We start from the raw sequence: 450,180 nt of genomic DNA, 5'->3' as shown, positions 1-450,180 counted from the left end.
CTCGCTCACCGTGGCGACCCGGCCGTCGGGGTACTCGCTGGGGTTCGTGACCGTCACCTGCTCGCCGGTGTCGGTGGTGACCTCGTAGATGACGGAGGGTGCGGTCGTGATGAGGTCGAGATCGAACTCGCGCGCAAGGCGCTCGGTGATGATCTCGAGGTGCAGCAGCCCCAGGAAGCCGCAGCGGAAGCCGAAGCCCAGCGCGACCGACGTCTCGGGCTCGTACTGCAGTGAGGCGTCCGAGAGCTTCAGCTTGTCGAGGGCCTCGCGCAGGTCGCCGTAGTCGCTGCCGTCGATCGGGTAGACGCCCGAGAAGACCATCGGCTTGGGATCGGTGTAGCCCGCGAGCGCGTCGACGGCGGGCTTGCGCGCGGTGGTGATGGTGTCGCCCACCTTGGACTGGCGGACGTCCTTCACACCGGTGATGAGGTAGCCGACCTCGCCGACGCCGAGCCCCCTCGTCGGGACGGGCTCGGGACTCGACACGCCGATCTCGAGGAGGTCGTGCGTGGCCTTCGTCGACATCATCTGGATGCGCTCGCGCGGCTCCAGCTTGCCGTCGACCATGCGGACGTAGGTCACCACACCGCGGTAGGAGTCGTACACGGAGTCGAAGATCATGGCGCGGGCGGGGGCATCCGCGTTCCCTGTGGGTGCCGGGATCTGCTCGACGATGCGGTCGAGGAGAGTCTCGACGCCCATCCCGGTCTTGCCAGACACGCGCAGCACATCGTCGGGCGAGCCGCCGATGAGGTTCGCGAGCTCGGCGGCGAACTTGTCGGGGTCGGCCGCCGGCAGGTCGATCTTGTTGAGCACGGGGATGATGTGCAGGTCGTTCTCGAGCGCCAGGTACAGGTTCGCGAGCGTCTGCGCCTCGATTCCCTGCGCCGCGTCGACGAGCAGGATCGCGCCCTCGCACGCCGCGAGCGACCGCGAGACCTCGTACGTGAAGTCGACGTGGCCGGGCGTGTCGATCATGTTCAGCGCGAACGTCTGGTCGCCGGTCGCCCACGGCATCCGCACCGCCTGCGACTTGATCGTGATGCCGCGCTCGCGCTCGATGTCCATGCGGTCGAGGTACTGCGCACGCATGTCGCGGTCGGAGACGACGCCGGTGATCTGCAGCATGCGGTCGGCCAACGTGGACTTGCCGTGATCGATGTGGGCGATAATGCAGAAGTTGCGGATCAGCTCGGGCGGCGTGGCGGAGGGCTCGAGGGGCTTCAGGGCGCGGGGTGACATGTCCAGACGATTGTACGGGTGCGGGATGCCGAGACTCTGCGCGTCGCCGGGCTGTGACGGCGGAGCACCCCGCGAGGGGCTCCGCCCACCGCGACCAGCGCGCGTCAGGCGGGTGGGTGACGAGCCAGCCGACGCGGGCGCCCGTCATCGCGTACGTCTTCGACATCGAGAAGACCGAGAGCACCCGACCGTCGCGATCCAGCGTCGCCGGACTCACGTGCGGGGCCCCCCATGTGAGCCGCTCGTACACCTCGTCGCTGAGGAGCCACAGAGCGTGCCGCTCCGCCAGCGAGATGAGCGCCTCCAGTGTCGGACGATCGAAGGTCGAGCCCAGCGGGTTGGAGGGCGTATTCACGATGAGCGCACGTTTGCGCGGCGTGACGAGCGACTCGAGCTCCGCGAGATCCGGCTGGAAGTCGCGCTCCGGACGCAGCGGGTAGGGCACGGGCACGGCCTGCAGCAGGTGGGCGTTCATCGTGAACGTGGTGTAGCGGGGATCCGGCACCAGCACCTCGTCGCCGTGCGACAGCGCGAGTGCCATCGCGAGGTGCAGCGCCTGCGTGGCGCCGACGGTGACCCAGATCTGCTCCGTGTCGACATCGAGGCCGTTCTCACGCGCGAGCTTGCCGCGGATCGCCTCTCGCAGGGCAGGGATACCGCCATTGGGCGTGTAGCGGATGGCGCCGGCCCGCCAGGCGTCCGCCGCGGCATCCCGGATCCGGCCGGCTGCGACCTCGCCCGGCTCGCCGACCGCGAGGATGATCGTGCCGGGCCGTCGCAGCGCACGCTCGAGGATGTGGCGCACTCCCGAGCCGGGCATGTGCGCGATGTGCGGGGCGATCTCGGGCATGCCGCCATGCTAGGCGGCGCCCCCGGCTAGCCTGTCGTCATGGTGGTGCAGGTCGTGCTCGTCCACGGCATCCGGACGTCCGCCACCATGTGGCGCGCCCAGGTCGACTACCTGACCGCGCGCGGCACGCCGGTCACGGCCGTCGACCTGCCCGGCCACGGATCGCGCATGGCCGAGGACTTCACCCTCGAATCGGCCATGACGACGATCGACGAGGCGGTGCGCGCAGCCGCCGAGCGCGGACCGGTCCTCCTCGTGGGGCACTCGATGGGAGGGCTGCTGTGCATCGAGTACGCGGGTGCGGAGGATCCGCCGCCCGTCGCGGGCTTCGTCGCGGCATCCTGCACCGCGATACCGCGCGGTGTGGGACTCGCCGCCTATCGCGTGCTCGCGCGCGGATTCGACTCGCTGCCCGATCGCGGGATGTGGCTGACGAATCGCATGCTCGATCGCATTCTTCCCGATGAGACCCGCGCCGACTTCGGCGCCGGTGGCTATGCCCTGGACGCGCAGGACATCGCGCTGCGCAGCCTCTCGGTTCTGGATCTGCTCGCCGCCCTCCACCGCATCGACGTGCCGCTGTGGTTCGTCAACGGGCAGTACGACCAGCTCCGCGTGAACGAGAAGCTGTTCATGCGCATCGCGCAGCACGCCGAACTCGTCGTCGTCCCCCGCACCACCCACCACGTCACCGTGATGCGCCCGCGCGTGTTCGACGCGCTCCTCGAGGTGGCTCTGACGACCCTGGAGTCGTCAGACGGCTGACGTCGTGCGATCGCGTGCACGGATCGCGTAGGTCATGAACCCGCCGATGATCGACAGGATGCCGCCCACCAGGAAGAGCAGCCAGAAGCCGCCGACGAGCGCCACCAGCCCGGCGCCGAGAAGCGGGCCGATGAGCTGCCCCAGGCTCGCCGAGACGTTGACGAAACCCAGGTCACGGGCGTGGTCCTCCGCGTACGGCAGCAGGTCGGTGCCCAGCGCCAGACTCACCGACATGTACGCCCCGTAGCCGACGCCGAGGAGCGCCGCGGCGATCATCGCCGAGGTGAGCGACGGTGCCACGACGAGGATGATCGACGCGAGCCCCTGGATCACGGCCGGCCACACCACGAACGGGAGACGGCGTCCGGTGCGGTCGGAGATCCAGCCCGACACGATCGACGACACGACGACGAACAGCGTGTACACGAGGATCAGCAGCAGCAGCTCGTCTTCGGCGGTCGCGGAATCCCGGTGCAGCCCGTAGAGCAGGAAGAACAGCAGCAGCCCGGTTCCGAGCGCATTGCCGATGTTCACCGTCAGACGTCCTGCGAGCAGCCAGGCGAAGTCGCGATCGCGCAGCGCGGCGAGGCGCTCGCGCAGCGTCCTGCCCTCCCGCGCCACAGCCACCTCCGCACGCGCGGGCGGATCGGGAAGGAGCAGGGCCGCGACGGTGCCGACGACGGCGAGGAAGCCGGCCAGGGCGAGGTAGCCGACGACGACCCCGAGCTCCAGGAGCACGATGACACCCACGCCGACCACGATCCCGAGCGCCTGCGAGGACGAGACGGCCGCGGATGCCGCGCCTCGCTGAGTCGTCAGCTGGTCGGCGATCAGTGCGGTGAAGGCCGCCGAGGCGACGGCGACGCCCACCGAGACGCCGACCCACGCGAGTCCCACGCCCCACGGGCCCGACGCGAAGGCGATGGCCGTGAGCGACGCCGTGCCGAGCCAGACGCCGCCGAGCGCCCACGGCCGCCGGCGCCCCCATCGTCCGCGCGTGCGGTCGGACAGGCCACCTGCGAGCGGGGCGGCGATGACGCCCGCGACGCCGCCGATCGCGAGGACGAGTCCCGACGAGACCACCCCCGACACCCAGCCCGCGGCGTCGTCGGGAGTGTCGAGCTGCAGCGGTATGAGCAGCTGCAGCGGGGTCAGCTGCACCGTCCACAGCGCGAGCCACGCCAGGGTGAAGAGCGTGAACCAGCTTGCGCCGACCTTGCCGCGCTGCCGCGTGCTCACGAGCGCGCCTCGGCGATGAGCGCCCGGTACCAGTCGAACGAGGTCTTCGGTGTGCGCTCGGCCGTGTCGAAGTCGACGTGCACCAGCCCGAATCGCTGCGACCACCCGTCGGCCCACTCGAAGTTGTCCAGCAGTGACCACACCGTGTACTCGCGGACGTCGACGCCCGCGCGCACGGCGGCGCCGACGGCGTCGATGTGGCCTGCCAGATACGCGATGCGCTCGGCATCGTCGATGGGGCCGTCGACGTGGGCGGGCTCGGGGAACGAGGCGCCGTTCTCACCGATCACGAGGGGAGGAAGGCGATCGCCATAGCGGTCGCGGAAGTCGAGCAGAAGCTCTGTGAGCGAGGCGGGCACGACGGGCCACTCCGGTCCGAACCCGGTGACGGGTGCGCCCGGTGTGGGCACGATCTCGAAGGGGACGGGGCTGCCCGGCGCCGCGGCCGCGATCGTCGTCGGATTGTAGAAGTTGATGCCGTAGAAGTCCCCGGGCGCGGAGATGACCTCGAGATCGCCGTCTTCCACCGGCATCGGCGGGATGCCGAACGCCTCCAGGTCCGGGTACGCCCCGGTGAGAACCGGCTCGGCGAAGACGCGGTTGTGGAGGACGTCGTACACCGCGGCCGCGGTGAGGTCGGCATCCGTCCCGCTCGCGGGAAGCACCAGCGTGTGGTTGTTGACGATGCCGACCTCCTCCGCACCCGCGGCCCGCAGCGCGCGCTCGGCCAGACCGTGGGCGAGAAGCTGATGGTGCACGGTGGGCAGCGAGCCGAACAGCAGCTGACGCCCTGGCGCCAGTGTGCCGACGGCATAGCCCTGCAGCGACGTGGAGACGGGTTCGTTGAGCGTGTACCAGTGACGGATGCGGTCGCCGAGAGCCTCGGCGACGATCCCGGCGTACTCGCCGAAGCGCTGCGCCGTGTCACGCTCCAGCCAACCGCCTGCCTCTTCCAGCACGCTCGGCAGGTCCCAGTGGTACAGCGTCGCGAACGGCGTGACGCCGGCGTCGAGAAGATCGTCGGCGAGGCGACGGTAGTAGTCCAGTCCCGTCTGCAGGACGGGGCCGCCCGCTTCGGGCTGCACCCGCACCCATGAGATCGAGAAGCGGTAGCGGTCGACCCCGAGTCCGGCGAGCAGCGCGACGTCTTCGCGGTGCCGCCGGTAGCTGTCGGGGCCGGGGTCTGCCGTCGCGGCGTCCCGGACGGCGCCGGGAGCGTCGACGAAGTCGTCCCAGATCGACCGTCCGCGTCCGTCGGCGGCACGCGAGCCCTCCACCTGGAACGCGGCGGTCGCCGCGGACCACCGGAAGCCCGGCGGGAACGGTGCGAGGTCGACGGACGGATGCTGCGGCACGGTGGACTCCTTCGTCATGGACGCACGCCTCGGGTGCACGCACCCACGCCTAGATCATGCATCATCGCGCCGCTGCCGCATGCACGCAGGCGGGCGTCAATGGGATGCCGACCGACCTGATAGAATCCTTGTTTGGCTTGCGTGTGGGTTCGCCCTCACGACCGTCGCGAAGCGCCCCTCTCTCGCTGACCGGCACATCTATCCGATTCCCTTCGAACGAAAGAACGTCGACACGTGGCGAACATCAAGTCGCAGATCAAGCGCAACAAGACCAACGAGAAGGCGCGCGAGCGCAACAAGGCCGTCAAGAGCGAGCTGAAGACGCACGTCCGTCGCACCCGCGAGGCGATCGCTGCGGGCGACAAGGCCGCCGCCGAGAAGGCGCTGGGCACGGCGTCCAAGAAGCTCGACAAGGCCGTCAGCAAGGGCGTCATCCACAAGAACCAGGCGGCGAACCGCAAGTCGGCCATCGCCAAGCAGGTCTCCGCGCTCTGAGCCTTCGACACGCTCTGCGACCGTGAGGTCGCCGCCGGCGCGAGATCGCCTGCTGAGCATCGGTCGAGAAGGCCCGTCCCGTCAGGGGCGGGCCTTTCGCGTACCCGCGTTCAAGCGCCGTACGGCGCGCGGGTCGCGATGACCGTGATCATGCGCTCGATAGCGAAGACCGCATCACGAGAGCCGCCCTTGACCTCGGCATCCGCCCTCGCCGTCGCCTGGATCGCGCGACCCAGGCTCTCTTCGTTCCACCCCATCAGATCGCGGCGGGCGCGATCGACCTGCCAGTCCTTCATGCCCAGCCGGGCGGCGAGGGCCGCCGAGGGCTCGCGGTTGCCCGCCACCCGCGCCATGGTCCGCAGCTTCATCGCGACCGCTGCGACCAGCGGGACGGGGTCGGCACCCGAGGCGAGCGCGTGGCGGAGTGCGATGAGCGCCTCGCCATAGCGGCCGGCGATCGCCGTGTCGGCGACCGTGAACGCCGACGTCTCGACGCGACCGCCGTAGTAGCGTTCGACGATCTGGTCGGTGATGTCGCCGGGAACGTCGGCGATCAGCTGCTGGCACGCCGCGGCGAGCTCGTTGAGGTCGTCGGCGAACGCCGAGACGAGAGCGCGCAGGGCGGTGGGGGCGATGCGCTTCTTGGCGGCCTGGAACTCCCCCGCGGCGAAGTCGAAGCGGTCGGAATCGCGCTTGACGGCAGGACACGCGATCTCCACACCGGAGCCCTGCCCGGCGCGGATCGCGTCGAGCAGCTTCTTGCCTCGGACGCTCGCACCGGTGTGACGCAGCACCACGGTGGCGCCGTCCTGTGGCGCCGAGAGGTAGGAGACGGCTTCGGCCAGGAAGGTGTCGGAGCACTTCTCCACGCCGCTCACGCGCACGAGCCGCGGCTCGCCGAACAGCGACGGCGACGTGACGCCCAGAAGGGTTCCCGCGGCGTAGTCGTCGGCGCGGATGTCGGAGACCTCGAGCGTCGGATCCTCGGCGCGCAGGTATTCCCGCACCCCCGCGATCGCGCGCTCGGCGCAGACCTCTTCGGGACCGGACACCAGCACGATCGGCGCGGGCTGTGGCGCCCGCCAGGACAGCTGGGGAATGGCGCTGCGTGCGGCCTTCGCGGGTGCTCGGCGAGCGGGGGAAGCCATTCCCCCAGCCTACCGACGACCACCGACGGCGGTCGTCGGCGGCAGCTGCTGCGGCGGCGGCCGTGAGCGTCGCCGGGAACACCGGCGCTCAGCCGCCGCGCTCGCGCCAGATCGCGACGGCTCCTTCCGACGACCAGAGCGCGATCGCGCCGGCCTGGTCGGTGCGTGCGATGCGCGCGCCCACAGCGTCGAGGATCGCGAGCGTCTCTTCTCTCGGGTGGTCGTAGTCGTTGTCGGTCCCGACCGTGACGAGCGCCACGGCGGGCTGGGCGGCGACGTACAGCGCGGCATCCTGGTCTCCACTGCCGTGATGGGCGACCTTGACGATCGCGTACGGCGGGGCGAGCGCGCCGGATGCCGTGAGCACGCGCTGCGGCGACGCGGACAGGTCGCCGAGCGCCAGCGTGGGCGGGATGCCGCCGCCGCGCACGTCGACGACGACGCTGGCGTCGTTGCCCTCCGGGAACGCCCGGCTGCCGGGCTTCGGCCAGAGCACACGCCACCGGGCCGCGCCGAGCGAGCCGGTGAGGCCCGCGGATGCCTCGGTCGCCCGCGCTCCCTGCGCCGTCAGCGCGGTGATCTGGGCCCTGCCCTCGGCGTCGCCGGGACCGTGGAGGACGGTGCCGACCCGGCCGCGCACGGCGGCGAGTCCGCCGATGTGGTCCAGGTCGTAGTGGGTGAGCACGAGCAGGTCGATGCGCTCGATCCCGGCGCGGGAGAGACAGGCGGCGAGTGGCTCGGGATCGGGCCCCGTGTCGATGAGCGCGACGGCGCCGGCCGAGCGGAGCAGCACCGCGTCGCCCTGGCCGACGTCGCAGGCGAGCACCGCCCAGTCGCGGGGCAGCGTCCACCGGCCGGCGATCGAGCTGAGCGCGCCTGCGCCCAGCGCCGCGCCGGTGACCACAGCCACGAGGCAGACGGATCCGGCCCGAGCCAGCCACTGTGCGCGCGACCCGCCGCGTCCCCGTGCGATGACGAGCCCGATCGCGAGCCCGAGGATCGCCAGGGCCGCCGCTCCCGGCCACCCTTCGAGCCAGGGCAGCGCGTCGCCGGGCAGGCCGGCGGTCGTGGTCGCGGTCGCGGCGATCCAGGATGCCGGCACCCACGCGAGAGCCGCCAGACCGGACTGCAGCCACGGGAGTGGTGCGGCAAGGCATGCGGCGAGGCCGAGCACCGTCGCCACCGGCGCCGCGGGACCTGCCAGGAGGTTCGCGAGCACACCGTATACGGGAACAGTCGGCTCGATGAGGATCAGCAGGGGTCCGCACGCGAGCTGGGCGGCGAGCGGCACGGCCACCGCCAGCGCGAGGGGGCGGGGAACGGCGCGAGCGAGGCCTGCAGCGAGCGGCCGCGCGCACAGCAGCAAGGCGGCCGTTGCGGCGGCCGAGAGCGCGAAGCCGAGCGAGGCCGCGAGCCACGGATCGATGACCAGCAGCACCGTCACGGCCGTGGAAAGGAGCGCGATGCCGACCCCGGCACGCCCGAGCAGCACCGCGAGCATCGCGATGGCGGCCATGGCGGCGGCGCGGATCACGCTGGGCTCCGGCGTGACGAGCACCACGAAGCCCACGAGCACCGCGAGACCGCTCGCGACGCGCAGACCCCGGGAAGCACCGCATGCCGCGGCCAGGGCGAAGGCCATGCCGACGACGAGCGCGCAGTTCGCGCCCGACACGGCCGTGAGGTGCGACAGCGACGCCGCCTTCATCGCCGCGTCGAGCGCCGGCGATACGATCGAGGTGTCGCCGACCGCCAGACCCGGCACGAGGCCGGCGCCCACGCCGGGCAGCCCTGCCACGGCGCGGAGGAGCCCGTGGCGCAGGCCCGCGGCCACGGCGGTGGGACCCTCCGGTGCGTGCACGACGTCGACGCCGCGGGAGGCCCACACCACGATCACCGACCGCTCGGCGGGACGGCCGGGTGCCGCTGTGCCGCGGGCGTCGACCGCGGCGCCGACGTCGAGCTGCCCGAGACGATCCACGTCGTCGATGGCGACGCGCACGGTGATCTCGACGTCGGCCGCATGCGTCTCGGTGCCGGTCGCGAACTGCGAGGCACGAGCATCGAACGCGAGCGTGCCGTCGGCACGGCGCTCGACCTTCCCGACGACCTGCGCGCGCACGTCGACGGCACGTCCGCCGTCGAGCGCCAGATCGGCGATGCTCGCGCGCTCAGGCTGGGTCCAGGCGACATGGGAGGCGGCTGCCGCGGATGCGGCGGCGGCGAGCACCGTGACGACCAGGGCACGGCGCAGCGCGTTGTGCGGCATCCGGAGCAGTCCCGGCCCCCGCGCAGAGCGAGGGGGCCGGGACCCCGCACGGACGCTCAGGGTCAGGACGGCGACGGCGGCCAGCGCGACGATCACCCACAGAGCGAGGGCGATCCAGGGCGCGACGGCGGGAGCGAGTGTCGCAGCACCGGCCGCCGCCCAGCAGAGTGCCGCGACGGGTACCAGTCTGAGTGCCGCAGCGCGCGGCACCTCACACCGTCACGAGGTCGCGGAGGGACTCCAGCATCTTGTCGCCGATGCCCGGCACGGCGAGGAGGTCTTCGATGCTGGTGAAGCCGCCGTTGTCGTCGCGCCACGCGAGAATGCGCTCGGCGAGGGCGGGCCCGATGCGTGGCAGCGTCTCGAGCAGCGCAGCATCCGCGGTATTGAGGTCGACCCGACCGTCAGCGGGTGCAGCGGCAGGCGCGCCGACCGGCGCCTCGCCCTCGCGGGGCACGGGCAGCTGTTCGCCGTCGTCGAGCGTCCGCGCGAGGTTCACCGCGTCGCGGTCGGCGTCGTCGGCGAAGCCGCCCGCCGCAGCGACGGCATCGACGACGCGGGCGCCGGCGGGCAGCACGTACAGTCCAGGAACGCGCACCGCTCCCGACACGTGCACGTAGAGGTCGGCCCTGGTCGTGGCGGTCGCGGCCGGCGTCTGGTCGACGACGACCGCGTCGACCGGCGCCAGCGCACCGCGCAGGATGCCGATGCCGACCGTGATCGCCAGCGCCGCGATCACCAGCACGACGACGGCGCCGATCCCGATACGACGCCGCGCCGCGGAGGGATGGCCCGCGGGCGGCTCGTCGCGGTCACCGGCTGTCACCGGACTCACGCTAAGCGGCCGGTCGCAGCCGGTCGGCGCGCTGGCGCTGGGATGTGGACTTTCCCCGGCGCGACCTTCCTGGGGAGGAGGGTCAGTGCGTGCTGAAGCTCACGACCTTGGGCGGCCGCACGACGGTGCGCGTGATCTCACGGTCGCCGAGGGCACGGAGGACCTTCGCGTCCGCGCGCGCGAGACGCTCGAGCTCCGCAGCATCGATGCGGGCGGCGACCTGCAGGGTTCCGCGCACCTTGCCGTCGACCTGGACGATCGCCGTCACGCTCTCCTCGACGAGCAGAGTCGGGTCGGCGTTGCGCCACGGGACGAGGCCGACGAAGCCGTCGTAGCCGAGGATTTGCCACATCTCCTCCGCCAGATGCGGCGCGAACAGATCGAGGATCATCGCAGTGGCCTCGGCGGCCTCGCGCACCGCAGGGTCCGCCGGGCCCGCGCCGGTGTCGATCACCTTGCGCGTCGCGTTGACGAGTTCCATGAGGCGCGCCACGACGACGTTGAACTTCGTCTGCTCGACGAGGCCGGGAGCGTCCGCGAGCAGGCGGTGCGTCACGCGGCGCAGCGACGCATCGCCCTCCGCCCAGACGACGTCGGGGTCGCTCGTGACATCCGTGGCCACGCGCCACGCGCGCGCCAGGAACTTCTGGGCCCCGGTGGTCGACACGTCCTCCCAGTTGATGTCGTCCTCGACCGGGCCGGCGAAGGCGATCGCGACGCGCACGGCGTCGGCGCCCGGATCGACCATGCTCGACGCGAACTCGACCAGGTTGCCCTTGGACTTCGACATCTTCGAGCCGTCCAGGAGGACCATGCCCTGGTTGATCAGGCTGGAGAAGGGCTCGGTGAAGTCGATCAGCCCCATGTCGAAGAGGACCTTGGTGATGAAGCGCGCGTACAGCAGGTGCAGGATCGCGTGCTCGACGCCGCCGATGTACGAATCGACCGGCGCCCAGCGGTCCGCCTCGCGCGACGAGAACGCCTCGTCGGTGTCCTTCGGCGCGAGGAACCGCAGGAAGTACCACGAGCTGTCGACGAATGTGTCCATCGTGTCGGGGTCGCGCAGGGCGGACTCGCCCGTCTCGGGGTCGGTCGTCTGCATCCACTCGGTCGCGCCGCCGAGCGGCGACGTCCCCTTCGGCGCGAGGTCGAGCCCCTGCGCGTCGGGCAGGCGCAGCGGCAGCTGGTCCGCGGGGACGGGGACGATGTGGCCGTCCTCGGTGTGGACCATCGGGATCGGGGTGCCCCAGAAGCGCTGACGCGAGATGAGCCAGTCGCGCAGGCGGTAGGACTTCGCCGCGCGGCCCGTGCCGGCGGCTGCGAGCTGCTCGATGATGCGCGCGATCGCGTTCCGCTTCGACAGGCCGTCGAGCGAGCCGGAGTTGATCAGCCGGCCCTCGCCGGTGAGCGCGATACCGGTGCGGGCGGGATCGATCTCGGACAGCGAATCGAGCGGGCCGGGATCGATCGGCACTCCGTCGTCGTCGAGCTCGATGACCGGGATGGCGCCGGTGATCGGCGCGGTGGTGTCGACCACGACCTTGACCGGAAGGTCGAAGGCGCGGGCGAAGTCGAGGTCGCGCTGATCGTGCGCGGGGACGGCCATCACGGCGCCGTGGCCGTAGTCGGCGAGCACGTAGTCGGCGGCCCAGATCGGCAGGCGGTCGCCGTTGATGGGGTTGATCGCGAACCGGTCGAGGAAGACGCCGGTCTTGGGGCGGTCGGTGCTCTGGCGCTCAATCTCGGTCTCGCGCTGGACGCTCTCGAGGTAGTCCTGGAAGCGCATGCGCACCTCCGCCGACGAGCCGGCGGCCAGTTCGGCGGCCAGGTCGCTGTCGGGGGCGACGACCATGAAGGTCGCGCCGTGCAGCGTGTCAGGGCGCGTCGAGAAGACCGTGACCTTGTCGGCGCGGCCCTCGATCTCGAAGTCGATATCGGCGCCCACCGAGCGGCCGATCCAGTTCCGCTGCATGCGGATGACCTTCTGGGGCCAGAACCCCTCGAGCTGGTTGAGATCGTCCAGCAGCCGGTCCGCGTACTCGGTGATCTTGAAGTACCACTGCGTGAGCTTCTTCTTGATCACCTCCGCGCCGCACCGCTCGCAGTGTCCGTCGACGACCTGCTCGTTGGCGAGCACGGTCTGGTCGTTGGGGCACCAGTTGACCGGGCTCTCCTTGCGGTACGCCAGCCCGCGCTCGTAGAGGCGCTGGAACAGCCACTGGTTCCAGTGGTAGTACTCCGGGTCGCTGGTGTGGAGGATGCGGCTCCAGTCGTACGACGAGCCGTACTCGCGGAAGCTCTTCTTGTGCTGCTCGATGTTCGCGTAGGTCCACTCGCGCGGGTCGGCGCCGCGCTGGATGGCCGCGTTCTCAGCGGGCAGGCCGAACGAGTCCCATCCGATCGGGTTCAGCACGTTGTAGCCGCGGTGGCGCCAGAACCGCGCCACGATGTCGACGTAGGCGTAGCTCTCGGCGTGCCCCATGTGCAGGTCGCCCGACGGGTACGGGAACATCCCGAGCACGTACTTCCGCGGACGCGTGTCGTCGGCCCCGCCGGCGCGGAACGGGTCGGCCTCGGCCCAGCGCGCCTGCCACTTCTGCTGGATCGAGTACGCGTCGTAGCCCTCAGCGGGCGCAGAGGTGACGGAGGTGTCGGTGTGACTCACGAGGGAAGAACCAATCATGGGATGCCGGGAAGCGCGCGCAGCGCGCGAAGCGCGTCTACCAGGTTAGCGGAACGGCGGTTCACCAGCCTGGCGGGAGCGCTGCCCCCAGCGCGGCGAGGGGCGCGCGCGCCTTGACGCCGACCTCGGCGACCTCGGCGGCGGCATCTGATCGCCAGGTGATGCCGCCCCCGGCGCCGACATAGGCGCTGTCGCGACGGACGACGATCGAGCGGATCACCATGGCGAGGTCGAGCCCGCCGTCGTCGCCGATCCAGCCGAAGCAGCCCGAGAACACGCCGCGCGGCGCCGCTTCGAGACCGTGCAGGATCGTCATCGCCGAGAGCTTGGGGGCTCCCGTCATGGAGCCTGCGGGAAAGGTCGCCTCGAGCAGCTCGCCCACCGTCGTTCCCGGTGCCAGGCGGCCCGACACCGTGCTGACGAGCTGATGCACGGCGGGGTACGACTCGACCTGGAGGAGCGCGTCGACGCCGACGGTTCCAGGCAGGCACACACGGGAGAGGTCGTTGCGCATGAGGTCGACGATCATGACGTTCTCGGCGCGCTCCTTCTCGCTGGCGCGCAACTCGTCGGCCAGCACGGCATCGCTCGCCGGATCCGCGCCGCGCGGCCGCGTCCCCTTGATCGGCCGGGTGCGGACGACGCCGGCGCCGTCGCCGCTCGACGCCACGTGCAGGAAGCGCTCAGGGCTGGCACTGAGGAGCGCGATCCCCCCCGAGCGCACGAAGCCGCCGTGGTGCGCGGGAGTCGCTCGCCGCAGGCGCCCGTACGCCTCGAGTGGATCCACGGATGCCGGGACCTCGAACCGGGTCGTCAGACACAGCTGGTAGGCGTCGCCCTCGCGAATCGCGTCGCGGCACCGCTCGATGAGCCCCGCGTACTCGTCCGGTGTGTGCCGTGCGCTCGCGACTCCCCGGTAGAGGGCCGGCACCGGCTCCGGCGGCGGAGCGGAGGCGGCGGTGATCGCCGCCGCCAACCCCGGGAGGTCGTCCGGCGATGCGAAGACGTGGATCTGCTGCGCGCCGTGGTCGAACGCGACCAGGCGGCGCACTCGCAGCCAGAGGTCCTGGGGCACGCCGTCGGCGTCGTGGGACGACGGCGCGCCCGCCCGCGCGGCCGCGTCGTCGTAGCCGGTCCAGCCGACCCACCCGCCGTGGAACGGGACGGTGTGTCCTTCGACGTCGCCGGACTCGCCGCTGCACACGGTGGCCGTGGCGAGTAGCGCGTCATCGGGCGTGCCGGTGCCCATCCAGCTCCAGCCGTCGGCGGCGCCGGGTCCGGCATCCAGCCAGAAGGCGTGTGTCTCCTGCGCGAACACGCCGGCGAAAGCGGATGCCGGATCCACCCACTGCGCGACGTGCGCGGCGGCGAGGCTCTGCGACATGTTCTCAGGTTAGAGGGGCGCGGCGGCCTCTAGGCTCGTGGCGTGAACGAGTTCCTCACCTGGCTGCTCGACGCCGTGCAGAGCGTCGACCCGGTGCTGAGGACTCTTCTCGCGGGCTTCGCGATCATGCTCGAGACCAGTGTGCTCATCGGGCTCGTGGTTCCCGGCGACACCATCGTCATCGTCGCCGGCACGGCCGTCGCGTCGCCCCTCGAGGGGGTGATGCTGGGTGTCGCGGTCGTGGTGGGCGCCCTCATCGGCGAGAGCATCGGCTTCTGGCTCGGCCGGTTCCTCGGCCCGAAGATCCAGCACTCGCGCCTGGGCCGCCGGATCGGGGAGGCGAACTGGGAGCGCTCTGAGCGGTACCTGCGCCGCCGTGGGGGTCCCGCGATCTTCATCTCGCGATTCCTCCCGGTCCTGCACTCGCTGGTGCCGCTGACGGTCGGCATGAGCGGCTATCCGTATCGGCGCTTTCTTGCGTGGACGATCCCCGCGTGCGTGATCTGGTCGACCCTCTACATCTCGGTGGCGGCCCTCGCCGCCGGCACGTACCGCGAGCTCGCCGACCAGCTCCACTACGCGGGATACATCTTCGTCGGCATCATCGTGCTGTTCCTGGGGCTCGTGTTCGTGAGCAAGAAGGTCATCGAACGGGCCGAGCGCAAGCACCTCGACCACGAGGGTCCGGACGAGGCCTCCGTGGCGGACGTGAAAGACTGAGGGGATGCCCCAGACGGATCCCCAGCCCGTGCGCGCCAAGGTTCTGTGGTTCGCTCGCCTGGAGTACCGGTTCCACGCGTGGCGGGAGCGACGTGCGCGCCGGCGGGGCCAGAAGCCCACGGTGACACCGTTCCCCGGATACGGCGGTCCGGGCTGGGTCCGCGTGCTGGGTCGCGTCATGATCGTGCCGCCGGCGAAGGTCTCCGAGGGCGGCGAGTATGCCGGGGTGCGCGGCTGGCGCAGTTTCGTGGCCGTTCCGATCGGCTACGCGCAGGTCACGGTCACCATCGCGGGGGTCGAGCACGAGGTCGTCGCCGACCGCGGAGGGGTCATCGACACGCGACTGCCGGCGGCGCTGGAGCCCGGATGGCAGACGTTCACGATGACGGTCGAAGGCGGTGAGCCGGTCGAGACGCGCGCGTTCGTCGTCGCGCCCGACGTGCGGTTCGGCATCGTGTCGGATGTCGACGACACCGTGATGGTCACCGCCATCCCCCGTCCTCTGCTGGCGGCCTGGAACTCCTTCGTCGTCGACGAGCACGCGCGCCAGCCCGTTCCGGGCATGGCCGTGCTGATGGAACGCGTCGTCCGCGAGAACCCGGGAGCGCCACTGGTCTACCTGTCGACCGGCGCCTGGAACATCGCCCCGACGCTGATGCGGTTCCTGAGCCGCCACGTCTTCCCGCCGGGTGCGCTCCTGCTCACCGACTGGGGGCCCACCCACGACCGGTGGTTCCGCAGCGGCCGGGCGCACAAGCTGTCGAACCTCCGGCGCCTCGCCGAAGAGTTCCCGGACGTGCGGTGGCTCCTGATCGGCGACGACGGCCAGCACGACGACGCCATCTACACGACCTTCACCGACGAGCACCCCTCGCGAGTGGTCGCGGTCGCCATCCGGCGCCTCTCCCCCGCCGAGGCCGTCCTCGCGGGCGGACGCACCGCCGTCAACGACCACGCCGCGGCCGAAGTGCCCTGGGTGAGCGACAACGACGGCGCCGGCCTCCTGGAGCGGCTCGAGGGTGTCGGCGTGCTGGGAAGCACCGGCACCGCGACCCTCTGACGTCGCAGCCCGCACGTAGGCTGGCGTCATGTGCGGACGCTTCGTAGTGGCCAGTGCCGGTCCCGAGCTCGTCGGGGTGCTGCGTGTGGACGTCGAGGGCGACGACCTGCCCGAGCCCTCGTTCAATGTCGCACCCACGAATCGAGCCTCGATCGTGCTGGACTCCGCCAAGACGGAGCCCCCGACGCGGCGGCTGGAAGCAGCGCGGTGGGGGCTGATCCCGTCCTGGGCGAAAGACACCAAGATCGGCGCGCGCGCCTTCAACGCGCGGGCCGAGGAGCTCGAAGACAAGCCGATGTTCCGCAGTGCGCTCGAGAAGCGGCGGGCGGTGGTGCCGACATCCGGCTATTACGAGTGGAAGAACGTCGACGGCGTCAAGGTCCCGCACTTCATCCACCCCGCCGACGGCGAGCCGCTGTTCCTCGCCGGCCTCTACGAGTGGTGGCGCGACAAGACCAAGGGCGACGACGACCCCGAGCGGTGGCTGCTGAGCTTCACGATCCTCACTCGGGACTCGATCGGTCACCTCGGATCGATCCATGACCGGATGCCGCTCTTCCTCGACCCCGACCACGCGGATGCCTGGCTCGATCCGACCACGGACAACGTGCGCGACGTGCTCGACGCGGCGATCGATGCGGCCCCGGCCCTCGCCGACACGCTCGAGGACCACGAGGTCTCGAAGGCCGTGGGCAACGTCCGCAACAACTCCCCGGAGCTCATCGAGCCGGTCGATCCCTGACCCGCTCTGAGGGTGAGGGGCCGTCCGCGTATCCTCGAACGGTGACGATCGCGCCTCCTGCCGTCCCGGCGCTCGCCGGCGACGCCTGGCGTGCTCGCGAAGCGGCGCACGAGGCTCGCGCCCGGGCACTGACGAGCGCCCACCGCGAGCGCGCGGCGCGGGGCGAAGCGCACCCCGTCGAAGACTTCCTGTTCACCTACTACTCGTACAAGCCTTCGGCGCTGCACCGATGGCACCCGGGCGAGGGCGTGGAACTGGCGGATGCCGCGGCCGACGCCCGGGCTGCCTGGCGCTGGTACCGACCCGGCGCGACGGAGGGTTCGATCGCCGTCGACGCTGCGGCCTTCCGCGCCGAGCGGGGCGCCCTCGTCGCGAACGTCGGCAGGATCCTCCGTGCCACCGCGGACCGGCCCCCCGGCTTCGGCTGCTTCGGCCTTCACGAGTGGGCCATGGTCTATCGTCAGCCGCAGCACCGGCATCCCGTGCCGCTGCGGCTCGGGCAGGCGGCGACCGATGCCGTCGTCGAAGCCCATGAGCTTCGCTGCACGCACTTCGACGCGTTCCGCTTCTTCACGCTCGAGGCGGCTCCGCGCAACCGCGAGACGCCGACCCGCGAGCGGCAGGCGGATCTCGAGCAGCCGGGGTGCCTTCACGCCGGGATGGACCTGTACAAGTGGGCGGTGAAGCTCGGCCCCCTCGTTCCGGGCGAGCTGCTCCTCGACGCGTTCGAGCTCGCCCGCGACATCAGGGCGCTCGACATGCGCGCCTCGCCCTACGACCTCGCCGACTGGGGCTACGACGCCGTCCCCATCGAGACGGCGGAGGGCAAGGCCGCGTACGTGCGCGCCCAGCGGACGTTCGCCGACCGCGGCCGGGTCATCCGGGGGCGACTGATCGACGTCGCCGCGGGCTGAACTCAGTCCGCAGGGGCGCAGGTCGTGCAGGGCAGGTCGCCTTCGCCCGCCTCGGCCGCGGCGAGGCGCAGCTCCATCACGCGTGTCGCGGCGTCCTCGAGCCGGTCGGCCGGCAGCGCGCCCGACTCCACGGCGGCGACGATGCCGTCGATGACGCGCGGCGCCGTGTCGGGCGACGAGTACACGACCGTCAGGACCATGTCGTTGCCCGCGGCCAGAGCAGCCACGGCGTTGGCGACGGGATCGGCGTACTGCGGCTGACCCGAACCCTGCAGCATTCCCAGATCGTCGGTGATGGTCACGCCGTCGAAGCCGAGCTCCTCCCGCGCGAGACGGTGCCACTCAGGTGACAGGCTCGCGGGCGCGGGATCGACAGCGGTGTAGGCCAGATGGCCGAACATCAGCATCTCGGCGCCGGCGTCGATGCCGGCCGCGAACGGCAGCGCGTCTGCGGCACGCCACTGGTCCAGCGTGAGGGCGGTCGACGGGATCGCGGTGTGCGAGTCGCCAGGGGCGGCTCCGTGTCCGGGGAAGTGCTTGAGCGTCGAGAACACCGAGCCCTCCTCCCCTCGTACCGCGGCGGCCACGCGCTCCGACGCGGCATCAGGTGTCGTGCCGAGCACGCGCCGGTGGATGAACGAGTCCGCGTCGGCCGTGACGTCCGCCACGATGCCGAAGTTCACGGGGATCCCGGCCTGCCGCACGAGCGCCGCGCGACCGGCGAACGCCGCCTCGGCAGCCGACGGGTCTGCCTGCTGCAGGTCGAGCGGCGCGGGGAAGGCATCCCACGGCAGCCGCGACACGTCACCGCCCTCCTGATCGACAGCGACCAGCGGGGGTCGTGCCGGGTCCACCGTCAGTGCTGCGGTGATCGCCCGGAGCGCCGCTTCGTCTCTTGGGATGTTCGCACCCATCAGGAGGAAGCCGCCGGCGCCGGAGGACTCCATGTACGCGTGGAGGGCGGCGGCATCCGTGGTGGGGATGTGCCCCATCACGACGCTCCCCGCGCGCTCGCGCAGAGACATCGTCGCCACGGCTGCCTCGGCCGGCGTCGCCTCAGGCGTGGGCGACGGCTCCGGCTCCGCCGAGGCCGTCCGCGACGGCGACGCCGACGGGGTCACGGCGGGAGTCGAGGCGCATGACGTACACATCGCCGCGAGCGCCACGACCGCCGCGAACAGGGCGAGGCGCGGCGCAGATGTCACCCGGCAAGCCTAAGCGCGCTGCGTGCGAGGGGTCTGGGAACGGAAGGACGCGTCAGTGGCGCGCGACGATGGCCGCGGCATCCGTCCCCATCGGCAGCACGCCGTACTGCGCCCCGCGCTCCTCGCCCAGGCGCGCGGCGATGAAGGCCTCCGCGTCGCGCCCCGGCGCGTGCCGCAGCATGAGTGAGGCCTGGAACGCCAGTGCGAGATCCTCGCTGAGGCGACGGGCCTGCGACGCGCCCTCGCCGGGATCCGCCGTCAGCCGCTGCAGCAGGACAAGTGTGCGGTCGACGTGGCGATCGAGCGCGACGGAGGCGCCTGCGGTGCTTGCGAGCTCGTCGGCGAAGGCGTCGCCCGAGTCGCGGTCGCGCGTGAGCGCGCGCAGCACGTCCAGGGCGATGACATTGCCCGAGCCCTCCCAGATCGCCATGACGGGCTGCTCGCGATAACGGCGGGCGAGCGGGAACGACTCGGTGTAGCCGTTGCCGCCCAGGCACTCCAGCGCCTCGTACGCGTGCTGGGGGCCGCGCTTGCACACCCAGTACTTCGACACCGGCGTCGCGAGGCGACGCAGGGCCACGTCACGGTCGGATGCCTCCGCCTCGAAGAGCTGTGCCAGGCGCATGCCCGTGAGCATCGCCGCCTCGTACTCGAGCGCGAGGTCGGCGAGCACCCCCGTCATGGCGGGCTGATCCACCAGCAGCGCGCCGAACGCCTCGCGCCCGCGGGCGTGCCAGAGCGCCTCGGCGAGGGATTGACGCATACCCGCCGCGGTGCCGAGCACGCAGTCGAGGCGTGTGCGCTGCACCATCTCGATGATGGTGCGCACCCCACGGCCAGGCTCTCCGACGAGGAATCCGACAGTGCCGTCGAACTCCACCTCCGCCGAGGCGTTGGAGCGGTTGCCGAGCTTGTCCTTCAGCCGCTGGATGCGGAACACGTTGCGCATGCCGTGCGGCAGGATGCGGGGCACGAACAGGCAGGTCAGCCCTTCGTCGAGCCCGCTGCTGCGCGTATGCGCCAGCACCAGGAATCCGTCCGACATCGGCGCCGAGCAGAACCACTTGTGGCCGGTGAGCTGATACGCGTGACCGCCCATGGCCTCGCCCACGGTCGTGCCGGCGCGTACGTCCGAGCCGCCCTGCTTCTCGGTCATCGCCATCCCGATGAGCGCGCTGGGCTTCGCGCCCTCCACGATGAGACGCGGCTCGTATGCGCGGGAGTACAGGCGCGGCAGCCAGGAGTCGGCGATCCACGGCGAGCCCTCGATCGAGGCGACAGCGGCGTGGGTCATCGAGACCGGGCAGGCGTGCCCCGGTTCGACCTGCGCGAAGAGCATGAACATGGCGGCGCGCGCGACGTGCGCCCCCGGCCGCGGATCGGCCCACGCCGAGGTGTGGGCCCCGCGGGTGATGGCCTCGCCGATCACGCGATGATACGACGGGTCGTACTCGACCTCGTCGAGGCGGTAGCCCCAGCGGTCGTGCGGGTACGCGACAGGGGTGTGGAGGTTCGCGAGCTCCGCGTCGCGCTGGAACGAACCCGAGCCGACGACTCCCCCGGCTTCACGCAGCCCGTTCTCGGCCCAGCCGGCGCCGAACGCGCGCACGGCGGCGCCCAGCGGCGCGTTGAGCGCGAACTCGTCGACGTCGACGCGCCAGGGCGGCTGATTCTCGACGTAGTGCGTCGCTGCGCCGATCACCCGCTGCCCCCGCGCGAACGAGGTCATGATCGCTCCGTCTCCACCGCCATCGCGAGGGCGTACTGCTCTCCCGGGCTGAGCGGCGCCCTCGTCACGATGTCGTGGACGAACGCGAGCTTGTGGCGCACCGGTGTCACGATCGTGAACGGATAGAGGTCGCCGAAGCCCATCGAGCGGTTGATGCGGTTGAATCCCTGCGACAGCCATTCCCAATCGGTGAGCAGTCGCTGGATCGGCTCGCGCTCGTACGAGCCGAGGGGCACGACATCCGTGTCGCGGAGGTTCGTCACCGACGCGTCGAGATGGATGCCGATGACCGCCGCGGTCTGGAGAGTGCCGGTGATGTGGAGGTAGTGGGCGAACGTCTCGGCGAAGTCCTCCCAGGGATGCATCGTCGCGTACTCCGAGATGAACGACTGGCTCCAGTCGGACGGCGCACCGACCTGGTAGTGACGCTTCAACGCGTCACGGTAGCTCGTGCGCTCGTCGCCGAACAGCTCGCGGCAGCGGGCCCACAGCGCGTCGTCGGTGAGCAGCACGTTCTGGTAGTAGTGGCCGACCTCGTGCCGGAGGTGCCCGAGGATCGTCCGGTAGGGCTCTCCGAGGCGCACGCGCAGCGCCTCTCTGCGGTCGTCGAGGCTCTCAGCCAGGTCGATCGTGATGATGCCGTTGGAGTGCCCGATCGTGACGGGCTTGCCGTCGGACAGGCTCGAGATGAGGTCGAACCCGAGGCCGCCCTTCTCGACGTCCCAGCCGACGATCGGCAGGCCCAGGTCCGCGAGCTGGAGGATCAGGCGACGCTTCGCCTCCTCCGTCTTCGCCAGCTTCTCGAGCGCGACGGTGTCGTTGCTGGCCGGCTGGCGGCGCGTGAGCCGGCACGAGAAGCATCGGCCGGCCGGCGCGCTCTCCCACACGAGCCAGTTGCACGCCCACTCGCGGTTCGAGCACGTGTACCAGTTCTCGCCGTCGATGACGACCTGACCGTGTCGGATGCCGTGGAACTCGCGTGTCGGCAGGTGGTAGCCGATCTCGGCTTCGCAGTTCGGACACCGCAGGGTGTCGAGGTAGACGAAGTGGCGACAATGCGGACAGCGGGGCTGCGAGCTCACGGTCTCACCGTAGCGTGCCGCCGTGGCGGCGGGAGCATGCGTCACGGCGCCGGAACGAGCTCGACCCGCAGCAGCCTGTCGTCGTCGGGTCGCGGCGATCCGCGCCCGTCGGTGTTGCTCGTCAGCAACCACAGCGAGCCGTCCGGCAGGGCGACGACGTCGCGGAGCCGTCCGTACTCGCCGGTGAACGCGGCTGTCGGCTCACCGACCGCCACTCCCGCGCGCGTGTCGAGCTGCCAGAGCCGCTCGCCGCGGAGACCCGCGACGAACACGGTGTCGCCGACGGCGGCGATGCCGCTCGGACTCGCCTCGCTGGTCGCCCACTGGGCGACAGGATCGGCGAGTCCCTCACGTCCGGCGATCCCTTCGACGACCGGCCAGCCGTAGTTCGTGCCCGGTTCGATGCGGTTGATCTCGTCCCACGTGTTCTGCCCGAACTCGCTCGCCCACATCGTCCCGTCTGCGGTCCACGCGATGCCCTGCACGTTGCGGTGTCCCATCGACCAGACCCGCGTGCCCCACGGATTGCCCGGCGCCGGATCGCCGTCGGCGGTGATGCGCAGGATCTTCCCGCCCAGCGCGTCCGGATCCTGAGCGGCGTCGCGCTGCTGGGTGTCGCCCGTGGTGACATACAGGTAGCCGTCCGGGCCGAACGCCAGACGGCCGCCGTCGTGTGTGTTCGCCCGCGGGATGCCGTCCAGCACGACGTCCGGCTCACCGAGCTCGAACGATCCCGGGTCGCCCTGCAACGGCATCCGCACCACGCGGTTGTCGTCGACGGCGCCGAAGTAGGCGTACAGCATCGGTGTATCGCCGGTCATGAGCAGCGCGAGTCCATGGAGCCCCGACTCTCCGCCCGACACCACGCCGGGCACCGTGCCGACCGGGCGCACCGATCCGGCCGCCGTCAGTTCGAGCACGGCGCCGTCATCGCGCTGCGAGAGGAGTGCCCCGCCGCCCGCGAGCGGCACCACCGACCACGGCGCGGCGAGGCCCGACGCGAGAGCGCCGGTCACGCCTGCGGCCCGCCACCACGTGTCCGCCGCCGAAGACCGGCTCGGCCCGACCGTGGGGGCATCGGCCGAACGTACCGGCCGCGGCGCGGCGACGCTGCAGCCCGAGGCGGCGACCAGCAGCAGGACGAGGCACCCGATCGCCGTGCCCTGAGCGCGTCGCCTCATCCGTCCGCCACGGCCGCCTCGAGCGCGGCGAGGTCGATGCGCCGCATGCGGAGCATCGCCTGCACCGCGCGGTGCGCGATGTCGGGATCGGGGTGACGGATCAGCTCGACCAGCCGGTCGGGGATGATCTGCCACGAGAGGCCCCAGCGATCCTTGAGCCACCCGCAGGGCTGCTCCTGCCCGCCGCCCGCCGTCAGGGCGTCCCAGTAGCGGTCGACCTCGGCCTGATCCCGGCAGGGCACGTACAGCGAGAACGCCTCGGTGAAGGGGAACTGGGGTCCGGCATCCATCCCGTAGTAGTCGCGTCCCCCCAGCCGGAAGTGCACGTGCATCACCTTCCCGCCCATGCCTGGCACCTCGTCGGGATACCGGTCGATCGTCACGACCTCCGAGTCCGGGATGAGCGTCGTGTAGAACGCGACCGCCTCTTCGGCGCTGTCGTCGAACCAGAGGAAGGGGGTGACTGCGCTCATGCGTCCCACACTCGCCGACCGGACGGATGCACGCAATGGGTGGATCCGCGCCCTCACCCGTGCTGCGGCAGTCGCACCGTCACCCGCAGACCGCCATCGGGGCGCGGGGCGATGCTGAGCGTCCCCCCATGAGCGTCGGCGATGCTGCGGACGATGGCGAGTCCCAGCCCCACGCCGGCATGGTCGTCGGTGCGCACCCGCTCGCTGCCCCGCCGGAACGGCTCGGTCAGCGTTGAGACGAGCTGCGGGCTGAGCTTCTCACCCGTGTTCTCGACGACGATCTCGGCGGCATCCGCCTGCACGGTCGTCACAAGATCCACGGTGCCGCCGTGCGGGAGATTGTGGACGATCGCGTTGTGGACCAGGTTCGACACGAGCTGCAGCAGCAGCGCGGGCGATCCGTACGCGGGCGCGACCGTGCCGTGCGTGCGGAGGGTCGTGCCGCGCGCCTCCGCGAGGGGCAGCAGCGCCTCGGCCGCCTCCTCCGCGATCAGCGACAGATCCACGGGCTCGCGGCGGAACGAACGCTGATCCGCCCGGCTCAGCACCAGGAGCGCCTCGGTGAGGCCGATGGCCCGGGCATTGACGATGCGGAGTCGCTCGATCAGTTCGTCGACGTCGCGATCGGGATCGCTCCGCGCGACGTCGAGCAGCGTCCGCGTGATCGCCAGCGGCGTGCGCAGCTCGTGCGAGGCGTTGGCGGCGAACCGGCGCTGCTCCGCCACGTGCGCCTCCAGCCTCGCGAGCATCGCATCGAAGTTGTCCGCCAGCTCGCGGAACTCGTCGTCGGCGCCTTCGAGCTCGATCCGGTGCGACAGCGAACCGCCCGCCGCGAGCCGGGTGGCTTCGGTGATCCGTCGCAGCGGCGCCAGCATCCGCCCGGCGAGGAACCATCCACCCAGCAGTCCGAACGCGAGCAGGAAGAGCAGCGCCCAGACGGCGGCCGGGGCGAAGGCGCGGATGAGGTCGCCACGGTTCGGCACGAACGGACCGGGCCCGGTGATCGGCCCGTTGGGCACGTAGCGCAGCAGGAAGACCCAGACGATCGCGAGCAGCACCCCGCCGGCGACCATCAGGAACGCCGCGTAGCTCAGGGTCAGCTTCAGCCGGACGCTGAGCCCCGGCTCCCTAATCACCACCGGCACTTCCGTCCGCGTCGATCCGGTAGCCGACTCCGGGAACGGTGGCGATCACCCAGGGTTCTCCGAGTCGCTTCCGGAGGGCAGAGACCGTGATGCGCACCGCGTTGGTGAACGGGTCGGCGTTCTCGTCCCAGGCCCGCTCCAGCAGGTCCTCCGCGCTGACGACCCCGCCGTCGGCGGCCATCAGCACTTCGAGCACCGCGAACTGCTTCCGGGTGAGCGCGATGTAGCGGTCGTCGCGATAGACCTCGCGCCGGAACGGATCCAGCCGCAGTCCTGCGATCTCCCGCACGGGCGGCCGGCTGTGCGCACGGCGGCGATCGAGGGCGCGCAGGCGGAGCACGAGCTCCTGCAGATCGAACGGCTTCGTCAGGTAGTCGTCGGCGCCGAGCCCGAAGCCCGTAGCCTTGTCGTCGATCCTGTCGGCGGCGGTGAGCATCAGGATCGGGATGCCGCTGCCCGACGAGACGATGTGCTCGGCGATCTCGTCGCCGGACGGCCCTGGGATGTCGCGGTCCAGGACGGCGATGTCGTAGGGGTTGATGCTCAGCAGCTCGAGCGCGGTGTGGCCGTCGCCCGCGATGTCGGCCGCGATGGCCTCGAGACGCAGGCCGTCGCGGATGGCCTCGGCCATGAGAGGTTCGTCTTCCACCACCAGCACGCGCATGCTCCGATGGTACGAGTCGGCGCATATCGTCCCCCTATGCGAAACCGCATACGCCGTCGCAACGCGCGCGCGTGTGGAGTGGGAGCATGTCTCGAACTGCTTCCGCACGCCTGAAGCCCTCCGCCGCCCTGTGGGCAGTGATCGCCGCACTGGCCGTCGTGTGCGCGGTCTCTGTCGGGGCGGCGCTCCACCAGTCTGCAGCCGGCGCCGACCGATCCTTCCCGGGCAGCGCTCTCGCGCGGGAGTCCGGTTCGGGCGTCCCGGCGCAAGGCCCCGCGGATGTCGCAGCCGACGGCGTCGTCACCGAGGACGACGGCATCCTTCCCGACGGCGTCACGGTGTTCGACGGCGCCTACCCGGGCATCACCCAGCTGTCTCCGGATCTGCTCGACGCCTTGCGGCGGGCGGCGGAAGACGCCCGGCGGCAGGGCGTCGTGATCCATGTCAACAGCGGGTGGCGCTCCCCCGAATACCAGGACGAGCTCCTCCAGCAGGCGGTGTCGCAGTACGGATCCGAGGCCGAGGCCGCCCGGTGGGTGGCCACCGCTGCCACCTCGGCGCACGTCGCGGGAGAAGCCGTCGACATCGGCTCATTCGACGCCGTCGCCTGGATGTCGGAGAACGGCGACGCGTACGGACTCTGCCAGACGTACGGCAACGAATCATGGCACTTCGAACTGCGCCGGGAAGCCGTCGGCAGCGGATGCCCCGCGCCGTACGCGGACCCGACCGAGGACCCGCGGATGCAGGGATGACCCGCGATCTCCGTTCCCGCCGGACCGTGGGCGTCGGCGGGCAAACCGAAGGGCCGCCCTGATCGGGCGGCCTTTTTCGGTGGACCTGAGGGGACTCGAACCCCTGACCCCCTGCATGCCATGCAGGTGCGCTACCAGCTGCGCCACAGGCCCAGACGCTGCTCCCGCTCTCGCGGGGCAACTCGTCTAGCCTACAACATTCCGAGCCGTGCTCCGAACCAGGATCAGTCCTCGGCGGCCGCCGGCGCGGGAAGTTCGACGGGCACGAGGGGGCAGTCCTTCCACAGGCGCTCGAGCCCGTAGTAGACCCTCTCCTCCTCGTGGAAGACGTGCACCACGAGGTCGCCGAAGTCGATCAGGACCCAGCGCGACTCCTGCCGGCCCTCGCGGCGCAGCCGCTTGTGGCCGGCCTCGAGCAGCTTGTCCTCGATCTCGTCCGCGATGGCGGCGACGTTGCGTTCGCTGCGACCGGTGACGAGCAGGAAGATGTCGACCAGCGGGAGGGGCTCCGACACGTCGAGGGCGACGAGGTCCTCGCCGCCCTTCGCGTCCGCCGCTGCTGCGGCGATCTGGAGCATGTCATGCGACTGCACACTCGCGACCATCAGAAGACTCCTGTCACGAAGGCGAGGATCAGCACGCCGACCAATGCGAGGGCGAGGACGCCCGCTGTGATGGCGAGCGACATCATCAGCTTGCCGCCCTTCTCGGGTGTGGGCGGCTTGATGACGTCGCCGGGCATCTTGACCGTGCTCACGGCGGCGCTGGCCGCGATCGGCGTCGGCGACGAGTGGGAGGGCAGCTCGCCGTCCACCAGGGTGGCGTCGATCTCCTTGCCGTCGGCGGTGCCCTTGGCACGGCCCGTCGAGCCGAGCCCCTCGGGAAGGTTGAACGTGCCGGTCACGATGACCTCGCCCGTGGCGGTGACGGGAGCCACCAGCGGCGCCACTTCGGGCGCCTGCGACACGATCAGCGTGTTCGGGATCGCGATCGACCCGGTGGTGCGCGACAGCAGCTGGTCGAACGACGGCGGGAACTCGACGGCGGTCGGCTCGCCGGCGACGGGCGCCTCATCGAGAAGGCTGGCGCCCAGCAGCGGGCTGACCGCCTTCGGCACGGCGACCTGCTCCTCGGCCGCCTCTTCGTCGACCGCGTCGTCCGTGTTCGCGACATCGCCGAAGACGGCCGAGAACTGCTCGGCTTCCGGTTCGGGCGCCGCGGATGTCTGCGGTGCGGCGGTGAACGAGGGAACGGCGATGGGCGCCGCTGCTGCCGGCTCGTCCCAGCGCGGGGCGGGAGCGGTCTCCTCGGGTGCGGACTCCCGCGGCAGGCCGAACAGCGCGTGCATCCCGCTGTCGGTCGACACCTGCGAGTCGTCCGGCGGTGCCGTGACCAGGGGGCTCTCCGGCTCGCGGAACGGCGCGACCGGTGGGGGCGCCGCCGGGAAGGCGAAAGCGGGTGCCGCGCCCGTCGATGCGGCGGCGTGCGCCGCGACGACCTCGGGGGTGATCACGGGCACCGACGCGGTGCGGATGCGCTCCTGCTGGCGCGCCTGGCGGCGCGTGAGCGGGGAGACTCCGAGGTCGACCGCGGAGTCAGGCACCGGGGCGGGCGCGACAGCGGCCGGCTCGGCCGGCCGCGGGAACGGTGCCGCGGTCACGGGCGCTGCGGGGGCGGGAACCTCACTGAAGGGCGAGGGAGGCGGTGCCACCGGCGCCGCTGCGACCGGAACGGCCTCGGCGGGCGTGTCCGCGTCGTCGACCGGCTCGTCGGACGTCGGGGTCGCAGTGATGACGGGAGTGGATCCCGTGTTCCGCAGTTCGCGGATCTGCTTGCGGGTGAGGGCTGGCGTTGCCGGGTGCTCGGGTGTACTCATTCCTTGCTCCGGTAGAGATGATGCTTCGCAATGTATTGGACGACCCCGTCTGGCACGAGGTACCACACGGGGTGTCCTCGCTGAACTCGATCACGGCAGTCCGTCGACGAGATCGCGAGGGCGGGGATCTCGAGCTGGCTGACGTCGTCGCTGGGCAGACCGTCGGTGTTCAGAACGTGTCCGGGCCTGGATACAGCCACGAAGTGGGCGAGGTCCCACAACTCATCATGGTCTCTCCAACTGAGAATTTGCGCTATGGCGTCCGCGCCCGTGATGAAGAACAGCTCCGCGTCCGGGCGCTGGGCCTTCAGATCGCGGAGCGTGTCGATGGTGTACGTGGGTCCGTCGCGGTCGATATCGACGCGACTGACGGTGAATCGGGGGTTGGATGCCGTGGCGATGACGGTCATCAGATAGCGGTGCTCGCTCGGCGAGACGTCGGCCTTCTGCCACGGTTCCCCCGTCGGCACGAAGACGACCTCGTCGAGGTCGAACCACTGTGCGACCTCGCTGGCAGCCACCAGGTGCCCATGATGGACCGGATCGAAAGTGCCGCCCATCACTCCGACCCTGGGGGCTGTCGTCACCGACATGCAGGGGACCTCAGTGGCCGTGCCCCGCTCGCTGCACGTCGTCCGCGTGGGCCCTGGCGTAGGCCTCGGCCTTCTGCGAGTGACGGTTCGCCACATTGCGGTACGACAGCGTCACCAGTGCCAGCGCGCCGAAGACCACGATCGCGATGACGCCGTACCCGACGGTCTCGAGGGCGACGTTGCCGTGGTGCTCGGTCTCCTCGGCAGCGAGGGCGATGATCGTGGCGAGTGTCATTCGGGCTCCGTTCGGGTTCGCCGCGGGGACGCGGGACTGGTCAAGTCTATTCCGTTACGCGCGGACCTGCCCGGCACCCCGCGCGAGCCACTTCGAGCTGGTGAGCTCGGCGAGTCCCATCGGGCCGCGCGCATGCAGCTTCTGGGTCGAGATGCCCACCTCCGCGCCGAATCCGAACTCGCCGCCGTCGGTGAAGCGTGTCGAGGTGTTGGCCATGACCACCGCCGAGTCGACCTCTGCGAGGAAGCGCGCCTCGCTGGCGGCATCCTGCGTCACGATCGACTCCGTGTGATGCGTCGAGTAGTGGCGGATGTGGGCGAGCGCCTCGTCGAGGTCGTCCACGATCCGCATGGCAAGGTCGAGACTGAGGTACTCGGCCGCCCAGTCCTCGTCCGTGGCGGGGACGATGCCCGATGCGAGTCTGCCCACGGTCTCGTCGCCGTGGACCGTGACGCCGCTCTGCTGCAGCGCCGCGACGACGGGGCCGACCAAGCGATCGGCGGCGCCGCGGTGCACGAGCACCGTCTCGACAGCGTTGCAGACGCTCGGGCGCTGGGTCTTGGCGTTCACCACGATGTCACGGGCCCACTCCAGCGGCGCGGTCTCGTCGAGGACGATGTGGACCACGCCTGCGCCGGTCTCGATGACGGGAACGGACGACTCGGTGACCACGGTCTCGATCAGCTGCGCGCTGCCGCGGGGAACGAGCACGTCGACGATGCCGCGGGCGTGCATCAGCTCGCGCGCGCCCTCACGTCCGAACTCGTCGACGGTCTGGATGGCCTCCGGGTCGAGGCCGCGGTCGGCCAGCGCCCCGCGCATCGCGCGCACGAGGGCCGCGTTCGTGCGCTCGGCGGCCGTGCCTCCGCGCAGCACCACCGCATTGCCGGAGCGCAGCGCCAGAGCGGCGATGTCGACCGTGACGTTCGGGCGAGCCTCGTAGATCGAGCCCACGACGCCGAACGGCACCGACACCTTGGTGAGCGACACCCCGTTGGCGAGCGTGCGCTCGTCGAGGACGCGGCCGACGGGGTCGGGCAGCTGGGAGATCTCACGGACCGCGGCGGCGAGGGCCGCCACGCGGGGTTCGTCCAGACGCAGCCGGTCCTGCAGTGCCGTGGTCAGACCGCTCTCGCTTCCGCGCCGCAGGTCGTCGGCGTTGGCGGCGACGATCTCCGGGGCGGCGGCCTCGATCGCATCGGCGATCGCCAGCAGCGCATCACGCTTGGCGTCGTCGCCGAGAAGGCCGACGCTGCGCGCGGCATCCTTCGCGAGCAGCATCCGTTCCCGTGCCGTGGTGGCGGTGGTGGTCATCCGCCCATTCTATCGACCGCCGTGCGCACCGGACCGGTGGCGGCGGGCGCCGTCGGCTCGGGGTTGGGCTGGAACCACGTGCCGATCTCGGCGCCGGACAGGGCCTCGCCGACGAGGTCCGCGCTGGTGACGAGCACACCGATCCCGGATGCCGCGGCCAGCCGCGCCGCCGACACCTTGGTCGCCGCTCCCCCGGTGCCGACGCTGTTGACGACGACCGAGCCGAACTCGAAGCCGTGCAGATCGTCGCCGTACGTCACGTGCGGGATGGGCCGGGCGCCGGGCTCGTCAGGCGGACGGGTGTAGAGGCACTCGATGTCGCTCAGCAGCAGCAGCGCGTCGGCGCCGATCAGCTGTCCGACGAGGGCGGCGAGCCGGTCGTTGTCGCCGAATCGGATCTCGTGCGTGGCGACGGTGTCGTTCTCGTTGACGATCGGCAGGATGCGCAGGCCCAGGAGCCGCTCCATCGCCCGACGGGCGTTGGAGCGGTGGGTCGGGTTCTCGAGGTCGCCCGCCGTCAGCAGCACCTGGCCGGCCACGATCCGGAACGGCCGCAGCGCCTCCTGATACCGGTAGATGAGCACGTTCTGCCCGACCGCCGCTGCCGCCTGCTGCGTGGCGAGGTCGCTCGGGCGCTCGTCGAGCAGGAGGTACGGCATCCCCGTCGCGATCGCGCCGGACGAGACGAGCACGACCTCGGTACCGCGACCGTGGGCGGCGGCGAGTGCGTCGACGAGCGGCTTGATCTTGTGGGCGTTGTCGCCGCTGATCGAAGACGAGCCGACCTTGACGACGACCCGGCGGGCTGCCGCGAGATCGCGGCGCTCGCGCGCGCTCACTCCGCGTCCTCCTCGTTTCGGTAGCGCTCGGCGATCCGCTCGGCCTCGAGCTCGGCGCGGGCCTCGGCCTTCGCATCCATCATGTCGTGGTACTTCTCGCGGCGCTCGGACGTGGTGCGGCGGGTGTCTCGCAGCAGGCGCGGGTCGGTGCCGCGCGGCGCCGTCATGAGCTCGGCGTTCGACGAGATCGAGGGCTCCCAGTCGAAGATGATGCCGTCGCCCTCGCCGATGACGACGGTGGCGCCCGGCGTCGCGCCGGCGCGGTACAGCTGGTCCTCGACGCCCAGCTTCTGCAGCCGGTCCGCCAGGTAGCCGACGGCCTCCTCGTTCTGGAAGTCCGTCTGCTGCACCCACTTCACCGGCTTGTCGCCGAGGATCCGGTAGATGTTGCCGTACGTGCCGCCCTCGACACGCACCGAGAACTCCTTCTCCGAGCCGCGCGGGCGGATCACGATCCGCTCGGGCGCGGGCGCCGCCGCCAGCTCGGCACGATGCGCCGCGACGATGTCGCCCAGGGCGTACGTGAGCTGACGCAGACCTTCATGACTCACCGTGGAGATCTCGAAGACGCGGAACCCGCGTGCCTCGAGATCGGGGCGCACCAGGTCGGCGAGATCCTTGGCCTCCGGCACGTCGATCTTGTTGAGTGCGATGAGCTGCGGGCGCTCCAGCAGCGGCGTCTGCCCCTCGGGGACCGGGTACGCCGCCAGCTCGGCCAGGATGACCTCGAGGTCGCTGAGCGGGTCGCGACCGGGTTCGAGCGTGGCGCAGTCGAGGACGTGCACGAGAGCGGTGCAGCGCTCGACGTGGCGCAGGAACTCGAGCCCGAGTCCCTTGCCCTCGCTGGCGCCCTCGATCAGGCCGGGGACGTCGGCGACGGTGTACCGCTGCTCCCCCGCCTGCACGACGCCCAGATTGGGGTGCAGTGTGGTGAAGGGGTACTCCGCGATCTTGGGCCGAGCGGCGGAGACAGCCGCGATGAGGCTGGACTTGCCCGCGGAGGGGTAGCCGACGAGCGCGACATCGGCGACGGTCTTGAGCTCCAGGAGGACGTCGCCCTCCCAGCCGGGCGTGCCGAGGAGCGCGAAGCCCGGCGCCTTGCGCTTGGGGTTGGCGAGTGCGGCGTTGCCGAGCCCGCCGAGGCCACCGGGAGCCGCCACGAAGCGCATGCCGGGTTCGATCATGTCGACGACGGTCTCGCCCGACTCGTCCTTGACCACTGTGCCGACCGGGACGAGCAGCTCGAGCGACTCCCCGGCCGCGCCGGAGCGGTGATCGCCCATTCCGAAGCCGCCGTTGCCCGCGGAGCGGTGCGGTGAGTGGTGGTACGACAGCAGCGTCGTGACCTGGGGGTCCGCGACGAGCACGACGTCACCGCCGTGGCCGCCGTTGCCGCCGTCAGGGCCTGCGAGCGGCTTGAACTTCTCGCGCTTGACCGACACGCAGCCGTTGCCGCCCTTGCCGGCGCGCAGATGCAGCGTCACTCGGTCGACGAACGTGACCATGCGGTCCCCCTGAGCTCTGGTTGCTCTCCGGCAGTGCGGGAAAGCGATAAAGGGAAAGGGCGAGCCGAAGCCCGCCCCTTCCGGAAGTCTGTGCGACTGGCTGGATTACTCCGCGGCCGCCACGATATTGACGACCTTGCGGCCGCCCTTCTGGCCGAACTCGACCGCGCCTGCGGCGAGGGCGAACAGCGTGTCGTCGCCACCGCGGCCGACGTTGGCGCCGGGGTGGAAGTGGGTGCCGCGCTGACGGACGATGATCTCGCCGGCGAGGACCTGCTGGCCGCCGAAGCGCTTGACGCCCAGTCGCTGAGCGTTGGAGTCACGACCGTTGCGGGTGGAGCTTGCGCCCTTTTTGTGTGCCATCTCTGCGTCTCTTCCTGGACTTACTTGATGCCGGTGACCTTGACGCGCGTGAGGTCCTGACGGTGCCCCTGGCGCTTCTTGTAACCGGTCTTGTTCTTGAACTTCTGGATCACGATCTTCGGGCCGCGCTCCTCACCGAGCACCTCGGCGGTCACGGTGACCTTCGCGAGCTTGTCCGCGTCGGTCGTGACGGAGTCACCGTCGACGAAGAGCACCGCGGGGAGCTCGATCTTGTCGCCGACCTTGGCGGCCTGGCGATCGAGGACGACGATCGTGCCGACCTCGACCTTCTCCTGCCGGCCTCCGGCGCGCACAACTGCGTAAACCACTTCACACCTGTTTCTTCTGGGAGCGCACGCGCTCATGACGTCATCCAAGACTTGGCGCGGATATCTCGACGCACCAAGGGTCTACTTTATCAGATGCGCGATCAGTCCGCGAAAGCACGCCCCCGCCGTGTCGCGGCGTCCCCGTAGGATCTGCACGTGGCCATCCTGATCGACGATCCTCGCTGGCCGGCACACGGGCGTCTGTGGGCGCATCTGGTGACCGACTCGGACCTCGACGAGCTCCATGCCTTCGCCGCGGCGAACGGCATCCCGCGCCGCGGCTTCGACCTCGACCACTACGACGTGCCCGAAGAGGCGCACGCGCGGCTGATCGCGGCGGGTGCGCAGCACGTCAGCGGCCACGAGCTGGTCAGGCGGCTCATCGCGTCCGGGCTGCGGGTGCGGGCGCGCGATCGCCGCTGAACCGTCAACGCGGAGCGGATGCCGACAGCTCGAGCACGTCGGCCGCACGACACGGGCCATCGAGCACGCGGATGGCCTCGCCGAGGCGACGCGCACGGGCGTGCAGGGGCTCGTCGTCGAGCGCCCGCTCGATCGCGCGACGGATCGCCGCGGGCTCGCTCCGGCGCGACATCGTGGAGCCGACGCCGGCCCGCGCGACCGCGCGGCCCATACGCGGCTGGTCGGAGGTCGCGTCCAGCGGAAGGGTGAGGACGGGAACCCCGTGTGCGAGCGCCGCGAGCGTGGTCCCGTGGCCGCCATGGCTCACCACCAGTGACGCGTGTGCGAAAAGCTCGTCGTGCGGCACCCACTCGTGCACCTCGACGCCCTCGGGCACGGCCACCTCGCCGGCTGTCACGGACGGCCCGAGCGTCGCCACGACCCGAGCGTCCAGCCCGGCGACGGCGTCGAGCACCCGCTGCCACGTGGCGACGAGGTCGGCGAAGCCGAACGTGCTCAGGCTCACCACGACGGTCGGCTCCGCCGGCACCGCGTCGACGCTGTTCGTCATCGCGCCGGCGTAGACGACGGTCCCGCGCGCAGCAGACAGCTCCGGTTGGCGCGGGAAGGGAACCGCGAGCCCGGGGACGGATGCCACGAGGATCGGCGCCGCGCGCGCCCGCGGCCCGCCGACCCGCACGCCGCGTGGCCACGTCAGGGCGCCGAGCACCCGGAAGCCGGGCGCCAGGAACTCGTGCATGGTGTGCTCCAGGACGACGAAGCACTGCTCCATGCGGTCCAGGACGTCCACGACGGCCAGCAGCATGCAGTCCACGACGACGACGTCCACGGGATCTGCCACCAGCTGGGCGACGGTGTCGTCGGCGATGCCCCGGTCGGTGACGAGCCGCAGCATCCCCGCCGGGCGCGGATCCAGCACGAAGCCCGGAGCGCTCGCGTACTCCGTGAACCGAAGCCCGGCGGCGCGGTAGGCGCCGCCCTGCGAGTCGTGTCCGAGCACTCGCACGTCATGTCCGCGCCGCACGAGCGCACAGGCGATCGCAATCGTGGGCACGCGGTTGCCGCCGCCGTCCCACGTCACGAACACGTATCGGGCCATGGCGCCCCCCGTTCCCCGCCACCACCCTAGCGAGCCGAGCCGCCCCCGACAGAGACGCGTTCCCCGCTCCGGCGAAGGCCGGGGCGGGGAACGCGTGGATCTCAGTCCTCGGAGGGAGTGTGAGGCACCGGAGTGCCCGTCAGCGCCGCGGTGGTGACGCGACGGCGAGAGCGCCCCTGGCCGGGAGCCTTGGGCTCGGGGAGCGCGTTCAGCACCGAGTCGAGCAGCAGGTCCTTCTCGGTCCGGCTCTCCTTCTTCGACCCCGAGTCCTGGCGCTTCTTGCGCTGTTTCTTGGGGCGTTCGACGGGCGCCTGCTCGACGACGGGTGCCGGTTCGGCCGGCGGGGCTTCGTCGTTGTGATGGATCGTGGATGCCGCGATCTGCGCGAGCGCCGACTTCACGCCCTCGGTGATGACGTGCGTGCCGTTGGATCCGCCGCTCGCGGGCGCCGGTGTGCCGCCGCGCGGTCGGCGGCCCGAGGTCGGTGCGCCGGCAGCGGGTGCTCGGTGCTTGACGACCGGGTCGTGGTGGACGATGACGCCGCGTCCTGCGCAGACCTCGCACGCCTCGCTGAAAGTCTCCAGCAGGCCGAGGCCGAGCTTCTTGCGGGTCATCTGCACCAGACCGAGCGATGTGACCTCGGCGACCTGGTGCTTCGTCCGGTCGCGGCTCAGGCACTCGACGAGGCGGCGCAGCACGAGGTCGCGGTTGGACTCGAGCACCATGTCGATGAAGTCGACCACGATGATGCCGCCGATGTCGCGCAGGCGCAGCTGCCGGACGATCTCTTCGGCGGCCTCGAGGTTGTTCTTGGTGACCGTCTCTTCCAGGTTGCCGCCGGATCCGACGAACTTTCCGGTGTTGACGTCGACGACCGTCATCGCCTCGGTGCGGTCGATGACGAGCGATCCGCCCGACGGCAGCCAGACCTTGCGGTCGAGGGCCTTCTCGATCTGCTCCGTCACACGGAACGCGTCGAACGGGTCCTGCTCGCCCTCGTAGCGCTCGACGCGATCGAGGAGATCGGGCGCGACCGATTCGAGGTACTTCGAGATGGTGTGGTGCGCGTCCTCGCCCTGGATGAGCATCTTCGAGAAGTCCTCGTTGAAGACGTCGCGGACGATCTTGACCAGCAGGTCCGGCTCGGAGTGCAGCAGAGCGGGCGCCTGGATCGTCTCGATCTGCTTCGAGATGTGCTCCCACTGGTTCGTGAGGCGCTGCACGTCACGGGTGAGCTGGTCCTCGGTGGCCCCCTCGGCGGCGGTGCGGACGATCACGCCGGACGATTCGGGAAGCACCTCCTTCAGGATCTTCTTGAGGCGTGCGCGCTCCGTGTCCGGCAGCTTGCGGGAGATGCCGTTCATCGCACCGCCGGGCACGTACACGAGGTACCGGCCGGGGAGCGAGATCTGGCTCGTCAGGCGGGCTCCCTTGTGCCCCACCGGGTCCTTGGTCACCTGCACCAGCACGCGGTCGCCGGTCTTGAGCGCGAGCTCGATACGTCGTGGCTGGTTGCCCGTCTCCACGGCATCCCAGTCGACCTCGCCGGAGTAGAGCACGGCGTTGCGGCCGCGACCGATGTCGACGAACGCCGCCTCCATGCTCGGCAGCACGTTCTGCACGCGGCCCAGGTAGACGTTGCCGATGAGGGAGGCGTCCTGGTTGCGGGCGACGTAATGCTCGACGAGGACGTTGTCCTCCTGCACGGCGATCTGCACGCGGCCGTTGCGCGAGCGCACGATCATCACGCGGTCGACCGACTCGCGTCGCGCGAGGAACTCGGCCTCGGTCACGACAGCGCGGCGGCGCCCGGCCTCGCGGCCATCGCGGCGGCGCTGCTTCTTGGCCTCCAGGCGCGTCGATCCCTTGATGCGCTGCGGCTCGGTGATGAGCTCGACGGCACGCTGGCGCGGCTGCGACTGCGGCTGCTCGGCGGGGGCGGATGCCTCGTCCCGGCCCTCGCCGCCGCGGCGACGACTGCGCCGGCGCGAAGTGCTCGATGAGGCGGCCGGCTCCGGCTCCTCCTCCGGCTGACGCCCCGAGCGCGGCGGGAGCGGGGCGATCGCGGGCGCGTAGAACACCAGCTGCGTCGACACGGCCGACACGAAGTCCTCGGGCAGCAGGCCGAGGCTCACGGCGGTCAGGCGCTCCGGCTCCGCCGGGGCGTCGGAATCGCGCGGGGCCTCGATCTCCGGCGCGGCGCCGGCTTCTGCCTCGGTCGTTGCGGAGGTCGCCGACTCGGCGGCCGGCGCGACGTCGGTCGTGGGCTCGCCAGGCTCTGCGACAGGCTCGGCGCTCTCCGACGGTGTGTCGGCTGCATCCGCCGGCGCGGCGTCGTCGACGGGCTGGGCGCCGTCGGTCACGGTCTCGGACGACGCGGACTCCCCCGCGTCAACAGGTTCGGCCGTCTCCGGGGCCTCGACCGCCGTGTCCGCCTCAGGGGCGGGCGCCGCTTCGTCCGCTGGTGTCAGCGGCGCGTCGGGTTCGGTCTGAGGGGTGAATTCGGCATCGTTTCCATCAGCCATCACTGGCGTACTCCTAGCGGGGCGACACCGCGCGTCGCCCGGCGAAATCTCGTGCGGCGCCGCCCATGCCCACCGGACGGGGCGGTGCCGCGAACTCACTCGGTCTGCAGCGGATATCCGGCGCTAGGCGGATGCTCGCGCTGCCAAGGGCATTCGTCGCCCTGAAGTCTTCTGGTGATGATCGTCACGGCGCGGCCGCGAGTCATCGACCCCCATTATCGCACTTCCCCCGCCAGAATGCCCATTCGCACCGCGCGAGCGTCTTCCCCACGCCGCGGCGTGCGGATTGCCACGGCGCCCGGTGCGGCATCCGTGCAGATCGCGATGCCATAATCCGAGTCATGCCCGAGCAGCAGACCCACACCCGTCCCACGGGACTCGCCATCTGGCTCGTGATCGCCGGTGTCGTCGGGTGGTGGGCGGCCTTCTCGCTCACGGTCGAGAAATTCCACGCACTCGCGAATCCCGACGCGATCGCGTCATGCGACCTCAGCGTCCTGGTGCAGTGCACCGCGAACCTCGACTCGTGGCAGGGAAGCATCTTCGGCTTCCCCAACCCCATCCTCGGAATCACCGGTTGGGTCGCGCCGATCGTCGTCGGCACGGCCATCCTCGCGCGCGCCCGGTTCGCGCGGTGGTTCTGGTGGTGCTTTTGGTTGGGGATCGCCTTCGCATTCGGACTCGTGATCTGGCTCATCGGCCAGAGCATCTACGCCCCCAACCTGCACACGCTGTGCCCGTGGTGCATGGTCACCTGGTCGGTGACCATCCCCACGTTCTACGCGGTGACACTGCACCTCCTGCGGGCCGGACTCGTTCCCGCATCGGAGCGCGTGCGCACCGCCGCCGACCGGCTCATGGCCTGGGTCCCTCTGGCCGCCATCGTCAGCTACGCGATCATCCTGCTGCTCGCGCAGCTCGAGATGAACGCGGTCGTCAACATCTGGCAGACGCTGTTCGGCTGACCGCCGGAGTCTCCGGCCGGCCAGCCGACGAGCTGATCAGCCGAACCAGATCTCGAGTTCGCGCGCCGCGGACTCGGTGCTGTCTGAGCCGTGCACGAGGTTCTGCTGCACCTTGAGGCCCCAGTCGCGGCCGAAGTCGCCGCGGATGGTGCCGGGGGCGGCCGTGGTGGGATCGGTCGTGCCCGCCAGTGACCGGAAGCCTTCGATGACGCGGTTCCCCGCCAGGCGGATCGCGACCGAGGGGCCGGACATCATGAACTCGACCAGCGGCTCGTAGAACGGCTTGCCCTCGTGCTCGGCGTAGTGGCGCTCGAGGGTCTCGCGATCAGGCTCCACGAGACGGATGTCGACGAGGGCGTATCCCTTCGCCTCGATACGGGCGAGGATCGCGCCGGTGAGGCCGCGTGCGACGCCGTCGGGCTTGACGAGGACGAGGGTCTCTTCGGTGGCCATGCGGGTCTCCGTTTCGGATCGGGGTTATGAGGGGGGATTCGCCGCGAGCCGCGCGTTGCGCCGGTCCAGAGCAGCTCCCTTGATCGTCGCATATCCGTACATGGTGCCGAAAATGAGAGCGACGATCGCCAGCGCCGGCACCAGGAACGCACCGAGTGCGATGATCCCCTGCAGCACCCATCCGAGCACGATGCCCCAGCGGTAGCGCACCACCCGGGTCGTTGCGATCATCAGCAGCGCGAGCACGGTGCCGGCGACCACGCCCCACCACGGCGCGATCGGCGCAGGGAGGGCCCCGAGTCCGTAGATCACGAGTCCCGCCAGGAAGGCGATGATGGACTCGAATCCCAGCACGATCGTCGCGAGCGACTCGGCCGCCCCGCGCGGGCGCCGGGTCCGGGGTGCGTGTTCTGCGCTCATTCGCTCCACCCGGCCTTCCAATCCTCCGCCGCAGCGAGGGTCAGCGCCTCACCGGCGAGCACCACGGAACCGGCGATCACGACAGCGCGGCGATCGGATGCCGCTGCCCACGCCCGCGCCGCCTCGGCGGCTTCCGCGAGATCGCGATGCACCGAGACGCGCAGGTCGTGCGCCTCAGCGAGGTCGGCGATCGCGTCGGCGTCCTCGGCTCGGTCCGAGTCGGGCGCGGTGGCGAACACGTGCGCGGCGACGGGGGCGATCTCCGCGACGATGCCCGCCGCGTCCTTGTCGGACAGCACACCGAGCACGACACCCCACTCGTCGAAGTCGAAGGCCTCCCGCAGCGCGGTCACGAGCGCACGGGCGCCGTGCGGGTTGTGCGCCGCGTCGACGAGCACCGTCGGGCTCGCGCCGACAAGCTGCAGTCGCCCGGGCGAGGTCGCGCCGCCGAGGCCGTCCGCGAGCACATCGGCCGCGATGGGCTGGGAGCCGCCTCCGACGAGGGACTCGACCGCCGCGATGGCGAGAGCGGCGTTGAAGCCCTGGTGAGCCCCGTACAGCGGCAGGTACTCATCCTCGTAGGTAGCGGCGAGCCCACGCACGGTGATCTGCTGCCCCCCGACGGCCAGCCGCTGCTGGGCCAGCGCGAACTCGGCGCCCTCGAAGGCGATCGAGGCGCCGTGCGCGGCGGCGGCCGAACGGAGCACGGCCTGGGCGGCGGCATCCTGCCGCGCCGAGACGACCGCCGCGCCGTCCTTGATGATGCCGGCCTTCACCGTCGCGATCTCGGCGATGGTGTCGCCCAGGCGGTCGGCGTGATCGAGGTCGATCGGCGCGAAGACCGCCACGTCGCCGTCGGCGCTGTTGGTCGAGTCCCATGAGCCGCCCATGCCCACTTCGAGCACGAGCACGTCGATCGGCGCGTCGGCGAACGCGACGAACGCGAGCACCGTGAGCAGCTCGAAGAACGTGAGCCGCGCGTCGTCGTTGGCCGCCAGCTCGGCGTCCACGAGGTCGACGAACGGCGCGATCTCGTCCCACGCGTCCGCCACGGCGGCATCGTCGATGGGCTCGCCGTCGATCATGATGCGCTCCGTGAAGCGCTCGAGATGCGGACTGGTGAACAGCCCGGTCCGCAGGCCATGGGCGCGCACGAGGCTCTCGATCATGCGGCTGGTCGACGTCTTGCCGTTGGTGCCGGTGACGTGGACGACGCGGTAGGTCTTCTGCGGGTCGTCGAGCAGCTCGAGCACGCGGCGGGTGCGCTCGACGCGCGGCTGCACCCACTGCTCGCCCTGCCGCTGCAGCAGCGCCTCGTAGACGGCGTCGGCCCTCCGGCGCTCGCGATCGCTCATGCCGAGACCCCCGTCCGGCCGACCGAGACGGTGAAGGCGCCGCGGTTGGCATAGGTTCCCGCGTCGATCACCGCCTCGTACTCCACGGGTGCGCGACCGTCGCCCGAGCCGATCACCTCCGCCACGCGGGAGCGCACCGCATGCGTGACGGCGAGGGTCTCGCCGGCCACGTTCGCGACATCGAATGCGGCGGCGACCGCCTCGGCGTCCGCGGCGTCGTCGAACAGCAGGCCGAGCCCGATGCGATCGCTGACGTCGAAGCCGGCCGCCTTGCGGGTGTCCTGCACGGCGCGGATGACATCGCGGGCCAGGCCCTCGGCCTCGAGCTCGGGCGTCGTCGTGGTGTCCAGCAGCACGAAGCCGTCGCCCGAGAGCAGCGCGATGGCGGTGCCGTCGGCGACGCCGCCCGCCTCGAGGGTGAGGTCGTACTCCCCCGGCTCCAGGGCGATGCCGTCGACCACCACGCCGCCGTCGCGTTCCTCCCAGACGCCCGCCTTGGCGCCGGCGATGACATGCTGCACCTGCTTGCCGAGGCGCGGGCCTGCGGCTCGCGCATTCACGCTGAGGCGCTTGCTGATGCCATAGCGTGTCGAGACGTCGTCGCCCAGCTCGATCAGCTCGACCGACTTCACGTTGAGCTCGTCGCGCAGGATGCCGTCGAACTGGGCGAGCGACGCGGCATCCGCCACCGCCACGGTCAGTGCCGGCAGCGGCAGGCGTACGCGACGGCCCTCCTTCTTGCGGAGGGCGTTCGCCACGCTGGATGCCTCGCGCACGGCGTCCATCGCGGTGCGGATGTCGTCCGCGGCGGGGAACGCGTCGGCGTCCGGCCAGTCCTGAAGGTGCACGCTGCGGCCCCCGGTGAGGCCCTGCCAGACCGTCTCGGCGACGAGCGGGATCAGCGGCGCCGCGACGCGGGTCAGCGTCTCGAGCACCGTGTACAGCGTGTCGAACGCCTCTCGGCTCTTCGGGTCGTCGGAGACGCCGACCCAGAAACGGTCACGCGAGCGGCGGATGTACCAGTTCGTCAGCGCTTCGGCGAAGTCGCGGAGCTTCGCCGCGGCGAGCGTCGAGTCCAGCACCTCGAGGTCGGCGGCGACATCGCGCACGAGGTCGCCCGCGAGCGCCAGGATGTAGCGGTCCAGCACATCGGTCGAGTCGGTGCGCCACGAGGCCTGGTAGCCCTCGCCGGTCGCGCCGCCGGCGGCGTTGGCGTAGGTCGCGAAGAAGTACCAGGCGTTCCACAGCGGCAGCAGGAACTCGCGCACGCCGGCGCGGATGCCCTCCTCGGTGACGATGAGGTTGCCGCCGCGCAGCACCGAGCTCGACATGAGGAACCAGCGCATCGCGTCGGAGCCGTCGCGGTCGAAGACCTCGCTGACATCGGGATAGTTCTGCAGCGACTTCGACATCTTGAGCCCGTCGCTGCCGAGCACGATGCCGTGGCACGAGACGCCCGTGAACGCGGGCCGGTCGAACAGCGCGGTCGACAGCACGTGCATCACGTAGAACCAGCCGCGTGTCTGCCCGATGTACTCGACGATGAAGTCGGCGGGCGAATGCTCGTCGAACCACTGCTGGTTCTCGAACGGATAGTGCACCTGTGCATACGGCATCGAGCCTGAGTCGAACCAGACGTCGAAGACGTCCTCGATGCGGCGCATCGTGCTCTTGCCGGTCGGGTCGTCGGGATTCGGGCGCGTCAGGTCGTCGATGTACGGCCGGTGCAGATCGACCTCTCCCTCCGCGTTGCGCGGCAGGCGACCGAAGTCCCGCTCCAGATCCTCCAGCGAGCCGTAGACGTCGACGCGCGGGTGCTCCGGGTCGTCGCTCTTCCACACCGGGATCGGCGAGCCCCAGTAACGGTTGCGGCTGACGGACCAGTCGCGCGCCCCCTCGAGCCACTTGCCGAACTGTCCGTGCTTGACGTTCTCGGGCACCCAGGTGATCTGCTCGTTGTTCGCGAGCATGCGGTCCTTGATGTCGGTGACGCGGATGAACCAGCTCGACACCGCGCGGTAGATGAGCGGGTTGCGGCACCGCCAGCAGTGCGGGTACGAGTGCTCGTAGCTCGCCTCGCGGAGGAGTCGCCCCTCCTGGCGGAGCCGCCGGATGAGCGGGCGGTTGGCGTCCATCCAGAGCTGCCCGGCGACATCCGTGACCTGCGGCAGGAAGCGTCCGCCGTCGTCGAGGCTCATGATGAGTGGGATGCCCGCCGCCTCGGTCACCCGCTGGTCGTCCTCACCGAAGGCCGGGGCCTGGTGGACGATGCCGGTACCGTCGCCGGTCGTCACGTAGTCGTCGACGAGGATGCGCCAGGCTCGCTGCGTGGCCCAGATGCCGGCATCCGCGTAGTAGTCGAAGAGACGGTCGTACGTGACGTCCTCGAGGTCGGCACCGAGGATCGTCTGCTCGACTGCCTCGCGTGCGGCCTCCGCCGAGTCGTAGCCGAGGTCCTTCGCGTACCCCGCGAGGAGCTCCTCGGCGAGGAGATAGCGGTGCGACTCCGCTTCGGCGGGCTCGTCGTCGCGGTGCACATCGGCCGCCCCGTTGGGTCCCCCGGGCACGACCACGTAGCGGATGCCGGGGCCGACGGCGAGGGCGAGATTCGTGGGCAGGGTCCACGGCGTCGTCGTCCAGGCGAGCGCGCGCACGCCGGTGAGGCCGAGCGCCTCCGCCTTCAGGCCCGTCAGCGGGAACGTGATCGTCACCGACGGGTCCTGACGCATCTTGTAGACGTCGTCGTCCATCCGCAGCTCGTGCGCCGAGAGCGGTGTCTCGTCGCGCCAGCAGTACGGCAGGACACGGTGGCCCTCATAGGCCAGACCCTTGTCGTAGATCGTCTTGAATGCCCACAGCACGGACTCCATGTAGGTGAGGTCCAGCGTCTTGTAGCCCCGCTCGAAGTCGACCCAGCGCGCCTGCCGGGTGACGTAGTCCTCCCACTCGCGCGTGTAGGCGAGCACCGATTCGCGGGACTTGGCATTGAACGCGGCGATGCCCATGGCCTCGATCTCGCTCTTCTCGGTGATGCCGAGCTGCTTCATCGCCTCCAGCTCGGCGGGCAGTCCGTGCGTGTCCCAGCCGAACACGCGGTCGACCTTCTTGCCGCGCATGGTCTGGAAGCGCGGGAAGACGTCCTTGGCGTAGCCGGTGAGGAGGTGGCCGTAGTGGGGCAGTCCGTTGGCGAACGGCGGACCGTCGTAGAAGACCCACTCGTCGGCGCCGTCGCGCTGCTCGATCGAGGCGCGGAAGGTCTGGTCGGCCTTCCAGAACGCGAGGATCTCGCGCTCGATGTCGGGGAAGCGGGGGCTCGGGACGACGGGACTCGCTCCGGTCCCCGGGCGTGCCGAGGCATCGGCCGCAGGTCCGAAGGCGGAGGGGCGGGGATAGGTCATCTTCTCTCGCAGGTGCTCGCTCGTGTGCTTCCTGCGGGGACGACATGCCTGGAACGGTGACCAGACGTACCGCGGTACCACCCTGCTTTGACGTCTCGGTCCTTCGACCGGGCCGAGCTGCCCTCTCTCACTGCGGCTGTGACGGGCCTGACCCGCTCGGTTCTAGTGGGGAATCCGCGTGAGCGGACACCTGTTCTTCCGAGAGCTCCCCGGTGATGGCCGGATCGACGCTACTGGGACGAGTCTACCGTGGCTGTGCAAGGGGGGAATGCGGAGCACGGCGACGGGGTTTCTGGACTCGTGCCAAGATTGACATCCGTGACCGCAGCAGCACCCGAATCCGCTCTGGTTCCCGAATCCACCCCGACGCGCAGAGTCGCGTGGGCCTCGATGGTGGGAACCTCGCTCGAATCCTTCGACTTCTACCTCTTCGCCTACTTCTCGGCGTTCTTCGTCGGGCCGCTGTTCTTCGACCCGCTCGGGCAGTTCGGCGCCACGAGCGCGGCGTTCCTGACGATCGCGCTCGCCTTCGTGGTGCGCCCCATCGGCGCCGTGATCTTCGGCTACATGGGCGACCGCGTCGGCCGCAGGGCCACCCTGCTGTGGACCGTGGGCATCATGGGCGTCGCGACCGGGTTGATCGGCCTCCTGCCGACCTACGCGCAGGCGGGCTGGCTCGGAGCCGTCCTCCTGATCGTGCTGCGCATCGTGCAGGGCCTGTCCCTGGGCGGCGAGTGGGGCGGATCGATCCTCATCGCGACCGAGAACTCCGGCCCGGTCAAGCGCGCGTTCTACGCCGCGATCCCCCAGCTCGGCTCCCCCGTCGGATCGATCCTCTCGGCGGCCGTGTTCATCGTCCTCACCGCGGTGCTCCCCGCCGAGCAGATCGCCGAGTGGGGATGGCGCATCCCGTTCCTCCTCGCCATCCCGCTGCTGCTGGTGTCGCTGTACCTGCGCTGGTCGATCTCCGAGACACCCGTGTTCAAGGGCGTCGTGGCGGAGGGGCGCCGCGATCGCATCCCGTTCATTACGATGTTCGCCAAGCGCCCCGGCGCCATGGCGATCGCGATCGGCGCTGCCCTGCTGGGCATCGGGTCGTACTCGCTCATGAACACCTACACCGTCAACTACGGGGTGGAGCAGCTGGGTTTCAGCTTCCAGGACCTGCTCATCGCGACCACGATCGGCGGCCTCCTGCAGCTCGTGACCATCCCGCTGTTCGGGGGGTGGGCGTCGCGCATCGGGTCGGCACGCGTCGTCCTGTGGGGTGCGGTCGGCACTCTGCTCATCACGTTCCCGATGTATTTCCTCCTCCAGTTCGCCACGTTCCCGTTCCTGGTCGCGACGATGCTCATCGGCGGGATCCTTCCGACGATGGCGTGGGCGGCACTCGGCGGGCTGATGAACGACCTCTTCCCCGACCGGTTCCGCTACTCTGCCCTGTCGTTCGCGTACGCGCTGGCGGCGACGATCAGCGGATTCGTCCCGTTCCTCACACTCACCCTCGGCGAGGCGACCGGCTACGCGTGGTGGCATCCCGGCGTGATCCTGGCGATCATGTCGGCGGTCACGCTCGTGTCGGCATGGCTCGCCGCGCGGCGCGCCGTCGAGCCGGAACTCGCGACCGACCCGGCCAGCGCGACCGCGACGGCGACGGCCTGAATCCCGACGCGCCCGAGAGCGGACGGATGCCGGCGGTCGCGGCATCCGTCCGCTTTTCCGGGTCGAGCGCAGCCGGGCTAGAATCGAGCGTCATCCCACACTCAGGCACGCTCACACAGTGCCGCACATATCGCTCGAGGAGTTCCGCATGACCGACGGCCGCCCCGCACAGGGACCGATTCCGGACAAGCCCGCACTGGAGGGCCTCGAGGACAAGTGGGATGCCGCGTGGTCCGAGCAGGGCACGTACCTGTTCGATCGCGTTCGCGCCGCCGAGGTGGGCCGCGAGGGCGTGTACTCGGTCGACACTCCCCCGCCGACCGCGTCGGGCAGTCTCCACATCGGACACGTCTTCTCGTTCACGCACACCGATCTCAAGGTGCGCTACGAGCGCATGCGCGGCAAGACGGTGTTCTACCCGATGGGATGGGACGACAACGGCCTGCCCACCGAGCGTCGTGTGCAGAACTACTACGGCGTGCGCTGCGACCCGTCGCTGGCGTATGTTCCCGGCTTCACCCCTCCGTTCGAGGGCGGCGACAACAAGTCCAGCCGCGCCGCCGACCAGGTGCCCGTCAGCCGCCGCAACTTCATCGAGCTGTGCGAGCGGCTCACCGTCGAGGACGAGAAGCACTTCGAGGCGCTGTTCCGCCAGCTGGGACTGAGCGTCGACTGGACGCAGACATACCGCACCATCTCCGACGACACGATCCGCACCAGCCAGCGGGCGTTCCTGCGCAACCTGGAGCGCGGCGAGGCCTACCAGGACCTCGCGCCCACGATGTGGGACATCGACTTCCGCACGGCGATCGCACAGGCCGAGCTCGAGGAGCGCGAGCAGCCCGCCGCCTTCCACCGCGTCGCGTTCCACAAGACGGACGGCTCGGGCGATGTGCACATCGAGACGACGCGTCCCGAGCTGCTCGCGGCCTGCGTCGCGCTGGTCGCGCACCCCGACGACGAGCGCTACCAGCCGCTCTTCGGCACCACCGTGCGCACCCCGCTCTTCGACGTCGAGGTGCCGGTGCTGGCTCACCCGCTCGCCCAGCCCGACAAGGGCTCGGGCATCGCGATGATCTGCACCTTCGGCGACGTGACCGACATCATCTGGTGGCGTGAGCTGAACCTGCCGAACCGGACCATCCTCGGCCTGGACGGGCGTATCGTTCCGGACGCACCGGACGCCATCACAACGGATGGCGGCAAGGCGGCGTACGCCGAGCTCGCCGGCAAGACGGTGTTCTCCGCCAAGAAGCGCGTGGTGGAGCTGCTGCAGGAGTCCGGCGAGCTCATCGGCGACCCGAAGCCGTTCACGCACGTGGTGAAGTTCTACGAGAAGGGCGATCGCCCGATGGAGATCGTCTCGACGCGCCAGTGGTACATCCGCAACGGCGCTCGCGACGAGGCGCTGCGCGAAAAGCTCATCTCGCTCGGCGCCTCGATGTCGTGGCACCCGGACTTCATGCGGGTGCGCTTCGAGAACTGGACGAACGGCCTCACCGGGGACTGGCTGGTGTCGCGTCAGCGCTTCTTCGGCGTGCCGATCCCGGTCTGGTACGCCCTCGACGAGAACGGCGAGCGCGACTACGACCGCGTCATCAGACCCGACGACGCATCGCTGCCTGTCGACCCCTCGACCGATGTGCCGGCCGGGTACACGGCCGACCAGCGCGGAGTGCCGGGCGGTTTCGAGGGTGAGAACGACATCTTCGACACCTGGGCGACCTCGTCGCTGACGCCGCAGCTCGCCGGCGGCTGGGAGCGCGATCCCGAGCTCTGGAACCTCGTCGCGCCGTTCGACCTGCGCCCGCAGGGCCAGGACATCATCCGCACGTGGCTGTTCTCGACGCTGCTGCGCAGCGCCCTCGAGGACGACCGCGCGCCGTGGACGGATGCCGCGATCTCGGGCTTCATCGTGGATCCCGACCGCAAGAAGATGTCGAAGTCGAAGGGCAACGTCGTCACGCCGGCCGACATCCTCTCGCAGCATGGCTCGGACGCGGTGCGGTACTGGGCGGCGTCGAGCCGTCTCGGCACCGACGCGGCGTTCGACCCGCAGAACCCGACGCAGGTCAAGATCGGCCGTCGCCTCGCGATCAAGGTGCTCAACGCGGCGAAGTTCGTGCTGTCGTTCCCCGTACCCGCGGACGCGCAGGTGACCCACGCGCTGGACGCCTCGATGCTCACCGCCCTGGACGCGGTCGTGCGCGATGCGACCAAGGCGCTGGACGCCTACGACCACGCCCGTGCGCTCGAGGTCACCGAGTCGTTCTTCTGGACCTTCTGCGACGACTACCTCGAGCTGGTCAAGGAGCGCGCCTACAACCAGGCCGACGTGGGCCAGCCGTCCGCGGCGCTCGCGCTGCGCATCGCGCTGTCCACGCTCCTGCGCCTGTTCGCCCCGGTGCTCGCGTTCGCGGCCGAGGAATCGTGGTCGTGGTTCAACGACAGCTCGGTGCACAACGCCGAGTGGCCGGAGCCACTCGGCATCGAGGGCGACCCGGCGGTGCTCAGCATCGTCGGCGAGGCGCTCATCGGAGTGCGCCGCGCGAAGACCGAGGCGAAGGTGTCGCAGAAGGCGGAGGTGTCGCAGGTCACGATCGCAGCTCCGGCCGAGGCCATCGCGGTGCTGCGACTCGCGGAGGGCGACCTCAAGGCCGTCGGGCGCATCGCCGAGATCGCCTATGCGGAGGCCGACGCCCTGTCGGTGTCGGAGATCGAACTCGTCCCCCAGGAGGCGTGACATGCAGCTCGGAACGCGCTGGACCTCGGGCGACGAACCACCTCAAGCGGTGCCTGAGGCGCTGCGCCGCGGCATCCGCTCCGTCGACGAGACGATCCCGGGCGACCAGCTCGGTCAGCCGCGGCCGCGCTGGACCCTCACCTGGCTCGAGGGCAAGCCGATCGCGGAGCTCGACACCGGGGCGATCGTGACGCTCGACGCCGACGGCGAAGCCGTCGCTCGGAACGATCCGGACGACGGCTTCGGGTAGGCCTGGGCTCACTCCTCCGGCGCGTTGTGCGTCGAGGCAGAGAGCAGCAGCCGGACGGCGACCGCGGTCGCGACGAGCGTGACACCGGCGGCGAGCAGGAACGGCAGTCGCAGATCGATGCGCGCCACCCAGCCGCCGAGGAGCGTCGCGAACGGGAAGATGCCCCACGTCAGCGTGCGGCTGATGCCCAGCACGCGGCCGAACAGGTGCCCTGGCACGATCCGCTGACGTAGGGCGCCCCACGGCACGTTCCAGATCGACACCGCTGCCGCCATGATGGCGTACGCGATGGTCGCCGAGATCGCCTCCGGCGCGGCCCACACTCCCGCGAGTCCGACCGCAGCGACGATGTTGGCGCCGAGCATGACCTTGCCGCGTCCGAACTTCGTGACGAGCGACGCCGCGACCAGCGAGCCGCCGAGGCCGCCCAGCCCGATCCCGGCGGTGACGAGCCCGATGGCGGCCGGCGCGACACCGTGCACATCGAGGAAGTAGAGGAACACCGGCGCCTGGGCGAAGGCGAACGCGCAGCCCACGATGGAGGTGAAGACCACCATCGACCGGAGGAAGCGGTGCCGCCAGAGATAGACGAGGGCTTCGCGGGCGGACACGTTCGCCGGTGCGGCGGTCTCCGGGGCCTCGATCTCGGCGCTCGCCTCGACGTCGGCGTCCATATCGGCCGCTGCGAGCGGCTCGCCGGCGGCGACCGCGGCCTCTGCCGTCGACGCCGCGCTCTTGCCCGTCGGAGCCTCGGCCCGCAACGGGCGCGCGGCCGACAGCGGCAGCATCACCGCGAGGACGATGGGGATGAGGTAGCCCGCGGCCCCGACCCAGAGCGGCAGCGCGAGCGCGACGGCGAACAGGACGCCGCCGATGGGAGCGGCGATGAAGCTGTCGATCGTGATCTGTGCTGCCTGCAGCCAGCCGTTGGCGCGGTCCAGCGCGGGGCGCTGCACGACGCTCGGGACGATGGAGTTGGTCGCGTTGTCGAAGAGCGTCTCCCCCAGGCCGAACACGAGCACGCCGGCGAACAGCCACCAGATGCTGATGGCGCCCGTGACCGTGAGCGCGGCGAGCCCGACTGCGGCGAGCCCGCGAAGGCCATTGGCGATCGCCATGACCCATCGGCGATCGAACCGGTCGACGATCATGCCCGCAGGCAGTCCGAAGACGAGCCACGGCAGGAACGCCAGGGCGCTGAGCGCGGAGATCGCGAGCGGGTCGCGGGTGAGCGTGGTCGCGATCAGCGGGACGGCGACGCGGCCGACCCCGTCCGCGAGGTTGCTGAACGCCGCAGCCGTCCACAGCTTGCCGAAGTCGCGGCCGAGCGGGACCGTGCGTGCCCGCCCGGCCGGCGACCCCGGCCGCTCGACGGTGTCGATGCTCTCGCTCATCGCGGGAGCATCCCCGTCGCCGCGAGCGCCTCGGCGTCGCGCCGTGCGCCGCTCACGGCGGTCTGTGCGGCCAGTGCGCCGCGTCGTTCGGCGCCGTCCCGCCGCTCGACGCGCGCGATCACGTATGCGTCGATCGCGGATGCCGCGCGCAGCAGCGCGCGGTCGAATCGTGTGGCGGATGCATCGAAGCCGCGTGCCGCGAGTTCGCCTGCCGTGATGGTGGTCATGACTGTCCTCCTAGTTGCGGAAGCGGGAAGACGTCAGCCCGGATGGTGACGGGGCGTACGTTCTCGCCGGTCTGGTTGCGGTAGTTGTCCACGGCCTCGTCGATCAGGGCCATGATCTTGAGAGTCAGTTCTTTGCTCTGCTCGGGTGTGAGTCGCGCCGTGGCCGTGGAGATGAGCGTGCCGTCCTGCCAGAGCTCGTCCTCACCGCCGATCCCCCGGTTGACGAACTCGAGCAGCTGATCGTTGCGGTTGCGCAGGAACTCGTTCATGACCACCTGGGTCGCGGCACGGCCGGCCGGAGTGGACATCGCGTCGGGGTTGGCGAACGACACGCCCCCGACCGGACGCTCCCACCACCGTTCGCGGCCGGTGCCGCGATCGGGGGCCTCCCGGATGAGGTCCTGCTTGGCGAGTGCGCGCAGGTGGTAGCTCGTCGAGCCGCTGGACTCGCCCAGCCGCTCGGCGAGGGAGCTGGCCGTCTGCGGGCCGTACTGGCTGAGGATGTCGTAGATCCTCACGCGGAGGGGGTGCGCGAGTGCGCGCAGGGCGCCGGAGTCGAGGACACGATCCTCGTTGTGTCGCTGTTCGCTGCGGGCTGCGGCATCCGCCTGCTGCTCCTCGTTCTCTGCCATGTCTCCAGAGTAGCGATGCAAAGAACTCTTTGCAAGGATTTCTTTGCAATCATGTGTTTGCAAAGAGATCTCGGCATGCGCGGCTGCGTGACTAGGCTGGACGCCATGCCGAACGACAACCCGCTTCTCGCGCCCAGCTCACTCCCCTACGGGCTTCCGGACTACGCCGCGATCCTCCCCGAGCACTATCTGCCCGCGTTCGAGCAGGCTTTCGCGGCACACACCGCCGAGGTCTCGGCGATCACCCGGGTGCGGTCCATGCCGACGTTCGAGAACACCCTCGTCCCGCTCGAGGAGAGCGGGCGTCTCCTGGGCGATGTCGCACGGACGTTCTACACGGTGTCATCGGCGGACGCGACGGACGACATCCAGCAGATCGAGGAGCAGCTCGCGCCGCTGATGTCGGCCCACCAGGACTCGATCCAGCTCGACTCGGCGCTGTACTGGCGCATCAAGACGATCCACGATCAGCTCGATCAGCTCGACCTCACGCCGGAGCAGCGGTATCTCGTCGAACGCCACCACACGGAGATGTCCCACGCCGGCGCCGGCCTCGACGACGAGGCGAAGAAGCACCTCATCGAGCTGAACCAGCGCCTCTCGACCCTCACCACGCAGTTCGAGAAGAACCTGCTCGCCGACACGAACGACCTGGCGGTCGTCTTCGACGACGCGACGGAGCTCGACGGACTCTCCGAGGGCGAGCTGTCCGCAGCGGCACAGGCGGCGTCCGATCGCGGCCTCGACGGCAAGTGGGTCGTCACACTGACGCTCTTCACCGGCCACCCCTACCTCTCGAGCCTCACCGACAGGGAATCTCGTGCACGACTGCTGACGGCATCCCGTTCCCGCGGATCTCGCGGCAACGAGCACGACAACCGAGCCACTCTGCTCGAGATCGTGCGCCTGCGCGCAGAGCGCGCGGCGCTCCTCGGCTACGACTCGCACGCGGCCTACATCACGTCGGACGAGACCGCGGGCTCCCCCGCAGCAGTGCACGACCTGCTCCGCCAGCTCGCGGTGCCCGCAGCCCGCAACGCGCGCAGGGAGCAGGAGAAGCTGCAGGCGATCATCGACGCCGGTGGCGACCCGTTCCCCCTGGAAGCGCACGACTGGGCGTTCTGCACCGAGAAGGTGAGGGCGGCGGAGTACGACCTCGACCGGTCTGCGCTGCGCCCGTGGTTCGAGGCCGAGCGCGTACTTCAGGACGGCGTGTTCCGAGCGGCCAGCGATCTCTACGGCATCACCTTCACCGAGCGCGGCGATCTCGGCGGCTATCACCCCGATACGCGCGTCTTCGAGGTTCACAACGCCGACGGATCGGCACTCGGGCTCTACATCCTCGACCTGTACACCCGCGACACGAAGCGCGGCGGCGCGTGGATGAACTCGATCGTCCTGCAGTCGCGCCTGCGCGGCACGCAGCCCATCGTGGTCAACAACCTGAACGTCCCGAAGCCCGCAGCGGGGCGTCCGACGCTTCTGAGCCTCGACGAGGTGACGACGCTGTTCCACGAGTTCGGCCACGCGCTCCACGGCCTGTTCGCGACGGTGACGTACCCGCACTTCGCGGGCACCAACGTCTACCGCGACTTCGTCGAGTTCCCGAGCCAGGTCAACGAGATGTGGATCTACTGGCCAGAGATCCTGGCTTCGTACGCCCGCCACATCGACTCGGATGAGCCGCTCCCGACCGAGATCGTCGAGAAGCTGCACGCCTCGGAGGCGTTCAACCAGGGCTTCGCGACGAGCGAGTACCTTGCGGCGGCGTGGCTCGACCAGGCCTGGCACGCGCTCTCCGTCGACGAGGTGTCGGCAGACCTCGACGTCGCTGCGTTCGAGGCCGCGGCCCTGGCCGACATCGGTCTCGACAACCCTGTCGTGCCGACGCGGTACTCGTCGACGTACTTCGCGCATGTGTTCTCGGGTGGCTACAGCGCGGGCTACTACTCCTACATCTGGAGCGAGGTCCTGGACGCCGACACCGTCGAGTGGTTCCGTGAGAACGGCGGCCTGCGTCGGGAGAACGGCGATCGTTTCCGAGGCCGCCTCCTGGGCGTCGGCGGATCGAAGGATCCGCTCGAGGCCTACCGGGACTTCCGCGGGCGGGATGCGGAGATCCAGCCGCTGCTGGAGCGCCGCGGCCTCGCCGGCTAGATCCGCCTAAGGAGCGGCGGTGTGGGCGATCGCCCATGCCGCCGCTGCTGCTCGCGAGGGCACTCCGAGCTTGGTGCGCGCGTTGGCGACGTGCCGGTGCACCGTGTGGACGCTGAGGAACAGCTCTGCCGCGATCTGCGCGTCCGTCTTGCCCTGGGAGATCAGCAGGAGCACCTCGCGCTCCCGTGCGGAGATCGGAGACGTCTTCGCGCTCGCTCCATCCGGCGCCGCCATCGCGGGCGGTAGGACGAGGTCGCCGCCGAGCTGTTCCTCAGCGACCGCGTCGAAGGCGAGCGCCCGTCGCAGGAACGCGCTCGCGTCGCCGTGCCACGGGTGGTGATCGGAGCCCTCGAGCACTTCCACGTGCGCGCCCGGGATCGCGGCCGCCGTGGCGGCGCCCAGCGCGAGGGGAATGGCCCGGTCCCCCCGCCGGTGCAACACCAGGGTCGGTGCCCGCACCTGTGGCGCCGCGGCGCGCGCGTCGAACGAGTAGACGGCCTGCAGTCCGGCTGCCGCGGCCGCCGCGGTGGCCGTCGAACGCTGGTGACGCGCGAAGGCGCGGCGCTGCTCCGCAGTCGCGTCAGGGTAGAAGATGTCGGACATCACGCGGGAACTCACCCCCCAGCTCTTGCGCACGAGCTCCACCAGTGCGGCGCGGTCGCCGGGCGAGGCGATCGATGACCCGTCCAGGTACGCTCCCGAGAGGACGAGGCGACGCACACGCTCCGGGTGGCGGGCCGCGAACTCCACGGCGATCGCACAGCCGGACGACCCCGCGAACAGCGTGGCCTGCTCGGCCTCGGCGGCATCGAGCACCGCCTTCATCGCATCGACGTGCGGCTCCAGGCTGTCGGGCGTCTCCGGCCTGGTCCTCGACAACCCGCTCCCCGGTGTGTCCATGCGCAGGACGCGCCGGTGACGCGCCATCGCCTCGACGAAGGTGCGGAAGGGCCCGTACTCCCAATCGCGTTCGAGATGACTCATCCACCAGCCGCCGATGAGCAGCGGCGCGCCGGCGCCCATCTCCGACCACGCGACGTCGTCGGAACCCGACCAGGCGTAGCGGACGGTGGACACGACATCAGTATGGGTCACGGTCCGGCCCGCGGGGAGTGGCCGGAATCGGCCATCCCTCCGCCGATGCCGCTACCAGCGCCACGCCGCGAGGGCCGCGACGCGTGGATGCTTCACAGCGATCCACGTCGCGTCGGCGCGCGCGACCAGTGCCCCACGGCTGTCGACCATCGCGGCCGATGTCTCGTACCGCCGGCCGTGCTGCTCACGCGTCCAGCTGTGGATCACGAGGTGCTCCCCGACGCGCGGGCGGCGCTCCACACGGGCGGTGATCGTGCCCAGCAGGCACAGGATGCGATTCTCGAGCGCGAGGGCGGGGTAGCTCGGGCAGTCGAGCGCGCCCCACACGGCGGGATAGTCGGCAGTGCCGGCGTGCGAGATCCGCGTATCGACACTCCACGGTGCCGCGAGGCGGCCGGCAGTGCCCTCGAGCGGGCCGAGGGTCACGTGCATGCCGTCCGTGCGGTCCACGCCGCATACCACGCAGTCCGCGAGCGGATGCCGCACGCCTGCCAGCGGGTACCGCGACCGCGCGAGCAGCGCCTCGTCGTACGTCGGCGGAGGCGGTGCCGGGGAGTCGCTGAGCTGACCGGGTCGGGCCAGCGCGATCAGCCGGCCACGATGGTGGACCACTCCCCCACCGCGCCCATCCCCGACGACCGGAAGTTCGAGGCCGAGCGGGATCGGACGATGCAGGACGACGGTGACCGTCTCCGCGTCGATGTGCTGTGCAAGGGAGCCGGCGGCGAACCCGCCGTTGGCGGAGCGGCGCGGACCGTTCAGCCGTCGATCGAGGAAGATCGTTCCGGTCGGCTCGGCATATTCGGCCGTGCGCGACAGGGCAGCCGGGAGCGTCACCGGCGAGTCGTGGTCGTGGGATGAGAGTGCGAGTGCTGACATGCTTCGAGTAGACGCGTGTCGGCATGACGGGCGCGTCGCCCTTTGCGGCCATTCGCGACTGGCCGAAAACGGCCATGGTGAGCAGCGAGGCAGCGAGTGCTCCGCCGCCGAACAACGTCAGACGAGGTCCAGCTCGCGCGCGAACGCGCGCACCCGCTCGGCCATGACCGAGGGCACCTCGGCGACCGCGAAATGCCCTCCCTCATCGAGGCGCTCGAAGGTGCGCAGGTCACGGTAGAAACGCCGCGCGAGCGATTCCGGATAGTCGCCTTCGTGACGCTGGATGTACACGGATGCCGGAATCGAGACCGGCGGCATCTCATCGGGCTGGTCGGCGCCCTCGTAGTACGGGCGGAAGGAGGAGCCGATGCTCTGCGTCGTCCAGTAGATCATCGCCTCGGTGAGGATGCGCTCCCGCGAGATGCGACGTTCGACCGCCCGTGGATCCGCCGGAGGCGTGTCACTCCACTCGACCAGCTTCTCAGCCAGCCAGGCGATCAACCCTGCCGGGGAGTCGTTCAGCGCCGCCGCCAGAGTGTCGGGGCGCGTCGCCTGCACGTGACCGTACGCGCCGTTGGCGCCGCCCCACTGCTGGAGGCGCGCGAAGAACGCCACCTCGTCGGGCGCCGTGAGTTTCGGACGCTCGGCCATCGACGGGAAGTGCGAGTGCGTCACGATGACGCCGCTCACCGCGTCGGGATAGGAGCCGGCGATCAGATCGTTCACGTTGGCCGACACGTCCTCGCCGTACGTGAGGTACTTCTCGTAACCCAGCACATCCGTCATGAGCGCGTGCATCGTGGCGGCAAGGCGGACCTCGGTGACCGGCCCGTCGGTGTAGGCCGAGGAGTAGCCGAAGCCGGGAAAGCTCGGCACGACGACGTGGAAATCGGGCAGCAGGTCGGCGAAATCCAGCTGCAGTGCGAACGTGTGCGGCCAGCCGTGCATGACCAGCAGGGCCGGCGCATCATCGCGGTCGGAACGCAGGTGGGCGAAATGGACGGTGCTGTCCCCGATCTCGGCGAGGAATTGCGGATGCCGGTTGAGCCACTGTTCGCGGCCCCGCCAGTCCCACGTGCGCCACGTCGCGACGAGCTCGGCGAGGTAGTCGGCGCTCATGCCGGACTCCGGCCGGCGTGGTGAGTCCGGCAGCGGCCGGAACCGCGCGAGACGCTCTCGCAGATCGTCGAGTTCGGAATCGGGCACCTGGATCGAGAAGGGGCGCTGGCTGCTCACACGCCGAAGCTACTCGGCACCCCCGACACGCTCCCGTACGCTCCGCATGGCTTCCCGCATCCGCGCGAAGGTGCACGCTTCGATGCTGGCACGGGACCCCACAGTGATGCGTGAGGGGAGGATGGTCAGGCGCTCTTGCGCTTCTCCCGCAGGACGAGCGTGGGAAGGGCGCCCTCTTCGACGGCCGCTCGGGTCACGACGACCTTGTCGACGTCGTCTGTCGAGGGGATCTCGAACATGATCGGGCCAAGCACGTCCTCGAGGATCGCGCGCAGGCCGCGAGCGCCCGTCTTGCGAGCCACGGCGAGGTCGGCGATGGCCTCGAGCGCCTCACGGTCGAACTCGAGTGCGACGCCGTCGAGCTCGAACATGCGGTGGTACTGCTTCACGAGTGCGTTCTTCGGCTCGGTGAGGATCTCCATGAGCGCTTCGCGATCGAGCGGCGAGACCGAGGCGATGACGGGCAGTCGGCCGATGAACTCGGGGATCAGCCCGAACTTGTGGAGGTCTTCGGGCTGCACGTCGCCGAAAAGGTGGAGGTCTTCGTCCTTGCGGTGCAGCGAGGCGCCGAATCCGACGCCGTGCTTGCCGACGCGCGACGAGATGATGTCTTCGAGACCGGCGAAGGCGCCGGCGACGATGAAGAGCACGTTCGTCGTGTCGATCTGGATGAATTCCTGATGGGGGTGCTTGCGCCCGCCCTGGGGCGGCACCGACGCGACCGTTCCCTCGAGGATCTTCAGCAGCGCCTGCTGGACGCCCTCGCCCGACACATCGCGGGTGATCGACGGGTTCTCGGCCTTGCGGGCGATCTTGTCGACCTCGTCGATGTAGATGATGCCGGTCTCGGCGCGCTTCGTGTCGAAGTCGGCGGCCTGCAGCAGCTTGAGGAGGATGTTCTCGACGTCTTCGCCGACATAGCCGGCCTCGGTGAGTGCGGTGGCGTCGGCGACGGCGAACGGCACGTTGAGACGCTTGGCGAGCGTCTGTGCCAGATAGGTCTTGCCGCAGCCCGTGGGGCCCAGCAGGAGGATGTTGCTCTTGGCGAGCTCGATCTCATCGGCGCGCTGCTCAGCCGACTGGATCGTGCCGTGCGCGCGGACGCGCTTGTAGTGGTTGTACACGGCGACCGACAGTGCCCGCTTGGCGTCGGTCTGACCGACGACGTACTCCTCGAGGAACGCGAAGATCTCGCGGGGCTTGGGCAGATCGAAGTCTGCGACGACGCCCGATGAGGACTCGGCCATGCGTTCTTCGATGATCTCGTTGCAGAGTTCGACGCATTCGTCGCAGATGTAGACGCCCGGTCCTGCGATCAGCTGCTGGACCTGCTTCTGACTCTTCCCGCAGAAGGAGCATTTGAACAGGTCGGCGCTCTCACCGATGCGTGCCATGCCGCTCCTCCTCGTGACGTCGGGGCAAGCCCCCCAGCTGTTCTCCGAGCCTAATAGCTGACGCCGACATGCGGCGGCATTGCGACGCACGTTGTGGAATCGTCGGTTTCGCGCTGAGCGGACGAGGCACCCGGGAGCACGACGACGCCCCGCCGCCGGAGAATCCGGACGACGGGGCGTCGAAGAACCGCTGCTGTCGAAACGACTACTTCGTCAGCGCCGCCTGCTGGCCGCGCTTGCGCGTGGTGAGCACCTGGTCGACGAGACCGTATGCGACGCTCTCCTCGGCGGAGAGGATCTTGTCGCGGTCGATGTCCTTGTTGACCTCTGCCTGCGTCTTGTTCGAGTGCTTCGCGAGCGTCTCCTCGAGCCACGTCCGCATACGCAGGATCTCTGCGGCCTGGATCTCGATGTCGGACGCCTGACCGTGCCCGGCCTCGCCGACGGCGGGCTGGTGGATCAGGATGCGGGCGTTCGGCAGCGCGAGGCGCTTGCCGGGGGCGCCGGCCGCCAGCAGCACGGCAGCCGCCGAGGCGGCCTGACCGAGCACGACCGTCTGGATCTGTGGCGACACGTACTGCATGGTGTCGTAGATCGCAGTCATCGCCGTGAACGAGCCGCCGGGCGAGTTGATGTACATGATGATGTCGCGGTCGGGATCCTGGCTCTCGAGCACGAGGAGCTGGGCCATGACGTCATCCGCCGACGCGTCGTCGACCTGGACGCCCAGGAAGATCACGCGGTCCTCGAACAGCTTGTTGTACGGGTCCTGGCGCTTGTAGCCGTAAGCCGTGCGCTCCTCGAACTGCGGCAGGATGTAGCGGCTGCCGGGCATCTGGAGGCCCTGAGGTGCCAGCGGCGCGCCGCCGAAGGTGGGGGTCTGCATTCGGGTTCTCTCTCTTTCGCCTTCGGGTGCCGTCAGCTCGCGGTTCCGGCGGTGCCGCCGCCGCCGATGACGTCGAGGGCCGAGTCGCGGATGTGGTCGACGAAGCCGTAATCGAGCGCCTCGGGGGCCGTGAACCAGCGGTCGCGGTCGCCGTCGGCGTTGATCTGCTCGACGGTCTTGCCGGTCTGCGACGCCGTGATCTCGGCGAGTCGCTTCTTCATGTCGAGGATCAGCTGGGCCTGGGTCTGGATGTCGCTCGAGGTCCCGCCGAAGCCGCCGTGCGGCTGGTGCAGCAGCACGCGGGCGTTGGGCGTGATGTAGCGCTTGCCCTTCGTGCCGGCGGTCAGCAGCAGCTGCCCCATCGACGCCGCCATGCCGATGCCGACGGTCACGATGTCGTTGGGCACGAACTGCATGGTGTCGTAGATCGCCATGCCGGCCGTGATCGACCCACCGGGCGAGTTGATGTAGAGGTAGATGTCCTTCTCGGAGTCCTCAGCGGCGAGCAGCAGGATCTTCGCGCAGATCTCGTTGGCGTTGTCGTCGCGCACCTCCGACCCCAGCCAGATGATGCGGTCCTTCAGCAGCCTGTCGAAGACGCTGGTCGCGACAAGTGGTTCGGCCATGTGTACTCCTGTTTCCTTGGGTCGCCATCGAATCTACCGGCGCGCCACGAGCGACCCGCCCGTGTTCGCCCTGGGCAGAGCGGGCGCCGGACGCAAGAGGACGGATGCCGCGGCATCCGTCCTCTTGTCTCAATCGGTCACTGCGCGAGTGCCGGCCCAAGCTCGCGTCACTCGGCGGCGGCAGCCTTCTTCGCCGGAGCCTTCTTCGCGGGCGCCTTCTTGGCCGGAGCCTTCTCAGCGGCGGCCTCGTCGGCGTCGGCGGCCTCGGCGGCCTTCTTGGCGGCGGGCTTGCGCGCGGGAGCCTTCTTGGCGGGCTTCGCGGCCTCCTCGGCCTCGATCACGGCGTCGGCGTCGGCCGCGGCATCCGCGATCTCCTCCGCCTCCTCCACGACCTGTTCCTCGTCCGCGGCCTCGTCCTCCGTGGCGACGAAGCCGCTGAGGTCGACCGGGTTGCCGTTGGTGTCGACGACGGTGACCTTGCCGAGCGCGACGGCCAGAGCCTTGTTGCGGGCGACCTCGCCGATCATGGCGGGGAGCTGGTTGCCCTCCTGCAGCGCGTTCACGAACTCCTGCGGAGCCATGCCGTACTGGGCGGCGGACTGCACGAGGTACTGCGTGAGCTCGTCCTGCGAGACCTGCACGTTGACCGTCTCGGCGATCTTGTCGAGGAGCATCTGCGTCTTGAACTGCTTCTCGCTCGCTTCGGCGACCTCGGCCCGGTGCACGTCGTCCTCGAGACGACCCTCACCCTCGAGGTGGTTGTGCACCTCGTCCTCGATGAGCTGCGGCGGAACGGGGATCTCGACCTGCTCGAGCAGCGTCTCGATCAGCTTGTCGCGCGCGGCCGAGCCCTGCGTGAACGCGCCCTGCTGGCCGACGCGCTCCTTGAGGCTGTCGCGCAGCTCGGCGATGGTGTCGAACTCGCTCGCGATCTGAGCGAAGTCGTCGTCTGCCTCGGGAAGCTCGCGCTCCTTGACGGCCTTGACGGTCACCGAGACCTCGGCCTCGTCACCGGCGTGGTCGCCGCCGACGAGCTTCGAGCGGAACGTGGTGTCCTCACCGGCGGTCAGGGAGTCGATCGCCTCGTCGATGCCCTCGAGGAGCTCGCCCGAGCCGACCTCGTACGACACGCCCTCGGCGCGGTCGATCTCGGCGTCCTCGATGGTGGCGACGAGGTCGAGCTCCACGAAGTCGCCGGTGGCGGCGGGGCGGTCGACGGTGACGAGCGTGCCGAAGCGGGCGCGCAGGCGGTCGAGCTCTTCGTCGATGGCGGCCTCGTCGACCTCGATGGCGTCGACCTCGACGGTGGTGCCCTCGAACGACGGAAGGTCGAACTCGGGGCGCACGTCGACCTCGACGGTGACCTCGAGGTCGCCCGAGAAGTCCTTCTCATTCGGCCACTCGGTGACCTCGGCCGACGGGCGGCCGAGCACGCGCAGCTCGTGCGCCGCAGCGGCCTCGCGGTAGAAGGTGTCGAGGCCTTCGCTGACGGCGTGCTCGAGCACCGCGACGCGCCCGATGCGCTGGTCGATGATCGGTGCGGGCACCTTGCCCTTGCGGAAGCCGGGGATCTGCACGTCCTGCGCGATGTGCTCGTACGCGTGCTTGATCGACGGCTTGAGCTCGTCGGGGCTGACCGTGATGTGTAGCTTCACCCGGGTCGGGCTGAGCTTCTCGACGGTGCTGTTCACCATGCCTGTACTTCTCCTCTATCGGACCGCGCGAGGACGCGGCAGTTGAAGGTCTGGGTTCGGAATTCTGAGGGCCGTGATGTCGGGGCGACAGGATTTGAACCTGCGGCCTCCCGCTCCCAAAGCGGGCGCTCTACCAAGCTGAGCTACGCCCCGGGCGGGTTCGCACGCGTGCGTGCGCCTTTCGGCCCCGAGAAGTCTAGCCGACCTGCCCGTGCCCTACCTGCGCGGGCCTCAGATGGACTCCACCCAGGCGGCTCGCCAGGCGGGAGCCGGAAACGGCTTCGTCCAGTACGCGGTCTCTTTCGCGATGCGACCGTCGCGCAGCTCGAAGAGGAAGACCGTCTGATAGGGATCGCCGTCGCCATAGTCCAGATCTGCCTGCAGGACCCACATGTCGCCTTCGCCGGTGAGCCGCCGGGGCGAGATGCTCGGAAGGCGCGGGAAGGCGCCGTAGATCGCGCGGCGATTGGCGGCGCCGACGATGCGCTCCCCGGACTGCGGCCACTCCATGACGGCGTCGTCGTGGAACAGATCGTCCATTCCGCCGATCTCGCCGGCGTTGAGCGTCGCCACGAGCGCTTCGACCACTTGCCTGCCCGTGCGTTCCATCGCAGCATTCCTTCCCTCAGCCGCGCGTCGGGGCTGCGGGTCGGAAAAGGATGACCGCCGCGATGTACTACGATTGGGCGGTGCCCGTTCGCGGGCGCACGGGGATGTAGCTCAATGGTAGAGCCTCAGTCTTCCAAACTGATGGTGCGGGTTCGATTCCCGTCATCCCCTCCACGGGGCCCGACGTACCGCCGAAGGCGTTCGGCGGGCCTTTCGCGTGGATGCCGTCCGAACGGTCACCCGGACCCATCGCCCGCCCCGCGACTGCGCGCCTGCTGCTCGGACCGCCGGAGGAAAGGCTGGGGGCGGAACGTCTCGGGGTGGCTCAGCCACGACGCCGCGACGGGAGGAAACTCCATCCGGAGGCGGTGCCGGTCCAGGCGGCGCTCTGTGGCATCGGGATCGTCGATGATCGTGTCGATCGCCGTCGTGAGCCAGCCCGTCAGCACCTCGGCGTTGGGCTCGTCGATCTCGGCGATGATGCCTCGCGCGAGGGGAAGGTAGTGCCGAATGCCGCTGCGCTGCCCGAGACCCATGTCCTTGGCGCGGGATGCCCGGTAGCCCTCGAGCGCATCGACGAGTCGCCGCCGCTCGGACCGGCGGATGAGGTCCACGTTCTGGGCGGCCAGCCGATTCGCAGCCGACGACGCCCGCAGTGCCGCTACGGCCAGCACCGTGGCCACCGCAGCCGAGATGAGCGCGACGACGAGGGCGATCAGCCCCACTCGACTCTGGCTCTCCAGCAGAGTGACGACGACGTCGAGCCGGCAGCTGACAGGATCCAGGCGCTCCTCACAGGCTCCCACGGGGCAACCATACTGGCCCGGGCGAGACGCGCACAGGGCGGTGCTGCGAGCGCGAGCGACGGGCGGGGCCGCCGCCGCTGGGGGCCCTCGTGTACACGCGATCCGCGCTATTGCGCCGGCGCCGCAGCGGGCAGACTGACAGCAGCACCGTTCCCAACTCGCTGAGGAGCCGCGATGAGCAGCACGACCCCCGCCCCGCAACCGGGACCGCCGAAGAAGCTGCCGCGCCGCCCGGCATCCAGCCTCGCCGAGAAGTGGACGCGCATGGACGACGTCGACGTCTTCTATCGCGAGTCGCCGCGGCCGTCCCGCGATCCTCGCGTCATGGCGCACGTGCACGGCTTCGGGCTGTCGGGCCGCTACCTGCTGCCGACGGCCGAGATGCTCGCCGACGAGTTCCACACCTACGTGCCCGACCTGCCCGGCTTCGGCCGGAGCGGCAAGCGGCGGGACATGCTCGACATCCCCGACCTCGCTCGCGCCGCGCTCGACTTCCTCGACGATCGAGGCGTCGAGAAGGCGACGCTCGTCGGCAACTCCATGGGATGCCCGGTCATCATCGAATTCGCGCATCGATATCCCGACAGGATCGACCGTGCCGTGCTGGTCTCCCCGGCCGGCGGACTGTTCAATCAGCCGCTGCGCCGGGCGATGAAGCAGCTCTCGCAGGACGCACCGAGAGAGCCGGTCAAAATGGCGCGGGTCGCGGTGCCCGACTACGTGCGCTTCGGCGTGCCGAGCACGGTGCGCATGTTCCGATCGCTCACGCAGTATCCGTCACTCCAGCGACTGCTCGAGATGCACATCCCGACGCTCGTCGTGCTGGGTCAACGCGATCCGCTGCTGCCGCACGCGCATCGCGTCGACGAGATCGCCAGTCAGACCGACAGCCACGTGCTCGTCGTGATGCTGGAGGGCGCCGCGCACGCGATCAACTTCAGTCACCCCGGGCAGCTCGCGCACGTCATCCGGCATTTCATGGACGACCTGCCGATCGAGAACGACCCGGCGTGGCCCGGACACGTGCGCCTCTACGAGGTGCACCGGGGCAAGCACCACCCGCCGACGAAGCCGCGGGACTGATCCGTCCGGGGATCCCACGCAGCCGGTGCGGGGCTCAGACCACGGGACTCGCCTCGAGGTGCTCCCGCACGTGCGCCAGGTAGTGCTCGGCGTTCTGGAGCAGGCCGGCGCGCTCCTCGTCGGTGAGCTCGCGTCGCACCTTGCCGGGCACACCGGCGACGAGCGAGCCGTCGGGGATCTCGGATCCCTCCAGCACGACCGCGCCGCCGGCGATGAGGCATCCCGATCCGATCCGTGCGCCGTTGAGCACGACCGCCCCCATGCCGATGAGCGAGCCGTCGCCGATCGTGCAGCCGTGCACGACGGCGTTGTGGCCGACCGACACGTTCTCACCGATCACGACGGGCTTGCCGGCATCGACGTGCACCGAGACGTTGTCCTGCAGGTTGCTGTTCGCGCCGACGGTGATCGTGTCGCCGTCGGCGCGGAGCACGGCGTTGTACCAGACGCTCGCGCCTGGGGCGAGGGTCACTCCCCCGACGATGCGCGCGCCGGCGGCGACGAACGCCGTGGGGTCGAGGTCGGGAGTTCTCCCGGCGGCGGCGAGCACCGAGGCTCCGGGTGCGATCGTCATGGCTGGCCTCTCTTCGCGAGCGCGGTCTCGATGGCATCGGTGTACCAGGGCGCGAGGGTGTCGGCGAAGGTCACCGTGACGTGGTCCTGGTCGCGGTAGATGTTCGCACCGCCGACGACCGGCGCGCACAGCTCGGCGCCGCAGTAGACATCGGTGAAGTCGAGCAGCGTCGCCGTGTCGAGACCGGATGCCGCATCCTTGAGCGGGTCGTCGGCGACGAGCACGTCCGAGCGGGCACCGTCGCACTCCGCGACGTCGCGCGTACGGAGGCACTTGTTCGGGTCGGTCTCCCATACCGGGTTGTCGACGACGGTGATGACGGGGATGCCGCGATCCATCACCGTGCTCCACGCCTCGCGATAGCCGGCCACAGCAGCGTCGTGGGAGGAGTCGTACCCGGCGGACGAATACGGCGTCGTGGCCAGCGCCGCCGTGAATACGGCATCCAGGTCGGCGCCGTCGATCGCATTCTGCACGCGCTCGCGCCATTCGGTGCACGCAGCGCCGAAGGCTCCAGGCGTCGACAGCGGCGTCGTGTTCCAGGGGCACGCGCCCTTGAACCAGGTGACGAGCTGCCATCCGTTCTCGTCGGCCATCCGCTGGAACGTCGAGAGCAGCTGGTACGCGTGGCTGTCGCCGATGAGCGCGATGCGCGGGGCGTCGTCGTCGTCCGAGCCGAAGGTGCACGATACCGGCCGCGAGTCGGTCAGCTGGACGAAGCACTGCGGGTGCTCTGGGCGGTCGATGCCGGCGAACCCCGGTGCGGGCAGGATCTCGCTGCCGAAGTCGGCGCCGGCGCAGGAGGCGTCGAGAACCGCTGCCGCGCCGAAGCACTCCGGCGGGTTCACCTGCAGCGCGGCGATGTCGCGGGTGCCCTGGTTGTACAGCGGCACGTTGACGAGCCACGCGGTGCTCGCGACGAGAGCGACGACGATCATCGCGGCCAGGGCCGACCAGAGTGTCACCCGTGGCCGCCGCGAGGTCAGCACCTTCCAGCCGCGCGCGGGGTCTTCGACGAACCGCTTGGTCAGCCACGCGAGCACGAAGCACAGCCCCAGCAGCGCGACGCGGTGGTAGATCGTGAGACCCCAGAACGGCACCGACGGCGCGATGACGATCAATGGCCAGTGCCACAGGTAGAGCGAATACGAGATGTCGCCGACGAACTGCGCGGGGCGGATGGCGAGGATGCGCGTCGGGTACCACCATCGGTCGGTGTTGGATGCGGCGATCACCGCGGCGGCACCGAGCGTGGGCAGCGCCGCCATGTACCCGGGGAACGGCGTCTGGGCATCGAACGTGAAAGCGACGTAGAGCAGGAGCAGGATGCCGGCCCAGCCGAGCACGAAGCTGCCGAGGGCGTTGCGCACCCTCAGCATCGGGACGAGCGCGATCAGCGCGCCCACGCCGAACTGCCACATCCTGCCGAACGTGACGAAGTACGCGGGCGCCGGGTTCGTGATCGTGAAGACCACGCAGAACACGAAGGACACCACGGTGACGACCCCGAGCGCGGCGATGACCGTGCGGCGACGCTCGCCGCGGAACCACTTCACGCCGATCCACGCCGCCAGCAGCATGATGAGCGGCCACATCACGTAGAACTGCTCTTCGAGCGACAGCGACCAGTAGTGCTGGACGGTGGTCGGCGCGCCCGCGTGGTTGAGGTAGTCCGCCGAGTTCAGCGCGAGGTACCAGTTCTCGACGTAGAAGGTCGATGCCAGGATCTCGCGCACCTCGTTCGGCAGAGCCGACGTGGGCATGAGGTACGGCGACATGACGACGACCGCACAGAACAGCAGGACGAGGAGGGATGCCGGAAGCAGGCGGCGCGCGCGGCGCGCCCAGAACTGGCCGAGCCGGACCGTGCCGGTCGCGGTGAGCTCGCGCATCAGGTGCGCCGTGATGAGGAAGCCCGAGATGACGAAGAAGATGTCGACGCCGATGTAGCCGCCCGTGAGGCGGCCGGGCCAGAAGTGGTACAGCACGACGCAGAGGACGGCGATCGCGCGGAGTCCCTGCACATGCGGGATGAACCGGGATGGCTCGGCGTGCTCGGGCGAGCGGTCGCGAGGCTCGCGGGTCACGGTCTTGGCGGGAACGCTCAGATGCTGCGGTCCGAGGTCGTGATCGGCGGAAGGCACGAATCGACGTTAGCCGCTGTCGTGCGTCCGGCCCGCACCGACAGCGCGGATTCGCCGGTTTAGCCCAGCCTTGTCTTGCTTGCGGAATGGCTCCCGCTGAGTAGCGTTGCAGTCACTGGAGGGCGATCGCCGAGCTGAGCGACCCTCCGCACGATGGAGGCGACAGATATGACGAACACCCAGACCACCCCCGCAACCGCAGCGAACCCCGACGTCGCCGCCGCGACGGCGCAGTTCCTCACCCCCGTCGTCCTGGGCCTGCAGGCCCTGGCCGTGAACGGGAAGCAGGCGCACTGGAACGTGCGCGGCGCGAATTTCATCGCGATCCACGAGCTCCTCGACTCGGTCGTCGCCCACGCCCAGGATGGCGCGGACCAGGCCGCGGAGCGCATCGTCGCCCTCGGCCTGCCGGTCGACGCCCGTGTCGGCACGGTGGCCCAGAAGACCGCGACGGCCGTACCCGCCGGATTCACGCAGTGGGACGCGCTCATCCGCAACGTGATCACCGACATGGACACCGTCATCGCGGACGTCCAGGCAGCGATCGACGGACTGGACGAGTTCGACCTGACGAGCCAGGACATCGCGATCGGCATCAAGGAGTCGCTCGAGAAGGACCGCTGGTTCCTCTTCGCGCACCTCGCCGAGTGACCTGATCTCGAACGAAGACCCCCGGGAGTCCCGGGGGTCTTCGTCGTCTCAGGGATGCTGCAGGAAGGCGAGGACCGCGAGCACGCGGCGATGCTCGGTACCCGACTCCTCCAGCCCGAGCTTCGCGAAGATCGCGCTGATGTTCTTCTCGACCGCTCCGACCCCGATGAAGAGCCGCTCGGCGATGCTGGCATTGCTGCGTCCCTCCGCCATGAGCGTGAGCACGTCCCGTTCGCGCGGGGTCAGCGCCGCCAGCGGGTCGGGCCGGGCCGACAGCAGCCCCTGCACGACGAGCGGGTCGAGCACCGTGCCGCGCTCGCGGACGCGGCGGACGGCATCCGTGAACTCGTCGAGGGACGTGACGCGATCCTTCAGGAGATAGCCGACCCCGCCCTCGCCGCCCGCGAGGAGCTCACGCGCGTAGACGCCCTCGACGTACTGGCTCAGGACGAGGATGCCGACGTGGGGAAGGGCGGCGCGTACGGCGAGGGCGGCACGGATCCCCTCGTCGCGGAAGCCCGGCGGCAGGCGCACGTCCAGGATCGCGACGTCGGCACGCGCCTCGCGGACCCGCGCCACGACATCCTGCGCATCGCCCCACGCGCCCGCGGTCGTGTAGCCGGCCTCGTCGAACAGCCGGACGAGCCCCTCGCGCAGCAGGACCGAGTCTTCGAAGAGGACGACGCGGAGCGCGGCGGAGTCGTGCGAGGCGGCCATCTCCTCAGAATAGGCATCGTTCATGACGCGACCGCCAGCGGGATGTGCGCTCCGACGGAGGTGGGGCCGCCGGCGGGGCTCGTCACGACGAGGACGCCGCGCAGGCCCGCGACGCGCTCGCGCAGCCCCTCGAGGCCGTGGCCCGTCGTGATGACGGCGCCTCCGCGACCGTTGTCGACGACCCAGACATCGAGGTGGGTGGGCGCGCCGGCCGCGTTGCGGCGAAGCGACGCGCGCACCGTCGCGGCTGTCGCGCCGGAATGCTTCACGGCGTTGGTCATCAGCTCGGCCACCACGAAGTACACCGTCCGCGCCACTTCCTGGCTCACGGCCCGGTCGATGGCCGGATCGATCTCGACCTGCGCCCACAACGGCGAGCCGGCCGCCAGAGCGTCGAGCGCGGCGGCGAGGCCGCGATCCTGAAGGAGCGGAGGCGCGACCCCGCTGGACAGCGCACGCAGCTCGTCGAGTGCCGCCTTGGCGTGGCCGCGGGCCTCACGGGCGAGTTCGGCGGCGGCATCCGCGTCTCCGGCTTCGGCCCGGCGCTCGAGCGCGGCCAGGTCCATCTGCAGGCGCACGAGGCGCTGCTGGGGACCATCGTGGATGTCGCGCTCGAGGCGGCGCAGGGCGACGTCCTCGGCGTGCACCGCGGCGCTGCGGGCGGCGGACTCCGCGCGCACCTCGGCGGCGAGGTCATCGGAGTTCCAGCGGCCGAGCATGCCCCTGGCGACGGCGTGGTGACCGCGGGCCAGTCCGCCCAGCACCCACGGCATGGTGGCCGTGAAGAGGATGCCGGCGAGGAGGTACAGCGTGACCTCGACAGCCCAGCTCGACCATCCGCCGAACAGCCACGGCAGGTAGTCGGCGACGAATCGACCCCATTCGCCGTCGGCGCCGTCGCTGCCGCCGCGAGGGAGGAACGCTCCCCAGAACCAGTAGGTCAGTCCGCCGAGGCCGATGCTCAGCCACACCGTCGTCAGTGCGAACGAGATGGTGCTGATGACGGGGCTCACGATCATGCCGTGCACCAGGTAGAGCCAGTAATGCGCGTTGCGGATGGGTCGCGTGAGCGTCATCCAGAAGCCGGTGCTGTCCGACCTGTCCCGGTTCCACTCCGGCTCCTCGATCTCGGGAAGACCAGTGAGCAGCAGCAGGAACCGGTCGGCGACGCCGAATCCTCTCGCGATGAGCAGGGTGAGCACCCCCAGCGGCAAGCCGATCAGGATGACCAGGAGACCGACGCTCGTCCAGAACAGCGGGGCCAGCACGCTGATCGAGATCATCGCGAGGACGAAGACCGCCAGGAGGTAGAGGGCGCTGCCCGGCGTACGGATCCAGGCCCGCCCATAGGAGGCCCAGAACCCGCTGACGGGTCGTCGGGACGCGTCCGGCTGCAGCGCGGCCGGCTCAGTGGTCGTGACGGTCATCGGTGTCTCCCTCGGGACGCTTCAGGTCGGGCTGCTGGCCCGGTTCGACGACCAGGAACTGTCCCATCATGCCCTGGTCCTCGTGCCACAGCAGGTGGCAGTGGTACATGTACGGAGTGGTCGGATCGGCGTAGTCGTCGAACCGCACCAGCAGCCGGTACTCGCGGTCGCGCTCGAGCGCGATCGTGTCTTTGAAGCCGGCGAGCCGGGCCGGCGGCGGGGCACCGTCGACACTGAGGATGCGGAACTGCGTGTCGTGCACGTGGAACGAGTGCGGCAGCGGATTCTCGTTGCGCACGGTCCACACCTCGCTGGTGTCGACGGTGGCGACGACGTCCGCGCGGCCCAGGTCCATCTGCCGGTCGTTGATGTTGTGGCCCGACATGACGAAGTCGCGCTCGGCTGCGGCACCGCTCGCATCTGCCGCCGGCATGTCCGCAAGCCGCGACGGCACCTCCGGTGAGGCTGCGAGGGATGCCGCGGCCCGCAGCTCCATCACGTCGAAGCCGGCCGCACCCGCGTTGAGCGCCGGGTCCGGCGCCAGGGACCGCAGCACGATGCGCTCCCCCGGCTTCACGGACACCACGATCTCGGCGCGCTCACCCGGCGACAGCGGGATGTCTGTCGCCGTGACGGGCGCCTCGAGCAGGCCGCCGTCGGTGCCGATGAGGGCGAACTCGCGGTCGTCGGCGAACGCGAAGTCGTACATACGTGCGCTCGAGCCGTTCAGAAGACGCAGGCGCACCCGCTCGGTCGTGACGTCGAGGTACGGCGCCACGGTGCCGTTGACCAGGATCGTGTCGCCGAGCACCCCGTCGAACTGCATGCCGAGACCGCCGGCGAACGACCCGTCGGAGTTGAAGGAGCGGTCCTGCACGATGACGGGGAGATCGTCGACGCCATACTCGCGGGGCAGGGCGAGCGCGGCCTCCTCTGCGTCCCGCACCAGGAACATGCCGGCGAGCCCCGCGTCGACCTGCTCACGTGTGCGTCCGTGCAGGTGCGGGTGATACCAGAGGGTGGCCGCGGGCTGGTCGATCGTCCACTCCGGCTGCCACGAGGCACCCGCGGCGATCGGCGAGTAGGGGCCGCCGTCCATGGCGGCAGGAAGGTGCATGCCGTGCCAGTGCACGGTCGTCGGATCGGCGAGGCCGTTGGTCACGTCGACGCGCACCTGCTCCCCGCGCTCGGCGACGAGCGTGGGGCCCAGGTAGGCGCCGTCGTAGCCGAGAGTCGGCGTCTGCCCCTCCGGAACGAGCGACGAGCGGCCCTCCTGGGCGGTCAGCTCGAAGACGCGCACGCCGTCCTCGACATGCGACGGCGCCAGCGGTGGGACCGCGAGCGGCGCGCGGAAGTCGATCGCGCCGACAGCGGGAGGCGTGGCGCGCACGGCGTTGGTGGCGAACCAGATCCCGCCGGCGGCGATGAGGAGGGCGATGACGGCCAGCGGGATCGCGACGAGGACGATGATGAGCCGCCGGCGACGTCGCCGACGCGGTGTCGCGCTCGGCGGCGCCATGGTGGGCGGGGACGGCGGCTGCGGGGGTCGCTGCCTGGACGGGGGGAAGGTCATGCATCCAGCCTCGCGACGACGGCGTCGCGGCGGCATCCGACCCCCTCCCGAACCCGTACGGGGGAAGACCCCCGCACGGCGGGGAGGGCTTTACGCCAGGTGGGTCAGGCGTCCCGCCAGGAGCGTCGCGCCGACGCGCATGCCGCGGAGCCCCGCCTCGTCGGCGGTGAGCGGGTCCCGCTCGCAGATCGCGAGGTCGGCCACGTCGCCCGGCTCGATGCGAGCAGGCTCGGTCGACCCGCCGCGGGTGGATGCCGAGAGCGCGGTGGCGGCATCCACTCGCTGCCCGGGCTGCCAGGCGTCGCGACCGTCGCGCGTGCGGAACACCGCCGCCGCCATCGTCGCCCACGGATCGAGCGGCGCCACCGGCGCATCCGACCCGAACAGCAGGTTCGCCCCGGTGTCGGCGAGAGCGCGCAGCGGGTAGGCCTGTGCGGTCTGGCCCGCCCAGACCCTGTCGGTGAGGTCGCGGTCGTCCAGCGCGTGCTCGGGCTGCACGCTCGCGCCCACGCCCAGACGCGCGAACCGCGGGATGTCGGCGTGAGCGACAAGCTGGGCGTGCTCGATCGTGCCCCACGCGCCCGTCGCCGCGAACGCGTCGAGCGCGTGGGAGTTCGCCACGTCGCCGATCGCGTGGATCGCGGAGGCGATGCCGGCCGCGGTCGCGCGTGTCATCAGATCGACCAGCGTGGCGAGATGGACCGTCAGCAGTCCGTGGTTGTGCGGATCGCCCGGATAGGCCTGGGACGTCGCCGCCGTGCGGGTTCCCAGCGAGCCGTCGGTGATCACCTTGAGCGGACCGACGCGGACCAGGTCGGATGCCGCACCCCGGGCGACATCGCCCGTCTGCAGTCCCTCCGCGACGGCGCGGTCGAGGAACTCGGGGTAGATGCCGAACACGACCCGCAGGGCGTCGAAGCCGTTCGCGAGGCGGCGCACCCAGGCGTCCTCGTTCCACGCCATGTCGAGATCGACGAGCCCCACGACGCCGCGGGAGGCGGCATCCTGCGCCATACGGGCGACGAGCGGATCCGACACCGACGCGTCGACGGCATTGAGCCGCCGCGATATCTCGAACGCGGGCTCTTCACGCAGGACGCCGATGCCGTCGGGCGCGATTCCCTCGCGGCGGAGAGCCGCGGTGTTGAGCCACACGCTGTGCACGTCGGCGTTGATGAGGTAGGTCGGCACCTCGCCGGTCGCCGCGTCGAGGACGGCGAGGTCCGGCGCGTCGCCCCAGAAGGCGTCGCGATACCCGCTGCCCACGCGGCGTCCGTCGGCCATCGTCTGCGCCGCCGACATGAGCGCCGCCGCATGGGCGGCGGATTCCGCCTGACCCAGAGCGACGCGCTGCGCGGTGAGCGCCCACTGCACGGTGTGCACGTGGTGGTCCCAGAGACCGGGGATGACGCAGCCGCCGCCGGCGTCGAGCACACGCCCGCTCCGTGGCAGCGCCCCGGCGGGCGCGATGTCGACGACGAGTCCCTCGGCCAGGTGGACGTCGACAGGGTCGGACCCGAAGGGGTCGGTGCGCTGAGACCCGGTCAGCCGCGCGTTCGCGATCACGTCGGGGGCGTCGCCGCGGGCGAACGTCATCGGGCCGCCTTCCGGGTTTCGAGGTCGCGGCGCATCTCGGCCGGCAGCCGTCGATCGGCGTAGGGGCTCGCACCGGCCGCGAGCTCGACGATCACCGTCTCGACGACGTCGTCGGGTTTGTTCTGGCTGAGCTTGCGCTTGCCGACGACCCGGGTGGCTGTGAGGCGGAACCCCGCCGTCCCTCTCTCCAGGCGACGGACGAACTCGGGGTCGTTGGGAGGCGCCCACATCAGCCGGGGCTGCGGCATGCCGCTCTCGAAGCGCGCCACGAGGCGTTCGAGCACCTCGAGGTTCTCCTCGGGCGTCAGCAGCTCCGGGATGCCGGTGAGATGCGCCGAGACGAAGTTCCAGGTCGGCACGCTCTGCGCGTCGCCGTACCAGCCGGGCGAGATGTACCCGTGGGGGCCCTGCACGACGACGAGAAGCTCGCGCTCGCCCAGTCCGTGGATGAGGTCGTCGGGCTTGCCGACGTGGCCCACGATGGTGAGGTCGTCCCGGTCGGCGTCCAGGAGCACCGCGTAGTGCGAGGCGACGAGCCCAGCGTCCGTGGAGCTGACCAGCGTGACCCACGGATTCTGCTCGATGAGGCGGCGGATCTCGCCGACATCCGACATCGCGAAGCTCGGGTTCTGGCGCATGGACTCAGCCTATTCGCGCAGCGGAGGCGTCAGCCGCGGCGTCAGGCCTGACAGGACGGGCACCAGTAGAGCTTCCGGGTGGCGACCTCTTCGACGACGATCGCCGTGCCGCACACGCGGCAGGGCAGCCCGGCGCGGTGGTAGACCCAGTGCCGGTCGTCGCGGCTCGCCATCGCCTTGCGGTAGGCGTCCGGGTCGAGGTCGTCCATCGTCATCATCTGGCCGGTCTCGACACCGATCGCGAGAAGCCGCACCCAGTCGCGCCAGATTTCGCGCACGACCTCCTCGGGCACGTCGCGACCCGGGGTATGCGGGTTCTGGCGCGCACGGAACAGCAGCTCGGCTCGGTACACGTTGCCGATGCCGCTGACGACGCTCTGGTCCATGAGCAGCAGGCCGATGGACGTCGGCTTGCGGCGCACCACCGAGGTGAACCGCTCCTCGCCCTCCGTGACGTCGTCGACGAGGGGGTCGGGGCCGAGCTTCGCGATGGTGGCTGCTACCTCGTCCGGGGTCTGCAGCTCGCAGGCCGTCGGTCCGCGCAGATCGGCGCACGTGACGTCCGTGAGAAGCCGCAGTCGCACCTGCCCCACCACGGGCGGCGGCCACTCGTCGCCCTCGTCGGCGAGACCCGTGGTCTGCTCCGACATCCGCACGTGCACGCGGGTCCGCCGGGGGGCGCCGATCGAAGTCAGCGAGTTCTCCCCGGCACTGTCGAGGATCACCTCGCCGAGCTCGGTCCCCCGCTGGTTGGTCTGCCCCATCCGGCCGTTCGCCGAGGCGATCGTGGGATCGACGACGATCTCCCCGGCGAAGTCCCATGCGCCGTACATGCCCAGATGCACCCGCAGCCACAGATCGTCGTCGAATTCGAGGAACATCTGCTTGCCGACGGCCCGCACCTGCGTCGCGGTGCGGCCGCTGAGGATCGCGGCGCCTTCGACGAAGCGGCCCTGCGGACTGGAGGCCGCGATGGCGCGGCCGACGAAATTGCGGTCGAACTGGCGGGCGATGCGATGGACGGAGTGGCCCTCGGGCATCGGGTCAGCCGGCTTCGGGGTCGAACGAACTGTCGTCGGCGGCCAGGACGTCGGGCTGCTGAGGGGCGCGCGGGTCGGGCTGCAGCGTGCCGTCCTCCTCGTAGGCCGCCAGCTGCGCGATGCGCCGCGCGTGACGTTCCTCGCCCGAGAACGGCGTCTCGATGAAGCGGTCGATGAAGGTCGTCGCCTCTTCGAAGGTGTGCTGGCGGGCGCCGATCGCGATGACGTTCGCGTCGTTGTGCTCACGCGCGAGCTCGGCGGTGGCGATGCTCCACGCAAGAGCCGCACGGACGCCGATCACCTTGTTCGCTGCGATCTGCTCGCCGTTGCCCGAGCCGCCGAAGACGACGCCGAGCGTCTCGATGCCGGCGGCCTGGTCCCGCACGACCGCCTGGGCGGCACGGATGCAGAACGCCGGGTAGTCATCGAGCGGGTCGTACTCGAGGGGGCCGTGGTCGACGACTTCGTGACCCGCCGCCGCGAGATGGTGCTGCAGCTGCGTCGAGAACTCGAGGCCGGCGTGGTCGGTCGCGATGTGGATGCGCATGGGCTCAATCCTAGGGAAGCCGGAGGGGACGGTGACGGATGCCGACAGCTCGGTGCCGGGCGGTGCTGCGGTGGTGTGCGGGGCTCAGGGTGCGACGCCGGCGGCAGCCGGCTTGAAGCCCGCGCGCACGTTCTCGCAGCAGGCCGGGCGGCACACGTCGAACCACGGCCCGAGGTCCGTCGCGTGCGGGCGCTCCGCCGCGGGCGTGCCGCTCAACCGCTCCTGGACGAGGTCGACGAGCCCCGACACGAAGACCGGGTCGACACCGGGGGTCGGCGTGCGCACGGCACGGATGCCCGCCTCCGCCGCGGCATCCATCGCTTCGGTGTCGAGGTCCCAGAGGACCTCCATGTGGTCGCTCATGAAGCCGAGGGGGACGATCGCCACCGCCTGCACACCGGCAGCGGGAAGCTCGGCGATCACATCGTTGACGTCGGGCTCCAGCCACGGCTGGCTGGGCGGGCCCGAGCGCGACTGGTACACGAGATCCCACGCGACGCGGTCGGCGCCCTGCACGTCTGCCGCGACTGCCGCCATGACCACCTCGGCGACGGCGAGGTGCTGGGCCGCGTACGCGCCGCCCTCCCCGAGATCACGGTGCTGCTCGTCGCCTTCGCGGGGGCCCGACCGCTCGGCATCCGCTGTCGGGATGCTGTGGGTCGAGAACAGCACGCGCACCGCCTCCGGGGCGATGCCGTCGGCGAGGAATCCTCTCACGGCGTCGCGCACGCCGTCGACGAAGGGCTGCACGAAGCCGGGGTGGTCGAAGAACTGGCGGACCTTGTCGATGGTGACGGTGTTCTCGAGCCCGGTGTCGGTCAGCACGCGCGCGAAGTCCTCGCGGTACTGCCGGCAGCTCGAGAACGAGGAGTAGGCGCTCGTTGCGAGGCCGAGAAGCCTCGTGTCGCCGGCGGCCGCGGCATCCGTCACCGCCTCATCCAGGTACGGCGCCCAATTGCGGTTGCCCCAGTACACCGGCAGGTCGATGCCGCGGCTGGCGAGCTCAGCCTCCAGCGCGGCCTTCAGCGCACGGTTCTGCGCATTGATCGGGCTCACCCCGCCGAAGTGGCGGTAGTGGTGCGCGACCTCTTCGAGGCGCTCGTCGGGGATACCGCGCCCGCGCGTGACGTTGCGGAGGAAGGGGATGACGTCGTCCTGACCCTCGGGACCGCCGAAGCCGGCGAGCAGGAGGCCGTCGTAGGCGACAGCCTGCTCGACGTACGGAGCCCCGGATGCGGCGGCGGGCGATGCGAACGGTACGACGTGCTGCTCGGGAGAGGTCACTCCCCCATCCTGACACTGCTCACTCGGCCGCCTCAGCGATATGATGACTTCATCATGCCACTAACACAGAGTCAGCGCCCGCTCTACGAGGTCAAGGCCGGACTGTTCAAGGGACTCTCACACCCGCTCCGGATCCGCATCCTCGAACTGCTCGCCGCCGCGGAGGAGGTGAGCGTCGCGGAGCTGCAGACCGAGACGGGGCTCGAGGCATCCCACCTGTCGCAGCACCTCGCGGTGCTGCGACGGCACCGGCTCGTGGCGTCCGAGCGGCGTGCGAGCCACGTGTACTACAGCCTCGCCGACGCGCGCGTCGCCGAGCTGCTCGCTGTGGCGCGTGCGCTGCTGATCGGGATGCTCGCGGGAGACAGGGACCTGCTCGCCGACGCCGGCTCCCTTCCCGCCCTGCCCACGCGATGAGTGCGACCGATGGCTCGGCGCGAGCACCTCGCGCAACCCGTCTGATGCGGTCGATGCGAGAGCTCCTGCCCTCGCTCGGCGACTACCGTCTGCTCCGACGCACCTGGCGTGGCGACCTTCTCGCCGGGGTGACGGTCGGCATCGTCGCTCTCCCGCTCGCCCTCGGCTTCGGCGTCAGCTCGGGACTCAGCGCCGAGGCCGGGCTCGTCACCGCGATCGTGGCCGGTCTGCTCGCAGCGGTGTTCGGAGGGTCGAACGTGCAGGTGTCGGGGCCGACGGGAGCGATGGTCGTGGTGCTGCTGCCGATCGTCGCCGCCCACGGCGCCGGCGCCGTCGCGGCGCTCAGCGTGATGGCGGGAGTCGTGGTGCTGGCTGCCGGAGCACTGCGACTGGGGCGCGCCGTGTCGTTCGTCCCCTGGCCGGTCATCGAAGGCTTCACGCTCGGTATCGCCGTCATCATCTTCCTGCAGCAGATCCCCCTCATCGTGTCGCCGATCACGCCGAGCGCCGGCGAACACAGCGCGAACGCCGTCGTGGCCGCCGTCCAGGCGATCGCGAACGCCGACTGGGCGTACGTGCCGTGGGCGGCCGGCGCCGCCGCGATCGTGGCGGCATGCATGCTGGTCGCGCCACGGATCCACGCCGCGCTGCCCGGCTCGCTGATCGGCATCGTCTTCGCCACGGTGCTCGCCGCCGTGCTGGCCACGCCGCTCGCCACGATCGGCGTGCTGCCGTCCTCGCTGCCCCTGCCGGTCCTTCCCATGCTCGATCCGGCCACGCTCGGCGAGCTCGCCGTCCCCGCGCTCACCGTGGCGGCACTCGCCGCCCTCGAGTCGCTGCTCTCGGCGCGGGTCGCCGCATCATTGGCCGATACCGGGCCGTACGACCCCGATCGCGAGCTCGTCGGGCAGGGCATCGCGTCGATCGGCTCGGGGCTGCTCGGCGGGATGCCTGCGACAGGGGCCATCGCGCGCACCGCCGTCAACGTGCGCTCCGGCGGACGCACGCGGCTCGCATCGATCGTGCACGCGCTGGTGCTCGTCGGCGTCGTGCTGGTCGCAGCGGGGCCGGTGGGCGCCATCCCGCTCGCCGCCCTCGCCGGGGTGCTCATGGTCACGGCGCTGCGGATGGTCCACGCGCGGACGGTGCGCTCGGTCCTGCGGTCGACGCGGTCCGACGCCGCCGCGTTCATCGTCACTGCAGTGATCACGGTGTCGTTCGACCTGATCGTCGCGGTCGCGATCGGCGTCGTCTTCGCCGGCGTCGTCGCTCTGCGCCGCGTCTCGCGCGCGACCGGGGTCCAGCGCGAAGCGCTCGCCGGCGCGCCGGAGCCGGGCGACGAGCGCATCGCGATCGTGCGGATCGACGGCCCGCTGTTCTTCACCGCGGCCGACCGGGTCTTCGACACGGTGATGCACATCAGCGGGGTGTCGGTCGTCATCCTGCGGATGTCGCAGCTCGAGCTCGTCGACGCGTCCGGGGCGCGCATCCTCACCGAGATCGTCCAGTCGCTCGAGCGGCGCGGGGTGACGGTGCTCATCAAGGGCGTACAGCCCGGCCACGAGGAGCTGTTCCGGACCGTCGGAGTGCTCGACTCGCTCCGGCATCACAACCACCTGTTCGACACCCTCCCCGCCGCGGTCGAGCACGCGCGGAGCCACGTGCGTCGTGAGCCGCGGGGACTCACCGCGTAGGCTGGGACGGTTGTCGCCGGCGCCAGCAGCGTCGGCCGTGGCATCCGAAACCCCTCACCCCTGGGAGCAAGAGCAGTGCCTGGAGAGAATCTCACCCGCATCGAGGCGCAGGAGCGCCGCGCGATCGTCGACACGCAGTCCTACGAGATCGCGCTGGACCTGACGAAGGGCGCCGAGATCTTCGGATCGCGCACCGTCGTCCGCTTCACCGCCACCGCTGGTGCCGCGACGTTCATCGACCTGATCGCGCGCTCCGTGCGCGAGATCACCCTCAACGGCCGATCCATCGACCCGGTGTCCGCCTTCGCGGATTCGCGCATCGCGCTCGACGGTCTCGCCGCCGACAACGAGCTCGTCATCGACGCCGACTGCCTCTACACGAACACGGGCGAGGGCCTGCACCGCTTCGTCGACCCGGTCGACGGCGAGGTGTACCTCTACTCGCAGTTCGAGGTTCCCGACTCCCGCCGCGTCTTCGCGGTGTTCGAGCAGCCCGACCTCAAGGCGACGTTCGCCTTCACGGTGACCGCGCCCGAGCCGTGGAAGGTCGTCTCCAACTCCCCCACCCCCGAGCCCACGGCGCATGGCGATGGCACCGCGACGTGGCGCTTCGAGCCCACTCCCCGCATCTCGTCGTACATCACGGCGCTCATCGCCGGCCCCTACGAGGCGACGTTCTCCGAGCTCACCAGCTCGTCGGGCCGCGTCATCCCCCTCGGCGTGTACGGCCGCAAGAGCCTCTGGCAGTTCCTCGACTCCGACTACATCTTCGACAAGACGCGTCAGGGCTTCTCCTACTTCGAGGAGAAGTTCGACTACGCCTACCCGTTTGCGAAGTACGACCAGCTGTTCGTCCCCGAGTTCAATGCGGGTGCGATGGAGAACGCCGGCGCGGTGACCTTCACCGAGACGTATGTCTTCCGCTCGAAGGTGACGGATGCCGTCAAGGAGCGTCGCGTCGTCACGATCCTGCACGAGCTCGCGCACATGTGGTTCGGCGACCTCGTCACCATGAAGTGGTGGAACGACCTCTGGCTCAACGAGTCGTTCGCCGAGTGGGCGTCGACGATCGCCACCGCCGAGGCCACCGAGTGGACAGAGGCGTGGACGACCTTCAACGCCATGGAGAAGACCTGGGCGTACCGCCAGGACCAGCTGCCTTCCACGCACCCCGTCGTCGCCCAGATCAACGACCTCGAGGACGTGCAGGTCAACTTCGACGGCATCACGTACGCAAAGGGCGGCTCGGTGCTCAAGCAGCTGGCCGCTTGGGTCGGCATCGACGAGTTCTTCGCCGGTGTGGGCGCGTACTTCAAGAAGCACGAGTGGTCGAACACCGAGCTGTCGGACCTGCTCTCCGAGCTCGAGGTCACCAGCGGCCGTGAGCTCTCGACGTGGTCGAAGAAGTGGCTCGAGACCGCGGGCGTCAACACGCTGTCGCCCGAGATCGTGACGGATGTCGACGGCACCATCACCCGCTTCGCGATCGTGCAGACCGCGCCCGCCGACTACCCCACCATCCGACCGCACCGTCTCGGCGTCGGCTTCTACGATCTTGACGGTGACGCCCTCGTGCGCGTGCACCACATCGAGCTCGACGTCGACGGCGACCTGACCGAGGTGCCCGAGCTCAAGGGCCGCAAGCGCCCCGCGCTCGTGCTGCTGAACGACGAAGACCTGGCATACGCCAAGATCCGCCTCGACGACCAGTCGCTGCAGACCGCGATCGACCACCTCGGCAAGATCAGCGACCCGCTCGCCCGCTCGCTGGTGTGGGGTGCCGCGTGGGACCAGACGCGCGACGCCGAGGCATCTGCGTCGGACTACATCGACCTGGTGCTGCGCAACATCGGCGCCGAGACCGAATCGACGACGGTGCGCACGACGCTCGCCCAGCTGCAGCTCGCGGCGAACTCGTACGTGGCGCCCGAGAAGCGCGACGTCACCCGCACCCACGTCGCCGACGCACTCTGGAAGCTCGCCGAGGCGGCAGAGGCCGGCAGTGACAGCCAGCTGCAGTTCGTCACCGCATTCGCCTCCGCGGCCGCCACCCCGAGCCAGTGGGAGAAGGTGCGTCAGGTGCGCGACGGCGAGGTGGCCTTCGCCGACCTGGCGATCGACACCGACCTGTCGTGGCAGCTGCTCGTGTCGCTCGCCGCCGGCGGCGTCGTGACGGCGGACGACATCGACGCCGCGCTCGCAGCCGACAACACCGCCAAGGGCGGCGAGTTCGCCGCCCAGGCCAAGGCCGCGCTGCCCTCGGCCGAGGCGAAGGCCGCCGCGTGGTCGTCGCTCGTCGACAGCGACGACCAGCCGAACACGATCGTCCGGGCCGCCGCGCTCGGCTTCGTGCACCCGGCCGGCCGTGAGCTGCTCGACGGCTTCGTCGCGCGCTACTTCGACGCACTGCTGCCGATCTGGGGCTCGCGCACCTATCAGATCGCGCAGTACCTGATCGTCGGGCTCTACCCCGCGCCGCTCGCGAACGTCGCCCTGCGCGACGCCACGCGCGCCTGGCTCGAGGCGAATGCCGACGCCGCCCCGGCGCTGCGCCGACTCGTCGCCGAGAACCTCGCGGGCATCGAGCGCGCCCTCTCGGTGCAGGACCGCGACGCCCAGTAGCCGGCACTCGGATGCCCCGGCCCGTCGCCTGAGCCTGTTCACGGGCTCAGGTTCGGCCGGGGCATCCGTCGTTCCGGCACCGTGGTACCACTCGCCGTGGCGCACTCTCGTCCTCCAGGTGGACGCGCCCGAAGCCGCCCGCTCCTAGCGTGGGAGCATGATCGTTGCAGAGAATCTCACGAAGCGATTCGGAGACAAGACCGCCGTATCGGACGTGTCGTTCACGGTGCAGCCGGGCAAGGTGACCGGGTTCCTCGGTCCGAACGGTGCCGGCAAGTCCACCACCATGCGCATGATCGTGGGCCTGGACCGGCCCACGTCGGGCACCGTCACCGTCGGTGGAGAGCCGTATTCGCGGCTGCGCGCGCCGCTGACCGAGGTCGGGGTGCTGCTCGACGCGAAGGCGGTGCACACGGGCCGCTCGGCCCGCAACCACCTGCGCGCGATGGCCGCGACCCACGGCATCGGCAATGCGCGGGTCGACGAGGTCATCGAGCTCACCGGAATCGGATCCGTGGCCGGCAAGCGCGCCGGGAAGTTCTCGCTGGGCATGGGCCAGCGGCTCGGCATCGCCGCGGCCCTCCTCGGCGACCCCCGGACCCTGATCCTCGACGAGCCGGTGAACGGGCTCGATCCCGAGGGCGTCCGTTGGGTGCGCCAGTTCGTCCGCTATCTCGCGGCCGAAGGGCGCACGGTCCTGCTGTCCTCCCACCTGATGAGCGAGATGGCGCAGACCGCCGATCACGTCATCGTCCTCGGCCGCGGCCGGGTGCTCGCAGACGCCGAGCTCTCCGAGCTGGTGCGCGCCTGGACCACCAACACCGTGGCGGTGCGCTCCCCGCGCCTCACCGAACTCGTCGCGGCGCTGGCCGGCGCCGACATCGCGGTGACCGCGACCGAGCCCGGCGCCGCCGAGATCTCGGGAGTCACCGCCGCCGTCGTGGGCGACCTCGCCGCCTCGCTCGGCATCCCGGTGCACGAGCTCACCTCACGAACCGGATCGCTCGAGGACGCCTATCTCGCCCTCACCGGCGAAGCCGTCGAGTACGCCTCCAAGGAGATCTCATGACCACCCTCACCGCTCCTCCGACTCACGCGACGCGGGCCGCCACCGCCCATCGTCTGACATTCGGCCACCTCATCCGCAGCGAGTGGCTCAAGCTCATCAGCCTGCGGTCGACCTGGTGGTCGCTCGGCATCGCGGCAGCCCTCTCGGTGGGGATCTCGATGATGATCGCGGCGGCATCCGCGTCGTTCGGACCGGGATTCCCCGCCGTGAGCGCCATTCTCACCCCGACCCAGTTCACGATGCTCGTCGCGGGCATCCTCGGTGCCATCGCGATCACGGGCGAATACTCGACCGGCATGATCCGCTCCACCCTGACGGCGGACCCTCGCCGCGGCACTGTGCTCGCCGCCAAGGCGGTCGTCGTCAGCGCGCTGATGGCCGCGACGACGGTCGTCATGTACGCGATCGCGATCCTCGCGACCTCACCGCTGCTCTCCGAGCAGATCGACTGGTCGGATGCCGCGCAGTCGTGGATCCCTCTCGCCTACGGCGTGCTGTCGATGATGGCGTTCACGCTCATCGGGCTGGGGTGGGGCTTCTTGATCCGCAACGGCGCGGGAGCCATCGCGGCGACCGTCGGCCTCCTGTTCGTCCTGCCCATCGTCACGAGCATGTTCGCCATGGCCGGCGAGGCGTGGCAGTGGATCGTCGACCTCGGGGAGTACCTGCCCATGGCAGCCGCCAGCACGATCTCCACTCCCGGCGCCGAAGACATCCTGCCGTCGCTCCTCGCGCTGATCGGCTGGGTCGTCGTGCTGCTCATCGGCGGCTGGACGGTGCTGCGCACCCGCGACGCGTAGAGTCGGCCGGATGCCTCGTCGCACGCTCACGGCCGTCGTCGGCGCCCCACCGGGCGCCGACGACGGCCTGCTGCTGCCGCGCGAGCCCGGGTTGTTCCGCCGCTACTGGGCGCGGCACCGCCGCATCGCCGACGCACTCATCGCGTTCGTCGCCCTGGTGCTGTCGGCTCCGGCCGTCACGCTCCGCGCGGAATTCGGTGCGCCGCCGACGGACGCACAGGTCTGGCTCGCGGTCGGTCTGATCCTGCTCGCGTCCGCAGCGCTGATGCTCCGCCGTCACCGACCGCTCGCGGTGTTCGTCGTGACCATGGTGCCGGTGCTGGTCCTTCCGCCGAGTCTGGTCCCGGCATCCCATCTCCTCCCCGCCTTCGCCCTCTACGCCGTCGCGGTGTACCGCTCCGCACGGGCCTGCTGGATCGCGCTGGGAGCAGCGACCGCGGCGATGACGGCGTCCACGGCCATCGCGGCGCTCGCTCTGCCGTCCGAGCTGACGTCCCTCGTCACCACGCTCGTGTCGGCAGTCGTCGTCCTGCTCATCGCCGCGCTGATCGGCGTCAACGTCGGCAACCGGCGGCGGTATCTCGAGGCTCTCATCGACCGCTCACGGCAGCTGCTCGTCGAGCGCGACCAGCAGGCGCGGTTGGGAGCCGCGGCCGAGCGCACGCGCATCGCGCGGGAGATGCACGACATCGTGTCGCACAACCTGACCGTCGTCGTCGCCCTGGCAGAGGGCGCGACCGCGACCACGGATCCGGCGCGCGCTCGCGTGGCGACCGAGCAGATCGCCGCGACCGCGCGCGGCGCGCTGACCGAGATGCGGGCGATGCTGGGTGTGCTGCGCGACCCCGACCCGTCGCCCAGCGCACCGCTGTCGCCGATCCTGCCCGCGACGGCGGGCGACGCGGTGGAGGCGGCGCAGCGTGCCGGCTTCCCGGTGCGCCTCCACACGGAGGGGCGGATCGACTCCGTCCCCGCGGAGGTGCGCTTCGCGGTGACGCGGATCGTGCAGGAGTCGCTGACCAACGCCATGCGCCACGCGCCGGCCGCGTCCCGCATCGACGTGCGCATCGTCGTGGGCGAGGACGTCGACGTGGAGATCATCAACGACGGCGTTCACGCGCGCCCCGAATCGGCAGCGGATTCCCGCGGCGGGTACGGACTGCCCGGCCTCCGCGAGCGCGCCGCGCACGTCGGCGGGCAACTGACGGCCGGACCTGCGGAGGGCGGGCGCTGGATCGTGCGGGCGTCTCTCCCGGCGCCCGCGACGACCGGCACCGCCGGCCTCGAACCCGGGGAGGAGAACCCATGACCGACGCCGTCCGCATCCTGCTGGTCGACGACCAGGAGCTGATCCGTCTCGGCTTCCGCCTCGTCCTCGAGGCGGAGCCCGAGTTCGAGGTGGTGGGCGAGGCCGCCGACGGTGATGAGGCCGTGCGGGCCGTGGCCGAGCACTCCCCCGACGTCGTGCTCATGGACATCCGGATGCCGCGCACCGACGGCATCGCCGCGACGCGCGAGATCGTCGCCGCCCACCCCGCGACGCGTGTGCTCGTGCTCACGACGTTCGACCTCGACGAGTACGCGTTCGGCGCCCTCGACGCCGGCGCCGGCGGCTTCCTCCTGAAAGACGTGCAGCGCGGCGAGCTCACGGCGGCGATCCGTGCGGTGCACCGCGGCGATGCCGTGCTCGCGCCAGCGGTGACCCGCCGCCTGATCGAGCGGCTGCACGCCGCGCCGAGCGCCCTGCTCGCGCCGACGCCTCCGGTCGCCGACCCCACGTCCGAGCTGACCGAGCGGGAGCGCGAGGTGTTCCTGGCGATCGCTCAGGGGATGACGAACACGGAGATCGCGCGGCATCTCTTCGTCAGCGAGTCGACCGTGAAGACGCACGTCGGGCGGGTCCTGTCGAAGGTCGGCGCCCGCGACCGCGTGCACGCAGTGATCCTCGCGCACCGCCTCCGTCTCGTCGACCCCGCCGCGCCGCTGCGACCCGACGGCGGCGGACCGACAGGCTGAGTGCGACCTCAGGCCAGGCGGCGGGTCCGCCGTTAGGATCGTCACGATGATCAGCGCTCCCTTCGACAACGCCACGCCTTCCCCCGACCCCGTAGACATCACGGACGCGGCGTTCTGGCAGGAGATCGGCGCGTTCTTCACGACGGCGGGTCTGAATCTGGCCGCCGTCGCCGGGATCATCGTCGGCGCGATCCTCGTCACGTGGATCCTTCGCCTCGTCATCCACCGTGTCGTGAACCGGATCGTCAACGGTGCCAAGGACAAGGCGAACGTCGACGACACGCAGGCGCTGGAGCGGTCGCCGCTCGCGTCCGTCCGGCTCGTCCAGCGCACGCGCACGCTGGGCTCGATCCTCAGCAACATCGTCAACGTGACGATCGTGATCATCGCGCTGCTGCTGATCCTCAACGTCCTCGCACCAACGGCGCTCGGCTCGCTGACGCTGCTGACGGCCGCCATCGGCGCGGGTCTCGGTTTCGGTGCTCAGAACATCGTCAAGGACGTGCTCAACGGCATCTTCATCGTCGCTGAGGACCAGGTCGGCATCGGCGACGTGGTCGATCTCGGTCTCGCCACCGGCATCGTCGAGTACGTGAGCGTGCGCGTGACGCACGTGCGCGACGTCAACGGCACCCTCTGGTACGTCCGCAACGGCGAGATCACGCGCATCGGCAACCTGTCGCAGGGCTGGTCCCGCGTCATCCTCGATCTCTCCGTCGCCACCGACTCCGACATCGACGAGGTCGAGAAGGCGATGCTCGACACCGCCAAGGCTCTGGCGAAGGACCCGAAGTGGCGCACGCGGATCCTCGAGCAGCCCGAGGTCTGGGGACTCGAGTCCATCTCGGGCGACGCGCTCGTCATCCGCCTCGTGATGAAGACCCGCGCCAACGCGAAGGACGACGTCGCCCGCGAGCTGCGCATGCGCCTCAAGCACACCATCGACGAGATGGGCATCACCCTCCCGGCGCTCAACGCCGTCATGCCGACGGGTATCGAGGGCGCCCAGCGCGTGCGCGGCGCCAACCCACCGAAGACCAAGCCCACTCCCGTGACACCCACCCCCGAGCGCGCCGTGTGGAAGCCGAAGCGCACGAGCAAGAAGCCTTCGTCACCGGGCGACGAGCCCGGCACGACTCCCGGAGGAACACCATGACCGACCCCATGCCTCCCCTGCCCTCCGCCGGCTCTCCGGGCGACGCGGGCGCGGCCCCTGGACCCGCCGCGGCACCGGCTGCACCCCTCAGCTTCTACGACGAGGTCGGCGGGCACGACACATTCGTGCGGCTCGTCGACGCGTTCTACCGAGGCGTCGCCGACGACGAGGTGCTGCGCGCGATGTACCCCGAAGAGGACCTCGGGCCCGCAAAGGAGCGCCTCACCCTCTTCCTCGTGCAGTACTGGGGCGGCCCGACGACCTACAGCCAGGAACGCGGGCACCCGCGCCTGCGGATGCGGCACGCCTCGTTCCATGTCGATCCTGACGCGCGCGACAGATGGCTCGCCCACATGCGCGTCGCCGTGGACGAGCTCGACCTGCCGCCCCTGCACGAGACGACGCTCTGGGACTACCTGCAGCGTGCCGCGTATGCGATGGTGAACACCTTCGAGCCCTCGGGCATCGGACCCGCCGCAGGCACCCGGAGCTCGGCATCCTTCCCGGTGTCGGCCGCGCCGCCCGCGGAGCCCGGCCCCGACCGCTGAGACACGGTCTCGTTCTCACCCCCGCCGACAAAGGAGTCGACATGCCCCCCGCCGCCCACCACACGGACATCCTCGTCATCGGATGGGGCCTCGCCGGTCTCGTCGCGACGGCGGAGGCCGTCGCCGCCGGCAAACGCGTCACGATCGTGGACCAGGAGCCCCGCTCCAATCTCGGCGGTCAGGCGTGGTGGTCGTTCGGCGGGCTGTTCTTCATCGACTCGCCGGAGCAGCGCCGGCTCGGCATCCATGACTCGCTCGAGCTCGCGCGTCAGGACTGGCTGGGCAACGCCGGCTTCGACCGCGACGAAGACCTCTGGCCCCGGCGGTGGGCCGAGGCCTACCTGCAGTTCGCCCACGAGGAGAAGCGCTCGTGGCTGCGCGAGAAGGGCGTCGGCTTCTTCCCCATCGTCGGCTGGGCCGAGCGCGGTGGATACTCCGCCACCGGACCCGGCAATTCGGTGCCCCGGTTCCACGTGACCTGGGGCACCGGACCCGGCGTCGTCGCGCCGTTCCAGGCGGCCGTCGAGGCAGGCGAGGCCGAGGGACGCGTGACGATCCTGCCGCGCCATCGCGTCACGTCGCTCACCGTGGAGAACGGAACGGTGACCGGTGCCGCGGGCGACGTGCTGGCGCCGTCCGGGGCCGCGCGCGGTGCGGTGAGCTCGCGCGAGGTCGTCGACGCGTTCTCGATCACCGCGGGCGCCGCGATCGTCTCGTCCGGCGGCATCGGCGGCAACCACGAGCTGGTGCGCAGATGGTGGCCGGAGCGGCTGGGCACTCCCCCGGCCACCATGCTGACCGGTGTCCCCGCGTACGTCGACGGCTCGTTGCAGCCGGTCAGCGAGGCCGCGGGCGCCCGCCTCATCAATGGCGACCGCATGTGGCATTACGTCGAGGGCATCCAGAACTGGGACCCGGTGTGGCCGGATCACGGCATCCGCATCCTCCCCGGCCCGTCGTCGATCTGGCTCGACGCGACGGGCAACCGCCTGCCCGTCCCGCTCTTCCCGGGATTCGACACCCTCGGCACCCTCGCGCACCTGCGCGCCACAGGCTACGACCACTCATGGTTCGTGCTGTCGCAGCAGATCATCGAGAAGGAGTTCACGCTCTCCGGCAGCGAGCAGAACCCGGATCTCACCGGCAAGGACGTGCGGCTGCTCGCCACGTCCCGCCTCGGCAAGGGCGCGTCCGGCCCCGTGCAGGCGTTCATGGACCACGGCGCCGACTTCGTCGTGCGCAACACCCTCGACGATCTCATCGCGGGGATGCAGGCTCTCCCCGGTGGTGACGCCCTCGACGCCGATCGCGTGCGGCTCGAGGTCGAGGCACGCGACCGAGAGATGGCCAACGACTTCACCAAGGACGCGCAGATCGCCATGCTGCGCTCGGCACGGGCCTTCCGCGGCGACCGGCTCATCCGCACGGCGAACCCCCACCGGATCCTCGACCCCAAGTCGGGGCCGCTCATCGCGGTCAAGCTGCACGTGCTCACGCGCAAATCCCTGGGCGGCATCGAGACCGACCTGTCCGCCCGGGCGCTCGGCGCCGGCGGCGAACCCGTCCCCGGGCTGTACGCCGCGGGCGAGGCGAGCGGGTTCGGCGGCGGCGGCGTGCACGGCTACCGCGCCCTGGAGGGCACGTTCCTCGGAGGGTGCCTCTTCTCGGGACGCGTCGCCGGCCGGGCGGCCGCGGCGGCGGTCTGACGCCTCACCGGCTGATTCAGGCGCCCGGGGCTGACCGGGGCGGTCGTCCTCAGCTCGCGGCCGGACCCGTCCGGCGCACGGGCGTGAGGCCGGTAGCCACGGGTCCGCGCACGAGCACGTGCCCCCGCGTCAGGCTCACGCGCGTCCACGGGCCCGTCGCGAACACCCGCGCGGTCTCGCCGCCGCTGATGAACCCGAGGCTCAGCGCCGCGAAGGCGACGCCGAGCGGCAGCCCGCCGAGTTCGTCGTCGGTTGCCCCCCACACCGCTGCGCGCACCGTCCGCACGACGTCCTCTCCGGCATCCGTCGGCACTGTGTCAGCGACGCGGGCGATGCCGCCCTGGGCCTTCGCCGCAAGGGTCGCGGCGTCGATGCCCGGCCGGGCATCCCACCCGCTGCGTGGTGGCGTGATGCCGGCCCACGCCGGCGACAGGGCCGTCTCGGGAAGCGCCAGCGCCCGCGCATCGTCAGGAGATGCGGACAGAGCGGAGGCATCGACCACCAGGTCGCACACCAGCTCCGGATCTGCTGCGAGGGTGCGCAGAGCCAGCACCGTGGGCGTCGGGTCGCCGAACCCGCGAGGTGCCAGCGGCGCTGCCGTCATCGCGAGCACGCCGCCGGAGGCCTGCAGCCGCACCCCCTCGACCGTGAAGCGCGCGGCGCGGGCGGCGAACGTGAGGGCGTCGGCCGCGGAATCGGGGTCGGCGAGCAACAGGCGCGGAGACATCGTCTTCTAAGCTACCAACCGGACCTGCGGGCGGTGGCCGCCCCGGAGAGGAGCACCGTGGAAGCCGAGCCGAACGCCGAGGCTGCGCCCGAGACCGATCCGGTCGCGTCGATGCTGTCGGTGATCGACTTGAGCGCCTCGGATGCCCGCACCACCGAGGACATCTTCACCGGGCAGTCGCAGTCGATGCCCCTCGGCCGGGTGTACGGCGGCCAGGTGCTGGCGCAGTCGATCGTCGCGGCGTCGCGGACGATCCCCGATGAGCGGATCGTGCACTCCATGCACGGGTACTTCCTCCGCCCCGGCGACTCGACGAAGGGCATCACCTTCTCGGTCGACCGCATCCACGACGGGCGCTCCTTCTCGACGAGGCGCACCCAGGCGTACCAGGAGGGTGTGCCGATCTTCTCGATGATCGCCTCGTTCCAGGATGAGGATCCGGGCCTCGACCACCACGAGCCGATGCCCGACGGCCTGCCGGCACCCGACGATCTTCCGGATGTCGAATCGCACCTTCAGGGCCTGCACCCGATGTCGAAGCGTCTGTTCACCGACCGGCCGGTCGACCTCCGCCACATCCCCGCTCCCATCTACGTCGCGGCGGACCCCGAGCGCGCCCCGCGGCAGGCGGTCTGGATGCGCGTGCGACGACAGATCCCCGACAACCCCGCGACCCACCGGGCGGCGCTCGCCTACCTGAGCGACCTGACGATCCAGGAGCCGATCCTCCGCGCGCACGGCGTCTCGTGGGCGACACCCGGGCTCAAGGTCGCCAGCCTCGATCATGCGATGTGGTGGCACCGATTCGGCCGTGTGGACGAATGGATGCTGTACGTCCAGGAGTCGCCGAGCGCTCGCGGCGGCCGCGGCCTGGCGACCGGACGCATCTACGCCGCTGACGGCACGCTGCTCGCGAGCGTCGCGCAGGAGATCATGGTCCGCGTCCCCGACGAGGCCGGGGTCACCGGCTGATCGACGCCGGGCGTGGTGTCAGTGCCGGTGGGCGTAGACGATCGGCTCGCCGATGTACGGTCGCCAGGCGGCCCGCTCCTCGGGACTGAGCCGGAGGGGGCGGCCGGAAGCGGCGTCCACCTTCACGATCACCGTCGTGGCCCGCGCGTAGAGAGTCTGGCCATCGGCGCCCGTCTCGACGGGGCTTCGCACCTCGTAGCAGACCTCGATGCTCGAGCCGCCGAGCTTGCCGAACCACATCTGCACGTCGAGCGGATGCCGCTGGTACGGCACCGGCGCCAGGTATTCGATCTCCTGGCGGGCGATGAGCGTCAGCATGCCGCTGAAGATGCTGGAGTCGAGCACAGCCGTGTCGGGCGCGTCCTCCCCCGGTTCCGGCAGCCAGAACGCCCTCACGCGCGCCTCTTCGAGGAGCTTCAGCATGGAGGTGTTGTTGACGTGGTTGAACGCGTCGAGGTCGCCCCACCGCAGATGGATGGGGATGTGCAGGCGGCGGCCGCCTCCGTCGAGCGCGGCCGCCGCGTCGCGGGTGTCAGTCACGCGTGAGCTTGCGGTAGGCGGTGCGGTGCGGCCGCGCGGCGTCCGCACCCAGGCGCTCGATCTTGTTCTCCTCGTACGCCTCGAAGTTGCCCTCGAACCAGTACCACTTGTCGGGGTCCTCGTCGGTGCCCTCGTAGGCGAGGATGTGCGTCGCGATGCGGTCGAGGAACCACCTGTCGTGCGTGATGACCACGGCGCAGCCGGGGAACTCGAGCAGCGCGTTCTCGAGCGACTGCAGGGTCTCGACGTCGAGGTCGTTGGTCGGCTCGTCGAGGAGCAGGAGGTTTCCGCCCTCTTTGAGCGTCAGGGCGAGGTTCAGGCGGTTGCGCTCACCGCCCGACAGCACGCCGGCCTTCTTCTGCTGGTCGGGACCCTTGAAGCCGAACTTCGACACGTAGGCGCGGGACGGGATCTCGGTCTTGCCGACCGTGATGATGTCGAGCCCGTCCGACACCACCTCCCACAGCGTCTTGCTGGGGTCGATGTTCGAGCGAGACTGGTCGACGTAGCTGATCTTGACCGTCTCGCCGATCTTGAGGTCTCCGCCGTCGAGCGGCTCGAGGCCGACGATCGTCTTGAACAGGGTCGTCTTTCCGACGCCGTTCGGGCCGATGACGCCGACGATGCCGTTGGGCGGCAGGCTGAAGCTCAGCCCGTCGATGAGCGAGCGGCCGTCGAAGCCCTTCTGGAGCTTCTTCGCCTCGATGACGATGCTGCCCAGGCGCGGCCCGGGCGGGATCGAGATCTCCTCGAAGTCGAGCTTCCGCGTGCGGTCGGCCTCGGCCGCCATCTCCTCGTAGCGCGCCAGGCGCGCCTTGGACTTGGCCTGGCGCCCCTTCGCGTTCGAGCGCACCCAGTCCAATTCCTCGGAGAGACGCTTGGCGAGCTTCGCGTCCTTCTTGCCCTGGATCGCGAGACGCTCGCCCTTCTTCTCGAGGTACGTCGAGTAGTTGCCCTCGTAGCCGATCAGACGGCCGCGGTCGACCTCGGCGATCCACTCGGCGACGTTGTCCAGGAAGTACCGGTCGTGGGTGATCGCGATGACGGCGCCGGGGTACTTCTGGAGGTGCTGCTCGAGCCACAGCACGCTCTCGGCGTCGAGGTGGTTGGTGGGCTCGTCGAGCAGCAGCAGGTCGGGCTTCTGGAGCAGCAGCTTGGTGAGCGCGACGCGGCGCTTCTCGCCGCCCGACAGGGGGCCGATCTCAGCATCACCCGGGGGGGTGCGCAGAGCATCCATCGCCTGCTCGAGCTGGGAGTCGAGGTCCCACGCGTCGGCGGCGTCGATCTCCTCCTGCAGCACGCCCATCTCGGCCAGGAGCGCATCGAAGTCGGCATCGGGGTCGGCCATCAGGCCGGAGATCTCGTTGAAGCGGTCGACCTTCGCCTTGATCGCGATGCCGTCCTGGATGTTCTCCAGCACGGTCTTCGTCTCATCGAGCTCGGGCTCCTGCATGAGGATGCCCACGCTGAAGCCGGGGCTCAGCTTCGCCTCGCCGTTCGACGGCGTGTCGAGGCCGGCCATGATCTTGAGGATCGTGGACTTTCCGGCGCCGTTCGGACCGACCATGCCGATCTTCGCGCCGGGAAGGAACGCCATCGTGACGTCATCCAGGATCAGCTTGTCGCCGACGGCCTTACGGGCGCGGACCATGGAGTAGATGTACTCAGCCATGCGGGTTTCTGCTCTCCTCGGACTTCAGACGTCAGCGTCCCAGCCTACCGGCCTCTCGGCGGGCGGACTCCCGGTCCGAACCCGCGGACGCCGGATCGTCGCCGTCCGGTGCGTCCTCCCCGAGGGCGGGCGTCACCAGTCGATGGGTCGTGTCTGGCCGACGAGGCAGGTTCCTTCTGCGAGGACCGGCACCACCACCGTGACCGGGTCTCCGGTCGCCGGGCCCACCTGACCGACGAGGCATTCGTCGCCCCACCGCACCGCGAACTGAATGCTCTCGGCCGGGTTGCCCACCGTCGTCTCGTCGTCGGTCACCTGCATCGCCGCCTTGTCGAAGCCGGCGGCCGCAAGCGCGTCCACGTAGGCGCGTCCGGCCACTCGGCCCTCGGACGCCCAGACGGCGGCGGTCACCGACGAGAACAGCGGCAGGTTGTCGGCCGCCGCACCGTCCGGCACGAACGTCGGCCCGGGCGGGCTCGTCGGCGTCGGACTCGGGCTGGGCTGAGCTGTCGTCGCGGTGACGGTCGGCGACGACGACGGGTCGGGAACGGCTTCCGGGGCGCATGCCGTCAGTGCCGCGGCGAGCAGCGTCGCCGCGATCGCCGCTGCGACGGGACGGTGCCGGGCTTCGAAGCGAGCGCGGGGCGGGAGGTCTCGGGCCACGGGGAGAGTTTAGGGCCGCCCGCCTCGCGCAGGCTGAACGCGTCAGAAGGGTGTCTCGTCGCCGTCGGCCGCCGAAGGGGAAGCGGATCCTGCCCCGACGAGCGCAGGATGCGCGTCCTGCCCCTCGGTGCCTGACGAAGCGGAGTCGACGCCGGGCGCCGCCCACGCGTCCTCCTCCGCCCCCTGCGCCGGGCCGCGTGCGGCATCGATCGTCGCGCCTCGCGAGTTCTTCACGAATGTGGTCGTCCCCCACCGGAGATCGTGGCCGATCGCATCGGCATCGATCTCCACCGCCGTCCCCTTGCGGGTGCCGTTGTCCCAGTCGCGCACGCGCAGGTGGCCGGTCAGGATGACTCGGTCGCCCTTGTGGAGCGAGTGGTGGGCGTGCTCCGCGAGCGTGCGGTACGCCGACACCGTATAGAAGTTCGTGCCCACGTCCGACCACACGCCGGTATCACGGTCGTAGCGCCTCAGGGTTCTCGCGACGCGGAACGTCGTGATCACCACACCCGCCGGCGTCCGCTTCAGCTCAGGTGGTGTGGCCACATTCCCGGTGATCGTGATCGTGTCGCCTCTGTCGCTCATCTCGTATCCCGTCTCTCAGGCCGGGGAATCTCCCCGCTTGGGTACCGCCGGCGCCCCGTGCCCGAAGACGCCGGCGGTGGTTCCAGCCTGGTCGGGCGCGTCGGCGCGCAGCACGAGCGCGCGACGATCTGGGGAGAGCCCGCGCCGGCGGGCGTCTGGGGAGGAATCGCCGGAATCCGGTGACGCCAGGAATGTCGGAACCCGTAGATATGTTCGAGCCGAAGGAGGAATCATGTCGACCGTCATCGAAGCTGGATCATCCCTCGCACCTCGTCTCTCTTCGAACCCGCGCGTGCATCTCGTCGCTGCCGCACCCGCCCTCTGGCGCGTGCTGGATCACGCGGGCGTGGTCATCGGCCACCTGCAGGAGGTTCCGCATCCGGGCGGCAGCCGGTTCCGAGCACGCCGCTTTCACGCGCCCTCCCACGCGTTTCGCGACCTCGGGGACTTCTGGAGCGCCGACGACGCGGTGGAGTGCCTGCGATTCGCGCGGTGAGCAGCCCGTACGGCGGGGCTGCTCAGATGACTGCGTCGGCTCCCTCCGCGATCGACGACGGGGCACCGGCCCTGACTGCATCCCATGCCTCGGCGAGCACGTGCGAGGCGCGCACCATCTCATCCGGCGGGGCGGTGAAGGGCACCCGCAGGTGACGTTCATGGCCACCCTCGACCGAGAATCGCGGCCCGGCGCCGAGGAGCAGGCCGCGGGAGCGTGCCTGCATGACCAGTGCCGAGCTGAGCGGCGCACCGAGTTCGATCCACAGCGACACTCCCCCGTGGACGGCGGGGATGTCCCACGACGGCACGGCCGCGTGCAGCGCGGCCACGAGCGCGTCGCGCCCGGATCGCAGCAGCTGCGAGCGCTGCGTCACGATCTCGTCGAAGCGGCTCAGGAGGCGCGTCGCGATCGCCTGCTCGAACTCCGGCGTCCCCAGATCGTGCGCCGGCCGCGCCGCCACGAGCCTGCGGATGAGCTCGCCGTCGGCGCGCACCCAGCCGAGCCGCAGCCCGCCCCACACCGTCTTGCCGAGCGATCCCAGGCGCACGACCGTCCCGGGCTCCGAAGGCTCGAATCCCGGCATCAGAGGCCCGCGATCGATGTCGAGATCGGCCGTCGTCTCGTCGAGCACCAGCACGGAGCCCGAGCGCTCGCCCGCGACGAGCATCGCCTGCCGTTCCTGGGTGGTCATGCTGCGCCCGGTCGGATTCTGGAAGTCGGGCATGAGGTAGGCCATGACGGGGAGCGTGCGCGCGAACGCCTGCTCTGCGCGGTCGACGTCCCACCCGTCAACCGTCGTCACCGGGATCCCGACGAGCCGCGCGCCTCCGCGTCGGATCGCGTCCGCCGCGTGCGGATAGGTCGGAGTCTCCACGAGCACCCGATCGCCCCGCCCGATGAGCACCGACGAGACGAGATGGATCGCGCTCTGCGCCCCCGTCGTCACCAGCACTTCATCCGGGTGCGTCGGTACGCCGCGGTCCGTGTAGCGGCGTGCGATGGCCTCACGGAGCTCGATACGTCCGAGCACGTCGTATCCGACGCGCGACACCAGGGACGAGGCGCTCGCCGCTGTCTCCGCCATGATGCCCGCCAGCCCGGGCCACGCGGGTGGGCTGGCCTGCTGCAGATCGATCATGCCGTCCACCGCGTCGACGCGGCCCGGATCCCGGCGTCCGAGTGGCAGGGTGACGCTGCCCGATCCCCGCAGGCTGGCTATGTGGGCGGTGTCGCGGAGACTGCGATACGCGGCCGCGACGGTGCTGCGACTGACATGGAGCACACTCGCCAACTCCCGTTCGGCAGGAAGCGCCGTGCGTGGCGCGAGCCGGTTGTCGAGGCACAACAGGCGGATGCCGTCTGCCAACGCCTCGTACGCGGGCTCTCTCGTGCGCCATCCGCCGAGAGATGCCGCCAGGGCGCGCGCTGAGACCCGAGAATCCATGGGGCCAGCGTAGTCACATTGGACTGCATGACACATGCCAATCATCAGATTGGATGGAGCCATGCCCCGCCGCGTCCTCCAGCTGCTCGTCGGCCTGTTCCTCTACGGAGCAGGCTGCGCCCTCACCGTGCAGGCGGGACTGGGCGTCGATCCGTGGACCGTGTTCGCGCAGGGGCTGTCGGTGCGAACGGGGGTCGGCATCGGCTGGATCACCAACATCGTGGGCTTCTTCGTGCTGCTGCTGTGGATCCCGCTGCGTCAGAAGCCCGGTATCGGAACCGTCGCGAACATCCTGCTCGTCGGCACCAGCATGCAGCTCGTGATCGGCGTCGTCCCGCCCGTGACCGGATTCGCCGCGCAACTCGCGACGCTGCTGGGCGGCATCCTGCTCGTCGCGATTGCCTCAGGTCTCTACATCGGTGCCCGTTTCGGTCCGGGCCCGCGCGATGGGCTCATGACCGGCATGAACGCGCGACTGGGCTGGCCGATCTGGCTCTGCCGTACGCTCGTGGAGCTGTCCGTTCTGCTCATCGGCTGGCTGCTCGGCGGCACGGTCGGCATCGGGACGGTGCTCTTCGCCGTGCTGATCGGCCCGCTCGTGCACCTCGCACTGCCCCTGCTCGACACCGGCCGGCGCCCCGCGGCGGTGGCGGAGCAAGCCGCCTGACCCTCGCGAGCCGGAGCGGACGGTGCTCCGAGAACCGCGCTCAGTGCTCGCGGAACAGCGGCCAGTCGCTTCCCGGGGCCATCCGCGAATGCAGCGCGCTCTTCGCGATCTCCATGGTCGGATATGTGCCCGCCGAGTGATCGGCCCCGGCCATCGTCACCGTGTAGCCGTCGTCGTCCTTGCGGATGCTGCCGGCCACACCTGATGCGCCATAGGCGACCCAGAGCGGGTGGTGCGTCTCTGTGGTGCTCATCGTGAACTCCTCTCGATGCCTCCGATGCCGACGCTACGCCGAGCAGGCTCGATCCACCAGCGTCCGCGACGGCGTGGTGCGACCCGGTAGTGTGGAAATACCTTTCCCTCCGTAGCTCAGGGGACAGAGCGAGCGGTTTCTACCCGCAAGGTCGGGGGTTCGAATCCTCCCGGAGGGGCAACGGGTCCGGCGTGGGAGCCGGAACTCGGGTCCGGGCCCGTGGGATGTCTGGACATGCGATAAGGATGGAGCACATGGTGGGTGCATCCGAGAACGACCGTCTGGTGTGGATCGACTGCGAGATGACCGGGCTCGATCTCGGCGTCGACGAACTGGTGGAGATCGCCGTCGTCGTCACCGATTTCGAGCTGCGACCGCTCGATGCGGGCTTCGACGTCGTGATCAGGCCGGACGATTCGGCGATGGCGAACATGAACGAATTCGTGACGAACATGCATCGTTCGTCGGGGCTGCTGGACGAGATCCCGCACGGCGTGAGCCTGGCGGATGCCGAGTTCCAGGTTCTGGAGTACATCCAGCGCTTCGTCCCGCTCGAGGGAAGGGCGCCGCTGGCGGGGAACACCATCGGCACCGACCGCATGTTCCTCGCCAAGTACATGCCGCGCGTCGACCGCTGGCTGCACTACCGGAACGTCGACGTGTCGAGCATCAAGGAGCTCGCGCGGCGGTGGTACCCCCGCGCGTACATCCACGCTCCGGCGAAGGACGGCGGCCACAGGGCGCTCGCCGACATCCTCGAATCCATCCGAGAACTCGCGTATTACCGCCAGGCGGTCTTCGTTCCCGAGCCCGGTCCGACGAGCGACGGCGCGCGCGCCGCAGCCGCTGCCGTCGTGTCGTCGTTTGCCCCAGAGGTGTGAGAGAATCGTCTGGTTGCCCGCTCAGGCGGGAGACATGGTGGGTATAGCTCAGTTGGTAGAGCGCTGGCTTGTGGTGCCGGATGTCGCGGGTTCGAGTCCCGTTACTCACCCCGATTCCGGCCGAATGGGGCGCGTATCCGCGCCCCATTCGCGTCGAGGCGGGGCATCATGATGGAGATGGATGCCGCGACCTTCGAGTTACTCGTGACCGATGAGCTGGATGCACTCCCCGACGACATGGTGGAGGGCCTCGACAACGTCGTCTTCGTCGTCGAAGACCGCCCCGAGGACGGCAGCCTCGATCTGCTCGGGCTCTACGACGGCTGGGCGCTGACAGAGCGAGAGCGGTACGGAGTCGGCGAGCTGCCGGACCGCATCATCGTCTACCGCGAACCGCATCTGGCAGTCTGCGACGACGAGGACGAACTGCGTGATGAGGTGCACACGACTCTCGTGCACGAGATCGCCCATTTCTACGGGATCGACGACGACCGTCTGCACGAGCTGGGGTGGGCGTGATGACACCCGTCGCCCTCCCCTCCACCGATCACGACGTCGATCTCGCAGCCCACGTCGACCCGGCGCGCCCCTGGCAGACCGTCGTCTGGGACGATCCGGTCAACCTGATGAGCTATGTCACACACGTCTTCCGCGAGTACTTCGGGCTCGCGCGCGCCGAGGCGGAGCGCCTCATGCTCGCCGTGCACAACGAGGGCCACGCGGTCGTCGCGCAGGGGCCGCGGGAGCAGATGGAGCTGCACGCTCAGGCGATGCACGACTACGGCCTGTGGGCGACCGTTCGGCAGGAGCCCGCATGAGCGATCGTGTCGTGGTGATGGAGATCACCCGTCTGGAGGCCGCGCATCTCGCCGGCCTGGTGGGTCAGTTCGCCGAGCTGCTGCGTGATTCCGCTCCCGAGGACGGCGATCCCGCTCTCGAGCGGCTCGTGCCCTCCGCCTACTCCGACGATGACGACGCCGCCAGGGAATTCCGCGCACTCACGCAGTCCGATCTGCTCGACCGGCGCGCCGCCGACGCATCCGACGTCCTCGCGTCGCTCCAGGAAGCGGCGATGATCCCCGAGGATCCCGAAGACCCGGCGCTGCTCGAACAGGTCGAGATCCGGCTCGAAGCTGCCACGGCACGCGCGTGGCTGCGCACTCTCGCGGCGGTCCGGCTGGTCCTCGCCACGCGTCTCGGAGTGGTGGACGAGGACGATCACGACGCCACCGATCCGCGCTTCGGCATCTACGACTGGATCGGCTACCGGCTGGACGGCCTCGTCAACGCCCTCGACACCGACGGCTGACTGACCGGCCTCAGGGCACGGGGAAGACGAGGGTGGCCAGGCGCATGGGATCATCGCGTGCGACGTGCCGCTGCTCCTGGCGCGCCCAGCGATCCCAGTGCGGACGGTAGGCGTCGCCGTCGCGGGCGAGCGCACGCTGCTTGCGTGACGCCGCGGGCGATTCGAGCCACACCCGCACGTCACCGAGCCGTGCTGTCGCCGGCGTCAGCAGTCCAGCACCCTCGACGATGAGCGGCAGCGACGGATCGACCGCGTGCGCCTCAGCCGGCTCTCCGACGGTCCAGTCCCAGCGCTGCCAGACGCCCAAGAGACCTCGCGCATGGGGTGTCAGGATCAGCTCCCGCGCCAGCTCGACGCCGTCGTCCAGACCGTCCCAGCCCGGGTACAGCGAATCCAGCGCGACGACCTGCACACGCCCTCGCAGCGGCCACCGAGCCACGAGCGCGCGTGCCAGCGAGGACTTGCCGGCACCGCTGCGACCGTCGATGAGGACGACGGGATTGGATGCCGATACCGCCGCGATCGCCTCGTTGATCCGGTCGACCGCGATCGCGAGCGAGTTGCCGACCGCGTCCGTGCTACTTCTTGATGGTGCGGATGACACGGCTGAGCGCGCGGCCGGCGAAGAAGACGAACGGGACCGCGACGGCCAGCAGCGCGATGAGGTTCGGCTCGAAGCGAAGGTCGTCCCCACGGCGGATGTAGGCGCCGACCGGGATCGCCCAGCCGCCCCCTCCGCCGCCGCCGTTGCCGGCCTCGTCGGAGCCGCCGCCGAAGCCCGACCACGTCAGTGCGACCGGGATGATGCGGACGCCGTCGACGTCCTGCTGCTCCCCGTATGCGCTCTTCACGCCGAAAGACGCGGACTGCTTGCCGAGTTCGAGTGCGATGTTGGGCATGGGTCAACGGTAGCGGGCCCAGGCGTCCCGGCACACCCGCTGCGACAACACAAGCGGTCTCGGCGTGCCGAACCGATATCGGCGGCGTCAGCCCTGGTCCAGGCGCGGCGCGGGCGGACTCGTCGGGATGGTGCCGCCGCCGCGCGTGCCGAGCAGCGTGGCGCGTGTGACGGCACCACGGCCGAACTTCACCGTCGCCCCGTCGAGAGCATCCTCGATGCGCCGCCATCCCTCGTCGTCGTCCCACAGCGTCGGCGCGGCGGCGCCGGAGGCGCGCAGCTTCTCCGCGCGGACGCCGATCAGCCGCACGGGGAGCGCGCGCTCGAGCGAGCCGAAGAGCTCGAGGGCGGCGTCCCCGATCCGCTGGCCCACGGCCGTCGGCTCCATGAGCGTCTGGGAGCGGGAGATCGTCGTGAAGTCGGCGAAGCGCACCTTGATCGCCACGGTCGACGCCTCCCAGCCGTTGCCACGCAGCCGCGCGCCCACCCGGTCGGCCAGACGGCGCAGCTCGGAACGCAGGATCGCCGTGTCTGCGATGTCGTCGTGGAACGTCTCCTCGTGGCCCACGCTCTTCTCGACGCGGCGGGTGTCCACCTCGCGGGCATCGATGCCTCGCGCCAAATGCCACACGCGGTCGCCCATCGCTGGGCCCAGCGCACGATCGAGGAGATCTCGAGGCGCCTCGAGCACGTCGGCGATGGTGCGGATGCCACGGTTCTCGAGCGCCTCCGAGGCCTTCGGACCGACGCCCCACAGCGCGCGCACCGACCTCGGGGCGAGGAACGCCGCCGTGTCGGCCTCCGCGATGATGAGGAGCCCGTCGGGCTTGCTGATGGTGGAGGCCATCTTCGCGACGTGCTTCGTCGCGGCGGCTCCGATGCTGCAGGTGAGCCCCGTCTCATCGAGCACTCGCTGGCGGAGCATGTGCGCGATCCGCCCGGGGCTCCCCCACAGCCGGCGCGCCCCGCGAACGTCGAGGAACGCCTCGTCGATCGACAGCGGCTCGACGAGCGGCGTGACGTCGCGGAAGATCCGCATCACCTGCGACGACATCTCGACGTACCGCTCGAAATGGGGAGGGACGACGATCGCCGTCGGGCACAGCCGGAGCGCCTGGCCGACCGGCATCGCCGATCGCACGCCGAAGCGACGCGCCTCATACGAGGCGCTGGACACGACGGACCGGCTCTCGGGGGCGCCGATGATGATCGCCTTGCCCCGCAGCGACGGGTCGTCGAGTTGCTCGACCGACGCGTAGAACGCATCCATGTCGACATGTAGGATGCCGGCGCCGGTGTCGTCGGCGTTCTCGGGCGAGACGAGACGCCCGGATCCGTCACCACGCCCCATGTCGTTCATTCTCGCAGCAGCCGCCGACATCGACACGAGAGGGCGGACCCGCCTGGGTCCGCCCTCTCAGGTCTGATCCGGGTGCATGCACCCGGATCAGCGTCTACGAGCCGGTCGCACTCGCACGTTCGAGGACCAGCTCACGCACGCGTGCGGCATCCGCCTGTCCCTTCATCGCCTTCATGACGGCGCCGATGACCGCCCCCGCCGCCTGCACCTTGCCGTCGCGGATCTTCGCGAGCACGTCGGGCTGCGAGGCGAGCGCCTCGTCAATCGCTGCGATGAGGGCGCCGTCGTCCGAGACCACGGCGAGCCCTCGGGCATCGACGACATCCTGCGGGGAGCCCTCGCCGGCGATGACGCCCTCGAGCACCTGGCGCGCGAGCTTGTCGGTGAGCGTGCCGGCATCGACGAGCGCCTGGAGCGCAGCGACGTCGGCGGGAGTCGCCAGCTCGGACGCCTCACGCCCCTGCACCTTGGCGATGCGGGCGATCTCGCCGGTCCACCACTTGCGAGCGGTCGCCGGCGACGCGCCGGCTGCGACAGTCGCCTCGATCTCGGGCAGGATGCCGCTGTTCGCCGCGTCCTGGAACTCGAGGTCGGTGAAGCCCCACTCGGTCTTCAGGCGACGACGGCGTGCGGCAGGCGGTTCGGGAAGCGCCGCGCGGAGCTCTTCGATCAGCTCGACCGGAGGCGCGACCGGAAGCAGGTCGGGCTCCGGGAAGTAGCGGTAATCATCGGCATCCGACTTCGGACGACCGGGCGACGTGGTGCCGGTGTCCTCGTGCCAGTGCCGGGTCTCCTGGGTGATCGTGCCGCCCGCCGCGAGGATCGCGGCCTGGCGCTGGATCTCGTAGCGCACGGCGCGCTCCACCGACCGCATCGAGTTGACGTTCTTCGTCTCGGTGCGCGTGCCGAGCTTCTCCTGGCCGCGGGGGCGCAATGAGACGTTCGCGTCACAGCGGAGGTTGCCGCGCTCCATGCGCGCCTCCGAGATACCCAGCGAGATCACGATGTCGCGGATCGTCGCGACGTAGGCCCTCGCGATCTCGGGGGCACGGTGCTCCGCCCCGAAGATCGGCTTGGTGACGATCTCGACGAGCGGGACACCCGCACGGTTGTAGTCGACGAGCGAGTACTCAGCGCCCTGGATGCGGCCGGTGGAGCCGCCGACGTGCGTCAGCTTGCCGGCGTCCTCTTCCATGTGCGCACGCTCGATGGGCACCGTGATGATCTCGCCGTCGGCGAGCTCGATGTCGACGGATCCCTCGAAGGCGATCGGCTCGTCGTACTGCGAGATCTGGTAGTTCTTGCCGAGGTCGGGATAGAAGTAGTTCTTCCGGGCGAACCGGCTCGACGGGGCGATCGAGCAGCCGAGTGCGAGACCCAGGCTGATCGAGTAGCGCACCGCGGTCTCGTTGACCACCGGGAGCGCGCCCGGTAGGCCCATGTCGACCGGTGCCACGAGCGTGTTCGGCTCGGCACTGTGGTTCGCGGAGTTCGCGGGGTTCGCTGCCGCCGAGAACATTTTGGTCTCGGTATTCAGCTCGACGTGCACTTCGAACCCGAGCACCGGCTCGAACAGCTCGAGCGCCTTGTCGAAGTCCATCAGCTTGTCCTTCGCCATCAGCGGACGCCTCCGTTCGCGCCGAGCACCGGCGCCCTGTCCAGGAGCTGTCCGCCCCACGAGTCGACGAGCAGGGCTTCGAGCGCCGCACCCACGCGGTACAGCCGCGCGTCCTCGTGCGCCGGCGCGAGGAACTGGATGCCGACGGGAAGACCGTCCTCGGATGCGAGCCCCGAAGGGATCGAGATGCCCGGGACACCGGCGAGGTTCGCCGGGATCGTCGTCACGTCGTTGAGGTACATCTGCAGCGGGTCGTCGATCTTCTCCCCCAGCCGGAACGCCGTGGTCGGCGCCGACGGCGTCGCGATGACGTCGACCTGCGCGAACGCCTCGGCGAAATCGCGCTGGATGAGGGTGCGCACCTTCTGAGCCGAACCGTAATAGGCGTCGTAGTACCCCGCCGACAGCGCGTAGGTGCCCAGGATGATGCGGCGCTTCACCTCGTCGCCGAAGCCGGCGTCGCGGGTCTTCGCCATGACGTCCTCGACGGTGCCGCCCGGCACGTCGACACGCAGGCCGAAGCGCACGGAGTCGAACTTCGCGAGGTTGCTGGATGCCTCCGCCGGGAGGACCAGGTAGTACGCCGCGACGCCGTACTCGAAGTGCGGTGCGCTGATCTCGACGATCTCGGCGCCCTGTGCCTCCATCGCCGCCAGCGCGGCGCGGAACGACTCCGACACGCCGGCCTGGAAGCCGCTGTCGGGCAGCTCGCGGATCACGCCCACCTTGAGGCCCTTGAGCACCTGACCGGTGACGCCTTCGCGGGCGGCGCCGGCGAACGACGGCCAGTCGTGGGCGAGCGAGGTCGAGTCGTGCGGGTCGTGCCCGCCGATCACGTCGTGCAGCAGCCCGGCGTCGAGCACGGTGCGCGTCACGGGACCGACCTGGTCGAGGCTCGAGGCGAGAGCGATCGCGCCGTAGCGGCTGACGCCGCCGTAGGTGGGCTTGATGCCCACCGTCCCGGTCACGTGCGCGGGCTGGCGGATCGAGCCGCCAGTGTCGGATCCGAGCGCGAGGGGCGCCTCGAACGCGGCGACCGCGGCCGCCGAGCCGCCGCCCGAGCCGCCGGGGATGCGGGTGAGATCCCACGGGTTGCGGGTCGGACCGTACGCCGAATGCTCGGTCGACGATCCCATGGCGAACTCGTCCATGTTGGTCTTGCCGAGCGGGACGAGGCCGGCCGCGCGGGAACGCGCGACGACGGTCGCGTCGTAGGGCGACATGTAGCCCTCGAGGATCTTCGAGCCGCTCGTCGACGGCATGTCCGTCGTCACCAGGACGTCCTTGATGGCGAGCGGCACGCCGGCGAGCGGGCCGAGGTCCTCACCGGCCGCACGGCGGCGGTCGATGTCGGCCGCCGCGCCGAGCGCGTGCTCGTTGACGTGGAGGAAGGCGTGGACGTCGGCATCCACCGCCGCGATACGGTCGAGGTGCGCCTGCGTCGCCTCGACGCTGGACACCTCGCGGGCGGCGAGCTTGTCTGCGAGCGCGGCAGCGCTCAGCTTCGTGAGATCGGTCACGCGGGGCCCCTTACTGCTCTTCGCCGAGGATCGCTGTCACGCGGAACCGGCCGTCTGCGGCATCGGGCGCGTTCTGCAGCACCTGCGCGGGCGTCAGCAGGTCTCCCGGAACGTCCTGCCGGAACACGTTCTCGAGCGGGATCGGGTGGCTGGTGGCGGCGACGTCGGGTGTGGCGACCTCGGAGACCTTGGCGATGTTGTCGACGATCGCGTCGAGCTGACCGGTCAGGCGCTCGACCTCCTCGTCGCTCAGCTGGATCCGGGCGAGCACACCGAGATGGCGCACGAGATCGGGGGTGATTTCAGACACCCCTCCAGCCTACCGGGGCCGCGCCCCTGGCCCACGGCGGTCCCGGCGTAGGCTGATCGCGTGACGACCTACGACCCGCCGCGCCCCTGGATCGCCAGCTACGCCGAAGGCGTCCCGGAGGACCTCGCGCCCGTGACAGGCTCCCTCGTCGACATCGTCGACGCGTCGGCGCGCGACTATCCGGATGCCGTTGCCCTGCAGTTCTTCGGGCGCGAGACGTCCTACCGCTCGCTGCACGAGCAGATCGAGCGCGCGGCCGCGGGGCTACGAGAACTCGGCGTGAAGGCGGGCGACCCCGTCGCGATCGTCCTGCCGAACTGCCCGCAGCACATCGTCGCGTTCTACGCGATCCTGCGACTCGGGGCGGTCGTCATCGAGCACAACCCGCTGTACACGCCGCGTGAGCTCCGCAAGCAGTTCGAGGATCATGGTGCGAAGCACGCGATCGTGTGGACCAAGGTCGTGGCCAGTGTGCAGGAGTTCCCCGCGGACCTGGCCGTGACCAGCCTCGTCTCCGTCGACGTGATCAAGGCCATGCCGTTCGGCACGCGGGTCGCGCTCCGGCTGCCCGTCGCGAAGGCGCGCGAGTCGCGGGAGGCGCTGAGCGCGCGCGTGTCGGGCACGGTCGCGTGGGAGCAGGTCGTGGGCAGCGCCCCGCTGCCGGCATCCCACCCGCGCCCCGGGACGGATGACCTGGCCCTCATCCAGTACACGAGCGGAACCACGGGCACACCCAAGGGCGCGGCGCTGACGCACCGCAATCTGCTCTCCAACGCCGCGCAGGCGCGGGCATGGGTCCCGTCGATCGTGCGCGGCGACGGCTGCGTGGTCTACGCCGTGCTGCCGATGTTCCACGCATACGGGCTCACGCTGTGCCTCACGTTCGCGATGTCGATGGGCGCGCGGCTGGTGCTGTTCCCCCGCTTCGACCCCGACATGGTGCTGGAGGTCACCAAGAAGCATCCCGCGACCTTCCTGCCGCTGGTGCCGCCCATCGCAGATCGGCTGCTCAAGGCCGCGCGCGAGAAGGGAGTGTCTCTCGTCGGCACAGAGGTCGCGATCTCCGGGGCGATGGCCCTGCCGCACGAACTCGTCGTACCGTTCGAAGCGGCTTCCGGCGGCTTCCTCGTCGAGGGATACGGGCTGAGCGAGTGCTCGCCGGTGCTCATGGCGAACCCGGTCGCCGACAATCGCGTGCCCGGCACGGTCGGGCTGCCGCTGCCCGGCACCGAGTGCCGTGTCGTGGATCCCGACGACCCGACGCAGGACGTGCCCGCGGGCGAGCGGGGCGAGCTCGTCGTGCGCGGCCCGCAGGTCTTCGGCGGGTACTACGGCAAGCCCGAGGAGACGGAGGCGGTGTTCACCGACGGCTGGTTCCGAACGGGCGACATCGTCACCATCGACGAGGCGGGATTCGTGCGCATCGTCGACCGGATCAAGGAGCTCATCATCACGGGCGGCTTCAACGTCGCGCCGACCGAGGTCGAGAACGCTCTGCGCCAGCATCCGCAGGTCGAGGACGCGGCGGTCGTCGGCCTGCCCAGCGACCGCTCGGGCGAGGAGGTCGTCGCCGCGATCGTCGTCGGGCAGGGTGAGGAGATCGATGTCGAGGCCGTGCGCGAGTTCGCGCGCGGCATCCTGACGCCGTACAAGGTGCCCCGCAGGATCTACGTCGTCGACGAGCTTCCGAAGTCCCTCATCGGCAAGGTGCTGCGCAGGCAGGTCCGCGACCGCCTGCTCACCTTGAACGCGGGAGCCTGACGCTCACTCGTCCAGTCCGTCGCGGGCCACCGCGACCCGGTACGGGTGCACCGTCGCGAGGAACACGCCTGCCGCGACGGCGGGGTCGGCGTGCATGATCTCGCGCGCCGCCGCTTCGTCGTCAGCCTCGAAGATGGTGATGCCGAACGTGCCTTCCGCCTCTTGCGTCCGCCCGGCGAGGATCAGGACGCCGCGATCGCGCAACGCGACGAGGTACGCGAAGTGATCCCCGACGATCCGCTGCTCGTCGGCAGTCGGATCGCTCACCATCGCGGGCCGTGAGGGAGCGATGCGATACAGCCACTGCGCCATGCCGCCATCATCCCAGTCGCGCGCCGCGACCGCACGGGTCAGCCGGCGTCGGCGGAAGCCCCGTCGAGCGCCTCGGGCCCCTGCGTGACCAGGACGTGGAACTGCGCGGCGTCGAGGATCCGGATGCCGAGCTCCTCCGCCTTCGCGAGCTTGGATCCCGCTCCCGGGCCCGCGGCGACGAAGTCGGTCTTCTTCGACACGCTCGAGGCCGCCTTGCCGCCGGCCTTGAGGATGGCCTCCTGGGCCCCCTCGCGACTGTAGCCCTCGAGTGATCCGGTCGCGACGACCGTGATCCCGTCGAGCACTCCCCCGGCATCGGTCGCGGCGCCCGGGCCGGGGTGACCCGGTGTGGCCAGCTGGGCGCCCGCTGCCGCCCAGCGCTCGACGATCTCGCGGTGCCAGTCGACCTCGAACCAGTCGAGGAGCGAGTCGGCGATGATGCCGCCGACGCCCTCGACCCCGGCGAGCTCGTCGCGCGACGCGGTACGGATCGCGTCGACCGAGCCGAACCACTGCGCAAGAGCACGGGCTGCGACGGGACCGACGTGCCGGATGTTCAGGGCGACCAGGAACCGCCACAGCTCCTTGGTCTTCGCTCGCTCGAGCTGATCGATGAGCGTCAGCGCCTGCGCCGAAGGCTGGGCACCGGTGAGCCCGGCCTTCTTCTCGGCCTGCGTCGGGTTTCGGCGGAAGGGCGAGCGCCGCACGACGGCGCCGCTCTTCTCGTCGATGCGCGGCTCCCCGGTCTCGGCGTCGCGGACGACCACCTCGATCGGCACGAGCTGCTCGACGGTGAGCTCGAACAGGGTCGCCTCGGTCTCGAGCGGCGGCACGTCCGGGACCGACGGCTGGGTCAGCGCCGCCGCCGTGACCTCTCCCAGCGCCTCGATGTCGAGCGCGCCTCGCGAGCCGATGTGCTCGACGCGGCCGCGCACCTGTGCCGGGCAGGCGCGCGTGTTCGGGCAGCGCAGATCGATGTCGCCCTCCTTGGCCGGCGCCAGTCGCGAGCCGCACTCGGGGCACACCTCGGGCATCACGAACTCGCGCTCCGTGCCGTCGCGCAGCTCGACGACGGGACCGAGGATCTCGGGGATGACGTCGCCCGCCTTGCGGAGCACCACGGTGTCGCCGATCAGCACGCCCTTCGCGCGGACGACGTCCTGATTGTGCAGGGTCGCCTGCCGCACCACGGACCCCGCGACGCGCGCGGGCGCCATGACCGCGAAAGGCGTCGCGCGTCCGGTGCGGCCGACGGAGACGACGATGTCGAGCAGCTTGGTGTTGACCTGCTCCGGCGGGTACTTGTACGCGATCGCCCACCGCGGAGCACGACTCGTCGCGCCCAGCTCATCGTGCAGCGCCAGCTCGTCGACCTTCACGACGACGCCGTCGATCTCGTGCTCGACGTCATGACGGTGATCGCCGTAGTGGGCGACGAAGTCCAGCACGCCGTCGATGTCGTCGGCGGTGCGGAAGTACGGGCTCGTCGGCAGTCCCCAGTCCGCGAGCAGCGCGTAGATCTCGCTCTGGGAGTCGACCGGGGGCCGGCTCCACGCGCCGATGCCGTGGACGAACAGCCGGAGGGAATCCAGACGTGCCTGCCCCGCCTCGCGCTCGAGGCCGTCCTTCTTGTCGAGCTGCTGACGCAGGCCTCCCGAGGCCGCGTTCCGCGGGTTCGCGAACGAGGGGAACCGCCGCTCGGCGCTCAGCCGGGCCTTCGCCTCGTCGAACGCGCGGCTGCGCGCACGGGTCTCGTCGACGGCGCGATCGCGCATGGCGGCCTGAAGCGCGTTGAGCTGTGCGAACGCGGCGACGGGGATGAACACCTCGCCCCGGACCTCGACGATCTCGGGGTGCCCGCTGCCGTCCAGTCGCTGGGGGATGCCGGCGACGCGGATGGCGTTCACCGTCACGTCCTCGCCGATCCGCCCGTCGCCGCGGGTGGCGGCGGAGGTCAGCACGCCATGCTCGTAGCGCAGGCTGATCGCCAGTCCGTCGATCTTGAGCTCGGTGAGCCAGCGCACCCGCCGGCCGGCCGATGCCTCGGCCTTGAGACACCACTCCCGCAGCTCGTCGAGGCTGAACACGTTGTCGAGGCTCAGCATCCGCTCGGCGTGCTCGACAGGGGCGAACATCGAGCTCTCGGCCGCGCCGATCGTCTGCGTCGGCGAGTCCTGACTCTGCAGCTCGGGATGGAGCCGCTCGAGCTCCTCAAGCCGGTGCATCCAGCCGTCGTACGTCGCGTCGTCGACGAGCTCGGCGTTGCGGCCGTAGTACGCGTCGCGCGCGCCCAGGATGCGCTCGGTCAGAGCCTCGGCCTCGGCTCGGGAGGCGTCGAGACCCGCATCGGCGGCCAGCCCCCCATCGGCAGCGAGGGCGGTCGGCGCGTCGAGCGGCGCGATGGCTGGCGTACCGAGGTCATCCGTCACCACGCCAGTCTAGGAGCGGGCTCCGACAGCACGCAGTCTCGACGGGCCGCGCACGGCCGGCCGGCGGCGTCCGCCGCCGCGTGCGTTCATGCGTCTGCGGGGACCGCCGACACGGTGCGGTCGATGGTGAACTGGCCGATCACCCGCGTGCCGTCGTACAGCACCGCGGTCTGCCCCGGGGCGACGCCGTCGAAGGGCGTCTCGGGGACCACCGTCAGCAGCCCGGCCGCCAGCGTGGCGGTCGCGGGCACCGGATCGGCGTGCGCGCGGATCTGCACATGGCACGCGAAGTCGCCCGCCTCCTGTGGACGCCCGGCCCACGAGTAGCGCTCACCGGCGATCTCCGCGGTCGCGAGGGCCTCCTTGGGGCCGACGACCACCGTGTTGGAGACCGGGCGCACCTCGAGCACGAACCGCGGTTTGCCGTCGGGTGCGGGCACGCCGAGCTGCAGGCCCCTGCGCTGGCCGACCGTGAACGCGTGAGCTCCTTCGTGCGAACCGACGACGGCCCCCGTGCGATCCAGGATGTCGCCGCGCTCGGCGCCTACCTTGTCGGCGAGCCAGCCGCGCGTGTCGCCGTCCGGGATGAAGCAGATGTCGTGGCTGTCGGGCTTGTGCGCGACGGTGAGGCCGCGCTCCGCGGCCTCGGCCCGGACGAGCGCCTTGGACGGCGTCGCCCCGAGCGGGAAGTAGGTGTGGGCGAGCTGCTGCGCGTTCAGCACGCCGAGCACGTAGGACTGGTCCTTCGCCGCATCCGAGGCCCGGTGCAGCTCGAGGCCTTCGGGCCCGTCGACGAGCGTGGCGTAGTGACCGGTGCACACCGCGTCGAATCCCAGCTCCAGCGCCCGCTCGAGCAGGGCGGCGAACTTGATCTTCTCGTTGCACCGCATGCACGGGTTGGGCGTCCGGCCGGCGCGGTATTCGGCCACGAAGTCGTCGATGACGTCGTCGCGGAAGCGCTCGGAGAAGTCCCACACGTAGAACGGGATGCCGAGCCGATCGGCCGCGCGCCGCGCATCCATGGCGTCCTCGATGGTGCAGCATCCGCGGCTGCCGGTGCGCAGCGTTCCGCCGGCGCGCGAGAGCGCCAGGTGCACGCCGACGACCTCGTGCCCCGCCTCGACGGCACGGGCGGCCGCGACAGCGGAGTCCACTCCGCCGCTCATGGCCGCAAGGATTCGCATAGGTCCAGTCTACGAACCCGGAGCTGACCGGGACCCGGATGCCGCGCGCGCCCGCTCGACGACACTGGGAAGGGCGGCGAGCACCGCGTCGATGTCGCCGTCGACAGTGGTGCGGCCGAGCGTGAACCGCAGCACCTGGCGCGCCTCGGCATCCGTCCGTCCCATCGCGAGCACGACGTGCGACGGCTCGGGAACTCCCGCCTGACACGCGGACCCGGTGGATACCGCGATCCCGGCGAGGTCGAGCAGGAACAGCAGGGTCTCCCCCGATGCGCCGGGGAACAGCACGTGGGCATTGCCGGGGATCCGGTCGACGGGGTGGCCGAGCATCTCGGCATCCGGGATGCTGCGACGGATGCCGCTCACGAGCCGATCCCGCAGCGCTCCGAGGCGCACCGCCTCGGCTTCCCGCTCGTCCCGCGCGGCTTCGGCAGCCACGGCGAAGGCCGCCGCACCAGCCACGTCCTGGGTGCCGGCGCGCAGGCGCCGCTGCTGACCGCCGCCGTGCTGCAGCGGCGCCAGTTCGGCGCCGCGGGCGACCACCAGCGCTCCGACGCCCGTCGGCCCGCCGATCTTGTGAGCCGAGACGCTGAGCGCCGCGAGCCCGGCACGACCCTGCGCGTCGCTGCGCCAGCCGCGGAAGGACACCGGCACGTGCCCGAACGCGGCGACCGCATCGAGGTGCAGCGCCACGCCCGCCTCAGCAGCCGCGGCGGACAGCGCCGCGGCGTCGTTGATCGTCCCCGCCTCGTTGTTGGCGACGACGGCCGTGGCGACCGCGGCCCCCGGCAGCGCCGCGGAGAACTCGGCGAGTCGGATGCGGGCGGTGGCGTCGATGCCGACGTGCCGCACACGTGCGCCCTGCGCCTCGAGCCATTCGACCGCGTCGAGAGTGGCATGGTGTTCGCCGTCCGGCAGCACGACGGCATCCGCATCGGCCGCACGCGCCCACCACAGGCCCTTGACCGCCAGGTTCACGGCCTCGGTGCCACCGGATGTGAAGACGATCTCGATCGGGTCGGCCTCGATCACCGCTGCCAGGCGCTCGCGCGCCTCTTCGAGCACGCGGCGTGCGTGCTGGCCCGCGCCATGGATCGACGAGGCGTTGCCGACCGCGGCAGCGACATCGAGCCACGCGTCGCGTGCCTCCGGACGCAGCGGTGCGGTCGCGGCGTGGTCGAGATAGATCTGCACGTCGCCGCTCATGCCCGCTCGACCTCCTTCACGATCGCCTGCCCGGCAGGTGCCTCCGAGTCCCGTGGACCGCGGAACCGGGTCTCGTAACAAGTCCGACTCGGACCATGGTTATGGTAGTCCGCATGGTCAGCCCGGAGTCCGTCCTCTCGCCCCCAGCCGCGGGGCTGCTCAGCCCGCAGCTCGATGGGCTGGGCGTCGTTCTGCTTCCCGACGGCGGCCGCCTGCGGGTGTGGTCGGGCGCAGCGGATGCCGTCGACCTCGTCGTCTTCGATGACACCGACCTCGACTGGATCACGGCGACCGAGCCCCTCGCCCCGATCGGCGGCGGCGTGTGGGAGATCTCGACCCCGCTGCTGCGGCCGGGCACACGGTACGCGATCCGCGTCGACGGCCCCCAGGGAGCCGGCAACACGTTCAACCGGGGCACGCTCCTGCTCGACCCGTACACCCGCGGCCTCGAGCGCACCGGCTACGACGGCTGGCGGTCAGCCGTCGTCGAGGGATCGTTCGACTGGGGCGGCGTATCCAAGCCCGCTGTCCCGATGGACCGCACCGTCCTCTACGAGGGCCACCTCAAGGGCCTGTCGAAGCGGCATCCCGATGTTCCCGGGAGCCTGCGGGGCACGTATGCCGGGCTCGCTCACCCCGCGATGGTGCAGCATTTCCTGGACCTCGGCGTGACCAGCATCGAGCTCCTGCCGGTCCACGCGTTCGCGACCGAGCCGCGGCTGCTCCAGCACGGTCTCGCGAACTATTGGGGCTACAACTCCCTCGGCTTCTTCGCGCCCCACGGCGCGTACGCCACCGAGGAGGCCCGCCGCCAGGGACCCGAGGCAGTCCTCCGCGAATTCAAGGGGATGGTCCGGCTCCTCCACGAGGCCGGGCTCGAGGTGGTCCTCGACGTCGTCTACAACCACACGGCGGAAGAGGGCATCGGCGGCCCGCGCTCGAGCCTGCGCGGCATCGACAACCGCGCGTACTACCGCCAGCAGGACGACGGGGTCTACATCGACGTCACGGGATGCGGCAATTCGCTGGACACCTCGACGGATGCCGCGGCCCGCCTGGTGCTCGACTCGCTGCGGTACTGGGCGAACGACGTGCAGGTCGACGGGTTCCGGTTCGATCTCGCCGCAACGCTCGGCCGCGACGAGACGCACGCCTTCACCCCGGAGCACCCGCTTCTGCGCGCCGTCGTGGACGACCCCGCACTGGCCGGTGTCAAGAAGATCGCAGAGCCCTGGGACGTCGGCATGGGCGGCTGGCAGACCGGCAACTTCGGAGACGGCTGGAGCGAGTGGAACGACCGCTACCGCGACCGCGTCCGCAACTTCTGGCTGAGCGACGTCGACTACGCGCGGCGCGCCTCGACGTCGCCCGTCGGCATCGGCGGCTTCGCCAACCGGCTCGCCGGGTCGGCGAACACGTTCGCCGACGAGCGCGGCCCTCTCGCCGGCGTCAACTTCGTGACGGCGCACGACGGTTTCACCCTGCGCGATCTCGTCTCGTACGACGTCAAGCACAACTTCGGCAACGGCGAGCACAACCGCGACGGCGCCGACACGAACCGCTCCTTCAACCACGGCGCCGAAGGGCCGACCGACGACCTGGGGATCCTCGCCACGCGGCGCAAGGCGATGCGCAATCTCCTCGGCACGCTGCTGCTGTCGGCCGGCGTGCCGATGCTGACCGCGGGCGACGAGTTCGCACGCACGCAACGCGGCAACAACAACGCGTACTGCCACGACTCCGTCCTCACCTGGCTGTCGTGGGAGCACGCCCCCTGGCAACGCGACCTGTACGCGCACGTGCGGCATCTGCTGCGGCTGCGGCGGGAGAACCCGGCCCTGCGCCCCGGCCGCTTCGCGCGCCTCGGCGAACGCACGCCTTCGGCATCCGTCATGGAGTGGTACGACGAGCGCGGTGAGACCATGTCGCTCGAGCGGTGGACCGATCCCGCGCACCGCACGCTTCAGTACGTGGCGGCGTCCACACCGGAGTTCGAGGGGTTCAACCGCGTGCTCCTCATGGTCCACGGCACCGAGCGTCCGACCACGGTCACACTTCCCGACGTGGAGGGAGTGACGAGCTACGTCTCGCTGTGGTCGAGCGCCGACGAGACGCCCTCCGAGCTCATGCCGACCTTCGCGCCGGGCGACACCGTCGCGCTGCCCGGCACTTCGATGCGCCTCTTCCGTGCCGAGTAGACCGGAAGCGGTGAGCCGGCCGACGCGCCTCGTCACGTCGCTGTCATCCCGGTCGGTCGCGCGATAGGTTCGACACGTGGTCACGACGACGCGCTCCGCGCGCTCCCGCCCGTGGCGGAGCGCCTCGGCCCTCCCTGTCCGCGACATCCATGCCTGGCAGGCTGAACGAGACACCGCCGCACGGCGCATTCCGCTCGCCCAGCCATCGCCCGCCGTCCCCTGGGGCGACTACCGGCCCAGGGCGTTCAACGGTGAGGCGGTGCCGTTCCGCGTGACGGCGTTCCGCGAGGGACACGACCGCATCGGCGTCCAGGTGCGTCTGTTCTCGCCGTCCGGCGACGAGTCGCTGCACCGCCTCGAGTCGCTCGACGACGGCTTCGACCGCTGGCAGACCGAGGTGGTGCTGCTCGAGCAGGGCATCTGGCGCTTCCGGTTCGAGTCCTTCGGCGATGACTTCGCCACGTGGGAGCACGCCGCCTCGCTCAAGATCGCCGCCGGAGTGGACGCCGCGCTCATGCGCGAGCTCGGTGCGCTCCTGTTCGATCGCGCCGGCGCCGAGAAGGGCCGCCCGGTCGCCGAGCGGCGCGCTCTCGCCGCGGCTGCGGCATCCCTCCGCGACGCGACGCGGGACGACGCGGCGGCGCTGACCATCGTCGAGGACCCGGTGATCGCCGGCTACCTCCGTCAGCGCCCCCTCATGTCGCTCGTGACGATCGGCGACGACCTCGAGCTGCTCGTCGAGCGCGAGCGCGCGGGAGTGGGCGCGTGGTACGAGTTCTTCCCCCGGTCCGAGGGAGCCCGCCGATTCAAGGACGGCACGGCCAAGAGCGGCACCTTCCGCACCGCGACGAAGCGTCTTCCGGCCGTGGCGGAGATGGGCTTCGACGTGGTCTATCTGCCGCCGATCCACCCGATCGGCACCGTGAACCGCAAGGGACCCAACAACACCCTCGACGCGGGTCCCGGCGATCCCGGCTCGCCGTGGGCGATCGGCTCGGCGGACGGCGGGCACGACGCGGTCCATCCCGACCTCGGAACGCTCGCCGATTTCCGGGCATTCGTGCGCAATGCCCGCACCGCCGGCATCGAGGTCGCCCTCGACCTCGCGCTGCAGGCCGCTCCCGACCATCCGTGGGTCGCCGCGCACCCGGAGTGGTTCACGACGCTCCCCGACGGCTCCATCGCGTACGCCGAGAATCCGCCCAAGAAGTACCAGGACATCTACCCGGTCAACTTCGACAACGACCCGGCCGGCATCCGTGCCGAGGTCCTCCGCATCGTCCGCCACTGGATCGCGCAGGGCGTGCGCATCTTCCGCGTCGACAATCCCCACACGAAGCCCCTGCAGTTCTGGGAGTGGCTCATCGCGACCGTCACCGCCGAGGACCCCGACGTGGTGTTCCTCGCCGAGGCGTTCACACGCCCCGCGCCGCTGCAGAGCCTCGCGTCCGCGGGCTTCCAGCAGAGCTACACGTACTTCACCTGGCGCAACACCAAGGCCGAGCTGGAGGAGTTCCTCTCGGGGCTGGCCCACGAGACCGACGACTTCCTGCGCCCGAACCTCTTCGTCAACACGCCCGACATCCTCACCGAGTACCTGCAGTTCGGCGGCCGTGCCGCCTATCGGATCCGGGCCGCCATCGCAGCCACGGCGGCGCCGACCTACGGCGTGTACGCCGGTTACGAGCTCTACGAGAACGTGGCGCGTCCGGGCTCGGAAGAGAACATCGACAACGAGAAGTACGAGTACAAGTTCCGCGACTGGGCCGGCGCCGCCGAGCGCGGCGATTCGCTCGCCCCGTTCCTGGCCCGGCTCAACGAGATCCGGCGCGCGCACCCCGCCCTCCGGCAGCTGCGCAACCTCAGCATCCACTGGAGCGACGACGACGCGATCCTCGTGTACGCCAAGCACCTCGACGCGGCGCTCTCCCCCGACGGCCGCAGCGACACCGTCATCGTCGTGGTCAACACCGACCCCCACTCGGTGCGCCAGACGATGGTCCACCTCGACACCCGCATCTGGGGCGTCGAGCCCGGTTCGCCGTACGAGGTCGAGGACCTCGTCACCGGCGGCCGGTGGACGTGGTCGGATCACAACTACGTGATGCTCGACGCGTTCACCGAGCCGGTCCACATCCTCCACGTCAAGGGGCCGCGATGACGCTCACCGACCAGATCCTCGATGCCGTCTCGACGGGCTCGTACCACGACCCCCACGCCGTGCTCGGCATCCATCCCGACACGGATGCCGAGGGCACCGCGACATGGATCATCCGCGCACGCCGGCCGCTCGCCCGCAGCGTCACGGCGGTGTTCGCCGACGGCACGCGCGTTCCGCTCGAGCACGTGCGGGCCGGTATCTGGGAGGGCACGCGCGCCGGCACCCTCACCCGCTACGAGCTGCTCACCACCTACGCGCACGGGCCCGACTACGTCGCGGACGACCCCTATCGCCACACGCCGACGATCGGCGAGCTCGACCTGCACCTGATCGCCGAAGGACGCCACGAAGAGCTGTGGCGGGCGCTCGGCGCGCACGAGCGCGAACACGACGGCACGATGGGCACCGCGTTCACAGTGTGGGCGCCCAACGCGCGGGCCGTGCGGGTGGTCGGCGACTTCAACGGCTGGGACGGCCAGGGCCACGCCATGCGCTCGATGGGCGCCAGCGGCGTGTGGGAGATCTTCGTCCCGGGGATCGGCCAGGGCACCACCTACAAGTTCGAGCTGCGCGGTCGCGGCGGCGAGTGGGCGCTGAAAGCCGACCCCATGGCCCGGTTCGCCGAGGTGCCTCCTGCCACGGGCTCCGTCGTCGTCGGCTCCTCGTACTCCTGGGGCGACGCCGCATGGCTCGCCGAGCGCGCCCGCTCGACGCCCGTGTCGCGGCCCATGTCGGTGTACGAGCTGCACTTCGGCTCATGGCGGCAGGGGCTGACCTACCGCGACGCCGCCGATCAGCTGATCGACTACGTCACCGGCCAGGGATTCACGCACATCGAGTTCCTCCCGCTCGCCGAGCATCCGTTCGGCGGATCGTGGGGCTATCAGGTCACCGGCTACTACGCGCCCACCAGCCGGTTCGGGCACCCCGACGACCTGCGGTACCTCATCGACAGACTCCACCAGGCCGGCATCGGCGTGATCATGGACTGGGTTCCGGGCCATTTCCCGAAGGATGCCTTCGCGCTGGCCCGGTTCGACGGTGAGCCGCTCTACGAGCACGCCGATCCCCGGCGCGGCGAGCACCGCGAGTGGGGCACCTACATCTTCGACTACGGCCGCAGCGAGGTGCGCAACTTCCTCGTGGCCAACGCGCTGTACTGGTTCGAGGAGTTCCATGTCGACGGTCTGCGGGTGGACGCCGTCGCGTCCATGCTGTACCTCGACTACTCGCGCAACGAGGGCGAATGGGCGCCGAACGTCCATGGTGGCCGCGAGAACCTCGAGGCGATCCACTTCCTGCAGGAGGTCAACGCCACCGCGTACAAGCGGTACCCCGGCATCGCGATGATCGCCGAGGAGTCGACGAGCTTCCCCGGCGTGACGGCGCCCACGAGTCAGGCGGGCCTCGGATTCGGGTTCAAGTGGAACATGGGCTGGATGAACGACTCGCTCCAGTACATCAAGCGCGACCCGATCTATCGCGCGCACCACGAGGGCGAGCTGTCGTTCTCGTTCGTGTACGCGTTCAGCGAGAACTACGTGCTGCCGATCAGCCACGACGAGGTCGTCCACGGCAAGGGGAGCCTGTTCGCACGGATGCCGGGCGACCACTGGCAGCAGCTCGCGAACATGCGCGCGTTCCTCGCCTACATGTGGGGACACCCGGGCAAGCAGCTGCTGTTCATGGGCCAGGAGTTCGGTCAGCTGTCGGAGTGGTCAGAGGGGCGCTCGCTCGACTGGTGGCTGCTCGATCAGCCCACACATGCCCAGCTACAGCAGTTCGTCGGCGTCCTCAACCGCGTCTACCGCGAGCAGTCCGCGCTCTGGGCGCGTGACAGCGACGGCGCCGCGTTCACGCGGCTCGGCTCCCCGAAGTGGAATCCGAACGTGATCGCCTTCGCCCGCCGCGAGTGGCACGGCAACACGATCGTCGTCGCGGCGAACTTCTCGGGGCAGCCGCTCACGTCGTACGAGCTCGACCTGCCCGAGAGCGGCGTCTGGCATGAGATCCTCAACACCGATGCGCAGGCGTACGGCGGCTCGGGGGTCGGCAACCTGGGCGTCGTCCACGCGGGCGTGGACGGACGCGCGTCGCTCGTGCTGCCCCCGCTCGGAGTGCTGTGGCTTCGCCACGAGACGAGCGCCCACATCCCGTCACCGACGCGGGGCTGACCTGCCGTCGGTCGAGGCGCGACTCAGAACAGCAGTGAAGCGAGGCGACCGCGTGCCGCGATGACGCGCGGGTCGCCATCGCCCACGAGCGCGAAGAGCTCCAGGAGGCGCTCCCGCACGGGTGCGCGCTCGTCCGCGGGCAGCTGCGAGAACAGATCGAGCAGGCGGCCGAATGCGTCCTCGACGTGCCCGCCCGCGAGGTCGAGATCGGCGACCGTCAGCTGCGCGGGGATGTCCTGGGGAGCGGATGCGGCGGCCGCGCGTGCCGCCTGGAGGTCGACGTCCTGCACGCGGAGCAGAAGCTGCACCTGTCCGAGCCCGGCACGCGCCTCGGCGTCGCGGGGGTTCTCCACGAGCGCCTTCTCGTATGCGGTGACGGCGCGCGCGTAGTCGCCCTCCTCGATGGCCTCGAACGCCTCGGCATGCAGGGGCGGGAGCGCGGGCTCATCGGGTGTCTCCTCCGGCGCCTCGCCGTCGACGGCGACCGTGCCGGTCACACCGTTCTGCGCCGCGAGCTGGAGGAGCTGCGCGAACACCTCGCGCACCTGCTGCTCGGGAACGGCCCCGGTGAACATCTGCACCGGCTGCCCGGCGACGAGCGCGACGACCATCGGGATGGACTGCGCGCGGAACGCCTGCGACAGCTGCGGATTGGCGTCCACGTCGACCTTCGCCAGCACGAGGCGGCCGCCGAGCTCGAGGACGACCTTCTCGAGGATGGGGCTCAGCTGCTTGCACGGGCCGCACCATTCGGCCCAGAGATCGACGACCACCGGTACGGTGCGCGACAGCTCCAGCACCTGCGGGAACGTCTCGTCAGTGACGTCGAGCACGAGGGCCGGGACGACGGCCCCGCTGCCCGCGGGAGCCTCCTCACCGGGCGCGGCCTGCGCAGTGGACGCAGGGCGATTGCGGAGAGTGGACAGGTCGACGGCACCACGCAGCGAGGCGCCCAGAGTGGGATCAGTCACTACAGAATCTTCGCATCGAGAATGTCGGATGAGTAACCGAGCAGGCGGATCTTCTCATTCGAACCGGCATTCGGCACGTAGAAGAACACCTGGTCGCTGAACGTCGTCTCGAAGCCCGTGGCGGACTGGTCGGCGCCGGCCAGCGTCTTGACCGTCCGGTTGTTCTCCACCTTGATGACCGCATCCGCGTTGGTCGGCTTGGCCGTGTCGACCTCGTTGATGTTCACGGCCACGATCGCCCCGCTCTCGACCGTCTGCAGCGCGAACGGCGTCTGCGGCCCGGCGACCGCACTGAACTCGAGGGTGCCCGTGGACGCGCCGGAGTTGGCGGTCTGGTTGAACTCGTCGCGCCGTCGCTGCCGGTCGGCGGCGATGCTGGCGCGGAGCTGATCGCCGTCGGCCTCGAAGAGGTCGTAGTACTCGCTCTCCGCGTCCTTGCTGATGACGTCTGCGTACGCGGCGGCCACCTGATCGGGCGGCAGCACGAGGAACGGCGAGTCGGGTTCGACCGCCGCCGCACCGATGTAGGCCGGGGCGAGATCCGGGATAGCGGTCGACGCCTCCAGGCTCCCGACATACGAGAGCTTGTACTCCGACCACTGATCCTGCTGGGTCAGCACCATGATGCTCGAGGTCTTCGACTCTTCGTCGTCGGCGATGGCGATCACCGAACGGGGCCACGCGTCATAGGCCTGCGGCAGGATGATCTCGAGCGGCTTCGCAAGAATCGGCGCGGGCGCCGGATAGTCGCCGAGGGTCGAACGGAGCTTGTAGTTCGTGTCGCGCGCAGCCAGGGCTGCACCCTCCAGGCGCGTGTCGGCGAGGTCGCCGTCCATCGCCGCGTCGGCGTCGGCGACGGTGGCCGAGATGCGGGTGAGGATCCGCTCGGCCTGCGCCTTCGTCACCGCAGGCGCCTGCTGGCCGTCGGGCGCGATGACCGTCGCGGTCGGCGTGGGGGTCGGCGATGGGCCGAGCTGCGGCCAGGCGTCGGCGGAGCAGCCCGTGAAGAGCAGTGCCGATACGGCGACGACCGGCAGGAACGCGAACGCGCGGCGCCCGCTCGAGACCGCCCGGCGCGTACGAGCCGAGTTGCTGATCACGCCCTTGTCGTCGCCGTCGATCGCGATGTCGATCGGCTCGGTCACCGGCAGCGGCAGGCCCTTGCGGCGGGGTCCGCGCTTCCGACGGGCGTGGCGGATGCCGAGGATGTAGAGGAACACGCCCGCGGCCATGAGGATGCCGCCGCCGACGATGAGCGGACCCGCCCAGGGCGTCGAGGTCTGCAGAGGCCAGGTCACGGTCACCCTGCTCGGTGCGGGTGCGGTGCCGTCGGAGGCGACGAGCACGCTCATCTCCTCCGGGAGCTGGAGCGGCGCGATCAGGAGATCCTTCTGCTGATACTCGTCGAGCCACAGGTCTGAACCGACCGGGCTGCGGCCCGCCGCGTCGGTCGCGTCATCCGTCGACGCGTCGGCCGCTGCGTCGTCGGTCGCGGAGCCGTCCGCGGGGGCGTCCGTCGCAGGGTCGGCGATGGCGTCGATCTCGGGCTCGACGACCACGGTCTCGACCTCGCCGTCGCCGTCCAGCGTGACGTGGGTGTACGTGGTGTCGGACAGCCACGCCTCCATGTCGGCCGTCCGCCCGTACGAGGCGTAGATGTCGCCCTCGGTCTGGGCACGAAGTGTCTGGGTACCCGGCATCTGATTGAGCACGGCGCCGTCGATGAGGAGGTAGGGAGTCTCCTCCTCGACCGAGATCGCCGTGGTCTCGGTCCTGGGACCCTGGAAGATCGTCCGCTGGGCGATGCCCGCCCCGATCATCACGGTGGCGAGCACGAAGGCCGCCACGGCCCATACGAAACGCACGAAGAACACCTTTCCCGGGGGCGCAGACGCAGCGCAACCCTTCGATTCGACGTTTCAGACTAGCGGGAATGACCTGTGAGGCGCGTGGGAGGGGGCATTCCACGGCCTGGGCGCTCGGCATGCGTATCCTGGGCGGACACAACGCATCGACGGGAAGTCGATCGGCAGGGGGACCTCGATGAAGCTGCACAGCCCGTTCCGCACCGCGCTGCTCGCAACGCTCGGTGTCGGCTTGGGACTGCTGCTGATCGGCAGCATCCAGAACCTCCAGACGATCCTGCTCTACGTCGGCACCGCGCTGTTCCTCTCGCTGGGCCTCGACCCGATCGTCGCGTGGCTCGAGCGCCGCAAGCTGCCGCGCTGGGCGGCGGTGCTCATCACCATTCTGGGCGTGCTCGCGGTGTTCGCCGGGATCATCCTCATGATCGTGCCGATCATCGTGCAGCAGATCGGTCAGCTGGTGACGACGATCGAGGAGCTCGCCGGAGAGGGCATGTTCGACGATCCGGTCGGCGCGATCCAGGACTGGCTGCACGGGGTGTTCCCGGCGCTGGACGTCGACGAGGTCTGGGCCTACATCGAGGACTGGTACGCGTCCCTCGACGTCGGCGCGATCGGCAGCGAGGTCGGCGGCAGCATCATCACGATCGTCGGTGCGCTCATCGCGGGCTTCGCGGGCGCTTTCATCGTGCTGATCCTCACCATCTACTTCACGGCGTCGACTCCGAGCCTGAAGCGCTCGGTCTACCAGCTGGTCCCGGCCTCGAAGCGGGCGCGGTTCATGGACCTCGGTGAGCAGATCACCGACTCCGTCGGCTACTACGTCATCGGCCAGGTGACGCTGGGTCTCATCAACGGCGTGCTGAGCGCGATCTTCCTGTCGATCATCAAAGCGCCGTTCCCCGCGGTGCTCGCCGTGATCGCGTTCTTCTTCTCGCTGATCCCGCTGGTCGGCACCCTGACCGGCTCCATCATCATCGTCCTGACCTGCCTGGTGGTGGGCTCCCCCACGACCGCGCTCATCGCGGCCATCTACTACCTGATCTACATGCAGATCGAGGCGTACGTGATCTCGCCGCGCATCATGGGGCGGGCCGTCTCGGTGCCTGGAGCGGTCGTCGTGATCGCCGCCCTCGCCGGCGGATCACTGCTGGGCCTGCTGGGCGCCCTGGTCGCCATCCCGGTGGCTGCAAGCATCCTGATCATCTACCGTCAGGTCGTCATCCCGCGCCAGAACGAGCGCTGAGGCGGGTCCGGTCCAGCCCGGGCCCGTGGGTGCGCCCGGTCACGCGTCGACGACGGGTCCGTCCCACTCCAGTGGCAGCGGCAGCGCGTCCGGATTGACGGCCGCCACGATCTCGGTCAGCACTCGACGGGTCTGGTTCTCCCCCACCCACAGATGCTTGGCGCCCTCGACCGGGATCAGGACCGCCTCGGGCACGCTCGCGAAGCGCTCGGCCGCGGCATCCGGTCGGAGATAGTCGTCGAACTCCGGTACCAGCACGATCAGGCGTCTGTCGTCGCCCGCCCACGCCGCGATCTCTTCCGCGGTCGCGCGGTGCAGCGGCGGCGACAGCAGGACAGCCCCCTCGACCGCGTGATCGCGCCCGTACTTCAGCGCGAGCTCGGTGCCGAACGACCATCCGACCAGCCACGGCCGCGGCAGACCTCGGGTGTGCACGAAGTCCATCGCCGCGGCGACATCGAAGGCCTCGGACCGGCCGCCGTCGAAGGCGCCCTCGCTCGTGCCCCGCGGTGAGGTCGTGCCCCGCGTGTTGAACCGCAGCACCGCGAGATCCGCCAGCGCGGGAAGGCGCCCGGCTGCTTTGCGGATGATGTGCGAGTCCATGAATCCGCCGGCCGTCGGCAGGGGATGCAGCGTCACGAGGGTCGCGATCGGCTCCCGGTTCTCGGGCAGGGCGAGCTCGCCGACGAGCGTCAGCCCGTCGAGCGTCTCGAGCTCGACGTCCTCGCGCCGGGCGGGGAGCAGCATCGGTCCGCGGATCTCCATGTCACGCCACCTTCCAGCAGTGCTGATGCCAGTGCCGACGCGCGGCGAGATCCGCGGCATCGCCCAGCACCCCGTCGGCGCGCCAGGCCACCAGATGCGCGACACCGATGTCGACCTGGCGCCCGCAGCCCGGACACGTGTAAGGCTTCTGCGCCTGGGCCGCCGAGACCGGCTGCACGATCCATTCCACACCGCGTCGCATCTCGCTGCGCTTCCAGCCGGCGAGGAGTCGCTCGAAGGACTCGTCGCCGCTCGAATCAGGACGGCGGCGGTTCGATCGGGGCACGGCTCAATACCAGCCCGTGCGCTGCGAGTGGTCCCAGGCACCGCACGGAGTCCCGTAGCGCCCGCCGATGTAGCCCAGGCCCCAGGTGATCTGGGTCGCCGGGTTGGTCTCCCAGTCGGCACCCGCGGTCGCCATCTTGCTGCCCGGCAGCGCCTGAGGGATGCCGTAGGCGCCGCTGCCGGCGTTGTAGGCGTTGACCCGCCAGCCGGATTCCTTGTTCCACAGTGCGACCAGGCAGGCGAACTGGTCGTCGCCCCAGCCACGGGCGAGCACCATGTCGTAGGCGATGGCCTGCGCGGTGCCGGGGTCGGGCGTGACGAACGGAGGCCGCCAGCCGCTGGACGCGGACTTCGATGCCGTCGTCGGCGCCACGGTCGGGGTGGGCTTGGGCTTCACATACACGGAGTAGCCGCCGCGGTCGAGCGCTGCAGGCTCCGCGACCTGAGCGCTGCCGTCGCCGCTCAGGGACTGCACGTCGTCGAGCGAGCTGGCGTACAGCGAGACCTGCGACTCCTCTTCGGCCGTGGCCTGCGCGAGCGCGAGGCCGGTCGGACCGATGTAGGCGACCACGAACCCGAGCACCGCGAAGGCGGCGAAGCCTCCCAGCACACCGCGGCGACGTGACCACCGGGCAGAGGAACCGGCCGCGCGTGCGGGCGCCGACGGCGCGGCTGATGCCGTCGAGACGACGCGTCCCGCGGCCCGGGTCGACACCTCGTGACGACGGGCGCGCCTGGTCGGGTTCAGCTCGTTTCCGGAAGTCACAGTGCCCCGATTCTCGCATACCGGCACGAGGGCGTGCCATCCGCGACACCCGTGCGTGTCACTTCACCGCGAGCATCACCTCGACGACCGCATCGAGCACGGCATCCACCTGCGTCTCGCGGTAGCCGCCGCGCTGCATGCGGAACGCGACCGCGCGCACCTGCTCGACGGTCACGGAGTCGCCGGTCTCGAGAAAGCGCGCGAGCTTGTCGGTGACGAGGTCCACCTCGGCGACCCGGTAGCCGTAGCGCAGCCGGGACACCCGGTCGAAACGGCGCCCGGTGGGACGCGACAGTCGATCCAGCACCTCCTGCGCGAGCTCCCGCGTGTGGCCGACCCATGCGCGGGCGCCTGCGGCCGCCATCGCGGACGCGCGCTCACGCGCAGCGAACGCGTCTTCGATGCGACCGAGCGCCGCATCGACCGACGCGATCGCGTACCCGTGCCGCACGAGCGGGAATGCCACCTGGCGCACGTCGGCCGACGTGAGGGACGCGCTGCCCTGCTCGAACGACGCGCGGGCGCGAGCGAGGAACTCGTCGACCGGCTCCTTGTCGTAGCCCTTCTCGCGCCCTCGGGCCTCGGGGAAGGATGTCCGGGAGGTCGTCTCGGATGCCGTCATGATGCCACCAGCGGAGTGAAGAGGTAGTAGAGGGACAGCGCCGCCACGACCGACAGCAGGATCGAATCGAGTCGATCGAGGACGCCGCCGTGACCGGGCAGCCAGGAACTCATGTCCTTGATGCCGAGATCGCGCTTGATCATCGATTCTCCCAGGTCGCCGACCGTGGCGGTGGCGAGGATCAGGATGCCGAACACCGCGCCCATCCACCAGTCGAGACCGAGCATGAACATGCCGACCAGCACGCCGGCGATGGTGGCCGCCGCCGCGGCGCCGGCGAAGCCCTCCCACGTCTTCTTGGGGCTGATGCGGGGAGCCATCGGATGCTTGCCCAGGGTGATGCCCGCGATGTACGCGCCGGTGTCGACGGCGACCGCAACGATGATGAACGACAGCACCCACCACTCGCCGCCGTCCTTGCTCAGCAGCACGAGGCAGAGACTCGTGAGGAACGCCACATACAGCTGCAGGAAGGTGGCGATCAGCACATCCCCGAGCACGGCGGAGTAAACGCGGCCGTCGTGGGAGGCCATCTGCGCGACCAGCCGCCAGACCACCAGGAACGCCAGGACCACGAACAGCAGCACCCACTGCAGCCACGCGTCCACGAAATAGGCCGACAGCACGACGATGGCACCCGCGACGAGCTGCGGGACCAGATCGACGCGGCGTCCGCTGGCGATCAGCGCGCGGGAGAACTCGAACATCGCGAGCAGCGCTGCCGCCAGGGCGAACGGGACGAACGCCCACTTCACGAAGATCAGCGAGCCGAGCAGGGCGACCCCGATGGCCAGCCCGATCAGGGTCGCGACGATGAGGTCGCGCCCCGTGCGCTCCTTGATGCGCTCGTTCGCCTCCTCGAAGTCCGCCTTCGCCTGCGCGACCTGGCTCTCCAGCTCACTGCGCGCAGCGCGCAGATGGGCCTGCAGCGCCGGCGGGGTGTCATGTGCCTCCGCGGCACGCCGTGCGTCGCCCGCTTCGCGCCGCGTCTGCGGAGAAGCGGCCTCTTCGCCGCGCGGCGGGTCCGGTGCGTCGGTCATGGGCAGACCTCAGACTTCGAGGAGCTCGGCCTCTTTGCGCTTGAGCGCGTCGTCGATCCCGTCGACGTGGGCGCGCGTCAGCGCGTCGAGTTCCTTTTCGGCGCGGGCGAGCTCGTCCTCGCCGACCTCGCCCTTGAGGGCGTCGATGTCGTCCTTGGCCTTGCGGCGGATGCCGCGCACATGCACCTTGGCATCCTCGCCCTTGCCGCGCACGAGCTTGACGTACTCCTTGCGACGCTCCTCGGTGAGCTCCGGCATCGTGACGCGCACGAGGTTGCCGTCGTTCGTCGGGTTCACCCCCAGGTTCGGGATGTCGCGGATCGCCTGCTCGATCGCCTTCAGCGCCGACTTGTCGTACGGGGTGATGAGGAGGGTGCGCGCCTCGGGGTTGTTGATCGACGCGAGCTGCGCGAGCGGCGTCGGGCTGCCGTAGTAGTCGACGAGGACCTTCTGGAACAGCTGCGGGTTCGCGCGTCCGGTGCGCACCGTCGCGAAGTCCTCCTTCGCACCCTCGACAGCGCGGTCCATGCGCACTCCGGCATCGGCCAAGACGTCCGCGATCACAGTGTCTCCTTCAGGTAGATGGGGCTGGTCAAGTGTATCGGCGGCAGCGTCGTCACGCCGTGACGAGCGTGCCGATGGGCTCGCCGAGGAGCGCCTTCGTCACGTTGCCCGCCGGCTCCATGCCGAACACCCGCATGTCCATGCGGTTGTCCATGCAGAGGCTGAAAGCGGTCGAGTCGACGACCTTGAGGCCTCGCTGCAGCGCGTCGAGGTACGTGATGCGATCGATCAGCGTGGCCGAGGCATCCTTCTTCGGGTCGGCCGTGTAGACCCCGTCCACGCCGTTCTTCGCGACGAGGACCTCCTGCGCGTCGATCTCGAGCGCTCGCTGGGCGGCCACGGTGTCGGTGGAGAAGTACGGCAGGCCTGCGCCGGCGCCGAAGATCACGACCCGGCCCTTCTCCATGTGCCGCTCTGCGCGCCGTGGGATGTACGGCTCGGCGACCTGGGTCATCGAGATGGCCGACTGCACGCGCGTGGCGGCGCCCGCCTGCTCGAGGAAGTCCTGGAGGGCCAGGGCGTTCATCACGGTGCCCAGCATGCCCATGTAGTCGGCGCGACCGCGGTCCATGCCGCGCTGGCTGAGCTCGGCGCCGCGGAAGAAGTTGCCGCCTCCGACGACGACGGCGATCTCGACGCGGTCGACCGCGGCGGCTATCTCCTGCGCCATCTGGCTGACCACGTCGGGGTTGACACCCAGTTGCCCCCCACCGAACGCCTCGCCGGACAGCTTCAGAAGGACGCGGCGGCGCCCGGTGTTCTCGTTGATCACTGTGGTCCTCTCGTCTACGACAAACTACCGAAGGGCATGAGAAAAGGCCCGCATCGGATTGCCGATGCGGGCCTTCTCAATGGATCAGGCGCCGACCTTGTAGCGGGCGAAGCCCGTCAGGGTCAGACCGGCGGCCTTCGCGACCTGCGCGACCGACTGCTTGTTGTCCTTCGCGTAGTCCTGGTCGAGAAGCGAGACCTGCTTGAAGAACGCATTGACGCGGCCCTCGACGATCTTCGGAAGAGCCGCCTCGGGCTTGCCCTCGTTGCGCGAGATCTCGGTGACGATCTCGCGCTCCTTGTCGACATCCGCCTCGGGGACCTCGTCGCGCGACAGGTACGAGGGGTTGGCGAACGAGATGTGCTGCGCGATGCTGCGCGCCGTCTCGGCGTCGTCGCCCGAGTAGGCGAGCACGACGCCCACCTGCGGCGGCAGGTCCTTGCTGGTCTTGTGGAGGTAGATCTCGAAGTTGTCGCCCGAGAGCGTGCTCACCCGACGCAGCTCGACCTTCTCGCCGATGATGGCGGCCTCGTCCGAGATGAGCTCGGCGACCGTCTGCGTGCCGGCGGGCGCGGCCAGCGCAGCCTCGGCCGAGTCGGCGTGAGCGGCAGCGGCGGCGTCGAGCACCTTGTCGGCGAGGGCGATGAAGCGCTCGTTCTTCGCGACGAAGTCTGTCTCGGTGTTGAGCTCGATGATCGTGACCTGACCGTCGACCTCCTTGGCCGCGACCAGTCCCTCGCTCGTGGAGCGGTCGGCGCGCTTGGCGTTGCCCTTCGCGCCCTTCAGACGCAGGATCTCGACGGCCTTCTCGAGGTCGCCGTCGGCCTCCTCGAGCGCCTTCTTGGTGTCGACCATGCCGGTGCCTAGCTGCTCGCGCAGGGCCTTGATGTCGGCGATCGTGAAGTTTGCCATGGGTGGCGGCTCCTTGATTCTCGTGAGTTCTCGTGGATGCCTCGGCGGGACCGTCCAGCCGTGAGGCCAGGACGATCCCGCCGAGGCGGAGTGTGAGTGAGGCTTACTCGGCGGGGGTCGCCTCGGCGACCTCGGCAGCGTCAGCGGCCTCAGCGGTCTCGACGACCTCATCGGTCTCAGCGGCGACAGCGGTCTCGACGGCCTCAGCAGCCTCGGCGCCGGCCTCGTCGGCGGCCGACTCGGTCGCGATGGTCTCGACCTCGGCGACGTCGGTCTCGACGGGCGCGCCCTGCTCGAGCAGCTCGCGCTCCCAGTCGGCGAGAGGCTCCGCGTCAGCGGTCTCGTCGGTGGGCTGGTGGCGCTGGATCAGGCCCTCCGCGGCGGCGTCGGCGATGATGCGGGTGAGCAGGCCCACCGAGCGGATCGCGTCGTCGTTGCCGGGGATCGGGTACTGGAACTCGTCGGGGTCGGCGTTCGTGTCGAGGATGCCGATCACGGGGATGCCGAGCTTCGACGCCTCGTCGATGGCAAGATGCTCGCGCTTGGCGTCGACGACCCAGATGGCCGAGGGGGTCTTCTGGAGGTTGCGGATGCCGCCGAGCGACTTGTGCAGCTTGTCGAGCTCGCGCTTCTTGAGGAGGAGCTCCTTCTTGGTGAAGCCGCTCGCGGCCGGGTCCTCGAAGTCGAGCTCCTCGAGCTCCTTCATGCGGGCAAGACGCTTCGACACGGTCGAGAAGTTGGTGAGCAGACCGCCCAGCCAGCGCTGGTTGACGTAGGGCTGGCCCACGCGGGTCGCCTGCTCGGCGATGACTTCCTGCGCCTGCTTCTTGGTGCCGACGAAGAGGATGGTGCCGCCGTGCGCGACGGTCTCCTTGACGAACTCGTACGCCTTGTCGATGTACGTCAGCGACTGCTGCAGGTCGATGATGTGGATGCCGCTGCGCTCCGTGAGGATGAAGCGCTTGACCTTCGGGTTCCACCGGCGGGTCTGGTGTCCGAAGTGCACGCCGCTGTCGAGCAGCTGGCGAATGGTGACGACGGCCATGGCCGTTCTCCTGTTCCGGCGCGTGCGCGCCTGTTGCGGTTGTTCTCGCGCCGGCGTGGAGCCGGCGAGCCTGGTGCCCGGCACATTCCCACCCAGCGCCCGCTCATGAGCGTTCGCAGGGACCGTTGGGAGTGGATGCCGCGCCGTCACCCTCCGTCAGACTCGGGGTGCGTGGCGCTGTGGGCACGCGGAGTCACTCCGACATGCGGAGTGCGCATCCAGTGTATCAGCAGGCGACCGGGCCGAGCCTCCTCCCCCGCAGGGCGAAGGCGACGGTTCTCCACGGGTCCGCGACGGGGGCCATCGCGCCCGAACGGCGTGCGGCAGGGTCAGGTGATGCGCACCATCGCCCCGGCTCCACTCCCGCGATTTCGTGCGGCAGCGGCGCTCGCGCTCGTCGTGTGGATCGCCGCAGTGCCTGTGACCGCGTCGGCATCGAACCCGGATGACCCCGACGGTCCGGCAGGGCGTTCCGCGGACGGCGGGTCGGTTGCTCTCGCGCGCGACTGGCTGTGGCCCGTGGACGCGTTCCGCCTCGAGCGTCCCTTCGTCGCCCCACCCCACGAGTACGGCCCGGGCCACCGGGGCATCGACCTCGCCGTCCTCGGCGAGGACGGCGTCTCCGCCCCCGCGGCGGGCGCGGTCGCCTTCTCCGGCCAGGTGGCCGGACGTGGTGTTCTGACGATCGACCACGGCGATGGACTCGTCTCCACTCTCGAGCCCGTGGAGTCCACACTCGTCGCCGGCGCGCCGGTGGCTGCCGGTGCCGCTGTGGGGCGCGTCTCCGCAGGCGGTCACACCGCGCCCGGCGCGCTGCATCTCGGCGTGCGCCTCGATGGCCGGTACATCAACCCCCTCGTGCTGCTCGGCGGCGTGCCGCGAGCGGTGCTCCTGCCCTGCTGCTGAGAGCCCGCCTGCTCAGGCGCGCGGGTGGGCGAGACGGTAGGACGCCGCCAGCCGCTCGCTCGAGACGTGGGTGTAGATCTGCGTGGTTCCGAGGCTCGCGTGGCCGAGTATCTCCTGGACGGCACGGAGGTCGGCGCCGCCGTCGAGCAGATGCGTCGCCGCCGAGTGCCGCAGCGCGTGGGGCCCCACCTGAGCGCCGAGTTCGGGCCCGAGCTCGCGAGACACCAGGTCGTAGACCGCACGAGGTCCGATGCGACCGCCTCTCGCGCCGAGGAACAGGGCGGCTGCCTCAGGCGCGTCGACTCGACGCGCCACGAGCACGGGCCGGCCCCGCACGAGGTACGCATCGACCGCACGCAACGCGGGGAGCCCGAAGGGGACGACGCGCTCCTTGGAGCCCTTGCCCCACACGCGAGCCGTGCGACGTTCGGGGTCGAGATCGCCGACGTCCAGTCCGCACAGCTCGGAGACGCGCACCGCGGCCCCGTACAGGAGCTCGAGCATCGCGTGGTCGCGCAGCGCCAGCGGGTCGCCTTCCGCGGCCGCGGAAGCGAGCCGCTCCAGGACCCCTGCCAGCGCATCGGCGGTCGCGACTTTCGGCAGTGTGCGGCCGCGCTTGGGCGCGACCAGCCGCAGGCTGGGGTCGGATGCCACGGCGCCCGTCTCGGTCGCCCAGGCGAAGAAGCCGCGCACAGCGGCCGTCCGCCGTGCGATGGTGGCGCGGCTGTCGCCCCGCTGCACGGCCTGCCACAGCCACTCACGGAGGTTCTCGAGGTCGACGACGGCGAGATCGACGTCGCCGCACGCGACGGCCAGCCCGGCGAGATCCGAGCGGTACGCACGGACCGTCGCCGGCGACAGTCGACGTACCTCCGCCAGGTGGCGCAGGTACGTCTCCGCTGCGTCGACGATCTCCACGCCTCCAGCTTGCGCCTCGACGAGGGGTACGCGGCGCTGCGACGCACCGCGCGGTTCGCTCTCCCCCGCCAGCCGAGCGGAGCGCCGGACACAGAGGGACGCCACGTCAACGCGCTGGCCTGGCACGGTAGCGCTAGACACGGCTGAGCACTCGTGACGACCGCGCGCTCGTCACGCCCCCGCCCGTCGCAACCTCCATCCCTCCGCGCCGGCCTCCACGGATCCGTCGAGCTGCAGCAGACCGAGTACGCCTTCGACGGCGTCGGCCGCCATCCCCGCGCGGCGCGCGATATCGCCGGGCTGTCGCCAGGCGCGCGTGCTCATCGCATCCACCACGCGCGTCGCGTCGCCGGTGTGGCCGGGCATCCGAGCCGCTCCGGCACCGTTCGCAGTGGCCAGTCCCAGCAGCTCACGGACGTCATCCGCCCCGGTGATGCACTGCGCGCCGTACTCGCGGATGAGGCGGTGCGTGCCCGCGGAGGTGGCCGAGGTGATCGGGCCCGGGACCGCGCCGAGCGGCCTCGACAGCGTCGCCGCATGGCCGGCGGTGTTGAGCGATCCGCTGCGCCAGCCGGCCTCCACCACCACCGTCGCCGCCGATAGCGCGGCGATGAGCCGATTGCGCTGGAGGAAGCGCCACTTCGTCGGAGCGGAGCCGCACGCCACTTCGCTCGCCACGACACCGTGCCGGGCGATGTCGTCGATCAGCCCTGCGTGCCCGGCGGGATACGAGCGGTCCGCGCCGCCCGCGAGCAGTGCGACCGTCAGACCGCCCGCCGACAGTGTCGCGCGATGCGCGGACCCGTCGATGCCGTATGCGCCGCCCGACACCACCGCGATGCCGTCACCGGCGAGCTCGGCCGCGAGCTCCATCGCGACATGTTCTCCGTAGCGCGACGCGGCGCGCGCGCCGACGATGGCGACGGAGGCGTCGAGACGGCGGAGGGCGGAGGCATCGCCGCGCACCCAGAGGCACAGCGGCGCGTGCGCCTCGAGGTCATCCAGCTGGGCGGGCCACTCGGGATCGGCCCGCGTCACGAGGCGGACGCCGCGCGCCGCGGCCGTGAGGAAGGAGTCCGCGACCACGCGCGCCGAAAGCCGCGGCAGCCACCGCTTACGGCCCTCGGCCAGTTCCCGCGGGGTGACTTCTGCCAGCGTCCCTTCGGCCAGCACCGCCTCCAGCGCGGGCGCGGCACCGCGAGCGGCGACGATGCGCCCTGCCACGGAGTCGCCGGGCTCGATCAGGTGGCACCACACCGCGGTCGCGTAGCGCTCACGGGCCGCGTCGGCGCTCTGGTGGACGCCCAGCGGTGCGAGCGCACGCCCCGCGGCGTCGGCGCCCAGGTCGAAAGCGGTCACAGCGCCAGACCCTTCTTCAGGTAGAGCGCCCGCCCGACATGCTCGGCACTCAGCTGCGCTCGCCCGTCGATGTCGGCCAGCGACCATGCGACCCGCAGCACGCGATCGTAGCCGCGCAGCGTCAGCGCACCACGGTGCAGCGCGGCATCCAGCGGGCGGCGGATCACGGGCGGCGGGGCGACCGGTCCCTCGCGGAGCCAGGTCCCCGGCACATCGGCGTTCACTCGCCAGGGCGTTGCCTGCAGCCGGTGACGTGCGCGCGCACGGGCCTCCGCGACCCGATCGCGCGCCGTCGCGGTCGAGATCGTCGGTCCGCGGCCGCGCTGGGCGACGGAGACCCTGGTCAGGGTCAGCTCGATGTCCATGCGGTCCAGCAGCGGCCCGGAGAGCCGGCCGAGGTAGCGGCGGATCGCGGCCGGTGGGCACGTGCAGGTGCCGCCGCGGATCCCGTAGTCCCCGCACGGGCACGGGTTCGTGGCCAGGACTAGCTGGAAGCGTGCCGGGTATCGTGCGTATGCCCCCGCGCGATGGATCGTGATGGACCCGGACTCCAGCGGCTGCCGCAGCGCGTCCAGCGCGCTCGCCGCGAACTCGCCGGCCTCGTCGAGGAACAGCACGCCCTCGCTGGCGCGCGCGATCGCGCCCGGCCGGATGAGGCGGGAACCCCCGCCCACGAGAGCTGCGACGCTCGCGCTGTGATGCGGCGCCTCGAACGGGGGCGTTCGTGACAGCTCCATCACGCGCGAGCCCGCGAGGCTGCGGATCGACGCACTCGCGAGCGCCGCACCGTCGTCGAGTTCGGGAAGGATGCCGGGCAGCCGTCGCGCGAGCATGGTCTTGCCGGCACCGGGCGGTCCGCACATCAGCAGGTGGTGCCCGCCGGCCGCTGCGACGATGAGCGCATCCACGGCATCGCGCTGACCGATCACCTCGGCGAGATCGAGTACGGGCTCGGGTGTCCGCTCGTCGTCCGGCAGGGCGACGGGATCTTCGTCGGCGACCTCGACGTCACCGCCGTGCCAGGCCACCACCTGTGCGAGGTTGACGGCGGCGAGCACGTCCATCCCACCGACGAGCGCCGCCTCGGCGCCGTTGGCGTAGGGCACGACGATCCGCCGATGGCCTGCCCGCCGGGCAGCGACCACCGCGGGCAGCACACCGGGGACGGGGCGCAGGCGCCCGTCGAGGCCGAGTTCCCCGATGTGCACGGCCGACGCGACCGAGGCCGCATCCATCGACGACTCGGTCGCGAGAGACGCGACTGCGATCGCGATGTCGAAGCCGGATCCCTGCTTCGGCAGGCTCGCCGGTGACAGGTTCACGGTCAGCCGTCGCCGGGGCAGCGGCGTGCCGCTGTTGGCGCACGCGTTGTGAACGCGCTGCACCGCCTCGCCCAGTGCCTTGTCGGGCAGGCCGATGATGCGGAACTCCGGGGTCTGCTGCGACAGGTCCGCCTCGACCTCGACGCACTCGCCCTCGGCACCGACGAGCGCGACGGCCCACGTGCGCGCGACGCTCACGGCACCTCCACGTCGACGAGGTGTTCCAGGCGAGCCGTCGAGGGCTCCGTGCCCGTGAGCCCGATCGCGTCGATGCGCAACCGGCGCCCCTGCACGAGCTCGCGGTGCTGACTCGCCCATGCGACGCCGAGCCGCCACAGCCGTACGCGCTTGCGAGCGTCGATGGCCTCGAAGGGGTGCCCGAACTCCTCGCCGCGCCGTGTCTTGACCTCGACGACGACCACCGCGGCGCCGTCCGCCACCACGAGGTCGAGTTCGCCCTCACGGCTTCGCCAGTTGCGCGCGAGCACCGTGAAGCCCTGGGTCTCGAAGTACCGTGCGGCGCGGTCCTCGCCCGCACGGCCGAGCACGTCTTTGTCTGCCATTCAGGCATCGTCGCGCGCGCGAACCTCGCGCGGACGCGCGGCGGCGGCATCCGTTCAGAACCGACGTGCGGTCCCGGGATCGCGGGGGCTGGGGAGGAGCCTGTGGCTCAGGTGTCGAGCGAGAGCTCTTCGGGCAGGTGGAAGTCCCGGCGCGACAGCTCTTCGACGTTGACGTCCTTGAAGGTGAGCACGCGCACCGCCTTGACGAAGCGGTCGGCGCGGTAGATGTCCCACACCCACACGTCCGACATCGAGATCTCGAAGTAGAAGTCGTGCTCGGTGTCGCGGCGCACGACGTTGACCTCGTTCGCGAGGTAGAAGCGCCGTTCCGTCTCGATCACGTACTGGAACTGCGAGACGACATCGCGATACTCGCGGTAGAGCGCGAGTTCGAGTTCGCGGTCATAGTCTTCGAAGACCTCGTCATCCATGGTGCTCCCATCCTATGGGCGTGAACGGATGCCGCGACGCCGCTCCGCGCGTGGCGAACGCTCAGAAGAGCGTCGGCGCGTCCGCGATCGACCAGGACGCGCGATGGTGTCGGCTGATTCCGTGCGTGCGGATGGCCTCGCGGTGGTCCGGGCTCGCGTAGCCCTTGTTACGCGCCCAGTTGTAGGCCGGAAGCTCGTCGTGGAGTTCGGTCATGAGACTGTCGCGCGCGACTTTGGCGATGACGGATGCCGCCGCCGCCGAAGCGCAGTCGCGATCGGCCTTGATGACCGGCTGCACCGTCAGCCCCCATGCGCCGGCGGGGCGGATGTAGTCGTAGTTGCCGTCGAGGATCACGATCGCATCCTCGGGGACGACCCCGTGAGCACGCAGGTCGGCGATTGCGCGGATGGCGGCGAGCCCGAGTGCGCGCATGATCCCGATCTCGTCGATCTCCTCCGAGCTCGCCCAGCCGACCGCGCTCGCTGCGACCCACGACGCCGCCCGTGCCGCGACGTCGGCGCGCCGGGGCTCGGGGACCAGCTTCGAGTCGCGGAGCCCCTGCGGGATCCGCTTGCGGGAGCGGGGGGCGTCGACCACCGCCGCGCCGACGGCGACCGGACCGGCCAGCGCACCGCGGCCGACCTCGTCGCACGCGATGACGAGCGCGTGCTCCCGCAGGAGCCGCCGCTCGAGCGTGAGACGAGGCTCGGCGACGGTCACTTCGCGCCGCCCTCCGGCTCCGGCGCGGGAACGCCGGCGAACACGTCGTGGTGGAAGTCGAGGAAACCGAACCGGTCGAACGGCCAGGTCACGAGGAAGGCGCGGCCGACGAGGTTGTCGATCGGCACGAAGCCCTTGCCCGGCTGGTCGGTGTTGTACCGCGAGTCCTTCGAGCGGTAGCGGTTGTCGCCCAGCACCCAGAGACTGTCCTCGGGCACGACGATGTCGAAGGGGTCGCCGGATGCCGCCGACTCCCCCGCCGGCAGCTTGATGTACACGCTCTCGTTGATGGGCACGTCGTTGACCGTGATCTGACCGATCGCGTTGCAGCACACGACGTGGTCACCCGGGAGCCCGATGATGCGCTTGACGAGGTGGTCGTCGCTGTCGGGCGCGGCGAGACCCACGAGCGACAGCACCCACTCCACCCCCTCGACGATCGGCGGGCGGGCGGGCTCCGTGCTCGGCGGCAGCCAGCCGCCGGGATCCTGGAACACGACGATGTCGCCCCGCTCGTAGGCACCGAACCGCGGGGTGATCTCGTCCACGAGGATGCGGTCCTTGACGTGAAGGGTGTCCTCCATCGAACCGGAGGGGATGTAGAACGATCGGACGATGAACGTCTTCACGATGAGCGAGACGAGGACGGCGATCAGGATGATCACGATCACATCGCGCAGGAAGACGAGCCAGCCCCGACGACGCGGCTGAATGGTCGCTGCGGGCTCGGCCCCGGGGGCCGGCTCGGCGGGAGCCGACTTCTCGGTCGTCATGGAGTTCCTTCGCGGGCGCCGACGGTCGCGGCGACCCGCCTTCAAGGGTCGCACATTCCGGCCCGTCCGGAGAACGGACGAGGCCCCGGACGCAAGCGTCCGGGGCCTCGAGACAGCGCTGCAGGCAGCTGGTGTCAGTTGTCGCGCTTCTCCTTGATCTTGGCCTTCTTGCCACGGAGGTTGCGCAGGTAGTAGAGCTTCGCGCGGCGCACGTCACCACGGGTCACGACCTCGATGTGGTCGATGACCGGGGAGTGCACCGGGAAGGTGCGCTCGACGCCGACCTGGAAGCTGATCTTGCGGACCGTGAAGGTCTCGCGCACGCCGTCGCCCGAGCGGCCGATGACGACGCCCTGGAAGACCTGGATACGCGAGCGGTTGCCCTCGGTGATGTTGACGTGCACCTTCACGGTGTCGCCGGCGTTGAAGGCGGGGATGTCGGAGCGGAGTGAAGCCGCATCGACGGCGTCGAGGATCTGCATGATCGTCTCTCTCTGCGGCCGCCACAGGTCGACCGCGGGAAGTAAGGTGAAGGACTCGGTGTGCCGCAGGCCTCCGGCGTGACGCCGTTCAGCTGATTCCCCTGAGGCAGAACCGGTCAGGGCACAAACAACCATTCTGCCATGGATGCCGCACCCGGCCAAAACGCGTCAGCTCGCGGGCGGCGTCTGCTTCTCGGAGATGATGATGACGTCGCGCTCGGCGACGTACCCTTCGTCGGCCGGCGCCGGAATGTAGGCGACGCCGTCGGCTGTGCGCAGGACGAATCGCGACGGCCGGGCCTCGCTCCACAGCTGCCACAGCTCGAGCCAGAACAACCCGACACCGGCCAGGATCGTCACGACCATCACCGGAGCCCACCATGCCTCGGCGAAGAAGCCGAGCGAGATCACGAGCCCGTGCCAGACGGTGAACCCGAGAACGTCCCACCACGAGACGGCGCGATGGGCGCGGACCGTACCGCGCGCCCGCACCAGCAGCGTGAGGATCAGCTGCCAGACGAACACGCCGGGGATCGCGAGGAACAGCACCCAGAGGAACGCCCAGCCGCCCGCATTGAAGACGGCCCACCCGACGAAGAGCCACAGCGGCAGCAGGAAGGCCGCCGGAATGAGCCAGCCGAAGAACACGCGACGCAGCCACATGCCTCTGATGGTACGCCGCCGATGCGGGTGACGGCGCGGTTCCGCGTGCCACGGGGCATCCTCCCAGCCCGGTGGTGCCGAGTCCGACAGAATGGAGGAGGACTGAGAGGAAGCTCCACATGATCGAGTTGCGCACCCCTGCCGAGATCGAGGCGATGAAGCCCGCCGGGCGATTCGTCGCCGAGACGCTCGCGACGCTGCGCGACGAGACCAAGGTGGGCACGAACCTCCTGGCGATCGACCGCCGAGCCCACGAGCTGATCCGCCGGGCCGGCGCCGAGTCGTGCTACATCGACTACCACCCGTCGTTCGGCGCCCGCCCCTTCGGCAAGGTCATCTGCACCTCGGTCAACGACGCGGTGCTGCACGGACTGCCCTTCGACTACACACTGCGCGACGGCGATCTGGTGTCGCTCGACTTCGCCGTGTCGATCGACGGCTGGGTGGCCGATTCCGCCGTCTCGTTCGTCGTGGGCACACCGCGTGACGAGGATCTCGCGCTGATCGACACGACGGAGCGGGCGCTGGATGCCGCAATCGCGGCGGCGACGGTGGGCAACCGCATCGGCGACATCTCCGCGGCCATCGCCGCCGTCGCCCACGGCGACGGCTACTCCATCAACACGGACTTCGGCGGGCACGGCGTGGGTCGTGAGATGCATGGCGACCCGCACGTCGCCAACGACGGCAAGGCCGGGCGCGGCTACCCGCTGCGGGCCGGGCTCGTGCTCGCCCTCGAGCCGTGGTTCCTGCAGACGACCGACGAGCTCATCACCGACCCGGACGGGTGGACGCTGCGCTCGGCCGACGGGTCGCGGGGCGCCCACTCCGAGCACACCGTCGCGATCACCGAGGACGGCCCGATCGTGCTCTCGGACCGTTCGTGGCTCGGCGTCCGCTGACCTCAGTCCGTCCCGGTCGCGACGACCAGCGCTGAGCGCGGCGGCAGCGCGAGCGTCTTCTCCGCGGCCGACGCTGCCGGATCGGTCGACAGCAGTATCCGCCGCGCGCCGCTCACCGGCAGGCGCAGGAGCTCGGTCGAGAAGTTCACGACGATCTCTGTGCTGCCGCGCTCGAGCCGGAACCAGCGCGCGCCGTCGTCGGCCGTGGCCGCGATGTGGCGGAAGTCGGGGTCGGTGAGTTCAGGGCGCGCCCGTCGCAGCGCGAGGAGCTCCCGGTACAGCGCAAGCACACGCGCGTGGGTGCCGGCATCCTTCTCCTCCCAGCGCAGGGTGGAGCGCCGGAAGGTCTCGGGATCCTGCGGATCCGGCACGAGGGACTCGTCCCATCCCATGCGGGCGAACTCCGCTTTGCGGCCGCGGGCGGTGGCCGCGCCCAGCTCGGGTTCGGGGTGCGAGGTGAAGAACTGCCAGGGCGTGGAGGCCGCCCATTCCTCGCCCATGAACAGCATCGGCGTGAACGGTGCGAGCACCGTGAGGACCGCGGCGATCGCGAGACCGCCTTCGTCGAGCGTCTGGGAGAGGCGGTCGCCGGCCGCCCGGTTGCCGATCTGATCGTGGTCCTGCGAGAACGTCACCAGCCGCCAGGCGGGGATGCACGCGTCGATGGGGTGACCGTGCGCGCTACCGCGGAAGGACGACCACGTGCCGTCGTGGAAGAAGCCCCGCGTGGCTGCTTTCGCCAGCGCCTCCAGGGAGGCGAAGTCCGCGTAGTAGCCGGTGGTCTCTCCTGTCAGGGCGACATGCAGCGCGTGATGGTAGTCGTCGTTCCACTGCGCCGTGAGCCCGTATCCGCCGGCCTCGCGCGCCGAGATCAGCCGGGCGTCGTTCAGGTCGGACTCCGCGATCAGCGTGAGCGGCCGACCGAGGTGAGCGCTCAGCGCGTCGACCGATTCCGCGAGCTCCTGCAGGATGTGGACGGGGCCGTCGTCCTTCAGGGCGTGCACGGCGTCGAGCCGCAGGCCGTCGACGTGGTGGTCGCGCAGCCACATCAGCGCGTTCTCGACGATGTAGCGCCGGACCTCGGCTTCGTCGAGGTCGACGGAGGACCCCCAGGTGTTCGACTCCGCGTCGCGCAGGTACGGTCCGAACTCGGGCAGATAGTTGCCGCTCGGGCCGAGGTGGTTGTTGACGACGTCCTGGATCACGCCGAGCCCGGCCGCATGGCACGCGTCGACGAAGCGCTGATAGGCGGCCGGACCTCCGTACGGCTCGTGCACCGCGTACCAGAGCACGCCGTCGTAGCCCCAGTTGTGCACGCCGTTGAAGCCGTTGACCGGCAGCAGCTCGACGAAGTCGATGCCGAGCTCGACGAGGTGCCCGAGCCGCCGGGCGGCGGCATCCAATGTCCCCTCGGGCGTGAAGGTGCCGATGTGCAGCTCGTAGACCACTCCCCCGGCGAGCTGCCGCCCGGTCCACGAGCCGTCGTTCCATTCGTGGATGCCGGGCTCGAAGACGGCGCTCAGCTCGTGCACGCCGCGAGGCTGGCGCCGTGATCGCGGATCGGGCCGTGCCACCGTCGCGTCGTCCAGGACGAAGCCGTACTCGTCGCCGTGCTCCAGCTCGACGCCGGCGCGCCACCAGCCCCCGCCGACGTGAGTCATCGGCGTGTCGGCACCCCGCCCGGGCGCGCGGAGCGCCACCGTCGTCGCCCGCGGAGCCCAGACTTCGGGCATCATGACGGCTCCGCCGTGATCAGCAGCGCGACGGGATAGACGTCGAGCAGTTCCGCCAACGCGATGTGGCCGGTGAACGACCGCCCGGTGAGCACGTCGGTGGTGGGTCCGGCGTGCCGCAGCAGGACCGTGTCGCCCCACGTGGATCCGGTCGCCTCACCGCGGCGCGCCAGTCCGACCGGGCGGCGCGTCGCCACCGCCACCGCGCCGCCGCGGTCGGCCGCGATCGCGTGCTCGGCGGCGGAGCCGACCACCGTCATGGGCGTGTAGCGCGTGAACAGGTCGGGGCGGTCGCGACGCAGCCGCAGGGCGCGAGAGGTGACGAGCAGCTTCGCCGCACCGCTCCGATCGACGATCGGCTGCTCACCCGCGTCGATGCGCGACAGCAGCCGGCGGCGTTCGTCGAAGTCGACGGCCCTGCGGTTGTCGGGGTCGACGAGGCTCTGCTCCCACAGCTCGCTGCCCTGATAGACGTCGGGGACACCCGGACCGGTGAGCTGCAGCAGCTTCGCCGACAGCGCGTTCGACCAGCCGGCGCCCTCGATCTCGGAGACGAAGGACTCCAGGCGCGCCGCCACCGCGGGGTCGTCGAATGCCGCATCGACCGCCGCGTGGAGGCGGCGCTCGAACCCCGCGTCCGGCTCCAGCCACGAGGTGGCCTCGCCGGCCTCGCGCGCCGCCTTCTCGGCATACGCGTGCAGGCGCTCACGGGATGCCGGCCAGGCACCCACGATGGCCTGCCACAGCAGCGCGTCGAAGGGTCCGTGGCCGGTGGAGGCGGCATCCGCCAGTCCCTCCAGCACCTCGCCCCACCGCTCGGGGATCTCGGAGAGCACGGCGAGCCGCGCGCGCACGTCTTCGCCCCGCTTGGTGTCGTGCGTCGAGAGGGTCGTCATCGAGTGCGGCCAGGCGGCGTGCCGAGCCGCCTGGGCGGCGTGGAATTCGCCGACCGACAGCGCGAACACGGAGGGATCCGCGCCGACCTCGGTGAGCGTCCCGAGACGCGTCGCGCGGTAGAACGCCGTGTCCTCGACCCCCTTCGCCATCACCATGCCGCTGGTCTGCTGGAAGCGCAGCGCGGCGGGATGCCGGGGGTCGGCGAGCGCCGGGAGCACGGCGTCGAGCGTCGCAGCCAGGTCGGGGCGGTGCGCGCGGGCGGCGGCGGCCGCCGCGTCCAGGTGCTCGCGGCCGGCCGGCAGATACGACCGGTACACCGGGAAGCGTGCGAGGAGCTCGACGAGCGCGTCCTCGGTCGCGGCGTCGTCGGGCGCTCCGAGGTCACGGGCGAGCCGACGCACCTCGGAGCGCAGGATCCCCTCGCCGATCGCCCGCTTCGTGGCCGCGATCACCTCGGGCCACGGCTGCGCGGCGGGCAGGCGCGAATGCTCGCGCAACCGTGCGTCGAGGGCGTCCAGGTGCGCTTCGCCGCGGGGATCCACGAGCACGCGGTCGATGGCCGCGAGCGCCTCGTAGCCCGTCGTGCCGTCGGCGGCGAAGAACTGCGGCAATGTCTCGCCGTGCTCGAGGATCTTCTCCACGAGGACGTAGGCGCCGCCGGTGAGCGCGTCGAGGTGCTCCAGGTACTCCACCGGAGCACGCAGACCATCGGGATGATCCACCCGCAGGCCGTCGACCAGGCCGTCGGCGAACCAGCTGCCGATCTCGCCGTGGCTCGCCTCGAACACCTCCGGGTCCTCGACACGGATCGCTGCGAGGCTCGAGACGCCGAAGAACCGGCGGTAGTTGAGGTCGAAGGCTTCTCGGCGCCACGACATGAGCTCGTAGTGCTGCCGCGCGTGCACGGCCAGTACGTCCTCAGGGTCGGATCGCGTGCTGCCCGGCGCGAGCGGGAACCGGTGGTCGTAGTAGCGGAGCTCGCCGTCCTCGACGCGGAGCGTGCCGGCTGCCGCAGCCTGCGCGGCGTCTTCGCCGAGGACCGGCAGCCGCACCTTTCCGCCGCCGAAGTCCCAGTCGATGTCGAAGGCCGCAGCCCAGCGCGACCGGCGACCGTGTGTCAACAGATCCCACCACCACGGGTTCTCATCGGGGCGCGCGACGCCGACGTGGTTCGGGACGATGTCGACCAGGATGCCCCGGCCGGCCTCGTGGAAGGCGTGGGCCGCGCGCTCGAGCGCCGCCCTGCCGCCGCGAGACGGATCGACGGACGTCGGATCGACGACGTCGTAGCCGTGGTCGGATCCCTGGGAAGCGGTGAGGAGGGGCGAGAAGTACACCCAGTCGACGCCGAGATCGCTCAGGTACTCGCGGAGCGCGACGGCGTCATCGAGCGTGAACGATGGACGGATCTGCAGACGATACGTGGACGCTGGTCGCGACGTCGGCATGGCTCTTCAGATCCTCTCAGTGCTGGAGCTCTGCGCGCGGGGCGGCTGAGCGCACCTCGTCGGGTCCGACCGGATTCGCGGCCGCGAGCGACGCCGCCACGGAGTGGTCGACCTCCGGCTCGGGCAGCTCGTGCTCTCGCAGCACCATCAGCGACCGGGCGGGAACCGCCAGTGTCGACCCGGGCTCGATCGGCTCGGTGTTGGCGTGAACCCCCGCGGTGTCGACGATCACGTCCCACTCCGGGCTGAACTCGACGGCCGGGATCAGGAAGTCGACGGAGTCGTCTCCGGCATTGAACAGCACGATGAAGTGGCGGTCCGAGATCGCTTCGCCCCGGCGATCGCGCTCGCGGATGCCGCCGCCGTTGAGGAACACCGCGACAGCACGACCGAACCCCGAACCCCAGTCCTCGGGCTGCATCTGCGAACCGTCAGGACGTGCCCACACGATGTCGGGGATCGGCGCCCCCTCTTCGCGACGCACCGGGCGCCCATCGAAGAAGCGACGGCGACGGAACGTCGGGTGCTCGCGGCGCAGCCGCGCCAGAGCCGCCGTGAACTCGAGGAGCGGCTGGTCGGGCGCGCACCAGTCCACCCAGGTGATCTCGTTGTCCTGCGCGTAGCCGTTGTTGTTCCCGCCCTGAGTGCGGCCGAGCTCGTCCCCGTGCAGCAGCATCGGCACGCCCTGCGACAGCATCAGCGTGGCGATGAAGTTCCGCTGCTGGCGGGCGCGCAGCGCCAGCACGTCCGGATCGTCCGTGGGCCCTTCGACGCCGCAGTTCCACGAGCGGTTGTCGTCGGCGCCGTCGCGGTTCTCCTCCCCGTTGGCCTCGTTGTGCTTCTCGTTGTACGAGACGAGATCACGCAGGGTGAAGCCGTCATGCGCGGTGACGAAGTTGATGGATGCCACCGGCCGGCGCCCCGAGTGCTCGTAGAGGTCCGACGAGCCGGTGAGTCGCGACGCGAACTCGCCGAGGGTCGCGGGCTCGCCCCGCCAGAAGTCGCGCACGGTGTCGCGGTACTTGCCGTTCCACTCCGTCCACTGCGGCGGGAAGTTGCCGACCTGATAGCCGCCGGGGCCCACGTCCCACGGCTCGGCGATGAGCTTCACCTGGGACACCACGGGATCCTGCTGGACCAGCTCGAAGAAGGTCGACAGGCGGTCGACCTCGTAGAACTCGCGCGCGAGCGTGGAGGCGAGATCGAAGCGGAAGCCGTCGACGTGCATCTCGAGCACCCAGTACCGCAGCGAGTCCATGATGAGCTGCAGCGTGTGCGGGTTGCCGGCGTTGAGGCTGTTCCCGGTCCCCGTGTAGTCCGTGTAGTAGCGCTTGTCGTCGTCTTCGAGACGGTAGTACGCCTCGTTGTCGATGCCGCGCATCGACAACGTCGGGCCGAGGTGGTTCCCCTCAGCGGTGTGGTTGTACACGACGTCGAGGATCACCTCGATCCCCGCGGCGTGCAGTGCCTTGACCATGGCCTTGAACTCCTGCACCTGCTGGCCGCGCTGGCCGCTCGAGGAGTAGGTGTTCTGCGGAGCGAAGAACGCGATGGTGTTGTAGCCCCAGTAATTCGAGAGGCCCTTCTCCTCGAGTCCCGAGTCGTTGACGAACTGGTGGACCGGCATGAGCTCGATGGCCGTCACGCCGAGCTTCTCGAGGTGTTCGATGATCGCGGGGTGCGCGATCGCGCTGTAGGTGCCGCGGATCTCCTCGGGAATCGCCGGGTGCAGCTTCGTGAGCCCTCGCACGTGGGCCTCGTAGATGAACGACTCCGCGTACGGCGTCTTGGGCTGCCGGTCGCCGCTCCAGTCGAAGTACGGGTTCACGACGACGCCCATCATCTGGTGGGACGCGGAATCCTCGTCGTTGCGCGAGTCGGGCTCTCCGAAGTCGTAGCCGAACACGGCCTGACCCCAGCGCACCTGACCCTCCACCGCCTTGGCGTAGGGGTCGAGCACCAGCTTGTTCGCGTTGAACCGCTTGCCCGTGGCCGGGTCGTATTCGCCGTGCACGCGATAGCCGTAGCGCTGTCCCGGCTGGATGGAAGGCATATAGCCGTGATGGACGAAGGCGTCGACGTCGACGAGGTCGACGCGGGTCTCGGTGCCGTCGTCGTCGAAGAGGCAGAGCTCGACGCGATCGGCGCCCTCGCTGAAGAGCGCGAAGTTGGTTCCGCTGCCATCGAACGTCGCCCCCAGCGGGTACGGGGAACCGGGCCAGATCTGCATGCGACCTCCATTTCGGCGGGGCCTTCACCCTAGCGGGCGCGGGGGAACGGAGGTTCGGGGTGGCGCCCAGTGTCGGCGGCCGGTATGCGTGCGGCGGGCCTGCCGTTCTCACACCTCTGCCGCCCGGGCTGTGAGAGAAACGTTCGCTCGGGGTAACGGTGGGCGGTCGGGGGGTGAAACACCGCCCTCGTAACGTCTGGATCACCGAGATCTTCGCCCCACGAGGAGGAGCCATGGCCGACCGGGATCGTGTCGACAGCTGGAAACATGACGCTGACGCTGCTGCAACATCAGCCGCGTACGGTGACGACATGAGCGACACCCCTGCCCTCGGCACCCATGTGGTGGTCGTCGGTGCGGGCATGGTCGCGCACCGATTCGTCGAGAGCCTGCTGAGCCGGGCCGGCGAGCAGTGGCACATCACGCTGATCGGCGAGGAGCAGCGTCACCCGTACGACCGGGTGGGGCTGACAGGGTTCTTCGCCGGGGCGTCCGCCGAGGATCTCGAGCTCGAGCGCACCGTCCTCGAGGACAGCCGGGTGCGCTTCCTCCGCGGGGACGCCGTGTCCCGCATCGATCGCTCGGCGCGCCGCGTGACCACGCGCAGCGGCACGAGTGTCGCCTACGACCGGCTCGTGCTCGCGACCGGCTCCTACGCCGCACGGCTCGCTGTCGACGGCTTCGGGCTGGAGGGCTGCTTCGTCTACCGCACGCTCGACGACGTCGAGAAGCTCGAGGAGTTCGTGCAGCGACGTTCGGCCGAACTTGGGCGACCGCTCGCAGGCACGGTGATCGGCGGCGGGCTGCTCGGGCTCGAGGCGGCCGGTGCACTGCAGGGTCTCGACGTCGCCTGCACCGTGGTGCAGTCCTCCGACCGTCTGATGTCCGCCCAGCTGGATCTGCCGGGCGGCAATGCGCTCCGTCGACTCATCGAGTCGCGCGGCATCGCCGTCAAGACCGAGACGGTGACGACCCGATTGGACCCTGACCGGTCGGGTCAGGTGACCGGCCTCGAGTTCCGCGACGGCTCCTATGCACGCACCGACGTCGTGGTGTTCACGGTCGGGGTGCGGCCGCGCGACGAACTGGCCCGCAGTGCCGGTCTCGACGTGCACGAGCGCGGCGGCGTGCTGATCGACGACGGGTGCCAGACCTCCGACCCGCGGGTCCTCGCGATCGGCGAGGTCGCCAACTACGACGGCATGTGCGTGGGACTGGTCGCACCCGGCTACGCGATGGCGGAGGTCGCCGCGACCCGTCTGCTCGGCGGCGAGGCATCCTTCCCCGGCTACGACCTGTCGACGAAGCTCAAGCTGTCGGGCGTCGATGTGGCGAGCTTCGGCGACGCCTTCGCCGAGACTCCCGGCGCCCTCGATGTGACGTACGCCGACCCGGTGGCGGGCGTCTACAAGAAGCTCGTGCTCTCGGACGACGCCAAGACCCTGCTCGGCGGCATCCTCGTCGGCGACGCCTCGGCCTACGGTTCGCTGCGGCCCCTCGTCGGGGGTGCGCTCGGCGGCGACCCGGCTGCCTACCTCATGCCCGAGGGCGGCGTCGCGGCTCCCACCGGGGATCTTCCCGACGACGCGCTCGTGTGCTCGTGCAACAGCGTGACCGCCGGCCGGATCCGCAATGCTGTCCACGAGGAGGGCTGCACCGACGTCGCCGGGATCAAGGCGTGCACGAAGGCGGGAGCCGCCTGCGGCTCCTGCGTGATGATGGTCAAGAAGATCGTCGGCACGGAGCTCGCGAAGTCCGGTGCGGCGCTGAGCAACGCCATCTGCGAGCACTTCGACATGTCGCGCCGCCAGCTGTTCGACGCCGTCCGCGTGTCGGGCCTGACCACCTTCAGCGCCGTGATCGAGCGCTTCGGCACCGGCCGCGGATGCGACATCTGCAAGCCCGCGCTGGCGAGCATCCTCTCCACGCTGGTGCGCGGACACGTCCTCGAGGGCGAGAACGCGACGCTGCAGGACACCAACGATCACGTGATGGCCAACCTGCAGAAGGATGGCAGCTACTCGGTCGTCCCCCGCATCCCGGGTGGGGAGATCACGCCCGAGGGACTCGTCGTGATCGGCCAGGTCGCTCAGGACTTCGGGCTGTACACCAAGATCACCGGCGGACAGCGCATCGACATGTTCGGCGCGCGTCTCGAGCAGCTGCCCGACATCTGGCAGCGCCTCGTCGAGGCGGGGTTCGAATCCGGCCACGCCTACGGAAAGTCGCTGCGCACGGTGAAGTCGTGCGTCGGATCCACGTGGTGCCGGTACGGCGTGCAGGATTCCGTCGGCATGGCCGTGCAGCTGGAGCTGCGTTACCGCGGCCTGCGCTCGCCGCACAAGATCAAGCTCGGCGTCTCGGGCTGCGCCCGCGAGTGCGCCGAGGCGCGCGGCAAGGACGTCGGCGTCATCGCGACCGAGGCGGGCTGGAACATGTACGTCGGCGGAAACGGCGGCTTCACGCCGCGGCACGCGGTGCTGCTGGCCGAGGGGCTCAGCGACGAAGAGCTTCTCACCGCGATCGATCGCTTCCTGATGTACTACATCTTCACCGCCGACCGGCTGCAGCGGACGGCGCCGTGGTTCGAGGATCTGGACGGCGGCATCGAGGAGCTCCGCGCTGTGATCTTCGACGACAGCCTGGGCATCTGCGCCGACCTCGACACCGCCATGGCCGCGCACGTGGACTCCTACGAGGACGAGTGGAAGGCCACGCTCGACGATCCCGAGAAGCTGCGTCGGTTCGCCTCCTTCGTGAACGCTCCGACCACTCCCGACCCCTCGCTCGCCTACACCGCCGAGCGCGGACAGCCCCGACCCGCGACCGAGGACGAGCGCACCGACTCGCGCGTGCTCATCGCCGGAACGACACTGGAGGTGCGCCGATGACGCTCGTCGACCCGCGGACGGCCGAGTACACCGCTCCCGACGGCTGGGTGCGGGTGTGCGCCCTCGACGACCTCGAGGTGGAGCGCGGCCGGGCCGCCCTCCTGGGCGGCACCCAGATCGCCCTGTTCCTCCTCCACGGACCGGACGGGTCGGGCGGCCGCGTGCACGCGGTGTCGAACCTGGACCCGTACAGCCACGCCCACGTCATCTCGCGCGGCATCGTCGGGACACGGCATGACGTCCCCACGGTCGCGTCCCCCATGTACAAGCAGGTCTTCGATCTGCGGACGGGCGCGTGCCTCGACACCCAGGGCAAGGAGCCCAAGAGCCTGCACGTCTGGCCCGTCGCGGTGGACGAAGGACACGTGCTGGTCCGCTGGGAGGGAGAGCGATGACCGCGGTCGGGCGCGTCGACCTCATCGGCGGCGGTCCCGGTCCGATCGACCTGCTCACCCTGCGGGCGTGGCGTCTGCTGCAGCGCGCGGACGTCGTCGTGATGGACCGGCTCGGTCCGACCGACATCCGCGATCACGTCGGGCCGGGCGTCGAGGTCATCGATGTCGGCAAGCACCCCGGTCACCACCCGGTGCCGCAGGAGGAGATCAACGACCTCCTGGTGGCTCGCGCGCGGGCCGGCAAGCGCGTGGTGCGCCTCAAGGGCGGCGATCCGTTCGTCTTCGGCCGCGGCGGCGAAGAGGTCGCCGCCTGCCTGGCGGCAGGCATCCCCGTCGACGTGGTGCCCGGAATCTCGAGCGCCATCGCGGTGCCGCAGGCCGCCGGCATCCCGGTCACGCATCGCGGTGTCGCCGGCGCCGTGCACATCGTCAACGGCCCGTCCGAGGTCACCGAGGCGACGCTCGCCGCGCTCCGCGACGACAGCGTGACCACCGTGATCCTGATGGGCGTCGGCGCGCTGCCCCGCATCGTCTCCGACGCGCTGCACGCCGGCGTGCCGGCCGACCGTCCGGTGGCGATCGTCGAGCGCGGACACCACCGCGATCAGCGGACGACGCGCAGTACGCTGGGTTCGGTGGTGTTGGATGCCGGACGTGCCGGTGTGCGAAACCCCGCCGTCATCGTCGTGGGCGACGTCGCCCGTGCCGGGCTGCTGCAGCCCGAACACCAGCTGGCAGGTGACACCGTCCGTTGAGCTCCACCACCCGCCCCACCCTGTCGGCCGCGCTCGACGGCTGCACGATCGTCATCGCCGTCGACCGTCGTTCGTCGGAGCTCGCCGCTGCCCTCGAACGCCACGGTGCGCAGGTCCGCCACGCGCCGGCGCTCACGATCGTGCCGCACATCGACGACGACGCCCTGATCGCAGCCACGCGCGAGCTGATCGCACGTCAGCCCGACGTGGTGGTCGCGACCACCGGCGTCGGCTTTCGTGGCTGGATGGAGGCGGCCGACGAAGCGGGACTCCTCGACGACCTCCACGCGGCGCTCACTCGTGCGCAGATCGTCGCCCGCGGCCCCAAGGCCCGTGGTGCGATCCAGCAGGCGGGTCTGACCGCCGACTGGGTCGCGGAGTCCGAGACGTCGGTCGAGCTGGGCGAGTTCCTCCTCGCCGAGGGCGTTGCCGGCAGACGCGTCGCCGTGCAGCACCATGGCTCCGGCGCCGACGGCCTCGACGAGCTGTTCACGCGTGCCGGCGCCGACGTCGTGAGCCTCACGGTGTACCGCTGGGGCCCGCCGCCGGATCCCGCGGCCGTCTCCCGCTCGGTCGTCGCAGCCGCGGCGGGCGAGGTCGACGCCGTGCTGTTCACCTCCGCGCCCGGTGCTGCCGAGTGGATCACCGCGGCCCGCCACGAAGGCGTGCTCGAGGCGATCGTCGAGCGCGAGGCCGAGCGGCGCGTACTCATGGCCGCCGTCGGGCCGATCACCGCAGGTCCGCTGCAGGATGCGGGCCTTCACCCGCTCATCGCCGAGCGCGGCCGCCTCGGCTCCCTCGTACGCGCCGTCGTGACGCACTTCGGCGGCGGCGGAGCGGCATCCCTCCCGACATCCGCCGGCCGGCTCGAGCTGCGCAGCGGCGGGATCGTGCTGGACGGCCGGCACATCGCTCTGTCACGGAGCGCCACCGACATCGTGGCGGCCCTGTTCGACGCACAGGGCGGCGTGGTCTCACGTCCGCGCCTGCAGGCTGCCCTCCCCCGGTCCGGAGAGAACACCCACGCGGTGGAGATGGCCGTCGCACGCCTGCGCGAGGCCCTCGGCGTCCCCGACCTCGTGAAGACGGTCGTCAAGCGCGGCTACCGGCTCAACGTGATCGAACCCGCCTGAGCCGTGTCAGGGCGCCGACTCGGGTTCGGGCTCCCGCAGCAGATCGGGGCGGTGCGCCCGGGTGCGTTCGAGGCTCTGCTCCCGCCGCCACGCGGCGATCGCCCCGTGGTTGCCGCTGAGCAGCACCGGAGGAACCTCCAGGCCCCGCCATTCGGCGGGCTTGGTGTAGCTCGGATACTCGAGCAGACCCAGCTCGTGCGACTCCTCCACGAGGCTCTCGGGGTTTCCGACGACGCCGGGGATGAGGCGCGACACCGCCTCGATGACCGCCATCGCGGCCACCTCGCCACCGTTGAGCACGTAATCCCCGAGGCTGACGAGCCGCACGCGCCCGCGCGCGGCGTAGTGATCCATGACCCGCTGGTCGATCCCCTCGTAGCGTCCGCACGCGAACACGAGGTGCTTCTCCTCCGCCAGCTCTCGCGCCATGGGCTGCGAGAACAGCTCGCCGGCGGGCGAGGGCACCAGAAGCACGGCATCCTCGCTCAGCAGCTCGTCGAGCGCCTCGCCCCACGGCTCCGGCTTCATCACCATGCCCGCGCCGCCGCCGTACGGGGTGTCGTCGACGGTGCGGTGGCGGTCGTGCGTCCAGTCACGCAGGTCGTGGACGTGCATGTCCAGGATGCCGCGGTCACGGGCCTTGCCGATCAGCGAGACCCCGAGCACATCGAAGAACGTCGGGAAGATCGTGACGATGTCGACGCGCATGCCTCCGAGTCTAGGAGGCCCCCGTGTTTCCGATGTGTGACGGCGCACCCACCTCGGCATGGCGACGGCGGTGACGCAGAAGTGATCGAGAAGTAACCGCGCGGGCTGACGGGCGGAAACACCGCGTTCCTAACGTGGAGACACACTCACCCCCACGTGTTTGCTCACCCTCAGGGAGGCGCCATGACCACGACCGATTCGCCGTCGTTGACGGATACCGCATCACCGCCCAGCATCACCTCGCCGTCCGATGCGCCGGTCGCCCTCACTCATCGCCCCGGGCGCTGGATCGACGGGTGGAACGCCGAGAACGCGACGTTCTGGCTCGGAGAGGGTCGCGCCATCGCGCGGCGCAACCTCGGCTGGTCGATCTTCGCCGAGTTCCTCGGGTTCATCATCTGGCAGCTGTGGAGCATCGTCGTCGTGATGCTGCCGGCGGCGGGCTTCCAGCTCACGAGCTCTGAGTCGTTCTGGCTCATCTCGCTGCCGAGCCTCGTCGGCGCGACCCTGCGCTTCCCCTACACGTTCATGGTGGCGATCTTCGGCGGCCGCAACTGGACGATCGTGTCGGCCGGCCTCCTGCTGATCCCGGCGGTACTGCTCGGCATCGTGGTCGGCAATCCCGACACGCCTTTCGGCGTGCTGCTGCTCGTGGCGGCGCTCGGCGGCGTCGGTGGCGGCAACTTCGCGAGCTCGATGGCGAACATCACCTACTTCTTCCCCCAGAAGGAGAAGGGCTGGGCGCTCGGTCTCAACGCCGCAGGCGGAAACCTCGGCACGTCGGTCGCGCAGTTCGCGGTCCCGATCGCGGTGACCATCGGCGCCGGTGCGACGCTCAACATCTCGCTCGCCGGATGGATGTGGATCCCGCTCATCCTGCTGGCGATGTTCGGCGCGTGGCGCTACATGGACAACCTGTCGTCCGCGAAGGCCGACTTCGGCAGCTCCGCCGCGGCCCTGCGCGAACCGCACCTTTGGATCATGGCCGTGCTCTACATCGGCACGTTCGGCTCGTTCATCGGCTTCGCGAGCGTGTTCCCCAAGCTCATCGCCGACCAGTTCCCGGAGTTCTCGACCATCCAGGTCGGGCAGGCCGCCGTCTCGCTGGCGTTCCTCGGCGCGCTCGTCGGCTCGCTCGCCCGCCCGTACGGTGGCCGGCTCGCCGACCGCTTCGGCGGCGCACGGGTCACTGTGGGCGCCTTCGCGGTGATGGCGCTGGGGGCACTCGCGCTCATGTGGATACTGCCGCTGCGCAACTTCGCGGTGTTCCTCGCGTGCTTCCTGGTGCTCTTCGCCGCTACCGGCATGGGCAACGGCTCCACCTACCGGATGATCCCCAGCATCTTCGCCGGCCGGGCTATCGCCAAGGGCTTCGCGCCGGGCACACCCGACGCCGCCAAGATGCAGCGCAAGTCGGCCGCGGCGCTCGGCCTGATCTCGGCGATCGGCGCGTACGGCGGCTTCCTGGTGCCGCAGGTGCTGAACGCGTCGCAGCTGGCGACGGGCGGCTACGCGGCGGCCTTCGTGGGCTTCGTAGCCGCCTACGTGGGGCTGCTCCTGCTCACGCTGTTCGTCTATGTCATCCCGCGGCCGTCGCTGGCGAAGCAGCGCATCTGACTCAGAGTCCTGACAGAACGGGATGCCTCATCCGAGGCATCCCGTTCTTCATGCGTCCTCGCGGGATCCGCGAGCGGGAGTTCTCCGCCGGTCCGGAATCGCAAAAGGGTGGATCTCCGCACGTCACAGCGCGCGCAGAACTCCACCCTTTCGCGATTCCCCGCGGTCGGTGAACGGTCAGTACACGTCGCGGACGTAGCGCTCCTCGGCGGCGAGTGTGCGCGTGTACTCCGCCGCAGCCTCCTCCGAGAGGTTGCCGTGCTGCTGCGCGATGGCGACGAGGGTCGCGTCGACGTCCTTTGCCATGCGCGTCGCGTCGCCGCACACGTAGACGTGAGCGCCCTCCTCGAGCCAGTGCCACAGTCGCGCGCCGTGCTCGACCATGCGGTCCTGGACGTAGATCTTCTGCCGCTGGTCACGTGAGAAGGCGAGGTCGAGGCGCGTGAGGAAGCCGTCCTCGCGCATCCCCTCGAGCTCCTCGCGATAGTAGAAGTCGGTCGCGGCGTGCTGCTCCCCGAAGAAGAGCCAGTTGCGGCCGGTATGCCCGTCTGCTCGGCGATCGTGCAGGAACGCGCGGAACGGCGCGACGCCGGTCCCCGGGCCGATCATGATCATCGGCGTGTCGCCGGCCGCGGGCGGCCGGAAGGCGGGCGATCGCTGCAGGTAGACGGGAGCCGAGGCGGCATCGCCGTCGGCGAGGAACGTCGAGCACACACCGCCGCGCGCGCGGCCCGACTCCGTCTCGAAGCGCACGACCGACACCGTCAGCTCGACGGTGTCGGGGTCGTCCTTCGGACTCGACGAGATCGAGTACTGCCGCGGCTGCAGCCGCTTGAGCACGCCGACCCAGTCGGCGGCGGTGGCCGTCACCGGGAAGTCGCGCACGAGATCGACCGCCTGCTGACTCCACAGGAACTGCTCGAGGCGGCCCTTGTTCTCGCGCCGGAGCAGCGCCGACAGGGTGCCGTCGCCGCTGCGCTCCGCGACGAACCGGACCAGGTCGAGAGGTGTCTTGGTGATGTCGAGCCGCGTGCGCAGGGCGTCCACGAACGTGCGCTCCTGGCCGTCGAGCTCCACGATCGTGTGTGGCGCGATGCCGGTGGCCCCGAGCCACTCCGCGACGACACCGGGCGAGTTGGCGCAGACCACGCCGAGCGAGTCGCCGGCCTCGTACCGCGCGCCCGTGTCGGAGAGGTCGAACGCGATGCGCCGCACCTCTTTCTGCGAACCCGGGCCGCTGAGCAGGTCGTTGCGCACCAGCGTCGCACCCACCGGGTTCGAACGGCTGAAGAACCGGCGGGCGGGCGGCGCCTGGAGCCCCAGTGCTCCCCCGCCCCCGCTCGTGGCGTCCGGACCCTCCGCCGCGAGGGTCTCGAGGATCTGCGCCAGCCACACCGCGCGCGGCTCGTCGGCATCCGGTTCGAGGTCGACGCGCTCGAGGAGAGCCGTCGCTCCGAGCTCGCCGAGTCTCGCATCGAGTCGGCGGCCGTGACCGCAGAAGTCGTCGTAGTTCGAGTCGCCGAGCGCGAGCACGGCGTAGCGCAGCCCGGAGAGCTCGGGGGCGCCATCGGCGTTCAGCTCGTGCCACAGCGCCGCCGCGTTGTCGGGCGGCCCGCCGTCGCCGAACGTCGACGTGACGACGAGCAGCCGGCGCACGGCGGTCAGATCCGACGCGCGCAGCTCCGCCATGCTCCGGGCACGCGCCGGGATGCCGCGGGCGCCGAGCGCCGCGGTCGCCGCGGTCGCGAACTCCTCGGCGTTGCCGGTCTGCGAGCCCCACAGCACCACGACCTCGTCCTGTGCCGCGGCCGCCGGCATCCCACCCCCGGCGGTGGTGCGCGAGAAGGCGCCGGCGAGCACACCATCGAACCACGCTCGCGCTCGCGGGCCGAGCGGCGCCTCGACGGGCAGCACGGGAACCTCTCCGGACGCGAGCACCGCCGAGCGCACCGTCGACAGGAAGCCCGCGAGGTAGGCGCCTTCGAGGTCGTTGAGCGCCGGCGGCGCGAGGTCGATGCCCGCGGCTGCCAGCGCCTCGTCGGCGGAACCGGCCGCCGCGCCGCCTGGCGGCGGCCCCACGCGCCGCAGCGTCACGGCGGCGAACTTGAACTCGGGCTGCGCCGACAGCGGGTCCACCGCGTCGTTGGTCACCGCGTTCACCGTCACGTACTCGCCGTGCTCGTCGTTCCAGTGGAACGGCGCGAATAGGCCGCCGGGCTGCACCCGGTCGGTGAGCACCGCGGGCACGACGAAGCGGCCGCGGCGCGATGCGACCTCGACGACGTCGCCCTCCGCTATCGCGTGCCGCTCGGCGTCGACGGGGTGCACTTCGACGAACGGGCCGGGATGCATTTTCGCCAGCTTGGCGACGCGGCCCGTCTTCGTCAGAGTGTGCCAGTGGTGCGGCAGCCGGCCGGTGTTGAGCACCCACGGGTAGTCGTCGTCCGGCAGCTCTGCGGGCGGCAGGTGCGGGCGCGCCAGGAACTGGGCGCGGCGCGAAGGGGTCGCGAAGGCGAGACGCGGCACCGTGCCGTCGTCCTCGACGTGCAGCGACTGGCTCACCCCGTCGTTGAGGTAGCGGATCGGATGCCGCGTCGCGGCGTCGTCAGGGGGCGCGGGCCACTGCACCGGTGTCTCGCGCAGCCGCTCGTACGTGACGCCGCGCAGGTCCCATCCGGTCTGCGGGTTCCAGAAGCGGCGGATCTCGTCGAACACCTCGTCGCTCGAGGCGAAGTCGAAGCCCGGGAACCCCATCGCGCGCGCCACGTGGCAGATGGTCAGCCAGTCCGGCTGGGCCTCGCCCGGGGCGGGCAGCACGTCGCGCACGAGCGTGAGCGTTCGATCGCTGTTGACCGTGACGCCGTCGGCCTCCACCCACAGCGTGGCGGGGAGCAGGATGTCGGCGTACGCGGTGGTGGCGGTCTCGGTGTAGACGTCCTGGGCGATGACCAGCTCGGCGTTCTCCAGCGCCTCGATCACCGTCTTGCGGTTCGCGACCGACGCGACCGGGTTGCTGCAGATGATCCACACCGCTTTGATCTCGCCCTCGGCGGCGCGGCGGAACATGTCGATGGTGCCGGCGCCGGACTCGGCGCGGATCGACCCGGGCTCGAGCCCCCAGACCTCTTCGACGAAGGCACGGTCGGGGCCGCTGAACACGGCACGCTGCCCCGGAAGGCCGGGACCCATGTAGCCCATCTCGCGCCCGCCCATCGCGTTCGGCTGGCCCGTCAGCGAGAACGGCCCGCTCCCCGGCCGGCAGATGGCGCCCGTCGCGAGGTGGAGGTTGCAGATGGCGTTGGTCGACCACGTGCCGTGGGTGGACTGGTTCAGGCCCATCGTCCACAGCGTCATCCACTCGTCGGCCTCCCCGATCCAGCGGGCGGCCGTGCGGATGTCGTCCTCGGCGAGTCCGGTCAGCTCCGCCACGCGCGCAGGCGGGTACTCGGCGAGCACCTCCGCCATGTGCTCCCAGCCCTCGGTGTGGGCGGCGATGAACTCCTCGTCGATGTCGCCGGCCTCCACGAGCAGATGCAGCAGGCCGTTGAGGAGGGCGAGGTCGGTCCCGGGGGCGATCTGCAGGAAGAGATCGGCGCGGTCGGCCGTCGTGGTCCGGCGGGGGTCGACGACGATGAGCCTGGCGCCCTGCTTGAGCCGGTCGGCCATCCTCAGGAACAGGATCGGGTGGCAGTCCGCCGTGTTCGACCCGATCACGAAGAACAGGTCGGCGCGGTCGAAGTCCTCGTACGAGCCGGGCGGGCCGTCGGCACCGAGCGACTGCTTGTAGCCGGTGCCGGCGGACGCCATGCACAGGCGGGAGTTCGACTCGATGTGGATGCCGCGCAGGTAGCCCTTCACGAGCTTGTTCGAGAGGTACTGCGCCTCCATGCTCATCTGCCCCGACACGTACATCGCGATGGCATCGGGCCCGTGCTCGTCGAGGATCGCGCGCAGGCGCGTCGCGGCATCCGTCACGGCATCAGCGAGTGCGACAGGTTCCGCTGGCTCCCCTCTCGCGGGGCGCACGTGTGCGGAGGTCATGCGCCCTGGAGCCTGCATGAGCTCCGCATGGGTCGCGCCCTTGGTGCAGAGCCGCCCGGCGTTGGTGGGGTGGGCACGGTCGCCCGCGACCTTCGCGATGGTGAGCGGATGCCCCGCCCCGACGTGGGAGGTCGTCACCGAGATACCGCAGCCGACGCCGCAGTAGGAGCACACGGTGCGTACTTCGCCCATGCCTTCGATGATCCGGGATGGAGGTTCCGGGGCGTTTCCCGCCGTGTTACCCGCAGATCACATCTGCCGCACGGCTGCCGGTGGCGCCGCGTGAGACGGTGTCAGCGAGCGGTGTCGGCGTCGTCGGCGGACGGGCCCGCCGGAGCGTCGTCAGCGTCGTCGGCGGACGTCTCCGCCGCAGCGTCGTCGCCGTTGTCGTCCTCGGGGAGCTCCTCGAAGAGCCCTGCCGGCGGGGTCACGATGACGCGCCCGGCCGCGATGTCGACCTCCGGCACGATCGCCTTGACGAACGGCACCAGCACCTCGTCGTCGCGCACCTTCACGATGAGCAGGTCCTGTGCGGGGAAATGGTCCACCCGGGCGACCTTGCCGACGACCTGGCCGTCGCGGACGACCTCGAGGCCGACGAGCTGGTGATCGAACCAGGCGTCCTCCTCGGTCGGCGAGGCCTGGATGTCCTCATCGACCCACAGGATGGCGCGGATGAGCGCCTCTGCGGCGTCGCGGTCGTCGACGTCTTCGAAGAAGGCGACCGGGTGGCTGTTCATCCAGCGGAACTCGCGCACCGTGAGCGGCTTGCCGTGCCACGGCGACGACTCGGGAACTTGCAGGGTGAACGTCGCGCCGGGGACGAAGCGACCGTCGGGGTCGTCCGTGTACAGCTCGAGCTTGATGGCGCCCTTGAGTCCGTGCGCCTTGACGAGGCGACCGACACGGAGCTGCGTCTTGCCAGCGGGGGGAACGGCATTCACGGGCTTGCGGGCGTCTGCGCCCGATCCCGCAGTGTTCTCGCCTGACACCTCAGTCGTCCGCGACGTCGACGCGCACGCGGCGTCCGTCGGCGAGGGCACTGATGAGGGTGCGTAGGGCTTTGGCCGTGCGGCCGCCGCGCCCGATCACGCGACCCCGGTCATCGGGGTGGACGTGCACTTCGAGCACGTCGCCGCGGGGCGACGTGGACGAGTCGATGCGGACGTCGTCCGGGTGATCGACGATCCCCTTGACGACGTGTTCGAGCGCGGCGGCGAGCAACGGATTACTCTGCGGACTCGGCGGCGGCCTCGTCGGTCGCCTCGGCGGCGGGAGCCTCGGCGGCCTCGGCCTTCTTCTCGGCCTTCGGCTTCACGACCGACTTCTTCGAGGAGTCGATCTCGAACGCGGGCTTCTCGTCGCGGGTCTTCACGGTCGAGACCGCGTTCTTGTCGCCCTTGAACTGACCCCAGTCGCCGGTCAGCTTGAGGAGTGCGCGCACCTGCTCGGTCGGCTGTGCGCCGACGCTCAGCCAGTACTGGGCACGCTCGGAGTCGACCTCGATGAACGAGGGCTCCTCGGTGGGGTGGTACTTGCCGATCTCTTCGATGACACGGCCGTCGCGCTTGGTGCGCGAGTCGGCCACGACGATGCGGTAGTAGGGCGCACGGATCTTGCCGAGGCGCTTGAGACGGATCTTGACAGCCACGATTCTCCTGAATGTGTGGAAAGCGAACGAACCTGTCGCCTGGAGCGTGGGGTGCACACCCGGCGGGAGCTCAGAGGAGGAGCACGACGCTGGATAGAGGGTCGAGCGTGTGGTCCAGCCCTCTATTCTGCCAGATGACGCACCATGCCGCGAACCACCGGAGTCCAGACCCGTGCGTGCCAGACTGTGCCCATGACGGTGCCCTTCGCGACATCCGACCGCTCATCCGTGGGCCTGGAGTGGGAGCTCATGCTCGCCGACACCGCGACCGGGGACCTGATCCCCCGCGGCCCCGATCTCCTCTCCGCGCTCGAAGAGCGCTCCAGCCTCGAGCGCTACACCGTCACCGGCGAGCTGCTCACGAACACCGTCGAGGTGACCAGCGGCATCGGCGACACCGTTGCCGCCGCCGTCGACGACATCGCCGACGCGATCGCCGAGGTGCGCACCTACACCGACCCGCACGGCGTCGACCTGCTCTGCGCGGGCAGCCATCCGTTCGCGCAGTGGTACGACCAGAGTGTCACCGACAAGACCCGCTACCACAAGCTCATCGAGCGCACCCAGTGGTGGGGCCGCAACATGATGATCTGGGGCATCCACGTGCACGTCGGCGTGGAGGACGTCAACAAGGTGTTCCCGATCATCAACGCCCTCGCCGTCTACCTGCCTCACCTGCAGGCGCTGTCGGCGTCGAGCCCGTTCTGGGCGGGTGAGCGCACCGGCTACGCCTCCAACCGCGCGCTCGTCTTCCAGCAGTTGCCCACCGCGGGTCTGCCGTGGCCGCTCCAGAACTGGAGCGAGTTCGAGGGCTACCTCGACGACATGGTCGGCACCGGAGTCATGGAGGACGCCACCGAGGTGCGGTGGGACATCCGTCCGGCGCCGCGCTGGGGAACCATCGAGGTGCGCGCCTGCGACGGCATGTCGACGCTCCCCGAGCTCGCCGCGGTCGCCGCCCTGGTGCAGGTGCTCGTGGAGCACTTCTCGCGCCGGCTCGACGAGGGGCTGCCGCTCGAGACGATCCAGCCGTGGTTCATCCGCGAGAACAAGTGGCGCGCCGCGCGCTACGGACTCGACGCACGCGTGATCGTCGATCATCTCGGCACCCAGCGCCTCGTCACCGAGCACCTGCGCGAGACGCTCGCAGAGATCGGCGACATCGCCGACGACCTCAAATGCGCCCGCGAACTGGCGGGCATCGAGGCTATCCTCACGGGCGGTGCGAGCTATTCGCGCCAGCTCGCCGTCGCCGACGCGGCCGAAGGCGACCTCCGCGAGGTTGTGCGCCACCTGGTCGGCGAGTTCCGCTCCGGCCCCACGCTGCGCGAGCACCTGGCCACCCTCGGCCGCTGACGCGGCGCTGTCGCTCCGCAGGGGCCACTCCGCGCCAGCGGCCCACCCCTGTGACGTCACCTCGCACGTCGCGGGAGGGGACGGATGCCGCGGCAGCGGCATCCGTCCGGCGCGGGCCGTCGCCAGCGGCATCCGACAGCGCGAGGCGTCGCCAGCGGCATCCGACAGGCGCGAGGCGTGGCTGACCGCGCGTCGGTACGCACCCCGCGCCGAGGCACGAAATCAGGTGATTTCGTCAGCACAGGAGAACCCGCCGTCAAACGTCCTACCCCGGTGAGATCACCTGATCTCGCAACAGCGAGGAGGCTGTGGATGCCGTGGCTCGAGGCCGGGACGCCAGGCACGGCTTCCTCCCCAACTTGCGGCTGCGCCGCATTTTCCCCGGATCGGTGCACGTGTGCGCGCCCGAAGGTGGAGGCCATCGACGCTGGACCAGTGAACACCGCAGACCTCGGCACCGGACCGTCCCTCCTAGAGTGGATCGATCAGCGCCACGGCGTTTCGCACACGTCGCAGCTGCGCGTCGCCGGTTACACCGCCCGCGAGATCGCCGATGGCGTAGCCCGCGGGGATCTCCACCGGGTGCGCCGTTCGTGGCTAGTACGTCCGGATGCCGATGAGAGGCGCGTGAAGGCTGCCTCCGTGGGTGGGCGAGCGACATGCCTGAGCGGTGCGGAGATGCTGGGACTGTGGGTTCCGGACCACCCGGAGGTGCACGTCGCAGTTCAGGCCACTGCATCCCGCAATGCGACTGAGGGAGTTCGATTGCATTGGGCGTCTGCGCCGGCGCCCGTGAGCCGGACCATGACGGAGGAGCCGGTCGTCAACATCCTCTTCCATGTCGCGAGGTGCGTGGAACCACGCGATGCTCTGGCGGTCTGGGAGTCCGCCATTCGAGCGAAGAAGGCGATGGCCGCGACGCTCAAGCGCGTCGCTTGGCGAAGCAGCGCTGCATCGGAGTTCGCGCGGCTGGCGAGCGAGCTCTCAGACTCCGGCCTGGAGACGCGATTCGTCCATGGCATGAAGCAGGTCGGCGTGCCGGTCCAGCAGCAGGTGACGATCGACGGTCACCGCATCGACGGACGCGTTGGCGACTCGCTTCTGGTGCAGCTCGATGGATTCGAGTTCCACAGCTCGGCGCAAGACCGCCGGCGTGATCTAGAAGCCGACGCTCGCCTCGTCCTGCGCGGCTACGTCGTGCTCCGTTTCGACTACTTCCAGGTGTTCTTCCGGTGGGAATACGTCGTGGAGACGATACTCATGGCGATAGCCCAGCGGCTCCACCGTCGCGAAATCAGGTGATTTCACGGGCGTAGGACGTTTCCCGCCGAAACGTCCTACCTCGGCGAAATCACCTGATTTCGCGACGGAGAGGGCGACCACCGGCGGTCAGGCCGCGCGCAGTCTCGAAGGCGGCGCGCAGGCCGCCCGGACAAGCGCGGGGTCAGCCGCGGCCGAGCATCTTCTGCAGCTCGGCGAGATCCGCCTCGGACGGGGCGCCCTTCGCTCCTCCGGCGCCGAGCCCGAAGCCCGAGCCCGTCGGGGCCTCGGCGCCCTGGGCCGCGATCCCCGCGTTCTCGGCGGCGCGCTTGGCGGGGTTGCCCGACCGCGAGCCCTTCGCCTTCTGCTGCTTGCCGCGCTTGGACGAGGCGCCCGGCCGGCCGGCGCCGGGGATCGGACCCATACCGGGGATGTTCGGCACGCCGCCGCGGGCGACGGTCTTCATCATCTTCGCGGCCTGGTCGAATCGCTGCACGAGCTGGTTGACGTCCGTGACTGTCATGCCAGAGCCGCGCGCGATGCGCAGCCGGCGCGATCCGTTGAGGAGCTTGGTGTTGCGGCGCTCGGCGGGGGTCATCGAGCGGATGATCGCCTCGGTGCGGTCGATCTCGCGCTCGTCGAAGTTCTCGAGCTGATCCTTCATGGACCCCATGCCCGGGAGCATCCCGAGCATCTTCTTCATCGAGCCCATCTTGCGCATCTGCTGCATCTGGGCGAGGAAGTCCTCGAGGGTGAACTGCTCGGTCGCGAGCTTCTCCGCGACCTTGAGCGCCTCCTCTTCGTCGAACGCCTGCTGAGCCTGCTCGATGAGGGTGAGGATGTCGCCGAGGTCGAGGATGCGCGACGCCATGCGGTCGGGGTGGAACGCCTCGAGGTCGTCGAGGCCCTCACCCGTGGACGCGAAGATGATCGGGCGGCCCGTGACCGAGGCGACGGAGAGCGCGGCGCCACCGCGGGCGTCGCCGTCGAGCTTCGAGAGCACGACACCGGTGAAGTCGACGCCGTCCTGGAACGCCTTGGCGGTGTTGACGGCATCCTGTCCGATCATCGCGTCGATGACGAACAGCACCTCGTCGGGATCGGTCGCCTTGCGGATGTCGGCCGCCTGCTTCATGAGCTCGGCGTCGACGCCGAGGCGGCCGGCGGTGTCGATGATGACGACGTCGTGCTGCTGGCGACGCGCGACCTCGACGCCATCGCGGGCGACCTTGACCGCGTCGCCGACGCCGTTGCCCGGCTCGGGCGCGTAGATCGCGGCACCGGCGCGCTCGGCCACGACCTGCAGCTGGTTGACCGCGTTGGGACGCTGGAGGTCGGCGGCGATGAGGAGCGGCGTGTGGCCGTCCTTCTCGAGCATCTTGGCGAGCTTGCCCGCGAAGGTCGTCTTACCCGAGCCCTGCAGGCCCGCCAGCATGATGACGGTCGGCGGGTTCTTCGCGAACTGCAGCCGGCGCTGCTGGCCGCCGAGAATCGCGACGAGCTCCTCGTTGACGATCTGCACGACCTGCTGCGCCGGGTTCAGCGCCTTGCTCACCTCATCGCCGAGCGCGCGCTCGCGCACCTTGGCGGTGAAGTCCTTGACGACGGGCAGCGCCACGTCGGCGTCGAGCAGGGCGCGCCGGATCTCGCGGACGGTGCCATCGACATCCGCGGGCGTGAGCTGCCCCTTCTTGCGGAGGTTGCGGAAGGTCTCGGTGAGCCGGTCGGAGAGGGTGCCGAAAGTCGCCATGATGCCCCGATTCTACCGGGGACGGATGCCGACGCCGCCCGCTCCGCCGCCGCCCGCCGTCGCGGGCGATTCAGCTCTCGGGTCCGAGCTCCTCGAACAGGGTCAGTTGCAGACCCGCAGGACCCCGCAGACGCGCGTTGCGGGAGCGCCAGGGCGTGACGCGGGCGGATGCCTGCACCTCCGCGCCGCGGTGCGCCAGGCGCTCGGCGGCGGCAGCGCTGTCGTCCACCTCGAGCGCGAGCCGGATGCGGTCGCTCGGGGCGTCGCCGTCTGTCTCGACGCGGTCGATGAACGCGACCTGCGCCGGGTTCGACAGCTCCAGGGTCGCGCGCCCGGCGTCGAGGATCGCCACGCGGGCACCGCCCTCGGCCTCGTACGCCTCGGCCTGCGGCATCCCGACGACGTCGCGGTAGAAGCGGAGGGCGGCCTCGAAGTCGGGCGCCTCGACGACCACGCGCAGCTGCCGCACCTCCCCGGCACGCACCGGCCCGACGGCTTCGGCGGCGTCCGCCGCACGAGCCAGGAAGCGCGCGAGCGAGGTGCGGCCGGCACCGTCGTGGGCCCACGCCTCGACCGCGGCGAGCACCGCCCCGCCCCACGCGGCGCCGGCGACCTCGGCGCGCACGCGATCCGACCCAGCGCGGACGAACCGCGTCGAGACCGCCCTCGCCACGCGCGCCCGGCGGAGGGCGGCGTCGCGCTCGTACTCGGCCTCGAGTCCCATCGCCTTCGCGTTGACGATGCCCAGCGCAAGGCTGTCGGGCGCGAATCCGTCTGCTATGGCGAGGGTCGCCGAACGGACGTCGGCGACGGCAGCCGTCTCCTCGTCCGAGCCCAGGTGCCGCTCGAATGCGGCGAGCCGCTCGTCGAGCCCCGCCCACAGCACATCGGACTTGGAGGAGAAGTAGTTGAAGAAGCTCGACCGGCTGACTCCGGCGCGGCTGGAGATATCGGCGATCGAGGTCTGCTCGTAGCCCTGCTCGAGGAACAGCTCGCACGCCGCTTCGGCGATGGTCTCGCGCGACGACGCCTTCGGTCGCCCCGCGCGCGGCTCGGTGGACATGAAGCCACCTTATGGCCGGTGGTCCATCCGGCATGGGTGCTGTCGGATGCGCCGTGCGTGTCTCGGCATGGGCGAGCAGCGGATGTATTGTTGGACGCAATCCATCAATCGCCACGAGCGAACCAGTGAAGGAGCGCGATGCTCGACATCCAGACGGTCGGCCTCTCCCCCGACTACGTGCCGTATCTCGACGGCTGGGCCTTGCAGCGAAGCATCCACGCCGAGGTGGTGGCGGGCACGCGACCCGACACGCTGCTGCTGCTGGAGCACGAGCCCGTCTACACGGCAGGCGCTCGCACGGCGCGGCATGAGCGCCCGACCGACGGCACGCCCGTCGTTGATGTCGACCGAGGCGGCAAGATCACATGGCATGGCCCGGGACAGCTCGTCGGCTACCCGATCGTGCGGCTCACCGAGCCGGTCGACGTCGTCGCACACGTGCGCCGCCTCGAGCAGCTGCTGATCGACGTGCTGGGCGCGTACGACGTCGAGGGCTACCGGGTCGAAGGCCGCAGCGGCGTCTGGGTGCGCCGCCCGCTGGGCGAGGACAAGGTCGCCGCGATCGGCGTCCGCGTGCAGCGGGGCGTGACGATGCACGGCTTCGCGCTCAACTGCGACAACTCGCTCGCCGGCTTCCGCGGCATCATCCCGTGCGGGATCACGGATGCCGGAGTCACGACGATCAGCGAGGTGGCCGGCGCCGAGATCGCGCCGAGCGACGTGATCGGCACGGTGAGCCGCGTGTTCGCCGCCGACTTCGCCGGGGTGCCGGCATGAGCGCCTGCAGCAGTGCGCCGGGTGCCGCGGGCACGCCGGACTCGGCATCCGCTCCCTCCGGTCCTGACGGGCGCAAGCTCCTCCGGCTCGAGGTGCGCAACGCGCAGACGCCGATCGAGCGCAAGCCGGAGTGGATCAAGACCAAGGCCAAGATGGGGCCTGAGTACCAGGCGCTGCATTCGCTCGTGAAGACCGAGGAGCTTCACACCGTGTGCCAGGAGGCCGGCTGCCCCAACATCTACGAGTGCTGGGAGGACCGCGAGGCGACCTTCCTCATCGGCGGCTCGCAGTGCACGCGCCGGTGCGACTTCTGCCAGATCGACACCGGCAAGCCGGCGGACTACGACACGGACGAGCCCCGTCGCGTCGCCGAGAGCGTGGTGCGCATGAACCTGCGCTACGCCACAGTGACGGGAGTCGCACGCGACGACCTGCCGGATGGCGGCGCATGGCTCCACGCCGAGACGGTGCGGCAGATCCACGCGATGAACCCGAACACGGGCGTCGAGATCCTCGCGACCGATTTCAACGGCGACCCGGCCCTGCTCGGCGAGGTTTTCGAGAGCCGTCCCGAGGTCTTCGCGCACAACGTCGAGACGGTCCCGCGCATCTTCAAGAGGATCCGGCCGGCCTTCCGCTACGAGCGCTCGCTCGACGTCCTGACCCAGGCTCGCGATGCGGGTCTCATCACCAAGTCGAATCTCATCCTGGGCATGGGAGAGGAGCCCGAGGAGGTCATCCGGGCACTCGAGGACCTCCGCGCCGCCGGCACCGACATCATCACCATCACGCAGTACCTCCGGCCGTCGCCGCGGCACCTGCCCGTCGCGCGGTGGGTCAAGCCGCAGGAGTTCGTCGGGTTCAAAGAGGAGGCCGAGCGGATCGGATTCCTCGGAGTGCTCGCGGGGCCCCTCGTGCGCTCGTCCTACCGCGCAGGCCGCCTCTGGGCGCAGTCGATGCTGTCCAAGGGTCGCGAGATCCCGGCGCACCTGGCGCACATCGCCGAGGACGTCCACGTCGAACGCGGCTTCGCCCAGGCGGTGTGACGGCGGCGGTCAGTCCGCGCTCGTGACCGACAGCACGGCCCCGGCGGAGTCCAGGTTGACCAGCAGCACGTCGTCGGTGGCGTCGGGATCGAGCGCGTACTCCAGCACCGCGAACGGGTCCGAGCCGCCGTGCTCGTCGGCGAGGATCGTCATGCTCATGAGCTGGAGCGAGCGGATCACGTCGATCTGGACGTCACCCGAGATGTCGACGAGCGTGTCCTCGAGGGCCTCTCCCAGCGTCTCCTGCTGCTGCAGGATGTACTCGGTCACTTCGCTGGTGCGATCGTTCAGCTCGTTCACCATGCCGTTGCGCGCGCTGCGGTCGATGTCCTCGATCGACGCGATGAGCGCGGCGGCGACGTCGAGGGCGGCCTCGGAGACGTCGTCCTGGTCGGGCGCCGTGAGATCCACCGTGACGGACTGGTCTCCCAGTTCGACGTTCTCCGACCAGAAGATCGATCCGTCAGGCCCCGATTCGAGGAGTCCGAAGTAGTCGTGCTCGATCGCCATGACCCCATGAAACCGCAAGGAGCGCGTCGGCGATAGCCCGAACACGGCATGGCGTGAATTCGGTCCGCGGCGGCGCCAGGATCAGTCGACGAGAGCGGCCGCGAACACGTGCGGGGTGAAGCCGGTGAGGTCGCCGATCCCCTCGCCCTGACCCAGCAGCTTCACCGGAATCCCGGTGCGCTCCTGCACGGCGAGCACGAAGCCGCCCTTCGCCGAGCCGTCGAGCTTGGTGAGGACCAGGCCTGTGACGCCCGCGTGCTCCAGGAAGGCCTGAGCCTGCATGACCCCGTTCTGACCGGTCGTGGCGTCGAGCACGAGGAGCACCTCGCTGATCGGCGCCTGCTTCTCGATCACACGTCGGATCTTGCCGAGTTCGTCCATGAGCCCGCCCTTGGTGTGCAGGCGGCCGGCGGTGTCGACGAGCACGATCTCGGTGCCGGTGCTCTTGGCGTACTCGATGGTCTGGAAGGCGACGGATGCCGGATCCTGGCCCTCCTGCTGCGGCCGCACGATCGCCGCGCCCCCCCGCTCGGCCCAGGTCGCGAGCTGGTCGACGGCAGCGGCGCGGAAGGTGTCGGCGGCACCGACCACCACCGACCGTCCGTAGCGCTGCAGGAACTTCGCGAACTTGCCGATGGTCGTGGTCTTGCCGACGCCGTTCACGCCGACGACGAGCACGACGGCGGGCCGCTCGGTGAGGCGGAGGGTGGTGTCGAACTTGGCGAAGTGCTCCTCGAGCGTCTCCTTCAGCATCCGCTGCAGGTCGCGCGGGTCGGTCGTGCGATACCGCTCGACCTTCTCGCGCAGCTCGTCGATGATGCGCTCGGTGATGTCGGGGCCGAAGTCCGCCGTGAGCAGCGCCGTCTCGAGGTCTTCCCAGGTCGTCTCATCGATCGTGGGTTTGACGAACATGCCGCGCAGCGCACGGCCGAGCGACCAGGAGCTCTCTGCCATCCCCCCAGCCTAAGTGCCCGCGCCGTTCACCCCGACGCGGGCGCCACCGCGATGCCGAGGTAGTTGCCGAGAAGGTCGGTCACCTCGGTGGCGACGTCTTGTCCGGGCGGGCACTCCACGTTGACGACCAATGACGTGCCGAGGGTGCCGAACGTGCGCCCGAACTCGCTCCAGCTCGCCTCGTCGCCACCCGCGCCCCCGCTGCCGCCGACCATGCGGATGTCGACCGTGCCCTTCTGCGTCGTCTGCGCGACGTAGTCGTCCGATGCGTTGGCGCTGACGTCGGCCCCCGTCACCCCCGGAATCTGCGTGCTGAGCACCGCGGCGAGCATGTTGTCAGTGCTCTCGCGATCATCCGCCCCGAGCTCCAGGTCGGTGATAGCGCCCTGGTAGAAGGCGATCGTGCACTGGGTCTGTCCGTCCAGGTACGCCCAGCTGCCGTTGCCGTCGTCGGGCGACGATGTCGCGAACCGCTCGTCGGCGGCCATCAGCCGATCGTCCCAACCCACCGTCCAGAGCGCGGGGTCCAGTTCCGCACCCGCGGCGAAGGTGATCTCGGCCGGTGGACTGCCGGCGTCATCCGCAGGCTCGGGCGTCTCGCCGGCATCCGCGGAGGCCGAGTCGGAGGGCTCCGGCGACAAGAGCCGCGCACCCGGTGGGAACGGTGTGCACGCGGTCAGCGCGAACGCCGACAGCAGCAGTCCGGCCGTCACCGCGCGCGCAGAGGTGTGCATAGGCGAACGCTACTCCCCCGTCCCCGAGCTCCACGCCCAGCGGTCGGCGCAGCCGACCCGCCGATCAGGAGGCCACGCGCTCCACGATGCGCTGTCCGACGACGGCGGAGACGCCGTCCTGCCTCATCGACACGCCGTAGAGGGCGTCGGCGATCTCCATGGTGCGCTTCTGATGGGTGATGACGATGAGCTGGCTCGATTCGCGCAGCTGCTCGAAGACGCCCAGAAGGCGGCCGAGGTTGGCGTCGTCCAGCGCGGCCTCCACCTCGTCCAGGATGTAGAAGGGGCTCGGCCGGGCCTTGAAGATCGCCGTCAGGAGCGCCACCGCGGCGAGAGAACGCTCGCCGCCGGAGAGCAGCGAGAGCCTTTCGATCTTCTTGCCGACCGGGCGTACGGCCACCTCGATGCCCGTCGTCAGCGGCGAGTCGGGGTCGGTGAGAGTGATCGACCCGGTGCCGCCGGGGAACAGGATCGGGAACACCTCGCCGAAGGCGACCTTCGTGTCTTCGAACGCCGCGAGGAAGATCGACTGCATGCGCTCGTCGAGCTCTTCGATGATCGTCAGCAGATCCTTGCGGGTCTGTGTGAGGTCCGCGAGCTGCTCGGTCATGAACTTGTGACGCTGCTCGAGGGCTTCGAACTCCTCGAGCGCAAGCGGGTTCACGCGACCGAGCTGGGTGAGCTTGCGCTCGGCCTCCTGCAGTCGCCGCCGTTGCTGGCCGCGGTCGTACGCAATCGCCTCCGCCTCCGCGCCGTCCACAGCCGGCTCAGCGCCCTGGGTCGTCGCGACGAGTGGAACGGGCTGATCCGGCCCATATTCCGAAATGAGAATGTCTTCGTCGAGGCCGAGCTCGGACTGCACGCGTTCGAGCAGCCCGCCCACGTGCAGCCGCTTCTCGTGGATCTGCAGCTCGAGGTTGTGGACGCTCTCGGTGAGACCCGCCAGCCGCTCCCGCACCGAGCTCTCCTGCGCGCGGAGTTCGCCGAGCTCGGCGGTCACCGCGGTGCGCTCCGACTCTGCGGCGGCGAGCTCCGCCCGCGCCTGAGCGAGCGAGCGGTCGACCGAATCGATCACGGCGGGCAGCTGCCCGGCGACCCCGGCGGCGATCTCCCGCTGCGCGCGGCGCACCACCGCCCGGCGTGCTGCCTCGGCGGCGGCCTCGCGTTCACGCTCCCGTTGGCGTTCGAGCCCGACGACCCGCGCCTCGCCGGCGCGGATGCGCTCGCGGAGCGTCTCGACGTCGAGCCGCGAACTCATCTCGGCGTCGCGGGCCGCCTCGAGTGCGGCGAGCATGCCGTCGCGCGCCGACGCATCGAGGATGGGCCGGGGAGCCTCGAGCGCAGCCGTGAGCTGATCCTCCGCCGAGCGCGCTGAGCCCTCGGCCTCCTCGACCGCCGCGGCGGCTTGCGCCAGGCCGGCGGCGAGGCGCTCGCACTCGGCGACGGCCGCTTCATGCCGCACGGTCGCACGGTTCACCTGCTCCGCGTGTGCTGCGAGGGCCGCGTCGTGTTCACGGAGCGTCGCCAGCGCGGTCTTGGTGCGCAGGCGCGCGGAGTCGAGTTCGCGCGTAGCATCGCCGAGCGCTTCGTGCAGGGAGTCTGCCACCACGGTGATCTCGTCGCGGCGCTCCGCGGCGGCATCCCGCTCCGCCGCCAGCTCGAGCCGGGAACGGGACGAGCCGGCACCTGCGCGGAGCGAGTGCTCGGTGTACACCTCGCCACGGCGGGTCACCAGGGTGAGCGGTCCGCCGAGTTCGGCCATCGCCAGAGCCGGTCCGGCCTCCCGAGCCGTCTCGAGGTCGTCGACGACCACGACGTAAGAGAGCAGACCCAGCACCCCGTCGGGTGCCGTCACCACTTCACGCGCAGGAACGACTCCGCGCAGCTTCGGGAAGTCCGGCCGCATCACGCCCGCCGATGCGATCACGATGTCGACCATGCCGGCCTCGGCGTCACGCGCCGCGTCGGCCACGGCGAAAGCGCTCGCCCGATCGTCGACCAGCACGCCTTCCGCGATGGGACCCAGCACGGCCGCGATGGCGGCCTCGAACCCGGAGCGCACCTGCACCGCGTCTCCGACGAGGCCGCGAACACCGCCGCGACCCTGCGCGATCAGTGCGGACGCGCCGTTCTTGACATCCAGCGCGCGGCTCAGCGCGGCCGTCTGCGCCGTCAGCGCCTCGCGCTCCCGCTCCGCCGCGTGCAGCCGCTCACGCAACGACGCCACCGACGCCTCCGCCTCGGCGGCATCGCGCTGGGCGCGCTCGTACGCGGCGGCATGGTCGGCCGTCGACGCGTCGGGCACCAGGTCGGGGTCGACACCGGCGAGGGTCTCTTCGGCATCGGCGCGGCGCGCGAGGGCGGCATCCAGCGCCTTCTGCTGGCGCTCGACCGCGGTCTGGACGGCGGCGAGGGCGGATGCCGCCGCCTCGGCGGTGCCGCGCAGCGCGGTGATCCTCATGTCGTGCTCGGAGACGAGGGCGCTCTGCGCGGCGATGTCGGAGTCGAGGGCGTCGAGCTCGGCGCGGGCGCGCACGACGTCGCGGGCGGCCGCGGCGGCGGCGTCCTGCGCGGCGCCCAAGCCGTCCGACACGTCGTCGATCTCGGCGCGGGCCTCGTCGATCATCGCCTGCGACACTGTGGTGAGCTCGAGGCGCTCCTCGTCCTCGGCGTCCCCGAGCAGCGCCAGGCGCTGGCCGGCGAGGGCGTACAGGCTGCGCAGGCGGTCCTGCGAGCGCTCCAGCCCGAACGCGACGCGACGCGCACGGTCGACGCTCTCGGATCGCTGGTCGTTCTCCAGCTGCTCGATGCGCACCCGCACGTTGTCGAGCCCGTCCTGCAGCACCATGCGCTCGGCGTGGCGCTCCTGCTCGCTCTGCGCATGCGACGCCAGCTCGGCACGGAGGCCCGAGATCTCGTCCGCGAAGAGCCGCGCCTTCGCATCGCGCACGACGGCGGCGATCGTCGCCGCCTCGCGGGCGATCTCGGCCTGCCGGCCCAGCGGCTTCAGCTGCCGGCGCAGCTCGCCCGCGAGATCGCTCAGGCGCGTGAGGTTGGCCTCCATCGCGTCGAGCTTGCGGACGGTCTTCTCCTTGCGACGCCGGTGCTTCAGGATGCCGGCGGCCTCTTCGATGAAGCCGCGGCGATCCTCGGGCGTGGCCTGCAGCACGCTGTCGAGCCGGCCCTGCCCCACGATCACGTGCATCTCCCGGCCCAGGCCGGAGTCGCTCAGCAGCTCCTGCACGTCGAGCAACCGGCACGACTCGCCGTTGATGGCGTACTCGCTGGTGCCGTTGCGGAACAGCGTGCGGCTGATCGTCACCTCGGCGTACTCGATGGGGAGCGCACCGTCGCTGTTGTCGATCGTGAGCTGCACCTCGGCACGACCGAGGGGGCCGCGTGTCGCCGTGCCGGCGAAGATGACGTCTTCCATCTTGCCGCCGCGCAGCGTCTTCGCCCCCTGCTCCCCCATCACCCAGGCGAGGGCGTCGACGACGTTGGACTTGCCGGAGCCGTTGGGGCCGACGATGCACGTCACGCCGGGCTCGAGGGCGAAGGTCGTCGGCTGGGCGAACGACTTGAACCCTTTGAGCGTCACGCTCTTCAGGTGCATGGATCCGCCCCCGCCCCGGTCGATTACCCGCCTACGCTACCGGAGCGGTGCCCCGTCTCCCGGCAGACCGGCCGCACGAATCGGATGCCGCGACACGCCATGCGAACAGCGAATCTGCGAATTCGCTTGACGCCGGCATCTCGCACGCGCTAGCGTGACTCTCCGCGTCTGAAGTCGAGAAAGGAGGTCCCCCGATGATGCTGATGAATACCACTGGAATCGCCGCCCGTGATGGCGGAGCGATTCGTGCCGTCGCGTCGGGGACCTGCTCCTTCGGCGCTGTGCTGAGCGGCCGCTTCCCCGCCGCCATCTGATCCCCGCAGGGGACGAGTCTGCCCGGCTTCGGGCGATACCCGTCTGTTGCGCCGCATCCGCTTCGCGGTGCTGAGCGCGCGCCCCCCTGCCTCCGTCCCGTCGTGCTGCGGCATGACATCCCCCGCCTCCGGCGCCTCCGAGGCATCCCTTTCACAACCGGAAAGAGCAATCATGAATACTCTCCTTGCGCCGCAGCGCCCATCGGGGCTTCCCGATACGCTGCGGCTCCCGAGCCGCGACACCCGGACCTCGCTCCTGGACCGCCTCGCCCTCCACCTGGGTCTGAGGCTGCTGCTGTGGAGCACCCGCACCCCGCGACTCGCGGACGACCGACGTCGGCACGCTCACACGTACCGGCACCAGGAGGCCACCGCGCAGCGTGAACGCGCCTACCTCCGCGAGGCCAGCCTCGCACCCCGGCCGTGACGGCCACCGGGTCCGCCGCCCGCACCCGGGCGGCGGACCCCACCCCTCAACCATCCGCATCGACCTCGCAAGGACGCGCTGACATGACCACCATCACGGGGCTGGAATTCCGCCCCCTCGTCGTACCCGCCTCGATCGACGCGCCGGACGCCGCCGACTTCGTCGAGATGGTCCGGGTGCGCAACCTCATCTACCGGGAGATCTCCGGACACGACGACCACCGCATCGCCGCCGACGAACTGCTCCCCCACTACCGCCCCACCGAGTACGAGACCCGCCTCTCATGGGTGATCGTCGACGACGGTGCCATCATCGGCCGCGTCGGCGTCGACATCCCGCACGAGGAGGGATCGAACGCCGCGTTCTGGCTCATGGAGCTGCTGCGCGAGACCTGGGGACGCGGTATCGGCACCGCCGCCTACGAGCTGGTCGAGAAGACCGCGCGCGAGCACGGTCGCACCGTGCTGCAGTCGTGGGCCGAGCATCCCGCGGCTCCGGGCGCTCAGCTCGCGCCGCCGACCGGGTTCGGCGCGATCCCCGAGGACCACGTCGCGCGGTTCTACCTCCGTCACGGATACGCGCTGGAGCAGGTGGAACGCAACAGCGCCTTCGACCTGACCGGTTCCTTCGCCGGCGTCGAACGGCTCCTCGCCGAAGCGCAGGCCGCCTCACCCGACTACCGGGTCGTGCAGTGGTTCGCCCCGACCCCGGAGGAGTTCGTCGCGGGCTACGCCTGGATGAAGTCCCGGATGTCGACCGACGCGCCCTCGGCAGCCCTCGAGTTCGCGGAGGAGGCGTGGGACGCCGCCCGCATCGCTGAGCACGACGGCCGCTACACCTCATCCGGTCGCACCATCCAGGTCACCGCTGCGCAGCACATCGAGACCGGTGAGCTGTGCGCGTTCAACGAGCTGGTGATCGGCAAGGACCGCACCGAGGCATCCCATCAGGAGGACACCCTCGTCCTCAAGGAGCACCGTGGGCACAAGCTCGGCACGCTCGTGAAGTGCGCCGGGCTCCTGTCCTGGCGCGACGTGGCGCCCGCGTCCGCGCGCGTCATCACCTACAACGCAGAGGAGAACCGACCCATGCTGGACATCAACGAGGCGATCGGCTTCGCGCCGGTCGCGTACGAGGGCGCATGGAAGAAGGTGCTCGATGACTGATCTCGCCGATTCCGCCGTCGTGACAGTCCGGCGGATCCCCGTCCCCGAGACCGCCGATGGTGCGGACGCGCACCTGTTCCTCGAGATGGTGCGGATCGCCAACGCCGTCTGCCTCGCGGACGCGGGCCACGACTACCTGCGCGAGGAGCCCGACGAGATGCTCGGGTTCTGGCAGGACCAGTCCGACTGGACCCAGCTCGGGTTCGCCGCTCTGCGCGGCGAGGATGTGCTCGGTGCGGTGAAGCTCATGATCTCGAACGAGCCGGACGCGAGCACCGTCGAGTTCGACCTCATGGTCGACCCGCCGCACCGCGGCCGGGGCGTCGAGGAACTCCTCCTCGCCGAGGTCGAGCGTGAGGCCGCGGGACGCGGGCTCACCACGATCCAGACGTGGACGCTGCATCGACCGCATACGGATGGTCCACGTCTCGAGCCGTCGACCGGGTGGGGTTCGGTCCCCGCAGAGGATCCGCAGACGCGGTTCCAGCTCGCGAGCGGCTTCACGCTCGAGCAGGTGGAGCGCAACAGCGTGTTCGATCTGACCGGAGACCTCTCCCCCGTCGAGCGCATGCTCGCCGAAGCTCTGGCGGTCGCCGGTGAGGACTATCGCTCGGTCCAGTGGACGTCGCCGACACCGCCGGAGCACGTCGACGGGTTCGCCCACGCGATCTCGCGGATGTCGACCGACGCGCCGGCCGGCGGTCTCGTCATCGACGAGCAGCACTGGGATGCCGCGCGCGTGGAGCGTCGCGACGCCCGCTTGAAGGCGCAGGGGCTCACCGTCTCGGTGGCCGTCGTGCTGCACGTGCCCACCGGGCGGATCGCGGCGTACAACGAACTCGCGATCGCGGAGGACCGTGCCGGGGCCACCCAGCAGTTCGGGACGCTCGTCGTGAAGGAGCACCGTGGCCACCGCCTCGGCACCATCGTGAAGTGCGCGAACCTCCTGCGCTGGCGGGAGCTCGTGCCCGAGTCGCCGCGGGTCTCGACGTTCAACGCCGAGGAGAACCGCCACATGCTCGACATCAACGAGGCGATCGGGTTCGTGCCCGCCTCGTATGCGGGTGCGTGGAAGAAGGTGCTGTCGGTGTGATCGTGCCGGTGGGCGCCGCGCTCCCTCCAGACGCCGTCAGCGCGTCGCCGGGAGGGGGCGCGGCGTCCGCTGGCAGTGCGGGCAGAAGTGACTCGAGCGATTCGTGAACGACACGCGCACGATCGGACGGCCGCATCGGGGGCAGGGCTCTCCGGTGCGGCCGTACGCGTTCAGTGAGTGGGCGAAGTAGCCGGCTTGGCCGTTGACGTTCACGTACTGCGCGTCGAAACTGGTGCCGCCTTCGGCCAGCGCCTTCTCGAGCACGTGGCGCACCTCCGCGAGCAGCCGATTCGTCGCACGCGTGGACATCGCGCGCGCGGGCGTCTCGGGATGGATGCGCGCAGCCCACAGCGACTCGTCCGCGTAGATGTTGCCGACGCCGCTCACGACGGTCTGATCGAGCAGCACGCGCTTGATCGCCGAATCCTTGCGTCCGACGGTGCGCCGGAAGCCCGCGTCCGAGAACGCCGGATCCAGGGGGTCCCGCGCGATGTGGGCGACCTGTGCGGGAACGGATGCCTCGGCCCACCCTTGTCCGCCCGGCGCGGCGTCCGGAGTCGGGATCAGGTCGTCGATCGCCAGCGACCCGAACGTCCGCTGATCCGCGAAGACGACGGACAGCTCGCCGTGGACGGAGTGCGCCAGGTCGATGCGTACGCGCTCGTGCCGCTCGACGGGCGCTCCCGGAGCCCGCAGCAGCATCTGACCGCTCATGCCCAGATGACCCACGACGGCGTCGGTCGCCGCCGTTCCGTCCGTCGCCGGCTGCAGCGGCAGCCACAGGAACTTGCCGCGCCGTGCGGCGGAGAGCACGACTCGTCCGGTGAGGCGTGCTTCGAACTCGGCGCCGTCTCCGGTGTGCCGGGTCAGCGCGCGCTCATCGAGCACGGTGACTCCCAGCACCAGGGCGCCGGTGACCGCGGGGGCGAGCCCGGCACGGACGACCTCGACCTCGGGAAGCTCAGGCACGCCCGCTGAGCTCGCGCCACGCGGTCAGCGCCGCGGCCATCTCGGCGTGCTTCTTGCTGGTCCCGCCGCCCTCGGCGATGAGGTCGCCGACGGTGACGGCCGCGGTGAAACGCCGGTCGTGGTCGGGTCCCGTCGAGGTCACGGCATACATCGGGGGCTGCAGGCCGCTGTGCGCGGCGAGCTCCTGCAGCGCCGTCTTGGGATCCATCGCCGCGCCGTAGCGCTCGGGGTCGGCGAGCAGCGGTTCCACGAGCCGCAGCACGAGGCCGGTCGCGGCATCCGCCCCCGCCGACAGATAGGCGGCTCCGAAGATGGCCTCCATGGTGTCGGCGAGGATCGAGTCCTTGTCGCGACCGCCGGTGAGGATCTCACCGCGCCCCAGCATGAGGTGCTCGCCGAGGCCGATTCCTCGCGCGATCTCCGCAAGGGCGACCGTCGACACGACGCCGGCGCGGCGCTTCGCGAGCGCCCCCTCTTCGAGATCGGGGTGACCGGTGAACAGTCGCACGGTGACGGCGAGGCCCAGTACGGAGTCGCCCAGGAACTCCAGGCGCTCGTTGTTCGGAACCTGTCCGTTCTCGTACGCCCAGGACCGGTGCGTGAGCGCCAGCGACAGAAGCTCGGCGTCGATGACGACTCCGAGCTTCTGCGTGAGGTCTGCGTGAGCGGTCCGCTCGGCAGCGACGTCTGTCACGTCAAGTGCACGACGATCAGACGTCGGCGACCTTGCGGCCCTTGTACTCGAGGAACAGCTCGGTACCCTGCGAGTCGGTGACGACCTTCGCCTGGTGCGGGCGGCTGTAGACCTTCTTGCCGTTCTCGATCGTGGTGGTCAGCGTGATGGGCGCTGCCTTCCACTGCGCGCGACGCGAGCGCGTGTTGGAACGGGAGACCTTTCGCTTCGGGGGGTTGCCTGCCATGGCTAGCTCTCTTCTGTGTTCTCGATGGCGTATCAGCCGCGGGAGCGCGGTGATTCGTCGTCGTTGGTCGTGGTGAAGTCCTGGAGCGCGGCCCATCGTGGATCGAGAGGCTCGCTCTGCTGCGATCCGGCATTGTCGGCCAGTCGCTCGCCCGTGACCGGATCGAGGCCGGGGCAATCCGGCTGGCACACCGGCTGAAACGGAAGCGACAGGACGACCGCTTCCCTGACCAGAGTTTCAAGATCCACGTGGTCGTCTTGAACCTCGAAGTCAGCTTCTTCCTCCCCAGGATACGCGAAAAGCTCCTGAAACTCGACTTTGAGCCCCTCGCCGATGTCGATGAGGCACCGGCTGCAGATGCCGGTGTACTCGGTGTCGATCTCTCCGGAGGCGAGAATGCCCTCGTGCACCGACTCGAGACGCACGTCGATGACGACGGGCTCACCCTCGGCGACGGCGACCAGTCCCTCTCCCCACTTGGCGGGAGCCGGGGCTTCGATGGTGTGCTCGCGCATCTCGCCCGAACGGTGGATGATGTCGCGGATCGGGAGGACGAACGGACCCGTCACATGCTTTCTGACCACGTCTCCAGCCTAGCGGCGGTTCCTGGTGAGTCGCCCCGTGGCCAGGGCCCCGTGGTCAGACCCCCGTGGCCAGACTCCCCGTGGTCAGACTCCCCGTGGTCAGATGCCGCGCGCGCCGGTGTCGAGGAACCGCGCCACCGCCGAGGGCACGTACGGCGAGACGTCGCCGCCGAGCGCGGCGACCTGGCGCACCAGCGAGCTCGAGACGAGCGCATGTGCGGGGTCGGGCAGCAGGAACACCGTCTCGACGTGGGCGAGGTGGCGGTTCACGATCGCCATCGGCGTCTCGTACGCCACATCGACCTGGGAGCGGATGCCCTTCACGAGGACGCTCGCGCCGACATCCGTGGCGTAGTCGACGAGCAGTCCCATGCTCCACGAGGCCACGACCACGTCGCCGTCGATGTCGCTCTCGGCGATGGACTGCTCCAGGAGCGCCTGGCGCTGTGCGATGGGCAGCATCGCCTCTTTGCCGGGGTTGTGCACGACGAGCACGTGGAGCTGGTCGTACAGTGATGCGGCACGGCGGATCACGTCGAGATGACCGAGGGTCGGCGGATCGAACGATCCCGGGACGACGGCGATCCGGCTGCTCATGCCGACCAGCCTAGTGGGCGGCGGCGGGGCGGCCGGCCGCGTCAGTTCTTCGCGAGCGCGGCGCGCTCCGCCATCCCGACGTTGCGCTCGAGGGCGGCGGCGAGACCGGGATGCCGCTGCAGCGCCGGGTCGTCGGCAAGCACCTGCTCGGCGGCCACCCGCGCCTCGGAGATGATGTCGGCGTCCTTCACGACGCGGAGCAGTCGCAGCGACGACCTGGCCCCCGACTGCGCGTCGCCGAGCACATCGCCCTCTCCTCGCAGCTCGAGGTCGACCTCGGCCAGCGCGAAGCCGTCGAGCGTCGAGGCGACGGCTTCGACCCGCTCCCGTGCCGGCGTTGCGGCCGCTGCCTCGGTGACCAGCAGGCACAGGCCCGGCACCCCGCCGCGACCCACGCGCCCGCGCAGCTGGTGCAGCTGCGACACGCCGAACCTGTCGGCCTCGAGGATCGCCATCGTCGACGCGTTCGGCACATCGACGCCGACCTCGACCACCGTCGTGGCCACGAGCACGTCGATGTCGCCGCGGGCGAACGCCTGCATCACGGCATCCTTCTCGTCGGAGGGCATCTTGCCGTGCAGCCTCTCGACCCGGATGTCGGCGAAGGACGGATGCCGCGACAGCAGGTCGGCGACCTGCACGACGCCCCAGCGGGTGCGACTGGTCTCGCCTTCGGTGTCGCCCGGCGGTTCGTCCGCGGTGTCGTCCTTGGTGAGCGCCTCGGCATCGATGGCGGCGCACACCACGAACGCCTGGCGCCCCTGGCCGACCTCCTCGGCGATGCGCTCCCAGACGCGCCCGAACCACCCGGGGCGCTCCGCCAGCGGCGCGACGAAGGTCTCGATGCCGGCGCGACCCGCCGGCATCGTGCGGATCGTGGAGACGTCGAGATCGCCGAACACCGTCATGGCCACGGTGCGCGGGATGGGCGTCGCGGTCAGCACGAGGGCGTGCGGCGACGAGCCCTTCGCCCGCAGGGACTCGCGCTGCTCGACGCCGAACCGATGCTGCTCGTCGACCACCACGAGTCCGAGGTCGGCGAACGTCGTGCTCTCGCTCAGCAGCGCGTGCGTGCCGACCACGATGCGCGCCTGGCCAGACGCCGCACGCAGCGCGGCCTTGCGCCGCTCGGCCGCAGGAAGCTGCCCGGTGAGGAGCGTCGGCATGAGCTCGGGCGCGAGCTGGGGCCCGAGCATCCGGGCGATGGAGCGCACGTGCTGGGCGGCCAGCACCTCGGTGGGGGCGATGAGCGCGGACTGGCCGCCGTCCTCGGCGACCTGGAGCATCGCGCGGAGCGCGACGAGCGTCTTCCCGGAGCCGACCTCCCCCTGCACCAGCCGGTTCATCGGCCAGTCGCCCTGGAGGTCTCGCGCCACGTCGTCGCCGACGGTCACCTGATCAGGTGTCCGTGGGAATGGCAGTGCCGCGTCGAACCGCTCGAGGAGCGCACCCGGCACCCGACGGGTCGCCGACAGCGCCCGCACGAACTGCCGCTGCTGCAGCAGCGCCACCTGCAGGACGAACGCCTCCTGCATGCGCAGCGTCTCCCGCGCCGGCTCGATCTCCTCGAGAGCCTTGGGGCGATGTATGCGCTCGATCGCGGTACGGGCGTCGAGCAGCCCGTGCCGCGCGCGCAGCTCGTCCATGAGCGGCTCCGGCACGTCGCCGAGCCCGTCGAGGACCAAGTCGACGATCTTCTGCAGCTGCCAGCTCGCGACCGTGCTGGTGGCGGGGTAGATCGGGATGGGCAGGTTGATGTTGGCCTCGGCCGTGAGACGCGCCTGCTCCTCGTCGTCGAACAGTTCGTAGTCGGGGTGGGCGAGCTGCTTCGCGCCGCGGTACTCCCCCACCTTGCCCGCGAAGATGCCGCGCCGCCCGGGCCGCAGATCCTTGACGCGCCACGCCTGGTTGAAGAACGTCAGCGACAGCTCGCCGTTGCCGTCGCTGATCACGACCTCGAGCAGCGACCCGCTGCGGTTCTTCATGCGCCGCTCGTTCACCCGCCGCACCTCGGCCACGATCGTCACCGGCTCGCCCACGGGCAGCGAGGAGATCTGCGTGAGCTCGCCGCGGCGTGCGTAACGGCGCGGATAGTGCACCAGCAGGTCGCCGACCGTCGTCATGCCGAACGCGCGTTCGAGCGCCGCCGCCGTCTTGCCGCCGACCGCGCCACCGAGGCTCGAGTCGAGGGTGAAGGACGCCATGAGACGAGTCTAGGAGCCGCCGCCGACCCGCTGTCGGCCGAACCACAGCGGCGGACTCTAAGGTGGCGAGATGCTCCGACGACTCCTCTCCCGTGTCTACTGGGCCTGCAGTCGCTGGACGCTGTCCACCGCGCCGGCTCCCGACCGCCCCACGGTGCTGCTGGGGGCGCCCCACACCTCGAACTGGGACTTCGTCCTCATGCTCGGCATCGCGTGGCGACTCGGCATGCGGGTGCGCTGGCTCGGCAAAGCAAGCCTTTTCCGGGGCTGGAAGGGCCCGCTCATGCGCGGCCTCGGCGGCATCCCCGTCGACCGGGCGGATCCCTCGCGGGTGGTGGGCGACGTGGTCGCACGGATCCGCGCGGGCGAGGTGTTCGGCCTCGTCGTCACCCCGGAGGGCACCCGCGGCTCCGGCGCCTACTGGAAGTCCGGCTTCTATCGCATCGGCCGCGAGGCGCAGCTGCCGGTCACCCTCGGCTACGTCGACCGCACCACGATGACGACGGGCCTCGGCCCCACCATCCGGCTCACCGGAGACGTGCGCACCGACATGGATGTGATCCGCGCGTTCTACGCCGACAAGTCCGGCCTGCGTCCCGAGCTGCGCACCGTCCCCCGCCTCAGGGAGGAGGATGCCGGAGATATCGTGAAGGGATGACGCGCATCATCGCGGGCCGCGCCGGCTCCCTCGTGCTCGATGTGCCGGACGCCGGCACCCGGCCGACCAGCGACCGGGTGCGCGAGTCCCTGTTCGGGGCGCTCGAGTCCGCGGATACCCTCCACGGGGCGGTCGTGCTCGACCTCTACGCCGGATCCGGCGCGCTCGGGCTCGAAGCGCTCAGCCGCGGCGCGGCATCCGCGGATCTCGTCGAGAAGTCGCCTCGAGCGGCGACCGTCGCGCAGCGCAACGCCGCGCGTGTGGCGAAGGCCGTGGGTGCGGCGGCCGCCGTGCGGGTGCACCGCAGCTCGGCCGACGCGTTCCTGCGGACGGCGCGAGGTCCGTTCGACCTCGTGTTCCTGGATCCGCCCTACGACGTGAGCGAGGCCGAGCTGTCGTCGACGCTCTCGCTGCTCGTGCCGGTCCTGTCGCCGGGAGCGGATGTCGTCATCGAACGCGCTGCGCGCTCACCCCAGCCGACGCTGCCGGACGGGCTCGTGGCCGGCCGCTCGAAGCGCTACGGCGACACCGCGCTGTGGTGGGCCGCCGCCGCGGGCTGAGACGCCGGTGCGCCCTCCCAGACCTCGGAGCCGTCGAACCCCACGTCACGCGTGATGTGCAGCCGGCCGCTCGGCTCCAGTTCGAGCCGGAACGTCGGCGCATCGCCGAGGATGCGCAGTTCCGCGACGAATACGTCGCCCCGCCACCCTCCGGCGACCGCCACCTGGTCGCCGTACCACTCGCGTCCGGTCGCGGGGTCGTCGGCGAACGTCGACACCGACCAGACCCCGGGGACGCACCGCAGTTCCCGGCCGTCGATCTCGATCACGCCGTGGGCGATCCGCAGTTCGCGCACGGGACCGTCGTAGCGATGGCGGACCTCTCCGTCGCGGAGGTCGCCGCCCGGAGCGGGAATCGGCGTGGGGACGGCCTCGAGCGACCCCGCATCCTCCGTGTCGAAAGCCGGCAGCAGCTCGTCCCAGACCGCGTCGAGCGTCACCTGCATATCGGGCAACCCTCCCGTGATCGCGACGACTGCGTCCGCCTCCGGGAGGATGACGAGGTACTGGCCGAAGGCGCCGTCGCCGCGGTAGGCGCCGTGGCGGCAGCGCCAGAACTGGAAGCCGTAGCCCTGGCGCCAGTCGGCGTTGTCGGACCGGTTCGCCACTTGGCGGGCCGTGGCCTGGTCGATCCACTCGGCCGGGACGAGCTGCCTGCCCTGCCACTCACCGCGCTGCAGAAGCAGCTGACCGAAGACGGCCAGCTCCTCCGGCCGGATCGACAGCCCGAAGCCGCCCGCATCCACGCCGGTCGGACTCTGCAGCCACTGCGGGTCGCGGAAGCCGAGCGGATCGAACAGCCGCGGGTGCAGGAACTCGCGCAGCCGCTCGCCGGTGCGGGTCTGGACGATCAGCGACAGCAGGTAGGTGGCGGGCGTGTTGTAGAGCCAGTGCGTCCCGGGCTCGTATGCCAGGTCGGCGGCGAGGGCGGTGACCGCCCAATCGCGGTCGTCGAGCGGCGGCTCGGCGGCGTGACCGGTCGCCATCGTCAGCAGATGCCGCACGCGGAGCGCGGCGAGCCGGTCGGAGGGACGCTCGGGAGCGGCATCCGGGATGAGGTCGACGACGCGGTCGTCGATCGCGAACCGTCCCTCCTCGATCGCGAGACCGACCGCGATCGAGGTGAAGCTCTTGCTCACGGAGTACATCGCCGTCGGCAGATCGCGCTCGTACGGCGCCCAGGTCACCTCGGCGATGACGTGTCCGTGTCGCAGCACCGTCAGCGTATGGACGTGGTCGATGCCGTCGAGCGCGGCGATGAGACGGGAGATCGCCGCCGACGGCACGGACTGCGATTCGGGTGTCGAGCGGGGAAGCAGATCGGTCACCGTGTCACGCTAGCGTCCCGCGGCGACAGCGCACATCACCCCGTGCGGGCGTCCCAGTCGAGATAGGGATCCCAGCCGCCCCGCCCCTCGTACGGCCGGCCGTCGACCAGCACGGCGTCCGCGCCGCGTGGCTGCACCACGCCCACCCGCACGAATCCGTGCGGCAGCGGACGGCGAACAGGGAAGGTCGCCAGAAGGGCGTGATCCTCGCCGCCTGACAGAGCCGACGCGGGATCGGCGCCGAGCAGCGCCGATTCCAGCGCGAGGGTGACACCGGATGCCGCGGCCAGGCGGGTCGCGTCCAGCACGAGCCCGTCGGACACGTCCATCATCGCCGTCGCGCCCGCATCCGCGGCGTCGGGGCCGAGCCACACGGGAGGTGACGGCCGCAGCTGCGCCGCGAGATCGGTCAACTCGGCGGGCCCAAGAACGCGCTCGTCGACGGCGACCGGATCGCCCGCGGCATCCGTGAAGCGGGTGAAGAGTGTGCGCAGACCGCGCGCCGCACGGCCCAGTTCTCCGGCGACGGCGACGACGTCGCCGACGTGGGCACCCGAGCGGAGCACAGGTGCGCGTCCTGCCAGGGCGCCCAGCGCCGTGACTGCGATCGTGAGTGTGTCCGACACGGTCAGGTCGCCGCCCTCGACGCGGCAGCCGGGCGCCAGGTCGCGACATGCCGCCCGCAGGCCGTCGGCGATGCCGGTGACGAACGACAGCCGCGTCTCGTCGGGCATCGCGAGGGCGACCAGCAGAGCGGTCGGCGTCGCCCCCATCGCGGCGATGTCGGCGAGGTTGACCGCGGCCGCCTTGTAGCCGAGGTCGTACGCGCTCGACCACGCGAGGCGGAAGTCGGGCCCGTGGACGAGCGTGTCGACGGTGGCGACCACGCGGCCGTCCGCGGCGGCGATCACGGCGGCGTCGTCGCCCGGGCCGACCAGTGCGTTGGACTCGCCCAGGCGTTCGAGGATCCGCCGGAGGATCCGTCCCTCGCTGAGCTCGCCCACCGTCGGATCCCCGCGCTCGTCGTCCACATCACCACGCTACCGCCGGCGGCGAGGGCGACCGTTCCGCGGGGTTAGCCTGGAGCGGTGCGTGTTCTCCCCTCACTGGCTGCCCTCGGACTCGCTGCGGTCGCCGCGCTGGCACTCGCGGGCTGCACGTCGACCGTCGACCTCGATCCGGCCGAGGCTGCGAACGATCCCCAGTGCGCCGAGATCACGTCCAACCTGCCCGACACGCTGAGCGGGCAGCCGCGCCGCTGGACCGACGCACAGGCCACCGGCGCGTGGGGCGAGCCTGCCAGGGTCCTGCTGACGTGCGGGGTCGAGCCGCCGGGGCCGACCACCCTGCGCTGCCAGAGCGTCGCCGGGGTCGACTGGATCGTGGACGACTCCGATGCGCCCCGCTTCCGGATCACGACGTTCGGCCGCACCCCCGCCGTCGAGATCTATCTCGACACCACCGCCGACGAGGACGGCAACGGGGCGTCCAGCCGCGACGTCCTCGACGCCCTTTCGCCGATCGTGAGCGTGCTGCCGGTCGACGGCGAGTGCCTCGACCGCGCCGAGGCGACGCCGGCACCCTGATCGTCGCCGCCGCGGCTCGACGAGCCGACGCCCGCACAGCCCAAGCTCAGCGCGCGGCCGCTTCGACCGCCGCGCCTGCCGTGCGCTCGAGCGCCGTGTCGATGAGCTCGGTGATCAGCTGCGGGTATGAGAGGCCCGAGGCGATCCAGCACTTGGGGAACATCGAGATCGGCGTGAAGCCGGGCATCGTGTTGAGCTCGTTGACGTAGAGGCCGTCCGCCGTGAGGAAGAAGTCCACGCGCGCGAGGCCCTTGCCGTCGACCGCCTGGAACGCGCGGATGCCGAGCTCCTGGATCGCCGCGATCTCGCTGTCGGTGAGATCGGCGGGGCAGACCACCTCGGCACCGTCGCCCCCGAGGTACTTGCCCTCGAAGTCGTAGAACTCGCGGGTCGTGAGCACGATCTCGCCGGGCAGCGACGCCCGCGGGGCCCCGCCGCCGCGTCCCTCCAGGATCGCCACCTCGACCTCGCGGCCCACGATCGCCGACTCGATGAGCACCTTGTCGTCCTCCGCGAACGCGATCGCGAGTGCGTCGTCGAGCTCGGTGGCATCGTGCACCTTCGACACCCCCACGCTCGAGCCGGCACGGGCCGGCTTAACGAACGTCGGCTCGCCGAGGGGCGCGGCATCCGCGCGCACGCCCTCGGGGTTGCTCTCCCAGCGGGCGCGCGTGACCGTGATCGACGGTGACACCGGCACGCCGGCCGCGGCGAGCACGATCTTCATGAAGTGCTTGTCCATGCACAGCGCGGAGTCGAGCACACCCCCGCCGGCGTACGGGATGCCGAGCGTGTCGAAGAAGCCCTGCACCGTGCCGTCCTCGCCGTGGAGGCCGTGCAGGATCGGGAGCACGACGTCGAGGCGGCCGAGCTCGTCCACCGAGCCGTCGGCGCGCCGGACGCGAAGCGTGCGGTCGGCGCCACCCTCGGGCCACACCACGCGCGTGCCGTTGTCGGCCACCTCGGGAAGCCGGTCGGCGTCGAGCGCGAACTTGTCGGGGTCGTCCTCCTCGAGAACGAAGACGCCGTCGCGCGTGATCCCGATGGGGATCACGCGGTAGCTGTCACGGTCGATCGCCCGCAGCACCCCGCCCGCCGTTGCGGAACTGATCGAGTGCTCGCTGGATCGACCGCCAAAGAGCACCGCCACCGCCGGCTTGTCCATTCGTCGTCCTCTCGCCCTGGGGGGTGTCGTCGTCTGTCGTGAGATGCGGCGCGATGTCGCGCGGATTCATGGTCCCGTCGAGCACCATCTTGACCTGCTCGACGATGGGCATCTGCACGCCCACATCGCGTGCCAGCTGCAGGATGGGCGCGACCGAGGCGAGCCCCTCCGCGGTCTGGTTCATCTGCTTGACCACGTCGTCGAAGCGGTAGCCCTGACCCAGCAGGCGTCCGGCGGTGTTGTTGCGGCTGAGCGGCGACTGGCACGTCGCGATGAGGTCGCCGAGGCCGGCGAGGCCCTGCAGCGTCTCGTGCTGCGCGCCGAACGCCACCGCGAAGTCGGTCATCTCGACGAGGCCGCGCGTGATGATCGAGGCCTTCGTGTTCTCGCCGTAGCCCACCCCGTCCACGATGCCGATGGCCACCGCGATGAGGTTCTTGAGCACGCCGCCGAACTCGGTGCCGATGACGTCGGTGTTCACGAAGGTGCGGAAGTACTGGTTGCGGGCACGGCGGGCGACGGCCTCCGCCGTCTCCTGGCTGGTCGACGAGATGACGGCCGCCGTCGGCTGCTCCCGTGCGATCTCGAGCGCGAGGTTCGGTCCCGATGCGACCGCGATGCGCGCAGGATCGCAGTGCAGCTCCTGCTCGATCACCTGGCTCATGCGCAGACCCGTGCGTCGCTCGACGCCCTTCATGAGCGACACGATCGGCGCGTCGCTCTGGGCGATCAGAGGCCGGACGGCCTTGAGGTTCTGCCGCACCGCCTGGCTGGGAATGGAGAGGTAGATCTGCTCGGCGCCCTCGAGCGCCTCGGAGAGGTGATGCGTGGCGTGCATGTCACGCGGCAGGTTGATGCCGGGGAGGTACTCGCTGTTGCGCTTGCCCTCCTGGATCTCGCTCGCCAGCTCCGGACGACGCGCCCACATGGTCACGTGGGCGCCGCCGTCGGCAAGGATCTTGCCGAATGTCGTGCCCCAGCTGCCCGCGCCGACGACGGCGACGCGCGGGCGTGCGGCATCCTGCCTACGGCTCAAGGCGCCCCGTCTCCTTCTGGCCGTGATCGGCCGGGTTCCAGCGCCCCGACGGCGCCGGCTCGCCGCGCAACTGCGAGAGCAGCCCGGCGATGTCGGCCATCACGGCGTCGGTCGCCTCGACGAGTGCGGTCTGCGACGACGCACGCCCGGCGTAGGCCGACAGGTCCACGGGGTCGCCGACGATCACCCGCACGCGGCGGCGCAGCGGCCACAGCTTGAGCTTGCCGTAGCGGGGCAGCACCTGCTGGGCGCCCCAATGCGCCATCGGGATGACGGGGATGCCGCCCGCCAGCGCGAGACGCACGGCACCGGTCTTTCCGCGCATGGGCCACAGGTCGGGCTCGCGCGTGAGCGAGCCCTCGGGATAGACGATCACGCCCCGGCCATGCTCGACGAGCGTCTCCGAGGCTTCGAGCGTCGCACGGGCCGAGGCGGCAGACGTCGCGCGTGCAACCGGCACCATCCCGGTGGCGCGCAGCACGGCGCCGAGCACCGGCACGCGGAACAGGCTCTCCTTGGCCATGAACCGGGGGGCCCGGCCGCTCCGCCACACTGCGAGGGCGACGACGAGCGGGTCGACCTCGCTGACGTGGTTGGGCGCGAGCACGTAGGCGCCCTCGCGCGGGAGCTTCTCGGCGCCTTCGACCTCGAGCTTGAACAGCAGGCTGAGCAAGGGCACCACGATGGCCGCCAGCGGCCAGAAGACGCTCGGGCGCCTCTTCTCGGCCGATGCGCGCCGACGATCGGTCGCCACCGGGCTATCCGATGACGTCGAAGTCGGCGCCGAGCATGTCGAGCTTGGCGAGGAACTTCTCGTAGCCGCGGCGGATGATGCCGACATTGCGCACGATCGACTCTCCTTCGGCCGCGAGAGCTGCAATGACGTAGCTGTAGCCGCCGCGCAGGTCGGGCACGACCACGTCCGCGCCGTGGAGGGCGGTCGGGCCGTTGATGACCGCGGCCTGCTCCAGCGCACGGCGTGGGACGCGCCGGCCGGGGGCGTCGAGGCCGCGCGGGTGCACGACGATGTCGGCGCCCATCTGGTTGAGCGCGTCGGTGAAGCCCAGACGGTTCTCGTACACCGTCTCGTGGACGATCGAGATGCCCTCCGCCTGCGTCAGCGCGACGATGAGGGGCTGCTGCCAGTCCGTCATGAACCCGGGGTGCACGTCGGTCTCGACGACGACGGGCTTGAGCGCGCCGTCACGACGGAACTGGATGCCGTCCTCGCGCACGTCGAACCAGCCGCCGGCCTTGCGGAAGACGTTGAGGAAGGTCAGCATCTCCTGCTGCCGCGCGCCGCCGACGAAGATGTCGCCGTCGGTGGCGAGAGCGGCGCATGCCCAGGAGGCGGCCTCGTTGCGGTCGAAGATCGCCCGGTGGTCGTAGCCCTGGAGCGTGTCGACGCCCTCGATGAGGATGACGCGATTGGGCTCGTACGAGATGATCGCGCCCATCTTCTGCAGCACCGCGATCAGATCCATGATCTCGGGCTCGATGGCGGCGTTGCGCAGCTCGGTGGTGCCCTTGGCCTTGACGGCGGTCAGCAGCACCTGCTCGGTCGCGCCCACGCTCGGATAGGGCAGCTCGATGTTCGCGCCGTGCAGGCCGTTCGGTGCCGTGATCCGGATGCCCTCGTAGCTCTTGTCGACGACAGCGCCGAACGCGCGCAGGGCGTCCATGTGGAAGTTGATCGGCCGGTCGCCGATGCGGCAGCCGCCGAGATCGGGGATGAGTGCCTCGCCGAGCAGATGCAGCAGGGGGCCGCAGAACAGGATCGGGATACGCGAGGCTCCGGCGTGTGCGTCGATCTCCTCGAAGTGGGCCGAGACGGCGCCGCTGGGGTCGAAGTGGAAGGTGCCCTCCTCGTCGCCGTCGTCGACGCGCACACCGTGCACCTCGAGGAGCGAGCGCACGACGTGCACATCGCTGATGTCGGGGACATCGCGCAGCGTGCTCACCGTCTCGCCGAGAAGAGCGGCGACCATCGCCTTGGTGACGAGGTTCTTCGCACCCTTGACCTCGACGCGACCGGTCAGCGGTCGCCCGCCCCTGATCGCAAGGATTTCTCCGGTCACTTCCTGTTCTCCCGCCTCGGTGGCAGTGCTCTCGCCCGCGGCGACATTCAGAAGTGGCTTCATCCGGTGGTCCTCACTTGGTGTGCACGAGGGGGCTTGAGGGTCGGGCGCCCGTCTTGTGGGCGCCCGACCTGGCTTACGGAACGGGTAGCGTCCGCGGCCGCCACGCCTCTCGGCGAGCCTCGAACTGCGCGATCCTGTCTTGTTCGCGCAGCGTGAGCCCGATGTCGTCGAGCCCTTCGAGAAGCCGCCACCTAGTGTAATCATCGATCTCGAAAGCGAATTCCAGGCGCTCGCCCGCGCTCGTCGCGGGGTCGCCGATCGACGCGGTGCGCGCCGCGAGGTCGACCGTCATGGCGACGCCCGGGTTCGCCTCGATGGCCGCCCACGCCGCTTCGAGGTCGCCCTCCGAGATCACGCCGGCGACCAGTCCCTGCTTGCCCGCGTTGCCGCGGAAGATGTCGGCGAACCGAGGGCTCAGCACGACCTTGAAGCCGAAGTCCCGCAGCGCCCAGACAGCGTGCTCGCGGCTCGAGCCCGTGCCGAAGTCGGGTCCCGCGACGAGGATGCTCGCTCCCGCGTAGACCGGCTGGTTGAGGACGAAGTCGGGGTCCTGGCGCCAGCTGGCGAACAGGGCGTCCTCGAAGCCCGTCTTGGTGACGCGCTTGAGGTACACGGCGGGAATGATCTGGTCGGTGTCGACCGCCGACCGCTTCAGCGGGGCGGCGATACCGGTGTGCGTGGTGAACGCGTCCATGTCAGGCCTCCGAGCCCTGGGCAGCGGCTGCGACGGGCGCAGGAAGATCACTCGGACTGGCGAGGCGGCCCATGACGGCGGTGGCCGCCGCCACCAGCGGCGACACCAGGTGCGTGCGCCCGCCCTTGCCCTGCCGGCCCTCGAAGTTGCGGTTGCTCGTCGAGGCGCAGCGCTCCCCCGGTGCCAGCTGGTCCGGATTCATGCCCAGGCACATCGAGCACCCGGCGAAGCGCCACTCGGCGCCGAACGCCTGGAAGATCTTGTCGAGGCCCTCGGCCTCCGCCTCGAGGCGGACGCGAGCCGAGCCGGGCACGACCATGACGCGCACCCCGTCGGCTTTGCGGTGACCCTCGATGACGGAGGCGAACGCACGGAGGTCCTCGATGCGGCTGTTAGTGCACGAGCCCATGAACACCGCGTCGACGGGCACCTCCTTGAGAGGGGTGCCAGGGGTGAGATCCATGTACTCGAGTGCTCGCTCCGCGGCGGCGCGCTCGTTGGGGTCGGCGAAGTCATCGGGCGAAGGCACGGCAGCGCTCAGCGACACGCCCTGCCCCGGGTTCGTGCCCCACGTGACGAAGGGCTCGAGCTCGTTCGCGTCGAGGAACACCTCGGCGTCGTAGACCGCGCCTTCGTCGCTCGGCAGCGTCCGCCAGTAGGCGACGGCGTCCTCCCAGTCCTGACCCTTCGGCGCGTGCGGGCGGCCCTCGAGGTAGGCGAACGTCGTCTCGTCGGGGGCGACCATGCCGGCACGGGCTCCCGCCTCGATCGACATGTTGCACATCGTCATGCGGCCCTCCATCGACAGCGCCCGGATGGCGCTGCCGCGGTACTCCAGGACGTAGCCCTGGCCGCCGTTGGTGCCGATCTTCGCGATGACCGCGAGGATGATGTCCTTGGCTGTGACACCGGGTCTCAGCTCGCCCTCGACCGTGATCGCCATGGTCTTGAAGGGCTTCAGCGCAAGGGTCTGCGTGGCGAGCACGTGCTCGACCTCGCTGGTGCCGATACCGAACGCCATCGCGCCGAACGCGCCGTGCGTCGACGTGTGGCTGTCGCCGCACACGACGGTAATCCCGGGCATGGTGAGGCCTAGCTGCGGACCGACCACGTGGACGATCCCCTGTTCCTTGTCGCCGAGCGAGTGCAGGCGCACCCCGAATTCGGCCGCGTTGAGACGCAGTGTCTCGATCTGCGTGCGGCTGGTGAGGTCGGCGATCGGCTTGTCGATGTCGAGCGTCGGGGTGTTGTGGTCCTCGGTCGCGATCGTCAGGTCGAGACGGCGCACCGGCCGGCCCTCCGCGCGCAGGCCGTCGAAGGCCTGGGGACTCGTGACCTCGTGCACCAGATGCAGGTCGATGTAGATCAGGTCCGGCTGGCCGTTCTCGCCGTGGACCACGACGTGGTCGTCCCACACCTTCTCGGCGAGGGTGCGGGGGCGGTCGGGAATGCCGGATGCATCGGTCGTGCTCATTACTAGTCGTTCTCCTCTGTGGGACTGTGCCCGCATGGGTGGGGCCCGCGACGAACTCCGCGACGAGAGAGGCCTGGAAACTAGGACTCGTCGCGGCCGCTAAGGAGAAGGCGAGCGATCCGCACGTGCCCAGGCTACCACCGCCGCCGCCGAGATCGGCTCGCCGACGTCACCCGGCGACCCCCGGGTGCCGGGTGAGGACTCAGGAGGTTCCCTCGAGGATCCAGACGTCGACGGCGTCCTCGGTCAGGATGAATCGCACCACGGTTCCGGTCGGGAAACGCTCCGTCCACTCCTGCGTCCAGGCGACCGGCACGTCGTAGATCTCGACGCCGGGCTTCGCCGGCGGCGGGACGCACCCGACCGCGAGGAGATCGTCGGTCGCCGGTTCGAACACGAGGAGGCAGCCGTTGCCGAGGGCGCTGCGTGCCTCCCACACCTCCAGCCCGAGGATCGGCTCGAATCCGCGGAGGGTGGCCTTCGTGACCATCTGCCGACGGGCGTGATCCGTGAGGCGGAGCACCTGCTCACTCGGCGCCGCCCCCGTCGGACGCAGCGTGGCGTCCGATCGCGGGCCGGTCCACAGCATCCACCCAGCCACGGTCACCGCCGCAGCGGCCGCCACGGCGATGCCCGCAAGGAAGGGACCCGTGCGGCTGCGGTGCCACCAGCGGCGGTCGCAGGGGGAGCCGGACTCAGGCGTGCGCGTCTCGGCCTGCGTCGCCCCGGGTTCTGCACCGCCGGCACCCGACTCACGGACGGTCCTCGCCACGGACGCCGCGTGCAGCTCCTCGAGTTCGGCCAGCCGTGCCGCCGCTACGGGGTCGGCGTCGATGTCGGCGTCCACCCCATACGCACGTGCCCTCAGGGCGGTCAGCTCTGCGTCGAGAGCGCCGTCCGCGAGGAATCCCCCGCTCCCCATGTCGGCAGTATCGCACCGCCACGGGCCGCCGACAACGGTGCGCCGTGCGGGTCAGCCGTGGGTTTCGGGGGTGGCGCCGGCTGCGGCATCCGTCAGTCCCCGGCGCTTGTCGCGAGCGGACGCGACGAGGCTGGCGATGGTCGCCACCGTCATCGCGACGATGATGACGCCGAGCGACATCCAGGTAGAGATTTCGGGCGCCCATTCGATGTGCTCGCCGTTGTTGATGAAGGGGAGCTCGTTGACGTGCATGGCGTGGAAGACGAGCTTGACACCGATGAAGGCGAGGATGAACGCGATCCCGTAGTGGAGGTAACGGAGGCGGTCGAGCAGGTCGCCGAGCAGGAAGTAGAGCTGTCGCAGACCCATGAGCGCGAAGATGTTCGCCGTGAACACGATGAAGGGGCTGGTCGTGATGCCGAAGATGGCGGGGATCGAGTCGATGGCGAACAGCAGATCGGTGACGCCGATCGCGGCGAACACGATGATCATGGGCGTCCACATCTTCTTGCCGTCCACGACGGTGCGCAGCTTCGCGCCGTCGTAGTGGTCGCTGATGTCGATCCCGCGACGCAGCAGTCGCACGACGAAGTTCTCCTGCTTGACGTCGTCGTCGTGATCGCCGCCCGGGAAGGCCTGTCGCCACGCGGTCCACACCAGGAACGCTCCGAAGATGTAGAACACCCAGCTGAACTGCTCGATGATCGCGGCGCCGGCGAGGATGAACAGGCCGCGCAGCACGAGCGCGATGATGATGCCGACCATCAGCACCTCCTGCTGATAGCGGCGCGGCACCGCGAACTGACTCATGATGAGCACGAACACGAACAGGTTGTCGATCGACAGGCTGTACTCGGTGAGCCAGCCGGCGACGAATTGTCCGGCGTACTCCGGCCCCGCGAACCTCCACATGAGCCCGGCGAAGATCAGCGCGAGCGTCACGTAGAACACGACCCACAGGGTCGACTCGCGTGTCGACGGGATGTGGGGTCGCTTCAGGATGAGCAGCAGATCCGCCAGGAGGATCAGGGTGAGGATCACGAGGGATCCGATTTCGAACCACAGGGGGAGTTCGAGGTCCATGCAGGGCCTTTCGAAAGGGGCGAACGAGGGTCGGTCGGGGCCGAAAGTCTCTCCCCCGCGACCTGTCGGCCTGCGGCGCACACCCGGGGTCGCTCTGTCGGGACCCGTGATGACGGATGCGCGGTGTCGGGATACTCCCTCTCGCTCGCAACAGAATACAGGGTCGGGATGCCGGGCCCGCCCTCGGTGAGACGATCCGGGCGGTGCGGACACTGTCACGGTGAGAGACAATTCGGAGGATGGGGATGCCTGACGACGACCTGCCGCACGGCGCCACCGGCGACGCCCAGCTCGTGGTGCTGGCCGCGGGCGGAAGCGAGCACGCCTTCCGCACGCTGTACCGCGCGTACGTGCGCCCGGTGTACTGGCTGGCGCACGGTCTCGTCGGCAATCCCGCGGACGCCGAGGAGGTCACCCAGGAGACGTTCCTCGTCGCCTGGCGGAAGCTGCCCGGCCTCGACCTCGCCGGCGATTCGCTGCTGCCGTGGCTGGCGACGATCTGCCGCTTCCAGTCGGCCAACCGCGTGCGCCGGCAGCGGCGCGACCGACTGCACACCACGGCGGCCGCCGACGAGGACCTGCCCGCCACGGTAGACGTCGAGCAGCAGGTGATCGACGAAGGGCTCGCCGACGCGATCCTGCGCGAAGTCGCGGGCCTCGGCGAACTCGATCGCGCCATCTTCCGGCTGTGCGCCACCGAGGGATACGCCTATCAGGCCGCCGCCGACGAGCTCGGCGTCGCGCACGGCGTCGTCCGCAACCGTCTCTCCCGCATCCGCACCCGCCTGCGGACCGTCGTGAAGGAGAGCACATGAACACGCAGCCCCCGGTTTCCGGGACCCCAGGACCCCTCCCCGACCTCAGCGCGGAACGCATCGACGAGATCGAGAACGCGCTCTTCGTCGACATCGCGCAGGACCGCGTGCGCCGGTCGGCGCGGCGGACGCGACGCGGCCGCCTGTGGATCGCGGGCGGCGCCGCGGCAGCGATCATCGCGGTCGCCGCGGTCATCGCGCCGTCCGTCGGCTCGCTCGTGGGCGGCGCCACCGACGAGTCCGCCGTCGCTCCGGTCGCGCCCGCCGATTCGGGTGCCGGCTTCGACGGCTCGTCGGACTCGGCGACCACGACCGAGTCCGCACCCCTGACCATCGCACCCGACGCCGCTGCCGGCGACAGATCGGCCGGCGCGATCGCGGCGGACCGCGACATCATCACGACAGCCTCGGCCACCGTCTCCGTCGACGAGGTCGACGCGGCCACACGCTCCATCGGCAACTCTGCCGTCGCCCACGGTGGCTACGTCGAGTCGATGAGCATCGGCAGCGACGGCACGGTGTATCCGGTCACGCCGAGCGACGGCGGCGTCGTCTACGACACGATGCCGTACCCGTCGCCCACCGACGGCGCCTGGATCACCGTCCGCGTACCGGCCGATCAGCTGCCCGACGTCATCGCCGAACTGGACGACGTCGGCGAGGTGACGGCGACGAACCTCTCGCGGCAGGACGTCACCGAGCAGACGGTCGACCTTGAGGCGCGGATCGACGCCGCGCAGGCGTCCGTCGAACGCCTCACCGAGCTCATGGGCCAGGCGCAGAGCGTCGCCGACCTGATCGCGGCCGAAGCGGCGCTGTCCGAGCGCCAGGCGCTGCTCGAGTCGTACCAGCAGCAGCTGGAGATGCTCGACGATCAGGTGGCGATGTCGACTCTCTCGGTCACCGTGGTACCCGACGTGGAGACCGTGACCGCCGATCCGGCCGGCTTCGGCGACGGACTGGCCGCCGGCTGGAACGGGCTCGTCGCCACGCTCAACGGCATCGTCATCGCGATCGGCTTCCTCCTGCCCTGGCTCGCCGTCGCGGCGGTCGCCGCGCTCATCGTCTGGGGTGTGGTGCGCCTGGTGCGCGGGAGGCGCCGGAGTCGAGCGGATGCCGTATCGCCGGCACCCGAGCCCGTCGACGACCCTCGGGACTGAGCAGCGGCCCGCGCCGCCGATACTGTGGAGCGGTGACTCGCAGCAGATTCCCCCGATCGGTCTACCGCACAGGGACGGATCCGGACGCACGGTTCAGTCTGGCCAACGAGCGCACGTTCCTCGCCTGGAACCGCACCGCGCTGGCGCTCCTCGCCGGCGGCGTGGCCCTCGAGGCGCTCGGACTGGACCTGCAGCCGGACCTCCGCCTCACCGCATCCCTCATCCTGATCGCTGCCGGCGTGGTCATCCCCGTGCTCGCCTGGCTCGAGTGGGGCCGCACGGAGCGCGCGCTGCGCGCCGGCTCTCCCCTTCCCGGTTCGCTGACCAGCGCCGCGCTCGCGATCACGATCGTGCTGGTCGGTGTGCTCGTCCTCCTCGGCGTCGTGCTGGCATGAGCGCTCAGCGGCTCTTCGACCCCGGGCTGCAGCCCGAGCGCACCGAGCTCGCGTGGCGGCGCACGGCTCTCGCGATCGGCGTCGGGTCGCTGCTCGCCCTCCGCGTCCTGCCGGCCTTCGCACCCACGCCGGCGCTGCAACCGGTGCTGCTCGCGCCCGGCATCCTCGGGCTGGTGTTCGCGGTGCTGCTGTGGGCACGGGCGCGCGCACGCCATACGCACGTCAACCGCGCGCTGCTACAGGATCCTCCCGGCGACCTGCCGGGCGCCGGCCTCCTGCTACTCCTGACGGTCTTCGTCCTCGGGTGCGGTGCAGCATCGGCCGTGATCGTGCTGCTGCCCTACGCCACGTAGCGCAAACGCGGGAAGCCCGGTCCTGGTGGACCGGGCTTCCCGACTCGTCTGTGACCCCAGCGGGATTCGAACCCGCGTTACCGCCGTGAGAGGGCGGCGTACTAGGCCGCTATACGATGGGGCCGTACAGCGTGCCGCAGCGGCTGCTGCGACGTTGCTGCCTGACTGGTGACCCCAGCGGGATTCGAACCCGCGTTACCGCCGTGAGAGGGCGGCGTACTAGGCCGCTATACGATGGGGCCGTTCAGGCAACCGTTCGATTATGCCACGTCGCATATGCCCGGTCCAAATCGACATGGGCCGCGGCGCCGACCTCGCGTGCGGCTTGCCCGCGCGCCCCCGGGGCGCTTGACTCGTCGCATGCGAGTCACGAAGTTCGAGCACGCGACACTGACCCTCTTCAACGCCGGGAAGACGCTGGTCGTCGACCCGGGGTCGTTCACCGCCCCCCTCGGTGAGCTCGAGAGCGTGGTGGCGATCGTCATCACCCACGAGCACGCCGACCACTGGACGTCCGACCACCTCGACCGCATCCTCGGCACGTTCCCCGGGATCCCGGTCTACGGACCCGAGGGTGTGGCGAAGGCCGCCGCCGAGTACGACATCACGGTCGTGCATCCCGGCGACGTGGTGGAGGTCGAGCCGTTCCGGCTCGAGTTCTTCGGCGGCCGCCACGCGCTCATCCACGAGTCCGTGCCGGTGGTCGACAACGTCGGCGTGCTCGTCAACGACGAGTTCTACTACCCCGGCGACTCGTACGCCGTCCCCGAGGGACGCGAGGTGAAGCTGCTCGCCGCGCCCGTCGGGGCGCCGTGGCTCAAGATCGGCGAGGCCATGGACTTCGTGCTGGCCGTCGCACCGCGGCGCGTGTTCGGCACGCACGACCTCACCCTGTCGGTGGCGGGCCGCGACACCGGACGCCTTCGCCTGGGCTGGGCCGCGGAGCAGCACGGCGGCGAGCTCGTGAACCTCGAGCCGGGCGACTCCACCGACGTCTGACCCGACGGCGGCCGCCGAACGCGAACGACGGATGCCGCAGCAGCTTCGATCTGCGGCATCCGTCGTCTCGGGTGATCCGCCTGGCGCTGACGCCGTGCGGACGGTCGGGGGCCTACTGCGCGTCGAGGTCCGTCTCGAGCAGCGCGACGAGTGCGTCGAGGGCCTCCTCGGCGCCGTCGCCGTCGGCCTTCAGCGTGACGACGGTCCCCTGCGAGGCGCCGAGTCCCATCAGCGACAGGATGCTGCCGGCGTTGAGGTCGGCGCCGCCCTCGACGGCGATGGTCACCGGGACCGACTGCGCCTGCACAGCCTGGACGAAGAGCTTCGCGGGGCGTGCGTGGAGTCCTGAGCTGCTGGCGATGGTGGCCTGACGTTCTGCCATGGTTCTCTCCTGTCTGCGTCGGACCTCTGCGCGGTCGACGATTCCGATTCTGTCGGACGAGGGCCTCAGGCCGCCACGGGTAGGGCGGCTTCCGCCTGCTCGAGTTCCTTGCGACCCACCCATTTCTTCAGCGCGATGACGGCGAGAGCGCTGACGACGGTGCCTGCTGCGATCGCGACCAGGAAGCCCCAGACGGGGTTGATGGCGAAGAACACGAAGATGCCGCCGTGGGGTGCGAGCGATTGGACCGCGAACGCCATGCTGAGGGCGCCGGTCACCGCGCCACCGACGAGCGAAGCCGGGATGACCCGCAGCGGATCAGCGGCAGCGAACGGGATCGCGCCCTCGCTGATGAAGGCCGCGCCCAGCAGCCACGCGGCCTTGCCGTTCTCCCTCTCGACAGGCGGGAACAGGTCGCGCGCGAGGACCGTGGAGGCCAGAGCCATCGCGAGGGGCGGCACCATTCCCGCAGCCATCACCGCCGCCATGATCAAGTAGGGCGTGGTGTTCTCGGGAGAGGCGGTGGCCAGCCCCGCCACCGCGAACGCGTAGGCGACCTTGTTCACCGGCCCGCCCAGGTCGAAGCACATCATCAGACCCAGCACGATCCCGACGACGACGATCCCCGACGTGCCTGCGAGCTCGTTCAGCCAGTCCGTCAGCCAGACCATCAGTGTCGCGATCGGACGGCCGAGGAACAGCACCATGAGCCCGGAGGCCACGATGGAGGCCAGCAGCGGGATGATCGCGACGGGCATGAGCCCGCGCAGCCAGCGGGGAACGCGCCACGTGCCGATCCACCACGCGGTGACGCCTGCGAGCAGACCACCCACGATGCCGCCGATGAAGCCGGCATTCATCGTCACGGCGATCGCTCCGGCGACGAAGCCCGGGGCGATGCCCGGTCGATCCGCTATCGCGAAGGAGATGTACCCCGCGAGGGCCGAGACCAGGAAGCCCATGGACGCGGCGCCGATCGCGAAGGCGACCGAGCCCAGATAGATCCCGAGTCCGCCTTCGGGCAAGTCCCACAGCGAGTTCGTGACGATCACCGTGGTCGCATTGTCCGGCGCTGAGTAGTCGTCCCCGAAGAACAGGAAGCCGAGGGCGATGAGCAGACCGCCGCCGGCGACGAAGGGGATCATGTAGCTCACACCCGTGAGCAGGATGCGCTGGATGCGGGCGCCCCACGAGAGCTTCTCGCCCGCGGTGGCGGTCGCGACGGCGGCCTCACCGCCGACGCGCGTCGCGTTCGGGTTGTTCGCTGCGGCCACTGCCTCGGCGATGAGCTGATCGGGCTGCTCGATGCCGCGCTTCACGCCGGAGCGGACGACGGGCTTGCCCGCGAATCGCTGCGGCTCGCGCACGTCCACGTCGGTGGCGAAGATCACGGCGTCGGCGCCCTGGATGACGTCCGCAGGCAGCGCCTGGTAGCCGCTCGAGCCCTGGGGTTCGACGACGAGGTCGATCCCCGCCTTGTTTCCGGCCGCCGTGAGCGCGTCGGCCGCCATGAACGTGTGGGCGATGCCGGTCGCGCACGCCGTGACGGCGACGATGCGGGCCGGGCGTCCGTCCACGGCAAGGCCGGCCGCGGGTGCAGGCTGAGCTGACGCGGCGATGGGCGCGGGGGTCTCAGCCGCCGGCGCGGGGGCAGCGACATCCCGCTCTCCGATCGCCGTCTGGACGATCGCGACCACGTCCTCGTCCGTCGTCGCTGCGCGCAGACCCTCGGTGAAGTCCGCCTGCATGAGGCTGCGGGCGAGCTTCGACAGCACCGCCAGGTGCGCCTCGGCCGCGTCCGCGGGAGCCGCGATGAGGAAGACGAGGTCGGCGGCGCCGTCCGGAGCGCCGAAGTCGACGCCGGGGCTCAGCCGTGCGAAGGCGAGCGAGGGGGTCGTGACGGCCGCGCTCTTGGCGTGCGGGATCGCGATGCCGCCGGGCAGCCCGGTCTCGTCCTTCTCCTCGCGCGCCCAGGCGTCGTCGAAGAGGGCTTGGGCGTCGGTCGCGCGACCCTGTGCGACGACGCGTGCGGCGAGGGAGCGGATGACGTCGGACTTGTCGGCGCCCAGAGGGACGTCGAGGCTGACCAGGCCTGGGGTGATGGTGTCGGACACGGTGACCTCCTGCGGTCGTGGGGTGGGTTCTAGGCGAGACGGGCGACGGGCACGTCGCCCGTCGGAAGATCTGCGGGAGTGGGCGCTTGCGTACCCGGGAGGGATGCCGCGGCCGCGCCGTACCGGATGGCGAGGCGCAGCCGTTCCTCATGGTCGGCTCCCCGCGTCGCGGCGAGCACGTAGCCGGCGAGCGAGCTGTCGCCCGCCCCGACGGTGCTGCGCACCTGGATCCGTGGCGGCCTCGCCAGCCAGGCACCATCGGTGGTGACCAGCACAGCGCCGCGAGAGCCGAGTGTGACGAGGGCTGCGCCCACGCGCGCGGGCACGAGCGATCGGGCGACCTCGAGGACGGCGGCGGTGTCGGCGCCGTCGAGCGGCATGCCCGCGAGCTCGCCGAGCTCGTCATCGTTGGGCTTGATGAGGTCGGGGGCGCCGTCGGCGACCACGGCCGCGAGTGCCGCACCCGAGGCATCCACGGCGATCAACGGAGAGGCCGCACCATGGGCGGCCCGCACGGCGCGCGTGATCCGGACGTAGAAGTCGTCGGCGACACCGGGCGGCAGCGAGCCGGCGAGCACGAGCCACCCGGCGCCGGCGGATGCGCTCACCACGGCGTCGACGACCGCAGCCGCCTCGTCGGCCGACAGCGCGGCGCCGGGCAGGTTGAGCTTCGTCGTGACTCCGGCCGGATCCGTGATCGCGAGGTTCGCGCGGACGTGGCCACGGACGGGCACCGGGTGCGTGCGGAGGGCGGCCACGCGCAGCGCCGGCTCGAACGGGTCACCCGCGGCGAGGGGCAGGACGGCGAGGCAGTCCTCACCCGCGGCGGCGATCGCGCGGGCGACGTTGATGCCCTTGCCGCCGGCGTCCTCACGCGCCGAATCGGCGCTCTGGACGTCGCCGACCTGCAGCGGCGCCGGCAGGACGACCGTGCGGTCGAGGGAGGGGTTGGCGGTCAGTGTGACGATCATGCGAGCCAGACCTCCACGTCGGCGTCCGCGAGCGCATCGGCCAACTCGGCGTCGGGTGCGGCATCCGTGACGAGCACGTCCACGTCCGACAGGGATGCGAAGCCGACGAGCAGTTCCGCGCCGAGCTTCTCGGCGTCGGCGACGACCACCACGCGTCGCGCCGATGCGACGATCGCGCGCTTCACGGCCGCCTCGTCGGGATCCGGCGTGCTGAGGCCGAACGACGCAGACACTCCATTGGTGCCGATGAACGCGACGTCGGGCCGCATCCCCCCGATGGCCCGCACGGTGTCGGCGCCGACGGCGGCGGCCGTGAGTCCGCGTATCCGCCCACCGACGAAGGAGAGCGAGGCGCCGGGGACGCCGGCGAGGGTGTTGCCGAGCGTCAAGGAGTGAGTGACGACCTCGATCGGAGTGCCCGCGAGGCGCGGAATGAGCGCCGAAGCGACGGCAGCAGTGGTCGTGCCGGCGTCGAGGAACACCGACCCGGAGAAGTCGCGGCCGAGCGCGTCCAGTGCCCGTCGGCCGATCGCCTCCTTGGCGGTGCCGTGATGTTCGAGTCGCTCGGCCAGTGAGGGCTCGCGCGTGCTCCCGCGTTCGCGCCCGACCGCTCCCCCGTGCACGCGGCGCAGCGCACCGCCGGATTCGAGGTGGTCGAGGTCGCGGCGGATGGTCTCCGTGGTGACGTCGAAGCGGTCGGCGAGGTCTACGACGCTCACCCGGCCCTGCGCAGCCAGCAGACGTTCGATCTGCTCGTGGCGCTCCGTCGCGTACATCTGCACAACCCTTCGTTGGATTACCACACAATACAACACATTCCAACACAAACACAACCCCTCGAGACCGGCGGGTATCTTCGTACTGTGCCCGACAAACCCGACGCCGAGATCGCGATCGACAGCGCGCTGATCCGCGCTCTGCTCGCCGCTCAAGCAGTCGATGAGATCCCGGATGCGGCGACGCTCCCCCTCCGAAAGGCCGCCGAGGGGTGGGACAGCGAGGTGTGGCGCCTCGGCGACGGCTACGCCGTCCGACTGCCGCGTCGCGCGCTCGCCGCTCCGCTCGCACGGCACGAGCAGGCGGTGCTGCCCGGTGTCGCCGAGCGGCTCGCACCGACGGGAGTGCGGGTCCCCGCGCCCGTCGTGAACGGCGTGGCCGCGGAAGGCTAACCGTGGGCATGGTCCGTGGCCCCTGGATCCACGGCGAACGCGCGCTGGACGAGTCCCCCGCCGCACGAGGCTCCTGGGCCGCGACGCTCGCGCACGCACTCGACGCCCTCCATGCGGACGCCCCCGAGGACCACCCCGTCAACCCGTTCCGCGGCATTCCACTCGCGATGCGCTCCGAAGCCGTGGCGGCACGCCTGCAGCACCTGCGGGAAGCGGGCACGCTCGACGCGGCGAGCACCGAGGGCCTGCGGGAGGTGTGGCGCGCGGGCGTGTCCGCCGCGCCGTGGGATCGCCCCCCGGTGTGGATCCACGGCGACATGCACCCCGGCAACCTTGTCGTGCACAACGGGGCTCTCGCGGGGATCATCGACTTCGGCGACGTCACGGCCGGCGATCCCGCCTATGACCTCGCGATCGCCTGGCTCGCGTTCGACGCCCGCGGACGCGCCGCCTTCGTCACGGCAACGGATTCACGCTATGACGCCGACGCCTGGATCCGCGCACGCGCCTGGGCTGCGGCCGTGGCACTCATGCTCGTGGCCCACAGCGATGACAATCCCGACTACCTGGCACTGGGCTGGGCTGCCGTAGACGCCGTCCTCGCCGACGGCGTCGGCTGAGAACTCGCAGTTCGCTTCCGGAGAAACGAAAAACCCCCGCTGAGCGGGGGTTTTCTCGTTGGCTGGGGTACCTGGACTCGAACCAAGAACAAAGGTACCAGAAACCTCCGTGTTGCCAATTACACCATACCCCAAGGCTGTCAGCCGAAGCCGTGCCGAGGAATGAGTCTACGCGACTTCGGCGGCTCCGCCAAACCGACACGGCCCCCTGCGCATCCCGGGCGAGTCACGCTGAGCGACTACGCGACCCGGAACGCCACCAGTGCCCCGAGCCGGCGGATCGACTCCGACTTGCCGAGCAGCTCCATCGACTCGAACAGCGGCGGCGAGACACGACGGCCGCTGAGCGCGACGCGCAGGGGGCCGTACGCGATCCGCGGCTTGAGCCCCAAGCCCCCGTCCTCGACGGGCGAGATCAACGCGCCGGCGAGGGCGTCCTGTACAGCGGCGGCGGTGAACTCCGTGTCGGGCACGAGCTCGAGGGCGCCGACCGATGCGACGAGCACCTCGTTCGCGTTCGGCGGCAGAGTGGCCAGGGCGTCGTCCTGATACGACACGACGTCGGTGAAGAGGAAGCCCAGCAGGCCCGGAGCATCGCCGAGCAGCTGCATCCGCTCCTGGACGAGCGGAGCGGCTGCCGAGAGCATCGCCGCCTGTGCGGGCGTCGGGCTCGCGTCGATGACGCCGGCAGCCGAGAGGTACGGCACCAGACGCTCGGCGAAGTCGGCGGGCTGCAGCATCCGGATGTGGTCGCCGTTGATCGACTCCGCCTTCTTCTGGTCGAAGCGGGCGGGGTTCGGGTTCACGTCGACGATGTCGAACGCCGCGACGAGCTCCTCGAGCGAGAAGACGTCACGATCGTGTGCGATCGACCAGCCGAGGAGGGCGAGGTAGTTGAGCAGGCCCTCGTGGATGAAACCCTTCTCGCGCTGCAGGAAGAGGTCGGCCTTGGGGTCGCGCTTCGAGAGCTTCTTGTTCCCCACTTCGCCGAGCACCAGAGGCATGTGCGCGAAACGCGGGATGAACGTGGTGATGCCGGCATCCACCAGCGCCTCGTACAGCGCGAGCTGGCGCGCGGTCGATGGCATCAGGTCTTCGCCGCGGATGACGTGCGTGATGCCCATGAGCGCATCGTCGACCGGATTCACGAACGGGTACAGCGGGACGCCGCCGGCCCGCACGAGCACGAAGTCGGGGAAAGATCCCGCGGGGAATGTCACTTCGCCGCGGATGAGGTCGACGTAGGTGAGGTCCTCGTCGGGAACGCGCAGACGCCACGCGGGCTCGCGGCCCTCGGCGCGGAAGGCCGCCTTCTGATCGTCAGTGAGGCCGCGGTCGAAGTTGTCGTAGCCGAGCTGCTTCGCCCGGCCGTTGGCCTCGTTGCGCGCGTCGATCTCTTCCGCCGTCGAGTAGCTCTCATAGACCGCACCCGCGGCGATGAGGCGGTCGAGGACTTCGCGATAGATGTCGTGACGCTCGGACTGCCGGTACGGCGCGTGAGGTCCGCCCACCTCGACGCCCTCGTCCCAGTCGATCTTCAGCCACCGCAGCGCCTCGAGCAGCTGCAGGTAGCTCTCCTCGCTGTCGCGCGCCGAGTCGGTGTCTTCGATGCGGAAGACCAGCTTGCCGCCGTTGTGGCGCGCGTACGCCCAGTTGAACAGCACCGTGCGGATCAGGCCGACGTGCGGCAGTCCCGTCGGCGAGGGGCAGAACCGGACGCGGACGTCGGCGCCGGTGGCGGTGGTGGTGCGGGGATCAGGCGAAGAAGGCATCGCTTCAGAGTTTAGTTGGCCGAGGCGGCGGGGTCGGCCCTGCGCCGTCGCGGGATGCCGCCGCCGGGCGCTCGTCGGCGCCGCCCGAGATGAGGCGAGCCAGGGCGTCGAGCGTCGCCCGCACCGCCGGCACCCGGTCGGCGCCTCGCGCCGTGACGGTGTGGATACGCCGCTGCTCCCCGGCCGGAAGCGGCACGATCGCCACCCCGGGCAGCTGCGGGAAGGACTCCACGGCCATCCTCGGCAGGGTCGCGACGCCGATGCCCTGGGCGACGAGCCCTTCGACCGCGACGAAGTTGTCGGTCTCGAAGGCGATGCGCGGAGCGAATCCGGCGCGACCGCAGAGCTCGAGCAGGTGACCGCGGCACCGAGGGCATCCGGCGATCCAGTCCTCGCCGGCGAGCACGGCGACGTCGAGCGCACCGGCGGTCGCCGCGGGGTGCCCGGCCGGCAGCACGGCGAGCAGCTCATCGGCGCCGACGGTGGTGACCGAGAGCCCCCGTGCGCTCGATCCGTGCGGGTCGTCGCGGTCGCCTGGATAGCTGAAGGTGAGGGCGATGTCGGTACGGTCCTCACGCACCGCCTCCACGGCCTCGGGCGGCTCGGCCTCGACGTACGTGAGAGAGATCCCCGGATGCCGCAGCGCCAGGTCTGCGAGCAGGCGCGGGACAATCGTGGGAGAGGCCGATGGGAACGCGACCAGCCGCACGCGCGCGGCGCGCAGTCCCCTCAGCTCGGCGAGTTCGCCGGCCGCGGCATCCAGCGCCGTCGTCACGGCGGGCGCGTGGCGGGCGAGGACCCTCCCCGCGTCGGTGAGCCGGACGCTGCGCCCGACCCGCTCGACGACGGCGACACCGAGACGCTGCTCGAGGCGTTTGAGCTGCTGGCTGACGGCCGGCTGACTGTACCCGAGAGCGAGGGCGGCACCGGTGATGGACCCGGCATCGGCGACTGCCTTGACGACCCGCAGTTCGCGCGCGTCGAAACCGGGGTCGTCCTCGAGCACATCGGTCACGCGCCAATCATAAGACTCTGTTATGTGTCGCATGGGACACCTGCCGTAGACATGCGCAATCCGCGGGTTCACTCTGGATGCATGCCCGCACTCGCCGACTCCCCCGCTCTCGCCGCCGCGCGCCGCGAGTTCGACGGCGGCCGCGACTACCTCGCCGCGTGTACGGTGGGCCTGCCCAGCCGCGCGACGCGACGCGCCGTCATCGCCGATCTGGACGCAGCCGGATCCGGCCGGCCCGACCTCGCCGCGTACTGCGCGGCGGTCGAGCGCTCGCGCGGACTGTTCGCGTCACTGGTCGATGTGGGCGCCGAGCGGGTGGCGATCGGCTCGCAGACGTCGGTCGCGGTCGGGCTCGTCGCCACGGCGTTGCCGGAAGGGGCCGAGGTGCTCGTCCCCGACGGAGAGTTCTCGTCGATGGTGCTGCCGTTCGTGCACTCCGGCCGGGGCCTGGTCGTGCGCACGGCGCCCCTTCACGACCTCGCTGCCCACGTGCTCCCGCGCACGGCGCTCGTCGCGTTCTCTGTCGTGCAGTCCGCCACCGGAGAGGTGGCGGATACCGCCGCCATCGTCGCCGCGGCGTCGCGGCAGGGCGCGCTCACACTCTGCGACGCGACACAGGCGGTCGGCTGGCTGCCGGTCGCGGCATCCGGCTTCGATGCCGTGGTGTGTCACGCCTACAAATGGCTCTGCGCGCCGCGGGGCGTGTCGTTCCTGACCATCTCGGACAGGCTCGCCGCGCGCATGACCCCGCTCAACGCCGGATGGTACGCGGGCGACGACCCGTGGACGTCGTGCTACGGCGGCGATGTCGAGCTCGCCCCCGACGCCCGCCGGTTCGACGTGTCGCCGGCCTGGCAGGCGTTCGTCGGTGCGGCACCCGCGCTCGAGCTGTTCGCCGCACTCGAGCCGACCGAGCTCCACGCGCACGCCACCGGGCTGGCCGCCGCCTTCCGCGCCGGACGCGGCATCGCGGAGCCGAAGCGGGCCTCGGCGATCGTCACCTGGGACGACCCCGATGGCGGCGAGCTCGCGCGGCTCACCACAGCGGGCATCACCGCGTCGGGTCGATCCGGCCGCGCACGCGTCGCTTTCCACGTCTTCAACGACGAGGACGACGTCGACCTCGCGCTCGCAGCGCTCGGCCACTGACGCCTGCGCCGCCCGGCGCCGACTGCGCTCGCTCGACGACCCGTCGAGCGCGATCGTCACCGGCCTCGTCGAGACGCGGTTCTGAGCGTCCGCCCGGCTGACACGCCGGGCGATCGCGGTTCTGAACCTCAGCCCGGCTGACTCGCCGGGCGAGCGCGGGATGCGCGCCAGCCGAGCGGAGCGAGCAGCACCGAGGCGGCGACGAGCACCAGCACGACGAGGGCGAGCCCGCCGTAGCCGATCCAGCCGAGCACCGCGCCGGCCGCGATCGCGCCGAGGCCGCCCACGATGCTCATCGTGAAGTCGCTGAAGCCCTGGCGCCGGGTGCGCAGCGCCTCGGACGACGACTCGGTGAGCAGGGTCGATCCGGCGACCGTCGACGCGCTCCACCCGAGGCCCAGGAGCACGAGCGCCACCGTCACCGCGGTCGTCGAGAGCTGCCCGAACGAGGCGGTGAGGAGGGCGGCCACGAGGAGGACCTGGCCGATGAGGATGGTCGGGACGCGTCCGACTTTATCGGCGAGGATGCCGAAGACCGGCGAAAGCACGTACATCCCGGCGATGTGGAGGCTGATCGTCAGCCCGATGATCGACAGCGTCGCGGCCTCGGATGCGCCGTGGGTCAGATGCGCCAGGTGCACCGGGGTCATCGCCATCACCGACACCATCGTGCCGTGGGCGGCGGCGACCGCGAAGATCGCGTAGCGTGCGGCGACCGGTCGATCGGCCTTGGCGATGACGCGGCTGCCTGCCCGAGCCGACGCGACGACGCGCTGTGCGAGGAGCAGCGGGTCGGGCCTCATGGCGACGAGGTAGAGCACGATGGCGAGTCCCTGAGCGACGAGCGTGAACAGGTAGGCGCCGGTGAGCGCCGGCATGCCGATCGCGCTGCCGATCACTTCACCGGGACCCGTGAGGTTCGGCCCGAGAACGGCGCCCACCGTGGTCGCCCACACGACGATCGAGAGATCACGACCGCGCGAGGCATCCGTCGCCAGGTCGGCGGCGGCGAAGCGCGACTGCAGGTTGGCCGCCTGGCCCGCTCCGATGATGAGGAACCCGACGAGCAGCAGCGGGAACGCGGCCAGGGCGACGGCGACGATCACCAGTCCGACGCCGACGAGGGCGACCGCCATTCCTGTCGTGAGCGACAGCCGCCGACCCCGGCGGCGAGCGATCGCCGCGAGCGGCACGGCCGTCAGCGCGGTGCCGAAGGTCACCGCGGCCGCGGCGAGCCCGGAGAACGCGTCCTCGCCCGAGAGCTCTGCCGCAAGCACCGCACCGAGCGACAGTGTGGCGCCGAAGGCCAGTCCCCCGAGCACCTGACCGAGGGAGAGCACCCAGACCGTTCGCCGCTGAACCGCGGCCACCTCTTCGGCGGTGGTCCCGCTGTCGAGCCTCACGCCGACGGGATCGGCGTGGGGTGTCCTGCCGCTCTCGTCAGGCGTCACGAGCCGTGTTGCGCAGGATGCCGAGACCGGTGATCTCGACCTCGACGGTGTCGCCCGCGACGATCTGGCCGACGCCCGCCGGGGTTCCGGTGAGGATCACGTCCCCCGGCAGAAGCGTGAACGCCGCGGAGGCGTACGCGATCACATCGGCGAGCGAGAAGATCATGTCGCTGATCGGGCCCTGCTGCCGGACCTCGCCGTTCAGGCGCGTCGTGATCTCCGCCGGGCCGTCGACGTCGAACTCCGTCTCGATGGCGGGGCCGAGCGGGCAGGACGTGTCGAACCCCTTGGCGCGAGCCCACTGCCCGTCGGACTTCTGCCAGTCGCGGGCGGTGAGGTCGTTGGCGATGGTGTAGCCGAAGACGTAGTCGAGAGCGTTCGCGGCCGGCACGTTCTTCGCGATCCGACCGATGACAGCGGCGAGCTCGCCCTCGAAGCTGATGAAGTCCGAGCCCTTCGGCAGCACGACGGCGTCGCCCGGACCGATCACCGTGGTGTTGGGCTTGAAGAACAGCATCGGCGCGGTGGGGACGTCGTTGCCGAGCTCCGCGGCATGGTCGCGGTAGTTGCGGCCGACGCAGACGAGCTTCGAGCGGGGGATGACCGGCGCCAGCAGCGCGACGTCGGCGAGCGGCACGCGCTCCCCCGTCGTGTCGTACCCGGCGAACATCGGGTCGCCGGCGAGGACGACGAGTTCCCCCTCGTCGACGATCCCGAACTTGATGGCGTCATTGTGGCTGAAGCGCGCGATCCTCACCGGATCAGCCTAGCCATCCCCTCCGACACGGAAAGCCCCGGGCGCCGCGCAGCGCGGGGCCCGGGGCTTTCATGAAGCCGATGGATCAGCCGTCGAGGCGCGTCAGCCACCCGTGGAGATCGGCCACGCGCCCGTACTGGATGCCGGTGAGCTCCTCGCGGAGCGACAGGGCCAGCTCGGACGCCGCGTCGCCGTCGTGGACGATCTCGTAGTCGTCGGCGACGAGCTTGCCGATCGGCACGATGACCGCCGCCGTGCCGCACGCGAACGCGCCCACGATGGAGCCAGATGCCGCACCCTCGCGCCACTCGTCGATCGAGACCTTGCGCTGCTCGACGACGAGTCCGCGGTCCTGCGCGAGCTGCAGCACCGACGCGAGCGTGATGCCCTGGAGGATCGAGTCGGACTCGGGAGTGATGAGGCGGCCGTCGTCCGTCACGAGGACGAGGTTCATGCCCCCGAGCTCCTCGATGTAGCCGTCGTCGAGGAAGAGCACCTGCTGGCAGCCCTTCTCGTAGGCCTCCGCCTGCGGCAGCAGGCTGGACGCGTAGTTCCCGCCGGTCTTCGCCGCGCCCGTGCCGCCCTTGCCGGCGCGGGCGTAGCGGGTCGACAGCGCGATGTTGACCGGCTGCACGCCGCCGGCGAAGTAGGCGGCCGCGGGGCTGGCGATGAGGTAGTACCCGACCTTCTTCGCCGCACGGACGCCCAGGAACGCCTCTTTCGCGAACATGAAGGGGCGCAGGTACAGGCTCGTCTCGGGCGCCGTCGGAACCCACGCGCTGTCGACGGCGATGAGCTCGCGCAGCGACTCGAGGAAGTACTCGGTCGGCAGCTCCGGAAGCGCCAGTCGCTGCGCCGAGCGCTGCAGGCGGGCCGCGTTCCGGTCCGGGCGGAAGGTCCAGATCGACCCGTCGGCGTGACGGTAGGCCTTGAGGCCCTCGAAGATCTCCTGCGAGTAGTGCAGCACGGCCGCAGCAGGGTCGAGCGGGATCGGGCCGTAGGGCTGCACGCGCGGCCGGTGCCATCCGCCCTTCTCGGACCAGCAGATGTCGACCATGTGGTCGGTGAAGTGCTGTCCGAAGCCCGGATCGGCGAGGATCGCCTCGCGCTCGGCATCCGGCGTCGCCTCGGTGTTCCGCGTGACGTTCCAGACGGGGCCTGCGGCCGAGGGCGCCTGGAGGGGAAGGTCGATGGTCATGGGTGGAATCCTCTGTCGGTAGGACGACGTGATCTCAGATTACGCCTGGAGTCGGGCGACGATCGCGTCGCCGATCTCTGTCGTCGTGCGGGTCGCGCCCGCGTCGGAACCGCGTGCGGCAAGATCCTCCTCGACCGCGGTCGTGACGCGGCGGGCCTCGTCCTGGAGCCCGAGATGATCGAGCAGCAGTGAGACCGAGAGGATCGCGGCCGTGGGATCGGCCTTCTGCTGGCCTGCGATGTCGGGCGCCGATCCGTGCACGGGCTCGAACATCGAGGGGAACGCGCCATCGGGATTGATGTTCCCCGAGGCTGCGAGGCCGATGCCACCGGTGACGGCGCCGGCCAAGTCGGTGAGGATGTCGCCGAAGAGGTTGTCGGTGACGATCACGTCGAAGCGGCTCGGGTTCGTGACCAGGTAGATGGTGGCCGCGTCGACGTGCACATAGTCTACGGTCACGTCCGGATGCTCGAGCGCGACCTCGTCGACGAGGCGCTTCCAGATGCCACCGGCGTGGACGAGGACGTTCGTCTTGTGCACGAGGGTGAGCTTGCGGCGGCGGCGCTCGGCCAGATCGAACGCGTAGCGCACGACCCGTTCGACCCCGAACGCGGTGTTGACCGAGGTCTCGTTGGCAACCTCGTGCGGCGTGCCGGTGCGGATCGACCCGCCGTTGCCGACGTACGGCCCCTCGGTGCCTTCGCGGACGACGACGAAGTCGACGTCGCCCGGCGCGGCGAGCGGCCCGGGCACACCCGGGTACAGCTTCGACGGCCGCAGGTTGACGTAGTGGTCGAGCTCGAACCGCAGCTTCAGCAGCATTCCGCGCTCGATGTTGGCGTTCTTGAGGCGAGGATCGCCGGGAACTCCCCCGACCGCGCCGAGCAGGATCGCGTCGTGGTCCTTGATCGCGGCGAGGTCCTCGCCGGTCAGCGTGTCGCCGGTGTCGAGGAAGCGGGCGGCGCCCAGCGAGAAGCGCGTCTTCTCGAAGCGGATGCCGCTGCCCGCGGCCGCGGCATCCAGCACCTTCTCCGCCTCCGCGATGACCTCCGGACCGATGCCGTCACCCGGGATGACGGCCAGCTTCACGACGCGCGACATAGTGCTCCTACGACTTCTGGCGGGACCCTCCCAGGGTAGTGGCCGCGATGACCCCCGCGATGACGACCAGGATGGCGCCGATCAGCGCGGTGACCGTGACCCCGGCGTCGAACGCCGTCGCCGCCGCCTCGAAGAGCGCCTCGCCGGTGCTGCCGCCGATCTCTCCGGCCGCGTGCACCGCACCGGCGAGGGTCTCGGACGCAGCCTCGGCCGCGGCATCCGGAACCCCCGCGGGCACGACGAGGTTCGTGCGGTAGAGCGCCGTGAGGATGCCGCCCAGCACGGTCGTGCCCAGCACGGCACCCAGTTCATAGGCGGTCTCGGAGACCGCGCTCGCAGCTCCCGCCTTGGCCGGCGGAGCGCTCGAGAGGACCAGCTCGTTCGAGACCGTCTCCGCCGCGCCGATGCCGATGCCGAGCGAGACGAAGGCCGCCACCAGCGCTGCGATGCTCTCGGGTCCGGTCGCGAAGGCCACGGTCACGTAGCCCGCCACGGAGAAGATCAGCGCCACAGGGACGACGATGCGAGCGGGCCACTTCTTGGAGATCGGCACGACCACGAGACCCGCGACGATCATCATCGCGAGACCCGGAACGAGCGCGAGGCCCGCCTGCATGGGCGAGAGCCCGACGATGAGCTGCAGGTGCTGCGCCACGAAGAAGAGGAACCCGACGAGCGCGATGACGCTGAGGAGGTTGACCATCAGCGCGCCGCTGAAGCTCCCCCGGCGGAACAGGCGCATGTCGAGCATCGGTGTGCGCGCCCGCAGCTGGCGCCGCACGAACAGCACGCCGAACCCGAGTCCGGCGAGCATCGGCAGCCAGGCGGCGACGGCGAGCCCGTGCACGGCGAGCTCCTTGATCCCGTAGACGATCGGGATCATCGTCGCCATCGAGAGCGCGATGCTCAGCGGGTCGATGCGGCCGGGCTTCGGATCGCGGCTCTCGGGCACGAGCAGCGGCGCCAGCACGAGCAGCGGGACGAGCACGGGCACCGACAGCAGGAACACCGAGCCCCACGAGAAGTGCTCGAGCAGGAGTCCACCCACGATCGGGCCGAGTGCCGCGCCGGCGGAGAACATGGCCGCCCACACCGCGATCGCAAGGCGGCGCTGATCGCGGTCGGTGAAGATGCTGCGCAGCAGCGACAGCGTCGAGGGCATCAGCATCGCGCCGAACACGCCCATCCCGGCGCGCGCAGCGATGAGCCAGGCGGCGCTCGGGGCGAAGGCGGCGAGCACCGACACCGCGGCGAAGCCGGTCGCGCCGATGAGCAGCATCCGTCGCCGGCCGAACCGGTCGCCCAGCGTCCCCATCGTGACCAGCAACCCCGCGAGCACGAGCGGATAGGCGTCGATGATCCACAGCTGCTGGGCGCTCGACGGCCCCAGCTCGAGTGCGATCGACGGGAGTGCGAAGCTCAGCACGGTGTTGTCGACCGAGACGAGCAGCACCGGCAGCATGAGCACGACGAGCGCCGCCCAGCCGCGCCAGCCGACCTTCCGTCCCTGGGCGTCGGCGAGCGAGAGTTCTTGTGTGAGAGTCATCATTTCTATACCGTCCAGCCGGTATAGTATCAGAATGCGCGGCCAGCTGTCGATACGATCGACGCCATGAGCCGCCCTCCCCTCGCCCGCGAGAAGGTGCTCGACGCCTTCGAGCAGATCCTCATCGAGGAGGGCGAGCGCGCCGCGACCATGGACGCCACCGCGAAGGCGGCGGGCGTGTCGAAGGGCGGTCTGCTCTACCACTTCGGCACGAAGGAGTCGCTCGAGTCGGCGATCATCGACCGCCTGCGGACGCTCGTCGCCGAGGATGTGGCCGTGATGGCCGCCGCTCCGGAGGGTCCGATCGCGTACTTCCTGCGCACATCGGTCATGGCCAACGATCCGATCGACCGCGCGATCCTGGCCACGTCGCGGCTCGCGCAGGGCGGTGATCCGGTCGCCAGCGACGCACTGCGAGACGTCCGCGAGCAATGGGGCGCCGCGCTGCGCCCGCACACGAAGGACGAGGTCGCCCTCGACCTGGTGATGCTCGTCAGCGACGGGCTCTACTTCAACAACGCCCTGTCGGGCGGCTCGATCCCGGGGCCTGTCCCCCGCGGTCCCGCGCTCGATGCTCTCATCGCCCTGGTGGAGGGCGCCAGCCGGATCTGAGCTCTCCGAGCGCTGCAGGCTCAGCCCTGCCGGGCGAGGGCGCGCCGCGCGCGACGGAGCATGGCGTGCACCACGAGCGGGTGCGCGAGCGACACCGGGGTGAAGTACACCCGGCCGCGCCAGTCGTTGAACGTCACCACGGTGGTCACGCGCACGACGGCGGCCTCGGCATCCACCCCGACACCGCAGCGGAAGGTGAGGTGCTTGTCGGCGTACTCGATGAGCGCCTCTTCGCCCACCACCGTCCGAACCTCGAACACTCCGCGCGGCGCGGCCTCCAGCCCGAGAAGCGGGGCGAGCGCCATGCGCACACCCATCGCCGCCTTCACCCAAACGGGCGCTGACGACGGAGCGAACAGGGTCTCGGCCCACACGCGCGGGTCGTCGGTGCTGCGCGGCGGCTGGGATGCCAGGATCACGTCGCCGTAGTCGAACCGCGTCAGCCCTTCGAAGGCCAGGCTGCGGAAGACCGGACTCCCGCCGGACGCGGGCACGGGGGCAGGCGACTGCGCGGACGCCTCCCCCCGTGCCACCGCTCAGTCCTCGGTGACCTCGATGCGGCGGAACAGGTCGGCGCCCACCGCTTCGCGCATCTCGTCGAGGAGGTCCTCGGGCACCGGCGAGTCCACCGTGAGCACCGACAGGGCGCGTCCGCTCGCGTCGGCCTGCGCCACCTGGAGCCCGGCGATGTTGATCCCCGCGCTGCCGAGCTTCTGGCCGTAGATCGCGACGATGCCGGGACGGTCGGCGTAGCGCATGACGAGGTGATGGCGCTCGATGGGCACCTCGATCTCGTAGCCGTTGATGCCGACGACCTTGGGCACCATGCGCGTGCCGGCGAGCGTGCCGGCGACCGTGAGCACGGAGCCGTCGGCGAGCGTACCGCGCAGGATCGTGATGTTGCGGTAGAGCGGGCTCTCGGCCTCGACGATCAGCCGGGTCTCGATGCCGCGCTGCTCGGCGAACAGCGGCGCGTTCACGTACGAGACGTTCTCGCTGACGACGTTGGCGAGGATGCCCTTGAGGGCTGCCAGCCGGTAGACGCTGACGTCGTAGGCCGCGAGCTCGCCGCGCACCTCGATGTCGAGGCTCGTGAGGGCACTGTGCGCCAGCCCGGTGAAGAACTGTCCGAGCTGCTCGACCAGCGAGATGCCGGGACGCACGAAGGGGTCGATGATGCCGCCCGCGACGTTCACCGCATCGGGCACGAGGTCGCCCTCGAGCGCGAGCTTGACGGACTTCGCGACCGAGACGCCCGCCTTCTCCTGCGCCTCGTCGGTCGAGGCGCCGAGGTGCGGCGTGACGACGACGTTGGGCAGGCTCAGCAGCGGGAACGCGGTGCCCTCCGGCGCGGGCGGCTCGCTCGTGAACACGTCAAGGCCGGCTCCGGCGATCTCACCCTCGTTCAGAGCTGTGTACAGCGCCTCTTCGTCGATGAGGCCGCCGCGCGCGACGTTGACGACGAACGCCGTCTTCTTCATCAGGCGGAACTGCTCGGCGCCGATCATGCCGGTCGTCTCGGGAGTCTTCGGCATGTGGATCGTGACGAAGTCGCTCTGCGCGAGCAGCTCGTCGAGGTCGAGCAGCTGCACACCGAGCTGCTGGGCGCGCGTCGGCGTGACGTAGGGGTCGTACGCGACGACCGACACCCCGAACGCCTGCAGTCGCGCGGCGATGAGGGCGCCGATGCGGCCGAGGCCGATGATGCCGACGGTCTTCTCGAAGATCTCGGTGCCGGTGTACGAGCTGCGCTTCCAGGCGCCGCCGGCGAGCGACGCGTGAGCGGCCGGGATGCGGCGGGCGAGGCTGAGGATGTGCCCGACGGTGAGCTCGGCAGCCGAGATGATGTTGGAGGTCGGTGCGTTCACGACCATGACGCCGGCCGTCGTGGCCGTCTTGATGTCGACGTTGTCGAGGCCGACGCCCGCGCGGGCGACGACCTTCAGCACGGGAGCCGCGGCGATCGCCTCGGCATCCACCTTGGTCGCCGAGCGGATGAGCACCGCGTGCGCATCGGCAAGGGCCGACAGCAGCGCGGGGCGGTCGGTGCCGTCGACGTGACGCACGTCGAAGTCGGGCCCCAGGGCGTCGATCGTGGCGGGAGACAGTTCTTCGGCGATGAGGACGACAGGCTTCGGCACGGGTGGTTCCTTTGGGGGCGGTGCGCGAGCGCGCGGAGCAGGGCAGACCGGATGCCGCGCCGCACGCCGTCGGGGGCGAGGCCTGTGCCAGCCTACCGCCCGTGCGGCGACCCGCCCGACCGTGTGACGACAGTCGGGCTCGAGGGTCGAGAGCCTCAGCCGACCAGCGAGGCGCTGTAGCCGACGGTGTACGCGATGACGTTGAGCCAGAACACGGAGACGAGCGCAAGGCCGGTCACCATGACGAGCAGCAGTTCATGCGCGGGGCGGCGGTGGCCGAGCACGAACGCGCCGCCCCACACGACGATGGGGAACACCGCAGCGAAGATCCACACGAACCAGCCGAGAGCATTGAGCGACATGCCCGCATCGCCGTAGAAGCCGATCGTCTCGACCAGGTTCCCGATCGCGTTCCACACTGCGTAGGCGTAGAACAGCCCCGCGAGCGCCGATATCGCCACCACCAGCCACAGCGGCGCCCTTCGAGTGCGACGTGCTGCGGCATCCGTGTTCTGGCCGGTCATTGCCCCACCGCCCCGATCAGCACGAATGGCCACGGCACGAGCAGGACCGCGCCTGCTCCGAGCCACGCGAAACGCACCCACGTGCGCCCCGTGCGGGTGAGCAGGACCACCGTCGCGAACCACAGCACCGGCGCGAGCACGGCGAGCCAGAGGCTGCCTTGGTACATCAGATCTGTGACCAGAAACGGTCGCCATCCCTGCAGTCGCAGGCCACCGACGATCCAGCCGATCGCGTAGAGCGCGTACACGCCGCCCAGCACGCCGAGGGCGACGAGCGCGCCGTTGCCCAGCGATCGCGGCTCGGCCACGGTGTCGCCGCCGGCCGGCGTCTCTTCTTCAACGGATGCCGCATCCGGGGTCCCCGCGGCGCCGACGGCCTCGCTGCTCTTGCCGACCGCGGTGTAGCCGCGCGGAAGCTCGGGCACCGAGGATCGCGCGGGCGCCTCGGGTGCAGGATCCGACCCGGCGGAATCACCGAGGTCGAGCGTGGGATCGTCGTCGCCGTCCCAGGAGAGGGCATCGTCGTCGCGTCCGGTCGTCACAGTCTCAGAGTAGTGCCGCGCCGCGATGCGGCCGAGAGCCACCCGGCGTTGCGGAGGCTCTCGGCGCGCGACGGGTCAGTCGAACAGGCGCAGCATCAGCGTGTGCCAGGTCTCCGGGCCGACGATGCCGTCCGCCGGCGGCAGGAAGACCTGCTGGAACTGGCGTACGGCCGCGTCGGTCTGCGGGCCGAAGTCGCCGTCGACGGTCACGCCGGCCAGCAGAGTCTGGACCGCGCGCACCGCCTCACCCTTGGACCCCGCACGGCCGTCGCCCTGCTTCACGGTGATAATGAGGCTCGGCCAATCGAGCTGGCCGAGTGTGGTCGAGATCTCGACGGCCCGCAGGGTCTGCTGGAACGCCTGGACGGCCTGGCCGCTCAGCGGACCGAACGCGCCGTCTGCGGCGATCGTCGCGCCGTGCGCGCGCAGGAGGTGCTGCGCCGCGAGCACGCGCCAGTTCGTCGCCTGCGACGATCCCTGCTTCACGAGCGCCCACGGGCGCTCCCCCGGCACGAACGTGCTGAAGAACGACCATGTCTCGCGGCCGGCCACGCCGTCGAGCGAGAGCCCCCACGACTCCTGGAAGAACTCGACGCGCTCCTTCGTGATCGGGCCGAAGTCCCCGTCGATGACGAGCGGGTCCTCCCCCGGCGAGCGCGCGAGCCCGAACTGCTGGACGGCGCGCACGGCGTCGCCCGTCGATCCCTGGTGCACGGCGATGACGAGCCGGGGCCACGTGATGGGCCCGACGATGCCGTCCGACGGCACACCCTGCGCGGTCTGGAATGCGCTGACCGCCGCTGCGGTCGCGGGCCCGTACGCTCCGTCCACGGCCACGGCGTGGCCGTGTGCGCGCAGCAGGTACTGGATGCCCGGAACGATCGCGGCGGACGATCCCGGTCCGACGGTGCTCCACGGTTCGACGTTCATGACGGCTCCTCTGATCGGTGTCCGATGCGGGGGCTGGCCCCACTCGCTTCCGAGGTGTCGACGGTGCGCCGTGATACGTCCGTCCCGAAACGACGCGACCGCACCTCAGCCCGCGGCGGCGACGGCCTCCGCGACGATGCCGGCGTCTGTCACATCGTGTCCGTCCGCGCCGCCGCCGGGCCCGGACGGCGCGTCGCGGCCTGCCCGCGAGCGGGCGGACAGATGCACGGCGTCCACGCCTGCGGCGAAGAGAGCGGGGATGTCGGCCGGCCGCACTCCGCCGCCCGCCATCACCTCGACGCCGCCGGATCGCGCCGAGAAGGCGGCCAGCGCGTCGATGCCGTCGATCGACCGGGTCGCGCCACCCGAGGTCAGCACGCGGTCGACGCCTTCCGCGACGAGGGCGTCGAAGACGGCGGCGGGGTCGGCCGAGGCATCGACCGCCCGATGGAACACCAGCGTCGCGGGCCCCGCGGCATCCCGCCATCTCCGCACGGTGTCGACATCGAGGCGGCCCGCCGGCGTCAGCGCACCGACGACCACTCCGCCGGCACCCCGCTCGACGCAGGCACGGATGTCGGCCGACACCAGCGCGACCTCCTCGGCGCTGTACACGAACCCGCCGCCGCGCGGGCGCACCAGGACGTTCACCGTCGAGGGGTCGACGGTGGCCAGCACACCCTCGAGGACCGCGAGCGACGGCGTGATCCCGCCGACGTCCAGCGCCTGGCACAGTTCGAGCCTTGTGGCCCCCGCCCCGATGGCGGCACGAGCGCCTGCCGGGTCTTGGACGGCGATCTCGACAGGACGACGTGCTGACATGCCGCGAGCCTAGCCGGGCGTTCTCCCCGGAGCCCGCGAAGGCCCGGCTCCCGCCCGAGGGAGCCGGGCCTTCGCCGCGCCGGATCAGAAGACCGGAGTGCCGGCACGCACCAGCTTCCAGTTCACCACGTGGAAGTCGGCGGGATCGATCACGCCCGTCGCGGACGCGTATGCGACGATCGCCTCGCGGATGGCGACCTGGGCGTCGTAGACGACCGGTGCCGCCGCGATGTGCGGGAACCCGCCACCGCCGGACTGCCGGTAGTTGTTGACCGCCACCACGAAGCGCTGGTCGGCGGCGACAGGCACTCCCTCCCAGGCGAGGTTCGCGATGCGCGAGCCCTGCGGCTGCGAGATGTCGATGTCGTAGGTCACGCCCGAGAACTGGTCGAAATTGTAATCCGGGGTCCCGAGGGCGTTCGTCCATGTAGCGGGGGCCACCGCCGCGTCGGGAGCGACCGTCAGGAAGTACTTGGCGGAGTACTCGAGGTAGCCCTTGATCTCTGCTCCTGTCAGCACCGAGCCCAGCAGCGTGTTGTCGTAGATATAGAGGCCGGCGACGTCTTTGATCGTCACCTGGCCCGCCGGGAACGTGGCCGCACGGTTGAACGGTGCCGCGAGAGAGATGACCGGAAGGGATGCCTCGGCCGTACCCGCGATCGCCTTCGATACCGTATCGATCTGCACGTGGTTGACGTAGTCGAGGATCGCGGTGTCCTTCCAGCAGGACTCGGCGGCCGACAGCGTCTCGGTCGAGGTCGCCACCGGGGTGTTCACGTACGCCACGACCGCGTCGTGCTGAGCCTTCACGACCTGCACCAGCGCCGGGTCGTCGGCGACCGTGTTGGTGTTCACCGTGAGCGACTTCGCCGCGGCCACGACCCACTGACCCCGCTCCATGGTGAGCTCGAGGTCGAAGACGCTGAGGCGCTGACCCCAGTTCTTCGGTTCGCTCATCACGACCTCTTTGCCGGTGACCTTGTTGATCACCCGTACTTCCGGCTTGTCGAGGTGTGCATGCCCGAACAGGATCGCGTCGATGCCCGGCACCTCCTCCGCCAGCATGCGGGCGGCGTTCTCCACCGGCAGGTCGGAGCCGTACGAGGACAGGCCGCTGTCGCCGGCGTGCACGCTCACCACGACGACATCGACCCCCTCGGCGTGCATGACAGGTACCCAGCGGGCAGCCGTCTCCACGACGTCCAGAACGTCGAGGCGACCGCTCACATTGCCCTTGTCCCAGATCACGACGCCCGGATTCGTGAGCCCGAGCACTCCGACGCGGACCGGCTTGTATCCGGGCACGTGCATCTTCTTGACGATGTAGGGCCGGAACGCAGGCTCGGTGGTGCCCGCGTGCACGGCGTTGGCGGCCAGGGCGGGGGCATCCAGCTGCGAGATCCAGTAGTCGAGGAAGTCGAGCCCGTAGTTGAACTCGTGGTTGCCGAGCGCCACGGCGTCGTAGCCGATCGCGTTGAACCCTGCTGCGATCGGGTGCACGGCGCCGGATGCGTTCACCGGGTCGACGGTCGCGTTGTAGAAGCCGAGCGGGGAGCCCTGGATGGTGTCGCCGGCGTCGAAGAGCAACGTGCGTTCACGGCCGCGGTCCGCGCGGATCTGGTTCACGAGGCTCGAGACGCGGGCCAGGCCGATGGTGTTGCCCGCGCTGTCGCTGTAGGCGGCGTCCTTGTAGTAGTCCCAGTTGAGCGCATTGGCATGGATGTCGGAGGTGCCCATGATCGTGATCGTGACCGACCTGCGACCGCCCTCAGCCGCCACCGCCTTCGGCGTCTGCGCCCAGCCCGCCGCGGCGAGGACGCTGGCCGCGGAGACGCCGACGAGGAAGTTGCGGCGACTGAGACCCGACCGAGGCGGGGTGTCCGCCTGAGGGTCGACGTCGTGGTCTGATTCGTGATCAGGCATGTGTTCTCCCATGGCGAGGATCACACCACGCGCGCGCCCGGCGACAAGGACCGGCTGATGAGGAAATTCTCAGCAAGCCGGCTCGCGCGTCAGGAACGGGCAGCAGCCACGGCGGCGGCCACGATGCCGGCGTCGGTGACGTCGTGGCCGTCGACTCCTCCACCGGGACCCGACGCAGCGTCCAGCCCCGTCCTCCGGCGGGCCGAGAGGTGGACCGCCTGCACTCCCGCATACACGATGTGGAGAATGTCCTCGGGAGCCACTCCCCCACCCGCGGTGACGTCGAGCGCCGTCCCGGCGAGGCTCGCGTAAGCCGCCAGGCGATCGACTCCGTCGATGCTGCGCACCGCGCCCCCGGAGGTCAGCACGCGGTCCACGCCCTCGGCGAGCAGCGCCTCGAAGACCTCGGCGCTGCGCGGCGAGGCGTCGATCGCGCGATGGAACACGAACGTCGCGGGACCTGCCGCGTCCCGCCATCGCCGCAGCGCCGCGCGATCGGCGCGGCCGTGCGCGTCGAGCGCACCGACGACCACGCCGGCGACACCGCGATCGACGCAGGCACGGATGTCGGCGGCCACGAGAGCGATCTCGTCGGCGTCGTACACGAAGCCACCGCCGCGGGGACGGACGAGCACGTTGACCTTCTCAGCGCCGACGGCGTCGCACACCGCCTCGATCGTGGCGATCGAGGGTGTGAGTCCGCCCGTCTCGAGCGCCTGGCAGAGCTCCAGCCGGTCGGCGCCCGCCGACATCGCCGCGCGCGCTCCTGCGGCATCCTGTACGGCGATCTCGACGACAGTGGTCACGGCACCACCTGGAGGGCGGCTGCGGCATCGCCTCGGAGCGCGTCCGGAACGACAACTCGCGCCGCGCCGCCCGAGGCACGACCGATCGCCGCCTCGGGCCCGCCCAGCCACCGGGCGCGCCCGGCTTCCAGTTCGACGGGGAGCTCGAGCACCCCCGCTGCGGGATCCAGCGCGATGACGTTCACTGCGCCGTCGACCGCCGTGTAGGCGCGCGGCGCACCGGTCTCCTCGAAGGCGCGCACCCACGGACGCGTGCCGTAGACCGCCGCGCCGTCGCGGCGCAGCCACGCGCCGAGCTCTCGCATCGCCTGCGCCTGCAGCTCGGGGATCGACCCGTCGGCACGCGGCCCGACGTTGATCAGCAGATTGCCGTTCTTGCTCACGACGTCGGCGAGGAGCCGGATGAGCTCCGTGCCGGACAGCGAATGGCCGGCATCCTCCGCCTGGTTGTAGCCGAAGGAGTACCCCAGCCCTCGCGTGGACTCCCACGGCTGCGGGACGATGTCGGCGACGTGGGTGTACTCGCGGGTCAGGAATCCGTGGCGCGGCACACCCCAGCGATCGTTGACGGCGCCCTCGGGGACCGCGGCGAGATAGCGGCGCAGGAGGGCGGCGACAGCGTAGTCCTCGGAGCCCTTGCCACCGTCCGGCCACTCGATGTCGTTCCACAGCACATCGGGGCGGAATCGCTCGACGAGCTCATCGAGCTGTGCCGCCGTGTACCGCGAGAACCACTCGTCGGCGCGACGGAACCGGAACAGATCCGTGTCGGACTCGATCGGCGGGAAGTCGCTGACGTGCCAGTCGAGCGCGCCCGAGAAGTACACGCCGAACCGTGCACCCGCGCGGCGGGTGGCGTCGTGCAGCTCGGCGATCAGGTCACGACCCGGACCGCGCCGGACGGCGTTGAACGTCGTCGTGTCGGTGTTCCACAGGCAGAAGCCGTCATGGTGCTTCGTCGTGGGGACGACATAGCGCGCGCCCGCGTCGGTGAGCGCGCCGACGAAGTCGTCGGCGTGGAAGCGCCCGGCATCCCACCGGTCGGCCAGGTCCTCGTAGCTCGTGCCGGTGCCGTAGAGCTCCTGATGGCGCCGCCACGTCGGGCTGCCGGCGATGCGGACGGTGTTGGCGTACCACTCGGCGTACTGGTGGTGGGCGTACGCGTCCTCGACGGGGACGCCGCCGGGCGGATGCGCCGGCGCCCACGCGGGCACCGAGTACAGGCCCCAGTGCACGAAGAAGCCGAGCTTGGCGTCGCGGTACCACTCCGGAACCGTCGCGTCCGGATACTCCGGCGTCGCATCGCCGAGGTCGGGCCCGGTGCGGGTCTCGAAGTTCATGCTCGGGCCTCCGTACCGCGGCGCCGTGCGACCAGGGCGCGGAGATCGGGTTCTTGATCGCTCGTGACGAAGGGGAAGGTGCCCGGACGCAGTCGCGAATGGCCGAGGCGCAGCAGGTCCTGGTCGACCCCGCCGGGCGTGAGGGCGAGCGTCCACCCCGCGGCGAGGTCGTACAGCTCCGGCTCGAGATAGCCGATCTTGACGATCACGATGTCGGCGCGCTCGGGGTCGAGGCCCAGCATCCGGAAGTCGTCGAGGTGATGGAAGGGCTTCCGGCGTTCGGTCACGATGGCGTGCACGGCGCCGCTGCGCACGACGATCTGCGTTCCTGCTACGGGGTCGCCGTCGGTGACGGAGAAGACCTCGCCGGTCATCTCGACGGGACCGCTGGGCCCGGCATCCACGCGTCCGCCCACCTGCAGGGCGACCGTGGCGCCGACTCCGGCGGCGCGTGCGACGCGCACGGCATCCGGATCGAAGACGGATGCCGCCAGGACGACGCGTGAGCGGTCCGCGAGGTCCGCCCGCGCCAACAGGCGCCTCAAGGTCCACGACACGTCACCGGCACCGCCCGCGGTGGGGTTGTCGCCGGAGTCCGAGATGACGTACGGCCGGGGCGCACCGGCGGCCATCGCGACGTCGAGCGCATCGTCGAGCGTCGCCGTCGGGCCGACGAACGCGAAGTCCGACCGGGCGTCCCAGTATCGGCGCCCGAGGCGTTCGGCCTCGCGCGCGATCACGTCGCGGTCGTCGCCCGTCACGATGACCGTCGCGTGGCAGCGCGGCTCATCCGCCCACGCGTAGCCGACCCACACGGCGGCGTCGACGACGCCGCTGAGCTCTTCGACATCGGGGATCGTGCCGTACAGTCCTTTCGCCGGTTCGAGCCTCGTGCTCGTCTTCTCGCCGGGCAGCAGCACCGGCACCCGCACCCAGGCCTTGTAGGGGCGCCGCGTGTCGGCATCCGCTCCCCCGGCCCCGCGCAGGCGCTCGAGCAGATTGTGCACCGCGCGCTGCTTGGTGTTCATCCAGTCCTCGTGCGGAGCCATCCGATAGCAGGTGATGAGGTCGACGGCGTCGAACAGGGCGTCCGACACGTTGCCGTGGAGGTCCATCGATGCCGAGACGAGGGTGGCGGGTCCGAGCGCGTCGCGCACGGCGGTCGCGAGGTCGCCCTCGGCATCGTCCATCCCCACGACGCTCATCGCGCCGTGGATGTCGAAGAAGAAGGCATCGAACGGACCCTCGGCGCGGATGCCGTCCACGATGGCCCGCTTCATGCGCGCGTATGTGTGCGGATCGACGGCGCCGCCCGGGAGCGACCGCCCATGGGTCAGCGGCACCCACTCCGCGGCATCCCGCAGCTCCTCGCCGTCCGCGAGGAACGGGTAGTACGCGAGGAGCTCGTCACCGGTGCGGATCGTGAACGCCTCATCGCCGGAGATGTGCGGTGAGAACGTGCTGGATTCGATCGAGATGCCGCCGATGCCGATCCGCGGCCGGGCGAGGCCGGACGGGTGGAGGGTGCCGAGCGGCCCCTTCCAGATCTTGTCGGGGTCAGGACGCGACGTCACGGACGAGCTCACCTTCTGCGAACGGGGTGGAGGGAAAGGAATGGTCGGATGCCGAGACCAGCGCCGCGGCGCCGAGCACCACCGCATCCCCGCGCAGTGTGCCGGGCACGATGCGCAGCGGAACGCCCGAGACGGGCGGATCGGACGCGAGCATGGCGGCGACAGCGGGCGCCAGCAGATCCCACGCGGCGGCGACGCCGCCGCCGACCACCGCGAGAGGCACATCGACGAGGGTCGCGGCCGAGATGCACGCCAGGGCGACGGCGCGACCGGCCTCGTCGAACATGCGCACAGCGGCCGGATCCCCGGCCCGCGCACGCTCGGCAACCACTCGCGCGGAGTCGACCGGCCGGTCCGTCGCCGACGCGTAGCGTCGCGCGATCGAGGTGCCCGACGCGAGCGTCTCGAGGTGCCCGGTGCGGCCGCACGTGCAGATCAGTTCGCTGTATCCGGGCGTGTGCCCGATCTCGCCGGCGGCCCCGTGCGGCCCGTGACGCAGTCTGCCGTCGAGCACGAGCGCGCCGCCGACGCCGGTGCCCAGCATCACGCCGAGGACGTCGCTTCCGCGTCCGGAACCCCACGCGGTCTCGCCGAGCAGGAACGCGTTGACGTCGTTCTCGACGCGCACCTCGAGTGCCAGCCGTTCGCGGAGCCGGGCGCCCAGCGGAAAGCCCGCCCAGTCGACGAACATGTCCGACGCGGCGCGGATGCTGCCCGTGCGGGGCTCGACGACCCCCGCGGCGCCCACGCCCACCGCGTGCGGACGCACGCCCGCGCTGTCGGCGAGCTCCTCCACCAGGAGCGCCGCCGTCTCGGCCATGGCAGCGCCCCCGGTGCGTGCCGGGGTATCGCGCATCGCTCGGGCGAGCACGGCGCCGTCGGCGGCGACGAGCGCGCCGGAGGTCTTCGTCCCTCCGATGTCGACGCCGGCGACGACAGCGGAGGACGCTGCGGACCCGCTCATCGGCCGCCCAGCCCGGCCATCGCGATGCCCTTCACCAGGTGCTTCTGAAGAACGATCACCAGGATCGTGGTGGGGATCATCGAGATGATGGCGGCCGCCATCTGGAGGTCCCAGCGCGTGCCGGTGAGCCCCGAGAAGCTCGCCAGTCCGACGGGGAGGGTTCCGAGCTGCGCATAGTCGACCGTCACGATGAGCGGCCACAGGTAGCTGTTCCAGAACGACAGGAACGTGAAGACCGCGAGCACGGCCACCGCCGACTTCGACAGCGGCAGGATGATCTGCAGGAACGTTCGGACCGGGCCGGATCCGTCCACTCGTGCGGCTTCGTCGAGTTCGAACGGGATGCCGCGGAAGAACTGCCGCATCAGGAAGGTGCCGAACGCGGTGAAGGCGAACGGGAGGATGAGCGCCTGGTAGGTGTTCACCCAGCCGAACCACTGCATGACCTGGAACATCGGGATGACCAGCACCTCGGCCGGCACCATCAGGGTCGCCAGGAACAGGACGAAGACGGCGTCGCGGCCCTTCCAGCGCAGCCGACCGAACGCGTAACCCGCCGTCGTGGACACGATCAGGACGACCACCGTGCCCGCGACCGCCACGAAGAGCGAGTTGCCGATGTAGGTCCAGAAGGGGCCGTACTCGAAGACCTCGGCGAAGTTGCCCCACTTCAGTTGCGAGCCGACCAGCGTCGGCGGCATCGAGAACATCTCCTCGTTGGGCTTGAGCGCCGAGAAGAACGCGTAGATCAGCGGCGCGATGAACACGAGCGCGGCGAGGTAGACGCACACGTGCGCGATGATCAGCCGGATCGTCTCGCCGCGTGTTCTCGGGGCCTTGGCGCGACGCCCGGTCTCCTCGGGGACGAACTCGTCCTCCGAGGTCATCAGGAGCGTCTGCTCGACGGCGTCGTCGATGCCGGTATCAGTGCTCATAGTGCACCCACTTGCGCTGCGCGGCGAACTGCACGCCGGTGATGACGATGATGATCGCGAAGAGGATCCATGCGGCCGCTGCCGCGAGTCCCAGGTCGCCGAAGGTGAAGCCCTGCTCCCAGATGAACATCACGAGCGGCTTGGTGGCGTTGCCGGGTCCGCCGCCGGTGAGCAGCTGCGGCTGGGCGAAGACCTGCAGCGCGGTGATCATGGTCATGATCGTCGCGAAGAAGATCGACGGCGAGATCATGGGGATCATGACGCTCCAGATCAGGCGGAAGCCGCGGGCGCCGTCGATGCTCGCCGCCTCCAGGACGCTCTCGGGCAGCTGCTCGAGAGCGGCCGAGAAGATCAGCATGTTGTAGCCGAGGCCCTGCCAGACGCTCATCGCGACGACCATGATCATCGCCCAGGACGGGTCGGCGAGGAAGTTCGGAAGGGTCACGCCGAACCAGCTCTGCGCGAGCCCGTTGAAGAGGCCCTGCGGCTGCAGCATCATCTTCCACACCAGGACGTTCGCGACCATCGGGACCACGACCGGGATGAAGAAGAGCACGCGCAGGGCGCCGCGGCCGCGGATGCGCGGACCGAGCCCGATCGCGAGGACGAGCGAGAGCGCGATGCTGAGCGGCACGTACAGCAGCGTGTACACGGCGGAGTTCCGCAGTGCCGGCCAGAAGTCCGGGCTCGACGTGAAGAGCGTGGCGTAGTTGTCGACGCCGTTGAAGGTGCGGTCGCCGAACGTCGGCCAGTCGTAGACGCTCATCACGATCGACAGCCCCACGGGCACGATCGTGAACAGGGCGAGCCCCACCAGGGCCGGGCTTGCGAAGCCCAGCGCCTGGCGGGCCTCGGACCTGGCGAGCGATCCTCGACGTTTCGTCGTGATCGTCATCAATCTGCTTTCCTGCTCAGGTGCGAAGATGCGGAAACGGGTGCGGTCAGTTGCCGAACTGCGTCTGAGCGCTCTCCAGCAGGTCCGACATCTCCATCTGGCCGTTGTAGACGCTGACCAGGTTGGGCTGGATGTAGCTGTCGAGCTTCTCCCAGTTCTTCGTCATGTAGAGCGGCACCGTCGTCTCGAAGGCGGACTCGAACACCGTCTTGACCTGCTCGCGGTACTGCTCGTCGATCGAGTCGAAGTACAGCGGCTGCGACTCGGTGCGCGCGGGGTACGAACGGCCGGACGAGGCGATGTAGTCCTGCGCGTCCTTGCCGAGGAGCGAGCCCATGACCTTCAGGGCCTCTTCGGGGTGGTCGCACGTCTTCGAGATGCCGTAGCCCGAGCCGAGGATCGGCCCCGAGTTGCCGTGGTCTCCGGTCGGCAGCGGCGCCATCCCGGCGGCGAAGCCGGACTCGTTGTTGAGGTAGCTGACGGCGTTCCATGTGCCGTCGACCGCCATCGCGGCGTTTCCGCCGGTGTACTGGTTCTCCCCCCAGCCGGTGTCGGAGGCCGAGGCGACAGGCGCCGCGACACCGAGATCGGTCACGAGCCCGGAGTACCAGGACGCCGCATCCACGAAGTCGGCGTCGTCGATGTGAAGCGTGCCGTCTTCGGACGCCGGCTGCTTGCCGGAGTAGGCGATGGGCATCGACATCCACTGGTAGCCGCCCATGCCCATCCCGAAGCCGTACTTGCCATCCGTCGTGGCGGCTGTGGCGATGTCCTCGAAGTCGTCGAACGTCCAACCGATCTCGGGGCTTGCCGCACCGGAGGCGGTGAGCATGTCCTGGTTGTAGTAGACGAGCATCGTCGCGACGTCGAACGGCACGCCGTACAGGCCGCCCTCGAAGCTGAGGATTCCTTCGGCGCCGGGGTTGAAGTCGGCGAAGTCGAGGCCAGCCGCCTCGAGGTCGTCGGTCGTCAGCTCGCGGAAGCCGTCGGTGAAGCCGCCCAGCTGAGCGCCGCTCATGCCGGTGACGCAGGCCATGTTGCCGCTGGCCATGTTCGTCGTGAGCTTCGTGAAGAAGTCGTTCCACGGCGCGGTCTGGAGCTTGACCACGACCTCGGGATTCTCCTCCTGCGCGATAGCGACCTGCTTCTCGAGCGCCGTCGTGTCGTCCTCGCTTCCCGCCCACATGTCGACGACGATCGTCGGCTTGCCGTCGGTGGACGCGTCCCCGCCGGACCCGCTCGCGCACCCTGTCAGCACCACCGCTACGCCAGTGGCCGCAGCCACCGCGCCGACGTGCAACTTCTTCATCGAATGTCTCCTCTGTCAGCCAGTCTTGATCAGGTTGTTTCGATTGTCGAACTAACCTTGTACTCTTGTGTCGCAAGTAACCCTCGCAGGTTTCGATTTGCGACGCAACCTGAACATCGGATGTTTATCGACGTGTGATACTTCGTCACGTCTCGGAAACACGGACCGCCCCACCACCTGCGAGAGGCCACATGACCCCGGACACCGACCGCTCTTCCGCCGACGAGGAGCTCTCCCGTCGCATCGTCGATCTGATCGCGCGGGGCGAAGCCCGCTCCCGCTCAGAGCTCGCCGCGACCCTCGGCCTGGCGCCGTCGACCGTCAGCCTGCGCGTGCAGTCGCTCATCGACGCGGGCCTCCTCGACGAACGCGGCGACGGCACATCCCGCGGTGGGCGCCGTCCCCGTCTGCTGGGGATCGACGAGAACTCCGGCGTCGTCCTGACCGTCGACCTGGGCGGCGGCCACGCGCGCATCGGCGCCCACTCCCTGAGCGGCGAGCTCCGCGAGACGCGATCCATCCCCGTGGTGCTGGCGGACGGGCCGGAATCGACGCTGGACGCCGTCTGCCGGGTCTTCGACGAGCTCGGCCGCGACACCACCGTCCGCGCGATCGGCATCAGCCTCCCTGGCCCGGTCGACATCGTCACCGGCTCGGTCACCCAGCCCTCGCGCATGCCCGGCTGGCCGGGCTTCCGCGTCGGGGACCACCTCCGGCAGCGCTACGCGGTCACCGTCGCGGTCGACAACGACGCGAATCTCGCGGCGCTCGGCGAGCACCGTGCGCAGTTCGGCGCAACCGGCCACAGCATCACCGTCAAGGCCGGCACGGCCATCGGCAGCGGCATCATCGTCGACGGTCACATCCACCGCGGCGCGACCGGAGCGGCCGGCGACATCACGCACACGCGCATCGACGGCAGCGGCGACATCCCGTGCTCCTGCGGCAACACCGGGTGTCTCGAGACCGTCGCGAGCGGTGCAAGCCTGGTGCGCCAGATGCGCGAGCGAGGACGCACCGACGTGGCGACGACCGTCGACGTGCTGGCTCTCGCCCGTGACGCCGAGCCGGAGGCCACGACCATCGTCCGCACCGCGGGCACGCATCTCGGGCAGGCGCTGTCGGGCGTGGTCAACTTCTTCAACCCGCACGCCGTGTTCCTCACCGGCAGCATGAGCGCGTCGGAACCCTTCATCGCGGCGGTGCGCAGTCGCGTCTACGAGGCGTGCCACCCGCTGGCGACGCAGCAGCTGCGGATCGAGGCCGCGCAGACCCGGGCCGACGCGATCCTCTACGGCGCGGCGCGGTGGGCGCTCGACAACCTCGAGCTGCCCACCGCCTGACGGGTCAGCCCTCGTCGAGGATGAGCTCGATGACCGGGACGAGCACGTCGGGCCGCACCACCGGCAGGTGGACGGTCAGCGTACCCTCCGCCTCGCCGGCGGGAGTCATGTTGCTCGCCACCTGTGCCGGATCGACGACCGACGTGCGCAGCCAGGAGCCGTCGTGGAGGAAGCGCGCATACGACACCTTGCCCGCCAGATCGGGCAGGTGCACGAACCCCAGCGGCCACGAGAACATGTGCAGGTACAGCCGGCGGCCGCGCCGCGTGTAGACGCCTTCGCGCGGCGGCTCGATGTCCGCGTGACCGGCGCCGACGACCGCACCCCGGTGCAGCCGCATCCATTCGCCGATCTCCGAGAGCGTGCGCTCGTCGCGCGGGGCGATCGCCCCGCGGCCGTCCGGCCCGATGTTGAGCAGCATGTTGCCGTCCATCGACACCGAGTCGGCGAGCATCTGCACGAGCAGCGTCGCCGACTTCTGCTCGGTGTTGTCGCGGTGATAGCCCCACGAGCCGTTCATGGTCTGGCAGGCCTCCCAGACCTGCGGCTCGCCGTCGATGACGAGCGGCGCGGTGGGCTGGTACTGCTCCGGGGTCACGAAATCACCTGGGATGCCGAGCCGATCGTTGACGAGCATCTCGGGCTGGAGTCGGCGGCACATCGCCAGGAGCGCCTCGGCATCCCAGTCCTCCGGGCCCTTGCCTGCCAGACCGTCCATCGACTGCGGAGAAGTGAAGTCGAAGAAGAGGTAATCGATCGGGCCGTAGTCGGTCAGCAGCTCCCGCACCTGCGCGTGCAGGAACTCGCGGTAGCGCGCCATGTCGCGGCCCTCATTGAGCGCGGCGACGTCGTCGCCGCGGCGAGGATGATTCCAGTCGACGGTGAAGTCGGGGTGGTGCCAGTCGAGGAGCGAGTGATACAGACCGACCCGCAGACCCTCCTCCCGGAGGGCGTCGACGTACTCGCGCACCAGGTCGCGGCCGCAGGCGGCCACGGCGTTGAAGTCGCTGACGGCGGTGTCCCACAGCGCGAATCCGTCGTGGTGCTTCGTGGTGAGGACGACGTAGCCCATGCCCGTCGCCTTCGCGCGGCGCGCCAGAGCCCGCGCGTCGAAGAGGTCGGGATCGAAGTGCTCGAAGTACGGGCGATATTCCTCGTCGGTCAGCCGTTCGTAGTTCTGCACCCACTCGTGACGCGCGGCTGCGCTGTACAGACCGAAGTGCACGAACATCCCGAATCGCGCTTGATCGAACCACTGCTGTCGCATCCTCGCCCCACTCACCTTTCACCTGTGCGTGCCTCCATCCTGGCACAAACATCCGATGTCTTGGCGTTGCGAAGTGGCATTGCCCGCAAACGCGAGAGCCCGGCTCCTTTCGGGGCCGGGCTCTCGGAGCCGCACGCGATGCGCGAAGCAAGAGGTGGATCAGCGCGCCGCGTTGCCCTCCACGTAGTCCTCGTCCTGCTGCTTCCAGGCGAACAGCGAACGCAGGTCCTTGCCGACCGACTCGATCGGGTGGGCAGCGGCCTTCTCACGCAGCTCGAGGAACTCGACGGCGCCGTTGTCCTGATCGTCGATGAAGCGCTTGGCGAATGCGCCCGACTGGATGTCGGCGAGCACGGCCTGCATGTTCTCCTTGACGTGCGGGTCGATCACGCGCGGGCCGGAGACGTAGTCGCCGTACTCCGCGGTGTCGGACACCGACCAGCGCTGCTTGGCGATGCCGCCCTCCCACATCAGGTCGACGATGAGCTTCAGCTCGTGCAGCACCTCGAAGTACGCGATCTGCGGCTGGTAGCCCGCCTCGGTCAGCGTCTCGAACCCGTACTGGACGAGCTGCGACACACCGCCGCACAGGACGGCCTGCTCGCCGAACAGGTCGGTCTCGGTCTCTTCGGTGAACGTCGTCTTGATGACGCCCGCGCGCGTGCCGCCGATGGCCTTCGCGTACGAGAGCGCGGTCGCCCACGCCGAACCCGAGGCATCCCGCTCCACGGCGATGATGTCGGGGATGCCGCGACCGGCGACGTACTCGCGGCGCACGGTGTGGCCGGGCGCCTTCGGGGCCACCAGGATCACGTCGACGCCTTCGGGCGCCTCGATGTAGCCGAACCGGATGTTGAAGCCGTGCGCGAAGGCCAGCGTCTTGCCCGCGGTCAGCTTGTCCTTGATGCTCTCGTTGTAGATCGAGCGCTGGTGCTGGTCGGGGGCCAGGATCATGATGAGGTCGGCCCACTCGGCCGCGTCGGCGACCGACTTGACCTCGAAGCCCTCGTCCTGCGCCTTCTCGGTCGACTTCGAGCCCTCCTTGAGCGCGATGACGACCTCGACACCCGAGTCGCGAAGGTTCTGGGCGTGCGCGTGGCCCTGCGAGCCGTAGCCCACGATCGCCACCTTCTTGCCCTGGACGATGCTCAGGTCGGCATCGGCGTCGTAGAAGATCTCAGCCATCTTCGTGTTTCTCCTTGTGTGTTACCGGTCGTTGAGCGAGCGAAGCGAGACGAAACGCTCGATAGGAATGGTCAGCCGCGCAGCACGCGCTCGGTGATGCTCTTGCCGCCGCGACCGATGGCGACCAGGCCCGACTGCGCGAGCTCCTTGATGCCGAACGGCTCCAGCGCGCGCAGGAAGGCCTCGACCTTGCCCTTGTCGCCGGTGACTTCGACGACGAGCGCGTCGGGCGCGTAGTCGACGATCTGCCCGCGGAACAGGTTGACGACCTCGAGCACGTTCGAGCGCGTCTGGTTGTCGGCGCGCACCTTCACGAGCATGTGCTCGCGCTGAACGGATGCCGACGGGTCGAGCTCGACGATCTTGATGACGTTGATGAGCTTGTTCAGCTGCTTCGTGACCTGCTCGAGCGGCAGCTCGTCGACGTCGACCACGACCGTGATGCGCGAGAGTCCGGGGACCTCGGTGACGCCCACGGCGAGCGACTCGATGTTGAAGCCGCGGCGTGCGAACAGCCCGGCGACGCGGGTCAGCAGACCCGGCTTGTCCTCCACGAGGAGGCTCAGCACGTGACTCGTCATGGCCTCAGTCCTCCTGCTCGTCGAAGGCGGGCGAGTGATCCCGCGCGTACTGGACGTAGCTGTTGCTGACGCCCTGCGGCACCATCGGCCACACCATGGCGTCGGCGCTCACCACGAAGTCGATCACCACGGGGCGATCGTTCGTCTCGAGAGCGGTCCGGATCGCGGCATCCACGTCCTCCTCCTTCTCGACGCGGATCGCGAGGCAGCCGTACGCCTCCGCCAGCTTCACGAAGTCGGGGATGCGCACCGTGCCGTGGCCCGTGTTGAGGTCGGTGTGGGAGTGCCGGCCGTCGTAGAACAGCGTCTGCCACTGGCGCACCATGCCCAGCGACGAGTTGTTGATGATCGCGACCTTGATGGGGATGTCGTTGATCGCGCAGGTGGCGAGCTCCTGATTGGTCATCTGGAAGCAGCCGTCGCCGTCGATCGCCCAGACGACACGGTCGGGTTCGGCCACCTTGGCGCCCATGGCCGCGGGCACCGAGTAACCCATCGTGCCCGCGCCGCCGGAGTTCAGCCACGCGTTCGGGCGCTCGTACTTGATGAACTGCGCCGCCCACATCTGGTGCTGACCCACGCCGGCGGCGTAGATGCCCTCGGGGCCGGTGAGCTCGCCGATGCGCTTGATCACGTACTGCGGCGACATCAGGCCATCGGTCGGCTGCGAGTAGCCGAGCGGGAACTCGTCGCGCAGGCCGTCGAGGAACGACCACCACTCGGCGATGTCGGGAGCGGAGTCGCGGCTCACCGCACGGAACGCGGCGTCGAGGTCGACGAGCACGTCCTTCAGGTCGCCGACGATCGGCACGTCGGCGGTGCGGATCTTCGAGATCTCAGCCGGGTCGATGTCGACGTGCACGACCTTCGCGTTCGGCGCGAACAGCGCCGCCTTGCCGGTGACGCGATCGTCGAACCGCGCGCCGAGGGCGACGAGGAGGTCGGCCTCCTGCAGCGCCAGCACCGCCGGGACGGTGCCGTGCATGCCGGGCATGCCGAGGTGCTGCGGGTGCGAGTCGGGGAACGCTCCCCGCGCCATGAGCGTGGTGACGAGCGGTGCGCCGGTCGTCTCGGCGAGCGCGCGCAGCTCTTCGGAGGCACGCGCGCGGATCACGCCACCGCCGACGTACAGCACCGGCTTCTTGGCGTCGGCGATCAGCTGGGCCGCAGCCTGGATCTGCTTGCCGTGCGCCTTGGTCACCGGACGGTACCCAGGGAGGTCGATGTTCGGCGGCCAGACGAAGGGTGCCTCGGCCTGCTGGGCATCCTTGGTGATGTCGACGAGCACGGGGCCGGGTCGGCCGGTCGATGCGATCTCGAACGCCGCGGCGATCGCGCCGGGGATGTCCTCGGCGCGCTTGACGAGAAAGGAGTGCTTCGTGATCGGCATCGTGATGCCGACGATGTCGGCCTCCTGGAAGGCGTCCGTGCCCATGAGGGTCGAGAACACCTGCCCGGTGATGCAGACGATCGGCACCGAGTCCATGTACGCGTCGGCGATGGCGGTGACGAGGTTGGTGGCGCCCGGGCCGGAGGTCGCGATGGCGACGCCGACGCGACCGGACGCCGCGGCGTAGCCCTCGGCGGCGTGGCCGGCGCCCTGCTCGTGGCGGACGAGGATGTGGCGCACCGACTCGTCGTCCATGAGCGGGTCGTAGACGGGCATGATGGCCCCGCCGGGAAGACCGAAGACGTCGGTCACCCCGAGCAGGTCGAGCGAGCGGACGACCGCTTCCGCGCCCGTGAGCACGGGCGTCGAGGCGGTGCGGGCGGGCGGCCGGGGAACGGCCGCGGCGGTGTCGGCTGACATGGTGAGATTCCTCACAGATGGATCGGACGGGATGTCGGAGACCAGGCTCAACCGGTGGTCGCGCCCTCCGCAGCGGAGCGCACGAGTCGGGAGTACTTGGCAAGGACGCCACGGGTATAGCGCGGGGGAAGCGGCTCCCAGCCAGAGCGGCGGGAGTCAAGCTCAGCCTCGTCGACGAGTAGGTCGAGAGTGCGAGCCGCGATATCGACCCGTATCAGATCACCATCGCGCACGAAGGCGATGGGACCAGCGTCCACCGCTTCGGGTGCTATGTGGCCGATGCACAGGCCGGTTGTGCCGCCTGAGAATCGTCCGTCCGTCAAGAGTAGTACATCTTTTCCGAGCCCAGCGCCCTTTATGGCCGCGGTGATGGCCAGCATCTCACGCATGCCGGGTCCGCCCTTCGGGCCCTCGTAGCGGATGACGACGACATCCCCCGCGGCGATCTCTCCCGCCTCGAGCGCGTCCATCGCGGCGCGTTCGCGCTCGAACACGCGCGCGGGTCCCTCGAACACGTCGGCGTCGAAGCCGGCCGACTTGACGACCGCGCCCTCGGGCGCGATCGAGCCGTGCAGGATCGTGATGCCGCCCTTGGCGTGGATCGGGTCGTCGAACGTGTGGATCACCGTGCCGTCGACTGGATCGGGGTCGAGGTCGGCCAGGTTCTCGGCGAGCGTCTTGCCGGTGACCGTGAGGGCGTCGCCGTGGAGCAGGCCCTCATCGAGCATGGCCTTCATGATGACCGGGATGCCGCCGTGGCGGTCGACATCGTTCATGACGTACTTGCCGAACGGCTTCATGTCGGCCACGTGCGGGACCTTGTCGCCGATGCGGTTGAAGTCGTGCAGGCTGAGGTCGACATCTGCTTCGCGGGCGATGGCGAGGAGGTGCAGCACCACGTTGGTCGAGCCGCCGAGCGCCATCGCCAGGGCGATCGCGTTCTCGAACGCCTCCTTGGTGAGGATGTCGCGCGTCGTGATGCCCTGGCGTAGCAGATTCACGACGGCCTCGCCCGAGCGGTGGGCGAAGTAGTCGCGGCGGCGGTCCGCCGAGGGCGGTGCCGCGGAGCCCGGAAGGCTGAGGCCCAGCGCCTCGGCCACCGACGCCATCGTGTTCGCGGTGTACATGCCGCCGCACGCGCCCTCGCCCGGAGCGATCGCGCACTCGATGCGCTTCAGGTCGGCCTCGCTCATCTTGCCCGCGAGACACGCGCCGACCGCTTCGAACGAGTCGATGATCGTGACGTCCTTCTCGGTGCCGTCCGAGAGCTTCACCCAGCCGGGCGCGATGGAGCCGGCGTAGAGGAAGACGCTGGACAGGTCCAGCCGGGCCGACGCCATCAGCATGCCCGGGATCGACTTGTCGCACCCGGCGAGGAGCACCGAGCCGTCGAGGCGCTCGGCCATGATGACCGTCTCGACCGAGTCGGCGATGACCTCGCGCGAGACGAGCGAGAAGTGCATGCCCTCGTGGCCCATCGAGATGCCGTCCGACACCGAGATCGTGCCGAACTGCAGCGGATAGCCGCCGCCGGCGTGGACACCTTCCTTGGCACCCTGCGCGAGACGGTCGAGGCTCAGGTTGCAGGGGGTGATCTCGTTCCAGCTGGACGCGATGCCGATCTGCGGCTTGTCCCAGTCCGCATCCCCCATGCCGACGGCGCGGAGCATGCCGCGCGACGTCGTGGCTTCGATGCCGTCGGTGACGACGCGGCTGCGGGGCTTGATATCGATGGTGTTGTCGGCGGGCGAATGGGGCTGGGCCATTGGCTCAGTCTATTGCCGCGGGGCGGATCGCTCTCGCGAGGCCCCGTTCCTACCCGCAGACACGCTCGCCGGGCGTGTCGCTCACCCGCGCAGGCGCGTCCGCTCCGCCGCCAGCAGCGTCAGGAGGTCCGCGAGAGCGGCGATGTCGGGCACGCGCACGGCCGCCGCAGTCGGGCCGTCGCCGACGCGCACGCCGAGGTCGTCGGCACCGAGACTCGCCAGCGCGTCCTCGTCGGTGACGTCGTCTCCAGCGAACAGCACCGCCGTCGCCCCCACGCGCTCGCGGAGCTCGGCGATCGCGGAGTCCTTGCCCTCGTGGCGGAACGCGAATTCGACGATGTTGTGCCCGGTGCGCCGCCGCCAGTGCGGCGCCTCCGCCGCGACGATCTCGTCGGCGAGGCGATTCGCCTCCGCCGCGTCCTCCGCCGTGGCGCGCCGGGTGTGGACACCGAACCCGAAGGTCTTCGGCTCGATCCAGACGCCGTCCAGCGCCGCCGTCGCCGCCTCGGCGTGCGACCGCATCGCGTCGCGGAGCGTGACATCCGCCTCGTCCTCACCGTGGCTCTGCAGGCCCTCACCCGGGATCCAGAACTCGGCGCCGTGGGATCCGGCCAGGAGCACGCGCGACGCGTCGTCGTGCTCGGCGATCACCCGCAGGTCGACGAGGCTCCGCCCCGAGACGAACGCGACGAGCGTGTCGGGCGCGGCGACCAGGGCGTTCACGGCGTCACGTGCGGCAGGCAGCATCCGCGCGTCCATCGGCTCGTCCTCGAGCGGCGACAGCGTGCCGTCGAAGTCGAGTGCGACGAGCAGGAGATCGGATGCCGCGATGCCGGCGATCGCGTCGCGCACGTCGTCCGCGAGATCGAGGCTCATCCGCGTGCCTCCGCAGAGCGATTGAGCGCGGGGAAGCGGTTGCGCTCGCGCGCGCCGTCGAGGGCGTCGAGGAACGACTGCGACCAGCGCGCGACGTCGTTCTCCACCACCTTGCGCCGCAGCGCCCGCATGCGGCGACCCTGCTCGGCCGAGGGCATCTCGATGGCGCGCATGATGGCGTCCTTCATGCCGTCGATGTCGTGGGGATTGATGCGCACCGCGCTCGGCAGCTCGTCCGCCGCGCCCGCGAACTCGCTGAGCACCAGCACGCCTCGGTTGTCGATCCGCGACGCGACATACTCCTTGGCGACCAGGTTCATGCCGTCACGGAGGGCGGTGACGAGCATGACGTCGGCGGCCAGGAACAGCGCCACCATCTCCTCCCGCGGGTACGCCTGGTGGAGATAGCGAATCGCGGTGTGCCCCATCGTGTCGTGGTCGCCGTTGATGCGGCCGACGGTGAGCTCGATCTCGTCGCGCAGCTGCATGTACGCGGCGACCCGCTCGCGGCTGGGGCTCGCCACCTGCACGAGTGTGACGTCCTCGACCGCGATCTTGCCGTCTTCGAGCAGTTCGCCGAAGGCCTTCATGCGGTGGCGAATGCCCTTGGTGTAGTCCAGGCGGTCGACGCCGAGCAGGATCTTCTTGGGGTTGCCGAGGCTCTCGCGGATCTCCTTCGCGCGCGCCCTCACGTCCTCCTGACGGGCGAGCTCGATGTACGAGGACGCGTCGATCGAGATCGGGAAGGCCTTCGCGAGAGCACGCCGGCTCGTACCGTCGGGATTCGGAACGGTGATCCCCGAAGCCTTCGTGTCATAGCGCAGCTGGCGACGCACGGCGCGGGCGAAGTTGCCGGCGTCCGCGACCCGCTGGAAGCCGATGACATCGGCCCCCAGCAGCCCTTCGAGCACCTGGCGGCGCCACGGCAGCTGCGAGTAGAGGCCGTATGCGGGGAAGGGAATGTGGTGGAAGTAGCCGATCGTCAGGTCGGGACGGGCTTCGCGCAGCATCTGCGGCACGAGCTGCAGCTGGTAGTCCTGCACCCACACCGTCGCGCCGTCCGCGGCCACGGCGGCAGCAGCCTCGGCGAAGCGCCGGTTCACCTTCACGTAGGCGTCCCACCACACGCGGCGGTATCGGGGCTCGGCGATGACGTCGTGATAGAGCGGCCAGAACGTGTCGTTCGACATGCCCTCGTAGTACAGCTCGACGTCTTCGGTCGTCAGCATCACCGGCACCAGATGCGTGCCCTCGAACTCGAACGGGTCGACCTCGATGTCGGGCTGCCCCGGCCAGCCCACCCAGGCGCCGTCGGCTCGGCGCATCACCGGCTCGAGCGCGGTCACCAGCCCGCCGGGCGAGCGTCTCCAGCCTGGCTCGCCGTCGCCGTCGACGACGCGGTCGACCGGAAGGCGATTGGCGACGACGACGAGTTCGGCGATTCGGCCGGGCGCGGGAGGGTGGGGCTCTGTCACGCGGGCTCCTGACGGTTTCGTGGACTCGGCAACGGCCCCAGGCTAACAGCGCCCTCATCCGGGCCGACCGCCCTTGACGTGCGACGCATGCCCATGTCAAGGGGCGCGTCCGGACCGACTGCCGCGCTAACGTGGCCTCATGCGCAAGTACCTCTTCGGCACCGGCATCCTCACCGCGTTCACCGGCGGGCTGACGCTGCTGAGGGGCCTCCGCGAGAACGAGCCGTTCACCTGGCGCATGGCGCTGGCCTGGCTCAGCTGGGGCATCTCGCTGGCGCTCGCGGTCGGGGCCATCGTCGATGTGCGCCGGGCATCGCGCGGCGCGCTCATCGCGAACGACTCTCCCGTGCACGGCCGCGAGAAGAAGCTCCTCAAGCGCCGCCTCGACCGCTGACCTGACCCCGACTCAGGCGGGCCACTCCCCCGCCCCGGTCGCTGAGCGAGCGCCGGCGACCGAGACGAAACGCATCGAGCCACCGACGTGCACGGGAGGCGTTTCGTCTCTGCGTTTCGACTCGCAAGCTCGCTCAACGACCACGTTCCTCGCTCGCTCAACGACCGAAACTGCCCTCAGCGCGTGAGGATCAGCGCGTCGCCCTGGCCGCCGCCGCCGCAGAGCGCGACGGCGGCCGTACCGCCGCCGCGGCGGACGAGCTCGTGCACCGCGTGGACGACGAGGCGGTTGCCGGACGCCCCGATCGGATGCCCGATCGCGATGCCGCCGCCGTGCGGGTTGACGACCTCGTCCGAGAGTCCGAGCTCAGCCTGCGAGCGAGCCACGACGGAGCCGAACGCCTCGTTGATCTCGACGATGTCGAGGTCCGACGCGGAGATGCCCTGCTTGGCCAGCGCCTGCTCGATCGCCCGCGCCGGCTGGGCGTGCAGCGAGTTGTCGGGACCTGCAACCTGGCCCGAGGCACCGACGACGGCCAGCACGTTCCAGCCGTTCTCGTCGGCGTGGGAGCGCGTCGTGAGGACGACGGCCGAGGCGCCGTCGGAGATCTGCGACGAGTTGCCCGCGGTGATCGACCCGCCCTGTGCGAAGGCGGGCCGCAGTCCCGCGAGGGTCTCGACCGTCGTCTCGGGCCGCACGCCCTCGTCCTTGGTCACGACGACCGGGTCGCCCTTGCGCTGCGGGATCTCGACCGGCACGATCTCGGCCTCGAACACCCCTTCCGCCTGCGCGGCGGCAGCCCGCTGGTGCGATCGGGCGGCCACGGCGTCCTGTGCCTCGCGCGTGATCTCGAACCGATCGTTGTGCCGCTCGGTGGAGGCGCCCATGCTCTCGCGGTCGTACGCGTCGGTGAGCCCGTCGTACGCCATGTGGTCGAGCACCTCGATGGAGCCGTACGCCCAGCCGTCGCGCGAGCCCATGAGTAGGTGCGGCGAACGGGTCATCGACTCCATGCCGGCGGCGACCACGACGGTCGCGTCGCCCACCGTGATCATGCGGGCGCCGTCGATGATCGCCGTGAGTCCCGAGAGGCACACCTTGTTGACGGATCCCGAATGGACCTCCCACGGGATGCCGGCTCCTACGGCCGCCTGCCGCGCGGGGTTCTGCCCGCTGCCGGCGGCGAGCACCTGGCCGACGAGCACGGCATCCACGGCGTCGGCCGGGATGCCGCCCCTCTCGAGCGCGCCGCGGATCGCGGCGCTGCCGAGCTGCACCGCGGTGAGCGAAGCCAGCTGGCCCTTCAGCCGCCCCTGCGCAGTCCGCGCAGCGGCGACGATGACGACGTCGTCGTGGTTCATGCTTCCACCTTAAGTTCGTCCGAGACGAGCAGCTCCGGTTCGGTCGCGGCGACGACCTCGGCCACCGTGACGCCGGGCGCCGTCTCGACCAGCACGAGTCCGGCATCCGTCACATCAATGACCGCGAGGTCGGTGATGATGCGGTCGACCACTCCGCGACCCGTGAGAGGCAGCGAGCACTCGTTCACGATCTTGGCCGAGCCGTCCTTGGCGACGTGCTCCATCAGCACGATCACCTTCGCGGCGCCGTGCACGAGGTCCATGGCGCCGCCGGGGCCCTTCACCATCTTTCCGGGGATCATCCAGTTGGCGAGGTCGCCGGACGCCGAGACCTGCATGGCGCCGAGGATCGCGGCGTCGATCTTGCCTCCGCGGATCATGCCGAAGCTCGTCGCCGAGTCGAAGAAGGCGGCGCCGGGCAGGGTCGTCACGGTCTCCTTGCCGGCGTTGATCAGGTCGGGGTCGACGTTCTCCTCGGTCGGGTACGGCCCGACGCCGAGGATGCCGTTCTCGGACTGCAGCACGACCGTCACGCCCTCGGGCACGAAGTTCGGCACCAGCGTCGGCAGCCCGATGCCGAGGTTGACGTACGAGCCGTCGGCGAGCTCCGCAGCCGCGCGCGCGGCCATCTCGTTGCGGTTCAGCGGCATGTCAGGCTCCTTCCGGCATCTCGCGCGAGGCGGCCTGCGCAACGCTGACCGTACGCCGCTCGATGCGCTTCTCGATGTCGGATCCGACCTCCACGATTCGGTGCACGTAGATGCCGGGGAGATGGATGCTGTCGGGGTCGAGTTCGCCCGGCTCCACGAGCTCCTCCACCTGGGCGATGCAGACCCGCCCGGCCATGGCTGCGAGCGGGTTGAAGTTGCGCGCCGCCTTGTTGAAGACCAGGTTGCCGTGGCGGTCGCCCTTGAGCGCGTGCACCAGCGCGAAGTCGGTGACGATCGACTCCTCGAGAACATAGTCGCGAGGTGTGCCGGTGTTGTCGAAGCTGCGCACGTCCTTCACGGGCGAGGCCACCGCGATGCTGCCGTCGGCCGCGTAACGACGAGGAAGCCCGCCCTCCGCGACCTGGGTGCCGACGCCGGTCTGCGTGTAGAACGCGGCGATGCCCGACCCGCCCGCACGCAGCTTCTCGGCGAGCGTGCCCTGGGGCGTCAGCTCGAGTTCGAGCTCACCCGAGAGGAACTGCCGCTCGAACTCCTTGTTCTCGCCCACGTACGACGACGTCATCTTGCGGATGCGTCTGGCGTTCAGGAGGATGCCGAGACCCCAGTCGTCCACGCCGCAGTTGTTGCTCACGATGCTGAGATCGCTCGTCCCCTGTGCGAGGAGCGCCTCGATGAGGGCGATGGGGTTGCCCGAGAGTCCGAACCCTCCCACCGCGAGCGAAGCGCCGTCGGGGATGTCGGCGACGGCCTCTGCCGCCGAGCCCCAGGTCTTGTCGATCACGTGCACTCCCTCGTGTGTTCTGCGGCCGCCTCGACCGTTCCCAACTCAGGACGATCGCGTGCTCTGTCCCGGAATCGCGCGGTCCGCCAGGGCGAACCGGGCCGACTCTCCTGAGTTACGCACAATCCTCCGCCCGGCAGGCTCACCCGGCCAGCCCCGCGCTTGCGATGTGGAGTCTGCCCGGCGTACCGTCCATATTGTGGACAGCGCAGTCAAACGAACCGTTCCCGGCGCCCAGTCGATCGCGCGCGCCGCACACCTGCTGCGCCTGGTCACGTCGGGCGGGAACGACGGGATGCCGGTGGCCGAACTCGCCCGCCGGGCGGACCTGACCCGTCCCACGACGCACCGGCTGCTCACTGCGCTGCGTCAGGAGGGCCTGGTCGACCAGGACGACCGGACGGGACGGTGGATGCCGGGACCCGAGCTGTTCCTGATGGGCACGGTCGCGGCATCCCGCTACGACGTGACCGGGATCGCCCGCGACATCGTGCGCTCGCTCGCCGTGCGCACCGAGGAGAGCGCGTTCCTCTCGGTGCGCCGGGGCGACGAGACCGTGTGCCTGCTGCGCGAGGAGGGCAGCTTCCCCATCCGTTCATTCGTGCTGTCCGAGGGCGTGCGCTTCCCGCTGGGCGTCGCGTCGGCCGGGCTCGCGATCCTGGCGTTCCTGCCTCCCCACGATGTGGACGCCTACTTCGAACGCCATCCCGAACTGGCACGCGGATGGGGTGCGTCGCACAGCGAGCCGCGGCTGCGGACACGCCTGCGCGACACGCAGGAACGCGGCTACGCCGTGAACCCCGGCCTCATCGTCGAGGGCTCGTACGGCATCGGCGCCGCGGTCTTCACACGGGAGGGCCACCCCCAGTGGGCGCTCAGCCTGACGGGGGTGGAGTTCCGGTTCGGCCCCGAGCGCCTCCCCGAGCTCGGCCGCACCCTCCTCGCCCACGCCCACCAGCTGACCACGCGCATCGCCGCCGCTCGTTAACGAGGGGGGCCGGACGGCGGGCCGAAGCCGTCAGCGAAGGCTCGCCGCCGCGAGCTCCTCGCGGGCGGCGGCGGCCACGACATCCGCGCCGGTGGGCGACATCACGATCGTGTAGTGGTTGAAACCGTCGACCCGCTCGTGCTCCACGCCGGGGTAGGCGGCGAGCAGCCGCTCCAGGTGCGCGGGCGCGTACAGTCCGGGAGGTTCGTTCTGCAGCCCGCGGGGCACCGTGACGAGGCGGGCAGGATGCTGCAGCCCGGCCAGCGCCTCTGGCAGTGCGGTGCCGGCATTCATGTCGAGCGTGTCGTCGGCGGTCGTCGTGTAGCTCGTCGCCGGACGGAACGCACCCGCGCCGTCGGCGACGAGGTCGTACGCGAGATACCGCTCCAGTTCGGGCGTCCACGCGCCGTCGAACGCGGGATGCCGTCGCCAGAAGTCGAGGTACTCCCCCGTGCTCGCGAATCTCATCGACAGCCGTGCCGCGGTCGGTCCGAGGATGCCGGCGACGAGCTGGTCGGTGCTGAGCCCGGCCGGGACGTCGAGAGGCAGTCCGCCGTCGACGAGGAGCAGCCTCGACACGCGCTCCGGGTGCCGGTGGGCGAGGACGACCGAGACGAAGGCGCCCATCGAGTGTCCGACCACGAGCGTCCGCTGGATCGCGAGAGCATCGAGCAGTGCCGCGAGGTCGTCGGCGTGCGCGGCCATCCCCGCCGGGCCGACGATGCCGTTGCTGCGACCGCGGCCCCGCAGGTCGGGGGCGACGACGCGCACGCCGGGCAGGCGCTCCACGACGAACGGCCATGCGAGGTGGGACGCCGTGACACCGTGCACCACCAACGCGGTCGGCGCGTCTGCGTCGGCGTCGGCATCCGACGGCTCCCACACGCCCGCGTGCAGCATCCCGCCCTCGACGGGAACATCGATCTCGCGGTACCGGTGTCCCGCCTCCGTCACGCTCACCGAGCCGTCCATCCGCCGTCCATCGTGTACGAGGCGCCGGTGACCATGCCGGCCCTGTCCGACGCCAGCCACCCCGCGAGCGAGGCGACCTCGTCGGCCTCGACGAGCCGCTTGACGGCGCTCTCGGTGAGCATGATCTTCTCGACCACTTCGCTCTCGGGGATCCCGTGCAGCTTCGCCTGGTCGGCGATCTGCTTCTCGACGAGCGGCGTGCGCACGTACGCGGGGTTGATGCAGTTGCTCGTGACGCCGTGCGGCGCGCCCTCGAGCGCGGTCACCTTCGACAGGCCCTCGAGCCCGTGCTTGGCTGAGACGTACGCGGACTTGTACGCGCTCGCGCGCAGCCCGTGCGCGCTGGAGATGTTGATCACGCGACCCCAGCCCCGCTCGTACATCGCGGGCAGCGCGGCGCGGATCAGCAGGAACGGCGACTCCAGCATCAGGCGCACGATCAGCCGGAATGCCTCGGGATCGAACTCAGGAATGGGCGCGACGCGTTGGATCCCCGCGTTGTTCACGAGGATGTCGACGTCGAGCGTCAGGTCGTCGAGCGCGCTCGTATCGGCGAGGTCGACCACCCAGGATTCTCCGCCGACGGCGGTCGCAGCCTGGGTCGCCGCATCCGCGTTCAGGTCGGCGATGACGATGTGCGCACCGCGCGACGCGAACTCGTGCGCGCAGGCCAGGCCGATGCCGCTCGCGCCGCCGGTGACCAGGGCGCGCTTGCCCGCGAGGTCCTTATCTGCCATCACGCTTCCTTCTCTCGGTCGCCGTTGCCCGATCGGGGGGCGAGGGCGTTGTCGATGATCCGGGTCATCCCGGCGAACACCACGGGGTCCAGCTGTGCGGGGGGCTTGCCGTCGGCGTCGCGCTCCCACAGCAGGAACCGCATGCCGATCAGCTCGCCCATGCCCATCAGCGCCCACGCGGTGGTCTCCGGGTCGAGGCCGCGGTCGACGTCGCCCGCCGCCTGTGCGGCGCGCAGACCCGCCTCGTAGCCCTCGACGATGCGCGTGTAGTGCGTGCGGAGGACTTCGGGCGAGACGAACTCGGCCTCGCGTACCACGCGGTACAGCGCCGGGTGCTCGGCGGTGAACCGGAAGAACCCCGCGAAGCCCGCACGCTCGGCCTCCAGGCGAGAGGATGCCCCGGCCATCGCCTCCGACATCGAGTGGCGCACACGGCGGTTGAGGTCGAGCACGAGCGCCTCGAAGATCGCCTGCTTGCTGTCGAAGTACAGGTAGAACGTGCCGAGTCCGATGCCCGCGCGCTCGGTGATCTTGACGATGGATGCCTCGTGGTAGCCCTGTTCGGCGAACACCAGCTCCGCGGCCTCCAGCAGCCGCCCCCGGGTCGCCTCGCCCCGTTTGGTCAGCGGCCGTCCCGTCGCAGACGAGACCAGCGCCTCCGGGTGGTCCACCAGTTCATCGGACATGCTCATCGAGATTCCCCCTTCGTAGACGCGCTGATGACGCCACGCCCGCTCTCCCCGTCCACGCTCTCCCGTGAGCGACCCACCAGTTCCCGGGCTCGATCGCGCAGTCGCGAGCGAGCGAGCTTCTCGATCGTCGAGCGCGGCAGCTCGTCGACCACCTCGACATGCACGGGCACCTTGAACGCAGCGAGGTTGCGGCGTGCGTGCGCGAGCAGTTCGTCCGCCGAGAGCGCTGCTCCGGCGACGGGCACCACGAACGCGACCCCCCGCTCTCCCCATACCTCGTCGGGCACCCCGACCACGGCGGCGGCCGCGACGAGCGGATGCAGGCTCAGCGCGTGTTCGACTTCGGCCGGGGCGACGTTCTCGCCGCCCGAGATGAAGATGTCCTTGAGGCGGTCGACCACCCGGAAGACGCCGTCGCCGTCGCGAGACACCAGATCGCCGGTGCGCAGCCAGTCCCCACTCATCGCCCGTGCCGTCGCGGCGTCATCGCCGAGATAGCCCGCGAACACGCTGGGACCGCGCACCCAGAGCTCGCCGGTGGCCTCGCCCTCGAGCGGAAGCTCCGACGCAGGGTCGACCACGCGCACCGACACGTGCGGGTACGGCCGTCCGACGGCGCCCGGCGCGCCGGCGGCCTCGGCGGCAGGAAGGTGCAGCACGTTGGGCGCCGCCTCGGTGAGTCCGTATCCCTGCGTCAGCGGGATGCCGCGCGCCGTCCACGCCTCCTGCAGCGATGCCGGCATCGTCGCACCGCCGACGAGGGCGAGGCGCAGGGATGCCGTAGGGAGCGTCTTCTCCCATTCGCGGTCGCCGGCGAGCATCGCATACTGCGTCGGCACGCCCATCATCGCGGTGACGTGCCGGTCGGCGATGAGCTGCAGCACGCGGGCCGGCTGGAACGACCGCTCGAGCACGACGGTCGCTCCGACCCACCAGGCGAGCAGCGGCTGACAGTTCCACGCGGCGACGTGGAACTGGGGCAGCATCGCGAGGACCACGTCGTCCTGGCCGAGCGGCAGCGCCTGCGCAAGCGCGAGGTTGTTCCAGAAGCAGTTCGCATGGGTGAGCACGACCCCCTTGGGAGCCGCCTCGCTGCCCGACGTGAAGATCACCAGCAGCGGGTCGTCGTCGCGCACCGGCCTGCGCAGCCGCGGGCGTGCCGCGCGCGGGACGGAGATCTCCACCCCTGTCGAGCCGAGCGGTGCGACCGGCGCCGCCGCCGCTGCGACGCGCAGCGCCTCGCCGGCGAGCGCTGCGTGCTCCTCCTCGATCAGCACCAGGGCGGGGTCGGAGCGGGTGAGCACATCGGCGAGCTCCCGCGGGGTGAGCCGCCACGACAGCGGCACGAACGCGATACCCGAGAGCGCGCAGGCGAAGAACGCCACCACGTGATCGGTCGAATTGCCCGACACGGTGGCGATGCGGTCGCCGGGACCGTAGCCCGCCTGGCGCAGGGCGTCGGCGAACTCCGTCGCCCGGGCCGCGAGGGTCGCGTAGTCGGTGGTCACGCCGCGGTCGTCTATCGCGATGCACTCGGGAGAGCGGGTCGCACGGTCGACGATCCAACGGCCGATGGTGTGGGGCCCGTCGTCGATGTCTGGGTCGGCGGTCCAGGTCATGCGCCCACCCGGTCTGCCGCGGCGGGCGCCTCGGCAGTCTCGTCGGCATCGTCGAGCCGGCGCAGCGAGTCGCGCACCTTCTCACCGCGGCGGCGGCGGACGGCGGCGTCGATCGTGCCGGCGATGCCGCCCGGAAGGAACATCACCACGACGATGAACAGCACGCCGAAGAGGAACAGGGGCTCCGAGAGCGGCACGCGCAGCACGTCGGGCAGCCCGGCGATCGCGTCGGATCCGGCGAGCACCGTGAGTCGCTGATCGAGCAGCGTGTAGAGCACACCGCCAACGATCGCACCCCATCGGAAGCCCACGCCACCCAATACGACCATCACGAGGACGGTGATCGTGAGGTCGGCCGACACCGATCGCGGCACGGTGCCCGACTGCAGCAGCATGTAGGCGACGCCGGCGAGGCTGGCAAGGCCCGCGGCGATCACGAAGACGATAAGCCGCACGCGGTACGGCGAGAGCCCGAGCACGCGCACGCGCTGCTCGTTCTCGCGTGTCGCGCGGGCCAGGTGGCCGAGGCGCGAAGTGTCGACCCACAGCGTCACGAGGTACACGACCACGAGGACGCCGAGGGCGAACCAGTAGAGGTTCCGCGTGTTCACGACGCCGATGAGGAAGTCCGGCACCTGTTCCGTGTTCAGGCTCAGTCCCTCTTCGCCGCCGGTGATCTGCGAGTTGCGGCGCACCAGCACCGAGCCCGCCTGGGCGAAGGCCAGTGTCACCATGGCGAACGGGATGCCTGACACCCGCATCGACACCGCGCCGGTCACCAGGGCGATGATCATGCCGCCGATCAGGGCGATGAAGACGCCCGGCCACAGCGGCACGCCGAAGTGCTCGAGGGCGATGCCGAGGCCGTACGCGCCGGCGCCGAAGTACAGGGCATGCCCGAATGACAGCATCCCTCCCGATCCGAGCAGCAGGTTGTACGACAGCGCGAGCGCGGCGAACACCATGCACAGCGACAGCAGCGCCAGCGTCCCGGGCATGTACGTCGGGGTCGGCAGGATTCCCGGGAGCGAAAGGTTGAGCAGCGGCAGCACCGCCATGAAGACCACCAGTGCGACGCCGACGATCGCGGGGACGAAGCGACGCACGCGAGCCCCCGAGTCATCCCCCCGGGGTGCCTGAGCCTGTCGAAGGGTCATGCCTTCCTCCCGAGGAGTCCGCTCGGGCGCACCAGCAACACGAGTGCCAGGAGGATCACGACGATGAAGTCGCCGGTGCCGCCGAGGTAGAAGTTCGCGAACTGCTGCAGCACCGCGACGAGCACCGACGCGACGGCGGCACCGGTGAGCGACCCGAGGCCGCCGACGACGGTCACGATGAACGCGAAGATGAGCAGCGTCTGTCCGAGGTGGGCCGAGACGAACGTCGAGTAGTGCATCGCCAGCACGCCGCCGATGCCGGCCGCGGCGCCGCCGATGGCGAAGACGAGGGTGAACGAACGCCGCACGTCGATGCCGAGCGCGGTGACCATCGAGCGGTTCTCGACGCCGGCCCTGATGATCATGCCGTAGCGGGTCTTCTGCAGGAACAGCACGAGCGCTGCCAGCACGAGCACGGCGGCGATCATGAGCACCCAGTACGTGTTGGGGATGCGGGCGCCGAGCACCTCGGTGGTCTGCTTGAGCCACGGGGGTCCGGCGATGTGGATCGGATCGGTGCCCCAGATGCCCTCGAACAGCGCGACGGCCGCGAACGAGAGGCCGACGGTGACCAGCACCTGTTCGATGTGCCGCTCGTACAGCGGGCGGATGAGCACGAGCTCGGTCAGGGTGGCGAAGACCGCGCCGACGGCGGCGCCCGCGAGCACCGACAGCAGGAAGGATCCCCACGATGCCGTGCCGAGCGCCTGCGCCACCATCCAGCCCATGAAGGCGCTCAGCGTGAGGAACGCGCCGTGCGCGAAGTTGAGCACGTGCATGAGGCCGTAGATGAGGCTGAGGCCGCTCGCGACCAGGAAGTACAGGGCGCCGAGGCCGACGCCGGTGATGAGGGTGAGGACGAGGGTGCTCATGCGGCGTGCTCCACGTGGACGCCGAGGAGCCGGCGTGTGAGGTCTTCATCGTCGAGGATGTCGCGTGCCTTGCCGACGTGGGCGACGCGTCCGCCCGCGATCACGATGGCGTCGTCGGCGAGCCGCCGCACCACCTCGAGGTTCTGCTCGACGAGCAGGATCGGGACGGTCTTGGACGCTTCCTGCAGCGCGTCGGCGACCTCGGTGACGATCTTCGGCGCGAGGCCCTTGGTGGGTTCGTCGACGAGCAGCAGGATGTTGTCGTTGATCAGCGCACGCGCCACCGACACCATCTGCTGCTGGCCGCCCGAGAGCGTGCCCGCCTGCTGGTCCCGCCGCGCGACGAGGTCGGGGAAGAGCTCCGCGACGAACTCCCGCCGAGGCTGCCGCTGCCGCTCGGCGAGGGCGAGGTTCTCGGCGACGGTGAGCTTCGCGAAGACCTCGCGGTCTTCGGGCACGTACCCGACACCGCGGCGCACGATGCGGTGGGTGGGCAGTCCGTCGATGCGCTCGCCGGCGAGGCGGACCTCGCCGCGGCGTGAAATGAGACCGAGGATGCCGCGCAGCGTCGAGGTCTTGCCGACGCCGTTGCGCCCCAGGACCGCGGTGATGCCGGTGGCGGGGACGTCGAACGAGACGTCCTCGACGACCTGCTGGCCCGCGATGGTGCAGCGCAGGTTGCGCACGGTGAGGACGGGCGGAGCCGAGGCGCCCCCATCGGGCGGTGCCGCGCTCATGCGGCCTCCGTTCCGGTCGACCCGGTGCCGAGGTACGCACTCTGCACCAGAGGGTTCTCCATGATCCGCTGCGGGGTGTCGTAGGCGATGATCGCGCCGAAGTACATGACGGCGACCTTCTCCACGAGTCCCATCAGCACGTCGATGTGGTGCTCGACCATCAGCAGCGTGCAGCCCTTCTCGCGCTGCATCGCCCGGATGTTCTCGACGAGGCCGGGCACGTCGCCCGAGCCGACGCCGGCCATCGGCTCGTCGAGCAGCACGATGCTCGACTCCGTGGCCAGCAGCACCGCGATCTCGAGCTTGCGCTTGTCGCCGTGCGAGATATCGCCGGCCATCGCGTCGCGCATGTGGCTGAGCCCGACGATGTCGAGCTTGTCGCGTGCCAGCTCGGTCGCGGCATCCGTCCGCCTCGGGAAGCGCAGCAGGGACCCCGAACCGCCGAGCGACACCTGAGCCGCGAGGCGCACATTCTCGAGCACCGTCAGCTTCGGGAACAGGCTCGCCGTCTGGAAAGTGCGCCCCAGCCCCGCCCGTGCTCTCGCCGGGACCGAGGCCGTGGTGATGTCGCGGTCGTCCAGCACCACCCGGCCCGAGGTGGGCTTCATCAGTCCCGAGATCACGTTGAAGAGCGTGGTCTTGCCTGCGCCGTTCGGACCTATGACTCCCACCAGCGACCCGGCGGCGACCTCGAGTTCGACGTCTTTGAGGATGGTCGCGCCGCCGATCTGGAGGCCGAGGCCCTCGATGCGCAGCGGCGAGCCGCGGCGCGCGGTATCGCCGACCGGTGGCGCGGACGGAACGGACGTGCTCATGGGCGCGGTGCCTCTCGTTGTACCTGGTCGTCGAGCGACGAGCGCAGCGAGCAGACGAGACGTGTTGCCACGCGGGGTGCCGTCTCGCTGCGCTCGTTCGCCGACATGGGCTCGCTGGATGCCGCCGCTACTCGGCCTCGGCCGGCGCTACGTCGTCGGCAGAGACGGTGTCGACGAGTTCGGGCACGAACGTGCCGTCCTTCGCGACGAGCTTGGCCTGGTACATCTCCTGGATGAGGGCGTGGTCGCTCGCGCGGACCGTCATGGCGCCCTTCGGCCCGTCGAACTCGAAGCCCTCGAGCGCGGACACCATCGCGTCGACGTCGCCCTGGCCCTCCTTGATCGCCTGGACGATCATGATCGCCGCGTTGAAGCCGTCGGGGCTGAACAGGTCGGGCGTGCCGCCCGCGTCCTCGATCGCCTCCACCATCGCGGTGCTGACGTCGTTGTCGACAGCACCCGGGAAGTAGTGGTTCAGGAAGTTGATCTTCTCGGATGCCTCGCCATAGGCGCCGAACGTCGCCGAGTCGCCGAGCCCGGTCACGACCGGGATCTCGTCGAGGACGCCCTGCTGGCTCATCGCCTGCCACATCGCTCCCGACGTGGCGCCGGCCCACGCGACGAACACGAGGTCGGGGGTGCCGGCGAGCACCTGCTGGGCGAACGGCGTGAACTCGGTGGCGTCCTCGGCGACGAGGACCGAGTTGACCGTGGCGCCCTTGCCGCCGAGGATCGCCTCGACCGCGGCGACGTTGCCCTGACCGAAGGCGTTGTCCTGGGCGAACACGGTCACGGTCTTGCCCTCGATGTCGTCGAGGAAGGTGCCCGCGGTCGCGACATCCTGCGCGCTCTGACGGCCGGAGCGGAACGTGTAGTCGTTGACCCCGGTGATCGCGTCGGCGGCGGCCGGGCCCGAGATGTACAGCACCTGGTTCTGCTCGGCCTGCTCGGCGACCGCGAGCGCGACGCCCGACGATGCCGTGCCCGCGATGATGTTGACACCCTCGCCGATGAGCTCCTTGACGGCGGTGACCGCCTTGTCGGGGTCGCCCGCGTCGTCGCGGTTCTCGATGGTGATGGTCGTGCCGTCGATCTCGCCCGTGCCGTCGGTGGCGTAGTCCAGGCCGGCCTGGAACCCGTCGAGGTACTGCTTGCCGTAGCCGGCGAGCGGACCGGACTCGCTCGTGACGATGCCGACGGTGACCTCTTCGGGTCCGCCGCCGTCGGTGGACTCGCCGCTCGGCTCTGCCGACGGCGCGCACGCCGCCAGCGCCAGCGCTGCCGTGAAGACCACGGAGCCCAGGAGCAACTTCTTCGTAACCCGCATGTGCGTGCCTTTCCCCATTGGAAGGATCTGGTGCCTCGAACGGTGCTTCATCTCAAACATGAGATCCGATTCAGGTTCTTGCAATCTAGGAAACGCACGGCCTCGGCGCAAGTCGAGGGGCCAGGTTGCGCGGTGTCGTTACCCAATCGGGACTTGCAGCCAATTTGGATACCACGGGTATATACCGCCGGTATGCTTGTGCGGTGACACACGATGAGGACATCGAGACCCTCATCGTCGCCGCCCACGCGCTGACCCGCGTCGCGGCGCTCGAGACAGCGAACGAGACACCCGCTGCGCAGTGGCGCACGCTCACGATCCTCCGCGACCACGGTGCACTGCGGATCGGCGAGCTCGCCCGCCTCAGCCGCGTGACACAGCCCGGCATGACCCGCCTCGTCGGTCAGATGACCGTGCACGGACTGGTCGCGAAGACGACGGATGCCGCAGACTCGCGAGCCACGGTCGTCGAGGTGACGCCGCTGGGCCTCGAGGCGCTGCAGACGTGGCTGCTGCAGCTGACCGCCGCCCTCGCGCCGCACTTCGACAACCTCGAGCCGGCGGAATGGGACGCGCTGCGGACGACGGCCGCCGTCCTGACTCGCAAGCTCGATCGAAGGCGCACCGCACCCCTCGCCGACGCCGCGGAGGCGGCCCGATGAGCGCGCACGGCGGCTCGGCCGTCTCGGTATGGCGTCAGCCCGCACAGGTCTGGGCGGTGGCGTTCGCCTGCGTCGTGGCCTTCATGGGCATCGGCCTGGTCGACCCCATCCTTCCCGCCATCGCGGAGTCGCTCGATGCGAGCCCGGTGCAGACGGAGCTGGCCTTCTCGCCGTTCCCGCTCGGTTTCGGCGCGATGGGCATCGGCTTCACGTTCTTCGGCTGGGGTGTCGCGCTGGCGGTCACGAGCGTGTGGGTCGCGCCGCTGCTGCTGCGGTTCCTGGCGCGGACGACCGTGATGCTCCTAACGCTGCCACTGCTGGCGATCGACCTCGTCGTCGCCGGCATCCTCGTCGAGGATGCGACGGCGCTTGTCGTCTGCATCATCGTCGGCGGTCTGCTGCTCGGCATCATGAACACCGTGCTGACGGAGTCCGTCATGGAGGCGACCGACCTCCCCCGCTCCGTCGCGTCGTCCTCATACTCGGCCGTCAGGTTCCTCGGCGGTGCCGCCGCTCCCCCGGTCGCCGCCTGGCTGTGGCACGCGTACGGTCCGACGGTGCCGTACCTGTTCGCCGCGGCATCCATCCTGGTCGCCACCGCGACGATCCTCTTCGGCCGGCGCGCCCTCGCCCGCATCGACGAGCGCGAAGCGGATGCCGCCGACGAGGCCGCCGCCGTGCTCGTCGGCGACGCCGCCTGAGGCGACCGCCGGTCGCCGAGCCGGTCTGTCGTCGTGTGCGAGCCCGCCGCCGCCGGGGTCCTGCTACGTGCGGAGCTCACGCAGAGCCGTCAGCTCACGCAACGCACGTTGTTCACGGCCCCGTAGACATTCGCGTAGCTGCCTGCGTAGGCGGTGGCGTGCACCGTGGTTCCCGACCGGGCCTGCGCGTAGCCGGTAGGTCGGTCGTTCGCGATGGACCGGACCGTGAACGCGGAGACGGTCGGATTGCCGCACGAGCTCCACGAGAGCTTCGCGCCCTGGGCCCCGTATCCGTCGAAGACGCACACGTTGCCGGTCGTGCAGCCGCCGATCGTCCGCGTGCTCACCCCTGACGGCGTCTCCAGCGCCATTCCCAGCTCAGGCCATACCGCGTGGTTCTCGTCGAGGAGCACTCCACCGGGTACCTCCTCCATGACCGCGGCGATCCTCGGCTCCGGGACGAGCTCCCCCGTCGAAGCCGACGCACCCTGCGGTACGCCCAGCACGCCGATCAACACGGCGGCTACCGCCCCGATCGCTGCAAGCCTTGCGCGTGAACTGCCCATCATCTCCGCTTCCCGTCAATCGGTGCCCCACATCCGGTACGAGATCACCGCCCCGGCCGGGACGATCCCGTCCGGAGTCACACGCGTCGACTCGACGCCGACGATGCGGCCCGTCTCCGCGGAGATCAGCACCATGTCCTCCACACCCGGGAAGATCGACGTCGTCTCCAGGCCGACCACATCTCGGCCAGCACGGTCCGTTCCCGATCCGAGGACGGTCATCCCGCCGGACTCCTCGAGGATACGCAGCAGCTGCCCCTGCTGCTCGTTCGTGAGCGTCCACTGCTCGAACACTCCTGTCACCGCCTGGATCACGTCGCTCGCCGTCGGCGACTCCGGCATCCCGAACGCGGTCAGCAACGCGAACATGTCTTCGCGGGATGCGCCCGGGAGATCCACGACCGGCGTGTTCCACTGCCCGGCTGCGAACTCCATCTCCGAGAGAATCTCGCCGGGCGCGGTGGCCTCTCCCTCACCCTGTCGGGCGGCGCCCGCAGGCCAGTAGGGCTCCCCCGCGACGACCGTCATGCGACCCGACAGGTCGGGGTTCCACTCCAAGGTCATCACCTGCGGGACGATCTCGGACCGTTGCTCATCCACATCGACCGACAAACCCCACGACTCCGACCGCGCGAACCTCGACGGCACCTCAGGTCCCGGAGCCGCAGCCAGCTTCTCCTCGGCCATGCGGACGACCTCCTCGACAGTGCCGCCGGAGGTGAAAGCGATCGGGGCGGGGGTCACCGCCGCCGCAGGCGCACGCGGAACAAGGATCGACACCGCCGCAACAGCGATGACCACGAACGCCGCAGCTGCCGCCCACATCACTCGCGGAAGCACGCGCGGACGGACATGCCCGGCACCCATGATCCGGTCACGCACCGCCAGCGCCGCCGCGTCCGGTCCGGCATCCAGCGGCGTGCGTGCCGGATTCGAAGCACGCAGCATCGCTGTCAGCCGGTCGTCGTCATTCATCATCCTCACCTCCGTCCGCCGTCAACCCCAATTGGTCCCGCAGCTTCCCGCGCGCCCGACTCAGCGTCGTCCACACGGACCCCGGACTGCAGCGCAACGTCTCCGCAATCTCCCCGGCGGACAGCTCATCCCAGTACGTCAGAATCACCACCCGGCGTTCGTGGCCGGAAAGGGAGGCGACGGCATCTCGCACCGCCACCTTGTCCAAGTCATCCAACGAGCCGGGCTGCACGGCCGCTCCCTGCACCAGCGCATCGATGGCGCGAGACCGGGACCTCGCCCGACGGTCCCGATCCCGCACCTTGTTGTCCGCGGTGCGCAGCAGCCACGGCAACCCCATCGGCCGGTCCGGTTTGAGCTTCTCCCAGGCCAACCCGAACACGTCCGACACCAGTTCGTCGACCTCGTCCCCATCGTCGACGAACGCCTCGACGTGTCGCCTCACCCGAACCCAGAAGTGCTCGAACAGAGCCGCGAACGCAGCCTCCTTCCGCGCAGCGGAGTCGGGCTTCGACGACACAAGCCGCACCAGCCGTTCCGACATCATCACGCGCGACACCACAAGACCACACCGAGACCACCAGGGTCGCGAGTGAAGTCAATGACGTCGAACATGATCATCCGGTCGGGCGAGGGCCGCTTTACGGCCACCGTAACCTGCCACTCGGCCCCACAGCACCTTGATAAGAGGTCACGGAGAAGGTCTGTAAGGAATCGGCCGTTCGCGCAAAAGGCCCTCGCGAGCGCCCACCCCAGCGGCGAGGAGACCTGTCACATTCGATCAGGTAGTCACTCGATTGGAGAGCCATGACAGACAACCGTTCATCGACCACGACAGTCGTCGGATACCTGCTCTGGACTCTCTTCGCCCTGTTCCTCGCGGTCGGCGCATGGCTCGGCATCGCCCTTCCGTTGCTGTTCGGGGCAACAGGCCGGCTTCCGTTCGCGCTTCTCGCCCTCGCGGCCGCCGTGACAGCCGTCAGCGTCAACACAGCCGTCCAGTACCGCTCAGCTCGCTAGGTGGGGACTGCTGCGGCTCGGAGAGTGTGGTCGCTGAATCCGTCGCCCGGAAAGACAGAAGCCCGGCACCTCGTCTGCAACGAGCTACCGGGCTTCTTGTCTGGTGCACCCCCTGGGACTTGAACCCAGAACCCACTGATTAAGAGTCAGTTGCTCTGCCGATTGAGCTAGAGGTGCGTAGTTCACAACGTGGCGAACCGAGGACCAACATTAGCATCACGATCGCGTCTCGTGAAATCGAGACGGGAACGCCCCGGCTATCCTTGACCCGTGCCCACCACTCCCCCCTCGTCGACGTTCGACACGCCGTTCGAGGGAGATCTGGGGCCCGACCTCGAGCTGGCGCTGCGGCTGGCGGACGCTGCGGACGCGGCCTCCATGTCCCGCTTCGATGCCGCGGATCTCGACATCCGGTTGAAGGCCGACGCCAGCCACGTGACCGAGGCGGATCTCGCGACCGAGCGGGCCCTGCGAGCGCTGCTCGAGACCGAGCGTCCCGCCGACGGTGTCTTCGGCGAGGAGTACGGGATCACGGGCGACTCGAACCGGCAGTGGATCATCGATCCGATCGACGGCACCGCCAACTACCTCAAGGGCATCCCGATGTGGACGACCCTGATCGCCCTCGCGATCGACGGCGTGCCGCGCGTGGGAGTGGCGAGCCAGCCCGCGATCGGCCGGCGCTGGTGGGCGGCCACGGGGCTCGGCGCCTGGACCACCACGCCGTCAGGAGGCACCCGGCGTCTGGGCGTGTCGGCGGTCGATGCGATCGCCGATTCCAGCGTGAGCTTCCAGAGCATCGGACAGTGGCGGGATGCCGGCAAGCTCGATGCCCTCGAACGACTCACGTCGTCGGTGTGGCGTGACCGCGGCTACGGCGACGCATGGCCGTACATGCTGCTCGCCGAGGGCCGCCTCGAGTTCGTCGCCGAGTTCGGCGTCAAGGAGTACGACATCGCCGCGCTGGTGCCGATCGTGACGGAGGCGGGCGGCAGGTTCACGTCGTTCGACGGCCGTGATTCGCTGGCCGAAGGCTCGTCCCTCGCTACGAACGGCGTCCTCCACGACGCGTATCTCGACCTGCTCCACTCCCCCTGACACCCACCCGCCTCCCTTCCCCCACGGAGACTTCACCGATGCCTGCCCCTCGCATCCTCGGCGCCGCTGCCGCCCTCGTCCTGTCCGCGGTCCTCCTGTCGGCGTGCGCCGCCGATCCGGAAGCCGCACCAGAGGAGACGGGCAACGCGGCCACGCCGACAACCGCCGCTCCCGAGCCGTCGGCCACCCCCGATCCCGAGCCTGAGGCCGGGGCCGCCGAAGATCCGACGTGCGACACGCTTATCGGGCCTTCGGTCGTCGCCGACTACGAGAGTGTCGGCTGGACCTCGCAGGCGTCGCCGCTCTACATCGGCAGCACCGAGATCGAGGACGGCCTGCAGTGCATGTGGGCCGACTTCGAGGGCCCCGCCGGTGACCACGGGGCGATGTTCGGCTGGGCCCCGATCTCCGAGGACGAGGCCGCCGACGCGCAGGATGAGCTCGTCGCGCAGGGCTGGGTGCGCGAAGACGATGCCGCGGGTGTCTACATCACCGAGAGCGCCGAGACGGCGATCGCACCGGATGCCGAGGGATACGGCATGACGTACTTCTTCGCGAGCGGCCACGTGACCGTCTCCGACACCAAGCAGGGTCTGCTGCTGATCGAGTGGCCGAAGGGCTGACGTCCGTCCGCGCTCGCTGAGCGAGCGAGCACGATCGGACCCGGCGTGCGCACCGCGTAGGCTCGAACGCTATGGCAGTCGGCGCGACGATGTACACCTTTGCAGTTCAGCTGGCCGACGTCGATCGGGGGGTCTACGAGGATCTGTCGGTCCGCGTGGCGCGGCATCCGTCCGAGACCGACGCCTTCATGCTCACCCGGGTGCTGGCCTACTGCCTCGAGTACGAGGAGGGCATCGCGTTCAGCGAGGGCGTCTCGGCCACCGACGAGCCGGCGGTGCTCGTGCGCGACCTCACCGGTGCCCTTGTCGCCTGGATCGAGGTGGGGGCTCCGGATGCCACGCGCCTGCACACCGGCAGCATGCAGGCCGAGCGCACCAGGGTCTACACGCACCGCGATCCGGCGAAGGTCGCCGCGCCGTGGGCCGGGAAGCGGATCCACCGCGGCGACGAGATCCTGCTCCACAGCTTCGACCCGGGTTTCGTCGACGCGGCCACGGCCGTGCTCGAGCGGCGCAACACGATGACCGTGTCGATCACGGAGCGGCGGATCTACCTGGACCTCAACGCGACGAGCTTCGAGACCGACGTGCACACGCAGCCGGCCGCCTGACCTCGGTATCGCGGCTCAGCCCGGAGGAAGTTCTCGCGCGCCAGCGGTGCGATCTCGAGTCCGTCGGCGTCCTCTCGCGTGACCCACCGCAGCTCTTCGATCTCGGCGCCGATCACCGGCTGCTGCGCCCCGATGTCGGTGGCGAACACGTCGGCGACCACCAGGAATCCTGGTTCGTTGGCCGCCGCGGCGGTGTACGAGCCGAGCGGCCGCAGCGCTTCCGCATCGACCGAGATCCCCAGCTCCTCCCACAGCTCGCGGCTCAGCGTCTGGCTCGGCGACTCGCCAGGCTCGGGCTTGCCGCCGGGCTGCATGAACGCCGTCGTGCCGGCCTTGCGCACCAGCAGCAGCTCGTCGCGTTCGTTGACGATGACCGCAGCCGAGACACGGATGCTGCGGGCGCGGGTCGGGGCGGCATCCGAAGTGGTCACGAAGGCACGCTAACAGCTACCGCGCATGGCGCCCGGCGTAGAATCACGTGTGCTTCCCGATTCCTCCGCCCCCTCCGACCTGCCGCCGAGCGGCATCGACCCGGACGATCTCGCGACCACTCTGCGCGTGCTCGACAACATGGCGGGCCTCGACGAGACGCACCCCGACTTCGTCGCCGTCCGCCGTGCCACCGCGGCGATGTTCAAGGCCGTGAAGAAGGTGCGGCGGCGTGAGATCCGCGACGCGATCGCGCAGGCCGACCGTGCGGTCGTCGCCGCCACGGCAACCGGGGCGCCCGACCGGATCGACGACGAGACGCGCGGCATCCCGATCTCGACGGCGACGACCGCCCCCACCGCCGGCACTCTCCTCAAGGCCCGCGGCTGCTACATCTGCAAGCAGCCGTACACCGTGGTCGACGCGTTCTACCACCAGCTCTGCCCGACCTGCGCGGCGATGAGCCACGCCAAGCGCGAAGCCCGCACCGATCTGACCGGCAAGCGCGCGCTGCTCACCGGCGGGCGGGCGAAGATCGGGATGTACATCGCCCTGAGGCTGCTCCGCGACGGCGCGCATACGACGATCACCACCCGCTTCCCCCGCGATGCCGTGCGCCGCTTCAGCAGCCTGCCCGACGCGCCGGAGTGGATCGACCGGCTCAAGATCGTCGGCATCGACCTGCGTGATCCCGCGCAGGTGATCGGCTTGGCGGAGGATGTCGCGGCCGCCGGCCCGCTCGACATCCTCATCAACAACGCCACCCAGACGGTACGCCGTTCGCCGGGCGCGTATCAGCCGCTCGTGGATGCCGAGCTCGCGCCTCTGCCGGACGGGCCGCTGCCCGAGCTCGTCACGTTCGGCCACACCAACGACCGGCACCCGCAGGCGCTGGAGCGCTCGGTGACCGCCCACCCGATCCTCGCCGCGGCAGCCGCTCGCGCCGACGAGCTGACCGAACAGGCCATGTCCGCCGGATCCAGCTCGCTCGAACGCCTCGCCGCAGGCACGGCGATCGACGCCGGCGGGCTGATCCCCGACCTCGAGCACACCAACTCGTGGGTGCAGAGCGTCGACGAGGTCGACCCGCTCGAGATGCTCGAAGTGCAGCTGGCGAACACGACCGCGCCGTTCCTGCTCGTCTCCAAGCTGCGGCCGTCGATGGCGGCCAGCACTGCGCGCCGCACGTACATCGTGAACGTGAGCGCGATGGAGGGCGTCTTCAATCGCGGGTACAAGGGGCCGGGGCATCCCCATACCAACATGGCCAAGGCCGCCGTCAACATGCTCACCCGCACGAGCGCGCGCGAGCTCTTCGAGACCGATCGCATCCTGATGACGAGCGTCGACACGGGCTGGATCACCGACGAGCGCCCGCACCCGACCAAGGTGCGTCTGGCCGAGGAGGGCTTTCACGCGCCCCTCGACCTCGTCGACGGCGCCGCGCGGGTCTACGACCCGATCGTGCGCGGCGAGGCGGGCGAAGACCTGTTCGGCGTGTTCCTCAAGGACTACGCCCCCGGCGCATGGTGAACCTGCCCGAGCCGGGTCACCGCGTGGTCGTGCGGTACCTGCTGCCGACCGGGCAGGCGACGGACGCGCTCGGCGAGCTGTTGAGCGCGGATGCCGAGACCGTGGTCGTCGACGGCAAGCGCGGCGTCGAGCGCATTCCGCGGGGCGCGATCATCGCGGCGAAGGAAGTGCCGCCGCCGCCCGCACCTCGGCGGGCGGCAGCGTTCTGAGCCACGCCGTCGCTCAGAACCGCAGCAGCACCTTGCCGGAGCGTCCGGGCACGGCGCTCGCCGCGGCGGCGGACCGCGCCTCTTCGAAGGAGTAGACGGCATCCACCGGGAGCGCGACCTCGCCCGACCCGATGCGCTGCACCAGCTCGGCGAACAGCGCGCCGCGGGTGGCGGCATCCATCGTCCGGCTCACCGTGCTGCCCCAGAAGCCCTTCACCGTCGCCTGCTTGAAGATCAGGTCGCCGGCCGACAGCTTCAGGGTGCTCGACCCCATGGAGCCGAACGAGACCAGTGTGCCGCCCTCGCCGAGCAGCGACAGGAGGTCGCCGGCGGCGTCGCCGCCGACCGAGTCCACCGCTGCGCGCGGCGCATTCTCGCCCAGAATCTCTGCGGCCCGCTCGCGCCAGCCGTCGGATTCGGTGGAGACGACATCATGGATGCCGAGCCCGGCCAGCTCCGTCACGCCCGCGTCGCGCCGCACGAGTCCGAGGACGTGCACGCCGCGCGCCGCCGCGAACTGCGCCACAAGCTTGCCGACAGCGCCGTTGGCGGTGTTCTGCACGATCCAGTCCCCCGGCTTCACGTCCAGGTAGTCGAGCAGGCTCAGCGCACTGAAGGGCATGGAGATGAGCTGCGCGGCGGTCTCATCGTCGATGGAGTCCGGGACGGGAACGAGACCGGCAGCCTTGGTCACGAAGAACTCGCTCCAGACTCCGAACGTGCCGCCCGTGGTCACGCGCTGCCCGACCTGCAGCTGCTCGACGCCCTCGCCGAGCGCATCGACGACGCCATAGGCCTCGGTTCCGGCGCCGGCGGGCAGCTCGGGCTTGAAGCCGTAGGTGCCGCGGATCGTCCAGAGGTCGTGGTTGTGGATCGGGGAGAGCACCGTACGCACCCGCACCTGACCCGCGCCGGGCTCGGGGAGCGGTCGCTCCGCGACCTCCAGAACGTCGGTCGCGTCGCCGAAGGTGGAATGGATGAGTGCGCGCACGGTGGTGCTCCTAACGAGATTCATGGCTGCCGGATCGAGCAGCCACTCGGTGTTATAGCCCAGCATCCCTCGAACTCATTCCCCCTCGCCCGTCGCGACGAGCCGTCGACCGGTCCGCGGACATCGCCCGCCCGGCCGACGGTTAGCCTGAGAGCGAACGACGAGAGGCGACCCGGGAATGAGCACACGAGACACACACGGCGACATGCACGCTTGCGTGCTCCCGGCCTGATCGCCATGAGCACACCCCCTCACGGCACGCGCCGCATCCAACTGACCCTGCACAGGCCCTGGTTCGCCCTCTACGCCCGCATCAAGCCGACGCTCGTGATCGCGGGCCGCGGCCAGCCGGCCCAGTGGGGACTGGGCACCTGGCAGGTCCCGGCGGACGAGACCGTCGTGGTCGGGGTGTTCCTGTTCAACCGGATGTGGCGCTTCGGGCAGGCCGAGTTCGCCCTCGAGCCCCACCATGCGCCGGCTCTGCGATATCAGGCACCGGCGCTGCCCTTCCTCCCTGGCCGGATCCGCGTCCATACCCAGGGATCGTCAGTCCCCGGATGACAGCGCCCTGAATCCGCCGCGGCGGACGCAAGAGCATGGAGGCAACCCCTCGAACAAGGAGCCTCCCTCATGCCGAAGACCCTCGACATCCCCGTTCCCGACCTCACCGGCAGACTCGCCCTCGTCACCGGCGCGAGCGACGGCGTCGGCTTCGAGATCGCCGCACGCCTCGCGCGCGCCGGCGCCGGCGTCCTCATGCCGGTCCGCAGCCCGCAGAAGGGCGAGACCGCCGCGGCGCGGATCCGCGAGCGGACGCCGGATGCCGACATCCGTGTCCTGCCGCTGGATCTGTCGTCGCTCGAGTCGGTGTCGTCCCTCGCCGATCGGCTCCTGGCCGACGGGCGGCCGATCGACCTTCTCATCGCGAACGCGGGTGTCATGAACCCGCCCACTCGGCAGCTGTCCGCCGACGGATTCGAGCTGCAGCTCGCGACCAACCACCTCGGGCACTTCGCGCTCGTCGCACGGCTGCTGCCCCTCCTCCGCGCCGGACGCGCACACATCACCAGCCAGGTGAGCATCGCCGCCGATCAGGGCGCCGTCAACTGGGACGACCCGAACTGGCAGCACGGCTACGACCCGATGAAGGCGTACAGCTCGTCGAAGATCGCGTTCGGCCTGTTCGCGATGGAGCTGCAGCGGCGGTCGGATGCCGCGGGCTGGGGCCTGCGCAGCAACCTCTCGCACCCCGGGATCACGCCGACGAACCTGCTGTCCGCGCAGCCCGGGATGGGCCGGCCCGACGACACCACGGCGGTGAAGTTCATCCGGGCGATGTCGCGGCGCGGCATCCTCGTCGGCACCCCGTCCTCTGCGGCGCTGTCGGCCGTTCATGCGGCGACGAGCCCCGATGCACGCGGCGGGCGTCTCTACGGACCCAAGGGCTTCCGCCACCTGAGCGGACTGCCGGCCGAGCAGCCGCTGTACTCTCGGCTGCAGAGCGAGGCCGATGGGGGGCGCATCTGGGAGCTGTCGGAGCAGCTCACCGGCGTGCGAGTGCCGGCGTGACCGCCGTCCACGGAGGGATCCGCGATCCCTGGCTACGGACCGACGGATGCCGCAGACTCGGATGATGGACAGAGCACAGCTCGCCGACTTCCTGCGTCGACGTCGCGAAGCCCTCCAGCCTGAAGACGTCGGGCTCCGGCGTGGGCCTCGGCGGCGCACGTCGGGTCTGCGCCGCGAGGAGGTCGCCGCGCTCTGCGACATGTCCTCGGACTACTACAGCCGGCTGGAACAGGCCCGCGGGCCGCAACCGTCCGAGCAGATGCTCGCCGCCATCGCTCGAGGCCTGCGGCTGACGCTCGACGAGCGCGACCACCTGTTCCGCCTCGCCGGTCACACCGCGCCGACGCGGACGCTGCGCAGCGAGCACGTATCGCCCGGCCTCATGCGCGTGCTCGACCGCCTCGCCGACACGCCCGCCCAGGTGATGACCGAGTTCGGCGAGACCCTCGCCCAGACCCCCGCGGCCCGCGCACTGTTCGGCGATGAGACCCGCTTCGACGGGTACATGCGCAGCGTCGGCTACCGCTGGTTCCTGGATCCGTCGGCCCGGGATGTCTACCCCGTGGAAGACCACCCGATGCACTCGCGGGCCTTCACGGCCGACATCCGCACTGCCTACGCGAAGTTCGGCGCCAGCTCGCGCGCCGGCGCTATGGTCGACGCGCTGCTCGCCGAGAGCCCCGAGTTCGCACAGCTCTGGGAGGCGCACGAGGTGCGCTCCACGCACCCGCGGGAGAAGCGGCTGCAGCACCCCGAAGTCGGCGTGATGGACATGCATTGCCAGTTCCTCGTCGATCCCGAACAGGGCCAGACGCTGCTGGTTCTCACCGCCACCCCGGGCACCGAGAGCTACGACCGGCTGCAGCTGCTGTCGGTGATCGGCACACAGCAGCTCGCGGCGGGCCGCTGAGACGTCGCCGCGAGGCTGGCGAGGGGCGGGCGAGACGAAACGCCCCGAGACCCGGGGCGTTTCGTCCGCCTGCGGTCGACGATCCGTTGCCGGGTTCAGTCGCGCGGCGGGTTCGCCGGCAGCCACTCGTCCAGCGTCGTGCCGAACACCTGCACACCCTCCACCGGCATGAGCGTGCGCTCGTGCATGCGCGCGCCGAAGTAGGGGGCCTCGGGGTCGGTCACGACCTGGCGCGGGTCGCCACGGAACGCCAGCCCGCGGCGCACCAGCTCGTCGAGTCCCATGACCTCGGGCCCTGCGATCTCGATGTCGGCGTTCAACGGCCCACCGGCTGCGGTGCGCGCGACGGCCGTCGCGACGTCCTCCGCGGCGATCGGCTGCATGAGGTTGTTCGGCAGGTGGATGCCGTCGTCCTTGCCCGACACCGCGGCGATGCCGCCGATGAACTCGAAGAACTGCGTCGCGTGCACGAGCGAGTACGGGATGCCCGACTCACGGATGAGCTTCTCCTGCGCCGTCTTGGCCGCGAAGTAGTCGATGTCGTTGGGCCGATCGGTCCCGACGATCGTGAGGGCCACGTAGTGTCCGACGCCCGCCTCCCGCGAAGCCGCGACGAGGTTGTTCGTCGAAGTGGTGAAGAACTGCATCACGTCGTCGGGTGCGAACGAAGGCGAGTTCGACACGTCGACGACGACATCCGCGCCCTGAAGCACCTCGGCGAGGCCCTCGCCGGTGATGGTGTTGACGCCCGAGTTCGGCGACGCGGGGACGGCCTCGTGCCCGTGTTCGGTGAGCTTCGCGACGACCTTCGAGCCGATGAGCCCGGAGCCTCCGATGACGACGACCTTTGCCATGATGTGCCTTTCGTTCGAGGAGCGCGGGAGGTGTGCGCTCATCAGCTACGACAGGGCAGGCGCTCGATCTGTGACAGCGGGGTCAGTCGACGCGCCAACGACTGAGCTTGTCGGGGTTCACGACGAGCCATGCCTGCACGACGAGACGCCTGCGCACACGGATACCCAGGACCCCGGTCACCACCCGGCTACGGCACACGACGAGTCCGGGCACCCCGTTCACCGACGCGATGCGCAGCGACACCTCGGGGCCGAGCAGCACACCGGACAGGTACCGGGTGACCTCCCGCGCACCGCGAAGCGCCGCCGGCGGTGCGGCCACGACTCCGCCGCCGTCGACGGTCAACTCGACGCCGGCGTGCATCATTCGTCGCAGCTCACACGGGTCGCCCGTCGCTGCGGCCGCAACGAGCGCGTGCGCGACGCGATCGTGCTGCACGGCGCTCGCCCTCGAACCCCGCGGGAAGACGTGCAGCCACGACGCGCGACGTGGGCTGGTCACGCCCCGACCTGGGCGACGTGCCCGAGCTTGTCCGGGCTCATCACCCAGTGGATCTGACGGATGCCGTCCGCCGACGCCGTGATCATCGCCACGGTGGTGACGACCCCGTCCTCGGAGATCGTCGCCGCGGGCTGTCCGTTGAGATGGACCCAGTCGACGGTCTTGCCGATCCAGAAGTGGCTCGAGAACGCGGCGACGAACTTCGCGACGCGGCTGCGGCCGGCCACCGGAATGCGGGCCGCCAGCTTGACGCCGTTGCCGTCGGTGGTGCTCACGACATCCTCGGCGAACAGCCGCTCGAGGCCCGTCACGTCACCCTTCTGCGCAGCGACCAGGAACGCCTCGAGCAGGCGCCGCTGCTCGGCGGCGGCGACCTCCGCCTTGCGGGCCGACGCGAGGTGCTTGCGAGCACGGCTGACGAGCTGACGGGCACTCGCGACGGTGGCGCCGATGACATCGGCGATTCGCTCGTACGGGTAGTCGAGCGCCTCCCGCAGGATGTACGCGGCGCGTTCGGTCGGCGAGAGCTTCTCGAGCACGAGGAGGATGGCGAACTGCAGCGCTTCGCCGCGTTCGGCGCCGAGAGCCGGGTCGTCGTCGGTGTTGACAGGCTCCGGCAGCCACGGCCCGATGTACGTCTCACGACGCGCGTGTGCGGACTGGGTTGCATTGATCGAGAGCCGCGTCGCGACCGTCGCGAGGAACGCGGCGGGCTCGCGGATGTCGGCACGATCCGCGTTCTGCCACCGGATCCAGGTCTCTTGAACGATGTCCTCGGCGTCGGCCACCGTGCCGAGCATGCGGTACGCGATGCCGAAGATGCGGCGCCGGTGCTGGTCGAAGACGGCGACCGCCTGCACGATGTCGTCGATCTGCTCGCCGGTCTCCGACGTCTGTTCGGTCATGCCCGCCGCTCCTCTCGCCGCGCTCAGCGTACGCCCGCAGCGGCCGGCAGAAGGAGGTCGTCGCCCGCGTGCGGAGCCACCTGCCAGTCGTGGAATCGGGTCGACGCGATGGTCGCTTCGTGGCCGGGCAGCAGCTCCCAGCGATCGAGCTGCGCACCGAAGTACGTCGCGAGCGGGTCGGCGACGACCTCTCGCTCATCGCGGCGGAACCGCAGCTCGCGCTCGGCGAGGTAGCCGAGCTCGAACACCTCGGGGCCGGCATGCTCCGTGACCCCACAGGTCGGACGAGCGAGGGCGGCACGCGCGACCGCCGCGGCGACATCGTCGGCCGCCATCGGCTGGATGAGTGCGTCGGCGACGTGTGCGATGCCGCTGCGGGTGGCGGCATCCGTGATGCTGCGGATGAACTCGAAGAACTGCGTCGCGTGCACGATCGTGAACGGACGGCCCGAGGCCGTCAGGAGACGCTCCTGCTCGGCCTTGGCCTGGAAGTACCCGCCTTCCGAGCGGGCGAGGCGGTCGGTTCCGACGACCGACAGGACGACATGGTGCCGTACCCCGGCGGCATCGCCGTAGGTGAGAAGGTTCAGGGTCGATCCGTTGAAGAACTCGCGGGCACCCGCCTCATCGGTGTAGGACGAGTTCGACACGTCGACGATGGTCTCGACTCCGGCGAGCGCGTCGGCCAGACCCTCCCCCGTGAACGAGTTCACGCCGACCGCCCGTGCGACGACGACGACGTCGTGCCCGGTCGCCCGCAGTCCGGCCACGACCCGTGAGCCGATCAGCCCGGTTCCCCCGATGACAGCGATCCTCATGTCGAACCCTCTCTGTTCATCGCGCGCGGGAAGCGCACGTCTCCAGCTGAGACCGGACGCCGTCGCGATCTGTGACACGTTTCCCTGTTTCGTCGCATTTCGCTTCCGGCGGTCACAACTGCCCGCCGCGGCCGGTCTTGGCTGACAACATCCCTCGTCCACCCTCGAAAGGAACAGACATGTCCGAGCAGGAGCCCACCATCGTCCTCGTCCACGGCGCGTTCGCCGAGTCATCCTCGTGGAACGGCGTCATCGCCCAGCTGCAGCAGCACGACGTCCGCGCGGTGGCCGTCGCGAACCCGCTGCGCAGCCTGGCCGGCGACGCCGCCTACGTGCGTGATGTGCTGGCGTCGATCGACGGCCCGATCGTCCTCGTCGGCCACTCGTACGCCGGGCTCGTCATCACGGAGGCGGCGGCGGGCAACGCCGCTGTCGTCGGCCTCGTCTACGTCGGGGCGTTCGTGCCCGAGACCGGCCAGAGCGCGTTCGACCTGTCGAACAGCGCGCCCGGCAGCACCCTCGGCGACGCGCTCGCCGCGTACCCGGTCTCGAGCGGTGGCAACGAGTTCGTCATCCGTCCGGAGCTCTTCCACCACCAGTTCGCCGCCGACGTCTCCACCGAGGTCGCCGCGCTGATGGCCGCCACGCAGCGCCCGGTCACGCAGGCCGCGCTGTCGGAGGGTCTGCCGACCGAGCACCCGGCGTGGCGCGACATCCCGTCGTGGCATGTCTTCGGCGAGCTGGACCTCAACATTCCGGTGGCCGTGCACCGAGCCGGTGCCGAGCGCGCCGCATCACGAGGCACCCACGAGATCGCCGGTGCCTCGCACGCCATCTCGGTGTCGGAGCCCGCTGCGGTCGCCGCGACGATCGCCGAGGCGGCCAAGGCCTACGTGGCGAGCCTCACCGCGGCAGCGTGACAGACCCGCGGCGCCCCGGACGACGGTCCGGTCTCCGGGGCGCCGCCCCACTCGAGAGGCAACCCATGCTCACCGCATTCCGCACGCCGCTGCGCACCATCGACGCCGGCGAGCTCACCGTCGCCTACATCGACGCCGGTGATCCCGCTGCCGAGCCGGTCGTGCTGCTCCACGGCTTCCCGTACGACATCCACAGCTACGTGGACGTCGTGCCGCTGCTGACGGATGCCGGCTACCGCGTCCTCGTCCCGTCGCTTCGCGGGCACGGGCCCACGGCGTTCCGCGAGGCACGCACCATCCGCTCCGGGCAGCAGGCGGCTCTCGGAGCCGACCTGCTCGCATTCATCGACGCCCTCCAGCTGGAGCAGCCCATCCTCGCGGGCTACGACTGGGGCGCCCGCGCCGCCTGCGTCGTCGCCGCGCTCTGGCCCGAGCGTGTGGGAGGGCTGGTGTCGGTCAACGGCTATCTGATCCAGGACATCTCGGCAGCCGGCATCCCGCTCGCGCCCGGTCTGGAGGCCGGATTCTGGTACTTCTGGTACTTCGCGACCGAGCGCGGCCGCGCCGGCCTGTCACAGGACCCGCGGGGGATCGCCGACGTCATCTGGCGCCGCAACTCCCCCGCCTGGACGTTCGACGACGCCCACCTGGCTCGCGCCGCCGCAGCGTTCGACAATCCCGACTACGTCGACGTGGTCATCCACTCGTACCGACACCGGCTCGGCCTCGAACCCGGTGCACCTCAGCACGTCGACGTCGAGCGGCGCCTCGCCGCGCTGCCGCCGATCACCGTGCCGACAATCACGCTCGACGGCACCGCCGACGGCAACTTCCCCGCGACCGACGGATCGCAGCACGACCGGTTCTTCACCGGCCCGCGCCAGCATCGACAGATTCCGGATGCCGGACACCACCTGCCCGCCGAAGCGCCGCACGCCTTCGCCGAGGCCATCCTCGATGTCGCCGAGCCGCCGGGCGACGGCGCCGGAACCCCCTGAACCGCGCGGCACTCCGGCCGTTTCTCAGTTCCGACTTCGCCGTCGGCGGGAGTGCGGCCGACGACGGCGCGGCGGGGGTTCTACGCTCGGGGCATGCGGTGCGTCGCCTTCATGCGGAACGTCAATCAGGGTCAGCGTGGCCATCCCTCGACGAGCGACATCGTGGCGGGGTTCGCCGACGCCGGATGCCCCGGCGTCCAGACCTTCCAGAGCAACGGCACCATCCTGTTCGACTCCGACGAGCCGGCGTCGGTGGTCGAACAGGCGGCGGACGCGGTCGCGGCGCGGTCGGGCCATGCGCGGGAGATTCTCTGGATCCCGCTGTCCGAACTGGGAGCGGTCGTCGACGAGCACGGCGGCACGCCGGAACCGCGCCGATTCGAGTTCACGCTGCACAGCGGCACCCGCATCGACCCGCACGATGCACGCGTGGCGAGCCTCGCGGCGGAGTATCGCTGCTCCATCGTCGACGCCGGGCAGCGGTGGGCTCTCGTCCGCAACGAGGTCGAGGGCGAAGGCCACGCGACCCCCGTGCTCGAGAACCTCACCGGAAAGCGGGCGACTTCTCGAGGGCTGCCGACGCTGATCCGGCTGGTTGCCCGCTTCGGTTCGTGAGGCCCCGTCGCACGGCACGGCATCCCGTTGCGCCGTCCTAGGCGGTCGGTCCGTCGTGCGCAACCCGGTGTCGGCGCCGGCCTCGCGCACCTAGGCTCGCGTCACATGAGCGAGAACGTCCGCGACTACGACATCGTCCTGCTCGGTGCCACGGGTTTCGTCGGCAGGTTCGTGGCGCGGCACCTGGCAGGATCGGCGCCCGATGGCGTGCGGGTCGCACTCGCCGGCCGATCGCGCTCCCGCCTGGAAGACGTTCGCCGTGAACTGGGCGTCGACTGGCCGATCATCGAGGTGGACACGACGGACGAGACCGCGGTCGCTCGGCTGGCAGCGTCGACATCCGTCGTCGCGACGACGGTCGGACCCTACCTGCGCTACGGCACGGAGGTCGCCGCCGCATGCGCTCGGGCGGGCACCTCGTACGCGGACCTGTCGGGCGAGAGCATCTTCGTCGCGCGCAGCATCCAGCGCAACCACGACGTCGCGCAGAAGAGCGGCGCGAGGATCGTCCATTCGTGCGGCTTCGACTCGATCCCCTCCGACCTCGGCGTCGGCCTCGCCCATGCAGCCGTCGGCGGTGTGCCGATCGTCGCTGCCACGCTGCGGGTGCGGTCGCTGCGCGGCGGCATCAGCGGCGGGACGATCGACTCGCTTCGTCAGCAGATGAGAGAGGCGAAGACGGATGCCTCCGTCCGGCGCCTCATCGCGAACCCCTACGCCCTCACCCCCGGTCCGACCGTCCGCCTGCCGGGTCACGCAGGCAACGGGTGGGGCAAGGAACGCGGCACGTGGCAGGCGCCGTTCGTCATGGGCGCCTACAACCAGCAGATCGTCCAGCGCAGCAACTACCTGACGGGCTGGAGCTACGGCCAGCTCATGCGGTATCGCGAAGTCGTGACGACGGGTCGTGGCGTCGCCGGCTTTGCTGCGGCGGGGGCGCTCGTTCTCGGGACGGCGGCGTTCGTGGGCGCCATGTCGTTCGCGCCGACCCGGGCGATCCTCGATCGCGTGCTTCCGGCACCGGGCACCGGTCCGGGTGGGAATGCCGTCGAGCAGGGCCGCTTCGCCCTCGATGTCGACGTCTACCCCGTCGAAGGCGAGCCGGTGCGCGCCCGCGTCGCGGCCCCGTTTGATCCCGGCTACGGCGGGACCGGCATCATGCTGGCAGAGGCGGCGCTCAGCCTCGCGCTCGACGAACTCCCGGATCGCGCCGGCGTGCTGACGCCGATGGTCGCCATGGGCGAGAGGCTGGCGGATCGGTTGCGGGCTCACCGATTCACGCTGGATGTCGCCCCGCTGAGCTGATCCCGGCGGGCACCCGGCCCCAGGCAAGAGATCGCTCGGGGGTGCGCGGGCCGGTGAGGCGACGGTCTTCCGCCTCGAGCACCCGCGTCAGCCCGCGGAAGTCCCGCAGCAGGATCCGCCTGAGGACGAAGGTCGGCAGCAGAGCCACCAGACGCAACCAGCCCGCGACGTCGCCCGCGTAGTCGGCGAGAACGCGCGTGCCTTCGCCTTCTGGCACGCACACGTACTCGACCCGCGAGTTCCACGGCGACGTGGAGTGCCAGACCACGCGGTGTTCGGGCTCGATGACCTCGAGCACGTCGGCGAAGCGCACCTTGAAGGGACCGAGGATGCGATCGACCGCCCACCAGCGGCTCCCTATCTCCGGCAGTCCCTCGCCGATCCGCTGTCGGAACTCCACTGCCGGTGCGAACTCCGGCCAGCGCGCCGGATCGGCAAGGTACGGAAACACCCGCGCGGGAGGATGAGAGAGCCGCACGTCCAGGCTCACGCGCCGCCACATGGTCGTCACACCATCTCGGGCACCGGGCGGTCGGGATACAGCTCCCGCATCGCCTGCTCGTACTTGCGCTTCATCAGCAGGAGATACAGAAGCCGGATCGGCGCGGGGATGTTCTCCCGCATCCACTCCTCGCGCTCGCCCTCCGGCACGCTCGCGATCAGCAGCCCGACCTGCAGCGCCATGACGTCCTTGCCGAGCTCCTTGCGGTGGGCGGACAGCGTCTCGCGCGTGTGCTTCTCCATCCAATCCCACTCCTGCTGCGACATCACGGCCCCGGCGACCGGCATGATGTCGTCCTCCTCCTGCTGGAGATGCGCCCCCAGAGTGTCGCGCAGCGTCTCGATGTCACCAGCGAACGCGTCCCGAAGACCGGGATCGGCGGTGGCGACCCAGGGCGCCAGCTGCGGCTCGATGCGGGCGAGCTGCGCGGCGACCTCGGCGTGCTGGGCGCGCATCTGGTCGACATGCAGCGTGCACCCCGGATCCCGCGTCGTGAGCCGGTCCCACAACGCGATGTCCTCGGTCTCGTGATGCATGTGCAGCGCGTAGAAATCGAGATGCGCGTACCGGCCGACGATCGCCGCACGTTCGACATCCCCGGCATCCACCTCGCGGATCAGCAGCGGCAGCTCTCGATAGAGCCAGCGCAGGATGCGGTGCACGAGGATCAGGCCCGACGTGTCACAGCCCGCGTGCTGCCCCTCAGGCAACGCTCCTGACGACGGCAGTTTGGCAGCCATGTCGTACCCCCAGTTGTCCCCCGCCGACGCCGGGGCTCGCCAGCAACGAGGGGCGCAGACAGCCGCACGATACACCCGCCGGCGGCCCAGCACATCACCCCGAGGCGATCGCATGCGGCATCCGGCCCGACGGGCTTATCAGGCGCTGGCTCGGTGACAGATGTCATCGTGAGGTCGTGACACCAGGCCGAGGCACGGGGACACGGCCAGGGCAAGGCTGGTGACATGAACGAGATGCACCTCACCCATCCGGCCCCGCCCCGCGCAGCGGCCGGTGCGCACGACCACGTCGCTGCCGTCGAGCTGACGAGACTGACGAAGTCGTACGCGGCCGTGCGGGCGGTAGACGAACTCACCCTGCGCGTCGAGCGCGGTGAGATCGTCGCCCTCCTCGGCCCCAACGGCGCCGGCAAATCCACCACGACCGAGCTGATCCTCGGTTTGGCGAGACCCGACGCCGGATCCGCCACGGTCTTCGGCCGCGACCCGATCGCTGCGGTTCGTTCGGGTCATGTCGGGGCGATGCTCCAGGCCGGCGCGCTGCTCGCCGACACCCGGGTGATCGACGTCCTCGAGCTGATGTCCGGTCTGCACGCCCAGCCGCTCGCCGTGGGCGAGGTCGTCGATCGGGCCGACCTCGGCGGATTTCTCAAGACGCGGACGGACCGGCTCTCCGGCGGCCAGGCTCAGCGACTGCGCTACGCGCTGGCACTGCTGCCCGACCCCGACCTGCTGATCCTCGACGAGCCCACCGTCGGGATGGATGTCGAAGCACGCCGCAACTTCTGGCGTTCGATGCGCGAGTTCGCCGACGCCGGGCGGACGGTCCTGTTCACCACCCACTACCTCGACGAAGCCGACGACTTCGCTCACCACATCGTCGTGCTCGCCGAGGGCCGGGTCGTGGCCGAGGGGACAGGTGACCAGATCCGGTCGCGCGTCGCCGGGCGCACCATCACGCTCGCCGCCGCCGGTATCGACTCGGCTGTCCTGCGCGCGCTGCCCGGCGTCGTGGCGATCGTGCGGGTCGGCGCCCGTTGGCACCTGCACACCACGGACTCGGATCGCACCCTGCGCGCCCTCCGCGATCATCGTGCCCGCGACCTCGAGGTCACCGCCGCCACGCTCGAGGATGCCTTCCTCTCGCTCACCACCCTCCCCGACGCCACGCAAGGAGCACTCTCATGACCACTCTCACCGACCAGCGCCCGACGCCCCGATCGGGTGGGCTGCCACCGGCACTGCACTACGCGGTGCATAGTGCGCTGCTCACAGCGAAGAACGTCAGCTTCGTGGTTTTCACCGTCATCATGCCGGTCACGCTGTATCTCGTGTTCTCCGCCATCTACGGCGGCGAGTCCGACGCCGGGCTCGCCTCGGCGATGATCATGGTCTCGATGGCCGCATACGGCAGCCTCGGCGCCGCGATGAGCGGGGGCGCCCAGCTCGCGCTCGAGCGTCGGTCCGGCTGGTTCCGGCAGCTGATGATCACGAGCGTCCCGCCACGGTTCTTCCTGTGGGCGCGTGCGGCCGTGACCATGCTCCTCGTCCTTCCGGCGCTGCTGCTCGTCTTCGTGGCCGGCGCATTGCTCGGCGGGGTCACCGCCACCGCTGGCCAGTGTCTTGCTTCGCTGGGCCTGATCTGGATCGGTCTCCTGCCGATGACGGTGCTCGGCATGGTCGTCGGGGTGTGGGTCAAGGCGGAGGCGGTCCAGGGCGTGACGACCATGCTGCTCCTCGCCCTTTCGCTGCTCGGCGGCCTGTGGTTCCCGGTGGACACCATGCCGCCGGTCATGGAGGCGGTGGCGCCCGCCCTGCCCACCTACTGGCTGGGTGAGCTCGGCCGCTTCCCCTTCCTGCCGAACGCGGAGTTCCCCTGGGGAGCGATCTGGGTGCTGCTGGCATGGTCGATCGTCCTGACAGTCCTCGGTGCACTCGGCTATCGTCGAGCCGCGGCCACCAGCAAGCGCTGAGCACGAGGAGGCGCCATGGCTCGATCGGTCCTCAACGGCCTGTTCCAGCCCGCGCCCTTCGGGCCGGGCGACGATCCCGATGCCGCACCGTGGGCGCTCCCCGGCGGGCCGACCGACCTGCCGTATCGCTGGCATCGGGTGCGGCCGAACCTGTTCCTGACCTACCTGGCCGGCATCGTCTTCCTGGTCTTCGCGATCCCGACCATCTCCGACGGCGTGGATCCGGTCGGGCTCGTCCTGCGGACCAGCTATCTGGTCGTCTTCGCCGTGGCCTACGTCGGCGCGGCGTGGACGGCCGACGCCCCGCTCTGGCTCCGTTGGTCCTACGTCGCCGGCTTCACCGGCTTCGTAGTCATCGGGGCGCTGCTGTGGGGGTGGGAGTTCGCCAGCTTCGGGGCATACCCCGCTATCTTGATGGCCAGCCTCATCCCGTGGCACCAGGCCCGCTTCGCCCTGATCGGCTGGGCGCTCGCTCTCAGCCTGGCCGGGCTGCTCGGCCAGCTGTGGATGCCGGTCCTCATCGCCGCGCTCTCAATCGGCGTGGGGCTCGGGATCGCAGGCTGGATGGAGAGCAGCCGGGTCAGGCGCATGCTGGAGCGCAGCCAGGCCAGGGTGGAGCTGCTCACGGTGGCCGCCGAACGCGCCCGTATCAGCCGTGACCTGCACGACATCCTCGGCCACTCCCTCACCGCCATCACGATCAAGTCGTCGCTGGCGGCCCGCCTCGCCGACACGGAGCCCGCCGCGGCGAAGGAGGAGATGGCCGCCGTCGAGGCGATCGCCCGCCAGGCTCTCAGCGACGTCCGCGCCACCGTGTCGGGAATGGCCGAGATCCGGCTCGCCACCGAGATCGCCAGCGCGCGCTCGGTGCTGCTGGCGGCGGGCATCGAAGCCCGAACGCCGGTGGCGCTGCCGACGTTGTCCGATGCGGTCAGCGAGCTGTTCGGGTTCGTGGTCCGCGAGTCCGTCACCAACGTCGTCAGGCACGCGGAGGCCACGTGGTGCATCATCGACGTCGACGAGCACAGCGTCGAAGTGCGCGACGACGGGGTCGGGCCGGGTAAGGGCCGGTCAGGGCACGGGCTGACCGGACTCGCCGAACGCGTCGCCGCCGCCGGCGGCGTGTTCGAGATAGCGGCCGTCCCCGGCGGCGGTACGTCCGTACGCGCCGACTTCGCCCCAACGCCCCAGCCGAACCGGAGGGTGCCATGATCAGGGTGCTCATCGCCGACGACCAGGCGATCATCGCCGAGGCCCTCGCCGCGCTGCTGCGCACCGAGCGCGACCTGGAGGTCGTCGCTCTGGCCAACAGCGCGCCCGAAGCGGTACGCCGAGCCGCCGAAGTCGATCCCGACGTCGTACTCATGGACGTGCAGATGCCCGGTGCAGCCGACTGCAAGGACGGCATCGACGCCACCGCGGCGATCGTGGCCGCCGACCCCGCGGCGAAGGTCATCGTCTTGACGACCTTCGGCAGGCCCGGGTATCTGCGGCGCGCCATGGAGGCCGGCGCCGTCGGCTTCATGGTGAAGGACGCCTCGGCCGACCGGCTGGTGGATGCCATCCGGCGGGTCTCCGCGGGACTGCGAGTGGTCGATCCGACGCTGGCCGCTGCCAGCCTAAGCATCGGAGCTTCCCCGCTCACCGAGAGGGAGACTGAGGTCCTCGCAGCCGCCGCCGGGGGCGGGTCATCGGCCGCGATCGCGGCGGCGACGTTCCTCAGTGAGGGCACCGTGCGCAACCACCTGTCGGCGGCCATCGGCAAGCTCGGTGCGGGCTCGCGGGCAGAAGCCGTCCGGATCGCGACCGACAACGGCTGGCTGTGAACCCAGCGCCGTTGTCGAAGGAGGAGCAGTTGCGGGCGAAGGTCACCTCACCGCGGCGACCGCCGCGTGAATCGCGTCGAGCGTGGCCTGGGGGTGCGAGATCATCGAGACGTGCGAGGCCTCGACCTCGGTCACGGTGGAGCCCGCTCGCGCAGTCATCCGGCGCTTCGTCTCGATAGGGATGACCTTGTCTTCCGTGCCGAGCACCGCCCAGCTCGGGATCGACTTCCAGGCCGCGGGGCCCGAGGGCGTGACATTGGCGACGATGGATGCCGGACGCTGGGTCGCCACGATGAGCCACCGGTCGCGCTCCGGCAGGTCCTGTGCGAACGAGGCGTGAACAACGTCGGGCTTTAGCCAGGCATCCGCTGCGCCCTCGGGCGCGCCGGGGTATCCCGCAAGGTCGAGCACCGTCGTCGGGTCGGCCACGGCGAGCGCCGACCCGGATCCCTCCAGAATCCCCAGGACCGTCTCCCCCTCGTCGGGGATGAACGCGTCGACGTAGACCAGCGCGCGGACATCGCCGGCTACTCCTGCGTTCGTGATGACGGCCCCACCATAGGAGTGACCGACGAGCACGACAGGACCTGATGTGCGCTGCGCGAGGAATGAGGCCACGTAGGCGGAGTCGCTCGCGAGCCCGCGGAGTTCGTTGGGTGGAGCGAATACCGTGTAACCCTCGGACTGAAGCGTGGGGATGACGGCGTTCCAACTCGAGGAGTCGGCCCAGGCGCCGTGGACGAGAACGATGGTCGGGGTGCTCTCTGGCATTGCGGCTTCCAATCACGCGGCGCCGCAACGGCGGGCGACGCTTCCGACGGGTGGGAGTGCGCCCAGACGCCCGACGCAATGGTCACAATAGGGCCGCGACGACCGCACCACTAGGGCTGAGCGGAGATCCCGGGCCGTCGAGCGATCCGGCGCATGTGGCCGCGATCACGCCGTCGGCACGCCAGGCTCAACCGCGGCCCGACCTTGCCGCGGTGATGATTCGCGCCAGTGCCCAGCCAGCGGCAGACACGAGTGGCACACTCACGATGATGAGGGCGACCGGATTCGGCAGGAACCTGGCCCCGTTCGGAGCACTCACATACGCGCCGATAGGCAGGTTCTGGCTGACGAGGCGCTGCCGGCTGCGCGACCGAACCTCGCTGCGAGGCGCTCGAACGCCAGCTTCAGCTCGTCGCCCTCGATCACCTCGATGTCGGCACCGAGTTGCGCCATCCGCAGTGCGAGCGCGTCGGGGTCATCCGAACCCAGCTCGACCCGGCACGTGGACTCGTCGACCACCTCGACGTCGACCGGGATGCGAAGCGCCGCGACGACCGTGGCGGCCGGAGCGTGGACCAATACCCGCGCGCGGTAGCGCCAGCTGGCCTGGACGATGCGCCTGACGACGTGCTGGACCAGATCCTCCTCCGCGATCATGCGTGGACGGAATCGCACGCCCGTCGGCGGGTGCGGAACGATGCGATCGACCCGGAACACCCGCCAGTCGTTGCGCTCGAGGTCCCACGCGAACAGATACCAGACCGGTCCCCAGCTCACGAGCCGTTGCGGCTCGGTGTGGCGCGCCCTTTCGTTGCCGCCGTGCGTGGTGTAGCCGAATCGGAGCCGTTCGTGCCCGCGGATGGCGGAGGCGACCGCGCTCAGCACCGAGAGGTCGAGTCGCGGTTCCGTTCCCGGGATGACGCTGGTCGCCTCCCGGACTGCGTCGACGCGTCGACGCAGGCGTGAGGGCATCACCTGCTCGAGCTTGGCGAGCGCGGTCAACGATGTCTCTTCGACGCCGAGCCTCCAGGTCGCAACCGCACCCAGTCCCACCGCGACCGCGACGGCCTCGTCGTCGTCGAGCAGCAACGGCGGCATCGCGGTCCCGGCGGCCAGCCGATACCCGCCGGCGACGCCGGGACGAGCATCCACGGGATATCCGAGCGATCGCAGCTTTCCGATGTCGGAACGCACCGTTCGCGTGCTCACCTCGAGCCGGGCGGCGAGCTCCGAGCTCGTCCAGTCGCGCTTGAGCTGGAGCAGCGACAGCACTTCGAGCAGGCGAGCCGATGTCTCCAGCATGTCCTCGATCATTCCGGAGATTGCGGAAGCTAACCTGCCGCATCGCTTGGAATCGTCGAAGTCATGAACAACCTCACCGCGCTCACACCGTTCCGTATCGAGATCCCGCAGCACGACCTCGACGACCTGCACGACCGACTCGCGCGCACGCGCTGGCCCGTCCCCACGCCGGGCCGCGGCGAACGCGACGACTTCAGCCGCGGCATCCCGTTGGCATATCTGAAGGAGCTCGCCGACTACTGGCGTGATGGATTCGACTGGAGAGCGCAGGAGGCGAAGCTCAACGAGTACGAACAGTTCACGACCGTCTTCGAGGGCCAGACGTTCCACGTCGTGCACGTGCGATCAGCGAACCCGGGGGCCACTCCGCTGATGCTCAACCACGGCTGGCCGGGCTCGTTCGTCGAATACCAGCGGCTCATCCCGCTGCTGACGAACGCGTTCCATGTGGTCATCCCGTCGCCGCCCGGATTCGGTTTCTCGACTCCGCTGTCGGCGAGCGGCTGGGAACTGGCACGGACGACGGATGCCTACGCCGAGGTCATGACACGGCTCGGCTACGAGAGGTTCGCGGTGCATGGCACCGATATCGGGTCCGGCATCGCCGGCCGCCTTGCGGCTCTCTACCCCGAGCGCATCATCGGCATGCACCTCGGCGTAGATCGTGCCGTGCTCGGGTTGGTCGGCGTCAAGTTCCCCTCCCCGGAAGGCCTGTCCGACGACGAGGCCGGCCAGCTCGAGGCGCTGAAACTGGAGAGCGCGGCTGAACGCGGCTACCTCGAGATGCACAACCACCGACCCGACACGATCGGCCCGGCGCTCACCGATTCGCCCGTCGGTCTCCTCGCTTGGATCGGCGAGAAGTTCGAGACCAGGACCCCCGGTGGCCACCGGGGACCCGTCGTCGATCGCGACCAACTCCTCACCAACATCGGCCTGTACTGGTTCACGCGCAGCGGCGCGTCGAGCGCGCAGTTCTACTACGAGGCCGAGCATTCCGAGCTCGCAATCACGATGGCCGCCGGAGTGCCGTCCGGATGGGTGGTCTTCGACACGCATCCGCTCATCCGCCGCGCTATGGACCCCTGGAACGCGGTCGGCCACTGGACCGACCACGCCGATGGCGGCCACTTCCCGGCGATGGAAGAGCCCCAACTGCTTGCAGACGACATCCGCGGCTTCCTCCACGGGATGTCGTGATTCCAAGACACGGCCGGCGGACTGCGAGGGCCCGCCGGCCCGACCTTGACCGTTTGCCAGGCGCGGTCTTCACCCTCCGACGACGACCGCCACGTCCTCAGGTTGCCGCCAGGGCCATGTCGCCTTTTGCGGCATGCGATTGACGGCGCGCACTTGCGGGTGCATGCTCAGCGCAACTGGGAAATGGGGTCCCGTATGTTGATCCGCATCCTCGCCGCCGAAGGCGACCCGTCACCGAGTTCCACGCCGGGCGACCCCGCCACGGGCGCGGTGGACGTGGCGCTGTCGAACTACTACCTCGCCATCGGCCTGCTGCTCGGCGCCATCGTCGTGATCGTCCTCGCGCTGGTCTTCGCCTGGCTCTACCACCGCGACGCGCTCCGAACCATCGAGAAGCTCGCCACCACCCCGGGCGCTCCGCCAGTCGCCATTGACTCGGGCGCTGCGGTGGAGAGAGGCATCCATGTCGGGCCCGCCATCATCGGCAGCAATGTGGCCCACAAGGACACGGCGGTGATGTTCACGGTCGAGGACCTCGCCGACGGCGCCACCGTCTCATGGGACGTGCAAGGGGCGACCATCGAAGAGATCGACGGCGGCCGGACCATCCTCGCCACGTTCGCCGAGGACGGTACGTACAAGGTCCGTGCGACGGTGACCGACGCTGGCGGGACGGAAACCGAACTCGAGCCCAAGCAAGTGACAATCCAGCCGCCCGTCGCGGCGTCGGCGCCCGCGCCGGCGCTCGTGATCCCCTTCGTCGTGAAGAACTGGGGCCGGCTGGTCATCGTGCTCTTCGGCGTCGGAGTGATCTCGGCCCTCATGGCCACCAAGATCCTCGACGCAGCCGCGGGCGTCGGCATCCTGGGAACCCTGCTGGGTGCCGGCGCCGTCTCCGCGACAACCGGCGGAACCGCTGACACTCCCGCGCAACGCCCCGCCGACACGGCCGGCACGCCGGCCGGGGGCGACCGAAGGTGACGCACGCCGATCGATGATCAGCGTGCAGCGCTCGCGCGGGTGACCCCGTCTGCTTGTTCCGACAGGACACAGTCGGGACTGCGGACACCCCTGGCCGCTGCGGCGCAATCCGCGGTAGAACGGGCTCATGGATTCCCCGCTCGTGTTGGGGCCGATGCTGCGCTACGTCGATGAGACGTCGGCCAGCATCTGGGTGGAGACGCAAGCCGACTGCCTGGTGAGCGTCCACGCCGAAGGCCGATCGTGGCAAGCCCGCAGCTTCGCCGTGCACGGCCACCATTTCGCCCTCGTCGAAGTCGACAGGCTCGAGCCCGGCAGCGTCTCGCCATACGGGATCGAGATCGACGGGGTTTCGGTGTGGCCGGACGCACGCTCCGACTATCCAGCATCGGTTATCGCGACACGCATGCCTGGGCAACGGTCGCGGATCGCCTACGGATCATGCCGTACCAGCGTCTCCCACGACCGGTCAGGCAATCGAACTCATGGCGTCGACTCAATGCGCGCTTTCGCACTCGCGGTGGCCGACGGCCGCGAGGTCCGACCGGATCTGCTGCTCTTCCTCGGCGATCAGGTGTACGCCGACTCGACTACGAAGGAGATGCAGGAATTCATCCGCGGCCGCCGCGACATTCATGACGAACCGGGCAAAGAGCTCAAAGACTTCGAAGAGTACGCCCACCTCTACCGATTGGCATGGTCGGATGACGCGAATCGGTGGCTGCTCTCCTGTGTGCCGAGCGCGATGATCTTCGATGACCACGACATCCGCGACGACTGGAACGCCTCGCTCGATTGGAAGAGGAAAATGGAAGCCACCACGTGGTGGCACGAACGCATCGTCGCCGGCCTGGCGTCGTACTGGGTGTACCAGCACCTCGGCAACTTGTCCCCCCGCGAACGTGCCACTGACGAGATGTGGCAGCAGGTCAGTGGGAGCCCCGACGCCGGCTCCTCCGACCTCAGTGCCGCGTTGGACGAGTTCGCCGACCGCTGCGACAAGGATCCCAACAGCTACCGCTGGAGCTACTCCCGAGACTTCGATGGAACGCGTCTGATCGTCCTGGATTCACGCGCCGCGAGAGATCTCACGCCGTCGGCTCGGGGGCTGCTGAACGGTCAGGAGCTCGCGTGGTTCGACGACCATATGCAGGGCGGATTCCGCGACGTCCTGATCGCGACCTCGCTCCCGTTCCTCTTGCCGTTGGGCTTGCACCATGTCGAGGCGTGGGATGAGGCGATCGCACAGGGCGCATGGGGCCGACTGGCCGCGTGGGTCGGGGAACGACTGCGGCGGGCCTTCGACCTGGAACACTGGGCGGCGTTCCAGAACAGCTTTCAGGCGGTTGCCGGGATCGCGACGGAGCTGGCAGACGGCGCCCGCGGTCCGTCGCCGCGGACGGTGATGTTCCTGTCCGGTGATGTGCACTTCTCGTACCTGGCCGAGGTCGAGCGCCAGACAGGCAGCCGCATCGTGCAGGCGGTGTGCTCACCGGTGCGGAACCCCTTGCCCCGCTTCCTGCGTTGGTTCTCCGTGTTGATGTCGTACGGCGCAGCGACGCCGCTGGGTGCCGCAGCCGCGTATTCTGCGAAGGTTCCCGACCCGCCCTTCCGCTGGAAGACAGTGAAGGGTCCGTGGTTCGACAACAACCTCGCGCTGCTGCAGGACGCGCCCGATGGACTCACCGCGACCTGGCACAAGGGTGTGGTCGAGGACGGAGACGACTTGCATCCTCGTCTCGAAGAGGTGGCATCCATCACGGTGCCGACGAAGAGAGACTCCGAAGTGTCGTCCTGAGCGAACGACTCTTCGCCGCCCTGCTTGCGTCCCAGAATCCCCCCTGATGCCGAGGTCAGGCCTTGTCGGGGTTGGCGACCTGGGTGCGGAGGGCGCCCTGCGCGGCTCCCGATCCTGCACGTCCACCGCCGTAGCCCCGCAGCACGAACGCCATGCCGACCGCGATGACGGCGCCGATGATGGGACCGGCGACGTAGATCCAGTAGCCGGTGAAGTCCAAGGACGCGAGGTCGGGCCCGAACGTGCGCGCGGGGTTCATCGACGCGCCCGAGATCGGGCTGCCCCACAGGCCCGCGAGGGCGATGTACGCGCCGACTCCCACAGCGCCGATGATGCCGATGTTCTGCGCCCCCGACGCGGTGCCGAGGATGACGCTGACGAGTCCGAACGTCAGGACCACTTCCATCGTGAGGGCGGACCAGTCCGAGTAGCCGTCGGCAGGGTAGTTGGAGCCGTACGAGGACGACACTCCGATGACGGCGGAGAGGAACCACGACGCGACGGCCGCGCCCGCCAGCTGCACCAGGATGTAGCCGGGCACCCGACTCCACGGGAAGTCTCCACGCAACGAGAACGCCAGCGTGACGGCCGGGTTGAGATGCGCGCCGGAGACCTTGCCCATGAACAGGATGATCGCCAGCACCATCAGTCCTGGAGCGACGACCGCCGCGCCTCGGTCGATGGTGTCGGGGAACGCCTGCCCCATCATGCCGGCGCCGGCGGCGACCAGCACGAGAAAGAAAGTGCCGACGAACTCAGAGACGAGGCGCCGCCATTCCTGCCTGCGGTCCTGGAAGTCGTTCATCGGTTGAACGACCTCGATCTCGAACCACCGCTCGAAACGGCCCCGGGTTGCTGCCTGCGAATCTTGCGTCATTTCGAGCTCCTTCGGTCAGATCAAACGGCGACGGGCGATGTTGGACGCCGGGAGCCATCGAGACCACCCGGTGGCGGGTCGCGTGGCCGCGCTGTCCCGTTTGTACGGCGACGAGATCGCGCACCGGGTCGCCGTGGATGATGCGCCGCTGGGTCGCCGGTGCGGTCTGCAACACGACGGCGCGTGGCCCACCCCGCGCGGGCGGGAGGGGGCCGGTTCGCCGACGGGCGCACTCGTCACGGTGTGAATGCGGCGATCAGCGAACCCATGGACTTCACCCTTCGCGTGTGAAGAAACTGCGTCGAGACAGCCAGTCGGCTCAGCTGAGCAGATGTCTGAAGATATTGGCTGGCTTTCTAACGCGTCAAGAGCGTCTCCGAGGATGCGACGTCTGCCCCTTTCAGGCGATTCCGCGAAAAGTCGCGGAGTCTCAAGTTCGCATCGTTCGCTGGCTTCTCAGCCAACCGAGAATCCCCAGAATTTCGAGGATTTCGACGACTCGAGTCACCCTCAACCACCCTGGTGCCGTTCGTCGACAACTGCATGTGCCGGCACTTCGACAAGACGCACCGGCCCCGCTGGTATCGGCCGCTCGAGGTCGGTCCCCGGCGCTCCTCTGTCCGCGAGGTGACTCGTGGGAAGCATCACTGCGTACGAGATCGAAGCCGGACGGCGGTATCGCGTCCGCTGGCGTGATGACCAGCAGAAGCAGGTGGATAAGAAGGGTTTCCGGACCAGGAAAGAAGCCGAGCTCTCCCTCGCGCACACCGAGGTCTCGCGGTCGAACGGCTCGTATACCGGTCCGGGCGAGGCACGCATCACCGTCGGCGCGCTTTGCTCGACACGTACGCCGACCTGGTCGACGACGACCTCGCCGACGTCGCCGAGCGGATGAATCAGAGCGGGTCGAACGCCGATGTCGGCCGCCTCTGGGAGAGCTGACTGGGCGTTTCGTCTCGCTTCGCTCGCTCAACGACCGACTGGGACCCGCGCTCGGGCGCCGAAGCCAGATCGACGACTAGCGGCTTTCGGACACGCATTTCAACGTATATGCGCCAGAAGTTTGTGGGCGATTCGGTGTGGAGCCAGCCCGCAGACAACGAACGAAGGCCTCGACTCTCGCGTAATTACGCGGAAGTCGAGGCCTTCGTTCAGTGACAACGGCTGTGGAGATGGGGGGAATCGAAACCTGCCCGCGCGGAATCACGACGACCCATCTCGATCCGTAATCCGCGAGATTACGCGGATTATCCGCCGCCCCGGGTCCGTCTCAGGCCGTCTCGATAAGTCTCGGTCTGGACCGAGTGTGGGCAAATTATGGGCAAGCCGACAGTCCACGGCCTTGCTCCGACATCAGGCGTCCAGTGGTCGGGAGCGGCGGAGTGCCCGGAGCGAGCGGTTGCTAAGCGCAGCTCGGAGCGTCAGCGGAGAGCGGAGTCTGCAAATAGCGAGCGCAGGGAACGCAGGCGTGCCCGGCCACTACGATCTCGCTGTCGGAGAATGGCACAACACGCATCCTCCGCGACGCGATTCGAACTCTCCTTTTCGGGCGAATGGGGCGTTTCGCCGCTTAATCCGGGGTTCTCGGAGCGGCCCGGGTCGGCCGGCCGGCGTTCTCGTGCATTGAAATGCACAGCGTGTCGGCGGTGATTGTGCCTTAACTGTGCCGCGAGCGCAGCTCTGAAGGTTGGTGCGTCGATGGGAGGCCATACGATCTCGCCATGAGGAAGCGGCCACGGACTGTTAGGCGCTCTGAGCACGAATTCGACGTGTTGCTGAACTTCAAGACCATCACCTGCGCTCGCTGTGGGGGTGAGCGAATCATGTCCGTCGCATGTCCAGACTGCGGCGCTGTTGCGCCAAGCGGGGAGGTTGACTCCAATGTTGTACGTCGTCGCCAAGGACTTGCCCGCGTCAAGCTGAAGCGGGTCGAAGCCGAGGGGGATGTGCACGCGCGCCCGGATTCGAATGGCTTGTCGGAACTTCTTCGGGAAATGCTTGCAGCCTTGGGTGCATTCTCGCGGGCTCCGCTGTCAGAGGAGACGATCACTCGTCTTGCTCGTGCTTTGGCTGCGATAGACGTCACCCAGAAGGAGCTCGCGGTTCGCGCTGGCCGCCGCCCGGGGATCGGATTGACTCGCGCGCGCGAGGAATCCGTCGCCCGGCTCGATTCGGTTTGGCAAGAGTACGAGGAAGCGCTCGTCGCACCCACCCCAGCTCAAGCGCAGGCAGCGGCGAAGCGAGCACAGGCTCTGATGAATACCGCGGCGGATCCCATCGTTGCGGCAGGACGCCTCGAACGGGCCGCGTCGATCCTTGAGGACGAATCTCAGACAGTGCCGGTTCGAGTGCTCAACGTTCTTGAGGAGCGATTCCCCGACACGCCATTCCTCGAAGTGCTATCCACCGGTCGTGCCTATGCCAGCAATCAGCTGGGTATCGCAGTAGGTCCGAACTCTGGCTTGTCGTACCTCCTGCTGGAGTCGATTGCCGCACGAAGCCTCAATCCCGATCGATTTCGCGAGAAGCTTCGGATCTGTGCCGCCGGCGCTCATAGGCCCGAGAGGCTCACCACGATCGCGAGCATGGACGGTGCCGTACAAGCTTTGTCTGAGACGCACCGGTTGGTTATGGAAGCGGCTATCGCCTACGGCGCTGCAATCGCGAAAGATGGCGACGATCGATCGGTGGTTCGGCGCACCGGTCGGCTGATGAGCGAGATGTATGAGTCGGGTGGCGCGGCATTCGGTTGGTACCGCCTGCTCGAGCGAGAGGTCTCGGCCGTCGATGCCTTTGCGCGCCAGCAGGAGGAGGATGTCACGGCCGTAGTTGCCAAACTCCAGAATGGACCTCTTTCTGCTGTCTTCGCCGATGCCGAGCGCTTCCTCAGAAATGCGCCGAATCACGGACGATCATTCGACTTCGATCCGGACTCGCAGCGTGTGTTGATCCGCCTTCGGAGCCATCCAGAGACTGCGATTGAGTTGGACGACTACGTCGACCGCGCGTTCGCGTTCCTGGAGACGCTTCTTGCGAGCATCTGGGGGCTGGAGAACGCGCTTGAACTGGCCTGCATCGAGGTCAGCTTGAGTGAGGCGGACGCGCTCTACCTCGGCTTCTCTCCCCTTGCGCTCGCTGCTGCCACGCTGCCGCGACTTACTGAAATGACAGTCGAACGCTTCCGCGCTGATGGCGACACGTGGTACTTCGATGTCACCACCGCCCAGCCGGATCTCCTCGTTCCCGCAATATCGATAGCTTCGATTCCTCGGGTTGACGCTAAGGAAATCGTGCTTCGTGTGGCAAACGAACCGGAGCTGACAGTAAGCCTCTCCAGCTGGCGTGAGTTAGGTGTCGGAGACGACCCGAACGGCAAGATGATGTCGCTGCTGCGCGTCAAGTGGACGAGCTCGCTCGAGGGAGAGCCGGTGCTCACGGAAACTGATGTGCAGTTCTTGCTCTTGGCGCTCGGTAAGGGCGCCCTGGAGGGAGACATGTCCACGGTTCGCCATCTTCGACAGATTCGATCGTGGTCTGCTGATCGAGGGTGGGTGCGCGAAGCGGAACTTAGCACGCGACTGATTGCGGCTACGCGCGGTATCGGAGTTGAGTCCCTGCGCGATGAGTTGGTCACGATGGCTGCCCACGCGCAGGTGCCCAAGATGCCGGTCGCCCGAGCGATCCGAGTTCTGGTCGATCTGTAGACGTCCCGGCTTATGCGGATGGCCGCGATCCTGTCCGCTTCATGAGGGCTTGTCGGCTCAGCCGCGTGCGCGCACTCAGCGAGTTCCAACTCTCACCTGCCCATCGCATCGCCGCGACCAACTCGTCCCGCTCGTGCAGGAGTCTTGCCTCATCGCGATGGAGGCGCTCCAGTTCCCGCGACACTGCGCTCAGTCGGTCCAGGGCGCGGCGAGGACTGCCCCAGCGCCGGAGAACTTGCTGCCCTTTCAATGCCCGCACTTCATCTTCACCGCGGGCGACGGCCGCGCGGTGCCGCGCGTCGGCGGCGCGTGTTTCCGCAGCTTGGCGCTTGGCAGTTCGACGTCCGCGGACCATGTAACGAGGTTGTCACGCGTGCCCAGTGTTCTCAAGGCATCCGAGCGTGTCACTGAATAGTGCCTGCGTGCATTGCCTCTTGGTCCTCGGTCCTCGGTCTCGTCTTCGTCTTCGTCGTCTTCGTCGTCGACGTCGACGACGAAGACGACGAAGACTGCTGCATGAGTAGGTGACACATGACCGCGCTTGGCAGCTGGGTACCTCAGCCGCACCCCTCCCACCCAGTCCGCCACGTCCCGCGTACGCGCGTTGCCCGGATAGGGATCGGCACCGACCACGAACGCCGAGCCAAAGGGCGGCCGAGCTCCGCCATGTCCGGGCGATGTATTACGCGGCGGTCGCCATTCGTCGCAGAAACGTAGATTTCAGTCACCTGACCGGGCCTCGTCGAACGGTCACGCCGGCGAAGTCGTCTCGCTGGTCACGACTACCCTGTTCATGTAAAAGGATCTGCAATGACCATGTCGCCGACGCAAAGCCGCTCTGAGCCAGACCAGCCGGCGCCAGCAGAGGCCGGTGCCGCCTTCGGCAACTCACCGCCCGTTCAGGTTCGTGAGCCCGTGATGACCGGCCCGCGCGGCTTGGAGATCCTCGGCAGCGACAGGGGGAAGCAACTCGTCATGGGTCGCTGCCCGCTATGCGGCGAGTACCGCCAGTTTGTTCTCGGGCATGTCGCTCCGAAATGGGCAGCGTTGTGGAGCACCGCTGAGGGCCCCCTTGTAGGCCGCTATGCCTCGTTGGGCGTCCGCACCAAGGTGCAGGATTACACGAAGCACTACACGTTCTGCAGGGACTGCGACCAGTTGCTCGGCGATGCCGAACGGTACCTCGCCGCGCTCGTCAAAGGGACTGCGCGCGACCTCGCGTCGGTGGGAGTCAGGCTCTTTCCTCGTCCGGGCGGCGAAGCCGTTATCGCCGGCCTCAACGTCACCCTGATGTTTCGCGCCCTCTGCGGCATCGCGCTGAAGGTCCACCTCTCGAAGGCGCAAATGTATGCCCGGCACACGCTGCAGCCCACCGAGGTCGCCAAAGTGGTCGCTGCGCTTCGAACTGACGTGTTCCCCCTCGATACGTTCTCGGCGGTCGGGTACAAACTGGTGAACCGTCTCCTACGTGGAGCGAATCCGCGCGCATCGCTCATTCTGGAAATCCGCCACTCCCTTGGGGGAAGCGAAGTTCACATCCACATGGCCGGCTGGCGCTTCGTGCTGTTCTGTGGTGCCACCGCGGTGTGGATGCCTGACCAAGGCCTTTACGAGCGTCAGTTCATCGGCCAGACAACGTATTGGACGACCAATGTGCTGGAGTGGGTCGACGAGCCGGGAAGCTCGCGACCGGGATCCCCGCTCACTGTCAGCGAACGGCGCATCCGCGCGACGGATCTGTGCCCGTGTGGGTTGGGTCTCGAGTTCGCGTCGTGCTGCTCCGGCAGATGGCTTCCGGCCGACGATAAATGGATGCAGCGTCCGTACCGATCTGTGACGTGGGACGCAGACTGATGACCGGGTCTGGCCTCGTCGCGGGTCGATGCACTAGCAGCGTCTCGAATCGTCCCAGTGCTCGCTGACGGATCGAGAGCGAGACTACTCAGCCGGTTCTCGCAGGTTGGCCAGCCGAACTGCCAGACTGGCATCCCGTGGACGACTTTCAGTTAGCGGAGGCGGTTTACGCTCTTCCGGACCATGAGCGCGAGGTGGTGCAAGAAATGCACTCACGCGTCGAGCAGGTCATGGCGCTACCGGCAGTGATCTTCGATGAGGCCCAACCAATGCTCATTCGACAGTCGTGCCTCGACGCGTTCTTTATCCACGTCCGCATGCTCGCCGAGTTCTTCGCACCGCCGCCCAAGAAGCCACGTCCCGACGATCGCAACGCTGCTCATTTCACTACAGCGAGCCCCTGGAGCCCCGACAGTTCGTCGCTCCATCGACTCCACGCGGTCTCGCGGGACGTGAATAAGCAAATCGCCCATGTCACCACCGTCCGCATCGGCGACGGCGCTGGCGAACCCCCCACCTCGCTGTTGCTTGAGCCTGACAACGCCCAGGCGCTTACAGATGATGTGCGGCGCCTCTGGGATGACCTTGCGACACACACCGATGTGCCGTGGCCCCGTGTCGGGCTCTTCCCGGTCTGGACGGACGCCAGTGGGAAACTGCTCCGCGCCGCCGACTACGAGTCGATGCGATCGGAAAGTTCATGAGGACTCGCTGTTCCATGGGACGCGGATGGGGGCAAACCTCCGAACTTTGCCGGTTGCCCGCTTAGGGATCGGCGGGAGCATCGGTCCACGCCGGCGGAGCGATGGAGCTCCGGTACTCGGCGGCAGCGGGGTCCAGAGTGAACTCGAGCACCTCCACGTTGTGCTCCCTGAGCGCGGTGAGAACCTGCTCCGGGGTTGCGCGGAAGTACTCGCGCCTGAGGTTCACTTTGTTGAGGCGCTGGTCGGCGAATTCCTGATGCAGCATCGTTTCGATAGCGACTGCATCGTCTGCGAAGAAGAGGGCGTGCACGTCGAATCGGAACGGGACGGATGCATCGCCGAGCTCGTTCACCCGATCCATGGGATCGAGTCGTCTTGTAAGTCCGATCTTCACGACGTCGGGGCCGAATGCACCGATGTTGCTGATCACGTACACGTAGCCCGCGCGGATGTTCGCTGCGCGGTAATCGACGTTCTCGATGGCGTGCTCGACGTCGTCGAGCTTTGCACGGAGCCGCTCGGCACCTTCGACGTCGCCGTTCGCTTCGAGAGCGGCAAGGGCGTTCAGATAGTGCGTGCGTTCCTTTTGGAGGCGTTCCTTCTCCCGCGCGAGTTCCTGCTCCGCCTTCTTCTGCTCACGCAACTCATCACGCCGCGCGCGTTCCAACTCCTTCTCCATCTGCAGAGCCTGCAGATGACGGCTCGCGAGTTCCAGTTCTTTCAACCGCAGCCGGTGGTAGCCCGACGTGATGCGGAGATCGATCATCGTGCCCAGACGCTCCACCTGAGTGGAAACGGTGGACAGACGCTTCTGCGCGGCATCCAGGTTGCCTGCGCGGACGGTCTTGATGCAGTTCTCCGCTTCCGCGTTGTACGCGCGGAGAAGCAGCTTGGACATGTCGTTGACGAACTTCCGGCCCTTGGCTGCACTGTTGTTGAAGGTGAAGTTCGATGTGGCGACCGTCGCGTCGCCCGCCCGCACCAGGCGCTTGATCTCCGAACGCACCGACTCGAGTTCGGTTGCGAGCGCGACCGAAGACTCGGCGGGGTTCTCGAAGTCGAACAGGCCATACTCCTGCAGGTGCGCGGTATCGCGAAGATTCACGATCTCGTCCTGAACCTGTGCCCGCTCGGCCTCAAAGGCGCGCGCTTCAGCCCGAAGTCGCGCCAGCTCCTGCTCCGCGGCCGAAATCTGGTCGTGAAGCCCGCGCTTGATCTCGTCGAGCTGGCTGACGTCGTTGAGGCCGTACTCCGAGATGAGCGCTTCGAGGCGTTCGTTCTCCGTGATCAGCGACTCAGCCTGCTTCTTCGCACCGAAGAACGAAACCTTGCGCGACTTGGCGTCGCCGTCGGCGGAGACCTGCTGCGTGGCAGGTGTCGAGACAGCGTTCTGAGCGGCTGCGGACTCGCGAGCGCTTCGGCGCGACGTGGGCGCCTCCGCCAAGGTAGCTTCCTCCGCGGCTTCGACGTCTGTTGCAGACGGCATGGGGTCGATGCTTTGCGAACCGGCAGTGAAGACGTGCTCCGTCCATGCGGCGCCGTTCCAGTAGCGTCGCTCGTGCCTGGCGGTGGGATCCGGGAACCAGCCCGCAGCGATCTCGGTGGTGCTAGTCATGTATCCCCCATTGTCGATAACCATCCCCGGTGTCGCGGGGGCGCCTCTCACCCCAGAACTGACGCCACGATCGAACCTATCAACGCGAGCCGACACGACGAGTCGTCGAACGGGGATTCAATGTGGGCGAGTGTGGACGCGAGTCGGGTTTCGGGGGCGGTCGACTAAGCACCAGCCAACTGATCGAAGTCCGGCATGCGGCGCACCAGGTGGGCCATGATCTCCGGGCTCGCCGCAACCACCTTCGGCGGATCGACAGACACCCCCCCCCCGCCTGCAGTTCATCGCCACGGTCGATCGCCCTCGCCACACTGGGCGCCATGCCCTTATTGAAGTAACCGACGTGCTGCCCTTGTTGCCGGATGGACACCGCGTTCCGGTCGTGCGCGTTATCGGGCTCGCGGAACAACTCGACCACCCCCAGGCGGAGGGATCCAGGAGCGTAGCCGTCGCCTCGCACCCGGCAACTCCAGATTCCGAGTCCGCGTAGTTGCCGATTACCGACGTTCACGAGTAGCCCAGTCGAGTCCTCAGCCAGCCACCACGCGCCATCGCGTCGTACGAAATGAAGAGGCGGGAGTCGATCGTGTCCCGGAAGCAACAGCGACTCCGCCTGGCCGCTCGAGATGTACGGCGACACGTACCCCGGCGGAAGGCCGGTTCGCCCTGCTCGAGTGGTGACCTCGACACGCACGACCACATCTGGCTTAGCGCCTGGCTCAGCAGGTGCCGGCGAAGGATCCTTCTTCTTGAATCGGTCGAACAACCCCATGCGCCGGATGGTAGCGGTATAGCGTCCGGGCGTGCACGCCTCATGCGTCCCGCGTAGATGTGATCGGTTGAGCATTGCCCGGATACGGGTCGAAATCGCGCGTGCGAACGTCTGTAGGCAACCAACCCTCTGCGCGCAAGGCGCGAATAGGGATCCGCCTACGCGCTACGAGAGCAGGCCTCGGACGTGAGCGCATCCCAGCATGTCGCGTCGGCGCCGTGAGCTACTCTGACTGCGAGGTCAGCATGGGAAGCATCGCGGCGTATCAGGCAGCGGCGGGCCGCCGCTATCGCGTCCGGTGGCGCGACGACACCACGCACCGCCAGGTCGAGAAGCGCGGCTTCAAGACGAAGCGCGACGCCGAGCTCTTCCTCGCTCGCACCGAGGTCGCCCGCTCCGATGGTTCCTACACAAATCCCGCAGCAGCGAAGGCGACCGTCCGCGAGCTCGGCACCGAATGGCTGCGAAACAAGCAGCACTCGCTCAAAGCCTCGTCGTACAGCTCGCTGGAGACGGCGTGGCGGGTGTACGTACTCCCCCGCTGGTCCGACACCCGCATTGGCGACATCCGCGCGTCGCAGGTCGAGCAGTGGATCCGCGAACTCTCTGAGGGCACGGCTACCACGAGCCGCACCAAGAGCAGCGGCGTGGCCGGGAGTCCGCGATCGGCCACGGTCGTCTACCGCGCCCTCGGGGTCCTCGCCGGCATCCTCGACACCGCTGTCCGTGACGGACGCATCCCCCGTAACGTTGCTCGGGGCGCGCAGAACCTGCCGACGAAACGATCCGAGAAGCCGCGCCGGTACCTGACGCACGAAGAGGTGGTGCGTCTCGCCGAAGCGGCGTCGACGCCGACCTATCGAACGCTGATCCTGGTGCTCGCCTACTGCGGCCTGCGATGGAGCGAAGCGATCGGCATGCACGTGCGCGACATCAACTTCGAGCGCGACCGAATCCAAGTCAACCGCGCGGCTGTCGAGGTCGAAGGACGCATCGTCGTCGGAGCGCCGAAGAACTGGGAGCGGCGGATCGTCCCGTTCCCGGAGTTTCTGGAAACGCCGCTGCGTGAGCTGTGCGACGGCAAGGGGCCGGACGACCTCGTGTTCGCCGACCCCGAGGGCAATCACCTGCGCCGTGCGAAGACCAGCCTCGGCACTACCTCATGGTTCAGCACCGCGCTCGAGCGGTCGGGTATGGAACGGCTCACGCCGCACGACCTTCGCCACACCGCCGCGAGCCTCGCGATCTCGTCCGGCGCGAACGTCAAGGCGGTGCAGAGGATGCTCGGCCACAAGTCTGCGGCGATGACCCTCGACACGTACGCAGACCTGTTCGAGGACGACCTCGCCGACGTCGCAGCGCGGATGAACCAAGGCGGACTGGACGCCGACGTGACTCGGCTGTGGTCGGTCTGACCGGGCCATGATCCTCGTCAACTGTGGGCAAATTGTGGGCAAGCCGCCTAAGAACCCACACTCCACACCAACGAAATGGGCCCGATATCCGCGGAATTCCGCGGATATCGGGCCCTCTTCTGTGACAGCGGATCGTGGAGATGGGGGGAATCGAACCCCCGTCCATCGCTGAGTAACTGCGGATTCTCCGGGCGCAGTCTGTGCGAGCGTTCTACTCGGCTCCGACCTTTGTCACAGACACCTAAGTCGACAAGCCCATCCTGAAAAGAGTCCCGCGTGACGCTCAGGCGACGTCACGCAGCAAGATCCCTAGATGACGCCAATACCCGTGACGGGATCAGTCACGGATTGACGGCGTCGGGCTCGCTGCTCAGGCAGCGAGGGCGAACGCGGACTGCTTCTTTTCGGCAGTTATTGGTTTGCAGGGAGCGTTCACGAGATAACCCTGCATCCTCGGCCCGCTTCTCGCAGATTCACAGGCGATGTCGAAACCGATCATCCCCGTGGGTTCCTTCTTGCGAAGGGCCGCTGTCACACTGTGGAGTTGCCAATCCTCGGGAGCCGAAGCTTCCGAGCACATCAGGATACAACGGATGCCGCCCCCACGCCATTCCCGCACTCACGGCGCCGCGGCATCCGTCCCCGTTTGACAGCGGGAACCCTGCCGGCGGGGCTCAACCTCTCGGAGAGAGGTTGGGAAGCGCCCGGGTTCCGAAGTCGTGGCGCAGCGCACTCAGCGCCGCGAACCACCCGGGCAGGCCGGTGACACCGGGACCAGGCGCCACGGACGCCGACGCGAGGTAGACGCCTGGGATCGGGGTGCGCCACGGGTCGGGACTCAGCACCGGGCGATCGATCAGCTGCCAGAAGTTCGGTGCTCCCGCCGCGATGTCGCCGCCCGGATAGTTCGGGTTGTGCTGCTCGACCTCACGCGCCGAACGCGAACCGGTCGCGAGGATCGTGTCGCGGAAGCCGGGCGCGAACCGCTCGATCTGCGCGGTGACCGCTTCCCGGCGGTCGACCGCGCTGCCGGCGGGCACGTGGGTGTAGGTCCACAGCGTGTGCTTGCCGGCGGGCGCGCGGGTGGAGTCGAACAGCGACGGCTGCGACACCAGGACGTAGGGGCGCTCAGGCAGGCGGCCGCGGTTGACCTGGTTCTCGGCATCCGCCACCTCCGCCCGGGTGCCACCGACGTGCACCGTGCCGGCGCGACGCAGCTCGGGGTGCGTCCACGGCACGGGCTCGCTGAGCGCGAAGTCGACCTTCGCGACCCCGTCGCCGTACCGGAAGCGCTGGAGCGCGCGGCGGTAGCGCGCGGGCATCGCGTCGCCCGCCAGTCGGATCAGCGCCTTGGGTGTCACGTCGAGGAGAGTGACCGTGGCGTCGGGCAGCGCCTCGAGGGCGGTCACCTCGTGGTCGACGACCAGCTCGCCGCCGTGAGCACGCAGGTCGTCGACCATCGCGTCGATGATCGCCTGGCTGCCGCCGATCGGGATCGGCCAGCCTCGCGCGTGCGCATAAGCGGTGAGGGCCAGCCCCGCGCTCGCGGCGGCGACGCTCGGCTGCGGCAGGATCGTGTGCGCGGCGACGCCCGTGAGCATCGCGGGGGCGACGTCTTGGCGAAAGCGCAGGTTCCACGCAGGGCTCCCCTGCTCGAGCGCACGCAGGCCGAAGGAGAGCGCCGTCGGGATGTCGGTGGGCACCCGCACGAGGGGCGATCCCGTGAACTCGGCGACCCGGGTCGACCGCTCCACCAGCGGACGGAGCAGCTGCGCATAGGCAACAGCGTCGGGACCGAGCGCCTCGGCCGTTCGACCGAGGTCGAGGTAGGCGACACCGGCATGGCGTTCGTCCAGCGGATGCGCGAACGACACGTCCGGCGTGACGAACTCCACCCGCTCCCGCAGACCGAACTCGCGGAAGAACCGCGACTCGAACGCCATGGGGTGCACGGCCGAGCAGACGTCGTGGTGGAAGCCGGGGAGTGTCAGCTCGCGCGTGGCGGCGCCACCGCCCGGCCGGTCGGCGCGTTCGTACACCCGCACCCGAAGCCCGGCGCGAGCGAGGGTGACGGCGGCGGCGAGACCGTTGGGGCCCGACCCGACGACGACGGCGTCGAGGTCGCTGCTGCCGCGCTTGCGGCGAGTGTTCACGGTGAGGGCGCCCCGCCTCCGGCGGACGTGGCGCGATTGCGCGGCGGCTTCGGCGGAGCGGATGCCCCCTCCGCAGCACTGCTGCCGGCCTCCGGGCTGCCCTTCGACATCGCGTCCTCCGTTCGGTCCCCGCCCGTCGCGGCGTCGGCCAGTTGCTCTCCCTGCAGTTTGGCAGCATCGGCAGGGTCGGTGCTCGCCGAGGCCGCGCCGTGCCGCCGGGCTTCGGCATCCGAATCGATCTCTTCGCCGCTGTCCGCCATCTCCTTCTCAGCCGTCGTCGCTCCGAGCCGGCGGGCGGCACGGCCTTCTGCCAGGTAGGCGAGCCGGTGCAGAGTTTCGTTGTTGCGCCAGTGCAGCGGGACATCGAGCACCTGCTGCGGGACGAAGCGTCCCGGACCGGCGATCGCCTCTTCCTGGATGCGCACGACGCACTCGTGTCCGCGCGTCTTGACGTCGATGGTCACACGCGCCTCGCCGATCGGCCAGCCGCGCGCCCGCATCACCATCATCCGCGACGGGATGAACTCTTCGACGACGGTCTTGTCGTCGATGAGTGCTGGCCAGACGCCGAACGAGTGGTGCAGTTCGGCGCCCGCCATGGGCCAGGTCTCGTCGACCTCGCGCATCCGCGACGCCCCGACGACCCAGGACGGATACAGCCACCCGTCGCTCAGCACCTCGAACACGTCCTCGGGTGTGCAGTGCAGCACCCTCACGTTGCGAGACATGGACTCCCCCTCGATCTCGGGCTCTACCGATGCGTTCGACGCTAGACCGCGCGTCCGGCGCGCTGGAGCGGGTTGCGTTGCGGCCCGGCCTGTGGCAGACCGCCGCCCGTCTGTCCGTCGAGTGGGCGGGAGACGGATGCCTCGGCCCCGTCGATCCGGTCACGTAGAGTCGGCGTCATGAGCGACGTCGTCATCACGGTCCGCGGGGAGCATGAGACCCGCATCGCCCCCGAACGCGCAATCGCGCACCTCACCATTCGCGCCGAGGGTCCCGAGCGCGGCGCCGTCGTAGAGCGCATGGCGGCACTGACCGAGCCGGTGCGCGACGATCTCGCCGCCCGTAAGACGGCCGGCACCGTCACGGAGTGGACGAGTCAGCGCGTCTCGGTGTGGTCCGAGCGCCCCTGGAACAACGAGGGCAGGCGTCTCGCCCCCGTCCACTACGCCACCCTCGACTTCTCCGTCACGTTCACCGACTTCGCCGTGCTCTCGTGGTGGGCCGGAGAGGTGGCCGAGCGTGAGGGCGTGCAACTCGGCTGGATCGAGTGGAAGCTCACGCCCGAGACACGGGCGCGGACGGAACGGGACGTCGCCACCGAGGCGGTCGGCGTCGCCGTGACACGTGCGGCCGCCTACGCCGGAGCGCTCGGTTTGTCGGACGTCACTGCGCTCGAGATCGCCGACCTCGGTCTGCTCAGCCGCCAGGACCGGCCCGAGGTGGCACCCGGTCCCCGCATGCTGATGGCCAAGGCGTCGTTCGCGAGCGACGCCGCCGGGGGCGCGCCCGCGGTGCAGCTGCAGCCGGAGGACACCGTGATCTCCGCGGCCGTCGAGGCCCGCTTCGCCGCACGATGAGCGATCTCCGATCCACGGGCTCGGCGAACGGTACTCAGCGGCCCCAGGCCGTACGGGACGGGATCGCGCATCGGCTGTCCCGGATGATTCGGCTGCCCACGGTGTCTGCTGAGCGTGCCGATCGCGGACAGAGGCCGTTCGACGCTTTCGCCGACCTGCTCGTCGAGCTCTACCCGCTCGCACACGAACACCTCGAGCGCGAGCGCATCGGCAAGCTCGGCATCCTGTACCGCTGGCGGGGACATGTGCCCGAACGGCCGACCGTCCTCATGGCGCACTTCGACGTCGTGCCCGTCGACGAGAGCGACGCATGGACGCATCCGCCGTTCGAGGGGCGCATCGAGGGCGGCTGGGTCTTCGGTCGCGGGGCGCTCGACGACAAGGGGCCGCTGGTCGTGCTGATGGATGCCGTCGAGAACCTGCTCGCGGCAGGCTTCACGCCCGCCCGCGACGTGTACCTGTCGTTCGGGGGCGACGAGGAGACCTTCGGCGGCGCTGCGCGCGTCCTCGCCGAGACGCTGCGGGACCGCGGCGTCGAGCCCTGGCTCGTCCTCGACGAAGGCGGCGCGGTCGTGGACGCACCGCTCCCGTTCGTGCGCGGACGCGCGGCGATGGTCGGCGTCGGCGAGAAAGGTGTCCTGACGCTCCGGCTCAGCGCCCGCGGCGAAGGCGGGCACGCGTCCGCTCCCCCGGCCCGCACTGCGGTCCGGCGCATTTCCCGGGCGGTCGAGCGCCTCGATCCCGCCACATTCCCGGCGCGTACACCGGCGGCGGTCACGCGGATGCTCGAGCTCTTCGCGACGCGAGCCGACGGCATCCCTCGTCGCCTGTATCGCCTCCTGGCGGCGACGCCGTGGCTCACCGCGCGCGTGTTCACCGCGATGGGCGGTGAGCCGGCCGCGCTCGTACGGACCACGATCGCGGCGACCATGCAGTCGGGTGGCACAGCGGCGAACGTGCTGCCCTCGCAGGCGTCGGCGACGCTCAACCTGCGCATCGCACTGGGCGAATCAGTGCCGAGCACTGTGAAACGCGTGCGCCGGCGCATCGCCGACCGCCACGTCGAGGTCGAGGTGCTCGAGGGCGACGGACCGTCGCCGGAGTCGTCGACCGAGAACGCGCAGTTCGCGCTGATCGCCGCCGCGGTGAAGGTGTCGCATCCGGATGCCGCGACGGTTCCGTACGTGATGATGGCGGCGACCGATTCGCGGCACTTCCACCGGTTCTCGCCGGCGGTCTACCGCTTCGCGCCGCTCGAGATGAGCAAGGCGCAGCGCGCGTCGATCCACGGCGTCGACGAGCGCGTGGAGATCGCGGCGCTCGAGCGCGGCGAACTGTTCCATCGCACGCTCCTGCAGCGCCTAGAGTGATCGCAGCCGCCCCCTCGACGAGCTCGAGCATCGGAGCGGCGAGCAAGGACGGGTCTGGGGCCCAGAGGCAAGGAGCACGGATGGCGCGCAGCGCGATGTCCTCACGCGTCACGATCGGCACGCTGGCGAGCGTCGTCGGCTTCCTCGCGTTCGTCGAGTTCACGAGCGGCGTGATCCAGGGCTACTACACGCCCATGCTCACCGACATCGCCCGCCACCTCGGTGTGCACGACGCGGACGTCAACTGGCTCGAGGGCACGCAGCTCATGCTGTCGGCGCTCGTCGTGCCGGCGTTCGCGAAGCTCGGTGACATGGTCGGGCACAAGCGCATGCTGGTGATCTCGACGGCGATCACGGCCGCCGCATCCCTCGTCCTGCCGTTCACCGACTCGTTCGCGATCTTCCTCGCGGCCTGGGCCATCCAGGGCTTCTACGTCGTCTGGCTCCCGCTCGAGATCGCCCTCATCTGGTCACGCTCCCGCCCCATGGAGGGCCGCGCGACCATCACCGCCCGGGCCGCCGGGTTCCTCGTCGCAGCACTCGAGACCGGTGCCATCATCGGCGCGCTCGTCGGCGGTATGCTCATCGACACCCTTCCCCTGTGGATCGTGCTCCTCGTTCCAGCGCTGCTCGTGGTGGCCTGCTTCTTCGTGATCCTGTTCGGGGTGAAGGAATCGCCCGAGCCCACCGGCGGCCGCCTCGACAACGTCGGCCTCGTGCTCATCTCGCTCGCGCTCGTCGCGTTCACGGGCGGCCTCAGCCTGCTGCGCCTCAACGGACCCGCCGACCTGGTGGCATGGCTGGTGACCGCGCTGGGCGTGCTGCTCGTCGTCCCGTTCACGCTCTGGGAGCTGCGACAGGACGACCCGCTCATCGATGTGCGGATGTTCCGCTCCCCCGCGCTCGGGCCGGTGTTCCTCACCGCAGGCCTCTTCGGCGTGAGCGTGCTCGGCGCGCAGGCGCCGCTGTCCACCTTCGCGCGCACGGATCCCGACGTCTACGGGTACGGCCTGGGCACGACGGGCTTCCAGACCTCGCTCATCATCGGCGTCTACCTCATCGCGATGATCACCGGCGCCCTGCTGTACTCGCTCATCTCGCGGCTCACCGCTCCGCGACTCACCCTCATCGGGGCGGCGACGCTCGTCGGCATCGGGTTCCTCATGTTCCTGCCGTTCCACGCGACGTATACGCAGGTCATCGTCAACATGCTGATCGTCGGCCTCGGCTCGGGCGCCCTGGTCGCGGCGCTGCCGGCGGCCGCGGCATCCGCTGCTCCCCCGACGCAGACCGGTGTCGCGACCGGCCTCACCAACTCGGTCAAGACCGTCGGCGGGGCGATCGCCTCATGCGTGTTCGGCATCGCGCTGCTGCAGGGCGCGACGGGTGCGGCCACCGAAGGCACGGCCGGGTCGCTCTCGGGCTACTTCACCGTATGGGTGGTATGCGGCGTGACGGCACTGGCCGCCGCCGTGCTGCTGTGCTTCGTGCCGAAGACGGCGTTCAGCGATCGGGCTTCGCACGACGAGACGGATGCCGCGGCACCCGTGGTGCGGTAGGGCTCGGGCTACTCGCCGAGGCGGTTGCGCGAGCGCATCGCGCGCTCGGCTTCGCGCTTGTCTTCGCGCTCGCGGATCGTCTGGCGCTTCTCGAACTCGCGCTTGCCCTTCGCGACCGCGATCTCGACCTTCGCGCGACCGTCCGAGAAGTAGAGCTTCAGCGGGATCAGCGTGTATCCGCCCGCCGAGATGGCGTGCGAGAGCTTGACGATCTCCTCCTTGTGGAGGAGCAGCTTGCGCGTGCGCTTGGAGGAGTGGTTCGTCCAGTGCCCCTGCGAGTACTCCGGGATGTGCACGGCGTCGAGGTACGCCTCGCCGTTGTCGATGTACGCGTAGCCGTCCGAGAGGTTCGCGCGCCCCTCGCGGAGCGACTTGACCTCGGTGCCGGTCAGCACGAGGCCGGCCTCGTACGTCTTCTCGATCGCGTACTCGTGGCGCGCGCGACGATTGGTCGCCACGACCTTCTCCCCGCGTTCCCTGGGCATGATGTCTCCTCGCTATGCCGTACAGCAGCCGTCTGGCGCACGGCAGCCTTTCAGTCTACCCCCGCGAGGAGGCGCGCGATCACGCGCGCAGCCATCTCCGGATGGCGAAGCCGGCCGAGAGCGCCGCGAGCAGCACGCCGACCAGGATCAGGACAGGCACCACGAGCCAGGCATCTCCGATGCCGACCCACGTCGTCACGAAGTCCACTCGGTTGCGCAGGTACTGGTCGACGCCGAAATGCACCCCGGCGATGACCGCCGCACTCGCGAGGATCGACCCGAGCAGCGCCGCGAACACGCCCTCGAGGATGAACGGGGTCTGGATGAAGCGGTTGGACGCCCCGACGAGTCGCATGATGCCGAGCTCCCGCCTTCGCGCATAGGCGGACAGGCGGATCGTCGTGGCGATCAGCAGCACCGCCGCGATGAGCATGAGCACCGCGATGCCGACGGCGATGTAGGTCGCGATCGTCAGCGCGGAGAACAGCGGATCGAGGTACTGCATCTGATCGTTGACCAGCTCCACCCCCTGCATCCCGCTGAACGCCTCGATGATGACGTCCGACTGCTCGGGATCGACCAGCGTGATGCGGAACGTCTCGTTGACCTGGTCGGCGGTGATGACGCTGGCATTCTCCTCGCCGGCGATCTGCAGCAGCTCGTCATAGGCCTGCTGGTGGTCGAGGAACGTCAGGTCGCGGATCAGCGGCGCCAGCGCGCTGCCCTCCAGCTTCGCCCGCACCTCCTCCACCTGCTCGGGCGTCGCCTCGCCGTTCGAGCACGTGGCCGGGGTCGAGATGGTCGTGCACATGTAGACGGCGACCTGCGCCCGCTCGACCCAGAAGTCGCGCATCGTGCCGATCTGCATCTGCATGAGGATCGCCGCGCCGACGAACGTCAGCGAGACGAAGGTGACGAGCACCACCGACACGACCATCGAGAGGTTGCGTCGCAGGCCGGTGAAGGCCTCCGACATGATGAGTCCGAACCTCATGAGGTGGGCCCCACTTCGTCATCGGGGTCGGTCTCACCGAGGCCGAGCCGATCGGCGAGGCCCAGTTCCGCGACCTCGATCTGCTCGAGGTCGATGACCGGGATCGACTGGGTGTGCGCGGGCGCCGATGCCGGCGGGACGGAGGCCGCCGCCTCAGACTCCTCGGGCACGACGGGTTCATCCACCGACTGCTCGAGCGCCTCGGCCTTCCTCAGCTCGTCGGCGGCGAGTGCGGCAGCGGTGGCGGCCTCGGCGGCAGCGGCTGCCGCCGCGGCGACGCCCGGCGACACCGCGTCCGTCTCCGGCGTCACGATCTCGTCGTCGTCCATCGGCACGGCGGTGGGATCCAGGCCTGCGGCGGCGGCGATCGCGGCCTCGCGCTGCACCTCGAGCACCGCGGTGAGGGCGGCGACCGCGGCGGCCCCGCGCTCGGGCTCCGGCGCCAGGCTCGGCAGCCCCGACCGGTCGCCGTACCCACCGTGACGTTCGTCGCGGACGATCTCGCCGTGGCGCAGCTCGATCACACGACGCTGCATTTGGTCGACGAACCCGGCCTCGTGCGTGGCCATGACGACAGTCGTGCCGCCGGCGTTGATGCGGGCGAGCAGCTGCATGATGTCGATGGACGTCCCTGGGTCCAGGTTTCCGGTCGGCTCGTCGGCGAGCAGGATCTGCGGCCGGTTCACGAGCGCGCGGGCGATGGCGACGCGCTGCTGCTCACCGCCGGACAGCTCGTGCGGGAACCTCTTCTCCTTGCCGGCGAGGCCGACGAGGGCGAGCACTTCGGGGACGGCCTGCTGGATGAACGCGCGAGACGAGCCGATGACCTGCAGCGTGAACGCCACGTTCTGGAAGACGGTCTTCGTCGGCAGCAGCCGGAAATCCTGGAACACGGCGCCGATGTGCCGGCGGAAATACGGCACCTTGCGGTTCGACAGCGTGCGCAGGTCGCGGCCGAGCACGACTACGCGGCCCTCGGACGGCGTCTCCTCGCGGAGGATCAGGCGCAGGCAGGAGGACTTGCCGGATCCGGAGGCGCCGACGAGGAAGACGAACTCCCCGCGCAGCACCTCGAAATCGACATCGCTCAGGGCAGGTTTGGAAGTGCCGCGAAAGCGCTTCGTGACGTTCTCGAACCGGATCATGGCCTAACGAGCCTATGTGGCAGCCCCGTCACCGTGTCCAGCGACACTCGCGGCCGCGGCATCCGTCTTCTCGGAGTCGTGAGCGGGCGATGCGGGGCGAAGCATCACGCGCTCCGGGTCAGTCGTCGTCCTTGCGCTTGCGCCAGCGGATGCCGGCCGAGATGAAGCCGTCGAGATCGCCGTCGAAGACGATGGCGGGGTTGCCGACCTCGTGGCCGGTGCGGAGATCCTTGACCAGCTGCTGGCCGTAGAGGAAGTACGAGCGCATCTGGTCGCCCCAGCTCGCGGTGATCGTGCCCGCGAGCTCCTTCTTCTTGGCGGCTTCCTTCTCCCGCTGCAGCAGGAGCAGGCGGGTCTGCAGCACGCGCATGGCCGCGGCGCGGTTCTGGATCTGCGACTTCTCGTTCTGCATCGACACGACGATGCCCGACGGGATGTGCGTGAGGCGCACGGCCGAGTCGGTCGTATTGACCGACTGCCCACCGGGGCCGGACGAGCGGAACACGTCGACCCGCAGATCGCCCTCGGGGATGTCGACCTCGACGGCCTCTTCCATCACCGGGATGACCTCGACGGCCGCGAAGCTCGTCTGCCGCTTGTCGGCCGAGCCGAACGGGCTGATGCGGGCGAGGCGATGCGTGCCGGCCTCGACGGAGAGCGTGCCGTAGGCGTAGGGGGCGTCGATCTCGAACGTCGCCGACTTGATGCCGGCGCCCTCGGCGTAGGACGTGTCCATGACCTTCACCGGGTACTTGTGGCGCTCGGCCCAGCGCAGGTACATGCGCAGCAGCATCTCCGCGAAGTCGGTGGCGTCGTCGCCGCCCGCCCCCGAGCGGATCGTGACGACGGCGGACCGTTCGTCGTATTCGCCGTCGAGGAGCGTCTGCACCTCGAGCTGGCTGACGATGTCTTCGAGCTCGGCGATCTCGCGACGCGCCTCTTCGGCGGCATCCTCGTCGTCCATCTCGTTGGCGAGCTCGACGAGGACGTCGAGGTCGTCGAGGCGCTGCTCGACATCGTTGACGCGCTTGAGCTCGGACTGACGGTGGCTGAGGGCGCTGGTGACCTTCTGCGCCTTATCGACGTCGTCCCACAGATTGGGGGCGCCGGCCTCCTCGCTGAGACGCGCGATGTCTTTCGTGAGTGCCTCGACGTCGACCACGGCCTTGATGTCGGCGAACGTGGAGCGCAGGGCCTGGATATCGGCGGAGGGATCGAAGTCGAGCATGACACTCCAGACTAACGTGGAAGCGATGAGCGATCGCGCCGACTCCCCCACCGCGCGGGACGTGCTGTGGCGCTTCGGCCCCATGGTCTACGGCCCGACCGTGCTCTTCGCGCTCGGCGAGGGCGCCGTCATCCCGCTCATCCCGGTCATCGCCGCGCAGCTCGGGGCGGATGTCGCGACCGCCGCCCTCGTGGCCTCGGCGCTCGTCGTCGGCCAGCTGTGCGGCAACATCCCCGCCGGCTGGGCGGTCGCCCGCATCGGAGAACGGCTCACCATGGCGATCGCCGGCCTGGTCTCGCTCGCCGGGATCGTGGGCATGGCGCTCGCGCCGTCGCTCGGCATCTTCGCCATCGCCGTGTTCCTCATCGGCTTCTGCGCGGCGGCATTCGGCCTGGCGCGCCACTCGTTCATGACGACGCGCGTGCCCCTGTCGTTCCGCGCCCGCGCGCTGTCGCTGCTCGGCGGCACGTTCCGGCTGGGCATGTTCGTCGGCCCGTTCATCGCCGCCGGACTGCTCGCGGTCTTCGGCGACGAGCACGCCACGATCTGGTTCTTCGGCGGGTGCCTGGTCGCCACGGTGCTGCTGGTGGTCTTCGGTCCTGACCCCGAGACGCAGTTCCTCGAGCCATCTACCGCCGAGGATGGCGCCGTCGCCGCAGAAGACACCGGCGAGCCCGTCACCGGGTCGATCCCCCTCCGCCGCGCTCAGGGGCCGCCATCGGCGACGGCGCCGCCCGGTGGGTCCGATCCGGGCACCGGCGTGCTGCGGACGATGTGGCGCCATCGCCGCGTGCTGTCGACACTCGGCCTGGCCGCGGCATCCCTCTCCGCCGTGCGCTCGGCGCGGCAAGTCGTGCTCCCGCTGTGGGGAGTCTCGCTCGGGCTCGACGCGCAGACCATCGCCCTCGTCGTGGGCATCTCGGGTGCGATCGACTTCGCGCTGTTCTATGCCAGCGGCCAGGTCATGGACCGCTTCGGGCGCCTGTGGGCCGCGCTGCCGGCCATGATCCTGATGGGCGCGGGGTTCATCGCCCTCGCTTTCACCCACGATCTGCCGCAGGCGGCGATGTGGTTCGCCATGTTCGCCGCCGTCCTCGGCGTCGGCAACGGGCTGTCCAGCGGGATCCTGCTCACCCTCGGCGCCGACGTCGCCCCGCGTTCCGACCCGGCGGCGTTCCTCGGCTCGTGGCGAACGCTCACCGACGCCGGCGGGGCGGTCGCGCCGCTGCTCGTGTCGGCCATCGCCGCGGCGGCGTCGCTGGCCGTCGCAACAGGAGCCATGGGTGTGATCGGACTCGTCGGCGCATTCGCGTTCGTGCGCTGGGTGCCGCGGTACGTGCCCCGGACGCGCCCATGACCGATGTCGTGCGGTTCTGTCGCAGCCGCAGCGCCGGCCGACGCTGCACGCGTCCGCTCGGCCACGCGGGGCTGCACCGACACCGCACGATCATGTGGACGGATGCCGGAGCCGACCCGGCGCGCTGCCCGGGCTCCGGCGAGTGCGGCACGCCCGCTGCCACCCTCGCCGACGGATTCCCCGACGGTCGCGCGCTCTGCTCGGTGTGTCATCGGTTCGTCGAGCTCGACGGGGGCAGCAGGCTGGTCCCTCACGACACGTCGGACGACGGCGAGCCGGATGCCGAGATCCGCCGCCGTCGAGAGTGGTTCAACACTCTCGGCTGGTAGCGACACTTTCGGCTGGTAACGACGTCGGCGCAGTTGCGGGTCAGACCCAGGATCTGCGCACGGCCTCCGCGCCCAGCTGCATGCGCGTCGTGACACCGGCGGTGTCCATGAGCTCGGCGACCCGGCGCTGCACCGTCCGCAGCGAGATGCCGAGCTGAGACGCGGCCGCGGCATCCGTCACTCCCAGCAGGAGAAGGCGCAGCAGATCGCGGTCCACCTCCTCGGTCGTCGGCGTCGCGGCGATCGGCAGGAACTCCGTGGCCGCCCGCCAGTAGTCCTCGAAGATCGAGGTCACCAGGTCGAGCAGGCCGCTCGGGTGGATGAGCAGGGCACCGAAGCCCTCGTCCGCGCCCTGCGAGTGCATCGGCACCAGCGCCATCTGGTCGTCGGCGATGAACATCCGCGTCGGCAGGGTGGGCAGCACCCGGATCTCCTCGCCGATCTGCGCCATCTCGCGCGCAGCGGTCAGAAAGCCCGGCCGTTCCAGTACGGCGCTCTCGACGATGACGCGGTAGCGCACGCCTCGCGCGAGCGCCCGGTCCTCCTCGACGTTGTCTTCCCCGCTCACCAGCGCGATCTCGTGCAGCACCAGCACGCGCACCTGGTCGATCGAGGCGGCCTGCAGCTGCGCTACCCGCTGCCGCACGGCGTCGTCGCCGATGACGACATCCACCACGTCCGCCACGCTGCGCTGTTCTACCGAGCGACGGTACAGATCGCTCAATTCGACCAGCGCCTCGTGCGCGCGAGTCAGCCCCCGCTCGCGCTCGAGCAGCAGCGGACGCAGCGAGATGGAGGGTGGGGACGCCACGAACCGGTCACTGCTCGATGCCTGGCGCGCGAGCAGCCCGAGGCGCTCCAGCTCGATCACCATCGGCCTCACGCGCGGGAGCGACATGCTGAGCGCCGCGGCGATCTCGGTCATCGACGCCGAGGGCTGCTGGAGCACGCTCCGATAGACGGCGGTGTGGGCCGAATCGAGGCCGAGCGCATCGAGCACGGTGTTCTCCCCCATGCGCTCATCGTCACCCGCCGAGCGTGGCGGATGCAGGCCATGGCGTTTCTCCGCCACCCACTTTAGGCGAGTGGGCGGCGAAGGTGGGGGGACACGGATCCCCACACCGAGAGGCTCGCGCATGTCACGAACCCAGCCCATCGGCCGCCGCCTGCGCCCGATCGTCGCCGCCACCAGCGGTCTGGCGATCGGGATCGCAGGCATCGGCCTTGCGACGATGCCGGCGGCGGCCACCCCCACACCGCCCGCCGCACCCTCCGCCGGAGCGACGGCCGGCCAGGCACATACCGTCACCCTCATCACCGGTGACCGCGTCACCGTTACGGATATGTCGGACGGCACCCACACCGTCTCCGTCGACACGGCTGTCGACGGCGCCGGCGTGCAGACGTACGAGGTGGGCGACGACCTGCACGTCGTACCTCAGGGCGCGATGCCCTATCTCGCCTCGGGCGCCCTCGACGAGGACCTGTTCAACGTGTCGCTGCTGATCGAGTACGGCTACGACGACGCCTCGGTGGACGCCACCCCGGTCATCGTCGAGCACGACGCCGCGGCTGCGCGCTCGTTCGCGGCACCTGTCCCCGGCCTGGAGGTCACCGCGCCGCTCGAGAGCATCGGCGGCGCGGCGGCGACGCTCGGCCACGACGACGCCGCGGCCGCGTGGCAGTCGCTCACCGCGTCCTCGGCCCGCGCGTTCGCGGCCACGCCGACTCTCGCCGACGGCATCGAGGCCATCCACCTCGACGGCAAGGTGCGCTCCACGCTCGACTCGAGCGTTCCCTACATCGACGCCCCTGCCGCGTGGGCCCAGGGCTACACCGGTGAGGGCGTCACGGTCGCCGTGCTCGACACCGGCATCGACGACACCCATCCCGACCTGCAGGGCCACATCCTCGACGGCTCGACGAGCTTCGTGCCCGGCGAGGAGGTCGCCTCGGACCCCAACGGCCACGGCACGCACGTCGCCTCGACGATCGCGGGCACCGGCGCCGCGTCGGACGGCACCCACCGCGGTGTCGCCGACGGCGCCGACCTGCTCATCGGCAAGGTGCTCGGCGCGGACGGCTATGGCCAGGACTCGTGGATCATCGAGGCGATGGAGTGGGCGGGCCAGAACGCTCCGATCGTGTCGATGAGCCTGGGTTCGCAGTCGCCGTCCGACGGCAAGGACCTGATGGCCGAGTCGCTCAACCAGATCGCCGAGGAGACCGGCGCACTGTTCGTGGTTGCCGCGGGCAACGCCGGCTCCCCCGAGTCCATCGGCGCCCCGGGCTCCGCCGAGCAGGCGTTCACCGTCGGATCGGTGGACGACCCGTCGGGCGACCTCTCCTACTTCACGAGCCAGGGCCCCCTCTCGCGCTCGGGTGCGTTGAAGCCGAACGTCACCGGTCCCGGCAGCGAGGTCACGGCGGCGCGTTCGGCCGACAGCGGCGGTGAGGGCTCGTACATCACCATGAGCGGCACGTCGATGGCCACACCGCACGTCGCGGGCGCCGCGGCGATCCTGCTCGGCGCGAACCCCGAGCTCACGACCGCGCAGCTGAAGGCGGCGCTCGCGAGCACCGCGACCGACCTCGGCTACACCTCGTACCAGGGCGGCACCGGTGTCATCGACGTCGACGCCGCGCTCAACGCGCCCGTCGTCGCCTCTGGTCCCGGCGACTTCGGCATGCTCATGTGGGGCGAGGAGCCGACCCCCGTCGAGCGCACCATCGAGTACACCAACCGCACGGATGCCGAGATCACCGTCGCACTCGAGGCCACCCTGACCGACACGACGCCGGGCGGTGGCGGGGGCCCCGGTCCGCTCGCGGACGGGATCGCGTTCGACGCGCTGTCGATCGACACCGACAGCCTCACCATCCCCGCCGGCGGCACCGCAGCGGTCACGATGACGGTGAACCCGGCCAAGGTGCCCGCGGGCACGCAGCTGTCGGGCGCGCTGACCGGCTCGGTCGACGGCGAGGCCGTCACGCGGACCGCGCTCGGCACGATCGCCGAGGCCGAGCGCTACGACCTCACGATCACGGCCACCGGCTTCGACGGCCAGCCCGTCAGCGTCTACGCACTGCTGTGGGATGCCGCCGCGCAGTGGGCGGAGCCGGTTCTCGTCGAAGGCGAGACGACGCTGCGCCTCATGAAGGGCGACTACACGGTGATGTCCTACATGGAGATCAACCGCAACGCCGACACCATGGCGACCGTGCTCGCCGGCGATCCCAAGCTGACCCTCACGAAGGACGCGACGGTCTCCCTGGACGCCCGCGCGGCGAAGGAGGTCACGGTCGACGTCGGTCGTGACGACCTCGAGCAGTCGTTCGGCCGCATGGACTTCCACGCCGACGACTTCTCGGCGAGCGCGATCATGCCGGTACTCACAGACGAGATGTGGGCGCAGCCCATGAAGGTCGACGACGCCGACTTCCACCTCACGACGCGGTGGCGGCTCTGGGAGCCGATGCTCACGGTGGCGGCGGGCAAGAAGCTGCTCGACGTGATCCTGCAGGTCGGATCCACGTTCCTGGACGGCGAGATCAAAGCGGCGGCGGTCGAAGCCGGCACCGGCACCGTCGACGAGTTCGCTGCCATCGACGTCAGGAACAGGGTCGCGGTCGTGACCCTGTCCGGCCAGGTCTCGCCCGGACAGGCCGCGGCGAACGCGGCTGCGGCGGGCGCGAAATTGATGATCCTCGTCAATGACGCGGACGGCGACCTGAGCACCTGGGTCGGCTCGGACGACTTCACAACCGACGCCCCGATCGCGGTCGCCGCGATCAGCGGCGTCGAGGGCCGTCAGCTCCTCGCCGACATGGCGAAGAAGAAGGTCACGGTGAAGGCCGTCGGCGACTCGTACCCGGACGTGGTCTACGACATCGCCCGCTACAGCGACGGCGAGATCCCGACCGACCTGGCGTACGCGCCGGAGAACCTGACGCGCATCGACACGACGTACCACGGTCAGAAGGAGCCCATGGGCGAATTCCGGTACGACTTCGTACCGGGCGCCCAGTACGGCTCGGGGTACTTCATGCGTGCCGAGCGCGGCACGGTGCGCGAGGAATGGGTGAACACCGACGATCTGCGCTGGAACCAGGGCGTGGGCGTCGAGTCCGTGCGCTGGGAGATGCGCGACAAGCTGCGCGCCTACGAGCCGGGCCAGGAGCTCGAGGTCGAGTACTTCGGCGGGATCGTGCGCCCGTATGTGGCGACGGGCTACTGGGTGCCCTACCGCGTCTCGGACTACGCCCAGGTGAACATCCCCAGTTGGGCGGACGGCGGCGACCCGGAGCACACGGGCAGCTTCGACACCTGGATGGAACCCTCCACCGTGCACCAGACGGCCGACGTCTACATCGACGGTCAGCTGGTCAAGCAGGCCGAGCACCAGGGCGTCAACGTGTGGGACCTTCCCGACGGCGAGCAGGAGTGGCGCGTCGTGAGCACCGCGACGCACGACGGGACGCACCTCGAGGGATCGACGAAGACGGTGAGCGACTGGACCTTCCGCTCCGCGGGCAAGCTCGGCGACTGGACCAACCGGCTGCTGCCGATGATCCAGGCGTACTACGACGTCGACGTCAACGTCGACAACCACGTGGGCGAGGGTCGTCGCAAGGGATCTAGCATCCCGCTCGGTCTCGAACTCGGCCACGTCGCCGGCACCGCCCCCGCCGGCGCCATCACCGACGCGACACTCGAGGCCCGCACCGCGGGCGGCGAGTGGGTGCCGGTCACGCTGCAGACGGCGAAGACGGATGCCCCGACCGGTGCCGTCGAGGGCGACGGCGACGTCTTCGTCACCAGCCGCGCCTGGGTCAGCGGGTTCACCGCGCAGATCCCGGTGTCGGACAAGGGCGGCTGGGTCGACCTGCGCGTGACGGCGAAGGATGCCGCGGGCAACACGTTCTCGCAGGAGATCGAGAAGGCCTTCCAGGCGACTCCCGCCAAGGGTGTGCGCTGACGTAGAGCACGCACACGAGGCCCGGTCACTTGGCGACCGGGCCTCTTGTGCGTCCGCCGAAGCTCACCACATCACGCCGACGAGGTGAGCGAACACGTCCTCCGGATCGTTGTCGAGACCGCGCCGCGCGAACCAGATCGACACGTTCACGATGTCGCGGTAGAGGAAGTCGAGCCCCTGCGGGTTGGCGGCGACATCGACGATCTGCGGCAGATCGATCACGACGATGTGCCCCTCGTGGTCGAGCAGGTTGTACGGCGACAGGTCGCCGTGCGCGAAGCCTGCTCGTGCGAAGGCCTCCAGAATGCCGACGACCTGCTCGAAGGCATCCCTCAGCTCCTCTCCGTGCAGCCGGCTCTGAGCAAGCCGGGGCGCCGCAGCACGGCCGTCGCCGATGAACTCCATGAGCACCTCGGTGTCGCTCACCTGCACCGGGTACGGCACGGGAACCCCGGCCTGCCAGGCGCGGCACAGCGCGTCGAACTCGCTGACCGCCCAGTGCCCGGCAGCCACGGAGCGGCCGTACGCCGATTTGCGGCCCACCGCGCGGGCGTCGCGGGTGTTGCGCATCGTGCGGCCCTCTTCGTAGCTGCCCGAACGGTGGAAGTCGCTGTGGTGAGAGGTGCGGTACCGCTTGGCTGCGAGGAGGACTCCGGCTGTGCCCGGAACGGCGCGCTCGATGAGGTGCACGTCGGCTTCCTTGCCGGTCTTGACGATGCCGAGCTCGGTGTCGAACGCCCCCGATGCGGTCACGAGCCAGTGCGGGTGCGGCAGGGGGCCGCGTTGAGTGGGAGAGGAAGCCGGCCAGGTGGACCAGCGCTGATCGGCGCCGGGCTCGAGCTCCGGCGGAAGGACGGATGCGGACGCGTCGAGGCGTACGGATGACATCGGTTGGACACTCCAGGGTAGGAGGCCGCCGATATCAGTGGGTGCGGGCGACCTCGAGGGAAGGGATGTGGACACAGGGCGTGACGAAGACAGCCATCGTGGTCCTCCTTCCGATCGGGGTGCCGCGGCACCGACTCGCCTCACTGTAGCGGAGCGAGGGTGCGGCATCCATCACGATTTCGGATGTCCTACCGGTCACCCTGTGGCACTAGCGCAGCGCCGTGCGACTCGTCGCGGTCGCCTCGAGCGCCACGCCGTCGGGCACGAACACGGTGACGATGGGCGGATGCCACTGCCCGGCGACCGTGACACGCGCAGAGACGCCGTCGGGAGTCGCCGCCGAAACGAGCCGCGCATCCTCTCCGATCTGGCCCACCATCGCCGCAGCCGCCTGGTGCACACCGGCATCGGTCAGCGTCGCGAGGGGCTCACCGCTGACGATGGAGAGTTCGAAGCCGTCGGCGGCGGCAAGAGCCGTGGCATCCGCCACCGCGTCGAGCTGCTTCTGCGCGAGATAGAGACTGGTCGCGGCGGTGCAGACGAGGATCACCGCGATCGCCAGCACCGCGTAGCCGAGGGTCAGGATCAGCACGCTGCCCTCGTCGTCGCCCAGCGGGTCGCGATCGCGTGCGCACGCCCGCAGCCGGGCCCTCATCGCTCGCTCCAGAATCGCGAGACCTTGTGCGCGGCCGCCGCCTCGATCGGTATCGCGGCGATGCGGTCGAGGTCGAGCACCGGCGGCACGAGCGGCAGCGCCACCACAGTCCGGACGCTCACGTGCAGAGTCGCGCCGGCGCGCGGGCAGGTCGTCCCCGCGGGCGTGCACTCGATCGACAGGTCGACGTCGTCGAGCCCGTACTCGTCGGAGACGGCGGCGATCACGGCATCGGCGCGGGCGCGGGCGTCCTCCGCGTCGACCGCTGTCGATACGGCCCGCGCGACATGGCGGGCCGCGGCCTCGGCGCCGAGGCTCTGACCTTGGATGAGTCCCAGCGACACCACCAGGTACACCAGGGGCACGAGGAGCAGCAGTCCCACCAGGATGAACTCGAGCGCCGCGGAGCCTGCTTCGGAGTCATCGGACGCCGTCGGCGGGCTCTGCCCGTCGCGGCTCGACCTCACACCGGCCCTCGCATCGACGGTGCCGCCGCGGCGGCACCCCGCCCCTCGGGCCTCAGTCGAACGACTCGACAGGCGCATGCGCCGTCACCTCCAGCAAGCGCGGCGCGCCGAGCAAGCCGATCAGCGGCAGCGTCGCGGCGACGCGGATCTCGACCGTCTCCTGGCCGAGTGCCGACGTCTCCCCCACGGCGACATCGGCGGCGTACTCGCCGCCGATCGTGCGGCTGACGATCTCGCGCGTGCGGCGTGCGCCTTCTTCGAGCGTCGTGTCGGCGAGCGCGGCATGGTAGGCGCCCTCGACGGCCGCGTCGTGCACGACGTTGCGCACGTACACCGCGAGTCCGAACTGCAGCACGCCGAGTGTCAGGACGGTGAGGAGCGTGCCGACGAGGACGAACTCGACCGGGCTCGCACCGGCGTCGTCGCACACGTCCGCGGCGACCCGCGAGCGCACGACCCGCATCGTCCTGGCCACGGACCCGTGCACGGCGTCAGAGCCCGGAGACGCGGCTGATGGCCTGCTCGAACAGATCGGCGAGCGCGGGGCCGGCCATGGCCCAGATCACGACGACTAGTCCCGCGGTCATGAGCGTGATCAGGACCCACCCGGGCACGTCACCCCGCTCGTCGTCCGCGAGGTCGTCCCACGTACCGCGAAGCCGAGCCGTGAGGCGCTGCATCCGTGCTTTCATCATTTCTCCTTCCGGCCGGTCAGCCGAGTCCGAGTCGAAGCATGAAGATCCCGGGGAACACCGCGAACAGGACGCTCAGCGGCAGGATCAGGAACACGAGTGGAAAGAGCATGTAGATCTCCTTCCGGCCCGCGCGTTCGATGAGCGCGCGCTTGGCGTCCTCACGCGCGTCGAGCGCCTGCGCCTGAAGCACATGCGCCAGCGGGGCGCCGCGTTCGATGGCGGCGACGAGCTGGTCGATGGCACGGGTCAGCGCCGGGATCTCGAGTCCCGCAGCCAGCCGCGTCAGCGATTCCGACAGCGGCGAACCCGTGCCGACGGCGATCACGACTCCCCGCAGCTCGCTGGTGAGCTCCCCCGCGCCGACCTCGCTCACACGCCGGAGCGAGTCCAGGATGCCCTCGCCTGCCGACAGGCAGAGCGCGAGGAACTCCAGCACCGTGGGGAGCTCCTCCTCGATCCGCGCGGCGCGCGCCTGAGCGGCGTGAGTGAGCCAGGCGTCGTAGCCGAGCGCGGCCGCGACCGCCGCGACGGGCGGCAGGAGGCCGAGGACGGGTGATCCGCGTCCGGCGAGCATCAGGACGACCACGACACCGCCGCCGACCCCGAGGCCCGCGATCGCCCAGCCGAGCTGACGACTGCGGAATCGTGCGGCATCGATCGTCCAGGCTGCGCGGTGCAGGCGTCGTGCCAGGATTGCGTCACCGCCGGCCAGACGCGCAAGCCGCCCGCGCGCGAACGCGGACCAGGTGAACGGAGATCCGCCGCCCGGTGCCACGACATCGAGACCGCGTGGGTCTGTCACATCGCGGATGTACGGCGCGATCCGTCGGGCCAGGCTCGGCGCGCCCCATCGCGGCGCGAGCGAGATCAGCAGGCACACGCCCACCCCGAGGGCGGTGCCGAGCACGACGGCGAAGGCGAGGTCGCTCATCCCGGTGGCGATCACCCGAACCACCTCCGCGGTTCGGGAAGGCGCCCCAGCCGGATCATGAGCCGGTACGCGACCAGAGACACCGCCGCACCGACAAGGATCAGCACGATGCCGCCGGGGCTGCCGTACGCGCGGGCTCCCTCCGGACGCATCGCCAGCAGGGCCAGGATCACCCAGGGTGCGACCACACCGAGCACCGCCGCTCCGCGGATCCACGACTGCCGCGATTCGACTTCGGCACGCAGGGCCGCGTCCGCGCGCACCGAGCCGGCAAGCGCCCGCAGCACCGAGGTGAGCTCGGTGCCGCCCACCTGCCGTGCCATCCGCAGCGTTTCGACGATGCGGTCGGCGACGGGATCGGCGAGGCTGATCTTGAGCCGCTGGATGCTGGAGTCGAAGTGACCCGACGCCGACATGTCGCGGGCGAACCCGGCGAATGCCGGCCGCAGCTCGGCGGGTGCGGAATCGGCGAGGCTCGCCACCGCGTCAGGAAGCGACATCCCCGCCCGCACCGAAGCGATGAGCAGATCGCACACGTCGGGCCAGAGCCCGCGCCGCGTGCGCAGGAGCTTCGAACGCCGCGCACGCAGCCACGCGAACGGGGCGATCGCTCCCGCGACTGCCGCAACGAGGGCCAGCGCGGCCACCGGTGCCACGAGCCACGCGATCGCGGCCGCGACCACAGCGCACACACCCGCCACCACCGCGACCGAGGCGACCGATGTGCGGGACATTCCCGCGTCTTCGAGCAGGCGGGCGATCCGGCCGCGGCGGGCCGTGCCGGGGCGACGGCGGAAGTCCGCGGGCCACAGCCACGGTGACAGCACCAGCAGGACCCCGGCTGCCAGCACTGCACCCCAGACGAACGTCACGGGGCGTCCGCCCGGTAGAGCGTGCGAGCCGTAATGACGGAGTCCGCCACACCGGTAGGTGCCACGATCTCCACGACGCGCCGCGCGCCCCCGGCGTCCCGCTCGCAGTGCGCGACGAGGTGGACGGATGCCGCGACCGCCGGCTGCACGAAGCTCGCGTCGATGTTGCGCCCCGCGAGCAGCGGCAGCGCGGCGAGCTTGCCGAGCGCCTCGCGTGCCGAGTTCGCGTGGATGGTCGCCGCACCAGGCACGCCGGTGTTGAGCGCCAGCAGGAGGTCGAGCGCCTCGGCGTCGCGCACCTCTCCGACGACCAGACGGTCGGGACGCATGCGAAGCGCCTCTTTGACGAGACGCCGCAGCGTGACTTCGCCCGTCCCTTCGAGGCTGGGCTGGCGTCCCTGCAGCGAGACGAGGTCGGGTGCCGCGACGGCGAGCTCGAACGTCTCCTCCACCGTCACGACGCGATGCTCCGGCGGGCACGCCGCGATGAGCGCGCCCAGCAGCGTCGTCTTGCCCGCGTGCGTCGCACCCGAGACGAGGACCGACTGCCCGGCGATCATCGCATCGCGCAGCAGGGCGGCGGCCCGGGGAGCGATCGATCCCGCGGCGACCAGGCGACCGAGGTCGCGGTACGCCGGCAGGAACTTGCGGATGTTGACCGCCCAGTGGCGCCGCGTGATGTCAGGGATGACGACGTGCAGGCGGCTGCCATCGGGCAGCGAGGCGTCGACGAAGGGCTGGCTCAGATCGACGCGCCGACCACTGGACTGCAGCATCCGCTCGACGAGGTCCCGCACGGCGGTGTCGGTCAGCATCAGCGGCACCCGCTCTGCGACTCCCGCCCGCGCCACGAAGATACGATCAGGAGCATTGATCCAGACCTCCTCGACGGTCGGATCGTCGAGGTACGCCTGCAGCGGGCCGAACCCGGCGACGGCGGCGAGCACCTCCCGCACGCAGGCCGTCTCGTCGTCGACCGGCGCCAGCCCGCGCGCCAGGGCGAAGTCGTTGTGCCGGCGCACCTCGGCGCGCGCGACCTGCGCCGCGAACTCCGGGTCGCGGGTCGGATCCGACCGTTCGGCGCGCAGTCTCTCGCGCACCCGCTCGGCCACGAGGGTCGCGACGGGAGCGCTCGAGGAGGTCACGTCAGCATCCTCGCAATTCGACCCGGAGCCAGCCGAAAGTTATCCACAGATGCGGTCGCCGCGACCGAGGGGCAGGATGGAGGCACCGATGAAAGGACGACGATGATGACCAAGACGGAACTGGCCCCGGCGGCGAAGGCGGGCCTGGGCGTTCTGGGCCTCGTGCAGGTGGCGTTCGCGTTCCTGGCGTTCTGGGATCTCTCCCACCGAGACGCGGACGACGTGCGCGGACCGAAGGCGGCGTGGATCCCCGCGATCCTCGTGAACTGGATCGGACCGGCGAGCTACTTCCTGTTCGGCATCCGCCGCTGATCTCCGCCGCGAAACGGGGGGTCAGCCCCACAGCCGACTCCCGGTCCCCTCAGTAGACTGAGAGCCACTTGCGGGAGTGGTGAAATCGGCAGACACGCAGGATTTAGGTTCCTGTGCCTTCGGGCGTGTGGGTTCAAGTCCCACCTTCCGCACGCGAGTTCTCGCATCCTCCGCCGACTGACGACGGGAAACCACCGTGCACGCTGTTCCTTCCGCGCTGATCCCCTGGCTGGATCCGGCCGCCATCATCGAATGGGCGGGCCCCTGGGCGCTCGTCGCCGTGTGCTTCATCGTCTTCGCCGAGACGGGCCTGCTCATCGGATTCCTCCTCCCGGGCGACACGCTCCTCGTCATCTCGGGCCTGCTGTCGCATCCGCAGTCGTATGCGCCGAACGGCGTGTTCGGCATCAGCGTGTGGTGGGTGGCGCTGTTGATCGGTCTCGCCGCCTTCCTCGGCGGGGAGGTGGGCTACTACATCGGCCACAAGGGCGGCCCGGCGGTCTTCGAGAAGAAGGAATCCGGTCTGTTCAGCGTCAAGAATGTCGAGCGCACGAACGCGTTCTTCGAGCGGTTCGGCGGACTGACCATCATCCTGGCCCGCTTCGTGCCGATCGTGCGCACCTTCGCCCCGGTCGCCGCGGGCGTCGGGCACATGAACAAGTGGAAGTACACGCTCTACAACTTCATCGGCGCGGTGCTGTGGGGCTTCGGCCTCACGATGTTCGGCTACGCCATCGGGTTCATCCCGCCGGTCGCCACCTTCGTCGAGAACTACATCGACCTGATCCTGCTCGCCGCGGTCGGCGGCACGGCGCTTGTGACGCTGTGGCACTACTTCCGCGAGCGCAGCAAGGCGAAGAAGGCTGCCGCGGCGGGTGAGGACGTCGTCACCGACCACAGCGAGGCCGAGGCGCTCGTGCTCGATCCCGAGGTGTTCGATCGCGGCCCCGAGCACCACGAGGATGGCGCCCCGAAGGCCTGACCCGGAGGCGACCTGCGGCTTGTACCGTCAGGAGGCCTTCTTCTTGGCGGCGGGCTTCTTCGCGGACGACTTCGCCGCGGGCTTCTTGGCGGGTGCTTTCGCCGCCGGCTCGTCGTCGGCCCCGGCATCCTTCTTGTCCGACGCCTTCGATCCGCCGCCTTCGCGAGCCGCACGGGACTTCTCAACGCTGGCACGCAGCGCCGCCATGAGGTCGATGACCTCGCCGCCTGCCTCTTCTTCCTCCTGCTCGCCGAAGGTCTCGGTGGTGTCCAGCGCGTCGCCCTTCTCGAGCTTCGCCTCGATGAGGGTGCGCAGCTCCTGCTGGTACTCGTCGGTGAACTCCTCGGGGTCGAAGTCGCTCGAGAAGCTCTCGACGAGGGATGCCGACAGCTCGAGTTCCTTGGCCGAGATCCGCACGCTCTCATCCAGCGCCGGGAACGCCGCTTCGCGAACCTCGTCGGCCCAGAGCAGGGTCTGCAGCACGAGGACCTCACCGCGCACGCGCAAGGCTGCCAGCCGGGTCTTCTGTCGCAGCGAGAACCGGACGATCGCGGTCCGGTCGGTCTGCTCCAGCGTCTTGCGCAGCAGCACGTACGCCTTCGGCGACGCGGAATCCGGTTCGAGGTAGTACGCGCGATCGAGCGTCAGGAGGTCGATCTGCTCGCTCGGCACGAACTCGACGACATCGATCTCGCGGCTCTTCTCCGCTGGGAGCGACGCCAAGTCGTCCTTGGTGAGCACGACCGTCTTCTCGCCGTCGTCGTACGCCTTGTCGATGTCGGAGTACGGCACCACCTCGCCGTCGACCTCGCACACCCGCTGGTAGCGGATGCGACCGCCGTCCTTGTTGTGCACCTGATGCAGAGAGACGTCGTGGTCCTCTGTCGCCGAGTACACCTTCACCGGCACGTTGACGAGTCCGAACGTCAGTGCACCCTTCCAGATCGCTCTCACCACACCAGTGAACACCAGTGCGCCGACACCGGGCCACCCCTTGCGCCTCTCGTCGCCGATACTCTGTGGCCATGGCGGGAGAGGAGCAGCTCGTGCGCATCGGCGGCCGGCGCCTGCGCATCACCAACCTCGACAAGGTGCTCTATCCCGAGACGGGCACCACCAAGGGCGAGGTCATCGACTACTACTCGCGCATCGGCGAGGTGCTGATCCCCCACGTCATCGGGCGTCCCGTGACCCGCAAACGCTGGCCGGACGGCGTCGGCACCGAGGAAGACCCCGGCATGGTCTTCTTCGCGAAGGACCTCGAGCGCGGTGCTCCGTCGTGGGTGAAGCGGATGCCGATCCCCCACTCCACCGGCACCAAGGAGTATCCGCTGGTCGGCGACATCCCGACGCTCGTCTACCTCGCGCAGGTGGCGAGCCTCGAGCTGCACGTGCCGCAGTGGCGCTTCGCGCCCGACGGCGGACGTGGGCCCGCCGACCGCCTCGTGCTCGACCTCGATCCCGGCCCCGGCGTGGGCCTGCCGGAGTGCGCCGTGGTCGCCGGCTGGGCACGCGGCATCCTGGCCGACATGGGACTCGAGCCGTACCCGGTCACCAGCGGCAGCAAGGGCATCCACCTGTACACCGCGCTGCCGCCCGGCCAGTCGACCGAGCAGGCGTCCGCGCTCGCGAACGAGCTCGCCCGCGCGATCGAGGCGGATCACCGCGACCTCGTCGTCAGCAGCATGAAGAAGAGCGAGCGCCACGGCAAGGTGCTCATCGACTGGAGCCAGAACAACGGGTCGAAGACGACGATCGCGCCGTACTCGCTGCGTGGCCGCGCACACCCCACGGTCGCCGCGCCGCGCACGTGGGACGAGCTCGCCGACCCGCAGCTGCGCCACCTCGATTTCACGGAGGTGCTCGAGCGGATCGAGTCCATCGGCGATCCGATGGCGGCGCTCGGCTTCCACGCCGGCGGGCGCGAGGCCGAGTCCGGACCCCTGTCGGCCTACATCTCCAAGCGGAGCGCGCAGCGCACCCCCGAGCCGGTGCCCGCCAATCCGCTGGGGGCCACCCCGTCGGGTGATCGGCCGCGCTTCGTGATTCAGGAGCATCACGCGAGCCGCCTGCACTGGGACTTCAGGCTCGAGCGCGACGGCGTGCTGGTGAGCTGGGCGGTCCCCCGCGGTGTCCCGCATTCGTACAAGCGGAACAACCTCGCCGTCATGACCGAGGATCACCCGATGGAGTACGCGAGCTTCGAGGGCACGATCCCCGCGGGTGAGTACGGTGGCGGCACCGTGACGATCTGGGACGACGGCCGCTACGACCTCGAGAAGTGGCGCGACGACGAGATCATCGCGACCCTCGAGGGGCGGCCGGGCGGGCCGCTCGGACGCGTACGTCTCGCGCTCATCCGCACCGAGGGCGAGGGCGAGAAGTCGAGCTGGCTGCTGCACCGGATGAAGACGGATGCCGACGGCCGGCCGCAGCCGGACGGCACCGTCGTGGAGCCCACTCCCCAAGCCGACGAGCCCCACAGCCCGGCGCAGCGAGCGGCGTCCCGGTCCCCGCGCCGAAGCGAGGAGCCTCCCCGAAAAGGGCATGTGAGTTCCGGTTCACACACCACCACCGAACCCGACGTGAACTCCAGTTCACACACCACCACCGAACCCCACGTGAATTCCGGTTCACCCACCAGCATCGAACCCCGGTCAGGCCCCGATTCCCTGCCTCAGTCCCGTGTGAACCGGAAGTTCAATGACGTTTCGCAGAGTGTGTCGACTGTCCCGATGGCCGACCTCCGGCCGATGCTCGCCTCGCCCGCGACTCCGGGAACGGCTCGTGCGGCGGCCCGTGCGTGGGCTGCGAAAGACGGCACCGGCGAGACCTGGGTCGAGATGAAATGGGACGGGATCCGCGCCGTCGGCGTGTGGGACGGCCATCGGCTGCGGCTCTTCGCGCGCAGCGGCAACGAGGTGACCCATCGGTATCCCGAGCTGACGGCGGTGGACGCCGGCCTCGGCGACGAGCACGCCGTGCTCGATGGCGAGCTGGTCGCGCTCGAGCCCGATGGTCGTCCCAGCTTTCCGCTGCTGCAGACGCGCATGAACCTCGAGCGCGCGGGCGACATCGCCCGAGAAGCCCGACGGACGCCCGTGCGCTACTATCTGTTCGACGTCCTCTCGCACGACGGCGACGACCTCGCCGACCTTCCGCTGCGCGAACGGCGCGACGTGCTCGAAGCGGTGGCGGCGGCATCCGTCGACGCGATCGTTATCCCGCCGGTGTTCGACGACGTCGATGCGGCGCTCGACACGAGCATCCAACTGCGACTCGAGGGGATCGTCGTCAAGGATCCCGGCTCGCGGTACCTGCGCGGAGGCAGGTCCGAGTCATGGCTGAAGGTCAAGATCACCCGCACGCAGGAGGTGGTGATCGCGGGCATCCGCCCCGGGAAAGGCGGTCGCAGCAACACCTTCGGGTCTTTGCTGCTCGGCATCCCGGACGAGGCGGGGCTGCGCTATGCGGGTCGCGTCGGCTCCGGCTTCAGCGACTCGACCCTCGCGACCCTCATGAAGAAGCTGCTGCCGCTGCGCACCGACGCCAACCCGCTCGTGGGCGTGCCGCCGCTCGATGCCCGCGATGCCCTGTGGGTCCGGCCGGCGCTCGTCGGCGAAGTCGAGTACGGCGAGTTCACCCCCGGCGGCATCCTCCGCCACCCACGGTGGCGCGGCCTCCGCCCCGACAAGAGCCCCGACGAGGTGCGGCGCGAGGACTGAGCGCCCCCGGTCGCTGAGCGGTTGCCGGCTCTGGACAGGCGCCGGCGAGATGACGGGCCGCGCTCAGGCGTGCGCGTCGTGCTCGACGTGACCGGCGGGCTCGAGCTGGAACGTGGAGTGCTCGACGTCGAAATGCTGCGACAGGCAGCTCTGCAGCCCGCTGAGGATCCCGGCCGCCCGGCCGTCGGCGAGGGCCGCGTCTTCCACCACGACGTGGGCGGTGAACACCAGCGCGCCGCGGGTCAGCTGCCACACGTGGACGTCGTGCACGGCGACGACACTCGGGGTGGCGAGGATGTGGTCGCGGATCTCGGTGACATGCGTGCCCTCGGGGGCCGATTCGGCGAGCACCGACACGACTTCGCGGAGCAGCCCGATCGCGCGCGGCACAATCATCGCCGCGATGAGCAGCGACGCGATCGCGTCGGCCTGATCCCACCCCGTCGTGATGACGACGATCGCTGCGACGATCACGGCGGCCGAGCCGAAGAGATCGCCGAGCACCTCCAGATAGGCACCCCGGACGTTGATGCTGTGCCGCTGCGCCGCGCTGAGCAGCCACATGGCGACCGCGTTCGCGACGAGCCCGACGACGGCGATCACCAGCATCAGACCGCCGGCGATCTCGGCCTCGCCGGGGTCCAGCAGTCGCGAGATGCCTTCGAACGCGACCCACGCCGAGAGCACGATGAGGATGATCGCGTTGACCAGGGCGCCGAACACCTCGGCGCGCTGATAGCCGAACGTGCGGCGGTCGTTGGCCGGGCGGGCGGCGACGGTGCTCGCGACGAGCGCGATCACGAGGGCTGCGGCATCCGTGAACATGTGAGCCGCGTCCGCGAAGAGCGCGAGGGATCCCGACAGCGCCGCGCCGACGATCTGCACCACCATCACGGTGGAGGTGATCGCGAGCGAGATGCCGAGGAGACGGCGGTTGCCGGCCCCGCGGATCCCGGTCTGCGCGTGATCGTGCATGCGCCCAGGCTAAGCCCGAGCGGCCGCCGCCGGCCGCCGTTCCGGCTAGTCGGGAATGATCGTGATTCTCAATCGCAGCCCGCCCTGGCGCGGCTCACAGCTCCGCGAGCAGCGGTGCGAGCGCCGCGAACGCGCGTGCGCGGTGGGATGCGGTGTTCTTCTCGAGCGAAGTCCACTCGCCGACGGTCCGCTCGGTGTCGGCCCCCTGGCCGTCCGGGATGAAGATCGGGTCGTAGCCGAAGCCGCCCTCACCCGATGCCGCCGTGGCGAGGCGTCCGGGCCATACGCCCTCCACGACGCTCTCGCGTGACGCGTCGCCGGGCACGACGAACGCGATCGTCGAGACGAACTGCGCCGTGCGGTGCGGATCCGGGATGTCGGAGAGCTGGTCCAGCAGCAGGTTGAGGTTCGCCGCGGCATCCTTCGCGTGCCCTGCCCAGTAGGCGGAGAACACGCCGGGCGCACCGCCGAGCACGTCGACGCAGATGCCGGAATCGTCCGCGAGCGCGGGAAGGCCGGTGTGCTCGGCCGCCGCGCGGGCCTTGATGAGCGCGTTCTCGGCGAAGGTGACGCCGTCCTCGACCGGCTCGGGGCCGTCGTAGGCGACCACGACGAGGTCCGGGCGCGTGGCCGCCACGATCGCCTGGAACTCCTCGACCTTGTGACGGTTGTGGGTCGCGAGCACGATCTGGTTCACGGCTCCGGCGACGTCGGTACCCGCGGCAGCCGTCTCCGCCTCCACCTCGGCGATCGCCTCCGCCATGTCGTCGGGGTGAGCGGTCACGCCGCGCCCTCGGCCGTTCCCTCGCCGAGCGCGGCGAGCTGGTGGGTGCGCAGATCCGCGCAGCCGTTGACGCCGAGTTCGAGGAGGGCGTCGAGCTCCCGCTTGTCGAACGGCGCACCCTCGGCGGTGCCCTGCACCTCGACGAACAGTCCGCGGCCGGTCACCACGATGTTCATGTCGGTCTCGGCACGGACATCCTCGACGTACGCCAGGTCCAGCATCGGCTCGCCGTCGATGATGCCGACCGACACGGCCGACACCGAGTCGAAGAGCACCTGCGACTTCTGGCCGATGAACTTCTTGCGGCGGCCCCACTCGATGGCGTCGGCGAGCGCCACGTACGCGCCGGTGATCGCGGCCGTGCGCGTTCCGCCGTCGGCCTGCAGGACGTCGCAGTCGATGACGATGGTGTTCTCACCGAGTGCCTTCGTGTCGACGACGGCGCGGAGAGCGCGGCCGATCAGCCGGGAGATCTCGTGGGTGCGGCCGCCGATCTTGCCCTTGACGCTCTCGCGGTCGTTGCGGTCGTTCGTGGCGCGCGGCAGCATCGCGTACTCGGCGGTGATCCAGCCCTTGCCCTTGCCGTTGAGCCATCGCGGCACGCCGTTCGTGAACGACGCTGTGCAGAGCACCTTCGTGTTCCCGAACGAGATGAGCGCCGAACCCTCGGCCTGGCTCGACCAGCCCCGCTCGATCGTGATGGGACGCAGCTGGTCGATGGTGCGGCCGTCGGCACGGGTGATATCGGTCATTTCTCTCCTCTGAAGGTACGGATGCCTCAGCCGAGGCGCGTCGGCAGATCGATGGCGCCGGTCTGGACCAGTCGCACGGAGCTGACCTCGCGGCCCATCAGCCGGTGCGCGAGGCGCAGGAACTCGTCGGCGGACGCGCCGGTGGCTTCGTAGACGTGCTGGGGCTCGGCATCCGAACCCGCGAGCAGGTCACGGGAGACCAGCTGACGGTAGACGTCCTTCGCGGTCTCGGTGTCGCTCGACACGAGACTCACGTCGGGTCCCATCACATAACTGATCGCGCCCTCGAGGAACGGGTAGTGCGTGCAGCCGAGGACGAGGGTGTCGACGCCGGCGTGGCGGAGCGGTGCGAGGTACTCCTCGGCGACCGCGAGCACCTCGGGCGAGCCGGTGACGCCGGCCTCGACGAACTCCACGAAACGGGGGCACGCCTGGGCGAACACCGTCAGCTGCTCGTTGACGCCGAGCATGTCCTGGTACGCCCCCGACGAGATCGTGCCGGCCGTGCCGATGACGCCGACACGGCCGTTGCGGGTCGTCGACATCGCGGTGCGCACCGCGGGGTTGATCACCTCGACGACCGGCACGTCGTACCGCTCGCGGGCGTCGCGCAGCATGGCGGCCGACGCGGTGTTGCAGGCGATGACGAGCATCTTCACGCCCTGCGCCACCAGCTCGTCGAGCACCTCGAGCGCGTAGCGGCGGACGTCCGCGATCGGCTTCGGGCCGTACGGCGAACGCGCCGTGTCGCCGATGTAGAGGATCGACTCCTGGGGAAGCAGCGCCGAGACGGCCCGTGCGACGGTGAGACCGCCGACTCCGGAGTCGAAGATTCCGATCGGCGCGTCGTTCACGATGCCCCAGCCTACGCCAGGCGCTCACTAGGCTGGCCCGCATGACCCACGGGCACGCTTCGCGAGGGGGCGCCTCGACCGCCCTGCTGACCGACCGCTACGAGCTCACGATGGTCGACGCGGCCCTGCGCGACGGCACCGCCGAGCGCCGCTGCGTCTTCGAGCTGTTCGGCCGGCGACTGTCGGCCGGACGACGGTTCGGCGTGGTCGCCGGCACGGGCAGGCTGCTGTCGCTGATCCGCGACTTCCGCTTCGACCACGAAGAACTGCGGTTCCTGCGCGACGAGAAGGTGGTGGATGCCGCCACCCTCGAATTCCTGGAGGGCTACCGGTTCACCGGCTCGATCACCGGCTATCGCGAGGGCGAGCTCTACTTCCCGGGCTCCCCCATCCTCACCGTCGAGGGCACGTTCGCAGAGGCCGTCGTGCTCGAGACGCTGGCACTGAGCGTGCTCAACCACGACTCCGCCATCGCCACCGCCGCCGCCCGCATGAGCGTCGCCGCCGGCGACCGGCCCCTTGCCGAGATGGGCTCCCGGCGGGCGGGCGAGAGATCGGCCGTCGCCGCGGCCCGCGCGGCATACATCGTCGGGTTCGCCGCGACCTCGAACCTCGAGGCGGGACGCCGCTGGGGCATCCCCACGATGGGCACCGCCGCGCACTCGTGGACGCTCCTGCACGACAGCGAAGAGGACGCCTTCCGCGCGCAGATCGATGCGCTGGGAGTCGGCACGACGCTCCTCGTCGACACCTACGACATCCGCCGCGGTGTGGAGACGGCCGTGCGGATCGCGGGCACCGGCCTCGGCGGCGTGCGCATCGACTCGGGCGATCTGCCCACGGTGGCCGCCGAGGTGCGCGCGCAGCTCGACGAGCTGGGCGCGACCGGCACCCGGATCACGGTGACCAGCGATCTCGACGAGTACGCGATCGCCGCGCTCGCGGCCTCTCCCGTCGATGCGTACGGCGTGGGCACGTCGGTGGTGACGGGTTCCGGCACGCCGACCGCCGGCATGGTCTACAAGCTCGTCGCGCGTCAGGACTCCGACGGCGGGTGGGTCGGCGTGGCGAAGGCCTCGACCGACAAGGGATCGAAGGGCGGCCGCAAAGCGGCGTTCCGCACGCTGGACGAAGGCACGGCCACGAGCGAGCTCATCGTCGTCTCGGATGGCTTCGAAGCGCTCGACACCGCCGCGTCGCACCCGGCGGCGCGTGCGCTGCAGGTTCCGCTGGTGACCGACGGCGAACCGGATGCCGCGTTCGAAGGGACGGCCGGCGTCGAGGCCGCCCGTGCACATCACGCCCGGGTGCGCGAGGAGCTTCCGGTGCGCGCTCTCGCGCTCAGTCGCTCCGACCCGGCCATCCCGACGGTCTACGCCGACGCGTCCGCAGCCGCGGCGATCGCTCAGCCGACTGTGGCGTCAGGCGCCGAGTGACTCGTAGATCTCTTTGCAGGTCGGGCAGACCGGGAACTTCTCGGGATCGCGACCCGGCGTCCACTTCTTGCCGCACAGTGCCCGCACCGGCTTGCCGGTGACCGCCGATTCGAGGATCTTGTCCTTCTTGACGTAATGCGAGAAGCGCTCGTGGTCACCCGGTTCGATGTTCTCTTCTTTGAGGAGCTCTTCGAGCTCGCGATCGAGGGTCGCGATGCCGCCCTGATCAGGGCTGTCCAGCGGGGTGCTCATGGTCTGCCAGTGTAGTCGGGGCCGACCCCCGCCGGGCCCGTCCTGGCGACTCGGAGTTCGTCGAACGGGCCGGCGTCAGGTCGACTCGGCGAACTCCATCAGCCGTCCACCGCGACGCTCGAACGCGATCGAGCCGACGGTGACGCCGACGACGAGCACGCCGAACCCGATGGCAAGGCCGCCCCACAGCGCCATGTCGGTGGCCTCCGGGTCGCCATGGAGGGCGAGCCAGCCGCACCAGAGCACCGGCGCCGAGAGAACCAGGGCCCCGAGCATCACCGAGCCCTGCGCCAGCGCACCCACAGCGGTCGTGCGCTGCGGCTGCTGGAAGGGGCTCTCGCCGGGGCGCGCCACCGCGTAGGGAGCGACGACCGACGAGATGCTCGACAGGCCGAGACCCGACAGGAAGAGCGCGGCGCAGACGCCGGTGAGAGCCGGCAGCACCGCCCACCGTCCGTGCAGCGAGGTCGCCACCGGGATGGCCACCGCCAGCAGCGGCACGCCCACGAGCAGCACGGGCACCAGGCGACCGACGCGGTCCGACACACCCCGCACGCCGCTCGCGATGTGCATCCACACCGCCGTGGAGTCGTACGCGACGTCGTCGTGCGGCAGCCAGCCGAGGAAGAGCGCGGCGAACGGCACCGGCACGAGCGCCACGAGCTCGGGCGGCACACCGGCGATGAGCAGCGGCACGACGGTGATGGCCGCCGCGAAAGGGATCACCAGGCCGTTGACCACGTACCGGCGATCGCCGAACCAGTACATGAGACTGCGCGCCGCGATCGCGCCGCCGGGCGTCCCCGGTGCCACGCCGAACCATCCGAGGCCGCCGCGCGCGCGGCCGGTCGTGGGCCGCTCGGTCGTGGTCAGGAGCCGTCTGACGGCCCACGCCCACAGCAGCGCCAGCACGAGCACCGTCCCGACGGCGATGAGAGCCGGCATCCACACATCGCCGCCGACCGCCGCCATCCCCGGAAGTGCCCACGCGGCGCCGAGCGGTGTGAGCGCCAGCGCGTCCACGGCCTCGAGCAGCTGTGTCGGCACGGTGCCCTGCCATTCGAGCGACGCGAGGAACACCCCGACCGGGACGACCACCACGAGCACCACGAGCACGAACACGCCCGACAGCTCACGCGAACGCCGGTCGCGCAGGAACAGGGACGCCAGCGCCATGCACACGCGCGCCAGCAGCGCGCAGGTCAGGACGCCGAGGACCACGCTCACGACTCCGACGGCGACGGGCACGCCGTGGTCTGCCCACACGATCGCCGCGCTGACCGCCACGGCGAGGAGGACCAGGATCGGCACGCTGATGAGTCCGGCGACGGCGAGCACGAAGGCGAGACCGCCGCGCGGCAGACCGAACAGCGCGAACCGCCGGGGATCCAGCGGATCGTCGACGGCTCCGAAGAGCGGGGCGAGCGCGAAGCCCAAGGTGACCGCCGAGCCGCCGAGGACGGTGACGGCCAGCGCCTCCTCGGTGGCGGCATCCCGCAGCGTCAGGAGTCCCCAGCAGGCCGCGACCGTCGCCGCGACCAGGAGCAGCAGCGCGCCCACCACGCGGACGACGTGCCCCGCGTCCCCGCGGAGTGCGCCGAACAGCAGTGCGATCCTCAGTCGGAGAACGTGTGCAGCCACTCGAGACCCTCCACGTCGCTGAGGCCTCCGGCGAGTTCGACGAAACGCTGCTCCAGCGTCAGCTCGCCGCGCACCTCCGCGACGGTGCCCTCGGCGAGCACCTGGCCGGCGACGATGACCGCCACACGCGTGCAGACGCGCTCGACGAGGTCCATGCCGTGGCTGGACAGGATCACCGTGCCGCCGTGGGCGACGTACGTCGAGAGGATGTCGAGGATGATCGCGCTCGAGACCGGGTCGACGGCCTCGAACGGCTCGTCCAGGACGAGCAGGCGCGGAGAGTGGATGAGTGCGCCGGCGAGCATGACCTTCTTGAGCATGCCGGCCGAATAGTCCGACACGCTGCGGCCGAGGGCGTCCTCGAGGTCGAATGCGCGTGCGAGGTCGGCCGTGCGACTCTCGACGACTGCGGGAGGCAGCTTCCGCAGCACCCCGTAGTAGTAGAGGAGTTGACGCCCCGTCAGCCGGTCGAACGTGCGCAGTCGATCCGGCAGCACCCCCATCAGTCGCTTGACGGCCAGCGGCTTGGCCGCGGCATCCACTCCGCTGATGTGGATCGTGCCGCGATCCGGTTCGAGCAGACCGGCGATCATCGAGAGCGTGGTGGTCTTGCCTGCTCCGTTCGGCCCCACGAGGCCGTAGAACGTGCCGGCCGGGACGGTGAGGTCGATGCCGTCGACCGCGTGGGTGCTGCCGAAGCGCTTTGTGACGCCGCGGAGGACGAGCGCATCGCCGGCGGCCGCGGGAAGGGGCGGCGTGTCGAGGAGGACGGATGCCGCGGCCGGCGCCCCGTCGACGGCAGACGTGGTGTCCGCCGCGGCGTCCGCAGCTAGCGGCGTCGGTGTCGGCTCGACCTCGGGCTCGGCCACCGGCTCGGGAGCCACGGGGGCGATCGCCACGGGGGCAGACGCCGCGGGCGCAGGCTCGGAGACTGCCTCGGGAGCGGGCTCGACCGCAGCCGCGGGCTCGGCCACGGGTGCGGAGTCGACCACGGGCTCAGCTTCGACCACCGCGACCGAATCGGCAAGAGGCGCGGGGTCGGAGCTCGACTCGGTCGAACAGGCGACCTCGGGCGCGGTTGCGACCTGCGTCGCTTCGGAGGGTGCCGTCGCGGCCTCGGGAGCGGGCTGGGGCGACGCTTCGGGCTCCGCCGCGGGGGCGGGTCGGGCATCGGCCGACGGCACGTCGGCGACCTGCGGAAGGGGCGGGCGCGGCGGAACGACGATCCCGGCGGCAGCGCTCGCAGCGAGCTCCAGATCGCTCGGAAGCGGCGGCGGCGGGCCGGGATCGGGCTGCGGCTCGGCACTGCGCGGAGCGCGCTTCTTTCGCGGGGCGTCCTTGTCGGAGCGAGGCTTGCGCGGCGGGCGGCGGGGCTTGTCGGGAGCCGGCGGTACCGTTTCGGCGAGGCGCATCACGCTCGCAGCGGAGTGACGGTCCGGCTCTTCCGGATCGATGTCATTCGGCACCGGGAGGGAGGCTGTCACCCAACCAACGTATCAAGCGGTCCTGATGGTGGGGCAGTCCGTGTCGCCGCGTCGCGGCATTCGCGTTATGTCACGAATCGGCAACGGGAGCCCATCATTCTGCACCTTCACAGGGGTCATCGATAGCATGGACCCGGCACGAAGGGGTGTCGCGCCGGTGAACCGGCAGTGAATCGCGTACTTCAGGAGAAGACTTTGACCCTTCAGACCGTAATCCTCGCAGCCGGAATGGGCTCGCGTCTCGGCCGCAGCCTTCCCAAACCGCTCACCGAGCTGAACGACGGCCGCAGCATCATGCAGCAGCAGCACGACAACATCCGCGCGGCATTCGGCAATGACGCCCGGATCACCACCGTCGTCGGCTACCGTGCCGAGACCATCGTCGAGGCCTTCCCTCACGTCGACTACGTCTACAACGACCGCTACGACCAGACCAACACGTCCAAGAGCCTGCTTCGCGCCCTCGCGAAGACCGGCAAGGGAGGCGTGCTCTGGATGAACGGCGACGTCGTCTTCGACCCGCGCGTCCTGGGCCGTGCCATCGAGCTCATCGAGCGCGACCAGTCGTTCGTCACCGTCAATACCTCGAAGGTGAGCGACGAAGAGGTCAAGTACACGGTCACGCCGGAGGGCCACATCAAGGAGCTCTCGAAGACCGTCAAGGGCGGCATCGGCGAGGCCGTGGGCATCAACTACGTCTCGAGCCGCGACAAGAAGGCGTTCATGCGCCACCTGACGCGTGTCGACGACCAGGACTACTTCGAGCGCGGCCTCGAGCTCGCGATCGCCGAGGACGGCGTGCTGCTCGAACCGCTCGACATCTCGGACCTGTACGCCGTCGAGGTGGACTTCGCCGAAGACCTCGAGCGCGCGAACCTGTACGTCTGACCCCTCAGCGCTCGCCTGTCAACCCGGGCCGACGCCCGGATCCGGGCGCATAGACTCGGCGCGATGAGCGAGAAGGTCCACCGCATCCACTCGCTGCCCGGCGACTCGCCGTGGCAGGGAGGTCTGCCGCCCACCGGGTCGGACGAGCACCCGTTCACCGTCCGCGCGCTCGACCGCGTGCTGTCGATCCAGCGGCCGGTCGTGCTCGCGCACCTGCGCAGCATCCGCCTGCGGCATCCGGATGCCTCCCCCGCCGACATCGTCCGCATCCTCGAGCGCCGCTACCTCGCGGCCGTGACAACCGGCGGCGCAGCGGTCGGCGCGACCGCCGTCGTCCCCGGCATCGGCACGGGAGTCACCCTCGCGCTAAGCGGCGTCGAGACGGTGGCGTTCCTCGAGGCGACCACCCTGTTCGCCCAGTCGGTCACCGAGGTGCACGGCATCCCCGTCTCGGATCCCGACCGCGCGCGGGCGCTGGTGCTGACCCTCATGCTGGGCAAAGAAGGCGTCGACCTCGTCGCGCAGCTGGCCGGTCAGGCGGCCGGACGCGGTCCGAGCCGTGCCGGATACTGGGGCGAGCTCGTCACCAAGTCGCTCCCCCGCGCCGCAGTGGGCCCGCTCGTAGACCGGCTCAAGTCGACGTTCATCCGGCAGTTCGCGGCTCGCGGCGGCGCGTCATGGATCGGCAAGGCGCTGCCCTTCGGCATCGGCGCCGCGATCGGCGGCGCCGGCAACAACATCCTGGGGCGCCGCGTCCTCGTCGGCTCCCGGCGCGCGTTCGGCGCGCCGCCGCTCCAGCTGCCGCCGGAACTCGAGCCCCGACCCGGCGCCGACCGCGTGGAGCGCCTCGCCGGTCGCGGCATCCGTCGCGCCGGAGGTTTCGTGATCGGCGGCGTGACCCGCGGGACGGCGGCGGTCGGCAACGTCGTACGCCGCAGGAGGCCCGAGATCGAGGCTCCGCCCGCCGACTGATGTGATCCTGCCCGCGTTCGCGCGGGGTGAGAATGGCGTCATGGGTCTGTTCAGCCAGCTTCCAGAAGAACCCTCCGAATGGGCAGGGCTGCCCTCCGAGCCCGAGCGCACCGACAGCCAGGCGGAGCGGCTGTCCGAAGCCGCCGCCGTCGATCTCGGCGGCCTCGGTGTCGGCGATCTCGGGCTCGGCGCCGCTCCGGCCGTCGAGTCCATCATCATCCCCGTGGCGCCCGTCATCGAGATCGCCGAGTCGCAGGAGTCGGGCGAGGACGCGTAGCCCGAGCCCGTTGCCACGGCGCACACTGCAAGCGCTTGCACGCCCACCTCGACATGCCGGCCGTCCCGGGCATACGCTCACAGGTATGGACAGCACCCTGGCGTGCCTGGCGGCGTGGATGCCGCGGCAGCGGTGGTACGCCGCGAAAGGGCGTCCGCCGAGCCTGCGCCTGGTGTCGTGGTGGGACCTCACCGCCGACCCCGACGACCCCGCCGAGACAGCGGGCGGAGCCCGCATCCGCACGTTCCTGGTCGCCGACGAGGGGGCCCTTCCCGCGGTGCTGTACCAGATCCCCGTCGTCGAGCGAGCGACCGAGACCGTGGACGCGGACCCCGACCACATCATCGGCAGCCCCGCGCCTGGCACGACGTTCATCGACGGCCCGTTCGACCCCGCCTACGCCAACTCGCTCCTGCGCCTCATCGCCCGCGGCGGCACGGCCCGTGGACCGCAGACGACCGCGATCGGACGCGTGGCCGCGCTCGGCGGCGCACCGGCCGAGGCCACGGCCCGGGTGATCAGCGGTGAGCAGTCCAACACGTCGCTCATCTACGAGGGCGTCGGCACCCCCGTGATCTGCAAGGTGTACCGGCAGCTTCACGCCGGGCTGAATCCCGACATCGAGCTGCAGGAGGCCCTGGCGCGCGCCGGGTCGCCCTACGTGCCGCGGACCATCGGGTCGATCGAAGGCACGTGGCCCGACCTCGCCACGGCACATGGCAGCGTGCGCGGCTCGCTCGCCTTCGCCCAGGAGTACCTGCCCGGCGTCGACGATGCGTGGCGGGTCGCACTCCTCGCCGCGGCGAAGGGCGAGGACTTCCGCGACGCGGCGCGCGCCCTGGGCGCTGCGACAGCCCACGTCCATGTCGCGCTGTCGCAGTGCTTCCCCACGCGGACCGCGACTGCAGCCGATCGCGATGCCACCGCTGCGACCTGGGAACGTCGGTTCGCGATCGCGATGGCGGAGGTGCCCGAGATCGCGGGCCAGCGGGATGCCGCGACAGCGGTGTACCGTCGCGCGCTCGAGGTGCCCTGGCCGCCGCTGCAGCGGATACACGGCGACTATCACCTCGGCCAGGTGCTCCATTCCCCCGACCGCGGCTGGGTGGTCGTCGACTTCGAAGGGGAACCGCTCAGGCCGATGGCCGAGCGCACACAGCCCGATTTCGCGCTGCGGGATGTCGCGGGGATGCTCCGCTCCTTCGACTACGTCGCCGGGTCGCTGCGCCTGGACCATCCCGAGCGGTCGGCCGATGCCGTGAGGGCCTGGGCTCTCAGTGCGCGAGCGGCGTTCGTCGAGGGCTATGCGGCGACCTCGGGGAACGACCTCGACCCCCGGCATCCGCTCCTGGCCGCACTCGAACTCGACAAAGCGGTGTACGAGGCGATCTACGAAGCGCGCAACCGGCCGACGTGGGTCGCGATCCCGCTGCGGGCGATCTCGCGGCTCGTCGAGCGTCCGGCCCCGGTGGCCTGAGCTTCGCGAGAGCCCGCGCTCGGACGCCCTGTCGCTCAGCCCTCTTCGTCGAGGTCGGCCTCGTCCTCTTGCTCATCGTCGTCGCTGTCGGCGACCGAGCGCGCGTACCAGGCCTCCCAGTCGCCCATGAGTCCTTGCACGGCCGCGTGGAACCGCGCCGTCGCGGCACCCGGGGTGGTGTCGCCGAAGTATCGTGTCACCCACTCCTCGAGACGCGCGACCGCCTCGGGGTCGCCCAGCACGCGTTCCGTCTCAGCGACGATGTCGGCGGCGGCCGAGGCATCCAGCCATTCGCACGCCGACAGGTAGCCGTGCGTGTCGATGGCCGCGGCGGGGTCGGCCGGTCGGGTGATCAGCAGCGGCCTGTCGGCCGCGAGCCGGTCGTAGACCATCGCGGAGATGTCGACGATCGCGACGTCGGCGGCGGCCAGCTGCCAGCCGAGGTCGGGTCCGTCGTCGAAGACGTGCTGCGCGGCGGGATCGGCTGCATTCGCCCCGGCAAGGGCGGCGATGATGCGCTTGTTCGCGGCGCCGTACTCGTGGTTCACCACGCCCGATCGCGGGTGCGGGCGGTAGATGACCCGGTGGCGTCCGGTCGCGAGCAGAGCGGCGACCAGCGCCTCGCCGTGCGTTGCGATGGAGCCGTAGTGCGCCGAAGGCCGATCGCCCTCCCAGGTGGGCGCGTAGAGCACCACGGTGCGCTCGTCGGGGGTGTACGGCAAGGTGCCCGAGTAGTGGTCCGCCTGCGGGCGGCCGATCTCGATCGTGCGCCGGTCGATGTCGTAGTCCCACAGCACCCGCGAGAGCCGCTCGCGCGCCGCGTCGCCCGCGATCATCGCGTAGTCGTACGCCTTGTACTGGTTGGTGGTCATGTACATCTTGTCGGACTCGCCGTGGTTGATGAACACGTGCCAGCGGCGCCCGTAGCGGAACATCTGGAAGTTGCGCGTGTTCTGGTTCACGTACAGCACGACGCGGATGTCCTGCTTGGCGATGAAGCGCTCGAGGTCCCGCACCGTCGGCACGAAGGCGACCGGCAGTGCGCCGTCGGCGAGGAGCGCCTCGGCACCCGTCGCGGCACGGCTGAGCACGACGACGGGCCAGGTCTTCGCCAGTCCGGCGAGCGGCTTGTACCACTGCCGCATCTGGTACATGTTGACCGCGCCGTCGGCGAAGTACACCGCGACCCGGTAGTGGAACGGCGGATGCTGCGGCCGGGCCGCGAGCGTGCGCCGCACGTCGATCACGGCCGAGCGATTGCGCACCGCCTTGCGGACGAGCGCGACCGCCTTCTTTCCATCCGAGACGAGACCCACGCGTCCAGCCTACCCAGCGGCACCCATGACATGATCGACGCGTGCATGTCGAGCAACACGGGCGCAGGGACGCTCCGGTCCCTCCGCCCGGTGCCGGCGTGAGCTTCGTGATGCCGGTGCTCAATGAGCGCGACTACCTGCGACGCGCGGTCGAGACCGTGCTGGCGCAGGATGTGCCGGGTCCGACGGAGCTGATCCTGGCGCTGGGTCCGTCCACCGACGGCACGAGCGAACTGGCTCGCGAGCTCGCCCGGGACGATGACCGCATCGTGCTGATCGACAACCCCGCCGCCGACATCCCGATCGGCCTCAATCTCGCGATCGGCGCCGGGCGGTACGCCACCGTGGTCCGGGTCGACGCGCATTCCGAACTCGACCCCAGCTATGCCCGCAGCGCCCTCGCGACGCTCGCGCGGGTCCGCGCCGCGAATGTCGGCGGGGTCATGCGCGCGGACGGGCGCACGCCCTTCCAGCGGGCGGTCGCGCGCGCCTACAACTCCCCCATCGGGCTGGGCGGCGGCGCGTACCACGGCGGCACGCAGGAGGGCGAGGCCGAGTCGGCGTATCTGGGCGTTATGCGCCGCGCGGTGCTCGACGAGGTGGGCCTGTTCGATGAGAGCATCCGCCGAGGCGAGGACTGGGAGCTGAACCTCCGCATCCGTCGTGCCGGCTACCGTGTGTGGTTCGACCCGAGCCTGGCCGTCACGTACTGGCCGCGCGAGAGCTGGACGCGGCTGGTGCGCCAGTTCTCGGCCACCGGACGCTGGCGCGGCGAGCTGGTCCGCCGGTTCGGGCGCGGCAACTCCCTGCGCTTCTTCGCGCCGCCCGCACTCGTGCTCACGATCCTTCTGGGGCTCGTCGTCGCCGCGATGCAGTTGACGGGCGTGCTGCAGGGATGGTGGGCGGTGGCGGCATCCGTCGTGTATCTCCCCGTGATCGCGTATGCGATCCTCATCATCGGCGTCGCCGCCGGCCGCAGCGGCGGACACGGCTGGCGCGACAAGCTCTGGACCGCGGCCGTGCTGCCGAGCATGCACCTCGCGTGGGGCTGGGGGTTCCTGCTCGGCGTGATCGGCGGCGCGCACGACACGGTCGACACGTCACGACTGGGCAGCCGCAACACGCCGCTGCCGTGATGTCGATCCGGCGCGCGTGCGTCAGATCTCGATGAACCCCTGATCCAGGATCCGCGTCACGACCCGCTCGGCGGCATGCCCGTCGTCGCGGGCGTTGAACTTCTCGCGCCACTGCGCGTACCGGTCGGCGTAGGCGTCCGCGTCATCGGCGGCGAGCGCCGCGACCAGCTCCTCCTGCGTGCGCACCATCGGTCCCGGTGCGTGTGCCGCGAGATCGAAGTAGAACCCGCGCAGCTCGCCGCGGTAGTGCTCCATGTCGGGCACGAGGAAGTACATCGGCTTGCCGGTCACCGAGAAGTCGAACATCACCGACGAGTAGTCGGTGACGAGGGCGTCCGCGACGAGCAGCAGCAGCGAGGTGTCGGGAAAGCCGGTCACGTCGATCACGCGGGGGCCTTCGGCATCTCTTCCCGGAAGAAGCGTGCGCGAATGGCCGCGCACGAGCACGACGGCGTCGGTCGCGGCGGCGAGCGCACCCGGGTCGACGAAGTCGACGATCTGGTCGCGGTCGTCGCGCCACGTCGGCGCGTACAGCACCACCTTCTCGCCGGGACGGATGCCGAGCGCCTCCCGTGTCGCGGTCCCGTCGCCGCGCGTGAGCACGTCGTTTCGCGGGTAGCCCTCGACCCAGACCGGACGGGTGAGGAACGCATAGGCCTTGCCGAGGATGCGCGCGGCGTACGGGTTCTGGGCGAGCAGCACGTTCCAGCGGCGCGATTCGCGCACCACGGCGGCCATGCGACGCGGGTCGAAACCCGGGCGGTGCAGCGCGAGCCGTTTCAGCGGCGTGCCATGCCACGTCTGCAGCACCACCTGGCCCTTGCGTCTCGCGAACCGCCGTCGCAGCCAGTCGTTGACCACGAGCAGCCGTGCGGCGCCGCGGGCGCGCCACCATTCGGGGCTGCCCTCGATGACGGGGATCGCGCCGTCCGGCACCGCGATCGACAGGTCGACCACGCTCCAGTACCGCGTGACATGGGGCGCTCGGCGCGCGAGCTCGCGATCGATCGCGAGCGGGTTGCAGCTGGCGTTGCGCCCGTAGAAGCTCTCGAAGAACACGGCGTTCTCGAAGCCGGAGGCCGGGCGTGTGGCGTACCGGCGCTCGAGGGCGTCCTGCCCCTCGCCCGAGTCGTACGCAGGATTGATGGGCGGGCTCACGCGCAGCGTCCACCCCTCCAGGGCCGCGCGCAGCGTGCCCAGCTGCGTGACGGGCAGCCCCTCGGGTGGACGCACGGCGCTTCCCTCGGCATCCGCGATCCGCACCTCGTACGACCCCGACGGCAGCGGCAGCTCCGGGCCGCCCCAGCGGGCGGCGCGCAGCGGCAGCGTCGCCTTCCATGTCTTGCCGCGCCCGGTCACGCGTGCGGTGACCCGGGCGCGGGCGCCGACGATCTCGACGGACGCGGGTCGCTCCCCCTCGCCCGCGAGCACCAGAGCAGGCACCTCGTCCGTCGTGAAGCTCGCCTCGATCATCCGGTTCCTTCCCTCGGGCGGGCGTCGTCCGGGCCCCTGCGCCCGGCGGCTCCGCGCAGCGCGTCGGCGATGCCGGCAGCGGGTGCGGGGACCGCTCCGGCCAGGATCGCACGGTACACCCTCTCGGCGTTGCGCCCGTCGTGGAACGCGTGCACGCGTGCGCTGAGTGCGGCGGCGCGATCGACCCGCCGGCCGTGCTCGGCTGCATCGCCGAGGAGCGCATCGAGCTGCGCCGCGGTCTGCCCCCACTCCACCGCGCAGTCGTCGCCCGCGACATCGGCATAGGCGCCATAGAACCCTCGACGCCGCGCGTACTCCTCGACGTCGGGCGCGAGGAAGAGCGTGGGCAGCGGCACCAGTGCGGCGTCGAACGCGAGAGACGAGTAGTCCGTCACGAGTGCATCGAGACCGGGAAGAAGAGGCGTGACGTCGGCCACCAGGTCGCTGCCGAGCGGCAGGACGCGATCGGTCGGGAACGGCGGACGGTACTCGCCCGCGCCGAGCGGATGCGAGCGTACGAGCAGCGTGGCGTCGTGCCGCGTCAGCACGTCGACGATGCTCGTCCACTCGTGGGCGGTCGGCACCGCAGGATCCGGGGCCCCGTCGCGCCAGGTCGGCGCATACAGGACGAATCGCGCCGCCGGCGTCGCCCGCGGCACCGCCCGGCCGATGGCCGCGCGAGCCTCGGCACGGCGGACAGCCGCGGTGCCGCGCGAGAGCACGTCGACGCGGGGCTCGCCGGTGACCGGCACGTCGGCGTCACGCAGCCCGAACGCGGATTCGAGCCGGCCACGCACGAGATGCGAAGCCGCCGGAAGGATCCGGATGCGCCGCGCGGCGCGGCGGTACATCGTCCGCAGCAGCGTCCTGACGACGCCCGCGGCCGGTGTCGCCGCGATCGCACCCGGCACGCGCAGGGTCTCGGGCGAATCGAGCCCGATGCGCTTGAGCGGGATGCCGTGCCACAGCTGCACCACCAACCCGCCCGACACGGCGTACCTGTTCACATCGCCGAAGCCGTGGGTGACGACGATCACGCGAGCGCGCGCCGTGCGCCACAGCCCCTGCAGCGAACGCTTCGGAACGGCACGGATGCCGCGGGCCGCGGCATCCGTCGCCTCCCGCCTCGAGCCGACCAGCCACACCGCGGGGCGATCGTCGGCGGCCGCAACCTCCCACAGGGCGAGTGCGCCGTCGCCGATGCCGACGGCGCACCCGAACACCCATTCATCGGGTGTGCGGGGCACGAGGAGCGTGAAGATGCGTCCTGCGGCATACAGCGGGATCGTCGCGAGCTTTCGCGCATTCCCCGCGCCGAAAGAGAAGGACGCCATCCCGCGAGCCTACCTGCGAGCCCGTGCCCGGGCTCGCTGACTCGCGAGATGGCGTCCTGTGAGAAGAGCTACTGCTGGAGCGAGCCCAGCGTCACTTCCACCGTCTGCGTCTTGCCGTCGCGGACGAACGTGACCTCTGCCGTGCTTCCTGCTGCCACCGCGCGCACCTGCGCGGTGAGGTCGGTCGCGTCGGTGATCGGCACGCCGTTGAAGCCGGTGACCACGTCGCCCGCCTGCAGGCCGGCGTCGGCCGCCGCACCGCCGTCGGTGACCTCCGCGATGTAGGCGCCGGTGATCGTCGCATCTTCGACGGATGCCGCCGGCCTCACGTTCGCGCCGAGCAGGCCGTGCGTCGCCTCGCCGCTGTCGATGATCTCGTCGGTGATGCGCTGGACGATGTCGGAGGGAATCGAGAAGCCCACGCCGATCGAGCCCGAGCCGTCCGAGGACGATCCGCCCGCGGTCGCGATGGCGACGTTGATGCCGATCAGCTTGCCGTCCGAGTCGACGAGCGCGCCGCCCGAGTTGCCGGGGTTGATGGCCGCGTCGGTCTGGATCACCGCGATCGAGATGCTCTCGGTCGCCGTCGTCCCCTGGTCGCCCTGGCCGAAGTCGAAGCGGAACGGGCCCTCCTGGCCGTTCTCCTCCTGCGGCTCCTGGTCCTCCGTGTCGCCGCCGTCGGGCGCCGCCGACGACGCGATCGAGATCGACCGGTTGAGCGCGCTGATGATGCCCTCGGTGACGGAGTTCGCCAGGCCCAGCGGGGCGCCGACGGCGACGGTCGTGTCGCCGACGTTGAGCTTGCTGGAGTCCGCGAAGTCGATCGGCGTAAGGCCCTCGGCGTCGGTGAGCTTGATGACTGCCAGGTCGTAGGTCGGGTCGGTGCCGACGACCTCGGCGTCGTAGACGCGGCCGTCGGAGGTGGTCACACGGATCGCCGCGTCGCCCGTGGCGCCGTCGAGGGTGACGACGTGGGTGTTGGTGACGACGTAGCCGTCCTCGGTGAGGACGACGCCCGAGCCCGTGCCCGCGCCGGACGAGCCCGTCGCAGCGATGGTGACGACGCTGGGCAGCACCTTCGCGGCGATCGCGGTGGTCTGGTTGACCGACTCGGTGTCGTTCACGGTGACGGTCGTGGGGCCTGCGATGGGCGAGGTGCTCGCCGGCGTGAACCAGTTGACGCCCGCGTAGGCCCCGCCGAGGCCCGCCGCGCCGCCGACGATCGCGGCGGCGACGATGAGTCCGACGACCTTGCCGGCCGCCGTCTGCTTCTTCGGCGCGGTGGTCGCCGTCGAGACCGGTGCGGCGCCGGTGGCGCCGCCGATCGGAAGGGTCGGCTGGGTGTCCGCCGGGGTGACGCCGAAGGACGCACCCGGTGCGGGGGTCCCGGGCTGCTGCTGGCCGGCGTACGAGTGGGGGTACGGCGCGGGCAGGCCCGCGTAGCCCTGCGGGCGGGCGTATGCCTGCGCACCGGCGGGATAGCCGGCCGGCGGCGCGGGCTGAGCCCGTGCGGCCGGCTGCACGTGCGACGCGGGCTGCGCGGCCGTCTCAGCCGGCGCAGCCGGGGCCGTGGGGGCGGCAACGGCGGGCGGCTCCGTGGCGGCCGACGGGTCGGTCTCCGGCGCGACCGCAGCGGCGGCCGGAGTCTCCGGCTCGGCAGGTGTCTGCGCGGCGGCCTCCGCGGCCGACTGTGTGGGGACGGCGGGGGTCTGGTCTTCCGGGCGATCGCCCTGGATGTCGCTCATGTTTGCTCCTTCTGCCAAGCACTCACCACTGTGCCCATCGATGCTGTGCGTTTCTTATGTCGGGAGTGGGACTCGCCTATGCAAGAGGGATGAGCCTGCCCGGTACGGTGAAGCGATGCGACAGATCCCCGGAGCTTGGCACCGCACCGCGGCGGGTGCCGGACTCGTCGGCGCCGACGGGTCGATCCACCCCACCATCTTCGCGGAGATGTCGGCCCTGGCGGCGCAAACCGGTGCGATCAACCTCGGCCAGGGGTTCCCCGACGAGGACGGGCCCGCCGAGGTGCTGGAGGCCGCCCGTTCGGCGATCGCGAACGGGGTCAATCAGTACCCGCCGGGGCGCGGCATCCCGGATCTCCTCGCGGCCATCGCGGAGCACCAGGAGCGGTTCTACGGTCTGCACCTGGACCCTGCCCGCGAGGTGCTCGTGACAGCCGGGGCGACCGAGGCGCTCGCCGCGACGCTGCTGGCGCTGCTCGACGACCCCGACGACGAGGTGGTCGTCTTCGAGCCGTACTACGACTCGTATGCGGCGGTGGTGGCGCTGGCCGGGGCGCGCCTGGTGACCGTCCCGTTGCGCTGGCCGGACTTCCAGCCCGCCCTCGACGACCTGCGCGCCGCCGTCAGCGACCGCACGCGCGTGATCCTGGTGAACGATCCGCACAACCCCACCGGCGCCGTCTTCCACTCCGACGTGCGCGACGAGATCGTGCGCCTCGCGGCGCGCCATGACGCCGTCATCGTCACCGACGAGGTGTACGAGCATCTGGTGTTCGATGAGCCGCACGTCCCGCTCGCGACGCTGCCGGGAGCCGAGGAGCGCACCCTGACGATCTCTTCCGGCGGCAAGACCTTCTCGACCACCGGCTGGAAGATCGGCTGGATCTCGGGCCCGGCCGCGCTGATCGACGCCGTACTCGCGGTGAAGCAGTTCCTCACCTACGTCAACGGCAGCCCCTTCCAGCCCGCGCTCGCGACCGGACTCCGCCTGGGCGACGACTTCTTCCGCGGCGTCGCCGACACTCTGCGTGCGAAGCGGGATCTGCTCGGTGAAGGTCTGCGCGCGGTGGGATTCGACGTGTCGACCCCGGCCGGTTCGTACTTCACCGTCGCTGACGCCCATGCGCTGGGAGCGACGGATGCCGCGGCCTTCTGCCGCACGCTCCCCCAGCGCGCCGGGGTCGTCGCGATCCCCCTCACCGCTTTCGCGACGCCCGAGCGCCGGGGCGAGTACGCCACGCTGGTGCGGTTCGCGGCGTGCAAGCGCGTCGATGTGCTCGAGGAGGCGGCATCCCGTCTCGCCCGCCTCGCGTGAGTTCGCCGCTCAGCGCTCCTCGACGCGGAAGCGCCGGAGGGCGAGCGCGGGGTTGACGCGCCGCACGCGCTCGATCGCCCCGATGTCGAGATGCGCCACGGCGACGTCGGTCGACGTGCCGACAGCGGCGAGCTCGACGCCCAGCGGATCGACGATGAGCGAGTTGCCCACGCCCAGGGGCGGCGGGTGGTCCGCTGCGGCGACGAACACCGTGTTCTCGATCGCCCGCGCGTGCAGCAGCGTGCGCCAGTGGTGCTCCTTGAGCGGCCCGCGGACCCACTCAGCCGGGACGACGAAGACGTCCGCCCCGGCATCGACCAGCAGCCGGCCCACCTCGGGGAATCGCAGGTCGTAGCAGGTCATGAGGCCGAATCGGAGTCCGGCGAGCTCGAACAGCTGCGGCGGCGCGGGGTCCCCCGGCTCCACCCAGTCCGATTCGCGCTGACCGAAGGCGTCGTACAGGTGCAGCTTGCGGTAGTGCGCGATCAGCCCTGTCGCATCGACCGCGACGGCGGTGTTGCGCACGCGGCGCTCGTCGCTCGCCCGCTCCAGCAAGCCCGCCACGATCACGACGTCGTGCCTGTGCGCCAGCGCGGTCAGGGCGCGCACGAATGCGCCGTCGAGGTCTTCGGCGTTCTCGGCGAGCGACTCGTCGAACGGGTCGACGAAGTAGCTCGAGTACTCGGGGAAGACCACGACCCGGGCGCCCCGAGCGGATGCCGTCGCCACCAGCTGCGCGATCGACTCGAGGTTGCCCGCCGCGTCGGCAGTGGGGGCGAACTGCGCGACCCCGATCGGCAGGGTGTCGCTCATGGGCGCTCTCCGTTCGTGCGGATCCGGGCGCGCAGGATGGCCGGCGCGATGAGCCACAGCACCAGGATCAGCACGGCCAGCGGAATCAGCGCCCACCAGCCCGCGGACCCGCCGAGGACGACGTCGAACACGAACGCCACCACGCCGACGACGAGCACCGACACGGTCAGCAGCGCCGTGATGAGACATCCGTGGCCGTAGCGGACGACCGCGGACTTGGCGCGCTGCTGGAAGAGGACCCGATGCAGGGCGACAGGGGCGAGCGCCACGATCGAGCTGATCGCGGAGAGGACGACCAGGCCGAGGTACACCGCGCGCTGAGTATCCGACAGATCAACGAACGCGGGCTGGAACGCGAGCGCGAGCAGGAAGCCGGTGAGGATCTGAGTGCCGGTCTGGAGCACGCGGAGCTCTTGCAGCACCTCGTTCCAGTTGCGGTCGGCACGTTCCTCGGGCGTCTCATCGCGACCGTCCACGCGGTCGTCCTGAGGGTCGGTGTCACGGTCGCCGGGCATGGGCTCATCCTGTCGCGCGGGGAGCCGGCACAGCAACCCGCCCACGCCGTGTTCATGAGCACTCGAAACCCGTGTTAGGCTATTCCTTGTGCCGCGGGGTGGAGCAGCTCGGTAGCTCGCTGGGCTCATAACCCAGAGGTCGCAGGTTCAAATCCTGTCCCCGCAACAGAAAACAAAGAAGAGGGCATCCCGCGAGGGATGCCCTCTTCTTCGTTTTCCAGTGAGACCGCTGCCGCGGACCTGCCTCCGGGGTCCCGCGCCGCAGCGGGCGGAGTCACTCGGGCGGATCCATCGCACCGCTCAGGTCGTCGAGGAAGCGCTCGATGACAGAGAGCTCGGACTCGTCGTACCGCATGGCGATCGTGCGCATGGCGCGCAGTCGCTCGCCGAAGACGCGGAAGAATGTCTGCCGGGCCACGTCGGTCAGAACGACGACACGACCGCGGCGATCGGTCGGGTGCGGGAGGCGCTCGACGTGTCCGGAATCGACCAGCCGGTCCAGCAGCTTGGTCGTCGAGGCGGTCGAGATCCTCAAGTGCCGGGCGATGTCGCGGGGGCTCACGGACTGCTCCTGCCGCTCCCGGATGATCAGCAGCCGCAGCGCCGCCACATCGGTGGCATTCATGTCCATGTCGTCCTTCATGCCGCTGTGCATGCGCTCCATGGCGTCGCTGACGGCTCGAATCGACGTGAGCACACGCATCACCGCGTGCTCATGATTCGTCTGCGGCTGCCAGCGCTCGGATCTCATGGACGTTCCCTCCGACCCGTTGTAGCATCGCATAAGAGAAATTGCTAGTTTGGCTAGCAATCCAGAAAGGGAGTGATCGGATGCCCGACACCGACCACGTGGTGCTGCTCGACGACGACGGCAACCCGATCGGAACTGCGCCCAAGTCGAGCGTGCACGGTCCCGACACCGCTCTGCACCTGGCTTTCTCGTGCCACGTCCTCAACAGCGAGGGGCAGGTCCTCATCACCCGCCGGGCGCTGCGCAAGCGCACCTGGCCGGGCGTCTGGACCAACTCGTTCTGCGGTCATCCTCGTCCGGCCGAACCCGTCCTCTCGGCGGTCCGGCGGCACGCCGACTTCGAACTGGGCATCATGCTCACCGATCTCCGGGTGGCGCTCCCTCTGTTCCGGTACCGTGCCACCGATGCGAACGGCATCGTCGAGCACGAGGTATGCCCCGTCTACATCGCGCATACCGACGACGAGCCGGTGCTCAACCCGCTCGAGGTGGTCGACGCCCGCTGGGTCGAGCCCGCGGCGATCGCTGCCTCGCTCGAGGCGACGCCGTGGGCTTTCAGCCCCTGGCTCGTGCTGCAGGCCGAGCAGCTCCACCTGTTCGACGCTCCGTCACGTCAGCGCCGCGCATCATGATCCCGGCGGCGACCGACCCCGACCTGCAGATCGCGATCGACGGGGCGCTGGCGAGGATCCGCGAACGCGCTGTGGAGCTGGGCCCCGCATTCGGCGCGCTGGCGGATGCCATCACCCGCGCCGCCCACGGCGGCAAGCGGCTGCGTCCTGCTCTGGTCACGGCATCCTTCGACGCATGCCGCACCGACGATGCCAACGCCTCGGCCGCCCTCTCCGTCGCGGCAGCATTCGAGCTGCTCCACACCGCATTCGTCGTGCACGACGACGTGATCGACCACGACACGATGCGCCGCGGCGTGCCCAACGTCGGCGGCGAGTTCCGGCTGCGGGCGCGGGACGGCGGCGCCGGCGCGGAGGGCGCAGCGCTTCTCGGCGACGCCGCCGCGATCCTCGCCGGCGACATCCTCCTCCATGAGGCGTTCCGGCTGGTCGCGATGGCGCACACCGATGACGCGACGCGCGATCGCCTCCTCACGCTGCTCGACGACGCCATCCTGGTCTCCGCCGCCGGCGAGCTCGCCGATGTGGAGAACAGCGTCGCGACGCGGCATCCGTCTCGTGGCACGACGCTCGACACGGCCTTCAACAAGACGGCGGTGTACTCGTTCCGCGCCCCGATGCAGGCGGGCGCGCTGCTGGGCGGCGCGGACGCCGAAGCGCTGCGCGTGCTCGGAGACGCCGCCGGACGCCTCGGACTAGCCTTCCAGCTCGTCGACGACCTCATCGGCGCGTTCGGCACGACGCAGCAGACCGGGCGGGACTCCGGGCCGGACCTCCGCGAGAACAAGCGGACGCCGCTGGTGGCGCTTGCGCGGGAGTCCGCCGCCGCCGGACGCGTCGACGAGGCACTGGCGCTGGCCCATACGGGACCCGTGGCGGTGCGCGAGGCGCAGTCCGTCCTCGAATCGAGCGGTGCGCGCGAGCGCATGGTCGCTCTGATCTGCGAGACGCTCGAGGCGGTGCGCGCCGCATCGGACGACCCGGCTCTGCCGGATCGAGCCGGCGACCTTCTGCGCACGCTCGCGGACGGCATCGAAGGGCGGGTCCCGTGAACGACTCGCGCAGCCGCACGGCGACCGGACTCGCGCTGTACGACCGGGCTGCTGCGGATGCCGCTGCCACCGTGATCGCCCGCTACTCGACCTCGTTCGGGCTCGCGTGCCGCCTTCTCGGGCCGCGGCCGCGCCCGCACGTGCGGAACATCTACGCGCTCGCGCGCATCGCGGACGAGATCGTCGACGGGCCGGCCGCCGAGGCCGGGCTGTCGGCGGAGGCCATGGAGGACGTCCTGGACCAGCTGGAGCAGGAGGTGCTCGACGCGACCCTGCGAGGTTTCAGCTCGAACCTCGTCGTGCACGCCTTCGCCACGACGGCGCGCGAATGCGGGATCGGCCCCGACCTGGTGGCGCCATTCTTCGCGTCCATGCGGACCGATCTGCACACGCGCCGGCACGACGCCGCCTCGCACGACGCCTACGTCTACGGCTCGGCCGAGGTCATCGGTCTCATGTGCCTGCAGGTGTTCGTCAACGCGGGCGCGCCGCATCCCGTCGCCCCGTCACCGGAGCTGGTGGACGGTGCCCGACGGCTCGGCGCCGCGTTCCAGGACGTCAACTTCCTGCGGGACCGCACCCACGACGGCGCAGTGCTCGGCCGGGACTACCTGGGTCCCGCCGCCGACGAAGGAGAGCGTGCCGCCATCCTCGATCGCATCGACGCCGACCTCGCCGCCGCCGCCCGCACCATCCCGGCACTGCCGGCGGACTGCCGCCGCGCCGTGACCGCCGCACACGACCTCTTCGCCGAGCTCGCGGCACGCCTGCGAGCGTGCGGAGACGGGGACGCCAGAGTGCGTGTGCCCGACACCGTCAAGGCGCGCCTCGCCGCACGCGCGCTGCTGGGATTCGCTCCACGAGAGGCGCGCGCATGAGCATGCAGGACTCACCGCGACGCGCGGTCGTCATCGGCGGCGGCATCGGCGGGCTCGCCGCGGCGGCGCTGCTCGCCGCGGAGGGCTGGGACACCGCCCTGTTCGAGGCACGCGACGAGCTGGGCGGACGCGCCGGATCGTGGGATCACGAAGGATTCCGCTTCGACACCGGGCCCAGCTGGTACCTCATGCCCGAGGTGTTCGACCACTTCTTCCGGCTGCTCGGAACGACTGCCGATCGCGAGCTCGACCTCGTGCCGCTGGATCCGGCCTACCGCGTCTACTCGGACCCGTCCACCGGTCTCGACCCGCTCGACGTCCGATCCGGACGCGCCGCCGCGACGGCGCTCTTCGAGAGCGTGGAGCCGGGTGCCGGTGCACGGCTGGACGCCTACCTGGACTCCGCGGCCGACGCGTACGACCTCGCCGTCAACCGCTTCCTCTACGACACGTACGAGACGACCGCGGGCCTCAGAGACCCCGCCCTGCTGCGACGGATGCCGCGCCTCGCGCCGCTGCTCACCCGTACGCTCGCGCGCCACGTCGAGAGCCGCTTCACGGATCCCCGGCTGCGTCAGATCCTCGAGTACCCGGCCGTGTTCCTGGGCGGCTCGCCGTACGGCGTCCCGAGTCTGTACCACCTGATGAGCCACCTCGACCTCGACGACCGCGTGCTGTATCCGCGCGGCGGGTTCACCGAGTTCATCCGAGCGGTCGCACGCCTGGCGGAGGCATCCGGAGTCGTCATCGAGACGGGAGCGCGCGTCACGGCGATCACGATCGAAGCCGGCGCAGCGACCGGCGTCGAACTCGCCGACGGGCGCCGTGTGAGCGCCGACCTCGTCGTGTCGGGCGCGGACCTGCACCACACCGAGACGCAGCTCGTCGCCGCTGCCGAGCAGACCTACCCCGAGGAGTGGTGGCGTTCGCGCACGCCGAGCCCCGGGGCGCTGCTCGTCATGCTGGGCGTCGAGGGCACGCTGCCGCAGCTCGCCCACCACACGCTGCTCTTCGCGAACGACTGGCGCGCCGGCTTCGACGACATCTTCGGCTCGCATCCGCGGATCCCCGATCCCGCTTCGCTCTACATCTGCCGCCCGAGCGCCACGGACCCCCACGTGGCGCCTCCTGAGCACGAGAACCTCTTCGTGCTCGTCCCCGTGCCCGCGGACCCCAGCCTCGGGCACGGGGGCATCGACGGGGACGGCGAGCCTCGGATCGAGACCGCCGCCGACCGGGTCCTCGCGCAGATCGCGGATTGGTGCGGCATCCCGGATCTGGCGAGCCGCATCGTCGTGCGCCGCACCGTCGCGCCGGGCGATTTCGCCGACGACCTGGGAGCCTGGCGCGGCAATGCGCTCGGCCTCGCCCACACCCTGCGTCAGAGCGCCGTCTTCCGTCCCCGCAACGCCTCCCGCAAGGTCGACGGCCTGTCGTACGTGGGCGCGTCGACCCTTCCGGGCATCGGCCTGCCGATGTGTCTCATCTCTGCCGAGCTCGTCGTCAAGCGGCTCCGCGGCGACCGGTCTCCCGGTCCTCTCGCGGAACCTGCGAGAGTGTGACGGTGCCCGGAATCTACCTCGCGGCGATCCTCGCCTCCACCGTCGGCGTGCTGCTGATCGATCGACGCTGGCGGCTCGCCGCGTGGGCGGCGCCCGGCCGGACGCTGGCCGCAGCCGGCATCGGCACGGCGTTCTTCCTCGTCTGGGACGCCGCCGGCATCGCGGCGGGCGTCTTCGTCAAAGGCGACAGTGCGCTCCTTCTCGGGATCGACCTCGCACCGCACCTCCCGCTCGAGGAGCCGTTCTTCCTGGCCTTCCTGAGCTACCTCGCGCTCGTGGCCTGGGCGGGCGCGCAGCGCATGCTCGAGCGTCGCCGGACGGATGCCTCCGCCTCACCGTCGGAGGCGGCACCATGACCTATCCCCTCATCGTCCTGCCGTTCCTGGCGATCACGGCGGTCCTCGCACTCCTGACGGCACGGAGACCCGGCTTCGCGGGGAGGATGACGGCGTCTGCCATCGCCGCCGGCATCCTGGTCGTCCTGACCGCCGTGTTCGACAACCTGATGATCGCTGCGGGTCTGTTCACCTATCCCGAATCGCTCATCTCGGGGGTGCGGATCGGCCTTGCTCCGATCGAGGACTTCGCGTACCCGGTGTGCGCGGCGTTCCTCGTCCCCTCGGTGTTCACGCTCCTGGAGACCGCACGGCCCCGGCGGCAGGAGGCACGACAGTGACCGCCGCACCGTCGCTTCGCGCCGGCGCCGTCGCGCGGCAGCTGCTGATCGCCTCGCGGCCGGTGAGCTGGATCAACACCGCGTACCCGTTCGCCGCCGCGTACCTGGTCACCACGCGTCAGATCGACGCGACGCTCGTCATCGGCACCCTGTTCTTCCTGGTGCCGTACAACCTCGCGATGTACGGCATCAACGACGTGTTCGACTACGAGTCCGACCTCCGCAACCCTCGCAAGGGGGGCGCGCACGGTGCCGTCCTCGACCGCCGCATGCACCGGGTGACGCTGTGGGCCGCGGGTCTGCTGTGCCTCCCCTTCGTCGCGTATCTGCTGGTGGTCGGCTCACCGGCGTCGTGGCTGGTGCTCGCCGCGAGCCTGTTCTTCGTCGTCTTCTACAGCGCACCGCCGCTGCGCCTCAAGGAGCGTCCTTTCCTGGACTCGGCGACCAGCAGCGTCCACTTCTTCTCCCCCGCCGTGTACGCGCTGGTCCTCGCCGGCGCGACCTGGACCCTCCCGCTCGCGGCGCTGATCGTCGCCTTCGCGCTGTGGGGCGTCGCCTCCCACGCGTTCGGAGCGGTTCAGGATGTCGTCGCCGACCGGGAGGCGGGCATCGCGTCGATCGCGACGGCACGAGGGGCGCGCTGGACCGTGCGCTTCGCGCTCGCCTGCTACGTCGCGGCCGGCATCGCCATGCTGGCGACGACCTGGCCCGGACCCGTGGCCGCGGTGCTCGCGATCCCCTACCTCGTGACGGTCTGGCGGTACCGCTCGGTCACCGACGCCGAGGCGGCCACCGCCACCGCGGGCTGGGGGCGCTTCCTCTGGCTGAACCAGCTGTCGGGCTTCGTGGTCACGCTGCTGCTCATCTGGTACGCCGTCCTGACCGGCTGAGCCCGACCACGACCGCCGTACGGCCCGGGGTCCCGCACGCTGCCGCCCCGACGCCGCACACATCCGCGGAAGGACCGTCCAGCTTCCGCTGGACGGTCCTCACGTGGATCCGGCCTACTGCTCGCCGAGTTCGATGAGCTTCTCGATCGCGGCGGTGAGCTGCTCGTCGGCCACGCCGTACGCGGCCCAGTCGCCCTGCTCGAGCGCGGTCTGCCGGTCGACCAGCGCCTGCTGCGCGTCCTGCAGCGCGGCCTGGTACTCGTCGGTCGGCTCCTCCGGCGTCGTGGGCTCCGTGGGCTCGGTGGGCTCGGGCGACGGCTCGGGTGCGGGGGTCGCGCCGGGCGTCGGCTCGACGTCGTTGTCACCGGCGTCGGCGCCCGAATCGCCGCCGAACAGCGTGTCGAGCGCCTCGGTCAAGGTGTCCTCGAACGCGATGTCCGTGCCGAACGAGACCAGCACCTTCTGCAGCTTGGGCAGCTTCGTCGCGCCGGACGACTGCACGAACACCGGCTGCACGTAGAGCAGACCGCCGCCGACGGGCAGTGTCAGCAGGTTGCCCTTCAGCACGTCCGAGTCGCCCTGCTTCAGGATGTTGACGAACGACGACACCTCGGGCTGCGAGTCGAAGTCGTTCTGCACCTGACCGGGTCCCGAAACCGGCGTATCGGCGTCGATCACGAGCATCCGGAGCTTGCCGAAGTCGTCGCTCTTCACGCCGGCTTCACTCCCGGCGTTCGAGTTGACGGCGAGGTAGCCCATGAGGACGTTCCTGGCGTTGCCTCCCGTCGAGGAGGGGATGAACGACGTGAACATCGAATACGTCGGCGCCTCTTCGCCCGGCATCTGCATCGTCAGGTAGTAGGGCGGCTGCAGCGCGGCATCGTCCTGCGGGTCGTTCGGCGTCTGCCAACGGTTGTCGCTCTGGTAGAACGACCGCGCGTCGTCGACGTGGTAGACGCCGAGGATCGTGCGCTGCACCTTGAAGAGATCCGTCGGGTACCGCACGTGGCTCATCAGGTCCGCCGACATCTCGCTGATCGGCTCGATCGTCGACGGGTACACCTTCTGCCACGACTGCAGCACCGGGTCTTCCTCGTCCCACGCGTACAGCTTCACCGACCCGTCGTACGCGTCGACGGTCGCCTTGACCGAGTTGCGGATGTAGTTGATGTCGTCCAGCGCGAAGCGCGGCGCGGGGTTGCTGGAGTCCGAGATCGCCGACGTGAGGCTGACCGTCGACGAGTACGGGTAGTTGGCGCTCAGCGTGTAGCCGTCGATGATCCAGACGATCCGGCCGTCGACGACGCTCGGGTAGGCGTCGTTGTCGAGCGTCAGGTAGGGGGCCACCTTCTGCACGCGCTCGCGGGGGTTGCGGTCGTAGAGGATCTGCGATTCCGAGTTGACGTAGTCCGAGAACAGGATCTGCTCCGCCTGGAACTTCAGCGCGTAGACGAGGCGGTTGAACACGTTGCCGAGGCTCGGCCCGCCGTCGCCCTCGAAGGTCGTCTTCTGCTCGCCCGAAGCTGCGTCGCCGCCCTCCGGGTAGTCCAGCTCGGCCGGCGGGGTGCCCTCCGGGGCTCCGACGATCGAGTACGGCGGCGAGGACTCGCCGAAGTACACGCGTGGCTGGAAGTCGTCCTGATCCGTGAGGAAGCCGCTGGCAGGGATGCCGCGCTCCAGGAAGACCGGATCGCCGTCGCCGGTGCGGTCGTTGCCCTTCGCCACCACGATGCCGTAGCCGTGCGTGTACACGACGGCGGAGTTCTGCCAGTCCGCGGCGTTGCCGAGCTGGTCGAGGTTGAGCTCTCGGACCGACACCACGGTGTCCTGCGAGACGCCGTCCCGCTCGTAGCGGTCGACGTCCAGCGGATCGGCGAACTGGTAGTACGACCGGTACTGCTCGAGCTGGCGCACGTTGGGCGAGATGATCGCGGGATCCATGATGCGCACCTGTGCGGTGGTTGCCGCGTCGTCGCGCAGCTGGCCGGGCTCGGCATCCGTCACCGCCGCGAAGTCCTCCTGCTCGAGGCTGGAGACGCCGTACGCCTGATGCGTCATGTCGACGTTGCGCTGGTAGTACTCCTCTTCGAGCGTGAAGCGGTTCGGCTGCACCTGGAACGTGTTGACGACCCACGGGTAGCCGACGCCGACGACGATCGCCGACACCACGAGGAGGGCGGTCGCGATGAGCGGGTAGCGCCAGCGGCCGATGACGGCGGTGACGAAGAACAGGATCGCGACGATGACCGCCACGATGGCGAGGATCGTCTGCCCGGGGATGATCGCGTTGACGCCGGTGTAGCCGGGGCCGGTGATGCGGTCGTCCGCGCCGGACTCGACGAGCGTCTTGTATCGGTCGAGCCAGAGGCTCGCACCCTGCACCAGGAGGTAGAGGCCCGCGATCACCGCGAGCTGGATGCGCGCGGACTTGGAGATCCGCAGCTCGCGCTGGCCGACCCGCACCGAGCCGTACAGATACGACACGAGAGCCGTCACGAGCAGGCAGATCAGCAGCACCGCCGACGCGAAGCCGATGAGCGAGCTCCAGAACGGCATGGCGAACATGTAGAAGCCGGTGTCGAGGTGGAACTCAGGGTCGGTGGTGTCTGTCGCGACGCCGTTGAACCACAGCCACGTCGTCTCCCACTGGGCGGAGGCGGCGAAGCCCGCGAAGAAGCCGAAGAAGACGGGGATGCCCCACATCGCGAGGCGTCGCAGGGGCTCGACGACCTCCTGATAGCGGTCGAGCTGCGAGCTCAGCCGTGCGTACACGGGGCGCAGGCGGTAGGCGAGCTGGATCGACAGCCACACCGGCACCGCCATCCCGAGGAAGCCGACCACGAACATCACCACACGGGCGACCCACTGGGTCAGCAGCACCTCCGTGAACCCGAGCTGTTCGAACCAGAGCCAGTCCGCGTAGAGGCTCGCGAAGACGAAGAACGCCACCACCAGGGCGGCGATGATCGCGAGCGTGATGGCGATGACGCGTCGGGTGCGGGAGGGTGTGGCCGGGGTCGGCGACGAGGTCGTGGTCACCGTCCCATCCTAGGCGGCGGATTCAGGGCGGCCGCCTAGTCCTCCCTGGACGAACTCTCGGAATCGCGCAACGTTTCGGGCACGATCCGCCGGCGTCACTCCGCCGTGCAGGTGGGCAGCGCGTCGAAGTCGCCTCCATCGCGCACCGCGTCGAGCACGGCGAGCGCGTCGTCGAGGTCCTCGACCGAGAAGACCCGCAGATCGCCCGGGATGTGACCCACCACCTCGTCGCAGTTCGCTTCAGGCGCGAGGAACCAGTCGGCGCCAGCATCCACCGCGCCCCACATCTTCTGACGGATGCCGCCGATCGGCCCGACCTCGCCGTCCGCGGTGATCGTGCCGGTGCCGGCGACCTGCTCGCCGCCGTTCAGCTCGTCCGGGGTCAGGGTGTCGATGATGCCGAGCGCGAACATCATCCCCGCACTCGGGCCGCCGACGTTGTTGAGCTGGATCGTGACGTCGATCGGGAAGTCGTAGTCGGTGATGAGATTGACCCCGAGCACCCACGTCGTCTCACCGCTCTCGTCGGTGAGCTCCTGCGGTGTCACCGAGACCGTCTGCTGCTCGCCGCCGCGCTCGATGACGAGCTCCACCGGCGCGCCGTCGCCGTCGTTGATGACCCGACGGAGGGTCGAGACCTCCGTCACCGCCTCGCCGTCCGCCTCGAGGATCATGTCGCCGTCCTCGAGGATGCCCTCGGCGGCAGCTCCGTCGATGACCGAGTAGACCGACAGCTGCGCGCCCACGTCGTAGCCCAGCTCGGTGAGCGCGGCCGCCGTGGCCTCGTGCTGCGAGTCGACCATCATCTGGGCGCTCTCCTCGCTGCGCTCCTCGGGGGTCTGGTCGGCGGGGAACACCGAGTCGATCGGCATGACCGCCCGGCTCGGGTCGAACCACGCCATCGCGAGCTCGAACCACGACGGCGTGTGCTCGCGGTTGCCCTGCACCTGCACGGTGAGCAGGTCGAGCGTGCCGTCGGTCGGGAAGGTCTCCGCGCCCTCGACCGAGATGAGCGGCACCTCCTCGCCGTCGGCGTTCTCCGCGGAGCCCAGGGTGTTGTAGACCGGCCCGGGCCGCTGGATGACGTACGACGTCGGCAGGAACGTGATGATCAGGAGCACCACCATCGCGACGGCGAGCGCCCACACGCCGGCGACGGTGCGGCGCGACATCCGCTGTCGCGGGGCGGGCTCGATCGTCGTGTTCTCGTCGAACAGGGCCACGCGGGACCTCTCTTCCGTGCCTTGTCGTTGGATGCCGGGTCGTTCGCGACCGGCGTAAGGCGTTCGGGTCCCTGCCGGGGGGGGTGCGACGGATGCTGCGACTAGCGTAGAGCGCAACGTCATCGACCGGCTGAAAGGCGGCTGAAGTGGCAGACGACGACACTCCTGGCGACGGGCCCAGCCCCGAGGACGACTTCCAGGAGCTCATCCGCCAGTTGTTCGGCGGTTCCGCGGGCGACTTCGATCCGGAGCAGCTCTCGCGACTGTCGGGCATGAACATCGATCCCGCGATGATGCAGGCGGTCATGCGCCAGCTGCAGGGCGCGTTCGAGAACGCCGACGAGAGCGGCATCTCGTGGGACATGGCGAAGCGCCAGGCGCTGCACATCGCCAACCAGGAGGGGCTGGGCGTCACCGCCGGCCAGCGCACCGACCTGGATCAGGCGTTCTCGCTGGCCACCCTATGGCTGAGCGAGGCGACCACGATCTCCGAGCTGCCCGCTCCCCCGGTGACGCTCACGCGCGGCGCCTGGGTCGAGGCCACCCTCCCGGTGTGGGAGGAGCTCGCCGCACCTGTCGCGACGAGCATCGCCGATGCGCTGACCACGGCGCTGAGCGAGCAGGCTCCCGAAGACATGCAGGGCCTCGTGCAGGGCGCGGGACGCCTCATGCGGACGGTGGGCGGGTCGCTCTTCGCGTCGCAGCTCGGCCAGGTCGTCGGCAACCTCTCCAAGGAGGTCGTGAGCGGCGGCGACGTCGGCATCCCGCTGATGCCGGACGGCGAGGCGGCCATCCTCCCCCAGAACTTCGCCGACTTCGGGCGGGACCTCGAGGTCCCCGACGACCAGCTGGCGCTGTATGCGGCCACACGCGAGCTCGCGCACGCGCGCCTGTTCCGTCACGCACGGTGGCTGCGTCTGCACGTCATCTCGCAGGTGACCGACTTCGCGCGGGGTGTGCACGTCGACACCGACGCGCTCCAGGACCTCGCCACGCGGTTCGACCCGTCCGAGCCGGAGGAGCTCCGCAAGGCGATCGAGAGCGGCGCTCTGCTGCCGGCGCGCTCGGAGGCGCAGGACGCCGCCCTCGCGCGTCTCGAGAACCTGCTGGCGACCATCGAGGGCTGGGTGGAGGTCGTCACCGAGGATGCGACATCGCGCCTGCCCGCCGCGCAGCGCATCGCGGAGGCGGTGCGCCGTCGCCGTGCGGTCGGCGGGCCCGCCGAGCGCGCGCTGGGCTCGCTCGTGGGCCTCGAGATCCGTCCCCGCCGCATGCGTGAGGCTGCGGCGATGTGGCGTGCCGTGACGGATGCCGTGGGTCCGGCGGCGCGCGACGCACTGTGGGACTACCCCGACCTCATGCCGGCCGCCGCCGACATCGACGACCCCGCCGCGCTCGTGGCCCGCCTGGAGGCGCGGGCGCGGGGCGAGGAGCCGGCGCACGACGAGATGGACGACGCTCTCGCCCGTCTCCTCGCCGGTGAAGAGCCAGGGGCGCCCGCTGACGGGGGCGAGTCCGACGGTGCGGCGCCGGCGACCGAGGGCCCGTCCGACGGTCCCTCGCCGGATGACGCGTCGGACGAGGACGACGGGGGCAGCGCTCCCGACGATCACCGACCGGTGTGACAGGTGCGGTCTGGAGCCCCTCCTCCCCAGCCCCACGAAACCCGGCCGGCCGAGGGCCGCGCCTGTGGATACCGGTCGAGGATGACGTCGCGTGCGGCAGGATCGGGCGCATGCTGCGACTCGACCCTGCGTATCCGCCGGTGTGGCGAAGCGACACCGCCATCCAGTTCGGCTCCGAGCCCGTCGCGATCCTCGACGATCCCGAGCCGTGGCAGCTGCGGGTGCTGCGCGAGCTCGAGCGCGGGGTCCCCGACGGCGCGTTCGTCCCCTTCGCGCAGGCGCTCGGCGCTCCGGACGCCGCCGCGGCCGGCCGGTTCCTCACACGCATCCGGCGTGCGCTGACGACGGATGCCGCAGCCCGGCGCCGTGTCGCACTGCACTGCGCGCCCGACGTGCCCGAGCACCATCGCGATGCCGTGGGCACCGGTCTCTCGGCGGCGGGCTACGACGTCGACGTCGCCCACCGCTTCGACCCGGTCGACCGCGCCGGCCCCGACACTGCTGCGGTGGTGTTCGTGGTCCACCGCCTTGTCGCGCCCGGTGCGTCCGCAGCACTGATGAGCGCCGACATCCCCCACGCGCCGGTGGCGCTCACCGGTTCGGGGGCGGACATCGGCCCCTTCGTGGAGCCCGGGCGCACCGCCTGCCTCGCGTGCGTCGCCGCACAGCGCCGCGACGACGATCCGTCCTGGCCGGCCGTCGCGGCGCAGCTGCTCGGTCGCCCGGTCGAGACGGAGCCGGCGGTGCTGTGGGAGGCGGGGATCGTGGCGGGTCGGCTCATCGCGGAGCGCGCGCGGAACCCCTCGGCGTCGCGGACGCGGTCGGTGAGCCTGCGCGCCGGCTCGCTCCACCGGAACGTCCGATCGCACCGCCCGCACGCAGAGTGCCGCTGCCGATCTCTCGCAGGAACCGCGACGGCTGCCGCTCCCGTACGCCTCGCGACCAGGTCAGCGACAGCGTTCGCCCAGCCCGCGTGATGCCCACGTACGCCAGGCGCCGCTCCTCGTCGACCTGTTCGAAGGTCGTCGCGTACGAGATCGGCAGCAGCCCTTCCGCCACGCCGATGAGGTGCACGTGGTCCCACTCCAGACCCTTCGCCGCGTGCAGCGTCGCCAGGGTGACCGTGCGCATCGCCGGCTCGTCGTGCACCTTCGCCCGAGCGGTGAGCTCGTCGGTGAACGCCCGCAGGGTCGTGCCTTCAGGAGCCTCCTGCGCCAGGCGGAGCAGCGCGGCGCGCGCCTCCCATGCGTCGCGCAACGCGCCGCCGGCCTCGGGCGGCTCGTCGGTGAGCCCCCGGGAGCGCAGGATGTCGCGCACCGTGTCGACGAAGCCGCTCTCGATCGGCGCGACCGACGCCGCACGCAGCTCCATGACCGCCTGCCGCACCTCCGGCATGTCGAAGAAGCGCCGCCCGCCGAGCACGCTCGTCGCGATGCCGGCGTCGGCCAGCGCCGCGACGAGCTCGGCCGACTGCGCGTGCGCGCGGTAGAGCACCGCGATGTGCCCGGGGTCGGCGCCGGCCGCGATCTGCTCGGTGATGCGCGTCGCGACGGCGCGCGCCTCGGAGCGGTCGTCCTCGAACGCGGTCACCGTGGGAACAGGCTCCTGCGCGGCGGTCTCCGTGGACAGCCGCGCGGCCGGGGTCAGGTGGAGGGCTCCCGGGCGCCCGCGCATCAGCTCGTTCGCGACCGCCAGGATCGGGGCATCCGATCGGTAGTTCGTCTCGAGCCGGACCAGGCGCGCGCCCTCATGCCGCGACGGGAAGTCGAGGAGGAACGAGGCATCGGCGCCGGCAAACGAGTAGATCGTCTGGCTAGCGTCGCCCACCACGCAGATGTCGCGCCGGTCCCCGAGCCAGAGCTCGAGCAGTCGGTTCTGCAGCGGCGAGACGTCCTGGAACTCGTCCACCGTGAAGTGCCGGTACTGCTCGCGCACGGCCTTGGCGACCTGCGGCTCGGCTTCCAGCATGCCCGCACAGGCGAGCAGGACGTCCTCGAAGTCGAGCTGCCGCCGCTCGTCCTTGAGCTTCTCGTACGCGTGCTGCAGCGCGACGACACGATCCACGCCGAGTCGGCCGACCCCGTTGGGCCGTGCCGCGACGTAGCCGTCGACGCTCAGCATCGAGACCTTCCTCCACTCGATCTCGGAGGCGACGTCGCGCAGCGTCGCCACGTCGGGAGAGAGCCCGATGCTGTCGGCCGCGTGCGCGAGCAGGCGCACCTTGTTGTCGATGATCCCCGGGGCGCTGTCGCCGGCCAGTGTCGGCCAGAAGAAGTTGAGCTGCGCGAGCGCCGCCGCGTGGAAGGTGCGTGCGGCGACGCCGCCGACGCCCATCGCCCGCAGCCGCCCCCGCATCTCGCCGGCCGCCTTGGTCGTGAAGGTCACCGCCATCACGCGTCCCGGTGAGTACGCGCCGGTGTCGACGCCGTGGGCGATGCGATGGGTGATGACGCGGGTCTTCCCGGTGCCGGCGCCGGCGAGCACGACGACCGGCCCGCGCAGCGCCGTCGCCGCCTCCCGCTGGTTGTCGTCGAGCCCCGCGAGCACGTCAGCGGTCATGCGCGCTCCGCGTGCCAGTCGGCGATCAGGCGATGCGCGATGGAGGCGGGACCGGGCAGCACGACGTCGCCCTCGCCCGCGAGCGCCCGGCCGATCTCGTCGCGGGTGAACCAGCGCACGGCTGCGATCTCATCGCCGTCGGCCTCCGCCGCACCGTCGTCGAGCGCCGCAGCCAAGAAGCCGACCATGAGCGAACGGGGATATGGCCATGCCTGCGAACCGCGATAGGTGACGACGCCGACCTGCACGCCGGACTCCTCGGCCACCTCGCGCCGCACCGCGCCTTCGAGCGACTCTCCCGCTTCGACGAAGCCCGCGAAGCACGAGAACCGGTCGGCGCCCCACAGGGCGTTGGAGCCCAGGAGCAGGAGGTCGGGGTCATCGGCGCTCGTGATGGCGACGATCACCGCGGGGTCGGTGCGCGGGAAGTGCTGGCGTCCGCAGTTCGGGCACCGGCGCGACCAGCCGGCGTCGCCGAGGACCGTCCGGTGGCCGCACGCAGGACAGAACGGGGCGTCCAGCAGCCACCGTCCGAGGCTCAGTGCCTCGACGAAGGCGCCTGCCTCGGCTGCCGAGAGCGCCGCACCCGCCGAGCGCAGACCCGCCCAGCCCGCCGGAGCGGAGAAGAGTTCGTCATCCTGGGTAGGGAACACCGCGGCCAGCAGCGCGCCACCGTCGTGGTGCCGCCCGAGGAAGGCCCATTCGGCATCCTCGGGCACCTCCGCGGGCGCCCGCCACAGCAGCGCGTCAGGCGCGGCCAGTGGGGCCGAGTCGCCCGCGATCACGAGCACGCGCGTCGCAGCATCCGTCTTCAGCGCATCGATGAGGCCGGGGGCGAGTCGCTCCTCGGCCGCGCGGTCGAGGCCCGGGCGTGCCAGCGGAGGAAGGCTCGTACTGTCGGGCGCCGTCATCGAACATGCTCCGCTTCGTCGTTCAGGGCCGGGCGTGGCGCGGGGACGGACGAGCGCGACCGACCTACCCTGGGCACATGGCACGCTCACCCCTCACTCTAGCCGCGTCGGTCACGTCGGCTCTGCCTCGGGTCGGCGTCGTCGGGGTCGGGGCCCTCACCGAGGGATCGACCGGTCGCTACGACGCCGCTGTCGCCGACCTGGACGACGGCCGGCGCGTCGTCGTGCGGGTTCCCGCCGACCCGACAGCGGGGACCGAGCTCGCTGCCGAGGTGCGCGCGCTGCGCGCGCTGACCCCGGGTGTCCGCGGGCTCCTCCCCTTCCGCGCGCCGGAACTGCTCGGTGAGGCCGGGCTCGGCGACACGCGCGTCGTTGTCGTCGACTTCCTTCCCGGCTACCGGGTCGATGCCGCGCACCTGCCGGCCGGCCGCGGTGCGGCCACCTCACTGGGTGCGGCGCTGGCTGCCCTCCACGCGCTGCCGCAGTCGATCGTCAAAGGCGAGGGGCTCCCGGCCCGCACGCCGCCCCAGGTCCGCGCCGACGTCACGCGCCTCATCGAACGCGCGGTCGCGACGCGTCGGCTCCCGGTGAGTCTCGCGCGTCGCTGGCATCGCGCGGCAGACTCCGACGACCTCTGGCGCTTCGAGTCCGCCGTCGTGCTCGGCGGCGCGGGTGCGGCCTCGTTCCTGTTCGAGGACCTCGATGGAGTGCCCACGGTCACCGGCCTGCTCGAATGGCACGGCCTGTCGATCGGCGACCCGGCGACGGACCTGCAGTGGCTGGCGTCCGCGCCCGAGGCGGCAGACGACGTGTATGCGGCCTATGTGGCCGGCAGCGGTCGCGCCCCGGACGCCCGTGCACGTGAGCGCTCGCGCCTCTACGCAGAGCTCGAGTTCGCGAAATGGCTCGTGCACGGGAACGACGTGGACCGCGACGACATCGTCGCCGATGCCGTCGAACTCCTGGAATCGCTGGCCGCAGGGGTCGCGGGAGACGACATCGTGTCGGATGCCGCGCTCGACGTCGACGACGCCATCGCCCTCCTCGAACGCACGCCGGATGCGTCGCCGTCGACGGTCGACACCTCGATGCACACCGACGCGTACGATCCGGAAGAGCTCGCCCAGTGGGTGGCCGACGAAGCGGCAGACACGGGTCCGGTCCGGCAGAACGCCGCCCGCTTCGACACCGAGGAGCTCACCGAGGCCGACCTCGCCGCCTTCCGCGACGTGGTCCGCGACACCGACCGCGCTCCCGCCGCCTCATCGGCAGCAGCAGCGGCGCCCCATCCGTCCGACGACGTCTCCACGGCACCGATCGCGCTGCCGCACCTGGCGCCCGTGCAGCTCCCTGCGCCCAGGACGCACGAGGACGAGACGGGAACGGATGCCGCGGCCGAGGCGGAACGCGCCTCCGAGGCGGCGCTGCGCCGCTGGCGAGCGGACTGACCTCGCGTCGCCCGCCGCAACGCTCGCCGCGACGCTTGCCGCGCCGTTCGGTCTGCGACACGGCACTTTCGCGCTCCGCCGCCGTTCGGCTGCGCCGCGACACGGAGATGTCGCGCTCCGCGACAGCGCCGCGACGCTCGCCGCGCCGTCGGACGCCGACGCCCCACGCCGACCGCAGCGGCGGCTGCCCGGCCGGTGCCTCCGACGTCAGCCCCGCAGGATGACGTCCTCCGCGACGTAGTAGAGCGTGACGTCGATCTCGTCGACGGGGACGCCGTGCTTGGCGTGGTAGGCCTGGCGGTAGAGCTCGAGCTGCAGCATCCGCTCGTCCTTCTCGGCCGGGGTGCGCGGCGCGACCCCCGTCTTCCAGTCGACGATCTCGATACGGCCCCCGCGGTCTTCGCGCCGATACACGGCGTCGAGCTTGCAGATGACGATGTGCGGCAGCCCGTCCGGGCCGATCGTCGTGAAGTCGATCTCGGTCTCGACCTCGATCGGCTGCCGCGACGCCCATTCCGACGCGAGGAACCGCTCGCGCAGCGCCGCCAGCGCGGCGGCGTCCTCGACGGATGCCTCGGTGCCGGACACCTCTTCATCGGTCTCCCACAGCGCGTCGTCGAGGGAGCCGCCGAGACCGGCGCGTCCGGATCGCTGCTCGACCCAGGCGTGGAACAGCGTGCCGAGCCGTGTCTGCCGGAAGGGACGTTCCGGCATCGGCCGCGCGATACCGGCCAGGGTTCCTTCGAGGTCGGCCACGTACTCCTTGTAGCGCGATGCGGCGATCCGAGTCGGCGCGGTGTGCACCGGCCGCGCGCGGCGTGCGTCGCGTTCGGCGAGGAGCAGCGCCGCCTGCGGGTCGAGCTCTCCGCGCGGCGCGGCCGAGGCGGCCTCGACGGCGCGCGCCGCATCCTCGACCGACGCCCGGCGCCCACCGAGCGGATCGATGGGCCACTGCAGCACCCGGCGCTCCCCCTGGTACGGATCGTCGCCGGCCTCGTCGTCGGGCAGCGTCACGCCGAGCGCCTCGGCGATCTCGGTGAAGAACACACTCCGCGTGCGCGGGCGCTTGGTGCCCGACCACGTCGCCCCGGTGAGCAGCAGGTGGTCGCGGGCGCGCGTCACCGCGACGTAGGCGAGCCGTCGGTCCTCTTCGAGCTGCCGGCCCCGGTTCGCCTCGACGAACGCGTCGATCGCCCCCTTGAGCTCCTGCTGCGTCTGGGCGGACTGCCAGCCCAGGGCCGGCAGCCAGGCGGAGTCCCCGCGGAACGCGTACGGCAGCACCCCGAAGCCCAGCCAGGCCTTGGTGTCGCGCGGCGCGCTCGGCAGCTCGTCCTTCACGAGGCGCACGACGGCCACGGCATCCCATTCGAGGCCCTTCGACCCGTGGATGGTCAGCAGCTGCACGACGTCGTCCTCGGGAGGCTCGGTGCGTGGCGCGAACTCGTCGAGCTGCTCGGCGTGGTCGAGCCAGGCGAGCAGGCTGGAAAGCGAGCCGGTCTCGTCCGCCGCGAGGAACGCGTGGACCTCGTCGACGAACGCCCGCAGCTGAGCCGACGCGATGCGTGCGGGTCCTCGCGTCTCGTTCGCGGCGAGCTCGATGTCCAGGCGCAGCTCCAGTTCGATCAGCCGCACGAGTTCGGGGATCGGCATCCCACTGGCCTGCCGGAGCCCGGCGAAGACGGATGCGGCGTCGCGCAGCCGCTCGCGGGCATCGGGCGTGAATCCGGTCAGCCAGCCGTGGTCGGGCTTCTGTCGCAGGACGAAGTCGAGCGCGTCGACGAGCGAGCCGTCGTCGTCGCCGGCGCTGCCCCGGATGCGTTCGACCACCTCGGGAGCGAGCGGCTGGAGGGCGGTGTCGTGCCGCGCGAGGCGTCGCGAGAGCGCGGCCAGCTCCCGCAGATCCGGCAGGCCGATCGACCAGCGCGGCCCCGACAGGAGGCGGATGAGCGCAGAGCCCGCGGACGGCTCGCTGATGACCCGCAGGGCGCACACGACGTCGACCACTTCGGGCGTCGAGAGCAGTCCGCCGAGGCCGAGTATGCGATGCGGGATGCCGCGCCGCCCGAGCGCGTCGCCGAAGCGCACCATGTGCTTCTTGCTGCGGAAGAGGATAGCCCCGGTCGTGGGGAGGCCCTCCTGCGCGCGCTCCGCGCGCACCCGTGCGAACCACTCGGCCACACGATCGGCCTCGGTGTCGAGGTCGGCGTCGAAGCCGAGCTCGACGGCACCCGCCGGGACGCCGGGCCGTGCGCGCAGTTCCTCGACCGCGACGGTTCCGCCGGATGCCGCGAGCGGCGCGAGCACGGCGTTGGCCGCCGACAGCACGGAGGCGCTGTTGCGCCAGCTCGTCAGGAGCGCGTAGCGCGCGCAGGGCGAGCCCGGGGAGAACGCGTCGGAGAACCCGCCGAGGTTGCCGGCACTCGCGCCGCGCCAGCCGTAGATCGCCTGATGCGGATCACCCACGGCCATCACCCCGGTGCCCGCGAAGAGCGCTGCCAGCAGGTCGGTCTGCGCCACCGACGTGTCCTGGTACTCGTCGAGAAGGACGACGCGGTAACGATCGCGGAGGTCGTCCGCCACAGCGGGATGGCTGGCGACGACTTCGAGCGCGCCGGCGACCTGGTCGGAGAAGTCGATGACCCCGAGCCGGAGCTTCTCGGCGGCGTACCCCCGGGCCAGATCGGTCAGGAGCGCCAAGGCGTCGACCCGCTCCACCGCATCGGCGACGTCGGCGTAGACGGTCGTCCGCCGGTTGGTCGAGGGCAGTTCGCGGACCGTGCGGAAGCGCTCGGGGAACGCGGCGAGTGCGTCGAAGTCGACCAGGTTGTCGACGCCGTCGCGCGCGATCCGCAGCGCCGCGTCGACGATGGATCGGACCGCCTCACCTCGCTCCTCGAGGCGCGGATCGTCGGAGGCGAAGACGACCCGGCGCATGAGCAGCCACGCCGCCGACTCGGAGAGGACGGCCGCCTCGGCATCCCGCCCGATCCGCAGGGCGTGCTCGCGGACGATCTGGTCGGCGAAGCTGTTGTACGTCGCCACGGTCGGTCGATGCAGCAGCGCGTCGTCGGCCGAATCCTGGGCGGTCGCTTCCACCGCCTGTGCGAGCGCGTCGAGCAGCCGATGGCGTTCGGCGGTCGCGCGAGCGCCATCGGCGCCGGACCGCTCGAGCTCGCCGAACGCGGCGAGTGCTCCTGCCTCCGCCAGGCCCGGCAGCGCGGGGAGCAGGCCGCGCCGCTCGAACTCGGCCAGACGGGCGAGCCGCTTCTGGATGCGCTCGGCCAGTTCACCGGCCGCCTTGCGGGTGAAGGTCAGGCCGAGCACCTCGTCGCGACGGACGATGCCGTTCGCCACCAGCCACACGACCCTCGCCGCCATCGTCTCGGTCTTGCCGCTGCCGGCCCCCGCGACGACGAGAGCCGGCGCGAGCGGCGCCTCGATGACCGCCGTCTGCTCGACCGTCGGGGGGAACTGGCCGAGCGCCGCCGCGATGACCCGCGCCGACAGCATCGGGGTCGGCGCGACGGCGCCAGCGACCATCGGCTGCGTCGAAACGCCCTGCACGACGGTCACGAGGCGCTCACCGCGCCCACCGTGTGGATGCGGCACAGTCCGTACGAGTGCTCGTCGCGGCAGTGCTCCTCGTAGGGAGCGGTGAAGGTCTCGCCTCGCATGACCGCCACGGCGGTGCGGATCCGGCCGAGGAATGCATCCCTCCGCTCGTCGTCGAACGGTGGCTGCCACGGTGTCGCGTAGTCGGACTTCGTCGCGGTCGGGCGGAGGACGAGAAGCTTCGCGCCGCCCGCAGGGTGTCCGTTCGCCTCGGCGATCGCGCCGGACTCGAACGCCAGCTGGTAAGCCGCGAGCTGCGGGTTGTCGAGCACCTTGGCATCGGTCTGCGGCTCGCGCTTGCCGGTCTTGAGGTCCATGATGACCACGGTCCCCTCCGGCGTGAGCTCGACACGATCGATGTATCCCGACAGGATCACGCGGTGGCGGTCGGCACCGGTGGTGTCGGATGCCGGATCGGGAAGCGTCGCGTCCGGGCCCTGTGCGACCTCGCCGGCGACCAGCGGTATGTGCACCTCGAAGTGGGGCTCGGCCCCGATCAACGTGCCGCCGGCGTCGTCGAAGCGTCGGAGATACAGGTGCAGGCGGCGCACCAGGTCGCGCGCGCGTGTCTGCTCGGCGCGGTCACGCCAGGCGGCCTCGAATGTCAGCTCGCCCCACCGCGCCTCGACCTCGGCCCAGAGAGCCGCTTCGTCGTGGCCCGCGGCGTGCTCGAGAGCCGCGTGGATGATCGTGCCGAGGCCCGCGGTCGTCCCACCGGGGTCGCCGCCGAGATCTGCGATGACCCAGTTCAGCTCGCACTCCTCGAGGGCGTGCAGGCGCGACGGGGAGACGCGCACGTCCTCTCGCGACAGGTCACGGAGGGGACCGATCGACGTCGGACCGGAGACGCCGTACCACTCGCGTGGGGCGGCGCCGGCGACTCCGGCGTCCGCCAGCAAGGCGAGCTGTTCGGCGGCGCGTGCCGCGGAGGTCGCCCAAGGTCCCGCCGGTGGCGAGGCCGGGCGCGGCCCGGCCGCAGTCAGCGCCCGCGATCCCTGCTGGGTGAGCGTCCTCCGGTGCCGTGCCACGAGTCCGCGCAATGACACCGGATGGTCGAGCTCCAGCGGCTCGGGGTCGGGCAGCAGCTCGAAGAAGACGCTGGGGCCGGTGTCGTCGTCGTTCACGGCGGTCACGATCACCTGGGCCGTGGCGCGCGACAGGGCGCGCGCGAGCAGTCGCAGCTCGTCGTGCATCGCCGCGCGGCGGCGGTCGAAGGCACCCAGCGTCTCGCCGTCGGAGCGGGTGGCGGCATCCGCCAGTCGCCAGGTATCGAGCAGGCTCCCCCGCAGGCGCGTGTTGGGCCATACGCCGTCCTGCACACCGGCGACGACGACGGTGTCGAACTCCAGGCCCAGGGCGCCCGCCGGTGTCATGATGCGGACGCTGTCGTCGCGCGTCGGAGCCTCCAGGCGGTCCTCCGCGACGCCGCTGTCGAGGATCGACCGCACGAACACGCGCGGATCGGCGTCGAGCGAGCGCTCGACGAAACGCTTCGCAGCCTGGAACAGCGCGACCAGGGCGTCGAGGTCGCGATGCGCCTGCTCGGCCAGAGGGCCGTTCCCCCGCGCGAGCTCCGCCCAGGCGCGCGCGAGCCCGCTGCGGTCCCACGCCGTCCAGAGCAGCTCGTGGGCGGTCACGCCGCGGTCCAGGTCGTCGCGCAGCGCCTGGAGGGTGCGCGCGAGCGAGCCCGCGCGGCGTGCCTCGCGCGTGTCGAGCAGGTCGAACTCCAGCGGCTGCCGCATCGCCGACAGGACCAGGTCGCGCCCCGAGCGCTCGGCACCCTGCGCGCTTTCCGCCTCCTCCGCGTCGGCGTCGAGCACGCGCTGCAGCTCGGCATGGCGCAGTGCCGAACGAAGCCGGCGGAGCTCGATGACGTCGAGCCGCCCGTACGTGCCGACCAGCGCCGCAGACACGTCCTCGAAGGTCCAGTCGTCACGGGAGGCGAGTTCGACGAGCCGCAGCAGATCTGCCACCGGCCGCACCGCGCCGAGCGCCCGGCCGGGGCCGCTCGAGCGCGCGGGCACCTCTCTGGCCGACAGCTCGGCCTCGAGCGCCGCGACCTGTCGCGTGTCGTGGGCGATCACGGCGCACTCCCGCCACGGCACGCCGTCGTGCACGTGACGCTCACGCAGCACGCGGGCGACGGCGTCGTACTCCTCCGCCGTCGAGTTCAGGGTGAGCACCCGCACCGACGCGTCGGGCTCGGCGTGGGAGGCGGCGCCGCGATGCGCGACCACGCCGACCGCGCCGATGCGCTGGGTGACCCGCCCGACGAGCTCGCGCTGCCACCCGGTGCCGCGATGCCCTCCGGCGAGCACGTGCACCGCATCGAGCGACGCCGCCAGGCGTGCGAAATTCTCGGGCGTCGCGCCGCGGAACGAGCCGGAGCCCACATCGGGATCGCCGAACGCGAGCACCGCGGCACCGCGCGCGCGCACGGCTTCCAGCAGTTCGACACCGCCGAGCGTCAGCTCCTGCGCGTCGTCGACGAGCACCACCCTCACCCGGTCGACCGCAGGGCTGCCGGCCGGCGCCGTGCGCAGCAGGCCGACCGCCTCGCGGACGAGTCCCGCGGCATCCCGATGCGCGCCGCGCATGCCGTCCCGCACCTGCAGGTACTCGGCGAAGAACGAGGAGAGCGCGACCCAGGCGGGCAACTCGTGGCGCTCGCCGAGCTCGCGCAGGCGCTGCGGCCCGATGCCGAGCGTGGTGCATTCGGCGAGGAAGGTGCGCACTTCCGTGCGGAAGCCGGCGGTGCCGCGGATCGCCGTGCCGAGCCAGTCCGGCCAGCGCGCCGCACCCGCAGCCTCGTCCTCTTCGTCGCCTTCCAGGAGATCCCGGATGATCTGGTCCTCGTCGCCACCGGTGAGAAGCTGCGGCGGGTCGGCGTCGACGGCCACCGCGTGCGCCCGCACGATCTGGAACGCGTACGACGCGACCGATCGGGCGAGCGGACCGGTCGTCGCCACCTCGACGGCGAGCCCGAGCCGGTCGCGCAGGGCCGTCGCGGTCTGGCGGGACGGCGTGAGCACGAGCACGGTGTCGGGATCGACGCCCGCCTCGACGAGTGCCGCCACCCGGGCGACCAGCGTCTCGGTCTTGCCCGTTCCGGGGGCGCCGACGACGACACCCGATGCCTCGACGGGAAGGACCAGCACGGCCCGCTGCGACGCATCCGGCGCGTACGTCGCGCGCTGCTGGCTCCCCGGGGTCACCCTTCGACGGTAGCGCGCACGGCCGACATCGGCCGTTCGCCCAGAGCGTGTCCAGGGCGGGCGGATGCCGCTCCGCGGTGTCGTAGAGTTGCCATGCGTCCGGGGAGCCCTCAGCCTTTCGGCAAGTACACCGTCGCCCCGCGCAGGAGGTCAGTCACGTGGAGATCCGCATCGGCATCGCGAACACCGGCCGCGAGCTCAACTTCGAGACGAACGAGCCGGCGGCCGACGTGAAGAAGTCCGTCGCCGCGGCGCTCGACGCCGGCGCGACGCACGTGACGTTCGCCGACGCCAAGGGCAACTCGTACATCGTCCCCACCGCCGGCCTGGCGTACATCGAGCTCGGCTCCGAGGAGTCCCGCCGCGTCGGCTTCGTGGCCTGAGCGGACCCGCGACGTGCAGATCCTCATCGCCTTCATCGTCGGCGCGGCCGTCGGCCTCGGCATCCACTTCCAGCTGCACCAGCGCCTCACGCGCGGCGTCGTGCTCGCCCCGATGATCGGCGCGGTCTCGGCGGGCCTCGCGTGGGCGATCCTGACGTGGGTGGGCGTCGGCATCGACACCCCGTGGCCGTGGCTCGCGGCGCTGATCGTCCCGATCGTCGTCACCTACCCGGCGATCATCGCGATCTCCCGCGTCCGCGTCGCCCACGACGCGCGAGAGAAGACCAGCCTCGGGATCAGCTGACCTGGCGGAGCACTGCTGACGCCGGACCGACGCTGACGCGACGGACGAGAACGCCCGCGCAGTCGCGCGGCGTGTCACCGGCGGTTCAGGCCGCGAGGCCCATCGCGTCCATGCGACGCGAGTGGGCGGCCATGAGCTCGGTGAAGACGGGCTCGACCTTCTGCTCCTCGGCACGGCCCAGTGACATCGGCCGCAGCGCGGCGCGGGCGATGAGCAGGGTGTCGCCGACCAGCCGGCGGCCCCACAGCGCCAGCAGCGACTTCCACTCGGGGTCGCTCGCGATGGTCTCGGTGATCAGCTCCACGATGGCCTGCCGGTCGTCGTCGGCCTGGAGGATGCGGGCGACGCGGTCTCCGGTGTCGCCATAGCTCGCCGACAGCGCGAGGTAGAAGTCGTCGAGCATGCCCGCGGTGATGTGCACCGACAGCATCGTCTCCTGCGAACGGACCCCGTGCGTCGCCGCGCGGAAGCCGTCGAGCGGCTCGCGGAACGGCCGCATGATCGCGGTCGGATCGTCGCCGCGCTCGCGGATGAGCGAGACGAGCGCCTCGTGCTTGGTGAGCGCGGCGCCGGCGGCGCGCGAGACCGCCTCCTTCTCCCCGAGCTCCGGAGTCGTCTGGATCAGCTCGGTGAGCGTCTCGAAGAAGCCCAGCTGGAGGTAGGCGGCCTGACCGAGGAACGTGTCGATGTCGGGAGCGAGCTCCTCGAAGTCCACACGATTGCCGCCGCTCAGCTCGTCGCGCGAGCGCAGCTGCAGCTTGCGGCCCGTCTCCCGCCGCTGCCAGAACCACTTCACCATGCACGAAAGCCTACGAGGCGCCGGCCCGTACGTGTCCGCGCCGGATACCTCCGGTATCGTGGGTAGCGTCCCCGGCGTCGGATCGGGGCGCCCGCGCCTGTGGGAGAGAAGGGCGTGGATCGCACTTCCGCCCGCGCGGCGACCTCGACGAGGCCGGAACCGCGCCCGGGCAAGAACCCAGGCAGCATCTCACTGCCGGACAGGCACACATCGTGACGACCTTCGCCGAACTCGGCGTTGATCAGGACATCGTCGAGGCGCTCTCCGCAAAGGGCATCGTCGACGCATTCCCCATCCAAGAGCAGACCATCCCCCTCGGCCTCCCCGGCCAGGACATCATCGGCCAGGCGAAGACCGGCACCGGCAAGACCTTCGGCTTCGGCATCCCCGTCGTCCAGCGGCTCGGTCCGACACCGGCGCCCGGCGTCAAGGCGCTCATCGTGGTGCCGACGCGCGAGCTGTGCGTGCAGGTCTACGAAGACATGGACATGCTCACCTCGGGGCGCCCGACCAGCGTTGTCGCGATCTACGGCGGCAAGGCGTACGAGGGCCAGATCGACCAGCTCAAGGCCGGCGCTCAGATCGTCGTCGGCACCCCCGGCCGACTGATCGACCTGAACAACCAGCGGCTGCTCGACCTCTCGCACGCGACCGAGGTCGTGCTGGACGAGGCCGACAAGATGCTCGACCTCGGGTTCCTGCCCGACATCGAGAAGATCTTCTCGAAGGTGCCGGCCATCCGTCACACGCAGCTCTTCTCGGCGACGATGCCCGGCCCGATCGTCGCGCTGGCCCGCCGGTTCATGTCGAACCCGATCCACATCCGCGCGACCGATCCCGACGAGGGCCTCACGCAGGCCAACATCAACCACCTCGTCTACCGTGCGCACTCGCTCGACAAGGACGAGGTCATCGCCCGCATCCTGCAGGCCGAGGGCCGCGGCAAGACCGTGATCTTCACGCGCACCAAGCGCGCGGCGCAGCGTCTCTCCGACGAGCTCGGCGACCGCGGCTTCAACACCGCGTCGGTGCACGGCGACATGAGCCAGGAGGCGCGCGAGCGCTCCATGGCCGGCTTCAAGGCCGGCAAGAAGGACGTGCTCATCGCCACGGACGTGGCGGCGCGCGGCATCGACGTCGACGACGTCACCCACGTCATCAACCACACGATCCCCGACGACGAGAAGACGTACCTGCACCGCGCGGGCCGCACCGGCCGCGCGGGCAAGACGGGCATCGCGGTGACCTTCGTCGACTGGGAGGACCTGCACAAGTGGGCCCTCATCAACCGCGCGCTCGAGTTCGGGCAGCCGGAGCCCGTCGAGACGTATTCCTCCAGCCCGCACCTGTTCAGCGATCTCGACATCCCGGCCGGCACGAAGGGGCGCATCGTGACCGCCCCGAAGACCCAGGCCGTCCGCGTGCAGCCCGAACGGGCAGCGGATGCCGCGGCAGAGGTCGAGACCAACGGCCAGGCCCCGGGCCGCCGGCGTCGCCGGCGCCGGGGCGACTCCGAGCGTGTGGGCTCGACCTTCGAGCCCGTCGACGGCGGCGCATCGGCCTCGGCGGAGCAGAGCGGACCGTCGACCGACGGCGACCGTTCCACCGACGGCGGCGGGACCCACGACGGCGGCGGCAAGGAGCACCACGACGGAAAGCCCGCGCCGCGTCGGCGCCGTCGCCGTCGCGGCGGCAGCGGCGGAGGGTCGGCCCCCGCGGGCGGCGCCACCGTCGGCGCCTGATTCCTCTTCACCGGTCGCGGTGCCGTCGTACGGCACCGCGACCGCGCTATTGTGAGCGCAAGCGGCGCACGTGGTGCCGCAACCTCGCAGTCAAGAAAGGCGTATCGTGCACATCCTCGATGCCGTCACCACCGCATATGAGTACCAGGGCTTCTGGGGCTCCTTCTGGGACATCATCTGGTGGTTCCTCTGGATCTTCTTCTTCATGGCGTACCTGTTCGCGCTGTTCGCCGTCATCGGCGACCTGTTCCGCGACCACACCCTGAACGGGTGGTGGAAGGCGGTCTGGATCATCTTCCTGATCTTCGTCCCGTTCCTCACGCTGCTCGTCTACCTCATCGCCCGCGGCAACGGCATGGCCCAGCGCGGCGCGAAGCAGGCCGCCGAGCTGCAGAGCGCCCAGGACGCCTACATCAAGTCCGTCGCGGGCTCCGGCGGCACCAGCGCTGCCGACGAGATCGCCAAGGCCAAGGGTCTGCTCGACTCCGGCACGATCACGCAGGCGGAGTACGACGCGCTGAAGGCCAAGGCGCTGAGCTGATCACCTGAGCTGCGGCACGCACCGCACGGAGACGCCTCTGCCCGCCCTCACGGGTAGACAGGGGCGTTTCCCGTCGCCTGCTCGATGATGCGCGCGACCATGTCGTCGCTGGTGGTGTTCTCGCCCGGCTGGTTGGGCTTGCCCAGACCGTGGTAGTCGCTCGAGCCGGTGACGATGAGGTCGCGCTCGCGGCAGAGGTCGCGCAGCGTGGTGAGGGCCGGCTCCCGGTTCTCGCGGTGTCCGAGTTCGAAGCCGGCGAGGCCGGCATCCAGCATCCGCTCCATCAGCCGCACCGGCAGCAGGCCGGCCCGGCCGGCAGGATGCGCGATGACGGGCACTCCCCCGGCGCCGGCGACGAGCCGCACGGCGGTCACCGGGTCGGGTGCGTACAGCGCGACGTAGTAGTCGCCGCCTGGGCTGAGGATTCCGGCGAAGGCCTCGGCACGGTCGCGCACGAGGCCGCGGGCCACGAGCGCGTCGGCGATGTGCGGCCGCCCGACGGTCGCCCCGTCGCTCGTCTGCTCGAGGATGTCGTCCCACACGAGGTCGTAGTCGCGAGAGATCCGGTCGGCCATGAGCCGGGCGCGATCCAGCCGCGATGAGCGGATGCGGGTGGTCTCGGCACGCAGCGCCGGGTCGTCGGGATCCGGCAGATACGCCAGCACGTGGACGCTGCGCCATTCGTGGCGGGCCGAGAGCTCCATGCCCGCGATGAAGGTCATGCCGAGCGATGTCGCGGCGTCGGCGGCCTCCGCCCATCCCGAGGTGGTGTCGTGGTCGGTGAGCGCCGCCGTCCGCACCCCGTGTCGATGCGCGGACGCCATCACCTCGGCGGGAGGCTGCGTACCGTCGGAGTTCGCGGAGTGCAGGTGCAGATCGCTCGGTCCTTCGAAGCGCTGAGCGCCGGTGTCCCGAGGCTCCGCGCGCCGCGTCGGCGACGTGTGGAGCGGGCGTCGGGACGATCCGGGCATCCTCCGAGCGTAGCGCGGGCGCTACCACGCGCCACGCCCGGTGCGCTGACGGATCTCCCAGCCTGCTCGCATAGAGTCGCGGACGTGCTTCGCCTGCTCGGGATCCTCGTGACCGTGCTGTGCGCGATCGCCGCAGCGGTGCTCACGTTCCCCGGCTTCTTCCGTGTCGAGCGCATCTACCCGATCGCCCAGATCGTGTCGTTCCGCGGCATCCTCGCGCTCGCGTTCGCCGCGGCCGCCCTGCTCGCGCTGCTTCTCGCCATCGCGCGGCCGATCCGGCCGCTGGCCCTGTCGATCGCGCTCGTCGCCGGGATCGCGACGGTGGCGAACGTCGCGGTCCTGTCGGCTCGCGGCGGCCTCGGCACCGACCCGCTGCCTGCCAAGACCGACGCCAGCGTCCGGGTGATGACGTGGAACACGGCCGGCCCGGCCACGCCGCCCGAGACCATCGCGAAGATCGCCGTCGCGATGGATGCCGACATCGTGGCCCTGCCCGAGACCACCATCGAGACCGGTGAGAGCGTCGCGCTCGCGATGCGCGACCTCGGCCACCGGATGTGGGCGCACCACGCCTCGGATCCGTCCACGGAATGGGATGCCGGATCCACGACCCTGCTGATCTCGCCCGACCTGGGCGACTACGCGGTCATCGAGTCCTCCCTCGACGGCACCAGCAACACCTCCACCGTGCCGAGCGCCGTCGCGATGCCCGTCTCGGGCGAGGGCCCCATCGTGGTCGCCGTGCACGCGGTCGCGCCGAGACCGAGCTATATGCAGAGCTGGCGCGACGACCTGCAGTGGCTGGCGGACCAGTGCGGCGACAGCAACGTGATCATGGCGGGCGACTTCAACGCGACCGTCGACCACATGACGGGTCTGGGGCTCGACGGCGCCACCCTCGGGCACTGCACCGACGCCGCCGTCGAGACGGGCAACGGAGCGCTGGGCACCTGGTCGGCCGACCTGCCGGCCGTCCTCGGCGCGCCCATCGATCACGTGATGGCCACGCCCCAGTGGCGCGCATCCGGGTCGCTGGTGCTGCGGTCGCTCGACGACTCCGGATCCGACCATCGCCCGCTGATCGTCCAGTACGAGCCGGCCGGCTGAGCCTGTCTCGCAGCCGCCCGCGCGTGCGAGACTGGGACGCATGAGCAGCGCAGCCAGCGAGCAGTCCACCGGCGCCACGAGCACCACGGATACCGCCACACCGCCGTCGACCAGCACCAACCGGCGCCAGCCGTTCGGTCAGGGCTTCCTCGACACGATCTCCACCGGATGGGCCGAGCGCCCCGACACCGCGCCCCCGGCGCGCCCGCAGGCGCCTTTCGCGGCGCGGCGCCGCGATGCGGTCTCGGCAGCGTTCCCCGGCAAGCGCCTGGTCATCCCCGCCGGTGAGCTGAAGCAGCGCAGCAACGACACCGACTACCCCTTCCGGGCGCACTCGGCGTTCTCGCATCTCACGGGGTGGGCGTCGGATTCCGAGCCCGGGGCCATGCTGGTGTTCGAACCCCGATCGTCGGGCGGCCACGACGTCACGCTGTACTTCCGCGAGCGCGCCGACCGCACGACGAGCGAGTTCTACTCGGATGCCTCGATCGGCGAGTTCTGGATCGGCCCCCGGCCGGCGCTTGCCGGCGTCGCTGCGGATCTCGCACTCGCGACCGCGCACATCGACGACTTCGAGTCCGGCGACGGCGATGTCGTCCTCGACGAGGACGACGACCTCGCGCGGTTCGTGTCGGAGCTGAGGCTCGTGAAGGACGCGTACGAGATCGGGCAGATGGAGCTCGCCGTGCAGGTGACCGCGTCCGGCTTCGACGACATCGTCGCGAACCTCCCTGCCATCGTCGAGCACCCCCGCGGCGAGCGCGTCGTGGAGGGCGTGTTCCAGCAGCGCGCCCGCAGCGACGGCAACGCGGTCGGCTACGACACGATCGCGGCATCCGGTCCCCACGCGTGCTACCTGCACTGGACGCGCAACGACGGCGCCGTGGTGCCGGGCGATCTCATCCTGATCGACGCCGGCGTCGAGGTCGACAGCCTCTACACCGCCGACATCACGCGCACGCTCCCGGTCAGCGGCCGCTTCACCGACGTGCAGCGCAAGGTCTACGAGACGGTGCGCGAAGCCGCCGACGCCGCCTTCGCCGCGGCCCGCCCCGGCGTGAAGTTCCGCTCCGTCCATGAGGCCGCCATGCAGGTCATCGCGGCACGGGTCGCAGAATGGGGCCTGCTGCCGGTGACGGCCGAGGAAGCGCTGGATGCCGACAACGGCGGCCACCACCGCCGCTACATGGTGCACGGCACGAGCCACCACCTGGGCATCGACGTGCACGACTGCGCGCAGGCCCGCCGCGACATGTACTACGACGGCATCCTCGAGGCCGGCATGGTCTTCACGATCGAGCCGGGGCTCTACTTCCAGATCGACGATCTCACCGTTCCCGAGGAGTACCGCGGCATCGGCGTGCGCATCGAGGACGACATCCTGATGACCGACGACGGGCCCGTCAACCTGTCGTCCGCCATCCCGCGGACCGCGGACGAGGTCGAGGCCTGGATCGCGGCCGGCGGGCGCTGAGCCCGTGGCTTACACCGCTCCGGCGTCGTTCACGACGCGCCCGACACTGACCGGGACGTTCGGCATGTCGGCGTCGACCCACTGGCTTGCGACGGCCACCGCGCAGGCGGTGCTGGAGCGCGGCGGCAACGCGTTCGACGCGTCGGTCGCCGCGGCCTTCGTGCTCCACGTGGTCGAACCGCACCTCAACGGCCCCGGTGGCGACCTCGTCGCGATCTTCCAGCCCGCGGACGCCACCGCCCCGACGGTGCTCATGGGCCAGGGGCCCGCGCCCGCGGGTGCGACGATCGCCCATTATCGCGACGAAGGCCTCGATCTCGTTCCCGGCGCCGGCGGCCTTGCGGCGGCGGTGCCCGGCGCCGTCGACGCCTGGCTTCTGCTGCTGCGCGACCACGGGACATGGGAGCTCGCCGACGTGCTCGCGTACGCGATCGGCTACGCCCGAGACGGGCACCCGCTGGTGGCGGGCGCCGCCGCGACCATCGCTCGCGTGGCCGAGCTGTTCCGAGATGACTGGACGACCTCGGCCGAGTTGTGGATGCCGGACGGACAGCCGCCCGCCGCCGGGCAGGTCATGCGCAATCCGGCGTACGCCGCCGTCCTCGACGGGCTGGTGCACGCGTCGTGCACCGTGCGCGACGACGGTCCGGTGGGCCGCGCCGCCCGCATCGACGCCGCACGGCGGGAGTGGAAGACCGGGATCGTGGCGCACGAGGCGTCGGCGTTCCTCGCGCGGCCGCATCGGCACTCGGACGGCGGCGCACACGCGGGCGTCATCACGGCCGACGACTTCGCCGGCTTCGACGCCGGCTACGAGCCGGCTGTGACGCGGGAGTTCCGCGGGCGCACGATCGCGAAGGCCGGCGCCTGGACGCAGGGGCCGGCGCTCCTGCAGACGCTCGGTCTGCTCGAGCCCCTCGCCGATGACCTTCTCGATCCGTCGCAGGAGGCCGGCGCGCACACGATCCTCGAGGCGCAGAAGCTCGCCTACGCCGACCGCGATGGCTGGTTCGGCGATGACGACGTCGACCTCGACGCGCTGCTGTCCGCCGAGTACCTCGACGCGCGGCGCTCGCTGATCACCGAGACCGCCTCGGTGCAGTTCCGGCCGGGCTCGCTGCCCGGGCGCACGGCGTTCCGCCCACCGCTGCGCACGACGTACGACGCTCCGGCGCTCGGCACCGGCGAGCCGACCGTCGCGCCCGCCGAGCCGAGGGTGTCGTCGTCCGGTGAGACACGGGGCGACACGTGTCATCTCGACGTCATCGACCGCTGGGGCAACATCGTCTCGGCGACCCCGTCGGGCGGCTGGCTGCAGTCATCGCCGGCGATCCCCTCGCTCGGGTTCTGTCTCGGCACGCGCCTGCAGATGACCTGGCTCGAGCCCGGGTACCCGTCCTCGCTCGCGCCGGGACGGCGGCCGCGCACCACGCTCACGCCGACGCTCGTCCTGCGCGGCGGCGTGCCGGAGTTCGCGATCGGCTCCCCCGGCGGCGACCAGCAGGATCAGTGGCAGCTGCTGGCGCTCCTGCGGATCATCGTCGGCGGCTACTCGCCGCAGCAGGCGATCGACGCGCCCGCGCTGCACACGACGTCTCTGCCCGAGTCTTTCTGGCCGCGCACGTGGACGCCGGCCGGCGCCGTCGTCGAGAACCGCCTGGGCGATGCCCTGATCGAAGGCCTCGAGCGCCGGGGACACGTCGTGACGCGCGCGGGCGACTGGGCTCTCGGCAGGGTCTCGGCGGTGGGACGCGATGCCGCCACCGGCGTCGTCTGGGGCGCCGCCAATCCTCGCGGCATGCAGGGGTACGCCGCCGGTCGGTAGGCCCGGAACCGGCGCATCGCCGCCACCGGTCTGGGGTCAGGCGGCCGCCCGCACCTGCGGACCGACGTAGCGCGCCGACGGCCGGATGATCTTCGGGTCCCGCGCCTGCTCGAGGATGTGCGCCGTCCACCCGATGGTGCGGGCGACCGCGAAGGTCGGCGTGAACATCGATCGCGGCAGCCCGCATCGCTCCATGACCAGCGCTGCCCAGAACTCCACGTTCGCGTGCAGTTCGCGGCCGGGCTTGGCCTCGGCGAGCAGCCGTTCGGCCGTCTCCTGGAATCGCGCCGCGAGCTCGACGCGCGGACCGCCGGTGCGCAGGGCGACGCGCTTCATCAGCTCAGCCCGTGGATCCGCCGTGCGGTACACGGCATGGCCGAAGCCCATCAGCCGGCGCCCGGCCGCGAGCTCCCCGCGGATCCACGGCTCGATGCGCTCGGCGCTTGCCACGTCGTCCAGCCCGTCGAGCGCGCGCGACGGTGCACCGCCGTGCAGCGGTCCGGTCAGGGCGCCGAGTGCGCCGACCAGACAAGCGGCGGCATCCGCTCCCGTCGAGGCGATGACCCGCGCGGTGAACGTCGACGCGTTGAATCCGTGGTCCATGACGGCGATCAGATAGGCCGTGAGCGCGCGCTCGGTCTGGTCGTCGGGCTCGGTGCCGGTCACCTGGTGCAGGTAGTTCGCGACGACGCCGCGGCCGTCGAGCGCGGGCAGCACGGCCTCCCCGCGGCCCCGTCGCCACAGCGCGCCGACGATCACGGGCGTCGACGCGCCGAATGCGATCGCGTCGTCGAGGCGCTGGTCCTCGTCGAGGTCGTAGAGCGGGCGGATGCGGCGCCGCACGCCGAGCAGCGGCCATGCCGCAGCGAGGCCGGCGAGCACGTCGGGCGTCGCGGATGCGACCGCGTCGATGACCGCCTCGATGTCGCCCCGCCGCTCCGCCGAGGCGGCGACACGGGCGGCGAAGGCTGCTCGGGAAGCGCCCGTCGCCGGCTCGCCCGTCACCAGCAGCTGCCACGCGTCCTCGAACGTCGCCGACGCCGCAAGCTCGATCGCCGAGCGGTCCCGATATTGGTAGAAGCCCTCGGCGCCGCGAACATCGCTCACGGTCGTCTCGGCCACGATGACGCCGGCGAGACCTCGCGGGAGGTCCCTCGTGGCGGACTGTGTCGTCGTGCTCATGTCGGCTCCTTGTCGTTCCCGGCAGCCCGTCCGGGATGTCAGACGGGCGAATACCGCTACAGTCAGTGTCGGAACTTGATCACGCTTTCGTCAATCTTGATCGGATCAACATCATGGGCGACCTTCCCCGCCTCACCGCTGTGGAAGCGGCCGCGCGCCTGGGCGTCAAACCGGAGTCGCTGTACGCCTACGTGTCGCGAGGGCTCCTCTCGCGCGAGCGGGACGCCGCCGGCTCGTCGTTCGATCCGCTCGAGGTCGAGGCGTTCGCGCGACGGCGCCGCCGTTCGCCCGCCGCGGCGCCGGGAACCGCCGTGGCGGGGACTCCCCTCATGGTGCTCGACACGAGCCTTGCCCACATCGACGACGACCGGCTGCACTACCGGGAGCGGTCGGCCGCGCGCCTCGCACGCGAGCAGTCGTTCGAGGACGTCGTCACCTGGCTCTGGGATGTGCCGTCGCTGCGGAGTCCCTCCGACGACGACCTCGCCGTGGCGCGCCGTACGATCGCCGCCCTGGGCGAGACCACCTCGTCGCTGGATCGCGTGCTGGTCGCCGTCACGGCACTGGGTGCCACCGATCCCCTGCGCGACGACCCGGACCCGTCACAGCTCATCCGCGTCGGTGCGCGACTGCTCACGGGTGTTCCCTCGTCGCTCGCGCCGAAGGGCGACGCCGACACGATCGCCTCCACGCTGTGGCGCGCGCTGGCCGCGTCCGACGACCCGCACGGCCGCCGCCTGCTCGATGCCGCGCTCATCCTCGTGATCGATCACGACCTCGCGGTCTCGACGCTCGCCGCGCGCGTCGCGGCCTCGGCGCGGGCATCCGGCTACGCCGTCGTCACGGCCGCGCTGGGTGCCTTCGACGCGCCATTGCACGGCACGGCGAGCCGCGCCGCCGTCCGCATGCTGCGCGCCGTGTCCGAGGGCGATCCGGCGCCCTCGGCGATCGCCCGTGCGGTGCGCGACGGCGGGCGCGGCATCCCCGGGTTCGGCCAGGCGTTGTATGCCGGCGGAGACATGCGGGCTGCCGTTCTGCTGGAGCTGCTGCGGGAGGCGCCCGGCAGCGCCGACGTCATGGCGGCTGTCGACGCGGTCGCCGGTGAAGTGGCACGTCGCGCCGACGCACGACCGAACCTCGATCTGGCGCTGGCCGCGCTCGTGCTCTGGGCGCAGATGCCCGAGGATGCCGGCGCCGTCGTCTTCGCGGTCGGCCGCATCGCCGGCTGGATCACCCACGCGATCGACGAGTACGACGAGCGCCCGATGCGCCTGCGGCCCCGGGGCCGCTACGTGGGTCCTGCCCCGGAGTGAATCCTGCGCATCCACGCGACGACCCGAGGGACGAGGTCGGCGGCGATCTCGGCCGGCGGGCGTTTCTGGCCCTTGACCTCGAAGGAGTGGCCGCCGCCCTCGATCCACGCGATCTCGGCCCGGCGGCACGTGGCGATCGCCGCGTCCAGCTGGCCATGGGGATCGATGAAGGGATCGTTGGTGCCCTCGACGAACAGCTGCGGCTGCGGCACATCGGGCAGGTGCGCGGTGCGGGCTTTGTCGGGGCTCCCCGGCGGATGGAGCGGGTAACCGAGGTAGACCAGCCCCGACGGATCGATCACGCCTTCCGCAGCGGCCATCGACGCCATGCGCCCGCCGTACGACTTGCCCATCGCGAAGACTGGTGCCCCGTCCGCACTCTTCACCAGGGCGGCATGCATCGCCGCCCACGTCGCGACGGCGTGAGCCGCGGGACCCGGCATCCGTCGTCCCGCTTCGACGTAGGGGAAGTTGAAGCGCAGCGTGGCGACGCCCGCGCGCGCGAGCGCGTCGGCGAACCCGGTCAGGAACGGATGCCGGTAGCCGGCGCCGGCACCGTGCGCGAGGCCGGCGAACGCCCAGGGCGCTGCCGGCGCCACGAGGTCGATCGAGACGTCGGCGCTTGCGTTCGGGAGCGCGACGGCGATCCGCGAGGAATCCCCGCCTGCGCTCATGCGCGTTCGCTGTCGCCGGCGCGCGATTCCTTCGTCGCGTCGACGGCGTCCCGCTCGGAGCCGTCTGCCGGGTCTGCGACGGCGCCGTCCGCATCGGCGGCGTCCGCCGGTTCACCGGAGACCTCCGTCGGTTCACCGCCGAGGGCATCTGCGGCGGGCTGCTCGGGCGCCGACGGCTGCGGCTCCTGCCGCGCGGCATCCGTGTTCGGCACGACCCGCTCGCCGTACCTCGGTGGCTCCGCGGCCCCCGCCGGGGGAGCGGGCGCAGCAGGCGCGGTGGGCGACGTCGGAGCGGCTGACGCCGCAGGCGCGGCCGGCGTCACTCCGGTCTGGGGGCCGAGCACCTGACGTGCGCGATGCACGCTGTTGTCGGTCACGGTGACCTCGTAGTGGTCGGCGACGACCTGCATCACCGACGCGTAGTCGCGGCGGCGGCGCACGAACGAGTACGTGACGATGCTCAGCAGCATGCCGATCGCGATGCCCACGAACAGCACACCGACGAAGGCCTGTATGGGCACGGACGGGGATCCGATCACCAGGATCGCGGAGAACAGCAGTCCGAGGAGGAGCCCATTCACGGCACCGGAACGCGCCGCCGACGCGTAGCCGAGGCGACCCGTGATCCGCTCGATCGAACGGAGCCCCTGACCCACGATCGCGATGTCGCGCGCCGGGATGTCGGCCGCGATCAGCGAGGACACCGCCTTCTGCGCAGCCTCGTACGTCGGGAAGCTCGCCACGGTCTGGCCGACCGCGTCGGAACCCTGCGGAGAGCGCCCTCCCATCATGGTCATCTCCCCATCCTCCCATGGCACGCGGACTACGCTGGGACGTGTGAGCACGCAGAGGGTTTTCGTCGCGCGCCTTTCCGGGTGCTCGGTCTTCGACCCCGCCGGCGACCGTCTCGGCAAGGTCCGCGACGTCGTCGTCATTTATCGAAAAGATGATCCGCCCCGCGTGATCGGGCTCGTCGTGGAGATCCCCGGGCGTCGCCATGTCTTCGTCTCGATCGGACGCGTCACCTCCATCGCCACCGGCCAGGTCATCACCACCGGCCTCATCAACGTGCGCCGCTTCCAGCAGCGCGGCGGCGAGGTGCGCGTGATGGCCGAGATGCTCGGCCGCAAGGTGTTCTTCGCCGACGGCTCCGGCACGGCCGTGATCGAAGACGTCGCCATCGAGCGCAACCGCCTGGGCGAGTGGGATGTCGGACAGCTCTTCCTGCGCAAGCCGAAGACGAGCGCCTCGCCCTTCGCCAAGGGGCCGACGACTTTCGCCAACTGGGACGCGGTGCGCGAGAGCCAGGTGCCGGGCGAGGCCCAGTCGGCGGAACAGCTGGTCGCGACCTACTCCGAGCTGCGCCCCGCCGACCTGGCGAACACACTGCTCGACCTCCCCGAGGATCGGCTTCTCGAGGTCGTCGAAGAGCTCCCCGACGATCGACTCGCCGACGCGCTGGAAGAGATGCCCGAGGACGAGCAGGTGCACATCCTCGAGGCGCTCGACGACGAGCGCGCCGCCGACATCCTCGATGCCATGGAACCCGATGATGCCGCCGACGTGCTGGGCCAATTGCCCGAGGACCAGCGCGAGGAGCTGCTGGAGCTCATGCAGCCCGAGGAGGCGGAGGACGTCCGCGCGCTGCTGAAGTACGGCCCCGACACCGCGGGCGGTCTGATGACGAGCGAGCCGATCGTGCTGTCCGCCGACGCGACCATCGCCGAGGCACTCGCCCTCATCCGGCGCCACGAGCTGCACCCTGCACTGGCGGCCGCGGTCTTCGTGACGCTGCCGCCCTACGAGACGCCGACGGGAAGACTGCTGGGCACCGTGCACTTCCAGCGGATGCTGCGCTACCCGCCGCACGAGCGCCTCGGTGCGATCATCGACGACACGCTCGACCCCGTGCCCGCCACCGCATCGGCTGCCGAGGTGGCCCGGCTCCTCGCGTCGTACAACCTCGTCTCGCTTCCCGTCGTGGATCCCGCTCACCGGCTGGTCGGGGCTGTCAGCGTCGACGACGTGCTCGACTACCTGCTGCCCGAGGACTGGCGATCTCACGATGCGGAGGATGACGAACGACGCCCGGCGTCCGAGTCCGTGCCGACGACCACAGCGAGCACGCTGACCTTCGGCACGCCCAAGAGCACCGGCAGGAGGCGCTGATGGCACGCAGCAACCGCCAGCCGTCACTCGACGCACCCCGCGGCCGCTCGGGCATGCTGCAGCGCAGCCCGCAGCCGTCGAGCGACCGGTTCGGACGATTCTCCGAGGCGTTCGCCCGCGCGATGGGCACGTCGGGCTTCCTCATCGGCATGACCGTCTTCGTGGCCCTGTGGCTGGCGTGGAACATCTTCATGCCCCCGCAGCTGCAGTTCGACCCGTCCGCGACAAACTTCACGCTGCTGACGCTGATCCTGTCCCTGCAGGCGTCGTATGCGGCGCCCCTGATCCTGTTGGCGCAGAATCGGCAGGACGACCGCGACCGGGTCCAGATCGAGCAGGACCGGCAGCGCGCCGAGCGCAACCTCGCCGACACGGAGTACCTCGCACGCGAGGTGGTGGCGCTGCGCATGGCTGTCAACGACTTCGCCGACCAGGTCGTGACACGCGAGGTGCTCCGCACCGAGCTGCGCGCCCTGCTCGAGAAGCTCGACAACAGCCCCGAGGTCGACGAGGGCGCCACGAGATGAGCGTCTCCACGGACGCGGACGCCGTCCGCACCGCCGTCGGCGCTGTCTCGGATCCGGAGCTGCGCCGTCCGATCGGCGAGCTCGACATGGTCCGCGATATCTCCGTGCAAGACGGCGTCGCGCACGTCGCGATCGCCCTGACCATCGTCGGGTGCCCGGCTGCCGACCGCATCGCCTCGGACGTGCGCGCGGCCGCGGCATCCGTTCCGGGCATCACGGATGTCGCCCTCGACGTGGGCGTGATGACCCCGGCCGAGCGGCACGCGCTCACCGAGCGTCTCCGCGGCGACCGTGCCCGGGAGATGCCGTTCGGCCCCGGTACGCTCACGCGTGTCATCGCGGTCACCAGCGGCAAGGGCGGTGTCGGCAAGTCCACCGTGACCGCGAACCTCGCCGTCGCGCTCGCTGAGCGTGGCCTGGCCGTCGGGCTGGTCGACGCCGACGTGCACGGCTTCTCGATCCCCGGTCAGCTGGGTCTCGTGGCGGCCGACGGCAGCGTGCCGCAGCCCACGCGCGTCGACGACCTCATGCTGCCGCCCGTCGCGCACGGCGTGAAGGTGATCTCGATCGGGATGTTCCTGCGCGGGCGGGACGGTGACAGCCCGGTCGGCGCCGTCGCGTGGCGCGGGCCGATGCTGCACCGCACGGTGGTGCAGTTCCTCACCGATGTGTACTTCGGCGATCTCGATGTGCTCCTGCTCGACATGCCGCCGGGCACCGGCGACGTCGCGATCTCGGTCGGCCAGCTGCTGCCCAACGCCGAGGTGCTCGTCGTGACCACGCCGCAGACCGCCGCCTCGGATGTCGCTGTGCGGAGCGGCCTGGTGGCGCGTCAGACGGGCCAGCGGGTCATCGGCGTGATCGAGAACATGTCAGCCCTGACTCTCCCCGACGGCACGACGCTCGATCTATTCGGCGCCGGAGGCGGCGCCGCGGTCGCCACGGCGCTGTCTCAGCCCGATGCAGAGGTTGCGCTCCTCGGCTCGGTGCCGCTCAGCCCGACGCTGCGGGCGGACGCGGATGCCGGCATCCCGGCCGTCCTCGCGCACCCCGGTGATCCGGCATCCGAGGTCATCGCCCGCATCGCCTCGGAACTGGCGCGCACGCCGCGGGGTCTGTCAGGACGCTCGCTCCCGTTCCGTCCGCGGTGACGCCCGCTCGGCGTCAGGTCGCCTCGGTGTCATAGGGCGTCGGCCCACCTGCCGGACCGCGGAAGGGCGACGCCACCGGTGTGGTCGGGGGCGTCGGTGCGGGTGCGGCCTGCGCCGCGGCGGCGACACCGGCAACCGGCGCATCGTCCAGCAGAGCCTCGCGGATGATGCGTCGGGGGTCGTACTGGCGCGGATCGAGAGTGCGCCAGTCGACGTCGTCGAAGTCCTCGCCCATCTCGTCGCGCACACGCGTGCGCGCGGTTGTCACCCACTCCCGCGCCCGCTTCGTCAGTCCCGCGAGGGACTCCGCATACCGCGGCAGACGCTCGGGTCCGAGGATGAGTGCCGCGACGAGTCCGATCAGCAGAAGCTTCTCGATCGTGAGGCCGAAGATCATGCCTTCAGATTACCGCCGTGCCTGAGCGGTCAGCGCCGCGGGGCCGCGTAGGCTGGCGGACGGAGGGATGCCGATGGGAGAGCAGAATGCGAACCAGCGGTTCGTCGATGAGGCGACGAGCGAGCCGGAGCACATCGCGCGAGCTCGGGCGCACGCGCTCGAACTCGGCGCCGCGCCGATCAGTCCCGCCATCGGCGCGCAGTGCGCCGTCATCGCCGCCGCGTCCCAGGCGCTCAACATCGTCGAGATCGGCACGGGCGCGGGGGTCTCCGGTCTCTGGCTGCTACACGGTTCGCCGCGTGCCACCCTCACCACCATCGACAAGGAGCCGGAGCACCTCGGCGCCGCGCGTCAGGCCTTCGCCGAGGCGCGGATCCCTCCGGCCCGCGCCAGATTCATCACCGGCCGCGCCGCAGAGGTGCTGCCCCGCATGAACGAGGCGTCCTACGACATCGTGCTCGTGGACGCCGATCCCGATGGCGTGATCGAGTACGTCGAACACGGCCTTCGCCTGGTGCGCGCCGGTGGCACCGTGCTGGTCCCCCGCGTCCTCGCCGGCGGCGGCGTCGCCGACCCGGTCCGCCGGGACCCGGTGACTACCGCCTACCGCTCGCTCATCCAGGAGACACAGGCATCGCCCGCCGTGATCGGAGCGCTGTCGATCACGGGCGAGGGGCTGCTGCAGCTCACCACCATCGCCCTCACCTGACATCTCAGCAAAACGCGAATGGCCGGTCCCGTCGGGACCGGCCATTCGCGCAACGTGCCACTACGCGGCGTTGACGACGCCACCCAGTACGTCGTAGAGCTCCTTGGCCTCAGCGTCGTTCACCGAGACGACCAGGCGACCGCCTCCTTCGAGCGGCACGCGCACGATGATGAGTCGACCCTCCTTCACGGCCTCCATCGGCCCGTCTCCGGTTCTCGGCTTCATGGCTGCCATTGCGGCTCCTTTTCATCGATGGTCTGCAGGTCAAGTTTATCGTGAGGGCACGGGCCCCGGGCACGCCTGGGGAAAGCGGCATCCGGCATGTCGCGTCATGGCACCTGCCAGGTGCTGTTGCCGAGTGCGTACATGTTGTAGATCCACCACCACTGCCCGATCAGGCACACCAGGAGCACCCCGACGCGCCAGACGCGCGACCGCGGCACGGCGAAGGCGCCCCACAACGGGGAGAGCGGCACGAGCAGCCGGAAGATGCTCGACTGCGGGAAGAACACGAGCAGCAGGTACACGAGATAGCTCGCGCTCCACAGCCGGATCTCGACGCCCAGCCGGCGCACCTGCGGCAGGAAGGCGAGGGCAGCGCCCATCAGCAGCACGCCGGCGCCGGCGAGAGCGTAGCCGAGGGCGAGAGGCAGGCGCCAGATCGTCTCGAACCAGAACGACACCCCGGCGAAGAAGGGCTCGAAGGGTGCGAAGGACGGGTCTCCCGGCACCCAGTTGCGACGCCAGGCGAGCTCGGTCGCGAGGTAGGCGTCAGGGTCACCGGTCACCCAGCCGGCGATGAACTGCCACGCGAAGCCTGCGACGGCGGCGAGCAGGCCCAGCGCGATGATGTGGGTGATCTCGGCGCCGCGCAGGGGTTCCCTCGTCCTGTGGAACCACCTCCAGATGCCGAAGAGCGCCAGAAACAGCGAGAACGCCAGCACGCCGGGGCGCGTGAACGCCATCAGCGGAATGAGCGGATACAGCCAGCCGTAACGACGCCGCACCACGCACCAGAGCGCGCAGAACAGCCAGAAGAGGTTGAGCGACTCGGCATAGCCGATCTGGAACAGCGCCGCGATCGGCCCGCTGGCGAAGAACGCCACCGCCCACAGCGTCGCCACCTCATCGAGGCGGATCCGCAGCAGACTGTAGAGGGCGAGGGATGCACCGTACCCCGCGATGAGCGACACGATCACGGCGCCCGTCCCCCACTGCCCGCCGAAGGGCAAGGCGACCGCATGCGCGAGGTAGGGGTACAGCGGGAGGAACGCCCATGCGTTCTCGGCCACCTGCCCGGAATCGCTCAGCGGGAGCGAGCTCGGGTAGCCCGAGATCGCCACCAGCCAGTACCACGTGCCATCCCACGCGACGACAGTGTCTCCGACACCCGCATCCGCACCCATCCGGCTCTGGAAACCTGACAACTCGGCCGCAAGGAACAGGAACAGCGTGGTGATCAGGCGCGCGCCCAGGTAGATCGCCGCCACCCGCAGAGCTATGCGGCCCCTCGAGCGCCGGGGCGCGGGATCGGCGGTCAGTTGGTCGCCAGCCACGCCCGCAGGCCCTGCTCGACCGCCTCGATCTGAGCCACCGGCACCCGCTCCTCATCGTGGTGGGCGAGGTGCGGGTCTCCTGGGCCATAGTTCACGGCCGGCACGCCCAGCGCGCTGAAGCGGGCCACATCGGTCCATCCGTACTTCGGACGCGGTTCGGCGCAGACCGCGGCGAGGAACTCCTGCGCCAGCGGAGCGTCGAGGCCGGGTCGCGCGCCGGCCGCCACATCGACGACGTCGACCTCGAAGCCGGAGAACACCTCGCGCACGTGCGCCTCGGCCTCAGCCGCATCGCGGCTCGGAGCGAAGCGGTAGTTGACCTCCACCTCGCAGAGGTCGGGGATCACGTTGCCGGCGACGCCACCCCTGATGCGGACGGCATTGAGGCCCTCACGGTACACGAGCCCCTCGACCGCGACATCGCGCGGCTCGTACTCGGCGAGCCTGCCGAGGACGGGCGCCGCCTTGTGGATCGCATTCTCGCCGATCCAGGCCCGCGCGCTGTGGGCGCGAACGCCGTGCGTGCGCACGATCGCACGGAGGTTGCCGTTGCAGCCGCCCTCGACCTCGCCGTTCGACGGTTCGCCGAGGATCGCGAAGTCGCCGGCGAAGAGGTCGGGGCGCGTGCGCGCCAATCGGGTGAGCCCGTTGAGGTCGGCGTCGACCTCTTCGTGGTCATACCACATCCAGGTGATGTCGACTCGGGGAGCGATCAGCTCGGCGGCGAGCTTGAGCTGGACAGCGACGCCCGCCTTCATGTCGACGGTGCCACGGCCCCAGATGAAGGGCTGCCCCTCGATCTCGACGTCCTTCGTCGGGACGTTGCGGTTGATCGGGACGGTGTCGATGTGCCCGGCGATCACGACGCGCTGCGCGCGACCGAGGTTCGTACGGGCGACGATCGTGTCGCCGTCGCGATACACCTCGAGGTGATCGAGTGCCGAGATCTCCGCGAAGATCGCATCGGCGAGGAGTTTCTCCTCGCCCGATTCGCTCGGAGTGTCGCAGATGATGCGAGTGAGTTCAGCAGAGGAAAGCGACAGATCGAGCGCGGGCATCCCCCGAGTCTACCGAGGCGAATGATGCCCTTAACGCGCAATGGCCACCCCATCAGGGGTGGCCATTGCGTGAATGGGTGTCCGGCGGTGTCCTACTCTCCCACAGGGTCCCCCCTGCAGTACCATCGGCGCTGAGAGGCTTAGCTTCCGGGTTCGGAATGTGACCGGGCGTTTCCCTCTCGCTATGGCCGCCGAAACTCTCTTGATGTTTCAGTCTTCACAACGTGAAAAGCAATGTTTTGTTGTGTTCCCGACCGTACATCGGGAACCACTCAGTGGACGCAAGCACCATGAACGGTGTGTTATCAAGTCATCGGCTTATTAGTACCAGTCAGCTGCACGCATTGCTGCGCTTCCACATCTGGCCTATCAACCCAGTAGTCTGGCTGGGAGCCTCTCACCCGAAGGTATGGAAGTCTCATCTTGAGGCCGGCTTCCCGCTTAGATGCTTTCAGCGGTTATCCATCCCGAACGTAGCTAACCAGCGGTGCACTTGGCAGTACAACTGGCACACCAGAGGTTCGTCCAACCCGGTCCTCTCGTACTAGGGTCAGATCCTCTCAAACTTCCTACGCGCGCAGCGGATAGGGACCGAACTGTCTCACGACGTTCTAAACCCAGCTCGCGTACCGCTTTAATGGGCGAACAGCCCAACCCTTGGGACCTACTCCAGCCCCAGGATGCGACGAGCCGACATCGAGGTGCCAAACCATGCCGTCGATATGGACTCTTGGGCAAGATCAGCCTGTTATCCCCGAGGTACCTTTTATCCGTTGAGCGACAGCGCTTCCACAAGCCACTGCCGGATCACTAGTCCCGACTTTCGTCCCTGCTCGACCTGTCAGTCTCACAGTCAAGCTCCCTTGTGCACTTACACTCGCCACCTGATTGCCAACCAGGTTGAGGGAACCTTTGGGCGCCTCCGTTACTTTTTGGGAGGCAACCGCCCCAGTTAAACTACCCACCAGGCACTGTCCCTGAACCGGATTACGGTTCGAAGTTAGATATCCAGAGTGACCAGAGTGGTATTTCAACAATGACTCCACGAATACTGGCGTATCCGCTTCACAGTCTCCCACCTATCCTACACAAGCCACACCGAACACCAATACCAAGCTGTAGTAAAGGTCACGGGGTCTTTCCGTCCTGCTGCGCGTAACGAGCATCTTTACTCGTAATGCAATTTCGCCGAGTTCGCGGTTGAGACAGTTGGGAAGTCGTTACGCCATTCGTGCAGGTCGGAACTTACCCGACAAGGAATTTCGCTACCTTAGGATGGTTATAGTTACCACCGCCGTTTACTGGGGCTTAAATTCTCAGCTTCGCCTTGCGGCTAACCGGTCCTCTTAACCTTCCAGCACCGGGCAGGCGTCAGTCCGTATACATCGTCTTGCGACTTGGCACGGACCTGTGTTTTTAGTAAACAGTCGCTACCCACTAGTCTCTGCGGCCACCACACCCTTTTTGAGGCAAGCTCATATAAGTGGATGGCCCCCCTTCTCCCGAAGTTACGGGGGCATTTTGCCGAGTTCCTTAACCACGATTCTCTCGATCTCCTTGGTATTCTCTACCTGACCACCTGAGTCGGTTTGGGGTACGGGCGGCTAGAACCTCGCGTCGATGCTTTTCTTGGCAGCATAGGATCACCCACTTTTCATCCGCATCGTGTCTCAGCCGTCATGAGTGGCGGATTTGCCTACCACTCGGCCTACGCACTTGCCCCGGGACAACCATCGCCCGGGATGGGCTACCTTCCTGCGTCACACCTGTTAATACGCTAACCGCACCAGAATGGGGTCGTGCGCTAGGCCCACAGCATCACCCCGAAGGGATCCGTCAATGGGATTCAGACACTTAGCACTACTGGGTTAGTTTGGGCGGTTCTTCGCCGGTACGGGAATATCAACCCGTTGTCCATCGACTACGCCTGTCGGCCTCGCCTTAGGTCCCGACTTACCCAGGGAAGATTAGCTTGACCCTGGAACCCTTGGTCTTTCGGAGGACGTGTTTCTCACACGTCTTTCGCTACTCATGCCTGCATTCTCACTCGTGTGGCGTCCACGGCTGGGTCACCCCGCCGCTTCACTCGCCACACGACGCTCTCCTACCCATCAACACGGCTGGACCACGAAGGCCTACCAATAATGTCAATGCCACAACTTCGGTGGCGTGCTTGAGCCCCGTTACATTGTCGGCGCGGAATCACTTGACCAGTGAGCTATTACGCACTCTTTCAAGGGTGGCTGCTTCTAAGCCAACCTCCTGGTTGTCTAAGCAACTCCACATCCTTTCCCACTTAGCACGCGCTTAGGGACCTTAGATGGTGGTCTGGGTTGTTTCCCTCTCGACTATGAAGCTTATCCCCCACAGTCTCACTGCTGCGCTCTCACTTACCGGCATTCGGAGTTTGGCTGACGTCAGTAACCTTGTAGGGCCCATCGGCCATCCAGTAGCTCTACCTCCGGCAAGAAACACGCAACGCTGCACCTAAATGCATTTCGGAGAGAACCAGCTATCACGAAGTTTGATTGGCCTTTCACCCCTATCCACAGCTCATCCCCTCAGTTTTCAACCTAAGTGGGTTCGGCCCTCCACGACGTCTTACCGTCGCTTCAGCCTGGCCATGGATAGATCACTTCGCTTCGGGTCTAGGACATGCGACTGAATCGCCCTATTCAGACTCGCTTTCGCTACGGCTACCCCACCCGGGTTAACCTCGCCACATATCGCTAACTCGCAGGCTCATTCTTCAAAAGGCACGCTGTCACCCCTACTAAGGAGGCTCCAACGGTTTGTAAGCAAACGGTTTCAGGTACTATTTCACTCCCCTCCCGGGGTACTTTTCACCTTTCCCTCACGGTACTTGTCCGCTATCGGTCATCTGGGAGTATTTAGGCTTATCAGGTGGTCCTGACAGATTCACACGGGATTTCTCGGGCCCCGTGATACTTGGGATACTCTCCACGTCAGAACACGCATTTCGACTACGGGGCTGGCACCCACTCTGGCCCGCCTTTCAAGACGGTTCGTCTATACGCTTCTGTCACGTCGACCACTCGGCAGAATGATCCGGAAAGTCCCACGACCCCTCACATGCAACTCCTGCCGGATATCACACACATAAGGTTTAGCCTGATCCGATTTCGCTCGCCACTACTCACGGAATCACTGTTGTTTTCTCTTCCTGTGGGTACTGAGATGTTTCACTTCCCCACGTTCCCTCTACCCGCCCTATATATTCAGGCGGGAGTCACCAGGTACGCACGCGCCCTGGCGGGGTTTCCCCATTCGGACACCCTCGGATCAAAACTTGCTTATCAGTTCCCCGAGGCTTATCGCAGATTGCTACGTCCTTCTTCGGCTCCAGATGCCAAGGCATCCACCGTTTGCTCTTAAAGACTTGAAATCACATGAGTTTCATCAAGAATCGAACCCAGACAATAAAGTCCAGGCTGAAATTGACTAATGATCTTTAAGATCATCAATATGAACCAGCCCGAAGGCCGATCCAAAAGATGCTCGCGTCCACTGTGTAGTTCTCAAAGTACGGGCGGTACCCCCCACCCACCAGCAACAGCCGGCAACCAGGAAGCCCAGAGAGTCAAACCCACCACCACAACCCTCCCCAAAAGGAAAGATCACAGCAGCAACGTCCGGTCCCTCAGGACCCAACAGCGTGCAGGCACCCCGCTCACCAACCCCCACCCTCCAACCACACCCCCGAAGAGACGCGGCGTACTAGTAGGAACCAGCTGCGCTGATGCCATGTCAAATGTTCCACCCTGAGCCCCAGCCACACACAGTCGGTGTGGTACTGGGTCCTGGAACCCCCCGAAGAGGATTCAGGTGCTCCTTAGAAAGGAGGTGATCCAGCCGCACCTTCCGGTACGGCTACCTTGTTACGACTTAGTCCTAATTACCGATCCCACCTTCGACGGCTCCCTCCACAAGGGTTGGGCCACCGGCTTCAGGTGTTACCGACTTTCATGACTTGACGGGCGGTGTGTACAAGACCCGGGAACGTATTCACCGCAGCGTTGCTGATCTGCGATTACTAGCGACTCCGACTTCATGAGGTCGAGTTGCAGACCTCAATCCGAACTGGGACCGGCTTTTTGGGATTCGCTCCACCTCACGGTATTGCAGCCCTTTGTACCGGCCATTGTAGCATGCGTGAAGCCCAAGACATAAGGGGCATGATGATTTGACGTCATCCCCACCTTCCTCCGAGTTGACCCCGGCAGTATCCCATGAGTTCCCACCATTACGTGCTGGCAACATAGAACGAGGGTTGCGCTCGTTGCGGGACTTAACCCAACATCTCACGACACGAGCTGACGACAACCATGCACCACCTGTTCACGAGTGTCCAAAGAGTCCCCTATTTCTAGGGTGTTCTCGTGTATGTCAAGCCTTGGTAAGGTTCTTCGCGTTGCATCGAATTAATCCGCATGCTCCGCCGCTTGTGCGGGTCCCCGTCAATTCCTTTGAGTTTTAGCCTTGCGGCCGTACTCCCCAGGCGGGGAACTTAATGCGTTAGCTGCGTCACGGAATCCGTGGAAAGGACCCCACAACTAGTTCCCAACGTTTACGGGGTGGACTACCAGGGTATCTAAGCCTGTTTGCTCCCCACCCTTTCGCTCCTCAGCGTCAGTTACGGCCCAGAGATCTGCCTTCGCCATCGGTGTTCCTCCTGATATCTGCGCATTCCACCGCTACACCAGGAATTCCAATCTCCCCTACCGCACTCTAGTCTGCCCGTACCCACTGCAGGCCCGAGGTTGAGCCTCGGGATTTCACAGCAGACGCGACAAACCGCCTACGAGCTCTTTACGCCCAATAATTCCGGATAACGCTTGCGCCCTACGTATTACCGCGGCTGCTGGCACGTAGTTAGCCGGCGCTTTTTCTGCAAGTACCGTCACTTTCGCTTCTTCCTTGCTAAAAGAGGTTTACAACCCGAAGGCCGTCGTCCCTCACGCGGCGTTGCTGCATCAGGCTTTCGCCCATTGTGCAATATTCCCCACTGCTGCCTCCCGTAGGAGTCTGGGCCGTGTCTCAGTCCCAGTGTGGCCGGTCACCCTCTCAGGCCGGCTACCCGTCGACGCCTTGGTGAGCCATTACCTCACCAACAAGCTGATAGGCCGCGAGCCCATCCCCAACCAAAAAATCTTTCCAACCACGAGCCATGCGGCTGCGGTTCGTATCCAGTATTAGACGCCGTTTCCAGCGCTTATCCCAGAGTCAGGGGCAGGTTGCTCACGTGTTACTCACCCGTTCGCCACTGATCCACCCCGCAAGCGGGGCTTCACCGTTCGACTTGCATGTGTTAAGCACGCCGCCAGCGTTCATCCTGAGCCAGGATCAAACTCTCCATAAAAAATGAATACTGCAAACCCACCCCGGAAAAAGGGACAAGAAGCAGCGAGTTCAACCATGACCAAAAACGAATATCAAACTGACATCCATGAATTGATCCAAAAAGGACCCCCACCAACCAAACAAATGGTCAGCGAGGATACAAAAATTGGCATTTGACAAGTGCACGCTGTTGAGTTCTCAAAGATCGGACGCACCAACGTTCCGGTCTCTCAACCTTCGCCGCTGGGCAACTTCACTATCTTATCTCGCCGAAGCGATCCCGTCAAATCGACCGGATCTCCTCGAACGAGGTTCCACACCTGTCCGCAAGCGGACGATCCGTGAAGCGGATCTTCAGGAGTGGAGGTCGTTCACTGCTTGAGGGGAGCCAGGCCTTCCGGCCTTCCGCTCTACCCTTTGGGGCGAACAACAAGAACATTACGCCGAACCGCCCCCGCCGTCGAATCCACTCCACATCCCGGGCGTGTCGTCGGTCTAGAGCCCCGTGATTCCGCGGTTCTCACTGTGAACACCCTTCGAGACCGTGCGCCGGCGCAGCACCTGGATCACGATGCACACGACCACCGTCGACGCACCCCACACCGCGCACGCCGGCGGAAGCACCCGGTACGCGAGATGCGCGGCGGTGAACTCGGCGTCGAGCGGACCGTGCACCGCGAGGCCCCACGCCCAGGCCACCGCGAGCACGACGGGCAGCGAGACCCACCACGCCCAGAGCACGGCATCGGCCAGAACGCGCGGAACGGATGCCGCGGCCGGTCGTCGGCCCAGCCACACCAGCATCCACACGCCGATGATCGCGAGACCGGCCACGCTCGACCCGTGCTGCAGCCACTTGTAGCCGGGCAGCGCTCCCCAGTCCGCCGCGAGCGCGGGGATCGCAATCGTGCCCCACCGGCCCTCGTGCGTGAACAGGTCCCACACGATGTGACTCACGACGCCGATGAGCAGCGAGACGACCAGCACCAGCATCCCGGTCCACGGCACACGCCGCCCGCCGGGCGGAGCGATCGCGAACGTCTCTCGCCACGCGGCGCCGGCGCCGGCATCCCACTCCCCCGGCAGCCGCGCGGCGAGCCATCGCGGCGACAGCTCACGCGCGGCGGGCCGCAGAACGCACCGCCAGGCGAGCAGCAGGACGAGCGCGAGAAGGACCGTCGCCGGCAGCCACCCGAACGCGTGCGTGCGGCCGTAGTGAAGCGGGAGTCCTCGGACGAACAGCGGCAGATCCGGCGCCATCGCGCCGATCGCGATCGCGGCGGGCACCAGCGGCGAGCGGAGGAACGGCAGCGCGACGACAGCGTGGCTCGGGGTGAACGGCATCCGTCACCCTGTCGCCGGCGTCGCGCTGCTCACCGCGCCGCGTCAGCCGACGAAGAGGCCCGCGAGCGTCTTCTTGCCGCGCCGGAGCACGGAGACTCCGCCGGGCAGCGCACCCGTCACCGTCGCGGCGTCGTCCTCGATCTTCACACCGTCCAGCGAGACCCCACCCTGCGCGATCGCCCGCCGACCCTCCGACAGGCTCGCGACCAGTCCCGTGTCGACGAGCGCCTGCAACACGGTGGCCCCTGCCGGCACGGCCGCGTTCGGCAGCTCCTCGAGCGCGTGGCGCAGCGTCGTCGCATCGAGCGCATCGAGGTCGCCCTGGCCGAAGAGCGCCTCGGATGCCGCGATCACCGCCGCCGCGGCATCCGTCCCGTGCACGAGGGTGGTGACCTCCAGCGCCAGGCGCTTCTGCGCGGCGCGACGGAACGGCTCCTCGGCGACGAGCCTCTCGTACTCCTCGATCTCGGCCCGCGTGAGGAACGTGAAGATCTTGAGGCGTTGCACCACGTCGGCGTCGTCGGTGTTGAGCCAGAACTGGTACATGCGGTACGGACTGCACATCGCGGCATCGAGCCAGATGGCGTTGCCCTCGCTCTTGCCGAACTTCGTGCCGTCGCTGTTGGTGATCAACGGGGTGCCGATGGCGTGCACCGATGCTCCCTCCACGCGGTGGATGAGGTCGGTGCCGCTGGTGAGATTGCCCCACTGATCGCTGCCGCCGGTCTGCAGGACGCACCCGAACTGGCGGTAGAGCTCCAGGTAGTCCATGCCCTGCAGGATCTGGTAGCTGAACTCGGTGTAGCTGATGCCCGCCTCGGAGTTCAGGCGCGCGGCGACCGCCTCCTTCTTGAGCATCGTGCCGACGCGGTAGTGCTTGCCGATATCGCGCAGGAAGTCGATGGCGCTCATGGGCGCCGTCCAGTCGAGGTTGTTGACGATGCGTGCGGCGTTATCACCCTCGAAGCTGAGGAATCGCTCGACCTGCGACTGCAGGTACCCGACCCACTCGTTCACGGTCTCCTTGGTGTTGAGCGTGCGCTCGGCCGAGGGGCGCGGGTCGCCGATGAGGCCGGTCGATCCGCCCACGAGGCCCAGCGGCCTGTGGCCCGCGAGCTGCAGGCGGCGCATCGTCAGAAGCTGCACGAGGTTGCCGAGGTGCAGACTCGGCGCAGTCGGGTCGAAGCCGCAGTAATACGTGATCGGGTCCCCGGCGAGAAGGGCGCGCAACGCCTCCTGATCGGTGGACACATGCACGAGTCCACGCCATACGATCTCGTCCCACACGTTCTCGAACGCCGGGTCGATCGCAGGCGCGGTCGCGCTCACGAGGGTTTCAGACACGCGAGCCAGGCTATCAGCGCAGATGCGGCGGCCCGTGCGTGGGCGGGATGAGTGCTGCCCAGGCGGCTACGTTGCGAAATCGCTATAGCTATCTAGCTGAAGTCGACATTGCTTTAGCCTAGAGGCTGGCTACATATAGCTTCGATGCTAAACTTGCCACTACTCAATCTCCTGGACTAAAGGAAAGCGATGTACGTCCTCACCGCCGATCAGCGCGCCAGCCGTGTCAACGCCGACGCCGTCCCGTCCGCTCTCGCCGTCGTCACGCGCCACGGGAGCGGAGGGCTCGCACTGCCGCCCGAGCGCACGGCCGGCGACGAGCTGCAGGTCGCCGTCGCCGACGCCTCGGCGGCTCTGTCGATCGTTCTCGAGCTGACGAGGGCCGGCGAATGGACCGTCGGCGTCGGTGTCGGTGCGGTCGAGTCGCCGCTCCCGCAGAGCGTCCGGGCGGCACGCGGGGAGGCCTTCATCAACGCGAGGGACGCTGTCGATCGCGCCAAGAAGACACCGACCCGGCTGGCCGTCACCGCACCCGCGGGCGGAGAGGACGCCGAAGCGCTCGTCCGCCTTCTCATCGAGCTGCGCGACCGCCGCACGCCGGAGGGCTGGGAGGTCTACGACCTGCTCGCCGACGGACTCACCCAGCGCGACGCCGCCGCACGCCTGGGCGTCTCGGAGGGCGCGATCAGCCTGCGCGCCAAGGCAGCGGCGCTGCGCGTCGAGGAGGCCGCCGTCCCCGCACTGGCACGCGTGCTCGCGCGCCTGGACGACGGGGCGCGCACCGTCTCGCCGCCCGAACGCGAGTGAGCGCGACGGCGACGACCGGCTTCGCGCGTACGGGATGCCGCACCCGGGCGCCGTCCGGGGCTCGTGCCAGACTGACGCCATGGTCCTCCCCGACGTCGTGCTGACCGCCGCGCTCTCGATCTTCCTGTTCGTCGCTCTGTGCGCAGCGCTCGTGCTGGTGGTCGTCAGCCTGCGCCGCCCGACCGACGTCCCGCTCATCGTCGCGGGCGTCCTCGTCGTGCTGTGCCTGCTGGCGGTGACGGTCTCGCCCGTCGACGTGCCGCTGCTCCTCGGGCTGGGCATCGCACTGCTCGGAACCACCCTGGCGGTCCTCGGCGGCAACCCCATCACGCGTCGCATTCTCGACGTCGCCAGCCACGGCCGCGTGGAAGAGGGCGACAACGGCGGCATCCTCTTGCGTGCCCCGTCCCTGCCGGGAGCGGTCGCCGGCGAAGGCGCCGTCCGCGAGGTGATGCGCGGCGGCACCACCATCGGCTACCTCGAACGCGTCGCGGTCACGCTCGGGATCATCGCCGGGTTCCCCGAGGCGATCGCTGTGGTGGTGGCGCTGAAGGGCATCGGCCGGTTCTCCGAGCTCGCCAGCGCCGAGGCACGGGAGCGGTTCATCATCGGAACCCTCGCGAGCCTGGTGTGGGCGTGCGTGGTCGGCGCGCTCGTCCGCCTCGCGATCTGGTGATCGCCGGCCGGACCCCGAGGCTTAGAGTCCGAGGGCGTGGGCGGTCGCCTGCACGCGCTGGATCAGCTCGGTCCGCTGCTCGGCCACTCTGACCGGAGCCGTTCCGCCGACGCCGGTGCGGCTCGCGACGGAGCCCTCGACGCTCAGCACCTCGCGCACCTCGGGCGCCAGGTGCGCCGACACCGACGCGAGCTGCTCGTCGGTGACCTCGTGCAACTCGATCCCGTTGTCCTCGCAGACGCGAACCAGATGGCCCGAGATCTCGTGCGCATCGCGGAAGGGCACGCCGCGCTTGACGAGCCACTCGGCGACATCGGTCGCGAGCGAGAAGCCCTGGGGGGCGAGCGCCGCCATGCGGTCGGTGTGGAACCGCATCGTCGCCACCATGCCGGCGAACGCCGGCAGGACGGTCTCGAGCGTGCGCACCGAGTCGAAGACCGGCTCCTTGTCCTCCTGCAGGTCGCGGTTGTACGCGAGCGGGAGCGCCTTGAGGGTCGCCAGCAGCCCGGTGAGGTTGCCGATGAGCCGGCCCGCCTTGCCGCGGGCGAGCTCGGCGATGTCGGGGTTCTTCTTCTGCGGCATGATGCTCGAACCCGTCGAATATCCGTCGTCGAGCGTCACGAAGCCGAACTCGCGCGTGTTCCAGAGGATGATCTCCTCCGCGAAGCGCGAGACGTCGATGCCGATCATCGCCGCGATGAACGCGAACTCGGCGACCACGTCACGCGACGACGTGCCGTCGAGCGAGTTCTCGGCGGGACGGTCGAGACCGAGCTCGCGCGCGACGAGTTGCGGATCCAGCCCGAGCGTCGAGCCGGCGAGCGCGCCGCCGCCGTACGGCGACACCGCGGCGCGGGCGGACCAGTCGCGCAGGCGCTCGAGGTCGCGCACCAGCGGCCAGGCGTGCGCCTGCAGATGATGGGCCAGCAGCACCGGCTGCGCGTGCTGCAGGTGGGTGCGACCGGGCATGACGGCGTCGGGGTGCGCTTCCGCCTGCGCGACGAGGGCGTCGACGAGACGCAGGATCTCGCGCGCGACCGTGCGCGAGTGGTCGAGCAGGTACATCCGCACGAGCGTCGCGATCTGATCGTTGCGGCTGCGGCCGGCGCGCAGCTTGCCGCCCAGCTCCGCGCCGACGACACCGATCAGCGCCTGCTCGAGTGCGCCGTGGACGTCTTCATCGGATGCCGCGGGCCGCAGTGTGCCCTCGGTCAGGCCCCGCGCGAGCACGTCGAGCCCGTCGTGCATGGCGAGCTCTTCGTCAGAGGTGAGGTAGCCGGCGGCGGCGAGTGCCTTGGCGTGCGCGTGCGAGCCGGCGATGTCGTAGAGCGCGAGGTCCCAGTCGAAATGCGTCGATCGGCTGAGCTCTGCCAGTTCCGGGGACGGTCCCGTGGCGAAGCGGGCTCCCCACAGTGCGCCTTCGTTGGTGCCGTCAGCCTTCGATTCACTCACTCGACAAGCCTATCCGCAGGGCTCGTGCGCCCTCGCTCGTCAGCCACGCCGCCGGATCGGCGGTCGCCCGGGACGGCGAAGCGCGAGGCGGCATCCAGCGCGGTCTCGAGCGGGCCGCGGCCGATGAGAAGCGCCCACGCGGTGCAGAGCACGACGGTGGCGATGGTGAGCGGCCAGAACGGCTGCAGCTCCCGGAACCCGGCGAGGTCGCCGACGCGGTCGAGGGTCGCGGTCGCGATCGCCGCCCACACGACCAGCTGCAGCGTGTACGCACTGAGCGGCATCGCGCCGACGGCGCGCAGCGGCAGCACCACCCACCGCAACACGGTGCGGCACAGGAGCAGGCACACGCCGAGCACGGCGAGGGCGAAGCCCCCGGACCCGACGACCTCGAGCAGACCCGTGGAATGCGGTCGCGCCGTCCAGAGCGCACCGAGGAACGAGGCCGCCTCCGCCTCGGGGCGTGCGCCGGTAGCGGCATCCGCCCCGTAGGCGGCCGCGGCGAGGAGTGCGCCGGCCACGACCAGCCACACCTGCACCCGCAGGCGGGTCACCCCGGACCGCGCGACGCCGAGTCCCGCGACGACGAACGCGATCCACGTCGTGAACGGATAGTGCCAGCCGAGGGCCGTCGACACCGCAGGCCCGGCGGGCGACGTCCACAGCGGCAGCGCGTCGAGAAGGACCTGCACGAAGGGCATGACGACGGCCAGCGCCCCCGCGAGCGGCAGCAGCACGCGGGCCGGCAGCGACGTCAGCGGGAGCGCGAGCAGGAACATCAGGGCGTACGCGGGGAGGATCACGTACACCGGCACGCCCGTGGCGATGAGCAGGATGCCGAGGACCCACAGCAGACCCGCCCGGACGGCGAGCCGCCCGCGCGCCGTAGTCATGCGTGCCGCGGGCAGCGGCACCCGTCCGCCTGTCATCAGGCCGATGGAGACGCCGGCGAGTGTCGCGAACAGGATCGACGACCGGCCCTCGACGACCGTGATCCAGGTGTCGGGCCGGGTCCAGTCGAAGGACCCGGTGATCCACAGCAGGTGCGCCGCGAACATGCCGAGCACCGCCAGCCCGCGCGCGAGATCGACCCCGCCGATGCGGCCGGGGCCGCTCAGCCGGATCCAGCGCGACGCGAGCCAGCCGTCCTCATGCACCACGGCGCGCTCCGTCTGGCTTCGCTCGCTCACCGACCGGGATCCCTGCGCGCCGACGCGGTCAGTCCTGGCGGAGGAGCCAGACGAGCAGGGCCTTCTGGGCATGGAGCCGGTTCTCGGCTTCGTCCCAGACCACGCTCTGCGGCCCGTCGATCACTTCGGCGTCGACCTCGTACCCGCGGTCGGCGGGAAGGCAGTGGATGAAGATCGCGTCGTCCTGCGCGAGAGCCATGAGCTCCTGGGTCACCTTGTACCCGCCCAGGTCGCGCAGCCGCTCGAGCTTCTCCTCCTCCTTGCCCATCGACACCCAGGTGTCGGTGACGATCACGTCGGCGCCGGCTGCCGCCTCGTTCGCGTCGGTGTAGAGGGTGACGGATCCGCCGGTCTCCGCCGCACGGCGGTCCGCGTCGGCGATCACGTCGTCACGCGGGGCGTACGTCTCGGGCGATGCGACGCGCACGTGCATGCCCGCCGTGACGCCGGCGAGCACGTAGGAGTGCGCCATGTTCGATTTGCCGTCACCGAAGAACGCCAGCGTGAGCCCCTTCAGCTCGCCCTTGTGCTCCTTGATCGTGAGCAGGTCGGCGAGCAGCTGGCAGGGGTGGAAGTCGTCGCTGAGCGCGTTGATGACCGGTACACGCGTGCCTTCGGCCATCTGCTCGAGGCCGGCCTGCGCGTAGGTGCGCCACACGATCGCGGCGACCTGGCGCTCGAGCACGCGGGCCGTGTCGGCCGGGGTCTCCTTGCCGCCGAGCTGGCTGTTGGCTGTCGAGATGATGAGGGGCGACCCGCCGAGGTCGGCGATGCCGACGGCGAACGACACGCGGGTGCGCGTGGAGGACTTGTCGAAGATGACGGCCACCGTCTGCGGTCCTTCGAGGGACTTGAGCTTCCAGCGGTCCTTCTTCAGCGCGACGGCGAGATCGAGGATCTCGTCCTGCTCGGCGTGGGTCAGGTCGTCGTCGCGCAGCAGGTGGCGGGTCATGCGGGAACCTCCGTCGGGGACTCGAGGACCAGGGCGTCCTCCACCGTGCGCAGCGATGCCGTGAAGAGCTCGACGAACTCGTCGATCTCGACGTCGCCGATCGTGAGCGCCGGGACGAGGCGGATGGTCTCGTCGTTCGGCGCGTTGATGACCAGCCCGTGCTCCTGCGCCGCAGCGACCAGCGCCTTGGCGACGGGATGCCGCAGCCCGACGCCGATCAGGAGCCCCGTGCCGCGGCATCCGTCGATCAGCGCGGAGTCGATGCCCTCGATCGCCTGCTGCAGCTGGGCGCCGCGCTCGGCGGCGTTGCGGACCAGGTCGGCGCGCTCGATCTCGCCCAGCACCGCCCCCGCGACGGCGGTGCCGAGCGCGTTGCCGCCGAAGGTCGAGCCGTGCGTGCCGGGATAGAACAGCTCGCTCGCGCTGCCGAAGGTGATGAGCGCGCCGATCGGGAAGCCGCCGCCGATGCCCTTGGCGACCGTGATCGCGTCAGGGGTGATGCCCTCGTGCTGGAAGGCGAACCACTCCCCCGTGCGGCCGGCGCCGGTCTGGATCTCGTCGATGATGAGCAGCGCCCCGTGCCGCTCGGTGATCTCGCGGGCCGCGGCGAGGTAGCCCTCCGGCAGCGGGAGCACGCCCGCCTCGCCCTTGACGGGCTCGACGAACAGCGCGGCGACGCGGTCGTCGATCGCCGCCTCGAGCGCCTCCACCGTCGAGTCGATGAACTCGACGCCCGGAGTCATCGGCAGGAAAGGCTCCTGCATGTACGGCTTGCCGGTGAGGGCGAGCGTTCCCATCGTCCGCCCGTGGAACGCGTCGTTCAGCGCGAGGATCCGCGGGCGCTCGGCGCCGCCGTGCAGGCGGGCGAGCTTGAACGCGGCCTCGTTCGCCTCGGCGCCCGAGTTGCCGAAGTACACCCGTCCGTCGTCGCCGGTGCCGGCGAGACGCTTCAGCGTCGCCGCGAGCGCGAGCTGCGGCGGCGTCGCGAAGTAGTTCGACACGTGGGCCAGCGTCGCCGCCTGTGTCGCGATCGCGTCGACGAACACCGGGTGCGCGTGGCCGAGCGAGTCCACCGCGATTCCGGCGAGGAAGTCGAGGTACCGCTTGCCGTCCGCGTCCCAGAGGTACGAGCCCTCACCGCGGACGAACATCTGCATGCGAGCGCCGAAGCTTCTCACGAGGTCGCGCCCCGCATCGTCCTGCCACGTCATCCGAGCACCACCTCTGTTCCGATTCCCTTGCTGGTGAAGATCTCCACGAGCACCGAATGCGGCACCCGTCCGTCGATGATGGCAGCGGTCTCCACGCCGCCCTCGACGGCCTCCAGGCACGCCGCCATCTTCGGGATCATGCCCGACTCGAGCGTCGGCAGCATCGCCCGAAGCTCCGTCGAGGTCAGGTGCGACACGAGCGAGTCGCGGTTGGGCCAGTCGGCGTAGAGCCCGGCCACGTCGGTGAGCACGACGAGCTTCGCGGCGCCCAGCGCGACGGCGAGGGCGGATGCCGCGGCATCCGCGTTGACGTTCAGCGAGTGCCCGGGGTGGTCGAGGTCGGGAGCGATGCTCGACACCACGGGGATGCGGCCCGCCGCGAGCTGGTCGAGGACGGGCTGCGGATCGACCTCGACGACATCTCCGACCCGGCCGAGGTCGTGCTCGACGCCCTCGATGACCACGCCGCGGCGGCGGCCGCCGAACAGGCCCGCGTCCTCACCGCTGAGCCCCGTGGCGACGGGGCCGTGCGCGTTGATCTTCGACACGAGCTGCGGATTGATCTGGCCGGTGAGCACCATCCGCACCACCGAGATCGCCTCGGTGGAGGTGACGCGGTAGCCGCCCTTGAACTCGCTCGGGATCGCCAGGCGATCGAGCATCGACGAGATCTGAGGGCCCCCGCCGTGCACCACGACCGGCTTCACCCCGACGTAGCGGAGGTAGGCGATGTCGGCGGCGAAGGCATCCTGCAGCTCCTCGCTCACCATCGCGTTGCCGCCGTACTTCACCACGACGATCTGGTCGCGGAACCGCCGGAGCCAGGGCAGCGACTCGATGAGGGTCACGGCGCGCGCGCTGGCTTCGCCGGGATCGGTCTCTTGCAGGTCAGTCATGAGGAGTAGGCGCTGTTCTCGTGGACGTAGTCGTGAGTGAGGTCGTTGGTGAGGATCGTCGCCTCCGCCGCCCCGACCTTCAGGTCGATGATGAGATCGGTCGCGCGGGGCGTCAGATCGACGTCCTCTCGCGGCGCGTCGGGGCCCCCATGCGAGCACACGCGGACGCCGTTCATCCACACGTCCACGTCGTAGGGGTCGAACTCGGCCTGCGTGGTGCCGATGGCGGCGAGCACGCGGCCCCAGTTCGGGTCGTTGCCGAAGATCGCTGCCTTGAACAGATTGTTGCGGGCGACCGAGCGGCCCACCTCGACGGCGTCCTGCTCGGAAGCGGCGTTGATGACCTGGATGGTGATGTCGTGGCTCGCACCCTCGGCGTCGCCCTGCAGCTGCTGCGCGAGGTCCTGGCAGACGTCGGCGAGCGCGGCGGCGAAGGCGTCCGGATCGGGCGTGACGCCCGACGCCCCGCTCACCATGAGGGTGACCTGGTCGTTGGTCGACATGCAGCCGTCGGAGTCCAGCCGGTCGAATGTGCGCCCGGTCGCCTGACGCAGCGCCGCGTCGGCCTGGGCGGCGTCGAGGACGGCGTCGGTCGTGATCACCACGAGCATGGTGGCGAGGCCGGGTGCCAGCATCCCGGCGCCCTTCGCCATGCCCCCGATCGACCAGCCGTCCTTCGTCACGGCGGAGCGCTTGGGCCGCGAGTCGGTGGTCATGATGGCGAGGGATGCCGCCTCGCCGCCGTCGACGGAGAGCTCGGCGATGCCCTGCTCGGTGCCGGTGAGCACCTTGCCGCGGAAGACCTCGTCGCCGGTGCCGATCAGTCCCGTCGAGCAGATCAGGATGTCGCCGGCACTCACGCCCAGCAGCTCCGCGGCCCTCTCGGCGGTCTGGTGCGTGGTCTGGAAGCCGAACGGACCGGTGAAGCAGTTCGCGCCACCGGAGTTGAGCACGACGGCCTCGACCACGCCGTCGCGGACCACCTCCTGCGACCACAGGATCGGGTTCGCCTTCGCGCGGTTGCTCGTGAAGACCGCGGCGCCGACCTTGAGCGGCCCACGGTTGACGACCACGGCCACGTCGGGCTTGCCGGTCGACTTGAGCCCGACGGCGACGCCCGCCGCTTCGAATCCCTGGGGCGCGGTGACGCTCACGGGGCAACTCCGTTCACGGTGAGCGCGGTGCCCTCGGTGAGGCCCAGCGCGATGTTCATGGACTGCACGGCGGCTCCGGCCGTGCCCTTGACGAGGTTGTCGACGGCCGTCACGACGACCACCCGGTTCGCAGCCCGGTCGATCGCCAGACCCATCAGCGCCGTGTTCGCGCCCAGCACGTCGGCCGTGCGCGGGAACTCCCCCGCCGGCAGCAGCTGCACGAACGTCTCGTCGCCGTAGGCGGCCTCCCACGCAGCGCGGATCTCGTCGTCGGTCGCACCGGGCGCGATGGGCGCCGTCGACGTGGCGAGGATGCCGCGCGACATGGGCACCAGAACGGGGGTGAACGAGATCCGGATGCCCTGGTCCGCGGCATCGGTCGTTGAGCGAGCGAAGCGAGACGAGACGTCGTCGGCATGCTCGGGGCGTTTCGTCTCTGCGTTTCGACTCGCAAGCTCGCTCAACGACCACGTTCCTCGCTCGCTCAACGACCGGGCGCTGCGCGCGGCGGCGAGGGCCTGGCGGATCTCGGGGATGTGCCGGTGCGTGCCGCCCACCGCGTACGGATTCGCCGTGCCGAGGACCTCGCTGGCCAGGAGGTTCGTCTTGAGGTTCCTGCCGGCGCCCGACGGTCCGACCGCGAGCACCGTCACGATGTCGGAAGGGTCGATGACTCCGGCCGCGACGCCCGGAGCGAGGCTCAGGCTCACGGTTGAGGCGTTGCAGCCCGGCGCGGCGATCCGGGTCGCACCGACGAGCCGGTCCCGCTGCTTCGAGCCGGCGACGGGGAGCTCGGGAACGCCGTACACCCACGGGTCGTGGAAGTCGCCGCCGTAGAAGCGATCCCAGTCGGCGACCGACTCGAGACGGTGGTCGGCGCCCGCATCGATCACCAGGGGCGTGTCGCCGAGCGCGTCGGTGTACTGCCCCGACTGCCCGTGCGGCAGCGCCAGGAACACGATGTCGTGCCCGGCGAGCACGTCCGGTGTGGTCTGCTCGAGGGTGAGGTGAGCGAGCGACCGCAGGTGCGGCTGGTGCTGGATGAGCGGCTGTCCCGCGTTGGAGTGCGCGGTCACGGTGCGGATCTCGACGTCGGGATGCGCGGCGAGGATCCGCAGGATCTCGCCGCCCGCATAGCCGGATGCGCCGGAAACGGCGACCGAATATGTCATGGATTCCACCTTAGAGTCTGGGGCTGCGGGCCGGAGACGGCGACGCCCGCTCGCAGACATCCCTGACGAGGACGGCGGTGCGGGGGTCGCCTAGAGTCGGCGCTCGCCCAGACGGCGTCGGCGCGCGGGAGCGACGCTCGGAAGGAGCGTCGGGAGTCCCTGGGTCGCCGAAGGCATGGGCCGACGATAGCCGCCCGGTCGCGGCATCCGCAAATCGAATGCGAGCGCGAGCGGCTCTCGCCGGGATCACACCAGGAGCTCGCGCAGCAGCCCGAGCTCCTCGTCGCGCGTGAGACCCGCGCGGCGCTCGCGGGCCAGGCCGCGCTCGCGTTCGTCCGCCAGCGTGCGCGCGAGCGTCTCGCGCAGAGGGCGCAGCCGGCCCCCCAGCAGCCGGTACGCGGTGTTCGAGCGGGTCCAGAAACCCGGCATGCCGGCGGGCAGCCACAGCGGCAGCGAGCGCGGACCCATCCAGTACGCCACCCCCTGCGCCTCGAGCCAGGCATCGTCCGCCGACACGACGGATCCTGTGTGCCCGGCCACCTCACGGGCGTCTGCGAGCAGCCGGTCGAGGCCGACGGGATCGCCCACCGCGTTCACGACGCCGGTCCACCGCTCTCGCCCGATCGCCTGCACGAACTCGGCGAGGTCGTCGACATCGATCACCTGTGCGCCGCGATCCGGCGTCTCCGGCGCGAGCACATCCTCGTTGCCGGCGAGTGCGAACCGCCCGACCCAGTAGCCGAACCGGTCGGTGGGGTCACCGGGGCCCACGATGAGGCCCGGGCGCACGATCGCCGCGCGGAAACCGAGCGACTCGCGGACGGATGCCTCGGCCCGCACTTTCGCGCGACCGTAGTCCTCGTCCGCGCCGGGGTCGCCGAGCGGGAGCAGTCCGGCCGATTCGTCGGCGCCGGGCTCGTCGTCCGCGGCGTAGACCGACACCGTCGAGATGTACGTCCAGTGCCGCGTCCGGTCGCTCAGCGCCTCGAGGGCGGATGCGACGTGCGCCGGGTTCGATGAGACATCGACGATCTCGTCCCAGTCCCGGCTCGCCACCGGGGCGTAGGCGTCGACTGCGTCCCGGTCGCCGACGACAAGGGCGGCGCCGTACGGTGCCTCCCGCCCGCCTCGAGCGAGGCAGGTGACGGCGGCGCCGGCATCCGTCCACCGCTCGGCGATGCGCCCGCTCAACCAGCCCGTCCCGCCCAGCACCAGCACGTCGGTCATGTCATTACCCAACCAGACGCGCTCGCGGGGTGGCCAGAGCCCCGGCCCCGTCGCCGGACCCCCGCAGCCCGTGCTCTCAGCGTCCGTCGGCGGGGAGCACGGCATACTCCACGGCGAACACGTCGCGCGCCCGACGCCAGGAGAGAAGCGCCAGTTCGTGGGATGCCGGCAGGTCGGCGAACAGCGGGATCCCGCCGCCCACCAGTACGGGAGCGATGTGCAGGAGGAGCAGGTCCACGAGGCCGGCGCGGAGGAACTGCTGCGCCGTGTGCGGGCTTCCCATGATCACCACCTCGGCGTCGCCCGCGACGGCCTTCGCCTGCACCAGGATGCTCGACGGCTCGCCCGAGACGTAGGTGAACAGCGTGCCGTTCCTGGCTTCGGGTGCCCGAGACTCGTGCGTCACCACGAACACCGGGCTCGAGAAGACGTCATCGTCGCCCCATGGCTCCTGGCCTGCGTCCCAGGTGCGGCGGCCGAAGATGATGGCGCCCGCGCTGCGGAATCGTTCGACCAGTTCCCTCGCGACGTCGTCGCCGCCCTGCGGTCCGGCATCGTCGAGCCACCGATGCAGCCGGGACAGGTCGTCCCCGGGTGCGGCCGCGTACCCATCGACCGAGACCGTGACGTACAGCACCGTCGAGCCCATGTCTGCCCCTCCTCCCACCGCGCCGGAGCTTCCGGCGTGAGAAGACTACGGCGCAAGTGGTCCAGTGGTATGGTCCACTGGAATGTCGCAGAACTGGACCACTTCGGATCTCTCGCTCGCGCTCGCCGTGGCAGCCGGCCCCCGGTGGGGAACACGGCTGCAAGCCGCGCTGCGGGACGCGGTCCGCGCCGGCGTCCTCCGCGAAGGAGACGCAGTGCCGTCGACGCGCGAGCTCGCGGAGCACTTCGGTGTCGCCCGCGGCACCATCGTCCGGGTCTACGAGCAGCTCGGCGCCGAGGGGTACCTGGTCTCGCGCGCGGGTGCGCGCACCCGCGTCTCGTCCGGCGCCGTTCCGGCGAGCCAGACGCCGCCGCCGCGCGCCGGCGTCGCACCGCCGCGCTGGGACCTGCGCCCCGGGGTTCCCGACCTGCGCAAGTTCCCCGCGGCCGACTGGGCATGGGCGCACGGCGAGGCGACGCGGCGGATCAGGTCGAGCGATCTCGACTATGCGGACGGCCGAGGTCACCCGCGGGCAAGGGCGGCGATCGCGGACCATCTGCGGCGCGTGCGCGCCGCCGCGACGGCCGCCGATCACGTGCTGCTGTGCCAGGGGTTCGCCCAGGCGCTCGCTCTGGTGCTGCCCGCCCTCGCGGCGCGCGGCGTGCGCGTGCTCGCGGTGGAGGATCCCGGAGACCGGAGCGTCGATGGCGTGGCTCGGGCCGCCGGCATCCAGCTCGCACCGATCCCGGTGGATGCGGACGGCGTCCGCGCCGACCTGCTGGTGGATGCCGGAGCTCACGCCGTGCTCGTCACTCCGGCGCACCAGTCGCCGACCGGCATCGTGCTGTCGGCAGCTCGCCGGCTCGAGCTCGTGGAGTGGGCAGCAGACACCGGGGCCTGGATCATCGAGGACGACTACGACTCCGAGTTCCGCTACGACCGCACGCCGGTCGGCGCGCTCCAGGGTCTCGCGCCCGATCGCGTGGTGCTCATCGGGTCGGCGAGCAAGACGCACGCCCCCGCGACCCGCGTGGGCTGGATCGCGGCACCAGGATCGCTCGTCGACGACCTCGCCGCGCGACGACTCGTCGCGGACCGCGGCGGCCCTGCGCTCGACGAGCTCGCCTTCGCCATGCTCATCGAGTCCGGCCGCCACGACAAGCACGTCCGCGCGATGCGGAGCGTCTATTCGGCTCGGCGCGCGGTGGTCCTCAGCGCTCTCGAACGCGCCGTCGCGACGGCCTCCTTGACCGGGCTCGCCGCCGGGTTCCACGGCATCCTCCGCCTGCCGCCGGGCGTCGACGAGCTCAGCGTCGTCGCCGAGGCGACCGACCGCTCGCTGCGCGTCACGGGTCTGGCGTCGTTCGCACGAGCGCGAAGCGATCTGCCGCCGGCGCTCGTCCTGGGGTTCGGGAACATCGACGACGAAGCCGTGCGGGAGGCCATCGCGCAGCTGGGCGAAGCCATCGAAGCGGCATCACGCGCTCGACCGGCTCGACCGGCTCGGCCGGGCGGCGGTTGAGGGACCGCTCCGCCGGCACGACGGATGCCGCCCCCGTCAGGAGGCGGCATCCATGGTGGACTCGTGCTCGCGCTACTCGCGCAGGGTCGCACCGAAGCGCTCGGTCGCCGCGGCGACGCCGGCCAGCTTCGCCTCGGTGGCCTCGGCGGCGGTGAGCGTCCGGTCGGGAGCGCGGAAGCGCAGCGCGAACGTCAGGCTCTTCGCGCCCTCGGGCACACCCTGTCCGCGGTAGTCGTCGACGAGCCGCAGCGACTCCAGCAGCTCGCCCGCCCCCTCGGCGAGCGCGGCCTGCACCTCGGCGGCCGGCACATCGGCGGGCAGCACGAGCGACACGTCCTGCGTCGCGGCCGGGAAACCTGACAGCGACGCGGCGACGACCTTCTCGCCCGCCAGCGACAGGACCAGATCGAGATCGAGCTCGGCGACGATCACGCGACCGGGCAGATCGGATGCCTCGGCCACCGCCGGCAGCAGTTCGCCGACGTAGCCCACCTCCACGCGATCCCCCGCGCTCGCCGAGGCGACCGACAGCACGCCCGTGCGGCCGGGATGCAGCGCGGCGCGCTCCGACTGTGCCACGTCGATCGTGACGCCCGCCGCCGCGGCGATGGTGCGGACGGCGTCCAGAGCATCGGCGAGCTCTGCCGCCACCGGCGCCACACCGGGCTGCTTGGCCACGAGGTTGCCCGTGAGCATCACGGCGATGTGCCGGTGCTGCGGCGGGATGGAGGCGTCGAGCTCGGTCAGCGTCGCGGCATCCGGGCGCACGGCCAGCGCGGGCACGTGCGACGTGCCGTACTGCACTCCGGGCTCGGGGAGGAAGACGACACCGGTCTCGAACAGCGACAGGTCGGTCAGTCCGCGCGCCACGTTGCGGTGCGCGACCTGGAGCAGTCCCGGCACGAGCGAGCGGCGCAGGAACGGCGACTGGCCGTCGAGCGGGTTCGCCAGCTTGACGCTCGGCAGGTGCTCGCCCGAGGGCGAGCCGTGCAGGTCGTTCTGCTCCTCGGTGGTGAATCCGAACGACGGCGTCTCGACGTACCCGGCGGCCGCGAGCGCGTTGGCGACCCGACTGCGGCCCTGCTGGGCGGGGGTGAGCCCGCGGCCCGACGGGGGCAGCGGCAGCACCGACGGGATGCGGTCGTAGCCCTCGATGCGGGCGACCTCCTCGGCGAGCGTCCACTTGTCCGTGAGGTCGGGGCGCCACGACGGCGGGATGACCTGCCAGCCGGCGGCGTCGTCCTCGGCCGGCACGACCTCGCAGCCGATCAGGCGGAGCGCCGCCTCGATCTGCCCAGGCGTGTAGTCGACCCCGATGAGGTGCTGCACGAACAGCGGCGGAAGCTCGATCCCGGGCATGAACACCTCGGCGAAGAGCGCGGCGCCGTACTCGTCGTCGCTCGTGCCGCCGGCGTACTCCTCCATCAGGTCGGCGACCCGGCGCGCGGCGACGAACGGCACGAGCGGGTCGACGCCGCGCTCGAAGCGGCGTGAGGCCTCGCTGGGCAGCTTGTGCCGGCGCGCCGTGCGCGCGATCGAGACGGTGTCGAACGTCGCGGCCTCGATGAGCACGTTGCGCGTCGCGTCGCTCATCTCGGTGGCGCCGCCGCCCATGACGCCCGCGAGACCGATCGGGCCGGACTCGTCCGTGATGAGCAGGTCTTCGACATCGAGCGTCCGGACCTTGCCGTCGAGCGTCTCGAGCTTCTCGCCCGCGGTGGCTCGGCGCACCGTGATCCCGCCCTGCAGCTTGTCGAGGTCATAGCCGTGGATGGGCTGGCCGAGCTCGAGCATCACGTAGTTCGTGATGTCGATCAGGATGCCGAGCGAACGGATGCCGGCGAGCGACAGGCGCGCGATCATCCACGCCGGCGTGGGCTTGGTGGGGTCGACGCCACGCACGACACGGGCGACGAACTCGGTCACGCCCGCACGGCCGCGGATGGGTGCGGCGTCGTCGGCGGTGACGGGGAAACCCTGGCCGGGTGCGATCTCGTCCCACGCGCGCTCGGCGGGGTCGCGGAATGCGGCACCGGTCGAGTGCGAGTACTCGCGGGCGACGCCCCGGATCGAGAGTGCGTACCCGCGGTCGGGAGTCACGTTGATCTCGACGGCGACGTCGTCGAGGCCCAGCAGCGAGATCGCGTCGGTGCCGACGGGCGCGTCGATGCCCAGCTCGACGAGCCGGAGGATTCCGTTGTGCTCCTCGCCGAGGCCGAGTTCGCGCGCGGAGGCGATCATGCCGTCCGACACGTGCCCATACGTCTTGCGCGCCGCGATCGGGAACGGTCCGGGAAGCACGGCGCCCGGAAGGGTGACGACGACCTTGTCGCCCGCGAAGAAGTTGCGGGCACCGCAGACGATGCCGTGCACCGCGTCGCCGCCGTCCGCGGCGGTCTCACCGTCGGGTGCGACGCGCACCTGGCACCAGCGGATCGTCTTGCCATTGGACTGCGGCTCCTCGACGAACTCGAGCACCTCGCCGACGACGATGGGGCCCTGCAGCTCGAAGCGGTGGACGTCCTCCTCCTCGAAGCCGACGCGCACGAGCGCCGCGAGGACGTCCTCGGGCGAAGCATCCGCCGGAACGTCGGCGTACTCACGCAACCATGAGAGCGGGACGCGCATCAGACCACCATTCCGAACTGCTCGCTGAAGCGGACATCGCCCTCGGCCATGTCGCGCATGTCCTGGACGTCGCTGCGGAACATGAGCGTGCGCTCGACGCCCATGCCGAACGCGAAGCCCGAGTACTCCTCGGGGTCGATCCCGGCCGCGCGCAGCACGTTGGGGTTGATCATGCCGCAGCCACCCCACTCGATCCACCGCGCGCCGCCCTTGAAGGTCGGGTGCCAGAGGTCCAGCTCGGCGGACGGCTCGGTGAAGGGGAAGAAGTTCGCTCGGAAGCGGGTCTTCGCCTCCGCGCCGAACAGCACCTTGGCGGCGTGGTCGAGCGTGCCGCGGAGGTGGGCCATCGTGATGCCCTTGTCGACGACGATGCCCTCGAACTGCGTGAAGACCGGCAGGTGCGTCGCGTCGAACTCGTCGGTGCGGTAGACCCGCCCCGGGCACAGCACGTACAGCGGCAGCTCGCGCTCGAGCATCGAGCGCACCTGGACGGGGCTGGTGTGCGTGCGCATCACGAGGTGCCGCTCGACCGGGTCGACGAAGAACGTGTCCTGCATCTGACGCGCCGGGTGGTCCACGTCGAAGTTCAGCGCGTCGAAGTTGAACCACTCGTGCTCGAGCTCGGGACCCTCTGCGATCTCCCAGCCCATGCCCACGAAGATGTCGGCGATCTGCTCCTGGAGGAGGGAGATCGGATGCCGCGAGCCGACGCGCGCGCGGGCCGCCAATGCGGTGATGTCCACGCGCTCCGCCTCGAGCTTCGCAGCGGTCTCCGCCGCGGCAAGCTCCTCCTCGCGCGCCGCGAACGCCTGGGTCACCCGGCCGCGAGCTTGACCGACGAGCTTGCCGAACTCGGCCTTCTTGTCGTTCGGCACCTCGCGCAGTCGCGCGTTGAGCTTCGCCAGCGGCGAGCCCTCGGCAGCGTGCGCGGAGCGGGCGGCCTTCAGCGCGGCCGTGTCGCCGGCCGCGGCGACGGCGTCGAGCGCCGCCTGAACGGCCGCCTCCACCGCCTCGGGCGTGATCTCGTGAGCATCAGACACGAGAACCGAGTCTACCGAGAGCGGATGCCTCGCCCCGCCGCGTTCTGTGCGGGCTTAGCCGCCTGACCCCGTTCCCCGCTGCGTCACGATGAGCTCGGTGTCTGTGATCTCCTGGGTCGGTTGCTCGGCTTGCGCGATCCGCACGCCGACCGACGAGCGACGCAGTCGCTTCTCGACGGTGTTCGCGACGAACGAGAGGATGAGACACAGGCCGATGTAGATCGCGCCGACGATCATGGTCGCCGGGATGATCGGCGACCCGAGCTCTGACTGCGAGCCGATGAAGCGTGCGTAGAACAGCAGCTCGGGGTAGGTGATGATGAAACCGAGCGCCGTGTCCTTCAATGTCACGACCAACTGGGCGATGATCACCGGCATCATTGCTCGGATCGCCTGAGGCAGCAGCACGAGCTGCATGACGCCGGACTTGCGAAGGCCGATCGCGTAGCCGGCTTCCTTCTGGCCGCGCGGGAGCGACTCCACGCCGGCACGGATGACTTCGGCGAGAACCGAGCCGTTGTAGGCGATGAGCGCGATGACGACGGCCCAGTAGGGCGCCATCCGGATTCCGATGACGGGGAGCCCGTAGTACAGCAGGAACATGAAGACCAGGACGGGCACGGCGCGCAGGAACTCCACGACCGCACCGACGGGCACGCGAATCCACGCGTGATCGGACATCCGGCCGATCGCGAGCGCGAAGCCCAGCATGAGTGCGCCGATCGCGGCGACGGCGAACGCGGCGAGCGTGCGGAGCGTGGCCAGGCCGATCTGGACCCACACGTTCGTGTAGGTGAAGGCCTGCCACTTCTCGGCTGTGAACTGGCCGGTGTCGATCAGCCGCCAGAGGAAGAAGCCCAGGACCGCGCCGACCACGACGACGGTGATGACACCGAGGATGCGGTTGCGGACGATCGCGCGGGGTCCGGGAACGTCGTAGAGGACGGAACTCATCGGGCGACCCTCCACTTGTTCTCGAGCGCTCGCTGCGCCCAGGAGAGCAGCAGGACGAGCACGACGAAGATGATCATGACCCAGATGATGACGAGCATCTGGTTGGCACCGCGCTCGCTCAGGTAGTTTCGGGCGGCGCCAAGGTTCACCACGCCGAAGCCTGCGGCTACGGTCGTGTTCTTCAGCAGTGCGATGAAGACGCTCATCATCGGCGGGATCACGGAGCGGAACGCCTGCGGCATGACGACCAGCGTCATGACCTGCCCGAACGTGAGGCCGATGGCACGTGCCGCTTCGGCCTGACCGACCGGAACGGTGTTGATGCCCGAGCGAATCGTCTCCGCGACGTATGTCGCCGTATAGATGCCCAGCGCGCACACGGCCAGCGTGAGGGACACGTCGGCAGTGAGACGAAGTCCGAGCAGCGGCGGAAGCGCGAAGGCGAACGCGAAGAACACCAGCGTGAGCGGGGTGTTGCGGATCGTGTTCACGTAGAGCGCCCCCATGCTCCGCGCCACCGGGATCGGCGAGACGCGCATCGCGCCCACGATGATCCCGAGGATGAGAGCCAGCAGCCCTCCCGCGACGAACAGGATCAGCGTCCCGATCAGGCCTTCGGCCCAGACATCCCAGTTGTCGGTGATGACGTTCAGCGGCCCACTCCTCTCGTAGTCGTCCCGCCGGGGAGGTGGTGGCGACGCATGAGGCGCCGCCACCACCGTGCGTCACGAGGCCGGGTCGACCTCGGGCTGCGTGCCCGTGATGCCGGCGGGCGCCAGGTGCTCATCGAAGAGCGCCGTCCAGACGTCGCCGCCGTCGGTCAGCAGCGTGTTGATGTGCTCCACCATGACGGTGTCGCCCTTGGCCACGCCCACGCCATAGCGCTCTTCGCTGAAGGGCTCACCCGCGATCTTCAGCTCGTCAGGACGCTGCGCGACGTAGCCGGCGAGGATCGCCTCGTCGGTCGTGATCGCATCGACCGAGCCGGCGAGCAGCTGCTCGACGCACTGCGAGTACGTGTCGTACTCGACGGTGTCGCCGGGGTTGAACTCGTCGCGGATGCGCTGCAGCGGCGTCGAGCCCGTCACCGAGCAGACGATCTTGCCCTCGAGGTCGTCGGGGCCGTTGATGTCCTCGTTGTCGGCCGCGACGAGCAGGCCCTGACCCGTGAGGAAGTACGGACCGGCGAAGTCGATCAGCTCCTTGCGGGTGTCGGTGATCGAATAGGTGCCGACGTAGTAGTCGATGTCCCCGTTCACGAGCGCCTGCTCGCGGTTGGCCGAGGGAATGGTGACGTACTCGATCTGGTCCTCGTCGAATCCGAGGGATGCCGCGATCCAGCGTGCGATGTCGACATCGAAGCCGGTGCGCTCACCGGTGGTGGCATCCTCGTAGCCCAGACCGGGCTGGTCGTTCTTGACACCCACGATGACGCCGTCACGCTCGGTCATGGCGTCGAATGTCGGGCTGCCCTCGATCTGGACGTCCGTCGCGACCTCCCACAGCGCGGTGGTGTCGTCGCCGCCGTCGCCGCCGTCCTCGGTCGGGTCCGCACCCGGCGTGCCGCTGTTGCAAGCGGTCAGGGCGATGGCCGCGAGCGCGATTCCCGCGATCGAGGCGCTGATTCGTGTCTTGCGCATGTGATTCCTCCTGGGTTGCGTATGCGTCTTCTTCGTTTCCGCGCCGCTGTGAGGCGCGAGTCTCAGTGGGTCAGCAGCTTCGAGAGGAAGTCTTTCGCGCGGTCGCTCCGGGGGTTCGTGAAGAACTCCTCCGGGGTCGCCTCCTCGACGATCTGCCCGTCGGACATGAAGACGACGCGATCGGCCGCCTTGCGCGCGAAGCCCATCTCGTGGGTGACGACGATCATCGTCATGCCGTCCTGGGCGAGGCCGACCATGACGTCGAGCACCTCGTTGATCATCTCGGGGTCGAGCGCGCTGGTGGGCTCGTCGAAGAGCATGACCTTGGGCTGCATGGCGAGGGCGCGCGCGATCGCGACGCGTTGCTGCTGTCCGCCGGAGAGCTGCGCCGGCAGCTTCGCCGCCTGCTGAGCGACACCGACGCGCTCGAGCAGCTGACGACCCATCTTCTCGGCATCCGCCTTCTTCATGCCCCTGACCTTGAGCGGCCCGAGCGTGACGTTGTCGAGGATCGACAGGTGGGCGAAGAGGTTGAAGGACTGGAACACCATGCCGACGTCCGCGCGCAGCGTCGCCAGCTCCTTCCCCTCCTTGGGAAGCTCCTTGCCGTCGATCGTGATGGTGCCGCTCGTGATCGTCTCGAGGCGGTTGATCGTGCGGCACAGGGTGGACTTTCCAGACCCCGACGGGCCGATCACCACGACGACCTCGCCGCGATTGACCGTCAGGTCGATGTCCTTGAGTGCCTGGAAGTCGCCGTAGTGCTTCTGCACGTCGGTGATCTGGACCAGGGGATCGCCGCGACGGACGTTGATGTTCGACGTCTTCGGCGAGCTGTCATCGGGCGTCGTCATACGGTCACCCTATGGCGCCGCGGGGAGGCTCTACCAGTAGCGCGCCGCGTCTTTACCGTGTTGTAACAGCGCGGGAACAGCGCAGGGTCAACCGGCGGCGCGCTGCGCGAAGGCGGTCTCGTACAGGCACACGCTGGCGGCCGTCGCGAGGTTCAGCGACTCGGCGGCGCCGTAGATCGGCAGTCGCAGCGAGAGGTCCGCCAGCGCGAGGGCGTCGTCGTCGAGGCCGCGGGCCTCGTTGCCGAACAGCCACGCGGTCGGCTCGGCGAGCACGTCGCGGGCGGCGAGGAAGTCCCCTCCCCCGACGTCGGCCGCGATGACGCGGACTCCGGCCGCGCGGGCCTTCTCGACCGCCGTCGCGAGGTCGACGCCGACGGCGACCGGCACGTGGAAGAGCGAGCCGGTCGTCGCGCGGACGACCTTCGGGTTGTAAGGGTCGACCGTGCGCCCGGTGAGGATGACGGCATCCGCCCCGGCGGCGTCGGCCGCGCGGATGATGGTGCCGAGGTTGCCCGGGTCGCGGACCTCCTCGCAGATCGCGACGAGGCGCGGTGACGCCGCGAACACGTCGCGGACCGACGTCGGCGACTGCCGGGCGACGGCGACGATCCCCTGGGGCGTCACGGTGTCGGCCATCGCGTCGAGCACCGCCTCGGTCGTGTACACGACCTCCAGACCGGCATCCATCGCGGCGTCGCGCAGGTCGGTGTGCTTCTCGAGTGCGGACGGCGTGGCGAAGATCTCCACGAGCGTCTCCGGACGGTACGCCAGCGCCTCGCGGGCCGCCTGCGGCCCCTCGAGCAGGAACAGCCCCGTCTCCTGACGGGCGCTCCGCTTGGTCAGCTTCGCGACGGCGCGGACACGCGGAGAGCGAGGGTTCTCGAGCACGGCATCAGTCTAGGGTCGCGGCATCCTCCCGCCGCCACGGATTCCGCCGCCGCCTCAGCGCGAGACCCCAGCGCGAGACCCCAGCGCACGGACGAGACGGTGGGAGAACCCCGGGGTCTCGTCCGTCGGGTGGGGTCTCGCCGCCAGCGCGGAGCGACGGAGCAGGGAACGCGGGAGCGGCGGAGCAGGGAACGCGGGAGCGACGGAGCAGGGAACGCGGGAGCGACGGAGTAGGGAACGCGGGGCGGCGGACGTGAAAAGGGGCGCCCTCCGTGAGGAGGACGCCCCTTTCGAGACGTCGAACCGGCGTCAGGCGCTCTTCGGAGCGTTGACGTTCTCGGGCAGCGCCTTCTTGGCGGTCTGGACGAGCGACGCGAACGTCTTGGGCTCGTTCACCGCGAGCTCGGCGAGCATGCGACGGTCGACCTGCACACCCGCGAGGCCGAGGCCCTGGATGAAGCGGTTGTACGTGATGCCGTTCTGGCGGGCAGCGGCGTTGATGCGCTGGATCCACAGACGGCGGAAGTCGCCCTTGCGCTTGCGACGGTCGCGGTACGCGTAGACGAGCGAGTGGGTGACCTGCTCCTTCGCCTTGCGGTACAGACGCGAGCGCTGACCCCGGTAACCGGAGGCGCGCTCGAGGATGACGCGACGCTTCTTGTGGGCGTTGACGGCCCGCTTGACTCTAGCCATTTCGATTGATTCCTATTCCTGCGTCGGCGCTCAGAGGCCGAGGAGCTTCTTGGCGACCTTGGCGTCGCCCTTCGCGAGGACCTGGTCCTGCGACAGGCGGCGGGTACGGCGGCTGGGCTTGCCTTCGAAGTTGTGGCGAAGGTTCGCCTGCTGCTTCATGAGCTTCCCGGTGCCTGTGACCTTGAAGCGCTTCTTGGCGCCCGAGTGGGTCTTCTGCTTCGGCATCTCTTCTTCCTTCGTTTCACTTCCCGCCCAGGCGGGAGTCGGTATCCCGCGGTGCGGGAGTCTGTGGGGCCTATTCGGCCGTGGCGGTCTCGGACTCGGCGGCCGGAGCTGTCTCGGCTGCGGTGTCGGAGCTCTCCGAGTCGGCGTCGCCCTGCGGGCCACCGCCGCTGCGGGCGGAACGTGCTGCCTCCTTGTTGGCGGCGCGCTGCGCGTTCTGTTCGGTCTTCACCTCGGACTTGTTCTTGTGCGGGGCGACCACCATCACCATGTTGCGGCCGTCGATCGTCGGGTTGGACTCGACCGTGCCGAACTCGGCGACGTCCTCCGCGAACTTGCGGAGGAGACGCACACCCTGCTCGGGGCGCGACTGCTCGCGGCCACGGAACAGGATCATCGCCTTGACCTTGTCGCCCGCCTGCAGGAAGCCCTCGGCGCGCTTGAGCTTGGTTATGTAGTCGTGGGCCTCGATCTTCAGACGGAACCGGACCTCCTTGAGGACGGTGTTCGCCTGATTGCGACGCGCTTCCTTGGCCTTCTGCGCAGCCTCGTACTTGAACTTGCCGTAGTCCATGATCTTGACCACGGGCGGCTTCGAGTTCGGGGCCACCTCGACGAGATCGAGGTCGGCCTCCTGGGCCAGGCGCAGCGCCACCTCGATGCGGACGACGCCGACCTGCTCACCCGCGGGTCCGACGAGGCGGACCTCGGGGACGCGGATGCGGTCGTTGGTGCGGGGATCGCTGATGCGGAACTCCTTGGGTTATGGGTTGGACCACCGCGACACATGTTCATGTCGCGGGCGGAGGGAGATCCACTCCACCCGTCAGACGCTTCGAGCGCCGACTTCCTGCACCCTCTCCTGTGACGGAGCTCCCGCGCGGTTGCCCTGGCGGCTACCCCTCCCGTTTCTGCGTGGCCGCAGGACGGTCGGGGCGGAGTGCATGACCCGGTAGCCTGGAACGGCAAGCGCGGGTGGGATGTGATCCACTTTCCGATCCGGTACAGAACGCACCGGAGACCGCAGCAGTCTATCAGAGAGGACGGCGTGGACACGATTCGAGACCAGGACGGCGATACGACGAGCACGACGGCGGTGGATGCCGAGCGTCAGGCCCGCTGGGAAGAGCAGGAGCGCGCCGCGGCGTCCGCCTCGCGCGACATCGCCGAGGTGCCGGCCGTCGAGGTCATCACGACCGCCGCCGTGCACCTGCTGAGCGCTGCCGCGGTCAAGGTCGGCCTCGCCGACGACCCCGCGACGCAGACCGACCTCGACGAGGCGCGCAAGCTCATCAACGCCCTGGCCGGCCTCATCACCGCGGGCGCCCCCGAGATCAGCGACATGCACGCACGCTCGCTGCGCGACGGCCTGCGTTCGGTGCAGCTGGCGTTCCGCGAGGCATCCGTGATCCCCGATCCGATCGGCAAGGGCCCCGGCGAGAAGTGGACCGGCCCGGTCACTTGACGTGTCGCGGGTCGATGCGAGCGCCAGCGAGCGTTGTGTGCGACGGGTCAAGGTTGAGCGAGCGAAGCGCGTCGACACCCACGGCAGGCAGACCTGACGACGGCCGCGATCGCGCTCAGCCTTCGATGCCCAGCGCGGCGGCGCCGCGCGCCACGGCGTCCACCGTGCGGCGCACGGCTTCGGCATCGGTGCCGTGATTGCTCACCGCGAAGCGCACCGCCGTGCGGCCGCGCCACACCGATGACGAGGCCCAGACCGTCCCCTCGTCGCGCAGCCACTCCCCCAGCGCCGCGGTCATCGCGTCGTCCGGCGCGGCGAGGCACACCTGGGTGAACACGACGTCGTTGAGCACCTCGAGGCCGGGAATCTCGCCGAACCCGGCGGCGAGCGTCGCCGCGGCATCCGCCAGCCCGTCGATCAGCGCCACCACGCCGTCCCTGCCGAGGGAGCGCAGCGCCGCCCAGACCGGCACGCCCCGCGCGCGGCGCGAGAACTCGGGGACGCGGTCGTACGGATCGGAGACGCTCATGATCGCGGGCAGATACGCGGCGTGCGCCCCGAGCGCAGCCGTCATCGCGGCCTCGTCGCGCACGATCGCGACGCCGCAGTCGTACGGCACATTGAGCGTCTTGTGCGCGTCGGTGGCCCACGAATCGGCGCCGGCGAGTCCGGCGACGAGGCGCTTCAGGCGCGGGCTCGCGGCTGCCCAGAGGCCGAACGCCCCGTCGACGTGCACCCAGGCGCCGCCTCTGTGGGCGACCTCGACCGCGTTCGCGAAGTCGTCGAAGGCACCCGAGTGCACGTCGCCCGCCTGCAGCGCGACGATGGCCGGCCCCGTTCCCTCGGCGAGCGCCCGCTCGAGCCCGCCGACATCGATCCGCCCCTGATCATCTGCGCCGACGGTCCTCGGCGCTCCCAGACCTGCGAGCCGACCTGCCAGCACCATCGACACATGGACGGCGTCGCCCGCGAGGAAGCGGATGACGGGTGCCTGCTGGATTCCGGCCGCGGGGTCCGCGCCGGCGCCGCGCACGACGGCGTCACGTGCCGCGACGAGGCACGTGAAGTTGGCCATCGTCCCACCCGTCACGAATCCCACACCGCTCCCGGCGGGCAGGCCGAGCAGTTCGAGGAGCCAGGAGGCGGCGACCTCCTCGACCGCGGCAGCCGCCGGGGTCAGCTGCCGCGCACCGGCGTTCTGATCCCACGCCGAAACCAGCCAATCCGAGGCGAGCGCAGCCGGGTAGGTCCCGCCGATGACCAGGCCATAGAACCGCGGCGAGCCGAGCGCGATGAGACCCGGCCCGGCTGCGTCCGCGAGCTCCTCGACCACCGCCGTCGGCGGCATCCCCTCATCGGGCAGGACGTCGGGCAGTCTCGTCAGAATCCCGTCGGCGTCGGTCTCCGGACGGATCGGGCGATCGGCCAGCGCCTCCAGCCAGCTCAACGCGTGTCGATGGGCGACCTCGAGCGCCTCCCGGTACTGCTCCACGGTCACGCCGTCGTCCATGCCGGGCCCCCTTCGCCGACCCGATCATCCGCCGCGCGCGGTCCCGGCCGCAAGAGCCGAGGCGAACGGCTGAGCCCGAGCGTGAGGCTGAGCCTGAGCCCTGAGCCCTGAGCCCTGAGCCCTGAGCCTGAGCCTGAGGGGATGGGCCCCGCCGCACGGGGGTCGGTTACGCCGGCTCAGGCGCGGACGAGCTTGACCGTGAGCGAGTCGACGAGCACCGCGATGCGGTCATCCGCGGCCCACCGCGAGGCGAGCCGCGCCAGCACGGCGTCGAGCTCGTCCTTCTCGAGGCCGTCCATCAGGTGAAGGCGCACCACGAGCTCCGGCCCGCGGAGGCGTGCGTCGGGGTCGCCGGGCTCCACGGACAGATCGATGACCGCCAGCTCGCCGCCGATGCTGTCGTGCAGTCCGGCGAAGACCTCGGGCGACAGGAAGCTCGGCTCCCACGGCTTTCCCTGGCCGATCGCCCACACGGCTGGGCGACGGATGACGAACTCGGTGTCGGAGCCCGGGTCGAGCACGATGAGATCGGTGTCGTCCGCGGCGGCCGACAGCGCGGTGCGGACGCCGTCGGCGGGAACCGGCCGGGCCTCGGCATCCCATCGCTTCATCGCATCCACGGACGAGAACACCGGCAGCACCCGGCGCCCGTCGGGCGCGGCCACGGTGACGATCGACAGCTCCTGGGTCTTGTCGACCTCGAGGCCGTGGGCGCCGATGCCGTGGTCGCCCTTCTCGGCGACGAGCGGGATGAGCAGGCGGGCCGCCCGGTAGGCGTCGATCACCTCTCGCTGCCCGCCCGAGCCCGCGCGGAACGCGGTGAGTGCCGCCAGCAGCGCCGGGTCGGCGGAGCCGTCGTCGGAGGCATGCGGGTTCGACTGGAAGCTGCGCCCCTCCCAGGGCACGCCGGCGGAGTCGCCGCCGGGTCCGTGACCCGGGACGGCAGGAGGATCAGTATCCGGCGACATCCAGCGCCTCGGCGAGCGTGAACGCGCCGGCGTACAGCGCCTTGCCCACGATCGCTCCCTCGACACCGAGCGGGACGAGATCGCGCAGTGCTGCGATGTCGTCGAGGCTCGACACGCCACCCGAGGCGACGACCGGCTTCGGCGTGCGCGAGGTGAGCTCACGCAGCAGGTCGAGGTTCGGACCCTTGAGAGTGCCGTCCTTGGTGACGTCGGTGACGACGTACCGGCTGCAGCCGGCCGACTCGAGACGGTCGAGGACCGTCCACAGGTCGCCGCCCTCGCGGGTCCACCCGCGGGCGGCCAGGGTCGTGCCGCGCACGTCGAGGCCCACCGCGATCGCGTCGCCGTAGCGGCCAATGACGTCGGCAGCCCACTCGGGGTTCTCGAGCGCGGCCGTGCCGAGGTTGATCCGCGACGCACCGCTCTCGAGCGCAGCCTCGAGGGTGCGATCGTCGCGGATGCCGCCCGACAGCTCGACCTGCACGCCCTTGACCTGCTTGATCACCTTGCGGAGCACGCCGACGTTGCTGCCGCGGCCGAAGGCGGCGTCGAGGTCGACGAGGTGGATCCACTCGGCGCCCTGCCGTGCGAAGTCGAGCGCGGCGTCGACGGGATCGCCGTAGTTCGTCTCGGTACCCGCCTCGCCCTGCGTCAGGCGGACGGCCTTGCCGTCGGCGACGTCGACGGCGGGCAGGAGGACGAGCTTGGGTGTGGACGCGAAATCGTTCATGGCTCCTGGTTCAGGCATCGAAAGCTGTGGGGGGCGGATCCCGGAAGCACGCGCTCCCGCAGACGGCACGGTCTCAGAGGCTAGCCCTGCGAAGCCCGTCGATCCAATTCGCCAGCAGTCGGATGCCGGCATCCCCCGACTTCTCGGGGTGGAACTGAGTGGCCGACAGCGGGCCGTTCTCGACCGCTGCGAGGAACGGTGCGCCGTAGTCGCACCAGGTCAGGACCGGCTGGGGGAACGGCGGCTGGACGTCGAGCAGCCACTTCTGGGCACCGAACGAGTGCACGAAGTAGAACCGCTCGTGCTCGATGCCGCGGAAGAGGCGTGTGCCCTCGCCGGGCTCGACGGTGTTCCAGCCCATGTGCGGCAGGACGGGTGCGTCGAGCTCGGTGACGACACCCGGCCATTCACCGAGTCCCTCGGTGTCGACGCCGCGCTCGACGCCGCGCTCGAAGAAGATCTGCATGCCGACGCAGACCCCGAGCACCGGGCGTCCGCCGGCGAGGCGACGCTCGATGAGCTCGTCACCGCGGCTGGCGCGCAGCGCCTCCGCCACAGCGCGGAAGGCGCCGACACCCGGCACGAAGAGGCCGTCGGCGTCGCGGATCAGGCCACGATCAGCCGTCAGTCGTGCATCCGCGCCCGCCGCGACCAGCGCCTTGACGGCCGAGTGCACGTTCCCCGACCCGTAGTCGAGGACGGCCACGAGCGGCCGCTCGCCGCGGGAGGGCGTGCTTTCGCTCACAGGGCGCCCTTCGTGCTCGGGATGCCGTGCACCAACGGGTCGTGCGCCTTCGCCTGGCGGAACGCGCGCGCGAAGGCCTTGTACTCGGCCTCGGCGATGTGGTGCGGGTCGCGGCCCGACAGCACCCGCACGTGGACCGTGAGCGCGGCGTTGTACGAGATGGCCTCGAACGTGTGGCGCACGAGGGACCCCGTGAAGTGGCCGCCGATGAGGTGGTGCTCGAAGCCTGCAGGCTCGCCGGTGTGCACGAGGTAGGGGCGGCCGCTGATGTCGACGACGGCCTGCGCGAGCGCCTCGTCGAGGGGCACGAGGGCGTCGCCATACCGCGAGATGCCGGACTTGTCGCCGAGGGCCTCGCGGATCGCCTGGCCCAGCACGATCGAGATGTCCTCCACCGTGTGGTGGGCGTCGATGTCGGTGTCGCCCGAGGCCCGCACCGTCAGATCGGTGAGCGCGTGCTTGGCGAACGCCGTGAGCAGGTGGTCGAAGAACGGCACCGTCGTGTCGATGCGGCTGCGGCCCGTGCCGTCGAGATCGAGCTCGAGCTCGACGGTCGACTCGCTCGTCGCCCGTCGCAGCGAGGCGGTTCGTGGTGCGGCGCTCATGCCGCCGATCCTACCGAGGCGAGGGCGTCGAGGAAGGCGGTCGTCTCCTCGTCGGTGCCCGCCGTGACCCGCAGGTGCGCCGGGATGCCGACGTCGCGGATGAGCACCCCCTCGTCGTAGAGGGCATGCCACGTGGCCGCCGGGTCGGCTACTCCCCCGAACAGCACGAAGTTCGTCCACGACTCGTGGGGCGTGTAGCCGAGCGCCTCGACCGTCGCCGAGATGCGGTCGCGCTGCGCGACGATCTCGTCGACCATGCCCAGCATCGTGGGCGCGTGCCGCAGCGCCGCGGTCGCCGCCGCCTGCGTGAGCGCGCTGAGGTGATACGGCAGGCGCACCAGCCGGAGCGCATCGATGAGCGCCGGGTCGGCCGCCATGTAGCCCACGCGCGCACCCGCGAACGCGAACGCCTTGCTCATGGTGCGCGACACGACAAGCCGCTCGCGATCGGGCAGCAGCGTCAGGGCGGACCGCTCGTCGTGCGGCGCGAACTCGAAGTACGCCTCGTCGACGATCACGATGCCGTCCGTCGCCTCGTACACGGCCTCCACCACGTCGAGTCCGAGCGGGGTGCCGGTGGGGTTGTTCGGCGAGCACAGGAACACCACGTCGGGAGAGGCATCCGACACCTGGGCCGCGGCATCGTCCGCCGCGATCGAGTAGTCGGCCGCGCGGGTGCCCGAGATCCACTCGGCACCGGTACCGCGGGTGAGCAGCGGATACATCGAGTAGGTGGGTGCGAAGCCGAAGGCCGTGCGGCCCGGTCCGGCGAACGCCTGCAGGATGTGCTGAAGCACCTCGTTCGAGCCGTTGGCCGCCCAGATCTCGTCGCGGGTGAGGCCGTGGCCGAGATAGCCGGCGAAGCCCTCGCGCAGGGCTGTGAACTCGCGGTCGGGATACCGGTTCACATCGCTGAGCGCCCGCGCGATCGAGTCCAGGATGTCGTCGGCGACCTCCGGCGGAACGGGATGCGTGTTCTCGTTGACATTGAGGGCCACCGGCAGCGGCGCCTGCGGGGCACCGTACGGCTTCTGGCCGCGGAGATCGGCGCGTATGGGGAGGTCTTCGAGACGTGCACTCACCTCTCCCATGGTAGGCGCGTGCGGTGCTGCTCGACCGCCGCGTGACGCCGGGCGACGGTCACCCGACCGACGGGAGCGGCTCAGCGTCCGCTGTCGTAGGCTGCCGGGATCGCGATGCTCTGACCGGCCTGCACGACGACGCTGTCGAGAGCGTTCAGTCGCACGAGCTCATCGACGACGTCGCGCGGATCGCGATCGGGGGCGATGTCTTCCGCGATGCTCCACAGCGAGTCGCCGTCAGCCACGGTCACCGTGCTGAACGAACCTGCGGGCGCGCCCGCGTCACGCGAGGCCAGAGCCGCGCCGCCGCCGATGACAGCGGCGCTCAGCGCGATGACGGCGGGCAGAGCGGCGATCGCGGCCAGCACCCTCCGGCCACGGATCGTGAGGCGCAGTCGCGTCGACGGCGCGGCCGCCGGTCGCATGGACGCCTGCTGCGGAGTGCCCCCGGCGAGCTGCCGTGCCGTGCCGTGCACGCGCCGCGCCGCGACACGCGCGGCGCGCGTCGGCGACGGGACGGATGCCGTGAAGTCGATCGCGGTCATGCTGGGCTCCTCCTGATGGGGAGAGATTCGCATTCTCCACTCGGCCGGGAGTGGAGAATGCGAACCTCTCTTCCGAAGCTATCTTCGAGTCTGTAGGATGTCAATACCGGATCCGGGCGGCGATCTCTCGAACGCGACACGCGGCCGGGTTGTTCCCCAGATGCCCGCGATCCGGATACGGTTTCGATACGAGAACCCCACCACGGGCCTCCGACATTCGAAGAAACAGCGCTCCACCGCCGAGCGCAGGACGGAGCCGGAAGATGAGCGACGCGGCCGGGCGAGACAAGCCCCAGACTCGTCGGCGCAAGAGCCTCAGCGACAAGCAGCTGGCGATCCTCGAGGTGATCCAGCGGTCGATCGCACGGCACGGCTACCCGCCGAGCATGCGCGAGATCGGCGACGCGGTGGGCCTGAAGTCGCTCTCCAGCGTCACCCACCAGCTCAACCAGCTCGAGCTGAGCGGCTACCTGCGTCGCGACGCGGGCAAGACCCGCGCGATGGAGGTGCTGATCGACCTGCCCGGCACCGCGACCGAGAGCCCCGCCGACACCTCGCCCTCCGTGGGCGATGCCGCACTGGTGCCCCTCGTCGGCCGCATCGCCGCCGGCGTGCCCATCACGGCCGAGCAGCAGGTCGAGGAGATCTTCCCGCTCCCCCGCCAGCTCGTCGGCAAGGGCGACCTGTTCATGCTGAAGGTGTCGGGCGAGTCGATGATCGACGCGGCCATCTGCGACGGCGACTGGGTCGTCGTACGGTCGCAGGCCACCGCGGACAACGGCGAGATCGTCGCCGCGATGCTCGACGGCGAGGCGACGGTCAAGACGTTCCGTCAGCGCGACGGCCACACGTGGCTGCTCCCCCGCAACTCCGCGTTCGAGCCCATTCTGGGCGACGAGGCCACGGTGCTCGGCAAGGTCGTCGCGGTACTGCGCGCCGTCTGAACCTCGCGCCGACGGATCCCGGTGTCGGACGCGTTCGAGGCCGGAGTTCGACGCCGAACCGCGAGGTGGGTGGCGGTGCGTCATCCGCAGGCGCTATAAGGGGGGAATGACCGACCTCACCGCCGCAGACGAGACTGCCGCGCTCCGCGCGCGCCTCGACGCCCTCGAAGCCGAGAACGCCCGCCTGCGCGCCGAGACGCGGCCCTCACCACCGGTGACGGCCGCGGCCACGGACAGGCCGCACGGCAACCGCTGGCGAGCCTTCCTGTCGGCGCTGTGCATCGTCATCGCGACGATCCTCGTGCCGGTCTCCATCGTCGCCGCCTGGGCGCGCGTCGAACTCGTCGACGAGACGCGATTCGTCGAGACGTTCGCACCGCTCGCCGACGACCCGCAGGTGCAGGCGATGGTCGCCGATCAGGTGACCGTCGCCATCGAGGACTCCCTCGACCTCGAAGGCCTCACCAACGACCTGTTCGACGGCATCCAGCAGCTCGACCTGCCGCCGCGCGCTCTCGCCGCACTCGACCTGCTCCGCGCGCCCGCCGCCCAGGGCCTCCAGAACCTCGTCGACACCACGGTCACCCGGCTGGTGGAGTCCGACGCCTTCGCGGATGTGTGGGAGACGGCGCTGCGCGCGAGCCACCGATCGCTCGCGGCGGTCGCCGCCGGCGGCACCTCCTCGGGTGCGGTGGTCATCGGCGAGAACGGCGAGGTCGGCATCCAGCTCGGGCCGATCATCGAAGAGGTCAAGAAGCGGCTCGTCGACCGCGGGATCGGGTTCGCCGAGTCGATCCCGGTCATCGACAGGACGATCGTGGTCGCGCAGAGCGACGCGCTCACCGTCGTCGGCACCGTCTACAACCTCGCGGTCGCCGCGGGCTGGTGGACCCCGATCGTCGCGCTGGTGCTCTTCCTCGCCGGCATCCTCATCGCACGGCGACGGTCCACCGCCGGTCTGGGCACCGGCATCGGCATCGCGCTCGGCGCCGGCGTGCTGGCGATGGGCCTGGGCATCGGCGGGTCGATCCTCGCGCTCAGCGCGCCGAACCTCGGTGTTCCGGCGGGCGCCCTCGCGTCGATGTACGAACAGATCACATCGGCGATGCGCGACACCGCGGTGGTCCTCACCCTGCTGGGCGTGGTGATCGCCGTCATCGCCTGGATGTCGGGCCGCTGGCGGGGCGCACGCGCCGCGCGTGGCGGCGTCGCCTCCATCAACGCCGGCGCGCGGGGTGCCCTGCTCAAGCGCGGTGTCGACACGGGCCGGTTCGGCGCGTGGCTCTACGCCCAGCGCGTGCTCGTGCGGATCGCGCTCGGCGCCCTGGCCATCGTGTGGCTGATGCTCCTGCGCCCGCTCTCGGTCGGCGAGGTGTTCCTCGTGCTCGTCGTGTGGCTCATCGTCTGGTGGGTGTTCGAGCTGCTGCAGCGCCGTCCCGAAGAGGCCGCGGCCGCCGCTGCACTCGCCGACGAGGCGGCATCTGCCGCAGGCGCCGCCGAGTCGGCGCCTGCCGTCGACGGCGAGGCCGACACCGTCGTGATCGTCGACGGCGATCCCGCCGACCCCGACGCCGACACTCTCGTGATCGAGACGGATGTCGCGACCGACGCGGCCGCGGCATCCGGATCGAAGAAGGGCTCCTAGGCCGGCACGGTCGCCCGCACCGCCTGCGTCGCCGCCACGAGGTTCTTCAGCGACGCCACGGTCTCGTCGTACCCGCGGGTCTTCAGCCCGCAGTCCGGATTGACCCAGACGCGGCGCAGCGGCAGCTCGGCGACCGTGCGGTCGAGGAGTTGAGTGATCTCGTCCACCGACGGTACGCGCGGCGAGTGGATGTCGTAGACGCCCGGTCCGATGCCGGCGGCGAAGCCGGACGTCGCGATGTCTCCGATCACCTCGCCGCGGCTGCGGGCCGCCTCGATCGAGGTCACGTCGGCGTCCAGCGCCGCGATCGCGTCGATCACGACGTCGAACTCCGAGTAGCAGAGGTGCGTGTGCACCTGCGTGGCCGGCGCAGCGCCGGCGGTCGCGAGGCGGAACGAGCCGACCGACCACTCCAGGTAGACGGGCTGGTCGGCGCGCTTGAGCGGCAGCAGTTCGCGCAGCGCCGGCTCGTCGACCTGGATGACGCGGATGCCGGCGCCTTCGAGGTCGGCGATCTCGTCGCGAAGGGCGAGCGCCACCTGGTTCGCCGTCTCCCCCAGCGGCTGGTCGTCGCGGACGAACGACCACGCCAGGATCGTCACCGGACCGGTCAGCATCCCCTTCATCGGCTTGTCGGTCAGCGACTGCGCGAAGGCGGACCACGCGACGGTGATCGCCTCGGGACGCGCGACGTCGCCCCACAGGATCGACGGGCGGGTCGCGCGCGAGCCATACGACTGCACCCAGCCGTTCTCGGTGACCGCGAAGCCCTCGAGGTTCTCGGCGAAGTACTGCACCATGTCGTTGCGCTCGGCCTCGCCGTGCACGAGAACATCGAGCCCGATGTCCTCCTGCAGCGTCACCACCTGCGCGATCTCATCGCGCAGGAAGCTCTCGTACTCGTCGGCGCTGAGCTCACCGCGGCCGTGCCGCGCACGCGCGCGCCGGATGTCGCCGGTCTGGGGGAATGATCCGATCGTGGTCGTCGGCAGGACCGGGAGGGCGAGCTCGACCTCCTGCGCCGCGACGCGGTCGTCGTAGTCGCCGCGGGTGAAGTCGTCCGCGCCGAGCACCGACGCCCGCTCCCGCACCGCTCCGTCGCGCACGCCGGGCGCACTGCGCCGATCCGCGAGCGCGGCGGATGCCTCGGCCAGCACATCCGCGATGGCCGGACGGCCACTGACCAGTCCGCGCGCGAGGCTCGCCACCTGCGCCACCTTCTGGTCGGCGAAAGCCAGCCACGTCACCAGGCGCGGGTCGAGCGTCGTCTCGTCCTCGACGTCGTGCGGCACATGCTGCAGCGAGGTCGAAGTGCCCGCGCTGATCTCCGACGCTCCGAGCGCGTGCAGCGCCTGCAGCCGCTCCCACGCGGCGTCGAGATCGCCTCGCCACACGTTGCGGCCGTCGACGACCCCGCCCACGAGCGTCTTGCGCTCCAGGCCCGGCACAGCCTCGGGCACCGCGCCGCGGGTCAGATCGATGGCGACCGCCTCGATAGGAGCGGCCGCGAGCGCCGTCCACGCCTCGGTCGACAACTGCGCATAGCCGGCCGCGACGAGGACCGCGGGCCGGTCGCCACGTACCCCCAGCGCGGCGTATGCGCGGGCGGCGGCATCCGCCAGCGCGGCCGCGTCGGCCGGCAGGCTCTCGCTGACGAGCGCAGGCTCGTCCAGCTGCACCCACTCAGCGCCCGAGGCCCGCAGACTCGCCAGCAGCTCCGCGTACACCGGCAGCAGGTCGTCGAGCCGGCTGAGGGGGTCGAAGCCCCGGGGCGCGGCATCCGTCGGCTTCGCGAGCGCGAGGAGCGTCACCGGGCCCACGATCACCGGGCGAACGGTGAATCCGTCAGCCTTCGCCTCTGCCACCTGGCGCGCGAAGCGGTCGCTCGAGAGGGCGAAGACCGTCTCGGGGCCGACCTCGGGCACGAGGTAGTGGTAGTTCGTGTCGAACCACTTGGTCATCTCGAGGGGGGCGTCCTCGCCCGCACCGCGCGCGGCGGTGAAGTACGCGTCCAGGCCGATGCCGCCGTCGGCATCGCGAAGCGCGCCGAACCGGTCGGGCAGCGCGCCGACCGTGACGGCCGCGTCGTGCACCTGGTCGTAGAACGAGAACGACTCCGGGATCGACGAGTCGTCGCGACCGAGGCCGAGCCCGGCGAGGCGCTCGCGCGTCGCGCGGCGCAGTCCGGCCGCGGTCTGCTCGAGGGTCTCGGCGTCGGTCTGGCCGGACCAATACGCCTCGACCGCGCGCTTCAGCTCGCGGCGGCGCCCGATCCGGGGATAGCCCAGGATCGTGCCGTGGGGGAAGGTGATGCGGGGTTCGGTCATCGTGCTCTCTCTTTCGCTTCGTTCATCTCGGAGTGGGGGATCTCGGGGGTCGCCGAAGAGACCGTCGGGGCATCCGACGGATCGCGGCGTCCGGGTCAGTGGACGGCGTCGGGCATTCGCGTCGCCGAGGCGAGCACCCCGGCTTCACGCAGCACGTCGAGCACCGTGTCGTGGTTGTTGAACGCGTACAGATGGATGCCGGGCGCGCCGCCGTCCACGACTTCGCGGGCGAGGCGCGCGGCGTGCGCGATGCCCACCTCGCGCTGCCCTTCCGCGGTCGGCTCGAGGTCGAGCGCGATGGCGAGGTCCGCGGGCAGCTGCTCCCCCGTCAGCTCGAGCACGCGGCGCAGCCGAGCGCCCGAGGTGATCGGCATGATGCCGGGGAGGATCGGGATCGTCACTCCGGCGTCGCGCGAACGCGCCACGAAAGCGAGATAGTCGTCGGCGTGGAAGAACAGCTGGGTGATCGCGAGCGTGGCGCCCGCCGCCTGCTTGGCGAGGAGGGCGTCGATGTCCTCGAGCGCGTGGCGCGAGCGGGGGTGACCGTTCGGGAATGCCGCGACCGCGATGTCGACCTGCGCCCGCTTCTCGACGCGCACGGCTCCCGGCACACCCGGGATCAGCGCCTCGGTGTACGGCTCGCGCTCGGCCTGCACCCGGCCGATCAACTGCACGAGCTCGGCGGCGCTTGAGAGGTCGCCCAGGAAGGCGTCATCCTCGGAGGCCCCGGCCGGCGGGTCGCCGCGCAGGGCGAGGAAGCTCGTGATGCCGGCATCCAGGAACTCCCGGATCAGCGTGTTGGCGCCCGCGTAGGTGTTGCCCACGCACGTCAGGTGCGCAAGCGGCTCGACGTGGGTCTCGCGGAGGATGTGGGTCAGCAGCTCGAGCGAGCGGCCGCCCGTCGAGCCGCCCGCGCCGTAGGTCACCGAGATGAACCGGGGGTCGACGGACGCCAGATGGCGGATGGTCTCGTGGAGGGCGGCGACGCCGGCATCGGATCGGGGCGGGTACACCTCGAACGAGATCGGCACGGGAGGAGTGCTCAGGTCGATGGACATGGGCCTGCTTCTCAGGGATCGGACTCGGGCTCAGCCGAACGGGAAGACCCGGACGGCCGCGGCACCTCGCCTCCGCCGTGCGGCGGAAGGGGTGTCATCGCGGGCGGGTGCCGGGCTCGGCTGTCGCTCCTGCCCGGAACCCCCAGTTTCGGGGGCGTCCTCGCGGACGACCGGGCGTCGATGCGTCCACGGTAGCGGAGCAGTCCCGCGTCCGGCCTCCTGTGACCTTCTGTTTCGATCGCGCGACGCGCACCGTTGGTCGTACCGTGGTCTGCGTGACGACACCCGACGTTCTCCCGTACGGCAGCTGGCCCTCTCCGATCGCCGCGGCGGAGGTGTCGGCCGCATCTCCCCGCCTCGAGGGCGCCCGCTTCGTCGGCAGCGGCAGCCGCCGGTCCGAAGTCTGGTGGGGCGAGTCCGTCGCCGAGGAGGGCGGACGTTCCGCCGTGCGCCGGCGGGCGGCATCCGGCGCCGTCGTCGATGTGCTCCCGGCGCCGTGGAGTGCGCGGTCGCGCGTGCACGAGTACGGCGGCGGATCGTGGACCGCCGACGACGACGGCGTGCTCTACTTCGTGGAGAAGGCCGACCAGCGCATCTGGCGCCTCGCCCCCGACGACGAGCCGCGCCCGCTCACGCCCGACGCCGGCGACGTCCGCTACGGGGGGCTCACGCTGGAGCACGGCCGGCTGCTGGGCGTGCGGGAGGACCACACGGCGGGTGCCGCGCCGGTGCGCGACATCGTCGTCGTCCCCCTCGACGGCTCCGCGCTGCAGCATCCCGAACGCCTCACGTCGCTCGCCGGCGGCAGCGACTTCGTCGCCCACCCCGCGCTCTCGCCCGACGGTGCGCACCTCGCGTGGATCGCCTGGAACCACCCGAACATGGCCTGGGACCGCGCCGAGCTGCGCGTCGGGCGACTCGACGGCGGTGAGGTCGTGGAGTGGACGACCGTGGCGGGCGGCGAATCGGCTCCCGCCGAGGCGCACTCGCCGCTGCAGCCGGTGTGGGTCGGCGACGACGACCTGCTGTACGCCGACGACCCGACCGGCAGGTGGAACCTGTGGCGCCTTCGGCTCACGGCCGACCTTCACCACGAACAGGTCGCGCCGGGCGATGCCGACACCGGTGGGCCGCTGTGGGTGCTCGGCACCCGCTGGTTCACGGCCCTGGGCGACGGCCGCGTCGTCGCGGTGCAGACCGACGGGTCGGACGCGCTCGTGCTGATCGACCCCGACGGAACGGCGCGCGTGCTGCCGCTCGACGCCGTCACGCGGCTCTCGATCGAGGACGCCCGCGGCCGCCGCGTTCTGGTCTCTGGCGCCGGCTCCGGCGGTGCCGGGCTCTGGGAGCTGGACGTCGACGACCCCGGAGCGGCGCGGCTGGTCGTCGGCGGCGCCTCACCCTGGGGCGCGGAGTGGATGCCGCGGGCGCGCGCCGTCACCGTGCCCGGGCCGCATGGACCCGTGCACGCGTTCGACTACCCGCCGACCAACCCGCGCGTCGTTGGGCCCGGCGACGAGAAGCCGCCGTACGTGGTCTTCGTCCACGGCGGGCCGACCGATCACGTCGGCGGCGCGGCATCCGGCAAGATCGCCTACCTGACGAGCCGCGGCATCGGCGTGCTCGACGTCAACTACGGCGGCTCGAGCGGGTACGGGCGCGCCTACCGGGAGCGCCTGCTCGGACAGTGGGGCGTCGTCGACGTCGACGACGTGGTCGCTGCTGCGCGCGGCCTGGCCGCGTCGGGCAGGGCCGATGGGAGTCGTCTGGCCGTCGCAGGAGGCTCGGCCGGCGGATGGACGGTGCTCTGCGCACTCGCGAACTCGGACGCCTTCGCCGCGGGCATCAGCCGCTACGGCGTCGCGGACCTGCGCCGTCTCGCCGAAGACACCCACGACTTCGAGGCCCGCTATCTCGACGGGATGGTCGGCCCGCTCCCCGAGGCCGAGGAGCTGTACGTCGAGCGGTCGCCGCTGACGCACCTCGACCGGATGCGGACACCGCTGCTGATCGAGCAGGGGCTGGAGGATCGGGTCGTGCCGCCCTCGCAGTCGGAGGCCGTGCGCGACGCCCTCGCGGCGAACGGCGTCCCGCACGCGTACCTGGCGTTCGAGGGTGAAGGCCACGGCTTCCGCAGCGCCGACACGCTCGTGCGCACGATGGAGGCCGAGCTGTCGTTCCTCGGCCAGGTGCTCGGGTTCGAGACGCCGGGCGTACCGCGGCTCGATCTCGCCTGAACGCGCGCGTGCCGTCCCGCTCCTGCGCACGGCAGGAGCGGGACGACGCGCGTCAGACCTCGAACGGAGCGAGACGCGCGGCGAGATGCTCGCCTACGCGAGCGTGGACGGCCGTGCCGCCCTCCTCGTGCTCCTGCGACAGGATCATGCCCTGCTCGTGGATGGCGGACACCAGGTCGCCGCGGTCGTACGGCACCAGTGCGCGCACCTCCACCGCCGGAAGCGGCAGCGCGTCCTCGATCGCCGTCCGGAGCTCTTCGATGCCCTCGCCGGTGCGCGACGACGCGAAGATCGCCTTCGGCTCGAGACCGCGCAGCAGCAGACGGGTGTCGTCGTCGACGAGATCAGCCTTGTTGAACACGATCAGCTCGGGGATGTCGCGCGCCCCGACATCGCCGATCACGTCACGCACCGTTGCGAGCTGGGCGGCCGGATCCGGGTGCGAGCCGTCGACCACGTGCACGATGACGTCGGCATCGCCGACCTCTTCGAGCGTCGAGCGGAACGCCTCGACCAGCTGGTGCGGCAGGTTGCGCACGAACCCGACGGTGTCGGTGAGCGTGTAGACGCGGCCGTCGCTCGTCTCGCTGCGCCGGACGGTCGCGTCCAGCGTCGCGAAGAGGGCGTTCTCGACCAGCACGCCCGCGCTCGTCAGCCGGTTCAGCAGCGACGACTTGCCGGCGTTCGTGTACCCGGCGATCGCGACCGAGGGGATCGTGTTCCGCTTGCGCTCGGCGCGCTTGGCGTCGCGCGCCGGTGCGAACTCGCGGATCTGCCGGCGCAGCATGGCCATCCGCGTGCGGATGCGACGACGATCGAGCTCGATCTTCGTCTCACCGGGTCCGCGCGAGCCCATGCCCGCGCCGCCAGCGCCCACCTGGCCACCGGCCTGGCGGCTCATCGAGTCACCCCAGCCGCGCAGGCGCGGGAGCAGGTACTCGAGCTGTGCGAGCTCGACCTGCGCCTTGCCCTCGCGGCTCTTGGCGTGCTGGCTGAAGATGTCGAGGATCACCGTCGTGCGGTCGATCACCTTCACCTTTACCACGTCCTCGAGTGCACGTCGCTGGCTCGGTGCGAGTTCGGTGTCGGCGATCACGGTGTCGGCGCCCACGGCGGCGACGATGTCGCGCAGCTCCTCGGCCTTGCCGCGTCCCACGTAGGTCGCGGGATCCGGGTGCGGCCGCCGCTGCAGCACGCCGTCGAGCACGACGGCGCCGGCGGTCTCGGCCAGCGCCGACAGCTCGCGCAGCGAGTTCTCGGCGTCCTCCGTCTCGCCCTGCGCGTGCACGCCGACCAGCACGACGTTCTCGAGTCGCAGCTGGCGGTACTCGACCTCGGTGACGTCCTCGAGCTCGGTGGAGAGCCCCGGAACGCGGCGCAGCGCGGCACGCTCCTCGCGGTCCCACTGCTCGCCGTCGGTGTCTGCGCGCCCGATCGTGGTCTCGTCCTGGAGCGCCTGGGCGGCTCCGAAGACGTGCACCCCCGAGCGCGCTTCGGCGCGCGCCAGCACGCGATCCACCGGGTCGACCGGCGTCTCGTCGGTGCTCTGGGGTGTCGTCGTATCCGTCATGTGTTCCTTTCGGGATGCCTTTTCCGACGCTCATCGGCCGGTTCGCGGCATCCGTGAATTCTACGCTCCCCTCCCGGGGAGCACCTCCGCTAGGCTCGTCAGCCATGGGGAGCGACCACTATTTCAGTGCGACGCCCGCCAGCCCCGAGAATCTGCGCCGCATCCGCGTCTCGCTGGCCGGACGCGATCTCGAGGTCACCACAGCAGGGGGCGTCTTCAGCCCCGACCATGTGGACTCGGGAACCGCGGTGCTGCTGTCGAACACTCCCCCGCCGCCGGCTGGAGGGAACTTCCTCGACCTCGGCTGCGGGTGGGGACCGATCGCACTCAGCCTCGCACTCGATGCCCCGCACGCGACCGTGTGGGCCGTCGACGTGAACGAACGAGCACTGGACCTCGTGCGGCGCAACGCGGCGGATCTCGGGCTCACGAATGTCAACGCCGCGCTGCCCGACGATGTTCCCGACGACGTCGTGTTCCGCACCATCCGCTCGAATCCCCCCATCCGCGTCGGCAAGAACGAGCTGCACGGCCTGCTCGAGCGGTGGATCCCCCGCCTCGACGAGCGCGCCGACGCCTGGCTGGTGGTCCAGCGCAATCTCGGGTCGGACTCGCTGCAGCGATGGCTCGCGTCGACGCTCGATCGTCGCTTCAGCGTCTACCGCGCCGCGACGGCGCGCGGATTCCGGGTGCTCAAGGTGCGGCGCCACGGCTCGCCCCAGAGCGAGCCGATCGCGCTGCCCGAACTCTGAGCGCCGCTACGCGAGCGTGACGTCGCCCGTGTAGACCAGGGTCGCCGGCCCTGACAGCAGCACGTGCCGCTCGCCGTCGAGCTCCGGCATCCGCACGCCCAGCGTGCCGCCGGGAACGTCCACGACCCAGTGGTCGGGCGCGGCGGGACCCGCCCAGTGCCGCACGGCCAGCGCCGCGGCCGCGACGCCCGTGCCGCAGCTCAGCGTCTCGCCGACTCCGCGCTCGAACACGCGCATGCGGATCGCCCCGACGCCGTCGCGCACGAGCGGGTCGCTGGGCACGACGAACTCGACGTTCGCACCATGCGGGGGCTCCGGGTGCAGCTGCGGCTGCGCCGCGAGGTCGAGGCCCTCCAGCTCGGCGTCGTCGGGGAGCGCCACGACCACATGCGGGTTGCCGACGTCGATCCCGATGCCGGGACGCGGCGCTCCACCGCCGCGGGTGCGGATGAGCACACCCGAGTCGTCGACCGCGAACCGGCCGAGGTCGACTTCGAAGCCGCGATCGCTGCGGGTGACGGTCTTGACGCCGGCCCGTGTGCCGATCGCGAGCGGTGCAGCATCGACGTCGGCCCAGCCGACATCCACGAGGTAGCGGGCGAACACCCGGATGCCGTTGCCGCACATCTCGGCCTTCGAGCCGTCGGCGTTGCGGTAGTCCATGAACCACTCGGCTCCGGAAGCCGCCGCGTCGGCTCCCTCGGCGATCGCGCTCGCCCGCACCACCCGCAGGATGCCGTCGCCGCCGATGCCGAAGCGCCGGTCGCACAGCACGGCGACCTGGTCGTCGGTGAGGTCGAGCGCGCCATCGGGGTCGGGGACGATCACGAAGTCGTTGCCGGTGCCGTGGCCCTTGGTGAACGCGATCGTCTGCGGCATCGTCACAGTCTACGGTCGCCGGCGCTCCCTCCTCCGCGGCTGCGGTCGCTGTCGGTGGCGCTGACGCCGGCGCTGTCGCTGTCGCTGTCACATCCCGGCACGCCGCGGTGTCTTGTGGGCAGGACCATCAGGAGGAGACAGCATGCGCGGCATCGCGATCGAGACCGACCGGGCTCGCGGCGAGGACGGGCGCCGCCGGTCGCGGACCGACCGGCTCGCCGAGCGCCTCGGGAGCATCACCGTGTTCGGTCACCGCATCGACGGCACCTGGGCGGAGCTCCGTCGCCGCCGCGTCCCCACCCACTGGACCAACGTGTTCGGGGCCGTCACGCTGGGGTCCCTCGTCGTCGTGACGGTGACGGGCATCCTGCTGATGTTCTTCTACACACCGTCGAGCGAGGGCACGGTGTACGCCGGGTCGTACGCTCCCCTTCACGGCACCGAGGTGTCGAAGGCGTTCGCCTCGACGATGCACGTCACGTTCGACGTGCCGGGCGGCGCGGTCCTGCGACAGGCGCATCACTGGGCAGCACTCCTCCTACCCGCCGCGATCACCGTGCAGCTGGTGACGACCTTCTTCACCGGCGCCTTCCGACGGCCCCGGCGTGCCATGTGGGTGCTGCTGCTCCTGGCGCTGATCGCCGCACTTGCGAGCGGGTGGAGCGGCTACGCGCTGCCTGACGACATGCTGTCGGGCACCGGCCTGCGGATCGTCGAGGGCATCCTCCTCGGCATCCCGGTCATCGGCACGTGGCTCGCGTCCGTCCTCTTCGGCGGACCCTTTCCGGGTCGGATCATCGAGAACCTGTATCCGCTCCACATCGTGGTCTTCCCCGTGGCGCTCCTCGCGCTCGTCGCGCTCCTCGCCCTCGCCGCGTGGCGGCACGGCCCGCTGCAGTTCCCCGGTCGCGGCCGCACGCGCGAGAACGTGGTCGGCGTGGCTCTCGTCCCGACAGCCGCCACCCGGGCGGGAGGGCTGTTCCTCGTCGTCACCGGGGTGCTGCTGCTCATCTCGGCGACCGTCACGGTGAGCCCGATCTGGCTCTATGGTCCCGCCGACCCGGGCAACGCCGGTGCGGGAAGCCAGCCGGACTGGTACACCGGGTTCCTCGACGGCGCCCTGCGCCTGGTGCCGCCGGGCTGGGAGTTCGTGTGGCTCGACCGCACCTGGACGATGGCGATCCTGGCCCCGCTCGCCGTCATCGGCCTCTTCTTCGCGATCGTCGCCGCATACCCGTTCCTCGAGGAGTGGGTCACGGGCGACCGTCGGGACCACCACCTCCTCGACAGGCCGCGCCTCGCGCCGACGCGCACCGGCCTCGGCGTCGCCGGTCTGGTGTTCGTGGCGGTGCTCTGGGCAGCGGGCGGCGCCGACATCATCGCCACCGCGTTCTCGGTGAGGATCGAGCACGTGATCACCGCGCTGCAGGTGGCGCTCATCGTCGCGTCATCCGTGGCGTTCACGATCGCTCGCCGCGTCTGCTTCGGTCTGCAGCGGAAGGACGCCGGCCTGCTCCGGCACGGCTACGAGACCGGGCGGATCGTCCGCCTCCCGGGCGGCGAGTACGTCGAGATCCACCAGCCACTCGACGAGACCGAGCGGGCTCGTCTCGCGATGCCGGACGATCCGACGGGAAGCGCTCGTGAGCCGATCGCGAGCGAGGCGGGTCCGCTCACGCGTCGCCTGCGCCTGGGTATGCGCAGGTACTACGACGGGGGCCGCATCGACGCCGAGCCCGCCGATCACGAGCCGCGTGACAGCACGCGAGCGCTCGAGGCGCCTGTCAGTCGGCGATGAGACGCTTTCCGGTGGCCCACGTCTCGAACGTCTCGTAGCCGAGCGCCCCGTAGAAGCCGTGCGCCGAGTTGTTCTCGGGGCGGACCATCAGCTGCACCTTGGGGCAGCCCAGCTCCAGGAGCCGCTCCTCGGCGACCTCGACGAGGCGGCGTCCGATGCCCTCCCCTCGCCGGGCGGGATCGCTCGCGAGGTAATAGAGCCATCCGCGGTGCCCGTCGTATCCCGCCATGACGGAGCCGACGATCGCGCCGGCGGCGACGGCCACGAGGAACAGCTCCGGCTGTACCGAGAGCTTGCGGTTGATGTCCTGGTAGGGGTTGTTCCACGGGCGGGTGAGGCCCGTGGCCTGCCACAGCGACACCACAGCCTCGGTGTCGGCCAGTTCGAAGGGCCGGATCGCGATGCTCATGCCGACGAGTCTGCCAGGCCAGCGGCATCCGCTCCGGATTCCACCCACCGCAGCGCGTCGTAGCGCCGGAACCATGAGACCTGACGGCGGGCGTACCGGCGGGTCAGCGCCTGGGTCTCGGCGATCGCCTCGGCCTCGGTCATCTCGCCGGTCAGTTGTGCGAGCGCCTGCGCGTAGCCGATCGCGCGCCGCGCGGTGATGCCGCGCTCGAGCCCCCTCTCACGCAGCGCGCGGACCTCGTCGAGGATCCCGTCGCGCCACATCGCCTCGACGCGGGCGTCGAGGCGGACGACCAGCTCGTCGCGGGGCACCGCCACGCCGACGACGCGAGTCGCCGCGTGCCACAGCACCGGCTCTTCAGGAAGCGCCGCGCCGTGCGTGCGCTCCCCGAGCTCGAGCACTTCGAGTGCGCGCACGATGCGGCGTCCGTTGCGGGGATCGACCCTGGCCGCGGTGGCCGGGTCGAGCTCGCGCAGGCGGGCGTAGAGGGCGCCGGGGCCGTGAGCGTCCAGCTCGCCCTCGAGACGGACCCGCAGCTGCTCGTCGCGGGGCGGGAAGCGGAAGTCGAAGAGCACGCTCGACACGTACAGCCCCGAGCCGCCCACGAGGATCGCATCGGCGCCGCGGCCGTGGATCTCGCGGATCGCGGTGCGCGCGGCATCCTGATACCAGGCGACCGCCGCGTCGTCGGTGACCTCGAGCACGTCGAAGAGGTGGTGCGGGATGCCGCGCCGCTCGGCCTCGGGGAGCTTGGCCGTGCCGATGTCCATGCCGCGGTAGAGCTGCATCGCATCGACGTTGACGATCTCGACCCCCCGACCGCGCGCGGCCAGGGCCTCGGCGAGATCGAGCGACAGCGCGGTCTTGCCGGTCCCCGTCGCGCCGACCACGGCCCACAGCCGCGGCTGCGAGGCCGCAGCGTCGTCTGCGGAGGGGCCGTCGCTCACGGTCGGGTCAGACGCCGATGCGGAGGGTCGGCAGTCCCAGCGACACCGCGCGCGGCGCGCCGGCGTCGCCTGCCGATGTCGGCACGCCGCAGGATTCCGCCTGCGAACGGTCCCACGCGTCACCGGAGCGGGTGCGGCGGATGCGCAGCGGCACGCCGTCCGGTGCGTCGGCGAGCAGGTGGAACGGCGCGGCGTGCGTCACGACGACCGAGACGACGTCGCCGGGCCGCGGGATCTCGGACCCCGTGGGCACCTCGAAGTGAACGAGGCGATTGTCTTCGGCGCGACCGGTGAGCCGGTGCGTCTCGGCATCCTTCTTGCCCTCGCCCATCGAGACCAGCACCTGCACCTCGCGACCGAGCTGCTTCTGGTTCTCTTCGAGCGAGATGCGCTCCTGCAGGGCGATCAGGCGCTCGTAGCGCTCCTGCACGATCTCTTTCGGCACCTGGTCAGGCATCGTGGCCGCCGGCGTGCCCTCGCGGATCGAGTACTGGAACGTGAACGCACTCGCGAAGCGCGCCTGTTCGACGACGCGCATCGTGTCTTCGAAGTCCTCATCGGTCTCGCCGGGGAAGCCGACGATGATGTCGGTCGAGATCGCCGCGTCGGGCATCTTGGCGCGCACCCGGTCGAGGATGCCGAGGAACCGCTCGCTGCGGTACGACCGGCGCATCGCCTTGAGGATGCGGTCGCTGCCGGACTGCAGCGGCATGTGCAGCTGGGGCATGACGGCCGCGGTCTCGGCCATCGCGTCGATGACGTCGTCGGTGAAGGCGGCCGGGTGCGGACTCGTAAAACGGATGCGCTCGAGGCCGTCGATCTCACCCGCCGCGCGCAGCAGCTTGCCGAAGGCCTGACGGTCGCCGAACTCGACGCCGTACGAGTTGACGTTCTGACCCAGGAGCGTGACCTCCATCGCGCCGTCGTCGACCAGCAGGCGGATCTCGTTCAGGATGTCGCCGGGGCGACGGTCCTTCTCCTTGCCGCGCAGGCTGGGCACGATGCAGAACGTGCACGTGTTGTTGCAGCCCACCGAGATCGACACCCAGCCGCTGTAGATGCTGTCGCGCTTCGTGGGCAGGGTCGACGGGAAGATCTCGAGCGACTCCAGGATCTCGAGCTCGGCCTCGCCGTTGTGGCGCGCGCGCTCGAGCAGGCTCGGCAGCGACCCCATATTGTGCGTGCCGAAGACGACATCGACCCAGGGCGCCTTCTGCTGGACGACGTCCTTGTCCATCTGGGCCAGGCATCCGCCGACGGCGATCTGCATGCCGTCGTGCTTGTCCTTGCGCGACTTGAGGTGGCCGAGCGTGCCATAGAGCTTGCCTGCGGCGTTGTCGCGCACGGCGCAGGTGTTGATGACGACGACGTCGGCCTCTTCGCCGGCCTCTGCGCGGACGTAGCCGGCGCTCTCGAGCGAACCGGAGAGGCGCTCGGAGTCGTGCACGTTCATCTGGCAGCCGAACGTGCGCACCTCGTAGGTGCGGGCACGGCCATCGACGTCGTTCGCGGCCGGCGACGGCGCGATGAGAGTCGGGGAAGCGGAAGGCGAAGACATGATGTCGCCATTCTACGAGCCGCGCGCCGGCAGGGAGTCTGGACGGATGCCGTGCCCGCCGCGTCGGCGAACGGCGGGCGACGTCGGACGGGTGCGCCGGCGCCCGCTCAGCGCTCTTCGAACCTCACGCGGCCGGCGGGACGCGTCGTCTCTTCCAGCGCCGTGCGCGCGGCGTTCAACGCCAGGGAGCCGCCGTATCCGCGCCGTGCGAGCTGTCCTGCCAGGCGACGCAGTGCGATGTCGCGTTCGAGCCCACGCAGCGATCCGGCCTTCGCCCGCGCGAACTCGAGTGCGCGCTCGGCGTCGTCGTCGGGAAGCTCCGCGAGCGCGGCGTCTGCCACGTCGCGAGGCACGCCTCGTTTGGCGAGGCTCTGGGCGATGACCTGGCGCCCCTGCCCCTTGCGGTCGACTCCGGCGTGCACGACCTGCTCGGCCAGGCGTGCGTCGTCGAGGTAGCCGCGCTCGAGGAAGGCGTCGAGGATCGCACCGACGGCGTCGCCGTCGAGGTCGTGCTGGCCGAGGTACGTCTTCGCCTCCGACACCGACAGCTGCCTGCCGCGAAGCTTCTTCACGAGACCGCGCTCGGCAGTCGCCGCCGCGTCGGCGTCGGCGTCGCCATCCAATGGTTCGCGGGATCTGCTGTGACCACGCGAGCGCTTCCTGCCCGCACGCTCTGCGGCCAGGTCGATGGGAGGGGCATCCTCCCCCGCCGTCGGCGGGGCATCCCGGGGCTCGGCTCGCTCCTGGTCATTCCCGGAGGTCGGATCGCTCCTCACCGCAGCTGCCGCGCCGGGGAAGGGCGAATCGTCGACAGGCGTGTGAAGGCGATCCTCGAGCGCCTGCTGGACCTCGGCGGCGGTCTTCGGGAACGCACGTGCTCCCCCGCCGCCGAAGAGCGGGGTCACGGGGGCGAGTCCGTCGTCGGTCTCGATGTCGGACTCGTCCCCGCTGTCGACGAATCGGACCATCAGGCCGGCCGGCGCGCTGCGAGCTCGTCCTCGACCGAGCCCTCGACGGCACCCTTGGGGACGCCGATGCCGAGCTTCGTCTTGATCTTCGACTCGATCTCGGCCGCGACGTCCGCGTTCTTGATGAGGAAGTTGCGGGCATTCTCCTTGCCCTGGCCGAGCTGCTCGCCTTCGTAGGTGTACCAGGCGCCGGACTTCTTGACGATGCCGTGCTCCACACCGAAGTCGATGAGGCTGCCCTCGCGCGAGATGCCGACGCCGTACAGGATGTCGAACTCGGCCTGCTTGAACGGCGGCGCCATCTTGTTCTTGACCACCTTGACGCGCGTGCGGTTTCCGACCGCCTCGGCGCCGTCCTTCAGGGTCTCGATGCGACGGATGTCGAGACGCACCGATGCGTAGAACTTCAGCGCCTTGCCGCCCGCGGTGGTCTCGGGCGAGCCGAAGAACACGCCGATCTTCTCGCGCAGCTGGTTGATGAAGATCATCGTGGTGTTGGTCTGGTTGAGACCACCGGTGAGCTTGCGGAGCGCCTGCGACATGAGGCGCGCCTGCAGACCCACGTGCGAGTCGCCCATCTCACCCTCGATCTCGGCCTTGGGTACGAGCGCCGCGACCGAGTCGATCACGATGAGGTCGATGGCGCCGGAACGCACCAGCATGTCGGCGATCTCGAGTGCCTGCTCACCGGTGTCGGGCTGCGACACGAGCAGCGCGTCGATGTCGACGCCCAGCTTCTGCGCGTAGTCGGGGTCGAGGGCGTGCTCCGCGTCGATGAACGCGGCGATGCCTCCCGCGCGCTGTGCATTGGCGATCGCGTGCAGGGTGAGCGTCGTCTTACCCGACGACTCCGGGCCGTAGATCTCGATGATGCGGCCGCGCGGGAGCCCGCCGATGCCGAGGGCGACATCGAGGGCGATCGAGCCGGTGGGCACGACCTCGACGGGAGCGCGCTCGTCGCTGCCGAGGCGCATCACCGAGCCCTTCCCGAACTGCCGGTCGATCTGGGCGAGGGCCGATTCCAGGGCCTTCTCGCGGTCAACGGGTGATGGCATGACGTGCTCCTCTATGCTCGCGTTCCGTCGCCTGTAGGCTGTCGCGCTCCGGCCCGGTGGGACGGATGCTGCGACAAGGCGTGAGGTGTCGTTCGACGCTGCCCACGTTAGGGAGGGGCTCCGACATCCGTCTTCGCTCCGTCCGCGTCCGTGGAAAACACGCTCTCGACACCTGCTGTGCAGGAGCCTACGCCGTAATCGAACACTTATTCGATGACACGCCGCAGAGCGGCCCGGCCGAGAAGGGGGCGGAGCGGGTCAGCGACGACGCGGCTCGAGGCGGCCGACGCCGTAGCGGCGTTCGGCGGGAACGTCGAGCTCGTCGCACAGCGCGAGCCAGACTTCGCGCGGGTCGACGCCCGCCGCGATCGCCTGCGCGGCGGTGCGTCCGCCGACCTTCGACAGGAAGAGATCGGTCACGACGACGCCGGCACGCGCGCCGAATTCGTCCGCGACCGCGCGGTCGAACTCACTGCGTCGCATGGCGATCGTCGGTTCCTCAGGTCGGTTGCAGGCGAGGAGGCCGGATCAGCGCAGGGAGAGCTCGGCGTCGACCGAGGCGACCAGGTCGTCGGGGACCACGTCGGGGAACGTCTGGATTCCCTCGAGCACCGAGATGCGATCGCCGACTTCGCGCATGATCGTCGAGATGGGGACGTCCAGAGCCTCGGCCACGGAGGCGAGGATCTCGCTCGAGGCCTCCTTCTGGCCGCGCTCGACCTCGCTCAGATAGCCCAGCGCGACACTCGCGCGACTGGCGACCTGGCGGAGGGTGCGCCCCTTCTGCTGGCGGAAATCACGAAGCACTTCACCGATTTCTTGACGTACCAGGATCATCAGGGCCCCTCCTCACTTCTGATTCCACCGTCTTCCGGGTGCCCAACAGTACAGCACCGGATGATGCCAATCTAATCCCGACAACTGGGCAATGGGTGGGAATCACCGAATGTAACCGAGACGAAACACCTTCTGTTCCCGGAGCCGGAGCGACGGATCCCGGATGCCTCAGACCACGGTGAGCGCGAGCTCGAGCACCCGGTGCACGGCCTGCGTGCGGATCTCGTCGCGCGATCCGGACAGTGCGAGGGACGATACGACGACCCTCTCGGGCGTCGCGACGGCGACGTGGACGGTGCCGACCGGCCGGCCATCCTGCGGATCAGGACCGGCGACACCGGTGGTCGCGAGGCCGACGTCGGCGCGCAGAGCGCGTCGCACGCCCTGCGCCATCTGCGCGGCGACATCGGGATCCACCGGTCCCCGCTCGGCCAGCAGTGCGGCATCGACGCCGAGCTGACTGGCCTTGACGTCCGTGGCGTAGGCGACGATCCCTCCGCGCACGTGCGCGGAGGCGCCCGGCACATCGACGAGCGAGGCCGTGACGCGCCCGCCCGTCAGCGACTCGGCCGCCGCGATCGACCAGCCTCGTCCGGCCAGCCGACCCAGCAGCGCAGCAGCATGAGGAATTCCCGGTGGCGCCGCCTCGCGCCCGCTCGCCGGCCGGCCGGCTGCGGTGTCCGTCACGCACCGCTCCGCTTGGCGCGCGCGGCCCGCAGCTCTGTGACGATGTAGTCGATGCCGCTGGCGATCGTGAGGATCACCGCGATCGTCATGAGCACGCCGTTGACCCAGAAGATCCAGTCGCCGACGAGCGTCCACAGCGGAAGGAGCGCGAGCGACAGGGCGACGCCCTGGGCGAGAGTCTTGAGCTTGCCCATCCAGGCCGCGGCGAGCACGTGGTCGCTCACCACCATGAAGCGGTAGACCGTGATGCCGATCTCGCGGATCAGGACGACGATCGTGATCCACCACGGAAGCTCGCCGAGGATCGACAGTCCGATGAACGCGAATCCGGTGAGCACCTTGTCGGCGATGGGATCGAGGAGCTTGCCGAGATCGGTCACGATGTCGTGCTTGCGCGCGAGGTAGCCGTCGATCCCGTCTGTCGCGATCGCCACGATGAACAGCGCAGCGGCCCACCAGCGCAGCGCCCCGTCCGCTCCCCCGTCGGCGAGGAGCATCCACAGGAAGACCGGCGCGCACAGGATGCGCACGATCGTGATCGCGTTGGGCAGCTGCCGGGGGATCGCCATGGCCCGAGCCTATCGGCGCCCACGGCACGGACGAGCCCACCCGAGTGCGGCCGATGGATCGCGGCCGCTCAGTCGCGGCCGGTGAGCCCCCACGCGTCCTCGGAGCCGTCTTCGCCCTCGACCACGGGGTAGCCGTCGTACTGGGAGCCCACGGCATCCGTTCCGTACCGATCGTCCGCGGGTGCGGCGGGAGGAGCGGCGGGCGCTGCCGGCGCCGCGGCGGGCACATCGTCGCCGCGCATGCGCGCGAGCACCGACGGCAGCTGCTCGACGGTCACGAGCACGTCGCGGGCCTTCGATCCCTCGGAAGGGCCGACGACCTCGCGCGATTCGAGGAGGTCCATGAGACGTCCGGCCTTCGCGAAGCCGACGCGCAGCTTGCGCTGGAGCATCGACGTCGACCCAAACTGGCTCGACACCACCAGCTCGGCGGCCGCCAGCAGGAGCTCGAGATCGTCGCCGATGTCGGCGTCGATCTCCTTCTTCTCGGCCACGGCAGCCACGTCGGCGCGGTACTCGGGACGCGCCTGGTTCGTCACGTGCTTGACGACCGACTCGATCTCCTTCTCGCTCACCCACGCGCCCTGCACGCGGATCGCCTTCGAGGCGCCCATCGGCAGGAACAGGCCGTCTCCCTGGCCGATCAGGCGGTCGGCGCCGGGCTGGTCGAGGATCACGCGGGAGTCGGTGACGCTGGTCACCGCGAACGCGAGCCGCGAGGGCACGTTGGCCTTGATGAGCCCCGTGACGACGTCGACCGACGGTCGCTGCGTCGCGAGGACGAGATGGATGCCGCTGGCCCGGGCGAGCTGGGTGATGCGGACGATCGAGTCCTCTACGTCGCGCGGGGCCACCATCATCAGGTCGGCGAGCTCGTCGACCACCACGAGGAGGTACGGGTACGGCTTCAGCACGCGCTCGCTGCCCGGCGGAAGGGTGATCTCGCCGGCCACGACGGCCTTGTTGAAGTCGTCGATGTGGCGGAAGCCGAAGGAGGCGAGGTCGTCGTACCTCATGTCCATCTCTTTCACGACCCACTGCAGCGCCTCGGCGGCCTTCTTGGGGTTCGTGATGATGGGGGTGATGAGGTGCGGCACACCGGCGTACGACGTGAGCTCGACCCGCTTGGGGTCGATGAGCACCATGCGCACATCGGCGGGCTTGGCGCGCATCAGGAGGCTCGTGATCATCGAGTTGACGAAGCTCGACTTTCCGGAACCGGTCGAGCCGGCCACCAGGAGGTGCGGCATCTTGGCGAGGTTGGCCACCACGTAGCCGCCGCCGACGTCCTTGCCCACGCCGATCGTCATGGGATGCGTCTGGTTGGTGGCGGTGGTCGAGCGGAGCACGTCGCCGAGCGTCACGATCTCGCGGTCGATGTTCGGGATCTCGACGCCGATCGCGCTCTTGCCGGGAATCGGCGCGAGGATGCGCACCTCGTTCGAGGCGACCGCGTACGCGATGTTGTTGGTGAGGGCGGTGATGCGCTCGACCTTGACACCCGGGCCGAGCGCGATCTCGTACTGCGTCACTGTCGGACCCCGCGAGAAGCCCGTCACCCGCGCATCGACCGAGAACTGGTCGAGCACACTGGTGATCGCGCGGACAGTGTCGTCATTCGCCTGCGAGCGTGCCACGTGCGGCGAGCCCGCCGCCAGCGCGTTGACGGACGGCAGCCGGTAGGGCGCCGAGGGCGAGTCGACCGCGGTGCTCGAGCCGATGCCGTCGAGGCCGGGAAGGGTGCCGTCGTCCTCGATGACCTGGGCGTCGTCGCGCAACGACGTGCGTGACGAGGTGGCCGCCTTGGCCGCCGACAGCACGGCGGGATCGATGACCTCGGTGAGCGCGTCCGCAGCCGGCGCGGGCGGCGGTGTCACAGGCGGCACGATGGCCTGCTCGAATCCGCCCTGCGCCGAGCCCGCCGGCAGCAGCTCGGTGAGGTCCTGGGATCCGAGCCCGCCCTCAGGGTCCTTCTCGCGGCCGGTCTTGTTGCGACGCCAGAACGGGATCGACGGATCGCCCTCGTCTTCCCGGACGGCGTCGGCGGCGGCATCCGTCGCCTTCTCCTCCCGCGGCTCGGCGCCGAACATCCACGCGTACAGCTCGCCGAGACGGCGTCCGATGCGGTTCGGCGGCGTCTTGGTGATGATCAGGACGCTGAGGACTGCCAGGAGGGACAGGACGATGTACGCGCCGACGTCGGTCAGCACGATGGCGAGCGGCTCGCCCAGCATCCATCCGAACAGCCCGCCCGCCGCGCTTAGCGCGGGAAGGTATTCGCTCGGCTGAGGGCGACCCCCGGCGACATGGCAGAAACCGGCGATCGTGACCAGCAGCAGCCCGAAGCCGATGCCGACGCGGCCGTTGTCGTGCACCGACGAGGGATGCCGGAACATCCAGCCCGCGAGCATCAGCAGGAGCACCGGCAGCACGAAGGCCTCACGGCCGATGAGTGCGCCTACCGAGTAGGCGCTGATCGTCTTCGCGACCTCGCTGCCGATGAAGAACCACTCGTTGACGGCGCCGGCGACCGCCAGCAGCACCAGCAGGAACGGGAAGCCGTCGCGGCGCTGGTCCTTCTCGAGCGTCTCGGGGCCGAAGGCGCGGAACAGGCCGCCGGTCGCGTGGGCGAGGCCGAGCCAGGCCCGCACGACGACGGGGGGCCGCTCAGGCTGATCGACGTAGCGCTTGGGCGCGGGGGCCGGCTTGGCGGCTGCGGGCTTGCGAGCCGTCGACGACGCGTTCGAACGCGCGCTCGAAGACGCGCGCGAACCCTTGGTCGGGCTTGAGCTCCTGGCCATCCCTCCACGCTACGGCGGCGGCCCGACATTTCCGCGCAACCACGCCGCCCGGCCATCGACGCGCGGCGTCGTGGACGGCTGCCGAATCGCGCCGTGGGCGCCCCGCAGGGTCAGCGCAGCCGCTTCACCATCGTGTCGCGACCCGAGCCGCTCTGCGTCACGGCGAAGCCCTCGCTGCGGTACAGCGTCGACGCGAAATTGCCGCGCTCGACGCTCAGGCTGATGCGCGCGAAGCCCTGGGTGCCCGCGTGCTCGCACAGCCGCTGCAGCAGGGCCCGCCCGACGCCGTGGGCCCGAAAGATCGGGCGGACGCCGATGATCAGTTCCGGGACACCCGTTCCGACGTACCCGAACCCCGGATCGCTGCGGGGAAGCATCCGATACCACGCGGCGCCCACGGGCTCGCCGTTCAGGTCCTCCGCCACGAAGCCGGCGTCGCCCGGGCGCATCCAGCCGGAGACGTAGCGCCGGTGATCCGCCCCGCTCATGACCTCGTGCCGCGGCCGTGCGCCGCCCTGCCGCCAGTTCGCCGCCTCGACGACCATGTCGCCCAGGAACACGCCGTCTGCCGACACGGCGGGACGGATGCGGAACGAAGAGGCCACGAGGCCGATGCTACGGCGCGCACGTTACGACGCGATAACGGGCGCTGACCGATCGACGCATCGCCTTCCGGCGCGCGCAGAGCGCAGCCCCGGAACACCCGGTCCCTGGGCGAGGGGGCTACGCCTCGATCACGAGCGGCACGATCATCGGCCGGCGACGCAGCGACTGGTTCACCCAGCGGCCGATCGTACGGCGCACGATCTGCGACAGCGCGTGCGGATCGCGGACGCCCGACTTGGCGGCCTCGGCGAGCGCGGCGGCGATCTTGGGCTTGACGTCCTCGAAGACGGCGTCGTCCTCGGCGAAGCCGCGGGCGTGCACCTCCGGCCCCGAGATCACGTTGCCGGTCGAGGCATCGACGACCACGATCACCGAGATGAAGCCCTCTTCGCCGAGGATCCGGCGATCCTTGAGGTCGGCATCCGTGATCTCGCCCACGGTCGATCCGTCCACGTAGACGAAGCCCAGGTCGAGCTGGCCGACCATGCGCGCGTCGCCGTCCTTGAGATCGATGACGGTGCCGTTCTCGGCGAGGAATGTGCGCTCGGGCGCGATCCCGGTGTCCTGCGCGAGGCGGGCGTTCGCCATCAGGTGGCGGTACTCGCCGTGCACCGGCAGCACGTTCTTCGGCTTCAGGATGTTGTAGCAGTACAGCAGCTCGCCGGCGGCTGCGTGGCCCGAGACGTGCACCTTGGCGTTGCCCTTGTGCACGACGGTCGCCCCGAGCTTGGTGAGCCCGTCGATGACGCGGTACACGGCGTTCTCGTTGCCCGGGATGAGGCTCGACGCCAGGATCACGGTGTCGCCGGGCCCGGGCTCGATCGCGTGGTCGAGGTTCGCCATGCGGCTGAGCACGGCCATCGGCTCTCCCTGCGAGCCGGTCGACATGTAGACGATCTGGTCCTCGGGGAGGTCACGCGCCTTCTTGTAGTCGATCAGCACGCCCTCGGGCACGTGGAGGTAGCCGAGGTCTTCGGCGATGGTCATGTTGCGCAGCATGCTGCGGCCGAGGAGCGCCACGCGGCGGCCGTGGGCGGCCGCGGCGTCGAGCACCTGCTGGACGCGGTGCACGTGGCTCGAGAAGCTCGCCACGATCACCCGCCGCGGAGCCTTGCCGATGACCTGATCCAGCACGGGTCCGATCGAGCGCTCCAGAGGGGTGAACCCCGGCACGTCCGCGTTCGTGGAGTCGACGAGGAACAGATCCACGCCCTCCTCCCCCAGCCGCGCGAACGCCCGCAGGTCGGTGAGGCGCCCGTCGAGCGGAAGCTGGTCCATCTTGAAGTCGCCGGTCGCGAGCACGGTGCCCGCCGGTGTGCGGATGGCGACGGCCAGCGCGTCGGGGATCGAGTGGTTCACCGCGATGAACTCGAGCTCGAACGGGCCGAGGTTCTCTCGCTGGCCCTCGGCCACCGTGAGGCTGTACGGCCGGATGCGGTGCTCCTTGAGCTTCGCCTCGGTGAGCGCGAGGGTCAGGCCGGAGCCGACGATCGGGATGTCGCTCTTGAGCTTCAGCAGGTACGGCACCGCGCCGATGTGGTCCTCGTGGCCGTGGGTGAGCACGACGCCGACGATGTCGTCGAGGCGCCCCTTGATCGGTTCGAAGTCCGGCAGGATCAGGTCGACGCCGGGCTGGTGCTCCTCGGGGAACAGGACGCCGCAGTCCACGACCAGCAGCTTGCCGCCGTATTCGAAGACGGTCATGTTGCGGCCGACCTCGCCCAGGCCGCCGAGGGGGACGACCCGGAGGGTTCCGGCTGCGAGCTCGGGCGGGTCGTACGGGGTGGTGGGCATTGTGAAGCCTCCTCCGGATGCACGGCATCCGTTCATCAGCGTGCCATCGCCCGATCGGCGACGGCACGGTCGTCATCTCGTGGTGCCTGAGACCTTGGGCAGGGCACCGCCGGCGGCGGCGTTGCGGTCGGGGCGGAAGTTGGAGAAGTCCGCGCCGGGCACATCCGTGACGAGGGCGAGCTCGTCCTCGATCTTGGCGGCCTCCCACTCCTCGGGCCCCACGAGCGGCAGGCGCACGCGCGGGCTCCCGATGCGGCCGAGGCCGTGCAGGATGTACTTCGCCGAGACGGTGCCGGGAACATGCGTCATCACCGCGCGCACGAGCGGCTCCAGCTGCATGTGGGCTGCGGTCGCGGTCTTCACGTCGCCGGCGTTCACGGCGTCGACGATCGCTCTATACGGTGCGGGCGCGATGTTCGCGGTCACGCCGATGAGCCCCGTGGCGCCGATCGAGAGGTGCGGCAGCACGTTGGCGTCGTCGCCGGAGAAGTACATGAGGTCGGTCTGGTTGAGCACGCGGCTCACCTCGCTGAAGTCGCCCTTGGCGTCTTTGATGGCGAGGATGTTCGGGTGCTTGGCGAGGCGCAGGATCGTCTCGTATCTGATCGGCACCCCGGTCCGGCCCGGGATGTCGTACAGGATCACCGGCAGATCGGTGGCGTCGGCGACGAGCCGGAAGTGCGTGAGGATGCCCGCCTGCGTGGGCTTGTTGTAGTACGGCGTGACGATCATGATGGCGTCGGCGCCGACCTTCTCGCTGGCCTTGTAGAGCTCGATCGCGTGCGCGGTCTCGTTCGACCCGCCGCCCGTGATGATCTTCGCCCGGCCGGCCGCGACATCCTTTCCGACCTCCACGAGGCGGATCTTCTCCGCGTCGGTGAGGGTCGACGTCTCACCGGTGGTGCCGGTGACGACGATGCCGTCGGCGCCCGCAGTGATGACGTCGTCGATGTGCTTCTCGACAGCGGGCCAGTCGACTTCGCCGTCGGCCGTCATGGGGGTGACGAGCGCGACGAGCACCTGTCCGAAAGGGTTGCCCGTATGCGTCATGACTTCAGATTATCCGGATGCCGCGCCCGCCGCGCGCGGCCGGTCCCGGCCTCTAGCGCCCGCGCTCGCCGATGCGGGCCGCCAGCGAGGGCGGCGCGAAGCGTGCGAGGGCGACGAGTACCTTGTACCGGCGGGACGGGATCGACACCGCCCTGCCGCGGGCGGCGTCGCGCAGGGACTCCGCGACCACGTCCCGCGCGTCCAGCCACATCAGGTCGGACACCCCCTCCTCGCCCGGAGCGAGGCCGAGGCGCTCGTGGAAGCTCGTGTGCGTGTAGCCGGGGCACACTGCCGTCACCGTGACGCCCCGCGGCCCGTAGCGTCCGTTCGCCCAGCGGCTGAAGCTCACGAGCCAGCCCTTGCAGGCGCCGTACGTGGACCGCGGGATGAATGCCGCGACCGACGCGACGTTCACGATCCGTCCGTGGCCGCGGGCGAGCATCCCGCCCAGCGCGGCATGCGTCAGCCGCATCGGCACCTCGACGTGCAGGTGCAGGTGGCGGGCCTCGTCCTCGATGTCATTCGCCTCGAATGCCAGCGGCAGCCCGAACCCGGCATTGTTCACGAGGACCTCGATGGGCCGCGTCTCGTCGGCGACGCGCGCCTCGACCTTCTCGCGCTGGCGGGCCTTCAGCAGGTCAGCGGCGAGGATCTCGACCTCCACGCCGTACGTCGAGCGCAGGCCCACCGCGAGGCGCTCGAGCGCCTGCCTGTCGCGGGCGACGAGCACCAGGTCGGCGCCCTTCGCCGCCAGCTGCCTCGCGTACTCCGCGCCGAGCCCCGAGCTCGCACCGGTGATGAGCGCCGTCTTCGCCATGCGCGCCAGCTTATTGGGGCGGGCGAGCGGCGCGCTCATGCTCCGGCACCAGCCGCAGGAAGCGGTAGCGGATGCCGGTGCGCGAGGTGTGCCACCCCTCGGTCGGGTCGACCGATGTCGTCCGCCAGCCGCGCCGATCCGGTGCGTGGGTGTCGCCGGGCACCTCGAGATCGAGCTCCGTGACCTCCAGGAGATCGGCGAGATCGATCGCCTCGCGGAACAGCCGCCCACCGCCGATCACCCAGATCCGCTCCGGTCGGCTTTCGGCGGCGACGGCGAGAGCGGCCTCGAGCGAGCCGGCCCGCTCGGCGCCGGTGTCAGCCCACTCCTCCTGGCGGGTGATGACGATGTTGCGCCGGCCCGGCAACGGGCGGAATCGCGCCGGGAACGACTCCCACGTGCGGCGTCCCATGACGACCGGCGCACCGAGCGTGAGGGCTTTGAAGTGCGCCAGGTCTTCAGGGACGTGCCACGGCATGCCGCCCTGCGCGCCGATGACGCCGTCGTGCGCCTCGGCCCAGATGAGGCCGATCGAAGAGGTCATACCGCGACGGCGCCGCGGATCGCAGGGTGGTGCTGATAGTCCTCGAGCACGAAGTCGTCGTAGCGGTAATCGAGGATCGAGGCGGGCGTGCGGGCGATGCGCAGCGTCGGGTACGGATACGGCTCGCGGGTCAGCTGCTCGCGCACCTGCTCGAGGTGGTTGTCGTAGATGTGGCAGTCGCCGCCGGTCCAGACGAAGTCGCCGGGCTCGAGGCCCGCCTGCTGGGCCACCATGAGGGTCAGCAGCGCGTACGAGGCGATGTTGAAGGGAACACCGAGGAACAGGTCGGCGCTGCGCTGGTAGAGCTGACACGACAGCCTGCCGTCAGCCACATAGAACTGGAACAGCGCGTGGCAGGGTGCCAGTGCCATGTCGGGGATGTCGGCGGGATTCCATGCCGAGACGATCAGGCGCCGGGAGTCCGGGTTCGCACGGATCTGATCGAGCACGAGCGCGATCTGATCGATCTGCTCCCCCGACGGCGTCGGCCACGACCGCCACTGCACGCCGTAGACGGGGCCGAGCTCGCCGTCGGCATCCGCCCACTCGTCCCAGATGGTGACGCCGTTCTCCTGCAGCCAGCCCACATTCGACTCGCCGCGCAGGAACCACAGCAGTTCGTACGCGATCGACTTGAAGTGCACGCGCTTGGTGGTGATGAGGGGGAAGCCCTGGGAGAGGTCGAAACGGATCTGGCGTCCGAAGGCACTGGTGGTGCCGGTGCCGGTGCGGTCGTCCTTATGCGTGCCGTTCTCGAGCACGTCTCGCAGCAGGTCCTCGTACGGGGTCGGGATCGGCGTCGTCACGGCTGCCACGATACCGGCGGCCCGCGCCGCGCGGGTCGGGGCCGCGCCGCGACGGGCTCACGCGACGGTCGTGTTACGACGGAGGCGACATATCGGTGCATTCGGCCCGTACGCAGGCGAAAGGGGTTAGCCTGATCTGCTGTGACCCTGGTCGGAGCCCTCATCGCCCTCGCCGCGCTCCTCGCGGCGACCGTGGCGATCGGCGTGTTCGTGAAGTGGCGTCAGCCTCGCGCACGTCACAACGTCGCACACGAGGTCATCGAGCCCGCCCGGCTAGGCGCAGACGGACTCGGCGAAGTCGCGACGCTCCTGCAGTTCAGCACCGAGATGTGCGCGCGCTGCCCCGGTGTGCATCGGACACTCGCCGACATCGCGGACGGCCATCCGGGAGTGCGGCACCTCGACGTCGATCTGACGCACCGCCCCGACATCGCCAAGCACTTCCACGTGCTGCAGACGCCGACGACGCTCGTGCTCGACCGCGACGGGGTCGTGCAGACGCGCTTCGGCGGCGCCCCGAGCCGCGACGTGCTCGAACTGGAGCTCAACCGGCTGATCTCCGAGGACGCGAATGTCTGAGCGAGCGGATGCCGCCGCCGGACGGCGACCGCAGCGCGGCATCGACCCGCGCGGTCCGCGCTTCGTCGCGGGCATCACCGCGTTGCTGCTGCTGATCGACGTCTTCCTCGGGCTGACGGGACTGTCGACGGCGCAGCTCGGCGACACCCTCGCCTTCGGCTTCGTCGGGTCCGTCGACTTCGCCTTCGTCGCGGGACATCCTGCCTGGCTCATCACGTTCGCGTCTCCGGCGCAGCGATTCCTGGACCCGGCGTTCCTCCTCCTGCTCGTGATCGCCCTGCTGTTCCTCTGGGGAGTCCTCTCACCCCGCACGGCGCCCTGGGGCGCGCTGTACCGCACCGTCGTCGCGCCGCGCCTGGCGCCTCCGACGGAACTCGAGGACCCGCGCCCGCCGCGCTTCGCACAGGGCGTCGGTCTGCTCGTGTCGGTCATCGGGCTCGCGCTGCACCTGCTCGGCGTGCCGTGGGCTCTCACCATCGCCGCCGCGGCCGCCTTCGTCGCCGCCTTCCTCAACGCCGTCTTCGGACTGTGCCTGGGCTGCCAGCTGTATCTGCTGCTGCAGCGCGCCGGAATCGTCGGTCGCGCCCGCCCGGCCTCGGCCTGACGAGACGCCGTCGCGGCCGAACCGTCGCGGCACGGCATCCGTCGCGGTTAGGCTGACGCGAGACGCCCACCACGCGGGCGCCGAGCGAGCGAGGAGGCCCCACATGACCGTCACCAGCGAAGCCACCACCGCCTGGAAGGGCGCACTGTTCGACGGATCCGGCGAGGTCAGCCTCGTGTCGTCGGGCCTGGGCACCTACCCCGTCACCTGGAAGGCGCGCAGCGAGGGATCCACCTCGGTCACCACGCCCGAGGAGCTCATCGCCGCAGCGCACTCGTCGTGCTTCAGCATGGCGCTGTCGCTCGCGCTGGCCGAGAACGGCACTCCGCCGGAGTCGATCGACACCACCGCCTCGGTGACCTTCAAGCCGGGCACCGGCATCACCGGCAGCCACCTCAACGTCAACGCCGTGGTGCCGGGCCTCGAACCCGAGGACTTCGAGCGCATCGCGCAGAGCGCGAAGAGCGGATGCCCGGTGTCGCAGGCCCTCGCCGGGATCGAGATCACCCTCGAGGCGACGCTTGCCTGAAGGCCGTCCGCCCGCCGGGGGCGGTCGGCGGATCGTCGTCGCGGGGGCGTCAGGGCTCGTCGGCGGGGCGCTCGTCGAGAGCCTCCGCGCCGATGGATACACGGTGACGACGCTCGTGCGCCGGCCGCCCGAGACCGCCGACGAGGTCGAGTGGCTGACGACGGCCGAGCCGCTCGATCCCGCGGTGCTCGCGGGCGCGGACGCCGTTGTCGGGCTCAGCGGCGCGAGCATCGGGCGATTCCCCTGGACCGCGAAGTACAAGAACACGCTGCTCTGGTCGCGCATCGCACCGACCCGCGCCCTCGCCCGCGCGGTGCGGGAACTGGGAACGGACGCCCCTCACTTCGTGTCGGGGTCGGCCGTCGGCTACTACGGCTCCCGGCCGGGTGCGCGGCTCCCGGAAGACGCACCGCGCGGCGAGTCGTTCCTCGCCGACCTGTGCGGCGAATGGGAAGCCGCGGCGTTCAGCGCCGGGCCGGATGCCGGGGTTTCCGTCGTCCGCACCGCACCGATCGTGCACGCGCGCGGCGTGCTGAAACC

412 protein-coding genes, 11 tRNA genes, 3 rRNA genes, 1 other RNA gene and 3 pseudogenes (1 of these 430 only partly in view) are annotated in these 450,180 nt (G+C 70.2%); 147 read left to right on the top strand and 283 right to left on the bottom strand.

Annotated features, from left to right (window positions below):
- Window positions 1–1,242, bottom strand: the 5' portion of a protein-coding gene (gene lepA, locus MRBLWS13_RS02150) for a translation elongation factor 4 (protein WP_349427437.1). The gene continues 609 nt to the left of window position 1, outside the view; 1,242 of the gene's 1,851 nt are visible here — the first part of the coding sequence; the start codon lies at window positions 1,240–1,242; its stop codon lies beyond the left edge, outside the window.
- Window positions 1,243–1,411: 169 nt separating this feature from the next.
- Window positions 1,412–2,062 (bottom strand): annotated as a pseudogene (locus MRBLWS13_RS02145) (pyridoxal phosphate-dependent aminotransferase); the annotation flags it as partial.
- A 69-nt stretch (window positions 2,063–2,131) separates the two neighbouring features.
- On the opposite strand from MRBLWS13_RS02145, the gene MRBLWS13_RS02140 reads away from it, so the two are divergent.
- A complete protein-coding gene (locus tag MRBLWS13_RS02140) occupies window positions 2,132–2,857 on the top strand; it encodes an alpha/beta hydrolase (RefSeq protein ID WP_349427436.1) in 726 nt (241 codons plus the stop codon).
- On the opposite strand, the gene MRBLWS13_RS02135 is transcribed toward MRBLWS13_RS02140, so the two are convergent.
- Entirely contained in the window at window positions 2,846–4,096 is a 1,251-nt protein-coding gene (locus tag MRBLWS13_RS02135; RefSeq protein WP_349427435.1) for an MFS transporter, read from the bottom strand. The genes MRBLWS13_RS02140 and MRBLWS13_RS02135 overlap by 12 nt on opposite strands.
- Entirely contained in the window at window positions 4,093–5,469 is a 1,377-nt protein-coding gene (locus tag MRBLWS13_RS02130) for a GH1 family beta-glucosidase (RefSeq protein ID WP_349427434.1), read from the bottom strand. Before MRBLWS13_RS02130 ends, MRBLWS13_RS02135 begins: the two co-directional genes overlap by 4 nt.
- Before the next feature lie 216 nt (window positions 5,470–5,685).
- Here MRBLWS13_RS02130 and rpsT point away from each other — a divergent pair, with 216 nt between their 5' ends.
- Entirely contained in the window at window positions 5,686–5,946 is a 261-nt protein-coding gene (gene rpsT, locus MRBLWS13_RS02125) for a 30S ribosomal protein S20 (protein ID WP_163617239.1), read from the top strand.
- Between the two features lie 110 nt (window positions 5,947–6,056).
- Here rpsT and holA read toward each other — a convergent pair whose 3' ends face one another.
- The 5 genes from holA to MRBLWS13_RS02100 all read right to left on the bottom strand — a co-directional run bounded on the left by holA (window position 6,057) and on the right by MRBLWS13_RS02100 (window position 14,265).
- On the bottom strand, window positions 6,057–7,094 hold the full coding sequence (holA, locus tag MRBLWS13_RS02120; RefSeq protein ID WP_349427433.1) for a DNA polymerase III subunit delta: 1,038 nt from the start codon (window positions 7,092–7,094) through the stop codon (window positions 6,057–6,059).
- Window positions 7,095–7,182: 88 nt separating this feature from the next.
- On the bottom strand, window positions 7,183–9,573 hold the full coding sequence (locus MRBLWS13_RS02115; RefSeq protein ID WP_349427432.1) for a ComEC/Rec2 family competence protein: 2,391 nt from the start codon (window positions 9,571–9,573) through the stop codon (window positions 7,183–7,185).
- A gap of 1 nt (window position 9,574) precedes the next feature.
- Window positions 9,575–10,189, bottom strand: coding sequence for a helix-hairpin-helix domain-containing protein (locus MRBLWS13_RS02110; protein WP_349427431.1), 615 nt, complete (start codon window positions 10,187–10,189; stop codon window positions 9,575–9,577).
- A 91-nt stretch (window positions 10,190–10,280) separates the two neighbouring features.
- On the bottom strand, window positions 10,281–12,881 hold the full coding sequence (gene leuS, locus MRBLWS13_RS02105; protein WP_349427430.1) for a leucine--tRNA ligase: 2,601 nt from the start codon (window positions 12,879–12,881) through the stop codon (window positions 10,281–10,283).
- A 61-nt stretch (window positions 12,882–12,942) separates the two neighbouring features.
- Window positions 12,943–14,265 carry an anthranilate synthase component I family protein gene (locus MRBLWS13_RS02100; RefSeq protein WP_349427429.1) on the bottom strand — a complete coding sequence of 441 codons (1,323 nt, stop codon included), beginning with the start codon at window positions 14,263–14,265 and terminating at the stop codon, window positions 12,943–12,945.
- A gap of 42 nt (window positions 14,266–14,307) precedes the next feature.
- On the opposite strand from MRBLWS13_RS02100, the gene MRBLWS13_RS02095 reads away from it, so the two are divergent.
- Genes MRBLWS13_RS02095 through MRBLWS13_RS02080 form a run of 4 tightly spaced genes read left to right on the top strand, consistent with a single transcriptional unit; the run spans window position 14,308 to window position 17,701 of the window.
- Complete coding sequence (locus MRBLWS13_RS02095) at window positions 14,308–14,985, top strand: DedA family protein (RefSeq protein WP_349427428.1); 678 nt, start codon at window positions 14,308–14,310, stop codon at window positions 14,983–14,985.
- Between the two features lie 4 nt (window positions 14,986–14,989).
- Entirely contained in the window at window positions 14,990–16,045 is a 1,056-nt protein-coding gene (locus MRBLWS13_RS02090; RefSeq protein ID WP_349427427.1) for a phosphatase domain-containing protein, read from the top strand.
- Between the two features lie 28 nt (window positions 16,046–16,073).
- Window positions 16,074–16,787, top strand: a complete 714-nt coding sequence (locus MRBLWS13_RS02085; protein ID WP_349427426.1) for an SOS response-associated peptidase — start codon at window positions 16,074–16,076, stop codon at window positions 16,785–16,787.
- Between the two features lie 47 nt (window positions 16,788–16,834).
- Window positions 16,835–17,701: a 3-methyladenine DNA glycosylase gene (locus MRBLWS13_RS02080; protein ID WP_349428961.1), complete on the top strand. Its 867-nt coding sequence runs from the start codon at window positions 16,835–16,837 to the stop codon at window positions 17,699–17,701.
- A gap of 2 nt (window positions 17,702–17,703) precedes the next feature.
- Here MRBLWS13_RS02080 and MRBLWS13_RS02075 read toward each other — a convergent pair whose 3' ends face one another.
- The 7 genes from MRBLWS13_RS02075 to MRBLWS13_RS02045 are packed head-to-tail and all read right to left on the bottom strand — an operon-like array spanning window position 17,704 to window position 25,180.
- Entirely contained in the window at window positions 17,704–18,906 is a 1,203-nt protein-coding gene (locus MRBLWS13_RS02075; protein WP_349427425.1) for a glycoside hydrolase family 3 N-terminal domain-containing protein, read from the bottom strand.
- A gap of 52 nt (window positions 18,907–18,958) precedes the next feature.
- Window positions 18,959–20,635, bottom strand: a complete 1,677-nt coding sequence (locus tag MRBLWS13_RS02070; protein ID WP_349427424.1) for an acyl-CoA dehydrogenase family protein — start codon at window positions 20,633–20,635, stop codon at window positions 18,959–18,961.
- Complete coding sequence (locus MRBLWS13_RS02065) at window positions 20,632–21,717, bottom strand: putative zinc-binding metallopeptidase (protein ID WP_349427423.1); 1,086 nt, start codon at window positions 21,715–21,717, stop codon at window positions 20,632–20,634. The genes MRBLWS13_RS02070 and MRBLWS13_RS02065 overlap by 4 nt, the downstream gene beginning before the upstream one ends.
- Window positions 21,718–21,758: 41 nt before the next feature.
- On the bottom strand, window positions 21,759–22,898 hold the full coding sequence (locus MRBLWS13_RS02060) for a PQQ-dependent sugar dehydrogenase (RefSeq protein ID WP_349427422.1): 1,140 nt from the start codon (window positions 22,896–22,898) through the stop codon (window positions 21,759–21,761).
- Window positions 22,895–23,371 carry a VOC family protein gene (locus MRBLWS13_RS02055; RefSeq protein ID WP_349427421.1) on the bottom strand — a complete coding sequence of 159 codons (477 nt, stop codon included), beginning with the start codon at window positions 23,369–23,371 and terminating at the stop codon, window positions 22,895–22,897. The genes MRBLWS13_RS02060 and MRBLWS13_RS02055 overlap by 4 nt, the downstream gene beginning before the upstream one ends.
- A 53-nt stretch (window positions 23,372–23,424) precedes the next feature.
- Entirely contained in the window at window positions 23,425–24,507 is a 1,083-nt protein-coding gene (locus MRBLWS13_RS02050; RefSeq protein WP_349428960.1) for a HAMP domain-containing sensor histidine kinase, read from the bottom strand.
- The gene (locus MRBLWS13_RS02045; protein WP_349427420.1) at window positions 24,500–25,180 is read right to left on the bottom strand and encodes a response regulator transcription factor; all 681 of its coding nucleotides are present in this window, start codon (window positions 25,178–25,180) and stop codon (window positions 24,500–24,502) included. Before MRBLWS13_RS02045 ends, MRBLWS13_RS02050 begins: the two co-directional genes overlap by 8 nt.
- 86 nt (window positions 25,181–25,266) lie before the next feature.
- On the opposite strand from MRBLWS13_RS02045, the gene MRBLWS13_RS02040 reads away from it, so the two are divergent.
- Window positions 25,267–25,935, top strand: coding sequence for a M15 family metallopeptidase (locus MRBLWS13_RS02040; protein WP_349427419.1), 669 nt, complete (start codon window positions 25,267–25,269; stop codon window positions 25,933–25,935).
- Window positions 25,936–26,015: 80 nt separating this feature from the next.
- Here MRBLWS13_RS02040 and MRBLWS13_RS02035 read toward each other — a convergent pair.
- From MRBLWS13_RS02035 to rplU, 10 genes are all read right to left on the bottom strand, one after another.
- A tRNA-Ala gene (locus tag MRBLWS13_RS02035) sits at window positions 26,016–26,088 on the bottom strand.
- A 71-nt stretch (window positions 26,089–26,159) separates the two neighbouring features.
- Complete coding sequence (gene rsfS / locus MRBLWS13_RS02030; protein ID WP_349427418.1) at window positions 26,160–26,540, bottom strand: ribosome silencing factor; 381 nt, start codon at window positions 26,538–26,540, stop codon at window positions 26,160–26,162.
- Window positions 26,540–27,811: a hypothetical protein gene (locus tag MRBLWS13_RS02025; protein WP_349427417.1), complete on the bottom strand. Its 1,272-nt coding sequence runs from the start codon at window positions 27,809–27,811 to the stop codon at window positions 26,540–26,542. The genes rsfS and MRBLWS13_RS02025 overlap by 1 nt, the downstream gene beginning before the upstream one ends.
- Entirely contained in the window at window positions 27,808–28,404 is a 597-nt protein-coding gene (gene nadD, locus MRBLWS13_RS02020; protein WP_331905657.1) for a nicotinate-nucleotide adenylyltransferase, read from the bottom strand. Before nadD ends, MRBLWS13_RS02025 begins: the two co-directional genes overlap by 4 nt.
- A 10-nt stretch (window positions 28,405–28,414) precedes the next feature.
- Complete coding sequence (locus tag MRBLWS13_RS02015) at window positions 28,415–28,639, bottom strand: hypothetical protein (protein WP_349427416.1); 225 nt, start codon at window positions 28,637–28,639, stop codon at window positions 28,415–28,417.
- A gap of 54 nt (window positions 28,640–28,693) precedes the next feature.
- Window positions 28,694–29,953 (bottom strand): glutamate-5-semialdehyde dehydrogenase, encoded by a 1,260-nt coding sequence (locus tag MRBLWS13_RS02010; protein WP_349427415.1) that lies wholly within the window; start codon window positions 29,951–29,953, stop codon window positions 28,694–28,696.
- On the bottom strand, window positions 29,950–30,792 hold the full coding sequence (gene proB / locus MRBLWS13_RS02005) for a glutamate 5-kinase (RefSeq protein ID WP_349427414.1): 843 nt from the start codon (window positions 30,790–30,792) through the stop codon (window positions 29,950–29,952). Before proB ends, MRBLWS13_RS02010 begins: the two co-directional genes overlap by 4 nt.
- Window positions 30,789–32,297, bottom strand: coding sequence for a GTPase ObgE (gene obgE / locus MRBLWS13_RS02000; RefSeq protein ID WP_349427413.1), 1,509 nt, complete (start codon window positions 32,295–32,297; stop codon window positions 30,789–30,791). Before obgE ends, proB begins: the two co-directional genes overlap by 4 nt.
- Before the next feature lie 105 nt (window positions 32,298–32,402).
- Entirely contained in the window at window positions 32,403–32,660 is a 258-nt protein-coding gene (rpmA, locus tag MRBLWS13_RS01995; protein ID WP_168914038.1) for a 50S ribosomal protein L27, read from the bottom strand.
- 20 nt (window positions 32,661–32,680) lie between these two features.
- Window positions 32,681–32,989: a 50S ribosomal protein L21 gene (rplU, locus tag MRBLWS13_RS01990; protein WP_308867116.1), complete on the bottom strand. Its 309-nt coding sequence runs from the start codon at window positions 32,987–32,989 to the stop codon at window positions 32,681–32,683.
- Window positions 32,990–33,145: 156 nt separating this feature from the next.
- Here rplU and MRBLWS13_RS01985 point away from each other — a divergent pair, with 156 nt between their 5' ends.
- A complete protein-coding gene (locus MRBLWS13_RS01985) occupies window positions 33,146–33,412 on the top strand; it encodes a DUF4031 domain-containing protein (protein ID WP_349427412.1) in 267 nt (88 codons plus the stop codon).
- Window positions 33,413–33,416: 4 nt separating this feature from the next.
- Here the strand turns inward: MRBLWS13_RS01985 and MRBLWS13_RS01980 are convergent, their stop codons facing one another.
- Window positions 33,417–34,511 (bottom strand): nucleotide disphospho-sugar-binding domain-containing protein, encoded by a 1,095-nt coding sequence (locus MRBLWS13_RS01980; RefSeq protein ID WP_349427411.1) that lies wholly within the window; start codon window positions 34,509–34,511, stop codon window positions 33,417–33,419.
- 101 nt (window positions 34,512–34,612) lie between these two features.
- The gene (locus tag MRBLWS13_RS01975) at window positions 34,613–37,036 is read right to left on the bottom strand and encodes an Rne/Rng family ribonuclease (RefSeq protein WP_349427410.1); all 2,424 of its coding nucleotides are present in this window, start codon (window positions 37,034–37,036) and stop codon (window positions 34,613–34,615) included.
- Window positions 37,037–37,377: 341 nt separating this feature from the next.
- On the opposite strand from MRBLWS13_RS01975, the gene MRBLWS13_RS01970 reads away from it, so the two are divergent.
- Window positions 37,378–38,001, top strand: coding sequence for a vitamin K epoxide reductase family protein (locus tag MRBLWS13_RS01970; RefSeq protein ID WP_349427409.1), 624 nt, complete (start codon window positions 37,378–37,380; stop codon window positions 37,999–38,001).
- A gap of 36 nt (window positions 38,002–38,037) precedes the next feature.
- Here MRBLWS13_RS01970 and ndk read toward each other — a convergent pair whose 3' ends face one another.
- The 4 genes from ndk to ileS are packed head-to-tail and all read right to left on the bottom strand — an operon-like array spanning window position 38,038 to window position 43,627.
- A complete protein-coding gene (gene ndk / locus MRBLWS13_RS01965; protein WP_308867112.1) occupies window positions 38,038–38,454 on the bottom strand; it encodes a nucleoside-diphosphate kinase in 417 nt (138 codons plus the stop codon).
- 24 nt (window positions 38,455–38,478) lie between these two features.
- Window positions 38,479–38,874 (bottom strand): DUF4233 domain-containing protein, encoded by a 396-nt coding sequence (locus tag MRBLWS13_RS01960; protein WP_349427408.1) that lies wholly within the window; start codon window positions 38,872–38,874, stop codon window positions 38,479–38,481.
- On the bottom strand, window positions 38,871–40,229 hold the full coding sequence (locus MRBLWS13_RS01955) for a folylpolyglutamate synthase/dihydrofolate synthase family protein (protein WP_349427407.1): 1,359 nt from the start codon (window positions 40,227–40,229) through the stop codon (window positions 38,871–38,873). The genes MRBLWS13_RS01960 and MRBLWS13_RS01955 overlap by 4 nt, the downstream gene beginning before the upstream one ends.
- A complete protein-coding gene (gene ileS, locus MRBLWS13_RS01950; RefSeq protein WP_349427406.1) occupies window positions 40,226–43,627 on the bottom strand; it encodes an isoleucine--tRNA ligase in 3,402 nt (1,133 codons plus the stop codon). Before ileS ends, MRBLWS13_RS01955 begins: the two co-directional genes overlap by 4 nt.
- Before the next feature lie 318 nt (window positions 43,628–43,945).
- Between ileS and MRBLWS13_RS01945 the strand changes: the two genes are divergently transcribed.
- The 3 genes from MRBLWS13_RS01945 to MRBLWS13_RS01935 all read left to right on the top strand — a co-directional run bounded on the left by MRBLWS13_RS01945 (window position 43,946) and on the right by MRBLWS13_RS01935 (window position 48,282).
- Window positions 43,946–45,289 (top strand): MFS transporter, encoded by a 1,344-nt coding sequence (locus MRBLWS13_RS01945; RefSeq protein WP_349427405.1) that lies wholly within the window; start codon window positions 43,946–43,948, stop codon window positions 45,287–45,289.
- A 148-nt stretch (window positions 45,290–45,437) separates the two neighbouring features.
- Window positions 45,438–48,032, top strand: coding sequence for a valine--tRNA ligase (valS, locus tag MRBLWS13_RS01940; protein ID WP_349427404.1), 2,595 nt, complete (start codon window positions 45,438–45,440; stop codon window positions 48,030–48,032).
- Between the two features lies 1 nt (window position 48,033).
- A complete protein-coding gene (locus tag MRBLWS13_RS01935; protein WP_349427403.1) occupies window positions 48,034–48,282 on the top strand; it encodes a hypothetical protein in 249 nt (82 codons plus the stop codon).
- An 8-nt stretch (window positions 48,283–48,290) separates the two neighbouring features.
- On the opposite strand, the gene MRBLWS13_RS01930 is transcribed toward MRBLWS13_RS01935, so the two are convergent.
- The 3 genes from MRBLWS13_RS01930 to MRBLWS13_RS01920 are packed head-to-tail and all read right to left on the bottom strand — an operon-like array spanning window position 48,291 to window position 50,535.
- Window positions 48,291–49,676, bottom strand: coding sequence for an MFS transporter (locus tag MRBLWS13_RS01930; RefSeq protein ID WP_349427402.1), 1,386 nt, complete (start codon window positions 49,674–49,676; stop codon window positions 48,291–48,293).
- Window positions 49,673–49,903, bottom strand: a complete 231-nt coding sequence (locus tag MRBLWS13_RS01925; RefSeq protein WP_349427401.1) for a hypothetical protein — start codon at window positions 49,901–49,903, stop codon at window positions 49,673–49,675. Before MRBLWS13_RS01925 ends, MRBLWS13_RS01930 begins: the two co-directional genes overlap by 4 nt.
- Window positions 49,900–50,535, bottom strand: coding sequence for a helix-turn-helix domain-containing protein (locus MRBLWS13_RS01920; RefSeq protein WP_349427400.1), 636 nt, complete (start codon window positions 50,533–50,535; stop codon window positions 49,900–49,902). Before MRBLWS13_RS01920 ends, MRBLWS13_RS01925 begins: the two co-directional genes overlap by 4 nt.
- 105 nt (window positions 50,536–50,640) lie before the next feature.
- Here MRBLWS13_RS01920 and MRBLWS13_RS01915 point away from each other — a divergent pair, with 105 nt between their 5' ends.
- Window positions 50,641–52,692: a M3 family metallopeptidase gene (locus tag MRBLWS13_RS01915; protein ID WP_349427399.1), complete on the top strand. Its 2,052-nt coding sequence runs from the start codon at window positions 50,641–50,643 to the stop codon at window positions 52,690–52,692.
- A 6-nt stretch (window positions 52,693–52,698) separates the two neighbouring features.
- On the opposite strand, the gene MRBLWS13_RS01910 is transcribed toward MRBLWS13_RS01915, so the two are convergent.
- The 9 genes from MRBLWS13_RS01910 to MRBLWS13_RS01870 all read right to left on the bottom strand — a co-directional run bounded on the left by MRBLWS13_RS01910 (window position 52,699) and on the right by MRBLWS13_RS01870 (window position 61,111).
- Window positions 52,699–53,769 (bottom strand): alpha/beta fold hydrolase, encoded by a 1,071-nt coding sequence (locus MRBLWS13_RS01910; RefSeq protein WP_349427398.1) that lies wholly within the window; start codon window positions 53,767–53,769, stop codon window positions 52,699–52,701.
- 69 nt (window positions 53,770–53,838) lie between these two features.
- The gene (locus MRBLWS13_RS01905; RefSeq protein ID WP_349427397.1) at window positions 53,839–54,666 is read right to left on the bottom strand and encodes a hypothetical protein; all 828 of its coding nucleotides are present in this window, start codon (window positions 54,664–54,666) and stop codon (window positions 53,839–53,841) included.
- Window positions 54,667–54,783: 117 nt separating this feature from the next.
- Window positions 54,784–55,902 carry an epoxide hydrolase family protein gene (locus MRBLWS13_RS01900; protein ID WP_349427396.1) on the bottom strand — a complete coding sequence of 373 codons (1,119 nt, stop codon included), beginning with the start codon at window positions 55,900–55,902 and terminating at the stop codon, window positions 54,784–54,786.
- A gap of 125 nt (window positions 55,903–56,027) precedes the next feature.
- Window positions 56,028–57,296, bottom strand: a complete 1,269-nt coding sequence (clpX, locus tag MRBLWS13_RS01895; RefSeq protein WP_349427395.1) for an ATP-dependent Clp protease ATP-binding subunit ClpX — start codon at window positions 57,294–57,296, stop codon at window positions 56,028–56,030.
- A 205-nt stretch (window positions 57,297–57,501) separates the two neighbouring features.
- On the bottom strand, window positions 57,502–58,182 hold the full coding sequence (locus MRBLWS13_RS01890; protein ID WP_308867092.1) for an ATP-dependent Clp protease proteolytic subunit: 681 nt from the start codon (window positions 58,180–58,182) through the stop codon (window positions 57,502–57,504).
- Window positions 58,183–58,214: 32 nt separating this feature from the next.
- Window positions 58,215–58,808 carry an ATP-dependent Clp protease proteolytic subunit gene (locus tag MRBLWS13_RS01885; RefSeq protein ID WP_349427394.1) on the bottom strand — a complete coding sequence of 198 codons (594 nt, stop codon included), beginning with the start codon at window positions 58,806–58,808 and terminating at the stop codon, window positions 58,215–58,217.
- A 167-nt stretch (window positions 58,809–58,975) separates the two neighbouring features.
- A complete protein-coding gene (tig, locus tag MRBLWS13_RS01880; RefSeq protein ID WP_349427393.1) occupies window positions 58,976–60,502 on the bottom strand; it encodes a trigger factor in 1,527 nt (508 codons plus the stop codon).
- Window positions 60,503–60,581: 79 nt separating this feature from the next.
- Window positions 60,582–60,655 (bottom strand) — tRNA-Pro (locus MRBLWS13_RS01875).
- A gap of 78 nt (window positions 60,656–60,733) precedes the next feature.
- Window positions 60,734–61,111 (bottom strand): nuclear transport factor 2 family protein, encoded by a 378-nt coding sequence (locus MRBLWS13_RS01870; protein WP_349427392.1) that lies wholly within the window; start codon window positions 61,109–61,111, stop codon window positions 60,734–60,736.
- Between the two features lie 100 nt (window positions 61,112–61,211).
- Here MRBLWS13_RS01870 and MRBLWS13_RS01865 point away from each other — a divergent pair.
- Window positions 61,212–61,285: transfer RNA gene (locus MRBLWS13_RS01865), tRNA-Gly, on the top strand.
- 62 nt (window positions 61,286–61,347) lie between these two features.
- Here the strand turns inward: MRBLWS13_RS01865 and MRBLWS13_RS01860 are convergent.
- Entirely contained in the window at window positions 61,348–61,917 is a 570-nt protein-coding gene (locus tag MRBLWS13_RS01860; protein ID WP_349427391.1) for a hypothetical protein, read from the bottom strand.
- A gap of 174 nt (window positions 61,918–62,091) precedes the next feature.
- On the opposite strand from MRBLWS13_RS01860, the gene MRBLWS13_RS01855 reads away from it, so the two are divergent.
- The gene (locus MRBLWS13_RS01855; RefSeq protein ID WP_349427390.1) at window positions 62,092–63,000 is read left to right on the top strand and encodes an alpha/beta fold hydrolase; all 909 of its coding nucleotides are present in this window, start codon (window positions 62,092–62,094) and stop codon (window positions 62,998–63,000) included.
- 34 nt (window positions 63,001–63,034) lie between these two features.
- On the opposite strand, the gene MRBLWS13_RS01850 is transcribed toward MRBLWS13_RS01855, so the two are convergent.
- Together MRBLWS13_RS01850 and MRBLWS13_RS01845 are read right to left on the bottom strand one after the other, a co-directional pair.
- Entirely contained in the window at window positions 63,035–63,574 is a 540-nt protein-coding gene (locus MRBLWS13_RS01850; protein WP_349427389.1) for a gamma carbonic anhydrase family protein, read from the bottom strand.
- On the bottom strand, window positions 63,571–65,718 hold the full coding sequence (locus tag MRBLWS13_RS01845) for an acyltransferase family protein (RefSeq protein WP_349427388.1): 2,148 nt from the start codon (window positions 65,716–65,718) through the stop codon (window positions 63,571–63,573). The genes MRBLWS13_RS01850 and MRBLWS13_RS01845 overlap by 4 nt, the downstream gene beginning before the upstream one ends.
- A 168-nt stretch (window positions 65,719–65,886) precedes the next feature.
- On the opposite strand from MRBLWS13_RS01845, the gene MRBLWS13_RS01840 reads away from it, so the two are divergent.
- Window positions 65,887–66,369 (top strand): DNA starvation/stationary phase protection protein, encoded by a 483-nt coding sequence (locus MRBLWS13_RS01840; protein WP_163630393.1) that lies wholly within the window; start codon window positions 65,887–65,889, stop codon window positions 66,367–66,369.
- 48 nt (window positions 66,370–66,417) lie between these two features.
- On the opposite strand, the gene MRBLWS13_RS01835 is transcribed toward MRBLWS13_RS01840, so the two are convergent.
- From MRBLWS13_RS01835 to MRBLWS13_RS01800, 8 genes are all read right to left on the bottom strand, one after another.
- Entirely contained in the window at window positions 66,418–67,086 is a 669-nt protein-coding gene (locus MRBLWS13_RS01835) for a response regulator transcription factor (protein WP_331905627.1), read from the bottom strand.
- A gap of 20 nt (window positions 67,087–67,106) precedes the next feature.
- The gene (locus MRBLWS13_RS01830) at window positions 67,107–68,513 is read right to left on the bottom strand and encodes a sensor domain-containing protein (protein ID WP_349427387.1); all 1,407 of its coding nucleotides are present in this window, start codon (window positions 68,511–68,513) and stop codon (window positions 67,107–67,109) included.
- On the bottom strand, window positions 68,494–70,086 hold the full coding sequence (locus MRBLWS13_RS01825) for a multicopper oxidase domain-containing protein (RefSeq protein WP_349427386.1): 1,593 nt from the start codon (window positions 70,084–70,086) through the stop codon (window positions 68,494–68,496). The genes MRBLWS13_RS01830 and MRBLWS13_RS01825 overlap by 20 nt, the downstream gene beginning before the upstream one ends.
- A gap of 90 nt (window positions 70,087–70,176) precedes the next feature.
- The gene (locus MRBLWS13_RS01820) at window positions 70,177–71,682 is read right to left on the bottom strand and encodes an amidohydrolase family protein (protein ID WP_349427385.1); all 1,506 of its coding nucleotides are present in this window, start codon (window positions 71,680–71,682) and stop codon (window positions 70,177–70,179) included.
- On the bottom strand, window positions 71,679–72,320 hold the full coding sequence (locus MRBLWS13_RS01815; RefSeq protein WP_349427384.1) for an FMN-binding negative transcriptional regulator: 642 nt from the start codon (window positions 72,318–72,320) through the stop codon (window positions 71,679–71,681). The genes MRBLWS13_RS01820 and MRBLWS13_RS01815 overlap by 4 nt, the downstream gene beginning before the upstream one ends.
- 41 nt (window positions 72,321–72,361) lie before the next feature.
- Entirely contained in the window at window positions 72,362–73,360 is a 999-nt protein-coding gene (locus MRBLWS13_RS01810; protein WP_349427383.1) for a DNA-formamidopyrimidine glycosylase family protein, read from the bottom strand.
- A 4-nt stretch (window positions 73,361–73,364) separates the two neighbouring features.
- Window positions 73,365–73,907 (bottom strand): ribose-5-phosphate isomerase, encoded by a 543-nt coding sequence (locus MRBLWS13_RS01805; protein WP_349427382.1) that lies wholly within the window; start codon window positions 73,905–73,907, stop codon window positions 73,365–73,367.
- A gap of 84 nt (window positions 73,908–73,991) precedes the next feature.
- Entirely contained in the window at window positions 73,992–75,191 is a 1,200-nt protein-coding gene (locus tag MRBLWS13_RS01800; RefSeq protein WP_349427381.1) for a ferrochelatase, read from the bottom strand.
- A 54-nt stretch (window positions 75,192–75,245) separates the two neighbouring features.
- On the opposite strand from MRBLWS13_RS01800, the gene MRBLWS13_RS01795 reads away from it, so the two are divergent.
- The 10 genes from MRBLWS13_RS01795 (at window position 75,246) to MRBLWS13_RS01750 (ending at window position 87,219) form a co-directional block, all read left to right on the top strand.
- On the top strand, window positions 75,246–75,608 hold the full coding sequence (locus tag MRBLWS13_RS01795) for a metalloregulator ArsR/SmtB family transcription factor (protein ID WP_349427380.1): 363 nt from the start codon (window positions 75,246–75,248) through the stop codon (window positions 75,606–75,608).
- Window positions 75,609–75,661: 53 nt separating this feature from the next.
- Window positions 75,662–77,302, top strand: coding sequence for a SulP family inorganic anion transporter (locus MRBLWS13_RS01790; RefSeq protein ID WP_349427379.1), 1,641 nt, complete (start codon window positions 75,662–75,664; stop codon window positions 77,300–77,302).
- A gap of 75 nt (window positions 77,303–77,377) precedes the next feature.
- Window positions 77,378–79,924: an aminopeptidase N gene (pepN, locus tag MRBLWS13_RS01785; protein ID WP_349427378.1), complete on the top strand. Its 2,547-nt coding sequence runs from the start codon at window positions 77,378–77,380 to the stop codon at window positions 79,922–79,924.
- Between the two features lie 157 nt (window positions 79,925–80,081).
- A complete protein-coding gene (locus tag MRBLWS13_RS01780) occupies window positions 80,082–80,993 on the top strand; it encodes an ABC transporter ATP-binding protein (protein ID WP_349427377.1) in 912 nt (303 codons plus the stop codon).
- Window positions 80,990–81,793 carry an ABC transporter permease subunit gene (locus MRBLWS13_RS01775; protein WP_349427376.1) on the top strand — a complete coding sequence of 268 codons (804 nt, stop codon included), beginning with the start codon at window positions 80,990–80,992 and terminating at the stop codon, window positions 81,791–81,793. The genes MRBLWS13_RS01780 and MRBLWS13_RS01775 overlap by 4 nt, the downstream gene beginning before the upstream one ends.
- A 10-nt stretch (window positions 81,794–81,803) precedes the next feature.
- Complete coding sequence (locus tag MRBLWS13_RS01770) at window positions 81,804–83,102, top strand: histidine kinase (RefSeq protein WP_349427375.1); 1,299 nt, start codon at window positions 81,804–81,806, stop codon at window positions 83,100–83,102.
- Window positions 83,099–83,809, top strand: coding sequence for a response regulator transcription factor (locus tag MRBLWS13_RS01765; RefSeq protein ID WP_349427374.1), 711 nt, complete (start codon window positions 83,099–83,101; stop codon window positions 83,807–83,809). Before MRBLWS13_RS01770 ends, MRBLWS13_RS01765 begins: the two co-directional genes overlap by 4 nt.
- A 46-nt stretch (window positions 83,810–83,855) precedes the next feature.
- On the top strand, window positions 83,856–84,965 hold the full coding sequence (locus MRBLWS13_RS01760) for a mechanosensitive ion channel domain-containing protein (protein ID WP_349427373.1): 1,110 nt from the start codon (window positions 83,856–83,858) through the stop codon (window positions 84,963–84,965).
- Window positions 84,962–85,513, top strand: a complete 552-nt coding sequence (locus MRBLWS13_RS01755) for a globin (RefSeq protein ID WP_349427372.1) — start codon at window positions 84,962–84,964, stop codon at window positions 85,511–85,513. Before MRBLWS13_RS01760 ends, MRBLWS13_RS01755 begins: the two co-directional genes overlap by 4 nt.
- A gap of 41 nt (window positions 85,514–85,554) precedes the next feature.
- The gene (locus MRBLWS13_RS01750; protein ID WP_349427371.1) at window positions 85,555–87,219 is read left to right on the top strand and encodes an FAD-binding dehydrogenase; all 1,665 of its coding nucleotides are present in this window, start codon (window positions 85,555–85,557) and stop codon (window positions 87,217–87,219) included.
- Between the two features lie 49 nt (window positions 87,220–87,268).
- Here the strand turns inward: MRBLWS13_RS01750 and MRBLWS13_RS01745 are convergent, their stop codons facing one another.
- Window positions 87,269–87,946: a hypothetical protein gene (locus MRBLWS13_RS01745; RefSeq protein ID WP_349427370.1), complete on the bottom strand. Its 678-nt coding sequence runs from the start codon at window positions 87,944–87,946 to the stop codon at window positions 87,269–87,271.
- Window positions 87,947–88,057: 111 nt separating this feature from the next.
- Here MRBLWS13_RS01745 and MRBLWS13_RS01740 point away from each other — a divergent pair, with 111 nt between their 5' ends.
- Entirely contained in the window at window positions 88,058–88,918 is an 861-nt protein-coding gene (locus MRBLWS13_RS01740; protein ID WP_349428959.1) for an acyl-CoA thioesterase II, read from the top strand.
- An 18-nt stretch (window positions 88,919–88,936) separates the two neighbouring features.
- On the opposite strand, the gene MRBLWS13_RS01735 is transcribed toward MRBLWS13_RS01740, so the two are convergent.
- The 4 genes from MRBLWS13_RS01735 to ssb form a co-directional block, all read right to left on the bottom strand.
- A complete protein-coding gene (locus MRBLWS13_RS01735; RefSeq protein ID WP_349427369.1) occupies window positions 88,937–89,458 on the bottom strand; it encodes a thioesterase family protein in 522 nt (173 codons plus the stop codon).
- Window positions 89,451–91,130 (bottom strand): energy-dependent translational throttle protein EttA, encoded by a 1,680-nt coding sequence (ettA, locus tag MRBLWS13_RS01730; protein ID WP_349427368.1) that lies wholly within the window; start codon window positions 91,128–91,130, stop codon window positions 89,451–89,453. The genes MRBLWS13_RS01735 and ettA overlap by 8 nt, the downstream gene beginning before the upstream one ends.
- A 132-nt stretch (window positions 91,131–91,262) precedes the next feature.
- Entirely contained in the window at window positions 91,263–91,793 is a 531-nt protein-coding gene (locus MRBLWS13_RS01725) for a hypothetical protein (RefSeq protein ID WP_349427367.1), read from the bottom strand.
- A 42-nt stretch (window positions 91,794–91,835) separates the two neighbouring features.
- Window positions 91,836–92,378 carry a single-stranded DNA-binding protein gene (gene ssb, locus MRBLWS13_RS01720; RefSeq protein ID WP_349427366.1) on the bottom strand — a complete coding sequence of 181 codons (543 nt, stop codon included), beginning with the start codon at window positions 92,376–92,378 and terminating at the stop codon, window positions 91,836–91,838.
- Between the two features lie 232 nt (window positions 92,379–92,610).
- Here ssb and MRBLWS13_RS01715 point away from each other — a divergent pair, with 232 nt between their 5' ends.
- On the top strand, window positions 92,611–92,874 hold the full coding sequence (locus MRBLWS13_RS01715; RefSeq protein ID WP_349427365.1) for a hypothetical protein: 264 nt from the start codon (window positions 92,611–92,613) through the stop codon (window positions 92,872–92,874).
- Window positions 92,875–92,896: 22 nt separating this feature from the next.
- Here the strand turns inward: MRBLWS13_RS01715 and MRBLWS13_RS01710 are convergent, their stop codons facing one another.
- A complete protein-coding gene (locus MRBLWS13_RS01710) occupies window positions 92,897–94,321 on the bottom strand; it encodes a PLP-dependent aminotransferase family protein (RefSeq protein ID WP_349427364.1) in 1,425 nt (474 codons plus the stop codon).
- A 61-nt stretch (window positions 94,322–94,382) separates the two neighbouring features.
- Between MRBLWS13_RS01710 and MRBLWS13_RS01705 the strand changes: the two genes are divergently transcribed.
- The gene (locus MRBLWS13_RS01705; protein ID WP_349427363.1) at window positions 94,383–94,988 is read left to right on the top strand and encodes a hypothetical protein; all 606 of its coding nucleotides are present in this window, start codon (window positions 94,383–94,385) and stop codon (window positions 94,986–94,988) included.
- Between the two features lie 40 nt (window positions 94,989–95,028).
- Here the strand turns inward: MRBLWS13_RS01705 and MRBLWS13_RS01700 are convergent, their stop codons facing one another.
- Entirely contained in the window at window positions 95,029–95,241 is a 213-nt protein-coding gene (locus MRBLWS13_RS01700) for a methyltransferase (RefSeq protein WP_308867064.1), read from the bottom strand.
- A gap of 105 nt (window positions 95,242–95,346) precedes the next feature.
- On the opposite strand from MRBLWS13_RS01700, the gene MRBLWS13_RS01695 reads away from it, so the two are divergent.
- From MRBLWS13_RS01695 to MRBLWS13_RS01670, 6 genes are all read left to right on the top strand, one after another.
- A tRNA-Arg gene (locus tag MRBLWS13_RS01695) sits at window positions 95,347–95,419 on the top strand.
- A 76-nt stretch (window positions 95,420–95,495) separates the two neighbouring features.
- The gene (gene orn / locus MRBLWS13_RS01690; RefSeq protein WP_349427362.1) at window positions 95,496–96,122 is read left to right on the top strand and encodes an oligoribonuclease; all 627 of its coding nucleotides are present in this window, start codon (window positions 95,496–95,498) and stop codon (window positions 96,120–96,122) included.
- A 37-nt stretch (window positions 96,123–96,159) separates the two neighbouring features.
- Window positions 96,160–96,232, top strand: a tRNA-His gene (locus MRBLWS13_RS01685).
- 58 nt (window positions 96,233–96,290) lie between these two features.
- A complete protein-coding gene (locus MRBLWS13_RS01680; protein WP_349427361.1) occupies window positions 96,291–96,641 on the top strand; it encodes a metallopeptidase family protein in 351 nt (116 codons plus the stop codon).
- Window positions 96,641–96,940 carry an ATP-dependent Clp protease adapter ClpS gene (gene clpS / locus MRBLWS13_RS01675; RefSeq protein ID WP_349427360.1) on the top strand — a complete coding sequence of 100 codons (300 nt, stop codon included), beginning with the start codon at window positions 96,641–96,643 and terminating at the stop codon, window positions 96,938–96,940. Before MRBLWS13_RS01680 ends, clpS begins: the two co-directional genes overlap by 1 nt.
- Window positions 96,937–97,431: a DUF2017 family protein gene (locus MRBLWS13_RS01670; RefSeq protein WP_349427359.1), complete on the top strand. Its 495-nt coding sequence runs from the start codon at window positions 96,937–96,939 to the stop codon at window positions 97,429–97,431. Before clpS ends, MRBLWS13_RS01670 begins: the two co-directional genes overlap by 4 nt.
- A 10-nt stretch (window positions 97,432–97,441) precedes the next feature.
- Here MRBLWS13_RS01670 and MRBLWS13_RS01665 read toward each other — a convergent pair whose 3' ends face one another.
- The 6 genes from MRBLWS13_RS01665 to gatC form a co-directional block, all read right to left on the bottom strand.
- Window positions 97,442–98,035 carry a hypothetical protein gene (locus MRBLWS13_RS01665; RefSeq protein WP_349427358.1) on the bottom strand — a complete coding sequence of 198 codons (594 nt, stop codon included), beginning with the start codon at window positions 98,033–98,035 and terminating at the stop codon, window positions 97,442–97,444.
- A complete protein-coding gene (locus MRBLWS13_RS01660) occupies window positions 98,010–98,330 on the bottom strand; it encodes a hypothetical protein (protein ID WP_349427357.1) in 321 nt (106 codons plus the stop codon). Before MRBLWS13_RS01660 ends, MRBLWS13_RS01665 begins: the two co-directional genes overlap by 26 nt.
- 87 nt (window positions 98,331–98,417) lie before the next feature.
- Window positions 98,418–99,680, bottom strand: coding sequence for a DNA polymerase IV (locus tag MRBLWS13_RS01655; RefSeq protein WP_349427356.1), 1,263 nt, complete (start codon window positions 99,678–99,680; stop codon window positions 98,418–98,420).
- Between the two features lie 103 nt (window positions 99,681–99,783).
- Entirely contained in the window at window positions 99,784–101,307 is a 1,524-nt protein-coding gene (gene gatB, locus MRBLWS13_RS01650; RefSeq protein ID WP_349427355.1) for an Asp-tRNA(Asn)/Glu-tRNA(Gln) amidotransferase subunit GatB, read from the bottom strand.
- Window positions 101,307–102,827, bottom strand: coding sequence for an Asp-tRNA(Asn)/Glu-tRNA(Gln) amidotransferase subunit GatA (gene gatA, locus MRBLWS13_RS01645; RefSeq protein WP_349427354.1), 1,521 nt, complete (start codon window positions 102,825–102,827; stop codon window positions 101,307–101,309). Before gatA ends, gatB begins: the two co-directional genes overlap by 1 nt.
- Before the next feature lie 10 nt (window positions 102,828–102,837).
- The gene (gene gatC / locus MRBLWS13_RS01640) at window positions 102,838–103,137 is read right to left on the bottom strand and encodes an Asp-tRNA(Asn)/Glu-tRNA(Gln) amidotransferase subunit GatC (RefSeq protein ID WP_349427353.1); all 300 of its coding nucleotides are present in this window, start codon (window positions 103,135–103,137) and stop codon (window positions 102,838–102,840) included.
- A 60-nt stretch (window positions 103,138–103,197) separates the two neighbouring features.
- On the opposite strand from gatC, the gene MRBLWS13_RS01635 reads away from it, so the two are divergent.
- Window positions 103,198–104,898, top strand: a complete 1,701-nt coding sequence (locus tag MRBLWS13_RS01635; protein WP_349427352.1) for a long-chain-fatty-acid--CoA ligase — start codon at window positions 103,198–103,200, stop codon at window positions 104,896–104,898.
- Between the two features lie 3 nt (window positions 104,899–104,901).
- Here the strand turns inward: MRBLWS13_RS01635 and MRBLWS13_RS01630 are convergent, their stop codons facing one another.
- From MRBLWS13_RS01630 to MRBLWS13_RS01615, 4 genes are all read right to left on the bottom strand, one after another.
- Complete coding sequence (locus tag MRBLWS13_RS01630; protein WP_349427351.1) at window positions 104,902–105,210, bottom strand: YciI family protein; 309 nt, start codon at window positions 105,208–105,210, stop codon at window positions 104,902–104,904.
- Window positions 105,211–105,248: 38 nt separating this feature from the next.
- Window positions 105,249–107,567, bottom strand: coding sequence for an NAD-dependent DNA ligase LigA (gene ligA / locus MRBLWS13_RS01625; protein ID WP_349428958.1), 2,319 nt, complete (start codon window positions 107,565–107,567; stop codon window positions 105,249–105,251).
- A gap of 158 nt (window positions 107,568–107,725) precedes the next feature.
- Window positions 107,726–108,823 (bottom strand): tRNA 2-thiouridine(34) synthase MnmA, encoded by a 1,098-nt coding sequence (mnmA, locus tag MRBLWS13_RS01620; protein ID WP_349427350.1) that lies wholly within the window; start codon window positions 108,821–108,823, stop codon window positions 107,726–107,728.
- 9 nt (window positions 108,824–108,832) lie between these two features.
- Window positions 108,833–110,017: a cysteine desulfurase family protein gene (locus MRBLWS13_RS01615; RefSeq protein WP_349428957.1), complete on the bottom strand. Its 1,185-nt coding sequence runs from the start codon at window positions 110,015–110,017 to the stop codon at window positions 108,833–108,835.
- Window positions 110,018–110,142: 125 nt separating this feature from the next.
- On the opposite strand from MRBLWS13_RS01615, the gene glgX (MRBLWS13_RS01610) reads away from it, so the two are divergent.
- The 3 genes from glgX (MRBLWS13_RS01610) to glgB all read left to right on the top strand — a co-directional run bounded on the left by glgX (MRBLWS13_RS01610) (window position 110,143) and on the right by glgB (window position 116,562).
- Window positions 110,143–112,227, top strand: a complete 2,085-nt coding sequence (gene glgX / locus MRBLWS13_RS01610; protein WP_349428956.1) for a glycogen debranching protein GlgX — start codon at window positions 110,143–110,145, stop codon at window positions 112,225–112,227.
- Window positions 112,228–112,414: 187 nt separating this feature from the next.
- Entirely contained in the window at window positions 112,415–114,388 is a 1,974-nt protein-coding gene (locus MRBLWS13_RS01605) for a maltotransferase domain-containing protein (RefSeq protein WP_349428955.1), read from the top strand.
- On the top strand, window positions 114,385–116,562 hold the full coding sequence (gene glgB, locus MRBLWS13_RS01600; RefSeq protein ID WP_349427349.1) for a 1,4-alpha-glucan branching protein GlgB: 2,178 nt from the start codon (window positions 114,385–114,387) through the stop codon (window positions 116,560–116,562). The genes MRBLWS13_RS01605 and glgB overlap by 4 nt, the downstream gene beginning before the upstream one ends.
- 23 nt (window positions 116,563–116,585) lie before the next feature.
- Here the strand turns inward: glgB and MRBLWS13_RS01595 are convergent, their stop codons facing one another.
- Both MRBLWS13_RS01595 and MRBLWS13_RS01590 read right to left on the bottom strand, forming a co-directional pair.
- Window positions 116,586–117,533, bottom strand: a complete 948-nt coding sequence (locus tag MRBLWS13_RS01595; protein WP_349427348.1) for a tetratricopeptide repeat protein — start codon at window positions 117,531–117,533, stop codon at window positions 116,586–116,588.
- Complete coding sequence (locus MRBLWS13_RS01590; protein WP_349427347.1) at window positions 117,533–119,398, bottom strand: glycosyl transferase; 1,866 nt, start codon at window positions 119,396–119,398, stop codon at window positions 117,533–117,535. The genes MRBLWS13_RS01595 and MRBLWS13_RS01590 overlap by 1 nt, the downstream gene beginning before the upstream one ends.
- 178 nt (window positions 119,399–119,576) lie before the next feature.
- On the opposite strand from MRBLWS13_RS01590, the gene MRBLWS13_RS01585 reads away from it, so the two are divergent.
- Window positions 119,577–120,644, top strand: a complete 1,068-nt coding sequence (locus tag MRBLWS13_RS01585) for an AI-2E family transporter (protein ID WP_349427346.1) — start codon at window positions 119,577–119,579, stop codon at window positions 120,642–120,644.
- Between the two features lie 39 nt (window positions 120,645–120,683).
- Here MRBLWS13_RS01585 and MRBLWS13_RS01580 read toward each other — a convergent pair whose 3' ends face one another.
- The 9 genes from MRBLWS13_RS01580 to rpsB form a co-directional block, all read right to left on the bottom strand.
- The gene (locus MRBLWS13_RS01580; RefSeq protein WP_349427345.1) at window positions 120,684–121,409 is read right to left on the bottom strand and encodes an alpha/beta hydrolase; all 726 of its coding nucleotides are present in this window, start codon (window positions 121,407–121,409) and stop codon (window positions 120,684–120,686) included.
- A gap of 1 nt (window position 121,410) precedes the next feature.
- On the bottom strand, window positions 121,411–121,695 hold the full coding sequence (locus MRBLWS13_RS01575; RefSeq protein ID WP_349427344.1) for a hypothetical protein: 285 nt from the start codon (window positions 121,693–121,695) through the stop codon (window positions 121,411–121,413).
- A 3-nt stretch (window positions 121,696–121,698) separates the two neighbouring features.
- On the bottom strand, window positions 121,699–122,460 hold the full coding sequence (locus MRBLWS13_RS01570; RefSeq protein WP_349427343.1) for a lytic transglycosylase domain-containing protein: 762 nt from the start codon (window positions 122,458–122,460) through the stop codon (window positions 121,699–121,701).
- 58 nt (window positions 122,461–122,518) lie between these two features.
- Window positions 122,519–123,082, bottom strand: coding sequence for a DivIVA domain-containing protein (locus MRBLWS13_RS01565; RefSeq protein ID WP_349427342.1), 564 nt, complete (start codon window positions 123,080–123,082; stop codon window positions 122,519–122,521).
- A complete protein-coding gene (locus tag MRBLWS13_RS01560) occupies window positions 123,079–124,122 on the bottom strand; it encodes a phosphatidate cytidylyltransferase (RefSeq protein WP_349427341.1) in 1,044 nt (347 codons plus the stop codon). The genes MRBLWS13_RS01565 and MRBLWS13_RS01560 overlap by 4 nt, the downstream gene beginning before the upstream one ends.
- A gap of 9 nt (window positions 124,123–124,131) precedes the next feature.
- A complete protein-coding gene (gene frr, locus MRBLWS13_RS01555; RefSeq protein WP_349427340.1) occupies window positions 124,132–124,686 on the bottom strand; it encodes a ribosome recycling factor in 555 nt (184 codons plus the stop codon).
- A 52-nt stretch (window positions 124,687–124,738) separates the two neighbouring features.
- Window positions 124,739–125,458 (bottom strand): UMP kinase, encoded by a 720-nt coding sequence (gene pyrH, locus MRBLWS13_RS01550; protein WP_331911736.1) that lies wholly within the window; start codon window positions 125,456–125,458, stop codon window positions 124,739–124,741.
- A gap of 84 nt (window positions 125,459–125,542) precedes the next feature.
- A complete protein-coding gene (gene tsf / locus MRBLWS13_RS01545; RefSeq protein ID WP_349427339.1) occupies window positions 125,543–126,370 on the bottom strand; it encodes a translation elongation factor Ts in 828 nt (275 codons plus the stop codon).
- Window positions 126,371–126,473: 103 nt separating this feature from the next.
- The gene (rpsB, locus tag MRBLWS13_RS01540) at window positions 126,474–127,415 is read right to left on the bottom strand and encodes a 30S ribosomal protein S2 (protein WP_349427338.1); all 942 of its coding nucleotides are present in this window, start codon (window positions 127,413–127,415) and stop codon (window positions 126,474–126,476) included.
- Window positions 127,416–127,751: 336 nt separating this feature from the next.
- Between rpsB and MRBLWS13_RS01535 the strand changes: the two genes are divergently transcribed.
- Complete coding sequence (locus MRBLWS13_RS01535; RefSeq protein ID WP_349427337.1) at window positions 127,752–128,321, top strand: M23 family metallopeptidase; 570 nt, start codon at window positions 127,752–127,754, stop codon at window positions 128,319–128,321.
- 12 nt (window positions 128,322–128,333) lie between these two features.
- On the opposite strand, the gene MRBLWS13_RS01530 is transcribed toward MRBLWS13_RS01535, so the two are convergent.
- The 9 genes from MRBLWS13_RS01530 to MRBLWS13_RS01490 all read right to left on the bottom strand — a co-directional run bounded on the left by MRBLWS13_RS01530 (window position 128,334) and on the right by MRBLWS13_RS01490 (window position 135,553).
- Window positions 128,334–129,239 carry a tyrosine recombinase XerC gene (locus MRBLWS13_RS01530; RefSeq protein ID WP_349427336.1) on the bottom strand — a complete coding sequence of 302 codons (906 nt, stop codon included), beginning with the start codon at window positions 129,237–129,239 and terminating at the stop codon, window positions 128,334–128,336.
- Window positions 129,240–129,410: 171 nt separating this feature from the next.
- Window positions 129,411–130,598: a DNA-processing protein DprA gene (dprA, locus tag MRBLWS13_RS01525; RefSeq protein ID WP_349427335.1), complete on the bottom strand. Its 1,188-nt coding sequence runs from the start codon at window positions 130,596–130,598 to the stop codon at window positions 129,411–129,413.
- Complete coding sequence (locus MRBLWS13_RS01520) at window positions 130,595–132,118, bottom strand: YifB family Mg chelatase-like AAA ATPase (RefSeq protein WP_349427334.1); 1,524 nt, start codon at window positions 132,116–132,118, stop codon at window positions 130,595–130,597. Before MRBLWS13_RS01520 ends, dprA begins: the two co-directional genes overlap by 4 nt.
- Window positions 132,115–132,483 carry a YraN family protein gene (locus MRBLWS13_RS01515; protein WP_349427333.1) on the bottom strand — a complete coding sequence of 123 codons (369 nt, stop codon included), beginning with the start codon at window positions 132,481–132,483 and terminating at the stop codon, window positions 132,115–132,117. The genes MRBLWS13_RS01520 and MRBLWS13_RS01515 overlap by 4 nt, the downstream gene beginning before the upstream one ends.
- A 107-nt stretch (window positions 132,484–132,590) precedes the next feature.
- Complete coding sequence (locus tag MRBLWS13_RS01510; protein WP_045297888.1) at window positions 132,591–132,914, bottom strand: DUF2469 family protein; 324 nt, start codon at window positions 132,912–132,914, stop codon at window positions 132,591–132,593.
- 61 nt (window positions 132,915–132,975) lie between these two features.
- Window positions 132,976–133,635 carry a ribonuclease HII gene (locus tag MRBLWS13_RS01505; RefSeq protein WP_349427332.1) on the bottom strand — a complete coding sequence of 220 codons (660 nt, stop codon included), beginning with the start codon at window positions 133,633–133,635 and terminating at the stop codon, window positions 132,976–132,978.
- Complete coding sequence (gene lepB / locus MRBLWS13_RS01500) at window positions 133,632–134,408, bottom strand: signal peptidase I (protein ID WP_349427331.1); 777 nt, start codon at window positions 134,406–134,408, stop codon at window positions 133,632–133,634. Before lepB ends, MRBLWS13_RS01505 begins: the two co-directional genes overlap by 4 nt.
- Window positions 134,409–134,542: 134 nt before the next feature.
- A complete protein-coding gene (gene rplS, locus MRBLWS13_RS01495; protein WP_179432961.1) occupies window positions 134,543–134,890 on the bottom strand; it encodes a 50S ribosomal protein L19 in 348 nt (115 codons plus the stop codon).
- A gap of 168 nt (window positions 134,891–135,058) precedes the next feature.
- Window positions 135,059–135,553, bottom strand: a complete 495-nt coding sequence (locus MRBLWS13_RS01490; RefSeq protein ID WP_349427330.1) for an MFS transporter permease — start codon at window positions 135,551–135,553, stop codon at window positions 135,059–135,061.
- Between the two features lie 119 nt (window positions 135,554–135,672).
- On the opposite strand from MRBLWS13_RS01490, the gene map reads away from it, so the two are divergent.
- Complete coding sequence (gene map / locus MRBLWS13_RS01485; protein ID WP_349427329.1) at window positions 135,673–136,455, top strand: type I methionyl aminopeptidase; 783 nt, start codon at window positions 135,673–135,675, stop codon at window positions 136,453–136,455.
- A 2-nt stretch (window positions 136,456–136,457) separates the two neighbouring features.
- Here the strand turns inward: map and treZ are convergent, their stop codons facing one another.
- Genes treZ through glgX (MRBLWS13_RS01470) form a run of 3 tightly spaced genes read right to left on the bottom strand, consistent with a single transcriptional unit; the run spans window position 136,458 to window position 142,763 of the window.
- Complete coding sequence (gene treZ, locus MRBLWS13_RS01480; protein WP_349427328.1) at window positions 136,458–138,191, bottom strand: malto-oligosyltrehalose trehalohydrolase; 1,734 nt, start codon at window positions 138,189–138,191, stop codon at window positions 136,458–136,460.
- Window positions 138,188–140,533, bottom strand: a complete 2,346-nt coding sequence (gene treY, locus MRBLWS13_RS01475) for a malto-oligosyltrehalose synthase (RefSeq protein WP_349427327.1) — start codon at window positions 140,531–140,533, stop codon at window positions 138,188–138,190. Before treY ends, treZ begins: the two co-directional genes overlap by 4 nt.
- A 16-nt stretch (window positions 140,534–140,549) precedes the next feature.
- Entirely contained in the window at window positions 140,550–142,763 is a 2,214-nt protein-coding gene (gene glgX / locus MRBLWS13_RS01470; protein WP_349427326.1) for a glycogen debranching protein GlgX, read from the bottom strand.
- Window positions 142,764–143,074: 311 nt separating this feature from the next.
- Here glgX (MRBLWS13_RS01470) and nirB point away from each other — a divergent pair, with 311 nt between their 5' ends.
- The 4 genes from nirB to MRBLWS13_RS01450 are packed head-to-tail and all read left to right on the top strand — an operon-like array spanning window position 143,075 to window position 147,937.
- A complete protein-coding gene (nirB, locus tag MRBLWS13_RS01465; protein WP_349427325.1) occupies window positions 143,075–145,654 on the top strand; it encodes a nitrite reductase large subunit NirB in 2,580 nt (859 codons plus the stop codon).
- Entirely contained in the window at window positions 145,651–146,049 is a 399-nt protein-coding gene (gene nirD, locus MRBLWS13_RS01460; protein ID WP_349427324.1) for a nitrite reductase small subunit NirD, read from the top strand. Before nirB ends, nirD begins: the two co-directional genes overlap by 4 nt.
- Window positions 146,046–146,804, top strand: coding sequence for a uroporphyrinogen-III C-methyltransferase (gene cobA, locus MRBLWS13_RS01455; protein WP_349427323.1), 759 nt, complete (start codon window positions 146,046–146,048; stop codon window positions 146,802–146,804). The genes nirD and cobA overlap by 4 nt, the downstream gene beginning before the upstream one ends.
- The gene (locus MRBLWS13_RS01450) at window positions 146,801–147,937 is read left to right on the top strand and encodes a uroporphyrinogen-III synthase (RefSeq protein WP_349427322.1); all 1,137 of its coding nucleotides are present in this window, start codon (window positions 146,801–146,803) and stop codon (window positions 147,935–147,937) included. The genes cobA and MRBLWS13_RS01450 overlap by 4 nt, the downstream gene beginning before the upstream one ends.
- A gap of 6 nt (window positions 147,938–147,943) precedes the next feature.
- Here the strand turns inward: MRBLWS13_RS01450 and trmD are convergent, their stop codons facing one another.
- On the bottom strand, window positions 147,944–148,645 hold the full coding sequence (gene trmD / locus MRBLWS13_RS01445) for a tRNA (guanosine(37)-N1)-methyltransferase TrmD (protein WP_349427321.1): 702 nt from the start codon (window positions 148,643–148,645) through the stop codon (window positions 147,944–147,946).
- A 183-nt stretch (window positions 148,646–148,828) separates the two neighbouring features.
- Between trmD and MRBLWS13_RS01440 the strand changes: the two genes are divergently transcribed.
- Window positions 148,829–150,262: an MFS transporter gene (locus MRBLWS13_RS01440; protein ID WP_349427320.1), complete on the top strand. Its 1,434-nt coding sequence runs from the start codon at window positions 148,829–148,831 to the stop codon at window positions 150,260–150,262.
- Window positions 150,263–150,439: 177 nt separating this feature from the next.
- Here the strand turns inward: MRBLWS13_RS01440 and MRBLWS13_RS01435 are convergent, their stop codons facing one another.
- From MRBLWS13_RS01435 to rpsP, 4 genes are all read right to left on the bottom strand, one after another.
- Window positions 150,440–154,495, bottom strand: a complete 4,056-nt coding sequence (locus MRBLWS13_RS01435) for a bifunctional nitrate reductase/sulfite reductase flavoprotein subunit alpha (RefSeq protein ID WP_349427319.1) — start codon at window positions 154,493–154,495, stop codon at window positions 150,440–150,442.
- Between the two features lie 101 nt (window positions 154,496–154,596).
- Window positions 154,597–155,247 carry a ribosome maturation factor RimM gene (gene rimM, locus MRBLWS13_RS01430; protein WP_349428954.1) on the bottom strand — a complete coding sequence of 217 codons (651 nt, stop codon included), beginning with the start codon at window positions 155,245–155,247 and terminating at the stop codon, window positions 154,597–154,599.
- Between the two features lie 49 nt (window positions 155,248–155,296).
- Window positions 155,297–155,527, bottom strand: a complete 231-nt coding sequence (locus MRBLWS13_RS01425) for an RNA-binding protein (protein ID WP_045276246.1) — start codon at window positions 155,525–155,527, stop codon at window positions 155,297–155,299.
- A gap of 4 nt (window positions 155,528–155,531) precedes the next feature.
- A complete protein-coding gene (gene rpsP, locus MRBLWS13_RS01420) occupies window positions 155,532–155,954 on the bottom strand; it encodes a 30S ribosomal protein S16 (RefSeq protein ID WP_349427318.1) in 423 nt (140 codons plus the stop codon).
- A gap of 192 nt (window positions 155,955–156,146) precedes the next feature.
- Here rpsP and MRBLWS13_RS01415 point away from each other — a divergent pair, with 192 nt between their 5' ends.
- Both MRBLWS13_RS01415 and MRBLWS13_RS01410 read left to right on the top strand, forming a co-directional pair.
- The gene (locus MRBLWS13_RS01415) at window positions 156,147–157,310 is read left to right on the top strand and encodes a glutamate--cysteine ligase (protein ID WP_349427317.1); all 1,164 of its coding nucleotides are present in this window, start codon (window positions 156,147–156,149) and stop codon (window positions 157,308–157,310) included.
- Between the two features lie 411 nt (window positions 157,311–157,721).
- Window positions 157,722–158,612: a DUF559 domain-containing protein gene (locus MRBLWS13_RS01410; RefSeq protein WP_349427316.1), complete on the top strand. Its 891-nt coding sequence runs from the start codon at window positions 157,722–157,724 to the stop codon at window positions 158,610–158,612.
- Window positions 158,613–158,754: 142 nt separating this feature from the next.
- Here the strand turns inward: MRBLWS13_RS01410 and ffh are convergent, their stop codons facing one another.
- Together ffh and MRBLWS13_RS01400 are read right to left on the bottom strand one after the other, a co-directional pair.
- The gene (gene ffh / locus MRBLWS13_RS01405) at window positions 158,755–160,320 is read right to left on the bottom strand and encodes a signal recognition particle protein (RefSeq protein WP_349427315.1); all 1,566 of its coding nucleotides are present in this window, start codon (window positions 160,318–160,320) and stop codon (window positions 158,755–158,757) included.
- A gap of 70 nt (window positions 160,321–160,390) precedes the next feature.
- Window positions 160,391–161,383 (bottom strand): TetR family transcriptional regulator, encoded by a 993-nt coding sequence (locus MRBLWS13_RS01400; protein WP_349427314.1) that lies wholly within the window; start codon window positions 161,381–161,383, stop codon window positions 160,391–160,393.
- A 138-nt stretch (window positions 161,384–161,521) separates the two neighbouring features.
- On the opposite strand from MRBLWS13_RS01400, the gene lipB reads away from it, so the two are divergent.
- Both lipB and lipA read left to right on the top strand, forming a co-directional pair.
- The gene (gene lipB, locus MRBLWS13_RS01395) at window positions 161,522–162,160 is read left to right on the top strand and encodes a lipoyl(octanoyl) transferase LipB (RefSeq protein WP_331907478.1); all 639 of its coding nucleotides are present in this window, start codon (window positions 161,522–161,524) and stop codon (window positions 162,158–162,160) included.
- Window positions 162,157–163,206 (top strand): lipoyl synthase, encoded by a 1,050-nt coding sequence (lipA, locus tag MRBLWS13_RS01390; RefSeq protein WP_349427313.1) that lies wholly within the window; start codon window positions 162,157–162,159, stop codon window positions 163,204–163,206. Before lipB ends, lipA begins: the two co-directional genes overlap by 4 nt.
- A 9-nt stretch (window positions 163,207–163,215) precedes the next feature.
- Here lipA and MRBLWS13_RS01385 read toward each other — a convergent pair whose 3' ends face one another.
- The 4 genes from MRBLWS13_RS01385 to smc all read right to left on the bottom strand — a co-directional run bounded on the left by MRBLWS13_RS01385 (window position 163,216) and on the right by smc (window position 169,017).
- Window positions 163,216–163,716: a DUF2004 domain-containing protein gene (locus MRBLWS13_RS01385; RefSeq protein WP_349427312.1), complete on the bottom strand. Its 501-nt coding sequence runs from the start codon at window positions 163,714–163,716 to the stop codon at window positions 163,216–163,218.
- A gap of 81 nt (window positions 163,717–163,797) precedes the next feature.
- Window positions 163,798–164,670 carry a signal recognition particle-docking protein FtsY gene (gene ftsY / locus MRBLWS13_RS01380; RefSeq protein WP_331907472.1) on the bottom strand — a complete coding sequence of 291 codons (873 nt, stop codon included), beginning with the start codon at window positions 164,668–164,670 and terminating at the stop codon, window positions 163,798–163,800.
- A 26-nt stretch (window positions 164,671–164,696) separates the two neighbouring features.
- Complete coding sequence (locus tag MRBLWS13_RS01375) at window positions 164,697–165,404, bottom strand: hypothetical protein (protein ID WP_349427311.1); 708 nt, start codon at window positions 165,402–165,404, stop codon at window positions 164,697–164,699.
- A 64-nt stretch (window positions 165,405–165,468) separates the two neighbouring features.
- Complete coding sequence (gene smc, locus MRBLWS13_RS01370; protein ID WP_349427310.1) at window positions 165,469–169,017, bottom strand: chromosome segregation protein SMC; 3,549 nt, start codon at window positions 169,015–169,017, stop codon at window positions 165,469–165,471.
- A gap of 486 nt (window positions 169,018–169,503) precedes the next feature.
- Between smc and MRBLWS13_RS01365 the strand changes: the two genes are divergently transcribed.
- The 3 genes from MRBLWS13_RS01365 to MRBLWS13_RS01355 all read left to right on the top strand — a co-directional run bounded on the left by MRBLWS13_RS01365 (window position 169,504) and on the right by MRBLWS13_RS01355 (window position 172,017).
- Window positions 169,504–169,758 carry a hypothetical protein gene (locus MRBLWS13_RS01365; RefSeq protein ID WP_349427309.1) on the top strand — a complete coding sequence of 85 codons (255 nt, stop codon included), beginning with the start codon at window positions 169,504–169,506 and terminating at the stop codon, window positions 169,756–169,758.
- A gap of 83 nt (window positions 169,759–169,841) precedes the next feature.
- Window positions 169,842–170,924, top strand: coding sequence for a GNAT family N-acetyltransferase (locus MRBLWS13_RS01360; RefSeq protein WP_349427308.1), 1,083 nt, complete (start codon window positions 169,842–169,844; stop codon window positions 170,922–170,924).
- Entirely contained in the window at window positions 170,917–172,017 is a 1,101-nt protein-coding gene (locus MRBLWS13_RS01355) for a GNAT family N-acetyltransferase (protein ID WP_349427307.1), read from the top strand. The genes MRBLWS13_RS01360 and MRBLWS13_RS01355 overlap by 8 nt, the downstream gene beginning before the upstream one ends.
- Before the next feature lie 36 nt (window positions 172,018–172,053).
- Here MRBLWS13_RS01355 and mutM read toward each other — a convergent pair whose 3' ends face one another.
- The 6 genes from mutM to MRBLWS13_RS01325 all read right to left on the bottom strand — a co-directional run bounded on the left by mutM (window position 172,054) and on the right by MRBLWS13_RS01325 (window position 177,291).
- The gene (mutM, locus tag MRBLWS13_RS01350) at window positions 172,054–172,986 is read right to left on the bottom strand and encodes a bifunctional DNA-formamidopyrimidine glycosylase/DNA-(apurinic or apyrimidinic site) lyase (RefSeq protein WP_349427306.1); all 933 of its coding nucleotides are present in this window, start codon (window positions 172,984–172,986) and stop codon (window positions 172,054–172,056) included.
- Window positions 172,979–173,680: a ribonuclease III gene (gene rnc, locus MRBLWS13_RS01345; RefSeq protein WP_349427305.1), complete on the bottom strand. Its 702-nt coding sequence runs from the start codon at window positions 173,678–173,680 to the stop codon at window positions 172,979–172,981. The genes mutM and rnc overlap by 8 nt, the downstream gene beginning before the upstream one ends.
- A gap of 16 nt (window positions 173,681–173,696) precedes the next feature.
- Complete coding sequence (rpmF, locus tag MRBLWS13_RS01340) at window positions 173,697–173,906, bottom strand: 50S ribosomal protein L32 (RefSeq protein ID WP_163617368.1); 210 nt, start codon at window positions 173,904–173,906, stop codon at window positions 173,697–173,699.
- 32 nt (window positions 173,907–173,938) lie between these two features.
- Window positions 173,939–174,475: a DUF177 domain-containing protein gene (locus MRBLWS13_RS01335; protein ID WP_349428953.1), complete on the bottom strand. Its 537-nt coding sequence runs from the start codon at window positions 174,473–174,475 to the stop codon at window positions 173,939–173,941.
- Window positions 174,476–174,589: 114 nt separating this feature from the next.
- Complete coding sequence (gene coaD, locus MRBLWS13_RS01330; RefSeq protein WP_308866992.1) at window positions 174,590–175,087, bottom strand: pantetheine-phosphate adenylyltransferase; 498 nt, start codon at window positions 175,085–175,087, stop codon at window positions 174,590–174,592.
- A gap of 41 nt (window positions 175,088–175,128) precedes the next feature.
- The gene (locus tag MRBLWS13_RS01325; protein ID WP_349427304.1) at window positions 175,129–177,291 is read right to left on the bottom strand and encodes an ATP-dependent DNA helicase RecG; all 2,163 of its coding nucleotides are present in this window, start codon (window positions 177,289–177,291) and stop codon (window positions 175,129–175,131) included.
- A gap of 70 nt (window positions 177,292–177,361) precedes the next feature.
- On the opposite strand from MRBLWS13_RS01325, the gene MRBLWS13_RS01320 reads away from it, so the two are divergent.
- Both MRBLWS13_RS01320 and rsmD read left to right on the top strand, forming a co-directional pair.
- Window positions 177,362–177,949 (top strand): 1-acyl-sn-glycerol-3-phosphate acyltransferase, encoded by a 588-nt coding sequence (locus MRBLWS13_RS01320; RefSeq protein ID WP_349427303.1) that lies wholly within the window; start codon window positions 177,362–177,364, stop codon window positions 177,947–177,949.
- Window positions 177,946–178,509, top strand: coding sequence for a 16S rRNA (guanine(966)-N(2))-methyltransferase RsmD (rsmD, locus tag MRBLWS13_RS01315; protein ID WP_349427302.1), 564 nt, complete (start codon window positions 177,946–177,948; stop codon window positions 178,507–178,509). Before MRBLWS13_RS01320 ends, rsmD begins: the two co-directional genes overlap by 4 nt.
- Here rsmD and MRBLWS13_RS01310 read toward each other — a convergent pair.
- Both MRBLWS13_RS01310 and thiL read right to left on the bottom strand, forming a co-directional pair.
- Complete coding sequence (locus MRBLWS13_RS01310) at window positions 178,467–179,837, bottom strand: serine hydrolase (RefSeq protein WP_349427301.1); 1,371 nt, start codon at window positions 179,835–179,837, stop codon at window positions 178,467–178,469. The genes rsmD and MRBLWS13_RS01310 overlap by 43 nt on opposite strands.
- 35 nt (window positions 179,838–179,872) lie before the next feature.
- Window positions 179,873–180,868, bottom strand: coding sequence for a thiamine-phosphate kinase (gene thiL, locus MRBLWS13_RS01305; protein WP_349427300.1), 996 nt, complete (start codon window positions 180,866–180,868; stop codon window positions 179,873–179,875).
- Window positions 180,869–180,925: 57 nt separating this feature from the next.
- On the opposite strand from thiL, the gene MRBLWS13_RS01300 reads away from it, so the two are divergent.
- Window positions 180,926–181,423, top strand: coding sequence for a DUF3515 family protein (locus MRBLWS13_RS01300; protein WP_349427299.1), 498 nt, complete (start codon window positions 180,926–180,928; stop codon window positions 181,421–181,423).
- 46 nt (window positions 181,424–181,469) lie between these two features.
- Here the strand turns inward: MRBLWS13_RS01300 and MRBLWS13_RS01295 are convergent, their stop codons facing one another.
- The 8 genes from MRBLWS13_RS01295 to MRBLWS13_RS01260 form a co-directional block, all read right to left on the bottom strand.
- The gene (locus MRBLWS13_RS01295) at window positions 181,470–182,588 is read right to left on the bottom strand and encodes a D-alanine--D-alanine ligase family protein (protein WP_349427298.1); all 1,119 of its coding nucleotides are present in this window, start codon (window positions 182,586–182,588) and stop codon (window positions 181,470–181,472) included.
- Window positions 182,488–183,624 carry an NAD(P)H-dependent glycerol-3-phosphate dehydrogenase gene (locus tag MRBLWS13_RS01290; RefSeq protein WP_349427297.1) on the bottom strand — a complete coding sequence of 379 codons (1,137 nt, stop codon included), beginning with the start codon at window positions 183,622–183,624 and terminating at the stop codon, window positions 182,488–182,490. Before MRBLWS13_RS01290 ends, MRBLWS13_RS01295 begins: the two co-directional genes overlap by 101 nt.
- Window positions 183,614–184,378, bottom strand: a complete 765-nt coding sequence (locus tag MRBLWS13_RS01285; RefSeq protein WP_349427296.1) for a lysophospholipid acyltransferase family protein — start codon at window positions 184,376–184,378, stop codon at window positions 183,614–183,616. Before MRBLWS13_RS01285 ends, MRBLWS13_RS01290 begins: the two co-directional genes overlap by 11 nt.
- Window positions 184,379–184,382: 4 nt before the next feature.
- Window positions 184,383–185,765: a UDP-N-acetylglucosamine 1-carboxyvinyltransferase gene (gene murA / locus MRBLWS13_RS01280; protein WP_349427295.1), complete on the bottom strand. Its 1,383-nt coding sequence runs from the start codon at window positions 185,763–185,765 to the stop codon at window positions 184,383–184,385.
- A gap of 73 nt (window positions 185,766–185,838) precedes the next feature.
- Window positions 185,839–186,459, bottom strand: a complete 621-nt coding sequence (leuD, locus tag MRBLWS13_RS01275; protein ID WP_349427294.1) for a 3-isopropylmalate dehydratase small subunit — start codon at window positions 186,457–186,459, stop codon at window positions 185,839–185,841.
- A gap of 1 nt (window position 186,460) precedes the next feature.
- Window positions 186,461–187,933, bottom strand: a complete 1,473-nt coding sequence (gene leuC, locus MRBLWS13_RS01270; protein WP_349427293.1) for a 3-isopropylmalate dehydratase large subunit — start codon at window positions 187,931–187,933, stop codon at window positions 186,461–186,463.
- Between the two features lie 202 nt (window positions 187,934–188,135).
- Entirely contained in the window at window positions 188,136–188,855 is a 720-nt protein-coding gene (locus MRBLWS13_RS01265) for a hypothetical protein (RefSeq protein WP_349427292.1), read from the bottom strand.
- Between the two features lie 51 nt (window positions 188,856–188,906).
- Window positions 188,907–189,938, bottom strand: a complete 1,032-nt coding sequence (locus tag MRBLWS13_RS01260; RefSeq protein ID WP_349427291.1) for a TerC family protein — start codon at window positions 189,936–189,938, stop codon at window positions 188,907–188,909.
- Between the two features lie 245 nt (window positions 189,939–190,183).
- Between MRBLWS13_RS01260 and MRBLWS13_RS01255 the strand changes: the two genes are divergently transcribed.
- Genes MRBLWS13_RS01255 through MRBLWS13_RS01240 form a run of 4 tightly spaced genes read left to right on the top strand, consistent with a single transcriptional unit; the run spans window position 190,184 to window position 192,661 of the window.
- Window positions 190,184–190,753, top strand: a complete 570-nt coding sequence (locus MRBLWS13_RS01255; protein WP_349427290.1) for an RNA polymerase sigma factor — start codon at window positions 190,184–190,186, stop codon at window positions 190,751–190,753.
- Window positions 190,750–191,913, top strand: coding sequence for a DUF4349 domain-containing protein (locus MRBLWS13_RS01250; RefSeq protein WP_349427289.1), 1,164 nt, complete (start codon window positions 190,750–190,752; stop codon window positions 191,911–191,913). The genes MRBLWS13_RS01255 and MRBLWS13_RS01250 overlap by 4 nt, the downstream gene beginning before the upstream one ends.
- Window positions 191,914–191,945: 32 nt before the next feature.
- On the top strand, window positions 191,946–192,308 hold the full coding sequence (locus tag MRBLWS13_RS01245; protein WP_349427288.1) for a DUF202 domain-containing protein: 363 nt from the start codon (window positions 191,946–191,948) through the stop codon (window positions 192,306–192,308).
- The gene (locus tag MRBLWS13_RS01240; RefSeq protein WP_349427287.1) at window positions 192,305–192,661 is read left to right on the top strand and encodes a DUF202 domain-containing protein; all 357 of its coding nucleotides are present in this window, start codon (window positions 192,305–192,307) and stop codon (window positions 192,659–192,661) included. The genes MRBLWS13_RS01245 and MRBLWS13_RS01240 overlap by 4 nt, the downstream gene beginning before the upstream one ends.
- Before the next feature lie 51 nt (window positions 192,662–192,712).
- Here the strand turns inward: MRBLWS13_RS01240 and MRBLWS13_RS01235 are convergent.
- Both MRBLWS13_RS01235 and MRBLWS13_RS01230 read right to left on the bottom strand, forming a co-directional pair.
- Window positions 192,713–192,785: transfer RNA gene (locus MRBLWS13_RS01235), tRNA-Glu, on the bottom strand.
- A gap of 42 nt (window positions 192,786–192,827) precedes the next feature.
- A tRNA-Glu gene (locus tag MRBLWS13_RS01230) sits at window positions 192,828–192,903 on the bottom strand.
- Between the two features lie 118 nt (window positions 192,904–193,021).
- Between MRBLWS13_RS01230 and MRBLWS13_RS01225 the strand changes: the two genes are divergently transcribed.
- The gene (locus tag MRBLWS13_RS01225; RefSeq protein WP_349427286.1) at window positions 193,022–193,660 is read left to right on the top strand and encodes an MBL fold metallo-hydrolase; all 639 of its coding nucleotides are present in this window, start codon (window positions 193,022–193,024) and stop codon (window positions 193,658–193,660) included.
- Between the two features lie 112 nt (window positions 193,661–193,772).
- Here MRBLWS13_RS01225 and MRBLWS13_RS01220 read toward each other — a convergent pair whose 3' ends face one another.
- From MRBLWS13_RS01220 to MRBLWS13_RS01205, 4 genes are all read right to left on the bottom strand, one after another.
- Window positions 193,773–194,042 carry an HPr family phosphocarrier protein gene (locus MRBLWS13_RS01220; RefSeq protein ID WP_308866973.1) on the bottom strand — a complete coding sequence of 90 codons (270 nt, stop codon included), beginning with the start codon at window positions 194,040–194,042 and terminating at the stop codon, window positions 193,773–193,775.
- Window positions 194,043–194,107: 65 nt separating this feature from the next.
- Window positions 194,108–196,156: a fructose-specific PTS transporter subunit EIIC gene (locus MRBLWS13_RS01215; protein WP_349427285.1), complete on the bottom strand. Its 2,049-nt coding sequence runs from the start codon at window positions 196,154–196,156 to the stop codon at window positions 194,108–194,110.
- A gap of 29 nt (window positions 196,157–196,185) precedes the next feature.
- Window positions 196,186–197,127: a 1-phosphofructokinase gene (locus tag MRBLWS13_RS01210; protein ID WP_349427284.1), complete on the bottom strand. Its 942-nt coding sequence runs from the start codon at window positions 197,125–197,127 to the stop codon at window positions 196,186–196,188.
- Window positions 197,124–197,903, bottom strand: coding sequence for a DeoR/GlpR family DNA-binding transcription regulator (locus tag MRBLWS13_RS01205; protein ID WP_349427283.1), 780 nt, complete (start codon window positions 197,901–197,903; stop codon window positions 197,124–197,126). The genes MRBLWS13_RS01210 and MRBLWS13_RS01205 overlap by 4 nt, the downstream gene beginning before the upstream one ends.
- A gap of 212 nt (window positions 197,904–198,115) precedes the next feature.
- Between MRBLWS13_RS01205 and MRBLWS13_RS01200 the strand changes: the two genes are divergently transcribed.
- A complete protein-coding gene (locus MRBLWS13_RS01200; protein WP_349427282.1) occupies window positions 198,116–198,916 on the top strand; it encodes a phosphotransferase in 801 nt (266 codons plus the stop codon).
- Between the two features lie 59 nt (window positions 198,917–198,975).
- On the opposite strand, the gene MRBLWS13_RS01195 is transcribed toward MRBLWS13_RS01200, so the two are convergent.
- From MRBLWS13_RS01195 to MRBLWS13_RS01185, 3 genes are all read right to left on the bottom strand, one after another.
- A tRNA-Gln gene (locus MRBLWS13_RS01195) sits at window positions 198,976–199,050 on the bottom strand.
- Window positions 199,051–199,155: 105 nt separating this feature from the next.
- On the bottom strand, window positions 199,156–200,688 hold the full coding sequence (gltX, locus tag MRBLWS13_RS01190) for a glutamate--tRNA ligase (protein ID WP_349427281.1): 1,533 nt from the start codon (window positions 200,686–200,688) through the stop codon (window positions 199,156–199,158).
- Between the two features lie 4 nt (window positions 200,689–200,692).
- A complete protein-coding gene (locus MRBLWS13_RS01185) occupies window positions 200,693–201,736 on the bottom strand; it encodes a LysR family transcriptional regulator (protein WP_349427280.1) in 1,044 nt (347 codons plus the stop codon).
- Window positions 201,737–201,784: 48 nt separating this feature from the next.
- Between MRBLWS13_RS01185 and MRBLWS13_RS01180 the strand changes: the two genes are divergently transcribed.
- Window positions 201,785–202,852 (top strand): aminotransferase class V-fold PLP-dependent enzyme, encoded by a 1,068-nt coding sequence (locus MRBLWS13_RS01180; protein WP_349427279.1) that lies wholly within the window; start codon window positions 201,785–201,787, stop codon window positions 202,850–202,852.
- A 128-nt stretch (window positions 202,853–202,980) separates the two neighbouring features.
- Here MRBLWS13_RS01180 and MRBLWS13_RS01175 read toward each other — a convergent pair whose 3' ends face one another.
- From MRBLWS13_RS01175 to MRBLWS13_RS01155, 5 genes are all read right to left on the bottom strand, one after another.
- Complete coding sequence (locus tag MRBLWS13_RS01175; protein WP_349427278.1) at window positions 202,981–204,255, bottom strand: MFS transporter; 1,275 nt, start codon at window positions 204,253–204,255, stop codon at window positions 202,981–202,983.
- Window positions 204,256–204,292: 37 nt separating this feature from the next.
- Window positions 204,293–205,060, bottom strand: coding sequence for a fumarylacetoacetate hydrolase family protein (locus MRBLWS13_RS01170; RefSeq protein ID WP_349427277.1), 768 nt, complete (start codon window positions 205,058–205,060; stop codon window positions 204,293–204,295).
- Window positions 205,061–205,145: 85 nt separating this feature from the next.
- Window positions 205,146–206,258 (bottom strand): branched-chain amino acid aminotransferase, encoded by a 1,113-nt coding sequence (locus MRBLWS13_RS01165; RefSeq protein ID WP_349427276.1) that lies wholly within the window; start codon window positions 206,256–206,258, stop codon window positions 205,146–205,148.
- Between the two features lie 39 nt (window positions 206,259–206,297).
- Window positions 206,298–207,359 carry a 3-isopropylmalate dehydrogenase gene (locus tag MRBLWS13_RS01160; RefSeq protein ID WP_349427275.1) on the bottom strand — a complete coding sequence of 354 codons (1,062 nt, stop codon included), beginning with the start codon at window positions 207,357–207,359 and terminating at the stop codon, window positions 206,298–206,300.
- 7 nt (window positions 207,360–207,366) lie between these two features.
- Complete coding sequence (locus MRBLWS13_RS01155; protein WP_349428952.1) at window positions 207,367–208,905, bottom strand: MFS transporter; 1,539 nt, start codon at window positions 208,903–208,905, stop codon at window positions 207,367–207,369.
- Window positions 208,906–208,971: 66 nt separating this feature from the next.
- Between MRBLWS13_RS01155 and MRBLWS13_RS01150 the strand changes: the two genes are divergently transcribed.
- Entirely contained in the window at window positions 208,972–209,517 is a 546-nt protein-coding gene (locus MRBLWS13_RS01150; RefSeq protein ID WP_349427274.1) for a TetR/AcrR family transcriptional regulator, read from the top strand.
- Window positions 209,518–209,537: 20 nt separating this feature from the next.
- On the opposite strand, the gene MRBLWS13_RS01145 is transcribed toward MRBLWS13_RS01150, so the two are convergent.
- The 14 genes from MRBLWS13_RS01145 to MRBLWS13_RS01080 form a co-directional block, all read right to left on the bottom strand.
- Window positions 209,538–210,011 carry a DUF2867 domain-containing protein gene (locus tag MRBLWS13_RS01145; protein ID WP_349427273.1) on the bottom strand — a complete coding sequence of 158 codons (474 nt, stop codon included), beginning with the start codon at window positions 210,009–210,011 and terminating at the stop codon, window positions 209,538–209,540.
- Between the two features lie 42 nt (window positions 210,012–210,053).
- Entirely contained in the window at window positions 210,054–211,658 is a 1,605-nt protein-coding gene (serA, locus tag MRBLWS13_RS01140) for a phosphoglycerate dehydrogenase (protein ID WP_349427272.1), read from the bottom strand.
- 155 nt (window positions 211,659–211,813) lie between these two features.
- A complete protein-coding gene (locus MRBLWS13_RS01135; protein ID WP_349427271.1) occupies window positions 211,814–212,182 on the bottom strand; it encodes a bacitracin resistance protein in 369 nt (122 codons plus the stop codon).
- Entirely contained in the window at window positions 212,179–212,724 is a 546-nt protein-coding gene (locus tag MRBLWS13_RS01130; RefSeq protein WP_349427270.1) for a DNA polymerase III subunit gamma/tau, read from the bottom strand. The genes MRBLWS13_RS01135 and MRBLWS13_RS01130 overlap by 4 nt, the downstream gene beginning before the upstream one ends.
- Before the next feature lie 75 nt (window positions 212,725–212,799).
- Window positions 212,800–213,654 (bottom strand): peptidoglycan-binding protein, encoded by an 855-nt coding sequence (locus MRBLWS13_RS01125; RefSeq protein ID WP_349427269.1) that lies wholly within the window; start codon window positions 213,652–213,654, stop codon window positions 212,800–212,802.
- Window positions 213,655–213,759: 105 nt separating this feature from the next.
- On the bottom strand, window positions 213,760–214,476 hold the full coding sequence (locus tag MRBLWS13_RS01120; RefSeq protein ID WP_349427268.1) for a copper homeostasis protein CutC: 717 nt from the start codon (window positions 214,474–214,476) through the stop codon (window positions 213,760–213,762).
- 84 nt (window positions 214,477–214,560) lie between these two features.
- Window positions 214,561–216,399 (bottom strand): 5'-nucleotidase C-terminal domain-containing protein, encoded by a 1,839-nt coding sequence (locus MRBLWS13_RS01115; protein WP_349427267.1) that lies wholly within the window; start codon window positions 216,397–216,399, stop codon window positions 214,561–214,563.
- Window positions 216,400–216,488: 89 nt separating this feature from the next.
- A complete protein-coding gene (locus tag MRBLWS13_RS01110; RefSeq protein WP_349427266.1) occupies window positions 216,489–217,205 on the bottom strand; it encodes a copper homeostasis protein CutC in 717 nt (238 codons plus the stop codon).
- On the bottom strand, window positions 217,202–218,545 hold the full coding sequence (locus tag MRBLWS13_RS01105) for an alpha-L-fucosidase (protein ID WP_349427265.1): 1,344 nt from the start codon (window positions 218,543–218,545) through the stop codon (window positions 217,202–217,204). The genes MRBLWS13_RS01110 and MRBLWS13_RS01105 overlap by 4 nt, the downstream gene beginning before the upstream one ends.
- Window positions 218,542–220,119, bottom strand: coding sequence for a M81 family metallopeptidase (locus MRBLWS13_RS01100; protein ID WP_349427264.1), 1,578 nt, complete (start codon window positions 220,117–220,119; stop codon window positions 218,542–218,544). The genes MRBLWS13_RS01105 and MRBLWS13_RS01100 overlap by 4 nt, the downstream gene beginning before the upstream one ends.
- Complete coding sequence (locus tag MRBLWS13_RS01095; protein ID WP_349427263.1) at window positions 220,103–221,083, bottom strand: ROK family protein; 981 nt, start codon at window positions 221,081–221,083, stop codon at window positions 220,103–220,105. Before MRBLWS13_RS01095 ends, MRBLWS13_RS01100 begins: the two co-directional genes overlap by 17 nt.
- On the bottom strand, window positions 221,080–222,018 hold the full coding sequence (locus MRBLWS13_RS01090; RefSeq protein ID WP_349427262.1) for a carbohydrate ABC transporter permease: 939 nt from the start codon (window positions 222,016–222,018) through the stop codon (window positions 221,080–221,082). Before MRBLWS13_RS01090 ends, MRBLWS13_RS01095 begins: the two co-directional genes overlap by 4 nt.
- Window positions 222,008–222,913, bottom strand: a complete 906-nt coding sequence (locus tag MRBLWS13_RS01085) for a sugar ABC transporter permease (RefSeq protein WP_349427261.1) — start codon at window positions 222,911–222,913, stop codon at window positions 222,008–222,010. The genes MRBLWS13_RS01090 and MRBLWS13_RS01085 overlap by 11 nt, the downstream gene beginning before the upstream one ends.
- Before the next feature lie 46 nt (window positions 222,914–222,959).
- Window positions 222,960–224,222, bottom strand: a complete 1,263-nt coding sequence (locus MRBLWS13_RS01080; protein ID WP_349427260.1) for a sugar ABC transporter substrate-binding protein — start codon at window positions 224,220–224,222, stop codon at window positions 222,960–222,962.
- Between the two features lie 191 nt (window positions 224,223–224,413).
- Between MRBLWS13_RS01080 and MRBLWS13_RS01075 the strand changes: the two genes are divergently transcribed.
- Entirely contained in the window at window positions 224,414–225,565 is a 1,152-nt protein-coding gene (locus MRBLWS13_RS01075) for an ROK family transcriptional regulator (RefSeq protein ID WP_349427259.1), read from the top strand.
- 4 nt (window positions 225,566–225,569) lie between these two features.
- Here the strand turns inward: MRBLWS13_RS01075 and MRBLWS13_RS01070 are convergent, their stop codons facing one another.
- From MRBLWS13_RS01070 to MRBLWS13_RS01040, 7 genes are all read right to left on the bottom strand, one after another.
- A complete protein-coding gene (locus MRBLWS13_RS01070) occupies window positions 225,570–226,832 on the bottom strand; it encodes an alpha-L-fucosidase (RefSeq protein WP_349427258.1) in 1,263 nt (420 codons plus the stop codon).
- Window positions 226,833–226,991: 159 nt separating this feature from the next.
- Complete coding sequence (gene ilvC / locus MRBLWS13_RS01065; protein ID WP_349427257.1) at window positions 226,992–228,017, bottom strand: ketol-acid reductoisomerase; 1,026 nt, start codon at window positions 228,015–228,017, stop codon at window positions 226,992–226,994.
- A 71-nt stretch (window positions 228,018–228,088) separates the two neighbouring features.
- On the bottom strand, window positions 228,089–228,598 hold the full coding sequence (ilvN, locus tag MRBLWS13_RS01060) for an acetolactate synthase small subunit (RefSeq protein WP_349427256.1): 510 nt from the start codon (window positions 228,596–228,598) through the stop codon (window positions 228,089–228,091).
- 4 nt (window positions 228,599–228,602) lie between these two features.
- Window positions 228,603–230,408: an acetolactate synthase large subunit gene (locus MRBLWS13_RS01055; RefSeq protein ID WP_349427255.1), complete on the bottom strand. Its 1,806-nt coding sequence runs from the start codon at window positions 230,406–230,408 to the stop codon at window positions 228,603–228,605.
- A gap of 47 nt (window positions 230,409–230,455) precedes the next feature.
- Window positions 230,456–232,174: a dihydroxy-acid dehydratase gene (gene ilvD, locus MRBLWS13_RS01050; RefSeq protein WP_349427254.1), complete on the bottom strand. Its 1,719-nt coding sequence runs from the start codon at window positions 232,172–232,174 to the stop codon at window positions 230,456–230,458.
- Window positions 232,175–232,255: 81 nt separating this feature from the next.
- Window positions 232,256–233,050 (bottom strand): trehalose-phosphatase, encoded by a 795-nt coding sequence (gene otsB, locus MRBLWS13_RS01045; RefSeq protein WP_349427253.1) that lies wholly within the window; start codon window positions 233,048–233,050, stop codon window positions 232,256–232,258.
- On the bottom strand, window positions 233,047–234,525 hold the full coding sequence (locus MRBLWS13_RS01040; RefSeq protein WP_349427252.1) for a trehalose-6-phosphate synthase: 1,479 nt from the start codon (window positions 234,523–234,525) through the stop codon (window positions 233,047–233,049). Before MRBLWS13_RS01040 ends, otsB begins: the two co-directional genes overlap by 4 nt.
- Before the next feature lie 139 nt (window positions 234,526–234,664).
- On the opposite strand from MRBLWS13_RS01040, the gene MRBLWS13_RS01035 reads away from it, so the two are divergent.
- The gene (locus MRBLWS13_RS01035; protein ID WP_349427251.1) at window positions 234,665–234,919 is read left to right on the top strand and encodes a hypothetical protein; all 255 of its coding nucleotides are present in this window, start codon (window positions 234,665–234,667) and stop codon (window positions 234,917–234,919) included.
- 176 nt (window positions 234,920–235,095) lie between these two features.
- On the opposite strand, the gene MRBLWS13_RS01030 is transcribed toward MRBLWS13_RS01035, so the two are convergent.
- The 3 genes from MRBLWS13_RS01030 to MRBLWS13_RS01020 are packed head-to-tail and all read right to left on the bottom strand — an operon-like array spanning window position 235,096 to window position 237,732.
- Window positions 235,096–236,280 (bottom strand): acetyl-CoA C-acetyltransferase, encoded by a 1,185-nt coding sequence (locus MRBLWS13_RS01030; protein WP_349427250.1) that lies wholly within the window; start codon window positions 236,278–236,280, stop codon window positions 235,096–235,098.
- Entirely contained in the window at window positions 236,277–236,930 is a 654-nt protein-coding gene (locus tag MRBLWS13_RS01025; RefSeq protein WP_308866927.1) for a 3-oxoacid CoA-transferase subunit B, read from the bottom strand. The genes MRBLWS13_RS01030 and MRBLWS13_RS01025 overlap by 4 nt, the downstream gene beginning before the upstream one ends.
- 1 nt (window position 236,931) lies before the next feature.
- Entirely contained in the window at window positions 236,932–237,732 is an 801-nt protein-coding gene (locus MRBLWS13_RS01020) for a CoA transferase subunit A (RefSeq protein ID WP_349427249.1), read from the bottom strand.
- A 199-nt stretch (window positions 237,733–237,931) separates the two neighbouring features.
- On the opposite strand from MRBLWS13_RS01020, the gene MRBLWS13_RS01015 reads away from it, so the two are divergent.
- Window positions 237,932–238,720, top strand: coding sequence for an IclR family transcriptional regulator (locus MRBLWS13_RS01015; protein ID WP_349427248.1), 789 nt, complete (start codon window positions 237,932–237,934; stop codon window positions 238,718–238,720).
- A 30-nt stretch (window positions 238,721–238,750) separates the two neighbouring features.
- Here MRBLWS13_RS01015 and MRBLWS13_RS01010 read toward each other — a convergent pair whose 3' ends face one another.
- The 9 genes from MRBLWS13_RS01010 to MRBLWS13_RS00970 form a co-directional block, all read right to left on the bottom strand.
- Window positions 238,751–239,692: an alpha/beta hydrolase gene (locus MRBLWS13_RS01010; protein ID WP_349427247.1), complete on the bottom strand. Its 942-nt coding sequence runs from the start codon at window positions 239,690–239,692 to the stop codon at window positions 238,751–238,753.
- Complete coding sequence (locus MRBLWS13_RS01005) at window positions 239,677–240,429, bottom strand: 3-hydroxybutyrate dehydrogenase (RefSeq protein WP_349427245.1); 753 nt, start codon at window positions 240,427–240,429, stop codon at window positions 239,677–239,679. Before MRBLWS13_RS01005 ends, MRBLWS13_RS01010 begins: the two co-directional genes overlap by 16 nt.
- Window positions 240,429–241,115 (bottom strand): TetR/AcrR family transcriptional regulator, encoded by a 687-nt coding sequence (locus tag MRBLWS13_RS01000; protein WP_349428951.1) that lies wholly within the window; start codon window positions 241,113–241,115, stop codon window positions 240,429–240,431. The genes MRBLWS13_RS01005 and MRBLWS13_RS01000 overlap by 1 nt, the downstream gene beginning before the upstream one ends.
- Window positions 241,116–241,117: 2 nt before the next feature.
- Complete coding sequence (locus tag MRBLWS13_RS00995; RefSeq protein ID WP_349427244.1) at window positions 241,118–242,740, bottom strand: AMP-binding protein; 1,623 nt, start codon at window positions 242,738–242,740, stop codon at window positions 241,118–241,120.
- The gene (locus MRBLWS13_RS00990; RefSeq protein WP_349428950.1) at window positions 242,737–243,798 is read right to left on the bottom strand and encodes a branched-chain amino acid ABC transporter permease; all 1,062 of its coding nucleotides are present in this window, start codon (window positions 243,796–243,798) and stop codon (window positions 242,737–242,739) included. Before MRBLWS13_RS00990 ends, MRBLWS13_RS00995 begins: the two co-directional genes overlap by 4 nt.
- A 95-nt stretch (window positions 243,799–243,893) precedes the next feature.
- Complete coding sequence (locus MRBLWS13_RS00985; RefSeq protein WP_349427242.1) at window positions 243,894–244,769, bottom strand: branched-chain amino acid ABC transporter permease; 876 nt, start codon at window positions 244,767–244,769, stop codon at window positions 243,894–243,896.
- Entirely contained in the window at window positions 244,766–245,506 is a 741-nt protein-coding gene (locus MRBLWS13_RS00980; RefSeq protein WP_349427241.1) for an ABC transporter ATP-binding protein, read from the bottom strand. The genes MRBLWS13_RS00985 and MRBLWS13_RS00980 overlap by 4 nt, the downstream gene beginning before the upstream one ends.
- Window positions 245,503–246,321, bottom strand: a complete 819-nt coding sequence (locus MRBLWS13_RS00975) for an ABC transporter ATP-binding protein (RefSeq protein ID WP_349427239.1) — start codon at window positions 246,319–246,321, stop codon at window positions 245,503–245,505. Before MRBLWS13_RS00975 ends, MRBLWS13_RS00980 begins: the two co-directional genes overlap by 4 nt.
- A gap of 127 nt (window positions 246,322–246,448) precedes the next feature.
- Window positions 246,449–247,648: a substrate-binding domain-containing protein gene (locus tag MRBLWS13_RS00970; RefSeq protein WP_349427237.1), complete on the bottom strand. Its 1,200-nt coding sequence runs from the start codon at window positions 247,646–247,648 to the stop codon at window positions 246,449–246,451.
- Window positions 247,649–247,851: 203 nt separating this feature from the next.
- Between MRBLWS13_RS00970 and MRBLWS13_RS00965 the strand changes: the two genes are divergently transcribed.
- Window positions 247,852–248,310 (top strand): MarR family transcriptional regulator, encoded by a 459-nt coding sequence (locus tag MRBLWS13_RS00965; protein WP_349427235.1) that lies wholly within the window; start codon window positions 247,852–247,854, stop codon window positions 248,308–248,310.
- Complete coding sequence (locus MRBLWS13_RS00960; protein ID WP_349427233.1) at window positions 248,307–249,011, top strand: hypothetical protein; 705 nt, start codon at window positions 248,307–248,309, stop codon at window positions 249,009–249,011. The genes MRBLWS13_RS00965 and MRBLWS13_RS00960 overlap by 4 nt, the downstream gene beginning before the upstream one ends.
- 89 nt (window positions 249,012–249,100) lie before the next feature.
- Here the strand turns inward: MRBLWS13_RS00960 and MRBLWS13_RS00955 are convergent, their stop codons facing one another.
- From MRBLWS13_RS00955 to MRBLWS13_RS00945, 3 genes are all read right to left on the bottom strand, one after another.
- On the bottom strand, window positions 249,101–249,445 hold the full coding sequence (locus MRBLWS13_RS00955; protein ID WP_349427232.1) for a hypothetical protein: 345 nt from the start codon (window positions 249,443–249,445) through the stop codon (window positions 249,101–249,103).
- 147 nt (window positions 249,446–249,592) lie between these two features.
- Window positions 249,593–250,552 (bottom strand): hypothetical protein, encoded by a 960-nt coding sequence (locus MRBLWS13_RS00950; protein WP_349427231.1) that lies wholly within the window; start codon window positions 250,550–250,552, stop codon window positions 249,593–249,595.
- Entirely contained in the window at window positions 250,545–251,111 is a 567-nt protein-coding gene (locus tag MRBLWS13_RS00945; RefSeq protein ID WP_349427229.1) for a sigma-70 family RNA polymerase sigma factor, read from the bottom strand. Before MRBLWS13_RS00945 ends, MRBLWS13_RS00950 begins: the two co-directional genes overlap by 8 nt.
- Before the next feature lie 248 nt (window positions 251,112–251,359).
- On the opposite strand from MRBLWS13_RS00945, the gene MRBLWS13_RS00940 reads away from it, so the two are divergent.
- Window positions 251,360–251,572 (top strand): hypothetical protein, encoded by a 213-nt coding sequence (locus tag MRBLWS13_RS00940; protein ID WP_349427228.1) that lies wholly within the window; start codon window positions 251,360–251,362, stop codon window positions 251,570–251,572.
- A gap of 101 nt (window positions 251,573–251,673) precedes the next feature.
- Here the strand turns inward: MRBLWS13_RS00940 and MRBLWS13_RS00935 are convergent.
- Window positions 251,674–251,749 (bottom strand) — tRNA-Lys (locus tag MRBLWS13_RS00935).
- Between the two features lie 93 nt (window positions 251,750–251,842).
- Here MRBLWS13_RS00935 and MRBLWS13_RS00930 point away from each other — a divergent pair.
- The 3 genes from MRBLWS13_RS00930 to MRBLWS13_RS00920 all read left to right on the top strand — a co-directional run bounded on the left by MRBLWS13_RS00930 (window position 251,843) and on the right by MRBLWS13_RS00920 (window position 253,904).
- Complete coding sequence (locus MRBLWS13_RS00930) at window positions 251,843–252,670, top strand: inositol monophosphatase family protein (RefSeq protein ID WP_349427227.1); 828 nt, start codon at window positions 251,843–251,845, stop codon at window positions 252,668–252,670.
- 38 nt (window positions 252,671–252,708) lie between these two features.
- Window positions 252,709–253,293: a hypothetical protein gene (locus MRBLWS13_RS00925; RefSeq protein ID WP_349427226.1), complete on the top strand. Its 585-nt coding sequence runs from the start codon at window positions 252,709–252,711 to the stop codon at window positions 253,291–253,293.
- A gap of 71 nt (window positions 253,294–253,364) precedes the next feature.
- Window positions 253,365–253,904 (top strand): YaeQ family protein, encoded by a 540-nt coding sequence (locus MRBLWS13_RS00920; protein WP_349427224.1) that lies wholly within the window; start codon window positions 253,365–253,367, stop codon window positions 253,902–253,904.
- Here MRBLWS13_RS00920 and MRBLWS13_RS00915 read toward each other — a convergent pair.
- Complete coding sequence (locus MRBLWS13_RS00915) at window positions 253,844–254,296, bottom strand: NUDIX domain-containing protein (protein ID WP_349428949.1); 453 nt, start codon at window positions 254,294–254,296, stop codon at window positions 253,844–253,846. The genes MRBLWS13_RS00920 and MRBLWS13_RS00915 overlap by 61 nt on opposite strands.
- Window positions 254,297–254,360: 64 nt before the next feature.
- On the opposite strand from MRBLWS13_RS00915, the gene MRBLWS13_RS00910 reads away from it, so the two are divergent.
- Both MRBLWS13_RS00910 and MRBLWS13_RS00905 read left to right on the top strand, forming a co-directional pair.
- On the top strand, window positions 254,361–255,866 hold the full coding sequence (locus MRBLWS13_RS00910; RefSeq protein ID WP_349427223.1) for an SDR family NAD(P)-dependent oxidoreductase: 1,506 nt from the start codon (window positions 254,361–254,363) through the stop codon (window positions 255,864–255,866).
- The gene (locus tag MRBLWS13_RS00905) at window positions 255,860–256,075 is read left to right on the top strand and encodes a hypothetical protein (RefSeq protein WP_349427221.1); all 216 of its coding nucleotides are present in this window, start codon (window positions 255,860–255,862) and stop codon (window positions 256,073–256,075) included. The genes MRBLWS13_RS00910 and MRBLWS13_RS00905 overlap by 7 nt, the downstream gene beginning before the upstream one ends.
- Window positions 256,076–256,088: 13 nt before the next feature.
- On the opposite strand, the gene MRBLWS13_RS00900 is transcribed toward MRBLWS13_RS00905, so the two are convergent.
- Window positions 256,089–257,066: a zinc-binding dehydrogenase gene (locus MRBLWS13_RS00900; RefSeq protein ID WP_349428948.1), complete on the bottom strand. Its 978-nt coding sequence runs from the start codon at window positions 257,064–257,066 to the stop codon at window positions 256,089–256,091.
- A 237-nt stretch (window positions 257,067–257,303) separates the two neighbouring features.
- Between MRBLWS13_RS00900 and MRBLWS13_RS00895 the strand changes: the two genes are divergently transcribed.
- From MRBLWS13_RS00895 to MRBLWS13_RS00885, 3 genes are all read left to right on the top strand, one after another.
- Complete coding sequence (locus MRBLWS13_RS00895) at window positions 257,304–257,627, top strand: hypothetical protein (RefSeq protein ID WP_349427220.1); 324 nt, start codon at window positions 257,304–257,306, stop codon at window positions 257,625–257,627.
- A 69-nt stretch (window positions 257,628–257,696) separates the two neighbouring features.
- Entirely contained in the window at window positions 257,697–258,635 is a 939-nt protein-coding gene (locus MRBLWS13_RS00890) for an SDR family oxidoreductase (protein ID WP_349427218.1), read from the top strand.
- Window positions 258,636–258,696: 61 nt separating this feature from the next.
- Window positions 258,697–259,545 carry a helix-turn-helix transcriptional regulator gene (locus MRBLWS13_RS00885; RefSeq protein WP_349427217.1) on the top strand — a complete coding sequence of 283 codons (849 nt, stop codon included), beginning with the start codon at window positions 258,697–258,699 and terminating at the stop codon, window positions 259,543–259,545.
- 95 nt (window positions 259,546–259,640) lie between these two features.
- On the opposite strand, the gene MRBLWS13_RS00880 is transcribed toward MRBLWS13_RS00885, so the two are convergent.
- The 4 genes from MRBLWS13_RS00880 to MRBLWS13_RS00865 form a co-directional block, all read right to left on the bottom strand.
- Window positions 259,641–260,399, bottom strand: coding sequence for an SDR family oxidoreductase (locus tag MRBLWS13_RS00880; RefSeq protein WP_349427215.1), 759 nt, complete (start codon window positions 260,397–260,399; stop codon window positions 259,641–259,643).
- An 82-nt stretch (window positions 260,400–260,481) separates the two neighbouring features.
- A complete protein-coding gene (locus tag MRBLWS13_RS00875) occupies window positions 260,482–260,901 on the bottom strand; it encodes a hypothetical protein (RefSeq protein WP_349427213.1) in 420 nt (139 codons plus the stop codon).
- A complete protein-coding gene (locus MRBLWS13_RS00870) occupies window positions 260,898–261,806 on the bottom strand; it encodes an RNA polymerase sigma-70 factor (protein WP_349427211.1) in 909 nt (302 codons plus the stop codon). Before MRBLWS13_RS00870 ends, MRBLWS13_RS00875 begins: the two co-directional genes overlap by 4 nt.
- Before the next feature lie 23 nt (window positions 261,807–261,829).
- Window positions 261,830–262,624, bottom strand: coding sequence for an NAD(P)H-binding protein (locus MRBLWS13_RS00865; protein WP_349427210.1), 795 nt, complete (start codon window positions 262,622–262,624; stop codon window positions 261,830–261,832).
- Between the two features lie 179 nt (window positions 262,625–262,803).
- Here MRBLWS13_RS00865 and MRBLWS13_RS00860 point away from each other — a divergent pair, with 179 nt between their 5' ends.
- From MRBLWS13_RS00860 to MRBLWS13_RS00845, 4 genes are all read left to right on the top strand, one after another.
- Window positions 262,804–263,544, top strand: a complete 741-nt coding sequence (locus MRBLWS13_RS00860) for an alpha/beta hydrolase (RefSeq protein WP_349427209.1) — start codon at window positions 262,804–262,806, stop codon at window positions 263,542–263,544.
- A gap of 65 nt (window positions 263,545–263,609) precedes the next feature.
- Window positions 263,610–264,542, top strand: coding sequence for an alpha/beta hydrolase (locus MRBLWS13_RS00855; protein ID WP_349427208.1), 933 nt, complete (start codon window positions 263,610–263,612; stop codon window positions 264,540–264,542).
- Window positions 264,543–264,635: 93 nt separating this feature from the next.
- A complete protein-coding gene (locus MRBLWS13_RS00850) occupies window positions 264,636–265,157 on the top strand; it encodes a DUF1697 domain-containing protein (RefSeq protein ID WP_349427207.1) in 522 nt (173 codons plus the stop codon).
- Window positions 265,158–265,262: 105 nt separating this feature from the next.
- Complete coding sequence (locus MRBLWS13_RS00845) at window positions 265,263–266,462, top strand: saccharopine dehydrogenase NADP-binding domain-containing protein (protein ID WP_349427206.1); 1,200 nt, start codon at window positions 265,263–265,265, stop codon at window positions 266,460–266,462.
- On the opposite strand, the gene MRBLWS13_RS00840 is transcribed toward MRBLWS13_RS00845, so the two are convergent.
- Together MRBLWS13_RS00840 and MRBLWS13_RS00835 are read right to left on the bottom strand one after the other, a co-directional pair.
- Window positions 266,434–266,913, bottom strand: a complete 480-nt coding sequence (locus tag MRBLWS13_RS00840) for an SRPBCC family protein (RefSeq protein WP_349427205.1) — start codon at window positions 266,911–266,913, stop codon at window positions 266,434–266,436. The genes MRBLWS13_RS00845 and MRBLWS13_RS00840 overlap by 29 nt on opposite strands.
- A 56-nt stretch (window positions 266,914–266,969) precedes the next feature.
- Complete coding sequence (locus tag MRBLWS13_RS00835) at window positions 266,970–267,704, bottom strand: hemerythrin domain-containing protein (RefSeq protein ID WP_349427203.1); 735 nt, start codon at window positions 267,702–267,704, stop codon at window positions 266,970–266,972.
- Window positions 267,705–267,929: 225 nt separating this feature from the next.
- Here MRBLWS13_RS00835 and MRBLWS13_RS00830 point away from each other — a divergent pair, with 225 nt between their 5' ends.
- Genes MRBLWS13_RS00830 through MRBLWS13_RS00815 form a run of 4 tightly spaced genes read left to right on the top strand, consistent with a single transcriptional unit; the run spans window position 267,930 to window position 271,503 of the window.
- The gene (locus tag MRBLWS13_RS00830; RefSeq protein ID WP_349427202.1) at window positions 267,930–268,892 is read left to right on the top strand and encodes an ABC transporter ATP-binding protein; all 963 of its coding nucleotides are present in this window, start codon (window positions 267,930–267,932) and stop codon (window positions 268,890–268,892) included.
- Window positions 268,889–269,677, top strand: coding sequence for an ABC transporter permease (locus MRBLWS13_RS00825; protein WP_349427201.1), 789 nt, complete (start codon window positions 268,889–268,891; stop codon window positions 269,675–269,677). The genes MRBLWS13_RS00830 and MRBLWS13_RS00825 overlap by 4 nt, the downstream gene beginning before the upstream one ends.
- Window positions 269,678–269,692: 15 nt before the next feature.
- Window positions 269,693–270,889, top strand: coding sequence for a sensor histidine kinase (locus MRBLWS13_RS00820; protein WP_349427200.1), 1,197 nt, complete (start codon window positions 269,693–269,695; stop codon window positions 270,887–270,889).
- Window positions 270,886–271,503 carry a response regulator transcription factor gene (locus MRBLWS13_RS00815; RefSeq protein ID WP_349427199.1) on the top strand — a complete coding sequence of 206 codons (618 nt, stop codon included), beginning with the start codon at window positions 270,886–270,888 and terminating at the stop codon, window positions 271,501–271,503. The genes MRBLWS13_RS00820 and MRBLWS13_RS00815 overlap by 4 nt, the downstream gene beginning before the upstream one ends.
- Before the next feature lie 42 nt (window positions 271,504–271,545).
- Here the strand turns inward: MRBLWS13_RS00815 and MRBLWS13_RS00810 are convergent, their stop codons facing one another.
- Window positions 271,546–272,274: an alpha/beta hydrolase gene (locus MRBLWS13_RS00810; protein ID WP_349427198.1), complete on the bottom strand. Its 729-nt coding sequence runs from the start codon at window positions 272,272–272,274 to the stop codon at window positions 271,546–271,548.
- A gap of 315 nt (window positions 272,275–272,589) precedes the next feature.
- On the bottom strand, window positions 272,590–273,708 hold the full coding sequence (locus MRBLWS13_RS00805) for a YafY family protein (RefSeq protein ID WP_349427197.1): 1,119 nt from the start codon (window positions 273,706–273,708) through the stop codon (window positions 272,590–272,592).
- Here MRBLWS13_RS00805 and MRBLWS13_RS00800 point away from each other — a divergent pair.
- The 3 genes from MRBLWS13_RS00800 to MRBLWS13_RS00790 all read left to right on the top strand — a co-directional run bounded on the left by MRBLWS13_RS00800 (window position 273,640) and on the right by MRBLWS13_RS00790 (window position 277,555).
- On the top strand, window positions 273,640–274,776 hold the full coding sequence (locus tag MRBLWS13_RS00800) for an epoxide hydrolase family protein (protein WP_349427196.1): 1,137 nt from the start codon (window positions 273,640–273,642) through the stop codon (window positions 274,774–274,776). The two genes, MRBLWS13_RS00805 and MRBLWS13_RS00800, sit on opposite strands and share 69 nt — an antisense overlap.
- A 195-nt stretch (window positions 274,777–274,971) precedes the next feature.
- The gene (locus MRBLWS13_RS00795; protein ID WP_349427195.1) at window positions 274,972–275,757 is read left to right on the top strand and encodes a PKD domain-containing protein; all 786 of its coding nucleotides are present in this window, start codon (window positions 274,972–274,974) and stop codon (window positions 275,755–275,757) included.
- 127 nt (window positions 275,758–275,884) lie between these two features.
- The gene (locus tag MRBLWS13_RS00790; RefSeq protein WP_349427194.1) at window positions 275,885–277,555 is read left to right on the top strand and encodes an alkaline phosphatase D family protein; all 1,671 of its coding nucleotides are present in this window, start codon (window positions 275,885–275,887) and stop codon (window positions 277,553–277,555) included.
- A 55-nt stretch (window positions 277,556–277,610) separates the two neighbouring features.
- Here the strand turns inward: MRBLWS13_RS00790 and MRBLWS13_RS00785 are convergent, their stop codons facing one another.
- Window positions 277,611–278,432: an aquaporin gene (locus MRBLWS13_RS00785; protein ID WP_349427193.1), complete on the bottom strand. Its 822-nt coding sequence runs from the start codon at window positions 278,430–278,432 to the stop codon at window positions 277,611–277,613.
- Window positions 278,433–279,066: 634 nt separating this feature from the next.
- Between MRBLWS13_RS00785 and MRBLWS13_RS00780 the strand changes: the two are divergent.
- Together MRBLWS13_RS00780 and MRBLWS13_RS00775 are read left to right on the top strand one after the other, a co-directional pair.
- Window positions 279,067–279,180: pseudogene (locus MRBLWS13_RS00780) on the top strand (site-specific integrase); the annotation flags it as partial.
- Window positions 279,181–280,201: 1,021 nt separating this feature from the next.
- A complete protein-coding gene (locus MRBLWS13_RS00775) occupies window positions 280,202–282,136 on the top strand; it encodes a hypothetical protein (protein WP_349427192.1) in 1,935 nt (644 codons plus the stop codon).
- A gap of 246 nt (window positions 282,137–282,382) precedes the next feature.
- Here the strand turns inward: MRBLWS13_RS00775 and MRBLWS13_RS00770 are convergent, their stop codons facing one another.
- A complete protein-coding gene (locus MRBLWS13_RS00770; RefSeq protein WP_349427190.1) occupies window positions 282,383–282,724 on the bottom strand; it encodes a hypothetical protein in 342 nt (113 codons plus the stop codon).
- Between the two features lie 222 nt (window positions 282,725–282,946).
- On the opposite strand from MRBLWS13_RS00770, the gene MRBLWS13_RS00765 reads away from it, so the two are divergent.
- Entirely contained in the window at window positions 282,947–283,990 is a 1,044-nt protein-coding gene (locus MRBLWS13_RS00765) for an SEC-C metal-binding domain-containing protein (RefSeq protein WP_349427189.1), read from the top strand.
- 137 nt (window positions 283,991–284,127) lie between these two features.
- Window positions 284,128–284,694, top strand: a complete 567-nt coding sequence (locus MRBLWS13_RS00760) for a hypothetical protein (RefSeq protein ID WP_349427188.1) — start codon at window positions 284,128–284,130, stop codon at window positions 284,692–284,694.
- A gap of 61 nt (window positions 284,695–284,755) precedes the next feature.
- Here MRBLWS13_RS00760 and MRBLWS13_RS00755 read toward each other — a convergent pair whose 3' ends face one another.
- Window positions 284,756–286,309 (bottom strand): DUF4041 domain-containing protein, encoded by a 1,554-nt coding sequence (locus MRBLWS13_RS00755; RefSeq protein WP_349427187.1) that lies wholly within the window; start codon window positions 286,307–286,309, stop codon window positions 284,756–284,758.
- A 990-nt stretch (window positions 286,310–287,299) separates the two neighbouring features.
- Here MRBLWS13_RS00755 and MRBLWS13_RS00750 point away from each other — a divergent pair.
- Window positions 287,300–288,496, top strand: a complete 1,197-nt coding sequence (locus MRBLWS13_RS00750; protein ID WP_349427186.1) for a tyrosine-type recombinase/integrase — start codon at window positions 287,300–287,302, stop codon at window positions 288,494–288,496.
- 132 nt (window positions 288,497–288,628) lie between these two features.
- On the opposite strand, the gene ssrA is transcribed toward MRBLWS13_RS00750, so the two are convergent.
- The 3 genes and pseudogenes from ssrA to MRBLWS13_RS00735 all read right to left on the bottom strand — a co-directional run.
- Window positions 288,629–288,999: a transfer-messenger RNA gene (ssrA, locus tag MRBLWS13_RS00745) on the bottom strand.
- 171 nt (window positions 289,000–289,170) lie between these two features.
- A complete protein-coding gene (locus tag MRBLWS13_RS00740; protein WP_349427184.1) occupies window positions 289,171–290,649 on the bottom strand; it encodes an NAD(P)/FAD-dependent oxidoreductase in 1,479 nt (492 codons plus the stop codon).
- Between the two features lie 287 nt (window positions 290,650–290,936).
- A pseudogene (locus MRBLWS13_RS00735) lies at window positions 290,937–291,377 on the bottom strand (SRPBCC family protein); the annotation flags it as partial.
- A gap of 177 nt (window positions 291,378–291,554) precedes the next feature.
- Here MRBLWS13_RS00735 and MRBLWS13_RS00730 point away from each other — a divergent pair.
- From MRBLWS13_RS00730 to MRBLWS13_RS00720, 3 genes are all read left to right on the top strand, one after another.
- Window positions 291,555–292,232, top strand: coding sequence for an SIMPL domain-containing protein (locus MRBLWS13_RS00730; RefSeq protein ID WP_349427183.1), 678 nt, complete (start codon window positions 291,555–291,557; stop codon window positions 292,230–292,232).
- Between the two features lie 101 nt (window positions 292,233–292,333).
- Window positions 292,334–293,602: a M20/M25/M40 family metallo-hydrolase gene (locus MRBLWS13_RS00725; protein ID WP_349427181.1), complete on the top strand. Its 1,269-nt coding sequence runs from the start codon at window positions 292,334–292,336 to the stop codon at window positions 293,600–293,602.
- A gap of 80 nt (window positions 293,603–293,682) precedes the next feature.
- On the top strand, window positions 293,683–295,161 hold the full coding sequence (locus MRBLWS13_RS00720) for an MFS transporter (protein WP_349427180.1): 1,479 nt from the start codon (window positions 293,683–293,685) through the stop codon (window positions 295,159–295,161).
- Window positions 295,162–295,169: 8 nt separating this feature from the next.
- On the opposite strand, the gene smpB is transcribed toward MRBLWS13_RS00720, so the two are convergent.
- The 4 genes from smpB to prfB form a co-directional block, all read right to left on the bottom strand.
- Window positions 295,170–295,646: an SsrA-binding protein SmpB gene (smpB, locus tag MRBLWS13_RS00715; protein ID WP_045296901.1), complete on the bottom strand. Its 477-nt coding sequence runs from the start codon at window positions 295,644–295,646 to the stop codon at window positions 295,170–295,172.
- 79 nt (window positions 295,647–295,725) lie between these two features.
- Window positions 295,726–296,640, bottom strand: coding sequence for a permease-like cell division protein FtsX (gene ftsX, locus MRBLWS13_RS00710; RefSeq protein WP_349427179.1), 915 nt, complete (start codon window positions 296,638–296,640; stop codon window positions 295,726–295,728).
- Window positions 296,637–297,785 (bottom strand): cell division ATP-binding protein FtsE, encoded by a 1,149-nt coding sequence (gene ftsE, locus MRBLWS13_RS00705; RefSeq protein WP_349427178.1) that lies wholly within the window; start codon window positions 297,783–297,785, stop codon window positions 296,637–296,639. Before ftsE ends, ftsX begins: the two co-directional genes overlap by 4 nt.
- Window positions 297,786–297,903: 118 nt before the next feature.
- The gene (gene prfB, locus MRBLWS13_RS00700; protein WP_349427177.1) at window positions 297,904–299,013 is read right to left on the bottom strand and encodes a peptide chain release factor 2; all 1,110 of its coding nucleotides are present in this window, start codon (window positions 299,011–299,013) and stop codon (window positions 297,904–297,906) included.
- A 25-nt stretch (window positions 299,014–299,038) separates the two neighbouring features.
- Between prfB and MRBLWS13_RS00695 the strand changes: the two genes are divergently transcribed.
- Together MRBLWS13_RS00695 and MRBLWS13_RS00690 are read left to right on the top strand one after the other, a co-directional pair.
- The gene (locus MRBLWS13_RS00695; protein WP_349428947.1) at window positions 299,039–300,370 is read left to right on the top strand and encodes an MFS transporter; all 1,332 of its coding nucleotides are present in this window, start codon (window positions 299,039–299,041) and stop codon (window positions 300,368–300,370) included.
- Window positions 300,367–300,699: a hypothetical protein gene (locus tag MRBLWS13_RS00690; protein ID WP_349427176.1), complete on the top strand. Its 333-nt coding sequence runs from the start codon at window positions 300,367–300,369 to the stop codon at window positions 300,697–300,699. Before MRBLWS13_RS00695 ends, MRBLWS13_RS00690 begins: the two co-directional genes overlap by 4 nt.
- A 40-nt stretch (window positions 300,700–300,739) precedes the next feature.
- On the opposite strand, the gene MRBLWS13_RS00685 is transcribed toward MRBLWS13_RS00690, so the two are convergent.
- Window positions 300,740–301,714, bottom strand: a complete 975-nt coding sequence (locus tag MRBLWS13_RS00685) for a transcriptional regulator TrmB (RefSeq protein WP_349427175.1) — start codon at window positions 301,712–301,714, stop codon at window positions 300,740–300,742.
- A 121-nt stretch (window positions 301,715–301,835) separates the two neighbouring features.
- On the opposite strand from MRBLWS13_RS00685, the gene MRBLWS13_RS00680 reads away from it, so the two are divergent.
- A complete protein-coding gene (locus MRBLWS13_RS00680) occupies window positions 301,836–305,678 on the top strand; it encodes a S8 family serine peptidase (RefSeq protein ID WP_349427174.1) in 3,843 nt (1,280 codons plus the stop codon).
- 63 nt (window positions 305,679–305,741) lie between these two features.
- Here the strand turns inward: MRBLWS13_RS00680 and MRBLWS13_RS00675 are convergent, their stop codons facing one another.
- The 8 genes from MRBLWS13_RS00675 to MRBLWS13_RS00640 all read right to left on the bottom strand — a co-directional run bounded on the left by MRBLWS13_RS00675 (window position 305,742) and on the right by MRBLWS13_RS00640 (window position 311,331).
- Window positions 305,742–306,566 carry an RIO1 family regulatory kinase/ATPase gene (locus MRBLWS13_RS00675; protein WP_349427173.1) on the bottom strand — a complete coding sequence of 275 codons (825 nt, stop codon included), beginning with the start codon at window positions 306,564–306,566 and terminating at the stop codon, window positions 305,742–305,744.
- 208 nt (window positions 306,567–306,774) lie between these two features.
- Window positions 306,775–307,221, bottom strand: coding sequence for a pilus assembly protein TadG-related protein (locus MRBLWS13_RS00670; RefSeq protein WP_349427172.1), 447 nt, complete (start codon window positions 307,219–307,221; stop codon window positions 306,775–306,777).
- Entirely contained in the window at window positions 307,218–307,688 is a 471-nt protein-coding gene (locus tag MRBLWS13_RS00665; RefSeq protein WP_349427171.1) for a TadE family protein, read from the bottom strand. Before MRBLWS13_RS00665 ends, MRBLWS13_RS00670 begins: the two co-directional genes overlap by 4 nt.
- A gap of 52 nt (window positions 307,689–307,740) precedes the next feature.
- Window positions 307,741–308,151: a TadE/TadG family type IV pilus assembly protein gene (locus tag MRBLWS13_RS00660; protein ID WP_349428946.1), complete on the bottom strand. Its 411-nt coding sequence runs from the start codon at window positions 308,149–308,151 to the stop codon at window positions 307,741–307,743.
- A gap of 28 nt (window positions 308,152–308,179) precedes the next feature.
- Complete coding sequence (locus MRBLWS13_RS00655) at window positions 308,180–308,368, bottom strand: hypothetical protein (RefSeq protein ID WP_349428945.1); 189 nt, start codon at window positions 308,366–308,368, stop codon at window positions 308,180–308,182.
- Window positions 308,369–308,399: 31 nt separating this feature from the next.
- Window positions 308,400–309,329, bottom strand: coding sequence for a type II secretion system F family protein (locus MRBLWS13_RS00650; RefSeq protein WP_349427170.1), 930 nt, complete (start codon window positions 309,327–309,329; stop codon window positions 308,400–308,402).
- Window positions 309,326–310,186 carry a type II secretion system F family protein gene (locus MRBLWS13_RS00645; protein ID WP_349427169.1) on the bottom strand — a complete coding sequence of 287 codons (861 nt, stop codon included), beginning with the start codon at window positions 310,184–310,186 and terminating at the stop codon, window positions 309,326–309,328. The genes MRBLWS13_RS00650 and MRBLWS13_RS00645 overlap by 4 nt, the downstream gene beginning before the upstream one ends.
- The gene (locus MRBLWS13_RS00640) at window positions 310,183–311,331 is read right to left on the bottom strand and encodes an ATPase, T2SS/T4P/T4SS family (RefSeq protein ID WP_349427168.1); all 1,149 of its coding nucleotides are present in this window, start codon (window positions 311,329–311,331) and stop codon (window positions 310,183–310,185) included. Before MRBLWS13_RS00640 ends, MRBLWS13_RS00645 begins: the two co-directional genes overlap by 4 nt.
- A gap of 105 nt (window positions 311,332–311,436) precedes the next feature.
- Here MRBLWS13_RS00640 and MRBLWS13_RS00635 point away from each other — a divergent pair, with 105 nt between their 5' ends.
- The 3 genes from MRBLWS13_RS00635 to MRBLWS13_RS00625 all read left to right on the top strand — a co-directional run bounded on the left by MRBLWS13_RS00635 (window position 311,437) and on the right by MRBLWS13_RS00625 (window position 312,625).
- Window positions 311,437–311,643 (top strand): PLDc N-terminal domain-containing protein, encoded by a 207-nt coding sequence (locus tag MRBLWS13_RS00635; protein WP_349427167.1) that lies wholly within the window; start codon window positions 311,437–311,439, stop codon window positions 311,641–311,643.
- A 70-nt stretch (window positions 311,644–311,713) separates the two neighbouring features.
- Window positions 311,714–311,795 (top strand) — tRNA-Leu (locus MRBLWS13_RS00630).
- A 44-nt stretch (window positions 311,796–311,839) separates the two neighbouring features.
- Window positions 311,840–312,625, top strand: a complete 786-nt coding sequence (locus MRBLWS13_RS00625; protein ID WP_349427166.1) for a VTT domain-containing protein — start codon at window positions 311,840–311,842, stop codon at window positions 312,623–312,625.
- A gap of 27 nt (window positions 312,626–312,652) precedes the next feature.
- Here the strand turns inward: MRBLWS13_RS00625 and MRBLWS13_RS00620 are convergent, their stop codons facing one another.
- Window positions 312,653–313,579: a Ku protein gene (locus tag MRBLWS13_RS00620; RefSeq protein WP_349427165.1), complete on the bottom strand. Its 927-nt coding sequence runs from the start codon at window positions 313,577–313,579 to the stop codon at window positions 312,653–312,655.
- Between the two features lie 71 nt (window positions 313,580–313,650).
- Between MRBLWS13_RS00620 and MRBLWS13_RS00615 the strand changes: the two genes are divergently transcribed.
- A complete protein-coding gene (locus MRBLWS13_RS00615) occupies window positions 313,651–316,350 on the top strand; it encodes an ATP-dependent DNA ligase (protein WP_349427164.1) in 2,700 nt (899 codons plus the stop codon).
- Window positions 316,351–316,413: 63 nt separating this feature from the next.
- Here the strand turns inward: MRBLWS13_RS00615 and MRBLWS13_RS00610 are convergent, their stop codons facing one another.
- The 4 genes from MRBLWS13_RS00610 to murI form a co-directional block, all read right to left on the bottom strand.
- A complete protein-coding gene (locus MRBLWS13_RS00610) occupies window positions 316,414–317,325 on the bottom strand; it encodes a cation diffusion facilitator family transporter (protein WP_349427163.1) in 912 nt (303 codons plus the stop codon).
- Between the two features lie 94 nt (window positions 317,326–317,419).
- Complete coding sequence (gene rdgB / locus MRBLWS13_RS00605) at window positions 317,420–318,022, bottom strand: RdgB/HAM1 family non-canonical purine NTP pyrophosphatase (RefSeq protein ID WP_349428944.1); 603 nt, start codon at window positions 318,020–318,022, stop codon at window positions 317,420–317,422.
- A gap of 83 nt (window positions 318,023–318,105) precedes the next feature.
- Window positions 318,106–318,861: a ribonuclease PH gene (rph, locus tag MRBLWS13_RS00600; protein ID WP_349427162.1), complete on the bottom strand. Its 756-nt coding sequence runs from the start codon at window positions 318,859–318,861 to the stop codon at window positions 318,106–318,108.
- Between the two features lie 26 nt (window positions 318,862–318,887).
- A complete protein-coding gene (murI, locus tag MRBLWS13_RS00595) occupies window positions 318,888–319,715 on the bottom strand; it encodes a glutamate racemase (RefSeq protein ID WP_349427161.1) in 828 nt (275 codons plus the stop codon).
- A 41-nt stretch (window positions 319,716–319,756) separates the two neighbouring features.
- On the opposite strand from murI, the gene MRBLWS13_RS00590 reads away from it, so the two are divergent.
- A complete protein-coding gene (locus MRBLWS13_RS00590; protein WP_349427160.1) occupies window positions 319,757–321,151 on the top strand; it encodes a nicotinate phosphoribosyltransferase in 1,395 nt (464 codons plus the stop codon).
- Here the strand turns inward: MRBLWS13_RS00590 and MRBLWS13_RS00585 are convergent.
- From MRBLWS13_RS00585 to MRBLWS13_RS00575, 3 genes are all read right to left on the bottom strand, one after another.
- On the bottom strand, window positions 321,137–321,403 hold the full coding sequence (locus MRBLWS13_RS00585; RefSeq protein ID WP_349427159.1) for a DUF3039 domain-containing protein: 267 nt from the start codon (window positions 321,401–321,403) through the stop codon (window positions 321,137–321,139). The genes MRBLWS13_RS00590 and MRBLWS13_RS00585 overlap by 15 nt on opposite strands.
- 75 nt (window positions 321,404–321,478) lie before the next feature.
- Window positions 321,479–323,044, bottom strand: coding sequence for a hypothetical protein (locus tag MRBLWS13_RS00580; protein WP_349427158.1), 1,566 nt, complete (start codon window positions 323,042–323,044; stop codon window positions 321,479–321,481).
- Window positions 323,020–324,528 carry an ATP-binding cassette domain-containing protein gene (locus tag MRBLWS13_RS00575; RefSeq protein WP_349427157.1) on the bottom strand — a complete coding sequence of 503 codons (1,509 nt, stop codon included), beginning with the start codon at window positions 324,526–324,528 and terminating at the stop codon, window positions 323,020–323,022. The genes MRBLWS13_RS00580 and MRBLWS13_RS00575 overlap by 25 nt, the downstream gene beginning before the upstream one ends.
- A 195-nt stretch (window positions 324,529–324,723) precedes the next feature.
- Between MRBLWS13_RS00575 and MRBLWS13_RS00570 the strand changes: the two genes are divergently transcribed.
- The 4 genes from MRBLWS13_RS00570 to MRBLWS13_RS00555 all read left to right on the top strand — a co-directional run bounded on the left by MRBLWS13_RS00570 (window position 324,724) and on the right by MRBLWS13_RS00555 (window position 328,142).
- Window positions 324,724–325,416, top strand: coding sequence for a phosphocholine cytidylyltransferase family protein (locus MRBLWS13_RS00570; RefSeq protein WP_349427156.1), 693 nt, complete (start codon window positions 324,724–324,726; stop codon window positions 325,414–325,416).
- 63 nt (window positions 325,417–325,479) lie between these two features.
- A complete protein-coding gene (locus MRBLWS13_RS00565) occupies window positions 325,480–326,388 on the top strand; it encodes a hypothetical protein (protein ID WP_349427155.1) in 909 nt (302 codons plus the stop codon).
- Between the two features lie 40 nt (window positions 326,389–326,428).
- Window positions 326,429–326,665 (top strand): hypothetical protein, encoded by a 237-nt coding sequence (locus tag MRBLWS13_RS00560; RefSeq protein WP_349427154.1) that lies wholly within the window; start codon window positions 326,429–326,431, stop codon window positions 326,663–326,665.
- An 85-nt stretch (window positions 326,666–326,750) separates the two neighbouring features.
- A complete protein-coding gene (locus MRBLWS13_RS00555) occupies window positions 326,751–328,142 on the top strand; it encodes a phosphotransferase (RefSeq protein ID WP_349427153.1) in 1,392 nt (463 codons plus the stop codon).
- 35 nt (window positions 328,143–328,177) lie between these two features.
- Here the strand turns inward: MRBLWS13_RS00555 and MRBLWS13_RS00550 are convergent, their stop codons facing one another.
- Window positions 328,178–329,458, bottom strand: coding sequence for a CDP-glycerol glycerophosphotransferase family protein (locus MRBLWS13_RS00550; RefSeq protein ID WP_349427152.1), 1,281 nt, complete (start codon window positions 329,456–329,458; stop codon window positions 328,178–328,180).
- Window positions 329,459–329,556: 98 nt separating this feature from the next.
- On the opposite strand from MRBLWS13_RS00550, the gene MRBLWS13_RS00545 reads away from it, so the two are divergent.
- Window positions 329,557–330,594, top strand: a complete 1,038-nt coding sequence (locus MRBLWS13_RS00545) for a glycosyltransferase family 2 protein (RefSeq protein WP_349427151.1) — start codon at window positions 329,557–329,559, stop codon at window positions 330,592–330,594.
- A gap of 21 nt (window positions 330,595–330,615) precedes the next feature.
- Here MRBLWS13_RS00545 and MRBLWS13_RS00540 read toward each other — a convergent pair whose 3' ends face one another.
- The 3 genes from MRBLWS13_RS00540 to MRBLWS13_RS00530 form a co-directional block, all read right to left on the bottom strand.
- Complete coding sequence (locus tag MRBLWS13_RS00540; protein ID WP_349427150.1) at window positions 330,616–332,067, bottom strand: CDP-glycerol glycerophosphotransferase family protein; 1,452 nt, start codon at window positions 332,065–332,067, stop codon at window positions 330,616–330,618.
- Window positions 332,064–333,401, bottom strand: a complete 1,338-nt coding sequence (locus tag MRBLWS13_RS00535; RefSeq protein WP_349427149.1) for a CDP-glycerol glycerophosphotransferase family protein — start codon at window positions 333,399–333,401, stop codon at window positions 332,064–332,066. Before MRBLWS13_RS00535 ends, MRBLWS13_RS00540 begins: the two co-directional genes overlap by 4 nt.
- A 68-nt stretch (window positions 333,402–333,469) precedes the next feature.
- Window positions 333,470–335,146, bottom strand: a complete 1,677-nt coding sequence (locus MRBLWS13_RS00530) for a trypsin-like peptidase domain-containing protein (protein WP_349427148.1) — start codon at window positions 335,144–335,146, stop codon at window positions 333,470–333,472.
- A 115-nt stretch (window positions 335,147–335,261) separates the two neighbouring features.
- On the opposite strand from MRBLWS13_RS00530, the gene MRBLWS13_RS00525 reads away from it, so the two are divergent.
- Entirely contained in the window at window positions 335,262–336,461 is a 1,200-nt protein-coding gene (locus MRBLWS13_RS00525; RefSeq protein WP_349427147.1) for an aminotransferase class I/II-fold pyridoxal phosphate-dependent enzyme, read from the top strand.
- Between the two features lie 9 nt (window positions 336,462–336,470).
- Here the strand turns inward: MRBLWS13_RS00525 and MRBLWS13_RS00520 are convergent, their stop codons facing one another.
- The gene (locus tag MRBLWS13_RS00520) at window positions 336,471–337,274 is read right to left on the bottom strand and encodes a carbon-nitrogen hydrolase family protein (protein WP_349427145.1); all 804 of its coding nucleotides are present in this window, start codon (window positions 337,272–337,274) and stop codon (window positions 336,471–336,473) included.
- The gene (locus tag MRBLWS13_RS00515) at window positions 337,271–337,789 is read right to left on the bottom strand and encodes a DUF6328 family protein (RefSeq protein WP_349427144.1); all 519 of its coding nucleotides are present in this window, start codon (window positions 337,787–337,789) and stop codon (window positions 337,271–337,273) included. Before MRBLWS13_RS00515 ends, MRBLWS13_RS00520 begins: the two co-directional genes overlap by 4 nt.
- Before the next feature lie 92 nt (window positions 337,790–337,881).
- Between MRBLWS13_RS00515 and MRBLWS13_RS00510 the strand changes: the two genes are divergently transcribed.
- Window positions 337,882–337,955, top strand: a tRNA-Met gene (locus MRBLWS13_RS00510).
- Between the two features lie 108 nt (window positions 337,956–338,063).
- On the opposite strand, the gene MRBLWS13_RS00505 is transcribed toward MRBLWS13_RS00510, so the two are convergent.
- The gene (locus MRBLWS13_RS00505) at window positions 338,064–338,540 is read right to left on the bottom strand and encodes a MarR family transcriptional regulator (protein WP_349427143.1); all 477 of its coding nucleotides are present in this window, start codon (window positions 338,538–338,540) and stop codon (window positions 338,064–338,066) included.
- Window positions 338,541–338,620: 80 nt separating this feature from the next.
- Here MRBLWS13_RS00505 and idi point away from each other — a divergent pair, with 80 nt between their 5' ends.
- Genes idi through MRBLWS13_RS00470 form a run of 7 tightly spaced genes read left to right on the top strand, consistent with a single transcriptional unit; the run spans window position 338,621 to window position 344,230 of the window.
- A complete protein-coding gene (gene idi / locus MRBLWS13_RS00500) occupies window positions 338,621–339,172 on the top strand; it encodes an isopentenyl-diphosphate Delta-isomerase (protein ID WP_349427142.1) in 552 nt (183 codons plus the stop codon).
- Window positions 339,169–340,224, top strand: coding sequence for a polyprenyl synthetase family protein (locus tag MRBLWS13_RS00495; RefSeq protein WP_349427141.1), 1,056 nt, complete (start codon window positions 339,169–339,171; stop codon window positions 340,222–340,224). Before idi ends, MRBLWS13_RS00495 begins: the two co-directional genes overlap by 4 nt.
- Window positions 340,221–341,102, top strand: a complete 882-nt coding sequence (locus MRBLWS13_RS00490; RefSeq protein ID WP_349427140.1) for a squalene/phytoene synthase family protein — start codon at window positions 340,221–340,223, stop codon at window positions 341,100–341,102. Before MRBLWS13_RS00495 ends, MRBLWS13_RS00490 begins: the two co-directional genes overlap by 4 nt.
- Window positions 341,099–342,664, top strand: coding sequence for a phytoene desaturase family protein (gene crtI / locus MRBLWS13_RS00485; protein WP_349427139.1), 1,566 nt, complete (start codon window positions 341,099–341,101; stop codon window positions 342,662–342,664). The genes MRBLWS13_RS00490 and crtI overlap by 4 nt, the downstream gene beginning before the upstream one ends.
- A gap of 2 nt (window positions 342,665–342,666) precedes the next feature.
- Window positions 342,667–343,020, top strand: coding sequence for a lycopene cyclase domain-containing protein (locus MRBLWS13_RS00480; protein WP_349427138.1), 354 nt, complete (start codon window positions 342,667–342,669; stop codon window positions 343,018–343,020).
- Entirely contained in the window at window positions 343,017–343,340 is a 324-nt protein-coding gene (locus MRBLWS13_RS00475; protein ID WP_349427137.1) for a lycopene cyclase domain-containing protein, read from the top strand. Before MRBLWS13_RS00480 ends, MRBLWS13_RS00475 begins: the two co-directional genes overlap by 4 nt.
- Window positions 343,337–344,230: a prenyltransferase gene (locus tag MRBLWS13_RS00470; protein WP_349427136.1), complete on the top strand. Its 894-nt coding sequence runs from the start codon at window positions 343,337–343,339 to the stop codon at window positions 344,228–344,230. Before MRBLWS13_RS00475 ends, MRBLWS13_RS00470 begins: the two co-directional genes overlap by 4 nt.
- A gap of 114 nt (window positions 344,231–344,344) precedes the next feature.
- Here MRBLWS13_RS00470 and MRBLWS13_RS00465 read toward each other — a convergent pair whose 3' ends face one another.
- Together MRBLWS13_RS00465 and MRBLWS13_RS00460 are read right to left on the bottom strand one after the other, a co-directional pair.
- Window positions 344,345–347,269 carry a UPF0182 family protein gene (locus MRBLWS13_RS00465; protein ID WP_349427135.1) on the bottom strand — a complete coding sequence of 975 codons (2,925 nt, stop codon included), beginning with the start codon at window positions 347,267–347,269 and terminating at the stop codon, window positions 344,345–344,347.
- A 95-nt stretch (window positions 347,270–347,364) separates the two neighbouring features.
- Window positions 347,365–348,492 carry a S16 family serine protease gene (locus MRBLWS13_RS00460; RefSeq protein WP_349427134.1) on the bottom strand — a complete coding sequence of 376 codons (1,128 nt, stop codon included), beginning with the start codon at window positions 348,490–348,492 and terminating at the stop codon, window positions 347,365–347,367.
- Between the two features lie 146 nt (window positions 348,493–348,638).
- Between MRBLWS13_RS00460 and MRBLWS13_RS00455 the strand changes: the two genes are divergently transcribed.
- Entirely contained in the window at window positions 348,639–350,117 is a 1,479-nt protein-coding gene (locus MRBLWS13_RS00455) for a zinc-dependent metalloprotease (RefSeq protein ID WP_349427133.1), read from the top strand.
- Between the two features lie 777 nt (window positions 350,118–350,894).
- Here MRBLWS13_RS00455 and MRBLWS13_RS00450 read toward each other — a convergent pair.
- The gene (locus MRBLWS13_RS00450; RefSeq protein WP_349427132.1) at window positions 350,895–352,676 is read right to left on the bottom strand and encodes an ATP-dependent helicase; all 1,782 of its coding nucleotides are present in this window, start codon (window positions 352,674–352,676) and stop codon (window positions 350,895–350,897) included.
- A complete protein-coding gene (gene nudC, locus MRBLWS13_RS00445) occupies window positions 352,673–353,587 on the bottom strand; it encodes an NAD(+) diphosphatase (protein ID WP_349427131.1) in 915 nt (304 codons plus the stop codon). The genes MRBLWS13_RS00450 and nudC overlap by 4 nt, the downstream gene beginning before the upstream one ends.
- Window positions 353,588–353,664: 77 nt before the next feature.
- On the opposite strand from nudC, the gene MRBLWS13_RS00440 reads away from it, so the two are divergent.
- On the top strand, window positions 353,665–355,035 hold the full coding sequence (locus MRBLWS13_RS00440) for an aminoglycoside phosphotransferase (protein ID WP_349427129.1): 1,371 nt from the start codon (window positions 353,665–353,667) through the stop codon (window positions 355,033–355,035).
- A 207-nt stretch (window positions 355,036–355,242) separates the two neighbouring features.
- Here the strand turns inward: MRBLWS13_RS00440 and MRBLWS13_RS00435 are convergent, their stop codons facing one another.
- Together MRBLWS13_RS00435 and MRBLWS13_RS00430 are read right to left on the bottom strand one after the other, a co-directional pair.
- Window positions 355,243–358,545 carry an ATP-dependent DNA helicase gene (locus MRBLWS13_RS00435; protein ID WP_349428943.1) on the bottom strand — a complete coding sequence of 1,101 codons (3,303 nt, stop codon included), beginning with the start codon at window positions 358,543–358,545 and terminating at the stop codon, window positions 355,243–355,245.
- Window positions 358,546–358,604: 59 nt separating this feature from the next.
- Window positions 358,605–361,862, bottom strand: a complete 3,258-nt coding sequence (locus MRBLWS13_RS00430) for an ATP-dependent DNA helicase (RefSeq protein ID WP_349427127.1) — start codon at window positions 361,860–361,862, stop codon at window positions 358,605–358,607.
- A gap of 158 nt (window positions 361,863–362,020) precedes the next feature.
- On the opposite strand from MRBLWS13_RS00430, the gene MRBLWS13_RS00425 reads away from it, so the two are divergent.
- On the top strand, window positions 362,021–362,245 hold the full coding sequence (locus MRBLWS13_RS00425; protein ID WP_045296833.1) for a DUF3107 domain-containing protein: 225 nt from the start codon (window positions 362,021–362,023) through the stop codon (window positions 362,243–362,245).
- Window positions 362,246–362,258: 13 nt separating this feature from the next.
- A complete protein-coding gene (locus tag MRBLWS13_RS00420; protein WP_349427126.1) occupies window positions 362,259–362,549 on the top strand; it encodes a hypothetical protein in 291 nt (96 codons plus the stop codon).
- A gap of 85 nt (window positions 362,550–362,634) precedes the next feature.
- On the opposite strand, the gene MRBLWS13_RS00415 is transcribed toward MRBLWS13_RS00420, so the two are convergent.
- Window positions 362,635–363,348, bottom strand: a complete 714-nt coding sequence (locus tag MRBLWS13_RS00415) for a ferritin-like fold-containing protein (RefSeq protein WP_349427125.1) — start codon at window positions 363,346–363,348, stop codon at window positions 362,635–362,637.
- A gap of 212 nt (window positions 363,349–363,560) precedes the next feature.
- Here MRBLWS13_RS00415 and MRBLWS13_RS00410 point away from each other — a divergent pair, with 212 nt between their 5' ends.
- A complete protein-coding gene (locus MRBLWS13_RS00410) occupies window positions 363,561–365,090 on the top strand; it encodes a DEAD/DEAH box helicase (protein WP_349427124.1) in 1,530 nt (509 codons plus the stop codon).
- 106 nt (window positions 365,091–365,196) lie between these two features.
- Window positions 365,197–365,631, top strand: coding sequence for an SHOCT domain-containing protein (locus MRBLWS13_RS00405; RefSeq protein ID WP_349427123.1), 435 nt, complete (start codon window positions 365,197–365,199; stop codon window positions 365,629–365,631).
- Between the two features lie 47 nt (window positions 365,632–365,678).
- Here the strand turns inward: MRBLWS13_RS00405 and MRBLWS13_RS00400 are convergent, their stop codons facing one another.
- Window positions 365,679–366,602, bottom strand: a complete 924-nt coding sequence (locus MRBLWS13_RS00400; RefSeq protein WP_349427122.1) for a PHP domain-containing protein — start codon at window positions 366,600–366,602, stop codon at window positions 365,679–365,681.
- An 84-nt stretch (window positions 366,603–366,686) separates the two neighbouring features.
- On the opposite strand from MRBLWS13_RS00400, the gene MRBLWS13_RS00395 reads away from it, so the two are divergent.
- The 3 genes from MRBLWS13_RS00395 to MRBLWS13_RS00385 are packed head-to-tail and all read left to right on the top strand — an operon-like array spanning window position 366,687 to window position 371,008.
- Window positions 366,687–367,709 carry an endonuclease/exonuclease/phosphatase family protein gene (locus MRBLWS13_RS00395; RefSeq protein ID WP_349427120.1) on the top strand — a complete coding sequence of 341 codons (1,023 nt, stop codon included), beginning with the start codon at window positions 366,687–366,689 and terminating at the stop codon, window positions 367,707–367,709.
- 40 nt (window positions 367,710–367,749) lie between these two features.
- The gene (locus MRBLWS13_RS00390; RefSeq protein ID WP_349427119.1) at window positions 367,750–369,183 is read left to right on the top strand and encodes an aminopeptidase P family protein; all 1,434 of its coding nucleotides are present in this window, start codon (window positions 367,750–367,752) and stop codon (window positions 369,181–369,183) included.
- A gap of 4 nt (window positions 369,184–369,187) precedes the next feature.
- Entirely contained in the window at window positions 369,188–371,008 is a 1,821-nt protein-coding gene (locus tag MRBLWS13_RS00385; RefSeq protein WP_349427118.1) for a gamma-glutamyltransferase, read from the top strand.
- A gap of 36 nt (window positions 371,009–371,044) precedes the next feature.
- Here the strand turns inward: MRBLWS13_RS00385 and MRBLWS13_RS00380 are convergent, their stop codons facing one another.
- A complete protein-coding gene (locus MRBLWS13_RS00380) occupies window positions 371,045–372,190 on the bottom strand; it encodes a citrate/2-methylcitrate synthase (protein ID WP_349427117.1) in 1,146 nt (381 codons plus the stop codon).
- A 113-nt stretch (window positions 372,191–372,303) separates the two neighbouring features.
- On the opposite strand from MRBLWS13_RS00380, the gene MRBLWS13_RS00375 reads away from it, so the two are divergent.
- Entirely contained in the window at window positions 372,304–373,503 is a 1,200-nt protein-coding gene (locus MRBLWS13_RS00375; RefSeq protein WP_349427115.1) for a citrate/2-methylcitrate synthase, read from the top strand.
- Here MRBLWS13_RS00375 and MRBLWS13_RS00370 read toward each other — a convergent pair.
- Both MRBLWS13_RS00370 and MRBLWS13_RS00365 read right to left on the bottom strand, forming a co-directional pair.
- Window positions 373,479–374,177: an alpha/beta family hydrolase gene (locus MRBLWS13_RS00370; RefSeq protein WP_349427114.1), complete on the bottom strand. Its 699-nt coding sequence runs from the start codon at window positions 374,175–374,177 to the stop codon at window positions 373,479–373,481. The genes MRBLWS13_RS00375 and MRBLWS13_RS00370 overlap by 25 nt on opposite strands.
- The gene (locus MRBLWS13_RS00365) at window positions 374,174–374,974 is read right to left on the bottom strand and encodes a general stress protein (RefSeq protein ID WP_349427113.1); all 801 of its coding nucleotides are present in this window, start codon (window positions 374,972–374,974) and stop codon (window positions 374,174–374,176) included. The genes MRBLWS13_RS00370 and MRBLWS13_RS00365 overlap by 4 nt, the downstream gene beginning before the upstream one ends.
- A gap of 40 nt (window positions 374,975–375,014) precedes the next feature.
- Between MRBLWS13_RS00365 and MRBLWS13_RS00360 the strand changes: the two genes are divergently transcribed.
- From MRBLWS13_RS00360 to MRBLWS13_RS00350, 3 genes are read left to right on the top strand one after another with little or no spacing between them, the layout of a single operon-like run.
- Entirely contained in the window at window positions 375,015–376,346 is a 1,332-nt protein-coding gene (locus MRBLWS13_RS00360; protein WP_349427112.1) for a CBS domain-containing protein, read from the top strand.
- Window positions 376,346–376,873, top strand: coding sequence for a DUF1003 domain-containing protein (locus tag MRBLWS13_RS00355; protein ID WP_349427111.1), 528 nt, complete (start codon window positions 376,346–376,348; stop codon window positions 376,871–376,873). Before MRBLWS13_RS00360 ends, MRBLWS13_RS00355 begins: the two co-directional genes overlap by 1 nt.
- Window positions 376,870–378,024, top strand: coding sequence for an Mrp/NBP35 family ATP-binding protein (locus MRBLWS13_RS00350; RefSeq protein WP_349427110.1), 1,155 nt, complete (start codon window positions 376,870–376,872; stop codon window positions 378,022–378,024). Before MRBLWS13_RS00355 ends, MRBLWS13_RS00350 begins: the two co-directional genes overlap by 4 nt.
- A 13-nt stretch (window positions 378,025–378,037) precedes the next feature.
- On the opposite strand, the gene MRBLWS13_RS00345 is transcribed toward MRBLWS13_RS00350, so the two are convergent.
- Window positions 378,038–378,421: a Sec-independent protein translocase TatB gene (locus tag MRBLWS13_RS00345; RefSeq protein ID WP_349427109.1), complete on the bottom strand. Its 384-nt coding sequence runs from the start codon at window positions 378,419–378,421 to the stop codon at window positions 378,038–378,040.
- Between the two features lie 73 nt (window positions 378,422–378,494).
- On the opposite strand from MRBLWS13_RS00345, the gene MRBLWS13_RS00340 reads away from it, so the two are divergent.
- Window positions 378,495–379,130 carry a class I SAM-dependent methyltransferase gene (locus MRBLWS13_RS00340; protein ID WP_349427108.1) on the top strand — a complete coding sequence of 212 codons (636 nt, stop codon included), beginning with the start codon at window positions 378,495–378,497 and terminating at the stop codon, window positions 379,128–379,130.
- Between the two features lie 60 nt (window positions 379,131–379,190).
- Here MRBLWS13_RS00340 and MRBLWS13_RS00335 read toward each other — a convergent pair whose 3' ends face one another.
- From MRBLWS13_RS00335 to tyrS, 8 genes are all read right to left on the bottom strand, one after another.
- The gene (locus tag MRBLWS13_RS00335) at window positions 379,191–379,364 is read right to left on the bottom strand and encodes a DUF3117 domain-containing protein (RefSeq protein ID WP_019179788.1); all 174 of its coding nucleotides are present in this window, start codon (window positions 379,362–379,364) and stop codon (window positions 379,191–379,193) included.
- A 95-nt stretch (window positions 379,365–379,459) separates the two neighbouring features.
- Complete coding sequence (locus MRBLWS13_RS00330) at window positions 379,460–380,686, bottom strand: hypothetical protein (RefSeq protein WP_349427107.1); 1,227 nt, start codon at window positions 380,684–380,686, stop codon at window positions 379,460–379,462.
- The gene (dapE, locus tag MRBLWS13_RS00325) at window positions 380,668–381,744 is read right to left on the bottom strand and encodes a succinyl-diaminopimelate desuccinylase (protein ID WP_349427106.1); all 1,077 of its coding nucleotides are present in this window, start codon (window positions 381,742–381,744) and stop codon (window positions 380,668–380,670) included. The genes MRBLWS13_RS00330 and dapE overlap by 19 nt, the downstream gene beginning before the upstream one ends.
- A 79-nt stretch (window positions 381,745–381,823) precedes the next feature.
- Window positions 381,824–381,940, bottom strand: a 5S ribosomal RNA gene (gene rrf, locus MRBLWS13_RS00320).
- A gap of 105 nt (window positions 381,941–382,045) precedes the next feature.
- A 23S ribosomal RNA gene (locus tag MRBLWS13_RS00315) occupies window positions 382,046–385,150 on the bottom strand.
- A gap of 451 nt (window positions 385,151–385,601) precedes the next feature.
- Window positions 385,602–387,124, bottom strand: a 16S ribosomal RNA gene (locus MRBLWS13_RS00310).
- Together the 16S, 23S and 5S rRNA genes form the textbook arrangement of a ribosomal RNA operon.
- Window positions 387,125–387,600: 476 nt before the next feature.
- The gene (locus MRBLWS13_RS00305) at window positions 387,601–388,449 is read right to left on the bottom strand and encodes a DUF4184 family protein (RefSeq protein ID WP_349427105.1); all 849 of its coding nucleotides are present in this window, start codon (window positions 388,447–388,449) and stop codon (window positions 387,601–387,603) included.
- Between the two features lie 42 nt (window positions 388,450–388,491).
- Window positions 388,492–389,793, bottom strand: a complete 1,302-nt coding sequence (gene tyrS / locus MRBLWS13_RS00300; RefSeq protein ID WP_349427104.1) for a tyrosine--tRNA ligase — start codon at window positions 389,791–389,793, stop codon at window positions 388,492–388,494.
- Between the two features lie 189 nt (window positions 389,794–389,982).
- On the opposite strand from tyrS, the gene MRBLWS13_RS00295 reads away from it, so the two are divergent.
- On the top strand, window positions 389,983–390,600 hold the full coding sequence (locus MRBLWS13_RS00295; RefSeq protein WP_349427102.1) for a DNA-binding protein: 618 nt from the start codon (window positions 389,983–389,985) through the stop codon (window positions 390,598–390,600).
- Between the two features lie 79 nt (window positions 390,601–390,679).
- Window positions 390,680–391,276 (top strand): hypothetical protein, encoded by a 597-nt coding sequence (locus MRBLWS13_RS00290; RefSeq protein WP_349427101.1) that lies wholly within the window; start codon window positions 390,680–390,682, stop codon window positions 391,274–391,276.
- A 21-nt stretch (window positions 391,277–391,297) separates the two neighbouring features.
- Here the strand turns inward: MRBLWS13_RS00290 and argH are convergent, their stop codons facing one another.
- The 9 genes from argH to MRBLWS13_RS00245 form a co-directional block, all read right to left on the bottom strand.
- Entirely contained in the window at window positions 391,298–392,728 is a 1,431-nt protein-coding gene (gene argH, locus MRBLWS13_RS00285) for an argininosuccinate lyase (RefSeq protein WP_349427099.1), read from the bottom strand.
- Window positions 392,725–393,918: a heparan-alpha-glucosaminide N-acetyltransferase domain-containing protein gene (locus MRBLWS13_RS00280; protein WP_349427098.1), complete on the bottom strand. Its 1,194-nt coding sequence runs from the start codon at window positions 393,916–393,918 to the stop codon at window positions 392,725–392,727. The genes argH and MRBLWS13_RS00280 overlap by 4 nt, the downstream gene beginning before the upstream one ends.
- A gap of 28 nt (window positions 393,919–393,946) precedes the next feature.
- Window positions 393,947–394,870 (bottom strand): ornithine carbamoyltransferase, encoded by a 924-nt coding sequence (gene argF, locus MRBLWS13_RS00275; protein ID WP_349427097.1) that lies wholly within the window; start codon window positions 394,868–394,870, stop codon window positions 393,947–393,949.
- Window positions 394,867–396,081: an acetylornithine transaminase gene (locus tag MRBLWS13_RS00270; protein WP_349427096.1), complete on the bottom strand. Its 1,215-nt coding sequence runs from the start codon at window positions 396,079–396,081 to the stop codon at window positions 394,867–394,869. Before MRBLWS13_RS00270 ends, argF begins: the two co-directional genes overlap by 4 nt.
- Entirely contained in the window at window positions 396,078–396,977 is a 900-nt protein-coding gene (gene argB / locus MRBLWS13_RS00265) for an acetylglutamate kinase (protein ID WP_349427095.1), read from the bottom strand. Before argB ends, MRBLWS13_RS00270 begins: the two co-directional genes overlap by 4 nt.
- Window positions 396,974–398,131: a bifunctional glutamate N-acetyltransferase/amino-acid acetyltransferase ArgJ gene (gene argJ / locus MRBLWS13_RS00260; protein WP_349427094.1), complete on the bottom strand. Its 1,158-nt coding sequence runs from the start codon at window positions 398,129–398,131 to the stop codon at window positions 396,974–396,976. Before argJ ends, argB begins: the two co-directional genes overlap by 4 nt.
- Window positions 398,128–399,303 carry an NAGSA dehydrogenase family protein gene (locus tag MRBLWS13_RS00255; protein WP_349427093.1) on the bottom strand — a complete coding sequence of 392 codons (1,176 nt, stop codon included), beginning with the start codon at window positions 399,301–399,303 and terminating at the stop codon, window positions 398,128–398,130. The genes argJ and MRBLWS13_RS00255 overlap by 4 nt, the downstream gene beginning before the upstream one ends.
- Before the next feature lie 246 nt (window positions 399,304–399,549).
- A complete protein-coding gene (locus MRBLWS13_RS00250) occupies window positions 399,550–400,530 on the bottom strand; it encodes an NAD-dependent epimerase/dehydratase family protein (RefSeq protein ID WP_349427092.1) in 981 nt (326 codons plus the stop codon).
- Window positions 400,531–400,606: 76 nt separating this feature from the next.
- Window positions 400,607–401,179, bottom strand: a complete 573-nt coding sequence (locus MRBLWS13_RS00245; protein WP_349427091.1) for a dihydrofolate reductase family protein — start codon at window positions 401,177–401,179, stop codon at window positions 400,607–400,609.
- Window positions 401,180–401,261: 82 nt separating this feature from the next.
- On the opposite strand from MRBLWS13_RS00245, the gene MRBLWS13_RS00240 reads away from it, so the two are divergent.
- A complete protein-coding gene (locus MRBLWS13_RS00240) occupies window positions 401,262–402,701 on the top strand; it encodes a PLP-dependent aminotransferase family protein (protein ID WP_349427090.1) in 1,440 nt (479 codons plus the stop codon).
- Between the two features lie 72 nt (window positions 402,702–402,773).
- On the opposite strand, the gene pheT is transcribed toward MRBLWS13_RS00240, so the two are convergent.
- From pheT to infC, 10 genes are all read right to left on the bottom strand, one after another.
- Complete coding sequence (gene pheT / locus MRBLWS13_RS00235; RefSeq protein WP_349427089.1) at window positions 402,774–405,329, bottom strand: phenylalanine--tRNA ligase subunit beta; 2,556 nt, start codon at window positions 405,327–405,329, stop codon at window positions 402,774–402,776.
- Window positions 405,329–406,369 (bottom strand): phenylalanine--tRNA ligase subunit alpha, encoded by a 1,041-nt coding sequence (gene pheS / locus MRBLWS13_RS00230; RefSeq protein ID WP_349427088.1) that lies wholly within the window; start codon window positions 406,367–406,369, stop codon window positions 405,329–405,331. The genes pheT and pheS overlap by 1 nt, the downstream gene beginning before the upstream one ends.
- 54 nt (window positions 406,370–406,423) lie before the next feature.
- A complete protein-coding gene (locus MRBLWS13_RS00225) occupies window positions 406,424–407,323 on the bottom strand; it encodes an amino acid ABC transporter permease (protein ID WP_349427087.1) in 900 nt (299 codons plus the stop codon).
- A complete protein-coding gene (locus MRBLWS13_RS00220; protein WP_349429121.1) occupies window positions 407,320–407,976 on the bottom strand; it encodes an amino acid ABC transporter permease in 657 nt (218 codons plus the stop codon). Before MRBLWS13_RS00220 ends, MRBLWS13_RS00225 begins: the two co-directional genes overlap by 4 nt.
- Before the next feature lie 72 nt (window positions 407,977–408,048).
- Window positions 408,049–408,963 carry a glutamate ABC transporter substrate-binding protein gene (locus tag MRBLWS13_RS00215; RefSeq protein ID WP_349427086.1) on the bottom strand — a complete coding sequence of 305 codons (915 nt, stop codon included), beginning with the start codon at window positions 408,961–408,963 and terminating at the stop codon, window positions 408,049–408,051.
- Between the two features lie 62 nt (window positions 408,964–409,025).
- A complete protein-coding gene (locus tag MRBLWS13_RS00210) occupies window positions 409,026–409,754 on the bottom strand; it encodes an amino acid ABC transporter ATP-binding protein (RefSeq protein WP_349429120.1) in 729 nt (242 codons plus the stop codon).
- Window positions 409,755–409,904: 150 nt separating this feature from the next.
- Entirely contained in the window at window positions 409,905–410,705 is an 801-nt protein-coding gene (locus MRBLWS13_RS00205; RefSeq protein WP_349427084.1) for an RNA methyltransferase, read from the bottom strand.
- Between the two features lie 309 nt (window positions 410,706–411,014).
- Window positions 411,015–411,398 (bottom strand): 50S ribosomal protein L20, encoded by a 384-nt coding sequence (gene rplT, locus MRBLWS13_RS00200; protein WP_045297244.1) that lies wholly within the window; start codon window positions 411,396–411,398, stop codon window positions 411,015–411,017.
- Window positions 411,399–411,428: 30 nt separating this feature from the next.
- Window positions 411,429–411,623 (bottom strand): 50S ribosomal protein L35, encoded by a 195-nt coding sequence (gene rpmI / locus MRBLWS13_RS00195; protein WP_349427083.1) that lies wholly within the window; start codon window positions 411,621–411,623, stop codon window positions 411,429–411,431.
- Window positions 411,624–411,693: 70 nt separating this feature from the next.
- Window positions 411,694–412,368 (bottom strand): translation initiation factor IF-3, encoded by a 675-nt coding sequence (infC, locus tag MRBLWS13_RS00190; protein WP_349429119.1) that lies wholly within the window; start codon window positions 412,366–412,368, stop codon window positions 411,694–411,696.
- Window positions 412,369–412,716: 348 nt separating this feature from the next.
- On the opposite strand from infC, the gene MRBLWS13_RS00185 reads away from it, so the two are divergent.
- Window positions 412,717–413,085: a DUF1844 domain-containing protein gene (locus MRBLWS13_RS00185; protein ID WP_163620451.1), complete on the top strand. Its 369-nt coding sequence runs from the start codon at window positions 412,717–412,719 to the stop codon at window positions 413,083–413,085.
- A gap of 115 nt (window positions 413,086–413,200) precedes the next feature.
- On the opposite strand, the gene MRBLWS13_RS00180 is transcribed toward MRBLWS13_RS00185, so the two are convergent.
- From MRBLWS13_RS00180 to MRBLWS13_RS00150, 7 genes are all read right to left on the bottom strand, one after another.
- Window positions 413,201–414,595, bottom strand: a complete 1,395-nt coding sequence (locus MRBLWS13_RS00180; protein ID WP_349427082.1) for an aminotransferase class V-fold PLP-dependent enzyme — start codon at window positions 414,593–414,595, stop codon at window positions 413,201–413,203.
- A gap of 176 nt (window positions 414,596–414,771) precedes the next feature.
- Complete coding sequence (locus MRBLWS13_RS00175; protein ID WP_349427081.1) at window positions 414,772–415,563, bottom strand: SseB family protein; 792 nt, start codon at window positions 415,561–415,563, stop codon at window positions 414,772–414,774.
- Window positions 415,547–416,293, bottom strand: coding sequence for a bifunctional 1-(5-phosphoribosyl)-5-((5-phosphoribosylamino)methylideneamino)imidazole-4-carboxamide isomerase/phosphoribosylanthranilate isomerase PriA (priA, locus tag MRBLWS13_RS00170; protein WP_349427080.1), 747 nt, complete (start codon window positions 416,291–416,293; stop codon window positions 415,547–415,549). Before priA ends, MRBLWS13_RS00175 begins: the two co-directional genes overlap by 17 nt.
- A 73-nt stretch (window positions 416,294–416,366) precedes the next feature.
- Window positions 416,367–417,038, bottom strand: coding sequence for an imidazole glycerol phosphate synthase subunit HisH (gene hisH, locus MRBLWS13_RS00165; RefSeq protein ID WP_349427079.1), 672 nt, complete (start codon window positions 417,036–417,038; stop codon window positions 416,367–416,369).
- A complete protein-coding gene (gene hisB / locus MRBLWS13_RS00160; RefSeq protein WP_349427078.1) occupies window positions 417,035–417,643 on the bottom strand; it encodes an imidazoleglycerol-phosphate dehydratase HisB in 609 nt (202 codons plus the stop codon). The genes hisH and hisB overlap by 4 nt, the downstream gene beginning before the upstream one ends.
- Window positions 417,640–418,734 carry a histidinol-phosphate transaminase gene (locus MRBLWS13_RS00155; RefSeq protein WP_349427077.1) on the bottom strand — a complete coding sequence of 365 codons (1,095 nt, stop codon included), beginning with the start codon at window positions 418,732–418,734 and terminating at the stop codon, window positions 417,640–417,642. Before MRBLWS13_RS00155 ends, hisB begins: the two co-directional genes overlap by 4 nt.
- 71 nt (window positions 418,735–418,805) lie before the next feature.
- Window positions 418,806–419,150, bottom strand: a complete 345-nt coding sequence (locus MRBLWS13_RS00150; RefSeq protein ID WP_349429118.1) for a LysM peptidoglycan-binding domain-containing protein — start codon at window positions 419,148–419,150, stop codon at window positions 418,806–418,808.
- 383 nt (window positions 419,151–419,533) lie between these two features.
- On the opposite strand from MRBLWS13_RS00150, the gene lexA reads away from it, so the two are divergent.
- Window positions 419,534–420,214 carry a transcriptional repressor LexA gene (lexA, locus tag MRBLWS13_RS00145; RefSeq protein WP_349427076.1) on the top strand — a complete coding sequence of 227 codons (681 nt, stop codon included), beginning with the start codon at window positions 419,534–419,536 and terminating at the stop codon, window positions 420,212–420,214.
- A 106-nt stretch (window positions 420,215–420,320) separates the two neighbouring features.
- Window positions 420,321–421,859 (top strand): hypothetical protein, encoded by a 1,539-nt coding sequence (locus MRBLWS13_RS00140; RefSeq protein ID WP_349427075.1) that lies wholly within the window; start codon window positions 420,321–420,323, stop codon window positions 421,857–421,859.
- Here MRBLWS13_RS00140 and metE read toward each other — a convergent pair.
- Window positions 421,856–424,186 carry a 5-methyltetrahydropteroyltriglutamate--homocysteine S-methyltransferase gene (gene metE, locus MRBLWS13_RS00135; protein ID WP_349427074.1) on the bottom strand — a complete coding sequence of 777 codons (2,331 nt, stop codon included), beginning with the start codon at window positions 424,184–424,186 and terminating at the stop codon, window positions 421,856–421,858. The genes MRBLWS13_RS00140 and metE overlap by 4 nt on opposite strands.
- A 95-nt stretch (window positions 424,187–424,281) precedes the next feature.
- The gene (locus tag MRBLWS13_RS00130) at window positions 424,282–425,244 is read right to left on the bottom strand and encodes a methylenetetrahydrofolate reductase (protein WP_349427073.1); all 963 of its coding nucleotides are present in this window, start codon (window positions 425,242–425,244) and stop codon (window positions 424,282–424,284) included.
- A gap of 275 nt (window positions 425,245–425,519) precedes the next feature.
- Here MRBLWS13_RS00130 and MRBLWS13_RS00125 point away from each other — a divergent pair, with 275 nt between their 5' ends.
- Window positions 425,520–427,481 carry a prolyl oligopeptidase family serine peptidase gene (locus MRBLWS13_RS00125; protein ID WP_349427072.1) on the top strand — a complete coding sequence of 654 codons (1,962 nt, stop codon included), beginning with the start codon at window positions 425,520–425,522 and terminating at the stop codon, window positions 427,479–427,481.
- Between the two features lie 52 nt (window positions 427,482–427,533).
- Here MRBLWS13_RS00125 and hflX read toward each other — a convergent pair whose 3' ends face one another.
- Window positions 427,534–429,051: a GTPase HflX gene (hflX, locus tag MRBLWS13_RS00120; protein ID WP_349427071.1), complete on the bottom strand. Its 1,518-nt coding sequence runs from the start codon at window positions 429,049–429,051 to the stop codon at window positions 427,534–427,536.
- Between the two features lie 104 nt (window positions 429,052–429,155).
- Here hflX and MRBLWS13_RS00115 point away from each other — a divergent pair, with 104 nt between their 5' ends.
- On the top strand, window positions 429,156–429,803 hold the full coding sequence (locus MRBLWS13_RS00115; protein ID WP_349427070.1) for a methyltransferase: 648 nt from the start codon (window positions 429,156–429,158) through the stop codon (window positions 429,801–429,803).
- Between the two features lie 6 nt (window positions 429,804–429,809).
- Here MRBLWS13_RS00115 and dapF read toward each other — a convergent pair whose 3' ends face one another.
- A complete protein-coding gene (gene dapF, locus MRBLWS13_RS00110; RefSeq protein ID WP_349427069.1) occupies window positions 429,810–430,682 on the bottom strand; it encodes a diaminopimelate epimerase in 873 nt (290 codons plus the stop codon).
- A gap of 142 nt (window positions 430,683–430,824) precedes the next feature.
- Between dapF and MRBLWS13_RS00105 the strand changes: the two genes are divergently transcribed.
- Window positions 430,825–432,480: a cytochrome b N-terminal domain-containing protein gene (locus MRBLWS13_RS00105; RefSeq protein WP_349427068.1), complete on the top strand. Its 1,656-nt coding sequence runs from the start codon at window positions 430,825–430,827 to the stop codon at window positions 432,478–432,480.
- Here the strand turns inward: MRBLWS13_RS00105 and MRBLWS13_RS00100 are convergent.
- From MRBLWS13_RS00100 to MRBLWS13_RS00025, 16 genes are all read right to left on the bottom strand, one after another.
- Window positions 432,467–432,889 carry a GNAT family acetyltransferase gene (locus tag MRBLWS13_RS00100; protein ID WP_349427067.1) on the bottom strand — a complete coding sequence of 141 codons (423 nt, stop codon included), beginning with the start codon at window positions 432,887–432,889 and terminating at the stop codon, window positions 432,467–432,469. The two genes, MRBLWS13_RS00105 and MRBLWS13_RS00100, sit on opposite strands and share 14 nt — an antisense overlap.
- Window positions 432,886–433,836: a tRNA (adenosine(37)-N6)-dimethylallyltransferase MiaA gene (gene miaA / locus MRBLWS13_RS00095; protein WP_349427066.1), complete on the bottom strand. Its 951-nt coding sequence runs from the start codon at window positions 433,834–433,836 to the stop codon at window positions 432,886–432,888. Before miaA ends, MRBLWS13_RS00100 begins: the two co-directional genes overlap by 4 nt.
- Window positions 433,837–433,843: 7 nt before the next feature.
- Window positions 433,844–435,394 carry a tRNA (N6-isopentenyl adenosine(37)-C2)-methylthiotransferase MiaB gene (miaB, locus tag MRBLWS13_RS00090; protein WP_349427065.1) on the bottom strand — a complete coding sequence of 517 codons (1,551 nt, stop codon included), beginning with the start codon at window positions 435,392–435,394 and terminating at the stop codon, window positions 433,844–433,846.
- A gap of 107 nt (window positions 435,395–435,501) precedes the next feature.
- Window positions 435,502–436,362: a regulatory protein RecX gene (locus tag MRBLWS13_RS00085; RefSeq protein WP_349427064.1), complete on the bottom strand. Its 861-nt coding sequence runs from the start codon at window positions 436,360–436,362 to the stop codon at window positions 435,502–435,504.
- Complete coding sequence (recA, locus tag MRBLWS13_RS00080) at window positions 436,362–437,417, bottom strand: recombinase RecA (protein ID WP_349427063.1); 1,056 nt, start codon at window positions 437,415–437,417, stop codon at window positions 436,362–436,364. Before recA ends, MRBLWS13_RS00085 begins: the two co-directional genes overlap by 1 nt.
- A 258-nt stretch (window positions 437,418–437,675) precedes the next feature.
- Entirely contained in the window at window positions 437,676–437,900 is a 225-nt protein-coding gene (locus MRBLWS13_RS00075; protein WP_349427062.1) for a DUF3046 domain-containing protein, read from the bottom strand.
- 45 nt (window positions 437,901–437,945) lie between these two features.
- Window positions 437,946–438,254 (bottom strand): helix-turn-helix transcriptional regulator, encoded by a 309-nt coding sequence (locus MRBLWS13_RS00070; protein WP_308869790.1) that lies wholly within the window; start codon window positions 438,252–438,254, stop codon window positions 437,946–437,948.
- 168 nt (window positions 438,255–438,422) lie between these two features.
- On the bottom strand, window positions 438,423–438,884 hold the full coding sequence (locus MRBLWS13_RS00065; RefSeq protein WP_349429117.1) for a CinA family protein: 462 nt from the start codon (window positions 438,882–438,884) through the stop codon (window positions 438,423–438,425).
- A 53-nt stretch (window positions 438,885–438,937) separates the two neighbouring features.
- Window positions 438,938–439,510, bottom strand: a complete 573-nt coding sequence (gene pgsA, locus MRBLWS13_RS00060; RefSeq protein ID WP_349427061.1) for a CDP-diacylglycerol--glycerol-3-phosphate 3-phosphatidyltransferase — start codon at window positions 439,508–439,510, stop codon at window positions 438,938–438,940.
- Between the two features lie 68 nt (window positions 439,511–439,578).
- Window positions 439,579–442,311 carry a DNA translocase FtsK 4TM domain-containing protein gene (locus MRBLWS13_RS00055; protein ID WP_349427060.1) on the bottom strand — a complete coding sequence of 911 codons (2,733 nt, stop codon included), beginning with the start codon at window positions 442,309–442,311 and terminating at the stop codon, window positions 439,579–439,581.
- A 110-nt stretch (window positions 442,312–442,421) separates the two neighbouring features.
- On the bottom strand, window positions 442,422–442,916 hold the full coding sequence (locus MRBLWS13_RS00050) for a GNAT family N-acetyltransferase (protein ID WP_349427059.1): 495 nt from the start codon (window positions 442,914–442,916) through the stop codon (window positions 442,422–442,424).
- A gap of 118 nt (window positions 442,917–443,034) precedes the next feature.
- Complete coding sequence (locus MRBLWS13_RS00045; protein ID WP_349427058.1) at window positions 443,035–444,711, bottom strand: ribonuclease J; 1,677 nt, start codon at window positions 444,709–444,711, stop codon at window positions 443,035–443,037.
- 72 nt (window positions 444,712–444,783) lie between these two features.
- The gene (dapA, locus tag MRBLWS13_RS00040; RefSeq protein ID WP_349427057.1) at window positions 444,784–445,761 is read right to left on the bottom strand and encodes a 4-hydroxy-tetrahydrodipicolinate synthase; all 978 of its coding nucleotides are present in this window, start codon (window positions 445,759–445,761) and stop codon (window positions 444,784–444,786) included.
- 52 nt (window positions 445,762–445,813) lie between these two features.
- Window positions 445,814–446,578, bottom strand: coding sequence for an SDR family oxidoreductase (locus tag MRBLWS13_RS00035; protein ID WP_349427056.1), 765 nt, complete (start codon window positions 446,576–446,578; stop codon window positions 445,814–445,816).
- A 10-nt stretch (window positions 446,579–446,588) separates the two neighbouring features.
- Window positions 446,589–447,122, bottom strand: a complete 534-nt coding sequence (locus MRBLWS13_RS00030) for a dihydrofolate reductase (RefSeq protein WP_349427055.1) — start codon at window positions 447,120–447,122, stop codon at window positions 446,589–446,591.
- The gene (locus MRBLWS13_RS00025) at window positions 447,119–447,928 is read right to left on the bottom strand and encodes a thymidylate synthase (RefSeq protein WP_349427054.1); all 810 of its coding nucleotides are present in this window, start codon (window positions 447,926–447,928) and stop codon (window positions 447,119–447,121) included. Before MRBLWS13_RS00025 ends, MRBLWS13_RS00030 begins: the two co-directional genes overlap by 4 nt.
- A 141-nt stretch (window positions 447,929–448,069) precedes the next feature.
- Here MRBLWS13_RS00025 and MRBLWS13_RS00020 point away from each other — a divergent pair, with 141 nt between their 5' ends.
- From MRBLWS13_RS00020 to MRBLWS13_RS00005, 4 genes are all read left to right on the top strand, one after another.
- Window positions 448,070–448,507: a thioredoxin family protein gene (locus MRBLWS13_RS00020; protein WP_349427053.1), complete on the top strand. Its 438-nt coding sequence runs from the start codon at window positions 448,070–448,072 to the stop codon at window positions 448,505–448,507.
- Entirely contained in the window at window positions 448,500–449,111 is a 612-nt protein-coding gene (locus MRBLWS13_RS00015; RefSeq protein ID WP_349427052.1) for a DUF4395 domain-containing protein, read from the top strand. The genes MRBLWS13_RS00020 and MRBLWS13_RS00015 overlap by 8 nt, the downstream gene beginning before the upstream one ends.
- A 103-nt stretch (window positions 449,112–449,214) precedes the next feature.
- On the top strand, window positions 449,215–449,640 hold the full coding sequence (locus MRBLWS13_RS00010; RefSeq protein WP_331909824.1) for an OsmC family protein: 426 nt from the start codon (window positions 449,215–449,217) through the stop codon (window positions 449,638–449,640).
- A partial coding sequence (locus MRBLWS13_RS00005) for an NAD-dependent epimerase/dehydratase family protein (protein ID WP_349427051.1) occupies window positions 449,633–450,180 on the top strand: 548 nt, incomplete at its 3' end. The genes MRBLWS13_RS00010 and MRBLWS13_RS00005, both read left to right, overlap by 8 nt.

The sequence above is a fragment of the Microbacterium sp. LWS13-1.2 genome (assembly GCF_040144835.1).
Lineage (GTDB): Bacteria > Actinomycetota > Actinomycetes > Actinomycetales > Microbacteriaceae > Microbacterium.
The sequence above is the reverse complement of the archived record's forward strand: the minus strand, read 5'-3'. Positions and strand labels throughout refer to the sequence as shown.

What these genes read in the sequence shown, in the direction of transcription:
- MRBLWS13_RS00560 (WP_349427154.1), top strand. Translation starts at nt 326,429, where the DNA reads ATGGGTCTGTTCAGCCAGCTTCCAGAAGAACCCTCCGAATGGGCAGGG.
- MRBLWS13_RS01890 (WP_308867092.1), bottom strand. Translation starts at nt 58,182, where the DNA reads ATGCAGACCCCCACCTTCGGCGGCGCGCCGCTGGCACCTCAGGGCCTC.
- ndk (WP_308867112.1), bottom strand. Translation starts at nt 38,454, where the DNA reads ATGGCCACCGAAGAGACCCTCGTCCTCGTCAAGCCCGACGGCGTCGCA.
- rpmF (WP_163617368.1), bottom strand. Translation starts at nt 173,906, where the DNA reads ATGGCAGGCAACCCCCCGAAGCGAAAGGTCTCCCGTTCCAACACGCGC.
- MRBLWS13_RS01840 (WP_163630393.1), top strand. Translation starts at nt 65,887, where the DNA reads ATGACGAACACCCAGACCACCCCCGCAACCGCAGCGAACCCCGACGTC.
- trmD (WP_349427321.1), bottom strand. Translation starts at nt 148,645, where the DNA reads ATGCGCGTCGACATCGTCACGATCTTCCCGACGTTCTTCGATGTGCTC.
- MRBLWS13_RS00685 (WP_349427175.1), bottom strand. Translation starts at nt 301,714, where the DNA reads ATGGGGGAGAACACCGTGCTCGATGCGCTCGGCCTCGATTCGGCCCAC.
- MRBLWS13_RS00100 (WP_349427067.1), bottom strand. Translation starts at nt 432,889, where the DNA reads ATGAGCATCGCGATCCGGCCCTTCGAACTGGCCGACACCGAGGCTGTG.
- MRBLWS13_RS00860 (WP_349427209.1), top strand. Translation starts at nt 262,804, where the DNA reads ATGTCCGAGCAGGAGCCCACCATCGTCCTCGTCCACGGCGCGTTCGCC.
- MRBLWS13_RS00505 (WP_349427143.1), bottom strand. Translation starts at nt 338,540, where the DNA reads ATGAGATCCGAGCGCTGGCAGCCGCAGACGAATCATGAGCACGCGGTG.
- MRBLWS13_RS01355 (WP_349427307.1), top strand. Translation starts at nt 170,917, where the DNA reads ATGACTGATCTCGCCGATTCCGCCGTCGTGACAGTCCGGCGGATCCCC.
- MRBLWS13_RS01090 (WP_349427262.1), bottom strand. Translation starts at nt 222,018, where the DNA reads ATGAGCACTGATACCGGCATCGACGACGCCGTCGAGCAGACGCTCCTG.
- MRBLWS13_RS01165 (WP_349427276.1), bottom strand. Translation starts at nt 206,258, where the DNA reads ATGACCATCGACCTTCCCCTCCAGGCGCCCTCGGCCGCAGGCCCCGTC.
- MRBLWS13_RS01185 (WP_349427280.1), bottom strand. Translation starts at nt 201,736, where the DNA reads ATGCGACACATAACAGAGTCTTATGATTGGCGCGTGACCGATGTGCTC.
- MRBLWS13_RS00085 (WP_349427064.1), bottom strand. Translation starts at nt 436,362, where the DNA reads ATGGTCCGATTCGTCGACAGCGGGGACGAGTCCGACATCGAGACCGAC.
- MRBLWS13_RS02100 (WP_349427429.1), bottom strand. Translation starts at nt 14,265, where the DNA reads ATGTCGCAGAGCCTCGCCGCCGCGCACGTCGCGCAGTGGGTGGATCCG.
- MRBLWS13_RS00240 (WP_349427090.1), top strand. Translation starts at nt 401,262, where the DNA reads ATGTCGCAGAACTGGACCACTTCGGATCTCTCGCTCGCGCTCGCCGTG.
- clpS (WP_349427360.1), top strand. Translation starts at nt 96,641, where the DNA reads ATGACACCCGTCGCCCTCCCCTCCACCGATCACGACGTCGATCTCGCA.
- MRBLWS13_RS00655 (WP_349428945.1), bottom strand. Translation starts at nt 308,368, where the DNA reads ATGCAGCGCCTCACGGCTCGGCTTCGCGGTACGTGGGACGACCTCGCG.
- glgX (WP_349428956.1), top strand. Translation starts at nt 110,143, where the DNA reads ATGGTCAGCCCGGAGTCCGTCCTCTCGCCCCCAGCCGCGGGGCTGCTC.
- MRBLWS13_RS00695 (WP_349428947.1), top strand. Translation starts at nt 299,039, where the DNA reads ATGAGCGATCGCGCCGACTCCCCCACCGCGCGGGACGTGCTGTGGCGC.
- MRBLWS13_RS00615 (WP_349427164.1), top strand. Translation starts at nt 313,651, where the DNA reads ATGGCGGGAGAGGAGCAGCTCGTGCGCATCGGCGGCCGGCGCCTGCGC.
- MRBLWS13_RS01815 (WP_349427384.1), bottom strand. Translation starts at nt 72,320, where the DNA reads ATGCGCCAGAACCCGAGCTTCGCGATGTCGGATGTCGGCGAGATCCGC.
- MRBLWS13_RS00270 (WP_349427096.1), bottom strand. Translation starts at nt 396,081, where the DNA reads ATGACGTGGCAGGACGATGCGGGGCGCGACCTCGTGAGAAGCTTCGGC.
- MRBLWS13_RS01115 (WP_349427267.1), bottom strand. Translation starts at nt 216,399, where the DNA reads ATGCCTGATCACGAATCAGACCACGACGTCGACCCTCAGGCGGACACC.
- MRBLWS13_RS00495 (WP_349427141.1), top strand. Translation starts at nt 339,169, where the DNA reads ATGATCCCGGCGGCGACCGACCCCGACCTGCAGATCGCGATCGACGGG.
- MRBLWS13_RS00400 (WP_349427122.1), bottom strand. Translation starts at nt 366,602, where the DNA reads ATGCCCGGATCGTCCCGACGCCCGCTCCACACGTCGCCGACGCGGCGC.
- mnmA (WP_349427350.1), bottom strand. Translation starts at nt 108,823, where the DNA reads ATGCGAATCCTTGCGGCCATGAGCGGCGGAGTGGACTCCGCTGTCGCG.
- MRBLWS13_RS00925 (WP_349427226.1), top strand. Translation starts at nt 252,709, where the DNA reads ATGCCTGCCCCTCGCATCCTCGGCGCCGCTGCCGCCCTCGTCCTGTCC.
- MRBLWS13_RS01825 (WP_349427386.1), bottom strand. Translation starts at nt 70,086, where the DNA reads ATGACCTTCCCCCCGTCCAGGCAGCGACCCCCGCAGCCGCCGTCCCCG.
- MRBLWS13_RS01365 (WP_349427309.1), top strand. Translation starts at nt 169,504, where the DNA reads ATGAATACTCTCCTTGCGCCGCAGCGCCCATCGGGGCTTCCCGATACG.
- MRBLWS13_RS00290 (WP_349427101.1), top strand. Translation starts at nt 390,680, where the DNA reads ATGGTCCTCCCCGACGTCGTGCTGACCGCCGCGCTCTCGATCTTCCTG.
- MRBLWS13_RS01820 (WP_349427385.1), bottom strand. Translation starts at nt 71,682, where the DNA reads ATGACGTTCGCCCGCGGCGACGCCCCCGACGTGATCGCGAACGCGCGG.
- MRBLWS13_RS01760 (WP_349427373.1), top strand. Translation starts at nt 83,856, where the DNA reads ATGATCAGCGCTCCCTTCGACAACGCCACGCCTTCCCCCGACCCCGTA.
- argF (WP_349427097.1), bottom strand. Translation starts at nt 394,870, where the DNA reads ATGACCCGCCACCTGCTGCGCGACGACGACCTGACCCACGCCGAGCAG.
- MRBLWS13_RS01970 (WP_349427409.1), top strand. Translation starts at nt 37,378, where the DNA reads ATGCCCGAGCAGCAGACCCACACCCGTCCCACGGGACTCGCCATCTGG.
- MRBLWS13_RS01565 (WP_349427342.1), bottom strand. Translation starts at nt 123,082, where the DNA reads ATGACGGCATCCGAGACGACCTCCCGGACATCCTTCCCCGAGGCCCGA.
- MRBLWS13_RS01710 (WP_349427364.1), bottom strand. Translation starts at nt 94,321, where the DNA reads ATGGATTCTCGGGTCTCAGCGCGCGCCCTGGCGGCATCTCTCGGCGGA.
- nirD (WP_349427324.1), top strand. Translation starts at nt 145,651, where the DNA reads ATGACGCTCGTCGACCCGCGGACGGCCGAGTACACCGCTCCCGACGGC.
- MRBLWS13_RS00955 (WP_349427232.1), bottom strand. Translation starts at nt 249,445, where the DNA reads ATGGAGGAGGTACCCGGTGGAGTGCTCCTCGACGAGAACCACGCGGTA.
- MRBLWS13_RS01850 (WP_349427389.1), bottom strand. Translation starts at nt 63,574, where the DNA reads ATGACGATCGCACCCGGAGCCTCGGTGCTCGCCGCCGCCGGGAGAACT.
- hflX (WP_349427071.1), bottom strand. Translation starts at nt 429,051, where the DNA reads ATGACGGATACGACGACACCCCAGAGCACCGACGAGACGCCGGTCGAC.
- MRBLWS13_RS01775 (WP_349427376.1), top strand. Translation starts at nt 80,990, where the DNA reads ATGACCACCCTCACCGCTCCTCCGACTCACGCGACGCGGGCCGCCACC.
- MRBLWS13_RS01220 (WP_308866973.1), bottom strand. Translation starts at nt 194,042, where the DNA reads ATGGCAGAACGTCAGGCCACCATCGCCAGCAGCTCAGGACTCCACGCA.
- MRBLWS13_RS00250 (WP_349427092.1), bottom strand. Translation starts at nt 400,530, where the DNA reads ATGACCGACGTGCTGGTGCTGGGCGGGACGGGCTGGTTGAGCGGGCGC.
- smc (WP_349427310.1), bottom strand. Translation starts at nt 169,017, where the DNA reads ATGCACCTGAAGAGCGTGACGCTCAAAGGGTTCAAGTCGTTCGCCCAG.
- MRBLWS13_RS01320 (WP_349427303.1), top strand. Translation starts at nt 177,362, where the DNA reads ATGCTCCGACGACTCCTCTCCCGTGTCTACTGGGCCTGCAGTCGCTGG.
- ftsX (WP_349427179.1), bottom strand. Translation starts at nt 296,640, where the DNA reads ATGAGGTTCGGACTCATCATGTCGGAGGCCTTCACCGGCCTGCGACGC.
- MRBLWS13_RS00365 (WP_349427113.1), bottom strand. Translation starts at nt 374,974, where the DNA reads ATGACCATGATGGGAGGGCGCTCTCCGCAGGGTTCCGACGCGGTCGGC.
- MRBLWS13_RS00525 (WP_349427147.1), top strand. Translation starts at nt 335,262, where the DNA reads ATGCGACAGATCCCCGGAGCTTGGCACCGCACCGCGGCGGGTGCCGGA.
- prfB (WP_349427177.1), bottom strand. Translation starts at nt 299,013, where the DNA reads ATGCTCGACTTCGATCCCTCCGCCGATATCCAGGCCCTGCGCTCCACG.
- MRBLWS13_RS01745 (WP_349427370.1), bottom strand. Translation starts at nt 87,946, where the DNA reads ATGTCTCCGCGCCTGTTGCTCGCCGACCCCGATTCCGCGGCCGACGCC.
- rph (WP_349427162.1), bottom strand. Translation starts at nt 318,861, where the DNA reads ATGACCGATATCACCCGTGCCGACGGCCGCACCATCGACCAGCTGCGT.
- MRBLWS13_RS00225 (WP_349427087.1), bottom strand. Translation starts at nt 407,323, where the DNA reads ATGAGTTCCGTCCTCTACGACGTTCCCGGACCCCGCGCGATCGTCCGC.
- MRBLWS13_RS00815 (WP_349427199.1), top strand. Translation starts at nt 270,886, where the DNA reads ATGATCAGGGTGCTCATCGCCGACGACCAGGCGATCATCGCCGAGGCC.
- MRBLWS13_RS00175 (WP_349427081.1), bottom strand. Translation starts at nt 415,563, where the DNA reads ATGTCGCCGGATACTGATCCTCCTGCCGTCCCGGGTCACGGACCCGGC.
- obgE (WP_349427413.1), bottom strand. Translation starts at nt 32,297, where the DNA reads ATGGTCACGTTCGTCGACCGAGTGACGCTGCATCTGCGCGCCGGCAAG.
- MRBLWS13_RS00610 (WP_349427163.1), bottom strand. Translation starts at nt 317,325, where the DNA reads ATGCACGATCACGCGCAGACCGGGATCCGCGGGGCCGGCAACCGCCGT.
- recA (WP_349427063.1), bottom strand. Translation starts at nt 437,417, where the DNA reads ATGCCATCACCCGTTGACCGCGAGAAGGCCCTGGAATCGGCCCTCGCC.
- rpmI (WP_349427083.1), bottom strand. Translation starts at nt 411,623, where the DNA reads ATGCCGAAGCAGAAGACCCACTCGGGCGCCAAGAAGCGCTTCAAGGTC.
- MRBLWS13_RS00415 (WP_349427125.1), bottom strand. Translation starts at nt 363,348, where the DNA reads ATGGTGAAGTGGTTCTGGCAGCGGCGGGAGACGGGCCGCAAGCTGCAG.
- MRBLWS13_RS00055 (WP_349427060.1), bottom strand. Translation starts at nt 442,311, where the DNA reads ATGGCCAGGAGCTCAAGCCCGACCAAGGGTTCGCGCGCGTCTTCGAGC.
- MRBLWS13_RS01005 (WP_349427245.1), bottom strand. Translation starts at nt 240,429, where the DNA reads ATGGCAGATAAGGACCTCGCGGGCAAGCGCGCCCTGGTCACCGGCGGC.
- MRBLWS13_RS01955 (WP_349427407.1), bottom strand. Translation starts at nt 40,229, where the DNA reads ATGAGCGATCGCGAGCGCCGGAGGGCCGACGCCGTCTACGAGGCGCTG.
- MRBLWS13_RS01010 (WP_349427247.1), bottom strand. Translation starts at nt 239,692, where the DNA reads ATGGACGGCTCGGTGAGCGTGACGGAGGCGGGACACCGGTACCGCGAG.
- MRBLWS13_RS00785 (WP_349427193.1), bottom strand. Translation starts at nt 278,432, where the DNA reads ATGACGCAAGATTCGCAGGCAGCAACCCGGGGCCGTTTCGAGCGGTGG.
- MRBLWS13_RS01295 (WP_349427298.1), bottom strand. Translation starts at nt 182,588, where the DNA reads ATGGACAAGCCGGCGGTGGCGGTGCTCTTTGGCGGTCGATCCAGCGAG.
- MRBLWS13_RS01765 (WP_349427374.1), top strand. Translation starts at nt 83,099, where the DNA reads ATGACCGACGCCGTCCGCATCCTGCTGGTCGACGACCAGGAGCTGATC.
- MRBLWS13_RS01795 (WP_349427380.1), top strand. Translation starts at nt 75,246, where the DNA reads ATGCCACTAACACAGAGTCAGCGCCCGCTCTACGAGGTCAAGGCCGGA.
- MRBLWS13_RS01810 (WP_349427383.1), bottom strand. Translation starts at nt 73,360, where the DNA reads ATGCCCGAGGGCCACTCCGTCCATCGCATCGCCCGCCAGTTCGACCGC.
- MRBLWS13_RS01915 (WP_349427399.1), top strand. Translation starts at nt 50,641, where the DNA reads ATGCCGAACGACAACCCGCTTCTCGCGCCCAGCTCACTCCCCTACGGG.
- MRBLWS13_RS01835 (WP_331905627.1), bottom strand. Translation starts at nt 67,086, where the DNA reads ATGGCCGCCTCGCACGACTCCGCCGCGCTCCGCGTCGTCCTCTTCGAA.
- orn (WP_349427362.1), top strand. Translation starts at nt 95,496, where the DNA reads ATGGTGGGTGCATCCGAGAACGACCGTCTGGTGTGGATCGACTGCGAG.
- MRBLWS13_RS01535 (WP_349427337.1), top strand. Translation starts at nt 127,752, where the DNA reads ATGCGCACCATCGCCCCGGCTCCACTCCCGCGATTTCGTGCGGCAGCG.
- MRBLWS13_RS00990 (WP_349428950.1), bottom strand. Translation starts at nt 243,798, where the DNA reads ATGGCGGTGCTGCCGCTGCTCAACCTTTCGCTCCCGGGAATCCTGCCG.
- MRBLWS13_RS00030 (WP_349427055.1), bottom strand. Translation starts at nt 447,122, where the DNA reads ATGACCTCTTCGATCGGCCTCATCTGGGCCGAGGCGCACGACGGCGTC.
- MRBLWS13_RS00660 (WP_349428946.1), bottom strand. Translation starts at nt 308,151, where the DNA reads ATGCGGGTCGTGCGCTCGCGGGTCGCCGCGGACGTGTGCGACGACGCC.
- MRBLWS13_RS00670 (WP_349427172.1), bottom strand. Translation starts at nt 307,221, where the DNA reads ATGAGGGCCCGGCTGCGGGCGTGCGCACGCGATCGCGACCCGCTGGGC.
- MRBLWS13_RS00245 (WP_349427091.1), bottom strand. Translation starts at nt 401,179, where the DNA reads ATGGGCTCGACGGTGCTGTACGTCACGGTCTCGGTCGATGGGTACGCG.
- MRBLWS13_RS02015 (WP_349427416.1), bottom strand. Translation starts at nt 28,639, where the DNA reads ATGACACTCGCCACGATCATCGCCCTCGCTGCCGAGGAGACCGAGCAC.
- MRBLWS13_RS01780 (WP_349427377.1), top strand. Translation starts at nt 80,082, where the DNA reads ATGATCGTTGCAGAGAATCTCACGAAGCGATTCGGAGACAAGACCGCC.
- MRBLWS13_RS00730 (WP_349427183.1), top strand. Translation starts at nt 291,555, where the DNA reads ATGAGCGACGTCGTCATCACGGTCCGCGGGGAGCATGAGACCCGCATC.
- MRBLWS13_RS01655 (WP_349427356.1), bottom strand. Translation starts at nt 99,680, where the DNA reads ATGGGGCGTGGTGACGGATCCGGGCGTCTCGTCTCGCCCGAGAACGCC.
- MRBLWS13_RS00380 (WP_349427117.1), bottom strand. Translation starts at nt 372,190, where the DNA reads ATGAGCACGACGACACAGTCCGCCACGAGGGACCTCCCGCGAGGTCTC.
- gatB (WP_349427355.1), bottom strand. Translation starts at nt 101,307, where the DNA reads ATGGCGAAGGACAAGCTGATGGACTTCGACAAGGCGCTCGAGCTGTTC.
- MRBLWS13_RS01205 (WP_349427283.1), bottom strand. Translation starts at nt 197,903, where the DNA reads ATGTACGCGACGGAGCGCCACGAGCAGATCGAACGTCTGCTGGCTGCG.
- smpB (WP_045296901.1), bottom strand. Translation starts at nt 295,646, where the DNA reads ATGCCCAGGGAACGCGGGGAGAAGGTCGTGGCGACCAATCGTCGCGCG.
- MRBLWS13_RS01150 (WP_349427274.1), top strand. Translation starts at nt 208,972, where the DNA reads ATGAGCCGCCCTCCCCTCGCCCGCGAGAAGGTGCTCGACGCCTTCGAG.
- MRBLWS13_RS00130 (WP_349427073.1), bottom strand. Translation starts at nt 425,244, where the DNA reads ATGTCCATCGACCTGAGCACTCCTCCCGTGCCGATCTCGTTCGAGGTG.
- rsmD (WP_349427302.1), top strand. Translation starts at nt 177,946, where the DNA reads ATGACGCGCATCATCGCGGGCCGCGCCGGCTCCCTCGTGCTCGATGTG.
- lexA (WP_349427076.1), top strand. Translation starts at nt 419,534, where the DNA reads ATGAGCGACGCGGCCGGGCGAGACAAGCCCCAGACTCGTCGGCGCAAG.
- MRBLWS13_RS01135 (WP_349427271.1), bottom strand. Translation starts at nt 212,182, where the DNA reads ATGACCGGCCAGAACACGGATGCCGCAGCACGTCGCACTCGAAGGGCG.
- MRBLWS13_RS02025 (WP_349427417.1), bottom strand. Translation starts at nt 27,811, where the DNA reads ATGAGTACACCCGAGCACCCGGCAACGCCAGCCCTCACCCGCAAGCAG.
- MRBLWS13_RS01210 (WP_349427284.1), bottom strand. Translation starts at nt 197,127, where the DNA reads ATGATCGTCACACTGACCGCCAACCCCTCCCTCGACCGCACGGTCGTC.
- MRBLWS13_RS00340 (WP_349427108.1), top strand. Translation starts at nt 378,495, where the DNA reads ATGGGAGAGCAGAATGCGAACCAGCGGTTCGTCGATGAGGCGACGAGC.
- coaD (WP_308866992.1), bottom strand. Translation starts at nt 175,087, where the DNA reads ATGAGCAGCCGGATCGCCGTCGTCCCGGGATCGTTCGATCCGCCGACC.
- rplT (WP_045297244.1), bottom strand. Translation starts at nt 411,398, where the DNA reads ATGGCTAGAGTCAAGCGGGCCGTCAACGCCCACAAGAAGCGTCGCGTC.
- MRBLWS13_RS01360 (WP_349427308.1), top strand. Translation starts at nt 169,842, where the DNA reads ATGACCACCATCACGGGGCTGGAATTCCGCCCCCTCGTCGTACCCGCC.
- MRBLWS13_RS02140 (WP_349427436.1), top strand. Translation starts at nt 2,132, where the DNA reads ATGGTGGTGCAGGTCGTGCTCGTCCACGGCATCCGGACGTCCGCCACC.
- MRBLWS13_RS01905 (WP_349427397.1), bottom strand. Translation starts at nt 54,666, where the DNA reads ATGTCAGCACTCGCACTCTCATCCCACGACCACGACTCGCCGGTGACG.
- MRBLWS13_RS00835 (WP_349427203.1), bottom strand. Translation starts at nt 267,704, where the DNA reads ATGGCTGCCAAACTGCCGTCGTCAGGAGCGTTGCCTGAGGGGCAGCAC.
- glgX (WP_349427326.1), bottom strand. Translation starts at nt 142,763, where the DNA reads ATGCAGATCTGGCCCGGTTCCCCGTACCCGCTGGGGGCGACGTTCGAT.
- MRBLWS13_RS00180 (WP_349427082.1), bottom strand. Translation starts at nt 414,595, where the DNA reads ATGGACGACGGCGTGACCGTGGAGCAGTACCGGGAGGCGCTCGAGGTC.
- MRBLWS13_RS00565 (WP_349427155.1), top strand. Translation starts at nt 325,480, where the DNA reads ATGAGCGAGAAGGTCCACCGCATCCACTCGCTGCCCGGCGACTCGCCG.
- MRBLWS13_RS01400 (WP_349427314.1), bottom strand. Translation starts at nt 161,383, where the DNA reads ATGTCCACCGAGCCGCGCGCGGGGCGACCGAAGGCGTCGTCGCGCGAG.
- MRBLWS13_RS00800 (WP_349427196.1), top strand. Translation starts at nt 273,640, where the DNA reads ATGAACAACCTCACCGCGCTCACACCGTTCCGTATCGAGATCCCGCAG.
- MRBLWS13_RS01510 (WP_045297888.1), bottom strand. Translation starts at nt 132,914, where the DNA reads ATGGATGACGAGGTCTTCGAAGACTATGACCGCGAACTCGAACTCGCG.
- lipA (WP_349427313.1), top strand. Translation starts at nt 162,157, where the DNA reads ATGAGCGCCTGCAGCAGTGCGCCGGGTGCCGCGGGCACGCCGGACTCG.
- rsfS (WP_349427418.1), bottom strand. Translation starts at nt 26,540, where the DNA reads ATGGTCGCGAGTGTGCAGTCGCATGACATGCTCCAGATCGCCGCAGCA.
- pheT (WP_349427089.1), bottom strand. Translation starts at nt 405,329, where the DNA reads ATGCGCGTCCCGCTCTCATGGTTGCGTGAGTACGCCGACGTTCCGGCG.
- MRBLWS13_RS02040 (WP_349427419.1), top strand. Translation starts at nt 25,267, where the DNA reads ATGTCTCGAACTGCTTCCGCACGCCTGAAGCCCTCCGCCGCCCTGTGG.
- MRBLWS13_RS01260 (WP_349427291.1), bottom strand. Translation starts at nt 189,938, where the DNA reads ATGGACCTCGAACTCCCCCTGTGGTTCGAAATCGGATCCCTCGTGATC.
- MRBLWS13_RS00435 (WP_349428943.1), bottom strand. Translation starts at nt 358,545, where the DNA reads ATGCTGTCGGCGCGGGTCATCGCGGCGGCGCTCGGCCAGTTCCCCCCG.
- MRBLWS13_RS00810 (WP_349427198.1), bottom strand. Translation starts at nt 272,274, where the DNA reads ATGCCAGAGAGCACCCCGACCATCGTTCTCGTCCACGGCGCCTGGGCC.
- MRBLWS13_RS01180 (WP_349427279.1), top strand. Translation starts at nt 201,785, where the DNA reads ATGCCCGCACTCGCCGACTCCCCCGCTCTCGCCGCCGCGCGCCGCGAG.
- MRBLWS13_RS01000 (WP_349428951.1), bottom strand. Translation starts at nt 241,115, where the DNA reads ATGTCCGATGAACTGGTGGACCACCCGGAGGCGCTGGTCTCGTCTGCG.
- otsB (WP_349427253.1), bottom strand. Translation starts at nt 233,050, where the DNA reads ATGAGCCTCGATCTCGCGGACGACGTGCGCGACGCGATCGCCGGCATC.
- MRBLWS13_RS00585 (WP_349427159.1), bottom strand. Translation starts at nt 321,403, where the DNA reads ATGAGCACCCCGCTGGACAGCCCTGATCAGGGCGGCATCGCGACCCTC.
- MRBLWS13_RS00870 (WP_349427211.1), bottom strand. Translation starts at nt 261,806, where the DNA reads ATGACCGAACAGACGTCGGAGACCGGCGAGCAGATCGACGACATCGTG.
- nirB (WP_349427325.1), top strand. Translation starts at nt 143,075, where the DNA reads ATGAGCGACACCCCTGCCCTCGGCACCCATGTGGTGGTCGTCGGTGCG.
- MRBLWS13_RS00850 (WP_349427207.1), top strand. Translation starts at nt 264,636, where the DNA reads ATGCGGTGCGTCGCCTTCATGCGGAACGTCAATCAGGGTCAGCGTGGC.
- MRBLWS13_RS01885 (WP_349427394.1), bottom strand. Translation starts at nt 58,808, where the DNA reads ATGGCCGAACCACTTGTCGCGACCAGCGTCTTCGACAGGCTGCTGAAG.
- MRBLWS13_RS01705 (WP_349427363.1), top strand. Translation starts at nt 94,383, where the DNA reads ATGCCCCGCCGCGTCCTCCAGCTGCTCGTCGGCCTGTTCCTCTACGGA.
- MRBLWS13_RS00520 (WP_349427145.1), bottom strand. Translation starts at nt 337,274, where the DNA reads ATGAGCGACACCCTGCCGATCGGGGTCGCGCAGTTCGCCCCCACTGCC.
- MRBLWS13_RS01375 (WP_349427311.1), bottom strand. Translation starts at nt 165,404, where the DNA reads ATGCACACCTCTGCGCGCGCGGTGACGGCCGGACTGCTGCTGTCGGCG.
- MRBLWS13_RS00075 (WP_349427062.1), bottom strand. Translation starts at nt 437,900, where the DNA reads ATGCGACGCAGTGAGTTCGACCGCGCGGTCGCGGACGAATTCGGCGCG.
- MRBLWS13_RS01980 (WP_349427411.1), bottom strand. Translation starts at nt 34,511, where the DNA reads ATGGCCCGATACGTGTTCGTGACGTGGGACGGCGGCGGCAACCGCGTG.
- tsf (WP_349427339.1), bottom strand. Translation starts at nt 126,370, where the DNA reads ATGGCAAACTTCACGATCGCCGACATCAAGGCCCTGCGCGAGCAGCTA.
- dapA (WP_349427057.1), bottom strand. Translation starts at nt 445,761, where the DNA reads ATGACGCATACGGGCAACCCTTTCGGACAGGTGCTCGTCGCGCTCGTC.
- miaB (WP_349427065.1), bottom strand. Translation starts at nt 435,394, where the DNA reads ATGTCTTCGCCTTCCGCTTCCCCGACTCTCATCGCGCCGTCGCCGGCC.
- MRBLWS13_RS02130 (WP_349427434.1), bottom strand. Translation starts at nt 5,469, where the DNA reads ATGACGAAGGAGTCCACCGTGCCGCAGCATCCGTCCGTCGACCTCGCA.
- MRBLWS13_RS01225 (WP_349427286.1), top strand. Translation starts at nt 193,022, where the DNA reads ATGCGAGTCACGAAGTTCGAGCACGCGACACTGACCCTCTTCAACGCC.
- MRBLWS13_RS02010 (WP_349427415.1), bottom strand. Translation starts at nt 29,953, where the DNA reads ATGACCACCACCGCCACCACGGCACGGGAACGGATGCTGCTCGCGAAG.
- MRBLWS13_RS02055 (WP_349427421.1), bottom strand. Translation starts at nt 23,371, where the DNA reads ATGAGCGCAGTCACCCCCTTCCTCTGGTTCGACGACAGCGCCGAAGAG.
- MRBLWS13_RS00985 (WP_349427242.1), bottom strand. Translation starts at nt 244,769, where the DNA reads ATGAGCACCCTCGTCCTCACCCTCATCACCGGCGTCGGCCTCGGCGCC.
- MRBLWS13_RS01105 (WP_349427265.1), bottom strand. Translation starts at nt 218,545, where the DNA reads ATGAACTTCGAGACCCGCACCGGGCCCGACCTCGGCGATGCGACGCCG.
- leuC (WP_349427293.1), bottom strand. Translation starts at nt 187,933, where the DNA reads ATGAGCACGACCGATGCATCCGGCATTCCCGACCGCCCCCGCACCCTC.
- MRBLWS13_RS01975 (WP_349427410.1), bottom strand. Translation starts at nt 37,036, where the DNA reads ATGGCTGATGGAAACGATGCCGAATTCACCCCTCAGACCGAACCCGAC.
- MRBLWS13_RS01680 (WP_349427361.1), top strand. Translation starts at nt 96,291, where the DNA reads ATGATGGAGATGGATGCCGCGACCTTCGAGTTACTCGTGACCGATGAG.
- MRBLWS13_RS00215 (WP_349427086.1), bottom strand. Translation starts at nt 408,963, where the DNA reads ATGCGCAAGACACGAATCAGCGCCTCGATCGCGGGAATCGCGCTCGCG.
- MRBLWS13_RS00820 (WP_349427200.1), top strand. Translation starts at nt 269,693, where the DNA reads ATGGCTCGATCGGTCCTCAACGGCCTGTTCCAGCCCGCGCCCTTCGGG.
- MRBLWS13_RS00880 (WP_349427215.1), bottom strand. Translation starts at nt 260,399, where the DNA reads ATGGCAAAGGTCGTCGTCATCGGAGGCTCCGGGCTCATCGGCTCGAAG.
- MRBLWS13_RS01255 (WP_349427290.1), top strand. Translation starts at nt 190,184, where the DNA reads ATGCCTGACGACGACCTGCCGCACGGCGCCACCGGCGACGCCCAGCTC.
- rpmA (WP_168914038.1), bottom strand. Translation starts at nt 32,660, where the DNA reads ATGGCACACAAAAAGGGCGCAAGCTCCACCCGCAACGGTCGTGACTCC.
- MRBLWS13_RS01630 (WP_349427351.1), bottom strand. Translation starts at nt 105,210, where the DNA reads ATGGCGCAGTGGCTGTATCGCATCGCTCCCTCACGGCCCGCGATGGTG.
- MRBLWS13_RS01855 (WP_349427390.1), top strand. Translation starts at nt 62,092, where the DNA reads ATGAGCAGCACGACCCCCGCCCCGCAACCGGGACCGCCGAAGAAGCTG.
- MRBLWS13_RS02045 (WP_349427420.1), bottom strand. Translation starts at nt 25,180, where the DNA reads ATGCGCGTGCTGGTGGTGGAAGACGAACCTCTCATGGCCGAGGCCATC.
- MRBLWS13_RS00865 (WP_349427210.1), bottom strand. Translation starts at nt 262,624, where the DNA reads ATGAGGATCGCTGTCATCGGGGGAACCGGGCTGATCGGCTCACGGGTC.
- MRBLWS13_RS01870 (WP_349427392.1), bottom strand. Translation starts at nt 61,111, where the DNA reads ATGGAACGCACGGGCAGGCAAGTGGTCGAAGCGCTCGTGGCGACGCTC.
- MRBLWS13_RS01740 (WP_349428959.1), top strand. Translation starts at nt 88,058, where the DNA reads ATGCTGTCGGTGATCGACTTGAGCGCCTCGGATGCCCGCACCACCGAG.
- MRBLWS13_RS01415 (WP_349427317.1), top strand. Translation starts at nt 156,147, where the DNA reads ATGACGGTGCCCTTCGCGACATCCGACCGCTCATCCGTGGGCCTGGAG.
- lipB (WP_331907478.1), top strand. Translation starts at nt 161,522, where the DNA reads ATGCTCGACATCCAGACGGTCGGCCTCTCCCCCGACTACGTGCCGTAT.
- MRBLWS13_RS00355 (WP_349427111.1), top strand. Translation starts at nt 376,346, where the DNA reads ATGGCACGCAGCAACCGCCAGCCGTCACTCGACGCACCCCGCGGCCGC.
- MRBLWS13_RS01715 (WP_349427365.1), top strand. Translation starts at nt 92,611, where the DNA reads ATGTCGACCGTCATCGAAGCTGGATCATCCCTCGCACCTCGTCTCTCT.
- MRBLWS13_RS01770 (WP_349427375.1), top strand. Translation starts at nt 81,804, where the DNA reads ATGCCTCGTCGCACGCTCACGGCCGTCGTCGGCGCCCCACCGGGCGCC.
- MRBLWS13_RS01435 (WP_349427319.1), bottom strand. Translation starts at nt 154,495, where the DNA reads ATGGGCGAAGTACGCACCGTGTGCTCCTACTGCGGCGTCGGCTGCGGT.
- MRBLWS13_RS01490 (WP_349427330.1), bottom strand. Translation starts at nt 135,553, where the DNA reads ATGTGGCTGCGTCGCGTGTTCTTCGGCTGGCTCATTCCGGCGGCCTTC.
- MRBLWS13_RS00795 (WP_349427195.1), top strand. Translation starts at nt 274,972, where the DNA reads ATGTTGATCCGCATCCTCGCCGCCGAAGGCGACCCGTCACCGAGTTCC.
- MRBLWS13_RS01790 (WP_349427379.1), top strand. Translation starts at nt 75,662, where the DNA reads ATGCGAGAGCTCCTGCCCTCGCTCGGCGACTACCGTCTGCTCCGACGC.
- MRBLWS13_RS00555 (WP_349427153.1), top strand. Translation starts at nt 326,751, where the DNA reads ATGGACAGCACCCTGGCGTGCCTGGCGGCGTGGATGCCGCGGCAGCGG.
- MRBLWS13_RS00015 (WP_349427052.1), top strand. Translation starts at nt 448,500, where the DNA reads ATGTCTGAGCGAGCGGATGCCGCCGCCGGACGGCGACCGCAGCGCGGC.
- MRBLWS13_RS00755 (WP_349427187.1), bottom strand. Translation starts at nt 286,309, where the DNA reads ATGACTAGCACCACCGAGATCGCTGCGGGCTGGTTCCCGGATCCCACC.
- ftsE (WP_349427178.1), bottom strand. Translation starts at nt 297,785, where the DNA reads ATGATCCGGTTCGAGAACGTCACGAAGCGCTTTCGCGGCACTTCCAAA.
- gltX (WP_349427281.1), bottom strand. Translation starts at nt 200,688, where the DNA reads ATGCCTTCTTCGCCTGATCCCCGCACCACCACCGCCACCGGCGCCGAC.
- metE (WP_349427074.1), bottom strand. Translation starts at nt 424,186, where the DNA reads ATGACCGAACCCCGCATCACCTTCCCCCACGGCACGATCCTGGGCTAT.
- MRBLWS13_RS00980 (WP_349427241.1), bottom strand. Translation starts at nt 245,506, where the DNA reads ATGAGCGCGGCACCGCCCGATGGGGGCGCCTCGGCTCCGCCCGTCCTC.
- treZ (WP_349427328.1), bottom strand. Translation starts at nt 138,191, where the DNA reads ATGATGCCCGAAGTCTGGGCTCCGCGGGCGACGACGGTGGCGCTCCGC.
- MRBLWS13_RS01035 (WP_349427251.1), top strand. Translation starts at nt 234,665, where the DNA reads ATGCGCAAGTACCTCTTCGGCACCGGCATCCTCACCGCGTTCACCGGC.
- crtI (WP_349427139.1), top strand. Translation starts at nt 341,099, where the DNA reads ATGAGCATGCAGGACTCACCGCGACGCGCGGTCGTCATCGGCGGCGGC.
- MRBLWS13_RS00910 (WP_349427223.1), top strand. Translation starts at nt 254,361, where the DNA reads ATGGCGCCCGGCGTAGAATCACGTGTGCTTCCCGATTCCTCCGCCCCC.
- MRBLWS13_RS00155 (WP_349427077.1), bottom strand. Translation starts at nt 418,734, where the DNA reads ATGGGAGAGGTGAGTGCACGTCTCGAAGACCTCCCCATACGCGCCGAT.
- rpsB (WP_349427338.1), bottom strand. Translation starts at nt 127,415, where the DNA reads ATGGCCGTCGTCACCATTCGCCAGCTGCTCGACAGCGGCGTGCACTTC.
- MRBLWS13_RS00255 (WP_349427093.1), bottom strand. Translation starts at nt 399,303, where the DNA reads ATGACATATTCGGTCGCCGTTTCCGGCGCATCCGGCTATGCGGGCGGC.
- MRBLWS13_RS01920 (WP_349427400.1), bottom strand. Translation starts at nt 50,535, where the DNA reads ATGGCAGAGAACGAGGAGCAGCAGGCGGATGCCGCAGCCCGCAGCGAA.
- MRBLWS13_RS00345 (WP_349427109.1), bottom strand. Translation starts at nt 378,421, where the DNA reads ATGATCTTCGGCCTCACGATCGAGAAGCTTCTGCTGATCGGACTCGTC.
- MRBLWS13_RS00995 (WP_349427244.1), bottom strand. Translation starts at nt 242,740, where the DNA reads ATGACCTGGACCGCCGACCCAGACATCGACGACGGGCCCCACACCATC.
- MRBLWS13_RS01935 (WP_349427403.1), top strand. Translation starts at nt 48,034, where the DNA reads ATGCAGCTCGGAACGCGCTGGACCTCGGGCGACGAACCACCTCAAGCG.
- MRBLWS13_RS02090 (WP_349427427.1), top strand. Translation starts at nt 14,990, where the DNA reads ATGCCCCAGACGGATCCCCAGCCCGTGCGCGCCAAGGTTCTGTGGTTC.
- MRBLWS13_RS00010 (WP_331909824.1), top strand. Translation starts at nt 449,215, where the DNA reads ATGACCGTCACCAGCGAAGCCACCACCGCCTGGAAGGGCGCACTGTTC.
- MRBLWS13_RS00825 (WP_349427201.1), top strand. Translation starts at nt 268,889, where the DNA reads ATGACCACTCTCACCGACCAGCGCCCGACGCCCCGATCGGGTGGGCTG.
- MRBLWS13_RS00830 (WP_349427202.1), top strand. Translation starts at nt 267,930, where the DNA reads ATGAACGAGATGCACCTCACCCATCCGGCCCCGCCCCGCGCAGCGGCC.
- MRBLWS13_RS00305 (WP_349427105.1), bottom strand. Translation starts at nt 388,449, where the DNA reads ATGCCGTTCACCCCGAGCCACGCTGTCGTCGCGCTGCCGTTCCTCCGC.
- MRBLWS13_RS02070 (WP_349427424.1), bottom strand. Translation starts at nt 20,635, where the DNA reads ATGACCTCGTTCGCGCGGGGGCAGCGGGTGATCGGCGCAGCGACGCAC.
- murA (WP_349427295.1), bottom strand. Translation starts at nt 185,765, where the DNA reads ATGAAGCCACTTCTGAATGTCGCCGCGGGCGAGAGCACTGCCACCGAG.
- MRBLWS13_RS01580 (WP_349427345.1), bottom strand. Translation starts at nt 121,409, where the DNA reads ATGGAGATCCGCGGACCGATGCTGCTCCCCGCCCGGCGCGAGGACGTC.
- MRBLWS13_RS01095 (WP_349427263.1), bottom strand. Translation starts at nt 221,083, where the DNA reads ATGAGCGGGTCCGCAGCGTCCTCCGCTGTCGTCGCCGGCGTCGACATC.
- hisB (WP_349427078.1), bottom strand. Translation starts at nt 417,643, where the DNA reads ATGAGCGCCGCACCACGAACCGCCTCGCTGCGACGGGCGACGAGCGAG.
- MRBLWS13_RS00890 (WP_349427218.1), top strand. Translation starts at nt 257,697, where the DNA reads ATGCCGAAGACCCTCGACATCCCCGTTCCCGACCTCACCGGCAGACTC.
- MRBLWS13_RS01160 (WP_349427275.1), bottom strand. Translation starts at nt 207,359, where the DNA reads ATGTCGCGCGTCGTGAAGCTGGCCGTCATCCCGGGTGACGGCATCGGT.
- clpX (WP_349427395.1), bottom strand. Translation starts at nt 57,296, where the DNA reads ATGGCACGCATCGGTGAGAGCGCCGACCTGTTCAAATGCTCCTTCTGC.
- MRBLWS13_RS00150 (WP_349429118.1), bottom strand. Translation starts at nt 419,150, where the DNA reads ATGCGACCGGCGGCCGCGCCGTCGACGCGACTGCGCCTCACGATCCGT.
- MRBLWS13_RS01075 (WP_349427259.1), top strand. Translation starts at nt 224,414, where the DNA reads ATGACCCCGGACACCGACCGCTCTTCCGCCGACGAGGAGCTCTCCCGT.
- ilvC (WP_349427257.1), bottom strand. Translation starts at nt 228,017, where the DNA reads ATGGCTGAGATCTTCTACGACGCCGATGCCGACCTGAGCATCGTCCAG.
- MRBLWS13_RS00535 (WP_349427149.1), bottom strand. Translation starts at nt 333,401, where the DNA reads ATGGCGTCCTTCTCTTTCGGCGCGGGGAATGCGCGAAAGCTCGCGACG.
- MRBLWS13_RS00375 (WP_349427115.1), top strand. Translation starts at nt 372,304, where the DNA reads ATGGGCGACCTTCCCCGCCTCACCGCTGTGGAAGCGGCCGCGCGCCTG.
- cobA (WP_349427323.1), top strand. Translation starts at nt 146,046, where the DNA reads ATGACCGCGGTCGGGCGCGTCGACCTCATCGGCGGCGGTCCCGGTCCG.
- MRBLWS13_RS00975 (WP_349427239.1), bottom strand. Translation starts at nt 246,321, where the DNA reads ATGAGCACGTCCGTTCCGTCCGCGCCACCGGTCGGCGATACCGCGCGC.
- nudC (WP_349427131.1), bottom strand. Translation starts at nt 353,587, where the DNA reads ATGACGGCGCCCGACAGTACGAGCCTTCCTCCGCTGGCACGCCCGGGC.
- MRBLWS13_RS01930 (WP_349427402.1), bottom strand. Translation starts at nt 49,676, where the DNA reads ATGAGCGAGAGCATCGACACCGTCGAGCGGCCGGGGTCGCCGGCCGGG.
- ilvN (WP_349427256.1), bottom strand. Translation starts at nt 228,598, where the DNA reads ATGACGAGTCACGTGCTGAGCCTCCTCGTGGAGGACAAGCCGGGTCTG.
- MRBLWS13_RS01660 (WP_349427357.1), bottom strand. Translation starts at nt 98,330, where the DNA reads ATGCCCAACATCGCACTCGAACTCGGCAAGCAGTCCGCGTCTTTCGGC.
- MRBLWS13_RS01805 (WP_349427382.1), bottom strand. Translation starts at nt 73,907, where the DNA reads ATGCGCATCCACATCGCGACCGACCACGCCGGCCTCGAGTTCTCGACG.
- dapE (WP_349427106.1), bottom strand. Translation starts at nt 381,744, where the DNA reads ATGCCCGCGCTCGATCTGTCGCTTTCCTCTGCTGAACTCACTCGCATC.
- MRBLWS13_RS01080 (WP_349427260.1), bottom strand. Translation starts at nt 224,222, where the DNA reads ATGAAGAAGTTGCACGTCGGCGCGGTGGCTGCGGCCACTGGCGTAGCG.
- MRBLWS13_RS01250 (WP_349427289.1), top strand. Translation starts at nt 190,750, where the DNA reads ATGAACACGCAGCCCCCGGTTTCCGGGACCCCAGGACCCCTCCCCGAC.
- MRBLWS13_RS00350 (WP_349427110.1), top strand. Translation starts at nt 376,870, where the DNA reads ATGAGCGTCTCCACGGACGCGGACGCCGTCCGCACCGCCGTCGGCGCT.
- idi (WP_349427142.1), top strand. Translation starts at nt 338,621, where the DNA reads ATGCCCGACACCGACCACGTGGTGCTGCTCGACGACGACGGCAACCCG.
- ssb (WP_349427366.1), bottom strand. Translation starts at nt 92,378, where the DNA reads ATGAGCGACAGAGGCGACACGATCACGATCACCGGGAATGTGGCCACA.
- MRBLWS13_RS00680 (WP_349427174.1), top strand. Translation starts at nt 301,836, where the DNA reads ATGTCACGAACCCAGCCCATCGGCCGCCGCCTGCGCCCGATCGTCGCC.
- leuS (WP_349427430.1), bottom strand. Translation starts at nt 12,881, where the DNA reads ATGATTGGTTCTTCCCTCGTGAGTCACACCGACACCTCCGTCACCTCT.
- MRBLWS13_RS00675 (WP_349427173.1), bottom strand. Translation starts at nt 306,566, where the DNA reads ATGTCATCCGTACGCCTCGACGCGTCCGCATCCGTCCTTCCGCCGGAG.
- MRBLWS13_RS00960 (WP_349427233.1), top strand. Translation starts at nt 248,307, where the DNA reads ATGAGCGCGCACGGCGGCTCGGCCGTCTCGGTATGGCGTCAGCCCGCA.
- priA (WP_349427080.1), bottom strand. Translation starts at nt 416,293, where the DNA reads ATGAACGATTTCGCGTCCACACCCAAGCTCGTCCTCCTGCCCGCCGTC.
- MRBLWS13_RS00765 (WP_349427189.1), top strand. Translation starts at nt 282,947, where the DNA reads ATGACCATGTCGCCGACGCAAAGCCGCTCTGAGCCAGACCAGCCGGCG.
- holA (WP_349427433.1), bottom strand. Translation starts at nt 7,094, where the DNA reads ATGGCTTCCCCCGCTCGCCGAGCACCCGCGAAGGCCGCACGCAGCGCC.
- MRBLWS13_RS01030 (WP_349427250.1), bottom strand. Translation starts at nt 236,280, where the DNA reads ATGAACCACGACGACGTCGTCATCGTCGCCGCTGCGCGGACTGCGCAG.
- MRBLWS13_RS01440 (WP_349427320.1), top strand. Translation starts at nt 148,829, where the DNA reads ATGACCACGACCGATTCGCCGTCGTTGACGGATACCGCATCACCGCCC.
- glgB (WP_349427349.1), top strand. Translation starts at nt 114,385, where the DNA reads ATGACGCTCACCGACCAGATCCTCGATGCCGTCTCGACGGGCTCGTAC.
- MRBLWS13_RS00790 (WP_349427194.1), top strand. Translation starts at nt 275,885, where the DNA reads ATGGATTCCCCGCTCGTGTTGGGGCCGATGCTGCGCTACGTCGATGAG.
- MRBLWS13_RS00440 (WP_349427129.1), top strand. Translation starts at nt 353,665, where the DNA reads ATGGCACGCTCACCCCTCACTCTAGCCGCGTCGGTCACGTCGGCTCTG.
- MRBLWS13_RS00295 (WP_349427102.1), top strand. Translation starts at nt 389,983, where the DNA reads ATGTACGTCCTCACCGCCGATCAGCGCGCCAGCCGTGTCAACGCCGAC.
- MRBLWS13_RS01700 (WP_308867064.1), bottom strand. Translation starts at nt 95,241, where the DNA reads ATGAGCACCACAGAGACGCACCACCCGCTCTGGGTCGCCTATGGCGCA.
- rplS (WP_179432961.1), bottom strand. Translation starts at nt 134,890, where the DNA reads ATGCAGATCCTCGACGCCGTCGATGCGGCTTCACTCCGCTCCGACATC.
- MRBLWS13_RS01240 (WP_349427287.1), top strand. Translation starts at nt 192,305, where the DNA reads ATGAGCGCTCAGCGGCTCTTCGACCCCGGGCTGCAGCCCGAGCGCACC.
- MRBLWS13_RS00390 (WP_349427119.1), top strand. Translation starts at nt 367,750, where the DNA reads ATGAGCAGCGCAGCCAGCGAGCAGTCCACCGGCGCCACGAGCACCACG.
- MRBLWS13_RS01120 (WP_349427268.1), bottom strand. Translation starts at nt 214,476, where the DNA reads ATGTCAGCACGTCGTCCTGTCGAGATCGCCGTCCAAGACCCGGCAGGC.
- ettA (WP_349427368.1), bottom strand. Translation starts at nt 91,130, where the DNA reads ATGGCTGAGTACATCTACTCCATGGTCCGCGCCCGTAAGGCCGTCGGC.
- MRBLWS13_RS00450 (WP_349427132.1), bottom strand. Translation starts at nt 352,676, where the DNA reads ATGACCGCTGACGTGCTCGCGGGGCTCGACGACAACCAGCGGGAGGCG.
- MRBLWS13_RS00905 (WP_349427221.1), top strand. Translation starts at nt 255,860, where the DNA reads ATGGTGAACCTGCCCGAGCCGGGTCACCGCGTGGTCGTGCGGTACCTG.
- MRBLWS13_RS01755 (WP_349427372.1), top strand. Translation starts at nt 84,962, where the DNA reads ATGACCGACCCCATGCCTCCCCTGCCCTCCGCCGGCTCTCCGGGCGAC.
- dapF (WP_349427069.1), bottom strand. Translation starts at nt 430,682, where the DNA reads ATGCCGCAGACGATCGCGTTCACCAAGGGCCACGGCACCGGCAACGAC.
- MRBLWS13_RS01670 (WP_349427359.1), top strand. Translation starts at nt 96,937, where the DNA reads ATGAGCGATCGTGTCGTGGTGATGGAGATCACCCGTCTGGAGGCCGCG.
- MRBLWS13_RS00950 (WP_349427231.1), bottom strand. Translation starts at nt 250,552, where the DNA reads ATGAATGACGACGACCGGCTGACAGCGATGCTGCGTGCTTCGAATCCG.
- MRBLWS13_RS01055 (WP_349427255.1), bottom strand. Translation starts at nt 230,408, where the DNA reads ATGTCAGCCGACACCGCCGCGGCCGTTCCCCGGCCGCCCGCCCGCACC.
- ilvD (WP_349427254.1), bottom strand. Translation starts at nt 232,174, where the DNA reads ATGGCCCAGCCCCATTCGCCCGCCGACAACACCATCGATATCAAGCCC.
- MRBLWS13_RS00845 (WP_349427206.1), top strand. Translation starts at nt 265,263, where the DNA reads ATGAGCGAGAACGTCCGCGACTACGACATCGTCCTGCTCGGTGCCACG.
- MRBLWS13_RS00335 (WP_019179788.1), bottom strand. Translation starts at nt 379,364, where the DNA reads ATGGCAGCCATGAAGCCGAGAACCGGAGACGGGCCGATGGAGGCCGTG.
- MRBLWS13_RS01125 (WP_349427269.1), bottom strand. Translation starts at nt 213,654, where the DNA reads ATGAACGTCGAACCGTGGAGCACCGTCGGACCGGGATCGTCCGCCGCG.
- MRBLWS13_RS01960 (WP_349427408.1), bottom strand. Translation starts at nt 38,874, where the DNA reads ATGAGCGCAGAACACGCACCCCGGACCCGGCGCCCGCGCGGGGCGGCC.
- MRBLWS13_RS01750 (WP_349427371.1), top strand. Translation starts at nt 85,555, where the DNA reads ATGCCCCCCGCCGCCCACCACACGGACATCCTCGTCATCGGATGGGGC.
- MRBLWS13_RS00035 (WP_349427056.1), bottom strand. Translation starts at nt 446,578, where the DNA reads ATGGCGAAGACGGCGCTCATCACCGGTGCGAGCTCGGGGCTCGGCGCG.
- MRBLWS13_RS00105 (WP_349427068.1), top strand. Translation starts at nt 430,825, where the DNA reads ATGCGCGGCATCGCGATCGAGACCGACCGGGCTCGCGGCGAGGACGGG.
- ftsY (WP_331907472.1), bottom strand. Translation starts at nt 164,670, where the DNA reads ATGGCAGAGAGCTCCTGGTCGCTCGGCCGTGCGCTGCGCGGCATGTTC.
- MRBLWS13_RS00590 (WP_349427160.1), top strand. Translation starts at nt 319,757, where the DNA reads ATGACCCACGGGCACGCTTCGCGAGGGGGCGCCTCGACCGCCCTGCTG.
- map (WP_349427329.1), top strand. Translation starts at nt 135,673, where the DNA reads ATGATCGAGTTGCGCACCCCTGCCGAGATCGAGGCGATGAAGCCCGCC.
- MRBLWS13_RS01070 (WP_349427258.1), bottom strand. Translation starts at nt 226,832, where the DNA reads ATGCGACAGCAGTGGTTCGATCAAGCGCGATTCGGGATGTTCGTGCAC.
- ileS (WP_349427406.1), bottom strand. Translation starts at nt 43,627, where the DNA reads ATGACCTATCCCCGCCCCTCCGCCTTCGGACCTGCGGCCGATGCCTCG.
- MRBLWS13_RS00115 (WP_349427070.1), top strand. Translation starts at nt 429,156, where the DNA reads ATGGGGAGCGACCACTATTTCAGTGCGACGCCCGCCAGCCCCGAGAAT.
- MRBLWS13_RS02060 (WP_349427422.1), bottom strand. Translation starts at nt 22,898, where the DNA reads ATGAGGCGACGCGCTCAGGGCACGGCGATCGGGTGCCTCGTCCTGCTG.
- MRBLWS13_RS00920 (WP_349427224.1), top strand. Translation starts at nt 253,365, where the DNA reads ATGGCAGTCGGCGCGACGATGTACACCTTTGCAGTTCAGCTGGCCGAC.
- valS (WP_349427404.1), top strand. Translation starts at nt 45,438, where the DNA reads ATGACCGACGGCCGCCCCGCACAGGGACCGATTCCGGACAAGCCCGCA.
- MRBLWS13_RS00635 (WP_349427167.1), top strand. Translation starts at nt 311,437, where the DNA reads ATGACCAAGACGGAACTGGCCCCGGCGGCGAAGGCGGGCCTGGGCGTT.
- MRBLWS13_RS01515 (WP_349427333.1), bottom strand. Translation starts at nt 132,483, where the DNA reads ATGGCAGACAAAGACGTGCTCGGCCGTGCGGGCGAGGACCGCGCCGCA.
- MRBLWS13_RS01025 (WP_308866927.1), bottom strand. Translation starts at nt 236,930, where the DNA reads ATGCCGCTGAACCGCAACGAGATGGCCGCGCGCGCGGCTGCGGAGCTC.
- MRBLWS13_RS00855 (WP_349427208.1), top strand. Translation starts at nt 263,610, where the DNA reads ATGCTCACCGCATTCCGCACGCCGCTGCGCACCATCGACGCCGGCGAG.
- MRBLWS13_RS01585 (WP_349427346.1), top strand. Translation starts at nt 119,577, where the DNA reads ATGAAGCTGCACAGCCCGTTCCGCACCGCGCTGCTCGCAACGCTCGGT.
- MRBLWS13_RS00475 (WP_349427137.1), top strand. Translation starts at nt 343,017, where the DNA reads ATGACCTATCCCCTCATCGTCCTGCCGTTCCTGGCGATCACGGCGGTC.
- MRBLWS13_RS01925 (WP_349427401.1), bottom strand. Translation starts at nt 49,903, where the DNA reads ATGACCACCATCACGGCAGGCGAACTCGCGGCACGCGGCTTCGATGCA.
- MRBLWS13_RS02085 (WP_349427426.1), top strand. Translation starts at nt 16,074, where the DNA reads ATGTGCGGACGCTTCGTAGTGGCCAGTGCCGGTCCCGAGCTCGTCGGG.
- MRBLWS13_RS01325 (WP_349427304.1), bottom strand. Translation starts at nt 177,291, where the DNA reads ATGGCGTCCTTCACCCTCGACTCGAGCCTCGGTGGCGCGGTCGGCGGC.
- leuD (WP_349427294.1), bottom strand. Translation starts at nt 186,459, where the DNA reads ATGGACGCGTTCACCACGCACACCGGTATCGCCGCCCCGCTGAAGCGG.
- MRBLWS13_RS01155 (WP_349428952.1), bottom strand. Translation starts at nt 208,905, where the DNA reads ATGACTCTCACACAAGAACTCTCGCTCGCCGACGCCCAGGGACGGAAG.
- MRBLWS13_RS00540 (WP_349427150.1), bottom strand. Translation starts at nt 332,067, where the DNA reads ATGATCGAGGCGAGCTTCACGACGGACGAGGTGCCTGCTCTGGTGCTC.
- MRBLWS13_RS00885 (WP_349427217.1), top strand. Translation starts at nt 258,697, where the DNA reads ATGATGGACAGAGCACAGCTCGCCGACTTCCTGCGTCGACGTCGCGAA.
- MRBLWS13_RS01085 (WP_349427261.1), bottom strand. Translation starts at nt 222,913, where the DNA reads ATGACGATCACGACGAAACGTCGAGGATCGCTCGCCAGGTCCGAGGCC.
- MRBLWS13_RS00530 (WP_349427148.1), bottom strand. Translation starts at nt 335,146, where the DNA reads ATGAGCGACATCCAGGGCGATCGCCCGGAAGACCAGACCCCCGCCGTC.
- MRBLWS13_RS00970 (WP_349427237.1), bottom strand. Translation starts at nt 247,648, where the DNA reads ATGCGGGTTACGAAGAAGTTGCTCCTGGGCTCCGTGGTCTTCACGGCA.
- MRBLWS13_RS00940 (WP_349427228.1), top strand. Translation starts at nt 251,360, where the DNA reads ATGACAGACAACCGTTCATCGACCACGACAGTCGTCGGATACCTGCTC.
- MRBLWS13_RS01385 (WP_349427312.1), bottom strand. Translation starts at nt 163,716, where the DNA reads ATGGCGATCGAGCACGACTACTTCGGACTCCTCGAATCGGGGCCTGAC.
- MRBLWS13_RS01830 (WP_349427387.1), bottom strand. Translation starts at nt 68,513, where the DNA reads ATGACCGTCACGACCACTGAGCCGGCCGCGCTGCAGCCGGACGCGTCC.
- MRBLWS13_RS00070 (WP_308869790.1), bottom strand. Translation starts at nt 438,254, where the DNA reads ATGATCCTGGTACGTCAAGAAATCGGTGAAGTGCTTCGTGATTTCCGC.
- argB (WP_349427095.1), bottom strand. Translation starts at nt 396,977, where the DNA reads ATGACTGACCTGCAAGAGACCGATCCCGGCGAAGCCAGCGCGCGCGCC.
- lepB (WP_349427331.1), bottom strand. Translation starts at nt 134,408, where the DNA reads ATGACGACCGAGAAGTCGGCTCCCGCCGAGCCGGCCCCCGGGGCCGAG.
- MRBLWS13_RS01265 (WP_349427292.1), bottom strand. Translation starts at nt 188,855, where the DNA reads ATGGGGAGCGGGGGATTCCTCGCGGACGGCGCTCTCGACGCAGAGCTG.
- MRBLWS13_RS01560 (WP_349427341.1), bottom strand. Translation starts at nt 124,122, where the DNA reads ATGACCGACGCACCGGACCCGCCGCGCGGCGAAGAGGCCGCTTCTCCG.
- ffh (WP_349427315.1), bottom strand. Translation starts at nt 160,320, where the DNA reads ATGGCGACTTTCGGCACCCTCTCCGACCGGCTCACCGAGACCTTCCGC.
- MRBLWS13_RS00370 (WP_349427114.1), bottom strand. Translation starts at nt 374,177, where the DNA reads ATGAGCGCAGGCGGGGATTCCTCGCGGATCGCCGTCGCGCTCCCGAAC.
- tig (WP_349427393.1), bottom strand. Translation starts at nt 60,502, where the DNA reads ATGGTGAACAGCACCGTCGAGAAGCTCAGCCCGACCCGGGTGAAGCTA.
- MRBLWS13_RS00720 (WP_349427180.1), top strand. Translation starts at nt 293,683, where the DNA reads ATGGCGCGCAGCGCGATGTCCTCACGCGTCACGATCGGCACGCTGGCG.
- nadD (WP_331905657.1), bottom strand. Translation starts at nt 28,404, where the DNA reads ATGTCGGTGACGACAGCCCCCAGGGTCGGAGTGATGGGCGGCACTTTC.
- MRBLWS13_RS00690 (WP_349427176.1), top strand. Translation starts at nt 300,367, where the DNA reads ATGACCGATGTCGTGCGGTTCTGTCGCAGCCGCAGCGCCGGCCGACGC.
- MRBLWS13_RS00140 (WP_349427075.1), top strand. Translation starts at nt 420,321, where the DNA reads ATGACCGACCTCACCGCCGCAGACGAGACTGCCGCGCTCCGCGCGCGC.
- MRBLWS13_RS00045 (WP_349427058.1), bottom strand. Translation starts at nt 444,711, where the DNA reads ATGCCCACCACCCCGTACGACCCGCCCGAGCTCGCAGCCGGAACCCTC.
- MRBLWS13_RS00515 (WP_349427144.1), bottom strand. Translation starts at nt 337,789, where the DNA reads ATGCCCGGCGACCGTGACACCGACCCTCAGGACGACCGCGTGGACGGT.
- MRBLWS13_RS00895 (WP_349427220.1), top strand. Translation starts at nt 257,304, where the DNA reads ATGAGCACACCCCCTCACGGCACGCGCCGCATCCAACTGACCCTGCAC.
- pgsA (WP_349427061.1), bottom strand. Translation starts at nt 439,510, where the DNA reads ATGGCGATCCCCCGGCAGCTGCCCAACGCGATCACGATCGTGCGCATC.
- treY (WP_349427327.1), bottom strand. Translation starts at nt 140,533, where the DNA reads ATGCCGACGTCGCGACCAGCGTCCACGTATCGTCTGCAGATCCGTCCA.